Source organism: Bradyrhizobium sp. USDA 241, assembly GCF_049739505.1.
GTDB lineage: Bacteria > Pseudomonadota > Alphaproteobacteria > Rhizobiales > Xanthobacteraceae > Bradyrhizobium > Bradyrhizobium liaoningense.
This window is the reverse complement of sequence record NZ_JBMGPZ010000005.1, coordinates 4,035,484-4,473,312: the sequence shown is the minus strand read 5'-3', so window position 1 is coordinate 4,473,312 and position 437,829 is coordinate 4,035,484. Positions and strand designations below refer to the sequence as shown.

The window sequence follows — 437,829 nt, the reverse complement described above, 5'->3', positions numbered from 1 at the left end:
GCGCGGTGCGTAGGCCGTCCGCACCAAGTCCGTGGCTCCGTGGGCCTCTCGTACCGTTTACTCATGAACCACAAGAAGTTTCGACGTCTGTATCGCGAGGAACGGCTGCAAGTCCGCCGGCGTGGCGGCCGTAAACGGGCGCTCGGCAGCAGGGCGCCAATGGCGATCCCGCAAGGCGCCAACCAGCGCTGGAGTCTCGACTTTCTGTCGGATGCGTTCGCCGATGGCCGACGGTTCCGGATTCTGGCTGTGGTCGACGACTTCACTCGCGAATGCCTGGCGCTCGTCGCCGATACTTCGCTGTCGGGCCTGCGGGTCACACGCGAGCTCGATGTCATCATTGCCTGGCGCGGCCGGCGGGAGTGTCAGAAGTTTTGTGTAAGAGCGTCTCTGTGAGGGGTTTGCGGGGTCAGCGGACTGACCCCATGGGGTCAGTCCGCTGAGCCTGCAAAGCGCTCGCCGAACTGGATGGCAAACTGGCCCATTGCGGCCGTCCATGCAACCGGTCGTCGCCAATGGATGCCGGCATTTCTGATGGCGAGGTAAAGCAGCTTCATCGCCGCCTCGTCGTTGGGGAAGCTGCCGCGTGTTTTGATGATCTTGCGCAGCGAACGGTTCAGCGCCTCGACCGCGTTGGTGGTATAGATCATTTTGCGTATCTCCGGCGCGAAGGCGAAGAACGGAATGACGTGCTCCCACGCCCGGCGCCAGGCCGCCCCGATCGCGGGATAGCGCTTGCCCCACTCGGCTTCGAAGTCCTCGAGCCTGAGCAGAGCGGCGTCGGCATTCTCGGCATGATAGATCGCCTTGATCGAGGGAAGGATCGCCTTGCGATCCTTCCAGGACACGAAGGATAGGCTGTTGCGGATCAAATGCACGATGCAGGTCTGGACCATCGCCTTGGGAAAGACGCTGTTGATCGCCTCGGGAAAGCCCTTCAGACCGTCGACGACGGCGATCAGGATGTCGGCGACGCCGCGGTTCCTCAGATCGTTCATGACCTTGAGCCAGAATTTGGCGCCTTCGGTTTGCTCGATCCAAAGCCCGAGCACGTCTTTCTCGCCCGATGCAGTGATGCCCAGCACGACGTAGACTGCCTTGTTCTTGACCATCCCCTCATCGCGAATCTTGACCCTGAGCGCGTCGAAGAAGACCACCGGATAGATCGCTTCCAGCGGCCGGCTCTGCCATTCGCGGACCTCGTCGAGAATCGCGTCGGTGACCTTGCTGATCAGATCGGGGGACACCTCGGTGCCGTAGAGCTCGGCCAGATGGCCCTGGATCTCCCGTACCGTCATGCCCCGCCCGTAGAGACTGATGATCTTCTCGTCGAAGCCGTCGAAGCGGGTCTGGCCCTTCGCGACGATCACCGGTTCGAACGTGCCGGCGCGGTCGCGCGGCACCTCGATCTCGATCTCGCCGTCGTCCGTCAACAGCGCTTTGCTGCTTGTGCCGTTGCGGCTGTTGCCCGACCCGCGGCCCGCCGGGTCGCCCTTCTCATAGCCAAGGTGGTGGGTCAGCTCCGCACCCAGTGCGCGCTCCAGAAGCGCCTTCTTCAGTCGTCTGAAAAGCCCGTCTTCGCCGGCTAAGTCTTCTGGCTTGAGGCTGCCCCCGGCAAGAAGCTGGTCCAAAATCTCAGGTGAAAAATCCGTAGCCATGTGAGTCTCCTGTCAAAGGTAAACTCACAGAAACCATCTTACACCGAGTTACTGACACCCTCTCATTGCCTGGCGCGGCCGGCCGGCGATGTGCCTGTCCGACAACGGCACTGAGCTGACCGGAATGGCCGTGCTGCGCTTCAGCCAAGAGAGGCAGATCGAGTGGCACTACATCGCGCCCGGCAAACCGACCCAGAATGCCTTCATCGAGAGCTTTAACGCCCGCCTGCGCGATGAACTTCTCAATGAGACGCTGTTCACTTCGCTCGCACAGGCGCGAGCCGTGCTGGCGGCCTGGAAAGACGACTACAACAACGCCCGGCCGCACAGCGCCCTGGGCAACCTCACGCCGACCGAATACGCCAAACGCAACGCTCTTGGGCCGCAACGGGACGGGACGCTGCGCTATGCCGAGGGCTCCGCGCCCCGCCCCGTTGCTTCACCGAGCCCCTTGGGCTCATATTCAACCGGGACTCTTTCCATTGCTGGATGAAGCGAGGGGCTCAGACCAGCCAATCCCTCCCGACAGGTCAGTTCCGGACAGAAGGTTCATGATGCGCCGTTCAGCGCTCAAACAGGTTGGCGTCTATTATATTGTTCGCTATCAGCGATCTGCAAAGCAAGCTTGCTGCTGCACCGACCGAACAGAGAAGCAGCCTGTTTCGTCGGCAAACATTTCGATTCTGCTTTCGGACAGCGAGCCAATGGGCGCATTCTATATTTCGGCCGGCATTCAATTCGCGTCCATTCTCTTTCTTGGATTGCCGATCGCCCTAGCTCTTATCGCGAGCGACCGGTGCAGGTACGCGTCGGGTTGGCTCTTGTTGTCTCCGGCATTAGGGGCAACCGTCTATTTTAGTGCCGGAACCATTCTGCACAGCTTCGGTCTCAAGTCGGCTGCGGTATTCTGGGGCATGTTTGGCTTGGCGGCTATTTGTCTAGTCCTCCTATCTTGTCTTGCAAGACGCCCTCCCTTGCACGTTATGCTCGGTGGCATCGGCCTCTGTTTCGTCGGCGCCGGTTTGGCAATTGCCGTGAACTCGGCCGATCTGCTGGTCGCAGGATTCGATTATTTCCCGCTGACGAATGACGACACATTTTCCTATCTGGGGCTTATCGATCAGTTGAGAAGCATCGGCTGGATTGAGCCCCGGATGTCCTATCCAGCCGGTTTTTCCCCATTGATTGATCACGCTGTCACAGTGCGCGTACCATCCGCTATCTTTGCTGCCGACCTTGGCGATAACCTCGGGTTGAATACTCATTCCGCATTTTTTCTGTCGCTGCGTATCGCTCTACCGATTATTGCATTGGGCGCCACGTCAATCGTGATGCTCGTGACGCGCAGCTTGACTGCCTCGGTGCTCTGTTTCGCGTCCTTGATCTTTGGCAACGTGTTGCTGCACCAGATATTGCAACAGTTCAATTCGAGCACTATGGGCACCGCAATTGCACCCGTAATCATCGCGGCCGCGATCTGGACATTTCGCGCGGAGCGAAGCGAAAACGAAATGATCGCGGGTTACGCGTTGGCCGGGTGGGCCTGCGGGGCGATGGCGACCACCTCAATGGAGGCCCATCCATTCTACCTTGTGGCATTCGGCTCCATCGCAATCGTTCCTATTGTCAGCAGTCAGCGCTGGATGCGGACGTTCAAAGGGGCCGCGGCATTTACCGCATTGTATCTGGTTTCGTCGTTTCCCTTCCTCTTGAACGTATGGCCAGCCCTCATTGGTCAGTTTTTGAACGCTGGCCGTGGGCATCCCGGAGATTGGATTGCCGCATCTGGATTTTTGATGCAGGCGACGGGTGTGACACTGACTGCCGCGGATAAGTTGACGGCCTATCCTCTCATTCCGCGCATCGCCGCGATGGCTGTGCTGGGGGCGGTTTTCATTTCGATCATCGTGCTGGCTTGGAGCGCAAAAAAGACGGACAAAACTGAGGCTGTGATACGGAGCGACCTTCTTGCACTGTTCACCCTTGCCATCCTGGTGGCAATCTTTCAGACAATTTTCTACGTTCGGGGATCAGGTTACAGCCTGCTTAAAATCACGGACTATTTCGTGTTCGTCGGAGCAATTATCGTCAGTGTCGCAGCATTTCAAATCGGGCTGACGAAGAACAAGATCGTCGGCGGCATGCTGGTTTGTCTGATCGGGGCCTATTGCGCCATCGCATTCATCGAGAAAGAAAAGGTCCTGGGGGTCTACCGCGACAGAACCGCCCTCATGCCTTTGCCATCTGCTTATGAACTGGATCCGCATTCTGCACGTGCCACGGTGTATCCCGACCTGAGTGCCGAACCGCTGAACTTGTTTCTGTATCAGAACCGGTATGGGCCAAACAGGATTGCGTTTCGCGCTTCAGAAACGACACGATTCATTCCCACTGGCGGGCTCGATGCAGCCGCGCCGAAACAGGTCGCCAGACTTTTTCGTGTTGGGGCTTTGGGGACGACTATTGCCGACATCACGTATTCGACCAATCCGTCATCGGCGGTGCTGGGAATCGCACCTTTGGAAGGACAAACACACCTTGTCCAACCTGATCCTTATTGGCTTGCGCCGGAAGGAGGCAGCACCGTGGATTTGCTTTGGCGCTGGCTAAGTGTGTCCGGCAAATTTGTGCTCTACGGGCCATTAACTCAAAATCAAAGAACTCTCGAGGTCAATCTGGCTGCTGGGCCGGACCTTCGTCCGGACAATCAGATTGAACTCTACATTTCGGGTCAGCTTCTCCTGACCGTCCGTTCGGGTGAACTGCCGCGCCAAATTACCGTCGACTTGCCGGGCCCTTTCGGGAATTGAGAACGAAGGCGAAATACGGATCGTCGGGCCGGCAGGCGGAATTCATCAGCTGTCAGTTGCGAAATTGCTGAGCTTTCCGCGCTAACGGGCTTGTCGTATGCTCTACAGTCAGGTGAAAAGGGGGGTTCAAGGCACCCAGCGTTGTTAAGGTCTAAGCGATCTTCTCCCGTGGTGTCCGAGGCGTTCCCCTCTTGTCATGCGCAGCCCTCAGTCTATGAGAGGCGCCAACAGTCCAGGACACTTCAAATAATGGCATTGGAATCACGACAAATGACGGCACCGGGAGCTATGCGGGAAACTGGGTGATGACGGAATGAGATAGGCGGCGTATCGAGGCGGGTGTCGAGCCTGCCAGAACCTCAAGGAGAGCGATACGCCATGAACGAGCATAGCAACATTGTCCCACTGCGTCAGCCCGATGAGATCGACGATCCACTGACGAATATTTTGCGATCTGGAGCTCGGCAGCTGCTTGCGCAGGCTGTCGAGATGGAAGCCGAGGCGTTTCTCGCCGCGATGAAGGGCTTGAAGCTTCCCGATGGCCGCGACCGCCTCGTGCGACACGGCCATGGTCCAGTGCGGACGATCCAGACGGGGATCGGCGCCGTCGAAGTCGCCCGGGTAAAGATTCGCGATCGCGCGGTGACCAGCGATGGCGAGCGGATCCGCTTCACCTCGGCGATCCTGCCGTTGTGGGCACGGCGCACGAAGAGCTTGGATGCACTTTTGCCGGTTCTGTACCTGCGAGGCATCTCGACGGGCGACTTCCAGGAGGCGCTGGCGGCGCTCTTGGGCAAGGATGCGCCGAATCTTTCTCCGGCGGTGGTTTCCAGACTGACGACGGAGTGGCAGCTCGAGTACGAGCGTTGGCAGAAGCGCGATCTGTCGGCGCGCCGGTACGTATACGTGTGGGCGGACGGCGTCTTCCTGCAGGCTCGCATGGAAGACCACAGCGAATGCATGCTGGTGCTGATCGGCGCGACGCCGGAAGGCAAGAAGGAACTCATCGGCTTCCAGGTCGGCGTGCGCGAGAGCACGCAGAGCTGGCACGAACTGCTCGTCGAGGCGAAAACCCGAGGGCTGAAGATCGCCCCGGAAATCGCCGTCGGTGACGGCGCGCTCGGCTTCTGGAAGGCGCTCGACGAGGTCTTTCCCGCCACGCGACATCAGCGGTGCTGGGTGCACAAAACCGCGAATATCTTGAACAAAGTCGCAGTGTCGGTACAGGCCAGCATGAAGAAGGACCTGCGCGAGGTCTATTTGGCGTCCAACCGAGCTTCGGCCGAAGTGGCGATCGATGTCTTTGCCGAGAAATACGGAGCGAAGTACGACAAGGCGGTCGAGTGCCTGACGAAAGATCGCGACGCAATGCTTGCGTTCTACGAATTCCCCGCCGAGCATTGGGACCACTTGCGGACGACGAATCCCATCGAAAGCGTGTTCGCGACGGTCCGGCACAGAACGGTGCGCACGAAAGGTTCGTTATCGTCAACGACTGCCAAGTTGATGGTGTTCAAGCTGCTCTGCGCCGCATCAAAGACCTGGCGGCGGCTGAAAGGCACAAATCAGTTGCCGAAGGTCGTCGCAGGTGTCAGATTCGAAAACGGCATCGAGGTCATCCAAGTGCCGGAGAACCACGCCGCCTGATCGCCTCGTCACCCAAAATCCCGCATAGCTCCGGCACCGGAGTCGCACGCCCCGACGAGGCCTCCAGTGTTGGGCTCGCGATCGTCGTCCCGGTCCACAAGGAAGCTGGCAACATCAAGCCGTTCCCGCGGGCACCGAAGCCGTGATGGCCAAAATCGGGGTCAGCTACGAGATCATTAATGGGACAGCAGTCGAGGCCGATATTCCGCTTCGGGCGCCCGATTCCAGGCCGTTGGCGCCCCTCGCTTCGGCTTGAATGCCTTGACGACGTCGCTGGAAGGAAAGTATCCGCTGGCCGAGCGATTTCCGGGAAAGATCATGGAAACAAAGTGATTTGGTGGTCGGGTCCAGATCACTCCTGAATGTCATAGCGCTTCTTTTCGGCGGAAAGCCGTGATTTCGTTCACAATTTGGCTTGCCGGACCCGCGCGACTGGATAGTGTGCGGTCGAAATTGCGCTCTTCAGGGCTAATGAAGCTGTTTTCGGCCGTCAAATTGAAGGATGTCTGATGACAAAGCCGTTGCCGAACCCCGACGCACCCGCGTCCGTGGACCTGTCCGTTGTGGTTCCTGTCTATAGGGAGGCGGGCAACATTAAGCCGTTTCTTGCGCGGACCGAGGCCGTGATGGCCCGGATGGGGGTTAGCTACGAGATCATTTTCTCGCTCGATCCCTCGCCGGATGACACCGAGGCGGTGATCCTGCGCGAAATCGAGCGCAACCCGGCGGTCAAACTGTTGCTGTTCTCGCGTCGTTTTGGTCAGCCGGCGGCGACCATGGCGGGTATCCTGAATTGCACCGGTGACAAATGCGTCGTGATCGACGTCGATTTGCAGGACCAGCCCGAGATGATCGAGCGGCTGCACGCAAAAATGGCCGAAGGCTATGAGGTCGTCTATGCCATGCGGTCGTCGCGTGAGGGCGAGACCCTGATCAAGAAGGCGGTATCGTATTTCGGCTATTCGGTGATCAATCGCATGAGCGATGTGCAAATTCCGAGAAATACGGGCGATTTCCGCATCATGTCGCGCCGGGTGATCGAGGAGTTGCGCAAGCTGTCCGAGACCCACGGTTTTCTGCGCGGCATGGTGGCATTCGTCGGCTTCAAGCAGGCGGCCGTCCTGTATAGCCGGGATGCGCGGCTGACCGGAACTGGGAACTACAACCGGCTGATTGGATCGCTCAAGATCGGCATCAATGGTCTGGTCGGCTTCAGCAGTCGTCCGTTGCAGATGATGTCGATGACAGGGTTTGCCGTCGCCGGGATCAGCTTCCTGCTTGGTTTCTGGTATGTGCTGCAGAAGATTCTCGGTGTGGAACTGACGCCCGGCCTGCCGACCACCGTTCTGGTCGTGTCGTTCTTCTCGGGCGTGCAGTTGCTGGCTCTGGGCCTAGTCGGCGAGTATATCGGCCGCATTTATGATGAAACCAAGCGCCGGCCGATGTATATCCTCGACAAGAAGATCAATTTCTCCGGTACGGACAGGCAGTCGGCCGATACATCCGGGCTTAGCCGTAACGCTCATGTAGGGCCGGTACACTGAGATGAACCAGTTGACCTATCCGCCAGTTGTGCCGGGCGAAGACGCTCCCGTATGGAGCGGCAGTGGCTTCGTGTGCGGGGGACAGACCACCCGCGTGCTGGCCTATGAGGTCGGTGATTCCGGCTGGTCCGACGAACTGACCGAACTGCATGAAAGCGCGACCGAGTCCGGAACGCATTTCATCGACATGGCGTCGCGGCGCCATGCCGTCAATGAGTTGAAGCGCGCTCTCGGGTCGAAGGCTGCATCCATCATGGAAGTGGGGTGTTCGGCCGGCCATCTGCTGGCGGACATGCGCGTCGCACTGCCGAACGCGCGGTTGACCGGCGGGGATTACACGTTGGGTACGCTCGTCAAGCTCGGCGCCAAAATGCCCGACATCCCACTGGTGCGTTTCAATCTCGCCGACAGCCCGCTGCCGTCGGATAGCTATGACGCGATGGTCCTGCTCAATGTGCTCGAGCATATCGAGGATGACGTTGCCGCCGTCCAGCATATTGCGAGAATGCTGAAACCCGATGGCGTTGCAGTGATCGAGGTGCCTGCCGGACCCGAACTGTTCGATGACTACGATCGCGAGCTGAAGCATTTCCGTCGCTACACGCTGCCGGGCTTGTGCAAGCTGATCGAGACCGCAGACCTCCGTGTTGAGCGGCGAAATTATCTGGGGGCGCTGATCTATCCCGCCTTCTATCTGGCCAAGAAGCGTTCGCAGGGCAATCCGAAGCCTGCCGCTGAGCGTGAGGCGCATGTGGCCAAGGCGATCGGCGCCACTTCGCGGATCAATCCGATCGGCCACGCGGTGATGGCGCTGGAAGAATTGATGTCGCGCGCCGTCGAGTTTCCCCGCGGTATCCGTTGCGTCGTGACTGCGCGGAAAGTCCGGTAGTCGCGATGGGGATGATCGCGGAGTTCTGGCGTTTGGTACGGTTTTCGCTGGTCGGCGCGATTGCCACTGCCGTCTATATGCTGACGGCGATGATGGCAGTCGAACGGCTCCATGTCAGCCCGATGATTGGCGCCACGCTCGGCTTCTGCGCTTCGTTCGTGGTTTCGTATATCGGACACTTCCATTTCACGTTCGCCGTTCCCGGCCGCTACCGTGACCACGTGGTGAAATTTGCGGTCAGTTCGATCGCCTCCTTCCTGATCAGTACGGCCGCGATGTGGCTCGCCACCAAGCTGCTCAGGATCGATTATCGGATCGCGCTGATTGCCATCGCGTTCATCATTCCGATCTGCAGTTATCTGGTGAATCGCTTCTGGGTGTTTCTGCACCCTGTCGACGCCGCCTCGTCGAGCCGACCATTGAAGACGATCTGAGGACAGGACGACATTGATGCTATGTTTCGTAACTGGAGCCGCCGGCTTCATTGGCAGTAATCTCGTGGATCGCCTGCTGGCGGCCGGCCACAGTGTCGTCGGCTACGATAACTTCGTCACCGGCCAGCGCCGTTTCGTCGAAGGCGCGCTGAAGTCGTCGAGCTTCAAGCTTGTCGAAGCCGATCTCTTGAATACCGATGAGCTGGGAGCGGCGATCGCTGGCTGCGATATGGTATTTCATCTGGCTGCCAATGCCGATGTCCGGTTCGGCACGCATCATCCGTTCAAGGATATCGAGCAGAATCTGATCGCGACCTACAATTTGCTGGAGGCCATGCGCGCCAACGGCATCAAGAGGATAGCGTTCGCCTCGACCGGCTCGGTCTATGGCGAGGCGACCGTGTTCCCGACGCCGGAGACTGCGCCGTTCCCCGTGCAGACCTCGCTCTACGGCAATTCCAAGGTAGCAGCCGAAGGCCTGATTTCATCCTATTGCGAGGGGTTCGGCTTTCAAGGCTTCATCTTCCGCTTTGTCTCGATTCTCGGCGAGCGCTACACCCACGGCCACGTGTTTGATTTCTATCAGAAGCTGCTGGCGGACCCCTCGAAGCTCGAAGTGCTTGGCAATGGCAAGCAACGCAAATCCTATCTCTACGTTCAGGACTGTATCGACGCGATCATGATTGCGATCGAGCGCGCCACTGATCGCGTCAACATCTTCAATCTCGGCCAGGACGAATATTGCGAAGTCAATCAGTCGATCGGATGGATTTGCGAGCGCCTGCAGCTGAAACCCAGGCTGGAATATACCGGCGGCGAGCGGGGATGGATCGGCGACAATCCGTTTATCTTTCTCGATTGCCGCCGGATCCGTGCGCTGGGCTGGACGCCGAAGCTGTCGATCGAGAAGGGCGTGATGACGACGCTGGAATATCTGATAGCCAATCCCTGGGTGGTCGAGGCGCGGACATGAGGGTTTGCGTCTATGGCCTGTGGCACCTCGGCACGGTGACGGCTGCGTGCCTCGCGTCGCGTGGCATTTCGACGGTGGGTCTTGCTGAGACACCGGCGGCGGCTGCCGAGCTCAACGCCGGCAAGGCGCCGCTGTTCGAGCCCGGCCTCGACGCTTTGCTGGCGCAGGACCTGCAGGATGGCACGCTCAGGTTCACCAATGATGTTGCGGCAGCCGTGTCTTCGGCCGATCTGCTCTGGGTCAATTTCGATACGCCGGTCGATGACAACGACGTCGCCGATGTCGGCTATGTGCTTGACCGGGTGCGCGGCACCTTTCCACATCTGAAAGATGGCGCGGTCGTTCTGATTTCCTCGCAGGTGCCGGTCGGCAGCACGGCGCTGCTGGAGCATGATTTCGCTGCGGTCGCGGCGGGGCGTCTGGTCTCGTTTGCCTATTCTCCTGAAAATCTCCGGCTCGGCGATGCCGTTCGGGTGTTCACGGGGCCCGAGCGCATCGTCATCGGCGTTCGCGGCGATAGTGCGCGCAAGGTGATCGAGCCGGTCCTGAAGCCGTTCTGTCAGACGTTGCTGTGGACCCGCGTCGAATCCGCAGAGATGGTGAAGCACGCACTGAACTCCTATCTAGCCACTTGCGTCACCTTTACCAACGAGATCGCGAGTATTTGCGAGGGCGTTTCTGCCGATATGAGCGAAGTCGAGGCGGCGCTGCGGCTCGATCCCCGCATCGGCAAGAAAGCCTATGTCCGGGCGGGCTCGGCGTTTGGCGGCGGCACGCTGGCACGCGACGTGCAGTTTTTGAAGTCCATCGCCAAGGAGCGCGACGTTCGCGTTCCCGTGCTGGCGGCAGTGCTGGAAAGCAACGACCATCACAAGGGGTGGGTAGTTCGGCATTTGCGTCGGCAACTCGGGGCGCTTGCTGGCAAGAGGGTCGGTGTTCTTGGCCTCGCCTACAAGGCCGGCACTGACGCCATCAGGCGCTCCGTCGCGATTGAAGTGATCGAGGAGCTGATGGCCGAGGGCGTCGATGTAACCGTTTTTGATCCGAAGGTGGCAGCGCTGCCCGAGCCATTTAATTCGGCGGTTACGATCGCCAGTTCGGCCGATGGGGTTTTTGATAGCAGCGAGGCGGTCGTACTGGCCACTGAATGGCCGCAGTTTCGTGGGCTCGACTTCGCGACACTTGTCCCCAGCATGAAACGGGCCATGCTGATCGATCAGAACGCGTTTGTATCAAAGCAATTGGCCAACCTATCCGGGCTGGATTACATCGTGGCGGGTAAGATGCGATGAAACTCAGGGGCCGCTTTGCGCTAATCACCGGCGCCAGCCAGGGGCTGGGAGCCGAGATTGCCCGGCAGTACGTGACAAACGGCGCCAGCGTGTTGCTGTGCGCACGCAGCGCGGACAAGCTTGCGGAGCAGCAGCAGGCGCTCGCGCCGCTGCTTGCTTCCGGCGCGCGCGTCGTGACTGTCGTCGGCGATGTCGGCGAGCCCAACGATGTCGACCGGATATTCGAAAAGCTCCGAGCGGAGTTTCCGCGTCTCGATATTCTGGTCAACAATGCCGGCATCTACGGCCCGATGGGCAATATCGAGGACGTCGACTGGAGCGAGTGGGGCGATGCCATCAGGATCAATCTGCTCGGCCTAGTCTATGTCTCCCGCGCGGCGATGCCGCTATTTCGCGCGCAGCACTATGGCAAGATCATCAACATCTCCGGTGGCGGTGCGGCGAATCCAATGCCGGCGATCACCGCCTATGCAGCATCGAAGGCAGGGGTCGTGCGGTTCACGGAGTCGCTGGCGCTCGAATGCAAGAATGATCGCATCGACGTCAACGCGATCGCTCCTGGCGCGCTGGTCACGCACATGATGGACCAGCTTCTCGAAGCCGGACCGGAGAAGGTCGGGCAGCAATTTTTCGACCGGATGAAAAAGATTGCCGATGAAGGCGGTACGCCGCTTGACGTCGGCGCGGCACTTTGTGTCTTTCTCGGGTCGTCCGAGAGCGACGGCATCACCGGCAAGCTGATCGCCGCGCAATGGGATCGCTGGGAAGACTGGCCCAAACATCTGGATGAGCTTAACGCCAGCGACGTCTACACGTTGCGGCGGATTACTGGTCGCGACCGGAACAAGCAATGGGGCGACCGGTGAGCGGTCAGGCGGGTGTGGCAATCGTCGGCTGCGGGCTGATCGGTCAGAAACGGGCGAAGGCGCTCGGCGGGAGGCGTCTCGTCGTCTGTGCCGACATAGCGCAAGATCGAGCCGATCGGCTGGCAGCTACGGTGCCGGGCTGCAAGGCGGTGACTGACTGGCAGCTGGCGGTCAACGATCCGGCGGTCTCCATCGTCATCATCTCGACATTGCACGATACGCTCGCGGAAATAGCCAAGGGTGCGGTGGCGGCCGGCAAGCACGTCCTGATCGAAAAGCCAGCGGCACGCCGCGCAGCCGAGCTTGCGGGGCTCGCCGAAACCGCTGCCGCCAATGGCAGCCTCGTGCGGGTCGGGTTCAATCATCGCTATCACCGTGCGCTGCAAAAAGCGCATGATCTTGTCACCTCAGGCGCGCTCGGACCGCTGATGTTTCTGCGCGCACGCTACGGCCATGGCGGGCGGGTGGGCTATGATCGCGAATGGCGGTCCGATCCGGCCAAATCGGGCGGCGGCGAGTTGATCGATCAAGGGCCGCATTTGATCGATCTGGCGCGCTGGTTTCTTGGGGATTTTGCCGAGATCGATGGTTTCGCGACGACCTATTTCTGGGATATGCCAGTCGATGATAACGGCTTCCTGCTACTGAAGACGGCGGACAAGAAAGTCGCTTTTCTTCACGCCAGCTGCACCGAATGGAAGAACACCTTCTCGTTCGAAATCTACGGCCGCGACGGTAAGATCGACATCAACGGTCTTGGCGGAAGCTATGGCATCGAGCGGCTGACCTATTACAAGATGCTTCCGGAAATGGGGCCGCCTGAAACGACGACGTGGGAATACCCGATGGCGGATAATTCATGGGATACGGAGTTTGCGGAATTTCTGGAAGATATTCGGCTGAAGCGTCCGCCATCCGCCGGACTACGCGATGCCATCGAGGCGCTGACCATCATCGAAAGAATTTACAGGATGTCCGGATATGATCACCACGCGTAGCCCGCTTCGCATCAGTCTCGGCGGCGGTGGCACCGATCTGCCTTCCTATTACCGCGAGCACGGCGGCTTTCTGATCGCAGGCGCCATCAACAAGTACGTCTACGTCAACGTGATGCGGCCGTTCACGGAAGGAATCTACCTCAAATATTCGCATCTCGAGCACGTCGACGCCATCAATGAAGTCCAGCACCCGATCATCCGCGAAGCGATTCGGATGCTCGGCTTCAAGACGCCGCAGGTCGAAATCACGACGCTTGCTGACATTCCGTCTGGTACGGGGCTCGGGTCATCGGGAAGCTTCACCACGGCGCTGCTGAAAGCGCTCTATGTGCACCGGATGCGCCAGATCGAGCCAAAGGAGCTGGCGGAGCTCGCTTGCGAAATCGAGATCGATCGCCTCGGGGAGCCCATTGGCAAGCAGGATCAGTATATCGCCGCCTGCGGCGGACTGACCTGCTTCACCTTCCATCCGGACGACCGCGTCGATGTAGAGCCGTTGAAGATATCGATGGATACGAAATTCGATCTTGAAGACAACCTGCTGCTTTTCTTCACCGGTTTCTCGCGCAGCGCCGGCTCGATCCTGAAGGACCAGAACACCAAGACCAAGAGCAGCGACAAGGACATGATCGCCAACCTGCATTTCGTCAAGGAGCTTGGACTGAAAAGCAAGACGCTTCTTGAATCTGGTAAGACGACGGAGTTTGGCGCGTTGATGCATGAGCATTGGGAGCACAAGAAGCGCCGATCCGGCGGCATGAGCAATGCCCATATCGATCAGTGGTATGATCTCGGCATGAAGAACGGCGCAGTTGGCGGCAAACTCGTCGGCGCCGGTGGCGGCGGTTTTCTGCTGTTCTATGCCAACGACCGCAACAAGCTGCGCCATGCCATGGCGGCGGTGGGGCTCGAAGAGGTGCGTTTCGCTTTTGACTTCGAGGGAACGAAAGTGCTGTTCTCGTGAAGCTGCCGGTGGCCATCCTTGCGGGAGGTCTGGCAAGTCGATTGCGTCCTATCACCGAGACCATTCCCAAGGCGCTGGTCGAGGTGGCCGGCAAGCCCTTCATCTTGCGTCAACTTGATTATCTACGGGGGCAGGGCATCAGCCGGGTCGTGCTGTGCGTCGGTTTTCTGGGGGAGCAGATCGAGGCGGTGGTCGGTGACGGCTCGGCCAATGGGCTGTCGGTTTCTTATTCACGGGACTGGCCGACGCTGATGGGGACCGGGGGGGCGCTGCGACAGGCCCTTCCGCTTCTGGACTCCCAGTTTTTGGTCCTGTATGGAGATTCTTATCTGCCCATTGATTTTGGCTCCGTCGAGCGGGCGTTCCTGAACAGTGGTAAGCCGGCGCTGATGACAGTGCAGCGCAATGCAGACCAATGGGACAAGAGTAACGTCCTTTTCGTAGACAACGTCGTTGTGGAGTATAACAAACGGGCGCCTACGCCGAGCATGAGGCACATCGACTACGGTCTTGGTGCCATATCAGCCCAGGTGCTAGCGGACGAAAACACGACGGGGCCGTTTGATCTGGCTGACATTTATCACCAGCTGTCGCTGTCGGGACAGCTCGCGGGTTATGAAGTTCACGAGCGGTTTTATGAGATCGGCTCACACAAGGGGCTCGCCGAAGCGGCGGACTATTTCAAGGGGGAAGAATAGTAATGGGTTACGCTGAGCAGCACATGCGTGAATCGGCCGAGATTATCGGGAAGATGGATCTGGAGCCGATCGAAAAGATGGCGGACTTGCTTGCGACGGTGAAGGCCGACGGCGGACGGATCTTCTTCCTCGGCGTCGGCGGGAGCGCGGGCAACTGCTCCCATGCCGTGAATGATTTCCGCAAGATCGTCGGCATCGAATGCTACGCGCCGACTGATAACGTGTCGGAACTGACCGCGCGCACCAATGACGAGGGCTGGGCCACGATCTTCGTGGAATGGCTGAAGATCAGCAAGTTGCTGGCCAAGGATGCGATTTTCATTTTCTCCGTCGGCGGCGGCAATCTTGAAAAGAACATCAGCCCCAATCTCGTGATGGCCTTGCAGCATGCAAAGAGCGTTGGCGCGAAGATCATGGGCGTCGTTGGGCGTGACGGCGGCTACACTGCCCAGGTCGCCGACGCGTGCGTGATCGTGCCGACCGTGAACCCCGAAAACGTCACGCCGCATTCCGAAGCGTTTCAGGCGGTGGTCTGGCATTTGCTGGTCTCGCACCCGAAGCTGAAGGCGAACCAGACGAAGTGGGAATCCGCGGTCGGGACCGTGAGCCCGACCAGATGAAATCGAAGGCGATCTTTCTTGATCGTGACGGTGTGCTGAATCACCCGGTGATCCGCGACGGCAAATCTTACCCGCCGGCGCGGGTCGAGGACGTCGAAGTCTATCCCGGGCTGCGCGAGCAGCTTCAGCGTCTGAAGGATCGTGGCTTCGTCCTCATCGTGGTCACGAACCAGCCCGACGTGGCACGCGGAACGACGCCCCGAGAAACGGTCGAAGGCATAAATGACCTGATCGCGCGTGAAATTCCGGCAATCGATCGCTTCCTCGTTTGCTTCCACGACAACAATGATGGCTGCGATTGCAGGAAACCCCGGCCGGGAATGTTACTGACCGGCGCCGCGGAATTCGACATTGATCTGGCGCGCAGCTACATGGTTGGCGACCGCCGCAGCGATGTCGAGGCAGGCATTGCCGCGGGCAGCCGGACCATCTTCATTGATCGTGCCTACCGAGAACCGCCGCCCATCCAATACGACCACAGAGTTTCTTCGACACTTGAGGCTCTGACAATCATAGAGAGCGAGAGCGAACATGAAAAAATTTGAAGACCTGAGCGTCAAGATCTTCGCCGACGGCGCCGACAAGGCTGGCATGTTGGAAATGTATGCAAAGCCGTTCATCAAAGGTCTGACGACCAATCCGACCTTGATGCGCAAGGCAGGGATCACCGATTACAAGGCCTTTTCGCTCGATATTCTGAAAGCCATTCCGGACAGGCCGATCTCGCTCGAAGTGTTCTCTGACGAATTCGAGGATCTGGAGCGTCAGGCGCTGGAGATCGCGAGCTGGGGCAAGAATGTCTACGTCAAGATACCCGTGATGAACACCAAGCGGGAGACAAGCTACAAGCTGATCGAAAAGCTAGCCGCCAAGAAGGTCAAGCTGAATGTCACCGCGCTGATGACCCTGACCCAGGTGCGCGACGTCGTGGCCGCGCTCGATCCGAACGTGCCGAGTTACGTGTCGGTGTTCGCCGGCCGCGTCGCCGATACCGGCCAGGATCCGCTGCCGATGATGGCGGCAGCCGTGGAACTGCTGAAGGTCGCGCCGGCATCCGAATTGATTTGGGCTAGTCCGCGCGAATTGCTGAACATCTTTCACGCCGACACGATCGGATGTCAGGTCATCACCGTGACCAATGACATCCTGAAAAAGCTCTCGCTGGTCGGCAAGAATCTCGACGATTATTCGCTCGAGACCGTGAAGATGTTCGCCGACGACGCCGCCGGCGCCGGTTTCAAGTTGTAGTCGGATCGAACAAAGCCAGAGTCCCGGTTCCGGGTTGAGCGGAGCCGTGGCTCTGCCGCTTTTCAGGAACGCTGGAACGCGTTGGCAGCGGCTTTCAGCCAGACCGCATAGGGCTGCGCCAGCCACCATTTGAGCGGCACCCGTCCATGATATTTGCGGACGATTGCCATGGCTTCGCAGTAGTGCAACTGCCGCTGGGTGTTGGTCTTGGTGTCAGCGTGGTCGCGATTGAGCGCGACGAATTCATCGACGAATTCTAGCGGCGCAAAATTCTTGTATAGCCGCCACCACAGATCGTAATCGATCGCCATCCGCAGGCTGTCGTCAAGGCCGCCGACAGACTCCCACGCGCTGCGTCTTACGAGCGTTCCCGGCTGCGAGACGATGCAGCGCAGGGCAAGGCGGCGTTCGCTGAACGGCTCGACCCACACCGGTTGCTTCACTTCCGTGGCTTCCACGTAATTCCACACCTTGCCATAGGCCGCCGGCGCGCCGGGCTGTCGCTGCAGCGCGTCGATGAGTTGCTTCAGTCCGCCGCCGAGCAGCGTGTCGTCGCTGTTGAGCCATCCGACATAGGGGGCAGTTCCTTCGGCGATGCCTTCGTTGATGGCTGCAGCCTGGCCGCGATCGGGGTGGCTGCGCCAGCCAGCCAGCCGGCTTTCGAATGCCTTGATGACATCGAGGGAACAGTCGGTCGATCCGGCATCGGCAACAAAGACTTCGACCGGCAAACCCTGATCGAAAATGGAGGCCAGCGCGTCTTGGAGAAAGCGACCTTGATTGTACGAAGGCACCGCGATCGTGACGATGGGCGGTATCGACATCCTCAGCGTCTCATGCTCGCCAGGAAGTCGGCGTAGGCGAGGGCAAGCCCGTCGCGAAGCCCGACCTGCGGTCGCCAGCCCAGACTTTTCATGCGTCCGACATCCATCAGCTTGCGTGGCGTGCCGTCCGGTTTGGTGGTGTCGAAGGCGATTCGTCCCTGATAACCGACGACCTCGCCGATGGTTTTGGCGAGATCCCGTATCGAGAGGTCCTCGCCGGTACCGATATTGATGTGCGACAGCATAGGCTGGGTATTGCGCGCGTAGCTGTCCGGATCAAGCTCCATGACGTGCAGACAGGCCTCCGCCATATCCTCCACATAGAGGAATTCGCGCATCGGCGAGCCCGTTCCCCAGATCAGAACTTCAGGGGCAGCATTTTGCTTGGCCTCGTGAAACCGTCGGAGCAGGCCGGGAATGACATGGCTGTTTTCGGAGTGATAGTTGTCTCCTGGACCGTAGAGGTTGGTTGGCATCACGCTGCGGTAGTCGGTGCCGTATTGACGGTTGTACGATTCGCAGAGTTTAATGCCAGCGATCTTCGCAATGGCGTACGGTTCGTTGGTTGGCTCCAGCACGCCGGTTAATAGCATGTTTTCCGCCATCGGCTGCGGCGCCAGTCGCGGATAGATGCAGCTTGACCCGAGAAACAGCAATTTCTTGACGCCCGCTCGCCACGCCGCATGGACGACGTTGGCTTCGACCATCAAATTCTCGTAGATGAATTCGGCCGGATAAGTATTGTTTGCGAGAATACCGCCGACCTTCGCCGCGGCCATATAGACTTGGTCGATTCGCTCTTTGGCAAAGAACGTCCTGACGTCGGCCTGCTGTACAAGGTCAAGTTCGTCGTGGGCGCGTGTGATGATATTGGTATATCCATGACTCTGCAGCTTGCGCATGATTGCTGAACCGACCATTCCGCGGTGACCAGCAACGAAAATCCTGTCGTTCTTGGACATCAGCCTACATTCTCGACGAGCGGGTCGCCCATATGGGACATGGTTTGGTTCATGCTCGCTCGCTTGGGCGAGCGCATGGCTTCTTCGTAAATCGCAAGCACCGAAGCGGCGCTGCGTTCCCAACTGAAGTGCTTCGCCCGTGCGCGTGCGGCGAGAGCCAGTTGATGCCGTTTGCCCTGATCAGACGCGAGGTCAAGCATGGCTTGCGTCCAGACGTCCGGATCGTGCGGCGTGAGCAGCATGGCGGCGTCGCCCGCTGCCTCGGGCATCGAGGTTGCGTTCGAGGACAATGTCGGCGCGCCGAATTGCATGCCTTCCAGCACTGGTAATCCGAACCCCTCGAACACGGATGGATAAAGGCTGGCATAGCAATTGCGATACAGCCAGATCAACTCGTTGTCGGAGACATAACCAGTCAGGATGACGCGATCGGAAATTCCGAGCTTTGCCAGGTATTCCTGAAAATCCTCCATCAGCCAGCCTTTGCCGCCGGCAAGTACCAGCGGGATTGGGCGTCCACCGGCCTCAAGATATCGCGCATAGGCCAGCGCCAGCAGGCGCTGGTTCTTGCGCGGTTCGATCGTGCCGACGCTCAGCCAAAATTCGCCGGTGCCGAAGCGCTTCACTGCCGTAGGCGGCGAACCCTGCTGAGTTGAATCATCAAAGCGCGAGCAGGGATAGACGACACGCACGCGATCGCTAGGGAAGTGAGGGAAAAGCCTTAGATAATGCTCGCGAGAATATTCCGAGATCGCCACCACCCAGTCCGCTGCCACGGACGAACGAAAAATGCCGTCGAAACAGCCAATCCTGTTGACCTCGGTGGTCCAGTCGGGATTTACCGTAAACCCTACATCGTAAAGCGTATAGATTAACCGGCCGGAGACGATCTGCACCGGCGTCCAGAAATTGTTGGCGTGGATGATGTCGGGATGGCCGAGCGCCACTTCTAGTTCAGGCTGGTTCCAGAAGGCGCGCGCAGTCTCGCGCGTCAGGTGGCGAGGTCCATAGTTCACATGCTCGCCGCTATACGGATTCAACACCGGCATTTTGGCGTCGAAAAAGAAATCACCAAAGCTGGGATAGAGCGCGTACCGGTGCTGCGGAGCGATCGCCAGCATGGCCTTGATCATGGCGTGTGCAAAATACCCGCAGCCTGTCTTACCGGACCCGGTTTGGGATATGTCAAATCCGATGTACATTTGAATATATCCTCCAGATCAATCAAACGCCTTGTTCCATGTGGTGGTGGCGACTAAGGGCGCGTCGCGTCTGCGGAGGCCAATGACGTCATCAGTATTCGCATTCTCTCCTGCACCATCATTTCAACCAGCGCCTGAAAATCGATCTTTGGCCTCCAACCAAGCTGAGATTGAAGCTTGGAGGGATCTGCCTGGGTAAAATGGCTGTCCACCTTGCGCAGCAAGGTTTTATCGATGGCGACGTGTTTGGTCCAGTCGAGACCCCCCACCTTGAAGGCGGCCTCGCAGAATTCGGCGATCGAATGGGCGTGGCCGGTGCCGACGGCGTAATCCGCTGGCGTGGCGTGCTGCACGATGAGCCGCATGGCTTCGACAAAATCCCCGGCAAAGCCAAAGTCGCGGCGCACATTGATATCGCCGAGATAGAGTTTGCCGCCGGACAGGATCGGCTTGCCGCGTTCGTCGAGTTCGTGCGTTTCGGTCATGCCAAGTGCTGCCGCCGCCGCGGCATGCGCTATCTTTTGTGACACAAAATTGAGCGGGCGGCGCGGGCTCTCGTGATTGAACAGGATGCCGCACGACAGATGCAGCCCATATTGCTGTCGATAGGCGCCGACGATCTGGTGGGCGTAGGCCTTTGAGATTCCGTAGGGGGAACCCGGATTGGTCCGGGTTTCCTCATCCTGGAGCGCAGTACGGGTATCGCCATAGATCTCCGACGAGGAGGCCTGGAACAAACGGCACGCCGGCAACTCGCGGCGGATGTACTCGCAGATCCGCTGCGGCACCAACGCATTCAGTAGCGCGGTCTCGATCGGGATGTCCCACGAGATTGCTGGCCGCGACACGGCCGCGAGATTGTAGATCTCGTCGGGTCCAGTTTCCGCCAGCAAATTCTTCAAGAACGTTTCGTCGGTAAGGCTGCCGACACGCCAGCTCACCCGGCCGCCATGCAAGATGGGGTCGACCGCAATTCTCGAATGGGCAAACACATCGTAGCCACGCGAAAGCAAGAGGTCGATCAGATACCAACCGTCCTGGCCTGCGCCGCCCGTGACCAATGCTCGTTTTTTCACGCGAACCTCGGTCATTGTACCGGTCCTGGATGCCACCTAGCCTTATGGGACATGCCCCACCTGTTCAAGACGAAAGTCCGGTCCGCGGCTCGCGGCCTTCATTGACATTTTAGATACGTGTCGTGTTAGGATAAACACGTTCCCCGGGCTCCCCGGTCCTCTGGCGGTGCTGGGTACCGGCCGGTCTCCACGGGCGGTTACTCTCCCGTAGACAACGATCGAAGCCGACCACCACGTTGCCAAGGCCGATGAACGTAACGCCCAATTATAAGAGCCGATCATTTTGACGACAGTCGGGCCAGAAGTCGATTTGCCGAACCTCCGTTGGAGAATCGATTTCATCAGAGAGTGGCTGCGCTCGCGAGCGAACGTCGGCACGTCTACAGCAGCAATCCGGGCCAGTCCATTGTAGCCTGACCGCCTTCCAGCCTCGAAAATTACCGGAGGGCGGCGAGATCGTAGAGCGGATTTCGGAACAGGCTGGTGGAATACCGGTTGAAGCTGATGGCCGGCTTTGCCCAGTCCAGCGGTTCGGTGCCGAAATAGGCGGCAATCAGGCCATCGCCGCTGAAGCTTTCGTGCACATCGTGCTCGGTGAGGATCTTGCCGCCGAAGTCTTTCAGCATCGCCAGGCAACGCTGGTGGGTCAGGGGATCACCGCTGATGTGATGGCTGTGCGTCGAGAAGATTCCGAATCGGATGGCGTTGCTGCGAAGCAGCACCTCGCACGACCGGATGATGGCAGTCTCCGCGCCTTGGGTGTCACAATGCAGGATATCGAGCTTTGAAATTCGGTACTCGCGCAGCAGGCTGGCGACCGAGATTTGCGGAATCCGGATATCGCCAGCGGATTCGGTGGCGAAGGTCACGGCCGAAATTGGTTCTGGGCCGACGCAGGCGTGCACGAACGCAATCTCTTGATTGTTCAGCGCTGCGTTGGCGCGGCCGACGGCGATGTGGTTGGGGTCGGGTTCCACGACATAGGCCTGTCGTTGGTCGCCATGCTGCGACTTGAACCAAAGCGAATAGTAGCACCAGAAGCCGCCCAGTTCCAACATGGTAGCCGTGGGTGGCAGATGCTTCAACACTTCATGAAAAACGACCTCTTCCTGAGGTTCGTGATGTCCTCGGAGCCTCTCGATGATCCCGGTCATCCATTCGCCATAGTAGCCGCCGGCAACAACACGGACTCCGTTGTGCATGATCTGAATGGGCTTCCCTTCAAACGAAATGACCTTCCCCGAGTCGGGGACTTTCGGGATTCGGTCGCAATCCCGGCAGCTCGCTGTCATCTCCGCACGCGTCGCGTTGTCCAGCAAGACAGGTGGCAGATTAAGGTCTGACATGAGGCCCATGAAATATATAACCCACAGGAAAAGCCAGCGGAGCTATGCGGGAAACTGGGTGATGACGGAATGAGATAGGCGGCGTATCGAGGCGGGTGTCGAGCCTGCCAGAACCTCAAGGAGAGCGATACGCCATGAACGAGCATAGCAACATTGTCCCACTGCGTCAGCCCGATGAGATCGACGATCCACTGACGAATATTTTGCGATCTGGAGCTCGGCAGCTGCTTGCGCAGGCTGTCGAGATGGAAGCCGAGGCGTTTCTCGCCGCGATGAAGGGCTTGAAGCTTCCCGATGGCCGCGACCGCCTCGTGCGACACGGCCATGGTCCAGTGCGGACGATCCAGACGGGGATCGGCGCCGTCGAAGTCGCCCGGGTAAAGATTCGCGATCGCGCGGTGACCAGCGATGGCGAGCGGATCCGCTTCACCTCGGCGATCCTGCCGTTGTGGGCACGGCGCACGAAGAGCTTGGATGCACTTTTGCCGGTTCTGTACCTGCGAGGCATCTCGACGGGCGACTTCCAGGAGGCGCTGGCGGCGCTCTTGGGCAAGGATGCGCCGAATCTTTCTCCGGCGGTGGTTTCCAGACTGACGACGGAGTGGCAGCTCGAGTACGAGCGTTGGCAGAAGCGCGATCTGTCGGCGCGCCGGTACGTATACGTGTGGGCGGACGGCGTCTTCCTGCAGGCTCGCATGGAAGACCACAGCGAATGCATGCTGGTGCTGATCGGCGCGACGCCGGAAGGCAAGAAGGAACTCATCGGCTTCCAGGTCGGCGTGCGCGAGAGCACGCAGAGCTGGCACGAACTGCTCGTCGAGGCGAAAACCCGAGGGCTGAAGATCGCCCCGGAAATCGCCGTCGGTGACGGCGCGCTCGGCTTCTGGAAGGCGCTCGACGAGGTCTTTCCCGCCACGCGACATCAGCGGTGCTGGGTGCACAAAACCGCGAATATCTTGAACAAAGTCGCAGTGTCGGTACAGGCCAGCATGAAGAAGGATCTGCGCGAGGTCTATTTGGCGTCCAACCGAGCTTCGGCCGAAGTGGCGATCGATGTCTTTGCCGAGAAATACGGAGCGAAGTACGACAAGGCGGTCGAGTGCCTGACGAAAGATCGCGACGCAATGCTTGCGTTCTACGAATTCCCCGCCGAGCATTGGGACCACTTGCGGACGACGAATCCCATCGAAAGCGTGTTCGCGACGGTCCGGCACAGAACGGTGCGCACGAAAGGTTCGTTATCGTCAACGACTGCCAAGTTGATGGTGTTCAAGCTGCTCTGCGCCGCATCAAAGACCTGGCGGCGGCTGAAAGGCACAAATCAGTTGCCGAAGGTCAGCGCAGGTGTCAGATTCGAAAACGGCATCGAGGTCATCCAAGTGCCGGAAAACCACGCCGCCTGATCGCCTCGTCACCCAAAATCCCGCATAGCTCAGCCAGCGTGGCTCTTAGATAATACTGATTCCTACGGAAAAACGTAGCACGCCTAAGGTGCGACATTACGCGGACCTCTAAACATTGGTTCCCTGCAGAAAACTTTACTAACCGGCGTTGTGGGATAGGCGCCCTTCTCTGAGAAGAGTTCGGCGCAGCCGAACGAGCATTTCCTCCTCTGAAAGGTCTACGCGGCGCTCCTCGATAATCTTCCCGACGCTGAAGAAGACCTCGCGATCAATGATGGGTTCGATGCAACCCTCGCTTCTGAGCCATTCTTCAGGCGGATTGATCACGGTGTTCTGTCGCAACTTGCGAGACTTTTGGTTGAAGATGAGGTTTCCGATATAGCCCTCGTTTCTGAGAAGAATGTCAACCGCAGCGCGCGTCCATAGCATCCCTGTGCTCGAGACGAGCCCTTTCTGGTTGAGCTCCCAAGCAATCACGGTTTCAGACCTGGCCTCCAGGAACCTGTCGAATATCCACTTCACGACGGTTACCTCGCACGGATCGCCCGGTTTTATCCGAATGTGGTCCGTGAGGATGTACTTGCGGTCTCCCCTTCTCATCACCCCTCTTATTTGCATCCTTTCATCGACGAGCTCTCGCACTAGCGAGTAGCCGGCACGACCGCCGGGCTTGTAGCCGAGCCGCGCAAACCGGCATTGACCGGCATAGACTTTCGCCGAAAGCTCGCGGCTTGTACTCGGCCGCCATCACTCGCTTGATATCCCGGATATTCTGGGGTTTCTGCGCACATCTGCCTCAACGGGGCCCGTCTTTGCTGAAATATTCGCTGTTGCTAGCCCGTCTTATTCGCGAGAGGGCGCCTGAGAGGCTGGCGAGCGTGGTGTAAAGCGCTGATGCGGCGTAGGATTCGGTTGCGAAGCCACCCCATCACCTTCAACCGCGAACGCCACGCCCGCCATGACCGATGATACGATTTCAGACCACTATCGAGAAGCAAGAATTCAACACAAATAAAACCTCTGCCTCGCGCTCGATCTCTTCATGCTTGATAGTCTCGTTTCGGAGGCTGAGCACCTACCGCGTCTAATAGGCCGCTCGCGCCGGTTTCTTTGGACGCGGCACGACCGCGACTCCACGTTTCGGCACAGAAATGATCGGGAGTCACTCAATCTTTCTTCAACTTAACCCGTCTTATTCGTAAGAGTGCGCCTGAGGGGTAAAGCGCTGATGCGGCGTAGGATTCGGTTGCGAAGCCAACCCCATCACCTCCAACCGCGAACGCCACGCCCGCCATGACCGACGATACGATTCCGCCCTTCTCGTTTCCAGCCGTTCACGCCAAGAAAGTCACAGCTGCCTTCGATGGTGGGCGCCTAACCTCGAACGGGGGCGTGATGCTTCTGGCGATGGCCGAGCGGCGTCTCGGTTTGGCCAACAATCTGGCCCGGGTGTTCCCGGATCGGCGCGATCCGACGCGGGTCGTGCACAGCCTGGTCGATATGTTCCGCGCTCGCATGTTCGCGATCTGCTGCGGCTACGAGGACGCCGACGACCTCGATCATCTGAGGTCCGATCCGGCATTCAAGCTGGCCTGCGGTCGCCTACCGGACACGGGCCGGGATTTGTGTTCCCAGCCGACGCTGTCGCGGCTGGAGAATGCTCCGCGCCTGCGCGACGTGATCCGGCTGACCTACACTTTGGTCGACGCATGGATGGATAGCTACCCGCGCGAGCCGGCATCCGTCACGCTCGACATCGATGATACCTGCGACGTCGTCCACGGCCATCAGCAGCTCTCGCTGTTCAACGCTCATTATGACGAACGCTGCTTCCTGCCGATCCACGTCTACGACACGGAGAAGAGCCGGCCCGTGGCCGTCGTGCTGCGGCCCGGCAAGACGCCGGGCGGCGTCGAGGTGCGTGCCCATCTGCGCCGCCTGGTACGGCATATCCGGACGCGATGGCACAACACGCAAATTACGTTCCGTGGCGACGGGCACTATGCCCGGCCGGAGGCAATGGCGTGGTGCGAGACCAACGGCATCGACTACATCTTCGGTCTGTCCGGCACCAAGCCTCTCGCCAGAAAAGTCGACGAGGTCGCCGACGACATCCGCACGCGACGCGCCATCGAGAACCTGCCGGTTCTGCGTGGCTATACCGAGACGCGCCACAAGGCAAAGTCCTGGGATCGCGAACGGCGCACTGTCGCCCGTATTGAGGCGACGATGCTCGGCCTCGACATCCGCTTCGTCGTCACCAGCCTCGATGTCGGCTCGGCCGAGTGGATCTACGACAGCCTGTATTGCGCGCGCGGCCAAGCCGAGAATCTGATCAAGCTGCATAAGACGCAGCTCGCCTCCGATCGCACCAGCTGCCGTTCGGCGCTCGCCAACCAGGTCCGTCTCGTGCTCCATACGGCCGCTTATTGGCTGATGCTGACCGTGCGCGACGCCATTTCCAAAGCCCGGGAATTGGCCGCTGCCGAGTTCGCGACGCTGCGTCTTCGGCTCTTGAAAATCGCCGCCCGTGTCGTCGAGACCACGAGCCGCATTCGCCTTGCGTTTGCCGCGGCATGTCCCGAAGCCGACCTGATCTGCGGCTTGCCCGGCGCGCTGCTGCCGCTCGGTCCTTGACCGGCGGGGCGTCCGCCCCCGTTCGCCCAACCCATCCCTCAAGCGCGTTGCAAAGTACCGGTCGTCAGGCGGCGAAAAGCCGAAGGCAATCCTGTGCGCCTCGTCAGACAAGATGTGCGGCCGCATCAATCGGGCCCAAAAGCCGCACTCTCACGAATAGGACGGGCTAGACGAAGGTCAGCTTCGCTCGTCCACGATCACCTTGCCGTCGTTGGGCAGCGCGCCAGGACCGACCAGCTCGATGACGCCGCCGAGTTTCGTCACCGCCCGCAAGCTGGCCGCGATCTCCTCGCGCAGCACATCGCTCGCCGCCGCCGTCTCGGCCTTCAGCGTCATCGCATCGGTCTCGCCCTGGCGCGTGACGACGAGGCGCAGGCGCCCGAGCGCCGGATGGCGCTTGCCGATCTCGGCGATCTGCTCGGGCCGGACGAACATGCCCTTGACCTTGGTGGTCTGGTCAGCGCGGCCCATCCAGCCCTTGATGCGCATGTTTGTGCGCCCGCATGGGCTCGTGCCGGGCAGGGCCGCGGTGAGGTCGCCGAGGGCGAGCCGGATCCAGGGATGGTGCGGATCGAGCGAGGTCACGACGATCTCGCCGACGTCGCCCGGCGCAACCGGATCTCCGGTGCCGGGCTTGACGATTTCCAGGATCAGGTCCTCGTTCACGACCATGCCCTCGCGCGCCTCAGTCTCGAACGCGATGAGGCCGAGATCGGCGGTGCCGAAGGCCTGGTAGGCGTCGATGCCGCGCGCCTTGATCTCGGCCTGGAGCGAGGGCGGGAACGCGGCGCCCGAGACCAGCGCCCGCTTGATCGAGGAGATGTCGCGCCCGGAGCTTGCTGCGGCGTCGAGCAGGATCTTCAGGAAATCCGGAGTGCCGCTGTAGCCAACCGGCCGGTAGGCCTCGATCAGCTCGAATTGCTGTTCCGTATTGCCGGGGCCGGCCGGGATGACCGCGCAGCCGAGCGCGCGTGCGGAGGCGTCGAAGATGAAGCCGCCGGGGGTGAGATGGTAGCTGAAGGTATTGAGGACGATATCGTCAGGGCGGAACCCGGCCGCGAACAGCGCCCTTGCGCCGCGCCAGGGATCTCCTTGCTGTCCTTCCGGCTCGAAGATCGGGCCGGGGGAGGTGAAGAGGCGGGCGAACGAGCCGGGAGGTCCTGCGACGAGGCCCCCGAAAGGCGCAGAGGCCTTCTGCAGGGCTGGCAGCTCCGATTTGCGCAACACCGGCAGGCCCGCCAGGGCCGCCCTGGAGGTCACGGCGGCGGGATCGCAGCCTTTGAGTCGCTCGGCATAGGCCGGGGCGGCCATCGCGGCTCGCAGCACCCCTGGCAGGCCGGAGAACAGCTCGGCCTCGCGCGCTGCTTGTTCACGGGTCTCGCGGGCGTCGTAATGGGCGGTCATGGCTGTTCTTTCCGTGTTGGCATCCGTTGCGCGCCGCCACCAGCATGGGTATCAGACCGCCATTGGTGAGGCCGAGAGAGGACCCGATGGCGGACGAAGGAATCATTGCGGCGGACGAGGCGTCGAACGTCGTCGCGCGCCTGAAGCGCCGCATGATCGACGAGGCGCTGCCGCTGTGGTCGACGGTCGGCTGGGATCAGGCTGCGGGTGGTTTCATCGACCGGCTGCACCGCGACGGCGCGGCGGATGCGGCCGCGCCCCGGCGCGTATTCGTGCAGGCGCGCCAGATCTGGTGCTACGCCAAGGCGGCGCAGATGGGATGGTATCCTGAGGGGCGTGGCATCGCGCTGAAGGGGCTGGAGCATCTGCTGGCCAGAGCGAAGGCGCCCGATGGCCGGCCCGGCTACGTGCACCGGCTGACGCCCGAGGGAGCGGTGCTGGATGCCCGGCGCGATGCCTATGACCACGCCTTCGTCCTCTTTGCGCTCGCGGCCGTCTACGCCCTCGACCAGGATGCGCAGGTCCGTGCCGAGATCGATGCGCTGCTCGCCTTCCTCGACGGCCATCTGCGCTCGCCGCATGGCGGCGTTCACGAAGGCCTTCCGGTCTCGCTGCCGCGCCGGCAGAACCCGCACATGCATCTGTTCGAGGCGATGATCGCGTGCTTCGAGGCGACCCACGATCTGTCGTTCCAGAACCGTGCCGGAGAATTCTTCGCACTGTTCCTGGCCAATCTCTACGACAAGCAGAAGCGCATCCTGACCGAGTACTTCGAGGAAAACTGGTCGAAGATCGAGCCGGTCAGCGTCGAGCCCGGTCACCAGGCGGAATGGGTCTGGCTGCTGAAGGGTTTCGAGCGCATCACGGGCTGCCCGACCGCGCCGCGGCGTGCCGAACTGCTGTCGACCGCGCTGCGCTATCGCGACGAGGCCACGGGCTGCCTGATCGACGAGGGGGACGACGTCGGCAACGTCCGCCGCAGCACGCGCCGGCTGTGGCCGCAGACCGAGATCGCGAAGGCGTGGATCGCGCAAGCCGAGTCCGGCGAGGTGGGGGCGGCGGATGAGGCGCGCGCCGCGCTGGTGCGGCTCGAACGGCATTATCTCAGCCATCCCGTGAAGGGCGGCTGGTACGATCAGTTCGATCGCGACGGCAAATCGCTGATCGACATCATTCCTGCGTCGTCGTTCTATCATGTTCTCTGCGCAGTCACGGAAGCGGAACAGGTGCTTGAGAGTTGAAGCTCTTTTGTATCGACGCGTTTTCTTCACGCGAACTGGTTCCCACTTCGCTTGAAAACGCTACAGCCAGCGCTTGCGCCGCTTGAAGCTCTTGAGGTTCTTGAAGCTCTTGCGCTGGTCGCCGGCGCCGCCGAGGTAGAACTCCTTGACGTCCTCGTTGTCGCGCAAGTCGTCGGCGCTGCCGTCGAGCACGACTTTGCCCTGTTCCATGATGTAGCCGTGGCTTGCCACCGAGAGCGCAGCGCGCGCGTTCTGCTCGACCAGCAGGATGGTGACGCCGAGGTCGCGGTTGATCTTCTGGATGATCGAGAACACCTCTTTCACCAGCAGCGGCGACAAGCCCATCGAAGGCTCATCCATCAAGATCATCTTGGGGCGCGCCATCAGAGCCCGGCCGATCGCGAGCATTTGCTGCTCACCGCCGGATAGATAGCCGGCAAGGCCAGTGCGCTCCTTCAGGCGCGGAAAGTAGTTGAAAACCATGTCGAGGTCGGAATCGACCTCGCTGTCCCTGCGGGTGAAGGCGCCGAGCTTGAGGTTCTCCAGCGACGTCATGTCGGCGACGATGCGCCGGCCCTCCATCACCTGGAAGATGCCGCGGCGCACGATCTTGTCGGGGTCGATGCCGTTGATCCGCTCGCCTTCGAACAGGATCTCGCCGCGCGTGACCTCGCCGTCCTCGGTCTTGAGCAACCCGGAGATCGCCTTCAGCGTCGTCGACTTGCCGGCGCCGTTGGCGCCCAGGAGCGCCACGATCGCGCCCTTGGGCACGTCGAGGCTGAGGCCGCGCAGCACTAGGATGACGTCGTCATAGACGACCTCGATGTTGCGCACGGCGAGGAGGGGAGCGGACGCCACGGCGGTTGGCTTGGCGCGGGATGCTTCGAGGGTATCGGTCATGCTTCAAAACTCCGCTGTCGTCGCCCGGCTTGAGAGCTATGGCTGATTTTGGGTGACGCGGCCTGATCAGGCGGCGTGGCTTTCAGTGTTCGGAATGACTTCGATTCCGTCGATGAACTTTACACCGGCGATGACTTTCGGCAACTGGTTCGTGCTCTTCAATCGCCGCCAGGTCTTCGATGCGGCGTCGATGAGCTTGAACACCATCAGCTTCGCAGTTTGTTGCGACAGCGATCCCTTGGTCCGCACCGTTCGGTGGCGCACCGTGGCGAAGACGCTCTCGATCGGGTTCGAGCTGCGTAGGTGGATCCAGTGCTCAGCAGGGAAGTCGAAGAAGGCGAGCAGCGCATGGCGATCCTTGATCAGGCACTCCACCGCACGTCCGTATTTGACGTGGTATTTCTCGACGAAGACGTCGATCGCGGTTTCAGCTTCGGCCCGGTGTGGGGCCAGATAGATGTTCCGCAGGTCGTTCTTCATGGGGCCCTGCACGGATTTGGCGACCTTGTCGAGTACGTTGCTCACTTTATGGCACCAGCATCGTTGGTGCCGCGTGCCGGGAAAGGCCTCGTCCAGTGCCTTCCAGAAGCCGAGGGCGCCGTCGCCGATGGCGAGTTGCGGGGCAATCCGTAACCCGCGTTGCCGCAGGTCGATCAGGAGTTCGCGCCAGCTCTGCGCGCTCTCGCGCACGCCGACCTGGAAGCCGATCAGCTCCTTCTTGCCTTCCGGCGTGGTGCCAATCAGCACCAGCATGCATTCGCTGTGATCTTCCATGCGGGCCTGCAGGTACACGCCATCGGCCCAGATGTAGACATAGCGACGCGCCGACAGATCGCGTCTCTGCCAGCGTTCGTACTCGACCTGCCAATCGGCCTTCAGGCCGGCGATCACCGAAGGCGACAGGTTCGGCGCATCCTTGCCGAGCAGCGCCGAGAGCGCCTCCTGGAAGTCGCCGGTCGAGATGCCGCGCAAATAGAGGACCGGGATCAAGGCATCCAGGCTCTTCGTCCGCCGCGCCCATAGCGGCAGGATTGCCGAACTGAAGCGGAGGCGGTCGCCTGGCCCGCTCGCTCCGCGGTCGCGGACCTTGGGACGAGCGACCTCCACCGGACCGATGCCGGTCGCAATCTCGCGCACCGGACCGTGCCCATGTCGGACCAGGCGCGCTCGACCGTCGGGCAGCGTCAGATTGGCCGTGCTGGCCAGAAACGCGCCAACCTCGATCTCGATCGCCCTGGCAAGCAGGTCCCGCGCGCCGGCACGAACGATATCGGTCAGTGGATCATCAACCGCGGACGGCTGACGGAAAGCAAGAACATTGGTAGTCTCGGTCATGGCGTATCGCTCTCCTCGAGAGGTTCTGGCAGGCTCGTCACCCGCCTCGATACGCCGCCTTCCTCACACCGTCATCACCCAGATTCCGCCATAGCTCCCGGCTTGACCGGGCGACCCAGTATTCCAGCGACGCCGGAGATTCATCGAGAAGCCGCGGCGTACTAGATCCCCCGCCTTCGCGGGGGACGACAGTTGTGTGCGTGGCTGGAGCAGGCCTCACCACCCCAGCAATTCCGGCTTGCGCGGCAGCTCCACCGTCTTGACCTTCTCGAGCTTGATCGTGCCCTTGGCCATGACGTCGTTGAGGTCGCCGTCGGTCGCGCCCGAGATCTTGGTGCGATAGAGATCCACCTTCAGCGTGCCGCGATGGTCCTTATCGGTCCAGGTCGAGGCATTGCAGACGCCTTCCATCCCGGCCGGCACCCAGTCTTTCTTCTGGTGGAAGCCCTTGGCGACGTTCTCGCCGATGGCGCCGCCGTTCTTGGCAGCCCAGTCGATCGCCTCCTTCATGTACATCGCTGAGCAGACGGCCGCGACGTAATGCACGGGGCGATAGACCTTGCCGGTGGCGTCGGACATCTTCGAGATCTCCATCACCGTCTTCATGCCGGGCGCATCGCCGCCCCAGCTCACCGCGGTGCGCAGCGGGAAGATCACGCCGTTTGCGGCATCGCCCGCGGTCTTGGCGGCATTCTCGTCCATGCCCCAGACGTTGCCGAGGAACTGGATATCGACGCCGGCGGTCTTGCAGGCCTTCATCACCGAGATGTTCGAGGCGGCGGTGTTACCGAGATAGGCGTAGTTGGCGCCCGAGGATTTCAGGCTCAGGCACTGTGCGCTGTAGTCACCCGGCGTGAGGGCGAACACCAGCGGCGGCAGAACCTCGAAGCCGAGCTCCTGCGCCATGGCTTCACCAGCGGCCTTCGGCGCGTTCGGATAAGGATGGTTGGCGCCCATGTGCACGAATTTCGGCTTGCCGGGCTTACCCTTGGCCTTCCAATCCTCGGCCGCCCACATCAGCATCGCGCGCAGCGCGTCCGAATAGCTCGGGCCATAGAAGAAATTGTAAGGCGCGGGCTTGGCCTTGCCGCTGACCCCTTCGGGATCGGTAAGGGCGGCGGCATAGGAGCCGGACATGTCGGGGATCTTGTCCTGGGCAAGGAAGCCGGTCAGCGCCTCGGTGTCGGCGGTGCCCCAGCCCATGATCGCGGCGACCTTGTTGTCGGGCGCCGACCACTTCTTGTAGAGCGCAATGGCGCGCGGCACCTGATAGCCGTAATCGTTGGTGTCGAGATTGACCTGCTTGCCGCCGATGCCGCCGTTCTTGTTGACCCAGGCGAAGGTGTCGGCGACGGCCTGCCCGAAGGGCGTGCCGACGTCCGAGGTGCCGCCGGAATAGTCCGCGAGATGTCCGATCGCGATTTGCGCCTGCGCGCCGGCCGAGAATGCGGCGATCGCAATCGCGAGCGATGCGGTGCTCAAAAGGGACTTCATCGTCATGGGTCGGTTCCTCCTGTTTATTGTTTAAGTGAAGTTGCCCGCACTCAATGCGAGAACGGGTAGAGTTTCCAATACGCCTTGATCTGCCGCCAGCGATGCGCGAGCCCGTCAGGCTCGAACATCAGGAATGCGATGATGATCACCCCGATCGCGATCTCGCGCAGGAAGGTGATGTTGTTGTTGAGCGAGAGCGCCTGGTCGATCGCTCCGCCCTTCAGATGATGGCTCAGCGACTCCATCGATTCCGGCAGCAGCACCACGAAGGCGGTACCCATCAGCGTGCCCATGATCGAGCCGGTGCCGCCGATGATGATCATGGCGAGGAACAGGATCGAACGCTCGATGCCGAATCCCTCCTGAGACACCACGAGCTGGTAGTGCGCATAGAGCGCGCCGGCGATGCCGGCGAAGAAGGCGGCGAGCCCGAACGACAGCGTCCGGTACTTGGTGAGGTTGATGCCCATGATCTCGGCGGAGAGATAATGGTCGCGGATCGCCACCAGCGCGCGGCCGTCACGGGTGCGCATCAGATTGGTGACGAGGACGTAGCTCACGAGCACATAGGCCAGCACGACGTAGAAATACTGCCGGTCGCCGCGCAGTATGTAGCCGAAGATCGAGAACGGCTCCGCGCTCGCCGGCACCGAGCCGCCGGAGAACCATTCGGCACGGGAGAAGAAGTCGAGCAGGATGTATTGCGCGGCCAGCGTCGCGATGACGAGATAGAGTCCCTTCAGCCGCGCCGCCGGAATGCCGAAGATCAGGCCGACCAGCGCGGTGACGACACCCGCGAGCGGGATCGCGAAGAACACGGGAATCGGCGCGTTGTTGGAAATGTAGGCGGAGGTAAATGCGCCGAGCAGGAAGAAGGCGGCATGGCCGATCGAGATCTGGCCGGTGAAGCCGACCAGTATATTGAGCCCGAGCGCCGCGATTGAGAAGATGCCGATCTGGATCAGGATGCTGAGCCAATACCCGCTGAAGAATTGCGGCGCCAGACACAGCAGCAGCACGCCTGCGATGGCGAAGTTGCGGCTCGTCGCGGTCGGGAAGATCGTGGTGTCGGCCGCGTAGGAGGTGCGGAAATCACCAGCAGGAATGAGGGCAGGGCCGGCCATGGGTCAGATCCGCTCGATGTCGTGGGTGCCGAACAGCCCGTAGGGCTTGATCATCAGCACGATGATGAGGACGTAGAACGGCGCGATCTCGTAGAGATTGCCCCAGTGCAGATACTCGCTGTCGACATATTGGGCGACGTTCTCGAGCAGTCCGATGATGATGCCGCCAAGCACAGCGCCGCCGACGGAATCGAGCCCGCCGAGGATCGCCGCCGGGAAAACCTTGATGCCGTAGGCGGCAAGGCCCGAGGACACGCCGTTCACGACCGCAACGACGACGCCGGCAACCGCCGAGACCGTCGCCGAGATCGCCCAGGCCATCGCGAACACGCTCTTCACGGAAATGCCGAGCGACTGCGCGACCTGCTGGTTGAATGCGGTGGCGCGCATCGCCAGGCCGTATTTGGAGGCGCGGAAGAACCAGGCCATACCGATCATCATCGCGACCGAGACGACGAGGCTCATGACATAGACGGTCTGGATCTGGAGCCCGAACAGGCTGACGGATTGGCTTTCGAACACGCGCGGGAACGGCTGCGGATTGACACCGAACATCCACTTCAGCGTCGCCTGCAACACCGTCGATAGGCCGATCGTCACCATGATCACGGAGATGATGGGCTCGCCGATCATCGGACGCAGGATGAGCACCTGGATCGCGATGCCGAAAACGAACATGAACACCAGCGTGATCGGCATGCCGATCCAGAACGGCACCTGGTATTTCGCCAGCAAGGCCCAGCACACCCAGGCGCCGACCAGCAGCAGCTCGCCTTGCGCGAAATTGACGACCTGCGTCGCCTTGTAGATCAGGACGAACGACATCGCGACAACTCCGTAGAGCGTGCCGACGACGAGGCCGTTGACCAGGAGCTGGATGAGGAAAGCGGTGTTCATGTTATGCTATCTTTCGCCTCTCCCCGCTTGCGGGGAGAGGCCGACGCGCGGAACGCGCGGCGGGTGAGGGGAGTCTCCGCATGCGAGGTGCTGATGAGTCCAAGACTGGGCGCGCAAGAAGCCTGCGCGCCTCGTTGACGGATGCGGAAGGGACGCTTTGGTATCGCCTGCGAGCTCGAAGACTGAACGGCCACAAATTCGTTCGGTAGGACCCGATCGGGCCGTACACCGTCGATTTCATTCGCCGTGAAGCCCGCCTGATCATCGAGTGGACGGCGGGCAGCACGCCGATAGTGTGCATGACGCCGTGCGCGACAAGTGGCTTACCGATCGCAACTATCGGATCTTGCGCTTCTGGAATAATGATGTATCGAGCAACTTGGCCGGCGTCCTCGAAACGATTGTTACCGCCCTCGCGGCGACTCCCCCTCACCCGGATCGCTGACGCGCTCCGGCCTCTCCCCGCAAGGGGGGAGAGGCGAAGGGCAGCACCGCGCGCGATGGACACCTGGCTCACTCCGCCGCCTCCGTCATGTGGCCGTGCCCGCCGAGGTCCACCACCCGCAGCGTGGTCCGCACCCGCTGGGTGGTGCCGTCCTGGAAGCGGATCACGGTGTCGACGGGGATGTCGGAATCGCCGCGGTAGATGGCGTCGATGATCCCTTCGTATTTCTCGTTGATGACGCTGCGGCGGACCTTTCTGGTCCGGGTGAGTTCGCCGTCGTCGGCGTCGAGCTCCTTGTAGAGCAAGAGGAAGCGCGAGATGCGCTGGGCCGGCGGCAGCGTGGCGTTGACGGTCTCGACCTCCTTCTGCAGCAGCGCGTAGACTTCGGGCCGCGAGGCGAGATCGCTGTAGGTGGTGAACGAGAGCCGGTTCTTCTCCGCCCATTTCGAGATGATGGAGTAGCGGATGCAGATCATCGCCGCGAGCGCGTCGCGGCCGGCTCCGAGCACCACGGCTTCCGCGATATAGGGCGAGAATTTCAGCTTGTTCTCGATGAATTGCGGCGAGAAGCGTTCGCCGCGAGATGTCTCGGCGAGATCCTTGATGCGATCAATGACGACGAGCTGCTGGTCGGCATTGAAATAGCCGGCATCGCCGGAGCACATCCAGCCGTCCTTGATGTCGGCGACGCTCGCCTCGGGATTCTTGTAGTAGCCGAGGAACATGTTGGGATGCCGCACCACGATCTCACCGACGCCGTGGACGTCGGCATTGTCGATGCGGATCTCGATGCTGTCGGCCATCGGCACGCCGGTCGTATCGGGATCGACCTTGCCCTCGGGATGCAGCGTATAGGCCCCCAGCAGCTCGGTCTGGCCGTACAGCGTGCGCAGCGGCACGCCCATGGCCTGGAAGAACTTGAAGGTTTCGGGGCCGAGCGCTGCGCCGCCGGTCGCGGCCGACCGCAGGCGGGTGAAGCCGAGGCGGTCGCGCAGCGCGCGGAACAGGATCGCGTCGGCAAAGCCGGAGCGCTTGCCCTGTTCGAGTGCGGCGAGGCCGCTCTTCATGCCGATGTCGAACAGGCGCTGCTTGAAGGGCGTTGCGTCCATCACCTTGGCGCGGACGTCGGCCGCGATCGATTCCCAGACACGCGGGGCAAAGAGCACGAAGGTCGGCGCGATCTCGCGCAGATCGTTCATCATGGTGTCGGGCTCTTCGACGAAGTTGATCTTCATCCGGCACAAGAGGCCTTTGCCGAGCACGTAGACCTGCTCCATGATCCAGGGCAGCGGCAGCACCGAGACGTATTCGTCATCGGGTCCCTTCGGATCGAAGGCGAGATAGGTCGCGCAATGGCCGAGCACGCGCCCGGCCGCGAGCATCGCGAGCTTCGGATGCGAGGTCGTGCCTGACGTCGTGCAGAGGATCGCGACGTCCTCGCCCTTGGTGGCATCGACCAGCCTGTCGTAGAGCTCCGGCTCCCGCGCAGCACGCGCCCGGCCGAGCTCGGCAAACTTCTCCGCCGACATCAGCCGGGGGTCGTCATATTTCCGCATCCCGCGCGGATCGGAATAGATGATGTGCTTCAGCTTGGGCGCGCGCTCGGCAAGGGTGAGAAGCTTGTCGACCTGCTCCTCGTCCTCGGCAAAGACGAGTTGTGCCTCGCCATAGTTGAGGAGATAGGAGGCCTCCTCGTCCAGCACGTCGCGATAGAGCCCGAGGCTCAGTCCACCGATCGCGTGGGTCGCGACTTCCGCCGCGACCCAGTCCGGCCGATTGTCGCCGATGATACCGATGACATCACCGCGGCCAAGGCCGAGTTCGACCAGGCCGAGGGCGAAATCGCGCACGCGGATCTGGTAGTCGTTCCAGGTGAAAATGCGCCAGAGCCCGAGATCCTTCTCGCGCAAAGCGATCTCGTTGCCGTGCTCCCTGGCATTGAGCCGGAGCATCTTGGGGTAGGTGTCGGCCTGCGCGGCGCGGCCTGCATAATCCATCATGCCGCGCTCTCCTGGGCCGGCGGCGCGTCGTCGGGATCGACCAGCATCTCGTCCTCCTCGCCGAGATAGGCGCGCTTGACGTGGGGATCGGCGAGCACGGTGGCCGGATCGCCTTCGGCGATCTTCTTGCCAAAATCCAGCACCATGACGCGATGGGAGATGTCCATCACCACGCCCATGTCGTGCTCGATCATCACCACCGTCATCCCGAACTCCTCGTTGAGATCGACGATGTAGCGGGCCATGTCCTCCTTCTCCTCGAAGTTCATGCCGGCCATGGGTTCGTCGAGGAGAATGAGACGCGGCTCCAGCGCCATCGCGCGGGCGAGCTCGACACGCTTGCGCAGGCCGTAGGAGAGCGTGCCCGCGGTCGCCTTGCGCACCGACTGCAGGTCGAGGAAGTCGATGATCTCCTCGACCTTGCGGCGGTGCTCGAGCTCCTCCTTGCGCGCGCCGGTGAGCCAGTACAGCGAGCCCGTGAGGAAATTGTTCTTCAGGAGGTGATGGCGGCCGACCATGATGTTGTCGAGCACGCTCATATGGTGGAACAGCGCCAGGTTCTGGAAGGTGCGGCCGATGCCGAGCGAGGCGCGGGCATTCGGCGTCAAACCGGTGATGTCGCGGCCTTGGTAGAAGAGCTGGCCCTCGGTCGGCTTATAGCGGCCGGAAATACAGTTCACGATCGAGGTCTTGCCGGCGCCGTTGGGGCCGATGATCGAGAACAGCTCGCCCTCCCTAATGGCGAAGCCGACGTCGGTCAGCGCTCGAACACCGCCGAATCGCAAGGACACGCCGCGCACTTCAAGACTGGTAGCCACCAAACGAATCCCTCCCGGTCATGGCGCATTTCAGCGGCGCTCTTCGTCCGTTCTGTCGAGCGATCCTAGTACGGCGGTGACGGTGAGGCCATGCATCAGATGGTCTCGACCGGAGCCGCGCGCCCTCGTTCCCGTTTGGGATCGAAGGCCGTATCGCCCGAGGTGGTCCTCAATAGGGGAAAGCGCTATTTTGAAATGTCTCCCGGCTGACAATTCTGCGACAAAGTTTGCGGGCCGGCAGCGGCGTTCATCTTTGGTCGAATGGCGGTCGATACCATCATGTTGCAATGCAGCAGAAAGCGGAGTGACGAAATCGTGCGGCTGGCCGTCAGATCATGATTTCAGAAGATCATCTGAAGCGCGTCGCCGCCTGGTCGCGCGAGCTCACGCAAGCGGAGATCGAGGTCGCGCGTGCCGGAATCACGGAGCGGTCCTACGGCACCGGCGAGACCGTGTTCATGCGCGGTGACATTTTTGCCTATTGGGCCGGCATGGTGAGCGGCCTGGCCCGCATGGGCGGGGTCTCGCGCGACGGCAAGGAGACCAGCCTTGCCGGTCTGACGGCAGGGGCCTGGTTCGGCGAGGGCAGCGTGCTCAAGAACGAGCCGCGCCGCTATGACGTGGTCGCGCTGCGCGACAGCCGCGTCGCACTGATGGAGCGCAGTGCATTCATGTGGCTGTTCGAGAACAGCGTCGGCTTCAACCGCTTTCTGGTGCGCCAGCTCAACGAGCGGCTCGGCCAGTTCATCGGCATGCTCGAGGTCAACCGCACCCTGGATGCCACCGCGCGCCTCGCCCGCAGCATTGCTTCGCTGTTCAACCCGATCCTCTATCCCGAATCGACCACGCATCTGGAGATCACGCAGGAGGAGATCGGGGCGCTTTCCGGCATGTCCCGCCAGAACGCCAACCGCGCGCTGAACCGGCTGGAGAAAGAGGGGCTGCTGCGGCTGGAATATGGTGGCGTCACCATCCTCGATATCGAGCGGCTGCGCGGGTACGGGGATTAGGGCAGATGTTCGTCACCGCGCATTGGCGGGGGCGTGGACAGGCCAGAGGTCGGCGCGCCAACGCACAGCGATCGCCAGCATCGCGAAGAAGCCCGCGGCGGCATAGAGCGAGCCCGTCGCGGAATAGCCGATGATATCGATCAGGCTGCCGGCTGCGAGCAGTCCGATCGGCAAGCCATAGATGACCATCATGCGCACGCCCATGACGCGGCCTCGCAGATGCGCGCTCGCGGTGCGCATCAGAATGACGGCGGCCGAGATCATCGACATGCTCTGGGCGATGCCGGCGAGAACGAGGCAGGCCATCGCCACCGGCATGGTCCTGACCTCGACGAATACCAGCAGCATGGCGTACCAGGCCAGCGTCGCTCCGATCAGAAGCCGGGCAATGCGCACGCCGCTTACCAGGCTGAGCGTGATGGAGCCGATCAGCGAGCCGACGGCGAAGCTCGCCGAGAGATAACCGAGGCCGGTCTGGTCGGTATGAAAGATCTCCCGCGCGATGTAGGGCAACAATCCGCCCGTGAAGGGAAATGCGGTGAGATTGGCCAGGAAGGCGACGCACAGCGCCGCGCGCATTCCCGGGCCGTTCCAAGCATAGACGATGCCTTCCTTCAGGTCGCCCAGCAACCTCGAAACGGCGTGGCCGTTCGCCGGGAGATTGCTCGTGATGACCGACCTTTCCGGCCGTGTCAGGCACAGCATCAGAAGCGCAGCCGCGAGGTAGAGTCCGGCAATCGCCACGTACACGAGCCCAATGCCAAGGACGGCGAACAGCCCGGCGCCAGTCAACGCCCCGGCGATGCGGGCGCTGTCCTGGGTCGTGCGCGCAACGCTGATGGCGCCGACCAGTTGCCCGGCCGGCATGATCTCGGCAAGCAGCGCGCCGCGGACGCCGAGATCAGAAGGGCGGATCAGGCCCATGATCGCAACGATGACCATGACGCTCAGCGGCGACAGCTGACCGGTCAGCGCCAGGACCATGATGGTCGACGAGAGCGCCGTATAGGCAAGACGCATTGCGACCAGGAGATCGCGATGGCCGATGCGGTCGCCGATCATGCCGAACACGGGCGCGACCAGTGTTCCCACGAACTGGAGTGAAGCAAGCACGGTGAGCAGCAGCACCGAGCCGGTTTCGACAATGATGTACCAGCCGAGCACCAGCGTCTCGACCTCGAAGGCCCAGGAGGTGAGCAGGTCGGACGGCCACTGGAAACGATAATTGCGGATGCGGAATGGCGCGAGCGCCGAAGGTCGTGCGGTGGCGCTCACGACGCGATGACGCGTATCACGGCGATTCCCTTGCCCTTGTTGTTTTCTTCTTGCGGCCGCGCAAGCTAGCGTTGGCGATGCTTGTGTCAATCGCAGCCGCTGCAGGCCGCCCCCGCGCTCGGCTCTTAGCTCGCTGAGGCTCTCGGCTTCCGCTCCGCCAGCGCCGCGGCCATCGCCGAGATCAGCGGACGCATGAAATACGCTTCATCCGCCGGCGAGACGTCCGTGCGCAGACCGTGCGCGGCGAGTTCACCGGAGACCGCCGGCCCCACCGAGGCGATCAACGTCCGTTCGAGGCCTGTACGCAGTTTCGCTTCGGCGCCATGCGCTTTCGCGGCCTCCATCAGGCGGCGGACCTGGCCGAGATTGGTCAGCGCGATGGAATCGATCCGCCCGGAGGCCATGTCGTCGATGGCGGCGACGATGTTCGCATCCGCTGCCTTGGAATCGTAAACATAGGGCAGCACGGTATCGACGGCGGCGCCTTGCGCGGCCAGCGCGCCGGCCAGCGCGCCGTGATCCTTGTCCGGATAGAGCTGGAGGCCGAGGCGCCGTCCTTTCAGGTCGAGCCTGGCCAGCATCTCGATCACGCCCTCGGTGGTCGGCTTCTCCGTGGTCTGCTGTGCCTCGAGACCGATCTCGCGCAGCGCCTTTCCGGGCTTGGGGCCCCGGGTGAGTTTCCGCGCTTTGGCGAGTGCCGCGACAAGGGCGGTGTCGAGCCCGCGTGCGCCGGCGAGCTTCATGATCCGACGCAGGCCTTCGCCCGTCATCAGCACGAGATCGTCGAAGGGCTTGTCGATGGCACGGCGGATCCAGGCCTCCACCGGAGCAGGGTCCGGCGCATCATGGATGGTGAACATCGGGCATTGCACGACCTCGGCGCCTTGCTCGACCAGAAGCTTCGAAAACTGCGCCTCCTCCCGCGTTTCCAGAATTAAGATGCGGTAGCCGTTCAAGCGGTCGGCCATGGGTGTGCTCCGATCATGGATTGCAATCGTCCGTTCATCCTGACTCTGCGCCCGGGATTGGCGCAAGGGCGAGGTCGGTGCTAGCCCGTCCTATTCGTGAGAGTGCGGCTTTTGGGCCCGATTGATGCGGCCGCACATCTTGTCTGACGAGGCGCACAGGATTGCCTTCGGCTTTTCGCCGCCTGACGACCGGTACTTTGCAACGCGCTTGAGGGATGGGTTGGGCGAACGGGGGCGGACGCCCCGCCGGTCAAGGACCGAGCGGCAGCAGCGCGCCGGGCAAGCCGCAGATCAGGTCGGCTTCGGGACATGCCGCGGCAAACGCAAGGCGAATGCGGCTCGTGGTCTCGACGACACGGGCGGCGATTTTCAAGAGCCGAAGACGCAGCGTCGCGAACTCGGCAGCGGCCAATTCCCGGGCTTTGGAAATGGCGTCGCGCACGGTCAGCATCAGCCAATAAGCGGCCGTATGGAGCACGAGACGGACCTGGTTGGCGAGCGCCGAACGGCAGCTGGTGCGATCGGAGGCGAGCTGCGTCTTATGCAGCTTGATCAGATTCTCGGCTTGGCCGCGCGCGCAATACAGGCTGTCGTAGATCCACTCGGCCGAGCCGACATCGAGGCTGGTGACGACGAAGCGGATGTCGAGGCCGAGCATCGTCGCCTCAATACGGGCGACAGTGCGCCGTTCGCGATCCCAGGACTTTGCCTTGTGGCGCGTCTCGGTATAGCCACGCAGAACCGGCAGGTTCTCGATGGCGCGTCGCGTGCGGATGTCGTCGGCGACCTCGTCGACTTTTCTGGCGAGAGGCTTGGTGCCGGACAGACCGAAGATGTAGTCGATGCCGTTGGTCTCGCACCACGCCATTGCCTCCGGCCGGGCATAGTGCCCGTCGCCACGGAACGTAATTTGCGTGTTGTGCCATCGCGTCCGGATATGCCGTACCAGGCGGCGCAGATGGGCACGCACCTCGACGCCGCCCGGCGTCTTGCCGGGCCGCAGCACGACGGCCACGGGCCGGCTCTTCTCCGTGTCGTAGACGTGGATCGGCAGGAAGCAGCGTTCGTCATAATGAGCGTTGAACAGCGAGAGCTGCTGATGGCCGTGGACGACGTCGCAGGTATCATCGATGTCGAGCGTGACGGATGCCGGCTCGCGCGGGTAGCTATCCATCCATGCGTCGACCAAAGTGTAGGTCAGCCGGATCACGTCGCGCAGGCGCGGAGCATTCTCCAGCCGCGACAGCGTCGGCTGGGAACACAAATCCCGGCCCGTGTCCGGTAGGCGACCGCAGGCCAGCTTGAATGCCGGATCGGACCTCAGATGATCGAGGTCGTCGGCGTCCTCGTAGCCGCAGCAGATCGCGAACATGCGAGCGCGGAACATATCGACCAGGCTGTGCACGACCCGCGTCGGATCGCGCCGATCCGGGAACACCCGGGCCAGATTGTTGGCCAAACCGAGACGCCGCTCGGCCATCGCCAGAAGCATCACGCCCCCGTTCGAGGTTAGGCGCCCACCATCGAAGGCAGCTGTGACTTTCTTGGCGTGAACGGCTGGAAACGAGAAGGGCGGAATCGTATCGTCGGTCATGGCGGGCGTGGCGTTCGCGGTTGGAGGTGATGGGGTTGGCTTCGCAACCGAATCCTACGCCGCATCAGCGCTTTACCCCTCAGGCGCACTCTTACGAATAAGACGGGTTAAGTTGAAGAAAGATTGAGTGACTCCCGATCATTTCTGTGCCGAAACGTGGAGTCGCGGTCGTGCCGCGTCCAAAGAAACCGGCGCGAGCGGCCTATTAGACGCGGTAGGTGCTCAGCCTCCGAAACGAGACTATCAAGCATGAAGAGATCGAGCGCGAGGCAGAGGTTTTATTTGTGTTGAATTCTTGCTTCTCGATAGTGGTCTGAAATCGTATCATCGGTCATGGCGGGCGTGGCGTTCGCGGTTGAAGGTGATGGGGTGGCTTCGCAACCGAATCCTACGCCGCATCAGCGCTTTACACCACGCTCGCCAGCCTCTCAGGCGCCCTCTCGCGAATAAGACGGGCTAGAGCAGGGCGCAAATCGCGGATAGTTCCGCTGCACAAACCTTCATCAAGAGCCAAGCCCGTTCATCAACATGCCCGACCATCAATATGTCCTGACCCTGTCCTGTCCGGATCGTCCCGGCATCGTCTCGGCGGTGTCGACGTTCCTTGCCCACAACGGACAGAACATCCTCGACGCCCAGCAGTTCGACGACGTCGAGACCAAGAAGTTCTTCATGCGGGTGGTGTTCACAGCGGCTGATCTTGCCGTGGAACTGTCGGCGCTCCAGACCGGCTTTGCCGCGATCGCCGAGCGTTTCGGCATGGAGTGGCAGATGCGCGACCGGGCTGCGCATCGCAAGGTGATGCTGCTGGTGTCGAAGTCCGACCACTGCCTGGTTGACATCCTCTATCGCTGGCGCACCGGCGAATTGCCGATGATTCCGACCGCGATCGTCTCCAACCATCCGCGCGAAGTCTATTCCGGGCTCGATTTCGGCGGCATCCCGTTCCACCATCTGCCTGTCACCAAGGAGACCAAGCGCGAGCAGGAAGCGCAGATCATGGACCTCGTCGGCAAGACGAAGACCGATCTGGTGGTGCTCGCCCGCTACATGCAGATTCTGTCGGACGATCTGTCGGCAAAGCTGTCGGGGCGCTGCATCAACATCCACCACTCGTTCCTGCCGGGCTTCAAGGGCGCCAAGCCCTATCACCAGGCGCATGAGCGCGGCGTCAAGCTGATCGGCGCCACCGCGCATTACGTCACGCGCGACCTCGACGAGGGCCCGATCATCGATCAGGACGTCGAGCGCATCAGCCATCGCGACACGCCGGAAGATCTGGTCCGGAAGGGCCGGGACATCGAGCGCCGCGTGCTGGCACGGGCCATCCGCTACCATCTCAACGATCGCGTCATCCTCAACGGCCGCAAGACGGTGGTGTTCGTGGATTAGCGAATGGGGAGTGGCGAGTAGCGAGTGGACAAGGGGAATATTCGCCACTCCCTATTCGCCATTCGCCCCGTTAGCGCACCGCGCTCCCCGATGTCGTCCCCGTTGTACCCTTCTGAGCCTGGTCTTCCTTCTCGCGATCCGCGGCCGGCAGCAGGCGCTTGCGTTCGCGTTCCTTCATGTAGGCGTCGTATTGCGGCGTGCCCGGTCGCGGCGGAGCATCGGCGGGCAGGCCGCCGGCCCATTGCGGGACGTAGTCGCCCATGCCGGCGGCGGAGAGTTTTTCGTTAACCGTCCCGCAGCCGGACAGCCCCGCGGCGAGCGCAACGAGGACGAGGGCGGAACGAAGAGTCTTGGGCATGGTGTACGCGTTCGGTGATTGGACGCCAGTTCGGCAGGAAGAAGCGTAGCCTTCAACAAGGTAAAATAGACTTATTCGAGGTAGGTAATTTATTACCTAGTTGCGCCCGGGCGAGGCGCGTGGATGTACAGATTCTGCAAAAGAAAGGCGAAATCCTCCATGCACGGAGCTATGGCGGAATCTGGGTGATGACGGTGTGAGGAAGGCGGCGTATCGAGGCGGGTGACGAGCCTGCCAGAACCTCTCGAGGAGAGCGATACGCCATGACCGAGACTACCAATGTTCTTGCTTTCCGTCAGCCGTCCGCGGTTGATGATCCACTGACCGATATCGTTCGTGCCGGCGCGCGGGACCTGCTTGCCAGGGCGATCGAGATCGAGGTTGGCGCGTTTCTGGCCAGCACGGCCAATCTGACGCTGCCCGACGGTCGAGCGCGCCTGGTCCGACATGGGCACGGTCCGGTGCGCGAGATTGCGACCGGCATCGGTCCGGTGGAGGTCGCTCGTCCCAAGGTCCGCGACCGCGGAGCGAGCGGGCCAGGCGACCGCCTCCGCTTCAGTTCGGCAATCCTGCCGCTATGGGCGCGGCGGACGAAGAGCCTGGATGCCTTGATCCCGGTCCTCTATTTGCGCGGCATCTCGACCGGCGACTTCCAGGAGGCGCTCTCGGCGCTGCTCGGCAAGGATGCGCCGAACCTGTCGCCTTCGGTGATCGCCGGCCTGAAGGCCGATTGGCAGGTCGAGTACGAACGCTGGCAGAGACGCGATCTGTCGGCGCGTCGCTATGTCTACATCTGGGCCGATGGCGTGTACCTGCAGGCCCGCATGGAAGATCACAGCGAATGCATGCTGGTGCTGATTGGCACCACGCCGGAAGGCAAGAAGGAGCTGATCGGCTTCCAGGTCGGCGTGCGCGAGAGCGCGCAGAGCTGGCGCGAACTCCTGATCGACCTGCGGCAACGCGGGTTACGGATTGCCCCGCAACTCGCCATCGGCGACGGCGCCCTCGGCTTCTGGAAGGCACTGGACGAGGCCTTTCCCGGCACGCGGCACCAACGATGCTGGTGCCATAAAGTGAGCAACGTACTCGACAAGGTCGCCAAATCCGTGCAGGGCCCCATGAAGAACGACCTGCGGAACATCTATCTGGCCCCACACCGGGCCGAAGCTGAAACCGCGATCGACGTCTTCGTCGAGAAATACCACGTCAAATACGGACGTGCGGTGGAGTGCCTGATCAAGGATCGCCATGCGCTGCTCGCCTTCTTCGACTTCCCTGCTGAGCACTGGATCCACCTACGCAGCTCGAACCCGATCGAGAGCGTCTTCGCCACGGTGCGCCACCGAACGGTGCGGACCAAGGGATCGCTGTCGCAACAAACTGCGAAGCTGATGGTGTTCAAGCTCATCGACGCCGCATCGAAGACCTGGCGGCGATTGAAGAGCACGAACCAGTTGCCGAAAGTCATCGCCGGTGTAAAGTTCATCGACGGAATCGAAGTCATTCCGAACACTGAAAGCCACGCCGCCTGATCAGGCCGCGTCACCCAAAATCAGCCATAGCTCCCATGCACGCGATCCCTCGCATTTCTGGACTTGGTGCGAGGCTCGCGACAACATGGCTTGGTCTGCGGGCAGGGGTTTTCGTTGACAAGTCCATTTTGTTTGTACATTCGTACAAATGAAGGCCGTCACGAGCGGGTTGCTCGAACTGCTCCGACGCAATCGCAGTACCGCGTCCGGTCGACCGGTCTTCGGAACGCTCCGGTTGCGCCGAAGGGCCGCCGAACGTCCGATTGACAAGCAGGGCGCGAAAGACGCCCATGTGGCGCCCGAGAGCGCTCGCGCGGTCTAAGATCAAGGCAAGGGCCGGGCACTCGGTCCAGGGCACAAGAGTCAGGAATGAAGGGGAGGGACATCTGATGTTCGAACGCAAACAACTGTCGCACAAGGCGACTTGGGCCGCTGCCGTTGCGGCCATTGCAGGCCTTGCCGGCCTCGCGCCCGCGAAGGCCCAGGACAGCGTCAAGATCGGTCTGATCCTGCCAATGACCGGCGGCCAGGCTTCGACCGGCAAGCAGATCGAGAACGCGATCAAGCTCTACATGCAGCAGAATGGCGATACCGTCGCCGGCAAGAAGATCGAGATCATCGTCAAGGACGATGCTGCGATCCCTGACAAGACCAAGACCGCCGCGCAAGAGCTGATCGTGAACGACAAGGTCAACTTCATCGCCGGCTTCGGCGTGACGCCGGCCGCGCTCGCTGCTGCGCCGCTCGCCACGCAGGCCAAGATTCCGGAGGTCGTGATGGCGGCCGGCACTTCCATCATCACCGAGCGCTCGCCGTATATCGTGCGCACCAGCTTCACGCTGGCGCAGTCATCGACCATCATCGGCGACTGGGCGGTGAAGAACGGCATCAAGAAGGTCGCGACGCTGACTTCGGACTACGCGCCGGGCAATGACGCGCTCAACTTCTTCAAGCAGCATTTCACGGCCGGCGGCGGAGAGGTGGTCGAAGAGGTCAAGGTGCCGCTGCAAAATCCTGACTTCGCGCCGTTCCTCCAGCGCATGAAGGACGCCAAGCCCGATGCGATCTTCGTGTTCGTGCCGGCGGGCCAGGGCGGCAACTTCATGAAACAGTATGCCGAGCGCGGCCTCGACAAGGCCGGCATCAAGGTGATCGGACCCGGCGACGTCACCGATGACGACCTGCTCAACAACATGGGCGATGCCGTGCTCGGCACCGTCACCGCGCACCTCTATTCTGCGGCGCATCCCTCGCAGATGAACAAGGATTTCGTCGCAGCCTACAAGAAGGCCTTCGGCAACCGTCCGGGCTTCATGGCCGTGGGCGGCTATGACGGCATCCATCTGATCTACGAGGCGCTGAAGAAGACCGGCGGCGACACGGACGGCACCAAGCTTGTCGAGGCCATGAAGGGGATGAAGTGGGAAAGCCCGCGCGGCCCGATCTCGATCGATCCCGAGACCCGTGACATCGTGCAGAACATCTACATCCGCAAGGTCGAGAAGGTCGACGGTGAACTCTACAACGTCGAATTCGCGACCTTCGAAGCTGTCAAGGACCTCGGCAAGACCAAGAAGTGACGCGCGAAAGCGCGTCATCCCGGAGCGCGCCTCTTACCTCTCCCGCTTGCGGGAGAGGTCGACGCAGAGCGCCGGGTGAGGGTTGTCTCCTCTGGGAGAGTCTTCGTTGTCGAGGCACCCTCTCCCCAGCCCTCCCCCGCAAGCGGGGGAGGGAGCGCAGTAAGGCACTTGGCTAAACCTCAGACAATTTTCGGCCCCCTATGACCGCAATCCTCACCAACCTGTTCGATGGCGTCGCCTACGGCATGCTGCTGTTCGTGCTCGCCTGCGGGCTCGCGGTCACGCTCGGCCTGATGAACTTCGTCAATCTCGCCCACGGCGCCTTCGCCATGGCCGGCGGCTATGTCTGCATGGTGCTGGTCAACCGGATGGGCTGGCCGTTCTTTGCCGCGCTGCCACTTGCTTTCGTCTCTGCAGCCGCAATCGGCATCGTGCTCGAACGCACGCTGTACCGCCACCTCTATGCGCGCAGCCATCTCGACCAGGTTCTGTTCACGATCGGCCTGACCTTCATGTCGGTGGCGGCCGTGGACTACATCCAGGGCTCCTCGCGCGTCTTCATCAATTTGCCGGCCGCGCTCCAGGGCCAGTTCGACCTGTTCGGCGTCGGCATCGGACGCTACCGGCTGATGATCATCGTGATCTGCGGCCTGCTCACCATCGCGCTTCAGATGGTGCTGGCCAAGACGCGCTTCGGTAGCCGCCTGCGCGCCGCAGTCGACGATCCGCGCGCCGCCAGCGGCCTCGGCATCAACGTGCCGCAGGTGTTCGCCTTCACGTTCGCATTCGGATGCGGGCTCGCCGGCCTCGGCGGCGCGCTTAGCGCCGAGATCCTCGGCCTCGACCCGTATTTTCCGCTGAAGTTCATGATCTACTTCCTGATCGTGGTCACCGTGGGCGGCTCCTCTTCGATCACCGGCCCGTTCCTCGCCTCGCTCCTGCTCGGCATCGGCGACGTCGCCGGCAAATATTACGTGCCGAAGATGGGACCGTTCGTGATCTACACCATGATGATCGTGATCCTGATCTGGCGCCCGAACGGCCTGTTCGGCCGCACGGCCGCGCGTTGAGTTCGCCGATGACCGCTTCCTCCGATGTCGGCTATCACGCCCAGCGCCAGGCGCGTTGGCACTACGGCGAAATCGCGTTCTGGCTCATCGTGCTGGCCTGCGGGTTCCTGTTCCCGTCACGCTATCTGATCATGACCGACATCCTGCGGCTGGCGCTGTTCGCGATGTCGCTCGATCTCATCCTCGGCTACGCCGGCATCGTCTCGCTCGGCCACGCCGCCTTCTTCGGGGTCGGCGCCTATGCCGCGGGGCTGCTTGCCTTGCACGGCATCGTCACCGAGCCCGTGCTGGCACTGATTGTCGCCGGCCTTGCCGCGATGGTGGTCGGCTTTGCCACCAGCTTCCTGGTGATCCGCGGCGTCGATCTGACGCGCCTGATGGTCACGCTCGGCATTGCACTGCTGCTGGAGGCGCTCGCCGAGCGCTTCTCCAACATCACTGGCGGCACCGACGGCCTGCAAGGCATCGAGATGCAGCCGATCTTCGGCGAGATCCCGTTCGACATGTTCGGCAAGACCGGCTTCTTCTATTCGCTGGCTGTCCTTTTTCTGCTGTTCCTGTTCGCCCGCCGCGTCGTGCACTCCCCGTTCGGCCTGTCGCTGCGGGCGATCAAGAACAATCCGCTTCGGGCGGCCGCCATCGGCATTCCGGTCAACCGCCGCCTGATCGCGATCTACACACTGGCTGCGTTCTATGCCGGCATCGCGGGCGCACTGTTCACCCAGACCACCGCGATCGCCTCGCTCGATGTGTTCGCCTTCGAGCGCTCGGCCGATCTGATGCTGGTGCTTGTCATCGGCGGCACCGGCTATCTCTATGGCGGGCTGATCGGCGCGGTGGTGTTCCGCATGCTGCAGGAATTGTTCTCGACCATCACGCCTCAGTATTGGCAGTTCTGGATCGGCCTCGTGCTGGTCGTGATCGTGCTGGTCGGCCGCCAGCGGCTGCATCGCTGGGTGCTGTATGTGCCGAATCTGGTGATCAAGCAGATCGCCGGGCGCAAGGCCGTGGTCGCCGTGCCGGAGAGCGACGCATGACCATCGCGCTCGAAACGAAGAATCTCGAAAAGCAGTTCGGCGGCCTGCGCGTCACCCGCGATTTGTCCTTGAGGATCGAGCAGGGCGCCCGCCACGCGCTGATCGGCCCGAACGGCGCGGGCAAGACCACGGTCATCAACCAGCTCACGGGGGTGCTCAAGCCGAACTCGGGCCGCATCCTGCTCGAAGGCCAGGACATCACCGATCTGCCGGTGCACAAGCGCGTGCTGCGCGGCCTGTCGCGCACCTTCCAGATCAACCAGCTCTATCCCGACCTGACCCCTCTCGAGACCATCGGCCTTGCCGTTTCCGAGCGCCTCGGCCATGGCGGCGACTGGTGGCGACGGATGGGCACGCGCAATGACGTCAATGACGAGATTGCCGAGCTGCTGGCGCGCTTCCACCTGCTCGACGTCATGAACGAACAGACCGTGACGCTTCCCTACGGCAAGCAGCGCCTGCTCGAGATTGCGGTTGCCATTGCGGCCAAGCCGCGCGTTCTGCTGCTCGACGAGCCCGCTGCCGGCGTGCCCGAGAGCGAGCGCCATGACATTCTCGCCGTCGTCGGCGCGCTGCCGCGCGACGTCACCGTGCTCCTGATCGAGCACGACATGGATCTCGTATTCTCCTTCGCCGACCGCATCTCGGTGCTGGTCTCGGGCGCGCTGCTCACGGAGGGGGCACCCGAGCAGGTCGCGCGCGATCCGCAGGTGAAGGCTGTCTATCTCGGCGAGGAGGCGGTCAATGTCTGACCTGCTCGCGATCGATTCCCTGCGCGCCGGCTATGGCGAGGCGGTGGTCCTGCCCAACATGTCCCTGCGCCTCGCCGAGGGCCAGGTACTTGCGCTGCTCGGCCGCAACGGCACCGGCAAGACCACGCTGATCAACTCCATCGTCGGCGTCACCCGCCGCTTCTCCGGCTCGATCGCGCTCGCCGGCGCCGACGTCACGACGCTGCGTCCCGACCAGCGGGCCCGTGCCGGCATCGGCTGGGTGCCGCAGGAGCGCAACATCTTCCGCTCGCTGACGGTGGAAGAGAACATGACGGCGGTGGCGCAGCCCGGCCCCTGGACCGTCGAGAAGGTCTACGAGATGTTCCCGCGGCTGAAGGAGCGGCGGAGCAATTTCGGCAACCAGCTGTCCGGCGGCGAGCAGCAGATGCTGGCGATCGGCCGCGCGCTGACCCTCAATCCGAAGGTCCTGCTGCTGGACGAGCCGACCGAGGGCCTCGCTCCCATCATCGTCGAGGAGCTGCTCAAGGCGATCGGGACCATCACCCGGGCGGGCAGCATCTGCTCGATCATCGTCGAGCAGAATGCCCAAAAGATTCTGGGGCTCGCCGATCGCGTTGTGATATTGGAACGCGGAACGATCGTCCACGACGCCCCGAGTGCCGCGCTGAAGGCCGACCCCTCGGTCCTGGAACGCCACCTCGGCGTCGCAGGGGCAGCGGTCCACTGATTTCTTCGCTTCTCCCCGCTTGCGGGGAGAAGGAGTACAACGAGCGCTGACTGAAATTTCGGGAGAAACAAAAATGCAGCGAACCAGAGCCCCCTTCCGCGCCGACGAGGTCGGCAGTCTCCTGCGTCCGGCCAAGATCAAGGAGGCGCGCGCCAGGCTCGAGAAGGGCGAGATCTCGGCCGACGATCTGCGCAAGATCGAGGATTTGGAGATCGAGAAGGTCGTGCACAAGCAGGCCTCGATCGGCCTGAAGCTCGCGACCGACGGCGAATTCCGCCGCTCCTGGTGGCATTTCGATTTCCTGGCCAAGCTCACCGGCTGCGAGCTGTTCCACCCCGACACCGGCATCCAGTTCGCGGGCGTGCAGACCCGCCACGATGCGGTCCGCGTCATCGGCAAGCTCGACTTCCCCGACAACCACCCGATGCTGGATCACTTCCGCTTCCTGAAGAAGTACGCCGACCAGGCCCACGTCACCGCCAAGATGACGATCCCGTCGCCGGCGGTGCTCCACTTCCGCGGCGGCCGCAAGTCGATCTCCAAGGACGTCTATCCCGATCTCGATGCGTTCTACGAGGATCTCGGCAAGACCTACCGCAAGGCGGTGAAGGCCTTCTATGACGCCGGCTGCCGCTATCTCCAGTTCGACGATACCGTCTGGGCCTATCTCTGCTCGCAGGACGAATTGCAGAAGGCGCGTGAGCGCGGCGACAATCCCGACGGTCTCCAGCAGATCTATGCGCGCATCATCAACTACGCGCTGGCCGAAAAGCCAGCCGACATGGTGGTGACGACGCATGTCTGCCGCGGCAATTTCCGCTCCACCTGGATCTCCTCGGGCGGCTACGAGCCGGTCGCCGAGACCATGCTCGCCGGCACCAATTACGACGGCTACTTCCTCGAATACGACAGCGACCGCGCCGGCGGCTTCGAGCCGCTGCGCTTCCTGCCCAAGGGCAACAAGGTCGTCGTGGTCGGCGTCATCACCTCGAAGTTCGGTGAGCTCGAGAAGAAGGACGACATCAAGCGCCGCCTGGAAGAAGCCGCCAAGTTTGCCCCGCTGGAGCAACTCGCACTCTCGCCGCAATGCGGCTTTGCCTCGACGGAAGAGGGCAACGTCCTCTCCGAGGAGGAGCAATGGGCCAAGCTCAGCCTTGCGGTCGAGATCGCGAAGGAAGTGTGGGGCCAGTAAGTCTCCGCAGCTAAGGCTCACGCGTGTCCCGGACGCGCTGCAACGCTCTTGCGTTGCTGCGCAGAACCGGGACCGATGCTGCTCGACTTGCTCGTCGGAGATATGGGCCCCGGCTCTGCTGCGCACCGCTGAAGAAGCGCTGCGCTGCGTCCGGGGCACGGAGAGCATCTCACCTCTCCGCCAAGTAGACCTCGCCCAGCAGCGGCGCCTTCGACCACGGCACCTGCTTGTTCTTGTGCTCAACACCAACCTCAGCCCGCACCCGCGTCAGCATCTCCTGCACCTCCACGCCCGGCGTGCCGACATGGCGCGAGCGCGGCGGAGCACCGCGAGCTCGCGCCTTCGCCGTCGGGTGGGACCTCGCTTGGCGCGGTCGCGTAGCCCATCAGCGGCGGCTCGCCGCGGACGGATCGAGGCGCCGGACGTATGCGCTATTCCCCGAGTGGGCAGAATTTGCTAAAGACACGGAACCCAACCTGCCTGCCCACTGTGTCCCACCCCATGAAGAACGACGAAATCCTGAGCCAGATCACGGAGTTCTGCCGCAAGGCGGACATGGCGGAATCGACGTTCGGCCGGCGCGCGGTGAATGATGGGAAGCTCGTGCATCGCCTGCGCGAGGGAAAGCGCATCACCATCGACACGCTGGAGCGGATCCAAGCCTATATGGCCGCATCGATCGCCGGCGGCATGCCGCCGCCGCGGGGACTTCAGGTCCCGCCCGAAAAGCGCGATCCACGCGGCAATTTCCGGTTCTTCGAGAACCGCCAGAAATACCTGCTGTTCGTCCACACCTGCAGCGAAAAGCGAGTGATCGCAGACAGGGTCGCGCTGGAACTGGCCTCCATCCATCCGCGCCCGCCGGCCTTGCGCCTGTTCGATGCCGGCGTCGGCGACGGCACGGTGCTGGCGCGGGTGCTGCGCGCAACGCATCAGCGCTTTCCGCACATGCCGTTCTATGTCGCCGGCAAGGAGCTCAGTCTGGAGGACCTGCGCCTGACGCTGGAAAAGGTGCCGGATCGCATTTTCGAGCATCCGGCATCGGTATTCGTCTTCACCAACATGTTTTACGCGGAGGCGCCCTGGCTCACGCCGGCATCGCCGGCTGCGGCGGCCGCTACTGTCTGGCACGAGGTGCCGCTCCGCGGCGCTTCGTCGGGCGAGTTCGAGCAGCAGATCGCGGAGCTGAGGCCGTTCCTGGAGCAGAACTGGCGCGCCGCGATCAGCCCCCGCACCGCCATGCCGCTCTACGAGCGGCCCGTCGTCCTCGTGCTCTATCGCGAGGACCTCAGGTTTCTTCTGGATGCGACCATTCCGCGGCCGGGCCAGGCCGAGGCCAATTTCGACCTCGTCATCGCTTCCCAGCCCTACCGGGCCCTGTCCTCGGTCAATTTCCGGGCCAAACGCATCATTGCCCCCCTGGCGCGGGCGCTTCGACCGGGGGGGCGGCTGATCGGAATCCACTCCCATGGCCAGGATCCGGGCATGGAAATGATCCAGGCGATCTGGCCTGGAGAAAACCCTTTCTCAGTGAGCCGTCATGAGCTATTGCGCGCAGTTAAGTATGAACTTGGATCGGTGGGCCGCGACTTAAATTTTAATGCCTACGCGGACAACCGTTCGATCTTCAGGTATGATATGGAAGCTCTGCCCAACGAGGTCACGGGCACTATCGGAACCTCGACGGCCTTTGCAGCGTGGAATGCGGCAGTGTATGTCGCTCAGATTGAGGACGACCGGTTGACGGAAATGACTCAAAACAGCCGCACCCTGGACGCCGCCAGGGACGTGCTGCGAAAGTACAATGGGCTCTGGTTTCTCGACGAATCCTACGTCATCTCGCGCCGGCGTGATTGACATCATTAAAGGTAAACATCGCAAACGCCCGCCGGCTAGCGGCGGAACAAGGGGTTACTGATGCGCGCGTCCTATCTCTTCACCAGCGAGTCCGTGTCCGAGGGCCATCCGGACAAGGTCTGTGACCGGATCTCCGACGAGATCGTCGACCTGTTCTATCGTGAAGGGCCGAAGGCGGGCATCGATCCGTGGGCCATCCGCGCCGCCTGCGAGACGCTCGCGACCACCAACAAGGTGGTGATCGCCGGCGAGACCCGCGGTCCGAAGTCGGTGACCAACGAGCAGATCGAGGGCGTTGTCCGGGGCGCGATCAAGGACATCGGCTACGAGCAGGAGGGCTTCCACTGGAAGACCTGCGACATCGAGATCCTCCTGCATCCGCAGTCGGCCGACATCGCCCAGGGCGTCGATGCGCTTCAGCCGGGTGAGGTCAAGGAAGAAGGCGCGGGCGACCAGGGCATCATGTTCGGTTACGCCACCAACGAGACGCCCGACCTGATGCCGGCGCCGATCTTCTACGCCCACAAGATCCTGCGCCTGATCTCCGAAGCCCGTCACTCCGGCAAGGAGAAGGTGCTCGGTCCGGATTCCAAGAGCCAGGTCACCGTGCAGTACGAGAACGGCAAGCCGGTCGCCGTGCGCGAGATCGTGGTCTCGCACCAGCATCTGGTCGAGGACCTCACCTCCAAGCAAATCCGCGACATCGTCGAGCCCTATGTGCGCGAGGCGCTGCCGAGGGACTGGATCACGCCGAAGACGATCTGGCACATCAATCCGACCGGCAAGTTCTTCATCGGCGGTCCCGACGGCGACACCGGCCTGACCGGCCGCAAGATCATCGTCGACACCTATGGCGGCGCGGCCCCGCACGGCGGCGGCGCGTTCTCCGGCAAGGATCCGACCAAGGTCGACCGCTCGGCGGCCTACGCTGCGCGCTACGTCGCCAAGAACATCGTCGCGGCCGGTCTTGCCGACCGCTGCACGCTCCAGCTCGCCTACGCCATCGGCGTCGCGCGTCCGCTGTCGATCTACATCGACACCCACGGCACCGGCAAGGTGTCGGAGGATCAACTCGAGAAGGCGGCGGCACAGGCGATGGATCTCACGCCCCGCGGCATCCGCACCCATCTCGACCTCAACCGCCCGATCTACGCGCGGACGTCTGCCTACGGCCATTTCGGCCGCACGCCCGACAACGAGGGTGGCTTCTCCTGGGAGAAGACCGATCTCGTCGAGCCGCTCAAGCGCGCACTCTAGTTCTCTTGCGTCGTTCCGGGTTCGCTCGTTTCACGAGCGCCCCGGAATGACGAGCCAACAAACAGGAACCCCCTATGAACGCGAAGCCCGGCTTCACCGATTACATCGTCAAGGACATTTCGCTCGCCGATTTCGGCCGCAAGGAGATCTCGCTCGCCGAGACCGAGATGCCCGGCCTGATGGCCACCCGCGAGGAGTACGGCCCAAAGCAGCCGCTGAAGGGCGCGCGCATCGCCGGCTCGCTGCACATGACCATTCAGACCGCGGTGCTGATCGAGACGCTGGCAGCGCTCGGGGCCGACATCCGCTGGGTCTCCTGCAACATCTACTCGACGCAGGACCACGCCGCGGCCGCGATCGCCGCCGCCGGCATTCCGGTGTTCGCCGTCAAGGGCGAGACGCTGACCGAATACTGGGACTACACCGCAAAGCTGTTCGACTGGCATGGCGGCGGCACGCCGAACATGATCCTCGATGACGGCGGCGATGCCACCATGCTCGTGCATGCCGGCGTCCGCGCCGAGAACGGCGACACCGCCTTCCTCGACAAGCCGGGTTCGGAGGAGGAAGAGATCTTCTACGCGCTGGTCAAGCGCCTGCTGAAAGAGAAGCCGAAGGGCTATTTCGGCGAGATCGCCAAGAACATCAAGGGCGTCTCCGAAGAGACCACCACGGGCGTCCATCGCCTCTACGAGATGGCCAACAAGGGCACGCTCCTGTTCCCCGCCATCAACGTCAACGACAGCGTCACCAAGTCGAAGTTCGACAACCTCTATGGCTGTCGTGAATCGCTGGTCGACGGCATCCGCCGTGGTACCGACGTGATGCTGTCGGGCAAGGTGGCGATGGTCGCGGGCTTCGGCGACGTCGGCAAGGGCTCGGCGGCCTCGCTGCGCCAGGCTGGCTGCCGCGTCATGGTGTCGGAAGTCGATCCGATCTGCGCGCTGCAGGCCGCGATGGAGGGCTACGAGGTCGTGACTATGGAAGACGCCGCGCCCCGCGCCGACATCTTCGTCACCGCCACGGGCAACAAGGACATCATCACCATCGAGCATATGCGCGCGATGAAGGATCGCGCCATCGTCTGCAACATCGGTCACTTCGACAACGAGATCCAGATCGCGGCGCTCCGCAATCTGAAGTGGACCAACATCAAGCCGCAGGTCGACGAGATCGAGTTCCCCGACAAGCATCGCATCATCATGCTGTCGGAAGGCCGCCTCGTGAACCTCGGCAACGCCATGGGCCATCCGTCCTTCGTGATGTCGGCGTCCTTCACCAACCAGACGTTGGCGCAGATCGAGCTGTTCGCCAACAACAAGGACGGCAAGTACGGGAAGAAGGTCTACGTGCTGCCGAAGACCCTCGACGAGAAGGTCGCCCGCCTGCACCTCGCCAAGATCGGCGTCAAGCTCACCGAGCTGCGCAAGGATCAGGCCGACTACATCGGCGTCAAGCAGGAAGGCCCGTACAAGTCGGATCACTACCGGTACTGATCTGCTGGTTCGATCGATCTCGACGCGAAGCCCCGGAGCGATCCGGGGCTTCGTTGTTTTCGGCGCATGGAATTCGGTTCGCCTTTTGGTTGCTGCGCGGCCGATTGCCGATTGACGGCCGGCAGCGGCGGGCGGACACTCGCCGGCGGCGGAGGAAACCATGCAACCAGAACATGTCGACGTCCTCATCGTCGGTGCCGGCCTGTCCGGCATCGGGGCTGGCTATCATCTGCAGGCCAAGTGTCCGACCAAGAGTTACGTCATCCTCGAGGGGCGCGACTGCATCGGCGGCACCTGGGACCTGTTCCGCTATCCCGGCATCCGCTCCGACAGCGACATGTTCACGCTCGGCTACTCCTTCAAGCCGTGGACCGATCCGAAGGCGATCGCGGACGGGCCGCAGATCCTGAATTATGTGCGCGAGACCGCGGCCGAGAACGGCATCGACAGGCAAATCCGTTTCCGCCATCGCGTCAAGCGGGCGGCGTGGTCGACACCGGACGCGCGCTGGACGGTGGAGGCCGAACGCATCTCGGGCGAGGGCGCGACCGAACTCGTGCGGTTCACCTGCAATTTCTTATTTCTGTGCTCGGGCTACTACAAATACGAAGCGGGCTACACGCCGGAGTTCAATGGCACCGCGGAATTCGCCGGCCGCATCGTGCATCCGCAGAAATGGACCGAGGACATCGACTACGCGGGCAAGCGCGTCGTCGTGATCGGCTCGGGCGCCACTGCGGTGACGCTGGTACCGGAGCTCGCTAAGAAGGCGTCGCAGGTCACCATGCTCCAGCGCTCGCCGACCTATGTAGTGTCGCGCCCGGCGCAGGATCCCCTCGCCAACAAATTGCGCCGCAATTTGCCGGCGCAGCTCGCCTATCACCTGATCCGCTGGCGCAACGTGATGTGGGGAATGTTCTTCTTCCAGCTCAGCCGGCGCCGGCCCGCCAAGGTGAGGGACCTCATCCTGAAGGGCGTCCGCATGGCGCTCGGCCCTGACTACGACGTCGCGACCCATTTCACGCCGCGCTACAATCCCTGGGACCAGCGGCTATGCCTTGTTCCCGACGGCGATCTGTTCAAGGCGATACGCGAGCAGCGCGCCGCCGTCGTCACCAGCGAGATCGATACGTTCACGCGCGACGGCATCCGTCTGAAGGACGGCCGCGAGCTTGCAGCCGACATCATCGTGACGGCGACCGGGCTGGTGCTCCAGGTCGTCGGCGGCCTCGAGGTCAGCGTCGACGGCCGCGCCGTCGATTTCGCCAATACGCTGACCTACAAGGGCATGATATATGCCGACGTGCCCAACATGGCCTCGGCGTTCGGCTACACCAATGCATCCTGGACGCTGAAATGCGATCTCACCTGCGAATATGTCTGCCGGCTCATCAATTACATGGACCGGCATAATTTCCGCCAATGCATGCCGCACAATGACGACCCCGAGATCACCGCGCAGCCCTCGCTCGATTTCACCTCGGGCTACGTGCAGCGCTCGGTCGCAAAGCTGCCGAAGCAGGGTTCCAAGCGGCCGTGGCGGCTGCACCAGAACTACGCGCTCGACATCGTCTCCCTGCGCTTTGGCCGGATCGACGACGGTGTGATGCAGTATTCCTGATCGCGCCGTCGCTCGCCTCTATGCCTTGCGCGTGGTGAGCGCGAACCCGAGATCGATCGCGAGCGCCAGCACCACGGCGCCGCCGCCGAGGCCGAACAGCGCCAGATAGTCGCCGCCCGTCTGGGCGTAGATCCAGGAGAAGCCGTAAGCGGCGGCCGCCTGGAACATCGCAAAGCTGGTGGTGGCATGGCTCCATATCGCGCCCTGCTGCTGGCTGGAGTGAGGCACGAGCTCATGGATGCGACCCAGGACCAGCGGCACGATGCCCGGCGTGAAGCCGCCGACCACGACGCTCGACACAATCAATGAAACCGGCGCGGTGCTGACGGTTGGCAGCAGCACGGCGGTCGCCTCGATCAGGAAGGCCGCGCGCAGCGCGGGGCCGAAACCCGAGCGGTCACCGAGATGACCAGTGACCAGCGGGCCGACGATCGCGCCGAGGCCGTACAGCACCCAATAGCGCGATCCCGCGGCAATGCCCTGGCCGAGGCCGCGCGCCACGAAGTCGACGATGAACACCATGTGCGGCACCAGCGCCACCGCATTGAGGCCGTACTGGACCAGTAGCGCGCGGGCGGCCGGCAAGGCGCGATGGGGCTTGGCTTGATGCGAAGGCGCAGCATCGGCCTTGGTTTCAGCAGGCCAGTTCCACCAACTCGCGAGCGTAAGCAGGGCGGAGAGCACGCCGAGACCATACCAGCTCTGCTGCAAACCCTGTTGCAGCAACAATGGCACCAGCGTGCCCGATGCCGCTACGCCGAGGCCGACGCCGGCGAAGATCACACCACCGACGATGCCGCGCCGCGCGGCCGAGGTATGCGGTAGAATGACGGACGCCGCCAGCACCATGATGATGCCGCCGGTGAGACCGGCCATGAAGCGCCATGCGAAGAACCAGCTGAACGACAACGGAGCCGAGCTGGCGAAGAAGGAGACGGTGGCGAGCAGCATCATTGCCCGTAGCGCGCGGACCGCGCCGATGCGGGTGGGCGCTCGTGCTGCGAGCGCGCCGGCGAGATAGCCGGCGAGGTTCGCAGCGCCGAGATAGACGACGTCGGATGCGCTGAACCAATTTGCGGCGATCAAAGCCGGAATCAGGGGCGTGTAGGAAAAGCGGGCGAGGCCAAGCCCGACCAGCGATGCGGACAAACCCGCCACCGCGTATCGCCAGGTCGTTCGTGAGGACGAGCCCGGCCGCGGTTGCGGACGGGTCTCGACGTGTCGCTTCGTGTCTGCGTTGGTCATGTCATCCTCATGCGCGAGGGGCGCGGATCATCCTGTCTGGGCGGAGCGGCGACGCCTGAATTCCTGCACCGGCAGGCCGCCCCAGCCCCAATTGTCGGTGTCCACTTCCTCGATCACCACAAAGGTGGAATCGAGCGGCTTGCCGAGCACATCGAGCAGCAGCTGGCTCGAACCCTTGATCAGCGCGGCCTTCTCCTCCGCCGTGAGCGACGCCGCTCCCGGCGTCGTTCCCTCGCGGGTCACTTGAATGGTGACGATGGGCATCGTCGTTCTCCTCGTCTCAATGGCCGGCGCTCTGGCCGCCGTCGACATGCAGGATCTCGCCGGTGACGAAGGAGGCTCCCTCGAGATAGAGGACGGCATCGACGATGTCGGACATCTCGCCCATGTGACCGACCGGGTGCAGCGCACTGAGCTGCGCATGCGTCGCGACCGGATGCATCGGCGACTTGATGATGCCGGGTGAGACCGCGTTCACGCGGATGCCGCGCTTGGCGTACTCGATCGCGAGCGATTTGGTCGCTGCGTTCAGCCCGCCCTTGCTCAGCGAGGCCAGCACAGATGGCACGTTGGAATTCGCCTGATCCGCCAGCGTGGTCGTGATCTGCACCACGTGGCCGGACCCTTGCTTCTCCATCTCGGCGATGGCGAACTGCGTGATGTTGAAGAAGCCCGCGACGTTCGTTCCCATCACCGCCGCATAGTCCTCGGCCGTGTATTGCGTGAACGGCTTTGCGACGAAGATGCCGGCGTTGTTGACCAGCGTGTCGACCCGGCCGAAGCGGGCGATCGCCTGCGAGACTACGCGCTCGGCAGTGGAACGGTCGGCGATGTCGCCGGGAACGGCGAGGACATCATCGTCGCCAGACGGCTTGATGGAGCGCGCCGTAGCGACGACGCGGTAGTTGCGATCGCGAAAACCCTGCACCAGTGCGGCGCCGATGCCCTGCGATGCACCGGTGACGATGGCGACCTTCTGCTCGATACCCATGATGGGCTCCTGTTGTTGGCTTTGAGACCTGCGCCAGCAGCGGCTGGCTTGCGTGCTGAGGTACGCCGCGGCGGCCCGGTCGCGAATAGCCGCTGTCCGGCACACACTCTTTCGCCCCGCGAACGAATGCGCGCCCGGCACCCCGGGTAGTTGTCGAGGTTGCGGCGAACGCCTAGCCTGCGAGCGGAAGCTCAGAGCAAGACGGGAAGGGAATGGATCGTCTGGATGCGATGAAAGTGTTCGTCCTGGCCGTGGACGAAGGCAGCTTGGCCGCTGCAGGACGCAAACTCGGCCGCTCGCCGGCGGCGGTGAGCCGGGCCATCGCCTTTCTGGAAGAACGCGTCGGCGCCGAGCTGCTGCACCGGACCACGCGCTCGATCAGGCTGAGCGAGGAGGGGGAGCGCTATGCCGCGATCTGCCGCCGTGTGCTCGCCGAGCTCGAGGAAGCCGACGACATCGCGGCCGGACCGCGCACGGCGCCGCGCGGCCTGCTCACGATCACCGCTCCCGTGGTCTCGGGGGAGATGGTCTTGCGGCCGATCCTGGATGCGTTTCTCGATGCCTATCCCACCGTGTCGGCAAAGCTCCTGCTGTTCGATCGCGCGGTCAATCTGATTGAGGAGGGGATCGACGTCGCGCTTCGCATCGGTCCCTTGGCGGATTCGGCGATGATTGCCATGCGGGTCGGAGAGATCAGCCGTGTTGTGGTGGCAGCGCCGCGCTATCTGAAGCAGCATCCGCGCGTCGCCGAGCCGGGCGATCTCGCCAAGCACCAGATCGTCGCCATGGCGCATCTGCCCAATTCCTGGACCTTCGCCCCGCAGGCGGGGTCATCGGTGCCGCGCTCGGTGCAGTTCACCCCGCGACTCGTCGTCAACAGCACCTATGCGGCAGTGGCCTCCGCCGTCGCCGGGCGCGGCGTGGCGCGGATGTATTCGTACCAGGTCGCCGAGCAGGTCGCGCGCGGCGAGCTCGAGATCGTGCTGGCCGGCGACGAGGACCCGGAGATGCCCGCGCATTTGATCTGCCCGCAGGGCCGGCTCTCGGTGCCGAAGGTGCGGGCCTTCACCGACTTCGCGGTGCCCCGGCTGAAGAAGCAGTTTGCGCTGCTGAAGAAGAGCATCAAGGCGCGCTGAGCTGCTTCGCACCCCCGCAATGCGTTGTTTTGCGTATACGGCGGCCCGGCTGAATCGGCGAGGGTTCCAAAACGGTTAACGCCGATTTAACGGATGAGTCCTACGCTGTTTCGGCCGGGGTTACTCGCAAAGCCGAGGTGAGCCCAATGGAAGCCCAGAAGATCGCGGTCGACGCTGTCGTCGCGCTGACCGATTGCGACCGCGAGGCCGTCATCGCCTTCATCCGCCGCCTCTACCTGGCCGGCGTCACCGATCCCAAGCGCCTGACTTTCAAGGGGCTGCAGGCGTTGTCGCGGGCCTGATTCGGACGGTTTCGGCCCTTTCAACCCCAAGTTCCGGCTGAACGCTCTCCCCAGCGTGATTGCAACCCTCCGGTGAATATCTTGTCGCTCGGGCCCGGCCGGAGTAGATGACGTCCCCGGCTTGGTTCACTCGGGAACTGGGGAAATGCTGAAACAGCTTTTTGCGCCGCAACTTGTCATTCTTTATGTGCTGGCGGCCTCGACGATTTACGTTCACTTCCGCGGCAAGCAACGGCTGCGCTTCGCGCGCCAGCTCGGCGATCACTCGACCTATCTCGCGCCCTACAACGTGCTGATGTACGCCGGCTCGGCCGTGCCGAACAAGCCGGTGATCCCGGTCGATCAGTTTCCCGAGTTGAAGCCCCTGAGCGAGAATTGGGAGACCATCCGCGAAGAGGCGGTGCGCCTGTTCGACGAAGGTTTCATTCGCGCCGCCGCGAAGAACAACGATTGGGGCTTCTACTCGTTCTTCAAGAGCGGCTGGAAGCGGTTTTACCTGAAATGGTACGACGACTTCCTGCCCTCGGCACGCACGCTGTGCCCGAAGATGGTGGAGCTCCTGAACGCGATCCCGAGCGTGCACGGTGCGATGTTCGCGATGCTGCCCCCGGGTGGCAAGCTCGGTGCCCACCGCGATCCCTTCGCGGGCTCGCTGCGCTACCATCTCGGCTTGGTCACCCCGAACTCGAACAAGTGCCGGATTGTCGTCGACGGCGTCGAATGCGTCTGGCGCGATGGCGAGGCCTTCATGTTCGACGAAACCTTCATCCACAGCGCCGAGAATGCGACCGACGTCAACCGCATCATCCTGTTCTGCGACGTCGAGCGTCCGATGAAGTACGGCTTCATGACCGCGATCAACCGCTGGGTCAGCCATCACATCGTCAAGGCGTCGGCGACTCAGAACGTCGATGGCGAGAATGTCGGCGTGCTCAACAAGATGTTCGGCAAGCTCTACGAGATCCATCTCGCCAGCCGCAAGGTCAAGGAGTGGAACCGCAACGTCTACTACACGCTGAAATACTCGCTGACGGCGCTGATCCTCGGCCTCATCGTGATGTCGGCGCTGCGGTGAATGATCCGGCCAATGGCCTCCTTGCCGATTGCTGACGCGGAGATCACGCAGTTTTTCCGCAACTGGCTGGAGACCTTCGCGGGCTATGTCCGCGAGGTCGACTACGCTTCGGCGCGGCCGCTTTTCCATCCGGACGTGCTCGCCTTCGGCACGCACAACGATGTCATTCCCGGCCTTGATCAGTGGGTCTCGACGCAGTGGGACAACGTCTGGCCGAAGACGACCGATTTCCGCTTTGTTATCGAGCAGACTTCCGTTCTGGCGTCTGCCGATGGCACAATGGCGACTGTGATCGCGCCGTGGACGAGCACGGGCTATCATCCCGATGGCAGCGCGTTTGCGCGGCCCGGCCGCGCCACGATGGTGTTTTCCAGAAATGGCGATGGTTGGCTGTGCGTGCATTCGCACATGTCGCTCAATCGCGGTGTACCTCAGGCAAGCCATGCCAACCGGCCGGTGAAGGCCCGGTGAAAACAAGAAAGCCCCGGATGGGTCCGGGGCCTTTCGATGTCCGGACGTGTGCAGCCTATTCCGGCTGTCCGATGCTCACCTTCAGCGTGCCGACGCCGTCGACGCCGCATTCCAGCTTGTCGCCGGGTTGGAGCTGCGACACGCCGGCGGGCGTGCCGGTCATGATGATGTCGCCGGCGGCGAGCTTCACCTGCTGCGAGAGTTGCCAGATGATCTCCGGCACGTTCCAGATCAGCTCGGTGAGGTCGCCCTTCTGCGCTTCCTTGCCGTTGACCGTCAGCCAGATCTTGCCCTTGGAAGGATGACCGATCTTCGAGGCCGGCTGCACCGCGGAGCAGGGCGCCGAATAGTCGAACGACTTGCCGATCTCCCAGGGACGCTCCTTCTTGCGCGAGGCGATCTGGAGATCGCGGCGGGTGAGATCGATGCCGACGGCGTAGCCGTAGACGTGGTCCAGCGCCTTGTCCGCGGGGATGTTGAGGCCTCCGCTCTTCATCGCGACGATCAGCTCGACCTCGTGATGGAGGTCCTTGGTCAGCGGCGGATAGGGAATGGTGGCGCCATCGGGCACCAGCATGTCGGCGTGCTTGGCGAAGAAGAACGGCGGGGCGCGCTCGTCATTGCCCATCTCGCGGATGTGCTCGAGATAATTGCGGCCGACGCACCAGATGCGGCGCACCGGATAACGGCCGCTCTCCCCGACGACGGGAAGCGAAGCCTGCGGCGGAAGCGGGATGACGTAGGAGGCGGCGTTCATGAAAGATCTCGCTGGACTTGAGGTGAAGAGAATTCTAGGCGGTCGCGCTGATCGGCGCCAGCTCCAAGGGGCTGCTGTCCCGATGCTGCAACCGGAAGAACGAGGCATAGCGCCCGCCGCGGCGGAGCAGCTCGTCGTGGCGGCCCTGCTCGACGATCTCGCCGCCCTCGACCACCAGGATGGCATCGGCGTGCATGATGGTGTGCAGGCGGTGCGCGATCACGATGGTGGTGCGGTTCCGGCAGAGGTGCTCGATCGCCTCCTGCACCTGCCGCTCGGATTCAGAATCGAGCGCGGCGGTGGCTTCGTCCAACAGGATGATCGGCGCGTTCTTGATCAGCGCGCGCGCCACCGCGATGCGCTGGCGCTGGCCGCCGGAGAGCTGCGTGCCGTGCTCGCCGACCGGCGTGTCGTAGCCGAGCGGGAAGCCCATGATGAAATCATGCGCGCAGGCGGCCTTGGCGGCGTCGACGATCTCGTCCTCGCTCGCGCCCGGCCGGCCGAAGGCGATGTTGCTGCGGATGGTGTCGCGGAACAGATAGACGTCCTGGCCGACATAGGCGGTCTGTGCCCGCAGCGATTTGCGCGAGACCGCGCCGATCGACTGGCCGTCGATCACGATGTCGCCTTGCGTCACCTCGTAGAAGCGCAAGAGCAGCGCCAGCACGGTCGACTTGCCGCCGCCGGAGGGGCCGACCAGCGCGGTGACCTTGCCGGGCTCGGCCGTGAAGCTCATGCGGTTGAGCACGGTCTCGCCGTCGCGGTAGGAGAAGCTGACGTCGCGCAGCTCGATGCGGGCATCTGACAGCTTCAGCGACGGCTTGTCGTCGTCGGACCGCTCGCTCGCCGGGCTGTCGACGACTTCGAGCAGCATGCGCGCACCGACCAGCTGGCTGTTGAGGTCGATGTTGAGCCGCGCCAGCCGCTTGGCCGGCTCGGTCGCCATCAGGAACGCGGTCATGAAGGAGAAGAACGCGCCGGGCGTTGCGTTGAGCGCGACCACGGCATAGCCGCCGTACATCAGGCAGCCGGCGACCGCGAAGCCGCCGAGCATTTCCATCAGCGGGTTGGAGCGGTTGGCGACGCGGGCCATCTTGTTGGCGTTGCGCTCGACGACCGCGATGTTCTCGTCGATGCGCTTCTGCATGGTCTCTTCGAGCGTGAACGCCTTGACGGTGCGGATGCCTTGCAGCGATTCCTGCATCGTCTCCATGATGTCCGCGGTGCCGGTGAACTGGTTGAAGGCGAGGCCCTTGATGCGCTTGACCAGCTTGCGCAGCACCAGCATCGCCGGCGGCACCGCGACGAGGCCGATGAATGACATCAGCGGATCCTGCCATACCATCACGCCGATCATGGCGAGCAGCATCAACAGGTCGCGCCCGATGGCATTGACCAGCATGTTGAGCACGTCGGTGATGGATTTGGCGCCCGCCGTCAGCCGGGCCAGGAATTCGGACGAATGCCGCTCGGAGAAGAAGCCGACGCTCTCGCGCATCAGCTTGGCGAACAGCTGGCGCTGGTTGTTGGCAAGAATCGCGTTGCTGATCTTGGTCAGGATCACCATGTGGCCGTAGGTCGCCACGCCCTTGATGAACAGCAACGCGACGGTCAGCCCTGAGAACATCGCGATGCCCGGGATGTTCTTGTCGACATAGGCCTGGTTGATGACCTGGCCGAGCACATAGGTCGCGCCTGCGGTCGCGCCTGCGGCAAGCGCCATCAGCGCGAAGGCGACGAGGTAGCGCCGCCAGTAGACGATGCCCTGTTCCGTGACCAGGCGGCGAATCAGGACCGCTGCCGCGTAGGGATCGTCGGTGATTTTCTTCGGAAACTGGGCCATCCGGTGTCCATTGACGGCGCGGGACAAAACCTGCCCGCGCGTCAGGGATCGATGGGCCTCTGTGCCCGCTCAAGCCAGGTTTTTCAAGCCCAATTAAGGGCTTGCGCTTGGGATGATTCTAGGCCGAGACCGCGTGGCGGAGCTCGCCATGGCGTTCGCGGAACAGCTTGTCCTCCCAGGCGAGGGCGTGCGCCGCAATGGTCTCGAGGTCGTCATATTGCGGCCGCCAGTCGAGCAGGCCGCGGATGCGGCTGGTGTCTGCGACCATGGTCATGATGTCGCCGGGCCGGCGTGGGGCGTACTGCACGGCGAAGCTGCGGCCGGAAACCCGCCGCACCGCGTCGATGGTCTCCAGCACCGAATAGCCGCGGCCGTAGCCGCAATTCAGCGTCGTCGAGGCGCCGCCGTTGCGCAGGTAGGCGAGCGCCGACCGGTGGGCCTGCGAGAGGTCCGTGACGTGGATGAAGTCGCGGATACAGCTGCCGTCCGGGGTCGGATAATCGGTGCCGAACACGTCGATCTTGGCGCGCTGGCCGGTCGCGGCTTCCACCGCGATCTTGAGCAGATGCGTGGCGCCGACGGTGGCAAGGCCAATGCGCGCCTGCGGGTCGGCGCCGGCGACGTTGAAGTAACGCAACGTCACGTATTGCATGCCGTGGGCGGCGGCGACGTCGTGCAGCATGATCTCGGTCATCAGCTTCGACGAGCCGTAGGGCGACAGCGGCCGCGTCGGCGCGTGCTCGGGCACCGGCACCTGGTCCGGATTGCCGTAGACGGCGGCGGTCGAGGAGAAGATGAAGCGACCGATGCCGCGCTTGACCGCGACGTTGAGCAGGTTGCGCGCGGTCGTGAAGTTGTTGCGGTAGTAGCCGAGCGGATCGCGCATCGAATCCGGCACGACGACCGAGCCCGCGAAATGGATGATGCTCTCGACGTCGTGCTGGGCGATCACGCCTTCGAGCAGGTTTTCATCGCCCGCATCGCCGATGAACAGCGGCACGCCTTCGGGCAGGTAGGCAGAGAAACCGGTGGAGAGATCGTCGATCACGACGACATCCTCGCCGGCTTCCGCCAGCGCCAGGACCGTGTGACTTCCGATGTAGCCGGCGCCGCCGGTGACTAGCACAGTCATGATCTCACCCGTCTTCGATCAACGCGTGAAGCTAGCGCTTGCGTGGTGAAGAGGGGGTATCGGCACGGCTGAACTGGTCACTATGCTTAATGTTGCGTATAGGGACTTTGCGAAATGGAGTGTGACGTGGCGAGTTTCCCCGGCGATCTCGACGTGATCGTGCCAAATCTGCACAGGCGCTATTCCGGGGTCACCGCGACCAACCGGATGGTGGCGCCGCGGCTGGCGAAACTGTACCGCGCGGCCTGGTTCGGCTCGGACGCGCCGGAGGGGATCGCGCGGCTCGGCGTTGTCGATTTTCTGAAGTTGTGGCGCCGCAAGCGGCCGGTGATCTGGCATGCGCGCCGCAACAACGAGATGATCGCAGGCGTCGCGTTGCGCGCGCTCGGCTGGCCGCTGAAACTGGTGTTCACCTCGGCGGCGCAGCGGCATCACAGCTGGATCACGCGCTGGCTGATCCGGCGCATGGACGCGATCATCGCAACGAGCGGCGTCTCGGCCTCGTTCCTGAAGGTGAAGGCGACGGTGATTCCGCACGGTGTTGACACCGATGTCTATGCGCCGCCGACCGATCGCGCTGCGGCGTTCGCGGAAGCCGCGCTGCCGGGCCGCTACGCCATCGGCTGCTTCGGCCGTGTGCGCGCGCAGAAGGGCACCGACGTGTTCGTCGATGCGATGTGCCGGTTGCTGCCGCGTTATCCCGATTTCACCGCCGTCATCGTCGGTCAGGTCACGCCCGAGCAAACGCCCTTTGCCAATGACCTGAAGAAGCGGATTGAAGCAGCCAACCTGCAGTCGCGCATCGTCATCACCGGGGAGCTGCCGATCGAAGCGGTGCAGCGCTGGTATCAGCGCCTGACGATCTACGCCTTCACCTCGCGCAACGAGGGTTTTGGCCTTACGCTGATCGAGGCGATGGCGGCCGGCAGCGCGCTGGTTGCCGCACGCGCCGGCGCGGCTGAGCTCGTGGTCGAGGACGGTGTGACCGGCGTGCTGACGCCGCCGGGAGATGTCGAGGACTTGATAGCAGCGATTGAGCCTCTAATGCGCGATCCCTTGTCGGCCCTGGCAATGGGGAGACGGGCGCGAAAGCGTGTCGTCGAGACCTACAGTTTGGATTCAGAAGCCGCCCAAATCGCGGCGGTCTATGGCCGCTTGATTTGAGCAATCACATCTGCAACGAAAGCATCGAGATCGCCGCCGGAAAATAGAAAGCCGGGCAACCCAAACGCTTGAGCCGCCTCGATATCGCTGGCCCGATCTCCGATCACGAAGCTGCCTTCATGCTTCACGGGCCAGCGCTCGGCAAGATCGTGAAGCATGCCGGGAGCCGGCTTACGCCAGTAATGGTCTTCGATGTATTTAGGGATGGTTCCTTGCGGATGATGTGGGCAAAAGCGAATGTCGTCGATCCGAGCCCCGGCCCGCATCAGTTGTTCGAGCATCCAGGCGTGGAGTTCGTTTACATCGTTTTCAGTGAATAGGCCCCGCGCCACTCCAGATTGATTGGTGAAGATAAACACGAGGTAACCGCATTTATTGAGGCGGTGAATTGCTTTTGCGACATTCGGCATCCAACGGATGCGATCCCGAGTTCCGATATAGCCATCGTCGTAATTAATCACGCCGTCGCGATCGAGAAATGCGGCGGGCATCTTCATGCGAGTAATGAAGGTCACGGTTGGAAATCTCGCGGACGCTTATCTTCGATCTTGTCATCCGAAACTTGAGATTTTTGCAAGTCACTTGTCTTGGCGAACACGATTCTTGCGATTTCGACTACGACGTCCGCCGGAATGTCCCGCATGCAGCGGTGGTCGTTCATCTTGCAGATCGTGCTCTGGCAGGGCTGGCAGGACAGCACGTCCTTGTCCTGCACCACCGTTGCTGCAAGGCTGTTGAGGGGGGCCCAGAGGTAGGGGCTGGTGGGGCCGAAGATGCCCATGGTGGGCGTGTCCAAGGCGGCGGCGATGTGCATCAGGCCGGAGTCGTTGGAGATCGCAACGCTGGCGGCGGCCATGGCGAGGACGCCGTTGCGCAGGTCGGTGCCGGTAAGGTCCCGGACCCCAGTGCCGCCCGCGGCGACGATCTCCTGGGCTAGGCCCTTTTCGGCGGGGCCGCCGACCACCCAGACCTCCAGGCCGCGCTCGACCAGCAGGCGGGCTGCCTCCGGATAATAGGTCCAGCGTTTTGAGACCCCAACCGAGCCCGGGGCGAGCGCCACGGCGGCTCCGGCGCCGAGGCCGTTGGCCTCACGCCAGCGGACGATCTCCTCGGCCGGGACCCGCAGTTGCGGCACCGGCCATTCCGGAGGGAGGGGGGCGCCGTCGGGCTGGGCCAGGGCGGCGTTCTTGTCGATGAAGCGGGGCAGTTTCTTCTCGCCCCAGCGCCAGCGGTTGATCAGGCCGAACCGAAACTCGCCGACGAAGCCGACCCGTTCCGGAATACCGGCCAGCGCCGGCGCGATCGCCGCCTTCCAGGTCCGGGGCAGCACGAGGGCGGTGCCGTAATTCCGTTTCCGAAGGAGCTCTGCCAGGCCGAACTGGCGGCCAATTGCGAGCTGGCTGCGCGGCAGGTCCCAGACGATGCCGGTGCGCACGCCGGGCATGTAATCGATCAGCGGGGCGCACAGCGACGTGGTCAGGAGATCGACCGGCCGATTCGGCCAGCGCTCCTTCAGGACCCGCACGACGGTATGATTCCGCACGAAATCGCCGATCCACATATAGGGAATGATCAGGATCGGGCGGGTGTCGCTCCGGTCTGCATCTCCAACAAGTTGCGAATCAATATTCATTCGTTAATTAGGACCGACGACGTGCTGATGTTGGCGGTTCGGTAGCCGCTCCCGGCCGGCAGGTAAAGCCGGCAGAAGCGACGATCCCAAAACCGCTTACACTTTGGCGGATCATGCGCTACGGCAGGACCGGGCACTAAGAAAAGCGGGCAGGTAGTTGGAATGTTGCTGGTGACCGGCGGGGCCGGTTTTATCGGATCGAATGTCGTTGCCGCGCTGAACGAGGCCGGCCGCAGCGACGTCGTGGTCTGCGACCTGCTCGGCACCGAGGGCAAGTGGCGCAACCTCGCCAAGCGGCAGCTTGTGGATATCGTTCCTCCGGCCGAGCTGCCCGACTGGCTTAAGGGCCGCAAGTTAGAGGCCATGATCCATCTCGGGGCGATCTCCGCGACCACCGCGACCGACGGCGACCTCGTCTTCGAGACCAATTTCCGCCTGTCGATGCGCCTGCTGGACTGGTGCACGATGAACGCGGTGCCGTTCATCTATGCATCCTCGGCGGCGACCTATGGCGACGGCGAGACCGGCTTCGGCGACGACGCTTCGCTACCGGCACTGAAAAAATTGCGGCCGATGAATCTCTACGGCTGGAGCAAGCACATGTTCGATCTCGCGGTCGCAGCGCGCGTGGCGAACGGCGCTCCGCTGCCGCCGCAATGGGCCGGGCTGAAGCTCTTCAACGTGTTCGGCCCCAACGAATACCACAAGGGCTCGATGATGAGCGTGCTGGCGCGACGCTTCGACGACGTGAGGGGCAGGCCGCGTCGTGCAGCTGTTCAAGTCGCATCGCGAGGGCATCGAGGACGGCGATCAGCGCCGCGATTTCATCTATGTCGACGACGTCGTGCGCGTCATCCTGTGGCTGCTCGCGACCCCGTCGGTGTCCGGCCTGTTCAACGTCGGCACCGGCAAGGCGCGCAGCTTCAGGGATCTGATGCTGGCTGCCTACGCCGCGCTCGGCACCAGGCCCAACATCGAATACATCGACATGCCCGAGAGCATCCGCGACAGCTATCAGTACTTCACCCAGAGCGAGGTCGATCGCCTCTGCCGTGCCGGCTATAACGGCGGCTTCACGACGCTCGAGGACGCGGTCAAAGCCTATGTCGGGGATTATCTCGACCGGCCCGACCGCTTTCGCTGAGGCCTTTGATCATGGCGACCCCCATTCTCGATTTCGACGCCCTCGCGCAAACGATCTCAGGCCGCATGGTGCTTTGCATCGGCGACATCATGCTGGACGAGTTCGTCTATGGCGAGGTGTCGCGGATCTCGCCGGAAGCGCCGACGCCGGTCATCGCCGCCCAGCGCAGCGAGATTCACATCGGCGGCGCCGGCAACGTCGCGCGCAATGTCGCTTCGCTCGGCGCGCGCTGCATCTTCGTCGGCCTCGTCGGCGAGGACGATGCGGGCAGGCGGCTGGCATCGGCGCTGGGTGAGCAAGCCGGTATCGAAAGCGTGCTGGTATGCGATCCCTCGCGGCCGACCACGCGAAAAGCCCGCTTCGTCTCCGAGCATTTTTCCACGCACATGCTGCGCGCGGATTGGGAGCAGGCGGCGCCTGCTTCCGATGACATCGAAACGAAACTGATCGACGCGATCCTGCCGCAGATCGCGCGCGCCGACATCGTGCTTTTGTCCGACTACGCCAAAGGCGTGCTGACCGCGCGCGTGATCCGCCACACCATCGACGCTGCGCGAAAGCTCGGCAAGCCCGTGGTGGTCGATCCGAAGAGCCTGAACTGGGCGATCTATCGCGGTGCCACGCTGCTGACGCCCAATCGCAAGGAATTCTCGGAGGCGACCCGCAGCCGTGCCGAGACGGTGCAGAGCATCGTCGAGGCCAGCGAGGACGTGATGCGGCTCGCCGATTGCGAGGCGATCCTGGTCACGCAGGGCGAGCACGGCATGACGCTGGTGCCGCGCAATGGCGCGGCCGTACACGTTCCGGCCTTCCCGGTGAAGGTGCGCGACGTCTCCGGTGCCGGTGACACCGTCGCCGCCGCGCTCGCGGTATCGCTTGCGGCCGGCGCGGACTGGGATACGGCGCTGCGCGTGGCCAATGCCGCCGCAGCCGTCGCCGTTGGCAAGCAGGGCACCGCCAGCGTGAGCGCGGCCGAGCTGCGCCGAAAGATCCTGCCGCATGCCACTCTCGCGGCCGAGGAGAAGATCGTGCTCGATCCGGCTGCGCTCGATGCCCAGCTCGCCGACTGGAAGAGGCAGGGCCAGCGCGTCGGCTTCACCAATGGCTGTTTCGACATCCTTCATCCCGGACACGTCAAGGTGCTGACCGCGGCGCGCGCCGCCTGTGATCGCCTGATCGTGGGGCTCAACAGCGACGCCTCGGTGCGGAGGCTGAAGGGCGCCGATCGCCCGGTGCAGGACGAGCGCGCGCGCGCCGAGGTGCTCGCCGCGCTGGAGGCCGTCGATCTCGTCGTCATCTTCGCGGAGGACACGCCGATCGACCTGATCACCAGGATCAAGCCCGGCGTGCTGGTGAAGGGCGGCGACTACACTCGCGAGCAGGTCGTCGGCCACGAGGTGGTCGAGGCCGCGGGCGGGACTGTCGTGCTGGTCGACATCCTCCAGGGCTTCAGCACCACGGCGCTGGTTCATCGCGCGCGGGGAGGCGGCAAGTGACGGCGCTTGCCGGGGAGACTCCCGGCCAGATGTTGCGGCGGCGCCTGCGCAGTCCGGCGGCCTGGCGCGAGACAGTCGACCTGTTTGCGATCCTGACCGCGGCGTCGCTGCCCTGGTCGACGTCGCTTGCAGGGATCTTCAACGCGCTGATGCTGCTCTGCATGATGCCGTTCCTCGACGTCCGCGCCTTCCTGCAATCGCTGAAACGTCCGATCTGTGTGGCGCCAATCGCGCTGGTGCTGCTCGCGCTGGTGGGGACGCTATGGTCGGATGCGGCCTGGGGCGCACGCTTCTATGCGGTCAATCCGACGGTCAAGCTGCTCGTACTGCCGGTCCTGCTCTATCATTTCGAGCGCTCGCCGCGCGGACACTGGGTCTTCATCGCCTTCCTGGTGTCCTGCGCCCTGTTGTCGATGATGTCCTGGCTGGTCGCGTTCTACCCGAACCTTGCGCTCAAGTCCGATCCGCCCGAACGCGGCATCTTTGTCAAGAACTACATCGACCAAAGCCAGGAATTCGCGCTTTGCGCGGTCGCGCTGGCCTATCCGATCGTGATGCTGCTGCGGGCGAAGCGATACTGGTTCGCCGGGCTGCTCACGGCGCTTGCGCTCAGCTTTTTGGTTAACATGGTTTTTGTTGTAGTGTCGCGCACCGCGCTCGTCACCATTCCGATCATGTTCGGCGTGTTCGCGTTGCTTCACCTCAGATGGCGCAGCATTGCGATCGTCGCCGCCGCGCTGCTCGCCGGCGCCTTTCTCGCTTGGCAGGTCTCGCCACATTTGCGCCATACTGCCGAGAGGTTTACGGACGACTACACGCGCTATGTGGAAAGGGGCGAGGCGACCTCGCTGGGCTTGCGGCTCGAATTCTGGCGAAAGTCGCTCGGCTTCTTCGCGGAGGCGCCGATCGTAGGACACGGTACGGGCTCGACGCGTGGATTGTTCGAGCGCGTCGCGACGCCCAGCGGTGAGCACAAGGCGTCAGCCGAAGTGATCGGCAACCCCCACAATCAGACGCTGAACGTTGCCGTGCAATGGGGTCTGATCGGCGTCGTCGTTCTCTATACGATCTGGATCCTGCATCTGCAGTTGTTTCGCGGCGACGGGCTTGCCAATTGGATCGGGCTCCTGGTCGTGGTGCAGAACGTCTTCACCTCGCTGTTCAACTCGCATCTGTTCGACTTTCACGAGGGCTGGATGTACGTCATCGGCGTCGGCGTTGCCGGCGGCATGGTGATCCGGGCACAACAGGTCGAGGCGAAGATGAGGGAAGCTAGTTCCTGAGCGGTCGCGCGGCTGGCAAGTCTTGTCCAGATGGGGTATCAGCGCGGTCAGGTTGCATCTAACTGGGTTTTTATCGGTCGGCGGATGACGCGTCTTTCGCATCTTACCTTGCGCAATTTGCTGATCGCGCTCCACGACCTGCTGGCGACCACGGCCGCGCTTTTTGCCGCCTTCTATCTGCGATTCGAGGGTGGCGAAGACTTCTTCGAGCGTTTGCCGCTGCTGTTTCAGATCCTGCCTTATTTTCTTGCCTTTGGCGTTGTCGTGTTCTTCGTCTTGAACCTGACCACGACGAAGTGGCGCTTCATCTCGCTGCCGGACGCACTGAACATCATCCGCGCGGCGACCGTGCTCACCGTCGCCCTGCTCGTGCTCGACTACATCTTCGTCGCCCCCAACGTCCGCGGCGCCTTTTTCCTCGGCAAGGTGACGATCGTCCTCTACTGGTTCCTGGAGATCGCCTTCCTCAGCGCGCTACGGATGACCTACCGCTACTTCCGCTACACGCGGGTGCGGCGACATGCCCGCACCGATGATACCGCGCCGACGCTGCTGATCGGGCGGACTGCGGACGCCGAGGTGCTGCTCCGCGGCATAGAGAGCGGAGCGATCAAGCGGATCTGGCCGGTCGGCATATTGTCGCCTTCGCGCGCCGATCTCGGCCAGCTCATCCGCAACGTGCCGGTGCTGGGCGGCATCGACGACGTCGAGGACGTCATTGCCGATTTTGCCAAACGCAACAAAGCGATCGCTCGTCTCGTGATGGCGCCGTCGGCGTTAGAGCCGGAAGCCCATCCAGAATCGATCCTAATGCGGGCACGCAGGTTAGGCGTAATCGTGAGCCGCATGCCCTCGCTGGAGAGCGGCGACACGCCGCGGCTCACCGCGGTCGCGGTCGAGGACCTCCTGCTGCGGCCGAGCGAGACGATCGACTATGGGCGCCTGGAAGCGCTGATCAGGGGCAAGGCCGTGATCGTCACCGGCGGCGGCGGCTCGATCGGTTCAGAAATCTGCGAGCGCGTCGTCGCCTTCGGCGCCGCGCGGCTCCTGGTCGTGGAAAACTCCGAGCCGGCGCTCTACGCGATCACGGAAGCGCTCGCCGCGCGGGGGGCGGCAGCCGAGATCGAAGGGCGGATCGCCGACATTCGCGATCGCGAGCGCATCATGCGCCTGATGGCGGAGTTCAGGCCGGACATCGTGTTCCACGCCGCTGCGCTCAAGCACGTTCCGATCCTCGAACGCGACTGGAGCGAAGGCGTCAAGACCAACATCTTCGGCTCGATCAATGTTGCGGATGCCGCCGTGGCGGCCGGCGCCGAGGAGATGGTGATGATCTCGACCGACAAGGCGATCGAGCCGGTGTCGATGCTCGGCCTGACCAAGCGGTTCGCGGAGATGTACTGTCAGGCGCTCGATCACGACCTTGCCGCAGCCAGCGGCGGCGCCAAGCCGCCGATGCGGCTGATCTCGGTCCGGTTCGGCAACGTACTGGCCTCGAACGGCTCGGTGGTGCCGAAGTTCAAGGCGCAGATCGAGGCCGGCGGCCCGGTGACGGTGACGCATCCCGACATGGTCCGCTACTTCATGACCATCCGCGAGGCCTGCGATCTCGTCATCACCGCGGCCACGCATGCGCTCGGAACGCAGCGTCCTGACGTCTCGGTCTACGTGCTCAACATGGGCCAGCCGGTCAAGATCGTTGATCTCGCCGAGCGCATGATCCGTCTTTCCGGACTGCAGCCGGGCTACGACATCGATATCGTGTTCACCGGCATGCGGCCGGGCGAGCGGCTGCACGAGATCCTGTTCGCTTCCGAGGAGCCGACCCGCGAGATCGGTGTTCCCGGCATCATGGCCGCGCAGCCGAACGAGCCGCCGATGCAGACGCTGCGCAAATGGATTGCTGCGCTGGAGCAGGCGATCGCCCGCGACGATCGCGCCACCATCAGGACCATCCTGAAGGATGCAATTCCGGAATTCGGCTCGACCGCCGCTTGACGACCTTCAAGTCGCCTGAGGCCGGGAGAAACGGCGCAGCACGACGCCGATCGCAATCATTCCCACCGTAAGCGCGAGCGCGATAACGGCCATCGAACCGGCGCGAATGGTGACGATGGCGAGCAATGCCAGTACGAGATTGAGCGCGAATGCCTCGCCGACCACCCGCTTCACCGTGAACCCGTTGTCGGTTGCACGCTGATAAAAATGCGTGCGGTGTGCCGACCAGAACGGTTCGCGCCTGATGATGCGCCGGAACAGCGTGATGGTGGAATCCGCAAGATAATAGGCGGGCAACAGCAGCGCTGCGGCCGTCTGCCCCCGGAAGGCGAGCTCCAGCAGGCACCAGCCGAGCAAGAGGCCGATCGGCAGGCTGCCGACATCGCCCAAGAAGACCCTTGCGACCGGACGGTTGAACGGGGCAAAGCCGAGCATGGCGCCGCACAGCGCGGCGGCGATCAGCACGGCCGGCCACGAGAGATCCCCGAGCATTCCCAGCAGCAGCAGCGCAGCGGTGACCGGCACGACTTCCGCCACCGTCATCAGGTCGAGCCCGTCCATGAAGTTGACGAGGTTCACGAACCAGACTCCGGCAAGGACGATGAGGCCGCGCTCGAGCGCAAGCGGCAGCGCCGGCACGATGCGCGCGGTCTCCGGCGCGGTGAACACCACTGCACCGACGCAGGCCGCCTGCAGCACCAGCCGCACGAGCATGGGCAGCGACTTTATGTCGTCGGCAAACCCGACCAGCGCGATCAGCACCGTCGCGCCGATCAGTACCGGCGGGATAGCGACGTTCGCCCAGACGGCCCAAAGCGAGGCGACGATCAGGGTCGCGCCGATCACCGCGATGCCAGCGCCCTGCGGGGTCGGGATGCGATGTGAGGACCGCGCGTTCGGGCGCGCCAGTGCGTAGCGCTGGAGCAGGGGGCGGCTGGTCCAGGTGACGAGCGCCGAGATCAGCGCGGCGATCGCAACGGCAAGCAGCACGGGCGCGCCGGCGAGTGCTTCGGTGGTCGAGCTCACTCCGGCACTCCGATCGGGGCCGAGCCTTGCGCGGCCTTCTCCGCGCTGAGGATCCAGACCAGGCCGCCGACGGCGCCGACGATGAAGTACACGGCGCCGAACAGCAGCGAGACGTTGACGCCCTCGTTGGCGGCAAGTCCCGCGAAGCCGAACGCAAGGCTCATCGTGGCTTCGCGCACGCCCCAGCCGGCGATCGAGATCGGCATCATCGTGATCAGCATCACCGGCGGCACAAGCAGAAAGACGTCGCTGAAGCGAACCGGGGCCGCAATCGACCGCACGACGCACCAGGCGATGACGACGGCTAGCACGTGAACGAGGACCGACAGGATTGCGACGATCGACCCGCGGGTGCGGCTGAAGATCACGCGATTAGCGATCACCGCGCAGGCGTGAATGTGATGCGTGCCCCACCAGGTCTTCAGCCAGGGCCATTTCAGCACGCCGAAAATCAGGAAGCCGAGGCCGCCGGCGAGCGCCACGAGGTCGATGAGCAGCAGCGCCGAGCGCCCGTGCGGATCGGTGATGAGCGTGTAGCTCCAGGGCAGGCTGGCGACGATGAGAACCGCGAGCGCGATCAGGCCGATCGCGCGGTCGACGAAGATCGAGTAGGTCGCCGCACGCCAGCCGGCGCCGGCGCGTGCGACCAGCCAGAGCCGGACCGCATCGCCGCCGATCGCCGACGGTAGGGTCTGGTTGAAGAACGAGCCGATCACGTTGTAGCGCATGGCGCGGCTGAGCTCGAGCGGTGCGCCGCAGACGGCGCTGATCTGGCGCCAGCGCAGCACGCCGACGAAGATCTGCAGGAACGCAACCGCGATCGCGACGCCGATCCAGAACAGGCTAGTGACGGTGAAGCGCGAAAACAATTCGGACAGGTCCACCTTACGCAGCGCCAGATAGAGCAGCGCCGCGGAAATCATGATCTTGGCCGTCGACAACAGGATTCGGCGCATCTCGCCCGCATGGACAGGGTTTGCGAAGATTTGAGGCAACCCGACGCGAGGCGCCGAATTCGGCCGCTTTGGTATGGTCTTGGCGCCGATCTTGCAATAGCCGTCGTTGGGGTGTTGTGAGGGCAGCGGCGAGCCTATTGCGCCCCGATCGAGCTGGCGGCTAAACAGGACCGGGCGAGGGATCCCCAGGGAACAGGATGACGGATCAGGCGATTTTGGTCACGGGTGCCGCCGGATTCATCGGCTTTCACGTCGCCCGGCAGCTCCTGGACGAAGGCCGCCCCGTCGTCGGGCTCGACAATCTCAACAGCTATTACGATCCGGCGCTGAAGAAGGCGCGTCTGGCGCTGCTCAGGGACGATTCCCGCTTCTCCTTCGTCGAGGCCGATCTCGCCGACCGCGAGGCGATGGCGGCACTGTTTGCCCAACATCGTTTTGCCAAAGTCGTGCATCTGGCTGCGCAGGCCGGCGTGCGCTACTCGATCGAGCAGCCGCACGCCTATGCCGATTCCAATCTCCATGGCTTTCTCAACGTGCTGGAGGGCTGCCGCAACAACGGCTGTCGTCATCTCGTCTGCGCCTCGTCATCCTCCGTTTACGGTGCCAACACAAAACTGCCATTTGCGGTTGCAGACCGCACCGATCATCCCGTCAGCTTCTATGCCGCGACCAAGAAGGCGAACGAGGTGATGGCGCAGTCCTACAGCCATCTCTACCGCCTGCCGGTCACGGGGCTGCGCTTCTTTACCATTTACGGCCCGTGGGGCCGGCCCGACATGGCCGTATTTCTGTTCGCGAACGCCATCATGGCGGGCAAGCCGATCCGGCTCTTTAACCATGGCGAGATGCGGCGCGACTTCACCTATATCGATGATGTGACCTGCGTCGTATCGAAGCTGATCGATCTTGTGCCCGCGGACGATCCGGCTGCCGCAAATGCGCCGTTTAAGCTCTACAATGTCGGCAACCACCATCCGGAGGAGCTGATGCACGTCGTCGGTCTTCTGGAGCGGGAGCTGGGCCGGACGGCGATCAAAGAATTGCTGCCGATGCAGCCGGGAGATGTGCGGGAAACGTTCGCGGATGTCGAGGATCTGATGCGCGACACCGGCTTTGCACCGTCAACGCCGATCGAGCATGGGGTTCATCATTTCGTCACCTGGTATCGGGACTACTTCAAGGTTTGAGATCACGATGGACAAACGCATAATCCCCCTGATCATGTGCGGCGGCGCCGGCACGCGGCTGTGGCCCGCTTCGCGCGAGGTTCGCCCCAAGCAGTTCCTGCCGCTGTTCGGCACGCGCTCGACATTCCAGGACACGCTGCTGCGCGTGTCCGATCCCTCCCTGTTCGACCGGCCGATCGTCATCACCAATGCGTCCTACCGCTTCATGGTGCTGGAGCAACTCGCCGAGATCGGCATCGAGGCGGACGTGATCCTCGAGCCGATGCGGCGCGATTCCGGCCCCGCGATCGCTGCGGGCGCGGTATTCGCGCAGAACCGCGACAGTGAAGCGATCGTGCTCGCGCTCGCCGCCGACCACGTGGTGCAGGACAATGCCGCCTTCGTCGCGGCCTGCCGCGAGGGCCTGACCGCCGCACGCGCCGGGCGCATCGTCACCTTCGGCGTCAAGCCGGAGCGGCCGGCGACCGAATACGGCTACATCAATCCGGGTGAGGTGATCTCAGGCGAGGTGCATGCGGTTGCGCGCTTCGTCGAGAAGCCGGATGCGGTGAAGGCGTCCGACTACGTCAATTCGGGATATCTCTGGAACAGCGGCAACTTCATGTTCCCGGCCGCCGTGCTGCTCGACGAATATCGCAAGGTCGATGCGGGAAGCGTCGAGGCAGTCACCAGCGCCGTCAACAATGCCGGCCGCGATCTCGGCTTCGTCACGCTGGAGCCGGAAGCGTTCGGCGCGGCGAAGGCGATCTCGATCGACTATGCGGTGATGGAGAAGACCGCGCGCGCCGCCGTCGTGCCGGTGTCGTGCGGCTGGTCCGACGTCGGCTCCTGGCTCGCTGTGTGGGAGCTGTCGGAGAAGGACGCGCAGGGCAATGCGGCGCATGGCACCGCCGTGTTCGAGGACTCCCGCAACTGCAACGTCACCACCGATTCCGCGCTGGTCGCGCTCGAAGGCGTCGACGATCTCGTCGTGGTCGCCACCGCGGACGCGATCCTGGTCTCGCGCCAGAAGGATGCCAACGGCCTGAAGCGCCTGGTGACCAAGCTGAAGGCGGTTGCGCCGAAGGTCACCGAGGAGCATCTGAAGGTGCACCGGCCCTGGGGCAGCTATCAGTCCGTCGACAACGGCGAGCGTCACCAGGTCAAGCGCATCGTGGTGAAGCCGGGCGGGCGCCTGTCGCTGCAGAAGCACCATCATCGCGCCGAGCACTGGATCGTGGTGCGGGGCACGGCCCACGTCACCGTCAACGAGGCCGTGAAGACGGTGCACGAGAACGAGTCGATCTACATCCCGATGGGCGCCGTGCACCGGATGGAGAACCCCGGCAAGATCCAGCTGGAGCTGATCGAGGTCCAGACCGGCTCTTATCTGGGGGAAGACGACATCATCCGGATTGAAGACGACTATCAAAGGTCGTAACCAGCAAGCTCCGAATCACGCGACCCGGGCCGGGAAGACGGTATGTTTTGCGGCTTAAGGCCCGGGGAACGTGTAACTTTTTGAATCAAATCGTGTCCGGGGTCCCAAGTCCGCATTCGCCAACGGCCGTGCTAGGAGAGGCGCCGGGGATTTGGGTTGAATCGGGGTTTGCTCAGATGAGTTCCAAAGGATCTGCACCGGCGAAGGCCGGCTTGCGCGTCGGCGTCATTGGCGCCGGCGTGATGGGCAGCAACCACGCGCGCGTGCTTGCGGGTCTACCCGGCGTCAGCCTCGTCGGCGTCGTCGATCCCTCGGCGGCACATCGCGCGCGGGCAACGGAGCTTGCCGGTTGCGAAAGCTTCGAGACGCTCGACCAGCTCCTCGCCGAAGGCCTCGACGCCGTGACCATCGCCGCGCCCACCCATCTGCATCACGAGGTCGCGCTCGCCTGCATCGCCAAGAACATCCACGTGCTGGTCGAGAAGCCGATCGCCTCCACGGTGGCAGAGGGCCGCGAGATCGTCGCCGCGGCACAGAAGGCCGGCGTGACGCTGATGGTCGGCCATGTCGAGCGTTTCAATCCGGCGGTCGCCGCGGTCAAGCAGGCCATCGCGGGCGAGGACATTCTCTCCATCGCCATCACGCGCGTCGGCCCGTTCCCCCCGCGCATGTCCAATGTCGGCGTCGTCATCGATCTTGCCGTGCACGACATCGATCTGATCCGCTGGTTCACCGAATCCGACATCGTCGAGGTGCAGCCGCAATTGTCGAGCGCCGTCGCCGAGCGCGAGGACATCGCGCTCCTGCAGTTCCGCACCGCCAACGGCGTGCTCGCCCACATCAACACCAACTGGCTGACGCCGTTCAAGGCGCGCAGCGTCACGGTCGCCACCCGCGGCAAATACGTGATGGGCGATCTGCTCACGCGCCAGGTCACCGAGTGCTTCGGCTTCAAGCCCGACGGCAGCTACTCGATGCGGCACCTGCCGGTCGGCCACGATGAGCCGCTGCGCGCCGAGCTGATCGCGTTCCTCAAGGCGGTGCGCCATGGCGATACGCCGGCCGTCACGGGCGATGAAGGCGTCGCCAGCCTCGAGATCGCCACGCAATGTCTCGAAACGCCGTCGCGGCCTGCGGCGACGGCGCCTGTCCGCAAGGCTCCGCGCCGCGTCGCCGGCTGATCCTTTTCCATGTCGACCGCTCAAACGTCACAAGGCGCCAAGAACCAGACTATGAACCAGCATCTGCGTTCCGATCCCATTCCCTTCATCGACGTCGGCGCGCAGCGGCGCCGGCTCGGGGCCTCGCTCGATGCGGCCGTCAAGCGCGTGCTCGACCATTGCCAGTTCGTCAACGGACCCGAGGTCTTCGAGCTCGAGAAGCAGCTCGCGGCCTATTGCGGCGCCAAGCACGTGATCGGCTGTGCCAGCGGCACCGACGCGATCCTGATGGTGATGATGGCGAAGAATGTCGGGCCCGGCGATGCGGTGCTGTGTCCATCCTTCACCTTCATCGCGACCGCCTCGCCGGTGGCGCGGACCGGCGCGACGCCTGTCTATGTCGACGTGGACGAGGCGACCTTCAACATGAGCCCGGAGTCGCTGAAGCGCGGCATCGCGACCGCCCGCAAGGCCGGCCTCAAGCCCGTCGCGGTGATTCCGGTCGACCTGTTCGGCCAGCCGGCCGATCACGATTCCATCGCCGAGATCGCCAAGGCCGAGGGCCTGTTCGTGCTCGACGACGCCGCGCAGGCGTTTGGCGCGAGCTACAAGGGCCGCAAGCTCGGCACGCTCGCGCATGCCACGGCGACCAGCTTCTTCCCGGCAAAACCGCTCGGCTGCTTCGGCGACGGCGGCGCGATCTTCACCGATGACGACGAGCTCGCGGCCACGCTGCGTAGCATCCGCGTGCACGGGCAGGGCATGGACAAATACGACAATGTCCGTCTCGGCCTGACCGGCCGGATCGACACCATGCAGGCCGCGGTCCTGATCGAGAAGCTGAAGATCTTTGACGACGAGATCGCCGCCCGCAACAAGGTCGCGGAGCGCTATGAGCGCGGTCTGTCCAATGTGGTCACCGTGCCGCGCCTCAGCCCCGGCAATACCTCGGTCTGGGCGCAGTACACCATCCGTCTGCCCGAGGGTACCGATCGCGACGGCTTTGCCGCCGCGCTGAAGGCCCAGGGCGTGCCGACCGCGATCTACTACGGCAAGTCGATGCATCAGCAGACCGCCTACAAGCATTACCCGGTCGCGGAAGGCGGGCTGCCGGGTTGCGAGAGCCTGTCGCAGGACGTCATCAGCCTGCCGATGCACGCCTATGTGACCGAAGCCGACCAGGAGCGAATCATCGCCGCCGTCCGCGGCGCGCTCGCGGGGTGATTTTGCTTCACCTCTCCCGCTTGCGGGAGAGGTCGCGCCGAAGGCGCGGGTGAGGACTCTCCTCTGGGGGAGTGACACCCTCTCCCCAACCCTCCCCCGCAAGCGGGGGAGGGAGCACACCACCGTCACGGTTTGCACCTAGACCTGATCGCGCCATGCTCTAAAACAGGCGCATGCTCGGACGCATCTTCACGGTTGGCGGATACACGCTGCTCTCGCGGGTCACGGGATTTGCCCGCGACATCATGCTCGCGGCGATCCTCGGCGCCGGACCCGTGGCCGATGCCTTTTTCGTGGCGCTACGGCTGCCCAATCATTTCCGCGCGATCTTCGCCGAGGGCGCCTTCAACGCGGCCTGGGTGCCGGCCTATGCCCATGTCCATGGCGAGAAGGGGGAGGCGGCGGCAAGCCTGTTCGCCGACCGCATCTTCACGCTGCTCCTGGCCTCGCAGGTGGTGCTGTTGATCGTCGCCTGGTTGTTCATGCCGCAGGCCATGAGCATCCTCGCACCGGGCTTCGGTGACGACGCCGAGCAGCGCAAGCTCGCGATCGAGCTGACCCGAATCACCTTTCCCTATCTGCTCTTGATCACGCTGGTGACGCTCTACGGCGGCATGCTCAACGTGATGCAGCGTTTCGCCAGCGCGGCGGCGGCCTCGATCTTCCTCAATGTCGCGATGATGATGACGCTGGCGCTCGCCGCCTGGTTTCCGACCGCGGGCCATGCCGCAGCCTGGGGCGTGCTCATCTCCGGCTTCCTGCAATATTTCCTGCTCGCGGGCGATCTCGCCCGCCATGGCGGCCTGCCGCGCTTCGCGCCGCTGAAGCTCGACGAAGACGTCCGCGGCTTCTTCAAGGCGCTTGGACCTGCGACGCTGGGCTCGATGGGCACGCAGGTCGCACTGTTCGCCGACACCATCATCGCGACCTTCCTGCCCGCGGGCGCGCTGTCGGCGCTCTATTATGCCGACCGTCTCAACCAGTTGCCGATCGGGGTCATCGGCATCGCCATCGGCACGGTGCTGTTGCCGGAGATGTCGCGGCGGATTACCGCCAACGACCATGACGGCGCGATGAAGGCGCAGCGTCGCGCCTTCGATTTCACGCTGCTGTTCTCGATCCCGTTCGTGGCGGCCTTCCTCACCGTGCCCGACGAGATCATGCGTGCGCTGTTCGCGCGCGGCGCCTTCTCGAAGGCCGATGCCGTCGCCGCCGGCGGCACACTCGCGGCCTATGCCATCGGCCTCATTCCTTTCGTGCTGATCCGCAGTGCGGTCGCAACCTTCTATGCGCGCAAGGACACCGCAACGCCGGTTCGCGCCTCGCTGACCGGCATCGCCGTCAACGTCGCATTGAAGGTCGCCCTGATGGGATCCTTGGCTCAGATCGGCCTTGCGCTCGCAACCGCCATCGGCGTCTGGACCAATCTCTTGCTGGTGCTGTTCTTCGCCGTGCGGCGCGGCTTCCTCGTGCTGGACCGTGCCTGGCTGATGTCGCTCGCGAAATTCCTGCTGACCGGCCTCATCCTGGCCGCCGCGTTCTGGCTGATCGCGCATTTCGGCGGTGCGTATCTTGGCTCGATGCGCTTCCACGATGAGTTGACTCTGGTCCTGCTCGCCGTCGGCGGCACCATCGTCTACGCGCTCGCGATCCTCATCCTGTTCGGCCGTAGTTGGTTGGTCTCCCTGGTGCGCGGCTAAAGCATGATCCGGAAAAGTGCGTAGCGGTTTTCCGAAAAGATCATGCTTAAACAACAACCTAAAGCGCGATGACGATTCATCCTGTCGCATCGCGCTTTAGGCGCGCAGGGCGCTCGCTTCCAGGGTGCAACCGACATTTGCACATCTCTTGATTTTGTGCGATTGCCGTGGTATGAGCAACGCATGATCAAATCGTCGCGCACCCTCAACCGCAACCACATCACCCGCTTCGGCTGGGCGGTGGGAGGAGTCGTGCGCTAGGATTTCGACGACGACATCTTTTCACCAGGCCCCGCCGGCATCGGACGGGGCCTTTTCTTTGGCCACGCTCCCTGCCGGCTCAACAGCAGGAGCATCCGATGCCACCCCAACAGACGACCACCACAGTCGCGACGGAGCGCGATGTCGCGAGACGTCGCCTCGACCTCTCCATCGTCTTGAGCGTGCTCAGGCAACACTGGCGGGCGTTTCAGGAGCTGCGGCCGCGTGCACGGGTCAGCTTGCACGACCTGAGCGACAGGGACCTGGTGGACATCGGCCTGACGCGTGGCGAGATCGACTGCATCGCGCCTGAACGTGCGCTCGAGAGGTTGAGAGACAATGCGAGGGCTCTGTGGGGCCGCGGTGGGATGTGAGAAGGCCAGCAATCCCTGCCGACCTTCGCTGCGACAAGGAGAGGAGGCGATCATGACATCGCATGCGGCGCGTCCCCAGGCGGACGTGGAAACCCGACGATTGACTGTCGATGATTTCGATCTCTTCCGCGAGATTCGCGCGGAGGCGCTTCGGACGCACCCTCAGACGTTTGGTTCTGCTGAAGAGGACGAGGGCGGAGAGGCGATGCTGGCGGCTTATCAGCCATTGGCTGAGTGGAGCGATCCTCGGCGCCTTTGTGCGCGGAAATCTGATCGGAGTGGCGGGCTTCTACGTGTCGCCAGCTCGTCGATCGCAGCACAGGGGTCACATCTTCACGGTTTACGTGAGGGAAAATGGCCGAGGCAAAGGATTCGGAGATCGACTCATCAAGGAGCTTCTTGCCCATGCCGAGGCACGCGTCGAGCAGGTACACCTTGAGGTCCTGCTCGAAGCAACCGCTGCAATCAGGACCTACAAGCGCAACGGGTTCGAGGTCTACGGCACGGATCCCTGTGCCGTCCGCATAGGTGATGTCACGTATGATAAATATCTTATGGTCAGGAAATTCAGCCATTGACACGGGTTTGGCGCGGCTGAGCGTCATGGTTGCCCGAGAGCCGCCGAGGGCGGCTTCGAATCATCGGCCTTGACGGGCGCGCCCACCTAAACCCGTTTGCCTTGCCAGTTTTTCCACGGCAATATGGCCCGCAAAACAACCATGAGAACGGGAAAACAAAATGGCGGCTCCCATCAAGTTCGGCGTTGGCCAAAGCGTGCTGCGCAAGGAGGATGACGCGCTCATCCGCGGCAAGGGCCGCTATACCGACGATTACGCGCCGCAGGCTGCGCTTCGCTGCTTGATGCTGCGTTCGCCGCATGCGCATGCCAAATACACCATCGATGCGAGCCGGGCCCGCGGGCTCCCCGGCGTCGCGCTGATCCTGACCGCCGAGGACGTTGCGGATCTCGGCAATCTGCCCTGCCTGTTCAACCTCGAGACCGATCCGTTCACCGGCCCGCCTTACCCGATCCTCGCCAAGGACGAGGTGCGGCATGTCGGCGATGCCATCGCCTTCGTCGTCGCCGAGACCATCGACCAGGCCCGCGACGCGATCGAGGCGATCGAGGTCAAATGGAGCCCGCTGCCGGCGGTGACCGGCGTCGTCAACGCCGTGAAGAAGGGCGCAGCCCAGGTCTGGCCGGACAAGCCCGGCAACGTGCTGTTCGATGTCTCGATCGGCGACAAGGCCGCGACGGAAGCCGCCTTCGCCAAGGCGCATGCGGTGGCCGAAATCTCGATCGTCAATCCGCGCGTGGTCGCGAGCTTCATGGAGACGCGTGCGGCAGTCTGCGAATACGATGCCAAGCGCGATCACCTGACGCTCACCATCGGCAGCCAGGGCAGCCATCGGCTACGCGACATCCTGTGCCAGAACGTGCTCAAGATCCCGACCGACAAGATGCGGGTGATCTGTCCCGATGTCGGCGGCGGCTTCGGTACGAAGCTGTTCCCGTATCGCGAATACGCCCTGATGGCGGTCGCGGCCAAGAAACTGAAGAAGACGGTGAAATGGGCGGCCGACCGCACCGAGCATTTCATGGGCGACGCGCAGGGGCGCGACAACGTCACCACCGCGAAGATGGCGCTCGCCGAGGACGGCAAGTTCCTGGCGATGGATTGCGACCTGATGGGCGACATGGGCGCGTATCTGTCCACCTTCGGGCCCTACATCCCGCATGGCGGCGCCGGCATGCTGCCGGGCCTCTATGACATCCAGGCGTTCCACTGCCGGGTGCGCACCATCTTCACCAACAGCGTGCCGGTCGACGCCTATCGCGGCGCGGGCCGGCCTGAGGCGGCCTATGTCATCGAGCGTCTGGTCGATGCCTGCGCGCGAAAACTCGACATGACGCCGGACGCGGTCCGCCGCAAGAACTTCATCCAGCCGAAGGCGCTGCCGTACAAGACTGCCACCGGCAAGGTCTACGATTCCGGCGACTTCGCCGCGCATCTGAAGCGCGCGATGGAGATCGCCGAGTGGAAGGAGTTTCCCAAGCGCGCGAAGCTCGCCAAGAAGCATGGCCTGATCCGCGGCATCGGCCTTGCGAGCTATGTCGAGGTGTGTGGCACCATGGGCGAGGAGACCGCCAATGTGCGGCTCGATCCCAATGGCGACGTCACTGTCCTGATCGGCACGCAATCGAGCGGGCAGGGGCACCAGACCGCCTATGCGCAGATCGTCGCCGAGCAGTTCGGCGTCGCGCCCGAGCGCGTCCACATCCACCAGGGCGACACCGACGAGATCGCAACGGGCCTCGGCACCGGCGGCTCGGCCTCGATCCCCTCGGGCGGCGTCAGCGTCGAGCGCGCCACGCGCGAGCTCGGCCAGAAGCTAAAGGAGATCGCAGCGCAGGCGCTGGAGGCCAGCGCGGGCGACCTCGAGATCTCCGAGGGCGTGGTGCGCATCGCCGGCACCGACCGCTCGATCTCGTTCGCCGATCTCGCCAAGCGGCCTGGCGTCGATCCATCGAAGCTGAAAGGCAGCGCGACCTTTGCCAGCGCCGACGGCACCTATCCGAACGGCACCCACGTCGCGGAGGTCGAGATCGATCCGGCCACCGGCATCATCAAGATCGTCAACTACGTGATCGTCGACGATTTCGGCAAGACGCTCAATCCGCTGCTGCTGGCGGGACAGGTGCATGGCGGCGCCATGCAGGGCATCGGCCAGGCGCTGATGGAGCAGGTGGTGTATGGCGCCACCGACGGCCAGCTCATCACCGCAACCTTCATGGACTACGCGCTGCCGCGTGCGGCGGACGGGCCGGCCTTCGTGTTCGAGACCAACAATATCCCCTGCAAGACCAATCCGATGGGGGTGAAGGGGGCGGGCGAGGCCGGGGCGATCGGCTCCTGCCCGGCGATCGTCAACGCCATCGTCGACGCGCTCTGGCGCGAATACAAGATCGACCACATCGACATGCCGGCAACGCCGGAGCGGGTGTGGATCGCAATCAACGAGCACCATCGCCGCCACAGCCTGTGAACGGTGATCTTCCCCGCGGGCGGGAATAAACGCCAGCCGCGGGGTTCTATCCATGATGGGTCCCGGCTTCCCCTGAAGCCCGTGAAGCTCATTCCATGAACATCTCGAGAGCCGGAGAAACGAGTCAATGAAACGGACGATGATTGTCGCGGGCGTCCTTGTGCTAGGCGCGGGCGCCGTGATGGCGCAGCAGGAGATTGCCGTCCAGCAGGACAATCTGATGCGCTCGATCGCAAAGAACCAGTACGGCGTCATCCAGAAGATGACCAAGGGTGACATCCCCTTCGACAAGAAAGCTGCCGATGAAGCCATCGCCAGCATCGAGGCCGATGTCGCCAAGATCGCCAAGACCTTCGAGGTCAATCCCAAGCAGGACGTGGTGAACGCGACCTACGGCAGCTCGCAAAAGATCTGGCAGAACAAGGCCGATTTCGACTCCAAGATTCCTCCGGTGCAGAAGGCGATCGCCGACGTCAAGGGCAAGATCAAGGATGTCGCGAGCCTGAAGGCGGCCTACACCGCGATCAACGATCGCTGCAACGATTGCCACGAGACGTATCGTGTGAAGCTGAAGTAACGGCGCAGTTCGTGGCCCGAAGTTCGTAGCCCGGACGAGCGCGACGACACCCGGGACGGTGGAAGCATATTTCGCTGAGTTCATGCGACCTACGGTTTCTGCGATCGCCGCGCCAGCCGGTCGAAGCCGATGGGTCTGTCCGGATTGCCTGCGCTCCATCCGCGCGCTTGGCGCTACCTCTGATCGCGACTGGCCACGAGCCAGCCACGAATTCCGTTCGCATGGCCTGACGGATCGCTTTCAAAGAGGTTATCTATGGTGATGCCGATGCGGCATCGATGTCTCACGGCATCCGGAGGTTCCAACGCCCGGCGCGGAATTGAATCAACAGCGAGATAGGCCATGGCAAAACCGTTTCCGTCCAAGACCCATATCGGCAACCATATGCTGCATCCGGAAACCTTGATGCTGACCTATGGCTATGATCCGCAACTGTCCGAAGGCGCCATCAAGCCGCCGGTATTCCTGACTTCCACCTTCGTGTTCAAGACGGCCGAGGACGGGCAGGACGGCGCGAGCCGCCGGAAGGCATGGGCGCGGGCCTCGTCTATTCGCGCTTCAACCATCCCAACAGCGAAATCGTCGAGGACAGGCTCGCGATCTACGAGCGCACGGAGAGTTGTGCGCTGTTCTCATCCGGCATGGCGGCCATCTCGACCACGATCCTGGCCTTCATTTGCCCCGGCGATGTCATCCTGCACTCCCAGCCGCTCTATGGCGGGACGGAAACCCTGCTGACGAACACGCTTGCGCGCCTGTCGATCGGCGCCGTCGGCTTTGCCGACGGCATCGACGAGACGGCGGTCAGGCAGGCCGCGGAGGAGGCCATGGGCAAGGGGCGGGTGTCGATGATCCTGATCGAGACGCCGGCCAATCCGACCAACGGCCTGGTCGACATCGCGATGATCCGCCGTATTGCCGACGCGGTCGGAAAGGCGCAGGGACACACACCGGTCATTGCCTGCGACAATACGCTGCTCGGACCGGTGTTTCAGCGGCCGATCGAGCATGGTGCGGACCTCTCGCTGTATTCGCTGACCAAATATGTCGGCGGTCATTCAGACCTGATCGCGGGCGCCGCGCTCGGCTCGAAGGCGATCATGAAGGGCATCAAGGCCTTGCGCGGCGCCATCGGGACCCAGCTCGATCCGCATTCCTGCTGGATGATCAACCGCTCGCTGGAGACGCTCAGCCTGCGGATGGAGAAGGCCAACGACAATGCGCGCCTCGTGGCGGACTTCCTGCGCGATCATCCCAAGGTCGCCAAGGTCCATTACCTCGGTCATCACGAGGAGGACTCGCCGGCCGGGCGCGCGTTTGCGAGGCAGTGTCTCGGTGCCGGGTCCACCTTCTCCTTCGACATCGAAGGCGGCAAGGAGGCGGCGGTCAAGTTCCTCAACGCGCTGCAGATCCTCAAGCTGGCGGTGAGCCTTGGCGGAACGGAATCGCTTGCGAGCCTGCCCGCAACCATGACCCATTCCGGCGTCCCCGCCGACATCCGCCGCAAGATCGGCGTCCTCGATTCCACGATCCGGCTTTCGATCGGCATCGAGAACCCGTCGGACCTGATCGCCGACCTCGCGCAGGCGCTGAACGCGGCTTGAGCGCCTCCCGGAATCGAAAAGGCCGGACGCCCCCTCCAGCGCCCGGCCTTCGCGCAACGAAGCAGCCTCGAGGCTTACTTCGTCACCTGTCCCCGGATCTCGCCGCCCGGATTGGCTGCAGTGTGGATATTGATGTAGTACTTGCCGCCGAGCAGATCGGCGGCCTGCGCGTCGGTCAGGGTCGCTTCGCCCTTGACCGGGCTCGAGGCCGCGTTCGGGATCGGGACAGCAACGCCTGCGTTCTTGCCGGCCTCGGCGGGCCCGTGGAAATGCGCGGCTGTGGCAGGGCCGGAGAGGCCGGAATAGGTGACGGTCCAGGACAGTTTCTTGCTGGCGGCATCGTAGTTCAGATCGGCCGTTCCCGTGGCGCTGCTGGTCGTCGCCGGCACCTCGGCCTTGCCGTCCAGCGTTGCCTTCAGCTTTTCGGCGTTCGCGGACCCCGCAAAGGCAACGGCACCGAGCGCGAACACGGCAATGACGGACTTGTTCATGACATTCTCCCTGTTGAATTCGACGGGCTGCCAAACTTCCAACAGCCGGCATTTCACTTTATTCCCGTCTCCGGCCGGGGTGGGCTAAAATCTTCGTGGCTGGAGTGGCAACGACATCGGTCATAGGTTCGCCGTAACGAGTGAATGGGTGCGCATGTTGCAACGAACAATTGTCGCGGCGCTGCTCGTCGCGATCGCCGCTGCCGGCCTTTACTGGTGGCTCAGCGCGCCGGTGGTGGCGGCTGCGAGCGCCATCCCGGGCCGTGCGCCCGATCTCGCCAATGGCGAGGTGATGTTCAACGCCGGCGGCTGCGCGTCCTGCCATGCCGTTCCCAATCAGCCAGATCGTCTCAGGCTTGGTGGCGGCGTCGCGATCAAGTCGCCGTTCGGAACGTTCTACGCGCCGAACATCTCGCCCGATCCGGACGATGGCATCGGCAAATGGACGGACGCCGATTTCGTCAACGCGGTGATGCACGGGGTCTCGCCCTCGGGCCAGCACTATTTTCCGGCCTTTCCCTACACCTCCTACCAGCACGCGAGGCGGCAGGACGTGCTCGATCTCTTTGCCTATCTGAAAACGCTGCCGGCGGTTGCAGGCAAGGTGCGTGATCACGAGGTGAGCTTTCCCTTCGACATCCGGCGCAACATCGGCATCTGGAAGTTCCTGTTCATGGACGGCAAGCCCTTCGTCGCCGACGCCAGCAAGTCGCCGCAGTGGAATCGCGGCGCCTATCTCGTCAACAGCTTCGGCCATTGCGCCGAGTGCCACAGCCCGCGCAATGCGCTCGGCGGCATCATCGCCGGCGAGCGATTTGCCGGCGGTCCGAATCCGGAAGGCGAGGGATGGGTTCCGAACATCACCCAGAAGCGCCTTGGCGAGTGGAGCACGAAGGATCTCGCCTATTTCCTCAAGACCGGTGAATTGCCGGATGGCGACAGCGCCGGCGGCGCGATGACGCGCGTGATCAAGAACACCTCGCAATTGCCGGACCAGGATCTCGCGGCGATGGCGGAGTACCTCAAATCGCTGCCGCCGGTGGACGGGCCGACGCCGCCGAAACGCAAGCAGGGCAGCTAGCGCAGCAGCGCTAAAGCGCGATGAGATTTGGACGAATCGTCATCGCGTTTCAGCTGTTGTTTGCGCATGATCTTTCCGGAAAACCGCTTCGCACTTTTCCGGATCATGCTCTAGCAGGCTGCTGAAGAAGTCTCGCTTTCGTGTGATTTAAGTCGTCGTTTTGCAGGGGCGGGTCGAGATCGGATGTCGGACAAACGAGCTGGAACGCTGTCGCCTTGTCTCAGGCGATGGCTGGAGCCAGTAGTTTTGGAATGCGGATCAGATTGTAGGCAGCGACCGCAAACGTGAACACCGCGTTGGCCTTGGCAAGTCCTCGCACCTTGACCTGATCGAGGCCGGCCTGCGCCTTGATCCAGCCGAACACTTCCTCGATCCGCTTGCGCGAGATTTGGCTGATCCCGTAGCCCGCATGCCGCGTGGTGCGGCCATCGACCGCCGTCTTGCGGACCACGCCATGCTTGCTGACCGTGCCGTTGATCGCAACGTGCGGCGTCACCTCGCGCTTACGCAAATGTTGGACAAAAGAGGTCGCGTCGTAGGCCTTGTCCGCGCCCAGCGTCATGCGACGCTTTTGCTTCCTCCTCCTGCCTTTCCGACGATCGACCATGGTCAGCGCCGCTTCTCGTTCCGCCGTCCCCGTCGCGTGTGTCAGCATCGCATCGACTGCAAGCCCGTTGCGGTTCTCCATCAGAACATGCCCCATGAAGCACAGCCGGCTCTCACGGCCAGCCGCCTTGCGATAGAGCCGGGCGTCGGGATCAGTGGTTGAGCTATGGGTCTCATTCGAACGCTTTTCCTGATGGAAGTTTCGCTCGCCGTTGCGGCCCGACGCCGGAGGCTCGCCAGAGCCATCCTTCGGCCGGAAGCTCTTCATCGACGCCCAGGCATCGATCAGTGTCCCGTCGACCGAGAAGTGCTCGCTCGACAGTAGCTTCTTCACCTGTGGCAAGGCCAGCAGCGCCCCCAGGAACTCGCGCGCCACCTCCGCCTCCAAAAGCCGATCGCGATTGTGGGTGAACACCGTCGCATGCCAAACCTCCGCGTCCATCGGCAGCCCCACGAACCAGCGGAACAACAGGTTGTAGCTGATCTGCTCCACCAACATTCGCTCAGAGCGCACCGAGAAGAAGGCTTGCAACAGCGTCGCCCGCAGCAGCATCTCTGGCGCAATCGAGGGGCGCCCCGTCGAGGAATAAAGCCTATCAAAACGCTTGTTCAGCGAACCCAGCGCCTCATCCGCCAATCCCCGGATCGCCCGCAATGGGTGATCCGCCGGAATCCGCCCCTCAAGCCGAACATATGCGAACAAACCTTCCGACTGGTCGTCCCGTCCTCGCATCCAAATCTCCCCGTGCCTTCACTTCCACGGAATCACAGGTCATTATCGCCGTCGAGAACAGTTTTGCAGCAGCCTGCTAGCCCGCGCCGAACGCCTTGAAGGTGATGATGGTGAGGGTGTCCTGGATGCCCGGCAGCACCTGCACCTTCTCGTTGACGAAATGGCCGATATCGGTGTCCTTGTCGACGTAGAACTTCACCAGCAGGTCGTATTGGCCGGCCGTGGAGTAGATCTCGGAGGCGATCTCGGCTTCGGCAAGCGCATTGGCCACCGTGTAGGACTGGCCGAGCTTGCATTTGATCTGGACGAAGAAAGGAACCATCGCGGGCACTCCGAAAGCGTATTCTTCCGGCTAATAGGCCAAAACCGGCCGGATTTAGCAAGCGAACTTGCTGGGTTCGGTGCGAGCTTGCTAAGACGGCTCATGGCTCGAAAACGCGGAAAATCGTCATGACGACCCCGGTCGCACTCACCATCGCCGGCTCCGATTCGAGCGGCGGCGCCGGCATCCAGGCGGACCTGAAGACCTTTGCCGCGCTCGGCGTCTACGGCGCCTCCGTGATCACGGCGCTGACGGCGCAGAACACGCGCGGCGTCACCGGGATCCACGCGGTGCCGGCCGAGTTCGTCACCGGACAGATCGACGCGGTGTTCTCCGATCTCGAAATCGGCGCGGTGAAGATCGGCATGGTGGCCCAGGTCGCCAGCACCGATGCCATCGCCGCCGCGCTGTCGCGCTGGGCGCCCCGGCACATCGTGCTCGATCCCGTCATGGTCGCGACCTCCGGCGACCGCCTGCTGGCCGCGGAAGCCGTCGACGCCCTGCGCACCAGGCTGATACCGCTGGCCGCCGTGATCACGCCCAACCTGCCGGAGGCCGCGGCTCTGCTCGACGAGCCGGTCGCGGCAAGCGAGGCCGAGATCGAAAGCCAGGGGCGCCGCCTGCTGGCGCTCGGCTGCCGCGCCGTCCTGGTCAAGGGCGGGCATGGCGAGGGCGCCGAGAGCATCGACTATCTGGTCGGTGCGGACAGCACGATCACGCTCGCCGCGCCGCGCATCGCCACCCGCAACACCCATGGCACCGGCTGCTCGCTGTCGTCGGCGATTGCGGCGGGGCTGGCCAAGGGCGAGGATCTGGAAAACGCCGTGCGCAATGCCAAGGCCTGGATCAGCGCCGCGATCGCCGCCGCCGACCGCTTCAGCGTCGGCCACGGCCATGGGCCGATCCATCATTTCCACAGGTTCTACTGACGCGGGGCTCGTTCACCTCTCCCGCTTGCTTGCGGGAGAGGTCGGCGCGAAGCGACGGGTGAGGGCTTTCTCCTCTTGGAGAATCCCACCGGTGAAACACCCTCTCCCCAACCCTCCCCCGCACGCGGGGGAGGGAGCGCACCTGCTTCCGGAGGGACAAGGCGATCTGCCTTTGCGCCTCCTGCGGCGCCGTGTCGCCTGATTGTCGCATGCGACTGATATTCGCGGGGAGGGCGAGGCGAAGTTTGATTCGTAGCTGAGGTGCCTCAAGGTTCAATCGGTCATCCCCCTGTCACGGGACATTGTTACAGGCTGGCGCATGGGAAGTTACGCTGTGAGTGACGAGAGCCCGGAGCGGCGCTTTCGTACCTTGTTCATCTCCGACGTTCATCTCGGAGCCCGCGGTTCTCAAGCCGATCTCCTGCTCGACTTCCTGCGCTATCACGATGCCGACACGATCTATCTCGTCGGCGACATCGTCGACGGCTGGGCGCTGAAATCGAGCTGGCATTGGCCGCAATCGCATAACGATCTCGTCCAGAAGCTGTTGCGCAAGGCGCGCAAGGGCGCCAAGATCATCTACATCCCCGGCAATCACGACGAGTTCCTGCGCAACTATTACGGCACGCATTTCGGCGGCATCGACGTCGTCGAGAACACGGTTCACGCCGGCGCCGACGGCAAGCGCTATCTCGTCATCCACGGCGACATCTTCGATCTCGTGGTGCAGAACGCGCGCTGGCTCGCCCATCTCGGCGACAAGGCCTACGACTTCGCGATCCAGATGAATCGCCTCGTCAACTTCTTCCGCCGCCTGTTCGGCGTGCCCTATTGGTCGCTGTCGCAATGGGCCAAGCAGAAGGTCAAGAACGCCGTCAACTATATCGGCGCGTTCGAGCAGGCGCTCGCCGCCGAGGCGCGGCGCCACGAGGCGGACGGCGTGATCTGCGGCCACATCCACTACGCCGTGATCCGCGACGAGGCCGGCATCCGCTACATGAATTGCGGCGACTGGGTCGAGAGCTGCACCGCCCTGGTCGAGCACGACGACGGCCATTTCGAGATCATCACCTGGGCGGATCATCTGCAAAAGCCGGCAGCCGTCCCGCAGGTCGCGGCAAGAGCCGCATGACAAGGGCCGCCTGATGCGTATCCTGGTCGCGACCGACGCCTGGCACCCGCAAGTCAACGGTGTGGTTCGGACGCTGACCAAGCTTGCCGACGCGGCCAGGGGTCTCGACGTCGAATTCGCGTTCCTGACGCCGCAATCGTTCCGCACCTTCGCGATGCCGAGCTATCGCGACGTGCGGCTGGCCATGCCGCGTCCGGCCCGGATCGCGAGGCTGATCCAGGAAGCGCGTCCGGACAGCATCCACATCGCGACGGAAGGGCCGATCGGACTGATGGTCCGCCGCTATTGCCGCCAGCGCAAGCTGCCGTTCACGACCAGCTTCCACACCCGCTTCCCCGAATATGTCCGCGCCCGCGTGCCGGTGCCGGGTTCGCTGATCTGGCACGCGCTGCGCCGTTTCCATGCGCCCAGCCGTGCGGTGATGGCGGCAACCCCGGCGCTGGCCCGCGAACTGACCGACCGCGGCTTCGACAATGTCGTGCTGTGGCCGCGCGGGGTCGATACCGGCCTGTTCCATCCCCGTGCCATCGATCTCTGCCTGCCGGCACCGGTGTTCCTGTCGGTGGGCCGGGTCGCGGTGGAGAAGAATCTCGAGGCTTTCCTCGACCTCGATCTGCCCGGCACCAAGGTCATCGTCGGTGACGGCCCGGCGCGTGCCTCGCTGGAGGAGGCCTATCCCGATGCGATCTTCCTCGGCGAGAAGCAGGGCGAGGCGCTGGCGGACATCTACGCGGCCGCCGACGTGTTCGTGTTCCCCAGCAAGACCGACACATTCGGCCTGGTCCTGCTGGAAGCACTCGCCAGCGGGCTGCCGGTGGCGGCCTTTCCGGTGAAGGGCCCCCGCGACGTGATCGGCGATGCGCCGGTGGGCGCGCTCGATCACGATCTGGGCAGTGCCTGCTTCGCCGCGCTCGACGTCTGTCGGCAGGACTGCGTCGCGTTCGCCGCCAACTACACCTGGGAAGCCTCGGCGCGGGTCTTTATCGACAGCATCAGGGCCGTTGGCGCGGTGCTGCCCGGCGGGAACGGGACGGAACAGCCTCGCTTCGTCGCCTAAAGCCACCTCGATCGCTCGAATCCTCGCGCGGAGGTGTCTTGCCGGAGCCTCGTCGGCCGCGATACCATTCCGCCATGACCGAACAGCTCCTCCCGATCGGCCCAGCCGATATCGACGCGGCAGCGCGCGTGATCGCGCCTTACGCCATCCGCACCCCGCTGTTGTCCTTTCCCGTGCTCAACGAGCGCGTCGGTGCCAAAGTCTTCCTGAAGCCCGAGATGCTCCAGCGCACCGGGTCGTTCAAGTTCCGCGGCGCCTTCAACAAGGTGTTCTCGATCCCGCAGGACAAGCGCGCCGGTGGCGTGGTTGCGTTCTCCTCGGGCAACCATGCCCAGGGCGTGGCGGCCGCGGCAAAGATCCTCGACATGCAGGCCACCATCGTGATGCCGGCGGACGCGCCGCTGTCGAAGCGCGAGCGCACCAAATCCTACGGCGCCGAGGTCGTGCTGTACGACCGCGATCGCGACGACCGCGAGGCGATCTCGCGCGGCATCGCCGAGAAGCGCGGCGCGACGCTGGTGAAGCCCTATGACGATCCCTTCGTGATCGCGGGGCAGGGCACCGCCGGCCGCGAGATCGCCGAGGACATGGCGAGCCTCGGTCTCGCCCCTGACATCGTGGTGGCGCCGGCCTCAGGCGGCGGCCTGATCGCGGGCGTCGCGACTGCCGTGAAGGCGCGCTATCCGCTGGCCGAGATCGTGGTGGCCGAGCCGGAGGCCTTCGACGATCACGGCATTTCGCTGACCGCCGGCCACCGCGAGCCGCATCCACCGGCGGGCCGCACCATCTGCGATGCGCTGATGGCCTTGATGCCCGGCGAGATGACCTTTGCGATCAACAGCAAGCTGCTCGCGCGCGGCGTCACGGCATCGGACAAGGAAGTCGGCGCGGCCGTCGCGTTCGCCTATCGCGAACTCAAGCTCGTGGTGGAGCCGGGCGGTGCCGTCGGCCTCGCCGCGCTGCTCGCGGGGCGTCTCGACGTCGCCGGAAAGAACGTCGTCATCGTGCTCTCAGGCGGGAACGTCGACGCCGATCTGTTCGCCGAGCTGGTGGCTTAGCCGTCATTCCGGGGGCTCGCGAAGCGAGAGCTACGATGCGCAATTGCGCATCTGAGAATCCATTTCTCCGCCGACTCTGCCGCAGAATGGATTCCGGGCTTGCGCCTTTCGGCGCATCCCGGAATGACGAAGCTCAAGAGCTGACATGATGAAGGGGCAGAGCGTTGCGGCTCTGCCCCTTTCGCTTTGCTCATTGCGTGGTTCGAACTCGCGGCTTGCTCGGTGCAACCTCTCCCGCTTGCGGGAGAGGTCGGCACGCAGTGCCGGGTGAGGGCTTTTTCCTCTTGGGGATTGTCCCGTTGTGGAGAGACCCTCTCCCCAACCCTCGCAAGTGCAGGGCAATCGCATTTGAATTTTGCAGAGGTCGTCATGCCCGGGCTTGTCCCGGGCATCCACGTTCTTTGTGCCGCGTGGAAAGGCGTGGATGGCCGGGACAAGCCCGGCCATGACGCTATGGAGACAGTCGGTGCCCATAGCCAAGAGCTGGCCCCGCAAATTCGGACAGTAGCTTGAGTGGATTTTCTGCCTGACAGCGGCGAGGATTCTTGCTGCGAATCAGGAGCGAAGATGACGAAGAAGAGCCGCCGGACGCATTCTCCGGCATTCAAGGCGAAGGTTGCTTTGGCTGCGGTCAAAGGCGACAAGACACTGGCGGAGCTGGCGCAACTGTTTGATGTTCATCCGAACCAGATCACGATCTGGAAAAACCAGCTCCTGGAAGGCGCCGCCGGCGTGTTTGGGCATGACAAGACATCGGCCGAGACGCCGGTCGATTTGAAGGCGTTACATGCCAAGATCGGCGAGCTGGCGTTGGAAAACGATTTTTTGTCCGGCGCGCTCACCAAGGCGGGCCTGCTGAGCGCAAAGCGATGATCGACCGCGATCATGATCTTTCTATCGTGCGCCAGGCGAAGGTCCTGAAGCTGGCTCGCAGCACGGTCTACTATGAACCTCGGCCAGTTTCGGCCGAGGACCTTGCCTTGATGCGTCGGCTCGATGAGCTGCATCTCGATTATCCCTTCGCGGGAGCGCGTATGCTGCGATCGTTGCTGCGGCGGGAGGGCGTATACGCCGGTCGCCGCCACATCGCGACGCTGATGAAGCGCATGGGGATCGAGGCGGTCTATCGTCGCCCGAACACGAGCAAGCCGGCTCCGGGTCACAAGATCTACCCGTACCTGTTGCGCGGATTGAAGATCGAGCGGCCCGACCATGCGTGGGCAATGGACATCACCTACATTCCGATGCGGCGTGGCTTCGTCTATCTCGCGGCGGTCGTCGATGTGTTCAGCCGACGGGTCCTGGCCCATCGCGTCTCGATCACAATGGAGGCGGCCTTCTGCGTCGAAGCGGTCCAGGAGGCGTTGGCGAAGCACGGCAGGCCCGAGATTTTCAACACGGATCAGGGCAGCCAGTTCACCAGCCTCGAGTTCACCGATGTGCTGCTGGACGCGAAGATCGCCATCAGCATGGACGGCAAGGGCGCCTGGCGCGACAACGTGTTTGTCGAGCGGCTCTGGCGCACGGTCAAATACGAAGAAGTATATCTCCGCGCCTACGACAGCGTGTCCGAGGCGCGAGCGTCAATTGCCAAGTATCTGGCCTTCTACAATCAGGGACGCCCTCACTCGAGCCTTGACGGGCGCACGCCCGACGAGGCTTACTTCGGCACGCAAGCTATGGTGATGGCCGCATGACCGTCGCCGACGGTTTTGTCGTCGCTCTGGTCGGGCTACGCCCTCCCGACGCAACGACAAAACCGTAAAGCCCCGCGTTCAGCATAACCCGGCAGGAATCCACTTAAATCCAGCGGGGCGCTGTCCAAACAACCGGGGCCAGCTCTCCACATCTCATATGCGATAGCCCTCCCCCGCAGGCGGGGGAGGGAGCGCACCTTCTTTCTTGTGCGATCAGCGCATCAAGCCGCCGCGACGGTTGCCGCCGCCGTTCATGTTCGGCGCCTGGTTCATCGACTGCCGGAAGTTGTCGTTGCTGTTGACCATGCGGTTCGGCATCGCATTGAGCTGCGGACGATTGTTCAGGACCTGCACCTTGTTCACCGGGGTGCTGTTGGACTTCACGATGCCGGTGTTGCCGTTGGTGATGCGGATCGGGCGGTTCTGCGTCTGAACATTGATCGGCTTGGCGTCGATCTTCGATCCGCCCTTGCCGACATTCACAGGCATGCTCACGATCTTGCCGGGGATGCGGTTGCTCTTGCTCGTGTTGCTCGGCGCGGGCAGGGTGACGATCTTGCCCGGGGTCTGCGACGGCGTGCCGTTCTGCTGGTTCGGCAGGTTGTTGCCCGCAGGCAGGGTGACGATCTGACCGCCATTGCCGAGCTTGCCGAGCACTTTGCCGTCGACCGGCTTCTGCACGACCGGCAGATTGCCGTCCATCTGCGACGCACCATGACCCTGCTGCATTAGCGGCATATATTTGGGCTGGCCGAGATTGCCGATCTTGAGGGTCGGCGCAATGTTCTGCGGCGCCAGGAACTTGGTCGCCTGCATCAGGGGGATCTGCTTCGGCTGCGCCTGCAGCTTCAGCGCGACCTGTGCATAGGGGCTGTTGCCGTAGCTGTCATGGAAGCTCTTGTAGGCAAGCGGCGAGTTCGCGAGCACCGCCTTGTGCCAGGCCTGCGAGATCAGGAGGTTCTTGAGCAGCCAGCGGACGTGGTCGCACAGCGGATCGTGCGGGTACATCTGGATGAACTCCTGATAGTATTCCGGACGGCCCTCGGACACGACGTAGTCATAGGCCTGGCGTGTCGAACGGCTCGGCAGGTTGGAGGCCATCTGCACGACAGGCGCCTTCACCGGCGCGCGGTTGGCGGCAACCGCGGTGTCGCCGAAGAAGGTGAAATCACTCGTCAGCGAGGAGCTCTCCCACGGGATCTGCGCGCCGCTCGTGGTCTGGTTGACCTGCAGGCGCACGCGCTTGAACAGCTGCTCGATCGGCACGTTGGGCTCACGCGCGACGTTCAGGAACGCCTGCGTATAGGGGCTGTGACCGCCCGTGCCGTCGAGCGCCTCGGCGCCCGGCGCAGTCGAGTAGCCGACGATCGATCCGTTCGGCGCGTCGACGATGGCAAGGCCCCGGCCGGCATCGTTGACCTCGGGGAACGGGTTGTTGCGGCAGGCATCGAGAATGACGATGCGCATGCGGCTCGGGATCGTCTCCAGCGTGGACATCACGTCGACGAGGCGCATCGAATTGTTGACGAGCTCGGTCGGGCTGGAGACCTTGGCGTCGACGGGAACGAGATAGTTCTCGCCGGCGAGCTGCACGCCGTGACCGGCGTAATAGACCATCGCCACCGTGTTGGGACCGCGCGAGGCGACCTTGGCGGAAAAGTCCTGGACGACGCGGAGCATGTCGTTCTGGGTCAAATCGGTCGCTGCGACGACCTCGAAGCCGGCGGAGTTCAGGAACTGCGCCATCGACTGCGCGTCATCGTCGGGGTTCGCAAGCTGCGGCGCGTTCTGGTAGTTCGCATTGCCGATCACCAGCGCCACCCGCTGCTCGGGGCCTTGCAGAGCGGTGGGGGCGGGTGCAACCGGGGCGACTTGCGCGGAAGCGGGCCCGCAGGCGAAGCCGAACAGGCTTCCCAGCAGGCTCGCCGTCATCAGGAAAGGCTTTAAGCGGAACATGGCGTGCTCCTTTGGCACTCATCTCGATGCGAGATTGGTTGCGAGCAAGCTTGGCCGCGTTCGAGCCTGTGGTCCGTGATTCCTATCATCAGGGCCGCGTACGTGATCTGAATCACGCTTGGAACCTGCTATGGTGAACGATCGATTGGAGGATAGTCCGCCACATGCTGAAATCGATCGATCCGATCCTGACGCCCGACCTGCTCTGGCTGCTCGCCTCCATGGGCCATGGCGACGACCTCGTTTTCGTCGATGCCAATCACCCGGCCACCCGCATCGCGCAGAGCACCTCATCGCAGCGCCTGATCCAGCTGCCGGGCATGAGCATGGAGGTCGCCATCCGCGCCATCATGTCGGTCTATCCGCTCGACGATTTCGATGCCGATCCGGTGCGCGTGATGATGCCGGTCGACGATCCCGATAGGGTGCCCGACGTGCAGCGCGCGGTGCTGGCGGAGATCGCGCGCGCCGCCGGTCACCCCGTCACACCCGGCAAGCTCTCGCGGGCGGATTTCTATCGGGCGGCGGCGGCAGGCTTTGGCGTCGTGCAGGTCGGCGACAGCAGGGGCTATGGCTGCTTCCTGCTCCGCAAGGGTGTGATCAGCTAGCGGGGCCGCGTTCGATCGACGCACGGCTTGGTGCAAAGCGGATGCGATCATCGTGTGCGATGATCCCGCGCATGGCCACGTTCATCCAGCACTCGAATTTGAATGGCGTTCTCGCGGCCGACTGTTTAGAGTCAACGCATGTCGCGCCTTGTGTGTCTATCTGTTGCCATCATCCTATCTCTGCTGCCGGCCGTCGCGCCCGCTGAGCCCGTGCAAAAGCGTCCCAAGCCGGTCTGGAAGGGCTACGGCTTCCTGCCGGGCTATCGGCAGCCGCTGAGCAACAGCATTCCGCTCTACAAGCAGAAGGACGCGATGCGGCGCCTTGCGCGCAACGACCGGCGCCATTGGTACATCGACCCGGTTCCGCAATATTACCGCTGGGATGGCGAGTGGCATTATTTCGGCCGCCCAGGCTTCAACGGCGGCCGCTACAATGGCGGCAGTTTCGGTCCGTGCTGGACGCGAACACCGATCGGGCCGATCTGGAATTGCGGGTAAGCTGACAGCGGCGGTGTCGTGCCCGGACGCAGCGCAGCGTCTCTTCGACGGTGCGCTGCAGAGCCGGGGCCCATGTGGCAGTAGAACTCGTGGCTCCTGGGTCCCGGGTCTGCGCTTCGCTTGTCCGGGACACGAGAGTGAACGGCGCGGGAAAGAGCGCGCGCCCCTTACGAAAAGAACGCGATCTTCTCGGCCTGGGTCATGCGGCGGATCGGCGCGAGCGGGTCGTTGGCCGGCGCGCGCGGCTTCTGCAGGATGCCGCTGGCGAGGATGGTGGCGCCGAGCGAGGGTTCGGGTGAGGATGCGGACAGGGGCGAGGGCATCGGCAGCGTCGCGGTCGACGCTGCGGCGAATGTTGCCGTGGCCGCCATGGCCGGGGCCTGCTGCTCCATCACCTCGGCGGCGGCTTCGGCAATCGCGTCGGTGAGGCGCGCGAGCGAGTCCATCGCGATCGGTGCGTCCGCGGCGGGCTCTTCCGCGACGACAGGCTCGGAAGCGATCGATTCCGGAATCTCGGCGGCAACGGGCGCTGCGACGTCCGAGGCCATCGGTTCCGGCGTCGTCGCGGCCAGCTCGACCGGCTCGATGATCTCGTCGAACTCCGGATCGGGCGCGGCCATCTCCAGCGCGATGGCGTCGAGGATGGCTTCGTCCTCGGCTTCCGCGGCGGCATCGGGCGAGAACGCGTCGGCGGCCTCCGCGAGTGCGGGTTCGGCGGTCGGCTCCTCGATAGCGACGTTTTCAACCGCGACCTTGTCGGGCGCGATGTCGCTTTCGGCAGCCGTCTCCGGCACGGCGACAGCCTCGACAGCCCGTTCGGCCATGGCGAGCGCTTCGGTGGCGCCGGCCTTCTCAGCGGCTGCCTCGGGCTCGGGAGTTGCTGCGATGTCCTGCGGCGTTTCCGTAAAAGCCACGGGGGCTTCGCTGGCCGTCTCGGCGGGCGCGGCGGCCTGCGCAGGCGCAGCGTCGGCGGACGGCGCGGCCTGCGGCGTTGCGCCGCCGTCAAGCTGCTCGACACGATCCCTCAGCAGATCGAAGGCAGCCCTGAGCTCGACGCGGGGGTCGATGGTGGAAATCTGTCCGCAGGCGGCCTCGATCGAGGCGAGCTGCGAATCAATGAGGTCGCAGATTCGCCCGTCGGCGCCGATCTCGCGCCAGCGCCAGGAGATCTCCTTGATGATGCGCACCCCGCGCGGGATCGCCGCGAGGCTCGCCTCGATCGCCGCGGGATCGAACGCCGCGATCGCGATCGTCTCGGCCTCGCGGATGGCGCGGCGGATATCGACCAGCGCTTCGGGCAGGCGGTCCTCGACGACGGGTTGTCGCTGCGCCGCAAGGGTTTCTTCGATTCTGGCGACCGCGTCCAGGACCATGCTTGTGTCGGCATTGCGGTTGCGCCTGGCGTATTCGCCGAGGAACCAACGGCCGCGCGCGGTCTCCATGAAGGCTTCGCGGATCGCGTCGTAATCCTGCTCGTTCGGCTCGGCCGCGCGGGCAGACATGGGCGAGAGGGCGAATGCTTCGTTGGCCATGACAATCTCGTCGCGCAAATCAGTGCGCGCTACTGTAACGATCACCACGATATCGACCGAATCGCAATTGGTTTGATGCAGTCCGAATCACAAATCCCCATCGCGGCAGCCAGGAAGCGGCGATTCGCCGTGAGCCTCGCCCTGTTCTATTCGGCCGTGTTCGCGGTCTCGGGCACGCATCTGCCGTTCTTCCCGGTCTGGCTCAAGGCGATCGGCATCGACGCAGCCTGGATCGGGCTCATCAATGCGCTGCCGGCGATCACGCGCTTCACCACGCTGCCGCAGGTCACGGCGTTCGCCGAAAAGCGGCATGCGATTCGCGCCGCCATGATGGTGTCGGTGCTGGCGACCGCGATCGGCTTCACGGCGGTCGGCTTGCAGCAGCATCCGCTGGCACTGTTCCTGATCTATGCGCTGACCTGCATGATGTGGACGCCGACGATGCCGCTGACCGATGCCTATGCGCTACGCGGTGTCGCCCGCTACGGGCTCGACTACGGACCTCTGCGGCTGTGGGGCTCGGCGGCGTTCGCCGCCGGCTCGCTCGCCTGCGGCTATCTCGTCGACGTCATCGCGGCGCGCGATCTGATCTGGGTCATCGTGGCCTGGGCGGTCGTTGCGGTGCTCGCCAGCTTGCTGCTGCAGCCGCTCGACGATGTCAGGCACAGGACGACGGAGAGGCATGCCGGCTCGGCGCTGCTGCGCGATATCGGCTTCTGGGCGGTCATCGCCTCGGCCGCGCTGATCCAGGGCAGCCACGTCGCCTATTACACCTTCTCGGCCATCAACTGGCAGCTCCATGGGATCAGTGGACTGACCATCGCCGCCCTGTGGACGCTGGGCGTGATCGCCGAGATTGTCGTGTTCGCGCTGTCGCCGCGCTTCTCGCTGCACCCGTCCACGATGATCGCGATCGGCGGGCTCAGCGCGGTGATGCGCTGGATCGTCACCGCGCATGAACCGCCGCTCGCGCTGCTCGCGATCGTGCAACTCGGCCACGGCCTCACCTTCGGCATGACCATCCTCGGCACCATGAGTCTCCTGGTGCGGCGTGTGCCGCAGCACCAGATCGCGCGCGGGCAGGGCTACTACGCCGCGTGCAACGGCCTCCTGGGCGCTGCGACCTCGATCGCGTCAGGCGCGATCTACGCCCGCATCGGTGACGGCCTGTACTACGTCATGGCCGCGATGGCAGGCCTTGGGGCGCTCGTGATCTGGTCGGCGCGGCACCGCCTCACGGCTCATCCCCACAGCGAAGAATCAGGCGGATAGACCAGGCTGCCGTCATAACGCAGCCCATGATCGCGATCGCGCGCGAGCAGCAACGGCCCGTCGAGATCGACGAAGCGCGCCTGCGGCGTCACCAGCATCGCCGGGGCCATCGACAGCGAGGTTGCGACCATGCAGCCGATCATGATCTCGAAGCCGAGCGCCTGTGCGGCATCGGCCATGGCAAGCGCCTCGGTGAGGCCGCCGGTCTTGTCGAGCTTGATGTTCACGGCATCGTAGCGTTCGCGCAAAGGCGCGAGCGAGGAGCGGTCGTGCACGCTCTCGTCGGCGCAAACCGCGATCGGGCGCCTGATCCGCGCCAGCGCCTCGTCCTTGCCTGATGGCAGCGGCTGCTCCACCAGGGTGACGCCGGCTGCGGCACAGGCGGCGAGATTGTGCTCCAGATTGGCTTCGGTCCAGGCCTCGTTGGCGTCGACGATCAGCTCGGATTCGGGAGCGGCCTTGCGCACCGCCGCGATCCGCTCCGGGTCGCCGTCGCCGCCGAGCTTGATCTTGAGCAGCGGCCGGTGCGCCGCCTTGGCGGTCGCCGCGGCCATGGCTTCGGGCGTCCCTAACGAAATCGTGTAGGCGGTGATGCGCTCTCCGGGGAGCGGGCGGTTCAGCAGGTTCCAAGCCCGCAGGCCGGCCGACTTGGCCTCGAGGTCAATCAGGGCGCAATCCAGGGCGTTGCGGGCCGCACCCGGCGGCATGGCCGCCTGGAGGGCCTGCCGGGTGAGCCCGTCCGCGAGGGCCTGCTGCATGGCCTGGATGGCGGCCAGCGTCGCCTCGGGCGTCTCGCCGTAGCGGGGATAGGGTACGCACTCGCCGCGGCCGGTCAAGCCGTCCCGGCTGACCTCCGCCACGACGGTCACGGCCTCGGTCTTGGCCCCTCGGCTGATCGTGAAGCTGCCCGCGATCGGGAAGCGCTCGATTCGCGCCGCCAAGGCAGCAAATTTCAAGGAAGTCATTTTGAACTCTGGCGAAATCTGAACCGGCTAGTTACCTCTATCAACTAACATTAACCACTTGGGGATACCTTCTCTGGGTAAGGGCGCGTGCGCAACAATCTGATTTTCTCCGCCCCGGTACGGGAGCGGATATCTTGAGCAGCGATCCGAAGCTCGAACGGATTGCCAAAGGCAACGCGCTGGCACTTTGCGCTACCGGGACCTGGACCGCGAGCTTCGCGCCGGTCCTGGAGCGGATGGTGGCTGACGCCGAGAAGCTCGCAGGCACCCCGCAAAGCATCTTCATCGACGTCTCCGAGGTTGCCAAGCTCGACACTTTCGGCGCCTGGCTGATCGAGCGGCTGCGCCGCAGCCTGACCCAAGGCGCTGTCGAGGCGCAGATCGCGGGCCTCTCCGAGAATTATTCCAGCCTCGTGGACGAGGTGCGGCGGGTGCGGGCGACCCAGGTGGTCGACAGCAGCACGATCACCATCTCCGGCATGCTGGAGCAGATCGGCCGGACCGTGGCCGGTGTGGCCGGGACCGTGACAGGCCTCGTCGACATGCTCGGCGCGGTGCTCGCGGCGGGGATTCGCGTCTTGATCCACCCGCGCTCGTTCCGCCTGACATCGACCGTGCACCACATGGAGCAGGTCTGCTGGCGCGCGGTGCCGATCATCGTGCTGATCACCTTCCTGATCGGCTGCATCATCGCGCAACAAGGCATCTTCCATTTCCGCCGTTTCGGCGCCGACATCTTCGTGGTCGACATGCTGGGCGTCCTGGTGCTGCGCGAGATCGGTGTGCTGCTGGTCGCGATCATGGTCGCGGGCCGCTCCGGCAGCGCCTACACCGCCGAGCTCGGCTCGATGAAGATGCGCGAGGAGATCGACGCGTTGCGCACCATGGGCTTCGATCCGATCGAGGTCCTGGTGCTGCCGCGCATGCTGGCGCTGGTGCTGGCGCTGCCGATCCTTGCTTTCCTCGGCGCGATGGCCGCGCTCTATGGCGGCGGTCTGGTTGCCTGGCTCTATGGCGGGGTCGAACCCGAAGCCTTCCTGCTGCGCCTGCGCGACGCCATCTCGATCGATCATTTCATCGTCGGCATGGTGAAGGCGCCCGTGATGGCCGCGGTGATCGGCATCGTCGCCTGCGTCGAAGGGCTCGCCGTGCAGGGCAGTGCGGAATCGCTCGGTCAGCACACCACCGCATCGGTGGTGAAGGGCATCTTCTTCGTCATCGTCATGGACGGCGTGTTCGCCATCTTCTTCGCCTCGATCGGGATGTGACGATGGCGGGCGAGATTCAGGATCCCATCATCCGCGTCCGCGACATCACCGTGCAGTTCGGCACGACGCGCGTGCTCGACGGACTCAATCTCGACGTCAAGCGCGGCGAGATCCTGGGCTTCGTCGGCCCTTCCGGCGCGGGCAAGTCGGTGCTGACGCGCACCATCATCGGCCTCGTGCCGAAGGTCGCAGGCTCCATCGAGGTGTTCGGCGTCGACCTCGATTCCTCCAGCACGTCGCAGCGGCGCAACGTGGAGCGGCGCTGGGGCGTGCTGTTCCAGCAGGGTGCGCTGTTCTCCTCGCTCACCGTCGGGCAGAACATCCAGTTTCCGATGCGCGAATATTTGCGCGTCTCGCAGCGGCTGATGGACGAGATCACCATGGCCAAGCTGACGATGGTCGGCCTCAAGCCTGAAGTCGCCGAACGATTTCCGTCGGAACTCTCGGGCGGCATGATCAAGCGCGTGGCGCTGGCGCGCGCGCTGTCGCTCGATCCGGACCTCGTCTTCCTGGACGAGCCGACCTCGGGCCTCGACCCGATCGGCGCCGGCGACTTCGACGAATTGGTCAGGACCCTCCAGCGCACTTTGGGGCTGACCGTTTTCATGGTAACTCACGACCTCGACAGCCTATACACAGCATGTGATCGCATCGCCGTTTTAGGGAACGGTAAGATCATTGCGGCAGGGTCGATCGCCGACATGCAGGCCTCGCAGCATCCCTGGCTGAGGCAGTATTTTCATGGCAAGCGCGCCCGCGCGGTCATGGGTTGAATAGCTGGGTTGAGTAGCCGGAGCACCTGATGGAAACGCGGGCGAATTACGTATTGATCGGCTCGTTCACGCTGGCGGTGATTGCCGCGGCGATCGGCTTCGTGCTGTGGTTCCAGTCGCTGCACACCACCAAGCAGCGCAGCCCCCTGCGCGTCGTGTTCGAGGGGCCTGCGGCGGGCCTGCGCAACGGCGGCAGCGTCAACTTCAACGGTATCAGGGTGGGCGAGGTGGTCTCGGTGAAGCTGGACAACCCGCGGCGGGTTGTCGCACTCGCCATGATCGAGAACAACGCCCCGATCCGCAAGGACACCCTGGTCGGCCTCGAATTCCAGGGCCTCACCGGGGTCGCGGCAATCTCGCTCAAGGGCGGCGACGAGGCCGCGGCGGCGCCGCCGCTCGACCAGGACGGCATCCCCACGCTCACCGCCGATCCCAACAAGCTTCAGGATGTCACCGAGGCGATCCGCGGCACGCTGCAGAACATCAACAAGATCGTCGCCGACAATCAGGAGTCGGTGAAGAACTCGCTCAAGAACCTCGAGACCTTCACCAACTCGCTGGCGCGCAATTCCGAGAAGATCGACGCCGTGATGGCCAAGGTCGACGGCGTCATGCTCAAGGCCGACAGCCTCATGCTCGGCCTCAACACGCTGGCCGGCGGCAAGGATGGCGGCGAGCTGTTCCAGGCGGTGAAGTCGATCCGCGAGCTGGCCGACGATTTCGACAAGCGCTCCGGCGCGCTGATCGCCGACGGCCGCCGCACCCTCGGCGATATCAGCCGCGCCGTGAACAATTTCGACCGCAACCCGACCCGCGTGCTGTTCGGCGCCAGCAACTCATCGCAGCCGGCCCCGCCGCCCGAGCCGCCGAAGCCGGCGGCGGCGCCGAGGCGGTAGGAGGCGGGCGAATGGGGAGTAGCGAGTAGCGAGTAGCGAGTTCAGCCATACTCAAGGATTGCTCCAAACAAAAACGGAGCCCGCGAGGGCTCCGTTTTCATTCGCTATTCGCTACTCGCCATTCGCGAGCCTCAACTCACCCCAGCCGGCCCGCCGCGTGCGCGAGCAGCGTGTACACCAGCCCCGTCTCCGAGGTGAGGTGGCTGCGCAGCTCCTGCGGGCCGCGGCCGTCGCGGGCGACTTCGTCGAGCAGGCGCTCGAACTCGGCGACATAGCGGTCGACCGTGCCCTTGAAGTTGCGGTCGGCGCGGTACTTGCGGGCGACCTCGTCGAAGGCCTTCTGGCCGGCGGGCGTGTAGAGGCGCTTGGTGAAGGCCTTGTTCTCGCCGCGCTGGTAGCGGTCCCACATCTCGGCGGCGAGGTTGCGGTCCATCAGCCGGCCGATGTCGAGCGACAGCGATTCCAGCGGATTGGCGCCAGCCTGCGGCGCCGGTGGCTGCGGAGCGGGGGCAGGGCGGCCGCGCAGCGCCTCACGTCCGGTCGGAGCGCCCTGGTTGGCGTCAGTGCGGCTCAGCAGGTCCGACAGCCAGCCGTCGCGGCCCTGGTCGTTGCTGCTAGGCGCAACCGGCGGCGCTTCGGTACGGCGCGAAGGAGCCGGCATGCCGAGGTCCGGCGGCGGCAGCGTCGAGGCGCTGCCGGTATCGCGCACGCGCGTCTCGGCGGCCCGGCCGCCGACGGCTGCCAGCACCGGCTCTTCCTGGCGCTGCACGCTGGCGCGGCCCGCCGTGGTGACGTCGAGGCCGCGGCCATGCTGGGCCACGATGCGGTTGAGCTCGGCGAGGGCCTCGATCTGGTCGACGATCACCTTGCGCATCTGCGCGGTGCTCTCGGCAGCCTCCTGCGGCATCTCGAGCACGCCGCGGCGCAGCTCGTTGCGGGTGGCCTCGAGCTCGTTGTGCATCTCGAAGGCCATCTGCTTCATGCTGGAGACGAGATTGGTGAACTTCTCCGTGGACTGCTTGAACATCGCATCCGCCTCGTCGGTGGTCTGGCGGTAGATGTCGTGCATCGCCTCGATCGTCTGCCGGTGCTCCTCCTCGGACGCCGAGCGCACCGCCTCGAACTGGCGGGTGATCGCGGCCGAGCCTGCGCCGGCGGTCTCGGCGACGACGCGGGCGATGTCGCGGGCGCGCTCTTCGGCTGCGGCCAGTGATTCATCGAGCAGTCCGGTGAAGCGCGACAGCCGCTGGTCGAGATCGGCCGTGCGCAGGTCGATCGTGGTGACGAGCGATTCCAGCGCCTGCTTGCGTTCGGCGAGCGAGGCGGTGGTGTTCTTGTTGCTCTGCTCGACGACCTGGGCGGCCTCGACGAGCGCCTTGCCGTGCGCGTCGAACTGGGTCGACAGCTCGCCGAGATCCTGCAGCGCCTTGGTGGTCTTGCTGTTGAAGACGTTGAGCTGCTCTTCCAGGTTCTGCGTGGCCTCACCGTTGCGCGAGGTGACGTCGTTCATCGCCGAGACGAAGTCGGCGACGCGCGTCACCAGCGCCCGCTCGAGCGAGTTGAGGTTGTCGTGCGCACCGGTCAGCACCTCCTGGAGCAGGATGTTGCCTTCGCGCAGACGCTCGAACAGGGCCACCGTGTCGGTGCGCAGGATCTTGCTGGTCTCCTGCATCTCGGTGACGGCCGCGATCGAGACCTGGCGCGACTGGTCGATCGCGGAACGCGAGGCCTGCTCGAGGTCCTTGAGCGACTTGCCGACAGCGCTGGTGGCGATCTCGCTCGCCACGTTGATGGTGCGGGCGACTTCCGAGCCGTTGCCCATCATGGTCTGCGAGAAGGCCTGGCCGCGCGTCTCGATCGACTTGAGCGCATCGGAGGTGACGCGGTCGATGTCGAGCGTGAGCTGGCTGGTCTTCGAGCCGATGGCGTCGACCAGCGCGCCGCGCTTGGCGTCGATCATGTTCGACAGGCGGTCGGCCTGCTGCTGCACATAGGTGACGATCTCGTCGGTCTTGCCGGTCATGGCCTGGCCGAAGCTGCTGCTGGCGGCGAGCACCGAGCGCTCGACGTCGGACGAGCTCGACTTGACCCGCGAGCTCGCCTCGTTGGAGGCCGAGATCAGCGCGTTCTGGGCGTTGAGCGCGCTGGTCTGGATGTCGTTGGTCGCGTTGGCGGCCGCCGCGCTCAGCGTCCGCTCGATCTCGGTCGAGATCGTGCGGATCTGGCTCGCGGTGTCGGCGCCGACCGCGGTCAGCGTGCGCTCGATGTCCGTCGTTAGCGACTTGATCTGGCTCGCCGCATCGCTCGAGGCGGAGATCAGCGAGCCCTGGGCCTCGCGAACGCCGCTGGTGAGCGCCTCGATGGTGGCGCCGCCGGCGGTCGCCAGCGCGCGCTGCATCTCGGCTGCGAGCGAACGGACCTGGCTGGTCTGTTCGGCCGAGACCGCGAGCAGGGTGCTCTGGGCGTCACGGGCGCTGGTGGTGATCGTCTCGGCGGTCGACTGGCCGACCTGCGAGAGCGAACGATGCACTTCGGCCGCGAGCGACTTGACCTGGCTCGCCGCATCCGAGGATGCCGTGACCAGCGTGCTCTGGGCCTCGCGGGCGCCGCTCATGATGGTCTCGGCGGTCGAGGTGCCCGCCATCGTGAGCGAGCGCTGCACGTCCGAGGACAGCGCCTTGATCTGGTTGGCGGTCTCGGTCGAGGCCGCGACCAGCGCGCTCTGCGCATCGCGGGCGCCGGCGGTGATCGATTCCGCCGTGGTGGTGCCGGCCATGGTGAGCGAACGCTGCACGTCGGCGGTGAGCGTCTTGACCTGGTTGGCCGCGTCCGAGGAAGCGGTGACGAGGGTGGTCTGCACCTCGCGGGCGCCGGCCAGGATCGAGGCTGCGGTGGCAGCGCCTGCTGCCGACAGCGTGCGTTCGACGTCGGCCGCGAGCCCCTTGATCTGGCTGGAGGCATCGCCCGATGCCGCGACCAGCGTCGACTGCGCTTCGCGGGCGCTGGTCAGGATCGAGTTCGCCGCACCGGTGCCGACCGCGGTCAGCGCCTGCTCGACCTCGGCCGAGGTCATCCTGAGCTGGGCGTTGACGTCGGAAGAGACCGTCAGCAGCGACTGCTGAGCGGTGCGTGCGCCGGTCTGGATCGTCTCGCTGGTGTTGACGACGAGGTTGGTGAGCGAGCGCTCGGCGTCCTCGACATGCGAGCGGATCGCGGTCGAGATCATCTCGGCGCGGGACATCATGTCCTCGCTGGCCTGGCGTCCGCTGCTCTCGATTCGGCCGGCGACGGCCTCGACGCGCGAGCCGAGCAGGTCCTCGAACTGCGCCACGCGCACGTCGATGTCGCTGGCGACCGAGCCGACCTTGGTCTCGATGGCCTGATGGATCTCCTGGAAGCGCGCCGTGACCGTGTCGGTCAGATGCGTGCTGCGTCCGTCGATGATCTCGGTGACGCCGGTGATGCGGCGGTCGACCGCCTCGATCGCCTGCGCGGTGCCGTCCGTGAGCGTCGAGCTCAGCAGCGTCAGGCGCGTGTCGATCGACTGCACGGCCTGGGAGGCGCCGTTGGTCACGGCGGTGGTCAGGTAGGTGAGGCGGGAATCGATGGATTCGAGCGCCTGCGTCGCGCCGCCGGTGAGCGTCGTCGTGAGGTGCGTCAGCCGCGTGTCGATCGACTGGATGGTCTGGGATGCGCCGTCGGTCAGCGAGGTCGTGAGGTAGGTGAGGCGGCTGTCGATCGACTGGATCGCCTGCGCGGCACCGTCGGTCAGCGACGTCGCCAGCGTGTTGATGCGTCCGTCGATGGTTTCGGTCATGGACTGCGCGCGGCTGTCGAACGACTGCTCGAGCGCGGCGACCCGGCCCACGAGCTGCTCGTCGAAGGTCCTGATGTGGCCTTCGATCGTGCCGTCGAGGCTGGCGATCTTGCCGTTCAGCGAGGCGTCGAGATTGCTGACGCGTTCGCCGACCGTGGTCTCGAATTGCACGAGGCGCTGGTCGAGCACCGCCGTGATCTCGCCGCCGTTCGCCGTGAAGCGGGTATCGAAATTGTCGACATAGGTCTTCAGCGTCTCGGCGATGTCCTGCGTGCGCTGACCCATGCGCTCGACGATCTCGCCGCCGAAGGTCTTCACGGTGCGGTCGAACTCGGAGATGTGGCGCGTGATCAGCGCGCCCAGCGTGCCGGAGTCGCGGGCGAACTTCTCGACCAGCTCGGTGCCCTGGTTCCTCACCAGCTCGTCGAAGGCGCTCATCTGCAGCGACAGCGAGTCGTGCGCGGTCTCGGTCTGGCTGACGACCTTGGCGACCAGGGTATTGACGGTGGCGTCGAGCGCCTCGCTCGCCTTGTCGCCGCTCGTCATGATGTGGTTGGCGAGCCGGTTGCCGGCGTCGTCGATCTTGGCCGAGAGGTCGTTGGAGCGCAGCTCGAGCTCGAGCAGCAGCGAATCCGACGAATTCTTGAGGCTGTCGTGCACCTGCTCGGTGCGCTCGGAGATGCCGTCGACGATCGCGGCGGAGCGCTGCTCGAATTCGCCGGTGATGCGGTCGATGCGCTCATTCAGCATCTCGTGGACGCGGTCGGCGAGGTCGACGAACTCGTCGTGGACGTGGCCGGTCTTGAAGTTGAGGCTGGTGGTCAGCCGCTCGCTGGCGTCGAGCACCGCGCGCGTTGTCTCGTTGCTGGCTTCCTCGAGGCGGTCGAGCAGGTCGCCGCCGCGCTCGCCGAGCGCCAGGATCATGTTGTCGCCGGCATTGCTCAGCGCCTGGGTGATGTGGGCCCCGCGCTCTTCGAGCGCGCCGGTGATCGACTTCGCAACCTCGTCGACGCGGGAGGCGATCGCATCGGAGATCAGCGCGATGTCGTGGCGCAGATCGATCTGCACGCCGGAGATGGCGCTACGAACCTGCTCGGCCTGGCCGACCAGATTGTCGCGCTGATGCGCGATGTCCTGGAGCAGGGCGCGGATGCGCACCTCGTTGTCGCTATAGGCGCGCTCCAGCGCGGCGACCTCGTTGGCGACCAGCGTCTCGAGCTCGCCGGCGCGCGCAATCGCGCGCTCGATGCCGTCGCCCATCGCCGCGACCTCGCGGCGGATGGCCTGGCCGACGGTGACCATGGAATCGGAGGCCGAGCCTTCGGGCTCGGAGAAGCGGATCGCGACCTGCGCCATCGCCTGCGCGATCATGCGCATTTCCTGGCCGCGCCAGACGAGGCTGGCGAGGAAGTAGAACAGCATGATCGGCGCGAAGACCATCGCGATCAGGCCGGCGATGACGAGGACGCCGCCGCTCTGGCCCATGGCGGCCTGGATCGAGGGCAGGAAGCCGACGGTCAGCGCGGCGCAGGCGGCGAGCCAGACGCCGGCGAAGATGGTGGCGAATGTGTAGACGCTGCGGGCAGGGCGGCCCTTCTGAAGCGCCTGGAGCAGCTGGCCGATGGTCTCGCGGTCGTCATTCGCGGCGCGGCGCGACGAGAGCGGCTCCTCGACCGTATCGAACACGGTCGACCGCTCATTGGCGGCCGGTCGCGGCTCGAAGCTCGGCTCATCGAAGATGGGGGGCGCGGGCGGCACCGGGGGCGCCGCTTCGTTGCGCGCGGTAGCGTTGCGGCTGGTATCGGCAGCCGTGTCACTGATGTTGAGGGCTTCCTGGATCGCAGAAAGCGCAACTTCTGTGGGGTCTTTGACCTTTTTCGGAGTGTTCGCCATGTTCAGTCCGAGCCCTCGTTACTTGTACGCGTCCCCCCGCGAGCCCTGCGCTCGGCGCAAGCCCACAGACCGGATCATGCCGCTTGCGCGGATCTCCGAGCCATCCCCACCCGGACGGCTTGTCCGCCAATTTCTGCAACATCCTATTGGCAGAGCGTCGCGAATGAAATGCCTGCGATTAAGACAATCTTAATCATCGTTAACAGGATCGCGCCCTAACGCCTTAGCAATAAATGCAATTCTCGACCGAACCCGGCCAATTGCGGCAAATTTCCGTCAACAAGCGGGCGGATTTGCGTCAAACGGCTGGAACATTTCGTTAACCATTTTCGTGCTTGGCTGGGGGGAACTGACCGCCGGACCGGCGGCCGCCACGCGACGCCGGGGCCTGCGCCATGACGCCTGAACTGCAACGGATGGACTGGATGCCTTCGCCCCCGCTTGCACCGATCGACAGTCCGCTCGACCTCGATCACCTCTCCCGGATGACGCTCGGCGACACTGAACTGGAACGAGAGGTGCTGGCGATGTTCGCGGAGCAGGCGGGCCGCCTGCTCGCAGCGATGGCTGCGAGTCCGGCCGAGGCCGGCGCGCTCGCGCACAAGCTCAAAGGTTCGGCGCGCGGGATTGGCGCCTTTGCGGTGGCCGATGCCGCAACCAGCCTGGAGAGTGCGATCCGGACCGGCCATGGCCGGTCCCATGCCTTCGCCGCTCTGAACGAGGCGGTGACCGAGGCCCGCGCGGCCATCGAGGTGATCCTGAAGCCGTAAGCCGATATGGTCCAGAGACGGGCCCCTAGTACCCGGAATCAGAGCTGAGTGATACGGCGGCCTTTGAAACGGCGTTGACGGACCTTTTTCTTGGTCCAGACGAAGGGCTCGGCTCTGTCGTTGTATGCGTTGACGTAGGCATCGATGTGTTCCTGAAGCTGCTTGAGGCTCGTGAAGGAGGTGCCGCTGAGCGACTGCCCCTGCAAGATGGAAAACCATACTCCGACCTGATTGAGCCATGACGCACTTGTCGGCGTGAAATGAAATTGCACGTTGGGGTGGGCCTTGAGCCAGTCCTCGTTCTTTTTATGGGTGTTGAGGTTGTCGAGGATGACGTGAAGCTTGCGGTTCGGAAAAGCCGCGGTGACGCTGTTCATGAAATCGAGAAACTCGACGCGGCGCCGGCGTTTTGAATGGGTCGCGATGATCTTTCCGGTGGCGACTTCGAGCGCCGCAAACAATGTTGTGGTGCCATGCCGCTTGTAATCGTGGCTTTGGCCGGTCAAGGCGCGGCCATTGGGCAACTTGAGGGTGTCAGTAACTCGGTGTAAGATGGTTTCTGTGAGTTTACCTTTGACAGGAGACTCACATGGCTACGGATTTTTCACCTGAGATTTTGGACCAGCTTCTTGCCGGGGGCAGCCTCAAGCCAGAAGACTTAGCCGGCGAAGACGGGCTTTTCAGACGACTGAAGAAGGCGCTTCTGGAGCGCGCACTGGGTGCGGAGCTGACCCACCACCTTGGCTATGAGAAGGGCGACCCGGCGGGCCGCGGGTCGGGCAACAGCCGCAACGGCACAAGCAGCAAAGCGCTGTTGACGGACGACGGCGAGATCGAGATCGAGGTGCCGCGCGACCGCGCCGGCACGTTCGAACCGGTGATCGTCGCGAAGGGCCAGACCCGCTTCGACGGCTTCGACGAGAAGATCATCAGTCTCTACGGGCGGGGCATGACGGTACGGGAGATCCAGGGCCATCTGGCCGAGCTCTACGGCACCGAGGTGTCCCCCGATCTGATCAGCAAGGTCACCGACGCGATTCTCGACGAGGTCCGCGAATGGCAGAGCCGGCCGCTGGAAGCGATCTATCCGGTGGTCTTCTTCGACGCGCTCAGGGTCAAGATTCGCGATGAGGGGATGGTCAAGAACAAGGCAGTCTACGTCGTGCTGGGCATCACTGCATCGGGCGAGAAAGACGTGCTCGGGCTTTGGATCGAGCAAACCGAAGGCGCCAAATTCTGGCTCAAGGTCATGAACGATCTGAGGAACCGCGGCGTCGCCGACATCCTGATCGCCGTCGTCGACGGTCTGAAGGGCTTTCCCGAGGCGATCAACAGCGTCTTTCCCAAGGCGATGGTCCAGACCTGCATCGTGCATTTGATCCGCAACAGCCTATCCTTCGTGTCCTGGAAGGATCGCAAGGCGATCCTTCCCTCGATCAAGGCGATCTATCATGCCGAGAATGCCGACGCCGCTCTGCTCAGGCTCGAGGACTTCGAAGCCGAGTGGGGCAAGCGCTATCCCGCGATCGGGGCGGCCTGGCGCCGGGCGTGGGAGCACGTCATTCCGTTCTTCGCCTTCGCGCCGGAGATACGCAAAATGATCTATACCACCAACACGGTCGAGGCGCTGAACCGTTCGCTGCGCAAGATCATCAAAACACGCGGCAGCTTCCCCAACGACGAGGCGGCGATGAAGCTGCTTTACCTCGCCATCAGAAATGCCGGCATCCATTGGCGACGACCGGTTGCATGGACGGCCGCAATGGGCCAGTTTGCCATCCAGTTCGGCGAGCGCTTTGCAGGCTCAGCGGACTGACCCTATGGGGTCAGTCCGCTGACCCCGCAAACCCCTCACAGAGACGCTCTTACACAAAACTTCTGACACTCCCGGCAACTTCAGATAACCCTGCGCTCGCTCCAAAGCCTGGATCGAGGGCTTCTCGTCCACGCACAGCACAATGGCCTTCGCCGGCGGCGCGACATAGAGGCCGACAACATCGGCGGCTTTGGCCGTAAAGTTCGGGTCGTTGCTCTCGCACCAGGACTTGCGAGCCACCAGGTCAATCTTGTGGCTGCGCAGGAACCGCCAGACATATTGGACATCGACATCGCCCAGCGCCTCGGCCAGCAGGGGGCCGGTCCAGCGCGCAAACCCTTGCGGTGGCGGCTTATCCAGCAGCTTCAGAATCCGCTTGTCGGTCGTCTTCGTATAGATCGGCTGCTTGCCAGGCCGCGGCTTGTCTTGCAGCCCTTCAAGGCCATGGTCGGCATAGCGATGCCGCCAAAGGCTGACAATCCGGGCTGGACCCCAACTTCCTTGGCGATCGACCGGGTGCTGCGCCCATCCGCCGCCAACAGAACTATCCGCGCCCGCTTCAAATCGCGCTGCAACGTCACCGGTGAGCGACAGCACGCCTCAAGCACCTTGCGATCTTTCCTCGAAAGGTGGACTTCTCTTGCTTCGGGTATCATCCCGACCTTGAATCACGACTCACGTTCCAAGAAAAGTGGGTACTAGTCTCTTGTTTTGACGCGTTTTCTTCCCGCAAAGCGGGATTCATTCTTCGCATCAAAACGCTATGGCGCCGGGCTAACCGACCCGTTATAGGACAGCCCGGACCCTCCTTCATTCCCAGCACCGCGGCAGTACGAGCACACATGGCCAAGATTCACTTTGTCGACCACAAGGGCGAAACCCGCACGGTAGAAATCGAGAACGGCGCAACCGTGATGGAAGCCGCGATCCGCAACAGCATTCCCGGTATCGAGGCCGAATGTGGCGGCGCCTGCGCCTGCGCGACCTGCCATGTCTATGTCGACGAAGCCTGGCGCGAGAAGGTCGGCAGCCCGACGCCGATGGAAGAGGACATGCTCGACTTCGGCTTCGACGTGCGCCCGAATTCGCGCCTGTCTTGCCAGATCAAGGTTTCCGACGAGCTCGATGGTCTCGTGGTGGCGACGCCGGAACGCCAAGCCTGATCGTCCCTCGCTAGATCAACTGCGCGGTGCCGCGACCTCGATTCCGCGCTTGTGCCAGGGTTTGAGCTTCTCGATCACCTCTGCGGTGAGCGGCGCGGGTCGTCGCGTGGCCTCGTCGAGCAGGACGCCGACGGACGTCGCTGACGCAATGCACTTCCCGTTCGAGAACACGACCTGTTCGAACGTCACGGACGTCCGTCCAAGCTTCACCACCCCAAGGCCAAGCTCGATCGTATTGGGCCAGTGCAGCTCGGCGCGAAAATGCATGTCGAGCCGCACCATGATCCAGGCGAGGCCCGGCGGGGTCAGCCCGTATTCGGGAAGCTTCATCAGCGTGACACGGCCGGTCTCGAAATAGGTGGCGTAGACCGCGTTGTTGACGTGCTCGTTGGGATCGAGATCGCCGAAGCGAACGTTGTCGCTGAGGCGGAAGGGATAGTCCTCCAGGCGTGGCGTCGTATCGAGGCGACTTGGTGCGTTCACCGATTGATCTCCGTCATATCCTTGCTCGTTACAACCCAGTTATTCTGCGGCGGCAAGTGGGCGCGGCTGCGGGGCGTTCCCGCTTTTATGCCTTCCCTGATCCATCCCCGTTGGCTAGACAGGCAGGGTCACCTCTGCCCGCCGGGCGCCGTCCAACCGATAACGATAGATAAAGAGACGACATGAGCGACGCGATCAAAACCGATGTGCTGATCATTGGCGCCGGCCCCTGCGGTCTGTTCGCCGCCTTCGAGCTCGGCCTTCTCGACATGAAGACGCACTTCGTCGACATCCTCGACAAGGTCGGCGGACAGTGCGCCGAGCTCTATCCGGAAAAGCCGATCTACGACATTCCCGGCATTCCGCAGGTCTCCGGGCAGGGCCTCACCGACGCGCTGATGGAGCAGATCAAGCCGTTTCACCCGACCTTCCATCTCGGCGAGATGGTCGAGACCGTGGAGAAGATCGGCGATCCCGCCTTCCGCTGCACCACCGATACCGGCAAGGTGTTTGAATGCAAGGTGGTGGTGATCGCGGCCGGCGGCGGCTCGTTCCAGCCCAAGCGTCCGCCGGTGCCGGGCATCGAGGCCTATGAAGGCACGTCAGTCCACTACGCCGTGCGCAAGATGGAGACGTTCCGCGACAAGAACGTGCTGATCGTCGGCGGCGGCGACTCCGCGCTCGACTGGACGCTCAACCTGCATCCCCTGGCCAAGCGCATCACGCTGTTGCACCGACGGGACGAGTTTCGCGCCGCACCCCACAGCGTCGAGCAGATGCGCGCGCTGGTTGCCGGCGGCAAGATGGATCTGCGGCTCGGCCAGGTCACCGCGCTCTCTGGCGCTGACGGCAGGCTCGCCGGCGCGACCATCAAGGGCAATGACAACAGCGTGAGCGAAATCGCCTGCGATACCATGCTGCCGTTCTTCGGGCTGACCATGAAGCTCGGCCCGGTCGCGAACTGGGGCATTGCGCTGGAGAACAATCTGGTGCCGGTCGAGACCTCCGCGTTCGAGACCAACGTATCAGGCATCTTCGCCATCGGCGACATCAACACCTATCCGGGCAAGCTCAAGTTGATCCTGTGCGGCTTCCACGAGGGCGCGCTGATGTCGCAAAAAGCCCATCGTTACGTCTATCCGGAGAAGCGGCTCGTGTTCCAGTACACGACTTCGTCCTCCAGCCTGCAAAAGAAGCTCGGTGTCAACTGAGGGAACGCAGTGGGGAGGCGATGCCCCATGTTTCTGGTGCTGGAACCGTTCGCGAAATCGCCGTAGTCTGCGGCCATTCCGGTTGTGGAATAGCAAGGTGATCTCATGCGAATTTTTTCCAGCTTTCGGCTGCTCTCCTTCCTCGCGCTGGCATTGTCGCTCGCGACGGTGAGCCCGTGTGCGGCGCAGACCACCGAGCCCACGGCGGCGGGCCTCTGGCAGAAGGTCGAAGACGGCAAGACAGTCGGATGGTTCCTCTTCATCGACCGCAACGGGGTCTTCGAAGGTGTGATCGCAAAGACCTTCCCGCGGCCAACCGACAATCCGAACGAGGTTTGCAGCAAGTGCACCGACGATCGCAAGAACGCGCCGGTGCTCGGCATTTCATTCGTCCGCAACATGAAGCGCGAAGGATTGAAGTACGAAGGCGGCAACGTGCTTAATCCGCGCGACGGTCAGATCTGGAAGGCCAACATGCGGATCAGCCCCGACGGCCAGACCCTGACGCTGCGCGGCTATCTCGGCATCGCGCTGCTCGGCAAGGACGAGACCTGGACGCGCCTGCCGGATGCCAACATCGCGCAGATCGATCCTGCCATCGTGGCAAAATATCTCCCTGCGCAGGCCGCCGCCGCAAAGCCGGCGGCACCGGCGGCGAAGAAGGGCGGCGCGATGATGGCGCCGCCGAAGCAGTAGAGGCGTACTTCGCACTGTGCCGCCTCGACAGCCGTAGCTTCGGCGCAAGCTCGTTCCCCGCCACCGGCTCTCGCCTTCGGCGAGCCCGGTGACAGGCTCCAGCGGCGAAGCCGGTGCGGTATCGCTCCCTCCTCATCCCTGAACGGCCCGTGCGGCCACGTTCGCCCAAAGGGGAACGTGTGCCGGCTTCGCTCCAGTAGTTCCCCGGAATGCGCGCTGGCGCCGGATTTGCATAGCTTTCGGCAAAGCTGCTGGGGGAGCGAGTCGCCGTCCCCACGCCCGTCGCGCGCCACGCGGGGCGGACGGCAGCGTTTGCCTCGCAGCGATCACTTCGACCGCGGAGACGACATGAGACCTGCCATATCAGGCGCGGCCACGCTGCTGGGATTGACGACGCTGCTCGCGGCTTCGGCGCTGGCGCGCGACGACGGCCGCTACGCCAACTCACCCCTGAAGCCTTGGTTCGAGAGTCTGCACAGCGAATTCGGGCAGTGCTGCTCGGATGCCGACGGCTACGTCATTGCCGACGTCGATTGGGAGTCGGATCGCGGCCGCTACCGCGTGCGGATCGACGACGAATGGGTCGTGGTGCCCGACGGTGCCGTGATCACCGTGCCGAACAAGTTCGGCCGCACCATGGTCTGGAAGCACTATATCGACGGTCATCCGCGCGTGCGCTGCTTCATGCCGGGCAGCATGACGTAGCCGCCATCAATCTTCGATGTCGTTCCGGGGCGGCGCGGCAGCGTCGAACCCGGAATCCGGACGTTGTTGCGCGAGATTCTCAGGTGCGCAATTGCGCCCCTGAGTTCGCACGCCATGCGTCCCGGAACGAGGATAACCAGCTCAACGCTCTTGCAGATCGAGCTGCGAAGATCTGACCGGGGCGGCGGCCGCGGGAAAACGCAGGCTCATCGTCGTGCCGCGGCCTGGCGTGGAAGAAGCGATCAACTCGCCGCCATGGGCAGCCATGATCTCGCGGACGATCGACAGGCCGAGGCCTGCGCCGTCGCCGGCGGCGTTGCCGGTCTGAAACGGCTCGATCAGCTTGTGTCCGGCGCCATCGGGCAGGCCCGCACCGTCATCGTGGATCGAAACGCCATCGCGGCTGAGCATGGCGACGATGCGGCGCGCGCCACGGGCGTGGATGAGGGCGTTGCCGACGAGATTGGCGAGGGCGCTGCGGATCGCGGCGTCCACGCCCTGGACCAGGAACGGACCATCCCCGTCGCGCTCCAGCGCAAGCTCGATGCCGGCATCCAGCGCCGAGGGACTGAAATCGGCGAGTACCTCCAGCGTGATCTGGGCCAGGTCGATCGGTCTGGTCTCGATCGCATGATTTTGCAGCCTCGCCAGGTCGAGCATGGCGGAGACCAGCGAGGTGAGGCGGCGGACATCGCGTACCAGCTCGGCCTTCAGGCTCGGCTCGGGCACGTCCTCGATCTTCGCGCGCAGCAGCGTCAGGGGCGTGCGCAGCTGGTGCGCGGCATTGCCGAGGAAACGGCGCTGCATCCTGATATAGGCGTCGATCTCGCCGAAAGCGCGGTTCAGCGCCTCGACCAGGGGCTTCAACTCGGAGGGGACCTCGGAAAGCGATATCAAACCTTGCGGGGCCGAGGGATCGATCGCGAGCGCGCGGCGCGCGACCCGTTCGATGCCGCGCGAGACGAAACGTGCAGCGAGCGCCGAGCCGATGGCGACGGTCGCCGCAAAGGCCAGTGCCACCAGCAGGATTGAAAAAATGCGGCGGGCGAGGAAGTTTCTCGCGATTCGGCCGAAGCGGACCTGAGGCTCGCCGAACATTATCGTGAGCCGCAACGAGCCCCGTTGCGCAACGGCGAGACAGAAGGTGCTCTTCTGGTCGAGCGTGCTGAAGACGGACGAGCCGACGGGCCCGCGATACGGAAAGGCGAAGGGGAGGGCAGGCCGGTGTTCGCTGCCGTACTCGCTGACCAGATCGCCCGCCGACACCACGTACCAGAGGTTCGGGCTGTCCCCCTTCAATTCCTCGAGTGCGGGAGTCGAACGTACCGTCAGGGTCTGCGCGTCGATCACCGTGGCGCGGTCGAGAAGGTTCGCTACGACCCCGCAGGCCCTGAACTCGCGTTCCTCCATCGGGTATCGCCAGACGAAGATACCGACCATAATCAGAAAGATCGCTGTGGCGGCGATGCCGAGCGAGAACGCAAACGTCCGGGCGATCGATCTCATCGCGGTGTCGCCAGCCGCAGGATGTAGCCAATGCCCCGCATGCTGCGGATCTCGACGTCGCCGCCGAATGCGGCCAGTTTCTTCCTCAGGCGGGAAACCTGCGCTTCGAGCGTGTTGGACTCGATCTCGTCGTCGAAGCCGTAGATCTCCTCGATCAGCGCGGCGCGGGTGATGACGCGGTCGCGGCGCATCAGCAGTGCCCCCAGGATCAGCGCCTCGCGCCGCCGCAGCAGGATCTTCCTGTCGGCGACCACGACTTCGTTGCTGCCGAGATGCAGCTCGACATTACCTAGCGAGAGCACAGAGCACGGAGGGCGCGAGCAGCCGGGGCCGTCGCAACACGGCGCGCACGCGCGCGATCAGTTCCTGAGGCTCGAACGGCTTGCCGAGATAGTCGTCGGCGCCGCCGTTGAGGCCCTCGACGACGTCTTCCTTGGCGTCCTTGGACGTCAGCATGATGATCGCCGGGCGCTCCGGCGACTGGCTCAGCGCCGTGACGACCTGGAGCGCATCGCCGTCGGGCAGCATGCGGTCGACGATCGCGAGGTCATATTTGAAGTTCTCCAGCGCCTGACTGGCCTCCGCAATCGAGCCGACGAGGTCGACGATACCGTGCAGTTGGCCGAGCAGCCGGCTGATATAGGCGCCGATCTGCGGTTCGTCTTCGATCACGAGGGAGCGCACGCGGGTCGTCCTTGACTCTGCTGGGGTAACAAAACCCTGACCGTGACGCTCCCTGGCCGACGCCTAGCGTTTCGGCTCGTGCGCTAGGGTTCCCATTAGGGTAGCGAGCTTGGCGAATAAAAGGCAGGAACGGGAGAGTTCGCGGGCACCGCCCGTCAAGATTTGAGGGCGTGACTGCGGCGCGGCAATGTTCGGGCAATGTTGATCCGGCGGCGCCTGGCGCGCGACGTCTCGGACGACGGCTCTCGCATTGCAATCTTGGGGCAATTTTGCGGGACCACATGCTGTGGCTCTGAACCACACGAGTCGACCAGGCCCGCAAGGCCGGTCCGGGGGCCCCGCAATGATGTTTTTCGAAGAAGCCGCTCTCCGCCTCACGGCGACCGCGCGGCGGACGACTGCCTTTCTCGCTGCGCTCGGTGCGATCTTGACGAGTGCGCAATCTGTATCGGCGCAGAGCGCGTTCACGCTGCCAGCACCACCGTTCGAATTGCCGATGCTGCCTTCACCGTCTGGAAATTGGACCGTCATGGTCGGCATCGGCGGCGAATACACGCCTGACTTCGTCGGATCGAAAAACAGCAAGTTTGTTCCAATCCCGATCTTCGCCATTCGCCGTGCCGGATCGATCGACCAGTTTCGCGGGCCGCGCGACAGCGCCAGCATCGCGTTGCTCGACGTCGGCAATTTTCGCGCCGGGCCTGCGTTCAAATACGTCTCCTCGCGCAAGAGCGACAAATATTCCGAACTGACCGGCCTCGGCGACGTCAAGGCCGCCTACGAGGTCGGCGGCTTCGTCGAATATTATCCGGTGGACTGGTTGCGCCTGCGCAGCGAGTTGCGTCAGGGTTTCGGCGGCCATACCGGCACCGTGGCCGACGTCTCGGCCGACGTCATCGTCCCGCTCATCCAACGGCTGACGATCTCGGCCGGCCCCCGCTTCACCTGGAAGAGCACCAACGCGACCGCGCCGTATTTCGGCGTCGACGCCGCGCAGGCCCTGGCATCGGGGTTGCCGACGTACAATGCCAGGGGCGGTGCGCACTCGGTCGGCTTCGGCAGCCAGATCTCCTATCGCATCAATCCGCAGTGGGAGGTGCACGCCTATGTTGAATACGAGAAGCTGCTCGGCGATGCCGCAGACAGCCCGCTGGTGAAGCTGCGGGGATCGTCGAACCAGACCACCGTTGGTCTCGGCGCGTCTTATTCGTTCGATTTCAGAATCCGATAGGTCGTCATGCGCCGTATTGCTTTTCTATGGGTTGGCCTCGCGGCCGCGTGTATCGCCCTTGGCGCCGCCGCGGCGTTCGAAACGCGCGCGACGAAGCTCCAGGCGATCAAGACCGTCGGCATCGTCTCGGCGATCGGCGAGGAGATGAGCCTGACGCAAGCCGGCCTGACCGCGCTCAGCAACGCCGCGCAAAGCGTCTCGATCAGCGCATGGGGGCTGGACGAGCTGATCGTCCAGCAGGCGACGAAGCTACTCAGTGGACGTTTTCGCGTGCAGCCGGTGAACTACAGGCGCGCCGCCTTCGCTGCGATCAGGGATTCGGCGGTTGCGCCCGTCAATCTGCTGCGCAGCGATCCGTTCAAGGAGCTGGTTCGCAGCGATGTCACGCCGCAGGGACTGAATGCGTACATCGTCATCACCCGGGCGAGATCGAAGCTTGGAAACGGCCGCAACGTCGAGGGCGTCGGGCTCGCCGAATACCGGACGCTGCTTGCGGACTACGGCCTGATCCACGCGCTCTACGAGGTTCGCGTCATCGACGGCAAAACGTTCGACGTGATCGAGAAGCGCGCGGCCGCGCCGCTCGACAACACCGGGACGGTGAGGATCGCCGGCCCGAGCGGATCGGTCGACGAACCGTTCGAGGGCTCGGCTTCGAGCGAACGGCTTCGCGCGGCGATAGCGGACCTCATCATCCGCAGCCTGCCGCTGACGCTGGGCGACATGCACCTGATCGACAGTCCGTGACCCCTCAGGTCACCGGCGCCGGATTGAACAGCGTCAGATCGTTGTGGATGCCCCAGCGATCCGACCACGGCTTGGTGCGACCAGAGGCGACGTCGAGGATCAGGCGAAACAGGTCCCAGCCGCACTCCTCAATGGTCTTCTCGCCGGTGGCAATGCTGCCGGCGTCGAAATCGATCAGATCCTTCCAGCGGCGCGTAAGCTCGCTGCGGGTGGCGACCTTGATCACGGGCGCGGCGGCAAGGCCATAGGGCGTGCCGCGGCCGGTGGTGAACACCTGCAGCGTCATGCCGGAGGCGAGCTGGAGCGTGCCGCAGATGAAGTCGGAGGCGGGCGTCGCCGCGAACAGCATGCCCTTCTGCGTTGCCTTCTCGCCGGGCGAGAGCACGCCGGTGATGGCGCTCGATCCGGACTTCACGATCGAGCCCAATGACTTCTCGACGATGTTGGCGAGTCCGCCCTTCTTGTTGCCCGGCGTGGTGTTGGCGCTGCGGTCGGCGCCGCCGCGGGCGAGGTAAGAGTCGTACCAGGCCATCTCGCGCACCAGCGCGCGGCCGACATCCTCGTTGATCGCGCGCCGGGTGAGCAACTGGATGGCGTCACGCACCTCGGTGACTTCCGAGAACATCACGGTGGCGCCGGCGCGCACCAGGAGGTCGGCGGCGAAGCCGACGGCCGGGTTCGCAGTGACGCCGGAGAAGGCATCGCTGCCGCCGCATTGCAGGCCGATGACGAGATCGGAGGCCGGGCAGGTCTCGCGCTTGCGGGCGTCGAGCACCTTCAGCCGGGCCTCGGCCTGGGTCATGATCGCATCGACGATGGCGCCGAAGCCGTCGAAGGCTTCGTCCTGCATGCGCACGATGGCATCGCCCACGCCCTCCGGCACCAGCCGTTCCGGCGCCAGCTTCTCGCAGCCGAGGCCGACGACCAGGATCTCGCCGCCGAAATTCGGATTGAGCGCGAGGTTTTGCAGGGTGCGGATCGGCACCACCGCGTCGGGCGCATTGATGGCGACGCCGCAGCCATAGGCATGGGTCAGCGGCACGACGTCGTCGACGTTCGGATATTTCGGCAACAGCTCGGTGCGGATGCGCTTGACCGCATATTCCATCGTGCCCTTGACGCATTGCACGGAGGAGGAGATGCCGAGGATGTTCTTGGTGCCGACCGAGCCGTCGGGATTGCGGTAACCCTCGAAGGTGAAACCTTCGAGCGGCGGCAGCGGGGCGGGGACGGCAGTCGAGATTTCCAGTCTGTCGAGGGCAGGAGCCTCCGGCATGCGGATGCGCGCCTCGTCCACCCATTCGCCGGCCTGGATCGGCGACAGCGCATAGCCAATCACCTCGCCGTAGCGGATGATCGGCTGGTCTTGCGCGATGTCGACCAGCGCCGTCTTGTGTCCCTGTGGAACGAAGGCGCGCAGCGTCAGCCCGCAGGCGAAGCGGGAGCCGGCGGGAAGCCCGAAATCATTGACCACGATCGCGACATTGTCGCGCTCGTTGAGCTTGATGTAGCGGGGCTGCTCTTTCGCTGCGACGTCCTGGTCCATTTGCGCTTGTCTCCGAAGCCGCAGGGTGGACAAGGAGCAACGCGCCGTGCCCGCCATGCTTCACACCGAAACGTAAGCGGTGGGCACGCTTCGCTTTGCCCACCCTACGAGATATTCCCCGCGGTTAGCCCGGGAACGTATAGGCCGTCTTTACCGTCGTGTAGAACTCGCGCGCATAGGAGCCCTGCTCGCGGGCGCCGTAGCTCGAGCCCTTCCGGCCGCCGAACGGCACGTGATAGTCGACGCCGGCGGTCGGCAGGTTGACCATCACCATGCCGGACTCGCTGTTGCGCTTGTAGTGCGAGGCGTATTTCAGGCTGGTGGTGCAGATGCCGGAGGCGAGGCCGAACTCGGTATCGTTGGAGATCGCGAGCGCCTCCTCGTAGTTCTTGGCGCGGATGACGGCGGCGACGGGGCCGAAAATCTCCTCACGCGCGATGCGCATGTTGTTGCTGGCTTCGGTGAACAGCGCCGGCTGGAGATAGTGACCGGGGTTCTCGCGCTTGAGCACCTCGCCGCCGAAGGCGAGCTTGGCGCCCTCGTCCTGGCCGATCTTGATGTAGCGCAGGTCCTGGTCGAGCTGGCTCTGGTCGACGACGGGGCCGATATGCACCCCGGCCTTGAGCGCGTCGTCCACCGACAGGCCCTTCAGCCGCTCGGCCATCGCCGCGACGAAGCGGTCGTGGATGCCTTCGGTGACGATCAGGCGGGAGGAGGCGGTGCAGCGCTGGCCGGTCGAGAAATAGGCGCCGTTGACGGCGACCTCGACGGCGGCCTTGAGGTCGGCGTCGTCGAGCACGACCAGAGGATTCTTGCCGCCCATCTCGAGCTGGAATTTCTTCATGGGGTTCGACAGCACGCAGGCCTGCGCGATCTTGCGCCCCGTTTGCACCGAGCCGGTGAAGGAGATCGCGGCGACATCGGGGTGCTCGAGCAGCGTCTGGCCGACCACGGAGCCGGAGCCGACCACGAGGTTGAACACGCCGGCCGGAATGCCGGAGCGGGTGATGATCTCGGCGAGCGCATGGCCAGAGCCGGGCACCAACTCGGCCGGCTTGAACACCACGGTGTTGCCGTAGCAGAGCGCGGGCGCGATCTTCCAGGCGGGAATCGCGATCGGGAAATTCCAGGGCGTGATCATGCCGACGACGCCGACCGGCTCACGCGTGAGCTCGACATCGAGGCCGGGACGGACCGAGGCACCCTTCTCGCCGATCAGGCGCAGCGCTTCGCCGGCGAAGAACGCAAAGATCTGGCCGGCCCGCGCGACCTCGCCGATGCCTTCCGGCAAGGTCTTGCCTTCCTCGCGGGCGAGCAGGCGGCCGAGCTCTTCCTTGCGGGAAAGGATCTCGGCGGAGATCTTGTTCAGCGCGTCATAGCGCTCCTGCGGCGTCGAGCGCGCCCAGGCGGGGAAGGCGGCCTTGCCAGCGGCGATCGCCTTCTCGGTCTGCGCCTTGTCGGCCTTGGCATATTCGCCGACGACGTCGTTGGTGTTGGAGGGGTTGATGTTCCTGGTGACGCCGGAGCCGTCGACCCATTCGCCGCCGATGAAGTTCTTCAGGATCGCTGTCATCTTCTTCCTCCCTGTTCAAGGGGCATGATCCTATCGGAAAACCGGTGTCCACTTTTCCGGGATCATGCCTGACGTTTCTTATCGCACGAGGCACGGACGCTTGTCGTCGAAGGTCCAGCCCGGGATCAGGTCCTGCATGGCCATAGCGTCATCCCGGGCGCCGAGTCCATGCTTCTTGTAGAGCTCATGCGCGGCCTCGATGGCGGCGCGGTCGATTTCGATGCCGAGGCCGGGGCGATCGGGCACCGCGATCTTGCCGCCCCTGATCTGGAGCGGCTCCTTCGTCAGCGCCTGGCCGTCCTGCCAGATCCAGTGGGTATCGATCGCGGTGACCTTGCCGGGAGCGGCGGCGCCGACATGGGTGAACATGGCGAGCGAGATGTCAAAATGGTTGTTGGAGTGCGAGCCCCAGGTCAGGCCGTTGTCGCGGCAGGTCTGGGCCACGCGCACGGAGCCTTGCATGGTCCAGAAATGCGGATCGGCGAGGGGGATGTCCACCGCGCCCAGGCGCAGCGCATGGGAGAGCTGCCGCCAATCGGTGGCGATCATGTTGGTCGCTGTCGGCAGCCCCGTTGCGCGGCGGAACTCGGCCATGATCTCGCGGCCGGAGAAGCCGGCCTCGGCGCCGCAGGGATCCTCGGCATAGGCGAGGATGCCGTGCATGCCCTTGCAGAGCCTGACGGCCTCGTCCAGCGACCAGGCGCCGTTCGGGTCCAGTGTGACGCGCGCGTTCGGGAAACGCTTTGCGATGGCCGTGACGGCCTCGATCTCCTGTTCGCCGCGGAGCACGCCGCCCTTGAGCTTGAAGTCGGCGAAGCCGTAATGGTCGTGGGTGGCCTCCGCGAGCCGCACCACGGTCTCGGGCGTCATCGCTTCCTGATGGCGGAGGTTGAACCATTCCGCCTTGCCGCTCTCGCCCGCGACATAATCGAGCTTCGACTTGCGCCGATCGCCGACGAAGAAGAGATAGCCGAGCGTCTCGACGTTCTTGCGCTGCTGGCCCTCGCCGAGCAGGGCTGCGACGGGTAGGCCGAGATGCTGGCCCAGCAAATCAAGCAGTGCGGATTCGATCGCCGTGACCGCGTGGATCATCACGCGCAGGTCGAAGGTCTGCTTGCCGCGGCCGCCGGCGTCGCGGTCGGCGAAGGCGGTGCGGACGTCGGCGAGGATGTTGTTCATCGCGCCGACGGTCTTGCCGATGACGAGATCGCGGGCGTCCTGCAGCGTCTGCCAGATCTTCTGTCCGCCCGGCACCTCGCCGAGGCCGGTGTGGCCGGAATTGTCGGTGAGGATGACGATGTTGCGGGTGAAGAACGGCGCATGCGCGCCGCTGAGGTTGAGGAGCATGCTGTCGCGGCCCGCGACCGGGATCACCTGCATCGTCGTGACAACAGGTGCGCCAGAGATCTCAATCCGGGCCATCGCGCGCTCCTCCCCGTTTGTTTGATTATTCTGCCGCCTGTTGTGTCGATCGGATGGCGGGCAGATTCTTCACCAGCGCGGTCAGTTCCGCCAGCTCCTGCTCGGTGAGATCGGTTAGCGGCGGCCGGACCGGGCCGGAGTCGCGGCCGATCACCTTCATGCCGGCCTTGATGATCGAGACCGCATAGCCCTTCTTGCGGTTGCGGATCTCGATCAGCGGCAGGATGAAGTTCTTCAGGCCGGCATGGATGGTCTCATGGTCGCGCCTGCGTACCGCGGCGTAGAAGCTGGTGGCGAACTCCGGAACGAAGTTGAACACCGCCGAGGAATAGGTGGTCACGCCCATGTCGAGATAGGGCAGCGCGAAGGTCTCCGCAGTCGGCAGGCCGCCGATATAGGTGAGGCGATCGCCGAGCTTGGTGTAGACGCGGGTCATCAGCTCGATGTCGCCGATGCCGTCCTTGTAGCCGACCAGGTTCGGGCAGCGCTCGGCGAGGCGCGCGAGCGTGTCGGGCTGGAGGATGGCGTTGTCGCGGTTGTAGACGATGACGCCGATCTTCACGGAGGCACAGACGGCCTCGACATGGGCGGCGAGGCCGTCCTGCTCGGAATGGGTGAGATAGGGCGGCAGCAGCAGCAGTCCATCGGCACCCGCCTTCTCGGCGCCGATGGCGATCTCGCGCGCGATTGCGGTGCCGTAGCCGGTGCCGGCAAGCACGGGCACTCGGCCCTTGGTCTCCTCGACGGCGACCTTGACGATCTGCGGAACCTCTGATGGCGTCAGTGAGAAGAACTCGCCGGTGCCGCCGGCGGCGAACAGGCCGGCAACGTCGTAGCCGCACAGCCAGTCCATGTTGGCGCGGTAGGTCGCCTCGTCGAAGGAGTAGTCAGCCCTGAACGGCGTGACGGGGAAGGACAGGAGGCCGGATCCGATCTTTCGGGCCATATCCTGCGGGGTCATCTTGCTCACGGGCGCTGCTCCCTTCGTGCGTGTTGCGGAGGACGCAAAGCCTGCGCGTCCATGCGCCGTGGTTTAGGAGACCGTTCGATGCGCGTCCAAGCCAAAGCCTATATCGACCGATGCGGATTGAGTATCAATCTTCCGGCAGCTCCGCGGAGGACAATTCGCCGGCGGTTTTGACCAGCGCCGCCAGCAGCGGATTCTCGTCCTCGCGCCGCCAGACCATGAACAGCTCGACGGGCACGCGGTTGCGCAGCTTCAGCGGCCGCAGCCGCACGTCGGAGATCTTCAGGTTCGCGGCTGCGGCCGGCACGATGGCAAGGCCGAGGCCGGCGCGCACCATCGCGAGGATCGAGTGGATCTGGCTGAGATGCTGGACGTAGCGCGGCAGCACGTCGGCGCGGGTGAACAGCGCGACCAGGAGGTCGTGGAAGTAACGGCTCTCATAGGGCGAGTACATCACGAAGGGCTGGTCGTCGAAATCCTTGATGGCGATGCTGTCGGCGTTCGCCAGCGGATGCTTTCTCGGGATCGCCGCGAGCAGCGGCTCTGCAACGACGCGGCGGCTGGCGAGTTCGGGACGCGCGATCGGCGGCCTCAGCAGGCCGGCATCGATCTGGCCGGAGGTCAGCGCCTCGAACTGGTCGCCGGACACCATCTCCTTCAGCGAGAAATCGACCTCGGGCAGCTTGGCGCGGCAGGCGGCGACGAGCTCCGGCAGGAAGCCGTAGGCCGCGGCCGCGGTGAAGCCGATCTTGAGCGAGCCGATCTTGCCGAGCGCGATGCGGCGGGCGACCTGCGAGGCGCTTTCGGCAAGCTTGAGGATGCGCCGCGCCTCCGGCAGGAAGCTGCGCCCGGCAGGGGTGAGGCGCACCGAGCGGCTGGTGCGTTCGAGCAGCGGCGCATCGATGATGTGCTCGAGCACCTGGATCTGCCGCGACAGCGGCGGCTGCGTCATGTTCAGCCGCGCAGCGGCGCGGCCGAAATGCAGTTCCTCCGCCACCGTGACGAAGCAGCGGAGCTGGTTGAGGTCGAACATCGATACATGCCTTAGATGGATAAGGCGTTTCCCCGGCACTTCTAGCATCGATCACCCCCAATACAAAGACGGCGGCTGGTGAGCCGCCGCAAGTTGCCTGGTCAAGCTCCCGTGAGAGCCCTCAGGAGGAACCTTTGAGCACCACCCGCTCGATCTTGCCGACGATGACGAGATAGGCGAACGCCGCCACCAGCGCGTTGAGGCCGACGAACACCAGCGCGCCGTTGAACGAGCCGGTCGCGGCCAGAATGTAACCGATGACGATCGGAGTGGTGATCGAGGAGAGATTGCCGAAAGTGTTGAACAGGCCGCCGGAGACGCCGCCGGCCTCCTTCGGCGAAGTGTCGGAGACGACGGCCCAGCCGAGCGCGCCGATGCCCTTGCCGAAGAAGGCGAGCGCCATGAAGCCCACCACGAGCGCCTGGCCGTCGACATAGTTGCAGCCTATGATCGACATCGACAGCAGCATGCCGCCGACGATCGGGATCTTTCGCGCCATGGTCAGCGAGCCGGTCCCGCGCAGGATTGCATCGGAGATGATGCCGCCGAGCACGCCGCCGATGAAGCCGCACAGCGCAGGAAGCGTCGCGACGAAACCGGCTTGCAGGATCGACAGCCCGCGTTCCTTGACGAGGTAGACCGGGAACCAGGTCAGGAAGAAATAGGTCAGCGTGTTGATGCAGTACTGGCCGAGATAGACGCCGAGCATCATGCGGTTGGAGAGCAGCTGGCGGATGTGGTCCCACCCGGAGCCGGATTGCGCTGCGCGCACCTGCCTCAGATCGTTCCTGGGCGCATCGAGATCGACTAGCGCACCGCCGTCCTTGATGTAGTCGAACTCGGCCTCGTTGATCGAAGGGTGCTCCTTCGGGCCATAGATAGTCTTGATCCAGACGAGACCCATGACGATGCCGAGCGCCCCCATCACGAAGAACACGAGCGCCAGCCGTAGGCGTGCGCGATCCAGCCCATCAGCGGCGCGAAGATCACGGTCGCGAAGTATTGTCCCGAATTGAAGAAGGCCGACGCGGTGCCGCGCTCATTGCCGGGAAACCAGGCCGCGACGATGCGGGCATTGGCGGGGAAGGAGGGCGCCTCGGCAATGCCGACCAGGAAGCGCAAGCCGAACAGCACGATGATGGCGGTGCCGGCGCTGAAGAAGCCGACCCAGCCCTGCATCATCGTGAAGATCGACCAGACCATGATGCTGAAGGCATAGACAAGGCGCGAACCATAGCGGTCGAGCAGCCAGCCGCCCGGCACCTGCGCGATCACATAGGACCAGCCGAAAGCCGAGAAGATGTAGCCCATGGCGACGGGATCCAGATGCAGCTCTCGGGAGAGCGCAGGGCCCGCGATCGACAGCGTGGCGCGGTCGGCGTAATTGACTGTCGTGACCAGGAACAACATGGTCACGATGAACAGCCTGACGCGAGACCTCCTCACGTCCGCGGCGGACACCACTGCGCTCATCATGCGCCTCCTTAGAACTTGAACATTTCCTCGAGGCGAGTCCTAGAGGCGCGCGCGGCAAAGTGTCCAAGTTCAAGGGAGTATCGATCGATGCCGTCTTTGGATCGATGGGCCCAAGGCGCTGCGTGCGTTGTGGTACGGCGGTGCCACCGCCGTCAGTCTCGCATTTCGTCGCGTCTCGGCGATCACTGGACGGCGACGTCGGTCAGCTTGGCCGCATCCGGGAACATCTTGGAGCCTGGCAGATTTACCCTGAAGTCGAAACAGCCACGGTGATTGACATGCGCGTTCGTCTTCAAATCTCGGCCATGGTGTTCATGATGGCGCAGGCTGTGCTGTTCGGTGCAGGCATGCTGGGGATTCTGCTCAGTCCCCTTCGTGATGAGGCTTCGTTTTACATCCCGCTCATGATCGTCCTGAGCGCAATTGCCTCAGTTGCGATCGCTTGGGAAATCGCGCCGCGGCTGCAGATGCGTTACTGGCACAGCCGGGGCGTCGACCACGATTTCATTTCTGGCTGAACTTCCAGCCGTCGCGCCGAGGCAACGGTGTCCGACGCTACTGCCGCGCGCCCGGCAGCAGCGGCGCGAGCAGTCCGCGCGTTACGCCGGGCGGCACTGCATCAAGCCCCAGCACGGCGCTCGCGGCCGGCAGCGCCGCATCCGCCATGGCGGCGTGACCTTCGGCGCTCGGATGCACGGCGCCACCATAGACGGCGGAGAGCACGCCCCAGGTCGCGTCGTGGATGTCGGTGGGCTGGCTCGCGGCCGGCAAGCCCTGCGGATAGGTCATCGCTGCGAAATAGCTGTCATTGGCGTCGCGGATCCAGCGCGCGCGGGGCAGGTAGGCGCGATATTCCGAGGCGCCGCGGCCGCACCGCATCGGCTGGCTCGCTGCGCTGACAATGTCCGGATTGAAGCTCTGGCCGTTCTCGGCAAAGCAAGCCCGGTCGAATTCGGGGTCATTGCCCGAATGGGCGCAGAAGCCATGATCGGCGAACGTGGCCTGGTGCGCATCGACGAAGGTCATGCGGTCGGATTCGGGATCGCGGCACAGCGCACCGCGGGTGCAGGTGGCGAGCCCTTTCAGCTGCGGCAGGAATTCCGTGTCGACGAAGGTGGAGACGCGGGCAAGGCGCTGCGGATCGGCGTTGAAGGACGGATGGATGTCGAAGCCGGCGCGGCCGCCGCGGCAGGGCACGCCGCCGTCGGCGAGCGCAGGATTAGCGTAGGAGACATAGACGACGCGTGAGAGGTCGCCGCCGACGAGCGGCTTCAACGCCTCGCGCAGCTTGACGAAGCTTTGCGGCAGCTCACGCGTCAGCGCATCGCGGGAATCATCGACACTGGCCATCACGCCGGAGCGGCGGAATAGCGTCCGCTCGGTCGCGGTGTCGACGATGACGTCGGCGACGAGGCCAGAGAAGTAGACATCGTTGGCGCCGACCGAAAGCAGCACGAGATCGAGCGTCCGATCGGGCTGGCGCTTCTTTGCCGCGGTGAGCGCTTCGCGCAGCTCGGCGACCTGCGCGTTCACGCTGGTGTTGCAGACGCCGGTCTTGCCGGGCGGGCATTCGCGGGCGCGCTGCGAGCCAAGCAGCCCGTCGGCAATGCTGGCGCCGGTGCAGGCGAGCGGCAGGAAGGTCACGGCGATGTGGGTGTAGCGCACCGCGAGCGCCAGCGCGGTGCGGGCTTGGTAACTATAGAGCGAGCGGTGGCAGGGCGCGTTGAACCAGAGCGCGCTGTAGCGCTGCCAGTTGGCGAGCGTATCCGGCGCCTCGCAGGCGCGGCCGCCCTTGAAGCCGTGGCGGCTCGGCCGGTAGTACTGTGCGCCTGCGGTACCGAGATAGGAGCGGAAGCAAAATCCTTCGTCCGAGAGTGCCAGCGGCCGGTCCGGATTGCCCTCGCCGGAGGCGATGCTGTCCCCGAGGCCAGCGACGAAAATGTCGCGGACACGGATCTCGGTCTGGAGGCGCTGGGTCGGATCGGAGCCGGCGGAGACATCGACGGTCGCGACCGTCTGCCTGCCGTAGCGGACGCGCAGATTGATCGGCTCGGCGCAGTCGAAGGTCGATTGTTGCGGCCCGTCGCCGTCGTCGAACGACCAGGCGCAGGTGGCGCCCACCGGCACCGCGCCGGTCAGTCGCACCGTCACCGGATGGTCGATCGGGGTGATGTAGTTCTCTTTGACGTTGTCGCGGGTACAGGGCTGGTTGACCCGGCCCTGGAGGTCGATGCAGAGCCGGTTGACCATGTTGCGGGCCCAGCCGCGGCCCTCGCTCTGCAGCTCCAGCGATTGCTCGGCGGCGAGGATGCTGCGGTTGCGCGCGTTCTCGACATGGAGCAGGAAGTCGCGTTCCTCGCGGAACAGCCGGAAGCGGTTACGCACCTCCCAATCGATCTGCATGGCCCCCGCATCCTGCGCGGCGGCGCGCTCGGACGGCAAGGCGGTCAAAAGCCCGGCGAGCAGCAGAGCGCCCGCGGCGAGAGTACGTAGGGATAGAGGGATCATGGCCCGGGTCTTCAACGGCAAAGTTGAGGCGGAAATAAGAGAGCATTGCTCCGCCGCCCGCAACCTTTGTCTGCGCCGGCTGACTTAGCGTTTGTTGGCCTGCCGCAGCAACCGCTCGCGCTCCATCGGTGTCACCTGCTTGGGCAGGTTGGCCTGCGCGCAGGCCTCGGCCAGCCGCCGCCGCTCCTGCCAGGGCTCGACCACGTTCATCCAGAGCTCGCGCGTGCCCATGATGGAGATGGCGAGGCCGAACGGGATCACGAAATAGAGGATGCGGAACACCAGCAGCGTTGCCAGAAGCTGCTCGCGGCCGAATTCCGGCAACGCCACCAGCATGGCAGCATCGAACACGCCAATCGAGCCGGGCGCGTGGCTGGCAAAGCCGATCAGGGTCGCCAGAATGAACACGACCGCGAGCGACATGAAGTCGATCGGCGGGTTGGCCGGCATCAACAGGTACATGGCGGTGGCGCAGAAGCCGAGATCGACCACGCCGATCAGGATCTGCACGAGCGTCAGGGGGGCCGAGGGCAGCACCACCTTCCAGCCCTTCTGGCCGAGCTCGCGGCGCTTGTCGCCCATGCAGAGCCAGACCAGATAGGCGCCGATCGAGGCGAGGCCGCCGAGCGCGATCAGACGGTTGATCGACGAGGGGAGCTGATCCATCGCGGAGGCGGCGTCCGGATGGATGGCCATGCCGATCGAGAGCACGAAGATGTTACCGAGCCAGAAGGTCAGGCCCGACAGGAAGCAGATCTTGGCGACGTCGATCGCGTTCAGCCCGTAGTCCGAATAGATCCGGAAACGGATGGCACCGCCGGTGAATACCGTCGCGCCGATGTTGTGGCCGATCGAATAGGACGTGAAGCTGGAGAGCGCCGCGATGCGATAGGGCACGTGCTTCTTGCCGATCGTTCGCAGCGCAAAAAAGTCGTAGAAGGTCAGCGTGCAGAACGCGAAGAAGACGCAGATCGCCGCCAGCCCGATATTGCCGCGGGGAATCTCTGTCAACGCAGTCAGGATGACGCCGGTATCGATGCCCTTGAGGGTCCGCACCAGCGTGGTGATCGCGAAGGCGATGATGAAGACGCTCGCGGCAATTCCAAGCCGTCGCCAGCCGATCCATCTCTTGAAGCCGCGTTTCAGCGCGGGCAGCAGTCCGTGCATTCATCCTCCCGGCGGGGGGCAAAGACCGACCGGGCCAGGCATTGGCCGGTCGGACGCGATCATGGCCAAAGGCAGGCATCGATCGCTAGGCATGATCAAGTTCATTTAAGGCAAAATCAGCGGCTTGTGCAGCCCTTGACAACAATAGGTTCTGCGTTGGACGGCCGCTTTTGTCATACGTGGTTCACATGGGATGCGCGTTAAGCATATGAGTCGTGAAACCGGCTCCGCTCGCGCGTTTGGTGCGCCGACACGATTTCAGATCCTGGCGCCGTCCGCATTGTTCCAGCGCAAGCGGCATCGGCGCTTTTTGGAACGTCGATGCCGCGTGCTCGTTAGCCTTCATCAGCAATCGAACATGGCGGAATACGCGGCTTTTCGTGCAAGCCGGCGCCGCCGTGTTCCCGAAACCCGAGAGGATCGGAACGATGGGACTGTTCACAAAAGACATCAAGACTATGAACGACCTGTTCGTGCATCAGCTTCAGGACATCTATTACGCCGAACAGCAGCTCACCAAGGCGCTGCCGAAGATGGCAAGCAAGGCCACCGATCCGCAGCTGAAACAGGGCTTTTTGACGCACCTCGAGGAAACCAAGCAGCACGTCGCTCGACTTGAGGAAGTGTTCAAAATGCATGGCGTCGCCGTGAAGGCGGTCGACTGCCCGGCCATCGACGGCATCATCGAGGAAGCCGACGAGACCGCCGGCGAAGTCGCCGACAAGGCGGTGCTCGACGCCGCGCTGATCAACGCGGCGCAGGCCGCCGAACACTACGAGATCGTGCGCTACGGCAGCCTGATCGCCTGGGCCAAGCAGCTCGGCCGCAACGACTGCGCCAGCGTCCTCGCCAAGACGTTGGAGGAGGAGAAGGCGACCGACAAGAAGCTGACGACGCTCGCCGAGAGCAAGGTGAATCTGCGCGCGGCGAGCTAGCCGTCACGGTGCAGCCGGAAAGCGCTGCGCGGTCACGCGCGGCGCTTTCTTTTGACGTGTATGCGATGAGCGCGCTGGCGTGGGAGACAGAGCAGGTCAGCCGCGTCGCAACGCGAAATGCGCGCCGCAAAACGCCATTACGGCACCGAGGCAGAGCGCGGCGAGCCCGGCCAGCACGCCCGAGACGGTCGGGATCGGGCTCGGCGCCGAGGCCGCCTGGCCTGCTCCCGCAAGCAGCAGCACGCCGACCGCGATCAGGAATTGCCGCATCCTGTGCGGGATCTGTCCGGAGACGGCGCTCTGCATCAGGCTCGCCGTGAAATAACCGCCGGAGAAGCCGACCGTGGCGATCAGCCACCACGCGATCGCCGCGCCCGCGGGCATGAACTCATGCGTGTCGGAGCGCCAGAGGCCGCCGAGATCGAGACCATAGCGCGCGCCCAGCATGTGGACCGCGAGCAGCACGCCGGAGATCATAGCGGCGCCGAGAATCAGCCGGCGCGGAAAAAACGTCGTCTCAGCCATGCCTCGCTTGTAGGATGGGCGAGGGCGATCGCGCAAGCGGATCGCGAATGGGACCTGTGATCGATATGCCGGGAGCTGAAGCTGGTTCGGCCACGAGCTACGCCTACAAGGCCTCGCTGATCGGATCGGCGCATCGTTTCGAACTGACGGAGCAGGGGCTGTCCTGGCACATCGCCGGACGCTCCGGCCTGTGGCGCTACGACGAGATCTCCGCGATCCGGCTGTCGTTCCGCCCGGTCTCGATGCAACAGCACCGATTCCGTGCCGATGTCAGCCGCACTGGCGGCGGGCGCATCGCGATCCTCTCGACGAGCTGGCAGACCGCGGCGCTGATGGCGCCGCAGGACAGCGGCTTCCGCGATTTCATTCTCGCGCTGCACGCGCGGATGGCGCAGGCCGGCAGCCGGGCCGAATTGACCGCCGGCCTTGGCCGCAAGACCTATGCGGCGGCGCTGGCTTTCCTGGCGGTGCTGACGGTGGCGATGACGGGGCTGTTGATCCGCGCGCTTCTGATCGGCGAGTTCGCCGGCGCGCTGTTCATTGTCGGCTTTGCCGCGCTGTTCGCCTGGCAGGTCGGCGGCTTCGTGCGGCGGAATCAGCCGCAGAGCTACAGTTTCGACCGCGTGCCGAAGGCTCTGCTGCCTTAAGTGCAATCGGCCGCAATCAAACGTGACTTCGCCTCGCGGCGCCGGCGTCGCATCTTGCATTCATGTCAGTCATGGACCGCAGCAGCCGTCTGCCGACGGCAGAGGAGATCGCCAGAATCAACCGCACGCATCTGATCGACACGCCGCTGCGGCAAGCCGACCTGCTGTTCATGTTCGGGACCCGCGAAGACGTTGGCTTGCGTGCCGACACTGCCGCAGGGCTCTGGCGCGAGGGTCTGTTCCGCTGGTCTATTGTCAGCGGCGGTGTAACGCCGGGCTCGGAGCAATCCGAGTGCACGATCATCAAGGCAGCGATGATTGCGGCGGGCATTCCGGCGGACGTTATCCTCGAGGAGCATCGCGCGATGAACACCGGCGAGAATGTGATCTTCTCGCTGCCGGTCATCGACGCGGCGCTCGGACGGCAGAACATCCGCAGCGTGATCTGCCTCGGCAACACCTGGACCGCGCGGCGTTACCCGATGACGCTGCAGCGGCACTGGCCGGAGGTCGAGAAGATGCTGCTCACTGTCGATGGCTTCGCGACGCCGCGTGCGCTCTGGCATACCGATGTCGAATTTCGTCGCCGCATGCTGCACGAATGGGACAAGATCGAGCCTTACAAGGCGAGGGGCTTCATCGCGGATTGGCCGGAGGTCTGAGCTACTCCGTCGAATCGAAATCCTCTTCCTTGGTGCCGAGCAGCGAGGCGATCGTGCGCAGGCCGGAATCGAGCTGCTCGGGCGAAGGCGGGGCGAGGGCGAGCCGCACCGCGTTTGGTGCATGACCATGCGCGATCGCGAAGGTCGAGGACGGCGTCAGCGCGATGCCGCGCCTTGCCGCCGCGGCGACGAAGGTCTGCGAGCGCCAGTGCGGCGGCAGTGTCAGCCAGAGATGATAGGAGCGCGGATCGGCGGCGAGCTGGTAGCCGGCCAGCAGCCTTGCGGCGGTCTGCTGGCGGCGCGCCGCGTCGATGCGCTTCAGGCGCGTCAGCTCGGCGACGGTGCCGTCGGCCATCAGCCGCTGCCCGGCCGCCAGCGCGTGGCCGGAGGCGATCCAGCCGCCGGTGCGGACCGCGCTCATGACGCTTTCGCGCAAGTGAGGCGGTGCGACCAGGATGCCGAGCGCGAGGCCGGGCGCGACCTTCTTGGACAGGCTGTCGATCACGATGCAGCGGTCCGGCCCGAGCGCGGCCAGCGGCGTATCGTCGGCAAGGAAGCCGTAGACGGTGTCCTCGATGATGGGAAGATCGAGCTTTTCGGCGATGCGCATGATGTCGGCGCGCCGCGTCGCGTTCATGGTGACGCCGAGCGGATTCTGGATGATAGGCTGGAGATACAGCGCCGACAGGTGCGCCTCGCGATGCGCCTTCTGGATCGCATCCGGCCGCGCGCCGTGCTCGTCCATCGGAATCGGGACCAGCGTCACACCCAGCCGCGCGGCGATGCTCTTGACGTAGGGATAGGTCAGCGCCTCGACGCCGCAGCGGCCACCGGTGGGAACGAGCGCCGCAAGCGCGGCCGCGAGCGATTGCTTGCCGTTGGCGGTGAAGAAGATCTGGTCCGCCTGCGGCGTAAAATCCTTGCGCGCGAGATAGGCGGCGGCTGCGTTGCGCGCGCTCCTGGTGCCGGTGCTGGTCGAAACGCGCAGCGCGGACTCCAGCGCGTCGACGCGCTCCAGCCCCGCAAGGCTCTTGGCGATCATCGCCCATTGCTGCGGCAGCAGCGGGTAATTGACCTCGAAATTGATGCGTGCCTCGGCCGGCTCGCGCGTCGTCTCGACCTGGCGCCTGATGTCGCCGGAGATGAAGGTGCCGCGGCCGACCTTGCCGACCACGAGGCCGCGGCGGAGCAATTCCGTATAAACCCGGCTCGCGGTCGAGACCGCGATGCCACGGTCATAGGCAAAATTGCGCTGCGGCGGCAGCCGGTCGCCGGGCCTTAACGTGCCGTTAGTGATATCGGCCGCAATGGCATCGGCAAGCTTCACGTACTCGAACTTGGACATTATTGCACCGAGAGCAATGTTTTGCTTGCTCCGAGGAATGTACCGGAGCATTTAAGTTCCATCAATATCCGCGATTGAGCCGAGGGGGAGCGAGAGCAATCCGACGGCAAACGAGGTGCAGGCGCTGACAGCGTCCGCGCCAACGGCATCGGCTTCGCCGCGGAACGACACGCCGGAGAAGAAAAAATGACCACGATCTCGCAAACTGCCGGGCGGAGTTTACGCCCATCCTCGTCGGGCGGGTTTTTCGGTGCGCTCGCTCATGGCGTCACCGCGCTGTTCGACCGCCTCGAGCGCCGCTCCGCCGTCAAGACGCTGAGCGAGCTCGACGACCGCGCCTTGCGCGACATCGGCATCACGCGCAGCCAGATCGAGGACGCGGTGTACGGGCAGTTCAAGGCCGAGCTGACGCGGTATTTGTAAGCCCCCACTCCCGTGTCCCGGACGCGCTGCAATGCGTGAGCGTTGCGGCGCTGAGCCGGGACCCAGGAGGCTACAGAGTTCGCTGATGCATGGGCCTCCGTCTGCAGCGCACCGCTGAAGGAGCGCTGCGCTCGCAATGACGGAGTACGGGCGAGAGCGTACTCTTCACATTCGCATCTCGCCTGCAATGGGACGGGTTCAGCGCGCCGTACTCAGTGCCTGACCACCAGCACCGAGCATTTGGCGTAGCGCACGACGTGTCCGGCGTTGGAGCCGAGGAAATAGGTGCGCATCGCCGGCCGGTGCGAGGTCATCACGATCAGGTCGGCCTTCATATTCGCGGCTTCCTCCAGGATCTCGTGATAGATGCCGCCCTGGCGCACCACGCTGGAGATGCGGCTCGGTTCGATGCCGGACTCACGCGCGACGATGGCGAGGGCCTCCTCCGAGGTCTGGCGCTGCTGCTCGTCGAAATCGGCCGGGACGTATTCGGCCAGCATCACCGGTGTCATCGGCAGCACGTTGAGAAGGCGTACGCTGCCGCTCCAGGTCTGCGACAGCGTAGCCGCCGTTGCGATCGCCGGCTTGGCGAGATCGGTATCGGCGAGGTCGATGGGCACGAGGATGGACTTGAACATCTGCGCCTCCAAATCTTTCGGTCAGCACGTCTTGCCGGCGGGTCGCGCGATCATCCCGATCGAAGCAGCTTGGGGCTGACGAACAGCACCAGCTTGCCGCGGCGGTAGGCCACGTCACCCCAATCCTTGACGTCAAAGTCGAAGATCGCAAGCCCCGCGGTGGGCAGGTTGTCGCTGAGCGCCTTGGCGCCGGCCGGGTCGCCGCCGCCTATCAGCATCAGGGCGGCCTCGTGCATGCCGGGGTTGTGGCCGATCAGCAGCAACCGCTTTGGGTCGGCCGGGGCGGTTGCGGTGCGAATGGCTTCAAGGATTTCCGCGGAATCGGCGCCGTAGAGTTCCGGCAGGACCTCGACCTGCGGCACGGGGACGCGGTCCTTCATCGCCTCCCAGGCGATGTCCCAGGTCTGCCGGGCCCGCACGGCATGTGACACCAGCACGGTATCGGGGAAGGGGGGATGGGCGGCGATCCAGTCGCCCATCCGCGCCGCATCCTTGTGGCCGCGCTCGTCGAGCCGGCGGTCCTGGTCACGGCCGCTCGGCGCGTCGGTCTCGGTCTTGGCGTGACGCAGCAGCATCAAACGGCGCATGGCATTCTCGAATCGTTGTGTGTCCAGAATAATCTACGGGCGCGGGTCGAGAACAAGGTGACAAGCGCCGAACAGATCCAAAAGCGCGATGAGATTGGGACGAATCGCCATCGCGCTTTAGAGTTATCGTTTTGAGCATGATCTCCGCGCAAACGCATTTTGCGTTCGTGGCGAGGGAAAACCGCTGCACACTTCTTCGGATCATGCTCTAAGAAAACGACATGAGCGAGACTTTCACAAGCGTGTCCCAGGAAGAAGCCGGCCTTCGCGACCGCGTGCGGCTGACGTTCGATCTCGACGCCGACATCTGCGTCATCGGCGCGGGGCTTGCCGGCCTTTCCATCGCGCTGGAGGCGGCCCGGCTCGGGGCCAGCGTCGCGGTGCTCGAGGGCCGTCATATCGGTTGGAATGCCTCCGGCAACCAGCTCGGCACCGTGATGCCTGGCTTCGCGCTGCCGCTCGCGGACCTGATCGAGCGCATCGGCTTCGAGGACGCGCGCGAGTTGTGGGCCCTGTCGAAGGAAGGCGCCGAGTTCGTCCGGGGCAATGCCACGGAAGAGAACATGCCGGGAATCAGCCTCAGCGACGGCGTGCTGGAGGTCTCCAACGTCGATGCCGGCGACCGGCTGATCAGCCGGTTGCAGATGCTGAACGAGGATTTCGATACCGAGGTCGAGGGCTGGCAGGCCGATCACGTCCGCGGGCTGCTGAAGACCGACCGTTACTTCCACGGCGTGTATTATCCTAGGGCGTTCCAGGTCGACGGCCGGAAATATGTGCACGGCCTTGCGGGGCTGGCGCGGCGGGCAGGCGCCCGCATCTTCGAGGACACGCCGGTCGTCAGCATCGATCATTCCGGCATCCGCAAGCGCATCGTCACGCCCTCGGCGCGGCTGCGCGCGACCCACATTGTGCTCGCCGGCAACATTCATCTCGGCGCGCCCCTGAAGCGCCTTTCGGAGACGCTGCTGCCGGTCTGGCGCTATGCCGGCGTCACCGCGCCGCTCGGCGAGCGGCTTCATGAGATCATCGCCTTCAAGGGATCGGTGATGGATTCCGACGGCGTCGACCATTTCCGGATCGTCGACGGCGACCGGCTGATGTGGGAGAGCCCGGAGACCACCTGGGCGGCGCGTCCGCAGCGCTTCGCGGGCGCCGTCAGGCGGCGGATCCGCACGATTTTTCCCGAGCTCGGCAACGTCGAGATCGCCGACATGTTCGGCGGCGCCACAGGCCAGACCGTGCACGGCATGCCGCAGATCGGCCAGTTGCGCAAAGGACTCTGGGTGGCGAGCGGGTTCGGCCGCCAGGGCATGAACACCTCCGCCATGGCCGGACAGATGATCGCGCGCAGCATTCTGCGGGGCGATGAGCGCTGGCGGCTGTTCTCGCCGTTCGAGCTGGTCTGGGCGGGCGGCGCCACGGGACGTGTCGCGGGCCAGCTGGTCGGGATCTGGAGCAGGGCGAGTTCCGCCGCGGCAGGCTCGCTCGCCCGCTATCGCGAACGCGCCAGGGTCAAGGACAGGGAACGCGAGGCCCGCCTCGCCAAAGCCAACCGGGCCGCCGGCACCGGCCCGCGCCGTCCCCCGCCCGGCGTTCGCCCGCGGCCGGCCCCGCCGAGACCTGCGCCCCAAGCCATAGAGGTAGAACAGGTCGAACAGGGCAGGGAACCGGCCTCTCATGACGCCGGCATCTCTCGATAAGGTCCAAGAAAAATCCCGCCCGGAAGTGTAACATCGGCCGTTAGAGCCCGTATCTCAGGGCGTGGACTCCCCGCGCACGGAGAATGAGATGGTTGACCGCCGCATCCTGTTGACGACTGTCGCCGGCCTGTTTGGCCTTTCGGCCTTCCGCTGGCTGAGAGCATCCCCCGCCGAGGCCGGCGAGAAGGCCGCGGAAAAGTTCGAGATCGTGAAGACGGAGGCCGAATGGCGTGCCCAGCTCACGCCGCAGCAATATGAGATCCTGCGCAATCACGGCACCGAGCGGCCCGGCTCCAGCCCGCTGCTGAAGGAGCACCGCAAGGGCATCTTCGCCTGCGCCGGCTGCGACCTGCTGCTGTTTACGTCCGAGACCAAGTTCGAGAGCGGCACGGGATGGCCGAGCTTCTACCAGCCGATCGAGGGCAATGTCGGCAAGACCGAGGACCGCACCTACGGCATGGTTCGCACCGAGGTGCATTGCCGGCGCTGCGGCGGCCACCTCGGCCACGTCTTCGACGACGGTCCGAAGCCGACCGGCTTGCGTTATTGCATCGACGGTTTCGGGCTGGTCTTCCATCCCGCGGCGGCGTCGGCGACGTAAGTCTTCTCGTCGTCATTCCGGGGTGGTCCGCAGGACCGAACCATGGTGCGCAACTGCGCACCTGAGAATCTCGAGGTTCCGGATTCGATGCTGACGCATCGCTCCGGAACGACACTCGCCCCGGCAATTGTTGCCGGCCCGGCAATTGTGCCCCGGTCATCCGACCGGGGCCTTTCTGTTTAAGTCATTGATTTCCTGAAGATCCCCGCATTGGCATAGGCCTTGCGACGTCTCTCCCGACTGCGGCCATGGTCGACCGGCCGCCGGGATCGGATTTGGAGACAAAGTTATGGGTATCTTCGATGCAATGAACACCTCGGTGGGTGGCCTGCAGGCGCAGTCGTTCGCGCTGCAGAACATTTCCGGCAACATCGCGAACTCATCCACCACCGGTTACAAGGGCATCGGCACCAGCTTCGTCGACCTCATTCCCGACTCATCCGTCCCGAGCAAGCAGGTCGCAGGCGGCGTGCAGGCCAACGCGAAGGCCACCATCACCACGCAGGGCACGATCTCATCCTCCACCGTCGCCACCAACATGGCGATCACCGGCGACGGTTTCTTCTCGATCCAGAAGGCCAGCGGCGTCGTCGACAACGTACCGGTGTTCACGGGGGTCACCTACTACACGAGGCGTGGCGACTTCCAGCTCAATGCCAACGGCAATTTGGTCAACGGCGCCGGCTATTACCTGATGGGCGTCACGGTCGACCCGAAGACCGGCAACCCGACCGGCAGCGTGGCGAACGTCCTGCAATTCCAGAACAACTTCATTCCGGCGCAGGCGACCACCTCGATCCAGTACGCGGCGAACCTGCCGACCCAGCCGAACACGGTGGCGAAAACCACCGCCTCGACCGGCACGTTGCTGGCGGCCGGTGGGCTCAATCCGTCCGATTTCGCCGCCAACCCGCTGCCGGTCGGCACGCCGCCGGCGCCCTATGCCAACGCAACGGTGTCAGGCGCGGCTGCAACCGGCAACATCCGCTCGGCCTATTCGTCGACGGCGGCGACGGGCACGGTTGCGCTCCAGAACAATTCTTCGGCGGTCGCCTCGACAACCACGTCCCTTGACAACGCCGCCGGCACGCATCTCGCCTCCAGCATTCTGACCGCGTTGAGCGGCCAGACGCTGACCATCAACGGCAACACCATCACGTTCAACGGCGGCACCACGGTCTCGACCGTCGGCAGCAATACGACGATCGGTCTCGGTGCGGGCACGACGGCGACCGTGGCCGACATCCTGAATGCGATTCAGACTGCAGGCGGCGCCGGCGTCACCGCTTCGCTCTCGGTCAGCGGCAATATCCAGATCTCGACCGGCACCGGCACTGACGTCGCGGTCGGCAGCGGCACGGCCGCCACCGCACTCGGCATCAGCAGCGTGACGCGCGGCGGCAACGTGCTGTCCTCGCCCGCGATCTCGGGCGCGACCGTGCTGAGCGGCACTGCGACCGCCGGCGGCGCCCAGGTGCTCTCGTCCGGCTTCTCCGCCGGCGACACCATCACGGTCAACGGTCAGACGCTGACATTCATGAACTCGGGCGCCGCGGGACCGAACCAGATCAACATCACCGACAACGTCACGACCCTGCTCGGCAAGATCGACGCGCTCTCCGGCGCCTCGGGGTCGTCGGTCAGCAGCGGCGGCGTGATCACGCTGAACACCGGCACCGTCTCCAACCTCTCGGTGTCGAGCTCCAACAGCGCTGCCTTCTCCGCGCTCGGCTTCACCTCGACCATCACCAAGAATCGCGACGGCGGCGGCACCGCCGGCACCGGCGGCGTGATCGGCAACGACATCGCCACCTTCACCAAGGAATCGATCAGCGGTGGCGCGGTGACCGCCTACAACGCCGCCGGCACGCCGGTGAACCTGCAATTGCGCTGGGCCAAGACCGACAGTGCCTCGCTGGGCGCGGGTCATTCGGATAGCTGGAACCTGTTCTACCAGACCGACCCGAACGCAACCGGCACGACCGTCGGCTGGGTTAACACCGGCCAGACCTTCACTTTTGCCGCCGACGGCTCGCTGACCTCGCCGAGCGGCTCGGGCATCACCATCAACAACGTCACCGTCAGCGGCCAGTCGCTCGGGTCGGTCGCCTTCAACATCTCCTCCGGCGGGCTGACGCAATATGCCAGCACGAGCGGCGCGGTGACCATCAACACCATCACCCAGAACGGCTATGCCGCCGGTCAGCTCCGCTCGGTTGCCGTCAACAACAATGGCGTCGTGGTCGGCACCTTCTCGAACGGCCAGAACCTCAACCTCGCTCAGGTGCAGCTGTCGCATTTCAACGGCACCAACTATCTGAAGGCGCTCGACGGCGGCGCCTACGCTGCGACTGAACAGTCGGGAGACGCCATCGACGGCGCCTCGGGCACCATCAGCGGCTCGTCGCTGGAGGGATCCAACACCGACATCGCCGACGAATTCACCAAGCTGATCGTGACCCAGCAGGCCTATTCGGCCAACACCAAGGTGATCACGACCGCGAATTCGATGGTGCAGGATCTCTTGAACGTATTGCGCTGATCGGCGCGTAACGTAACCAAAGGCGGGTCAGTGACATGGGTTTGAGTTCAGCCCTCGCCAGCGCGATGAGCGGTCTGCGTGCCAACCAGGCCGCGCTTTCGATCGTCTCATCGAACGTGGCGAATTCGCAGACGCCGGGCTACGTCGTCCAGACGCCGAACCAGATCGAGGTCACCACCGGAGACTTCGGCTCGACGGTGATGACCACCGGTGTCAGCCGCGCGCTCGACAGCTACGTGCTGAACCAGCTGCGGACCGAGACCGGCGGCAGCGGTTACGCCGACCAGATGGCCAACATCCTGAAGCAGCTTCAGAATGTCTATGGCACGCCCGGCAACAGCGGCACGCTCGAAGACGCGCTGAACAAGTTCACCACGGCGCTTCAGGCGCTCTCGACCAGTTCGGGGGCGTCGTCGGCGCAGACCGTCGCGCTCGGCGCGGCGCAGGCCCTGGCGCAGCAGCTCAACGTCACCACCACGGGCATCCAGTCGCTGCGCTCCAACGTCGAGCAGGATCTCGGCAACTCGGCGCGAGCCGCCAACGCGGCGATGCAGCAGATCGCCGACATCAACACCAGGCTTCAGGGCCTGTCGGTCAACGATCCCTCGGCCGCCACGCTGATGGACCAGCGTGACCAGGCCATCAACACGCTGTCGAAATATGTCGACGTGCGCGTCACCACCGACGGTTCGAACCAGACCAACATCTACACCACGACCGGTATTCAGCTCGTCGGCGCCGGGCTGGCCTCGGAATTTTCCTTTGCCTCCGCCGGCGCGCTGTCGGCGACCTCGCTTTACAACATCGACCCGGCCAAGTCCGGCGTCGGTGCGTTCAACATCAAGCTGCCGAACGGCTCGCAAGTCGACGTCGTCGCCAACAACGTGGTGTCGTCCGGCCAGATCGCGGCCGACCTGAAGCTGCGCGACCAGACCCTGGTGCAGGCGCAGGATCAGATCGACCAGCTCGCCGCCACGATGGCGAGCGCGCTGTCCGACAAGACCACGGCCGGAAGCACGGTCACCGGCCCGCCGGCCGGGTTTGATCTCGACCTTGCCGGGGCGGCGCCGGGCAACACCGTCAACATCACCTACACGGACACGGCCACCAACACGCAGCGCCAGATCACGCTGGTCAACGTGACCGATCCGGCCGCGCTGCCGCTTCAGAACGCGACGAACGCCAACCCGATGCGGATCGGCGTCAACTTCTCCGGCGGCATGGGAGCGATCGCCTCCGCGCTCAACACCGCGCTGCCAGGCGCGCATCTGTCGTTCTCCGCCGCCCCGGCGCCGGCGAGCGCCACGACGCTGCGGGTGACCGACGACAACACCGGCCTCGCCAAGGTGAGCTCGGCGTCGACCACGAAGACGATCACGTCGCTGACCTCGGGCAATCCGCAGCTGCCCCTGTTCACGGACGGCGGCCAGGCGCTCTACACCGGCGCGATCACGGCGTCCGGCTCGCAGATGACCGGCTTTGCCGGGCGCATTGCCGTGAACACGCAGCTGGTTTCCGATCCGAGCCGGCTGTCGGTCTACAACACCTCGCCGGTGACGCCCGCGGGCGACACCACGCGTTCGGACTATCTCTATTCGCAGCTCACCAACGCGGTGTTCTCCTATTCGCCGCAGACCGGCCTCGGCTCGGCGAACCAGCCCTTCACCGGCAGCGTCTCGAACTACCTCCAGCAGTTCCTGAGCGTCCAGGCCAACGCCGCCACCCAGGCGACCCAGCTCCAGCAGGGCCAGAGCGTCGTGGTCTCGACGCTCCAGGCCAAGTTCGATTCGACCTCCAGCGTCAACCTGGACTCGGAGATGTCGAACCTGATCCAGCTTCAGAATGCCTACGCCGCCAACGCCCACGTCATGTCGGTGGTGCAGAGCATGATGAACACGTTGCTCCAGGCTCAAGTGTAACAAGTAACAGGGCTCTGAAAGATGTCGATCAGCAGCATCAACTACTCTTCGTCGATTCTCGGCGCACAGATCCGCAACATCAATCAGCAGCTCACCGACCTGTCGACCCAGCTTTCGACCGGCAAGCTGTCGCAGAACTATGCCGGCATGGGCACCAACGAGGGCTTTGCGATCGCCGGGCGCGCGCAGCTCTCCAACATCGCCGGCTATACCGACACGATCACCAACGTCAACGTCAGCATCAACCTCGCCAACACCGCGCTGCAGTCGCTGACGAAGATCCGCAACACGGTGCAGACGGGCTCGGCCAACACCGCGCAGGACCTCAACGTCAACGGCCAGACGATCGCGCAGAACACTGCCGCGGCGCAATTCGGCTCGATGGTCGGCGTCCTCAACACGCAGACCGGCAGCCGCTATCTGTTCTCCGGGACGGCCGTCAACACGCAGTCGGTTGCGGATGCCGGCGACATCATCAACGGCACCACGACGCAGGCCGGCTTCAAGACCGTCATGGCGGAGCGCCAGGCCGCCGATCTCGGCGCCAACGGCATGGGGCGGCTGGTGCAGACGCAGCCGACGCCGAGCTCCGTGCAGGTATCGGAGGACGTCGCCGGGTCGCCGTTCGGGCTCAAGATCAAGGCGGTATCCTCGACGCTGACGGGCGCGACCGTTACCGGCCCGAGCGGCTCGCCGGTGTCGTTCTCGGTCGATCTCAACGGCGTCAACCCGAACAACGGCGACAAGCTCAGCATTCAGTTTACCCTTCCGGACGGCACCACCGAGCAGATCGACCTGACCGCCTCGACGGCGACGCCGACGCCGCTCGGCAGCTTCGCGATCGATGCGAGCACCCCCGTCAATCCGAACAACACCGCGACCAACCTCAATACCGCGCTGAACACCGCGATCACCAAGCTCGCCAACACCTCGCTGGTGGCGGCATCCGCGGTCGTCGCCGGCGACAACTTCTTCAACACCGCGAGCTCCGCGATCGGCACGCCGGTCAACAACCAGGCGGCGCCGCCGGCCCCCGTCACCGGCGCGACGGCGCTATCAGGTGCGAGCCCCTCGGACTCGATCTCGCCGGGCTTCGTCGCCGGCGACACCATCACCGTCAACGGCACCACGCTGACCTTCGTCAGCTCGGGCGCGACCGGCGACCAGCTCAACGTCACCGACAGCATCCAGACCCTGCTGAGCAAGATCGACCAGATCACGGGGACGTCGAAGCCCTCGACGGTCCATGGCGGTTCGATCACGATCAACACCGACGATGCGGCGAGCCTCAGCATCACGAGCTCGAATACGGGGGCGCTGGGTTCGCTCGGCTTCGCCGCGACGCCCGTGACCGCCACGCAACCGCCGCTGCGCGTCGGTTCCTCGCCCGCGAGTTCGGCGACGACGCTGGTGAACGGCTCGGCCACCACCGTGAAGTGGTACCTGGGCAATGACGGGCCGGGGTCGCCGCGCTCCACGGCGACGGCCCGGGTCGACGATGCCGTCACGGTGCAATATGGCGCCCAGGCGAACGAGGACGCGATCCGCCGGCAGTTGCAGGCGATCGCGGTGTTCGGGACCTTCTCGACTTCGCCGACCGGCCAATATTCGGGCGGGCAGGTGTCGGCGCTGAGCCTGCGGGTGACGCAGGCGCTGACGCAGCAGCCCGGCCAGCAGCGCATCGAGGACATCCAGACCGACATCGCGATGGCCCAGAACACGATGAAGGACGCCACCACGCGCCAGACCCAGGCCAAGGCGCAGCTCCAGGGCATCATCGACCAGGCGGAATCGGCCTCGCCGGACCAGGTCGCGAGCGAGATCCTGGCGCTCCAGAACGCGCTCCAGGCGTCCTACCAGGTGACCTCGAACCTCGCGCAGCTGTCGCTCGTCAAGTTCCTGTAAGGGGGCGTTAAGGCGCCGTTAACCATGCCTGTTTACCTCTTGGTGGGGATTGGAGCGGGGCGGGGCGGTCGATGTCGGACAGGATGCAGCTGGTGGTGGCAACGCCTTGCTTCGGCGGGCAGGTGTCGAGCATCTATGCGAGCTCGATCTTCGCGCTGCAGCGCGCCGTGCACGGCATGTCCAACCTCGAGCTCAAGGTGCACCTGCGAGACGGCGACGCCCTGATCACCCGCGCGCGGGCCAATTTGGTCGCGATGTTTCTGGACGACCCCAAGGCGACGCATTTCCTGTTCATCGATGCCGATATCGGCTTCAAGCCCGAGCAGGTGTTCCGGCTGATCGAATGCGGCGCGGACGTCGTTGCCGGCTGCTATCCGATCAAGCGGGTCAACTGGGACAAGGCCGCACGTGCAATCCAGTCGGGTCGGGCCGACGTGCCGGCCGCCTCGCTGGACTACGTGCTCGAGATCGAGGATCCCGACCGCATCGTCGTGGTCAACGGCTTCACCCGCGTGCGCTACGCCGGCACCGGCTTCCTGATGATCCGGCGCCACGTGCTGGAGGCGATGTGCCGCCACCCGGCCTATGCGAACCTGCAATTCTTCCGCGAACATTCGCACGACACGCTGACGGCGAGCCAGAACCGGTTCGCGCTGTTCGAATGCATGATCGACCCGGCGACCGGCACGTATCTTTCCGAGGATTTCGCCTTCTGCAAGCGCTGGACCGATATCGGCGGCGAGATCTGGGCCGATATCCAGAGCTCGCTCGATCACGTCGGGCCGTCGGTGTTCCGCGGCGACATCGCCTCGCAATTCGCAGCCGTGCCCGCGGCGGCGGCCGATGCCGCGGCGTGAGGCTGCCGGGATGAGCGGCGGCGCATCCCGTTTGTCAGAACCGGAACACGCGTCCGACGGCGGTTCGCGCTATCGCCTGCGCGATCTCTTCACGCCGCTCGACACGCTGCTCGTCTCCGGCGGAGATCCGCGGCTCGCGCTCGATCCCGAGGGCCGCCTCAACGCCTATGGATGCGCGGCCTCGCCGGAGCCGGAGATCTGGAATTTCGCCTCCTCGACCGCATCGACGATCTCGCAGGCGGCCTATGACCGTGCCGCGCTGGCGCGCGAAGAGCTGATGCACAAGTGCCTGTTCGACGAGGTCGAGGTCGCCTTCGACGCACGCTGCGAGGACATGCGCGACGAGCTGCGGGACCATCTCCAGCTCTCGCCGCGCGTCGACGTCGTGTTCTCGCCGTCCGGCACGGACTCCCAGCTCCACGCCCTGTTCCTGGGGCGCACGATCCTCGGCGCGCGGCCGGTGACGATCGTGGTCGGCGCCGACCAGACCGGAAGCGGGACGATCCATACTGCCCGCGGACACCATTTCAGCTCCATGGCGGCGAGCGGCGTAGCGGTCCGCAAGGACGGCGCGGTTGCGGGGCTCGCCGGTACCAGCCTTGCGTTGCCACTGCGCGAGGACGCACCCGGGATCGCGATGCGCGCGGACGCCGATGCGGCGGTGCTGCATGCGGTCGAGGCTGCGATTGCGCAAGGCGCGCCCGTGTTGCTCCAGATCATGGATTCCTCGAAGCTCGGATGGCGTGCGCCGAGCGCGGCCTGCCTCGACGAGATCGCGCGGCGCTGGCCGCGCAAGGTCCAAATCGTGGTCGATGCCTGCCAGGCCCGGCTCGGCCGCCGCCGGCTGCGCTCTTATCTCGACCGCGGCTATATGGTGCTGATCACCGGCTCGAAATTCTTCGGCGGGCCTGCCTTCAGCGGTGCGCTGCTGGTGCCGAAGGGTCTTTCGCGCTCGCTCGACCGGGGTGAGGGGATCGCGCCTGGTATCTTCGACTACGCCGGCCGTTGCGATTGGCCGGTGGCCTGGACGGCGCTGCGTTCGCGCTTCGAGCGCCGCCCGAATTTCGGTCAATGGCTGCGCTGGGAGGCTGCGCTGGCCGAGATCGGCAGCTATTACGCCGTGCCCGCGGTTTCCCGCACCGAGATGCTCGCCGAGCTCGGCGCCGGCATCGACAGCATGATCGCGTTGTCGCCGTCGCTTCGCTCTGTTCCAACTCCAACCGCGATCAACACGGCCGACGCGGACGACGAGGAATTCGCGCAAGCCACGATCTTTCCGTTCACGCTGCTGCGCGACGGCAAGCCGGTCTCGATCGCCGAGACCTGGGCCGTTCACCGTGCGCTGGCGCGTGACATGAGCGATGAGATCAGCGGCAGCACGGCGGACCGAGAGGTCGCCGCGCAGCGCTGCCTGGTCGGCCAGCCGGTCCGGCTGGAGCGGCAGGACGAGACGCCGCAGGCCGTACTGCGCCTCTGCGTCGGCGCACGGCTCGTGACGGAAGCCTGGTCGCCGGACATGGCGAAGGCGCGACGCAATGTGCAGCACGTTCTCGACCGCATCGCCCATGTCCTGGTGAAGATCGAGCTGCTGCTCGACCGTGGTGCAGCCGCGACCGTGCCGGTCAAGTCCGCATTCGAGGTGTGAAATGCAGCATCCAGTTTCTGCGCCAATTGGCTTGACCGCGGCGAACTATGCCGACCGCGTCGGCTTTGCGCAGCTGACGCGCCAGGCCTTCGAAGGCGTCGATCTGCATCCGTTGCGCGACCGGCTCGTGGCGCGGATCGCGGCGGGGACCGCGCTGGCGGGCGAAGGGCTGGATCTGTCCTTGATCACCCAGCTTCTGGGCGACAAGGATCAGGGGCTCGCGATCCAGTCCGAAGTGCTGACCTTCCATCAACTCTTCCGTACGCCCAGTGCGGCTCCGCAGCCCGGCTTGCGCGTGCTCGCGCTTGCGGCCGACATCGACATGGGCGGCAACACGCCGATCGATTTCCTGCTCGAAGGCTCCGACATCGAGCTGCTGACACTCTATGTGGTCAAGGGCGTCGGTCTGCCGGAAACCTTGCCCGAGCACGACGTCGCCATCGTGGTCGCGTCCGATTCCGAGGAATGCCGCGAGGCGCTCGCGCTGATCGAAAAGGCCGCGCCGCACTGGCCGCGGCCGCTGCTCAATCCGCCCGATCGCATCGGCAATCTCGATCGCGACAAGCTGTATCGGCTGCTGGCTGGTGTGCCAGGTCTGGACATTCCCGCGACCATCCACGCGACGCGCGCGCAATTGTCCGATCTCGCCCAGGACCGGATCGCCTGTGAGGACATCGCGGGCGAACTGCACTTTCCGATCATCGCGCGGCCGCGCGGCTCGCATGCCGGCGTCGGGCTCGCGAAGCTCGACGATGCGGCGGCGCTCGCGGCCTATCTCGCCGAACGCAAAGAGCAGGACTTCTTCGTCGCACGCTTCGTCGACTATGTGAGCCCCGACGGGCTCTACCGCAAATATCGCCTCGCCATGATCGACGGCAAACCCTACGCCTGCCACATGGCGATCGCCGACCGCTGGGACATCTGGTATCTCAACGCCTACATGGCGTTCAGCGAGGAGAAGCGGGCCGAGGAAGCCGTCTTCATGCGCGACTTCGACAGCGACTTTGCCGAGCGCCACAGGAGTGCGCTCGACGAGATGAGCCGCCGCGTCGGCCTCGATTATTTCATCGTCGATTGCGCAGAGAACGAGAGGCGCGAGCTTCTGGTGTTCGAGGCCGATAACACCGCCGTCGTTCATAACATGGATTCGCCAGCCGTGTTTCCTTACAAGCCGCCGCAGATGCGCAAGATCTTTGCCGCGTTCACGGCGATGCTGTCGCGGCATGCAAGGACGGGCAAGGGGAGCGCAGCATGAACGAGATCATCCGCAACACGCAAAGCGCCGTCACGAGCACCTCGCTCGATCCGCAGGACTGGAGCGAGTTTCGCGCGCTCGCCCATCGCATGCTGGACGAGACGATCGACGGCATCGCCAACGTTCGGGCGCGGCCCGTCTGGCAGCCGATCCCCGAAGAGGTCCGTGCGGCATTCAGGGCCGACCTGCCGCGCGAGGCGAGCGATCTCGCCGAGGTCTATCGCGAATTCGCCGAGCATGTCGCCCCCTATGCGACCGGCAACGTCCATCCCGGCTTCATGGGCTGGGTGCATGGCGGCGGCACCGCGGTCGGCATGCTCGCGGAAATGCTTGCGGCAGGCCTCAACGCCAATCTCGGCGGGCGCGACCACATGCCGATCGAGGTCGAGCGCCAGATCGTCGACTGAATGCGCCGCCTGTTCGCCTTCCCCGACAGCGCGAGCGGCATCTTCGTCACGGGCACGTCGATGGCCAATCTGATGGCGGTGCTGGTGGCGCGCACGAGTGCGCTCGGCACGCTGGCGCGGCAGCACGGCATCGGCAATGACGGTGCGCTGCTCACGGCCTACACCTCGCGGGCGGCGCATGGCTGCGTCTCCAGGGCGATGGATATTGCCGGGCTCGGCACCGATGCGCTGCGCAAGATCGATGTCGATGCCGATCATCGCATCGACGTCGCCGCGCTGCGCGCGCAGATTGCCGTTGATCGCGAGGTCGGCTTCAAGCCTTTCCTGGTGGTCGCGTCCGCCGGCACCGTCGATATCGGCGCGATCGACGACCTCAGGGCGATCGCGGAGCTGTGCCGCGAGGAAGGAATCTGGTTTCACGTCGACGGCGCTTTCGGTGCGCTCGCGATCCTGTCGCCCGAGCTGGCGCCGCTGCTCGGCGGCATCGAGCTCGCGGATTCGATTGCGCTCGACTTCCACAAATGGGGACAGGTACCCTACGACGCAGGCTTCCTGCTGGTGCGCGACGGCGAGCGGCATCGGCAGGCCTTTGCGCAGCCGGCGGCCTATCTGCGCCGCGAGGCGAGGGGGCTTGCGGCGGGCGCGGTCTGGCCCTGCGATCTCGGCCCCGATCTGTCGCGTGGCTTCCGTGCGCTGAAGACGTGGTTCACACTGAAGACGTTCGGCGCCGATCGGCTTGGTGCGGTGATCGCGCGAAGCTGTGCGCTGGCGAAATATCTGGAGGCGCGCGTGTTGGCCGAACCTCGGCTGGAATTGCTGGCGCCGGTCAATCTCAACATCGTCTGCTTCCGCTACCGTGCCGATGATGCGGTCAATCGCGAGATCGTCGCCGACGTCCAGGAGTCCGGCGTCGCAGCGCCGTCGAGCACGACGCTGGACGGCAGGCTCGCGATCCGCGCCGCGATCGTCAATCACCGCACCGAGGAAGCGGACGTCGATGCGCTGGTCGCGGCCGTGCTGGAGTTCGGCGAACGGCGGAGCCGTGGCGGACTGATCGAGGTCGAGGCGCCGCCGCTCGCGGCGCAGTAGCATCGATGTGTGCCTGAAACGACGACGGCCCCGGAGATGATCCGGGGCCGTTGTCGTTCGCAGCTTGGGCGAAGCGAAAGCGTGTGGTCAGGCGGCGGAGGCCTTGTCCGCTTCGACCTTGGGATGCGCGGCCGCGTACTGATCCCGCAGCTTCTCTTCATAGGCAATCAGCTTGCGGGCGTCCTTCAGCGCCCGGTAGAGGTCGCCGTTCAGGATGTTGTTGTTGATGCCTTCGATGATCGGCCAGGAGCTCGGCACCGCAGTGACGATGTCGCGCACCAGGTTGAAATAGGTGCCGTGCTGGGTCTGCGGATCCGGTGAGATGTACATCAGCTGGACCGCAAGATAGACGAGCTTGGCGGGTGTATTGGCGGTCTCCGGCGTGAGGATGTCGCGCTCGCGCAGGATCGGCACGTTGTCGCCGTCGATCAGGAGGCGGGCGCGCTGGTCCGTGTTGGTAATCACGCAGTTACCGACGATGATGCGTTCGTGCGGTCTGAGCTCGACCTTGAGGGCCATGCCTGTTCTCCATCAACGCTTTCGTAACCGAGCGTTCGTTGCGGCTCACCAAGGCCTGATTCTCGCCCGGAATTAGTTAACGAGCTGTAAATCTCCGACATTCGCGAGAAAAAATTCAATCTTTCCAACGTCATGTCTGTGCGGCGGTGTGGCGATGTGCGCGGCTTCGGCGCCCCGAATCACGCGTGACCCGGCAAAAGCGCGGGTTTCATTTCATGCTTCGTTAGAAGTCTCGGCGCCACGGTCCGCCGGTCGCTGGGTCAATCTCGATCCAAGCAGACGCGTAACAGTAGCGTCGTTTACCAGAAAGGTAACAGAGTCATGTCCGGTATCGTTCTCTCCGAGGGTGTCAGTAACTCGGTGTAAGATGGTTTCTGTGAGTTTACCTTTGACAGGAGACTCACATGGCTACGGATTTTTCACCTGAGATTTTGGACCAGCTTCTTGCCGGGGGCAGCCTCAAGCCAGAAGACTTAGCCGGCGAAGACGGGCTTTTCAGACGACTGAAGAAGGCGCTTCTGGAGCGCGCACTGGGTGCGGAGCTAGAGCTGGCCCCGGTTGTTTGGACAGCGCCCCGCTGGATTTAAGTGGATTCCTGCCGGGTTATGCTGAACGCGGGGCTTTACGGTTTTGTCGTTGCGTCGGGAGGGCGTAGCCCGACCAGAGCGACGACAAAACCGTCGGCGACGGTCATGCGGCCATCACCATAGCTTGCGTGCCGAAGTAAGCCTCGTCGGGCGTGCGCCCGTCAAGGCTCGAGTGAGGGCGTCCCTGATTGTAGAAGGCCAGATACTTGGCAATTGGACGCTCGCGCCTCGGACACGCTGTCGTAGGCGCGGAGATATACTTCTTCGTATTTGACCGTGCGCCAGAGCCGCTCGACAAACACGTTGTCGCGCCAGGCGCCCTTGCCGTCCATGCTGATGGCGATCTTCGCGTCCAGCAGCACATCGGTGAACTCGAGGCTGGTGAACTGGCTGCCCTGATCCGTGTTGAAAATCTCGGGCCTGCCGTGCTTCGCCAACGCCTCCTGGACCGCTTCGACGCAGAAGGCCGCCTCCATTGTGATCGAGACGCGATGGGCCAGGACCCGTCGGCTGAACACATCGACGACCGCCGCGAGATAGACGAAGCCACGCCGCATCGGAATGTAGGTGATGTCCATTGCCCACGCATGGTCGGGCCGCTCGATCTTCAATCCGCGCAACAGGTACGGGTAGATCTTGTGACCCGGAGCCGGCTTGCTCGTGTTCGGGCGACGATAGACCGCCTCGATCCCCATGCGCTTCATCAGCGTCGCGATGTGGCGGCGACCGGCGTATACGCCCTCCCGCCGCAGCAACGATCGCAGCATACGCGCTCCCGCGAAGGGATAATCGAGATGCAGCTCATCGAGCCGACGCATCAAGGCAAGGTCCTCGGCCGAAACTGGCCGAGGTTCATAGTAGACCGTGCTGCGAGCCAGCTTCAGGACCTTCGCCTGGCGCACGATAGAAAGATCATGATCGCGGTCGATCATCGCTTTGCGCTCAGCAGGCCCGCCTTGGTGAGCGCGCCGGACAAAAAATCGTTTTCCAACGCCAGCTCGCCGATCTTGGCATGTAACGCCTTCAAATCGACCGGCGTCTCGGCCGATGTCTTGTCATGCCCAAACACGCCGGCGGCGCCTTCCAGGAGCTGGTTTTTCCAGATCGTGATCTGGTTCGGATGAACATCAAACAGTTGCGCCAGCTCCGCCAGTGTCTTGTCGCCTTTGACCGCAGCCAAAGCAACCTTCGCCTTGAATGCCGGAGAATGCGTCCGGCGGCTCTTCTTCGTCATCTTCGCTCCTGATTCGCAGCAAGAATCCTCGCCGCTGTCAGGCAGAAAATCCACTCAAGCTACTGTCCGAATTTGCGGGGCCAGCTCTGCTGACCCACCACCTTGGCTATGAGAAGGGCGACCCGGCGGGCCGCGGGTCGGGCAACAGCCGCAACGGCACAAGCAGCAAAGCGCTGTTGACGGACGACGGCGAGATCGAGATCGAGGTGCCGCGCGACCGCGCCGGCACGTTCGAACCGGTGATCGTCGCGAAGGGCCAGACCCGCTTCGACGGCTTCGACGAGAAGATCATCAGTCTCTACGGGCGGGGCATGACGGTACGGGAGATCCAGGGCCATCTGGCCGAGCTCTACGGCACCGAGGTGTCCCCCGATCTGATCAGCAAGGTCACCGACGCGATTCTCGACGAGGTCCGCGAATGGCAGAGCCGGCCGCTGGAAGCGATCTATCCGGTGGTCTTCTTCGACGCGCTCAGGGTCAAGATTCGCGATGAGGGGATGGTCAAGAACAAGGCAGTCTACGTCGTGCTGGGCATCACTGCATCGGGCGAGAAAGACGTGCTCGGGCTTTGGATCGAGCAAACCGAAGGCGCCAAATTCTGGCTCAAGGTCATGAACGATCTGAGGAACCGCGGCGTCGCCGACATCCTGATCGCCGTCGTCGACGGTCTGAAGGGCTTTCCCGAGGCGATCAACAGCGTCTTTCCCAAGGCGATGGTCCAGACCTGCATCGTGCATTTGATCCGCAACAGCCTATCCTTCGTGTCCGGGAAGGATCGCAAGGCGATCCTTCCCTCGATCAAGGCGATCTATCATGCCGAGAATGCCGACGCCGCTCTGCTCAGGCTCGAGGACTTCGAAGCCGAGTGGGGCAAGCGCTATCCCGCGATCGGGGCGGCCTGGCGCCGGGCGTGGGAGCACGTCATTCCGTTCTTCGCCTTCGCGCCGGAGATACGCAAAATGATCTATACCACCAACGCGGTCGAGGCGCTGAACCGTTCGCTGCGCAAGATCATCAAAACACGCGGCAGCTTCCCCAACGACGAGGCGGCGATGAAGCTGCTTTACCTCGCCATCAGAAATGCCGGCATCCATTGGCGACGACCGGTTGCATGGACGGCCGCAATGGGCCAGTTTGCCATCCAGTTCGGCGAGCGCTTTGCAGGCTCAGCGGACTGACCCCATGGGGTCAGTCCGCTGACCCCGCAAACCCCTCACAGAGACGCTCTTACACAAAACTTCTGACACTCCCCTGGACAATCCCACCAACTTCTTCACCGCCCAGTCGCTCGACAACCGCGCCAGCGACATCAACAACCTGCTCGACGGCATCGCCAACGGCGTGCAGGTGCTGCAGGCTGCCAACACCGGCATCACCTCGCTGCAGAAGCTGATCGACAGCGCCAAGTCGATCGCCAACCAGGCGCTGCAGACCACGGTCGGCTACTCCACCAAGTCCAACGTCTCGACCACGATCGCGGGTGCGACTGCGGCCGACCTGCGCGGCACGACGTCGTATGCCAGCAACACGGCGCTCAGCAGCGTGCTGTACAGCGGCGCTGCCGGCGGCACGACGGCTGCGACAGGCACGACGACTCTCGGTGCGACCCAGGGCACGTTCTCGAACGCGGTTGCCGTGAACGCCGCCGACGGCACCACCGCCGTGACCGGCACGATGACCCTGATCGGCACCACCGCCGCCACCAAGATCGGCACGGCTCCCGCCGACGGCGACACGCTGACCGTCAACGGCAAGACCATCACCTTCCGTTCCGGCTCGGCTCCGGCCGCGGTCCCGACCGGCTCGGGCGTCAGCGGCAATCTCGTGACCGACGGCAGCGGCAACACCACCGTCTATCTCGGCACCGCCGCTACTCCGGCCGCGACCGTCAACGACGTGCTGACGGCGATCGACCTCGCCAGCGGCGTGCAGACCTCGACGATCACCAACGGTGCTGCGACCATCGGCGCTGCCTCCGCTGCGACGCCGTCGTCGATTGCCGCAGGCATCGTGACGCTGAAGAGTTCGGCGGGTGCGGACGTGTCCGTGACCGGCAAGGCCGACCTGCTCAAGGCGTTTGGCCTGACCACCGCGACGGGTGGCGGCAGAACGCAAGCATTGCGTCGCGATCTTTCGTCAGGCACTCGACCGCCTTGTCGTACTTCGCTCCGTATTTCTCGGCAAAGACATCGATCGCCACTTCGGCCGAAGCTCGGTTGGACGCCAAATAGACCTCGCGCAGATCCTTCTTCATGCTGGCCTGTACCGACACTGCGACTTTGTTCAAGATATTCGCGGTTTTGTGCACCCAGCACCGCTGATGTCGCGTGGCGGGAAAGACCTCGTCGAGCGCCTTCCAGAAGCCGAGCGCGCCGTCACCGACGGCGATTTCCGGGGCGATCTTCAGCCCTCGGGTTTTCGCCTCGACGAGCAGTTCGTGCCAGCTCTGCGTGCTCTCGCGCACGCCGACCTGGAAGCCGATGAGTTCCTTCTTGCCTTCCGGCGTCGCGCCGATCAGCACCAGCATGCATTCGCTGTGGTCTTCCATGCGAGCCTGCAGGAAGACGCCGTCCGCCCACACGTATACGTACCGGCGCGCCGACAGATCGCGCTTCTGCCAACGCTCGTACTCGAGCTGCCACTCCGTCGTCAGTCTGGAAACCACCGCCGGAGAAAGATTCGGCGCATCCTTGCCCAAGAGCGCCGCCAGCGCCTCCTGGAAGTCGCCCGTCGAGATGCCTCGCAGGTACAGAACCGGCAAAAGTGCATCCAAGCTCTTCGTGCGCCGTGCCCACAACGGCAGGATCGCCGAGGTGAAGCGGATCCGCTCGCCATCGCTGGTCACCGCGCGATCGCGAATCTTTACCCGGGCGACTTCGACGGCGCCGATCCCCGTCTGGATCGTCCGCACTGGACCATGGCCGTGTCGCACGAGGCGGTCGCGGCCATCGGGAAGCTTCAAGCCCTTCATCGCGGCGAGAAACGCCTCGGCTTCCATCTCGACAGCCTGCGCAAGCAGCTGCCGAGCTCCAGATCGCAAAATATTCGTCAGTGGATCGTCGATCTCATCGGGCTGACGCAGTGGGACAATGTTGCTATGCTCGTTCATGGCGTATCGCTCTCCTTGAGGTTCTGGCAGGCTCGACACCCGCCTCGATACGCCGCCTATCTCATTCCGTCATCACCCAGTTTCCCGCATAGCTCGGCAAATGCCTTCCCATTGGGCAAGAAAGCGCCGTCTTATCAGAGCGATATGTGCGAACTCGACCGGGCGTCGCGCTGCCATATGGTGAACCCGCGCGAGGTTTGGCGCGACACGCTTTATGCTTTGTTAGCCGTCTGCGTTCACCGTCCCGGGCATCGATTAATCCTAATCGAAGTTTTGTTGCGTTGCGTACCAGAAGGGTAACACTCAATGTCCGGTATCGTTCTCTCCGCGTCGGTTCGTCAGAACCTGCTCTCCCTCCAGTCCACCGCTGACCTTCTCGCCACCACGCAAAGCCGTCTGTCGACCGGCAAGAGCGTCAACTCGGCGCTGGACAATCCCACCAACTTCTTCACCGCCCAGTCGCTCGACAACCGCGCCAGCGACATCAACAACCTGCTCGACGGCATCGCCAACGGCGTGCAGGTGCTGCAGGCCGCCAACACCGGCATCACCTCGCTGCAGAAGCTGATCGACAGCGCCAAGTCGATCGCCAACCAGGCGCTGCAGACCACGGTCGGCTACTCCACCAAGTCCAACGTCTCGACCACGATCTCGGGCGCGACTGCGGCCGACCTGCGCGGCACGACGTCGTATGCCAGCAACACGGCGCTCAGCAGCGTGCTGTACAGCGGCGCTGCCGGCGGCACGACGGCTGCGACGGGCACGACGACTCTCGGTGCGACCCAGGGCACGTTCTCGAACGCGGTTGCCGTGAACGCCGCCGACGGCACCACCGCCGTGACCGGCACGATGACCCTGATCGGCACCACCGCCGCCACCAAGATCGGCACGGCTCCCGCCGACGGCGACACGCTGACGGTGAACGGCAAGACCATCACCTTCCGCGCCGGCTCGGCCCCCGCGGCGGCCGCGGTCCCGAGCGGCTCGGGCGTCAGCGGCAACCTCGTGACCGACGGCAGCGGCAACACCACCGTCTATCTCGGCACCGCCGCGGCGCCGACTGCGACCGTCAACGACGTGCTGACCGCGATCGACCTCGCCAGCGGCGTGCAGACCTCGACGATCACCAACGGTGCTGCGACGATCGGTGCCGCCTCTGGTGCAACGCCTTCGTCGATGGCCGCAGGCATCGTGACGCTGAAGAGCTCGGCGGGTGCGGACGTGTCCGTGACCGGCAAGGCCGACCTGCTCAAGGCGTTTGGCCTGACCACCGCGACGGGTGGCGGCAACGCCACGGCGACGGCGACCCGCACGACCAGCTCGACCTCGCTGGGCGCTCTGATCACGGACGGTTCGACGCTGAACGTCGACGGTAAGGTCATCACCTTCAAGAACGCGCCGGTCCCGGGCTCGGCCAACGCCCCGGCGATCCCGACCGGCTTCGGCGTCAGCGGTAACGTCCTCACCGACGGCAACGGCAATTCGACGGTCTATCTCCAGACCGGCAATGTCTCCGACGTGCTCAACGCGATCGACCTTGCCACCGGCGTGCAGACCGCCACCATTGCCGCCAACGGTGCCGCGACGCTTGCGGCCGCCTCGGGCCAGATCGCCTCGTCGATCAACGCCTCCGGCCAGCTCAAGCTCTCGACCGGCATCAATGCCGACCTGTCGATCACCGGCACCGGCAACGCGCTGAATGCGCTTGGCCTCGCCGGCAACACCGGCACCGCCAGTGCATTCTCGGCGGCGCGCACCTCCGGCATCGGCGGCATCAGCGGCAAGACCCTGACCTTCACCTCCTTCAACGGCGGCACCGCGGTTGACGTCACCTTCGGCGACGGCACCAACGGCACGGTCAAGACGCTGGACCAGCTCAACTCGAAGCTTCAGGCCAACAACCTGTCCGCGACGATCGACGCCAACGGCCTGCTGACGATCTCGACCACCAACGACTACGCGTCCTCGACCATCGGTTCGAGCGCCGCGGGTGGTGCGATCGGCGGCACGCTGACCTCGTCGCTCACCTTCTCGACGGCTTCCACCCCCGTCCAGGACGTCGTCGCGCAGACCTCGCGTGCCAATCTGGTCAACCAGTACAACAACATCCTCCAGCAGATCGACTCGACCGCGCAGGACTCCTCGTTCAACGGCGTCAACCTCTTGAACGGCGACCAGCTCAAGCTGGTGTTCGACGAGACCGCCAAGTCGAGCCTGAGCATCACCGGCGTGACCTACAACTCCAAGGGTCTGGGCCTTGCTGCGCTGACCAGCGGTGTCGATTTCATCGACAACGCTGCCACCAACAAGGTGCTGACCAACCTGAACGCTGCGTCGAGCACGCTGCGCTCGGAAGCCTCTGCTCTGGGTTCGAACCTGACCATCGTGCAGGTGCGTCAGGACTTCAACAAGAACCTGATCAACGTGCTGCAGACCGGTTCGTCCAACCTGACCCTGGCCGACACCAATGTCGAAGCGGCCAACAGCCAGGCGCTGTCGACCCGTCAGTCGATCGCGGTCTCCGCGCTGTCGCTGGCCAACCAGTCGCAGCAGAGCGTGCTCCAGCTGCTCCGCTAAGTCGCGGACGACATCGCAAGCAGGATCCGGCGGCGGGGCTTCGGCCCCGCCGCTTTTTCGTATGTCATTCGGCCTTTCGAGAAAACCAGGAGACGCTCTGAAAAGTAACCAGCGGTTATGGTTAATGGAGCGTAAGCGCAGAGAAACGCCAATTATTTCAGACGGATTGTCGATGCCATCCGCGCCTTCCGGCAGCTTATGGTGAACCGCCGCTTATGCCGGCGCGACGCGTTTCACCCTTTGTTAGCCATGTCCGCGCAGGCTGTGCCCGTCACTCGATCCGAAGCGATCGAACGAAGACGCGTAAGCCAGAAGGGTAAGAGTCATGTCCGGTATTGTTCTCTCTGCGTCGGTTCGTCAGAACCTGCTCTCTCTCCAGTCCACCGCCGACCTCCTCGCCACCACACAGAACCGTCTGTCGACCGGCAAGAGCGTCAACTCGGCTCTGGACAATCCCACCAACTTCTTCACCGCCCAGTCGCTCGACAACCGCGCCAGCGACATCAACAATCTGCTCGACGGCATCGCCAACGGCGTGCAGGTGCTGCAGGCCGCCAACACCGGCCTGACCTCGCTGCAGAAGCTGATCGACAGCGCCAAGTCGATCGCCAACCAGGCGCTGCAGACCACGGTCGGCTACTCCACCAAGTCCAACGTCTCCACCACGATCGCGGGCGCAACCGCCGCCGACCTGCGCGGCACGACCTCCTATGCCAGCGCGACCGCCTACAGCAACGTGCTGTATAACGGCACGGCGGGCGGCGTTACCGCGGCCGTCGCAACCACCACTCTCGGCGCGGCGCAAGGTACGTTCTCGAACACGGTTGCCGTGAACGCTGCCGACGGCACCACTGCCGTGACAGGCACGATGACCCTGATCGGCACCACCGCGGCCACGAAGATCAGTTCGGCTCCCGCCGACGGCGACACGCTGACGGTGAACGGCAAGACCATCACCTTCCGCTCCGGCTCGGCTCCCTTGGCGGCCGCCGTCCCGGCGGGCTCGGGCCTCAGCGGCAACCTCGTGACCGACGGCAACGGCAACACCACCGTCTATCTCGGCACCGCCGCCACCCCGGCCGCGACCGTCAACGACCTCCTGACCGCGATCGACCTCGCCAGCGGCGTGAACACCTCGGTCATCGCAAGCGGGTTGGCGACGATCGCGAACAGCGCGGGCCAGACGCCCTCATCGATCGCCGCAGGTATCGTGGCGCTGAAGAGTTCGACGGGTGCGGATCTGTCGTTGACCGGCAAGGCCGACCTGCTCAAGGCGCTGGGCCTCTCCGGCGCAACGGGCGGCGGCAATGCGTCGCTGAGCGTCAACCGGACCACGACCGCGGGCTCGCTGGGATCGCTGATTTCCGATGGCGCGTCCCTGAATGTCGACGGCCACGTCATTACCTTCAAGAACGCGCCGGTTCCGGGCTCAGCAGGTGCGCCGGCCATTCCAGCCGGGTTCGGCAAGAGCGGCAACGTGATCACTGACGGCAACGGCAACTCGACCGTCTACCTCCAGGCCGGCACTGTCGCCGACGTGCTCAACGCGATCGACCTCGCCACCGGCGTGCAGACCGCGTCGATTGCGGCCAACGGCGCGGCGACACTGAATACCGCAACCGGCCAGAGCAAGTCGTCGATCAACACCAGCGGCCAGCTCCAGCTCTCGACCGGCATCAACGCCGACCTGTCGATCACCGGCACCGGCAACGCGCTGGCGGTGTTTGGTCTTTCGGGCAACACCGGCAATGCGACGGCGTTCTCGGCGGCGCGCACCTCCGGCATCGGCGGCATCAGCGGCAAGAGCCTGACCTTCACCTCCTTCAACGGCGGCACTGCGGTCGATGTCACCTTCGGCGACGGCACCAACGGCACGGTCAAGACGCTCGACCAGCTCAACTCGAAGCTTCAGGCCAACAACCTGTCAGCGACGATCGACGCCAATGGCCTGCTGACGATCACGGCGTCCAATGACTATGCCTCCTCGACGCTCGGCTCGACTGTCGCGGGCGGTGCGATCGGCGGCACGCTGACCTCGGCGCTGACGTTCTCGACGGCTTCCACGCCCGTCCAGGATGTGGTCGCACAGACGGCCCGTGCGAACCTGGTATCTCAGTACAACAACATCCTGAACCAGATCGACACAACCGCGCAGGACTCCTCGTTCAACGGGGTCAACCTGCTCAACGGCGACCAGCTCAAGCTGGTGTTCGACGAGACCGGCAAGTCGAGCCTGAACATCACCGGGGTGACCTACAACTCGAAGGGCCTCGGCCTCGCCGCGCTGACCGTCGGCGTCGATTTCATCGACAACGCCGCCGCCAACAGGGTGCTGACCAATTTGAACGCCGCATCGAGCACGTTGCGCTCGGAAGCCTCGAGCCTCGGTTCGAACCTCTCGGTGGTGCAGATCCGTCAGGACTTCAACAAGAACCTGATCAACGTGCTGCAGACCGGCTCGTCCAACCTGACCCTGGCCGACACCAATGTCGAAGCTGCCAACAGCCAGGCGCTGTCGACCCGTCAGTCGATCGCGGTCTCCGCGCTGTCGCTGGCCAACCAGTCGCAGCAGAGCGTGCTCCAGCTGCTCCGCTAATAAGCCACTGAAATTACAAATCAAAATCGAGCGGCGGGGCCATTTGCTCCGCCGCTCTTTTTGCATTTGGAGGCGGGCAGGAGCCTTCACCCGCCATTAACCCTATCCCTTAAACCGGCGTTAACCATACTTTAAAGGACACCTTCTAAAACTGGACCAAAGCCCCGCTTTGCAGACGGCGCGGCCGATTCGTATCCGGTTCAAGAGGAAGACTCGCCAATGTCCAACATCGTTCTCTCGGCGTCCGTTCGCCAGAACCTGTTGTCGCTGCAGTCGACGGCCGACTTGCTGGCCACGACGCAGGAGCGGTTGTCGACCGGCAAAAAGGTCAATACGGCGCTCGACAATCCCACCAACTTCTTTACGGCGCAGGGGTTGGACAACCGGGCGAGCGACATCAGCAACCTGCTCGACGGCATCAACAACGGTGTGCAGGTGCTCCAGGCCGCCAACACCGGCATCTCCTCGCTGCAAAAGCTGATCGACAGCGCGAAATCGATCGCCAACCAGGCGCTGCAGACCACCGTCGGCTATTCCACCAAGTCGAACGTCTCGACCACGATTCCCGGTGCGACGCCGGCCGATCTGCGCGGCACGACGTCGTATGCAAGCGCAACCGCCAACAGCAACGTGCTCTACACCGGCGCTCCCGGTGGCGTGACACCGGTGACGGCCGCCGCCGCACTCGGTGCATCATTGGGCTCGACCGCGGGCACGTTGACCGGCGCCGCCACCAACGCGGCCGACGGCACCACTGCACTGACCGGCACCGCGACGCTGATCGGCACAACGGCAGCCAGCACCCTCGGCTCGTCGCCTGCCGACGGGGACTCGATCACGGTCAACGGCAAGACCATCACCTTCCGGACCGGCGCAGCGCCCGCGACGCAGCCGACCGGCTGGGGCCTCGATGCCAGCGGCCACATCGCCACCGACGGCAACGGCAACTCGATCGTCTACATGGGAACGGCCGCCGCGCCCACCGGCACCGTCAACGACCTGTTGAGCGCGATCGATCTGGCCAGCGGCGTCAAGAGCGCGACGATCAGCGCCGGCGCCGCGACCATCTCGGTCAGCGGCTCGGCCGGTCCCGTCGGCACGCTTCAGGTGGCATCGTCCATCACGGGCGGCCAGGTTACGCTGAAGAGCTCGACCGGCGCCGATCTGAGCGTGACCGGAAAGGCCGACTTCCTCAAGGCGCTCGGCCTGACGTCCGCAACCGGCGCTGGCAATGCCAACGTCACTGCGGCCCGGTCGACCACCGCGGGTTCGCTCGGCACCCTGGTGAAGGACGGTTCGACGCTGAACATCGACGGCCACACCATCACCTTCAAGAACGCGCAGACGCCGCAATCGGCGGCGAGCGTCACGTCCGGTGGGGTCAGCGGCAACATCGTCACGGACGGCAACGGCAACTCGACCGTCTATATCCAGAGCGCGACGCTGACCGACCTGCTCAACTCGATCGACCTTGCGACCGGCGTCAAGACGGCCAGCATTTTCAACGGCGCGGCGACGCTGTCGACCACTGCGGGCCAGATCCCGTCGTCGGTCAACAGCAGCGGTCAGCTTGCGCTTTCCACCGGCATCAACGCCGATCTCTCGATCACCGGGACCGGCAATGCCCTCAGCGCATTCGGTCTCAGCGGCAATACGGGAACGGCGACCGCCTTCACTGCGGCCCGCACGTCCGGCGTCGGCGGTATCAGCGGCAAGACGCTGACCTTCACCTCGTTCAACGGCGGCACGCCGGTGAACGTCACCTTCGGCGACGGCACCAACGGCACCGTCAAGACGCTGGACCAGCTCAACGCGCAGCTGCAGGCCAACCACCTGACGGCGACGATCGATGCCAACGGCCTGCTCACGGTGACCACCGTCAACGAATACGCCTCCTCGACGCTCGGTTCGACTCTCGCGGGCGGCGCAGTCGGCGGCACGATCACGGGTGTTCTGGCCTTCACCACCGCGCAGCCGCCGGTCCAGGATCCCGTGGCGCAGACCGCGCGCTCCAACCTAGTCAACCAGTTCAACAACATCCTGGCCCAGATCGACACGACGTCGCAGGACTCCTCCTTCAACGGCGTCAACCTGCTCAACGGCGACACGCTGAAGCTCGTCTTCAACGAGACCGGCAGCTCCACGCTGAGCATCAACGGCGTGGTGTTCAATGCGGCGGGCCTCGGTCTCAGCAATCTCGTCAACGGCGTCGACTTCATCGACAACGGCGCCACCAACAAGGTGCTGGCCAGCCTGAATGCAGCCTCGAGCACGCTGCGTTCGGAAGGCTCCACCCTCGGTTCGAACCTGTCGATCGTGCAGGTGCGTCAGGACTTCTCCAAGAACCTGATCAACGTGCTGCAGACCGGCTCGTCCAACCTGACGCTCGCCGATACCAATGAGGAAGCGGCGAACAGTCAGGCGCTTTCGACACGCCAGTCGATCGCGGTCTCCGCGCTGTCGCTGGCCAACCAGTCGCAACAGAGCGTGTTGCAGCTGCTCCGCTAAGTTCGCGGCGCAAGTTCGCCACTCGAGATTTCGCGGCGGAGCTAACGCTCCGCCGTTCTTTTAAGGGAGATCGCTAAGACAAGATTAGCTGAGATCGATGCGCATCACGCCGAGCGAGTTTACATCGTGCGTGTGTGCATCTAGCGTTGCGCCGACGAAGAGCTCCGTGCCCCGTAATTGTCCGGAGTGCTTCCAAGCACAACACGTAAGCAAATCTTAAGCGGTGCTGCCTAGGGTTGGGAAAGAAATCCTTAAGCGCGTCTAACGCGCTAGGTAACGTCCAGGGTGTGATTGATGTCGAATTCCGCTGCCTCGGCTTATGCGCGTGTTGCAACGACCACCGCATCTCCTCGGGACATCGAGGCGCAGACCCTGCTCAAGGCCGCCAACAAGCTCCAGGACGCGGTGAACAACGCCGATCCGCTCAGCGAGCAGACCATGCAGGCCCTGATGTTCAACCGCAAGCTCTGGACCATCTTCCTGAGCGAGGCGATGCGTGACACCAATCCGCAACCGATCGACGTCCGGCAGAAGATCGCCAACATCAGCGTGTTCGTGCTGAGCCAGACGGCCGCGCTGCAGATGAGCCCGCAGTTCGATCATTTCCGCCCGCTGATCGAGATCAATCGCAACATCGCTGCAGGCCTGTCCGGACGACCGTGACGGAGAGCGGTCGTGGTCGAGCATTTGCCGACCGCGGACCAAGTCGATGCTGACGGAAGCCGGCGCTGGGGCGGATCAATGACATCGCCACCGAACGTGCGGCGGACTCGACTGGTGTCGATCCGCCGTCGTGACGGTCGACACCTGGTCGTCAGGCGCTGACGTCCGTGCTGAGCGGACGCGAGGGCTCGGACTGCATATCCAGCGCATGGAAATAGGCGCGCCGGCGCAGCATCGCCTCGTCGGGGAATTGGGTCACCACCGTGTCGGTCTTGGCGTTGACTACCTGGAAGACGAAGGACGCGGCCGCCTGGTCGAACACGACCTGGCGCGAGACGTTCTCGTGGTTCGGCAGATCATTGCGTACAGGCGCGCCCGTATCGCTCGCGGCGACCGTCTGGCTCACCGGAAGATCCGTTTGCACGGCCTCGTTCGCCGCCACGTTGGACGTCGGTACGATCTGCGCGGGTGCCGGGATCCCCACCGGCCTGATGCTGAAATCTGTACTCATGGCAGCCTCCTGGTTGCCTTACTTGAGTCAAATCCCAACCCCTCTAATAGCGCAACCATGGAACACCAGGTTTGAAGACCTGGTAAGGAAACGTGACTAACCGCGCGACGCTATCGCCACGCAATATTTCGTAAAAGTGTCGCTTGTTCCTGCGCGCTCAGAGCGAGCGGCTGACCGCGAGCGGGGTGATGTGGCGCGGGCCCGGCGCGGCGCGGCGCCCCGCGGCCGTATAGGTGTTCGGCACGTTGCGCTTCTGGATCTCGGCGTTGACGCCGCGCACGACGCTCTCGGAGACAGCGTGCGCGGTCGCGAGCACGGTGAGATTGACCTGGAGCATCGCGCGAAACGCATCGTGGTGGCGATGCAGCGTCGAGAGCAGCTCCGGCGCGGATTTCGCGAGCTGGGCCTGGTTCGCCTTCAGCTGGCTGACGGCGCCGACGTAATTGCGCGACAGCTCCTGCTTCTTGCTCTCGAGCGTCATCGCCTCGCGGACCTTGCCGGCGCGAACGAGTTCGGTCTCGCGCTCGATCAGTCCGAGCAGCGCGCTCATTGCGTCCATCAGGCCTTCGGCGAGCTTGCGCGCCTCGGTGCTGCCGGGCGCGGTGTTCGGACTCTGGGCTTGCATCGGCTGACGTGAGGCGTGGAAATGGTTCATTTCGTTTGACCTTATGCCGTGCGGATCGTTTTCGCCTGCTGCATGATCAGGGTGCGGTAGACTTCGGTGGCGACGCCGACGCCGCCGGCCTGGGCGAAGCTCTTGGAATATTGCTCGGTCAGCATCGAGCGCCACACGCCGGTGCCGGTCGTATCGCCGAACGGACCTTCGCCCTTCAGGCCCGAGGTCATCTGCGAGAACATGCTGTTGAGGAACATCGCCTCGAAATCGGTGGCGGTCTTCTGCGCCTTGGCCTGCTGCTGCGGTGAGACTTTCTGCAGCGCGGCGGCGAGCTCGAAGTCCGGCCGGCCGTTGCGGCTCTCCACCAAGAACGCCGAAGCGGTGGCGAGGCGCGGGGTGTTGATCGAGCCCGCCTGCATCACATCACCTCGATGTCGGCTTCGATCGCGCCGGCGGCCTTGATCGCCTGGAGGATGCTGATCATGTCGCGGGGACCGATGCCGAGGCCGTTGAGGCCGTCGACGAGCTGCTGGAGCGAGACGCCGTCCTTGACGACGGCCAGCTTCTTGCCGTCCTCGGTGACGGTGACACTGCTGCGCGGCGCGACCACGGTGCGGCCGCGCGACAGCGGGTTGGGCTGGCTGACCTGCGGGCTCTCGGAGATGGTGACGGTGAGGTTGCCCTGCGCCACGGCGACGGTGGCGACGCGGACGTCGCGGCCCATCACGATGATGCCGCTCCGTTCGTCGATGATGATCTTGGCGGCGAGATCGGGATCGACCTGGAGCTGCTCGATCTCGGTGAGGAATGCGACGACGTTGCCCTTGAACTCGGGCGGGACCGACAGCTGCACCGTCGATGGGTCGATCGGCTCGGCGGTCTTGACGCCGAGATAGTCGTTGACCGCAGCCGCAATGCGCTTGGCGGTGGTGAAGTCGGCGTTGCGCAGCGCCAGGCGCACGTTCGGCAGCCGATTGAGCGCGAACTCGATCTCGCGCTCGATGATGGCGCCGTTGGCGATGCGTCCGACGGTCGGAACGCCGCGTACGATCTTGGCCGCCTCGCCCTCGGCCTGGAAGCCGGAGATCGCGAGCGAACCCTGCGCCACCGCATAGACGTTGCCGTCGGCGCCGAGCAGGGGGGGCACCAGCAGGGTGCCGCCCTGGAGGTTCTTGGCGTCGCCGAGCGCGGAGACGGTGACATCCATGCGCGTGCCCTGGGTGGCGAAGGCCGGCAGGTTGCCTGTCACCATCACGGCCGCGACGTTGCCGGTGCGGATGGTGGCGCCGCGGATGTTGACGCCCATGCGCTCGAGCATCGCTTGCAGCGATTGCTTGGTGAAGGGGATGTTGTTGAGCGTGTCGCCGGTGCCGTTGAGGCCGACGACGAGGCCGTAGCCGATGAGCTGGTTCTGCCGCACGCCCTCGATGTTGGCGAGGTCCTTGATGCGCGATGTCGCGCTTGCAGGCGTGACCGAGAGCGCCAGCGCTGACAGCGCGGCGCAGGCCACCCCAACAATCCTCACCCAACGAACGCCTGGCATCCTCTGCTCCCCAAGGCTCCTAGAAAGGCTCCTCAAATCGGAAGGACCTGCACGACACTCCCATGACGAGCTGGTCCCCCGTGGGTCGGTCAAAATCCCCCGGGTATGGTCACTTGAAACTCCCCCACCTGATGATCGCCGTCAGCGCCGCTGAACAGCAGTAGCCGGTCAGGCAGGACGTTTATGTTCGACCCCTTTAGCCAGCAAGGGGCCGGGGAGTTGAACGTCTTGAAGCGACATCTGCAAAGCACCGTACTTACATTACTTGATCGCAACACCAGCCAGCGCGAGATTCACCGGCTGACGGGTGTCGATCGCAAGACGATCCGGCGTTATCAGGCGCTGCGGGCCGGTGCGGAGGCAAATTCCCCCGGGGAAGTGACCACCGGCTCGGTGAGCGCGGACGGCCAAATTCCTCCACCCCGACCACCGGCTTTTGGGACATCGGAAGCGACGGTCACCAGCAGCCTGGCCCGTTCGGCTTGCGAAGCGCATCGGACGTGGATCGAAGAACAGGTCCGGCTGAAGCGGAACGCGCAGGCGATTTACCAGGACCTGGTTGATCAATTTGGCTTTCCGTCCAGCTACCAGAGTGTCAAGCGGTTTGTGCGCCGGTTGCGGCACGCTGATCCTGAGCAGTTTGATCGTCTTGAGTTCCTCCCCGGCGAGGAAGCTCAGGTCGACTATGGCGAGGGCGCGCCGACGGTTGATCCGAAGAGCGGGCGGTACCGTCGTCCCCGCCTGTTCGTGATGACGCTACGCTACTCGCGGCGCAGCTTCCGGCGGGTAGTCTGGAAGTCCAGCCAACAAGTCTGGGCGCAGCTCCACGAAGAGGCGTTCCGGTATTTTGGCGGGGTCCCCAGCTATGTCGTGCTCGACAACCTGAAGGAAGGCGTCCTCAAGCCGGATTTGTACGAGCCCCAGCTCAACCCGATTTACAGCGCGATGCTGGCTCATTACGCCGTGGTCGCCGATCCCGCGCGCGTGGCCGATCCAAATCGGAAAGGATGCGTCGAGAATGCGATTCAACATACCCAGGGCACTGCGCTGGCCGGACGGCGCTTCGAGACGCTGGAGGCGCAAAACGAGTTCTTGAGGCACTGGGAGGAGAACTGGGCTTCCAAACGCATCCACGGCAGCACGCGCCGTCAGGTCGAGGCGATGTTCCAGGAAGAGAAGCCGCACCTGCGGCCGCTGCCTGTCGCTCCCTTCCGCATCTTCACCGAAGTCGTCCGGACTGTCTGCGACGACACCACCGTACGCGTCGACAACAGCTATTACGCCGCGCGGCCCGCGCCGATCGGCAGCCAGGTCGTCGTGCGCATCTACACCACCACGATCGAGATCCGTGATCGCCACACCCGTGCGCTGCTGCGTGTTCATTCCCGGATGGCGCACCCCGGTTCTGTCGTCCTGCCGACCAGCGAACGGCCGTTCAACCCGTCGCGGCAAACCGCCGTGCTGCTGGCGAGCGCCGAGCGCATCGGACCGCAGACCAGGGCCTTGTGCCAGCAGGTGTTCGACACCGAAGGGCGCCCCGGACAGCGCGCGATGTGGGGCATTGTCGGGCTGGGCCGGAAGTATCCGGCGCGGCTGGTCGAGCAGGCCTGCGCGCACGCCATCGACAACCGCATCTACCGCTACAAGCACGTGCGTGCGACCGTCGAGCGGTTGTTCGAACAGGCGATCGAGCAGGTTGGAGTGACGCCACAGCCGGCATCGCCGCTCACCCAGGATCATCCGCTGATCCGTACCCCCGCGGAATACGGCGACCTCTTCAGCCGCGCTGTGCGGCGCGACGCCGACGACAATGGTCGGCAGGCCGAGGCTCACGACGATCACGCCACGGCAATCCGCGCTCGTGTCGCCTGCGCAACCCCGGCCAACTCCGGCGCCACGAGCGCTCCCGCTGCACCTTCTCACCTTAAACTGGAGACCTAGCCACATGATGACCATGCCGGAAATTGAGCGTTGCCTACGACAGCTGCGCCTGTCGGGTGTCCGCGACACGCTGCAGACGCGCGTGCTCCAGGCGCAGGGCGCCAACCAGCCCTTCCTCGAGACCTTCTCCCTTATCCTGCAGGATGAACTGGACCGTCGTCAGTCCCGTCTTATCGAGCGGCGATACCAGCAATCCGGGCTCGACGAAAAGCTGACGCTCGCCGAGTTCGACTGGTCCTTCAATCCCAAACTGCCACGTCAGACCTGCTTCCAGCTCCACACCCTGGCGTTCATTGCCGCTGGCGAGAACGCTCTGCTTGTTGGCAAACCTGGCACCGGGAAGTCGCACATCGCCAAGGCGATTGCCTATCAGGCGATCCTGCAAAGCCACAAGGTCCAGTATCTTGAGACCGACGACTTCTTCCACCGCTACGCCCTGAACTCTCCGGCACAACGCGAGGTCCGGCTGCGAACCATCATCGACTGCGATCTCCTCGTGCTGGACGATCTATTCCTCGCACGCGCCATCCCCGACGACGCCGGCACTTTGCTGCAGACCCTGATCCATCAGCGTTACAAACTGCGCCGCAGCGTCATCGTCACCTCCAATCGCGTCGTGCAGGATTGGGGGGCATACCTTGGGGACAACACTATGAGCACGACGATCCTCGATCGCCTTATGCATCATTGCCATCTGCTTGAGTTCGACGGACGCAGCTATCGGCTCAAAGAAGCCGCTGAAGCTCTTGCCCGGGAAACAAACTCAAACTAACAGTCCCTTGTCCTGCCTCGCGGGTGGAGGAATTTGACTGACCTCACCCGGAGGAATTTGAAGTGACCCGCGGGGGGTCCGGCGCTTTCCTTGCGAGCGCTGTGCCAACCCGGGGCTTCGGGATAGATCGCTGAATAGGTTGAATAAATCTGTTTCGATCGATGTCAGCCGGTGTTGTGCCTGAGGAGCGAAACTGCCGCCTGTCGGCAGATTTTGCCGGGCTGTTTACGGGCCGTTAACCATAAAACGGCGAAGCTCCGGCATCGATCACCCGGATTCCTTCCGATGCGCATCTACGGACCGAACGGAACCACGCTAGGAACGCCGGCCAGCCAGGCCAGGCGGACCGGCTCCGGCACCTTCGTGCTGCCCGACACCTCGTCGGCACAGGAGACGCGGAGCGCTGCCGCACCGAAGGCCACCGCCAACATCGACGCGCTGCTGGCATTGCAGGGCGTCGAAGAGGATCCGGTCGAGTGCCGCAAGCGCTCGGTCGCCCGCGGCAGGACCGCGCTCGACGTGCTCGATGATCTGAAGATGGGACTGCTGTCCGGAAACCTCGACGCCTCGACCGTGATGCGTCTGCGTGATGCTGCGGCGAACCTCAAATCCTCGTCGGGCGATGCCGGCCTTGATGCGGTACTCTCCGAGATCGAACTGCGCGTCGAGGTGGAGTTGGCCAAGGCCGGACAGGCGTAGAGGGCAGGCTGTCGTCGCCCGGCTTGACCGGGCGACCCAGTATTCCAGAGAAAATTGTGATTGGCCCGATAAGCCGCGGCTTACTGGATGCCCCGGTCAAGCCGGGGCATGACAGCAAAGTTGGGGGCGAAACCGCGCTCCTACCCTACGCCGCTTCCTCCTTCTGCTGCGCATCGTAGCGGCGCTGCGCCGCGAGCACGTCCTTCAGATTCTGCTCGGCCCAATCGCGCAGGTGGTCGACCGCCGCGGCCAGCGTCAGCCCGAGTGGCGTGATCGAATATTCCACTGTGACAGGAACGGTCGCGATGGCATGGCGCCTGATCAGGCCGTCGCGTTCGAGCGACTTGAGAACCTGACTCAGCATCTACTGCGAGATGCCTTCAATCGTGCGCCGCAACTGATTGAAGCGCATCGGCTCCTCGCGCAGCAACAGGAGGATCAGCACCGCCCATTTGTCGCCGACGCGATCGAGGATCTGACGGGTGGGGCAGTTCGCCGCGTAAACGTCGGGTTTCATCGTCGGTCCTCATTCCGCCGCTGGCGGTGCGCGCATCAGCTGTACGTGATCGGTTACGTGTCCAGGTAACCCTTGCATAATCAGGTAAGCACAAAGTGCTCTCTTAACACCAGCATCCTTTACGATATCTAGTCACTGGTAGTTACTATAGAAGCAAAGGAGCCTTCCATGAAAATCGCAGTCGCCGGCGCCTCGGGCCGGGCCGGGTCGGAGATTACCAGGGAACTGTCCCGCCGCGGCCACGCCGTCACAGCCATCGCCCGGAACCCCGAGAAGATCGCAGCCCTGCCCAACGTCACGCCGACCAAGGGGGATGTGCTCGACCAGGCCGGCCTCGCCAAGCTGTGGGCCGGGCACGACGTCGCCGTGAGTTCCGTGCACTTCCTTGCCAGTGACCCGCTCAAGCTGATCGGTGCGGCGAAGGACTCCAAGATCGGCCGTTACCTCGTGGTCGGCGGCGCCGGCAGCCTTGAGGTCGCCCCAGGCGTGAAGCTGGTCACTACTCCCAATTTTCCTACCGAATACAAGGCTGAGGCGGAGGCGGGCTCGGCCTTCCTCGACCTGCTGCGGCAGGAAAAGGACCTGAATTGGACCTTCATCTCGCCGTCGGCCTTGTTCGTCGAGGGGGAACGCACGGGCAAGTTCCGGCTTGGGACCGACCAGCTTCTCGCAGATGCGAATGGAAAGAGCTGGATCACCTTCGCTGACTACGCCATCGCGCTCGCCGACGAGATCGAGCGGCCCGCCCATCTGCGGCAGCGCTTCACGGTCGGCTATTGAGCCGTCAGCCGTCCCCCGGTCCCTCCAGGATAAAGCTTCCTGTGCAAGGGCTTGGGGGCGGCACTCGGGCGATGAGGGGAAATATTGTCTGTCACAGGAGGCCGCTATATAACGCCCCGCTCGACGGACCTCGTTCCGTTTGCGAGTCGTTGCTTAGACAGATAGGCCTCCCTTGGAAAAGTTGAAAAACTACCGACCGACCGACAAAGAGCCTTTCATGAACGACCGGCAGAAGGAGTACTTCCGTTTGAAGCTCCTCGCCTGGAAGGATGAGATACTCAAAGAGTCCAAGCTCACCCTGCAGGCTTTGCAGGAGGAGAACGTGAACCACCCCGATCTCGCCGATCGGGCATCATCCGAAACCGACCGCGCCATCGAACTCCGCGCCCGCGACCGCCAGCGCAAGTTGATCGCCAAGATCGACGCCGCGCTCCAGCGCATCGAGGACAACACCTACGGCTATTGCGAGGAAACCGGCGAGCCGATCTCGTTGAAGCGGCTCGAAGCCCGGCCCATCGCGACGCTCTCGGTGGAAGCGCAGGAGCGCCACGAGAAACGCGAGAAGGTCTATCGCGACGAATAGAGCCCGGGCCGCCAAGTGCGGCTCTTTGTTTTTGGGACGCAAGGCGCCGCTTGGCGCCGTGATCCGCATTTTGCCTGCCGCTTGCAGCCGCGCGCGGCAACGCGCGAAGCGTGATCGCGAAAAGTGAATCACGATCAATGGGCTAGACTCGATTCCTCCGAGCTCACGTGAGTTCGGATGAGAAACAGCCTTCACTTCAGGTGGGGCGAGTTTTGCGAGTCGCATCAACGACATCGGCTCGAATGGTGAGACGCTGATCCAGCTGCATCAAGCATCGGTGCAATCAGGTCTGCCGCGCCGCCAGGAGGCGCGCGTCCCCATAAAGCCTGGACCAGCTCAATATTTCCTTAAATGCCGGCAGGAGGCCGTAAGCCGCATCCGTCAACTCGTACGCGACCCTCAAGGGTTTCTCCGCGAGGACGATACGCGATACGAGGCCATCCTCCTCGAGCTCGCGAAGCTGCGTGGTCAGCATGTGCTGGGTGATGCCGCCGATCGATCGTCGCAAGGCACCGAAGCGAACCGCACCGTTCATCAGCGTAAACAGGATCTCCAGTTTCCACTTGCCGCCGAGGGCGTCGATGGCCCGCTTGAAGTCACCGAGCAGGGCAGGATCTCGGCTGCAATCGCAGTCGTCGTCGCAGTTGGTGGTCAGGTTTTCCATACCGGTCTCGAAATCCATTCTACTTGTCCCCTTGGAGATAGTGACCAGATGCGGCCTTGAGCAGGGCCGCAGCGGGACCGATCCGCCGGCCTCGCATCGAGGGGAATTTGGCAATGAGCACTGTTCTGGTCACCGGCGGGTCGGGCTTCGTCGGCATTCACGTCGTCCTGCAACTTCTGGCCGCGGGCCATGCCGTGCGGACGACGGTACGCCGGCCTGATCGTCGGGACGACGTGCTGGCGATGCTGCGCGAGGGCGGGGTGGCTTCGCCGGAACCCGTGTCCTTCTTCACGGCGGACCTCACGGCAGATGCGGGCTGGCGCGAGGCGATCGACGGGTGCGACTACGTCCTGCACGTCGCCTCGCCGCTGTCGACCAGCGTGCCCAAGGACGAGAACGAGATGATCGTCCCGGCCCGCGACGGCACGCTGCGGGTGCTGCGTGCCGCACGCGAAGCCGGCGTCAGGCGCGTCGTCATCACCTCGTCGCTGGGCGCGATCGGCTACGGCCATCCGCCGCGTGAAAAGCCGTTCGACGAGACCGACTGGACCAATCTCGATGGTCCCGGCCTGCAGCCCTACATCAAATCCAAGACGCTGGCCGAGCGGGCGGCCTGGGATTTCATCGCGCGCGAGGGCGGCGGCCTCGAACTGTCGGTGGTCAATCCCGCCGGCATTTTCGGTCCCGTGCTGGGACCGGACTTCTCCGGCTCGATCGAGATCGTCAAATCGCTGCTCGACGGCATCATGCCGGCGGTGCCGCGGGTCTATTTCGGCGTGGTCGACGTGCGCGATGTCGCCGATCTGCACCTGCGGGCGATGACGGCGCCGGAGGCCAGGGGCGAACGCTTCATCGCGGTCTCCGGTGAAACGATGTCGATCCTCGATATCGCCAAGGTGCTGCGGCGGGAACTCGGGCCGTCCGCACGCCGGGTTCCGCGGTCGAGGCCCCCGACTGGCTGGTGCGGCTGGCCGCGACCCGGATTCCCCTGCTGCGTGCGGTCGTGCCGATGCTCGGCAGGGTGCGGCATTCCACCAGCGCCAAGGCGAGGTCGCTGCTCGGCTGGGAGCCCCGTTCCAACCACGAGGCGATCCTTGCGACCGCCGAGAGCCTGATCCGGCTCGGCCTGGTCAAGGCGTGAGGTTGCCCCTGGCTTGTCACGCCCGGGCGGGGATGCTCAAGTGCCGCCTTCGAATGCGTAGCGTGGGAGGCGGCGCCGATGGACAGGATTCTCCAAGCCGCAAAGGCGATCGCGCTGGCGCGCCGCAATCATGCGCCGCTCGCGGCGCTGGAGCGCCCTCCCGCTGATGAAGCCGAGGGCTATCAGGTCCAGCGCGCCCTGCACGATCTCCTGCTGCCGCATCTCGGCCCGCTCGTCGGCTACAAGATCGGCTGCACCAGCCAGGTGATGCAGGAGTACATCGGCATTCCGCACCCCTGCGGCGGCGGCGTGTTCCAGAAGGGCGTCCATGACAGCGGCGCCAAGCTCGCCACCTCCAACTATGTCCGGGTCGGCGTCGAGTGCGAGATCGCGGTGCGGCTCAAGCGCGACCTCGCCGCCGGCGAGGCGCCGTTCACGGCCGAATGGGTCGGCGAGGCGGTCGAGGCCTATCATCCCGCGATCGAGATCGTCGACGATCGCTACGTGAAGTGGGAAACGATGGGCGCGCCGACCTTGATCGCCGACGATTTCTTCGCCGCCGGCTGCGTGCTGGGACCATCGGTGCCGCGCTCCTCGGTTCCGGACCTGAAGGCGGTCAAGGGCCGCGCCCTCGTCAACGGCGAGGAGGTCAGCCAGGGCACCGGCGCCGACGTGCTCGGCCATCCCCACAACGCCCTCGCCTGGCTCGCCAACCATCTTGCCGCCGAGGGCAAGGGGCTGCATGCGGGGCAGCTCGTGCTGACGGGCAGCCTGGTCAAGACGCTGTGGCTCAAAGCCGGCGACAAGGTGCGGATGGAGCTGGACGGGCTGGGCGTGGTGGAGGCGGAGTTTACGTAGCCTCTCCGTGCCGTCATCGCGAACGAAGCGATCCAGAATCTTGCCGCGGTGGCAGTTTGGATTGCTTCGCTTCGCTCGCAATGACGGGATTTGAGACGGCGGCATCGCTATAGATGCGCGGATCCGACACGCTATATCCCACGGCCCGTTTGCCAAAACACATGCGGCCCTCGCCAGGGGAGCTAGCGAGGGCCGCGTAGTACACCGTCGCTCGCGCCTAGGTTCGCGAGCACGATGTGGGAGCTCTTGAAGGGCCTTAGAAGGGCAGCAGCACGTCCATGACCTGCTGGCCGTAGCGCGGCTGCTGCACGTCGGTGATCTGGCCGCGGCCGCCATAGGCGATGCGGGCCTGGGCGATCTTGGTGGAGTCGATGGTGTTGTCGCTCTGGATGTCCTCGGGGCGCACGATGCCGGCGACGATCAACTCGCGGATCTCGAAGTTGACGCGTATCTCCTGCTTGCCTTCGACGACCAGGTTGCCGTTCGGCAGCACCTGGGTCACCACGGCGGCGACATTGGTCTGCAGGGCTTCCTTGCGGTCGACGCTGCCCTTGCCCTCGCTGGACGAGGTCGAGTCGGCGGTCAGGATACGGCCGGGCAGGATCTTGTTGGCCTGGGTGATCGTTTGGGAGCCGATGAAGTCCGTGATTCCGGAATCTTCCTTGTTGGTGCGGCTGCGCGAGGTGTCGTTCTCGATGTTGGCCTTGTCCGTGATGTTCACGGTCACGGTCAGGAGGTCGCCGACCTGGCGGGCGCGCTGGAGAGCTGGCCCCGGTTGTTTGGACAGCGCCCCGCTGGATTTAAGTGGATTCCTGCCGGGTTATGCTGAACGCGGGGCTTTACGGTTTTGTCGTTGCGTCGGGAGGGCGTAGCCCGACCAGAGCGACGACAAAACCGTCGGCGACGGTCATGCGGCCATCACCATAGCTTGCGTGCCGAAGTAAGCCTCGTCGGGCGTGCGCCCGTCAAGGCTCGAGTGAGGGCGTCCCTGATTGTAGAAGGCCAGATACTTGGCAATTGACGCTCGCGCCTCGGACACGCTGTCGTAGGCGCGGAGATATACTTCTTCGTATTTGACCGTGCGCCAGAGCCGCTCGACAAACACGTTGTCGCGCCAGGCGCCCTTGCCGTCCATGCTGATGGCGATCTTCGCGTCCAGCAGCACATCGGTGAACTCGAGGCTGGTGAACTGGCTGCCCTGATCCGTGTTGAAAATCTCGGGCCTGCCGTGCTTCGCCAACGCCTCCTGGACCGCTTCGACGCAGAAGGCCGCCTCCATTGTGATCGAGACGCGATGGGCCAGGACCCGTCGGCTGAACACATCGACGACCGCCGCGAGATAGACGAAGCCACGCCGCATCGGAATGTAGGTGATGTCCATTGCCCACGCATGGTCGGGCCGCTCGATCTTCAATCCGCGCAACAGGTACGGGTAGATCTTGTGACCCGGAGCCGGCTTGCTCGTGTTCGGGCGACGATAGACCGCCTCGATCCCCATGCGCTTCATCAGCGTCGCGATGTGGCGGCGACCGGCGTATACGCCCTCCCGCCGCAGCAACGATCGCAGCATACGCGCTCCCGCGAAGGGATAATCGAGATGCAGCTCATCGAGCCGACGCATCAAGGCAAGGTCCTCGGCCGAAACTGGCCGAGGTTCATAGTAGACCGTGCTGCGAGCCAGCTTCAGGACCTTCGCCTGGCGCACGATAGAAAGATCATGATCGCGGTCGATCATCGCTTTGCGCTCAGCAGGCCCGCCTTGGTGAGCGCGCCGGACAAAAAATCGTTTTCCAACGCCAGCTCGCCGATCTTGGCATGTAACGCCTTCAAATCGACCGGCGTCTCGGCCGATGTCTTGTCATGCCCAAACACGCCGGCGGCGCCTTCCAGGAGCTGGTTTTTCCAGATCGTGATCTGGTTCGGATGAACATCAAACAGTTGCGCCAGCTCCGCCAGTGTCTTGTCGCCTTTGACCGCAGCCAAAGCAACCTTCGCCTTGAATGCCGGAGAATGCGTCCGGCGGCTCTTCTTCGTCATCTTCGCTCCTGATTCGCAGCAAGAATCCTCGCCGCTGTCAGGCAGAAAATCCACTCAAGCTACTGTCCGAATTTGCGGGGCCAGCTCTCTGGTCCTTGAAGAACGCGCGGCTGCCGTTGCGCCACAGCGAGTTCGGATTGTAGGAGGCAACTTCCGGCTTCGGCATCGGCATCTGCACGGGCTTGTAGCCGGGCTGCGTCGTCGGATTGTCGATCGCCGACAGCTTCGGCTGCTCGCCGATCTGCGACAGGCGGTCGATCGAGGAGCAGCCGCTCGCCAGCGCACAAGTTGCCAGCAGCAGGGCAGAGATCGCGATGCGACGAAGGCGGAAAGCCGAACTGAACGTGGACATGACCTACTCTGACTTGGCTGGAGCTTGGGGGAGACGGGCTTGCGGGATCGGGGCCTGCGGGATCTGTGCCTGGGCGATCTGGGCCGCAGACGCGGGGGGCTGGATCAGGCTCTGCGCCAGGGCTGCGGCCGGCGGCACGTCGTCACGCTTGATCGACGAGGTCTGCTCGACCGCAGGCGCCATCGGCGCGGATTGACTTCCACCCTGGACCGTCACCTGGCCGCGGCCGGTGACGACGCCGGTCAGCGTGCGCTTGGAGTGTAAATTCAGCACGCTGACGGTGTCGCCCTCGGCGCCGTTCTCGATCGCCTTGCCGCGCGTGGTGAGATAGAGGCCGGGCACCTGGTAGATGATGGTGACGGCCTGATCGCGCAGCACGAAGTCGGGCTTGACGATGTCGGCGACGCGGAGCGGCGTGCCCGCGCGCATCGCCCGGCGCAGCTGCATGCCGATGCTGCGGTCGCGCGCGGCCGGTTCCCCGGTGACCTCGGCCTTCGGCCGGCGCTCCAGCGAGACGTCGGAGGATTTCAGAAGCTCGGCGCGGTCGATGTCGCGGGTCAGCACGGCCACTTCCACGGTCTCGATCGCGGTGCCGGTGAAGCGCAGCTTGGTCGGCGCAGAGTTGCTGTTGTTGGCAATCTCGAAGGCGATGTCGAAACGGCCGCTGCGGGCGTCGTAGCGGGTTGCGACCGGCTCGAGTGCGCCGGTGTTGGAGGCATCGAGCCGCATCTCGGCGACGCTGCGGTCGAGCGTGACGGTGATGTTGGCGGCTTCTCCGAGGCCGAAGCGGCGCTCGAGCGCAGCGGTGACCGCGTTCTGGATGTCCTTGCTCGCGAGCGTGCGGGCGAGGCGGGTGACCTGGACCTCCTTGATGTCGCCGGTCGTGACGCCGATCACCTGCTTTGCCCGCAGCACCGACAGCACCTGGCCGACCGTCAGCGTGCCGGTGGTGCCGAGATCGGGCGAGCGGTAGACCGGGATCAGCGCGGCGGATCCTGCGTTCTCGATCAGATCGCCGATCCGCACCACGTCCGCCGTGACGGTGACGCTTGCGCGCAGCGCCGGCGAGGCGATGAGTTCGTCGGCGGCCACTGCCGGCAATGCCAGCAGGAGAAGGGTGGAGATCGAGGCGAGCGTGGTGCGGATCATCGTCATCACCTCAGCGGAACAGCGCCGTGGTCGACTGCATCATCTGGTCGGCCGCGCTGATGACCTTGGCGTTCATCTCGTAGGCGCGCTGCGCGGCGATCAGGTCGCTCATCTCCGAGACGACGTCGATATTGGCCTGCTCCAGGCTGCCCTGCGTGATCTTGCCGTAACCCTCGGAGTTGGCGGTGCCGTCCTGCGGCGCGCCGGACGAGGGGGTCTCGATGAACTGGTTGTTGCCGACGGGCTGAAGGCCCGCCTTGTTGATGAAGCGCGTGACGCCGATCTGGCCGATGATCGACGAGGTCGACGAACCCGGCAGCGTCACCGAGACCTGGCCCTGCTCGCTGACCGAGATCCCCGAGGCGTTGTTCGGAATGGTGATGGTCGGCTGCACCGGGTTGCCCTGCGCGGTGACGACGCGGCCCTGATTGTCCATCTGGAAGGTGCCGTCGCGGGTGTACTGGTAGGTGCCGTCGGGCATCAGGATCTTGAAGAAGCCATCGCCCGAGATCGCGAGATCGAGGTCGTTGCCGGTCTGCGACAGCGTTCCCTGCGTCATGCTGCGCGGCGTGCCGACGGTCTTGACGCCGCCGCCGATGTCGACGCCGACCGGCAGGATGGTGCCCTGGTCGGACGACTGGGCGCCAACGCGGCGAACGTGCTCATAGATCAGGTCCTGGAATGCCGCGGTCTGCTTCTTGAAGCCGGTGGTGCGCAGGTTGGCGATGTTGTTGGAGATCACCTGAACGTTGAGTTCCTGTGCCGCCATTCCGGTCGCAGCGGTGTGAAGCGCCTGCATGTCAGTTCTCCTTCAATCAGGCCGGAACGTCGGCGAGCTTGTCGATCGCCGATTTGTGGAGATCGCTCTGCTGCTGGAGCAGGCTGGCGATCGCGGTGTAGCTGCGCATCACCTCGACCATGCGGGTCATCTCGCCGACCGCATTCACGTTCGACTTCTCGATGTAACCCTGCTGCAAGGTGGACTTGGTGTCGGCCTGCTGGTTGGCCGAGCCGGCGCCATAGAGATTGCCGCCGAGCTTGGTCAGCTTGGCCGGATCGTCGAACGACACCATGCGGATCTTGCCGCGGATCGAGTCGGTCCGCGCCGTACCCTCGAGCACCGTGACGGTGCCGTCGGGCGCGACATTGATGTCGTGGTCGGTCGGCTGGAAGGTAATCGGGCCGGCATTGCCGAGCACGAGATTGCCGCTCGCGGTGACGAGCTGGCCGGTGCTGTTGAGCGAGAACTTGCCGTCGCGGGTATAGAGCTCGCCGCCATTGGCCTGCACCGCGAAATAGGCGTTGCCGTTGATCGCGATGTCGAGCGGATTGTTGGTCGGCTCCATCGGCCCCTGGCCGACGTCGCGGAAGGTGCCGCGATCCTGCACATAGGAGATCCGGCGGTCGCGACCGATGAAATTGTCATGACGTGCGTTCGAGTTGAGATACTCCTCGAACAGCGAATGGTCGGCCTTGAAGCCGTTGGTGTTGGCATTGGCGACGTTGTTGGCGATGACGTCCATCTGCCGTTCCAACGTCATCTGCCGCGACAAGCCGATCAGAAGCGCGTTCTGCATCGGAAATCTCCCCTGAGTGAGATCTGCCATTTCGCTCTCCCAAGCGCCTTGGCGGATCCCGTGAACGAGACCTCGGGTTCTCCCAAACCGTGAGGTCTCGGCCCTTTCTCAGCGAAAGCCGTGCCAACTCAAAAAATTGTGTAATTTCAATTTCTTGTTGATTTTTGATGGGCGCGGGAGGGCGGCAGAAAGGTTCTGTTAGCCATGTTTGCCCGGCAGATTTTTCCTAGCGGAGGCCCAATCGAAAGGTTCCGTTAACCATTATTACCGTAGCGTTTGCACATCAGAGGAGCGCATTGCGCTGGGGCATTTGTATCGCGTCACTGTCTGCCAGGAGGCTTCGCTCTTTCGACCCCTTTGAGAAATGAACGAGCGCGGCAACCATGGCAGAGAATGAGGAAGGCGGCGCAGCCGCCGACGGCGCGGAAGCCGCTCCGCCGAAGAACAAGCTCAAGCTCATCATCATGGCCGTCGGTCTGCTCGCCGTCCTCGGCGGCGGTGCGGCGACCTGGTTCTTCCTCTTCCGACACGGCGAGGGCGAGCACCATGCCGAGGCCGCGCCGCCGCCGAAGCCGCCGGCCTTCGTCGACGTCCCCGACCTGATGGTCAACCTCGCCGGCTCGCCCGGCGAGCGCGTGCAATATCTGCGGCTTAAGATCGTGCTGGAGCTGAAGGAAGAGAAGCAGATCGAGGCGATCAAGCCGACGATGCCGCGCGTCACCGACATCTTCCAGACCTATGTGCGCGAACTGCGCCCCTCCGACCTCAACGGCTCCGCCGGCATCTTCCGCCTCAAGGAGGAGCTGACCAAGCGCGTCAACGCGGCGGTCGCCCCGATCCAGGTCAGCGCGGTGCTGTTCAAGGAAGTCGTGGTCCAGTGAGCATGACGGACTAGGGATCATGGCGGGCAACGACCAGGTCGACCAGGATGCAATTGCCGCCCAGTGGGAGGCCTCGCTCGATTCCGAGGATCCCGCCGAGGCCGCAAAGGCTGCCGCCGAGAACGAGCTGTCGGAAACCATGGCCCTGCAATGGGCGGCCATGGTCGAGGACGGCAGTCGCGATCTCGGCACCGGCAAGAATTCCGGCGAGCGGGTGCTGTCGCAGGAGGAGATCGACAATCTCCTCGGCTTCACGGTCGGCGACGTCACGCTCGACGATCATTCCGGCATTCGCGCGATCATCGATTCGGCGATGGTCTCCTACGAGCGTCTGCCGATGCTCGAAATCGTCTTCGACCGCCTCGTGCGGCTGATGACGACGTCCTTGCGCAACTTCACCTCGGACAATGTCGAAGTCTCGCTCGACCGCATCACCTCGGTGCGTTTCGGCGACTACATGAACTCGATCCCGCTGCCCGCCGTCCTCACCGTCTTCAAGGCGGAGGAGTGGGAGAACTTCGGCATGGCGACGGTCGATTCCAACCTGATCTATTCGATGATCGACGTGCTGCTCGGCGGCCGCCGCGGCACCAGCCAGCTCCGCATCGAGGGCCGGCCCTACACCACGATCGAGACCGAGCTGGTCAAGCGGCTGGTCGAGGTGGTGCTGGCCGATGCCGAGCAGGCGTTCCGGCCGCTGTCGCCGGTGACCTTCACGATCGACCGGCTCGAGACCAATCCGCGTTTCGCCGCGATCAGCCGTCCCGCCAACGCCGCGATCCTGGTCCGCCTGCGCATCGATATGGAGGACCGCGGCGGCAATATCGAGCTGCTGCTGCCTTACGCGACCATCGAGCCGATCCGGGGCGTGCTGCTCCAGATGTTCATGGGCGAAAAGTTCGGCCGCGACCCGGTCTGGGAAGGCCATTTCGCCACCGAGATCGTGCAGGCCGAGATCGCCGTCGATGCGGTGCTCTACGAGGCCGACATTCCGCTCAAGCAGCTGATGCAGCTCAAGGTCGGCGACACGCTGCCGCTGGACATGCGCGCCGACGCCAACGTCACCGTGCGCTGCGGCGACGTCACGCTGACCGAGGGACGGATGGGCCGGGTCGGCGACCGCGTCGCGATCCGCGTGACGAAACCCTTGCGCAAGCCAAGTACGACACTGGCGATGTTCGAGAAGGTGGACGAGCAGAACAAGATGATGGAGGCCCCATGAACCACTCCCTGGGAATGGCGATCGAGACGCTGGTGGCTATCCTGCTGATGCTGACGATCGTCTACTGCGTCATGCTCAACAAGCGGCTGACGCGGCTGAAGGCGGACGAGCATTCGCTGAAGGCGGTCATCGGCGAGCTGATCACGGCGACGGAGATCGCCGAGCGCGCGATCGGCGGACTGAAGCTGGCCGTGCGCGACGTCAACGAGAACCTCGGCAGCCAGCTCGCCGCCGCGACGCAGATGTCGGACCAGCTCTACAAGCAGCTCGGCGAGGCCGACAACGTGGTGCGGCGGCTGTCCAAGATCGCGATCGCCGCGCGTCCCGTGACGAACCCCGAAACAGCTGCCGCGCCGGCGGCCAAGCCGTCGACGGCGAAGGCGGTGGCGGCTGCGGCCGAAGCCTTCTCCGAGCGCCGACGATCCAACGGCCTTGCCGCATAAAGCCTGGGTATGAAGTCCTTTCGTAACATCCGCGTCATTCCGGTCGTCCTGGTCGCCGTCGCAGGCCTCGCCACGCTGAAGGTGGCGGGCCTTGCGATCAATGGCGGCTATGTCTTCGACTACAAGCCGAACCAGAAGTCCTGGGCCGAGGAGAACCTGAACTTCCCGACCGGTCGCGCGGACCCCGACATCACCGGATCGACCCATGGTGCGCCGAAGGAGGCGCCGAAGCCCGCCGCGCCCGAGACCAAGCCTGAGGGCACCGTGGTCAAGGTGGAGGAAGGCCAGCCGCAGGTCTCGGCCTCGGAACGTGCGATCCTGGAGCGATTGCAGGCGCGGCGGCAGGAGATCGAGGCCCGCCAGCGCGAGATCGACATTCGCGAAAGCCTGCTGAAATCGGCCGAGAAGCGCATCGAGAACAAGGTCGAGGAGATGAAGGCGGTGGAAACCCGCATCTCCGCGACGCAGGCCGAGCAGAAGGCCGCCGAAGCCCAGCGCATGAAGGGCCTCGTGACCATGTATGAGGGGATGAAGCCCAAGGATGCCGCGCGGGTGTTCGACCGGCTCGAGATGGGCGTGCTGATCGAGATCGCCTCGGCCATCGCGCCTCGCAAAATGTCGGACATCATGGGATTGATGTCGCCGGAGGCCGCCGAGCGGCTGACGGTCGAGATGGCCCGCCGCGCCAATGGCGGCGGCGATCAATCGGCCTCGGCCGTCGATCTTCCCAAGATCGAGGGCAAGCCGACGCAAAAGCCGAATTGAGGGCTCATACTTAAGAAGTCCTTAATTGGGAAAACCTTAGATTCGACGGCACGGGCCGGCGCCAGTGCCGGCACGCCCGCCGAACCGGAAGAAATGCCGCCAATGGCGCGAGAGGCTGCCGCTGGATTTGTGTCGCGAGCCCGCGCAGTGGCGCGGGGATTGTCGCGTCATGTCCGAAAGGCGCGCGTGCTGACGGCCTGTGTCCTGATTGGCCTCACGGCGCCGGTCCGGGCAGCCGACCCGATCAGGGGCGAGGCGAGTTTTTCCGCCGGCGGCGGTTTCGCCCGTCTCGTCATCAAGCTCGGCGAGGACGTTCCCTCCGAGGTGACGACCGCAGGCTCCATCCTCGTGATCCGCTTCGACCGGCCCGTCGACGTTCCCGTCGACCGGATCCCGGAAGGTGCGCCCGATTATGTCAACTCCGCCCGCCGCGACCCCGATGGGAGCGCGATCCGCCTGTCGCTGGCGCGGCGCGTCACCGTCAACACCATGAACGCGGGCGAGCGCACCTTCGTCGACCTGCTGCCCGAAGGCTGGAAGGGACCGCCGCCGAGCCTGCCCATGGACGTGGTCAAGGAGCTCGCCGAGCGCGCCCGCGTGGCCGAGCGCGCGCTGCGCGCCCAGCGCGCCGCGGCCGAGGCCAGGAAGCGTCCGCAGATCCGCGTGCGTGCCTCGGTGCAGCCGACCTTCGTGCGCTTCGTGTTCGAGATGCCCGACGGCGTCGGCGTCTCCTCCGTGCTCAACGAGCAGAAGCTCACGCTCGTCTTCAACGCCAACCTCAATTTCGACCTGGCGGACGCGGTCGTCGCGGCGCCGCCGAACGTCGCCTCGATCAAGCAGAAGGCCGACATCGATCAGACCAATGTCGAGATCGCGCTGATCGGCGATTCAGACGAGAAGAACTACGTCGTCAACGTCGCCTTCCAGCCCGACAAGGGCAAGGCGGCCGCGACGCCCGAGGCGGCGATCGCGCAGATGAAGCCCGCCGGTCACGCACCGGCGCCTGCGCCGGATAAGCCGGCGGCCGAGAAGCCGAAGGACCCCAGCAGCGAGATCGCGCCGCCGACCTCCGAGGCGATCGCTCGCGAAGCCAAGATCGACATCAAGCCCGAGGTGAAGCCGGAAGCGCCCGCTGCGCTGCCGTCCACTGAGCCGCCGAAACCGGCAGCCGCTCCCGCGGTCGAAGCTGCGCCCGCTCCGGAAGTGCCCAAGGAAGCCGCGAAGCCGGCGTCGCCCGCTCCCGAAGCTGCGGCGGCGCCTGCCAGGCCGGCGCCGGCCGACGCCCCGAAAGAGCCGGTCAAGGAGGTTGTCAAGGCTGCGCCCGCGGCGCCGGCGGCGCAGCCGGCCGTTGCCAGCGTCGATGCGCGCCGCGACAGCGACGGCTTGCGCGTGACGTTCCCGCTTCAGGTCGCAACACCGGCGGCGGCGTTCCGCCGCGGCGACACGGTGTGGCTGGTGTTCGATACGCCGAAGCCGATCGATGTCGAGGCGATCCGGACCAAGGGCGGCGCCATGATCGGCGAGGTCGGCCGCATCCCGCTCGACAAGGGGCAGGCGGTGCGCATCCGTCTCACCCGTCCGCTGGTCTATTCGCTGACGAGCGAGGAGGTCGGCAAGGAAACCAACTGGCTGTTGACTCTCGCCGACAAGATCCAGGCGACGCCGCTGCCGCTGATGATGTCGCGCAACATCACCGATCCCGCGCTCGCCAACATCGCCATCCCCTTCGCCAATCCGGGCCTCCTGCACAAGCTCACCGACCCCGATGCCGGCGATACGCTCTACGTCGTCACCGCGCAGCGGCCGGTGCGCGGCTTCATCAAGCGGCAGGATCTCGTCGATCTCTCGCTCCTGGAATCCGCGCACGGCATCGCGATCCGGCCCAACTCCGACGAGGTCGGCGTCGAGGTCGGCACCGACAAGGTGATTGTCGGCAAGAAGGGAGGATTGACGCTCTCGCCGGTCGACATCTCGGCCGAGCGGGCGCCGACCGCGGTGCGCCCGATCTTCAGCCCCGAAGGCTGGCGCAAGGGCCAGTCGGAAAACTTCATGGCGCGCCAGAGCGAGCTGCTGACGGCGATCTCGGCGGTCGAACCGGCGCTGCGTTCGCTGCCGCGGCTGGACCTCGCGCAATTCTACATGTCGCGCGCCATGTATCACGAAGCCAAGGCCGTCACCGACGTGATGCTGAGCGACCCCCTCAACAAGGAGGAGAGCGGCGCGCTGATCATGCATGCGATCGCGAGCATCCTGATCGGCCGGCCCGCGCAGGGCCTGAAGGACCTCGCCAATCCCGTGATCGGCAACAGCCATGATTCCCAGCTCTGGAAGGCGCTCGCCTATGCGCGCCAGGGCAAATGGGCGGACGCGCGCGAGAAGTTCAAGAACGTCGAATTCGCCATCGCCTCTCTGCCGCTCGACATCCAGCGCATCGTGACGATGGACGCGATGCGCGCCTCGCTCGAGGTGAAGGACTATGCCGGCGCCTCCAAGCGCCGCAGCGAGCTCGAGGTGGTCGGTGTCCCGCCTGAGGCTGCGCCCGGATTCGCCGTGCTGCGCGGCCGGCTCGCCGAGGCGCTCGGCCACGACAAGGATGCGCTGGACGACTACAAGTTCGCGGTCGCCTCGAGCGACCGGCAGGCTGCGGCCGAGGCCAAGCAGCTCGAGGTCGCACTGCGTCAGAAGCGCGACGAGATCAGCAAGGAAGAGGCGCTGCGCGAACTCGAGACGTTGTCGATGACTTGGCGCGGCGACACGACCGAGGTCAAGACGCTCCAGATGCTGTCGCAGCTGTATGCCGAGAACGGGCGTTACCGGGATGCGCTCACCGCCGCGCGCACCGCGACGAGGCTTCAGCCGAACGCCGAGGCTTCGCGTCAGGCTCAGGATCTCGCCTCCGAGCTGTTCACGCAGCTATTTCTTGGGCCGAAGGGCGACGAACTGCCGCCGGTCGAGGCGCTCGGAATGTTCTACGAGTTCCGCGAGCTGACGCCGATCGGCCGCCGCGGCGACGAGCTGATCCGCCGGCTCGCCGACCGTCTCGCCTCGATCGATCTGCTCGACCAGGCCGCCGAGCTCCTGCAATACCAGGTCGATCATCGCCTGGAAGGCGCGGCGCGCGCCCAGGTCGCCGCGCGCCTGTCCATGATCTATCTCGCCAACCGCAAGCCCGACATGGCGATCACCGCGCTGCGCGCGAGCCGCATCAGCGATCTCTCCGGCGAGCTCCGGCAGCAGCGCCTGCTCCTGGAAGCGCGCGCGCAGAGCGACGTCGGCCGCCACGATCTCGCGCTCGACATCGTCTCAAACGTGTCGGGCCGCGAAGTGCTCCGCCTTCGCTCCGACATCTTCTGGGCGGCCCGGCGCTGGCGCGAGTCCGCCGAGCAGATCGAGCTCTATTACGGCGAGCGGTTCCGCGACTTCAAGCCGCTCAATGCTGTCGAGAAGAGCGACATCATCCGCGCCGCCGTCGGCTACGCGCTCGCGGACGATTCGATCGGCCTGTCGCGCTTCCGCGAAAAATACGCGCCGCTGATGAGCGAGAGCGCCGACCGTCTCGCCTTCGACATCGCCAGCAAGCCGGCCGCAGCCTCGAGCGCCGAATTCGCCGAGATCGCCAAGCTGGCTGCCAGCGTCGATACGCTCGACGGCTTCCTGCGCGAGATGAAGCAGCGCTTCCCCGACGCCACGGCGCGCGCGCCCGGCGCGCCGCAGGCCAAGGACGAGTCCGACCACACCGGCTCGCTGCCCACGATTCCGGTCGTGCGGCAGATCAAGATGACGCGGTAGAGGCCTGCCTCACCCCCCGTAGCTCTGCACCAGGCTTCCTGCGACCAGCGACCAGCCGTCGACCAGCACGAAGAAGATCAGCTTGAACGGCAGCGAGATCGTCGCCGGCGGCAGCATCATCATGCCCATCGACATCAGCACCGAGGCGACGACGAGGTCGATGATCAGGAAGGGGAGAAACAACAGGAAGCCGATCTCGAAGGCGCGCTTCAGCTCGGAGATCATGAAGGCTGGAACGAGGATGCGTAGGGCGAGTTCGTCGGGGGTGGCCGGCGGGGGCTCGCCCGACAGATCCAGGAATAGCTTGAGGTCTTTCTCGCGCACGTTCTTCTGCATGAAGCCGCGCAAGGGGACGGAGGCGCGCTGGAGCGCATCCTCGACGCCGATCTGGTTGGCGACAAGCGGGCGGATGCCTTCGTCGTAGGACTTTTGCAGGACCGGGCCCATTACGAAGAAGGTGAGGAACATCGCGAGCGCGATGATCACCGAGTTCGGCGGGGCGGTCGCGGTGCCCAACGCGGTGCGCAGCAGCGACAGCACCACCACGATGCGCGTGAACGAGGTCATCATGATCAGGATCGACGGCGCGATCGACAGCACCGTGAGCAGCGCGATCAGCTGGATCGCGCGCTCGGTGACGCCGCCGCCAGCGCCGCCGCCGAGATTGATGCTGATGTCCTGGGCATGCGCCGGCATCGCGAGCGAGGCCGCGCCGATCAGGACAGAAAGGAAAAGAACTCTACGCGGGAGGGCCGGCAACCTCACGAAGACGGCTTCGGACGGCCGAGCAGCGAGGCCATCTCGTCTTCGAGATTTTCAAAGCTGGTCTTTTCCGCGGCCGGCTTCGCTGCCGGTGTGGGTGGCGCCGGCGGCTCGCTGCGTGCGGCACGCGGGGGCGCGGCCGGCGGCTCCGGCGCAACCGGAGGCGCGACCGTTTCGCCGGCCGGGCGGCGCAGGGCAGCCTCTAGCCGCTGCGCCATTTCGGCGAGATTTTGCTCGGCGCTCGAGGGCACAGGGGCCGGTGCCGGCGGCGGAACGGGCGCAGCCTGCGGCACGGGCGGAGGCGGCGGTGGTGCTGCGGCGCGCTCCGGGCGCAGTGGCGGCATCTTCACCGGTTCACTCTGGCGCGGCGGACGCGGCATCAGCGGCGGTTCGCCGCGGGCGATGCGCGGCGGCAGGGGCTCGGGCCGTGGTTCGCGCTCGGGACGCGGCGCAATCGGCTCGGGTGTAAAGCCTCCCAAGGGCGGTTCGCTGCGACGTTCGGCCAGCGCAGGAGCAGGCCGGCGCACCTCGTCGGCGAAGGATGGGCGGGCGGGCCGCGGCGGAGGCTCGGGCATTTGCGGCTCGGGATGATCGAGCAGTTCCGGCCGCGGCGCCTCGTCGGCCCAACTGCCGACGTCGGGCATGGGGGCAAGGCGCGGCGGCTCGGCGGCGTTGGGACGCTGCGGGAGCTGGTCGCGGCTCGGCGCGGCGCGAACGATATTGGGCTCGACGACGATGTCGGTGGGGCCGCCGATCATCAGGAGGTGCTCGACATTGTCGCGCCGGACCAGCACCAGACGGCGCCGGCCGTCGACCGCGGCGGCGTCGATCACGGCGAGCCGGGGCATCCTGCCGCGTTGGGTGTTGGCGCCCAGCCGGCTGCTGCCGAATCGGCGAACCAGCCATGCAGCGACGCCGATCAACGCCAGAACGACGATGAACGCGACGATGAAGGTGATAGGGCTGCCTTGCATACTTGTCCCCGACAAATGGCGCTTTTCTCGTACCCTTGGTCAGCTTTGCCAACCACCGGCGTACGATGCCCCAAGCTGCGATTTCTTAACGTTCCACGGCAAGTTTTGCCGTCCCCAACTCTTAATAACCCATGAATCGCCCGATCCAAAACGACTTCTTGGCCTGTGCACGCCCCGCCAAACGGTTGGGTTAATGCCACTTTTCGAGGCGTAGAATCACGGGCGCGCAAAATCGTGTCTCGCCCGGCGACAAGCTTCGAGAGCGTCCTTAACCAGCTGTTAACCATACAGGCGGCAAATTCTGCCTAGCTTCGGACCTCGGGTCCGCAAGGGTGGCTGAAGGAGCCGCGACGATGTCCATCAACGACCTCCCGGTGCTGTCGGCGCTTCGCACCAAGATGCAGTGGCACCAGGAGCGCCAGCGCGTCCTGTCCGAGAACGTCTCAAATTCCGACACGCCCAAATTCCGGCCGCGCGACCTGGTCGAGCCGAAGCTCGACAGGACCGGCGCCGTCACGGGGGCCATGGGGCCGCTGGCCCTGACCCGTACCAGCGCCTCGCACATGACGCCATCGGGCGCCGCCTCCGCATTCGACCAGGACAAGAACGCCGGCTTCGAGACCCGCCCTGCGGGCAACGCCGTCAATCTCGAGGAGGAGATGATGAAGGCTGCCAGCAACCAGATGGACTACGCGGCGGCGACCTCGCTTTATTCGAAGAGCCTCCGCCTCCTCAAGACCGCGATCGGCAAGGCCTAGGCGTGATCCCGCAACCAGGAGAGCTAGAGGCGCATCATGGCGAATGACAGCAGCGACTTTGCCCGCTCGATGGCGATCGCCACCTCCGGCCTGCGCGCGCAGGCCGGGCGCATGAGGGTGATCTCGGAAAACATCGCCAATGCCGACTCGACGGCGCAGACCGCCGGCGGCGATCCCTATCGGCGCAAGGTTCCGACCTTCTCCTCCGCGCTCGACCGCACGCTGGACGCGCAGGTCGTCACTCTCGGCAGGATCAAGCCTGACCAGTCCGACTTCCGCGTCAAATACGAGCCGAACAATCCGGCCGCGGATGCGAGCGGCAACGTCAAATATCCCAACGTGAACTCGGTGGTCGAGATAACCGACATGCGCGATGCGCAGCGGTCCTACGAGGCCAATCTCAACATCATCAGTGCGACGCGCCGGATGATCCAGCGCACGCTCGACATCCTCAAGAGCTGAACAGGACATCTGAGTCATGGCATCACCGACAATCGCCGCGAACGCCTATGCCAATCTTGCCCGCGTGCTCGAGAACGGCGGCGCCGGCAAGGGCAGCGAGCCGACCGGGCAATCCTTTGCTTCGCTGCTGAAGGACGCCGTCGGTAGCGTCATGGAGTCCGGCCGCAAATCCGATGCGCAGACGGTGGCGATGGCCGCCGGCAAGGCCAACGTGATGGACGTGGTGACGGCGGTCGCAGACACCGACGTCGCGGTATCCACGCTGGTCTCGGTCCGCGATCGCGTGATCGCGGCGTATGAAGACATCATGAAGATGCCGATCTGATTGTCATTCCGGGGCGCGACGAAGTCGCGAGCCCGGAATCCATAACCACGATCGGGAGTATGGATTCCGGGCTCTCGCTTCGCGAGCCCCGGAATGACGACAACAAATTCACAGTGAGAAATCGAAAATGACCGGACCCGAGACCCTCGACGTCGCACGCGATGCGATCTGGACCATCGTGATCGTGTCCTCCCCGCTGATGGTGGTCGGCCTCGTGGTCGGCGTCATCGTGTCGCTGTTCCAGGCGCTGACGCAGATCCAGGAGCAGACGCTGATCTACGTGCCCAAGATCCTTGCCATCTTCGCCACGATGCTGCTGGCGCTGCCGTTCATGGCCGACTCGCTCCACGCCCACATGATGCGTATATCGTCGCGAATCATCGGCGGCTGAGGCAAGATGCGTGAATTATGCGCATCGACGTCTCGCTGCTGCCGGCGCTCGCCGCTTCCTTCATGCTCGCCTTCGCCCGGGTCGGCGCGATGGTGATGCTGCTGCCGGGGCTGGGTGAGACCAACATCCCGACGCGGATAAAGCTGTCGATCGCGCTGATGCTCACGCTGATCATCCTGCCGCTGCATCGAAACGCCTACCACGTCGACATGGGCTCGCTCGCGCCGCTGCTGGTCCTGATGCTGCATGAGATCGCGATCGGTATCGTGCTGGGCGCGACAGCGCGCGTGACGCTGTCGGCGCTCCAGGTTGCGGGATCCGTGATCGCGCAGCAGATGGGGCTTGGCTTCGTCACCTCGGTCGATCCGACGCAGGGACAGCAGGGCGTGCTGGTCGGCAACTTCCTGACCATTCTCGGCGTGACGCTGCTGTTTGCTACCGACAGCCACCATCTGGTGATCGCGGCGCTGAACGACAGCTACACGATCTTCTCGCCGGGCGAGACCGTATCGAGCGGCGATGTCGCCTCGCTGGCGACGCGCGCCTTCACCGCCGCGTTCCGCCTGGGCCTGCAGCTCTCGGGACCGTTCCTGGTGTTCGGCCTCGTCTTCAACATCGGGCTCGGCGTGCTGGCGCGGTTGATGCCGCAGATGCAGGTCTATTTCGTCGGCGTGCCGCTGTCGATCTTCGCAGGCTTCCTGGTGCTCGCCGTGGTGCTGACCGCGATGATGGGTACGTTTCTCGATTATTTCATCGGTGTCATGCACCAGATGATGCCGCTCAAGTGACGGGGTCGATCGATGGCGGAAGACAACGATCCCGAAAGTCAAACAGAGGACCCGACGCAAAAGCGCCTGGACGATGCGCTCGAACGCGGCGACGTCGCCAAGAGCCAGGAGATCAACACCTGGTTCATGATGGCGGGCGGCACGCTCGTGGTCTCGACCTTCTCGGGCTCGGTCGGCAGCGGGCTGCTGACGCCGATGCGCAACCTGCTCGCCAATTCCTGGATGATCAAGACCGACGGCAAGGCTCTGCTCGCGCTGATGCAGCAGATCGAATTCGTCGTGCTCGCGGCCGTCGGCGTGCCTCTCCTGATGCTGATGCTGGCGGCGATTGCCGGCAACATGCTCCAGCACCGCCTGGTATGGTCGGCCGAATCCCTGAAACCCAAATTCAACAAGATTTCGCCCGGCGCCGGCTTCAAGCGCATCTTCGGCAAGCAGGCGGCCGCCAATTTTCTCAAAGGCGTCGGCAAGCTGGTCTTGCTCGGCGCGGTCATGACCATGATCCTGTGGCCGGAGCGGCACCGCATGGAGGCGATGGTCCGGCTCGATCCGGCCGGCATGCTCGGCGCGACAACCAGCATGACCATTCATCTGCTCGGAGCGGTGGTCGCGGCGCTCGCGATTGTCGCCATCGCCGATTACTTCTTCCAGTACCGAAGCTGGTTCCAGCGGCAGAAGATGTCGCTTCAGGAGATCAAGGAGGAATTCAAGCAATCCGAAGGTGATCCGCACATCAAGGGCAAGATCAGGCAGTTGCGGCAGCAGCGCGCCAAGAAACGCATGATGGCGGCGGTTCCCAAGGCCTCGGTGATCATCACCAACCCGACCCACTATTCGGTGGCGCTCTCCTACGAGCGGGGCATGTCGGCGCCGATCTGCGTCGCCAAGGGCGTCGACAACCTCGCCTTCAAGATCCGGGAGATCGCGCGCGAGCACGACATCCCGATCGTGGAGAACGTTCCGCTGGCCCGGGCGCTCTACGCCACAGTCGACATCGACCAGGAAATCCCGACCGAGCACTATCATGCGGTCGCCGAAGTCATCGGCTACGTCATGCGGCTGAAGCGGGGATTCAGCGCCGGGCGGGGATAAAACACCCGAAAAATACCGGAAATGGCCGTAATCTGGGAATCAGCGTACCTTTCGCCGCTGCTGCCCTTGCACCTTTGGGTCCGATTCAGGCAGGGAGGACCCCACGCGCCCCGTAACGCGTTGATTCTTTGCCGACAGGCTGCGCCAGCTCGATATGACTGCTGAGACCGACCACGACCTCACACGCGAGCCCGTTGCGGCGCACGAGCCGTCGCCGCGCTCGGGCAGCATTGCGCTGGTGCTGCTGGTGGCCGCCGGCCTCGTCGCGGTCGCCGTCGGCCTGATGACGCTCGGGCGCGCGCAGGCGCAGCCCTACATCCTGGGCATCCTCGCCGTGCTGGCGATGGTCGGCCTGTTCAACCTGTTCGCCTTCGCCGCCGGCATCATCCGCTTCGCGGACCGCAATCTCGACGATCCCATCATCGGCCACATCTCCGATCACGCCTTCGACGGGCTCGCAGTCACCGACGCGCGCGGACACGTGGTCTATTCCAATGCCGCCTATCTGACGCTGACCGGCGCCAGCGGCCCCCAGGACGTGCGTCCCGTCGAGCGTGTCTTCATCGGCAACCCTGATGTCTCCGAAGCGGTGTTCCGCCTGCTCAAGGCCGCCCGCGAAGGCAAGCGGCAGCAGGAAGAGGTGCGCATCTCCGGCCATGACGGCAGCCAGGGCCGCTGGTTGCGCATGCGGGTGCGCCCGCTCGGCACCGGAAAGCGCGAGGCGAAATACGCGGTGTGGTCGATCGCCGACATCACCCGGGACCGCGAACGCCAGGAGGACGTGTTCCAGGAGCTCCAGCACGCGATCGAATATCTCGATCACGCGCCATGCGGCTTCTTCTCGGTCAATCCGGCCGGAGAGCTCGCCTATGTCAATGCGACGCTGGCGAACTGGCTCGACTACGATCTCGCCGAGATCGGTTCGGGCGGCCTCAAGCTCACCGACATCGTCTCCGGCGACGGCGCCTCGCTGCTCACCTCCATCGTGGCGGTACCGGGCGAAGTGAAGACCGAAGTCTTCGACATCGACCTGCGCATGCGCACCGGCAAGACCATGCCGGTGCGGCTCTATCACAAGCTCGCCTTCGGCGCCGACGGCGCGCCGGGGCCGTCGCGCACGCTCGTGATCAGCCGCGCCCGCGACGAGCGCAGCGACCCCGACCGCGCCGCCGAAGTGCGCTTCATGCGCTTCTTCGACCACACGCCGATGGCGATCGCGACCGTCGATCGCGCCGGCAACGTCGTGCGGGCCAATGCGCGCTATGCCAAGCTCGGACAGGCGCTCGGGCTCGACAGCGCCGGCAAGTCGATCTTCCGCGCGGTCAGCTCGCGCGACCGGCAGCTTTTGATCGCGGCCATCAACCAGGCCGCCGAAGGCAAGGCCGACATCGCGCCGGTCGAGGTGGCGTTGGAAGGGGCGAAGGAGCGCTGGGGCCAGTTCTTCGTCACGCCGGTCGATTCGGCCGAGAATGACGCGGAAGCCGCCATCGTGCACATGCTCGAGACCACCGAGCGGCGCGCGCTAGAGAACCAGATCAACCAGTCCCAGAAGATGGAGACGGTCGGCCAGCTCGCCGGCGGCATCGCCCACGACTTCAACAACGTGCTGTCCGCCATCATGATGGCGAACGACTTCCTGCTGAACGCGCACAAGCCGACCGACCCGTCGTTCCAGGACATCATGCAGATCAAGCAGAACGCGACGCGCGCCGCGACCTTGGTGCGGCAACTGCTCGCATTCTCGCGCCGCCAGACGCTGCGGCCGCAGGTGCTCGATCTCGGCGATGCGCTGTCCGATCTCACCATGCTGCTGCGCCGGCTGATCGGCGAGAAGGTCAAGCTCGACCTCGTCCACGGTCGCGACCTCTGGCCGGTGAAGGTCGACGTCTCCCAGTTCGAGCAGGTGATCGTCAACCTGGCGGTGAACGCGCGCGACGCCATGCCGGACGGCGGCAAGCTGATCATCCGGACTGCAAACGTCACCACCGAGGACGCGGGCAAGCTCGCCTACAAGGGCATGCCGGCTGCGGACTATGTCCGGATCGAGGTCGCCGACACCGGCACCGGCATTCCCGCCGATATCCGCGACAAGATCTTCGAGCCGTTCTTCTCGACGAAGGAAGTGGGCAAGGGCACCGGCCTCGGGCTCTCCACCGTCTACGGCATCGTCAAGCAGACCGGCGGCTTCATCTATGTCGATTCCGAGCCGGGGCAGGGCACCTCGTTCCATATCTTCCTGCCGCGCCATCACGCCGAGCAGGACGTGCAGGTCGAGCAGCCCGCAGCCGCGGCCAGCGCGACCGGCGGCGCCGCGAAGGAAGCCGCGGCCGCCGAGGCCAAGCCGCGCACCGATCTCACCGGGCAGGGCACCATCCTGCTGGTCGAGGACGAGGAGGGCCTGCGCGCGCTCAACGCCCGCGGCCTGCGTTCGCGCGGCTACACCGTGGTCGAGGCCGAGAACGGCGTCGAGGCCATGGAGGTGCTGGAAGAGCAGAGCGGGGCGATCGATCTCGTCGTCTCCGACGTCGTCATGCCCGAGATGGACGGCCCGACGCTGCTGAAGGCGATGCGCGAAAAGAACCCCGACATCAAGTTCATCTTCGTCTCGGGCTATGCCGAGGACGCGTTCGAGAAGAGCCTGCCCGAAGGCCAGCAGTTCGACTTCCTGCCGAAGCCCTTCACGCTCAGCCAGCTCGTGGCGGCGGTAAAGGAGACGATGAACAAGCAGGGGTGAGGGCAAGAGGCACTATGCCGTTCCCGCATTCTCCGTCGTTGCGAGCCACCGGGTCCGCGCGAAGCGCGGCCCGATGACAGGCTCCGCGAAGCAATCCAGGCTGTCTCCACGGAAAGATCCTGGATTGCTTCGTCGCAAGGGCTCCTCGCAATGACGGTGGATAGAGTTGCGCTTCGCAACGACGCGGGAGAAAGCTGAAATTCCGCCCCGAACCCGCCGGTAGCCCGCGGCCGCAGTTCCCTGCCACCGCCCGGCCAAGCCCCCGCCAAATATGGGTTTTTGCCACATCCCCGCGACTGAGGGCCGCAGCAACAAGTTCCGAAACCGGCTTCACTTTTCGGGAAGTCTGCCCATCTTAAGCGCACGTCCCCATGCCGGGGATTTGGGAAACGCACATGACTTTCTCGCTACGCTCCCGCAGTCTCTTCAAGGCGATCGCCGTCGTGCTGGCGCTTGCGCTGCCGACTGCACTCGCGATCTCGTCCGCCGACGCGCGCGCCGGCGGCGGCATGTCGTCGGGTTCGCGCGGTTCGCGCTCTTATTCGGCCCCGCCGTCGACCACGACCGCGCCGGGCTCGACCTCGCAGTTCAACCGCACCTACACCCAGCCGGGCGCAGGCATGAATTCGGCTGCCTCCGCGCCTGCGCGCGGCGGCCTGTTCGGCCGGGCTGGCGGCTTCATGGGCGGCCTTGCGGCCGGCTTCCTCGGCGCTGGCCTGCTCGGCATGCTGTTCGGCGGCGGCCTGTTCGGCGGCCTCGGCGGCCTGTCCTCGATCCTCGGCCTGATCATCCAGATCGCGCTCGTTGTGCTGGTGGTGCGGCTGGCCATGTCGTGGTGGCAGCGCCGTCACGCCCCGCGGGCGGCTTATGCCAATGCAAATGCTGATGCAGGCGCAGCGCCTGGACCGCAGACGAGCCATCGCAGCGGTCTTGCCGGTGGTCTTGGCGGCTTCGGCTTCGGTGCCAACAACGCGCCGCTCGAGATCAAGCCGGACGATTATGAGGCGTTCGAGCGCCTGCTCGGCGAGGTTCAGACCGCCTGGTCGAACGAGGACGTGGCCAAGCTCCACACGCTCGCGACGCCGGAAATGGTCTCCTATTTCGAGCAGGACCTTGCCCAGAACCGCGCGCGCAACGTCGTCAACAAGGTGACCGACGTCAAGCTGCTGCAGGGCGACCTCGCGGAAGCCTGGCGGGAAGGCGAGACCGAGTACGCCACGGTGGCGCTGCGCTTCGCGCTCACCGACAAGACGGTCGACCGCAACACCGGCGCCATCGTTGCCGGCAGCGAGCAGCCGGGCGAGGCCACCGAGATCTGGACGTTTGCCCGCAGACCGGGCAGCGGCTGGGAATTGTCGGCGATCCAGCAGACCAACTGATCGCAAGCGATTTGCGAGGAAGGGCGTCGTGCCTCGGGCACGGCGCCCTTTTCGTTGGGCCCACCGCTCTCTTCGCGCCAGTGCGAGCATTGCAAAGCAATCCGGAATCCCTTCCGCGGAACGACTCCGGATGGCTTCGCTGCGCGCGCAATGACGGAGTGTTTAGCGGCAGCCGTCGCTGCGGCGCTGACGGAACCTTGCGGCGAGTGATACATTGGTTCCGTCGCTCCACGTGCACGGATCCCCTCCCATGAAATACGAGCTCTATTACTGGCCCGAGATCCAGGGCCGCGGCGAATATGTGCGGCTGGCGCTGGAGGAGGCGGGGGCCGCTTACGTCGATGTCGCGCGCGGTCCGCGCGGGACTGCCGCGATGATGAAGATGATGGATGCGCACGAGGGCACGCCGCCTTTTGCGCCGCCGTTCCTGAAAGCAGGCAAGCTCGTCATCGGCCAGACCGCCAACATCCTGCTCTATCTCGGTGCCCGCCATGGGCTTGCGCCGAAGACGGAAGCCGGCAGGCTCTGGGTGCACCAGCTTCAGCTCACGATCACGGACTTCGTCGTCGAGATCCACGACACCCATCATCCGCTCGGACCCTCGCTCTATTATGAGGACCAGAAGGCACCGGCGAAAAAGCGCACGGCCGACTTCTGGGAAGAGCGCGTGCCGAAATATCTCGCCTATTTCGAGCGGCTTCTCGACGGGAGCGGCGGCACCTATGTTACCGGTCGCCGCCTGACCTACGTCGATCTCTCGCTATTCCAGATCGTCGACGGGCTGCGCTATGCCTTCCCCAGGCGCATGAAGGCGTTCGAAGCGGATGTCCCCGGCCTTGTCGGTCTGCACGACCGCATCGCCGCGCGGCCGAACGTCAAGGCCTATCTCGAAAGCGAGCGCCGCATTCCCTTCAACGAGCAGGGTATCTTCCGCCGCTACCGCGAGCTGGACGGTTAGCGGTTCGGACGGGAAAAGGATCAGCCCCTCACCAGACGCCGGGGACGAGGCGATAGCGCACCCGCGCCGTATAGTCGGTATAGCCCGGCAGGCCCTCGCGCAGCGTGCGCTCCTCGATGGAGATGCGGACCGCGAACAAGGCGATGAAGAGCGGCAGCATCGCAAGTCCCCACCACGACCCCAGCAGCAACGGTAGGCCGGCGAAGAACAGCACCATGCCGCTGTACATGGGATGGCGGACATGGGCGTAGGGACCGGTCGAGACCACGTGCTGAGCGCGCTCGGTTTGCAGCTTCACCACGGGCGCGGCGAACGAGTTCTCGCGGAAGACCCACATAGTGAACAGTGTCGAGGCCAGAAACAGCACGAGGCCGAACGCCTGCAACGCAGTCGGCACGTCGGAGGATTTAAAGCGCCGGTCAAGCCCCATCACGACTAGCCAGGCCAGCATCACGAAGACGAAGACCGTCATGAACATCTTGTCGGCGGCGGGCTGATCCTTTTGCAGCACCGACCGCAGACGTTCGGCGAGCAGCGCCGGATCGATCCGGTAGAGCCACCAGCCGCAGAGCGGGCCGAGGAGCGCGGAGGTGGCGAGGAACGTCCAGGCCGACGGCCACTGCAGTGTTCCGGCGCATGCGAACAGCACCCGCCCATGGCGACGACGAAGACCGTGTTCTGCAACAGCAGGCGTGCGATCATGCGCAGGTCCCGGGTGAGCGGCGCACGATATTGGTGCAGCTACCCGGCAAAGATGCGGCCGGACGCGCGAAGGCCCGATCGACCGGATCGGGCGCTTCAGCCGTGGCAAGCCTGATCAGGCGAGCTGATCGATCCGCGTGCCCTGACCCGGCGGCAGGGGCGCGGGCGGTTGCGGCTTGAAGGTCGGATCCTCGTCCTGGACCTTGGTCTGGTCGTCCTGCTGCTTGGTCGTGTCGTAGTTAGGAACCACGATCGCGATCGGCGGGGGCGCCACGGTGGAAACCTTCATCCACAAATCCTCACATATGGAAACAATTCAGCCTGCCCTGCGAGGAGCGAAATTTCCTTCAAGCCAATCGCTAAAATGCGAGGGAAATGGTGCGGTGAATGCCGTGTATGCGTCTCATCCGCGCGGTGCAAACAGGAGACGACGAGGCCTCTCCCCGTCATTGCGAGGAGCCCTTGCGGCGAAGCAATCCAGACTGTCTCCGCGGACAGATTTCTGGATCGCTTCGCTGCGCTCGCAATGACGGAGTACGTGGCCAGCTATTGCGCGCCAGCTGCGCCGTGCCCGCAGCAAGAGCGAGGAGTATGCCGCCCTATTCGTCCTTGCCGCGGGTGATCGCGATGGAAGCCTCCGTCTTGGAGCGGGTGCATTCCATGTTGAGCCGGCGATAGCGCATGCTGACCTTGTCGCCGCGCAACAGGCCCATCCGCTTCAGGCAGCGTGTCGCGCCCGTCGTCGTGTCGTCCTTCGTCACGGTGAAGACGATCGCGGCCATCGATCCCACCAGCGCATAGAACTCCGGCTTGGGCTTGCGATCACCTTTGGCATAGAGCTCGATCGAGTACTTGTCGCCGCGGCAGGCGACGGACAGTTCCTTGGCCGCCGGGTGCGTCATGTAGACGACGTTGGCCGCCCGGAAATTCACCTTCAGGCGATCGACCTGGTTTGCAAGCTCCTTGGCGCTGTCGTCGCAGCGGTCGGCGCGCGCGGGTGACGCGAGGGCCACAATGCCGGCGATGGCGGCGGCGACCAGGATCGCGCCGCGGACGTTCAAGTTCAATGTCATGATGAAAAGCCCCTTAGCGCGCGCATTCAAGCGTCGGCGGACGCGAAGCGCAAGGGCGGGCAGAGGCATTTCCACGAGCTGTGCCAATACCTTCCCGAGCCCGGCCAGCCTCTCCCATGCGCACCGCTCCCTTTCTTTTCTGGCCAAAATGCGCTTAGAACCCTTCTATGCCTGGAGGCCCGCGAGGCCCCGAAACCCCGAGATCCGCCCCATGAACGCTCCCACGGCCTTTCCCGATCAGTCCAAGCCCGTTCCGCCCTACAAGCACACCCCGCTGTTTCCGCTGGGCAAGGACGAGACGCCCTACAAGAAGATTTCGTCCGAGGGCGTCAGGGTCGAGAAGGTCCTCGGCAAGGACATGCTGGTGGTGTCGCGCGAGGCGTTGCGGGCGCTGTCGGAGGCGGCTTTTGGCGACATCAACCACTACCTGCGGCCCGGTCATCTGAAGCAGCTCCGCGCGATCCTGGAGGACGGCGAGGCGAGCCCGAACGACAAATTCGTTGCGCTCGACTTCCTGAAGAACGCCAACATCGCCGCCGGCGGCGTGCTGCCGATGTGCCAGGACACCGGCACCGCGATCATCATGGGCAAGAAGGGCTGCAACGTCATCACCGACGGTGACGACGAGGCCGCGCTGTCGGAAGGCGCGCGCGACGCGTATCTCCGCCGCAATCTGCGTTACTCGCAGGTCGCGCCGCTCTCGATGTACGAAGAGAAGAACACCGCCAACAACATGCCGGCGCAGTGCGAGATCTACGCCGAAGGTGATGACGCCTACAAATTCATGTTCATGGCGAAGGGCGGCGGCTCCGCCAACAAGAGCTTCCTGTTCCAGGCGACGCCCTCGGTGCTGACCAAGGACCGGCTGCTCGCTTTCCTGAAGGAGAAGATCCTCACCCTCGGCACCGCGGCGTGCCCGCCCTATCACCTCGCCATCGTGATCGGCGGCACCTCGGCCGAGCTGTGCATGAAGACGGTGAAGCTCGCCTCCGCCCGCTATCTCGATGCGCTGCCGACGCACGGCTCGCCCGACGGCAACGCCTTCCGCGACGTCGAGATGGAAAAGGAAATCCATGAGATGACGCAGTCGCTCGGCGTCGGCGCGCAGTTCGGCGGGAAATATTTCTGCCACGACGTGCGCGTGATCCGCATGCCGCGCCACGGCGCATCGCTTCCCATCGGGCTTGGCGTGTCCTGCTCGGCCGACCGCCAGGTGCTCGGCAAGATCACCAGGGACGGCGTCTATCTCGAGGAGCTCGAGCACAACCCGGCGCAGTACCTGCCTGAGGTCGAGCAGTCGCTCGGCGGCGAGGTCGTCAAGATCGACCTCAACCAGCCGATGAAGGACATTCTGGCGACGTTCTCGAAATATCCGATCAAGACCCGCGTCTCGATGACCGGCACCATGATCGTCGCGCGCGATAGCGCCCATGCCAAGCTGCGCGAGCGGCTGGAGAAGGGCGAGCCGCTGCCGGACTATTTCAAGAACCACCCGGTCTACTATGCCGGCCCCGCCAAGACGCCCGAAGGCTACGCCTCTGGCGCGTTCGGCCCGACCACAGCAGGCCGCATGGATTCCTTCGTCGACCAGTTACAGGCCGCCGGCGGCTCGATGGTGATGGTGGCCAAGGGCAACCGCGCGCCCGCCGTGCGCGAGGCCTGCAAGAAATATGGCGGCTTCTATCTCGGCTCGATCGGCGGCGCCGCCGCGAACCTCGCCGAGCACTGCATCAAGAAGGTCGAGGTGCTCGAATATCCCGAGCTCGGCATGGAAGCGATCTGGCGCATCGAGGTCGTCGACTTCCCGGCGTTCATCATCATCGACGACAAGGGCAACGACTTCTTCAAGGAGTTGAACCTGGGCTAGCCTTACATACCGCGCACGCGCGCAGTGATGTCACATGTGCCTTCGCAGGAGACCGTCACGCCCGGGCTTGTCCCGGGCATCCACGTTCTTCGCCGCGAGCAAGGCGTGGATGGCCGGGACAAGCCCGGCCATGACGATGCGGAAGCTTCCGCGGCCCTAACTGCAATTCGTGACCTGGTTCGAGCACAGCGCGCGCCACCAGCCGCGGACGCCGTCGTGGCTCTCGACGAGACCCCACAAGCCGCTGCAGGCTAAGATGCGCTTCGGGCCGCCGTCGGTGTCGAGCGCGCCGCCGAGCTCGCGCTGCGCCGGCATCCATTTGGCATCGACGAAGGGCGCCTGGAACAGCCCGCCCATGCGCGTGGCGCCATTGGCATAGGCCGCACCCACCTTGTTGGCCGCGACCCAGCCGCGCCCGGCATAGGGCTTTGGCGCGCTGCGCGGATATCTCTTCTCGTCCTCGTAGTCCTTCCCGGGTGGCTTCGCGCCTTCGATCAGGAACCAGCCGTCCCTGAAGCCGATGATGCGGAATTCGGTGAGCCAGCCGCCGTCGGGCGTGTTCTCGCTGCCTCCGAGCTTGAGCCGGTAGGGCGGTGGCAACGTGCCGAGCACACGCGCCTTTACCGACGGCTCGGCACGCACGTTGAGGCCGCCCGGGTCCTTGTCGATGGACCAGGCGCGGAGATCGCAGGGCTCGGTGCCTGCGGGCAAGCTGGCGCGCTTGGCGGCGAGATCGGCGTGCAGCTTTGCGAAATCGGTGTCGTCATTGTCAGGGTCGGACTCGGGGCGCGGCTTCAACTCCGCCGAGACTGCGCGTACCGCATCCGCCGTCAGCGTGACCACGAGCGCCTGGCGTGCGGCGAACACGCTTGCGGGCGTCTTCGGATCATTCGATGTCGCGGGATCAACGGCGAGATAACCGGTCGAGCCATTGGTCCGATAGGCGGTGCCGGCCACAAAGCCTGGCGGCACCATGGCGAGCGCGCTAGCGCGCCACGCCGGTTCGGTGTCTTCCGCGTGCGCCGCCACCGATACTGCGACACACAGCAACGTCGCCGCTACGAGGCGGATGTTGGGCATGTGCCGAAGCCGCGGCGTTACGCCCGTACGCCCGTAAACGGAAAGCTGCCCATCGGGCCGATGCCCATCTCGCCGCTCATGCTGTCGCCGGAGACCTTTCCGATGAACTCGAGTGTCAACGGCATCGGATTGGTGATGGAAACCTTCCAGTTGACGGCGTCGCCACTGATGGTGCCGTCGAAGATCTCTGCGGTGTTGCCCTCTGCGCCCTGCGTGCCTGTCAGCGTGCCGCCGGAACTCAGCAGGGTCAGCGTCGCCTGGCGCTCGCCCATCGGCGTCGTCATCGTCAGATTCCAGTTGCCGTCTACGGCCATTCCCGTCTCCCGAACAGATTTCGGCGGTCCGCGACGATCCGCGGGCCGTCCTGAGCGAGGCTATAGCCCAACTTGCGGCTCCTGCCTAACCCTGCGCAAAAGCATGATCCGGAAAAGTGCGCAGCGGTTTTCCGAAAAGATCATGCTTAAACAACGACCTAAAGCGCGATGACGATTCATCCCAATCGCACCGTGCTTAGGGCATTTAGGCGCGGGCGGCGGCACGCCGGCGGCTGGTGACGATGAGGCGCAGGACGACGTATTGCACGGCAAAGGCCAGGATCTTGCCTCCGCCTGCGACCACCGTGAGGTAGAACGCCCACAGCTTCAGATCGCCTGTGGAGGCGACCACGATCACGCCGGCGCCGATCACGAACATCAGCGCCGCCCAGGCATAGCCCGCAGCCGTCACATATTCCGGAACGGTCTCGACGACGATCGGCGGCATGTAGCGCAGCATCCAGCCGCGCTTGAGCATGATCAGGCCGATCGCGAAATGCGCGATCGCGGGCTTTGCCAGCATGAAGCGGGGATCATTGGTCAAGAGCGTGACCGTGCCCAGCACGACGACGAGCGCGAGGCTCGCATAGGTCATGTAGTTGAGCTCTTGTCCCTTGATGCGGGCGTAGACCACTTGCGCGAACGCGCCGGCGATCGCCACCGACGTCGCCAGGATGACGTTGTCGGTGATGAGATAGACGACCAGGAAGACTATGGCGGAGAAGAGGTCGGAGGCGAGGCGGGCGAATACGTCCTTCATCGTCGATCCTGTTCAGCGGGCATTGGGCAATGCGCGGGCAGGCGTACCGTACTTGATCTGGCAATGCTCGGGATACCACTTTGTGAAGTAAATCGCACTGTTGCGGGCGGCAAAAGCAACCGCAAGGCTCGACCAGAGCGGCAGGCCGGGGGCGTAGAGCAGCACGAGATTGGCGGCCGTCATCAACAGGGCGGCTGCCGTCCACGCGGCGGTGATGATGTAATTGGCGCGGAGAAAGCCGGGCATCGCCGCGGCCTCGGTCGGCACGGATTCGAGTGCATATTGCAGCGTGAAGGGACGGCGGATCAGCATCGAGCCGAGCGAGATGACGAAGATGCCGACATCGACCGACAGCTTGACGCCGAGCGTGCCGAGCGCGGGATCGATCAGCGTAAGGTAAAGGCCGATCGCTGCGAATACGATCGCCGAGCCCGCGGCCAGGATTTTCACGGAGCGGCCGCGCGCGACATCGATCGCGACCGTGCCGAGGCAGATCGCGGAAGCCGCGAACACGCTTGAAGTGGCCGAGGTCACCAGCATCAGAAAAGTGAAGGCGCCGTAGGGCGCAAGGATCACGAAAATCGTCATGGCCCGCCTCGGTCAAGTTGATCTTTACGTTGTAAAGATTAGTAATTCAAGAGCGAGGTCGGGTCAAGCATAATCTTTACAGTGTCAAAATGACGTAGGCGACCTCCAAAAAATGAAGTGCTGCAACGAGTTGGTCGGACACGTCAACCAGTTCCGCCCAGGGCAGGCGCGACAGGATCGGCAGCGCAGAGATGATGAGAAGGCCGGCGGCGAGCAGGATGCCGCCGTTGAAAATGGCATGGCTGCTTCGCCGCAGCCGGATCATTCGGAGGGCGAACGTGATGCAGGCGAGGGCGAGGAGGGCGAAGCAGCCCGTGGTGATCGAGGGCATGTGCATCAAACTCCTCTTTCCGTCATCCGGGGCGACGCCAAACGTGAACTGGGTGGCGCATTGCGCATCATGGTTCGCGACTTCGTCCCGCCCCGAAATGACGATGATGGCTACGCCGTGCCCACCCAATTGCCGTGAAAGCCGTCGGGCACGCGGTGCCCGAGCTGGACGAGTGCGACCGGGCCGGCCTCGACATCGGTGGCGTTGAACACGGCGAGGTCGCTGCGGTTCTCACGCGCCCGCCAGATCACCGCCAGCAGCCAGCCGTCGCCCTCGGCCGCATCTTTCGATCGCTCGACGAACACCGGTTCGGAGATGGTGTCGCCGGCCGGCAGCAGGTAATGGCCGAGCCTTCTACCGTTGCCGTCGACATGCACGATGCCCGACAGCGCGCCGAACATCGGCAGTTTCGGATTGGCGCAGGCGTACCAGCCGTGTCGGTTTTTCAGTCCGGCGCGGCGGTCGTCGATGCGGGGGAATTCGCCGGTGAGATCGTCGAGGTATGTCTGCTGGAAGCGGTCGGTATTGCCTGCGAGATCGAACGTCCAGCGGCAGTGGCGGGCCCGCGATTTCTCCGGATCGGTGGGGCGGCCATCGGGATGAGGAAACAGCGGCGCTTCCTCGAACTGCATGACGTCGGCGACGATGCGGTGACCGTCGTCCCACGCATTCATGACGTGGAAGACGTAACAGGCCTCGCTGCGAAACCAGACGATGTCCTTGGCGGTGCCGCTGCGCTTCATCACGCCGACATAGGCGCCCTTGTCCGGCTCCCAGGCATAGGGCGGCCGTCCGCTCATCGCGCGCTCCATGCTGCCCGTGATCGGCAGGATCGGAAACAGCACATGGTTTTCGGTGACGATGAAATCGTGCACCATGCTGGCATAGGGCGCCTCGAAGCGCTCGAAGCGCGTCGCCTTGCCGGATGCGTCGATCGATCCGTAGGAGAGGGCAGGCGTCAACGGTCCCGCGGCGTTGTAGCCGAAGAACACCAGTTCGCGCGTGACGGGATCGATCTTCGGATGCGCGGTAAAACTGCCGGCGACGCGGCCCTGATAGTTGTGATAGCCGCGCGTCGCCAGCGTGCCCGGCTCGATCTCCGTGGGCAGGTGCGCTTCTTCCAGCGCGAGCAGCTTGCCGGCATGGAAGATGATGTTGGTGTTGGCGACGCCACCATCGGTGAGGTTGGCCGGTGCATCCGGCAGCTTGCGGCCGAAGCCGCCGAACAGGGCCCGGCCGGCATCGTGCTCGGCGAGCCATTTCGGCGTGCGGACCCAGCGGTTGCGATAGCTTGCGCGGCCGTTTTCGAGATGGAAGGCGTGCAGCATGCCGTCGCCCACGAACCAGTGCGCGCCGGGCGATTCGAACTGCGGATTGGGCCCGTTGCGGTAGAGCGTGCCGTTCAGCTCGCGCGGCAATTCGCCGATGATCTTGAGGACGGGCGCGTCGGCCTCGAACGGGATCGGTGCGATATTGCTGCGGCGCTCGGCGACCTGCTGCACGGCGTTGCTCCCTATCTTTACATCGTAAAGATTAGATAATGCCGATTGCCGTTCCAGTCAAGCAAAATCTTTACACTGTCAATATCGCATCATATAGCTTGTCCCATGGGCAAGAGCGAAACCGCGCGTAACCTGCGCACTCCGAAAAAGACATCGTCGGCAGCGAAGGCGCAGGCGCGTCCCGCACGGCGCCCGGCGGCTGCGAGGACCGAGACACCCTATCATCACGGGGCCCTGCGCGAAGCGCTGCTCAAGGCCGCCGAACGCGTGCTCGAGCGCGACGGGCTCGCCGGCCTGACATTGCGCGCGGTGGCGCGCGAGGCGGGCGTCTCGCATGCCGCGCCCACTCATCATTTCGGCGATCTCACGGGGCTTCTCAGCGAGCTCGCCGCCGTCGGCTTTCGCCAGTTTAATGCCGCGATGGCGTCGGCCTGCGATGCTGCCACAACGCCGCTCGAACGCGCGCTGGCGAGGCCGAAAGCCTATGTTGCCTATGCGCAGGCGCATCCCGGCATGTACGGCATCATGTTCCGCACCGAGCGGCTCGACTATTCGAGACCCTCGCTGCACGAGGCCGCCGAGGCGTCCTTCGCGGGGCTTGCCAATGCGATCGGCATGATGCGGCAGGAGCAGATCAGCGAAGACGCGCTGACCCTGAACCAGGGCGCGGCGATCGCGCGCGCCTGGTCGATGGTGCACGGCTTCACCATGCTGCTGCTCGACGGCCGGCTGAAGGATATTCTGGCGCGGCTGCCCGAGGGCACAAGCGCCGAACGGCTGCTCGAGGCGATGCTGACGGCTCCGATCTCGGGGAAGCTGCCGGGCCCCTGATCCCAACGCAACTCCCCCCATGGTGAGGCGTCTATCGCCGTGCCAAGGCGAGAGGCTAGCGCATCGTCGCGAGCTCGACGGCGCGCCCGCTTGTGCCGATGATCTTCACCTTGTCCTTTCCGCACCCGAAGCCCCGGGCGAAATCGTCGGCGGCCTTGCGGGCGAGCTCATTGGCAGCCGGGTTGGCGATCGCGTCGACATAGGCGACGTGGCAGACCGGGCCCGGCGGGAGCCGGGTCACCACCAGCATGGCTTTGGTCTTCGGCCGTCCCTGCTTGTCGGGATCGGTGTTGTCCGCGATGTGCCAGCGCTGGATGATCGCAAACGGCTTTTCGCCGGCAGTGCGCCATTCGACGGTGCTCTCGGATGAGTTGAACGGCGCGAACCAGACGTCGGCTGCCGGTTCCTCCGCAGCTTGCTTGCGATTGCGGCCGACGGAGACGATCTCGCGCAGATCATCCTCGGCGATCAGCACCACGAGCCCGTCCTTGCCCGGACACACCCGCGTGGTGCTGCCGTCAAGGTCGCTGGGCTTGCCGATCTGGCGGCAGTCCTTCGGCGCCGTCGAGGTGTAGCTGCTGCCCACGGATTGGGCGTTGGCGCAACCGAGGCCGGCGCAGATCAGCAGCGCGGTGAGCGATGGGGCGGTCATACGGATCATGATGACACTTCGAGGCAGCTGGAACTTCGTACCATCAGACGCCTTGATTGTGGGCAAGGTTCAAACAGCACCGCCAGACACCTGACAGCGGCACGGAATCGTTCTAGAAGAGCGGCTTCGCTTGGGCTCCTCCAGCCTCGTTCGCGCCTTCGTACTCCTGATCATGCCAGCCACATCCTCGAACAAACCCTATCGCGTCGGCCGTTCCAAGACCGGGCTCGGCCTCTTCGCCACCAAGCCGATCAAGAAGGGCACCCGGATCATCCGCTATTTCGGACCGATCCTGGATTCCAAGATTCCCGAGCAGGACGAGATCGAGAACAAATATCTGTTCGAGCTCAACGGCCGCTGGACCATCGACGGGTCGGTGCGCAAGAACCTTGCCCGCTACATCAACCATTCCTGCCGGCCCAACGCCGAATCCGACGTCCGGCCGCGCGAGCGCAAGGTCTTCATCCGCGCGATCAAGAACATCGAGCCGGGTGAGGAGATCAACTACGACTACGGCACCGACTATTTCAAAGCCTATCTGAAGCCGATCGGCTGCAAGTGCGACTCTTGCGAGAGGAAGCGCAAGAAGCTGCGTGCCGAGGCGCGAGCCGAACGCGCCACGGTGAAGGCGCGGGCCGAGCGCAAGGCCAAGAAGGCGGATGCGAAGAGCGCGACGGCGAAAAAGAAGAAGCTGAACGGCAAGCACTTCGCCGGCAAGGTCGGTCGCGCAAGGGCGTAACAAGCTCACGCTTCCTGCTTAAGTGCCGCGGAGCCGGGACCGAACCATCCTCACGCCGCAGCTTGTCCGCATGGGCTGATTGTCTGTGGAATATTGTCGTCGCCCGGCCGAGCCGGGCGACGATGGCACGTGGTGCGGCCTCACGCTGCCACCACGCTCGCGCTCTTCCGCAATCCCACATATTGCAGCTCGGCGAACACGCCGGTCGCGATCGCCTGCGCCACAACCATGAGCTCGCCGGGGAGGTTCGGTGACACCGCGCCCGAGAGCAGCAGAGCGATGCTGCCGACCGTCCAGGCCGCATTGCCGACGACGACCAGCAGGACGAGCAGTCTCGGCACCGAGGCGCGCGAGGCGAGCCAGCCGACCAGCGCGGTGTAGGCGATCAGGAACAGGCCGGCTTCGAGCAGTAATGCTTCGGGCAGATTGAACAGTGTCGCGAACGCACCTGCACCGAAGGTGAAGCCGAGCGCGGCGATGCCGCTGAAGACGGCGTCGGCGAGAAGTGCGCGGCGCAGGAAGGTAGAGGCTTCGATCATCTTGGGTCTCCTGGGTTGGGGGGCTCGGGGTGGAACTCAACGCCGACCGCGCCAGCAGGCGCGGACCAGGCGGGCGAGGCGGAACGGGCAGAGGCTCCTGCCGACGCCGTGCTCGAAGGCGATGACCCGGGCGACGACATAGTCGCCGGTCGAGTGCACCAGCGGCTCGGGCATGTTGAGGCTGCGGGCCAGCATCCGCGTTGCGAATGCCGTGGCCCAGGGTAGGACGTGGTCTGCAACGGTGCGATAGAGCAGCAGTGGGATCATGGTCATCTCCTGTTGCGACCAAAGATGCGCGCGGTCGCGCCCCAATTCGATTACCTCGCGAGTAATGGAAGGGCCGAAATCCGCATGCTAGGTTTTCGACCATGAACGCACATGCTTCCACGGCACGTACCGAACGCAGCCAGCCGGTCCATATCGGCGACCATTTGCGCGAATGGCGGCAGCGCCGCCGCATGAGCCAGCTCGATCTCGCGGGCGAAGCCGAGATCTCGGCGCGGCATCTGAGCTTCGTCGAGACCGGCCGTGCGGCGCCTTCGCGCGACATGGTGCTGCGGCTCGCCGAGCGCCTCGACGTGCCCTTGCGCGAACGCAACGTGCTGCTGGTTGCCGCCGGTTTCGCGCCGGCGTTCCCGCAGCGCACGCTGGAGGATCCCGCCTTGAACTCAGCCCGTCGGGCGATCGACCTGGTGCTTAAAGCACATGAGCCCAACCCCGCGCTTGCGGTGGACAGGCACTGGAACCTGGTCTCCACCAATCGCATGGTGGCACCGCTGCTCGCAGGCGTCCCGCCGCATCTGCTCGGCCAGCCCCTCAACGTGCTGCGGCTCGCGTTCCATCCCGAGGCGCTGGCGCCTCGCACGGTCAATCTCGCGGAATGGTGCGGCCATCTGCTGGAGCGGCTGCACCGCCAATGCGAGGCCACGGCCGATCCCGAGTTGATCAAGCTCTACAATGATCTGAAGAGCTATCCCATTCCGGCGCGTTCGGCGCCGCTGTCGAGCGACAATGTCGCCATTCCCTTCAAGCTGCGGCACGAGGGCGAGATACTTAGTTTCTTCTCCACCACCATGGTGTTCGGCACGCCCGTGGACATCACGCTGTCGGAGCTGGCATTGGAGACATTCTTTCCGGCCGACGAGCGCACGGCCGAACGGCTGAAGCAGATCGCAGCAGCCATGACGTAGCCCCCTTGCCTCGCAGGGCAGTCGCATATCTTGGCGGGGCCTGAACGCGCGCCTCGTCCTTCGAGACGACCGCTTCGCGGTCTCCTCAGGATGAGGCTAACCCGTCCTATTCGTGAGAGTGCGGCTTTTGGGCCCGATTGATGCGGCCGCACATCTTGTCTGACGAGGCGCACAGGATTGCCTTCGGCTTTTCGCCGCCTGACGACCGGTACTTTGCAACGCGCTTGAGGGATGGGTTGGGCGAACGGGGGCGGACGCCCCGCCGGTCAAGGACCGAGCGGCAGCAGCGCGCCGGGCAAGCCGCAGATCAGGTCGGCTTCGGGACATGCCGCGGCAAACGCAAGGCGAATGCGGCTCGTGGTCTCGACGACACGGGCGGCGATTTTCAAGAGCCGAAGACGCAGCGTCGCGAACTCGGCAGCGGCCAATTCCCGGACTTTGGGAATGGCGTCGCGCACGGTCAGCATCAGCCAATAAGCGGCCGTATGGAGCACGAGACGGACCTGGTTGGCGAGCGCCGAACGGCAGCTGGTGCGGTCGGAGGCGAGCTGCGTCTTATGCAGCTTGATCAGATTCTCGGCTTGGCCGCGCGCGCAATACAGGCTGTCGTAGATCCATCGGCCGAGCCGACATCGAGGCTGGTGACGACGAAACGGATGTCGAGGCCGAGCATCGTCGCCTCAATACGGGCGACGGTGCGCCGTTCGCGATCCCAGGACTTTGCCTTGTGGCGCGTCTCGGTATAGCCACGCAGAACCGGCAGGTTCTCGATGGCGCGTCGGGTGCGGATGTCGTCGGCGACCTCGTCGACTTTTCTGGCGAGAGGCTTGGTGCCGGACAGACCGAAGATGTAGTCGATGCCGTTGGTCTCGCACCACGCCATGGCCTCCGGCCGGGCATAGTGCCCGTCGCCACGGAACGTAATTTGCGTGTTGTGCCATCGCGTCCGGATATGCCGTACCAGGCGGCGCAGATGGGCACGCACCTCGACGCCGCCCGGCGTCTTGCCGGGCCGCAGCACGACGGCCACGGGCCGGCTCTTCTCCGTGTCGTAGACGTGGATCGGCAGGAAGCAGCGTTCGTCATAATGAGCGTTGAACAGCGAGAGCTGCTGATGGCCGTGGACGACGTCGCAGGTATCATCGATGTCGAGCGTGACGGATGCCGGCTCGCGCGGGTAGCTATCCATCCATGCGTCGACCAAAGTGTAGGTCAGCCGGATCACGTCGCGCAGGCGCGGAGCATTCTCCAGCCGCGACAGCGTCGGCTGGGAACACAAATCCCGGCCCGTGTCCGGTAGGCGACCGCAGGCCAGTTTGAATGCCGGATCGGACCTCAGATGATCGAGGTCGTCGGCGTCCTCGTAGCCGCAGCAGATCGCGAACATGCGAGCGCGGAACATATCGACCAGGCTGTGCACGACCCGCGTCGGATCGCGCCGATCCGGGAACACCCGGGCCAGATTGTTGGCCAAACCGAGACGCCGCTCGGCCATCGCCAGAAGCATCACGCCCCCGTTCGAGGTTAGGCGCCCACCATCGAAGGCAGCTGTGACTTTCTTGGCGTGAACGGCTGGAAACGAGAAGGGCGGAATCGTATCGTCGGTCATGGCGGGCGTGGCGTTCGCGGTTGGAGGTGATGGGGTTGGCTTCGCAACCGAATCCTACGCCGCATCAGCGCTTTACCCCTCAGGCGCACTCTTACGAATAAGACGGGTTAAGTTGAAGAAAGATTGAGTGACTCCCGATCATTTCTGTGCCGAAACGTGGAGTCGCGGTCGTGCCGCGTCCAAAGAAACCGGCGCGAGCGGCCTATTAGACGCGGTAGGTGCTCAGCCTCCGAAACGAGACTATCAAGCATGAAGAGATCGAGCGCGAGGCAGAGGTTTTATTTGTGTTGAATTCTTGCTTCTCGATAGTGGTCTGAAATCGTATCATCGGTCATGGCGGGCGTGGCGTTCGCGGTTGAAGGTGATGGGGTGGCTTCGCAACCGAATCCTACGCCGCATCAGCGCTTTACACCACGCTCGCCAGCCTCTCAGGCGCCCTCTCGCGAATAAGACGGGCTAAGTATGATCGGTGCCCGCTGAAAATGCTGCCGCGCACTCGGTCCTCATCCTGAGAGCCCGCCGAAGGCGGGCGTCTCGAAGGATGGCCGCAGGGAAAAGCTCTCATATGCGATAGCCCTGCTTGCCTCGGGGCGGGTTCTGCTTATCTTTGGGCGAACCCGTGACCTGCCCGAAGGAGGCGCTGACATGAGCACGCTGAAACCGCTCCAGATCGACGTCGTCTCCGACGTGGTGTGCCCCTGGTGCTATATCGGCAAGCACCGGATCGAGAGCGCGCTGGCGCTCGTGCCCGACGTTCCCGTCACGCTCAATTTCCGTCCCTTCTTCCTCAATCCCTGGGTGCCGCGCGAGGGCATCAGCCGCGAGGCCTATCTCACCCAGAAGTTCGGCTCCGTCGAGGCCTATAAGGGCATTGCGGGGCGCGTCGTCGCCGCGGCGGGCGAGGAGGGCCTCGTCTACAAGCCCGAGCTGGTGGCGCGCCAGCCCAACACGACCGACTGCCATCGCCTCATCCTGTGGGCGGAAGCGATCGGCAAGGCGCCCGAGATGAAGCAGCGCCTGATGGAGCTGTACTTCCGCGATGGCGGCGATCTCACCGATGTGAACGTGCTGGTGCAGGCGGCCGCCGATGTCGGTCTCGATGCCGACGACGTGCGCAAGCGCCTCGCCACCGACGAGGACGTCGCGCGCGTCTCGGCGGATGCGCAGGAAGCCGCCGAGAAGGGTATCTCCGGCGTTCCGACCTATGTCTTCGCGCAGAAATACGCCGTCTCCGGTGCGCAGGATCCGAACCTGCTCGCGCGCGCCATCCGCCAGGTCTCGGCGGAGATCAACGCGCAGGCGGCGGAGTAGCTGTTCTATCTGCGAAGCAGGCGAACTGCGCGGCGCGCCGTTGCATACGCGATTCCGTGAGCCGCGACCGCCGCGTGAACCAGCGTCACGACCGGATCGTGCCGGCGCAACGGGACCAGCACATCGCCGATCGCGAAGCGTCCGCGCCAGATCGGATTGATCATGGGGTGATCGGCGCTCGCCGTCGAGTCCGCGCTGGCGATGGCGGGATCGGCGCAGAGGTGGCGGGTGAGCTCGAGGGTGAGCTGCACGCCCGGCGAATATTTTGCGAAGTGCTCGTCGATGCCGAGCTTGAAGAAGAAGGCGCGGTCCTGGTGGCGCAGCACGATGCCGGCGGCGACCGCCGTCGTGCCGGCGCGCAACGTGACGATCTCGCATTGTGCGGTCTCTGCAAGCGCGGGGACGGCGCGGCGGATGAAGGTCGCATCGCGCGCATGCTGGACCAGTGCGGTGCCGCGCTTGCCCTTCCAGCCGCCGGCTTCGAGCTGGAGGAATGTCTCGAGCGCCGGCCCGATCTCGTCGGGCCTGCGCGCGACCTCGAACACGACGGCGCCGTGCTCCTCCAGGCGATGGCGCTGGCGCCGCAGCTCCTTGAGCTTCTTGGCGCCGAGCGCCTCGCGCAGCAGCGTCTCACCATCCTGTGTCGCATCGAGGCTGGCACGGATGTAGGAGGAGAGGACACGCGGCCGCAGGCCGTCGCAATTCAGGATCTGTTTCAGCGAATTCATCGCCGCGCCGTCGAGCGCGACGTCGGTCAGCACGAGCGCATGCGCGCCGGCCTCGCGTGCCCGCTGCAACAGCTGCGTGGCGGCCTCGATCGGCGCATCGCCGTCGATCAGCGGGCTGCACAGCGTGCCGTAGGGATGCGCGCTCGCCAGCGCGGGCAGGGGAATCTTCCAGGCGCGCCAGAGCGAGATGACCGGCATCAGTCCGATCAGCCGCGTCGAAGATCCATCGAATGCCGGCAGTGCCGCGGCATTGCTGCGGCCGCGTGCGGTCGCACTGACAGCCAGCTCCCAGGCGGGCAGGTAATATCCGTTCGGTTCGACCGCGCGCTGCGCGAGTGCGCGCCACTGACCGGGGTCGATTGCCGTGAGCGGAACGAGCGCGCGCGCGGCGCCGGCATCCCTTGCCGATGCCGGATTGACCGCTGTCTGATGCGCGATGTCGACCACGTCCGTCGTCCCCGTCTACGCGGGCAAAGCCCGTCCCAGGGGATCATCCTTAGCGCAAAGATTGGAAAAATAGCGTTGGGCCACAGAATCAATTCGAGCGGTCCCGTTAACGTCCCGTTGAGGACACCGCAGCCCGATCCGGCGCCGCCGTGCCTGTCTCCTCGGGCTCCGGCCCGGTCTCCGTCTTCACGTTGACCGCGACCTCCATTCCGAGCTCGTCGTCCGCCTCCCCCCAGTAGGACCCCGAGAGCGGAATCGCCTGCGCCGGCGTGCGGGCAACTCCGACCCTGATCAGATCGCGGTTTCCGACAATCCCGTTGGTCGGATCGAACTCGACCCAGCCCGAGCCCGGCACATAGATCGAGCACCATGCGTGGGTCGAGCCTCCGCCCAGCCGTGCCGGGCCGTCGCGGTCCGGCACGTAGACGTAACCGGTGATGAAGCGGGCCGCAAAACCGAGCGATCGGGCGGCCTCCATCATCAGCAGGGCAAAATCGCGACAAGTTCCCTGCTGCAGGTCGAGCGTTTCGGCTGGCGTTTGCGTGCCGTGCGAGGTTCTCCTCCGATAGGAGAAACCTTCGGCGATCGCTTCGTTGAGCGTCATCAGCAGTTGCCCCGTCGGTCGGCTCGCCGAGGGTGCAATGAACTTCGACAACCAGTCGTCGACGGCGACGTCGCCGGGATGATGCCGGAGCATGTACGGTGCAAGATCCGGCAACTCGGTCTCGTCGTAGGCGAACGGATGCTCGCGGGCGTATGGCTCGATCCGGAAATCCGGCGCGTTCTCGGGTGTATGCTCCAGTCGGATCGTGGTCTCGAATTCAAGCACGTCGGTCGGGGCCGCAAAATCGACGAGGGTTACGCAATTGCCGAACACATCGTGGATCCAGCGGATTTCCGACGGCTCGGGGCGCACAGCGAGTCGGCACGCGAGCAGACGCTGATCGAAGCTGTCGCGCGGACGAAACAGCAGCTGGTGCTGTCCAAGTCTGACGGGCTGCCGGTAGCGGTAGGTCGTGCTGTGGTGGACGGAATAGAGGGGCATCTGTTGTACTCAGGCTCGCACCATATGAGCCTGGTTCTGCTTCGGTTCCAAGAGCCCAATTGTGTGTGCACACCGCACAAGTGCCTTGCATTTCAGCAGGTTCGCGGTAGCGCACGCGGAACCAATGATCCCCAGCGGGGCTTGTCGATCGACATCAATGGCGATGCGAGAGGACACGATCTTGAGGATCCGGGCAGGCTACGACATTGCGTTCAACTGTTTTCAGGACGTGCCGATGGTGCTGATGCTGACCGTTCATCCGTCAAGGCAAGGCGACCTTCTGACGGACCATGCCATCCGGGTGTCGCCGAACGTTGCGCTCAGGGACTACAAGGATGGGTTCGGCAACGTTTGCACGCGGCTTGTCGCCCCTGTCGGTCAGATCAATTTTCGGAACGAGTTCATCATCGAGGATAGCGGATTGCCCGACGAGGTTGCGCCTCATGCCGAACAGATCCCGTTGGACCGGCTTCCCGACGAGCTATGGCGGAATCTGGGTGATGACGGTGTGAGGAAGGCGGCGTATCGAGGCGGGTGACGAGCCTGCCAGAACCTCTCGAGGAGAGCGATACGCCATGACCGAGACTACCAATGTTCTTGCTTTCCGTCAGCCGTCCGCGGTTGATGATCCACTGACCGATATCGTTCGTGCCGGCGCGCGGGACCTGCTTGCCAGGGCGATCGAGATCGAGGTTGGCGCGTTTCTGGCCAGCACGGCCAATCTGACGCTGCCCGACGGTCGAGCGCGCCTGGTCCGACATGGGCACGGTCCGGTGCGCGAGATTGCGACCGGCATCGGTCCGGTGGAGGTCGCTCGTCCCAAGGTCCGCGACCGCGGAGCGAGCGGGCCAGGCGACCGCCTCCGCTTCAGTTCGGCAATCCTGCCGCTATGGGCGCGGCGGACGAAGAGCCTGGATGCCTTGATCCCGGTCCTCTATTTGCGCGGCATCTCGACCGGCGACTTCCAGGAGGCGCTCTCGGCGCTGCTCGGCAAGGATGCGCCGAACCTGTCGCCTTCGGTGATCGCCGGCCTGAAGGCCGATTGGCAGGTCGAGTACGAACGCTGGCAGAGACGCGATCTGTCGGCGCGTCGCTATGTCTACATCTGGGCCGATGGCGTGTACCTGCAGGCCCGCATGGAAGATCACAGCGAATGCATGCTGGTGCTGATTGGCACCACGCCGGAAGGCAAGAAGGAGCTGATCGGCTTCCAGGTCGGCGTGCGCGAGAGCGCGCAGAGCTGGCGCGAACTCCTGATCGACCTGCGGCAACGCGGGTTACGGATTGCCCCGCAACTCGCCATCGGCGACGGCGCCCTCGGCTTCTGGAAGGCACTGGACAAGGCCTTTCCCGGCACGCGGCACCAACGATGCTGGTGCCATAAAGTGAGCAACGTACTCGACAAGGTCGCCAAATCCGTGCAGGGCCCCATGAAGAACGACCTGCGGAACATCTATCCTGGCCCCACACCGGGCCGAAGCTGAAACCGCGATCGACGTCTTCGTCGAGAAATACCACGTCAAATACGGACGTGCGGTGGAGTGCCTGATCAAGGATCGCCATGCGCTGCTCGCCTTCTTCGACTTCCCTGCTGAGCACTGGATCCACCTACGCAGCTCGAACCCGATCGAGAGCGTCTTCGCCACGGTGCGCCACCGAACGGTGCGGACCAAGGGATCGCTGTCGCAACAAACTGCGAAGCTGATGGTGTTCAAGCTCATCGACGCCGCATCGAAGACCTGGCGGCGATTGAAGAGCACGAACCAGTTGCCGAAAGTCATCGCCGGTGTAAAGTTCATCGACGGAATCGAAGTCATTCCGAACACTGAAAGCCACGCCGCCTGATCAGGCCGCGTCACCCAAAATCAGCCATAGCTCCTTCCCGACGAGGCGCTGGTGTATCTGCTGGGCAGTCGCTATTGCGACACCCAGCGGCTGACGGATCTGGCCTGGTCGACGTTCGGCAGCATCAGCGGCGGCTGGCGCCGCGTCCAGGCGATCTGCGACTACGTTCACGGCCATATCAAGTTTGGCTACCAATTCGCGCGAAGCGACCGGACGGCTTCCGAAGGCCACCAGGAGCGTATCGGAGTTTGCAGGGACTTCGCGCACCTCGCCGTCACCTTGTGTCGCTGCGTCAACATCCCGGCCCGTTACTGTACCGGTTACCTCGGCGATATCGGCGTGCCGCCGGACCCGGCGCCGATGGATTTCAGCGCCTGGTTCGAAGCCTACATCGGCGGACGCTGGTACACGTTCGACGCGCGGCACAATCATCCCCGCATCGGCCGCATCGTGATCGCGCGCGGCAGGGATGCAGCCGACGTCGCCATTTCGACTGCCTTTGGCCAGGCGGAACTCGTGCACTTCAAGGTGATCACGAATGAAGTGCGGGACTGCGATGCCATTCCGACCCGACCTGCGATGGAGCTGGAGCGGCGGCTGTTCGCTTGAGTTGGCGGAGCGCCTGGCGTCTCCAGTCCCGGTCGTGAGCGGCTTGGCCGTCCATTCCTCCCCTGTGCCGGCGATGTCTCACCGGGTGGCTATTTGTCACCCGGGACGAAATGGTCACGGGCAGCCGCGCGCTCGCCGCTGCCCGTGTCGGTGATGGCGATATCGATGTCGCGCGAGGTCTTCGGCAGATCGGCCGGGCCGACCTGCACCGACAGCCGGACTTCGCCGGTCTGATCCTGCCCGACCTCGACCACGGGCTTGCCGTCGAAACTCGACGCGATGCCCGCAACGCGAAGCGTCGCGCCGGGCAGGCCTGAGACTTCGATCGCGAACGATCGTTGCGGGCCCTTGTTGAGGATGCGGACGGTGTAGTCGTTGCGGACACCTCCATCCGAGAGCTGGACGAACAACGGATTGCGCTCGTGCAGCACGTTGACGTCCATCGTCGCGCGTGTGGCGAGCGTGTACAGCATGATGCTGCCGACGATGGCGATGGCTGCGGCATAGACCAGGGTGCGCGGACGGATGATGCGGTAGATCGGCGGCTTGCCTTCGCGCCTGCGCTGCATGTTGATGTCGGTGTCGTAGCCGATCAGGCCAGTGGGCCGGCCGATCTCGCGCATGACGTTGTCGCAGGCATCGATGCACAGGCCGCACTGGATGCAGCCGAGCTGGATGCCATGGCGGATGTCGACGCCGGTCGGACAGACGTTGATGCACTGATGGCAGTCGACGCAATCGCCGGCGGGATTGCCCTGCGCGCGGGCAGCATCCGCCTTCTTCACCGACATGCGCGGCTCGCCGCGGTCGCGGCGATAGGTGACGTTGAGCGCCCATTCGTCGGTCAGCGCCGCCTGGATCCGCGGCCACGGGCACATATAGATGCACATCTGTTCGCGGGCGTGGCCGGCGAAGACGTAGGTGGTGGCGGTGAGAAAGAGCTGGCCCCGGTTGTTTGGACAGCGCCCCGCTGGATTTAAGTGGATTCCTGCCGGGTTATGCTGAACGCGGGGCTTTACGGTTTTGTCGTTGCGTCGGGAGGGCGTAGCCCGACCAGAGCGACGACAAAACCGTCGGCGACGGTCATGCGGCCATCACCATAGCTTGCGTGCCGAAGTAAGCCTCGTCGGGCGTGCGCCCGTCAAGGCTCGAGTGAGGGCGTCCCTGATTGTAGAAGGCCAGATACTTGGCAATTGACGCTCGCGCCTCGGACACGCTGTCGTAGGCGCGGAGATATACTTCTTCGTATTTGACCGTGCGCCAGAGCCGCTCGACAAACACGTTGTCGCGCCAGGCGCCCTTGCCGTCCATGCTGATGGCGATCTTCGCGTCCAGCAGCACATCGGTGAACTCGAGGCTGGTGAACTGGCTGCCCTGATCCGTGTTGAAAATCTCGGGCCTGCCGTGCTTCGCCAACGCCTCCTGGACCGCTTCGACGCAGAAGGCCGCCTCCATTGTGATCGAGACGCGATGGGCCAGGACCCGTCGGCTGAACACATCGACGACCGCCGCGAGATAGACGAAGCCACGCCGCATCGGAATGTAGGTGATGTCCATTGCCCACGCATGGTCGGGCCGCTCGATCTTCAATCCGCGCAACAGGTACGGGTAGATCTTGTGACCCGGAGCCGGCTTGCTCGTGTTCGGGCGACGATAGACCGCCTCGATCCCCATGCGCTTCATCAGCGTCGCGATGTGGCGGCGACCGGCGTATACGCCCTCCCGCCGCAGCAACGATCGCAGCATACGCGCTCCCGCGAAGGGATAATCGAGATGCAGCTCATCGAGCCGACGCATCAAGGCAAGGTCCTCGGCCGAAACTGGCCGAGGTTCATAGTAGACCGTGCTGCGAGCCAGCTTCAGGACCTTCGCCTGGCGCACGATAGAAAGATCATGATCGCGGTCGATCATCGCTTTGCGCTCAGCAGGCCCGCCTTGGTGAGCGCGCCGGACAAAAAATCGTTTTCCAACGCCAGCTCGCCGATCTTGGCATGTAACGCCTTCAAATCGACCGGCGTCTCGGCCGATGTCTTGTCATGCCCAAACACGCCGGCGGCGCCTTCCAGGAGCTGGTTTTTCCAGATCGTGATCTGGTTCGGATGAACATCAAACAGTTGCGCCAGCTCCGCCAGTGTCTTGTCGCCTTTGACCGCAGCCAAAGCAACCTTCGCCTTGAATGCCGGAGAATGCGTCCGGCGGCTCTTCTTCGTCATCTTCGCTCCTGATTCGCAGCAAGAATCCTCGCCGCTGTCAGGCAGAAAATCCACTCAAGCTACTGTCCGAATTTGCGGGGCCAGCTCTGAATGCCGATCCAGAGATACGCGATGAAGGGCGCCTGGAAGGTCGCAAGCTCCTTCACCAGCGTCGGCGCGTCTGCGAAATAGAGCACCCAGGCGCCGCCGGTCCACCATGCGATCATGATCCAGAGGAAGTGCTTGAGTGCAACCTTCCGGATGTGATCGAACGTCCAGTAACGCTTGTCGCCCTGCATGCGCTCGCGCCGGTCGCCTTCGACCCAGCGCTCGACCGCATAGAACAGGTCGGTCCATACGGTCTGCGGACACATGTAGCCGCACCATAGCCGGCCGGCAACCGCGTTCATCAGGAACAGCGTCATGGCCGCGATGATCAGCAGGCCGGTGAAGTAGTAGACTTCCTGCGGCCACAGCTCGATGAAGAAGAAGTAGAAGCGCCGATGCGGGAAGTCGATCAGCACGGCCTGGTCGGGCAGACCGGGTCCGCGATCCCAGCGTACGAACGGCAACAGATAGTAGGTCCCGAGCGTGACGCAGAGGATCGCCCATTTGATGCGGCGGAAAGGACCGTGGACCGACTGCGGATAGACCTTCCTCCGCTTCTCGTAGAGAGGTTCCTCGATGAAGGTGTCGTCGGTCATGGCAAATTCCCCCGCATCACAGGCTGGATTGCGCGTTCAGGAGAACGCGCAACCGCTGCTCAGGCCCAGCTTCCTGAACACGATCGCCGCCGGGCAGAAACCGGTGAACGAGGCCTGCAACATGTTCAGCCCGGCAAATGCCGTCAGCAGGTACCAATACGCATTCACATAGGTGCCCAGTGCGAGACCGAGCAGGACGACGAATCCCGCAAAGGCGAGGACGGCTTTATCGACATTCATGGCAGGCTCCTTTTTATCTGGCGACTTACGAACGGGTCAGGTTGGATTCAGTCCAGGCGACGATGCTCCGGGCATCCATCGCGCCGGAATGGCGGGCGATCTCGCGGCCGCCGCGCATCAACAGCAGGGTCGGGATGCCGCTGATGTTGAGGCGCGACGACAGTGCAGGTGCGTTGTCCGAGTTGAGCTTCAACAGCCGGACGTTCGGCTCCAGCTGCTGCGCGGCGCGCTCGAACATCGGTGCTATGGCGCGGCACGGGCCGCACCACGGTGCCCAGACGTCGATCAGCACGGGAATGTCGCTGCTCGCGACATGACGGCTGAAGGCCTCCTCGTCCACCTCGATCGGATGAGCGGTGAACATCGGCTGGTGACAGGCGCCGCAACGCGCACCTTGCGCCGCGCGTTCGGCAGGCAGGCGGTTGATGCGTCCGCAATGTCCGCAGACGATCTGGCGTGTCGTGCTCATGTGCCGGTTCGGACCTCCTTGATCTTGGCGATGTTCAGCCGGTCGAGCAGGAAACGCTCATAGAACGGCTCGCTCTCGCCGCGCCGCATCTTGCGCAGGAAGTATTTCTCGAAGGCCACCTTGGCGAGATGCACCCATTCGCCCTTGGAGGACCAATTGACGTTTCGCGGCGGGATCTGCGGCTGCGCAAGGAAGGCGACGCCGGAGTCGCCGAAATCGGCGAGACAGATCGCGTTCCAGGTCGGCTGCGCCGTGGGTGCCTTGCCGCGAAGCAGGGCGCCGATGTTCATCGCCGTCGCCGTCACCATGGATTCGATCATGAAGCCCGTCTTGGGGACGCCGACCGGCACCGGTGTCGCGCCGACCGGGGCGATCGCGACGCAGACACCGACCGCGAAAACGTTGGGAAAGGCAGGATTCTGCTGGTGCTTGTCGACGACGACGAAGCCACGTGGGTTGGTCAGCTTCTCGATGCCGCGCACCGCCTCGACGCCGCGGAAGGCGGGCAACATCATCGAATAGGCGAAGGGCAGTTCGTGGGCCTTGCGAGACGTGCCGTCGTCGGCGAACTCCTCCACCGACATCAGGCCGGGGGCGACGTTTTCGACGCGGGCGTTGGTGATCCACTTGATGTGCTTCTCCCGCATCTCGCTTTCCAGGAGACCCTTGGTGTCCCCGACGCCGTCGAGACCGAGATGACCGATATACGGCTCCGAGGTGACGAACGTCATCGGGACCCGGTCGCGCAGTTTTCGCCGGCGCAGCTCCGTCTCCAGGATGAAGAGGAATTCGTAGGCCGGCCCGAAACAGGACGCCCCCTGCACGGCACCGATCACGACCGGGCCGGGGTTCGCTGCGAGCTTCTCGAAGGCCTCACGGGCATGCGTGGCATGATCGACGTGGCAGATCGACTGGGTATGGCCTTTTGGACCGAGACCCGGAATCTCATCGAACGCCAGTTCGGGGCCGGTCGCGACGACCAGGTAGTCGTAGTCGATCGAGGTGCCGTCGCCGAGCTCGACATGGTTCTCGGTCGGGTGGACGCGCCTTGCGCCCTGCGTCAGCAGTCGCACGCCCTTGCGCTTCATGACGTCCGCCAGATCAATCTCGATCTCTTCGCGCTTGCGCCAGCCGACTGCGACCCAAGGATTGGATGGGACGAAATGATAGACGGCGCCTTGCGAGACGACGCTGAGGCGGTCCTCCTTTCTCAACTGCGGCAGCAATTCATAGGCCATCAGTGTTCCGCTCAGACCAGCTCCGATTACGACAACTTCCGCCATGGGTTTACCTCCGTTGGACCAAGCCGCTCCGCCGATTTAGCTCCGGCTGTCGTGCAGCGCTTGACGATATATTCGTAATTGCGTATATACGCAAGTATGAAGATGAACGTTGAAGTTATGGAGCGGGCGGCGGATCAGGCGAGCGAGCTGCTGAAGGCGCTCGCCAACCGGCATCGTCTGCTGATCATCTGCCAGTTGATCGATGGCGAGCGGTCGGTGGGCGAGCTCGCCGAATTCCTGAGCCTGCGGGACTCCACGGTGTCCCAGCATCTTGCGCTCCTTCGCAAGGATGGTCTGGTGTCTGCCCGGCGTGAAGCGCAGACGATCTTCTATTCGATCGCGAGCGAGCCGGCGCGCGAGGTGCTGAAGACGCTCTACCAGGCATTCTGCGCGCCGAAGTCCGCCAGAACCAGATGAAACCTAGGAGAGTTCGGAGGAGGGCGCCTTGACCAGGATCAACACGCCCCTTTCCGATGCAGATGAAATGAGCTGCGCAGCGGCGTGGTGATGCTTTGGTCATGATACGGAAGAGTCCCATGCGATGTATGGCGAGTTATTTTGGCCTGCTGGCTGCTTTCGCGGCGATAGGCTTGTCTGGAACACCGGCGACGGCGGCCGAAACGCTCGTGGTCGCGCGGCAATCGGTTGCCGATGAAAAGGCCGTCTTCGCCACGGTCGAAAGCACCAGCGTGGTGCCGGCGCGCGGACGCATCGGCGGCACGGTGGTTCAGCTCAAGGTCAGGGAAGGGGATCGCGTCGCCGCCGGCCAGGCGATCGCGACCATCGGCGACGAAAAGCTCGTGCTGCAGATGAGATCGCTCGACGCGCAGATCGAGGCGCTGCAGGCGCAGGCGAACCAGGCGCAGCTCGACTTCAGCCGGACCGAAGGGCTGGTCGAACGCGGTATCCTGCCCCGGATCAAGCTCGACGAGCAGCGCACCGCGCTGAACGTCGCCGAGAACGGCCTGCGTGCCAAGACTGCCGAACGTGCGGTGATCAACGAGCAGCTCATCCAGGGGCAGGTGCTCGCGCCGGCGGATGGTCGCGTGCTGAAGCGGTTGATCACGATAGGATCCGTCGTGCTCGCGGGCGATCCGATCGTCACCGTCGCCCAACAGAACTTCAAGCTGCGGCTTCGCGTGCCGGAGCGGCATGCGCGCTTGCTCAAGGCGGGCGACAGGATTCGGGTCGATGGCGCGGAGTTCGTCGGAGAAGCCGCCAAGTCGGGCGTCATCGACCTCGTCTATCCTCAGATAGAGGAGGGGCGCGTCATTGCGGATGCGACCGTCGAAGGCCTCGGCGAATATTTCGTCGGCGACCGCTTGCGGGTCTGGATCTCCGGCGGCGCGCGACCGGCCTTTGTCATCCCCTCGAGCTATGTGACGAGCCGGTTCGGCATCGACTACGTTCGGCTTCAGAAGGACAGCGGAACGATAGACGTGCCGGTGCAGCGTGGCCGCGAATTGCCGACGCTGGCGCACCCCGACGGGCTCGAGATCCTGTCCGGCATCTCAGCCGGCGACCAATTGGTGCAGCCGTGAATCTCGGGCTCTCAGGACGGTTGACCAAGTCGACCATCGCATCGCCGCTGACGCCGCTGTTCCTGCTAGCGTCGCTTGTCGTTGGGCTGATCGCCGTCGTGGTGATCCCGCGCGAGGAGGAGCCGCAGATCAGCGTTCCCATGGTGGATATCCGCGTCAATGCCGACGGCCTGCGCGGACCGGACGCGGTGGAGCTGGTGAGCAAGCCGCTGGAATCGATCGTCAAGGGCATCGACGGCGTCGAGCACGTCTATAGTCAGACCGAGGACGATCGCGTGATGGTCACCGCGCGTTTCCTGGTCGGCACCAAGTCCGAGGACGCCATCCTGCGGGTGCACGAGAAGATCCGCGCCAATCTCGACCGCATTCCCGTCGGGCATTCCCGAGCCGCTGATCGTCGGCCGGGGCATCAATGACGTCGCGGTCACGGTATTGACGCTGTCGCCGAAGCCGGAAGCTGCCAGCCGCTGGATCGACAAGGACCTCTACGAGCTCGCAGACAAGTTGCGAGCGGAACTGATGAAGGTCGACGATATCGGCCTGACCTACATATCCGGCGGCGCGGCGCAACAGATCCGGGTCGAGCCAGATCCGGAGAAGCTGTCGCTGTTCGGCATCACGCTGCAGCAGCTCGTGGCCAAGGTCAAGGACGCCAACCGCTCGTTCCTGGCGGGCCAGGTCCGCGATGCCGGCATCGTGCGGAGCGTCGCGGCGGGGCAGACGCTGTCCGGCATTCCCGATATCGGACTATTGCTCATCACGAGCCGCGACGGCCGGCCGGTCTACGTCAAGGACGTCGCCTCCGTCATCGTCGGCCCGAGCACCGTCGAGCATCGGGTCTGGACCGAATCACGTGACAGCGCCGGACAGTGGACGCGCACGCCCGCCGTCAGCCTGGCGCTGGCCAAGCGCGCCGGCGCCAATGCGGTCGTCGTGTCCGAGAGCATCGCCGAACGCCTCGAAGGACTGAAGTCGCGCCTTCTTCCCGAAGATATCCAGGTGACGGTGACGCGCGACTACGGCGAGACGGCAAACGAGAAGGCCAACGAGTTGCTGTTCCATCTCGGGCTCGCAACGATCTCGATCGTCGTGCTGATCGCGATCGCGATCGGCTGGCGCGAGGCGCTGGTGACCTTCGTCGTGATTCCCACGACGATCCTGCTCACGATGTTCGCCGCAAACTTGATGGGCTACACCATCAACCGCGTCAGCCTGTTCGCGCTGATCTTCTCGATCGGCATTCTCGTCGACGACGCCATCGTCGTGGTCGAGAACATCGCGCGGCACTGGGCCATGCGCGACGGCCGGCCGCGCCTGCAGGCGACCATCGAGGCGGTGGCGGAGGTCGGCAACCCCACCATCGTGGCGACGTTGACTGTGGTCGCGGCGCTGTTGCCGATGCTGTTCGTGTCGGGCCTGATGGGGCCCTATATGGCGCCGATCCCGGCCAATGCGTCGGCTGCCATGCTGTTTTCGTTCTTCGTGGCGATGGTGGTGGCGCCCTGGCTGATGCTCAAGCTCGCGCCGAAGGGCGACATTGCCCCCGCGCATGCGGCCCACGACGAAGGCCGGCTCGGCCGGCTCTACCGGCGCTTCGCGACGCCGATCGTGCGGAGCAAGCGGTCGGCCTGGATATTCCTGCTCGGCGTCGGCGTCGCGACGCTGCTGTCGATGACGCTGTTTGCGACCAAGTCGGTGACCGTCAAGCTTCTGCCGTTCGACAACAAGTCCGAGATCGCCGTTCTCGTCGACCTGCCGGAAGGGGCGAGCCTGGAGGCGACCGAGCGCACGCTGTTCGGCGCGGCCGAGATTGCGCGGCAATTGCCGGAGGTCACCTCGCTGCAATCCTATGCCGGCACGCCGGCTCCCTTCAACTTCAACGGCCTGGTACGGCACTATTACTTGCGGGAGAGGCCCGAGTTCGGCGAAGTGCAGATCAACCTGGCTGCGCGCGGCGAGCGCAAGCGCGCGAGCCATGAGATCGCGCTCGAGCTGCGCGAGAAGCTGAAAGCGCTCGGTCCGCCCGCGGGCACCAGCATCAAGGTGGTCGAAGTGCCGCCCGGCCCGCCGGTGCTATCGACGCTGCTCGCCGAGGTCTACGGTCCCGATGCGACCACGCGCCGGGCGGTCACGGCCGAGCTCAAGAAGATCTTCGCGGACGTGCCGTTCATCGTCGACATCGACGATTCCATCGGCGAGAAACGCCCGAGGCTGCGGCTTTCGATCGACCAGGACCGGCTCGAATTCTTCGGCGTCGAGCAGCGCGACGTCTACGACACCATTCAGGCGCTGTTCGGCGGCACCTCGATCGGCTATTCGCATCGCGGCGAGGACCGCAACCCGATCGAGATCGCGGTGCATCTCGGAAAGCGCGACCTGGTCTGGGACGAGGCTTTGGCCTCCACGCCGGTGCCGGCCAATACAGTGCCCGGCAGCAAGACGGTGGTCGAGCTCGGCCAGGTCGTGAAGGCGACCATGGAGGAGGGCTCGCCGACGATCTTCCGCCGTGATGGCCGCTTTGCCGACATGGTGATGGCCGAGCTTGCCGGGCGCTTCGAGGCGCCGCTCTACGGCATGCTCGCGGTCGCCGATCGCGTCGATGCCCATGACTGGGGCAAGCTGCCGAAGCCTGCGATCAGCCTGCACGGCCAGCCGTCGGACGAGTCGCATCCGACGCTGTTGTGGGACGGCGAATGGGAAATCACCTGGGTGACCTTCCGCGACATGGGGGCGGCCTTCGGCGCAGCCATCCTCGGCATCTACGTGCTGGTCGTTGCCCAGTTCAGGAGCTTCCGTCTGCCGCTCGTGATCCTGACGCCGATCCCGCTGACGCTGATCGGCATCCTGATCGGCCACTGGCTGCTGGGTGCGCCGTTCACCGCGACCTCGATGATCGGCTTCATCGCGCTGGCCGGCATCATCGTGCGCAATTCGATCCTGCTGGTCGACTTCATCCGGCACAGCGGCGCCGAGGGCAAGTCGCTGCGCGACGTTGTGCTGGAAGCCGGCGCCGTCCGCTTCAAGCCGATCCTGCTCACCGCGCTTGCCGCCATGATCGGGGCCGCAACCATCCTGCTCGATCCGATTTTCCAGGGATTGGCGATCTCGCTCCTGTTCGGGCTTGCCTCGTCAACGCTGCTCACCGTGCTGGTGATTCCCGCGATCTACATCGCCTTGCGCGCGCCGCGCGAGGCGGCTCCGACCACAGCCAGATCCAGCTAGTACCCACTTTTCTTGGAACGTGAGTCGTGATTCAAGGTCGGGATGATACCCGAAGCAAGAGAAGTCCACCTTTCGAGGAAAGATCGCAAGGTGCTTGAGGCGTGCTGTCGCTCACCGGTGACGTTGCAGCGCGATTTGAAGCGGGCGCGGATAGTTCTGTTGGCGGCGGATGGGCGCAGCACCCGGTCGATCGCCAAGGAAGTTGGGGTCCAGCCGCGGATTGTCAGCCTTTGGCGGCATCGCTATGCCGACCATGGCCTTGAAGGGCTGCAAGACAAGCCGCGGCCTGGCAAGCAGCCGATCTATACGAAGACGACCGACAAGCGGATTCTGAAGCTGCTGGATAAGCCGCCACCGCAAGGGTTTGCGCGCTGGACCGGCCCCCTGCTGGCCGAGGCGCTGGGCGATGTCGATGTCCAATATGTCTGGCGGTTCCTGCGCAGCCACAAGATTGACCTGGTGGCTCGCAAGTCCTGGTGCGAGAGCAACGACCCGAACTTTACGGCCAAAGCCGCCGATGTTGTCGGCCTCTATGTCGCGCCGCCGGCGAAGGCCATTGTGCTGTGCGTGGACGAGAAGCCCTCGATCCAGGCTTTGGAGCGAGCGCAGGGTTATCTGAAGTTGCCCAATGGCCGCGCCTTGACCGGCCAAAGCCACGATTACAAGCGGCATGGCACCACAACATTGTTTGCGGCGCTCGAAGTCGCCACCGGAAAGATCATCGCGACCCATTCAAAACGCCGGCGCCGCGTCGAGTTTCTCGATTTCATGAACAGCGTCACCGCGGCTTTTCCGAACCGCAAGCTTCACGTCATCCTCGACAACCTCAACACCCATAAAAAGAACGAGGACTGGCTCAAGGCCCACCCCAACGTGCAATTTCATTTCACGCCGACAAGTGCGTCATGGCTCAATCAGGTCGAAGTATGGTTTTCCATCTTGCAGGGGCAGTCGCTCAGCGGCACCTCCTTCACGAGCCTCAAGCAGCTTCAGGAACACATCGATGCCTACGTCAACGCATACAACGACAGAGCCGAGCCCTTCGTCTGGACCAAGAAAAAGGTCCGTCAACGCCGTTTCAAAGGCCGCCGTATCACTCAGCTCTGATTCCGGGTACTAGCGAGGAACCGATGGACAAGAACTACGTCGACATCACGAGGGACATCTCGGCCAACCTGAAGAAGCTGCGGAGCGACATTTCCGACACCATGAAGGGATTTGCCTTGCTCGCTCAGGCCGCCACGCGCGACGGCGCGCTGGACAAGAAGACCAAGGAATTGATCGCGCTGGCGCTCGGCGTCGCCGCGCATTGCGACGGCTGCATCGGCTTTCACACCGAGGCGCTGGTCAAGCTCGGTGCGACGCGCCAGGAGATCGAGGAGACGCTCGGCATGGCCGTCTACATGGGAGGCGGGCCGTCGCTGATGTACGCCGCGGATGCGATCGCGGCCTACGAGCAGTTCCAGCAGCAATCGGCCGCCGTATAGCCGGTCGCCCGACACGATTTTGCGAACGGGACCGGGCGATTCGTCTCGTCCGGTCCCGCCCATTGTTGACCGATTACCAGCGGTCGCCGACACCGACCCCGACGCTCACGCCGGGCGCGCGAATGCCGACTCCGGCGCGCGGGCCGTCATCCCAATCGCGATGATAGGTCCGGCGCTCGTAATAGCGGTCGCGCGGCATCGAGTTATAAGAATCGCGTACGATCACGCGTGAACCGCCGCGCGTGCGATAACAGCGACCGGCGTCGTCGCAGACGAGCCGCACCTGCTGGACGAGATCCGGATTGGCGTATTCGCTGGTCGTGTAGATATCGGAAGCCTTCGCACTCGACGCGGCTGCCAAAACACCGACGCCCGCCAACAGCGCCATCGTAAACGTCCTCATCATGTCCTCCTCCGAAACTGCCCTCGGCGGTAACAAGAAGGGGAGGCGGTGATCGTTCCCGCCGCGATGCTGGTTTTTCCCGGAACCGCACCTCAAGGGGTTCCTAGATCGGCTCGTAAGTCTCGGTCCGGCAGATGTCGTCCTCTTCCGCGCGTCGGCGGTCCACGACCTTGCCGCCTGATATCGTCACGACGTAGGTCTGGGCACCGAGCGGCGTGCCGGTCGCGGAGGTGAGCTGCGCGCGGACGCACGCCGTCCAGCCCGGTCCTCGCGCCTCGCGACGGGGCGGGGTGACGTGCACCTCGCGCGGATAGGACGTTGCGAGAAAGACAACGTCGATCTGCTCGCGCACCAAGCGCTTGACGTCGGGAGGCGCTTCGGGCGGCGGCTGCTCCGCCTCCTTCATGCGCATGAATTCCGGCACCGGTGCACGGCTGTCGGCAAAGCCGCAAGCACCGAGACCAAGCGCGCCACCGAGCAGCGCTGCATGAGAAATAATCCGCAACATCCGTGAAGGTCCCCTGCGGACCGACAAATAGGCACGAATGCGATCCGACGAAGTCCGCGCCAATCAAAACTTGCTGAAGGGGCGGAGCCGTGGGCGTTTGCTATTCCGCGATTGCCGGCTAGTTTGTACCCCACATGAAGGGGATTGCACCGATGAGGATTTTGGTCATAGCGGCAGCGGTCTTGGCACTGACGGCTGCCTCGGCGCAGGCGCAGGGCCGGCGCCAGCCTAACGATGGAGCCAAGCCGGCGGACAACACGCCCAAGGTCGACGAGAAGGCCTACAAGGCCGCGCTCGAGCGCATTCCCGAGCCCAAGGACAAGTACGACCCGTGGGGCGGCGCCCGCCCGAGCGAACCTGCCAAGAAGCCGAAATGAAGTGAGGCTGATCTTGCGGACCTGCCGGTTTGATTTCGGCCGGGCTCGCACTCCGTCGTCGTATCGGGCGAACATGGATCGGCATCGCGCGTACGAAGCGAACGGTCTTTCACACCGTGTGCACGACTACACGAAGGCGAGGCCGACGCGCTTGTCGCTGCGCCAGACCGTGCGACAATGCCGTGCGAAACGGTCGCGCGCGATCGAGAGCTTGAACGATTGCGGCAGCATGACGGGGGCGTCCAGATCGATCGCCGCGCCGCCAGCCGACATGTTTCGCACCGTGCAAGCGATGCCGCCGTTTTCGAAGGTGATCGTTCCACCTTTGAAAACACGGTGACGTTGCGATGCGCGCTTCTCGATCATCCGCGTCAGGTCCTGCTGATGATTGTGAATTAGTGCATAGAAATTACATTGAACTAAACTCAATACTGGCGCTACTTGCGTAGCGCTTCAGACTTTGTTTACGACGTCGAAGCGGAGCGCGTTCACCCCGGCAGCATCGCGAACGCGCTCGACACCATCGCGACCGGCTTGCTGTCGGCGGCGGAGAGCAGCGTGACGCGGCCAAAGCTCATGGTGCGCCCGAGCCGCACCACCCGCGCATCCGCCAGCACGTCCATTGAGGAGACCGCGCGCATGAAATGCGTGGTCTGGTCGACCGTGGTCATGGGGCGGTAGCCGCGGTTGGCAGCGAGGATCGCGATCACCATGGCGGTGTCGGCAAGCGCCATCAGGGCCTGGCCGCAGACCACGCCGCCGTTCCGGCACAGCCGCTCCGAAAACGGCATGCGCAGGAGCGCGCCCGGCTGCCAGTCCGGGACGTCTGCCGGCTGCGCGTGCTCGATGCGCTCGACCGCGAGGTTGAGATCCTGAACCCAGGGCGCAAAGACCTCGCCGAGGATGCGGCGGGCGTCGGCGAGGCCGAACTCGGCTTCTGGCTGCATTTGCATTGCTGTCGCGCTCTCCTGTGTTGCCGGATGTTTCGCCTCATTGTGCGCGCATCGACGCGGCAAAGTCACCCGGTCTCGCGCCGGTCCCGTCGGCTTGAAATTGCCTGACTTGGCCCGGTATGATGCCCCGCTTGGGTACGGGTGGATGATGTTGCGTCGGTGTGTCCTCGTCTTTGGCATGGTCGCGCTCGGTCTCGCGCTGAGCGGGTGCACCAAATGCGGCCCGATCTGGGACGACTGGCTGCATGCCCCCAAATCGTGCAGATCGGATCGGCTCTAGCGGGCCCACGCGGCCTTGAGCGGCCTCAGGTTGCGATCGGGCTGAGACAAGGATGACACGGCGCGGGCGATCCGCGCGCCTGGATGATCAAGGAGTAGATGATGAAGCTTTTCCGTTTGGCCGCGGTGCTGGCCGTGCTGGCGGGACCTGCCTACGCGCAAATGCCCAATCTCAATTTGCTGCAGGATGCCCCGAGCAAGACCCCCGAGGAGAAGGCCGCCGAAGCCGAGCGCGATAAGGCCTACAAGGAGACGCTGAAGAAGATTCCGGATTCGAAGGCGTCCAACGATCCCTGGGGCGGCATGCGCGCCGACCCGCCGAAGCAGCCGGCAGGACCGAAGGCATCGGCCGTAACCGGTGCGCCGAAGAAGACCAAGAGCGGCACCGCCGCCAACTGACCGCACCCCCGTTCGGGGGCGACACGACGCCTTCGGACAGGACTCCTCTTGATCCGGCCCGCGCCCTACATTTGGCTGAGAGCGGAGCGCGCAGAGGAGGGCAGGACATGGCCGATCGTCCGCGGGATCTCGCCGAGCGGATGGCGCGTCGGCGCAAGATGGCCGGCAAGCCGGGCCAGGCGGCCGGCGACGGCTATCTGCGCGAGACCTTCACGCTGCCGCGCGCGGCGGCGCGGGAAAGGGCGCAGGCCTTCTTCGCCCGCTACCCCAAGGCCGGCTACATGAGCGCGGTCGAGACCTGGCGCGAACTGCCCGGCGGCGACATCGAGTTCACCATGCGGCGGCTGCCCAGCGCGGACTGATCCGAAAAAACTGCTAGTACCCGGAATCAGAGCTGAGTGATACGGCGGCCTTTGAAACGGCGTTGACGGACCTTTTTCTTGGTCCAGACGAAGGGCTCGGCTCTGTCGTTGTATGCGTTGACGTAGGCATCGATGTGTTCCTGAAGCTGCTTGAGGCTCGTGAAGGAGGTGCCGCTGAGCGACTGCCCCTGCAAGATGGAAAACCATACTTCGACCTGATTGAGCCATGACGCACTTGTCGGCGTGAAATGAAATTGCACGTTGGGGTGGGCCTTGAGCCAGTCCTCGTTCTTTTTATGGGTGTTGAGGTTGTCGAGGATGACGTGAAGCTTGCGGTTCGGAAAAGCCGCGGTGACGCTGTTCATGAAATCGAGAAACTCGACGCGGCGCCGGCGTTTTGAATGGGTCGCGATGATCTTTCCGGTGGGGGAGTGTCAGAAGTTTTGTGTAAGAGCGTCTCTGTGAGGGGTTTGCGGGGTCAGCGGACTGACCCCATGGGGTCAGTCCGCTGAGCCTGCAAAGCGCTCGCCGAACTGGATGGCAAACTGGCCCATTGCGGCCGTCCATGCAACCGGTCGTCGCCAATGGATGCCGGCATTTCTGATGGCGAGGTAAAGCAGCTTCATCGCCGCCTCGTCGTTGGGGAAGCTGCCGCGTGTTTTGATGATCTTGCGCAGCGAACGGTTCAGCGCCTCGACCGTGTTGGTGGTATAGATCATTTTGCGTATCTCCGGCGCGAAGGCGAAGAACGGAATGACGTGCTCCCACGCCCGGCGCCAGGCCGCCCCGATCGCGGGATAGCGCTTGCCCCACTCGGCTTCGAAGTCCTCGAGCCTGAGCAGAGCGGCGTCGGCATTCTCGGCATGATAGATCGCCTTGATCGAGGGAAGGATCGCCTTGCGATCCTTCCAGGACACGAAGGATAGGCTGTTGCGGATCAAATGCACGATGCAGGTCTGGACCATCGCCTTGGGAAAGACGCTGTTGATCGCCTCGGGAAAGCCCTTCAGACCGTCGACGACGGCGATCAGGATGTCGGCGACGCCGCGGTTCCTCAGATCGTTCATGACCTTGAGCCAGAATTTGGCGCCTTCGGTTTGCTCGATCCAAAGCCCGAGCACGTCTTTCTCGCCCGATGCAGTGATGCCCAGCACGACGTAGACTGCCTTGTTCTTGACCATCCCCTCATCGCGAATCTTGACCCTGAGCGCGTCGAAGAAGACCACCGGATAGATCGCTTCCAGCGGCCGGCTCTGCCATTCGCGGACCTCGTCGAGAATCGCGTCGGTGACCTTGCTGATCAGATCGGGGGACACCTCGGTGCCGTAGAGCTCGGCCAGATGGCCCTGGATCTCCCGTACCGTCATGCCCCGCCCGTAGAGACTGATGATCTTCTCGTCGAAGCCGTCGAAGCGGGTCTGGCCCTTCGCGACGATCACCGGTTCGAACGTGCCGGCGCGGTCGCGCGGCACCTCGATCTCGATCTCGCCGTCGTCCCTCAACAGCGCTTTGCTGCTTGTGCCGTTGCGGCTGTTGCCCGACCCGCGGCCCGCCGGGTCGCCCTTCTCATAGCCAAGGTGGTGGGTCAGCTCCGCACCCAGTGCGCGCTCCAGAAGCGCCTTCTTCAGTCGTCTGAAAAGCCCGTCTTCGCCGGCTAAGTCTTCTGGCTTGAGGCTGCCCCCGGCAAGAAGCTGGTCCAAAATCTCAGGTGAAAAATCCGTAGCCATGTGAGTCTCCTGTCAAAGGTAAACTCACAGAAACCATCTTACACCGAGTTACTGACACCCTCTCCGGTGGCGACTTCGAGCGCCGCAAACAATGTTGTGGTGCCATGCCGCTTGTAATCGTGGCTTTGGCCGGTCAAGGCGCGGCCATTGGGCAACTTCAGATAACCCTGCGCTCGCTCCAATGCGCGTTTCGCGGGATCGTGAGCGCGGATTTCAGGGGATCGTGAGCAGAGATTTCAGACGATCGTGAGCAACGATTTCGCGGGATCGTGAGCAAGGCTTTCGGAGCCTTGCAGCGCTTCGGCCGACAACTCAACCGGCTTAGGGATGACCTCGTGGTTAACGAGGAAGTCCAATGCCTACCCAGAGATTGTCGATGCGCCGGATCAAGGAAGTCCTTCGGTTAAAACATTTTCAAGGCCTGCCAGAGCGGGCCATCGCGCGGAGCGTGGGCGTCAGCAACGGCGTTGTGCACAGCTACCTGAGCCGCGCCCGCTCTGCTGGGTTGAGCTGGCCGCTTCCGGAGGGAATGACCGATGAAGACCTGGAGCTTTTGCTTTTCCCGGCCCCACGACCAGCGTCTCAGAGCCCGCAGCGGCCGGTGCCCGACTGGAGCTACATCGATAAAGAGCTCCGCCGGCGCAACGTAACCCGTCGCCTGCTCTGGGAGGAGTATCGCGCCGTTAATCCCGACGGTTTCGGGTACACGTGGTTCTGCACTACCTACGAGGCCTGGAAGGGGCGGGTCCGACCTTCGATGCGGCAGATTCATCTGGGCGGCGAGAAGGTGTTCGTGGATTTCGCCGGCGACACCATCGACATCGTCGATCCCCTGACCGGGGAAGTGCAGCCGATGAAGCTGTTCGTCGCGGCGATGGGCGCTTCGAACTACACCTACGCCGAGGCCTGCCCCAGCGAGAGCTTGGCCGACTGGATCCGGGCCCACGTCAACTTGTTCACGTTTTTGAGCGGAACGCCGACGTTCGTGGTCTGCGACAACCTCAAAGCCGCCGTCAGCAACCCCGACCGCTACGATCCCGGCCTCAATCGCACTTATGCCGAGATGGCGAGCCATTACGGCACGGCCATTCTCGCCGCACGGCCGCGGCGCCCAAAAGACAAGGCGAAGGTCGAGGTCGCGGTGCAAATCGCCCAGCGCTGGATTCTGGCCCGGCTGCGCAATCAGCGCTTCTTTTCCCGGGCCGAGCTCAACGCCGCCATCAAGACACTCGTCGACGAACTCAATGCTCGTCAAATGCGTGGCTTCGGCTCAAGCCGCGCCGAACTGTTTGCCGAACTCGACAAACCCAAGCTAACCCCGCTGCCAGATCAGCCTTATGCCTTCGCACGCTGGAAGCGCTGCCGCCTCGCTCCCGATTATCATGTCGAGGTCGACGGCCATTGGTACTCCGCGCCGTATCGTCTGATTGGCGAGCTGGTCGATGCCCGTATCGACGATCGGACGGTCGAGATCTTCCACAAGGGCCAGCGGATCGCCAGCCATGCCCGCGCGCCCAACCGACGCGGACACACCACCATCGCCGACCACATGCCCAGCGCCCATCGCCGCTACGGCAAATGGACCCCCGCCGCGGTGATCGCCGCCGGCGAGCGGATCGGTCCTTCGACAGCAGCGTTTTTCCAGGCCGTGATCGACGCCCGCCCCCATCCAGAACAAGGCTTTCGAACCTGCCTTGGCATTCTGGCGCTCGTCAAAAGCTACGGCGCCGAACGCCTCGACGCAGCCTGCCGGAGGGGCATCCTCATCAAGGCGCGCTCCGTCGCCTCGATTAGATCGATCCTCCAGAACGGCCTCGATCGCACGTTCTTCGACGAATCTTTCGAGCACCAGCCCCTGCGCCACGGCAACATCCGCGGACGCGACTACTTCCACTGAAGCAAGGAGAGACCCGGCATGCTTAACCACCCAACCCACGAACGGCTGATCGAGCTTGGCCTGACCGGAATGGCCAAGGCCTTCGAGGAGCAGCGCCGATCGCCCGATCTCGAAGCCCTGCCGTTCGAAGATCGCATCGGCCTGTTGGTCGACCGCGAAGCCGCCGAACGCGACACCAGGCGGCTCACCACGCGCCTCAAGATCGCCGCACTGCGCCAGACTGCTTGCGTCGAGGACGTCGATCTGCGCACCCCGCGGGGCATCGACCGCGCCGTTTTCGCCAAACTCGTCGAAGGTCGCTGGATCGATCGCCACGAGAATTTGCTCGTCACCGGGGCAACCGGCCTGGGCAAAAGTTGGTTAGCCTGCGCGCTCGGCCACAAGGCCTGCCGCGACAACCGATCAGTCCTCTATCATCGCGTTCCAAGGCTGTTCGAGGCGCTCGCGCTCGCGCGCGGAGACGGACGCTACGCCCGGCTCCTCAAAAGCCTCGGCCGCGCTCAGCTTCTGATTTTGGATGATTGGGGACTATCGGTGCTCACCGCCGCGGAACGCCGCGATCTGCTCGAAATCCTCGAGGACCGCCATGGCCGCGCATCCACCATCGTCACAAGTCAGCTCCCCGTGGACACCTGGCATGGAGCCATTGGGGACCCCACGGTCGCCGACGCCATTCTCGATCGCCTCGTCCACAACGCCCACCGCCTCCAGCTCACCGGAGAAAGCATGCGAAAACGCAGCGCCAAAACCATCACCCTTGACGGCCAACCAGAACACTGACTCTATCTCCCATCGGCCGTAGCGGGCTGCTCACGATCGTCTGAATTCAGTGCTCACGATCGCGCGAAATCGATGCTCACGATCCGTGAAATCCGCACTCCAAAGCCTGGATCGAGGGCTTCTCGTCCACGCACAGCACAATGGCCTTCGCCGGCGGCGCGACATAGAGGCCGACAACATCGGCGGCTTTGGCCGTAAAGTTCGGGTCGTTGCTCTCGCACCAGGACTTGCGAGCCACCAGGTCAATCTTGTGGCTGCGCAGGAACCGCCAGACATATTGGACATCGACATCGCCCAGCGCCTCGGCCAGCAGGGGGCCGGTCCAGCGCGCAAACCCTTGCGGTGGCGGCTTATCCAGCAGCTTCAGAATCCGCTTGTCGGTCGTCTTCGTATAGATCGGCTGCTTGCCAGGCCGCGGCTTGTCTTGCAGCCCTTCAAGGCCATGGTCGGCATAGCGATGCCGCCAAAGGCTGACAATCCGCGGCTGGACCCCAACTTCCTTGGCGATCGACCGGGTGCTGCGCCCATCCGCCGCCAACAGAACTATCCGCGCCCGCTTCAAATCGCGCTGCAACGTCACCGGTGAGCGACAGCACGCCTCAAGCACCTTGCGATCTTTCCTCGAAAGGTGGACTTCTCTTGCTTCGGGTATCATCCCGACCTTGAATCACGACTCACGTTCCAAGAAAAGTGGGTACTAGTACCCGGAATCAGAGCTGAGTGATACGGCGGCCTTTGAAACGGCGTTGACGGACCTTTTTCTTGGTCCAGACGAAGGGCTCGGCTCTGTCGTTGTATGCGTTGACGTAGGCATCGATGTGTTCCTGAAGCTGCTTGAGGCTCGTGAAGGAGGTGCCGCTGAGCGACTGCCCCTGCAAGATGGAAAACCATACTTCGACCTGATTGAGCCATGACGCACTTGTCGGCGTGAAATGAAATTGCACGTTGGGGTGGGCCTTGAGCCAGTCCTCGTTCTTTTTATGGGTGTTGAGGTTGTCGAGGATGACGTGAAGCTTGCGGTTCGGAAAAGCCGCGGTGACGCTGTTCATGAAATCGAGAAACTCGACGCGGCGCCGGCGTTTTGAATGGGTCGCGATGATCTTTCCGGTGGCGACTTCGAGCGCCGCAAACAATGTTGTGGTGCCATGCCGCTTGTAATCGTGGCTTTGGCCGGTCAAGGCGCGGCCATTGGGCAACTTCAGATAACCCTGCGCTCGCTCCAAAGCCTGGATCGAGGGCTTCTCGTCCACGCACAGCACAATGGCCTTCGCCGGCGGCGCGACATAGAGGCCGACAACATCGGCGGCTTTGGCCGTAAAGTTCGGGTCGTTGCTCTCGCACCAGGACTTGCGAGCCACCAGGTCAATCTTGTGGCTGCGCAGGAACCGCCAGACATATTGGACATCGACATCGCCCAGCGCCTCGGCCAGCAGGGGGCCGGTCCAGCGCGCAAACCCTTGCGGTGGCGGCTTATCCAGCAGCTTCAGAATCCGCTTGTCGGTCGTCTTCGTATAGATCGGCTGCTTGCCAGGCCGCGGCTTGTCTTGCAGCCCTTCAAGGCCATGGTCGGCATAGCGATGCCGCCAAAGGCTGACAATCCGCGGCTGGACCCCAACTTCCTTGGCGATCGACCGGGTGCTGCGCCCATCCGCCGCCAACAGAACTATCCGCGCCCGCTTCAAATCGCGCTGCAACGTCACCGGTGAGCGACAGCACGCCTCAAGCACCTTGCGATCTTTCCTCGAAAGGTGGACTTCTCTTGCTTCGGGTATCATCCCGACCTTGAATCACGACTCACGTTCCAAGAAAAGTGGGTACTAGTCGAAGGTTTCGGCAACGATGCGGATCCGGAACACCGGCTCCTTGGCCTCGTCGAGCAGCTCCATCTGCCATTCGGAATTTTCCTGGAGCTTGCGGGCAATGCCGGCGGTCATGTCGGCGCAGACGCTGGTCATCTCCTTCCAGGCCGCATCGCGATTGGCAAATTCCGTCGCCTGGTCGGCGCAACCGGAATAACGGCCGTTGCGGATTCGAAAGAAATAGAGCGGCATGGCAGGCACCGATCGCGCGCATGGTGCCTCGCCCCCCAAGGCCCTGGGCGCGCGCAGTCCAATCCCAAACCATCGTCAGATCAATCCCGGGCGGCTACGGACTACGCGGGACCGTTGGCGGGCTGCGGCGCGCAAAGGGCGCTCGCGCTCCGTGGTTCTCCGACCATGAACAGAGTTCCTGAACTCCGTTCAGGTAGAGCTGGCCCCGCAAATTCGGACAGTAGCTTGAGTGGATTTTCTGCCTGACAGCGGCGAGGATTCTTGCTGCGAATCAGGAGCGAAGATGACGAAGAAGAGCCGCCGGACGCATTCTCCGGCATTCAAGGCGAAGGTTGCTTTGGCTGCGGTCAAAGGCGACAAGACACTGGCGGAGCTGGCGCAACTGTTTGATGTTCATCCGAACCAGATCACGATCTGGAAAAACCAGCTCCTGGAAGGCGCCGCCGGCGTGTTTGGGCATGACAAGACATCGGCCGAGACGCCGGTCGATTTGAAGGCGTTACATGCCAAGATCGGCGAGCTGGCGTTGGAAAACGATTTTTTGTCCGGCGCGCTCACCAAGGCGGGCCTGCTGAGCGCAAAGCGATGATCGACCGCGATCATGATCTTTCTATCGTGCGCCAGGCGAAGGTCCTGAAGCTGGCTCGCAGCACGGTCTACTATGAACCTCGGCCAGTTTCGGCCGAGGACCTTGCCTTGATGCGTCGGCTCGATGAGCTGCATCTCGATTATCCCTTCGCGGGAGCGCGTATGCTGCGATCGTTGCTGCGGCGGGAGGGCGTATACGCCGGTCGCCGCCACATCGCGACGCTGATGAAGCGCATGGGGATCGAGGCGGTCTATCGTCGCCCGAACACGAGCAAGCCGGCTCCGGGTCACAAGATCTACCCGTACCTGTTGCGCGGATTGAAGATCGAGCGGCCCGACCATGCGTGGGCAATGGACATCACCTACATTCCGATGCGGCGTGGCTTCGTCTATCTCGCGGCGGTCGTCGATGTGTTCAGCCGACGGGTCCTGGCCCATCGCGTCTCGATCACAATGGAGGCGGCCTTCTGCGTCGAAGCGGTCCAGGAGGCGTTGGCGAAGCACGGCAGGCCCGAGATTTTCAACACGGATCAGGGCAGCCAGTTCACCAGCCTCGAGTTCACCGATGTGCTGCTGGACGCGAAGATCGCCATCAGCATGGACGGCAAGGGCGCCTGGCGCGACAACGTGTTTGTCGAGCGGCTCTGGCGCACGGTCAAATACGAAGAAGTATATCTCCGCGCCTACGACAGCGTGTCCGAGGCGCGAGCGTCAATTGCCAAGTATCTGGCCTTCTACAATCAGGGACGCCCTCACTCGAGCCTTGACGGGCGCACGCCCGACGAGGCTTACTTCGGCACGCAAGCTATGGTGATGGCCGCATGACCGTCGCCGACGGTTTTGTCGTCGCTCTGGTCGGGCTACGCCCTCCCGACGCAACGACAAAACCGTAAAGCCCCGCGTTCAGCATAACCCGGCAGGAATCCACTTAAATCCAGCGGGGCGCTGTCCAAACAACCGGGGCCAGCTCTGGTTGCACCCCGGGCGACGGGTCGGGGCGTGGCTGCGCGCTGGTTCCTTCTGGGCTTTCCAGATCCCGACCGCGCGACGGCATGTGCCTTGCTTGCCTGATGAGGCAAGCACCCAGGGATACCTCATGCTCGGCATTCCCCGCCGCTATTCCCATTTCGTCTTCGGCATCATCCAGTCCGGACTGACCTCGCTGGTTGCGGCGGGAATCGCCAGCTTGCCCGCGGGCAGCCCGATGATCTTCGTTCGGCATTGGATGGTGTCGTGGCTGATCGCATGGGCTTCGATGCTGCCCATCGTGCTGCTGGCGGCGCCTGCGATCCGCGCCTTCTCGCTGCGCCTGACCCGGGAGGAGAGGGACCCGCGAGCCAGCCGACAGGCGTGAAAAAGCCCCGTAGGCTCGGCACGTGAAGGTCGCGCTCGAACGGCCGCAGACTGACCGCGCACCCGTCCCAATTTCGACATCCGTTCGCACCACTGCGGACACACCCGTCGGCAAGATTTTATCCGTTCGGCGCGGCCATGGGGGAAACGTGGCTCGCCGACAACGGGGTGGCATCATGGATAACGTAGAGCGGTCATTTGCCGCCGCGACGGCGGCTGGCTTCGTCGTGCTGGTGATTGGGCTGGTGCTGCTGGCGCTGCTGTAGGCGGGTTTGCGTGCCGGGTGACGGCGGCCGTGCCCATCCGGGGGATGGCACCGGGCACGCCTCGACATTCAAAAAGTCGAAACAACCCCATGCACAGTAGGCTGCTTTGAAATTTCATCGGTCGGCCAACAGGTTATGAGTAGTATTTAGATACCTTGAGATGGCGCGCAGCGCCTTCGCGGGGCCATGCAGCCCGGCGCGCGATGCCAAACGAGATCGACAGGCGGTCGCTCCGGACCGACGGATCGGCGCCTGCTGCCCGCATAGGGGCGGCCTCGGCCCATGCCGGAGCCGGGTCCTGGGGGCCTAGTGGATCTTGATCTCGTTCAAGGGCAGGCGGAGCGCGGCGGCGCGCTCTTCACGGTCCTTCCTGCGGAACTCGTTTTCCTTGCGCTCGAACTTCACCATCTCCTTCTGCGCTGCCTCCAGCAGCGGATTGCGTCTGATCGCATCGTGCTGCGTGTCGTTGTCCGTCATGGCCGAGGTCCCCGGAGTTGCGGTCCCATCCCCACAGAAGGCCGGAGACCGCGAAAAGGTTCGGTGCCGCAAGATTGCGGAAACATGACGGCGCAGCGGCCGCGCGGCCTTGATGCGCGGCGGCCTTCGCTCTCGAAGAGCAACACGGCGGATGCCGCTATTTCGGTGGTTGAAGCCCGGGCGATTTGACCCAGTCGTGCAGATGATTGGCGACGTCGGCCTGGCGGGCCTTCTTGAGGAGGGCGTCTCGCTCGGCACCCGGTGGAAGCCTGGAAGCCTGCTGCTGGACCTGCTTCACCCATGCGGAAAGCCGGTCTTGAAGGGTCAGCTGTTGCTTGAAACGTCGCCGCTTGAACATGGCGCTCTCATATCCATACGAGAAGGGCGGGAGAGCTGGTCAACGTTCTCATCACCGATGGTGGCCAAGGTCCGCGCTGTGAGGATCCATTAGGATCCAGAAAAGGATCTGCGTCTGTTCAGTTGTGCGCACAAGGCGAATTGGGCAGCCGAAATGAATATCGGAAATTGACGAGCAGCCTTTCGGCCTGCACCCAATCGTCCGAACCGGGAGCGAATGAATCCATCAATCGCCGTTGCCGGTCCGCGCGCACGGCATGTTGCAGCCCTGCGATCTTCAGCGCGCAGTATGGAAACAGATCTCTGAAAGAGGCCGCTGACGGAGGCGGCGTCCCTTTCTTCAAACGCTGAAAATGAGCGTGTATGCGAAGACTGTTGAAAGGACGCCCAAGGCAACGGTGGTGATCTTAAAAACGAGGACCGCGGTCAAGCTGCACCCTCCTATGATTCAAATCACGTGAATCCTACGCCTAAAGCATGATCGGGGAAAGTGCGCAGCGGCTTTCCGAAAAGATCAGCGTTCTTCAGGCAGGAAACCGTCTCGAGATAACGACCAAGGTGGATGCCGCCGGTCTGGCGAAGCTCAAGGAAGTCTTGGGCGTGACGAGGAGATTTTGAATCTCCTGCAATGAAAGAGGCTGCCCACTGAGGCGGCCTTACCTTTCACGTCGGTGCCCTTAGACCGGGCGACCGTAGCCACTCACTGATGTGCGAGCCGGTTTCAGCCAGCCGGGCTTTGCGGATTGCACGCTCCCGCTCAATGCCTGGTGGAAGCAGTTTGGCTTGCTCGCGCTGGCGCAGGGCCTCGGCGACAAGGCGTTCTTCAAGGGATGTGGTTTGTTTGATGCGGCGTCGCAGGTGCATGGCGTTAGCTCCTGTCCAGAGGCATGAGGCGGGATCGCCGCGATGGCGTTCTCGTCACCGATCCATGCCCAGGGGCGCGCGGTGACGGCTTCTTGTTAACACCTGTGGCAGACCGAATCTGGTCAAGTTTGACCACTCGCCCCCGGCGAATTTGGATATTCCTAAATCCAGCTTGGGACGCGGGGGGGCAAATACGGACAGTACCCGCATCCGTAAAAGAACATATTGCGAACCTGGAACAAATGGGGTACATTGCTTTTATCGCCGAGCTGCCTCGCAACCGTTTGTCCCTCACGCGAATCCTCGCCATAAGGAGCACGACCCAATGTCCGCAACTGCCTTGCGTATCGTCGAAGGATCTTCAATGGACAAGAGTAAAGCTCTGGCCGCCGCGCTCTCCCAGATCGAGCGACAGTTCGGCAAGGGCTCGGTGATGAAGCTCGGCAAGAACGACCGGTCCATGGACATCGAGGCGGTGTCCTCCGGCTCGCTCGGGCTCGACATCGCGCTCGGCATCGGCGGCCTGCCCAAGGGGCGTATCGTCGAGATCTACGGGCCGGAATCCTCGGGCAAGACCACGCTGGCGCTGCATACGGTGGCGGAAGCGCAGAAGAAGGGCGGCATCTGCGCCTTCATCGACGCCGAGCACGCGCTCGACCCGGTCTATGCCCGCAAGCTCGGCGTCAACATCGACGAGCTCCTGATCTCGCAGCCCGACACCGGCGAGCAGGCGCTGGAAATCTGCGACACGCTGGTGCGCTCGGGCGCGGTCGATGTGATGGTGATCGATTCGGTCGCGGCGCTGGTGCCGAAGGCCGAGCTCGAGGGCGAGATGGGCGATGCGCTGCCGGGTCTGCAGGCCCGCCTGATGAGCCAGGCGCTGCGCAAGCTGACGGCCTCCATCAACAAGTCCAACACCATGGTGATCTTCATCAACCAGATCCGCATGAAGATCGGTGTGATGTACGGCTCGCCCGAAACCACGACCGGCGGCAATGCGCTGAAATTCTACGCCTCCGTCCGCCTCGACATCCGCCGCATCGGCGCGATCAAGGAGCGCGACGAGGTGGTCGGCAACACCACGCGCGTCAAGGTGGTGAAGAACAAGCTGGCGCCGCCCTTCAAGCAGGTCGAGTTCGACATCATGTACGGCGAGGGCGTCTCCAAGATGGGCGAGATCCTCGATCTCGGCGTCAAGGCCGGCATCGTCGAAAAGTCCGGCGCCTGGTTCTCCTATGACAGCCAGCGCCTCGGCCAGGGCCGCGAGAACTCGAAAGCGTTCCTGAAGGCCAATCCCGACATCACCGCCAAGATCGAGACCTCGATCCGCCAGAACTCCGGCCTGATCGCCGAGCAAATTCTCGCCGGCACGCCGGAGCGCGACGCCGACGGCGAGGAGCCGGCGGAAGAGTAAGCCTTACCGCGAAGAGTTTTCGCGAGGAGCGGGCGCTGAGGACGTTGAGTTGCCGACGTCATCGGCGCCCGTTTCGTTTTGCGCGAGGGGGGCGCGCCGCTACCTCAAAGGTGCACTCCCTCTCCCGCTTGCGGGAGAGGGCCGGGGAGAGGGTGTTTCTGCAATGGGACACTCCCCAAGAGGAAAAGCCCTCACCCGGCGCTTCGCGCCGACCTCTCCCGCAAGCGGAAGAGGTGAACGAGCCGCCGCGGTCATCGATTCAACCTAAGGCCATTCCGTTTTAGGTCGAAGCCGTAGAGCGGATTGGCCGTGCGATGCGCGAAGCCATTGCCCGGTGCAATCCACCACTGTTCGTCTCTGCGGAAGCCGAAGCGGTGGGTTGCGCCGGCGGACCGTGCTTCGCACAGCCGCCTGCCCACCACCCACCGATTCCTTATTCCGCCGCTTCCGCGTAGTCGCTCACCGGCGGGCACGAGCACACCAGGTTGCGGTCGCCATAGACGTTGTCGACACGGCCCACCGGGCTCCAGTACTTGTCGGTGCGCGAGCTGCCCGCGGGGAAGCAGCCTTCGCTGCGGGTGTAGGCGCGATTCCAATCGTCATCCGCGATGTCATGCACCGTGTGCGGGGCGTGGCGCAGCGGGGATGCCTCGATCTTGAAGCGGCCGGCCTCGACCTCGGCGATCTCCTTCCGGATCGCGATCATGGCATCGCAGAAGCGGTCCAGCTCCGCCTTCGATTCCGACTCGGTCGGCTCGATCATCAGCGTGCCCGGCACCGGGAAGCTCATGGTCGGGGCGTGGAAGCCGTAATCGATCAGGCGTTTTGCGATGTCGTCGACGGTGACGCCTGAGGTCGTCTTCAGCGCGCGCGGATCGACGATGCACTCATGCGCGACGCGGCCCTTCGCGTTCTTGTAGAGCACCGGGAAGTGCGCATCGAGGCGCGCTGCGATGTAATTGGCGTTGAGGATCGCGATCTCGGTCGCGCGCTTCAGGCCTTCACCGCCCATCATCAGGATGTAGATGTAGGAGATGGTGAGGATCGAGGCCGAGCCGAACGGCGCCGCCGAGACCGCGCCGACCGGAGCGTCAGCTTGCGTGACCGGATGCCCGGGCAGGAACGGCGCAAGATGCGCCTTGACGCCGATCGGGCCCATGCCGGGACCGCCGCCGCCATGCGGGATGCAGAAGGTCTTGTGCAGGTTGAGATGGCTGACATCGGCGCCGTAATCGCCGGGCCTGCTGAGGCCGACCTGCGCGTTGAGGTTGGCGCCGTCGAGATAGACCTGGCCGCCATGGGAGTGGACGATGTCGCAGATCTCGCGGATATGCTCCTCGAACACGCCGTGGGTCGAGGGATAGGTGATCATGATTGCGGCGAGATCGCTCGAATGCTTCTCGGCCTTGGCGCGGAGGTCGTTGACGTCGACGTCGCCGTTCTTCTCGCAGGCGACCACCACCACGTCCATGCCGGCCATCGCGGCCGAGGCCGGGTTGGTGCCGTGGGCGGAGGAGGGGATCAGGCAGATCTTGCGATGCGCTTCGCCGCGCGCGACATGATAGCCGCGGATCGCGAGCAGCCCGGCATATTCGCCCTGCGCGCCCGAATTCGGCTGCAGCGAGATCGCGTCATAGCCGGTGATGTCGCACAGCCACTTCTCCAGCCGCGCGAACAGCGCGTGATAGCCGGCGGCCTGCTCGCGCGGCACGAACGGGTGCAGCGTCGCAAACTCCGGCCAGGTCAGCGGCATCATCTCGGTGGTTGCGTTCAGCTTCATGGTGCAGGATCCCAGCGGGATCATGGCGCGGTCGAGCGCGAGATCGCGATCGCTGAGCTTGCGCATGTAGCGCAGCATCTCGGTCTCCGAGCGATGCGCATGGAAGACCGGATGGGTGAGGAACGGGGTGGTGCGCTTCAGCGTCTCCGGCAGCGCCTCGCGCGTCCCGGCGTCGATCTCGGCATAGGCGAAGGTGCCGCCGAAGGCGCGCCAGACCGCTTCCACCGTCGCCGGCGTCGTGGTCTCGTCGAGCGCGATGCGTAGCGCGGTGTCACTGATGCCCAGATTGATCTTTTCGGCCGCGGCGCGCGCGACGATCTCGGCGCGCCTGGCGCCGGCATCGACGCTCAGCGTGTCGAAGAAGCTGTCGGACTGCGGCGCGAAGCCGAGCTTGCGCAGGCCGCTCGCGAGCACGGCGGTTCGGCGATGCACGTTGCGCGCGATCTGGGTGAGGCCCTCGGGGCCGTGATAGACCGCATACATCGAGGCGATCACGGCGAGCAGCACCTGCGCGGTGCAGATGTTGGAGGTCGCCTTCTCGCGGCGGATGTGCTGCTCGCGGGTCTGCAGCGCGAGGCGGTAGGCAGGCATCCCGCGGGAATCGATGGAGAGGCCGACGATGCGGCCGGGCAGCGAGCGCTTCAGCGCATCGCGCACCGCCATATAGGCCGCGTGCGGCCCGCCATAGCCCATCGGCACGCCGAAGCGCTGCGCCGAGCCGATCGCGATGTCGGCGCCGAGCTCGCCGGGCGAGGCCAGCAGCGTCAGCGCCAGCAGGTCGGCGGCAACGATCGCAAGCGCGCCCTTGGCCTTCAGCGCCGCAATCGCGGGCCTGAGGTCGCGCAACGCGCCCGACGATCCCGGATATTGCAGCAGCGCGCCGAGCACGTCAGTCTCAGCGAGATCGGTGAGGGGATCGCCGACGATCAGGGTCCAGCCCAGCGGCTCGGCGCGGGTCCGCATCACGGCCAGCGTCTGCGGATGCACGTCCTTGTCGACGAAGAAGGCCTTCGCCTTCACCTGCGAGTGCCGCTCGGCGAGCGCCATGGCCTCGGCGGCGGCGGTCGCTTCGTCGAGCAGCGAGGCATTGGCGACGTCGAGCCCGGTGAGGTCGCAGATCATGGTCTGGAAGTTGAACAGCGCCTCCAGCCGGCCCTGGCTGATCTCGGGCTGGTAGGGCGTATAGGCCGTGTACCAGGCCGGATTCTCCAGAATGTTGCGCTGGATCACCGCGGGCAGGATCGTGCCGAAATAGCCCTGGCCGATCAGCGAGGTGAAGACCTGGTTCTGGGCTGCGAGCTCGCCCATATGCGCGATCGCCTCAGTCTCGCTGAGCGGCTTGCCGAGGTCGAGCGGGGCGGCCTGCCGGATCGACGCCGGCAGCGTCTCCGCCATCAGCGCGTCCACGCTTTTCGCGCCGACGGTCTCCAACATTGCGGTGACGTCGCGCGCCGAGGGGCCGATGTGGCGGCGGACGAAAGAGGCGGCGGTATCGCCGTTGGATTTGCGGTGCGCGGTCATCATGGGTCCTCGCTTCAGGTCATCTGTCGTCGTCACGCCCCTCAGTTCAGGGGCAGTCGCACAAGCGGATCACGTTCCTTCGGCACCACCGTGCCACAAACTCGTCATGCCCGGGCTTGTCCCGGGCATCCACGTTCTTCGTGCCGCGAGGAGGCCGTGGATGGCCGGGACAAGCCCGGCCATGACGATGTGGAGACATCGCGCGTACGCCCTCATCTGCGATACTCCTGCGCCTTCGCGGGCCATGGCGATGTGGAAAGATCGCGCTTCATCTCACGCCGTATGCGCCTTGTAGGCGGCTTCATCCATGAGGCCGCCGAGTTCGCTCTTGTCGGCAATCTTGATCTTGAAGAACCAGGCTTTGCCCTGCGCATCCGAGTTCACCAGCGCCGGCTCGGCGGCCAGCGCCTCGTTGGCCTCGAGCACTTCGCCTGTAACAGGCGCGTAGACGTCGGAGGCGGCCTTCACCGATTCCACGACGGCGGCGGCTTCGGCCTTCTTCAAGCTCCGGCCGACCTTGGGCAATTCGACGAACACGACGTCGCCGAGCTGCTGCTGGGCGTAATCGGTGATGCCGACCGTGGCGGTATCGCCGTCGATCGCGAGCCATTCGTGGTCGGAGGTGTACAGCGTCGTGGTCATTGTCTTGTCCTCAGCGTTTGTAGGTGTTTTTCACGAAGGGCATGGCGGCGACTGCGAGCGGCAGGCGCTGGCCGCGCACCTCAGCGAAGAGTTTGGTGCCGAGCGCGCTCAAATTCGTCGGCACATAGCCCATCGCGACCGGCGCATTCAGGCTCGGGCCGAAACCGCCCGATGTGACCTTGCCGATCGGCTCGCCGCCGGCCTGATCCGCAAACAGCAGCGCGCCCTCGCGCACCGGTGCGCGGCCCAGGGCGAGCAGGCCGACACGGCGGCGGGACGCGCCGTTGTCGAAATGCGCAAGGATCTTCCCGGCACCGGGAAAGCCGCCGGCGCGCATCCCGCCGCTGCGACGGCTCTTCTGCACCGACCATTCCAACGCGGCCTCGACCGGCGTGGTCGCGGTGTCGATGTCGTGGCCGTACAGGCAAAGCCCGGCCTCGAGGCGGAGGCTGTCGCGGGCGCCGAGGCCGATCGGCAGCACGTCCGGGTTTTCGAGCAGCGTTTTTGCCAGACGCTCCGCATCGGCCGCGGGGACCGAGATCTCGAACCCGTCCTCGCCGGTATAGCCGGAGCGCGAGACGAAGCATTGGATGCCGGCGACCTCATGCGGGCCGGCATCCATGAATGTCATGGACGGCGCCTCTGCACACAATTTCGCCAGCGCCGCTTCCGCCTTCGGGCCCTGCAGCGCGATCAGCGCGCGGTCGGCCAGAGAATCGATGACGCAGTCGTCCGCGAGATGCGCGCGCAGATGCGCCTCGTCCGCGTCCTTGCAGGCCGCGTTGACGACCAGGAACAGGTGGTCGCCGAAATTGGCGACCATGAGATCGTCGAGAATCCCGCCGTCCGCATTGGTGAACTGGGCGTAGCGCTGCCGGCCCGGTGCAATCGCCACGATGTCCTGCGGCACCAGCCGCTCCAGCGCGCGGGCGGCGTCCTCGACCTTGCCCGACTTCGGCCGCAGCGCGAGCTGCCCCATATGGGAAACGTCGAACAGGCCGGCCGCGGCGCGCGTATGGAGGTGCTCCTTCAGCACGCCGGCGGGGTACTGCACGGGCATGTCGTAGCCGGCGAACGGCACCATCTTGCCGCCGAGGGACACATGCAGGGCGTGGAGGGGCGTATGTCGGAGCGATTTCTGGTCGTCGGGTAGTGGCATCACAGGGGTCCTCGGCGGTTCCCCGGGGACGATTCCCCGGGCCAACCTGTCGAAGCCCCATCTGTCGCTGTGCCTGAGAGTATTATCCCGTCGGCGGGTGCCACCCGGGGTTCTTAGGCCCGTCGGCGCCTCTTTCCAGATGCTGTCAAAGCCACGCGGTCCTTTTGCCTGAGAGTTTCCGGGGCGGTTGCTCCTTCGGCGCCGGCAGTAAAGCCGGTCTCTCCCGACGTGGCCGTACGATATAGATGGTTACAGACCACAGGGCGACCAAGCCTGTCAACGCGGCGGTTTCGCCTTTTCAACCGGGATTGCGCGCCTGCGGCAACCCTCTGATCTCCTTGCACAGTTTCTGGACACTGAAGCAGGCCTTGTCTAAAAGCGCTTTGACCCGCAGATATCAGCCCTAACCTCCGGTTTGGATGGCAGGAAGCGGGTCCCAGCACACCCGATTGGATGAACATGAGCGGCGTCAACGAGATCAGGTCGACCTTTCTGAACTTCTTTGCCGAGAACGGCCACGAGATCGTGCCGTCCTCGCCATTGGTGCCGCGCAACGACCCGACGTTGATGTTCACCAATGCCGGCATGGTGCAGTTCAAGAACGTCTTCACCGGCGTGGAGAAGCGGCCCTATCAGCGCGCCACCACCTCGCAGAAATGCGTGCGCGCCGGCGGCAAGCACAACGACCTCGACAATGTCGGCTACACCGCGCGCCATCTCACCTTCTTCGAGATGCTCGGCAATTTCTCGTTCGGCGACTATTTCAAGGAGCGCGCGATCGAGCTCGCCTGGAAGCTGATCACCGCCGAGTTCGGACTGAAGAAGGACAAGCTGCTCGTCACGGTCTATCACACCGACGACGAGGCGGCGGGCCTTTGGAAGAAGATCGCCGGCTTCTCCGACGACCGCATCATCCGTATCCCGACCTCGGACAATTTCTGGGCGATGGGCGACACCGGCCCGTGTGGTCCGTGCTCGGAGATCTTCATCGACCGCGGCGAGCACATCTGGGGCGGGCCTCCGGGCTCGCCCGAGGAGGACGGCGACCGCTTCCTCGAATTCTGGAATCTCGTGTTCATGCAGTTCGAGCAGGTGACGAAGGAGGAGCGCCAGCCGCTGCCGCGTCCCTCGATCGACACCGGCATGGGCCTGGAGCGGATGGCCTGCATCCTCCAGGGCGTCGAGAGCGTGTTCGAGACCGACCTGTTCAAGAACCTGATCGATGCGACGGCGTCCGCGCTCGGCACCGGGCCGAGCGAGCAGACCGTGGCCTCGTTCCGCGTCATCGCCGACCATCTGCGCTCCTCGGCCTTCCTCGTCTCCGACGGCGTGCTGCCTTCGAACGAGGGCCGCGGCTACGTGCTGCGCCGGATCATGCGCCGCGCCATGCGCCATGCGCAGCTGCTTGGCGCCAAGGAGCCGCTGATGCACCGGCTGGTCTGGGCGCTGGTCCGCGAGATGGGCCAGGCCTATCCCGAGCTGATGCGCGCGGAAAAGCTGATCGAGGAAACGCTGCGGCTGGAAGAGACCCGCTTCCGCAAGACGCTGTCGCGGGGCCTTGCCATCCTCGACGAGAAGAGCGCGGGCCTGAAGAAGGGCGATATGTTCGACGGCGACGTCGCCTTCACGCTCTACGACACCTACGGCTTCCCGCTCGACCTGACGCAGGACGCGCTGAAGTCGCGCGGCATCGGCGTCGACCAGGCGGCGTTCACGGATGCGATGGAGCGCCAGAAGGTGACGGCGCGCGAGTCCTGGAAGGGCTCGGGCGAGGCGGCTTCCGAGGCAATCTGGTTCCCGCTGCGCGAGAAGCTGGGTGCGACCGAATTCCTGGGCTACGAGACCGAGAGCGCCGAAGGCGTGGTATCCGCGCTGGTCAAGGACGGCCACGAAGTCGCCAGCCTCAAGGCCGGCGAGACGGGCGCGATCGTGCTCAACCAGACGCCGTTCTATGCGGAGTCCGGCGGCCAGGTCGGGGACACCGGCATGCTCTCGGGTGAGGGCGGCGTCAAGTTCCGCGTCACCGACACGCAGAAGAAGCTCGGCGATCTCTTCGTCCATGTCGGTACGGTGGAGAGCGGCGAAATCAGGCTCGGCTCCGCGCTGCAGCTCGAGGTCGATCATTCGCGGCGCTCCTCGATCCGCGCCCATCACTCGGCGACGCATCTCATCCATGAGGCGCTACGCCAGGTGCTCGGCGACCACATCGCCCAGCGCGGCTCGATGGTCGCGCCCGACCGCCTGCGCTTCGACTTCGTGCATCCGAAGCCGATCACCGCGGAGGAGCTCGCCCGCGTCGAGGACATCGCCAACGACGTGGTGCTGGAGAACGACGAGGTCACCACGCGGATCATGGGCGTGGACGAGGCCCGCGAGGCCGGTGCACGCGCGCTGTTCGGCGAGAAATACGGCGACGAAGTCCGCGTCGTCTCGATGGGCAGGACCGCGCGCGAACGCGGCGCCAACGCGCTCGGCTGGTCGGTCGAGCTCTGCGGCGGCACCCATGTGAAGCGCACCGGCGATATCGGCCTGATCACGCTGACGGGCGAGAGCGCGGTCGCCTCGGGCGTGCGCCGCATCGAGGCGCTGACCGGCAATTACGCGCGCAGGCACGCCAACGAGACCATGGCACTGGCGAAGACCGCGGCCAACGAGCTGCGTACCTCCCTCGACGATGTGCCGGCGCGCATCGCCGCGCTGATGGAGGAGCGCAAGAAGCTCGAGCGCGAGCTGTCCGACGCCCGCAAGAAGCTCGCGATGGGCGGCGGCGCCGCGGCCAGCAACGGCGCCGCGGCCGGCGTGCGCGAGGTCGGTGACGTCAAGCTGATGGCACGTGCCGTGGAAGGCATCGAGATGAAGGATCTCAAGAGCCTCGCCGACGACGGCAAGAAGCAGATCGGCTCGGGCGTCGTCGCCATCGTCGGCGTCACCGAGGACGGCAAGGCCGGTGTGGTGGTCGGCGTCACGCAGGACCTCACCGCGCGCTTCAACGCCGTGAACCTCGTGCGCATCGCCTCCGAAACGCTCGGCGGCAAGGGCGGCGGCGGCCGGCCCGACATGGCCCAGGCCGGCGGTCCCGATGGCGCCAAGGCGGCGGCCGCGCTCACCGCGATCGAAAAAGCGATGGCGGGCGCTTAAGTCGCCATGGCCCCCGTTCCGCGCGGACGTGGGCTTCGCGATCCCGAATTTCGGGATCGCCTCTACGATTTGCTGGAGCACGATCCGCTGGCCTATTCGGTCGGGTCGCGCTTCATCCAGCTGATCATCGGGATCATCGTGCTCAATGTGGCCGCGATGATCCTCGCCTCGCTGCCGGAGCTCGATGCGCAGTTCGGCGCGCTGTTCGCAGCCATCACCGTCCTGTCCGTGATCGTGTTTGCGCTGGAATATGCGGCGCGGCTGTGGACGGTGGCGGGGCACACCCAGCGCAAGGGCTCCGCGCTGGCCGACCGGCTCGGCTACGCCTTCTCCGCGCTCGGCATCATCGATCTCATGGCGTTCCTGCCGGCGGCAATCGTGCTCGCCACCGGCGGGCATGCGACGCTGGCCGCGCTCGGCGTGCTGCCGTTCTTCAAGCTGATCCGCTATTCGCCGGCGATGCGCTCGCTGCTCGCGGCCGTGCATGCCGAGCGGCGGGCGCTGATCGGCTGCATCGTCATCCTGATCGGCGCGGTGCTGACCTTCGCCTCGCTGCTCTACGCCATCGAGCGCGACGTGCAGCCCGACAAGCTCGGCACCATTCCTCAGGCGATGTGGTGGGCGATCGTCACGCTCGGCACGGTCGGCTATGGCGATGTCGTGCCGGTGACGCCGCTCGGCAAGTTCGTCTCGACCTTCGCCATCGTCGCCGGCTTTGCCATGATCGCGCTGCCGGTCGCGATCATCTCGACCGCCTTCGCCGAAGAGGTGAAGCGGCGCGATTTCGTCGTCACCTGGGGCATGCTGGCGCGGGTGCCGCTGTTCTCGCACCTGTCGGCGGCGGAGATCGCCGACATCATGCGGCTCTTGCGGGCGCGCACCGTCGAGCAGGGCGAGATCCTGGTGCGGCGGGGCGATGTCGCCTCGTCGATGTATTTCATCACCGCCGGCGAGGTCGAGATCGCGCTGCCAAGCCAGCATGTGCGGCTTGCCGACGGCACCTTCTTCGGCGAGATCGCGCTGCTGCACAAAACAAAACGCAGCGGCACGGTGACGGCGACGCGCAAGACCCGGCTGCTCGTGCTCGACGCCCAGGATTTCCACGCGCTGATCGCGCGCATGCCGACGCTCGCCGACCACGTCCACACCACCGCCAAGGCGAGGCTCGCCGATACCGGCGATCTCGCGCTCGCCGAGCTGGCGCAGGCGGAGAAGAACGACGCCGACCGCTGAGCGGTCAGCCTTTCTTCAGGAAGACATAATCCGCCGAGTAGGGCGCGCTTTTGAACTCACCCGCCTTTTCGCACGCGCCGTCGAGCTCGCCGCCGCGGGTGTTGATGCGCTGGACCGTGGTGACGGGCGTCAGGGTGCCGCTGCCGCGGCGGGAGGCAACCTCCAGCTTCAGCCAGGGGATATCGGCGGCCGTCGCGCCCGGTGCGTTGCCGACGGCCCTGCCGACCACGGCGCTGCCGTCGGCGAGCTCCCAGTTCGGGCCGGCATAGTGCCGCCCGATCGTCTTGCCATCGGACAGCAGCGTCGCGATCGGCTCGCGGAAGGCCCAGGCGAGCTTGCCGTCAGCGCCGGCCTTGCACTCATAGACCTGCGCGCCCTCGGCGTGGACGCTGAGCACGAGGCTCTCGCCGGGCGCCGCGATGGCCTCGGGAAGTGGCTCCGCAGCGGCGGCCGGCCCGATCAGGGCTGCAACTAGCAGGGTGGGGGCAGCATGCTTGATGAACATGGCGGTTTCCGCGAAAGCTCTCAAAAAAAGAAACGGGCCGCGCTCGATAGCGCGGCCCGTGATGATGTCCGGCCCAGGCGGGCGAAATTGCGGACGGCTCAGGCCGCCAGCTCCTTGGTCAGGTTCTCGGCAACCTTGTCGAGGAAGCCGGTGGTCGAGAGCCAGCGCTGGTCGGCGCCGACCAGGAGTGCGAGGTCCTTGGTCATGTAGCCGGCCTCGACGGTGTCGACGCAGACCTTCTCCAGCGTGTTGGCGAACTTCGCCAGCTCGGCATTGTTGTCGAGCTTGGCGCGGTGGGCGAGGCCACGAGTCCAGGCGAAGATCGAGGCGATCGAGTTGGTCGAGGTCTCCTTGCCCTTCTGGTGCTCGCGGTAGTGACGGGTCACCGTGCCGTGGGCGGCTTCGGCTTCCACCGTCTTGCCGTCGGGCGTGAGCAGCACCGAGGTCATCAGGCCGAGCGAGCCGTAGCCCTGCGCGACGGTGTCGGACTGCACGTCGCCGTCGTAGTTCTTGCAGGCCCAGACATAGCCGCCGGACCATTTCAGCGCCGAGGCCACCATGTCGTCGATCAGGCGGTGCTCGTAGGTCAGCCCCTTGGCGTCGAACTCCTTCTTGAACTCGCGGTCGAAGATGTCCTGGAAGATGTCCTTGAAGCGGCCGTCATAGACCTTGAGGATCGTGTTCTTGGTCGACAGGTACACCGGGTAATTGCGGAGCAGGCCGTAATTGAACGAGGCGCGGGCGAAGTCGACGATGGAGTCGTCGAGATTGTACATCTCCATGGCGACGCCGGCGCCGGGCGCCTTGAACACTTCCTTCTCGATCACGGTGCCGTCCTCGCCGACGAACTTCATCGAGAGGGTGCCCTTGCCCGGGAACTTGATGTCGGTGGCACGGTACTGATCGCCATAGGCATGGCGGCCGATGATGATCGGCTTGGACCAGCCGGGAACCAGGCGCGGCACGTTCTTGCAGATGATCGGCTCGCGGAAGATCACGCCGCCGAGGATGTTGCGGATGGTGCCGTTCGGCGACTTCCACATCTGCTTGAGGTTGAACTCCTTCACCCGGGCCTCGTCCGGGGTGATGGTGGCGCACTTGACGCCGACGCCGACCTTCTTGATCGCCTCGGCGGCGTCGATCGTGACCTGATCGTTGGTGTGGTCGCGGTATTCCATCCCCAGGTCGAAATAGAGCAGCTCGACATCCAGGAACGGGTTGATCAGCTTGTCCTTGATGTACTGCCAGATGATCCGGGTCATCTCGTCGCCATCGAGTTCGACGACGGGATTGGATACCTTGATTTTTGCCATGATCGGGGAAGCCTCTTGGGAACGGCGCTTTTGGCGCGCCACGGGAATATCCGCCGCCTCTTAGCATCGCCGCGCGGCGGGCGAAAGCCAAGGGATTATGCACTTTTAGCTCATCCAGCTTCCGCAGATGGGGAGCGGGAAGCGGCCCCGCCCCAGGGCCGGCCCTGAGGATTCGGAAGAGAATCACAAGTCGAATCCAACCCGTTATTTCCCTTGAGAATTTCGTCAGGACAGGCAAACGACAGGCGGCGGTGCGGCCCGCCCGGCGGGCCGGCTTGAATCAACTCCTGAAGTGGCCTCCGCAAGGCCTTGAAAGACAGCGTGAAAGCGAAGCGAGATGTCGGGGACTGACAAGAGCAAGGCGGGTCTATCCCTCGACGGTCCCATCGTCATCCTGGTCGAGCCGCAGCTCGGCGAGAATATCGGCATGGCCGCGCGCGCCATGGGCAACTTTGCTCTCGGCCGGCTTCGCATCGTCAACCCCAGGGACGGCTGGCCCAACATCGCCGCCCAGCGCGCCGCGGCCGGCGCCGACCACATTCTGGAAAAGGTCGAATTGTTCGACACGGTGGAGCAGGCGGTCGCCGACCTCGACCTCCTGTTCGCCACCACGGCGCGTCCCCACGACCAGGCCAAGCCGGTGGTCGGGCCGGAAGCCGCAGCCAGCGAGATCGCCGGGCACGTCGCGACCGGCGGCAGGTGCGGCATCCTGTTCGGCCGCGAGCGCTGGGGGCTGACCAACGAGGAGGTCGGGCTCTCCAACCGCATCATCACCTTTCCGGTCAACCCGGGCTTTGCCTCGCTCAACCTCGCCCAGGCCGTGCTGCTGGTCGGCTATGAATGGTTCAAGCACGCGACCTCGGGCGCGCTGCCCCATGCCATGCCGGAGCGCTCCGAGCGCGCCTCGCAGCACCAGATGCAGGCCTTCTTCGACAACCTCGTGCGCGAGCTCGACAAGGTCGAATTCCTGCGCCCGGCCGAGAAGCGCGACACCATGCTGGTGAACCTGCGCAACATCTTCAGCCGGATGGAGCCGACCAAGCAGGACATGCACACCCTGCACGGCGTGATCATGGCGATTGCCGAAGGACGCAAGGGCCCGGCCAAGGGCGGCGTGCTCGACGGCGAGCAGGCCACGCGCCTGCGCGCGCTGCTGGCCGAGCACGGGCAGGGCGGTGGCGTCCCCGATAGCGGCTCGACCGTGCGCGGCCTCGCCCGCCTGCTTCGCCGCAACCCGACCGACGCCGAGCGCCTGCTGTGGCAGGCGCTGACGCGCGACCGCCGCTTCGCCGGCCAGTTCAAGCGCCAGACCCCGGTCGGGCGCCACATCCCGGATTTCGTGTCGTTCCCGCACCGGATCGCGATCGAGCTGGTCAACCCGGGCGAGGGCGAGGCGATTGCGGCAGACCGTGCGGGCCGGCGGACCTGGCTGGAGGCGCGGGATTATCGGGTGCTCGACGTCCGCGCAGCCGATGTGGAGCGCGATCTCGAGGCGGAGCTCGTGCGGCTTGCGCGGATGATGGCCGACGGATCGAGCGCTCCGTAGCAGCAGGCTCAAGGCGCGTCGTACTCCACTACGTCCCACGAAATTGCGTCAACTCCGCTGACACTCGTGAGCGGCAGCTCGGCCTGAGCGCTTCGTGCGATCCGCCAATCATGCTAGGCTGGCTCTCGCCGTGGACGGTTCAGCCGGTCGTGGACAGCAGGGGGATTCTTTCAGTGATATCCCAATTGGAGTCACGGGCGCTCGACGAGTTCGCCACAAGGACAGCGGGCGTGCTGATCTTGATCGGCCGCATTCTGCTTGCGTGGGTATTCGTCGGAAGCGCGTACGGAGCGCTATCCAATTTCGGCGGCTCGGTGGGCTACTTCAGGTCGCTGAACCTTCCAGCACCTGAGCTGTTCACCATCATCAACATAGCGGTCGAGATCCTCATATCCCTTGGTCTGATATTGGGTTTCGGCACGCGCTACTGCGCAGTTCTGATGTTCGTGTTCGTGCTGATGGCGACAGTGATCGCACACCGCTACTGGGAATATCCCGCCGGCGCGCAGCAGATTGGTCAATACAACCATTTCCTGAAGAACATCTCGATCATGGGAGGCGCGATGTTGATCTTCGTCACCGGGCCAGGCCGCTTCAGCCTGGACCGGGCAACGTAGGCGGCATCACTTCACACATGGGGCTTGAATGCGTCCTCGATCGCGCGACGGATGCTCCTTGTGAGCGGCTTCAAGGCATCGCCCAGGAACGCGAAGAGAAGCATTAGCCACGTCGCAAGCGCGGCACACCACAGCATGACTTCCAGTATCTCGGGCATGACGCCCTCTCGAAAAATACGTTCTCTGAAATACGGCCAGTGTCGCCCAAAGGAGCCGACACGGCAAGTCGTCTTCTGAGTGGCAACGCGCCGGAACACACGCAATATGCACTCGGAGCAGCTTGCAGGTTGCGGGCACCCCTTGTCTCAATGAAGAACGCCGCCTCCGTGGCGACGACGAGCGCGCAGGTCGGAGAGTCGGTAAGCCTGGCTGACCCACTGGACGCGGACACCCTCATTCGAATATCCGCGTGACCGCTGAAGGGACGGGATCGGTTGCGTTTCCCTAACCGTCCTACGGACTCACACCGCCTCGAGCTGCTCCGCCGCCCGCTTCTTCTTCGCCTTGGACTGGCCGAGCAGGGGGCCTGCCGTGAGTGCCGCCGTATCGGCCACGCCCGGGTCGCGCGAGATCATCGCCGCGACGATCGCGCCATCGATGATCAGGCCGAGCTGATGCGCGAGCACCGCAGGCTCGGTCGAACCGAGCTCGCCGGCGAGCTTCTCGATATGGCCGAGCACGATCTTCTTGTGCTTCAGCGCGATGTTGCGAAACTGCTTGGCGTCCTTGTCGTGCTCGCCGACCGCATTGATGAAGGGGCAGCCGTAGAAGCGCTCCTCCGCGAACCAGCTCTTCAGCGCGGGAAAGATGCGCGTGAGTTTCGCCTGCGCATCGCCGCTGCCTTGCTCCATGGCGCCGATGAACCATTCGCGCCACTGCTTGCCTTCGCTTTCCAGCACGGCGTTGACGAGATTGGTCTTGGAGCCGAACAATTTGTAGAGCGTGGTCTTCGCGGTGCCGGCTTCCTCGATGATCGCATCGATGCCGGTGGCGTTGATGCCGTTCTTGCAGAACAGATGCGTCGCGGCACTGAGCAGGCGCCCGCGCGCGGATTCGTCGTCGCCTGCGCCAGCGTGGGGCGAGTTCGCGTTCTTCTTCGATGACGTCTTTGCCATGGGCTGCAACTTAATCGCAGCTGCATCACATCAGCAAGCCGCATCTGTCCAGCGCTGAAAAGATTCGCATCCGCTCGGTCATCTGCTCCGCCTTTGAGCAAGAGGGGGCTGATCAATCGGCAGGCAGCGACGCCTAAGCGGCTCCAATGCTTCGCGTTTCGCTTTTGGTCGCTTCTGGCACGCTCCATGCAAGGAAACAGACCGTTCGGTATCCTGCCGATTTCCACTTCTGCCAGGGAGAAGACTGATGACTGCCGTCGTTCAAAAGACAGTGCTGACGGGGTGCCTCGCGCCCATCGACAAGAATGGGCTCGAGCAGCTGATCGCCAACGGCAAGGCGAATCCGAAGGTCATCAAGACCTTGAAGTGCAAGACGGTCGCGGAAGGTAAATTCCGCCACGCCAACTACATCCGCAACCTGCCGCCCTACATCGTCGACGAGCCGCCGGGGCTGCTGGGCGACGACACCGCGCCCAATCCGTCCGAAGCCTCGCTCGCCGCGCTCGGCTCCTGCCTCGCGGTCGGCCTGCACGCCAATGCCGTGCATCGCGGCTGGATCGTCAACAAGCTCGAGCTGGAGCTCGAAGGCGATCTCAACATCACGGCGGTCTGGGGCACCGGCGACACCTCCGACAAGCCGGTCGGGTTCACGGACGTCCGCGTCAAGGTCGACATGGAATGCGAGGGCGTCTCGCAGGACGAGATCAATGCGCTGGTTGCCCATGTGAAGAAATGGTCGCCGGTCGCCAACACCTTCACCCGGCCGGTCAATCTCGAGGTCGGCATCTAGCAGACGGCAATCAGGACAAGGTGCGGGAGACGATCATGGGTTCACTGGCTTTATCGCGGGCCGAAGTTATGGATCAGCCCGCACCGTCCATTGCGGGCGAGGTGGCGCGGATCGCGCGCGAGCAGCTCGCGCCGCTCGCCGCCGGCATCGACGACGGTACGGTCTATCCAGAGCTGGCCCCGGTTGTTTGGACAGCGCCCCGCTGGATTTAAGTGGATTCCTGCCGGGTTATGCTGAACGCGGGGCTTTACGGTTTTGTCGTTGCGTCGGGAGGGCGTAGCCCGACCAGAGCGACGACAAAACCGTCGGCGACGGTCATGCGGCCATCACCATAGCTTGCGTGCCGAAGTAAGCCTCGTCGGGCGTGCGCCCGTCAAGGCTCGAGTGAGGGCGTCCCTGATTGTAGAAGGCCAGATACTTGGCAATTGACGCTCGCGCCTCGGACACGCTGTCGTAGGCGCGGAGATATACTTCTTCGTATTTGACCGTGCGCCAGAGCCGCTCGACAAACACGTTGTCGCGCCAGGCGCCCTTGCCGTCCATGCTGATGGCGATCTTCGCGTCCAGCAGCACATCGGTGAACTCGAGGCTGGTGAACTGGCTGCCCTGATCCGTGTTGAAAATCTCGGGCCTGCCGTGCTTCGCCAACGCCTCCTGGACCGCTTCGACGCAGAAGGCCGCCTCCATTGTGATCGAGACGCGATGGGCCAGGACCCGTCGGCTGAACACATCGACGACCGCCGCGAGATAGACGAAGCCACGCCGCATCGGAATGTAGGTGATGTCCATTGCCCACGCATGGTCGGGCCGCTCGATCTTCAATCCGCGCAACAGGTACGGGTAGATCTTGTGACCCGGAGCCGGCTTGCTCGTGTTCGGGCGACGATAGACCGCCTCGATCCCCATGCGCTTCATCAGCGTCGCGATGTGGCGGCGACCGGCGTATACGCCCTCCCGCCGCAGCAACGATCGCAGCATACGCGCTCCCGCGAAGGGATAATCGAGATGCAGCTCATCGAGCCGACGCATCAAGGCAAGGTCCTCGGCCGAAACTGGCCGAGGTTCATAGTAGACCGTGCTGCGAGCCAGCTTCAGGACCTTCGCCTGGCGCACGATAGAAAGATCATGATCGCGGTCGATCATCGCTTTGCGCTCAGCAGGCCCGCCTTGGTGAGCGCGCCGGACAAAAAATCGTTTTCCAACGCCAGCTCGCCGATCTTGGCATGTAACGCCTTCAAATCGACCGGCGTCTCGGCCGATGTCTTGTCATGCCCAAACACGCCGGCGGCGCCTTCCAGGAGCTGGTTTTTCCAGATCGTGATCTGGTTCGGATGAACATCAAACAGTTGCGCCAGCTCCGCCAGTGTCTTGTCGCCTTTGACCGCAGCCAAAGCAACCTTCGCCTTGAATGCCGGAGAATGCGTCCGGCGGCTCTTCTTCGTCATCTTCGCTCCTGATTCGCAGCAAGAATCCTCGCCGCTGTCAGGCAGAAAATCCACTCAAGCTACTGTCCGAATTTGCGGGGCCAGCTCTATCCGGCCGAGGTGCTGCGCAAGTTCGGTGCGGTCGGGGCGTGGGGCAGTCACGTGCCTCACGAAGGCCCCGCCGATCTGCGCTGCGCCATCCAGGCGATGGCCGCGATCGGGGAAGTCTGCGGGGCCACGGCCTTCATGGCCTGGTGCCAGGACACCCTGGTCTGGTACGCGGCGAACTCGACCAACCTGAAGCTCGCCAAACGCTTCGGCGATGCCTTCTCGACCGGGCGCGTGCTCGGCGGCACCGGGCTCTCCAACCCCATGAAGAGCTTCTTCGACATCGAGAAATTGAAGCTGAAGGGGCGCAAGGTCGAGGGCGGCTATATCGTGCGCGGCGCGCTGCCCTGGGTCTCCAATCTCGGTCCCGACCATTATTTCGGCACCATCTTCGAGCGTGAGGACGATCAGGGCACCGCAAGTGGCGCGCCCGGCATCGCAAGTGGCGAGCCCGCCACGGTGATGTTCCTGGCCGACTGCTCGGATCCTGCGATCACGCTGACGCCGTGCAAGCCGTTCCTCGCCATGGACGGCACCGGCACCTACGGAGTGCAGTTCCGCGACGTGTTCGTGCCGGACGAGCTGATCCTGGCCGATCCGGCCGGGCCCTTCGTCAAGAAGATCCGTGCCGGCTTCATCCTGCTCCAGGCCGGCATGGCGCTCGGCCTCATCAAGGATTGCATCAACATCATGGACGAGGTCGACAGCCCCCTCGGCCATATCAACCGATATCTGCCGCAGCAGCCGGTGCACTTCCGCGATCTCGCCGCCGAGCTCGAGGCCGAGACCATGGCGCTGGCGCGCGATCCCTACAACGAGGAGGAAACTTACTGGCGCAAGGTGATCGCGCTGCGGCTTCGCGCCGGCGAGGCCAGCGTCGCGGCGGCGCATGCGGCGATGCTGCATTGTGGCGCGCGCGGCTACCTGAAGAGCCACCGCGCGCAGCGGCGCATGCGCGAGGCCTATTTCGTCGCGATCGTCACGCCTGCCACCAAGCAGCTGCGCAAGATGCTCGCCGACACCTGAGCTTCACGAGTCCACCCCGAAGACCACCTAACCTCAACGGAGAGGCTGCCAAATGACGGACGTTCTGATCTCTGCCAGCGAACTTGCCGATCTCTTGAAGACCGAACCGTGTGTCGTGATCGACACCCGCAATCCCGACGCCTACGGCGCCGGGCACCTGCCCAATGCCGTGAACGTGCACGACATCTTCACGTTCCTTGCGACCTCGACGCCCGAGGGCATCAGCGAGCTGAAGAGCAAATTCGCCGACGCCTTCGGCGCGGCCGGCCTCTCCGGCAAGGAAACGGCCGTGGTCTACGAGCAGTCGATGAATTCCGGCTTCGGCCAGTCCTGCCGCGGCTATTATCTGCTCACCATGCTCGGCTATCCCAAGGTGAAGGTGCTTCACGGCGGCTTCGATGCCTGGGCAGCTGCGGGCTTGCCGGTGACCAAGGACGTTCCGACCCCGGTGAAGGCCTCGTTCCCGATCGTGCCTGAAGCGGGCGACATCCTGATCGATGCGAAGACCATGCTCGCCGCCGTCGGCAAGCCCGGCATCGCGATCCTCGACGTTCGCGACGTCGACGAATGGATCGGCGACAGCTCTTCTCCCTATGGGAAGGATTTCTGCCCGCGCAAGGGCCGCATTCCCGGCGCCGTGTGGCTGGAGTGGTATCGCATGATGAAGCCGACCGGCGAGGGCCCGCGCTTCAAGTCCAAGGACGAGATCCTGGCGGAATGCGCCACCGTCGGCATCTCGCAGACCACGCCGGTCTAACTCTACTGCTTCAAGGGCGCGCGCGCCTCGAACACGTTCCTGGCGCTCAAGAACGCCGGCGTGAAGGACGTGCGGATGTATTTCGGCTCCTGGAACGAATGGTCGCGCGATCCGTCGCTGCCGATCGAGCAGGGCTTGCCGATTGCAGCTGATGTCACGACCAAGGCGGCCTGAGTGCACGCCTCGTCCTTCGAGACGACCGCTTCGCGGTCTCCTCAGGATGAGGCTAAGCGGCATCGGTGCATGTTGAAACTGCTGCCGCGCACTCCGCCCTCATCCTGAGGAGCCCACCTAAAGCGGGCGTCTCGAAGGATGCGTTGCCCGCGGACGAGGCGCAATTCCCAGCGCCTTGATCCGCGAGGCCAAGGTGGTCGGCTTGACGTCGAGCAATTCGGCCGCGCCGCCCGGGCCAAAGACTTTTCCCGAGCAGGCCTCGAGTGCGGCGAGAATGTTGGCGCGCTCGTGGTCGCGCATCTCGGATGAGGTCATGACCGCCGGGCGCGCATCGGCCTTCGGGCGAGCGGCGCCGGACAGAACCTGCGCGCCGGAGCCGTCGGGCAGATCGATGCGCAGACGGCCGTTCTGGGACAGGATCGCAGCGCGCTCGATCACATTCTGCAATTCGCGGACATTACCGGGCCAGTCGTAGCGGGTCAGTCGCCGCGCATCGCCCTCGGACAGACGCAGGTTCGACTTCAGCGCCTTGCCCTCGCGCGTCAGGAAGTGCTGGGCGAGCAACGGAATATCCTCGCGCCGTTCGCGCAAGGGGACGGTCTCGATCGGGAACACGTTGAGGCGGAAATAGAGATCCTCGCGGAAACGGCCGCGCTGGACTTCCTGCTTGAGGTCGCGATTGGTCGCGGCGATGACGCGGACGTCGACCGCGCGCGTGCGTGCCTCGCCGACGCGCTCGAAATGGCCTTCCTGCAACACGCGCAGCAGCTTGCCCTGGAGCTCGATCGGGATTTCGCCGACCTCGTCGAGAAACAGCGTGCCGCCGTCGGCCAGTTCGAAGCGGCCGATGCGGTCGCGCATTGCGCCGGTGAAGGCGCCGCGGACATGGCCGAAGAACTCGCTCTCAAACAATTCGCGCGGGATCGCGGCGCAGTTGACACGGATCAGCGGCCGGTCGCTGCGGATCGAGTCCTCGTGGATGGCGCGCGCGATCAGCTCCTTGCCGGTGCCGGATTCGCCGGTGATCATCACCGCCGCCGTGGTCGGCGCCACCAGCTTGACCTGGCGCAGCGTCTTCTGGATCGCCTCGCTTCCACCGATGATGCCGCGCGGATTGGTCTCGATGCGGATCTCCTCCTGCAGATAGGCGTTTTCCAGTTCGAGCCGCTCGCGCAGACGGTCGACTTCGGCAAGCGCCGCATGCAGCTTCTCGTCGGCCTCGCGGCGCTGGCTGACGTCGCGAAACACGACGACCGCGCCGACCACGACACCGCGGTCGCGGATGGGCGTGGAGGTGTATTCGACCCAGGCCGGCGAGCCGTCCTTGCGCCAGAACACCTCGCCATCGACCTGATGCACGGCGCCGTCACGGAACGCCGCATAGATCGGGCAGTCGTGATCGGGGTAGTGGCGGCCGTCGTGGTGGGTGTGGTGCACGATCGGATGGATCTCCTTGCCGACCAGCTCTTCGGCGGTCCAGCCCAGCATCCGCTCCGCCGCGGGGTTCACGAAGGTGGTCTTTCCTTCCGCGTTCACGCCATAGATGCCTTCGCCGGCGGCGCGCAGGATCAGCTGGTTCTCGCGCTCGATGTCCTGAAAGACGCGCTCGACCCGCTGCCAGGTCGATATGCCGCTGCGCATGTGATCCTCGGCGGCGGCATCGACATTGCGCCGGCGGCGCGCGTCGAGATCGGTCAGCGCGAGCAGCAGCAGCGTGCGGCCGTCATGCGGCAGCACACAGCCTGCATATTCGAGCTGGAGATCTTGCCCCGTTGCGTGGCGGGGAGTGAGCGCCGTGGTCCAGTAGGCGCCCTTGTGCAGCACGGCCTGGGTGAAGACGGTGAGGGCCGGAAGCTCGCCGGCGTGGAGTTTGCTGGGTCTGGTCTGCCGCAGCAGCGCGCGGTCATAGCCGAGCAGGGCGCAGGCGGCGGGATTGGCATCGACGATCTGGTCGCTGAAGGGATCGACCAGCAGTGTCGCCTCGACCGAGGATTCGAACGCTGCGACGCGCGGATCGATCGGGGGAGTCATGTCGTCGTGGACGGGCATCGGCATCGGTGCCATTGCGAAATCTCGTAATTGAACTACGAAATCTCGTTTATCACGAATTTTCGTAGTGACCAAGCTTGATTGAAAGTGCTGCGTCGTCAAGGTGCTGGCCGATGTGGCGGCCGTGGCATGCTCCTTGCGTAATCCTTCCTCGCAACGACGCGCAGGAGGGCTGATGTCCACGTTCGACAATTCGTTTGATCCCGACCGCAACCTTCGGGCCGGCTGCGCCTGTGGCCAGCACCGATCCGCGGCAGAGCATGACCAGGCAGCCGCGGCGCTGCGTTGCGAGCCCGTCGAGGGCGAGGAGAAGCGCTACGAGGGCGTCGTCGCCTCTGCCGTGATGCGCGCGATGTTTCCGCAGGACGTGGCGCGCCGCGCCTTCCTGAAATCGGTCGGTGCGTCGACCGCGCTCGCGGCGCTGTCGCAATTCTTCCCGCTTCAGACCGCGACCGAAGTGTTCGCGCAGGCCGGCGCGCCCGAGAAAAAGGACCTCAAGGTCGGCTTCATTCCAATCACCTGCGCCACGCCGATCATCATGGCGGCGCCGATGGGCTTCTATGCCAAGCACGGCCTCAATGTCGAAGTGGTCAAGACCGCCGGCTGGGCGGTGATCCGCGACAAGACCATCAACAAGGAATACGACGCCGCGCACATGCTGGCGCCGATGCCGATCGCGATCTCGCTCGGCCTGGGTGCCAACGCCATTCCGTTCGCCGTCCCTGCGATCGAGAACATCAACGGGCAGGGCATAGTGCTCGCGACCAAGCACAAGGACAAGCGCGATCCGAAGGACTGGAAAGGCCTGAAATTCGCCATCCCCTTCGACTATTCCATGCACAATTACCTGCTGCGCTATTATCTCGCCGAGCACGGCATCGACCCTGATACCGACGTGCAGCTTCGCTCGGTGCCGCCGCCGGAAATGGTCGCGAACTTGCGCGCCGCAACATCGACGGCTTCCTCGCGCCCGACAACATTTGTCAGCGCGCGATCTATGACGGCGTCGGCTTCATGCATCTGCTGTCCAAGGAGATCTGGGACGGCCATCCCTGCTGCAGCTTCGCCGCCAGCCGCGAATTCATCACGACGGCGCCGAACAGCTTTGCGGCGCTGACGCGGGCCATCGTCGATGCCACCGCCTATGCGTCGAAGGCGGAGAACCGCAAGCAGATCGCGGAGGCGATCGCGCCGGCGAACTACATCAACGCGCCGGTCACGGTGCTGGAGCAGGTCCTGACCGGCACCTATGCCGACGGCCTCGGTGGGGTGAAGACCGATCCCAAGCGGGTCGATTTCGATCCGTTCCCCTGGCAGTCCTTCGCGGTCTGGATGCTGACGCAGATGAAGCGCTGGGGCCAGATCAAGGGCGACGTCGACTACAAGGCGATCGCCGAGCAGGTGTACCTCGCCACCGACACCAAGAAGCTGATGACCGAGATGGGGCTGTCGCCGCCTGCAAGCGCGTACAAGTCCTTCGCGGTGATGGGCAAGAATTTCGACCCGGCCAAGCCGGAGGATTACGTGGCGAGCTTCAAGATCAGGAAGGCGTCGTGAGCACGCCACTCTCGCCATCGTCATCCCGGCAAACGCCGGGACCCATACCGCGAGGGCTTGCAAGATGACATCCTCCCTCCGCCTACGTGCCGGCCTCGTCTCCATCGTGCTGCTCGCCGCGTTTCTTTGCATCTGGCATCTCGCCACGCGCTCGACGGCCCCCGTCGCTACCATGAGTCCGGAATACGCCAAGCTGATGGGCCTGACCGCGACGCAGGGCAAATCGGCAATGCCCGGACCGCTCGACGTCGGGGCCAAGCTCTGGGAGCATCTGAAGCGGCCGTTCTACGACAACGGGCCGAACGACAAGGGGCTCGGAATCCAACTCGGCTATTCCATCGCGCGGGTCGGCACCGGCTATCTGCTCGCCGTGCTGGTCGCGATTCCGCTCGGCTTCCTGATCGGCATGTCGCCGCTGCTCAGCAAGGCGCTCGATCCCTTCATCCAGGTGCTGAAGCCGATCTCGCCGCTGGCGTGGATGCCGCTCGCGCTCTACACCATCAAGGACTCCTCGGTTTCCGCGATCTTCGTCATCTTCATCTGCTCGATCTGGCCGATGCTGCTCAACACCGTCTTCGGGGTTGCCAGCGTGCGCAAGGAATGGATCAACGTGGCGCGGACGCTGGAGGTCGGGACCGTCAGGCGCGCCTTCACGGTGATCCTGCCCGCGGCGGCGCCGACGATCCTGACCGGCATGCGCATCTCGATCGGCATCGCCTGGCTCGTGATCGTTGCCGCCGAGATGCTCGTCGGCGGCACCGGTATCGGCTACTTCGTCTGGAACGAGTGGAATAACCTCTCGATCACCAACGTCATCATCGCGATCCTGCTGATCGGGGTCGTCGGCATGCTGCTCGACCAGATCCTCGCGCGCTTCACGCGCATGGTCACGTTTCCGGAGTAGGGCAAGTGACCGACAAATTCGTCTCCATCGAAGGCATCGCCAAGCGTTATCCCGGTGCGGGCGGCGCGACGACAACCGTGTTCGAAAACCTGTGGCTTTCGATGGCGCGCGGCGAGTTCTGTTGCGTGATCGGCCATTCCGGCTGCGGCAAGACCACCGTGCTCAACATCCTCGCCGGCCTCGATGCGCCGAGCGAGGGCGCCGTCATCGTCGACGGCCAGGCGATCTCGGGCACCAGCCTCGACCGCGCCGTGATCTTCCAGAGCCACGCGCTGCTGCCCTGGCGCACCGTGCTCGGCAACGTTGCTTACGCCGTCAGCTCGAAATGGCGGAGCTGGGATCGCGCCAAGGTGAGGGCGCATGCGCAGACCTTCATCGATCTCGTCGGTCTCACCGGCTCCGAGCACAAGCGGCCGTCTGAACTGTCGGGCGGCATGAAGCAGCGCGTCGGCATCGCGCGGGCGCTGTCGATCACGCCGAAGATGATGCTGATGGACGAGCCGTTCTCGGCGCTGGACGCGCTGACGCGCGGCACGCTCCAGGACGAGGTCCGGCGCATCTGCCTCGAGACCGGGCAGACCGCGTTCATGATCACCCATGACGTCGACGAAGCGATCTATCTCGCCGACAAGATTTTCCTGATGACCAACGGTCCCGGCGCGGTGCTGGCCGAGGTGGTCGAGAATCCGCTGCCGCGGGATCGCGGCCGCATCGATCTGCACCGCCATCCGCTCTACTACGCCTTGCGCAACCACATCATCGATTTCCTGGTGACGCGCAGCAAGACCTTTGCCGCCGAGACACCCGATCACGATCCTCGCAACGTGCCGATGGTGCACATCGGCAAGCCCGGATTGACGATCGCCTCGAACGGCGAGGAGCCACGCCAGACCTGGACCCCCGGGACCAGTCCCGGACTGACCGCCTGACACGGAGACCCCTGATGAAACGCGAAGATCTCACCGAAAAGCTGCTCGACATCAAGCGCGAGAAGGGATGGAGCTGGAAGCATATCTGCGAGCAGATCGGCGGCTATTCCGAAGTGCTGATCGTCGGCGCGATCCTCGGCCAGATGAAATTGACGAAGCCGCAGGCCGCCAATGCCGGCGAGCTGTTCGGCCTGTCGAAGGCCGAAGTTGCGATGCTCAACGAGGTGCCGATGCGCGGCACCGGCACGCCGATGCCGCCGACCGATCCTCTGATCTACCGCTTCTACGAGATGGTGATGGTGAACGGCCCGGCCTGGAAGGCGCTGATCGAGGAGGAGTTCGGCGACGGCATCATGTCGGCGATCGACTTCGACATGGGAATCGAACGCGTCGCCAACCCGAAGGGCGACCGCGTCAAGATCACCATGAGCGGCAAGTTCCTGCCGTACAAATATTACGGAGCCAGCGGCAACGTGCCGGAATACGGCTTCAAGGAGGGGTGATGGAGGTGAGTGGCGAATTGCGAATAGCGAATGGGGACGCCCAATTAGCCATTCGCCACTCCCTGATCGCCTAATTTACTTCCCCGCCTTCACCTCGGCAGCCGCCACCGCGAGCAGTTCGCTCATCTTGGCGCGAATCGCCTGCTCGGTGACCGCGACGTTCTTGGCGGCGAAATCGGCCGTGATCTTGCGCAGGACGTCGGCATCGCCGGCCTCCTCGAAATCCGACGCGACCACCTCCTTGGCATAGGCGGTGGCGGCATCACCGGTAATGCCGAGCTTTTCGGCCGCCCACAGGCCGAGCAGCCGGTTGCGGCGGGCTTCCGCCTTGAACTTCTGCTCCTCGTCGAGGGCATACTTCTTCTCGAAGCCTTCCTGGCGCTTGTCGAACTCGCTCATGCCTTGTTCCAAATCCCCTGCTTGAATGGCGCGGGAGCCTTCCGTTGCGGCGACCCGGCTGCATGCCTACATAGATAGCACGAATCGGCAAAACAACGGGCCGTTAAGCCGCAGGCAAGATGGTATAAGTTGGCGCCGGACGGCCGGATCGATTGTGCTGGGACAGCCAATCGGATAGGTTGCCTAAAGGCTTGGTTCCCGTTCTGTTTCCAAGGGTTTATAGATGGGTTCCCAGCCGTTCACGGCAGCTCCGCTGTGGGTCGTAATCCTAGTCAACCGGAGCACACCAAATTCATGGATTTCAACAAAACACGGTACATCCCCATGAGCCGTCGGCGTCGCATTTATGAAGGCAAGGCAAAGGTTCTGTATGAAGGCCCGGAGCCCGGTACCCTGATCCAGCACTTCAAGGACGACGCCACAGCGTTCAATGCGAAAAAGCATCAGGTGATCGAGGGCAAGGGTGTCCTCAACAACCGGATCTCGGAGTACCTGTTTCAGCACCTCAACGACATCGGGGTGCCGACCCATTTCATCCGTCGGCTCAACATGCGAGAGCAGCTGATTCGCGAGGTCGAGATCGTGCCGCTCGAGGTGGTGGTGCGGAACGTCGCCGCCGGTTCGCTGTCGCAGCGCCTGGGCATCGAGGAGGGCACGCAGCTGCCCCGTTCGATCATCGAATTCTACTACAAGAACGACCAGCTCAACGACCCCATGGTGTCGGAAGAGCACATCACCGCCTTCGGCTGGGCGACGCCGCAGGAGATCGACGACATCATGGCGCTCGCCATCCGCGTCAACGATTTCCTCACCGGCCTCTTCCTCGGCATCGGCATCCGTCTCGTCGACTTCAAGATGGAGTGCGGGCGCCTGTTCGAGAACGAGATGATGCGCATCATCGTCGCCGACGAGATCTCGCCGGATAGCTGCCGTCTCTGGGACATCAAGTCGAACGAGAAGCTCGACAAGGATCGTTTCCGCAGGGATCTCGGCGGCCTGCTCGAGGCCTATACCGAGGTCGCAAAGCGTCTCGGCATCCTCATGGAGAACGAGCGTCCGGCGGGCTCCGGCCCGGTGCTGGTGAAGAGCTAAAAGGGGTTTTCGACGTGAAGGCACGTGTCACCGTTACCTTGAAGACGGGCATCCTCGATCCGCAGGGCAAGGCCATCGAAGGCGCGCTGAAGTCGCTCGGCGTCGACGGCGTCGCCAGCGTCCGCCAGGGCAAGGTGTTCGACATCGAGCTCGCCGGCGCCGACAAGGCCAAGGCGGAAGCCGCGCTGAAGGAGGCCGCGGACAAGCTGCTGGCGAACACCGTGATCGAGAATTATCGGGTGGAACTGCTCGGGTGAGCAGGATGGCTCACAGCCATCCGACGCTGCGAAAACGCCAGTACAGGGAGCCGCATGCCGTCAGCATCACGCCGAGCAGCATGTAGTAGCCGTACTCCCATTCCAGTTCCGGCATGTGCTTGAAGTTCATGCCGTAGATGCCGGCGAGCGCGGTCGGGATCGCGATGATCGCGAGCCACGAGGCGAGCTTCTTGGACACCGCCGTCTCCTGGGCCTGGCCGACCAGCAGGCTGGCCTCGAAGGCGAAGGCCAGCACCTCGCGCATGGAATCGATGCGCTCCTGGATGTTGCGGACGTGGTCGGTGACGTCGCGAAACAGCGGCTGCATGGCCTGCCGCACCATCGACAGCTCGTCATGCTCGAGCCGGCGGCAGACCTCCACCAGCGGGCCGATCGCGGTCCTGAGCCGCAGCAGGTCGCGGCGCAGCATGTAGAGCCGCTCGATCTGCGCTTTGCTGAGCGGCTTGGAGAGCACGTCGTCCTCGATGCCTTCGACCTCCTCGTGAATGCTCTCGAGCACGGGCGAGTAATTGTCGACGATGAAATCGAGGATGGCGTAGAGGATGTAGTCCTCGCCGCGCGCGAGCGCCCGCGGGCAGCTCTCGCAGCGTTCGCGCACCGGTGTGTAGGACGTCGAGGCGCCGTGGCGCACCGAGACCAGATAGCCTTCGCCGACGAAGATATGCGTCTCGCCGAAGGCGATCCGGCCCTCGATCAATTGCGCGGTGCGCGCCACGATGAAAAGGGCCTCGCCATATTGCTCGATCTTGGGTCGCTGATGGGCGTGGTTGGCGTCCTCGATCGCGAGCTCGTGCAGGTCGAACTGCTTCTGGACCGCGCCGAGCAGCGTCATGTCCGGCTCGTGCAGGCCGATCCAGACCACGTGGCCGGGCTTGGCCCGCCAGCTCGAGGCCTCGCTGATGGCGATATTGGCGACGCGCCGGCCGTCGACATAGGCGCCGGCGGCGACGACGCCCTCGGTGGGCACCGGCTCGGAGGGGGATGCGGGCAGCGACGGGACGTTCATGGCTTCAATCCCGGGCGAAACGACTGGCCGATCGGCATGCGACTATCGCCTGTGTACAAGGCGCTCGACCAAGGCTAGCACTGGTAAAATCCCCGTCAAATGGTTATGTCCCTTCACGAATTGGCCCTTCGGCCAGCCCCGATTCCCGCCCACCGTCGGAACCCCTGCCATGAAAGCCGCCATCCTCGTCTTTCCCGGAATCAACCGCGAGCGCGACATGGCGCGTGCGTTGAGGCTGATCTCGGGCAGCGAGCCTGCGATGGTGTGGCACGCCGAGACGTCGCTGCCGGCGGGCACCGATCTCGTGGTGGTGCCGGGCGGCTTTTCCTACGGTGACTATCTGCGCTGCGGCGCGATTGCGGCGCGGGCTCCGGTGATGGATGCGGTGCGCGGCTATGCCGCCAACGGCGGGCTCGTGCTCGGCGTCTGCAACGGTTTTCAGATCCTCTGTGAATCCGGCCTGCTGCCGGGCGTGTTGATGCGCAACGCGCGGCTGAAATTCATCTGCCATGACGTGCATCTGCGCGTCGAGCGTTCCGACACGCCGTTCACCCGCGGCTACAATGCCGGGCAGGTGATCCGCGTGCCGGTCGCGCATGGCGAAGGCAATTACGAGGCGGACGAGGAGACCATCAAGCGGCTCGAGGGCGAGGGGCGGGTGCTCTATCGTTATTGTTCGCCTGAAGGTGTGGTCGACGAGGCCCACAACATCAACGGCGCGGCGCACTCCATCGCCGGCATCGTCAACGACAAGGGCAACGTGCTCGGCATGATGCCGCATCCGGAAAACCACGTCGAAGACATCATGGGCTGCACCGACGGCCGCGGCCTGTTCGCCGGCCTGGTCCAGCACCTGGAAAAGGCTGCGTGATTTCGCTCGTAGTGAAGCGTGCCCTCGCCGCAGTCGCGGCGCTGGCGTTCGCAACATGCGCATCCGCGCAAGATTATCCCAAGCGTCCCATCACAATGATCGTGCCGTTCGCGGCCGGCGGCACCTCGGACGTGATCGCGCGCACGGTCGCCGAGCAGATGGGCATCGCCCTCGGCCAGACCATCGTGATCGAGAACGTTGCCGGTGCCGGCGGCTCGACCGCGCTGGCGCGCGCCTCCCGCGCCGAGCCCGACGGCTACACCATCGCGATCGGCAACGCCGGCACCAATGCTGCGACCTACACGATCTATCCAAAGCTGCCGTTCACGCCTGAGTCCTTCGTGCCGATCGCCATGGTGGCGAAGACCTTCGGCATCATCGCGCTGCGCAAGGACTTTCCTGCGAAGGATCTGAAAGAGTTCATCGCCTACGCGAAGGCCAATCCCGGCAAGATCAATCTCGGCCATGCCGGCGTCGGCTCGTCGAACTACCTGATCTGCAAGAGCTTCGTCACGGCAGCCGGGATCGACGCGACGCTGGTCGGCTATCGCGGCGCCGCGCCTGCGCTGACCGATGCCGTCGGAAGCCAGATCGACGGCGTCTGCGATGCGGCAGCCTCGGTCTCGCAATCGATCAACGAGAAGCTGGTGAAGGGTCTGGTCGTCGGCTCGACCGTGCGGCTCGCCACGCTCCCGGACCTGCCGACGTCGGCCGAAGCGGGCCTGCCCGAATTCGAGGCTCAGGGCTGGAACGGCCTGTTCGCGCCCAAGGGCACGCCGCCGGCCGTCATCGCCAAGTTGAATGCCGCCGCGCGCACGGCGGTGGAGACCGACGCGGTGAAGAAGCGCTTCGCCGACCTCTCGACCGTTACGCCCGATTCCGACGAGCACGCGCCCGAAGTGCTGCAGAAGCTCGTGACGCGCGACGTCGAAAAATATCGGAAGATGCTGGCCGACGACGCCAAGTGACCGCCTCGCCGTCGGCCGCCGAAAGTGGTGTTACAGCATGATCCAGGAAAAGTGTGCAGCGGTTTTCCGAAAAGATCATGCTCAAACAATCACCTGAAGCGCGATGACGATTCATCCAATCGCATCGCGCTTTAGTCAGCCGGGATAAACCGGAGTGTGCCTGCTCGACGGGTTGGCTTGCCGGTATCGTTGGTGTGATTGACGCCGTCCATGACGGGCACCTCGGCAAAGTCGAATGGGCTTACCCCGTCCAGGCAGGCCACGTTGACGGCGTATGATGTCGTGTCAGATCGCCGTTGATGATGGGTGTATATTCCGCAGCGAGAACAGAAGAAGTGTTGCGCCGATCCGGTATGGAAGCGGTAGGTTGTGAGCGCGTCCTCGCCCTGCAGGAACTTGAACCCTCCCATTTCCGCCATGACAACGACGGCGCCTCGCATCCGGCAGTAAGAGCAAGTGCAGCGGCGGATCGAATTGAAGCCGTCGCTGAGCGTCGCCTCGAAGCGCACCGCACCGCAATGGCACTGGCCGGCCCAAACGTTCGTATCGCTCACCATGTTGTCTGTTTCTCCTGTTCAGATTGATTCCACGGCCACAGCTTGGTTGAGTCCAGACCCTAGCGCAGCTTGAGCTTCTCCGCAGGCACCGTCATCGCGGCAACGCCGGCCATCACCAGCAGCAGGCCCAGCGCCAAATTCGACGGCACGCTCTCGCCGAGCAGCAGCACGGAGAGGCCGACGCCGATCGGGATGCGCAAATAACCTTGCGCGTTCGTCGTCAGCGTGCCGAGCCGGCCGAGGCAGACGTAGAACAGCATCAGGCCCAATGCGCTGGAGACGATGCCCATGACGATGGTGGCGACAATCGCCGTCGGCGTCGGGTGCAGCGTCCAGGGCTGGTCGATGAGCAGCGAGGGCGGCAGCAGCACAAGGCCGCCGAACAGCAGCGAGCCGGCGGCCACCACCATCGGGTCGTACTCGGAGAGGCGGAGGCCGAAGATGGTCGCGCAGGCAAAGGAGATCGTGGCGAGCAGGATCGCGATCTCCGCCACGATCTCGCTGCCAAGGCCATGCAGGGCATCGAGCCCGACGATCGCGACGGTGCCGGCAAGCCCCAAAACCGCGCCGGCGAGCTTGAGCAGCGTCGCCGGCTCGTGCCGCGTGATCAGCGAGGTGATCAGGAAGGCGAAGATCGGCGTCGTCGAGGCCAGCACCACCGTGTTCGAGGCCGGCACATATTGCTGCGACCAGGTGATGATCAGGAACGGGAAGGTCGAGTTGATCAATTGCTGGGTCGCGAACAGCTTCCAGGCTTTCGCGTCCGGAGCTATGGCTGATTTTGGGTGACGCGGCCTGATCAGGCGGCGTGGCTTTCAGTGTTCGGAATGACTTCGATTCCGTCGATGAACTTTACACCGGCGATGACTTTCGGCAACTGGTTCGTGCTCTTCAATCGCCGCCAGGTCTTCGATGCGGCGTCGATGAGCTTGAACACCATCAGCTTCGCAGTTTGTTGCGACAGCGATCCCTTGGTCCGCACCGTTCGGTGGCGCACCGTGGCGAAGACGCTCTCGATCGGGTTCGAGCTGCGTAGGTGGATCCAGTGCTCAGCAGGGAAGTCGAAGAAGGCGAGCAGCGCATGGCGATCCTTGATCAGGCACTCCACCGCACGTCCGTATTTGACGTGGTATTTCTCGACGAAGACGTCGATCGCGGTTTCAGCTTCGGCCCGGTGTGGGGCCAGATAGATGTTCCGCAGGTCGTTCTTCATGGGGCCCTGCACGGATTTGGCGACCTTGTCGAGTACGTTGCTCACTTTATGGCACCAGCATCGTTGGTGCCGCGTGCCGGGAAAGGCCTCGTCCAGTGCCTTCCAGAAGCCGAGGGCGCCGTCGCCGATGGCGAGTTGCGGGGCAATCCGTAACCCGCGTTGCCGCAGGTCGATCAGGAGTTCGCGCCAGCTCTGCGCGCTCTCGCGCACGCCGACCTGGAAGCCGATCAGCTCCTTCTTGCCTTCCGGCGTGGTGCCAATCAGCACCAGCATGCATTCGCTGTGATCTTCCATGCGGGCCTGCAGGTACACGCCATCGGCCCAGATGTAGACATAGCGACGCGCCGACAGATCGCGTCTCTGCCAGCGTTCGTACTCGACCTGCCAATCGGCCTTCAGGCCGGCGATCACCGAAGGCGACAGGTTCGGCGCATCCTTGCCGAGCAGCGCCGAGAGCGCCTCCTGGAAGTCGCCGGTCGAGATGCCGCGCAAATAGAGGACCGGGATCAAGGCATCCAGGCTCTTCGTCCGCCGCGCCCATAGCGGCAGGATTGCCGAACTGAAGCGGAGGCGGTCGCCTCGCCCGCTCGCTCCGCGGTCGCGGACCTTGGGACGAGCGACCTCCACCGGACCGATGCCGGTCGCAATCTCGCGCACCGGACCGTGCCCATGTCGGACCAGGCGCGCTCGACCGTCGGGCAGCGTCAGATTGGCCGTGCTGGCCAGAAACGCGCCAACCTCGATCTCGATCGCCCTGGCAAGCAGGTCCCGCGCGCCGGCACGAACGATATCGGTCAGTGGATCATCAACCGCGGACGGCTGACGGAAAGCAAGAACATTGGTAGTCTCGGTCATGGCGTATCGCTCTCCTCGAGAGGTTCTGGCAGGCTCGTCACCCGCCTCGATACGCCGCCTTCCTCACACCGTCATCACCCAGATTCCGCCATAGCTCTCGCGTCGGTCGGAATCCTGATCCCGCGCACCCACAGGATCGCGAACAGGAAGGCGGCCGCGATCAGTGAGCGCGCCGAGATGAAGGTGATGGGCGGGATGGTGGGAAGCGCCAGCTTGGTCAGCGGATAGGTCGAGCTCCAGCAGCAGGCGAGCGCGAGCAGCAGCGCATAGTCGCGCCAGTTGCGTGCGCCGGTGGCGGGTATGGACGGCAACGGCGTCGATGCGGACGCCGTTTTGCGGCCCGCCTCCGATGTGCTCTGCGGCACCTTGTTCTTGCTCCCCGGCGCGAACGCGCTTGCCGGAAGTCTGGGCGAGGGGGCGCAAAAAGGGAAGCCGCGAAGCTATGCGTTTGGCTGAGGGAGCGCCTTCCGCTTCATCCGCTTGATCGTGCCGGAAAAGGTGAGCAGCACGCGCGTCCCGGACGTCATCTTGCCGCGCAGGAAGATAAGCGAACCGCCGGCGCGGGTGACCTCGCCGGTGCATTCGATCAGCTCGCCCTCGCGTGCCGCGTCGAGGAATTCGCAGGCGAAGTTGGTCGTCACCGCCCGGCTGTCCAGGACATGGGTGGCGATCGCAAACAGGGAGTAGTCGGCAAAGGCCATGTAGCAGCCGCCATGGACGTTCCCGGAGCCATTGAGGTGCTTTTTCTCGACCCGGAAGGCGCAGCGGACGCTGCCGTCCGCCTCGATCAGGTGCCAGAATGGGCCGACATGGGACTCGAAACTGTCGCGAATCCAGGTCCGCCAGCCCACAAACTCGCCTTCGGTGGCGACGTGGAGGTCGGGGCGGCGGGGCGGAGGTGCTTTGGTCAATTCGTGCAAAGGAAATCAGGCCTTCAATTGCGGGTCTTGAGCCCTTAAATCCGATCCGTCCGCGCCGTGCAATTCCCGTTCCCGCGGGGCCCCCGGCGCAAAACGTGGGACAGCGGGAAAATGCGCCATAAAGGGCTTTTCGAAGCCGTCCGATGTTCCTAAGAACGGCCAAACCGCCGCCGAAAGCCTCGAATCCATGAAGAATGAACCCAAGATCACCCCCGAACTGGTTGCCGCCCACGGGCTCAAGCCCGACGAGTATGAGCGCATCCTGAAGCTGATCGGGCGGGAGCCGACCTTCACCGAGCTCGGCATCTTCTCGGCGATGTGGAACGAGCACTGCTCGTACAAATCCTCGCGAATCCATCTGCGCGGGCTCCCGACCAAGGCGGCCTGGGTGATCCAGGGCCCGGGCGAGAATGCCGGCGTGATCGACATCGGCGACGGCCAGGCCGTGGTCTTCAAGATGGAGAGCCACAACCACCCGAGCTATATCGAGCCGTACCAGGGTGCGACCACCGGCGTCGGCGGCATCCTGCGTGACGTCTTCACCATGGGCGCGCGCCCGATCGCCTGCCTCAATGCGCTCAGCTTCGGCGCGCCCGAGCACCCGAAGACGCGGCATCTCGTGTCCGGTGTCGTGGCGGGCGTCGGCGGCTACGGTAATTCCTTCGGCGTGCCGACGGTCGGCGGGCAGGTGCGCTTCCACACCCGCTATGACGGCAACATCCTGGTCAACGCGATGGCCGTCGGCCTCGCCGATGCCGACAAGATCTTCTATGCGGCCGCCTCCGGCGTGAACATGCCGATCGTGTATCTGGGCTCCAAGACCGGGCGCGACGGCATCCACGGCGCCTCGATGGCCTCAGCCGAATTCGACGATAAGTCCGAGGAGAAGCGCCCGACCGTGCAGGTCGGCGATCCCTTCGCCGAAAAGCTGCTGCTGGAAGCCTGCCTCGAAATCATGGAGAAGGGCTGCGTCATCGCGATCCAGGACATGGGCGCGGCTGGCCTGACCTGTTCGGCGGTGGAGATGGGCGCCAAGGGCGATCTCGGCGTCGACCTCGATCTCGATGCGGTGCCGACCCGCGAGACCGGCATGAGCGCCTACGAGATGATGCTCTCGGAGAGCCAGGAGCGCATGCTCATGGTGCTCAAGCCCGAGAAGGAGAAGGAAGCCGAGGAGATCTTCACGAAGTGGGGGCTCGATTTTGCGATTGTCGGCTACACCACGCCGAGCAAGCGTTTCGTGGTCAAGCATGGCGGCGACGTGATGGCTGATCTGCCGATCAAGGAGCTTGGCGACGAGGCGCCGGTCTATGATCGCCCGCATGTCCCCTCCGCCGCGCTGCCGGTCGTGCACGCCCGCGACGTGCCGGCGCCTATGGGCCTCGGGCCTGCGCTGGAGAAGCTGATCGGAACGCCCGACATGTGCAGCAAGCGCTGGGTCTGGGAGCAGTACGACCACGTCATCCTCGGCAACACCATGCAGCGTCCGGGCGGCGATGCCGCCGTGGTGCGCGTTGAGGACGGGCCGAAAGGCCTGGCGCTGACCGTCGACGTCACGCCGCGCTATTGCGAGGCCGACCCGTTCGAGGGCGGCAAGCAGGCGGTGGCGGAAGCCTGGCGCAACATCACCGCGGTCGGCGGCAAGCCGCTCGCGATCACCGACAATCTCAACTTCGGCAACCCTGAAAGGCCCGAGATCATGGGCCAGTTCGTCGGCTGCCTGAAGGGCATCTCGGAAGCCTGCCGCACGCTCGACTTCCCGGTCGTCTCCGGTAACGTCTCGCTCTACAACGAGACCAACGGCCGTGCGATCCTGCCGACGCCCTCGATCGGCGGCGTCGGCCTGCTCGACGATTTCACCAAGTCAGCTTCGCTCGCCTTCAAGGCCGAGGGCGAGGCGATCCTGTTGGTCGGCGAGACCCATGGCTGGCTCGGCCAGTCCGTGTACCTGCGCGACATCTGCGGCCGCGAGGAGGGCGCGCCGCCGCCGGTGGATCTCGCCGCCGAGAAGCGCAACGGCGATTGCGTGCGCGGCATGATCCATGCGGGCACCGCGACTGCTGTGCACGACCTCTCCGACGGCGGCCTCCTGATCGCGCTGGCCGAGATGGCGATGGCGGGCGGGATCGGCGCAAAACTGCTCGCGGCGCCGACTGCGCTGGTGCCGCAGGCCTATTGGTTCGGCGAGGACCAGGCGCGCTATCTCGTCACCGTGCCGGAAGCGGAAGCCGGCCGCGTGCTCGCCAAGATGCGTGGCTGCGAAGTGCCGTGCGTGCGGATCGGCACCACCGGGGGCGATGCGATCGCCATCGCGGGCGAAGCACCGGTCGCGATCGACACGCTGCGCAAGTCGTTCGAACGCTGGCTGCCGGAATATATGGGCGGCAAGGCGGCCTGAGACGGCGCGACATTCTCCGTCATCGCGAGGAGCCGTAGCCCGGATGAACGAAGCGATATCCGGGTCCTTGTCGACATGTTTTCCCGGATGTCGCTACGCTCATCCGGGCTACGAATTACTCACAGCACGTGCGAGGCCCCCGGAATCTTCCGCAAGCCCGCCGTCACGCCCCAGCTCAGGATCACCGTGAGCACGAAGCCGACCGCGGCCTTCACGATCGCAGGCAGGCTGTAATCGTACAGCGCGTACTGGATCCACAACGCGATCGGGTAATGCACCAGGAACATGCCATAGGCATCGGCCTGCATGCGGTCGAGCAGGTTCGGCCCCGGCGCTTTCGAATGCAGGAAGAAAGCGAGGATCGCGAGCATGATCGAGGCCGAGAACAGCACGAAGAACGTGCCGTAGAACACATCGTACCAGGGCGGCAGCGGATCGGGATTACCGAGAATCTCGCGCTTGATGTAGATCATGCCCCACATCAGGCAGTAGGGGATCAGCGTGACGATGACCCACTGCCAGCGGCTGTTCGGCAACTGGCCCTCGGCGCCGAGGATGCCGTGATCAAAGTTCGCGGCACCGACGCTGGCGCCGATGAAGAAATAAGCGAAGTAGAGCAGGACACGGCTGGCCTGCACCGAGAACGGCCCGAACTCGAACCATTCGTTGACGCCGTAATAGACCAGCGCCGGAATGTAGGCGACCAAGCTGACGACGACGAGCAGCAGCCAGAAGGCGGCCGGCTGTTCGAACCCACGCAGCGAGACGCGATTGACCGGATCGACCAGATGCGCCGAGACCCGGTAGAGCAGGCTTGCGATCAGGTCGAAGGCGAGCAGAACCCACACGAACCAGACCGGGCCGCTCGGCCACGGGCCTGACGTCACCGTCTTCCACCAGAACGCGGCGAAGGTCAGCTCGGGCTCCTGCCGCAGCGCGATCGCGTAATAGGCGAGCGGGATGACGGTGAGGGCCGCGATCGCGAATGGCAGCCCCAGCCGCAACAGGCGGTCGCGCAGAAACACCGATGGCGCCTTCCGCGCGATGCCCGGCCAGGTGAACAGGCCCGACAGGAAGAAGAACATCGCCATGAAGAAGCTGTCGGTGGCGAGCACGATGATGTCGAAGCCGATCCAGGAGGTCGGATCGGTGTGGCCGAAATAGGTGTAGGGAATGACGGCGTGATGCAGCAGCACCACCAGCGTCAGGAAGGTGCGGGCGCGGTCGAGCGCCAAATTGCGCGCCTTGCTCATTGGCGCGGCGTGAGCCTCCGCGCCCATTCTCGCTGAATGTGACACCGTGATCATGGCCGCCCCGATAGCGCTTCTGTCCCGTTCGGACTGTGCCGCCGGGAACTTGATTCAGCAAGGGTCAGAGCCTTCCCGGGCTCCGATGCGGTTAGGAACCAGTTCCGCATGGCGCAGTTAGCATCCGCGAAAAGGGCTTGAGGGGCCGCCAAAGGCGGCAGCAATTTCGGAGCTGGCCATGACGATCCTGAAATGGGCGTTGATCTTCCTGCTTGTCTCGATCGTGGCCGGCGTGTTCGGCTTCACCGACATTTCGGCCGCCTCCGCCGATATCGCCCGCTTCCTGTTCTACGTCTTTGTCGTGATCTTCCTGGTCCTGCTGATACTGGGCCTCACGATCTTCAGGGCTTAGCGGGGCCGGCGCGCCGCACGCTCAGTCATGATAACGGCCTTGAGCCGGCGTCCAGGAAGGCCGGGAGGGGCCCCGGCCATGACGGCGGCGTATGGAGCGCGCTACCCCACTTCTTCGATCTTAACCTTGTCCGGATAGAAGGCGAGATGGCCGGCAATTTCGGTCATGGCGGGGAAGGGCGTCTCATAAGTCCAGATTGCGTTGTCCAGCATCTTGCCGTCGGCCTTGACGCTGAAATAGCTCGCATCCCCCTTGTACGGGCAGTGGGTGACACGGTCGGTGCGCTCCAGCAGGGCCATGTTGGTGTCCTCTCGTGGCACATATTGCACCGCCGGGTATTTGGCCTCCTTCAGGGTCAGCGCCTTGCCGGTCTCGGCGATGACGATGTCGCCTGCGGTCACCCGGACGCGCCGGGGATTTGGGGTGATGGTGATGGGGTGGTCGGGCCCTGGAAGCTTCATGATTTCACGCCTTTTCGATCAATCTGCCGCGCGCGGCACTTTGTCGTGCCTTTATCCTGATGGGATCACGGATATAGTGCCGGAAGGCGTGACGGAGAAGGCCGTTCACGCTAAGTTTGCGCTTGCCGGCGAGGGGACCCCGGCAGCGATTCGACGCTTGGACCAGAAGGAGCGAGACCCGAATGCCCATGGACGCCCACGATATCGAGGCGATGATCAAGGCAGCGATCCCCGATGCCGAGGTGACCATCCGTGACCTCGCCGGCGACGGCGACCACTATGCCGCGACCGTGATCTCGGAATCCTTCCGCGGCAAGTCGCGCGTCCAGCAGCACCAGATCGTCTACCAGTCCCTGCAGGGCCAGATGGGGGGCGTCCTGCACGCGCTGGCGCTGCAAACCGGCGTGCCCGGCACCTGACCTGATCGTGCCACGGGGGCGATGATGGCTGCGGACAATCCTCGCGGCGCGATGTTTCGCGTTATCGTGCCGAGCCAGCACAGCCGCGTCACCTTTGTCGAGCTGTTCTTCGACCTCGTCTTCGTCTTTGCCGTCACGCAAATCTCGCACTCGCTGCTGCATCATTTCACGCCGCTCGGCGCGGTGCACGTCGCGGTGCTGTTTCTCGCGGTGTGGTGGGTGTGGGTCTACACCGCCTGGGTCACCAACTGGCTCAATCCCGAGCTGACGCCTGTCCGCCTCCTGCTCTTTTCGATGATGCTGGGCGGCCTCGTGCTGTCGACGACGATCCCGACCGCGTTCGAGGGGCGCGGCCTGTGGTTCGCGATTGCCTACGCGAGCATGCAGGTCGGACGTACCGCATTCTGGCTGTTCGCAACGCCGCGGCATCGAACGGCCGTGCGGCACAACGCGATCCGCATCCTGACGTGGTTGTCGATCTCCGCGGTCCTGTGGATCGCAGGCGGTCTGTCCGAGGGAGATACGCGGCTATGGCTGTGGATCGCGGCGGTGACATGGGAATACATCTCGCCGGCGGCACGCTTCTGGGTCCCGAAGCTCGGGTTTTCCTCGCTCGAGGCTTGGGCCGTCGAAGGCGGCCACATGGCCGAGCGCTGCGCGCTGTTCGTCATCATCGCGCTGGGTGAAGCCGTCGTCGTCAACGGCGCCACCTTCGCCGAGCTCGAGTGGACCGCGAACAACATCCTGGCCTTCGTCTCGGCGCTGGTCGGCGCCATCGCGATGTGGTGGATCTATTTTCACAAGGGCGCGGAGGCCGGAGCCGAGCGCATCTCGAAGTCCGCCGAATCCGGCCGCCTGGCCCGGCTCGCCTACACCTATCTGCACACGCCGATCGTGGCCGGCATCATCCTGACCGCGGTCTCGGATGAGCTGGTGCTGAAGCACCCGACCGGCCATTCCGACACCCGCACCATCGTGAGCACGGTCGGCGGCCCACTGGTGTTCCTGGTCGGCACCATTCTTTTCAAGTACGCGATCCGCGGCTTCCTCCAGCTCTCGCACGGGATCGGCATCACCCTGCTGCTGGTGCTGTGGTGGTTCGCAGCCGACCTCTCGCCGCTCTGGCTGTCGGTCGCCACCACGATGATCATGATCGTCGTGGCGGTGTGGGAGTCGGTGTCGCTGGGATCCGAGGCGGAGGAAGCGGCGGAGCATTGAGCCCCGGCGCTACTCCGCCACCTCGAGCGCGTGCACCGAGAACATGTTCGCCGCGTCCGTCCAGCTCGCGCGGACGCGCCAGCCTGCGCCCTGCGCCAACGCGGCGAAGCGCTCGATGCTGTATTTGTAGCTGTTCTCGGTGTGGATGCTCTCGCCCGGGCGGAACGAGAAGCTGGTGCCGAGCAGCCGCACGGTCTGGCTCTTCTTGCTGATCAGGTGCATCTCGATCCGGTGCCGCTCGCGATTGTAGATCGCGCGATGGGTGAAGGCGGAGAGATCGAAATTGCCGCCGAGCTCGCGATTGATGCGCACCAGCACATTCAGGTTGAAGCGCGCGGTGACGCCGGCAGCGTCGTTGTAGGCGTCAAAGAGGATCCGCTCGTCCTTCTCGAGATCGGCGCCGATGATCATCTGCGCGCCCTTGCCGAGAATCTTGCGGGCGCTCCTCAGGAAGGCCTGGGCCTCTTGCGGCTCGAAATTGCCGATGGTCGAACCAGGGAAGAAGCCGACCTTCGGTATGGATGCAACCTGCTTGGGCAGCTCGAACGGCGTGGTGAAGTCGGCGGCGACCGGATAGATGCCGAGCGTCGGGAAGTCCCGCTTCAGCCCGTTCGCTTGCGCCTTCAGGAAGTCGCCAGAGATATCGACGGGGACATAGGCCGCGAACCTGCAATGATTGAGCAGCAGGCGGACCTTCGTGGTCGCGCCGGCGCCGAACTCGACGAGCGCCGCGTGCTCCGGAATGATGTTTGCGATCTCGCCCCCGCGCTCTCTCAGGATCGCAAGCTCCGTGCGCGTCGGATAATATTCCGGCAGGCGCGTGATCGCCTCGAACAGCTCCGATCCCGTCGCGTCATAGAAGTATTTCGGCGACAGCTTTTTCGGCTGCTGCGAGAGGTCCTCGATGGCCTCGCGGGCAAAGGCGGTGGTCTGCTCGTCGGGAAGATGGGCCTCGGCCAAAGCGCTGGCGTGCACATTCATGATACTCTCCTGAACGCGCTGTCCGGCGCGCATTGATCGTCGGATGAACCTGAAGCGCGATGAGGCCGCGCTTCAGGCTGTCGTTTGAGCATGATCTTTTCGGGAAACCGCTGCACACCTCTCCGGATCATGCTCTAGTCGTAATCGGCGAGCCGCAGTCCGGTGAACTGCCAGCGGTGGTGCGGATAGAAGAAGTTGCGATAGGTGATACGGCTGTGGCCTTGCGGAGTTGCGAGCGAGGAGCCGCGCAGCACCAGCTGGTTGACCATGAACTTGCCGTTGTACTCGCCGAGCGCGCCTTCGACGGCCCGGTAACCGGGATAGGGTGAATAGGAGCTGCGGGTCCATTGCCAGACGAGGCCGAAGGCGTCGTTGAGCTGGCCGGCGCGGGCGGCGACCTCCCATTCCATCTCGGTCGGCAGGTGTTTTCCGGACCAGCGCGCGAAGGCGTCGGCCTCATAGTAGCTGATGTGGCAGACGGGCGCGTCCGGATCGACCGGCTTGAGGCCGGCCAGCGTCATCACGTGCCATTGGCCGTCGACCTCGCGCCAATGGCCCGGCGCCTGCCAGTCCTCCTTGCTTGCCGTGGCAAAACCGTCCATCAGCCACAGCGTTGCGCTCCGATAGCCGCCGTCGCGCATGAAGGCGAGCCACTCGGCATTGGTGACGAGGTTGCGCGCGATTCTGACGGGGCCAACGAGGGCGCGGTGCGCCGGCTTCTCGTTGTCGAAATGGAAGCTGTCGTCGACATGGCCGACGGTGTGGATGCCCTCGTTCAGCGCCAGCCAATCCTCGCCGCCGCGGGTGGAAGCCGGAAAGCGCCAGTCCGGATCGTAGGCCGGCGAGACCGGATTCTGCGCGAAGGCATGCAGGATGTCGGTGAACATCAATTCCTGATGCTGCTGCTCGTGGTTGAGCCCGACCTCGACCAGGGGCGCGATCTCGCGAAGCTTGTCCGCACCGGCCCCACGGAAGAATTCGACGACGGCCGCATCGACATGGCGCCGATAGGCGCCGACCTGGTCGGCGCTCGGCCGGGTGATGTCGCCGCGATGATTGCGGGCATGTCGCGGGCCGGCGCTGACGTAATAGGAATTGAACAGGAACGCGAAATCGGGGTGGAAGGGCCGGTAGCCCGCAGCGTGCCCGCCGAGCAGGAATTGCTCCCAGAACCATGTGGTATGGGCCCGGTGCCATTTGGTCGGGCTGGCATCGGGCATGGACTGGATCTGCTGGTCCTCTGGTGACAGCGGCGCGGCCCGCCGTTCGGTCTCATTGCGGACGGTGAGAAACGCCGCTTCCAGCCGATCGGCGAGGTCGTCCGGACGGGAAGACGGTGACGAAAGCTGTGGGGCGGCCGTAGCTGAGGCTTGTTTCGTCACGTTTTTCTCCAGACAGGACAAGAGAACGTTGTTCGCGCGACCCGGTTCCATAACGAGGGTTCGTCCTAGATAGGGGCTCCTTTACGGTATGAAAGTCCTCTCCGGCCCCGCGGGTCACTTCAAATTCCTCCGGGTGTGGTCAGTCAAATTCCTCCACCCGCGAGGCAGGACAAGGGACTGTTAGTTTGAGTTTGTTTCCCGGGCAAGAGCTTCAGCGGCTTCTTTGAGCCGATAGCTGCGTCCGTCGAACTCAAGCAGATGGCAATGATGCATAAGGCGATCGAGGATCGTCGTGCTCATAGTGTTGTCCCCAAGGTATGCCCCCCAATCCTGCACGACGCGATTGGAGGTGACGATGACGCTGCGGCGCAGTTTGTAACGCTGATGGATCAGGGTCTGCAGCAAAGTGCCGGCGTCGTCGGGGATGGCGCGTGCGAGGAATAGAGAGCTGGCCCCGGTTGTTTGGACAGCGCCCCGCTGGATTTAAGTGGATTCCTGCCGGGTTATGCTGAACGCGGGGCTTTACGGTTTTGTCGTTGCGTCGGGAGGGCGTAGCCCGACCAGAGCGACGACAAAACCGTCGGCGACGGTCATGCGGCCATCACCATAGCTTGCGTGCCGAAGTAAGCCTCGTCGGGCGTGCGCCCGTCAAGGCTCGAGTGAGGGCGTCCCTGATTGTAGAAGGCCAGATACTTGGCAATTGACGCTCGCGCCTCGGACACGCTGTCGTAGGCGCGGAGATATACTTCTTCGTATTTGACCGTGCGCCAGAGCCGCTCGACAAACACGTTGTCGCGCCAGGCGCCCTTGCCGTCCATGCTGATGGCGATCTTCGCGTCCAGCAGCACATCGGTGAACTCGAGGCTGGTGAACTGGCTGCCCTGATCCGTGTTGAAAATCTCGGGCCTGCCGTGCTTCGCCAACGCCTCCTGGACCGCTTCGACGCAGAAGGCCGCCTCCATTGTGATCGAGACGCGATGGGCCAGGACCCGTCGGCTGAACACATCGACGACCGCCGCGAGATAGACGAAGCCACGCCGCATCGGAATGTAGGTGATGTCCATTGCCCACGCATGGTCGGGCCGCTCGATCTTCAATCCGCGCAACAGGTACGGGTAGATCTTGTGACCCGGAGCCGGCTTGCTCGTGTTCGGGCGACGATAGACCGCCTCGATCCCCATGCGCTTCATCAGCGTCGCGATGTGGCGGCGACCGGCGTATACGCCCTCCCGCCGCAGCAACGATCGCAGCATACGCGCTCCCGCGAAGGGATAATCGAGATGCAGCTCATCGAGCCGACGCATCAAGGCAAGGTCCTCGGCCGAAACTGGCCGAGGTTCATAGTAGACCGTGCTGCGAGCCAGCTTCAGGACCTTCGCCTGGCGCACGATAGAAAGATCATGATCGCGGTCGATCATCGCTTTGCGCTCAGCAGGCCCGCCTTGGTGAGCGCGCCGGACAAAAAATCGTTTTCCAACGCCAGCTCGCCGATCTTGGCATGTAACGCCTTCAAATCGACCGGCGTCTCGGCCGATGTCTTGTCATGCCCAAACACGCCGGCGGCGCCTTCCAGGAGCTGGTTTTTCCAGATCGTGATCTGGTTCGGATGAACATCAAACAGTTGCGCCAGCTCCGCCAGTGTCTTGTCGCCTTTGACCGCAGCCAAAGCAACCTTCGCCTTGAATGCCGGAGAATGCGTCCGGCGGCTCTTCTTCGTCATCTTCGCTCCTGATTCGCAGCAAGAATCCTCGCCGCTGTCAGGCAGAAAATCCACTCAAGCTACTGTCCGAATTTGCGGGGCCAGCTCTCACTTCCCCGGGGGAATTTGCCTCCGCACCGGCCCGCAGCGCCTGATAACGCCGGATCGTCTTGCGATCGACACCCGTCAGCCGGTGAATCTCGCGCTGGCTGGTGTTGCGATCAAGTAATGTAAGTACGGTGCTTTGCAGATGTCGCTTCAAGACGTTCAACTCCCCGGCCCCTTGCTGGCTAAAGGGGTCGAACATAAACGTCCTGCCTGACCGGCTACTGCTGTTCAGCGGCGCTGACGGCGATCATCAGGTGGGGGAGTTTCAAGTGACCATACCCGGGGGATTTTGACCGACCCACGGGGTCTCCGGCGATGATATTGATGTCATCAGCCTATGGACCTGTTGGGCTCTGCACGGCCGCAAGGGGCCTGTCGCCGCCATTTTACTTTGGATGCACAACGGTTTGGGCTACATATATGGGTAGGTATCGGGTTAAATCGGTCGAGCCGGCCCGAAATGATGGTGAGGGCTCGGCCCAGAAGGACATGGATATGAGCATCGAGGAATTCATCGCCAACGAAGTGAAGTCGAACGACGTGGTCCTGTTCATGAAGGGCACGCCGCAATTTCCGCAGTGCGGATTCTCCGGCCAGGTCGTCCAGATCCTCGATCATCTCGGCGTCGGCTATAAGGGCCTCAACGTCCTCGAATCCGCCGAACTGCGCAACGGCATCAAGACCTTCTCCAACTGGCCGACCATTCCGCAGCTTTACGTGAAAGGCGAGTTCGTCGGCGGCTGCGACATCGTCCGCGAGATGTTCCAGGCCGGCGAGCTGCAGCAGCTCTTGTCCGAAAAGGGCGTCGTCGTCGCGGCCTAAGGGCGTGACCGTGCTCTCGCGCCGGATTGGCGACGCGGAGCTCGACGTCGTCGTTGCCGACATCACGACACTGAGCGTTGATGCCATCGTCAACGCCGCCAACACGTCGCTCCTTGGCGGGGGCGGCGTGGACGGTGCGATCCATCGGGCGGCCGGGCCCGAGCTCGTTGCCGAATGCCGCATGCTCCACGGCTGCAAGACGGGTGATGCGAAGATCACCGGGGGTTATCGGCTCAGGGCCGCACATGTGATCCACACCGTCGGTCCGGTGTGGAATGGCGGCACGCTCGGCGAGGACGATCTGCTCGCCTCCTGCTATCGCCGATCGATGGAGCTGTGCGGTCGGCATGAGCTGACCTCGGTGGCATTCCCCGCGATTTCGACCGGCATTTTCCGCTTTCCTGCCGACCGGGCGGCCGATATCGCGGTGCGCACCACGATCGAAGCGCTCACTGCTGCGCCGTCCGTTGCGCGCGTGGTGTTCTGCTGCTTCGCCGAGCCTGGCGCCGAACTCCATGCCGAGGCGCTTGCGCGACACGGCGGCCCCGGCAAGATCGGCGGTGCTGTTTCGTGATCGATCCGAGGCAGGAAAAGTTCCTCGTCCTCCTGAAGCAGATCCCGACCGAGTGCGAGCGCGTGCAGCGAACATTGAAGCAGTCGGTCTATGAAGCCATGGAGAAATGACATGCGTGGGCGCCGCGCGTTCATCGCGGGGCTCGTTCTTCTCGTTGCCGTCGTCGGTGCGAAGGCCGGCTCCGAGGGACGCGCTGCCCGCACGCTCTCCACGGAAGGGCTGGCGAAGGTTTCCGACTACATCCGGAACGAGGTTGCCACCGGCAAGATCCCCGGCGCCATCCTGCTGCTCCAGCAACACGGCAAGCCGGTCTACTACGAGAATTTCGGCGTTCGCGATGTCGGGACCCGGATATCGATGAGCGCGGATACGATCTTCCGCCTCTATTCGATGTCGAAGCCGACCACATCCGTCGTGGCGATGATGCTGGTCGAGGAAGGCAGGCTTTCGCTCGACGATCCCGTGTCCAAATACATTCCGGCCTTTGCCGGCATGAAGGTGGGCATCGAAAGTAAAGCAGCCGACGGCAAGATTTCGCTGATGCTGGAGCCGCAGCAGCGTCCGATCACGATCAAGGACCTCTTGCGCCACACAGCGGGGCTGCCCTACGGCTTTCGTGGCGGTGGACTGGTGCGCGAGCTCCATGCCGCGGCGGACCTCTTCAACAGCGATCTTTCCAATGCCGAGTTCGTTGCGAAGCTCGCCACGCTGCCGCTCGCCGAGCAGCCTGGCACGGTGTGGACCTACGGTTTTGCCACCGATGTGCTCGGCCGCGTCGTCGAGGTGGTCTCGGGCAAGACGCTGCTCCAGTTCGAGAAGGAGCGGCTGCTCGATCCGCTCGGCATGACCGAGACTGCGTTCTACGTTGCCGATCCCGCCAGGTTTGCACGTATCGCCGAGCCGATGCCGGAGGACCGCAGCATCAGCCCGACGACTGAAGTCCGCGACATCAGGCGGCCCGTGAGATGGGAATCGGGCGGCGCCGGCATGGTCGGCACGATCGGCGACTACGCCCGCTTCGCGCAGATGCTGCTGAATGGCGGCACATATGAGGGCCGTCGATATCTGAAGCCCGAGACCATTGCGCTGATGGTTTCGGACCACATCGGACCCGAGACGAAGATCGTACGCGACCAGATGTACTATCCGGGTGGAGGTTCGGGCTTCGGCCTCGGCTTCGCGGTGCGCACCTCGGTGCCGCCGGGCACCTCTTGGCCGCTCGGCGAATATCGCTGGGACGGTGTTGCCGGCACGTTCTTCTTCATCGATCCCGAAGACGATCTGTTCGGGATCTTCATGGCGCAGACGCCGTCGCAGCGCGGCCGGATTCAACTCGAGCTGAAGACGCTGATCTATCAGGCGATGGGGCGGTAATCAGGCGCCGCGCACGATCTCGCGCACGTATCCGATCGTTTCCTCGATCTGGCTCGCATTGACGTCGAGATGGGTGCAGGCGCGGATGCGGCCATCCATCATAGCAAGCGTCACGCCGCGCTGACGGAGCGCGGCGACCATCTTGTCGCCGGGAATGCCGGCGCCATCGGGCTTGAAGAACACCAGATTGGTCTCGGGCTCCTGCACCTCGATGCCTGATATCTGCGACAGCCCGCGAGCGAGCGCCCGCGCATTGGCGTGGTCGTCGGCCAGGCGCTCGACGTGATGGTCGAGCGCGTAGATGCAGGCCGCCGCGCAGATCCCGGCCTGCCGCATCGAGCCGCCGAGGCGCTGCTTCCATTGCCAGACCGCGTCGATGAAGGCGCGCGAGCCCGCGAGCACGCCGCCGATCGGCGCACCGAGGCCTTTGGAAAAGTCGATCCAGGCCGAATCCCAGCCCGCGGTCATGTCGCGCGGGGAGATGCCGCTTGCCACGGTGGCGTTGAGCAGGCGTGCGCCGTCCATGTGGGTGACGAGGCCGTGTTGCCTGGCGATCGCGACGATTTCGTCGAGCGCGGTCTTCTTCCAGATCGTGCCGCCGCCGATATTGGCGGTCTGCTCGACGCTGACGACGGTCTGTGGTGGCTGGTACCGCGTGCGCGGGTGCAACGCCTTGCGAAGAGTTTCCGGCGTGAACTGGCCGCCCTCGCCCTTGAGCTGCGTGACCTGGAAGCCGCCGATCGCCGCATGCGCGCCGCCCTCGCGCGCGATGATGTGCGCGGTCTCATGGGCGAGGATCTCGTCGCCGGGACGGCAATGCACCAGCGTCGCGGTGACGTTGCACATCGTGCCCGAGGGCATGTAGACCGCAGTTTCCTTGCCCAGCAGATCCGCGACGCGCTCGCACAGCGTATTGACGGTCGGATCGTCGCCGACCTGCTCGTCGCCGACCTCCGCCCGCGCCATCGCCTCGCGCATCGCGGCCGTCGGCCTGGTCTGCGTGTCCGACAGCAGATTGATGCGGACAGGTGGCGCCTTGGGATCGATCGGGGGAGGGGTGTAGAGCATGGCTGGTCTCGTCTAGTCGAACAGTTGCGGCCTGATGTCTTGTGCGCCGTGGAGAATGGCGCGGATTTAGACGTGGTCGGATTGCACCGTGTAGAAAATCAGATGTGATTGAAAGCGGAAACGTCGATGGCCAACGGCGAGTTCATCCACTTGTTGGCCAATGAGAGGGCACTTGTTGGCCAATGAGAGGGAAATCGGCGAGAAGCCCGAAGGAGCGGATCAGACCTGCATAGTAAGCCTCGGCCTGATATTTGCCGAACCGGCTCTCGGTGAAGTCGTAGATGTCGATCAGATCGGCTCGGGTACGCTCCGATAACCGGTACTCAGCCATGGCGGCGTTGAGCAACGCGTTGGCGTGCGGCAGCCAGGATGTCGTCCGGCGTGTCCGAGGTGAACTCGTTGCAATCGGGCTGCGCGAACAGCGTTTGATATCGGCGGACCTGTTCGTCGCGGGACAGCTTGGCCCACGCCTCAAGCTCCGCCTCGCTAGGCGTGGCGGATGGGGTGATTTTGGCGAGCTGGTCGGTCGTCCGGGACATCGACGGCACGTTACCACAACAAAAAGGCCCCGGAAACCGGGGCCTTTGTACGTCGATCTGCCGAAACTATCAGCGCGAATAGAATTCGACGACCAGATGCGGCTCCATCTGCACCGGGAACGGCACGTCGGAGAGGTTGGGGATGCGGATGTACTTCGCCGTCATCTTGCCGTGGTCCACTTCGAGATAGTCGGGCGTGTCGCGCTCGGGCAGCTGGCTGGCTTCGAGCACGTGGGCGAGCTGCTTGGAGGCTTCCTTGACCTCGACCACATCGCCGACCTTGAGCTGATAGCTCGAGATGTTGACCTTGCGGCCATTCACCTTGACGTGGCCGTGGTTGATGAACTGGCGGGCAGCGAAGATCGTGGAGACGAACTTGGCGCGGTACACGACCGCGTCGAGACGACGCTCGAGCAGGCCGATCAGGTTCTCGCCGGTGTCACCCTTGAGGCGGCTGGCCTCGACATAGATGCCGTGGAACTGGCGCTCGCTGATGTTGGCGTAGTAGCCCTTCAGCTTCTGCTTGGCGCGCAGCTGCACGCCGAAGTCGGAGAGCTTGCCCTTGCGGCGCTGGCCGTGCTGGCCGGGGCCATATTCGCGGCGGTTCACGGGGCTCTTCGGGCGGCCCCAGATGTTCTGGCCCATACGGCGATCGATCTTGTACTTCGCCTCACTGCGCTTAGTCATCGCGTCCTCTTCGGTTGCATGGTTTGAGGAAACGCGCCCTCCTGTGTGACGGGCCAGGCCCGGCACCGACAGATCCGATCCCCAAAGCTTAAGGGATTTGACCACGGGTCGCGAAACGCTTCGCGGGCCGAAATCGGCCCGCGAGCAGGCGGCTTTTAGGGGAGTTTGGGGCTGGCTGTCAATTCTTTAGCCGTCATTCCTGGGCGCCCGCAGGGCGAACGCGGAATTTCGGCGGGTTCGGTGCTGCGCCGCCCCCCAAGGGGATGACCGTCGCGCGTTCAGGTCCCGACCGCCCGGATCGGCCTAGAGCCGGCCGCCCGCAATTCGGCAGCGATTTCAGTATTCAGGACCTGCTCCAGCCGGGTCAGGACCCGGGCAATCGGGGCGGCGTCGGTGACCCGGTGGTCCCAGCGGATCACGACATGGATGGTCTGGTCGGGCTCGACGCGCCCATAGCTGACGATATAGGGGCCGGGCGTGATGGGGTGGAGCTCGCCGCCGCCATAGGCGGCCACCGAACTCACCGCGAAGCTGCCGAACCAATTGCCCCGCTGGCGGCCGAAATTCAGTCCGATGGCCCACGACAGCCGCCGGAGCGGTAGCGGCAGGCGGGTCGCCCGCATGATCTTGCGGAACATGGGAACGTCAGCGATCGGTGCCGTCTTTCCGCGCCGGATCTCGGCGTCGATTGCCGCCAACGACAGGGCCTCCGGGGCTGCGATTCGCTGCGGCATCACGCATTCCTCGCCGGACTCGACCCGGGCGATCGCCACCAGCGCCACGCTCTTCGGCAGCTCATAGAGGGTCGGCCAAGGCCATTTGGCGTAGACGGTGCGCAGGATCGGCTCGTCTCGGGCAACCAGGGCAAAGGCTTTGACGAAGATCGCGGCCCAGCCGGCGGGTGCTGTCGCGCCTGCGCGGGCCTCCACCAGGGGGCGGATATTGAGCGAACGGGAGAGCGAAACGAAGGGCACGCCCATCGAGGCGTGCATGAGGTCGCAGATCAGGCGGCGCCGCAGCGAAATGGTCTTGGGCGTCCCGCGCATCGCTCTACAATTCCTGGGATAAGATTAAAATATGTGCAACGAGCGGGTCGTCCGCTTGTCCCGTGCTCTAGCACGAACCAACCGGCTTGGGACCTTTGGGTTGGCCGCTTTCAGGGCGCCCGGGAAGCCAGCGGCCGGGTCGTGTGGACGACGGGAATTGTTAATATTTTCAATTGCTTGTCGCCAAAGGCAAGATCTGTTGAGGCAAGGCAGGCCAAGGATTGCGCGAGAATGTCTTCTTGAGCATGTTTCCCTCAACTGGGGACCCTGGCAGCGCCGCGGTTCCCGGCAAGTCCGGCCACACGCGTTCGGGATTTAGCGCTTGATGCCCTCGAAAGCCGCCATGATGCCGCGTTGGAACAGCGACCAGTCGAAGCCGAGCGCGATCGCGCGGTAGCCGCGGTCGATCAGGGCGTTCGCCTGGTCGGCGGTGCGCGCCACGCCCCCGATCGGCACGCCACTTCTGAGGATGCCGGCCTCGGCGCGCGCGATCAGCTCGAGCAACTCCGGATCGTCCATCCGGCCGCGCTTGTTGATGGAGGTGGCGAGATCGCCGGGGCCGATGACGGCGACGTCGATGCCCGGCGTCGCCATGATCTCGTCGATGCGGTTGACCGCGTCGACATGCTCGATGGTGATCATGCAGATCATCTCGTCGTCGGCGTTCGCCATGTAGTCCGGCATCGACTGGCCCCAGCGGAACGGGGCGTGGAACGGACCCCAGAGCCGGTCCCAGCGCGGCGGGTAGCGCACGCTACGGACCGCTTTCTCAGCCTCCGCGCGATTGGTGATCATGGGGAAGTTGATGCCGAAGGCGCCGATGTCCATCGGTGCCTTGGCAAGCCATGGCTCGTTCGCGGCGATCCGCACCAAGGGGGTGCAGGGCGTGCCGGTCGTCGCAGCGATCATCGCATGCGCTTCGGTCAATCCGATCGGGCCGTGTTCGAGATCGACGATGATCCAGTCGAGCGAGCGCGCCATGATTTGCACGGTCTGCACGCTCGGGATCGTCGCAATGGCGCCGAAGGCGGGGCGGCCCTCGCGCCACAATTGGCGGAGGCGGTTGAGCGGCGTTGACGGGACCGACATGGAGAAGCCTGCGGGCAGGTGACGATGGCGAAGCCTAGAGCATTTCATGTTTTGATAGAAGCGTATCCAGCGTTTTCGAAGTAGTTGCTGCATTCGTTGGGTTGGATGGTTGTGATGAGGTCGCCGATATGGCGGCAAATGTCGTCAACCGTGCGTTTCTGGGCGGAACGCATCCAGTGCTTGATCTTGGCGAAGGTCTGTTCGATCGGATTGAGGTCGGGGGAGTATGGCGGCAGATACCAGAGCCTGGCGCCGGCCGCTTTGATCAGGCTGCGCAGGGCAACAGACTTGTGGCTGCCGAGATTGTCCATGATGACGATGTCGCCCGGCTGAAGCTGCGGGACGAGAACCTGCTGAACATAGGCGCGGAAGCATTCGCCGTTGATTGGGCCGTCGAACAGGCAAGGGGCAGTGAGACGGTCACAGCGCAAGGCGCCAAGGAATGTCAGCGTCCGCCAATGACCATGTGGCGTGAAGCTCCGCACCCGCTCGCCTTTTGGCCCCCATCCGCGTAATGGAGCCATGTTGGTCTTGATCCAGGTCTCGTCGATAAAGACCAGGCGTCGAGGGTCGAGATTGGCCTGCCATGAGCGCCAGCGCTGGCGTCTACGTGCGATGTCGGAGCGAGCCCGCTCGAGCGCGAGCAGCGTTTTTTTTGAACCGCAGCCCTTCGCGGCGCAGGAACGTCCAAACCGCATTGTGGGAGACCTTGACCCCGCGCGCGGCCAGTTCGTCCTTGAGGGCGTGCAGCGTCAAATGCGGCGTCTGACTGATCCTCTCCTTGATGAAGGCGCGATGCGGCTCAAGAACGGGCTTGCGATGGCCGCCCATCTTGCCAGGGGCCACTGAGCCGGTCGCTCGATAACGTTGCGACCACTTCACAACTGACGACACCGCAACGCCAAACCGCGATGCCACCGAACGGCAGCTCTCGCCCTTTGCAACCGCCGCAACCGCCCGCTTACGCAGATCATTGGATATCGGTCGGACCATCGGATGCTGGCCTCCAGCCCAGCCAGCATCTTGAATCATATTCGTCCGAAATCGGGAATCCCTCCCGATTCAATCAAGCCATGAACCGCTCTAGCAGCGGCTCGTTGCCGCGCAAAGTCAGGCCAGCGCGCGCCCGCCGAAGAACGGCGTCAGCGTGGCTGACAGGCCGTGCGCGCGGTTCGAGGTGAAGATCATCTCAGCGCCCGACTGCGCGAGTGCGCCGATCCGCGGGCCAAGCAGATCGGAGACGCGGCGGGCGATCGCCGGGGCCGGATCGATCCAGTCGACCGGCCAGGGTGCGAGCCGCCTCAGCCGATCGAGCAGCAGCGGATAATGCGTGCAGGCGAGCACCACCGTATCCGTGCGCGATGTCGCGTCGGCGGGATCGCCGACGAAGCAGGGCGCGAGTTCGACGGCGAGGGCCTCGTCGCTGACCGGCGCACCGCGGAGCTCGGCTTCGGCCAGCGACGCGAGCTCGGGCGAGCCGACCAGCGTCACCTCGCAGCCTTGCGCGAAATCGCGGATCAGCGCCTTCGTGTATTCCCGCTTCACCGTTCCCTTGGTGCCGAGCACCGAGACGCGGCGGGTTCTCGACTGCGCGCAGGCCGGCTTGATCGCCGGCACCGTGCCGACGAAGGGCAGGGAATACGCGGCGCGCAAGTGAGAAAGGACCAGGGTGGAGGCCGTGTTGCAGGCGATGACGACGAGGTCGGGGTCATGCGTGCCGATCAACTCGCCCATCAGCGGCACCACGCGGGCGATGATCTCAGCCTCGGCATGGTGCCCATAGGGGAAGAAGGCGTCGTCGGCGACATAGACGTAATGCGCACCCGGGCGCGCGGCCACGACCTCACGGAGCACCGTGAGCCCGCCAAGGCCGGAATCGAACACCAGGATGGTTTCAGAATTGGTCACGCCGATACCCTAGCCCGTCATGGTTACCATTCGGTTTTTAGGGCGATTTTGCGGCGGGGCCCCGCAAAGTCCCGGACGGAGGGCGACGTCACGTGGCCCGCGCGGCGGTCACGCGATCCTGTTCGTCGTCGCCGCGCGCTCCGCCGCCAGCTGCTTCTGCAGGCGATCGATGTTTTGCAGGAGGCGCTGGCTGGTCAGCACCAGGAAATAGTAGCCGAACTGCGGGTCCTGGAAGTAGATCTCAAGCAGCCGGTCATAGGTGATCGTCAGCACCTGGCCGTCTTCGATGCATTCGACCGTTCCCGTGCGCCGGTTGTCCGGCGTGAGGAAGCCGAGCTCGCCCATCAGCGCTCCCGGCCCGATCTCGACGTTGATCTCCTTGACCAGGAACTTGCCGGTGACCGTGAGGAACATCTCCTTTGCGGGATCGCGCAGCTTGAACAGCGTGTCGCCGCGCCGATACTTGCGCTCGGTCATGAACGGCTTGAGCCATTCGATCGACATGTCGCCTTCGGCGGCATGGCGCGCCTTCTTGACCAGCTTGAGCATCTGCCGCAGGCGCAGGGCGTTGATCGGAAGCAGCAGGAGATACAGGAGGAACGTCGCGACGTTGGCGGAGAGCGCGCCGAAGACGGCGAAGAACCCGCAGCCGATCATGTTGGCGACGCGCAGCGGCACCATCGTCCGCATCAAGAGCGTGGCGACGAAGAAGCCGGCGCCGACCGCGGCGAACAGATTGGCCAGCGTGATGTTCTGGACAAAGATCTCCAGCAACCGGTTGAAGATCGCGTCGTAGGTAACGTTGTTCGGGTCGAGGCCCATCTGGACCAGGATCTTGGCGATCCTGAGGTTGTCGGTTGCCGCATCGAGAATGCGGTCGAGGATCGACGAAATGTCTGCGCTGCCGGACGGCATGATCTGGTCCTCGCGTAAGGCCTTCAATCCTGGTCGGCACCCGTATAGCCGAAATCGAATGACGACCGCTTGAATGACGCTTCCGGCCGTCATGCTGCAAGAGGCAAATTTTAGCGTGGTCGGGCGTTTCGGCAATTGCCCCTTGGTTGCCCGCCTGGACACGGTGCGGCCGTGATTCGGGGCAGCCGTGCGGGCTGCGGCGTCGCGGACCGGCCGGGATGCCGGTGCGGCCGGGGCGTGGCGCGACGCTTAAGGCTTGGTGGCGGGCTGCACGACCTGCTGCTCGACGAGGCCGAGGCGCCCTGGCAGCGAGCCGGCGCGCAGCAGCATCGCGACGCTGTTGGCCTCTTCCAGGGTGAAGTTGCCGGCGATCTGGCCCGAGCCGCCGGTGATGGGCTCGCGGATCACGGGAGCGGAGATCACCTTGTCGTCGAGCACGATGGCAAAGGGCTTCCCGACGTTCTCTGCGGTGATGTGGGCGAAGCGCCGCGTGCCGCGACCGTTGAAGCGGAACGAGGCGATCGGCTCCTTCGTGTCGCTCGTAAATCCCGGGCCGGCATAGCTGATGTCGTCGCCCTCGAGCGCGCTGTCCCTGGCGACGAGATAGGGAAGCCTGTCCTTGAAGCCGAGCAGGACTTCGGTGCCTGCCGGAGGCGCGCCGGATTGCGCCTGCTCCGCGGACATCGAGAGATCGATCAGGCGGAATCCGACCTTGACCTTCCTGGCGAAGATCGCGGTGACATGCTCGGGCTCCATCACGCCGGGCAGGAAGATGCGGATGCGGTCCGTCCCATCGACTTGAACGCTGGCAAGCTTGACGCCGGCGTCCTTGAGGCGCTGCTCGATCATGGCGATGGAATCTTCGACGAGGTCGCGCAGCCGCTCGGCGAATGCGGCATCGGTCGGTGCAAGCCTGATCAGACCATCTCCGCCATCAGTCACGGTGAGCGCATGCGCCGGCAGTCCCTCGGCCGACGACGCGAGTTTGCGCGTGAGGTGTTCGCGACCCTTCGCGTCCGCGATCTTCACGTCGACGCCGCCGTCGCGGATCACAAGGCCGGAGAAAGCGATCCGGCCCTCGCGCAGGGTCTTGTAGACATCGTCGCGCAGATCCGTGACGGCCGCGGCCCGCAAGCCGTCAGTGTCTACCTTGTAGACGATGCGGGACCCGCCCAGCTTCTCCATCTTGTCGGCGACGAAGGCTGCGATTTTGGCCCGCATCTTGTCGAACTGGGTGTCCGCGCCGAGAGTGGCAGAGGGCAGAGCGATTGCGAATACCGTCGCGAACGCGGCGATCAGCCGCGTGATGCGATTCCGCAGGGGCGTCGTCATGATCACCTCAAGTCTTGCGGCAGGACGCTGGCGCGCGAATTCAGTGCCAGTTTCTTGGTCCCCGGACCAGCCGCAGAGGTTCAAGTGCCGCAGCCGGTAGGCAATGGACGAACGTTCAATCATCCATCATTCTGTCCGCGCTCGGCCGGCGATCGGCCGGGGCCTCGCCGAACCAAGATGTCAGAAGATACGGGGGCGGGGACATGCATCTGAGGGAGGACGGAATTTCATGGCGGGCATCCACGCGCTCGATCGGTTCATCGGCAACGGCTATCCGGATCTTTTGACGGACGAGGACGTCCGGGCGTTCGAGCAGGTCCCTTACGCTGACCGCGTCGCGGCCGAGAGCACCTATGACGCGATCAGGCTAGGTGCGGCGCGCAATCCCGACGGGGCGGCGATCCAGTTCCTGCAAAATGCCGATCCTGCCGACACGCCCGTCGTGGTCACCTATCGCGATTTCATCGCGCGCGTGACGCAGGCCGCCAACATGTTTCACGCGCTCGGCGCCGGGAAGGGCGACGTCATCAGCTTCATGTTGCCGCTGGTGCCCGATGCCTTCGTCACGCTGTTCGGTGCGGAGGCCGCCGGCATCGCCAATCCGGTCAACCCGCTGCTCGAGCCACACCAGATCGCCGAGATCCTGGAGGCCGCGAACACCAAGATCCTGGTGGCGCTCGGACCGATGCCGGGCACCGACATCTGGCAGAAGGTCGAGCAGATCCGCCCGCAGCTCAAGCATCTGAAGGCAGTCGTGCAGGTGTTCGGCGGCGGCGATCCGGCGAACGGGGTTTTTGCCTTCAGCGACCTGATCAAGCAGCAGCCGGCGGACCGGCTCGTCAGCGGCCGCCAGATTCCCGGCAGCGACATCGCCGCTTATTTCCATACCGGCGGCACGACCGGCACGCCGAAGCTGGTGCGGCACACCCATGCCAACCAAGTCTATCAGGCCTGGGCACTCAATCTGTTGTTGAAGGGGAAGCCCGGCGCCAATCTGCTGTTCGGCATGCCGCTGTTTCATGTCGGTGGATCGCTGACACAGGTGCTGACGACGCTGTCGAGCGGGGGCTCGCTGGTCGTGCTGTCGCCGAGTGGCTGGCGCAACCCGAATGCGGTGAAGAACATCTGGCAGCTCGTCGCGCGTTTCAAGCCCGAAGCGCTGTCGAGCGTGCCGACGGTGCTTGCCGCCACCCTCGCGGTGCCGCCGGGCAACGCGGATATCTCGAGCCTGAAATATGCGGCAGGTGGCGGCTCGGCGATTCCGGTCGCGGTCGGGTCGGCGATCCAGGAGAAGCTGAAGCTGCCGGTGGTCGAGGTCTACGGCATGACCGAGACCTCGAGCGTGCACACGCTGGCCTATCCGTCGCGGCCGATCCGGCTCGGCTCGGTCGGCCTTCCCATGCCTTATGCGCGCGTGCGCATCGTGCAACTTGATGCCGAGGGACGCCTGATCCGCGACTGCGCGACCGACGAGATCGGCGTCGTCATCATGGCCGGGCCCGGGGTGTTCGGCGGCTATCTCAATGACGAGCACAACAGGGGCGCCTTCGTCGACGAGGTCTGGGTCAACTCCGGCGATCTCGGCCGGCTCGATGCCGACGGCTATCTCTGGATCACCGGCCGCGCCAAGGATCTCGTGATCCGCGGCGGCCACAACATCGATCCGGCGCCGATCGAGGAGATCATGTTCCGTCACCCCGCGGTCGGCTTCGCCGCGGTGGTCGGCCAGCCCGACGCCTATGCCGGCGAGCTGCCGGTGGGCTACGTGCAGCTGAAGCCGGGCGCAAAGGTCGAGCCGGGCGAGCTGGAAGCCTGGGTGCGCGAGCGTACGCCGGAGCGCGCGGCCGTCCCGGTGCAGGTCATTCCGATCGATCCGATGCCGGTGACCGGTGTCGGTAAAGTGTTCAAGCCGCAGCTGCGCTGGGACGCGGCGCAGCGCGTGTTCACCAAGGTGCTGGCGCCGCTGGTCGAGCGCGGCATCGATTGCAAGGTGAGGGTCGGCGCCCATGGCAGCCACGGCTCGATCGCGACCGTGACGCTCGCCGGTGTTGCGGAGGATCAGCGCGAGGCCGTCGCGAACGAGGTGCACAAGCTGCTTGCACCGTTCGTGATGCGCCACGAGGTGGTGCAAGAGTAGCGGCTTCGGCAGACTGCTGCGTCGGCTGAGCAGCAGGACGACGCTTCGCCGCATTATCCTTACCCCGTTAAACAGCCCTATGTGACAGCCGTCACATAGGAAGAGTTGGCATTCGGCGACACTTGCGAATACTCTCGTGGACATTGCATCCGGGGGGGACGCAAGTGATTCCGTTTCGACTGTTTGCTTTGTTGATAGTGGCGATGGGCCTTGCCTGCGGACCGGCGCATGCCGACCGGCGGGTCGCGCTCGTGATCGGAAATTCCGCCTACAAGAGCGTGCCGAGGCTCGCCAATCCGGCGAACGATGCCGGCCTGATCGGCGGCATGCTGAGGAAGGCCGGCTTCGACACGGTCGATGTCAGGCAGGATCTGAGCGCGCCCGAAATGCGCAAGGCGCTGCGCGAGTTCAGCGGACGGACGCGGGACGCCGATGTCGCAGTCATCTACTACGCGGGCCATGGCCTGGAGCTGGACGGCACCAATTATCTGATCCCGACGGACGCCGCTTTGGAGACCGACACCGACGTCTACGACGAGGCGTTGCCGATCGATCGCGTGCTGGTCAGCATCGAGCCTGCCAAGCAGCTTCGGCTCGTCATCCTCGATGCGTGCCGTGACAACCCGTTTGCCAAGACGATGAAGCGCACGGTGGCCTCGCGCGCGATCGGGCGTGGCCTCGCCAAGGTCGAGCCGACCACTCCGAACACGATGATCGCGTTCGCCGCCAAGGCCGGTTCGACCGCATCCGACGGCGATACCCGAAACAGTCCGTTCGCCACCGCTCTCGCAGACCATCTGCCAAAGCCCGGCCTGGATCTGCGGAAAGCGTTTGGCTTCGTGCGCGATGACGTGCTCAAGAGCACTGCCAACAAGCAAGAGCCTTTCGTGTATGGCTCGCTGGGCGGCGATGACGTGCCGCTGGTTCCTGCCAAGGCCGCTGCGGCCGGTCCGCAACCCAATCCGCAGTCTGAGCTGAGGCGGGATTATGAACTTGCGCTCCAACTCGGCACGCGGGACGGCTGGGAAGCGTTCCTGGCGCAGTATCCCGAGGGCTTCTACGCCAATCTCGCCAAGGGGCAGCTGAACAAGATCGCCGCCGAGGAGACGCGCGCGGCAGCCGAACAGAAATCCAAGGCGGCCGAGCAGGAAAAGACCAGGCTGATTGCCGAGCGCGCCCAGAAGGCCGAGCAGGAGAAGGCGGCCGCCGCCGCAAAAGCCGCCGAGGAGGCGCGTGTCGCCGCCGAGAAACAGAAGCAGATCGAGCAGGCGAAGGCCGAAGCGGCCGAACGCGAGCGCAGGGCGGCTGAAGCGGCGGCTGCGAAAGCGTTGGCCGAGAAACAGGCGGCGGAGAAGGCCAAGGCGGAGCTCGCTGCAAAGCAGGCGGCAGAGAAAGCGGAGCAGGCCGCGGCAAAGCCCGCCGCCGATCGACAGCTGCCGGAAAATCAGAAGGTCGCAGCGCTTTCGCCGGGGCCGACTTCAACATTATCTGCAGCTGACCTCGCCAAATCCGTGCAAAGCGAACTGCGTCGCGTCGGCTGCCTTGCGTCCGCCGCGGAGGGCGAGTGGACCTCGGCTGCGCAACGTTCGCTGACGCTATTCAACAAATACGCCGGCACGCAGCTCGACGTGAAGCTCGCCAGTGTCGACGCGCTCGATGCGCTGAAGGCGAAGCCGGGACGCGTCTGTCCATTGGTCTGCAATTTCGGCTTCAAGGCCGACGGCGATCAATGCGTCAAGATCACCTGCCGCGCCGGCTATCGCGTCGGCGACGACAATGAGTGCGAGAAGATCCAGGAGAAGAAGCCGGTCGCGACGCGGGAAGATTCGAAAAGACGGGATCAGGATCGAAGACAAACGGAAGCCGCGCCGTCAGCGCCGCAAGCTTCGGGGCAGGTGATCTGCAACAGCGCCGGTTGCAGGCCGATCGCTAAGGGGTGCCGGCTCGGGACAGCCAATCATCCTTCCAATCCCGCGGTCAAGATACCAGCCGAAATCTGCAACTGACGACGAGGCACGCTTCCGCCTTCGCTGTTCGAGCTACGGCCGACGAGTCGGTCATCCGGGCAGCCGGCCCCGTTACCTCATCTGCAAGTGCGACAAATTCGGCTTCAGTCCGCCGGCATCCGCGTTTCGACGAGGCGCGCCCAGAACGACGCGCCATGGCCGAGGATGTTGTCGTTGAAGACGTAGGCCGGGTGGTGGCACTCGTTGCCGTCGCCCATGCCGACAAGCACCATTGCGCCGGGGCGTGCTTCCAGCTTGCGTCAGGATAAGTCCTGGAAAGGAGGAAGAATGTAGTCTGAAACCTTTCAACGTGACCCAGAGGGTTCGACGCCCTCCCGGCAAAGGCGGAGCCCGCCAGCCGGAAGCGAGTCTTGCATGGGTGACGGCAACGTCACTCGTGAAGCGTAGACAGCGGGTACTGAAGCCCTGTGACCAGCCTCGAAATCACGGTCGTGCTGAAGCCTTCGCCGTGTTGGATCCGGGGGCAGCACTGGGAAAGCCGCTATGGCCAGGCTGACCGGTTCGGCCGGGGTCTCTGAGCAGGGCAAAGGTACGGGATGGGACACCAGGAAACCTGAGAGGTCCCGTTTGTGCCCACATGGGAAAGCCGGCACGGAGCACCGGCCACAGCAACGCTCCAGGCCTGATGACCGACTTGGCGAGCATCGGGAGCGCGCACGCGAACACGAAAACACCAAGGCATGTGGAATCCCGAGGTGAAGACATAAGCCGACGGACGCGCGCGGCGGGGAGTCGTAGCGGCTTCGTAGTACCGAGGAAGGCGGGGAACTGGGCTCACCGGGACCCGCTCGAGGGAAGGGAGCCGTCACGCGTTAAGACCCATTGACGAGAAACACGGGAGGGAACGCTGAGTCCCACGAACCTGTCCACGAAACGACAATGGATAGCCGATCTGGCGAGGAAGAATCCCAAGCGGGTGCTGACCTCGCTGCATCACCTGATCGACTGTGAATGGATGCTCGAGGCCTATCGCCTGACGCGCAAGGATGGCGCGCCCGGCATCGACGGCATGATGGCGACGGACTATGAAGCGAATCTGGAGGCCAATCTCGGTGATCTCCTGGCGCGCATCAAATCCGGACGTTACATCGCGCCGCCGGTGCGACGGCACTACATCCCGAAGGCGGATGGGACCGAACGGCCACTCGGCATCCCGACATTGGAAGACAAGGTGGCACAGCGGGCGATTCTCCTGCTGCTGGAGCCGATCTACGAGACCGACTTCTTGTCGTGCTCGTACGGCTTCCGACCGGGACGATCGGCCCATGATGCCCTACATGCCCTGCGTAATGGGTTCATGGAGCAAGGGCTGCGCTGGGTGGTGGACGTCGACATCTCGAAATACTTCGACACCATCGACCACGCGCACCTGCGCCGATTCCTCGACCAGCGAGTCACGGACGGCATCGTCCGGAGGATGATTGATAAATGGCTGAAGGCAGGGGTGCTCGAAAAGGGCGTCCTACGCCGCACGACTGGCGGAACGCCCCAAGGCGGCGTGATCTCGCCACTGCTTGCAAACATCTACCTGCACTACGTGCTGGATGAATGGTTCGAGCAGGTGGCGCGACCGCGGCTCAAAGGTCGATGCCAACTGGTCCGATACGCTGATGACGCGGTGATTGCCTTCGAGGACCACCTGTCCGGCAAGCGATTGCTGAACGTGCTGGATAAGCGGCTCGGTCGGTATGGGCTTCAACTCCATCCGACCAAGACCCGCTTCGTAGACTTCCGGTTCAAGCGCCCGGGTGGGCGTCACCCCGCGACGGCGGGGACCACATTCAACTTCCTTGGCTTCACCCATGTGTGGGGTCAATCGAGGAAGGGTAAGAATGTCGTCCGACAGATAACGGCGAAAGACCGTTACGCCCGCGCGCTGGCTTCCGTGACGGAATGGTGTCGGCTTAACCTGCATCGCCCGTTCCGGGCGCAGCACGCGCACCTGTCGCGGGTGATCCGGGGGCACTGCGCCTACTACGGCATCTCCGGCAACGGCCGACGGATCAGATGGTATCACCACCAGATCACGCGGATATGGAAGAAATGGCTCGCGGGCGTGGCCGCCACAGCAATCTGCCGTGGTCGCGCTTCCGGGCCATGCTCGCGCGACACCCGCTGCCGACAGCCAAGATCGTCCACCAATATGCCGTCCCGTGAGCGAAGCTTACGCGTGAAGAACCGGATGCGGGTAATCCGCTCGTCCGGGTCTGTGAGGGGCGGGGATGGCAACATCCCCGCCTACTCGGCATGAACGAGAAGTCCTCGGCACCCATCATCGGGATGAACTTGTCGTTGACGCGATCAGTGCCGACGATGTCGCGAGCGACGTCGGCGGCAAGGCCGGCCTCGCGGGCATGGTTCATGGTCACGGGATACATCCGCGTGTACTTGGTCTCGGCCGAGCCGCCATAGGCGCGGGCGATGCTGTCGGCGACTTCGCCGATGCGTCGCTCGACGAGATCGCGCACCTCGGGGTCGAGCGTGCGCACGGTGCCGCCGAGCTCGGCGACCTCCGGGATGATGTTGAAGGCGGTGCCGGAATGGAATTGCGTGATCGAGATCACCGCCGACTTCAGCGGGTCGACGTTGCGCGCGACGATCGATTGCAGCGCATTCACGATCTGCGAGCCGATCAGCACGCTGTCGACGGATTTGTGCGGGCCTGCGCCGGCATGGCCACCCTTGCCGCGGACGGTGATCTGGATGTTGTCGGAGGAGGCGAGCATCGGGCCGGGCGTGGTCGCGAAATGACCCTCGGGCAGGCCCGGCATGTTGTGCATGCCGTAGACCTCCTGGATGTTCCAGCGCGTCATCAGCCCGTCCTCGACCATGGCCTTGCCGCCGCCGCCGCCTTCCTCGGCCGGCTGGAAGATCATGATCGCGGTGCCGTCGAAATTGCGCGTCTCGGCGAGATATTTGGCCGCGCCCAGCAGCATGGCGGTGTGGCCGTCATGGCCGCAGGCGTGCATCTTGCCAGGGACCTTCGAGGCATAAGGTACGCCCGACGTCTCCATGATCGGCAGCGCGTCCATGTCGGCGCGCAGGCCGATGGCCTTGCCGGAGGCCGACTTGCGGCCGCGGATCACGCCGACCACGCCGGTGCGGCCGATGCCCGTCGCCACCTCGTCGCAGCCGAACTCGCGAAGCTTGTCCGCGACGATGCCGGCGGTGCGGTGGACTTCGTAGAGCAACTCGGGGTTCTCGTGGAAGTCATGGCGCCAGGCGGCCATTTCGTCGGAGAGGGCGGCAACGCGGTTGACGATGGGCATGAGGTGGATCCGTTCTTGATTGATTGTAGCCCGGATAAGCGAAGCGCCATCCGGGTTCTCTCGGAGAAGTTTCCCGGGTATCGCTGCGCTCACCCGGGCTACGAAAGCGACGCTCAGCTCTCGCCGAACACGCGCTTGAAGATCGTGTCGACGTGCTTGAGGTGATAGCCGAGGTCGAACTGTTCCTCGATCTCGGCGTCGGTGAGATACTTCTTCACCTCGGTGTCCTTCTTCAGGAGCTGGAGGAAGTCGCCTTCGCCGCGCCAGACCGGCATGGCGTTGCGCTGCACGAGCTTGTAGGCGTCCTCGCGGCTCGCGCCCTTCTGCGTCAGCGCCAGCAGCACGCGCTGCGAATGCACGAGGCCGCCGAGGCGGTCGAGGTTCTTCTGCATGTTGGCGGGGTACACCAGCAGCTTGTCGATCAGCCCGGCGAGGCGCACCAGCGCGAAGTCGAGCGTCACGGTGGCGTCGGGGCCCATCATCCGCTCGGCCGAGGAATGCGAGATGTCGCGCTCGTGCCAGAGCACGACGTTCTCCAGGGCCGGTGTGACATAGGCCCGTACCATGCGCGAGAGGCCGGTGAGGTTCTCCGACAGCACCGGGTTGCGCTTGTGCGGCATCGCGGACGAGCCCTTCTGCCCCTCCGAGAAGAACTCTTCGGCCTCCAGCACCTCGGTGCGCTGCATGTGGCGGATCTCCACGGCGATCCGCTCGATCGAGGATGCGATCACGCCGAGCGTCGAGAAATACATGGCATGACGGTCGCGCGGGATCACCTGCGTCGAGATCGGCTCCGGCACGAGCCCCATGGCTTTCGCGACATGCTCTTCGACGCGCGGGTCGATCTGCGCGAAAGTGCCGACCGCGCCGGAGATGGCGCAGGTCGCGACCTCCTTGCGCGCCGCGATCAGGCGCTCCTTGGCGCGCGTGAATTCGGCATAGGCATAGGCGAGCTTGAGGCCGAAGGTGACAGGCTCGGCGTGGATGCCGTGGCTGCGGCCGATGGTCGGGGTCATCTTGTGCTCGAACGCGCGCTTCTTCAGCGCGGCCAACACCTTGTCGAGGTCGGCGAGCAAGAGGTCCGCGGCGCGCGTGAGTTGGACGTTGAGGCAGGTGTCGAGCACGTCGGAGGAGGTCATGCCCTGGTGCACGAAGCGCGCCTCGGGGCCGACGATCTCGGCGAGGTGGGTGAGGAAGGCGATGACGTCGTGCTTGGTCTCGCGCTCGATCTCGTCGATGCGGGCGACGTCGAACGTGGCGTCCTTCGCCTTGGCCCAGACCGTCTTGGCGGCCTCCTTGGGGATGGTTCCGAGTTCGGCGAGCGCGTCCGCCGCATGCGCCTCGATCTCAAACCAGATCTTGAACCGGGTCTCCGGCTCCCAGATCGAGGCCATTTCCGGGCGGGTATAGCGGGGGATCATCTGACGGCTCCAGCAAGGTAGGCGGCCGGCCCAAGGGGGCTGTGCCAGCCAAAATGTTTTTTACGCCGTGATTTAGCAGAGCGGGGAGGCCTGAACAAACGGCGGGCGCAAGCTAGCAGGGGATGATTGGACCGAGCCAGCGCCCAAGGTTCGGTCGGCAGCGGTATCCGGCGAGGGGTGCCGCCCCGGCCGCAGAAATCAGCGGTCAATCACGGATCATTGACTGACAGATATTGAAATCTGTCAGCGAGACGTGTATATCCGTTTCCGGACGCTCCGATTGGGCGTCCCGCGATAACCCCCCGGGGAGCCCGACATCCGAAACAAGCTCGGAATCGGAGGGCGGATCAAAGAACGGGGACCGCGGACGAATGGAGACTTACGACAATGACGACCGAAATCCTCAACCTCACCGGCGTGATTGGGCAATGGCTCAATTTGCTGGTGGCGCGCCAGATCGCGGCGCAGGCTGCAAAACTGCCTCATTAAGGCATAGGCTTTCCGAACGACCGGCAAGGGCGCTTCGGAAGCAGCCCTACTGCCGGGTAACTGAGCCCCAAACGGGAACATGGTGCTGGCATGAATGAAGCCGTTGTCTTGACGCCGGAGCGGATCCTCGAAGTCACCGAGGACGTGCTCAGGCGCTACGGACTTGCCAAGGCCACCGTGGTCGACGTTGCCCGTGCGCTCGATGTGAGCCACGGCAGCGTCTATCGCCATTTCCCCAGCAAGGCCTCGCTGCGCGAGGCCGTTGCCAAACGCTGGCTCGACCGCATCGACGCGCCGTTGCTTGCGATCGCCAACGAGCAGGGGCCGGCGCCCGACAGGCTCGACCGCTGGCTGCGTACGCTGTTCGCAGCCAAGCGTTCGCGTGTGCTCGACGATCCCGAGATGTTCGAGACCTACCTGACGCTGGCACGCGAGGCCTGCGCGGCCGTCAAATGTCACAAGGACACCATGATCGACCAGATCGCGGCGATCCTGACCGATGGCGTGAAGCGGGGCGAATTCACCGTGGGCGACGTCAAGGCAACCGCGCGCGCGATCTTCGATGCGACCGTCCGCTTCCACCATCCGGCCCATGCCGACGAGTGGAAGGACGCTGATCTCTCCGCGCGCGTCGATGCGACGCTGGCTCTGCTGCTGCGCGGGCTGAGGACAGCCTAAAGCGCGATGCGATTGGGATGAATCGTCATCGCGCTTTAGGTTGTTGTTTAAGCATGATCTTTTCGGAAAACCGCTGCGCACTTTTCCGGATCATGCTTTAAGGCCGCAAGTCCCATTCAATCCCGGCTGCGGCCAATCAACCCTTCGCCTTTTGGAGAGCGGCGCCATCGCGAAGCGAGGGCGAGGAAGCCGAATGTTTTCGCGTGTGGAAGGCAGGATCGGAGGATGGCACGACCGGCGGGCTATGCGGGTATGCATTGACTGCGATCTCGACGGCGTCCTTTGACCGCTTTCGAAGGCGGTAGAACGTCAGCTCCTGATCGAACATGGGGCAGCGAAAGTGGACGACGGCTGTGTCCGGCAGGCGGCAAAGTTCGTCGATGAGTTCGCCTACCGTGATGATCGGGGGATGGTCGACTGCCTTGTGGCGACCCTTACTCATGACCCTTTACTCCTTCTCTGGCGTACTAACCGGAGCCGGATCGGCTCCGTTCCAATTTCGTTCAGCAGATTGAGAAGCTTCAAGGCATAAGGCAGTGCGGCAGCCTGGCTGCTAGATCCTGGTCAGCCCACAGGTCGCGGCCAGCCGCACCAGTTGCGCATCCGTGCGCGCGCCGGTCTTGGTCTTGATCAGATAGTGATAGTTCTGCACCGTCTTGACGCTGAGATTGAGATGCGTCGCGATCTGCTCGGTGGTGGCGCCGCCGGCGAATTGGCGCAGGATCTCGATCTCGCGCTCACCCAGCTGGTCCAGCGCCGAATCCCTCGGCGACAGGCTGTCCTCGGCCAGAATATGCGCGATGTCGTCGCTCATGGCGCGCTCACCGCGCGCCACGCTGCGGATGGCGTGCACAACCGCGGACGGCTCGCTGCTCTTGGTGACGAAGCCGGAGGCTCCGGCGCCGAAGGCGGCCTTCACCAGCACGGCTTCGTTGTGCATGGTGAAGACGAGGATCCGCGCCCGCGGGCTGCGCGCGCGGATGTTGCGGATCGCCTCCAGCCCGCTCGCGCCGGGCATCGAGATATCGAGCACGACGACGTCGGGATCATGCGCCTTGAACGCGCTGTAGGCGTCTGCGGCATTGTCGGCCTCTGCCACGACATGCAGATCGCCCTGGCTTTCCAGCACGCGCCGATAGCCCTGCCGGACGATCGGGTGGTCGTCGACCAGCAGCACGGAGATGCCTGTTGCTGCAACCTCGCTCATCCCGGCCTCACGCAGCGAGCGGGATGGTGGCGGCAACGCTGAGGCCGCCGCGGGCAGGCAGGATCGACAGCGATCCGCCGGCTGCCGTGACGCGCTCCCGGATGCCGGTCAGGCCGAAACCGGCCGACTGCGCGACACGGGCTGCGTCGCCGCCGCCGTCGTCCTCGACGCGGATCAGCAGCGCATCGTCCTCGCCGGCACGGCGTTCGACGCGCAGGCTGATCTCGCGTGCCACGCCGTGACGCAGCGCGTTGGTCAGGCATTCCTGTGCCACGCGATAGGCCGTGGTGGCGGCCGGGCCGCTGATGTCGGTGAGGTCACCCCTGAGATCGAGCTGGATCGTCGGCCGCGCCGCGCTCTGCGAGCGCCAGCTGTCGACGAGATTGACGAGGCTTGCCTCGAGCCCGAGCTCCTTGGGCAGCGGATTGCGCAGACGCTTCAGCGCATCGCGGAGCGAGGCCATCAGATGATGGGTGGCCTGCGAGATCATGCGCGCATCCTGAGCGATTCCCGTGCTGTTGTCCTTCGTGCTCGCTGTTTCGATTGTGTTGGCGAAGGCGAGGATGGCGGAGAGATTCTGCCCGAACTCGTCGTGCAGCTCGCGGGCGAGGGCGCGGCGCTCGTCGTCGCGGATTTCGATCAGGCGCCGCGTCAGGGCGGCGCGCTGCTCGGTGGCTTCCTCCAGCCGGTTGCCGAGCGCGCCGACGGCGCTGCCGATCATCGCCAGCTCCATCGAGCGGAAGCGCGGCAGTTTCGTGCGATATTGCCCGCGCGCCATGCGCTGCAAGGCGGTCACGATCGTGCGCGCCGGCGCCAGCGCATGTGCGATCGCGAGCGAGGCCAGCAGCGCAATTGCCGCCGCCATGAGCAGCGCGACATCGATCACATTGAGGATGTACTCCCAGGCCAGCGAGACGGCCGCCGCGCCGTCCGGCGTCGCAACCACCGTGCCGGCAGAAGCGGCGCGGGGGCTGACGGGCCGGATGACCTCGGCGTGGCTGCCGAGGAAGGTGGGCACAATGGCGGCGAACCAGCGCGGCGGCGCCTTGCCCAGCCCTTCGCTCTGGCCGCAGAGCGGCTTCTCGAATGCCACAGCCGGCTGGAACTCGACGCAGACACCGGGCGAGATCAGCTTCACCGTCTCCAGCGTGCGCCAGTCCGGAACCGGCAGGAGGTGCTCGCGCGCTCTGCTGCTGCGCAACAAGAGCTCGCGCCAATACAGCGCCTGGAGCGCTTGCGCGACCCGCTGCGCCGAGGCCGCGGTCGCCCGATCGACGCTGCGATAGGCGTCGAAGGTGGCCCACACGGTCGCGGCTCCGAGGCAGAGCACGACGATGAGCAGCAGACGGGCGACAAGCTGAAGCACGAGGCGCATGCGATCACCCCCGACGTTTGGTAAGGTCAGCCTAACAACGCCGCCGCGTCTTGCCAATTGCAGCGGTGGGCCGGATTGCAGCTCGGGCAAATTTCCCAAGCCGGATTGGGCATGGGTCTTTGGACCGGGCGCTGCGGCTTTGATCTATTCGGTGGGGACACGCTGCAGGCAGTGCCTGCAATCCAGGAGCGGTGCAGCATGAGTTCGATCACGATTGGACCGATCGCGGGGACTGCGACCGACCCGTCCGAGCGCAGTGCGCTCCTGTTCTGGATGATCTTCACCGGGCTCTCGATCTTCGCCGTCGTGCTGCTGTGGCGCTTCGGCCTGATCCACCTGATGCTCACCTCGGACCGGACCTACATTTCCAGCGTGATCGCGCTGCTTTACGTCCTCACCTGCGGCCATTGCTTCCTGCGCACGCGGGCGATTGCGCGTGAAGGCGCGGCGGCGCGGCGCTGCCGGGCGGTGTTGGGGGCGCCGGACGGCAGCAAGGCGCTGGATGCGAGTGCGGCGGTGCTGCCGCGCGGCCTCGTGCGCGACCACATCCAGAGCCTGGTGACGAAAGCCGCGGCGCAGGACTACCGGCCGGTCGACCAGACGCTGCTGTTGCGAAATCTCGCCGATCGGTTGCGCGGCTCCAACGGCTTCGGTGCTTTCGTCTCCGACACGCTGATGAAGCTCGGCCTGCTCGGCACCATCATCGGCTTCATCATCATGCTGGCGCCGATCGCGGGGCTGGATGCCGCCGACAAGGTCGCGATGCGCTCCTCGATGGGCTTGATGAGCGACGGCATGGCGGTCGCGATGTACACGACGCTCGCCGGCCTCGTCGGCTCGATCCTGGTCCGCATCCAGTACTACATGCTCGACGCCGCGACCCAGCGGGTGTTCTCGGATGCGGTGCTGCTGACGGAGACCTATGTGACGCCGGTGCTGGAGCGCAAAGGTTCCGGTGCGCCGTCATGATGGATGATTTCGGTCTCTATCCGCGCGAGGAGCCGTTCGATCCGCTCGGCGTGATGCTGTTCAAGGCGCTCCAGGTGATCGCGTTCCTGTTCTTCCTGGCGCTGCTCGCGGTCTCGCCGGACGCCAAGGAAGGCAAGATCGACTCCAAGGCGGAGTTCATCATCACGATGGATTGGCCGGACAATCATCCGGACGATCTCGACCTCTTCGTGCAGGATCCGGCCGGCAACATCGCCTGGTATCGCCACCGGGAGGCCGGCTTCCTGACGCTCGACCGCGATGATCGCGGCGGAGCCAATGACTTCATCATCGTCAACGGCAAGAAGGTCGCCTCGCCAATCCGCGAGGAGATCGTCACCGTGCGCGGCATCGTCGCCGGCGAATACACCGTCAACATCTCGCATTTCCAGGCAACGACAGGCGAGCCTGTCACAGCGAGCGTGAAGGTGCAGAAGCTCAATCCGACTGCGCAGGTGATCTTCGACAACAAGCTCGCGCTGAGCCATACCGGCGATGAGAAGACCGCGGTGCGGTTTCGGCTCGATGCCGAGGGCAAGGTCATCAATGTCGACCAGCGGCCGAAATCGCTGATGGAGACGTTCCGCAACGTGCGCGCCAACGGAGCCGATATCGATCCCAAGACCGGCGTGAGGATGCGCCGTGAGTAGTCTGCAGACGGTCATCCTCAGCCTCTCGGTCGCCTATGCCGTGATCGGCGCGCTGCTGCTGGTGGTGCTGGTCTATGCGCGGCTGCACTGGTCGCTGAAGGCGATCGCCGTGGTCGTCACCAGCGCCTTCTATGTCGTCAGCTTCACCGAAATGCGGGGACTGCTCGGCTGGGCCAGCTCCGACAGGATGCCTGCCGCCTTCAAGCTGCTCCAGGCCCGCATCGTCGAGCCGCATTCGCTGGAAGGCGATCCCGGCTCGATCTATCTGTGGGTCGAGGCGCTTGACGAGGACAATCGCCCGAGCGGCATCCCCCGGGCCTTCCGGGTGCCGTACGACGACAGGCTGGCCGACAAGACCCATGCAGCGCAGAACGAGATCGCGGCCGGTCATCCTCAAGGCGGTCGCGCCGCGGATTTCGGCGGCGGCGACGGCAGCCTCATCGACATGGTCAGGGAATATGTAACGCCTAAGACGATCCTCGAGACCAGCGGCGGCGATTCATCGACGGGCGAATTCAATGCGCCGCCGGCCGGTGCGCAGGGCGCCGTGTTCACCCCGCTGCCGCCGCCCCGGATGCCGCCCAAGGACGAGCAATAGGCACTTCACCAGCAGCGCGGGGCACGCTGGTAAACGGCGCGGCGCTGGCGCATGGTCTTGATCTCCCTCAATTTGGCCTTATCGGCCTTCAATAGGATTCGGAGGGTGGAGGGTGCGTGCTGCTAGCTGTCTTCTCGGATATCCACGGCAACCGGCAGGCGTTTGAAGCTTGCTTGAAGATCGCCCGTGCGAAGGGCGCGGAGCGCTGCGTCCTGCTCGGCGATTTCGTCGGTTATGGCGCCGATCCGGAATGGGTGGTGGATACCGCGATGGAGCTCGTTGCGCAGGGCGCCGTCGCCGTGCGCGGCAATCATGACCAGGCGGTCAATTCCTCGGCCGAGACCATGAACGCCGAGGCGCAGATCGCGATCGAATGGACCCGCGGTCGGCTCGACACCGCGCAGCGGCGGTTCCTGGCTGAATTGCCGATGCTGGTAGAGGACAGCGACCGCCTGTTCGTGCACTCTGAGGCCTCTCATCCCCAGCGCTGGCACTATGTCCGCTCGACGGTGGACGCCGCCAAGAGCCTGATCGCGACGCCCGCCCATGTCACGTTCTGCGGCCACATCCATCGCCCCGCGCTCTATTCGATGTCGGTGACGGCCAAGATGACGAGCTTCGTGCCAAAGACCGACGTCCCCGTGCAGCTCCTGCGCGGACGGCAATGGCTCGCCGTGCTCGGCTCGGTCGGCCAGCCTCGCGACGGCGATCCCTCGGCGTCCTTCGTGCTGTTCGACACGGTCTCATGCCAGATCACCTATTGCCGCGCACCCTATGACATCGCGACCGCGGCAAGCAGGATCCGCGACAACGGACTGCCGCCTTGGCTGGCCGACAGGCTGTCGCAGGGGCGTTGACCGCGATGCCGAAACCCCTGGTCAAGTCAGGCGCGGAGATCGACGGTTACACCATCGGTGAATGCGTGCATGCCGGCGGCATGGCGACGCTGTGGACCGTCACCCATCCGGGCATCGACGTGCCCTTGCTGATGAAGATCCCACGGGTGTCGGAGGGTGAGGACCCCGCCGCGATCGTCTCCTTCGAGATGGAGATGATGATCCTGCCGCGGCTCGCGGGTCCGCACGTGCCGGCCTGCTTCGGCACCGGTGATTTCGCCCACCAGGCCTATGTCGTGATCGAGCGCATCCCAGGCGCCACGCTCTACAAGCGGCTCCCTGACCTGCCGCTGCCTTATGACGAGGCGCGGCAGCTCGTCGCCAGGATCGCAACTGCGCTCGCTGATTTACACCGGCAGAACGTGATCCATCACGATATCAAGCCGAGCAGCATCATGTTCCGCGATTCCGGGGAGGCGGTGCTGATCGACTACGGGCTGTCCCATCACAACCACCTGCCGGATCTCCTGCAGGAGGAATTCCGCCTGCCTTACGGCACCGCGCCCTACATGGCGCCGGAGCGGCTGTCAGGGGTGCGGGACGATCCGCGCAGCGACCTGTTCTCGCTCGGCGTACTGCTCTATTTCTTCACGACCGGCGAGCGGCCGTTCGGCGAGGGCGAGACGCTGCGCGCGATGCGGCGCCGGCTCTGGCGCGACCCGCATCCGCCGCGCAAGATCCGCACGGATTATCCGCCCTGGCTTCAGGAGGTGGTGTTGCGGTGTCTCGAGATCGAGCCGGTGTGGCGCTACCCGACGGCGTCCCAGCTCGCCTTCGATCTCGCCTATCCGGATCAGGTCAAGCTCACCGCGCGCTCGGAGCGGGTGAAACGTGATCCCCTCAGCGTCGCCTGGCGGCGTCGTTTCAACCTTGGCGCCATGGCGCCGCGCGCGAAATCGGATGTCGCCGCCCAGATCGCTTCGAGCCCGATCCTCGCTGTCGCGCTCGACACCGTGGAGGGCGCACCGGAGCTGAACGAGGCGCTGCGCGTGACCACCGAGCGCATCCTCGCCACCTTGCCGTCGGCGCGGCTCGCCTGCGTCAACGTGCTCAAGCTGAACCGGATCGCGATCGACCGGACGCTGGACGAGCAGGGCTCCAACAAGCATATCGACCGCCTGGTCGCGCTCAGGCATTGGGCGACGCCGCTCAAGCTGGATGAGAGCCGGCTGTCGGCTCATGTGCTGGAGTCGGTCGATCCCGCCGCCGCGATCCTGGAATTCGCCGAGGCCAACCAGGTCGACCACGTCATCATCGGCGCCCGGCAGAGCTCGTTCAGGCGCATGCTGCTCGGCAGTGTCTCGGCCAAGGTGGCCGCGGAAGCGAGCTGCACCGTCACCGTGGTGCGGCCGCAGCGGCTGGCAGGCAATGGCGGCGGCTCAGATGCCGGCGACAGGGCGGGATAGCCCGCCTGGCGTCTTGCGGGCTTGGATCAGGCCGCGTGGGCGGAGCGCTTGCGGCGGATGGGCCAGGAGAATTCCGGGCCGGGTTCGCCGTGATCCGCGCCGCCGCCAAAATACTGGATGATCTCGCGGCAAGGCTCGCAACTGAACAGGTTACGCGATGCGGACGCCCTGGTCATTTCCTTCAGGCAGTTCGGGCAATGCGGCTTCATCAGTATCGAGTCCAATCCAGAATCTTCAATGCCGGTTCGGTGACCGGAGCAGGTAGTCCAGGTCCGACGTTTCCTCTCCCGGATCGTCCCGCATCTCGCCTTCGGCGAGTTCGAGCCGACCGAAGAAGTAGTCGAGGCCCGGATGCGGACGACGCGGGATACGGCACCTGCGCTTCGGCTGGCGCTTCACGAGCGCGAATTGCACGGCGTCAGATCCGGTTGCGACGGACGCCGCGCGCCGAACGTGCCGGGACCTGCACCGGTCCGGTCGAAGGGCCGAACAGAACAAACGCACTGAAACCAAGCCACAACGCCACGCCAGTCCAGACCAGGGTCGTCGTCATGATGTGCTCCCGTGAAAAACAGGCAATAACCACTAGCAGTGATTTGCGCGAATCAGGGAAGTCCGGAGGAGTACGGAACGAGGTTGCAATTTTCAGCAATTGCCCACTGCAGCGCCTGGAGGCGCTCCGGTTTATTGCGCGGGCGACCGCCGCACCTTTCCGGCGCGTGCGCCCTCGAGGATACCCCGGATGCGCGGAGCGTTTCGAACACAGCGAAACCCGTAGCGGCCCGTGTAGTCGGTATCGGGCGAACGGGTCGATCGCCCTGATGCGAAGTTGAGGTGGCCGGTGCCGCCGCCGATGTCGAGAATTTCGAACGCAGTGTCCATCGCCCGGAACGGCGTCTGGCTGACGGTCCGTCTGCCCCAGGCCGTTCGCAGGATCAGCGCGCGGCGATCGGTGATCACATAGAGCGTCTGCAGGTCGTGCAGCAGCATCACCAGCGGAGCCGCAACCATCGCAACTCCGAGCATCATGAGAGGTTGGGCCGCTTGGTCGATCCAATCGTTCCTGACGGCGACGGCGGTCAGCAACAGCCAGGGGACGCCGATCCACCACAGAAATCGCCACATGATCATCCGGGCAACGCCGTCGGGCTGGCCCTGCCAGACCACCTGCTCGCCGTCCTGCAAGGTCTCGGCGAGCAGGCGCCGCAAGCCTGCCAGGAAGGGAGTGGCACGGATCTCATCCATTCCCATTGGTCGCTGCGGCCATAAGGCCGGTTCGGCGCGCGAATGGAGGTCAGATGGCCTCGCCGCGGGCTCCCAGCGCGGCGTTGCGGATCGCGGCGATGTTGGCCTTGTAGGCGTCCTGCGTGCCGCCCCTGAACACGGAGGTGCCGGCGACGAAGGCGTTGGCGCCGGCCGCCGCGAGCGCGCCGGCAACGTCGGGGCCGACGCCGCCGTCGACCTCGATGTCGATCGGACGGCCCGCCGTCATCGCGCGGATGTCGCGGATCTTGCCGATCGCCGAGGGGATGAAAGCCTGGCCGCCGAAGCCGGGATTGACCGACATCACCAGCACGAGGTCGACGAGGTCGAGGACGTATTCGAGCGCGCTGATCGGCGTCGCCGGATTGAGCGAGACGCCGGCCTTCTTGCCGAGCGCGCGGATCGCCTGCAGCGACCGGTGCAGGTGGGGACCTGCCTCCGCATGCACGGTGATGTGGTCGCAGCCGGCTTTCGCGAAGGCCTCGAGATAGGGGTCGCAGGGCGAGATCATCAGATGCGCGTCGAAGATCTTCTTCGTGTGGGGACGCATCGCCTTGATGACATCAGGACCGTAGGAGATGTTCGGAACGAAGTGCCCGTCCATCACGTCGAGATGGATCCAGTCGGCGCCGGCGGCATCCACCGCGCGCACCTCCTCGCCGAGCTTGGAGAAGTCCGAGGCCAGGATCGAGGGCGCGATGGCCAGGGGGCGGGGGGCGAAGGCTTGGGTCATGGCGCGTTTTCCCGTGGCGGCCGTGAAAGATGGCCTCGCCTAACATGGGCCTCCGTGGCGGGCAATGCAGGGAAGCCGTGCTTCCTGTGGGCGGAAATTTCTGCCGCGGCCGGCACGAATTGCCGGTGCTCCCCGGCGGTGCCGAGCGCGGCGGCGGCGGATTTCATTGAGCTTTTCGCGATGGCACGACGCTTGCTGACGTCAGCCCGGAACATTGGCCGCGGCATGCCGCATCGGTTGGAGTTGTGCAATGTTGTTAGCCCTTGGTGCGGTATCGAGTGCGCTCGGCGCGATCCAGTCGCTGACGAGCTCGAAATCGTCCTCATCGACGCAGAAGACGGGATCGACGCAAGGCGCGACCAACCCGTTCGCGATCGACAGCGGCAGCAGCACGACCACTGGCGCCACCTCGTCGGTCAATTCGGGCAGATATCCGCAGATCTCGCCGGAGACGATGAACGCGCTGTTCGCGGCGCAGGGCCAGTCGACGGACACGAGCGGCGCGACCAGCTCATCCTCGACTGGGTCGGCGTCTTCGGCATCGAAGAGTCCCGAGGATGCGCTGAAGGACCTGTTCTCGCAGATCGATGGCGACGGTGACGGCAAGATCACCAAGTCCGAGTTCGAGGACGCCCTCGGCGCGGGCGGCACCAATCTGGCCAAGGCCGACGAGGTGTTCTCGAAGATGGACGCGAATGCGGATGGCGACATCAATCTCGGAGAGATGACGAAGGCGCTGCGGGGCGGCCACGGCGATCACGCGCAGGGTGCCGGCGGCTCGGGCGGTGGTTCGGACTCCTCGTCGCAATCCGGCGGCGGCTCGACGTCGACCACGACGACCAATGCCGATGGCTCGACCACCACCACCGTCACCTATGCCGACGGCTTCAAGATGTCGACCACCGTGCCTGGCGCCTCCAGCAGTTCGAATGCCAACGGCGGCGGCAATTCGCCTTATGACTGGTTCGGGCAGATGATGCAGCGTCAGGCGCAGGCTTCGGCGGGGTCGGCTTCATCAATGTCGATGAGCGTGTAAGCGCGCCTCAACGCTAACCCGCATATTCGTGCGTGATGTCACGATAGACATAACGGTCGCGGATCTCGCGATTGAAGAACGTCCCTTTTGAGCGCGCTTGACCGAATGCAGCGGCGGCCTCGGGCGGAACGTCCTCGTAGAGGTAGATCCTTCCGCTGACGAAAGTCACCTTCAGCTCGCGCGTGCCTGGCGCATATCGAAAGAAGCGGATCACGGACGACGGCATGGCGGAACACCTCGGTCCGCCGGGACAACGCCGTGTCCGCCGTTTCGTTTCTCGCCTAGCCGAACTTGTCCTTCCACGCCGGCAGTGCACCGGGGAACGGCAGCGCGGTCGCGCTGTACACACCGCTTGCGATCGCGCGTGCGACCACGTTGGCGGCGACCATCCCGAGCTCGGTGAGCTCCACCAGCGGCTCGATCGGCTTCTCGCAGGTGGCCGCGGCAAACAGCACGTCGCCGTCGAGCGGGGCATGCACCGGATAGATCGCGCGGGCAAATCCGGTCTGCGCGATCATCGCGAGCCGCTTGGCCTGCGCCTTGCTCAGAATCGCGTCGGTGACGACGAGGCCGATCGTGGTGTTCTCGCGCTCGCTCGCGGCCGGCCCGCCCTTGATGCGCATCGCCAGCATGTCGGGCGTGAACGCGGGCGGCAGGCCCCGTCCGCCGAACTCGCCGTTCTCCTCGAACGGCGCGGCCCAGAACCAGGGACCGTTGCCGACGGTGACGCTGCCGACCGCGTTCACCACCATGATCGCGGCGACCTTGACGCCGTTCGTCGTGACGGCCGACGCCGAGCCGATCCCGCCCTTGAAGGTGGCGGTGGTCGCACCCAGGCCCGCACCGACGCTGCCGAGCGCGAAGTCGGTGCCGGCGGAGGCGGCGGCGGCATAGCCGAGATCGCGATAGGGCGAGAAGCGGCCCCAGGCCTTGTTGCCGCCGTTGAGCAGGTCGAACACGATCGCGCCCGGAACGAGGGGGACCACGGCCTCCCGGACCCTGAAGCCGCGGCCCTGTTCGGCGAGCCAGGCCTGTACGCCGCCGCCGGCATCGAGGCCGAAGGCGGAGCCGCCGGAGAGCGCGATCGCATCGACCCGCTCGACGGTATTGGCGACTTCGAGCAGCGAGGCCTCGCGCGTGCCGGGTCCGCCGCCGCGGACGTCGATCGCCGCGACGGCCGGCTGGTCGAAAATGACGGCGGTCGTGCCGGAGGCCACTTCCGTATTCTCGGCATGGCCGACCCGGACGCCGGCGATATCGGTGAGAAGGTTTTTCAAGACGGCCTCGTCGTTGAGAGCATTTCGCGATCTGCGATAGCGCAGCGATGCCGCAGGCTCAACCGGCGAGCGCGGTCCTGAGCATCTTGGCAAGCTCGGACTTGCGGTAGGGCTTGGCCAGCAGCAGCACGCCGGAATCGAGCCGGCCATGATGGACGATGGCATTTTCGGTGTAGCCCGAGGTGAACAACGTCTTCAGGTCGGGGCGGCGCCGGGCCGCTTCATCGGCGAGCTGGCGGCCGTTCATGTTGCCGGGCATGATGATGTCGGTGAAGAGCAGGTCGATGGTCTCGTCGCTGTCGATGATATTGAGCGCCTCGGTGCCGTTGGCGGCCTCGAGCGCGGTATAGCCGAGGCTCTTGACCTGCGTCACGACATACTGCCGCACCAGCGCATCGTCCTCGACGATCAGGATCTTCTCGTCGCCGCCGGCGATGGGCGCGTTCTGGAACGCCTCGAACTCGGTATCCTGCACCCCGCTCGAGCGCGGCAGGTAGATCTTCACGCTCGTGCCGTGGCCTTCCTCGCTGTAGATCTTGATGTGGCCGCCCGACTGCTTGACGAAGCCGAACACCATGCTCAGGCCGAGGCCGGTGCCCTTGCCGACCTCCTTGGTGGTGAAGAAGGGATCGAACACCCGGTCGATCAGTTCCGCCGGGATCCCGCTGCCGGTGTCGCTGACCGCGATCATCACATAATTGCCGGCGGCGACGTCGGGGTTCATGCTGGCATAGCCGTCGTCGAGGAAGATGTTGCGGGTCTCCAGCACCAGGGTGCCGCCATCGGGCATGGCGTCGCGCGCATTCAGCGCGAGATTGAGGATCGCGGTGGACAGCTGGCCCGGGTCGACCAGCGTCGGCCAGGCGTCCTCGGTGAGCTGCGGCATGATGGTGATCTGCTCGCCGAGCGTCGGATGCAGCAGCTTGGCGGCTTCGAGCGCCAGCGCATTGACGTCGATCTCGCGTGGCTGGAGCGGCTGCTTGCGGGCGAAGGCGAGCAGATGCCTGGTCAGCTGCGCGCCGCGCTCGGCGGCATCGTCGATCAGCTTGGTGATGGCGGCAAGCTCGGGCCGGTCGGCGACCGCGTCGCCGAGAATGCCGATCGTGCCCGTGATGACGGTCAGCACGTTGTTGAAGTCGTGGGCGACGCCGCCGGTCAACTGCCCGATCGAATCCATCTTCTGGATCTGCCTGAGCTGGGCTTCGGCGGCCTGCTTGTCGGTGAGGTCGCGGCCGATGAAGTAATGGCGCTTCACCGGCTCGGACCAGCTGCCCATCCAGTTCAGCGTGACCTCGTGACCGTCGTAATGGTAGTAGCGCGCCTCGAAGCCGCGCTTGACCGCGCCGCGACGGGCTGCGCGCATCTCGTTTCGCGTCCTCTCGAGATCGTCGGGATGGATGAACTCGGTCGCGCTGTGCCCGACCATGTCCTCGGGGTTGTAGCCGAGAATGTTCTTTACGCTCGGGCTGACCTGGACGAAGTTGCCATAGCCGTCGGTGACCAGGATCAGGTCCTGCGACGTCTCGAAGATACGCTGGCGTTCTTCGGTCTCCCGGCGCAGCTTCTCTCTCGCCTGCTTCTCTTCGGTAATGTCGTGGGCGATCTTGGAGGCGCCGATGATCTCTCCCTCATCGGTCCGCAGCGGTGTAACGTTGAGGACGACGTCGAGCGGGCTTCCGTCTTTTCGGATCCGGATCGTCTCGTGCTGGGCGATCGACTCATTGCTGGCGATCCGGTTGAGGATGCTCCTGACCTCGCCTTTGAGATCCGGCGGCACGATGATGTCGATCGGCTTGCCGATGGCCTCGGCAGCGGAATAGCCGAAAAGATGTTCGGCGGCCTTGTTCCAGCCGGTGATAATGCCATCGAGCGATTTCGTGATGATGGCATCGTTGGACGACTCGACGACTGCGCCGTACAGCGCGAGCCGCTTGCCGTAATAGTCGCGTTCCGAGGCCGATTGCTGCCGCAGCCTGCCGACGAGGCCCACCGTATGTGCCTGGAGGCGGACATTCTCGATGAGAAGCACTGCGAGCACGAAGGTCGCCGCAGCGAGGCCGTAGAGCCGTCCGGCATAGAAGCCGAGATCGAAGCGCGCAACGTTGACGATCGCCGACAGCGCGATGTCGAACAGCCAGGCGCACATGACCACCATGAGCCAGATGTCGATCACCGTATGCGGCTTGCGGAACCAGAGCGAGACCAGTGCGGCGAAGCTCAGCGACCACACGAAGGACACGACTCCGATCATGGTTGGCGTGTACCGGCCGTCGCGCAACAGGACCGGCAGCAGATCGTGTTGCGCGGTCACGATCCAGGTGAAGACCGCTATCGCTGCGACGACGCCGAGCACGCTGGCGTAAATCGCCCGGCTTGCCGCGCCGCGGATCCGGGGGCCACCGTCCTTTTCCTTCAGCCAGGCATAACCCATCACGCACAGCGGAAAGACGGCGTGCCAGATCATGTAGAGCCAGACCGTGGTCTGCCGGCCCGCGCCGAAGAGCCCGGCGGGTGCGAACAGTCCGGGGAAGGTGAGGGCATGAACCAGCGCCGCAGCAGCGGTGAAGAGATAGCCGGTCGCGAGCCACAGTAGCGCGCGGGTCCGCAAGATCGCAAACTGCGACAGCAGCAGCACGGCCGTGACGATGTCGCTGACGGCGAGCGCCGATTGATAACTCGCGACGAAGGCCGGCACCGGCAGGAGCGGGGTACCCGCGAAGGGCACGGCCGCTGCGAACAGGAGCGAGGACACGCCGACGATGGTCGACGCTGCGGCGCGGTCGGCCGAAGTGGCCGGCAGGGTCGAGAGAAACGTGCTCCGGTCGACCGTCGCAGGCACATCCACCTCTCGCGGGTTGGTCTCGAGCTGGTCGGGTTTGAGCATCTCCGCACGTCTCATTCGGCCGGCAGTCCGTTCATGGTAGCGGTTCTCGGCGCGGATCGTGAACAGGACCGCCCACGACTCAACCGAAGGTTACAGCTTTCTTAATCTCGGTGGGAACACGGAGTGGGACTTGGGTAAGGTGCCCTTTACTGGGGTGATGCCACAATGCCCCTCCGCCGCGGCGGGTTCCAGGTTTGAACCTGGCGATTCTGATCTCGATATCGGGAGTTGTTCCCCAATGCCCCGCGTTCCCCGCGGGTCACTTCAAATTCCTCCGGGTGTGGTCAGTCAAATTCCTCCACCCGCGAGGCAGGACAAGGGACTGTTAGTTTGAGTTTGTTTCCCGGGCAAGAGCTTCAGCGGCTTCTTTGAGCCGATAGCTGCGTCCGTCGAACTCAAGCAGATGGCAATGATGCATAAGGCGATCGAGGATCGTCGTGCTCATAGTGTTGTCCCCAAGGTATGCCCCCCAATCCTGCACGACGCGATTGGAGGTGACGATGACGCTGCGGCGCAGTTTGTAACGCTGATGGATCAGGGTCTGCAGCAAAGTGCCGGCGTCGTCGGGGATGGCGCGTGCGAGGAATAGATCGTCCAGCACGAGGAGATCGCAGTCGATGATGGTTCGCAGCCGGACCTCGCGTTGTGCCGGAGAGTTCAGGGCGTAGCGGTGGAAGAAGTCGTCGGTCTCAAGATACTGGACCTTGTGGCTTTGCAGGATCGCCTGATAGGCAATCGCCTTGGCGATGTGCGACTTCCCGGTGCCAGGTTTGCCAACAAGCAGAGCGTTCTCGCCAGCGGCAATGAACGCCAGGGTGTGGAGCTGGAAGCAGGTCTGACGTGGCAGTTTGGGATTGAAGGACCAGTCGAACTCGGCGAGCGTCAGCTTTTCGTCGAGCCCGGATTGCTGGTATCGCCGCTCGATAAGACGGGACTGACGACGGTCCAGTTCATCCTGCAGGATAAGGGAGAAGGTCTCGAGGAAGGGCTGGTTGGCGCCCTGCGCCTGGAGCACGCGCGTCTGCAGCGTGTCGCGGACACCCGACAGGCGCAGCTGTCGTAGGCAACGCTCAATTTCCGGCATGGTCATCATGTGGCTAGGTCTCCAGTTTAAGGTGAGAAGGTGCAGCGGGAGCGCTCGTGGCGCCGGAGTTGGCCGGGGTTGCGCAGGCGACACGAGCGCGGATTGCCGTGGCGTGATCGTCGTGAGCCTCGGCCTGCCGACCATTGTCGTCGGCGTCGCGCCGCACAGCGCGGCTGAAGAGGTCGCCGTATTCCGCGGGGGTACGGATCAGCGGATGATCCTGGGTGAGCGGCGATGCCGGCTGTGGCGTCACTCCAACCTGCTCGATCGCCTGTTCGAACAACCGCTCGACGGTCGCACGCACGTGCTTGTAGCGGTAGATGCGGTTGTCGATGGCGTGCGCGCAGGCCTGCTCGACCAGCCGCGCCGGATACTTCCGGCCCAGCCCGACAATGCCCCACATCGCGCGCTGTCCGGGGCGCCCTTCGGTGTCGAACACCTGCTGGCACAAGGCCCTGGTCTGCGGTCCGATGCGCTCGGCGCTCGCCAGCAGCACGGCGGTTTGCCGCGACGGGTTGAACGGCCGTTCGCTGGTCGGCAGGACGACAGAACCGGGGTGCGCCATCCGGGAATGAACACGCAGCAGCGCACGGGTGTGGCGATCACGGATCTCGATCGTGGTGGTGTAGATGCGCACGACGACCTGGCTGCCGATCGGCGCGGGCCGCGCGGCGTAATAGCTGTTGTCGACGCGTACGGTGGTGTCGTCGCAGACAGTCCGGACGACTTCGGTGAAGATGCGGAAGGGAGCGACAGGCAGCGGCCGCAGGTGCGGCTTCTCTTCCTGGAACATCGCCTCGACCTGACGGCGCGTGCTGCCGTGGATGCGTTTGGAAGCCCAGTTCTCCTCCCAGTGCCTCAAGAACTCGTTTTGCGCCTCCAGCGTCTCGAAGCGCCGTCCGGCCAGCGCAGTGCCCTGGGTATGTTGAATCGCATTCTCGACGCATCCTTTCCGATTTGGATCGGCCACGCGCGCGGGATCGGCGACCACGGCGTAATGAGCCAGCATCGCGCTGTAAATCGGGTTGAGCTGGGGCTCGTACAAATCCGGCTTGAGGACGCCTTCCTTCAGGTTGTCGAGCACGACATAGCTGGGGACCCCGCCAAAATACCGGAACGCCTCTTCGTGGAGCTGCGCCCAGACTTGTTGGCTGGACTTCCAGACTACCCGCCGGAAGCTGCGCCGCGAGTAGCGTAGCGTCATCACGAACAGGCGGGGACGACGGTACCGCCCGCTCTTCGGATCAACCGTCGGCGCGCCCTCGCCATAGTCGACCTGAGCTTCCTCGCCGGGGAGGAACTCAAGACGATCAAACTGCTCAGGATCAGCGTGCCGCAACCGGCGCACAAACCGCTTGACACTCTGGTAGCTGGACGGAAAGCCAAATTGATCAACCAGGTCCTGGTAAATCGCCTGCGCGTTCCGCTTCAGCCGGACCTGTTCTTCGATCCACGTCCGATGCGCTTCGCAAGCCGAACGGGCCAGGCTGCTGGTGACCGTCGCTTCCGATGTCCCAAAAGCCGGTGGTCGGGGTGGAGGAATTTGGCCGTCCGCGCTCACCGAGCCGGTGGTCACTTCCCCGGGGGAATTTGCCTCCGCACCGGCCCGCAGCGCGAGCTATGGCGGAATCTGGGTGATGACGGTGTGAGGAAGGCGGCGTATCGAGGCGGGTGACGAGCCTGCCAGAACCTCTCGAGGAGAGCGATACGCCATGACCGAGACTACCAATGTTCTTGCTTTCCGTCAGCCGTCCGCGGTTGATGATCCACTGACCGATATCGTTCGTGCCGGCGCGCGGGACCTGCTTGCCAGGGCGATCGAGATCGAGGTTGGCGCGTTTCTGGCCAGCACGGCCAATCTGACGCTGCCCGACGGTCGAGCGCGCCTGGTCCGACATGGGCACGGTCCGGTGCGCGAGATTGCGACCGGCATCGGTCCGGTGGAGGTCGCTCGTCCCAAGGTCCGCGACCGCGGAGCGAGCGGGCCAGGCGACCGCCTCCGCTTCAGTTCGGCAATCCTGCCGCTATGGGCGCGGCGGACGAAGAGCCTGGATGCCTTGATCCCGGTCCTCTATTTGCGCGGCATCTCGACCGGCGACTTCCAGGAGGCGCTCTCGGCGCTGCTCGGCAAGGATGCGCCGAACCTGTCGCCTTCGGTGATCGCCGGCCTGAAGGCCGATTGGCAGGTCGAGTACGAACGCTGGCAGAGACGCGATCTGTCGGCGCGTCGCTATGTCTACATCTGGGCCGATGGCGTGTACCTGCAGGCCCGCATGGAAGATCACAGCGAATGCATGCTGGTGCTGATTGGCACCACGCCGGAAGGCAAGAAGGAGCTGATCGGCTTCCAGGTCGGCGTGCGCGAGAGCGCGCAGAGCTGGCGCGAACTCCTGATCGACCTGCGGCAACGCGGGTTACGGATTGCCCCGCAACTCGCCATCGGCGACGGCGCCCTCGGCTTCTGGAAGGCACTGGACGAGGCCTTTCCCGGCACGCGGCACCAACGATGCTGGTGCCATAAAGTGAGCAACGTACTCGACAAGGTCGCCAAATCCGTGCAGGGCCCCATGAAGAACGACCTGCGGAACATCTATCTGGCCCCACACCGGGCCGAAGCTGAAACCGCGATCGACGTCTTCGTCGAGAAATACCACGTCAAATACGGACGTGCGGTGGAGTGCCTGATCAAGGATCGCCATGCGCTGCTCGCCTTCTTCGACTTCCCTGCTGAGCACTGGATCCACCTACGCAGCTCGAACCCGATCGAGAGCGTCTTCGCCACGGTGCGCCACCGAACGGTGCGGACCAAGGGATCGCTGTCGCAACAAACTGCGAAGCTGATGGTGTTCAAGCTCATCGACGCCGCATCGAAGACCTGGCGGCGATTGAAGAGCACGAACCAGTTGCCGAAAGTCATCGCCGGTGTAAAGTTCATCGACGGAATCGAAGTCATTCCGAACACTGAAAGCCACGCCGCCTGATCAGGCCGCGTCACCCAAAATCAGCCATAGCTCCCGCAGCGCCTGATAACGCCGGATCGTCTTGCGATCGACACCCGTCAGCCGGTGAATCTCGCGCTGGCTGGTGTTGCGATCAAGTAATGTAAGTACGGTGCTTTGCAGATGTCGCTTCAAGACGTTCAACTCCCCGGCCCCTTGCTGGCTAAAGGGGTCGAACATAAACGTCCTGCCTGACCGGCTACTGCTGTTCAGCGGCGCTGACGGCGATCATCAGGTGGGGGAGTTTCAAGTGACCATACCCGGGGGATTTTGACCGACCCACGGGGCGCGTTCTCATCATCGACGACCAGAAGGACGTGCGTGCGATGGTCGCGATCGTGCTGCGGGTCAATCATTTCGAGGTCGCGGAGGCCGAAAGCGGTGCTGCGGGGCTGAAGGCCTTCGCGGAAAGCCCCTTTGACGCGGCGATCGTCGACATTTTTCTCGGCGACACCAGCGGCGCCGACGTCATCGCGACCCTGCGCGAGCGTGCACCGACGCTCCCCATCGTTGCGGTTTCCGGGATGACGGCGCTCGACTTCGTGGACCAATCGCCCCACCTCGCCAACGTGGTCTGCCTGCAAAAGCCGTTTCGGCCGAACGATCTGCTGCAGGCCTTGCGGAAGGCCCAGGCCGCGGCCGGCGGCAAGCTGGCCGCAGCCGTCTGATCCTGCCGCAAGAAGAAACGCCCCGGGGCTAGGCCGGGGCGCGGTGATGATTGGATGGCGGCCCAAAGGCCCGGCAAGCGCGCTCAGGTGCCGTTGCCGCTGATCTCGGCGTAGCCGCCCTTGGCGTCCCATTTGTAGACGACGTAGTCGATCTGCTTGATGTCGCCCTTGGAGTCATATTCGACCGGGCCGATCACGGTGTCCCACTTGCCGGCCTTCATCGCCGCCATGACCTTCTTGGCGTCGGTGGTGCCGGCCTTCTTGGCCGCCTGCGACCACACCTGCATCGCCGCGTAGGTGTAGAGGGTGTAGCCCTCAGGGTCGATGTTCTTGGCCTTGAATGCCTCGACGATCTTCTTCGCGGTCGGCTTGTTGCGCGGGTCGGGGCCGAAGGTGAACAGCGTGCCTTCGCCGGCGGGGCCGGTGATGGAGGCGTACTCCTTGTCGGCGAGCGCGTCGCCGGCCATCAGCACGGTCTTGAGGCCCTGGTCCCGCATCTGGCGCAGGATCAGGCCGCTTTCCTGATGATAGCCGCCGACATAGACGAGGTCGATGTTGTCGCGCTTCAGGCGGGAGACGATCGCGTTGAAGTCCTTGTCGCCCTTGTTGTAGGACTCGTACATCTTCTCGGTGACGCCGGCCTTGTTGAGCGCCTTCTTGGTCTCGTCGGCAAGACCCTTGCCGTAGGTGGTCTTGTCGTTGAGAATCGCGATGTTCTTGCCCTTGAAGTTCTTGGCGATGTACTGCGCGGCGATCAGGCCCTGCTGATCGTCACGGCCGCAGACGCGAGCCACGTTCCAGAGCTTGCGCTCGGTGAACAGCGGGTTGGTCGAGGCCGGCGTGATCTGGAGCACGTTGCCGTCGGCATAGGCTTCCGAAGCCGGGATCGACGACGACGAGCAATAGTGCCCGGCCACGAACGGGATTTTCGCGCCCGCGATCTTCTCGGCGATCGAGCGCGCCTGTTTCGGGTCGCAAGCGTCGTCTTCGACGGAGAGCGCGAGCTTCTTGCCGTTGACGCCGCCGGCGGCATTGATATCGGCCACGGCCATCTCGGCGCCGTTCTTCATCTGGCGGCCGAAGGCGGACTCGCCGCCGGTCATCGGGCCTGCGACTGCGACGGTGACATCCTGCGCGAATGCCGCGCCCGAGAGCGCGAGCGATGCGCCGAATGCCAGACCGATGAGCTTCAGTGATTTCATGAGATACCTCGCGGGTGGTCGCCTGTGGAAGTTGCCGGGATGCCCGGTTCAAACCAGCGCCATTCTTGAATGAATTCGAGGAGAAGTCACCGGCAAAATACGGGCATTTGCGGAGATATCTCGCCACATTCGGCCGCACTTGTCGGTCTTGGCTCGGTCAGCCGTGGCGGCCGCCTTCCAGATAGGCGGCGCGAATCTCCGGGCGCTGCAGCAATTCGGTGCCGGTCCCGGCCAAGGTGATCAGGCCATTGACCATGACGTAACCGCGATGGGCGAGCTTGAGCGCATGGTTGGCGTTCTGCTCGACGATCAGGACGGTCAGACCGTCCTGCCGATTCAGGGTCCGGATCGCATCGAAGATCTGGCGTGCGATCAGCGGTGCGAGGCCAAGCGAGGGTTCGTCGAGCAGGAGCAGGCGGGGGCGGCTCATCAGCGCGCGGCCGATGGCCAGCATCTGCTGCTCGCCGCCGGACAGTGTTCCACCGCGCTGGGCATAGCGTTCCTTCAGCCGCGGAAACAGCGCGAACACGCGTTGCAGCGTCGCCTCGCGCTCGGCCTCGGTGCATTCGGTCGAGTCCGCCCCCATCTGAAGATTTTCCGCAACGCTCATGCGCGGGAAGATGCGGCGGCCCTCCGGCGATTGCGCGATGCGCAAATGCGCGATCTCGTGGGTGGGAACGTCGGTGATGTCGCGGCCTTCATAGAGGATCTGGCCGGCGCGGGCGCGCGGCTTGCCGAAGATCGTCATCATCAGCGTCGACTTGCCGGCGCCGTTGGCGCCGATCAGCGCGACGATCTCGCCGGCATTGATCTCGATGTCGACGCCCTTCAGCGCCTCGATCTTGCCGTAGGCGGCGCGAAGACCGCGGATCGCGAGCAGGGGAGTGGGCGCCGACGTCACGTGCCGTTCTCCATCACGGCCACGGCCTCGTCCTCGTCGGCGCCGAGATAGGCGGCGATCACCTTCGGATCGTCGCGGACCTCGCGCGGCGTGCCTTCCGCGATCTTCACGCCATGGTCCATGACCACGATGTGGTCGGAGATCTCCATCACCACCGACATGTCGTGCTCGATCAGCAGGATCGAGGTGCCGAGCTCGTCCCGGATCGAGAGCAGGAGCTCGCTCAGGGCCGCGCTCTCGCGCGCGTTGAGACCGGCCGCGGGTTCGTCCAGGCACAACAGGGCGGGCTCGGTGCACATTGCGCGCGCGATTTCCAGCCGGCGCTGGTCGCCATAGGCGAAATTGCCGGCGGCGTCGTCGGCGCGGTCGAGCAAATTGACCCGCTTCAGCCAGTCGGTGGCCAGATCGATCGCACGCTTTTCGGCGTCACGGTAGGCAGGAACGCCGAGGAGACCGAGAAGGGTGAAGCCGGAGGCGCGCATCAGCGCGTTGTGCTGCGCCACCATCAGGTTCTCCAGCGAGGTCATGCCGGGAAACAGGCGGATGTTCTGGAAGGTGCGCGCGACCTTGGCTTGCTTGGCGATGCGGAAATCGTTCAGCCGCTCCAGCGCCATCACCCTGCCGTCGTCGTGGGTGAGCCGAATGGTGCCGCCGCTCGGCTTGTAGAACCCGGTGATGCAGTTGAAGACCGTGGTCTTGCCGGCGCCGTTCGGCCCGATCAGCGCGGTGATCTTCTTCCGCTCCGCCGAAAATGACAGGTCCTGCACGGCAACGATGCCGCCGAAGCGCATGGCGAGCCGGTCGACGCTGAGAATCTGGTCAGCGCTCATCCGTGCCCTTCCTTGACGAGGTCGGACGAGATCGCCTCCGCCTTTCTCAGATACACGGTGGGTGCGCGATGGCCGATCAGGCCGCGCGGCCGCCAGATCATGATCAGCACCATCGACATGCCGAACACGAGCATGCGGTAGGTCTCGAGGCCGCGGAACAGCTCGAAGCCGCCGATCATGGCGAGCGCGGCCAGCGCCACGCCGAGCTGCGAGCCCATGCCACCGAGAACGACGATGGCGAGCACCAGCGCCGATTCCTGGAAGGTGAATGATTCCGGGCTGATGAAGCCCTGGCGGGTGGCGAAGAACGCGCCGGCGAAGCCGCCGAACATGGCGCCGGTCGCGAAGGCCGTGAGCTTGGTGGTCGTGGTGTTGATGCCGAGCGCGCGGCAGGCGACCTCATCCTCGCGCAAGGCTTCCCAGGCCCGACCGATCGGCAGTCGGCGCAGCCGGATCGTCACCCAGTTGGTGAGGAGCGCCAGCGCCAGGATCAGGTAGAACAGGAAGACGATGCGGTGGGTCGGCGAATACTCGATGCCGAGTCTGGCGGCGAGCCCTTCGTCGCTGTTGTCGAGCGGGATGCCGAAAAAGGAGGGGCGCGGAATGCCGGAGACGCCGTTCGGGCCGCCGGTCAGCTCCTGCCAGTTGATGATGACGAGGCGGATGATCTCGCCGAAGGCGAGCGTCACGATGGCGAGGTAGTCGCCGCGCAGGCGGAGCACGGGGAAGCCGAGCAGCACGCCCCAGAACGCGGCGAGGATGCCTGCGAGCGGCAGGCAGATCCAGAACGACCAGCCGAAATTGGTGGCGAGCAGTCCGTAGGAATAGGCGCCGACCGCATAAAAGGCGACGTAGCCGAGATCGAGCAGGCCGGCGAGCCCGACCACGACGTTCAACCCCCAGCCCAGCATCACATAGGTGAGCACCAGGATCGCGAGGTCGAGGATGTAACGCTGGTCATAGAAGATGACAGGCACCAGCACCGTAAAGATCAGAAGCGCCGGCGCGAGGTAGCGGCCGATAAAGGACATGCCGCTCTGCACGGCTGGCGGCACCAGCTTCTCGGCGCCGGTCGGGCCGATCCATTGCCGCAGCAGCTCGATCACGATCGAGCCGCCGAACACCGCCCCGACGAGGGAGGCGAGTTCGCCGAAGCGAGTCCAGTAGGTGAGCTGGCCGTCGGAGCCCGCCTCGGTGCGGATACCGACCATCAACGAGAACAGCACCAGCGCGATCAGCGCGTTGATGAAAGCCGTCTTCAGGAGGGAGGCGATGCCCGTTGCGGGTTTTGCCGTCATGGTCGAGGGAGCTGCCACGCGTGACCGTCAGACTTTTTCGACTTCGGGACGACCAAGCAGGCCGGTCGGCATGAAGATCAGCACGACGATCAGGATCGAGAACGCCGCGACGTCCTTGTATTCGACCGAGAAATAGGCCGACCAGAACGTCTCGATCAGGCCGATCGCAAGCCCTCCGAGCATGGCGCCGGGCAACGAGCCGATGCCGCCGAGCACGGCAGCGGTGAACGCCTTGATGCCGGCGACGAAGCCCATGAAGAAGTCGACTAGGCCGTAATAGAGCAGGTACATCAGGCCGGCCACCGCAGCGAGCGCGGCGCCGATCACGAAGGTCATGGAGATGGTGCGGTCGACGTTGACGCCGAGCAGCGCCGCCATGGTCTGGTCCTGCTCGCAGGCGCGCATGTCGCGCCCGAGCCGGGTGCGGGAGACCAGCCAGGTGAAGATCGCCAGCAGCACGATGGTCGTGACGACCACCATGATCTGGATGTTGGAGAGCTGGATCACGAAGCCGTCCGCGCTCTCGTGCAGCGTGTAGCCGCCGGTGATGAAGGGCGGGATCGGCTTGACGCGCGCGCCTTGCGCCACCTGCGAATAGTTGGTGAGCACGAAGGACATGCCGATCGCCGACAGCATCGGGGCGAGGCGGAAGGAATGGCGCAGCGGCCGGTAGGCGATGCGCTCGATGGTCCAGCCATAGAGCGCGGTGATCGCCATCGAGACCAGCAGCACGACGAGCAGGATCACGGGGATGGCGGTCAGCCCGAGCGAGATCAGGATCACGAAGGTGATCAGCGCGATGAAGCCGCCGATCATGAAGACGTCGCCATGGGCGAAGTTGATCATGCCGACGATGCCGTAGACCATCGTGTAGCCGATCGCGATCAGGCCGTAGATCGAGCCCAGGACGAGACCGTTGATGAGCTGCTGGGCGAAATAATCCATGGGCTGCCGTTTACCAAACCTGACGCCGCTCAAAGGGAGCTATTCGAGAGAGAGTCTTGAGTTTCTTCTCGGGCCCCGGCAGCCCTTGAGCATTCTTCAGGTTTTGTAACAGGAGGGAACTGGCGGCTGCAACTAGCGAAGCCTCGGCAGACGGGCTTGTACAATGGTCATTTCGTTACGATTGTCGTCTTTTCCGGTTCCGCTCCTGCGAGGAACCGGGTTCCCTCAGGCAACCAAAACGGATGCCGGCCGTTGTCTCAGCTCTGACGTCCAACAAGGGAGTTTCCCGAATGACGAAGCAGCAGAATCAGAATCCGGGCCAGCAGAGTCAAAACCCCGGCCAGCAGCGCCCAGGTCAACAGCCCGGGCAGCAGCAGGGCGGCGGTCAGAAACCCGGACAGCAGCAGCAGAACGACCCGATGCGCCAAGGCGAGCGGCCAGGCCAGCAACAGGGTGGCCAGCGCGGTCAGGGATAGCGAGTTTGGGAGCCCAGGAGTGAGGAGGCCCCGCCGAGAGGCGGGGCTTTCCTTTTGGCGCCAAGTCCCTGGGACAGTTCCCCGTCCCCAGGGCAGTTAAGGTAAACAAAGAGTTTAAATTGCCGCCACGGTCTGATGCGAGTTAGCTCGGCAAAGCTGCGGCCTTTTCGTCGAAGGCCGGCAAACAGGCGGGAAGCGGTATGCTCGGGAATTGGCGGATCGGTTTGGTCAACGGCGCGCTGCTGGCGGCCTATTTCATTCCGGCCTGGGCGATGGTTGCCTTCAACATCATTGTCGCCCCGGTGCACGGCCTCTACGAGCGCCCGAGCGTTGCGGTCGCGCTGTTCCTGAGCGACCATCTCCAGATGGCGGGGATGGACACGGTGCGCGCCGCCTGGCTGCTTGCGCTGGGCCGGCTGACGGTCGTGGCGTTCTTTGCGATCTACCTCGTGCTGCTGTGCATTCCCCGAATCCGCAAGAACGGCGGCAGCGACGAGGCGCTCGGCATCGCGCTGGCGATCGGCAGCCTGATCTCGTTTGCCAGCATGGTGATGGCCTCGAAGGTGGGTGAGATGGCCGCGCTCCGGCTGCATGCCACCGAGCTCCTGCTCTTGCTCGGCGCCGCGATCGTGGTGGTGATCGAGAAGCCGGCGCCGGCGCCGAAGACGTCGGAGATCGCCGCGCCGCCAAGCCTTGAGCCGCTAGGCCTTGAGCAGGCCGAGCTCCTGCACAATCGCTGAGGCTTCCTTGACGGCGTGGTTCACCGCCGGCACGCCGCAATAGATCGCCTGCTGAAGCAGGATTTCCTTGATGTCATCAGGCGTGAAGCCACCCTCGGCGAGCGCGGCACGCACGTGCAGGCGAAACTCGTCCCATTGCCCGAGCGCGACCATGGTGCCGATCACCAGCACGCGCCGCGTGCGCTCGTCGAAATGCGGCCGCGTCCAGATCTCGCCCCAGGCGTAGCGCGTGATCATGTCCTGGAAGTCGGTGTTGAACGCGTTGCGGTTCGCGATCGACTTGTCGACCCAGGCATTGCCGAGCACTTTCCGGCGCACGTTCATGCCGGCATCGCGCCGCTTCTGGTCGTCCATGTGTTTCCTCCGAATGAGCCATTCCGGGGGCGCCTCGAAGAGGCGCCCCCGGAATCTCGAGGTTGCGAATGCCGATCGAGATTCCGGGTTCGATGCTGCGCATCGCCCCGGAATGACGAAGGTCGTTGCTAGCGCTGCGTCAAAAAGCCCACCACCGCATCCGTGAATGCATGCGGCTGTTCGACGTTGGAAATGTGCGCGGCGTCGATGATGGTCATGCTCGCGCCGGGAATGTTCGAGCGGATCAACTCGGCCGCCGAGATCGGCGTCGCCATGTCGTGGCGGCCGGCGATCACCAGCGTCGGGCTCTTGATCTTAGGCAGCAGCGCGCGCTGGTCGAGTGTCGACAGCGCCTCGCAGCAGGCGAGATAGCCCTCGACAGGGGAGGCGAGCAGCATCGACTTCATCTTCGCCGTGATCTCAGGCTCGCGCTCGCGGAAATCTTGCGTCAGCCAGCCCGCGATCACGGCGTCGGCAACCGCCGCGATGCCGCCCTCCTTCACCGCCTTGATGCGGTTGTGCCAGTTTGTTGGATCGGGATAGTAGCAGGACGTGTTGGCAAGGATGAGCTTGCCCATGCGCTCCGGCGCGTTGGCGCCGAGCCATTGCCCAGCCATGCCGCCCATCGACAGGCCGCACCAATGCACCTTCTCGATGTTGAGATCGTCGAGGATCGCCAGCACGTCGCGGCCGAAACGCTCCATCGCGTAGGGGCCGGGCGGAACGCTGGACTTGCCATGGCCGCGGCGGTCGTAGCGGATGACGCGGAACACCTGCGTCAGCGCCTTCATCTGCGGCTCCCACATCTGAAGCGTGCAGCCCAGCGAATTGGACAGCATCAAGGTGGGCCCGCCGTCGCGGCCCTCGACGGAGACGTTGAGCAGGCAACCGTCGGCATCGATCATGGGCATGCGGCGTCTCCGTCGTATTTGCGGTTCTTATTCGCGGTCGAGGCTGTCGAGCAGCCGGTCGATCAGGGCTTGGGAGGCCCCTTGATAGGCCATCGGCTCGAACAATGCCGCAATTTTTTCCGGCGAAAGGTGCGCGGTCACCTGCGTATCGGCCGACAGCACCTCGCGCAGATGCTTCCTCTCGGCGACTGCGCGCCTGCTCGCGGCCTCGATCAGATGATGCGCATTGCCCTTGCCGATCGTCTCGGCCAGCGCGAAAGTGACCGCCTCGGCCATGATCAGTCCCTGCGTCGCATCGAGATTGCTGCGCATGCGGACCGCATCGACCTCGAGACCCTCGGCGATGTCGACGATCGCCGCAAGCGCGCCGGAGGTGACCAGCATCAGTTGCGGCAGCGTCGGCCATTCCGCGTGCCAGGGGCCGGCGCTGCGCTCGTGGTCCTGCACCTGCGCGGCGAAAATCGTTGCGGCGAGCTGTGGGGCCATGGTGGCGGCGCCCAGCGCGCTCGCGGCGGCGACCGGGTTGCGCTTGTGCGGCATGGTCGAGGAGCCACCGCGGCCTTCGCCGGCGGGCTCGAAGGCTTCGGCGACGTCGGTCTGCATCAGCAGCGAGACGTCGCGCGCGATCTTGCCGCAGCTGCCGGCGAGAATGGCGAGGCAGGAGGCAGCCTCGGCGATGCGGTCGCGATGGGTATGCCAGGGCGCCTCCGGCAGTGGCAGACCGAGCTCCAGCGCCAGCCGTTCGGCAACCGCGATCCCCCTGTCGCCGAGCGCGGCGAGCGTGCCGGCGGCACCGCCGAATTGCAGCGCCAGGCCCTCGCGGCGGAGTCGCCGCAGGCGGCAGCGGGCGCGGGCAAGGCTTGCGGCATATTCAGCCGCCTTCAGCCCGAACGGCATCGGCAGCGCGTGCTGGAGCCAGGTCCGCGCCACCATCGCGGTGTTGCGATGGCTGCGCGCCAGTGCGGCAAAGCCCTTGATGGCGCGGCTGAGGTCGACATCCAATGCATCGATGCCGGCACGGAGCGTCAACATCGTCGCGGTGTCGATGACGTCCTGGCTGGTCGCGCCCCAATGCACGTAGCGCGCGGCCTCCGCGTCGGTCTTGCCGACATGGGCGGTCAGCATCTTGACCAGGGGAATCGCGAGATTTCCCGATCGCGTCGCGGCCTCGGCCAGTGCGGCCATGTCGAAGCAACCGGCCTTGCACGCGGCCTCGATCGGGCCGATGGCGGATGCCGGAATCACACCCGTGGCGGCCTCGGCGCGTGCCAGGGCTGCCTCGAAATCGAGCATGTTCTGCAGGGTAGACCGGTCGTCGCAGACCGCGCGCATGGCGGCGCTCGACAGCATCGGCGCGAGCAGGGGGGAGAGGGATGTGCTCATCTTGTGCGCGACCTAATCATCATGGCCCGGCTGTGCCAATCCCCAACCGGCCCCACACGGTTTTTTGCAGTTGCGAATATGCATTGCACGTGACCCGGCCCCGCCCTTTCCTTTGCCGCGCCGCTGCGTTACTTGATCAGCACTATAGTTATCCGACCCGGGAGGCACCTCATGGCCATGACGATGAACGGCGAAGTCCAGCTTGCGGCGCCGCGCGAGGCCGTGTGGGCCAAGCTCAACGACCCCGAGGTGCTGAAGGTCTGCATCCCCGGCTGCGAGGAGCTGGAGAAGACCGACGACGGCGGCTTCCGCGCAACGGCTAAAATGAAGGTCGGCCCGGTGTCGGCGCGCTTCAAGGGCAAGGTCACGCTGTCCGATCTCGACCCGCCGAACGGCTACAAGATTTCAGGCGAAGGCGAGGGCGGGGTGGCCGGATTCGCCAAGGGCGGCGCGGTGGTCAAGCTCGCGGAGAAGGACGGTGGCACGCTGCTGTCGTACGACGTCGAGGCGCAGATCGGCGGCAAGTTGGCGCAGCTCGGCCAGCGCCTCATCAACGGCACCGCCAAGAAACTGGCCGACGAATTTTTCGCGAACTTCGCCAAGGCGGTACAAGGCTGACACCTATCGCTTTCAGCATGGCGCCTTGCGTTCCGGGCGATGTTGCCCCCGGGCATATTGGCCCATATGATGGGTTCGAATAATTATAAGAACCGCTTCGACGGCCCCGTCGGGGCGCTGATAGAGAGTGCTTATGGCAAAAATCTCCCTCATCGTGAACGGCAATCCTGTGACGGCCAATGTCGATCCACGCACGCTTCTGGTGCAGTTTCTGCGCGAGAATCTGAAGCTGACCGGCACCCATGTCGGCTGCGACACCTCGCAGTGCGGCGCCTGCGTCGTGCATCTCGACGGCAAGGCCGTGAAGTCCTGCACCACGCTTGCGGTGATGGCCGATGGCCACGAGGTCAAGACGATCGAGGGGCTGGCCGCCGACGGCGCGCCGCTGCATCCGATGCAGGAGGCCTTTCGCGAACACCATGGCCTGCAGTGCGGCTTCTGCACGCCGGGCATGATCATGACCGCGATCGACATCGTGCATCGCAAGGGTCACGAACTCGACGACCACACGATTCGCGAGGAGCTCGAAGGCAATCTCTGCCGCTGCACGGGCTATCAGAACATCGTCGCCTCGATTTCCGCCGGCGCGAAGGCGATGGCGAAATCCGACCTCGCGTAACGCGCATCCCGCGATCAGGACATCCAGATGTACGAATTCAAATATCATCGCCCCGGGACGGTTCGCCAGGCGGCCAACCTCCTGGTGAAGAACGAAGAGGCCAAGGTGATCGCCGGCGGCCACACGCTGATTCCCGTCATGAAGCAGCGCCTCGCAAGCCCCCCGCATCTGGTCGACCTCTCCCATATCGAGGGGCTCAACGCGATCGAGATGAAGGGCCGCGCGCTGGTGATCGGCGCCACCGCCAGGCACGCCGAGGTCGCGACCTCCGCCATCGTCGGTGAGGCGATCCCGGCGCTTGCGGATCTCGCCAGCCAGATCGGCGATCCGGCCGTGCGTCACAAGGGCACGATCGGCGGCTCGCTCGCCAACAACGATCCGACCGCCGACTACCCGGCCGCGGTGCTCGCGCTCGGCGCCACCATCGTCACCAACAAGCGCCGCCTGAAGGCCGAAGAGTTCTTCCAGGGCCTGTTCACCACGGCGCTCGAAGCCGACGAGATCATCACCAAGGTGATGTTTCCGCTGCCGAAAAAGGCGGCCTACATCAAGTTCCGTAACCAGGCCTCTCGTTATGCGCTGGTCGGTGTGTTCGTGGCGCGGCGTCCTTCGGACGTGCGCGTTGCCGTCACCGGCGCCGGCTCCGAAGGCGTGTTCCGCGTCACCGCATTCGAGGAGGCCCTGAAGAAGCGCTTCGCCTCGAAGGCGCTGGAAGGCATCGCGGTGCCGGCGGAAGGTCTCAACAGCGATATCCATGGCAGCGCCGAATACCGCGCGCACCTCATCGGGGTGCTGACGCGGCGTGCCGTCGATGCCGCCAACGCCAAGGCGTGAGGTGACCTCACGCATCGGCCCCGAACATGTCCCGATGAGGGCGTAGTAAGACTGGCTTTCTCATGACTTCAACGCCCAATTCGTCCGTTGCTTTGCCGGCATCGGTCGATGCGATGCTCGAACTTCTGACGTCGCGGGGCTACCTCGCCGAGCGGTCGCTTGCGACGGTGACCTACCTCGCCTTGCGCATGGGCCGGCCGCTGTTCCTGGAGGGCGAGGCCGGCGTCGGCAAGACCGAGATCGCCAAGGTGCTCTCGGCGGCGCTGGGGCGGAAGCTGATCCGCCTTCAATGCTATGAAGGCCTCGACGTTTCCTCCGCGGTCTACGAGTGGAACAGCGCCGCGCAGATGATCGCGATCCGGATGGCGGAAGCCGCCGGCGACACCGATCGCGACCAGCTCTCGAGCGATATCTTCGCCGACCGCTACATGATCAAGCGGCCGCTGCTTCAGGCGCTGGAGCCCGACGTCGCCGGTCCGCCAGTGCTGCTGATCGACGAGCTCGACCGCGCCGACGAGGCGTTCGAGGCCTACCTGCTCGAAATCCTCAGCGACTTCCAGGTGACCATCCCCGAATTCGGCACCGTGAAGGCGCCGCATCCGCCGATCGTCATCATCACCTCCAACCGCACCCGCGAGATCCACGACGCGCTGAAGCGGCGCTGCCTCTATCACTGGGTGGATTATCCTGCTGCCGAGCGTGAGCTTGCGATCGTCAAGATGCGCGTGCCCGGCATCTCCGCCAAGCTGTCGCAGCAGGTGGTGCGCTTCGTGCAGGCGCTGCGCAACCAGGATTTCTACAAGTCGCCGGGTGTCGCCGAGACCATCGACTGGGCGACCGCCCTGTCCGAGCTCGATGCCCGGTCGCTGACCCCGCAAGTGGTCGGCGACACGCTGGGTGCGCTGCTCAAGTATCAGGACGACATCACCCGGATGCAGGGCGATGCCTTGCAGAAGGTGCTGAAGGAAGCGACGAGCGAGAATTGACGCGCGTGCGTCATGACTAACTCGTCATTCCGGGGCGCGCGTCAGCGCGAGCCCGGAATCCATAACCACGATCGGGAGTATGGATTCCGGGCTCGCGCCAAGAGGCGCGCCCCGGAATGACGACCGAGAGTGTGGACCCATGGCCATCAACCACCTTGCCCCGGAGCATACCGAGCAGTTCGCCGACAACATCGTCGGCTTCGCCCGCGCGTTGCGTGCCGCCGGCATTCCCGTCGGGCCGGGTGCGGTGATCGACGCCATGAATGCGCTCGAGGTGATCGACATCGGCAACCGCGCCGACGTCTTCACGACGCTGGAGGCGATCTTCGTCAAGCGCCACGAGCATGCGCTGATCTTCAAGCAGGCCTTCAACCTGTTCTTCCGCGCCTCGGAGGAATGGAAGCACATGCTGGATTCGGTGCCGCTGCCGGAGCAGGCCAAGAAGAAGCCGCAGGCGGGCGCGCGCCGCGTGCAGGAGGCGATGTCGCAACCGCGGATGACGGAGACGCCGCAGCACCAGGAGCAGGATCTGCGCCTGTCCGTCTCCGACAAGGAGATCCTTCAGAAGAAGGATTTCGCGCAGATGAGCGCGGCCGAGATCGCCGAGGCGCTCCGCGCCGTCGCGCGGATGCACCTGCCGCAGGCGGAGCTTCTGACGCGCCGGCGCCAGCCCGACCCCCGGGGCCTGCGGCTCGACCTGCGCCGCACGCTCCGCGCATCGCTCCGCACCGGCGGCGACATCATCGACATCCATCGCCTCGGGCGGGTCCAGAAGCCGGCGCCGATCGTCGCGCTGCTCGATATCTCGGGCTCGATGAGCGAGTACACCCGCCTGTTCCTGCACTTCCTCCACGCCATCACCGACGCGCGCAAGCGCGTCTCGGTGTTCCTGTTCGGCACCCGTCTGACCAATGTCAGCCGCGCGCTGCGCCAGCGCGACCCGGACGAGGCGCTGGCGAGCTGCTCGGCCTCGGTCGAGGACTGGGCCGGCGGCACCCGGATCTCGGCCTCGCTGCACAACTTCAACAAATTGTGGGCGCGGCGCGTGCTGAGCCAGGGCGCCATCGTGCTGCTGATCTCCGACGGGCTGGAACGGGAGGCCGATTCCAAGCTGGCCTTCGAGATGGACCGGCTGCACCGGTCCTGCCGCCGGCTGATCTGGCTCAACCCGCTGTTGCGGTTCGGCGGTTTCGAGGCCAAGGCGCAGGGCATCAAAATGATGCTTCCCCACGTTGACGAATTCCGCCCGGTACATAATTTGAGTTCGATCCAGGAGCTGATCACGACGCTCTCCCGGCCGCTGCCGCCGCATCACCGCAGCCTGATCCGCTCCGCAGCTTGAGAGGCACCCATGCTCGATCGCGACGAGGATATCCTGAAGGCGGCGGAGGACTGGCAGAAGGCCGGTCGTGGCGTGGCGCTCGCCACCGTTGTGGAGACCTGGGGTTCGGCGCCGCGCCCGGCGGGCTCGAGCCTCGTCATCAACGACGAAGGCACCTTCCTCGGCTCGGTCTCCGGCGGCTGCGTCGAGGGCGCCGTGGTGACCGAGGCCATGGACGTGATCCAGAGCGGCAAGCCGCGGATGCTGGAGTTCGGCGTGGCCGACGAGACCGCCTGGAATGTCGGGCTGTCCTGTGGCGGCACCATCCGCGTCTTCGTCGAGAAGGTCGGTTAGTCGTGAAGCTCGAGATCCTGCACGAACTCAATGCCGAGCGCGCCGCGCGCCGGCCGGTGATTCTGGTGACCGACACCGAGAGCGGCGAGCAGCGGCTGGTGAAGGCGAGGGATTTTGCCAGGGACCCCTTGCGCACCGAGCTGGAGAAGCAGCTCCGCATGGGCAAGAGCGCCAGTGTCGAGGTCGGCGGCAAGAAGCTGTTCCTCAACGTCTACGCGCCGACGGCAAAGCTCGTCATCGTCGGCGCGGTCCATATCAGCCAGGCGCTGGCGCCGCTGGCGCGCTCGCTCGGCTACGACGTGACTGTCGTCGATCCACGCACGGCCTTCGCAAGCCCCGAGCGCTTCCCGGACATTCCGCTGATCGCCGAATGGCCCGACACGGCGCTGCCGCCGCTCAACGTCGATGCCTACACCGCCTTCGTCGCGGTGACGCACGATCCCAAGATTGACGATCCCGCGCTGCTGCACGCCTTCGAGCGCAACTGCTTCTATATCGGCGCGCTCGGCTCGCGAAAGACGCATGCCAAGCGTGCCGACCGGTTGCGGGCGCAGGGCGCCAAGGAAAGCGACATCGCGCGCATCCACGCGCCCATTGGCCTTCCGATCGGCGCAGTCTCTCCGTCCGAGATCGCGGTGGCGATCATGGCCGAGATCACCGCCGTGCTTCGGCTGCCTCCGAAAGAAAAAGAAGAAGCGGCATGAAATTTGGACCGGCGAACCCGCGGGATGCGATCGGCGGGGTGACCGTCCACACCCTGCGCCAGGGACCGCTGGTGCTGAAGAAAGGCACGACGATCGGCGCCGCCGAGGTCGAGGCGCTGGAGCGTGCCGGTATCAAGGACATCGTCGTGGTGCGGATGGAGGCGGGCGACGTCTCCGAGGACGTCGCGGCCGCCAGCATCGCGCTCGCCATCGGCGGCGAGGGTATTCATGTCGAGCGCGCCTTCACCGGTCGCGCCAATCTGTTCGCCGCGCGCCCGGGCGTGCTGGTGATCGACCGCGCCGCGGTCGACCGCATCAACAATGTCGACGAGGCCATCACCTTCGCGACGCTCACCGCCTACAAGCCGGTGGTCGAGGGCGAGATGGTCGGCACCGTCAAGATCATCCCGTTCGGCGTCGAGGGCGTTTTGCGCGATGCGGCAGTGAAGGCCGCCGGCAAGGACGTCCTGAAGATCGCCCCTTACGTGATCAAGCGCGTCGGCATTGTCTCGACGCTGCTACCGGGCCTGTCCTCCAAGGTGATCGACAAGACCCTGCGCGTCACCGCCGAGCGCCTCGCGCCGGCCGGCGCCAGCATCATTGCCGAGCGGCGTGTCCCGCATGAGGAGCAGGCGCTGTCGGCCGCGATCAAGGACTTGCTCGGCCTTGGTGCCGAGCTCGTCATCGTGTTCGGCGCCTCTGCGATCGCCGATCGCCGCGACGTGATCCCAGCGGCGGTGACCGGCATCGGCGGCGAGATCGAGCATTTCGGCATGCCGGTCGATCCCGGCAATCTGCTGCTGATCGCCCGCGCCGGCGGCGTCCCGGTGCTAGGCGCGCCGGGTTGTGCGCGCTCGCCGGTCGAGAACGGATTTGACTGGGTCTTGATGCGGCTCCTCGCCGGCATCAAGGTGACGCGGTCCGAGCTGATGGGCATGGGCGTCGGCGGCCTCCTGATGGAGATCGTGACGCGGCCGCAGCCGCGCACACAGCCGGAGACGGAGGGCAACAGCCAGGTCGCGGCCATCGTGCTCGCGGCGGGCCGTTCGACCCGCATGGGCGGCCCGAACAAGCTGCTCGCCGAGCTTGACGGCAAGAAGCTGGTGCGCCTTGCGACCGAGCAGGCGCTGGCCTCGAAGGCATCAGAGGTGATCGTCGTCACGGGGCATCAGGCGGAGCTGGTCGAGCAGGCGCTGCAGGGCCTGAACGTGAAATTCGTCCGCAATCCGGATTTCGCCGGCGGCATCGCCAGCTCGGTCAAGGCAGGCATCGCGGCCGTGCCGGAGACCTGCAGCGGCGCCGTGGTGTGCCTCGGCGACATGCCGCTGATCGATGCCGGCCTGATCGACCGCCTCATCGACAGCTTTGCGCCCGACCGCGGCAATCTCATCGTCGTGCCCGTCAGCGAAGGCCGCCGCGGCAATCCCGTGCTGTGGTCGCGCCGCTTCTTCAGGGAGCTGATGACGCTCGACGGCGACGTCGGCGCGCGGCATCTGATCGCCAAGCACACCGAGGCGGTCGCCGAAGTGCCCGTCGACGGCGAGAGCGCCTTCCTCGACATCGACACCCCGCAGGCATTGGAAGCGGCAAGGCGGGGATAGGCTACCGTATGCCGTAGGTTGGGGCAAAGGCGCATAGCGCCGTGCCCACCATCTCTCCGTTGCGATTTACGATTGGTGGGCACGCTTCGCTTTGCCCACCCTACGGCACTGTTTTCGTGGTGACACATTACAGATCACCGATATCAACCACCCGTTCACCATCTGGAAACGACCGCCGCTTAGAGTCGCCTCCACCTGCCTTGGGGGGAGGGGTTTTTCCATGGCTTCGAACGTCGTCGCGCGCCGTTGCGCGATGTTTTTCTTTGCGCTGTCCGTCTGTGTCGCCGGTGCCCGCTACATCACCGAAGCCCATGCCGCCGGCGCCTTTGCAGTCGGCAAGTGCGGCGCTTATGGCCAGGCCTATGACTATGGCCACGAGCACGAGGCCCGCGCCGCGGCGCAGAAGCAGTGCAAGGGCGATTGCACCACGGTGACGATGAAGCGCGCCTGTGCCGCGATGTCGGTCGATATGACAAATCCCTGCGGCGCCTATGGCTATGCCGTCAAGCCGAAGATCTCGGCCTCGCTCAATGCCGCCACGCGCGAATGCTACAAGTACGGCGGCAAGGAATGCGTGATCCGCGCGTGGGCCTGCGACGCCAAGGGTTGATTCCATCCATCTCTCTTGCTGTCATTCCGGGGCGATGCGTAGCATCGAGCCCGGAATGACAGCTAGGGATATCCATGCAGTTCGACACCAAGATCGCGGTCGTGATCCGCACCGATCTCCAAACCTGGCAGAAGCTCAACGTTGCGTCCTTTCTCACCAGCGGCATCGCCGCGGCATTTCCGGACTGCATCGGCGAAGCCTATGAAGACGCCTCGGGGACGAAGTATCACGCGCTGATCGGCCAGCCGATCCTGATCTATGGCGCCGACGGTCCGGCGTTGTCGCGCGCGCTGGACCGCGCGCTCACTCGGAACGTTACGCCGGCCGTCTATACCGAGGACATGTTCAAGACCACGCACGATGCCGCCAACCGCGAGGCGGTGAGGGCGGTCGCGCGCACCGAGCTCAATCTCGTCGGCATCGCCATGCGCGCCGAGCGCAAGGTGATCGACAAGATCGTCGACGGCCTGAAGTTCCATAGCTGACGTCCACCAGCGGAAGTCCTGTCACCGCGCTGTCATGACGGCAGCACGCTGCGCAACGATTGGGCGGTTTGACCCGGATCAAGTGCCGGCCGCGCGCGGCCGCTACTCTGCCATTCGCAATGCGAAGGAGCAGAGATATGCCGACCATGAAAGCCGCAATCGTCAAACAGTTCGGCAAGCCGCTGGTGATCGAGGACGTGCCGGTGCCGCAGCCCGGTCCCGGCGAGGTCCTGGTCAAGGTCAAGGCCTGCGGCGTCTGCCATACCGATCTGCACGCAGCCTCCGGCGACTGGCCGGTGAAGCCGGTGCCGCCCTTCATCCCCGGCCATGAGGTCGCCGGCATCGTCGCCGCGCTGGGGCCCGGCGTGAAGAATCTCAAGGTCGGCGACGCCGTCGGCGTCGCCTGGCTGCATGATGCCTGCATGGCCTGCGAATATTGCGAGACCGGCTGGGAAACGTTGTGCGAGCACCAGCACAATACCGGCTACAGCGTGAACGGCGGCTTCGCCGAAAATGTCATCGCCTCGGCCGCCTTCGCCGCGAAGCTGCCGGCGACGGTTGATTTCGCTGCCATCGCGCCGATCCTGTGCGCCGGCGTCACCACCTACAAGGGATTGAAGGAGACCGAGGCCAGGCCAGGCGAGTGGGTGGTGATCTCAGGCGTCGGCGGGCTGGGTCATGTCGCGATCCAGTACGCCAAGGCGATGGGACTCAAGGTCGCCGCGGTCGACATTGCCGAGGACAAGCTCGCGCTTGCACGTGAGGCCGGCGCCGATCTCGCGGTCGATGCGCTCGCAGCCGGCGCTGTGGACAAGGTGCTGGCCGCGACCGGGGGCGGGGCCCACGGCGTGCTGGTGACGGCTGTCTCGACTGCCGCGTTCGCGCAGGCGCTGAAGATGGTGCGCCGCAAGGGCACCGTCAGCCTCGTCGGGCTGCCGCCGGGTGAATTCCCGACGCCGATCTTCGACGTCGTGCTCAAGCGCATCACGGTGCGCGGCTCCATCGTCGGTACGAGGCGTGACCTCGACGAAGCCATCGCGTTTGCCGCTGACGGAAAGGTGAAGGCCGAGGTGGCCAAGGTGCCGCTAGCGGAGATCAATCACGTCTTCGATCGGATGAAGGCCGGCAAGATCGAAGGCCGCATGGTGCTCGACTTCAGCTAGCCTCCCGAAGGAGCAGAGCATGGTCCGGCCAACGAAGATCGTCTTTCTTGGCGCGAGCAGCGCATCCTTTGGGATGAGCATGTTCCGGGACCTGTTCTCGACCCGATGCCGCTGTCGAGGTGCCGGTGGTGGCAGATGCCGCGGGCATCCACCCTGTCTCGCTCGGCCGCTGCCCGACGGCGTGGCCAAGTTGATGACGACCCAGGTTCAGATTCAGCAGATGGCGGTGGAGGCGGCGATGCATGCCTCGAAGGAGATGGCGCTGCAAGCGCTGCTGCTCGATCCCGTCATCCATTCCGAGCAGGCCGCGCGCGGCCTGCTCGAGGAGTTATGGGAGATCAACCGGCCTTACATCCGGCCATGCATCTGAGCGACCGACCGCCGCCATCAACGCGCCGGACCCTACGTCGGCGGCATGCCTGCAAATTTCGTCAGGTCGGGGTCAAGACGATCCCAGCCGTGACCGCGCGCGGTGAAAGTGACTGCCTGCGGCCTGTAGCGGGCGGGCTCGTCAAGGCTTGCCGCCCGGATCGTGAAGACGTCGGGCTGTGCTGCGAAGGTCATGTAGACAGGCACGCCGCATTGTGTGCAGAAGCCGCGCGTCTTCACGTTGCCGCTGTCGGCGACCATGTCCCAATGCTTCGCTTCGCCGGTCAGCGTGACGCCGGCGCGCGCGAACGTCGCGTACGAGCCGTGGCCGCTGCCGCTTTCCCGCTGGCAGTCCCGGCACTGGCAGTGATTGCTGAACAGCGGCTCGCCGGTGATAGAATAACGGATCGCGCCGCAGGCGCAGCCGCCGGTATAGGGCTTGTCCATCGCGATATCTCCCACTCACTCTTCGCCGCTGATTTCGTCGAGCTTGCGGACAACCTTCTTCCAGCCGCCGCTCATGACCGTGTAGGCCGACTCGTTCCTCGGCAGGACGAAGCCCGCATGGACCAGGCGGATCCGCGTGCCGGCCTCGACCGGGGTGAGGGACCACGTCACGATGGTGTCGAGCGGTGCGCCATAGCCGGTGTTGCGCTCGTCGCCGCCCTTCCAGGCATAGACGAGGCGGCGGTTCGGGACGACCTCCAGAACCCGGCAATGGATAACGCCGTCCCAGTTGCCGCCCGGGGTGGTCTGGAACGTGAAGCTGTTGCCTTCGACGGCCTCGAAGCCGGTCGGCTGCATCAGCCAGCGCGCGATCAATTGGGCGCTGGTCAGCGCCTTCCAGATCGTCTCGGGCGTGTGAGGGAAGACCTCGTCGATGACGATGTCCCTTGTTTCGGCTTTCAACGCGGCAGCACTCACGGATCGATCTCCTTCAAGAGGTCACGCAGGTTCTGGAAACGCTCGCGCCAGAAGACGCCGTAATGATCCATCCAGGTCACCAGGGGTTCGAGGCCTTGCGGTGCGGCGCGGTAATAGACGTTGCGGCCCTCCGCGCGCTCGGCGACGAGACCGGCCTGCTTGAGGGACTTCAGGTGTTGCGAGATCGCGCCCTGAGTGACGCCGCTGCCGCGCGTCAGCTCGGCGACGCTGATCTCCTTGCTCTCGAACACGCGCTCGAACACGGCGCGCCGTGTCGGGTCGGCGAGGGCGCGCATCACGGTGGTGACGGGGTTTGGGGCGGCTTCGATCATGCCAATCGATCAGCATTCGCTAATGAATTAGTCAATACTAATCTAATCTCAGGGGATGCAGCTGCTCGTCTTTCTTGACTATGACTGACCAGTCAGTCATAGATTCCGAATGACCAGGAAACCGACCAAAGCCGCCTTGCCGCCCGCAACTCGCGCCAGTGCCGAGGGCCCTGTGCCTGCTCGCAGCGAAGAGGCGCCTGCCACGAACCGTGCGACGCGCGCGGCGGAGCGGCGTGCGGCGATCGTGGAAGCGGCGATGGAGGAATTCATCGCGCGCGGGTTTGCGGCGACGCGGCTCGACGACATCGCCAAGCGCGCCGGCGTGGCAAAGGGGACGATCTACCTGCACTTCAAGGACAAGGAATCGATGTTCGAGGAGCTGGTGCGTATCGTCATCGTTCCCGTGGTCGCACGGCTGACCACGCTGCCGCCGCCGGCGGGCTCGGTGCGCGACCTGATCGAGGCTTTCGCGAGCAACTTCCTGAAGGAGGTGATCGGCACGAGGCGCGGCGATCTGGTGCGCCTGATCGTGGCGGAGGGCCCGCGCTTTCCGTCCGTGGCCGACTTCTACTACCGCGAGGTCGTCTCACGCGGGATCACTGCCATGCGCGCGCTGATCGAGCTCGGCATCGCACGCGGCGAGATCCGGCAGAAGGACCTCGCGCGCTATCCGCAGATCCTGGTCGCGCCCGCGATGATCGCGGTGATCTGGCAGAGCCTGTTTGCGCGGCACGCGCCGCTGGACGCGCAAGAGATGCTGCGCGTCCATCTCGATCTGATTTTTGGCGAACGGAGCACGACATGACGTCGTCGCACACCATCTCTCACCTCATCCTGAGGAGCGCGGAACGCGCGTCTCGAAGGATGCAGGCCCGGCTGTGGCTCCTCGCCCTTCGAGACGCTGCTTCGCAGCTCCTCAGGGTGAGGGATCGACAGCACAATCTGCCGCGCCTCGGTACGATCGTGGCGCTGGTCCTCGCAATCTCGCTTGCCGGATGCAAGGAAAGGCGCGATCCCGGCTTCCAGGGCTGGGTCGAGGCCGACATGATCTTCGTCAGCCCGGACGAAGCGGGGCGGGTCACCAAGCTCAACGTCCGCGAAGGCGAAGAGGTCAAGATCGGTGATGCCCTCTATTCCGTCGACGACGATCTCCAGCGCGCCGATCTCAATCAGAACAAGGCGACACTGGCGAACGCACAGCAGACCTACGACCGGGCGGCCTCGCTGAGCAAGACCGGCTCGGGCACGCAGGCCAATCTCGATGCCGCCGTGTCGGCCTTGCGCGTCGCGGAAGCGCGGGTGGCGACGTCGGAGACGCGGATGGCGCGGCGCAAGGGCTTTGCGCCCGTCGCCGGCACCATTCAGCAGATCTATTTCCGCGAGGGCGAGATGGTGGCGGCGCAGCGTCCGGTGCTGTCGATCATGCCGCCCGGCAACATGAAGCTGCGTTTCTTCGTGCCGGAAGCCGAATTGCCCAAGCTCGCGATCGGCGACACGGTGCGCGTCTCGTGCGATAATTGCGCGGCCGACCTCACCGCAAAGATCTACTTCATCGCAACCTCGGCCGAATACACTCCGCCTGTCATCTACAGCCTCGATGAGCGCAACAAGCTCGTCTATCTGATCCAGGCGCGGCCCTCTCGTCCCGATGCCTTGCGTGTGGGGCAGCCGATCGACGTCTATCTCAATCCGAAGACACCCGTGGCGGACAAGCGATGAACAGCGGCAACGGCATCGCGATCGACGTCAAGGGCCTGACCAAGTCGTTCGGCGGCCGCGAGGTCGTGCACGATCTGTCGATGCAGGTGAAGCGCGGCTCGATCTACGGCTTCCTCGGACCCAACGGCTCGGGCAAGACCACGACGATCCGCATCCTCTGCGGGCTGCTCACGCCTGATAGCGGCGAGGGCACCTGCCTCGGCTACGACATCCGTCGCGATGCCGAGAAGATCAAGCGGCAGGTCGGCTACATGACCCAGCGCTTCAGCCTGTACCAGGACCTGTCGGTCCGCGAGAACCTCGAATTCGTCGCGCGGCTCTATGGCGTCACTGACGCGCGCGGCGCCGCACGCGACATGATCAGGCGGCTCGGGCTCTCGGGGCGCGAGGAGCAGCTTGCGGGCGAGCTCTCCGGCGGCTGGAAACAGCGGCTGGCGCTGGGGGCCTGCACGCTGCCCAATCCGCAATTATTGCTGCTCGACGAGCCCACCGCCGGCGTCGATCCCAAGGCGCGGCGCGATTTCTGGAACGAGATCCACGCACTCGCCGCCGAAGGCCTGACGGTGCTGGTCTCGACCCATTACATGGACGAGGCCGAGCGCTGCCACGAGATCGCCTACATCGCCTACGGCTATCTGCTGGCGCACGGCACGGTGGAGGAGGTGATCGCGCAATCCGCGCTGACGACCTATACCGTCACCGGCGAAGGCCTGAACGAGCTTGGGGCCGCGCTCACGGGCAAGCCCGGGATCGACATGGTGGCGCCGTTCGGCAGCTCACTGCACGTTTCCGGCCGCGACGTCGCGGCGCTCGAAGCCAGCATCGCGCCCTGGCGCGAGAAGGGCGGATTGCGCTGGCAGCAGTCGCACCCCTCGCTCGAAGACGTGTTCATCGAGCTGATGGGACGCTCCAAGGACAATTTCCAATGAGCGCAGTCGACCATCGCGCACCCCGACGCGAAATCCGCGAGCGCTTCGGCTTTCTGCGGCGTTCCTATGCGATGCTGGTCAAGGAGTTCATCCAGCTCAAGCGCGATCGCGTCTCGTTCGCGATGATCGTGATGTTGCCCGTGATGCAGCTGATGCTGTTCGGCTATGCCATCAACACCACGCCGCGCCATCTGCCGAGCGCCGTGCTGCTCCAGGAGGACTCAGATCTCGCCCGCTCGATCCTGAAGGCGCTGGAGAATACCGCCTATTTCCGCTTCCTCTATGAAGTGCACGACGTCGACGACTTCGACAATCTGCTGAAATCCGGCAAGGTGCTGTTCGGTGTCGAGATCCCGCGCGGCTTCGAGCGGGCGGTGCGGCGCGGCGACAGGCCGGCGCTGCTGGTTGCCGCCGACGCCACGGACCCGGTCGCGGCGAGCGCGGCGATCGGTTCGCTCGGCATGGTCGTGCAGACCGCGCTCAAGCACGATCTCTACATCGGCGATCCCCCCGAGATGCCGTTCGAGATCCGCGCGCACGCGCGCTACAATCCGGCCGCGGCCTCCAGCCTCAACATCGTGCCGGGGCTGGTCGGCACCATCCTGACCATGACCATGCTGATCTTCACCGCGCTGTCGGTCACGCGCGAGGTCGAGCGCGGCACCATGGAGAGCCTGCTGTCGATGCCGATCAAGCCGGTCGAGGTGATGCTTGGCAAGATCATCCCTTACGTGCTGGTCGGCTTCGTCCAGGCCTTCCTCATCATCAGCATCGGCGTCGGCCTGTTCGGCGTACCCGTGCTCGGCAACCTCGTCCTGCTGGCGCTGCTCTCGACGCTGTTCATCACCACCAATCTGTCGATCGGCTACACCATATCGACATTGGTGCAGAACCAGCTCCAGGCGATGCAGATGTCGATGATGTTCTTCCTGCCCAGCATCTTGCTCTCCGGCTTCATGTTCCCGTTCGCGGGCATGCCGGCGTGGGCGCAATATCTCGGCGAGGGTCTGCCGCTGACCCACTATCTGCGCATCGTCCGCGCCATCATGCTGAAGGGCGCGACCATGCAGAACCTGCACTTCGACACGCTGGCGCTGGCGGCCCTGATGCTGCTCGCCATGACCATCGCCGTGACGCGCTTCCGTCGTACGCTGGATTGAGGCAAACTGCTCTGTAACGTCGTTCCGGGGCGATGCGCTAGCATCGAACCCGGAATCTCGAGATTCCGGGCCCGCGGCTGCGCCGCGCCCCGGAATGACAAGGGGGTGGAATGGTCAGGTTTGCCAGCAGAAGGACGCGGCAGCATGCCGTCCTCTCGAAGGATTTCGAGCGCGAGCTGACGCGGGAAGTGCTGCGCACCGAGCTGTTGCGGGTGCGGGCGCTGATCCTGACGGGGTGCGTCATGATGCTGTTCCTCACCGCGATCTATTTGCTCGATCCCGCCGTGGTGAACCGGGTCTGGCGCGGGACGGAAGGGATCATCCAGGTCTACGGCCTTCTCCTCTGCTTCATCCTGTTCGAGGTCTGGGTCCACACCCAGATCAGGAAGAATCTCCGCCTCGATCGCGACCTGCCGGTGATCAGGCGCTATATCGGCGCGCTGATCGAGACCTCGGTGCCGACCGTCATCCTCATCCTGCAAATCCGGTCCATGGGCGCGAGCCAGGCTCTCGGTTTCGCAGTACCGCTGATGTACTTCATCTTCATCATCCTCTCGACCCTGCGGCTCGATTTCTGGCTTTCCACATTCACGGGTCTCGTGGCTGCCGCCGGGCTTCTGGCGGCCGCGCTGCACTACAACCTGACGAGCGAGACCGGCGAGCCCCTGATCTACTTCCACGCCGTGCGCAGCGTGGTCATCCTGATCTGCGGCGTGCTGGCGGGTGCCGTCGGAGCGCAATTGCGGCGGCAATTCGCCGCGAGTATTGCGGCAGCGACCGCGCGCGACCGCGTGACGAACCTGTTCGGGCAGCACGTCTCGCCCCAGGTGGTGGAGCGGTTGATGGCCGCCGGAGCCAGCGCCGGCGGCGACCTCCGCCGTGTCGCGGTGATGTTCGTCGATTTCCGCGGCTTCACCGCCGGCGCGCAGTCGCGCACTCCGCAGGAGGTGGTCGATCGGCTCGACGGCGCCTTTGCCGTGCTGGTCGACATCCTCGACCGCCACGGCGGCATCGTGAACAAGTTTCTGGGCGATGGTTTCCTCGCGCTGTTCGGGGCGCCGCTGGAGGCTTCCGACGCCGCGCACCGCGCGGTCGCCGCCGGCCGCGAGATGCTGACCGCGATGGACCGCATCAACGCGCAGACGAGCTGGCCGCTTCGCATCGGCATCGGCATCCATTTCGGCGAAGTCGTCGCCGGCAATATCGGCTCGCCCCGGCGCAAGGAGTACACGGTGATCGGCGACACCGTGAACTTTGCCTCGCGCCTGGAGGCGTTGAACAAGGAGTTCGGCTCGCAGTTCCTGATCTCGGCATCCGTGCGCGAGGCGCTGGGCGACGACGGCAGCGACGCCGTCGCGCTCGGTGAAGTCGAAGTGCGCGGCTACGTGCAGAAGGTGCAGGTGTTTCAGCTGGGGTAGCGCGCATCATGCGTCGCCGCACGCAGGTCTCTTCCATCATCGGCGATTGCTCCGATTGCTCCGAATTTTGGGACATGACGAGCGATGCGGCCGGCTTGTAGAGTGCCGGCGACGCGGCCGGTCGCGGCCGTCACTTGCATGAGGAAGAGACGATGCAGCGCCGCTACGTCACCGTCGACGTGTTCACCGATCGCGCCTTTGGCGGCAACCAGCTCGCCGTGGTACTCGATGCCGGCGGGCTGTCGACGCAGCAGATGCAGGCGATCGCCACCGAGTTCAACTATTCCGAGACCACCTTCGTGCTGCCGCCGCGCGACAAGGCCAACGACGCCGAGGTGCGCATCTTCACCCCGGTTCGGGAGCTGCCGTTTGCGGGCCATCCCAATGTCGGCACGGCCTTCGTGCTGGCAACGATCGCAAAAGAGTCGAAGCCGCGGCTGCTGTTCGAGGAAAAGGCCGGTCTGGTCCCGGTCGATATCGTGCGGGAGCAGGGCAGGGTGATCAGCGCCGAGCTCACCGCCCCACAGCAACTGGCGAGGCTTGCGCAGCTGTCCGCGGCCGACGTCGCCGCCTGCATTTCCCTGACCGCGGATGACATCAAGACCGATCATCACGCGCCGCAGGTCGTCGGCGTCGGAACGCCGTTCGTGGTGGCGGAGGTGGGATCGCGCGAAGCCGTGCGCAGGGCCAAGCCAGATGCTGCAGCGTTTGGCCGGATGCTGCCGCGCGACGGCGCTTTCTCGGTCTACTTCTACACGCGCGATGTGCCGGCAGCGGAGGCGCCCTGCGAGCGTCAGGCGCGGATGTTCTTTCCCGGCGCGAGCGGCCTGATCGAAGATCCCGCCACCGGCAGTGCGACGGTTGCCGCCGCCGCGCTGTTCGCCGATCTCGATCCCATGCGCGACGGCGAACTGAAGCTCACCATCGGCCAGGGCTTTGACATGGGCCGTCCCAGCATGCTTCTCACCCGCGTGCGCAAGCAGGACGGCAAGATCGTCTCCGCCCATGTCGGCGGGAGCTGCGTTCAGATGATGGAAGGGACGTTCACGCTGGCAGGAGAGGCTTAGCCCGTCATTCCGGGGCGCGCGAGCGCGAACCCGGAATCCATCGGGCCGCAGTGTCGGTGGGTGCATGGATTCCGGATTCGCGCCAAGAGGCGCGCCCCGGAATGACGGCGGCAACTACACCTGCCGTCCCGCCAAATTCTTCACCGCCACCCCGTCGCGCTCCTCGATGATCTCCGCGATCATCTGGCGGTGGCAGTGGGTGTGGTCGCGCTCGTAGCAGAGCAGGCAGACAGGCCCGGCCTTCTTCACCAGCGCCGAGAGTTCGTCCATCGCTTCCCTGGCTTCTGGCGCCTTCAGGTGCTTTGAGAAGATCTTCTCCAGCACGTCGTACTGGCCGCTGCGGGCGGCGAGGCGGCCTTCCTTCGGTGTGCCGAGCGCGGCGAGATGGACATAGGCGATCCCACGCTCGTCGAGGCCTGCCGCAAGCTGCTTCTTGGAAAAGCCCGGGCGGCGGGACGACGTCACGGCGCGCACATCGACCACGAGCTTGACGCCGGCTTCTTCCAGCTCGTCCAGCACGGCCTTGGGCGGCGTCTGCTCGTAGCCGATGGTGAACAGCTTCCTCGCCTTTGTCATGGGGACTCCTCAGGTCACGACACGGGAGGTCGTCATGGCCGGGCTTATCCTGGACAAGCCCGGCCATGACGTGAGGAGGCCTTGGTGCTCCCAATTGGCCATCGCCCGCTCAGCTCACCCGCGCGATCAGTTCCATGGCGCCGTGCGGCGCGCGCACCTTGCCCTCGTGGATGACATAGGCGAACACGTCCCGCGGCTCCTTCTTCGGCTTGCCCTCGTCAACCTTCGGAAGGTCGTCGGGTTCGCCGCCCGAAGCCCAGTCCTGGAGGCGCTTGGCCCAGGCATCGAGCTGCTTCGGCGGATAGCAGGTCTTGATCTCGTCATTGCCCTTCTGGAGCCGCGCATAGACGAAATCGCCGGCGACGTCTGCGATGGCCGGATATTTGCCGTGCTCGGCGAACACGACGGGCGTCTCGAACTTGCGGATCAGCGCGACGAAGTCCGGCGTGCAGAAGCTGTCATGGCGCACTTCCACGACATGGCGCAGCGCGCGCCCGTCGAGCTTGCGCGGCAACAGCTCCAAAAACTTGCCGAAATCAGCGCCGTCGAATTTCTTGGTCGGGGCGAACTGCCACAGCACCGGCCCGAGATGGTCGCCGAGTTCCAGCACACCGGAATCATAGAACCGCTTGATGGAATCGCCGGCCTCGGCGAGCACGCGGCGGTTGGTGGCGAAGCGCGGTCCCTTCACCGAAAACACGAAACCATCAGGGACTTCGCTCGCCCATTTGCGAAAGCTCTCCGGCTTCTGCGAGCCGTAATAGGTGCCGTTGATTTCGATCGAGGTCAGCTTCGAGGCGGCGTAGGACAGCTCCTTCGCCTGCGCCAGCTTCTCCGGATAGAACACGCCGCGCCAGGGCTCGAAGGTCCAGCCGCCGATGCCGATGAAGATGTTGCCGGATTTTTTTGACGCGGTTTTTGCTTTGGCCACGGAATTTCTCGCATCGACGGGGAGGGACCCCATCCTAGTCAAACCAGTTGTGATTGGCCAGTTGGCCCGCCCCGTCTAAGCTTGCGCCCGGACCCGCGAAAAAAGGAGAACAAGATGCGGATGCTGTCGGTGGGAGCCGCGCTCGTCATGATGACATCTGCTGCCATGATATGGCCCGCTTTGGCCGATGACGACGACGCGAGAAGCGCACAGAAGCTCGCCCAGCAGGGCCGCGACGATTACTGGCATTGCCTGGCGCGGGAATATTCGCGCGACTCCAATCAAGGCCTGTCGGAGCAGGATTTCGGTCGCTCGGTTGCGGGCGCCTGTCCATCGGAGCGGCAATATTACCGGGTCGCGTTGCTCGACTATCTCACCACGCAGTATCCGAACATCGATGCCGGCGCCCATCTCGCCACCGCGAACAGGGCGGTGGAGGCGGCGCAGAAGGACATCGTGACGGCCTTCGTCAAGCACCGACCGCCCGCCAAATAAGGAGTGGCGAATAGCGAATAGGGGGCAAGGCCGGTTTCCTCATTCGCTACTCCCCATTCGCTATTCGCCCCCTTTCGGCACCTCTTCCGGCCGCGCGCTCATCCATGGTATCACTCGCCGCATCTGGAGCAGGGATGGACTTGCATGTCGTCTGAGTCGGTGGGGGGCATTCTGGGGGCGATCGTCGCGGCGGTCGTGCTTGCGGTTGCCGTCGTGTTTGGGCCGATCGGCCAGTACGGCAAGCCGCCCAGGCCGGCGAAAGTCGAGTCGGCCCCGGCACCGGCCGCCCCCGCCGCGCCCGTGCCGCGCGGCCCGATAATCCGGGAAGTGCCCAACCAATAGGGCGCGAAAATGGGGTTTCCGCCCCTTGCGAAGCGCTTCTGCCGTCCCCATCTAGTCTTTAACGGCGACGTTGAGCGAACAACTCCGTTGCTGGGACGACCTTGGAATAGCTCAGGCCTGCGCCGGATGTACGCGCGGTCTGCCGTTCCGGGGTCGTTGGCATTTTAGGGCCTCTTTTCGGCCGTTCCCCAGAGACCCCGGCTTGGCAGCGCAGGACGCGGCGGATATACGCTGCCGTCATGAACGAAGCGATCAGACCCGGCGCCGACATCCCGCCGCAGGCTCAAGAGGGGCCGGAACTGTCGGTCATCGTCCCCACCTTCAACGAGCGCGACAACGTCACGGTGCTGTACCGGCGGCTGGAGGCGACGCTCGCCAATATCGCGTGGGAAGTCGTGTTCGTCGACGACAACTCGCCCGACGGCACCTGGGACGTCGTGCGCGCGCTGGCGCAGCGCGACAGCCGCGTGCGCTGTGTCCGCCGCATCGGCCGTCGCGGCCTCTCGGGCGCCTGCATCGAAGGCATCCTCGCCTCGAGCGCTCCCTATGTGGCCGTGATCGATGCCGACCTCCAGCACGACGAGACGCAGCTGCCGAAGATGCTGCTGCTGCTCGCCAGCGATCAGGCCGACCTCGTGGTCGGCAGCCGCTACATCGAGGGCTACAAGAGCGAAGGCTTCAACAAGCAGCGCGCCGGAGCCAGTGCGCTTGCGACCGAGGTCGCCAGGAAGATGCTGCGGGTCGAGATCGCCGATCCCATGAGCGGCTTCTTCATGATTCGCCGCGACCGTTTCGAGCAGCTCGCGCCAAAGCTCTCCGTGCACGGCTTCAAGATCCTGCTCGACGTCGTCGCGAGCGCGCACGGCAGCTTGCGCGCCGTCGAGATCCCCTACACTTTCGGCGCCCGCCAGCACGGCGAGAGCAAGCTCGATTCCATGGTCGCACTCGACTTCCTGGGTCTCGTGCTGGCCAAGCTGACCAACGACATCGTCTCGCTGCGCTTCATCCTGTTCGCCATGGTCGGCGGCATCGGCCTCGTGGTGCACTTGACCACGCTGTTCATCGCGCTTCAGCTGTTCAACGCGCCGTTCGCGGAGGCGCAGGCCGCCGGCGCCATCGTCGCCATGACCAGCAATTTCATCCTCAACAACTTCCTCACCTATCGCGACCAGCGGCTGAAGGGCTTTGCGCTGCTGCGCGGCCTCATCGCCTTCTACATCGTATGCAGCGTCGGCCTGCTCGCCAATGTCGGCGTCGCTTTCTCGGTGTACGACCAGGAGCCGATCTGGTGGCTGGCCGGCATGGCCGGCGCGCTGATGGGCGTGGTGTGGAACTACGCGATGTCCGGACTGTTCGTCTGGCGCAAGAAATAGCACGCCATGGGCGGGGCCGACGCGCGGATCGTCCGCAACACCGCGCTGCTGATTCTCGCGCTGGTCGGATTGCGGCTCGTTGCGGCCGCATTCACGCCGATCACGTTCGACGAAGCCTATTACTGGATGTGGTCAAAGAATCTGGCGGGCGGTTATTACGACCACCCGCCGATGGTCGCCTATGTGATCCGCGCCGGGACCATGATTGCCGGCGATACCGAGCTCGGCGTCCGCCTCGTCTCGATCCTGCTGGCGCTGCCGATGAGCTATGCGGTCTATCGCTCTGCCGCGATCCTGTTCGGCGGCGCGCGCGTGGCCGCGACCAGCGCCATCCTGCTCAACGTGACGCTGCTGGCCTCCGTCGGCACGCTGATCGTCACGCCCGATGCGCCGTTGCTGGTCGCCTCCAGCTTCGTGCTGTTCTTCCTCGCCAAGGTGCTGGAGACCGGCCGGGGCGCCTGGTGGCTCGCGGTCGGCGCGGCGGTCGGCGCGGCGCTGCTGTCGAAATACACCGCGATGTTCTTTGGACCGGCGATCCTGATCTGGCTCGCGGCCGTGCCGAAGCTCAGGCGCTGGTTTCTCTCGCCCTGGCCCTATCTCGGCGGCCTCGTTGCCTTGGCGCTGTTCTCGCCGGTGATCCTGTGGAATGCGGACCATCAATGGGTCTCGTTCGCAAAGCAGCTCGGCCGCGCCAGGATCGAGGACTTCCGCCCCGTCTTCATTGCCGAGCTGATCCCGACCCAGATCGCGTTCGCGACGCCGCTGGTCTTCATCCTCGGCGCGATGGGCCTGCACGCGCTGACCTGGCGGCGCGCCGGCGCGCTGGCCTCGCGCGTGCTGATCGAGACGATGTTCTGGACCATCGTCGTCTACTTCGTCTGGCATTCGCTGCATGCCCGCGTCGAAGCCAACTGGTTCGCGCCGGTCTATCCGCCTTTCGTCATCGCCGCGGCGGCCGCCGCCAACCTCGTGCAGTGGAAGCCACGCCAGCGGCGCCTGGTCGATTTCTGCCTGCGCTGGGCGGCGCCAACAGGCATCGTGATGTTTGCAGCCCTGATCGTGCAGGCCAATACCGGCTGGCTGTCCGGATATCGCCGCGATGCCACGGTGCGCAGCGTCGGCGTCGGCTGGCGCGAGCTAGCCGCCGAGATCGAAACGGTGCGCGTGCGCAGTGGTGCGACCTGTGTGCTGGCGCAGGATTACGGCACCACGGGCTGGCTCGCGTTCTATCTGCCGCGCGGCACCTGCGTTGCGCAGCATACCCAGCGCATCCGCTGGGTCAACATGCCGGAACCCGATCCCAGGCTGCTCGCCGGCAAGCTGCTCTATGTCGACGAGCTGCGCGCAGGAGGCCATCCCGCCCTCAACGCCCTCTTTGCGCAGGTGACGCAGATCGCGCAATTGCAGCGCAAGCGCGGGCCGCTCGTGGTCGAGACCTATGGCATCGACCTGCTCGAGGGCGCCAAGGGCGAGGTGCTGGATCGCTCGCCGCCGCCGGAAGCGCGGTAAGCCCTACTGTCCCCCATCGTCGTCCCGGCGAACGCCGGGACCCATACCCCCAAGGAGAAGTTTGGCGAAGGCTGTTCGTGGGCGGTTTTTCAGTTCGGTACGGCAACCTGCGCTCATCGATAGATCACGCGGTATGGGTCCCGGCGTCCGCGGGGACGACGGCGGAGTGTTGGGCCGATGGCAATGGCTATTCAGCCGATCATCTCGGCCTTGGTCGAGGCCTGACCCGGCCCATCCCGGTCGCGCCAGAACCAGACCGTCACGATGCCGGAGCGGCCGCGGACCTGGGCGAGCAGGGGGCCGGACAGGATGCCGTCGGGAGCGCCGCTGAAATCGGCAGTGTCGAGCAGCGTATCGCTCAGCGCGAGCTGCGCATCGTTCTGGGCGGCAATCTCCATCAGACGGCTTGCGACATTGACGGTATCGCCTGTCGCCGTGATGTGCTGATGGCTTTCGCCGAGCCGGGACGCGACGATCGGGCCGCAATGCGCGCCGATCTTGAAACCGAGTTGACCTGCGATCGCCGGCGGCAGCGAGGCGATCCAACGTTCGAGGCCGCGATGCAGGTCGATCGCGCATTTCAGAGCGCGCGCCGCGTCGTCGGGCATCGCGCGCGGCAGCCCGAACAGGATCATGGCGCCGTCGCCGAGAAAGCCGGTGATCATGCCGTCATAGTCGATCGCGGCCTTGTCGATCAGTGCATGAAACGCCTTCAGGAGAGTCCTGAGTTCGTTCGGATCAATTCGCTCGCTCAGTCCGGTGAAGCCGGAGAGATCGACGAAGACCACGGCTGCATCCTGCCGGACGGGTTTCGACAGGAAGTTCGGATCTCGCGCCAGCCACTCCTGCAGCGCCGGAGCCTGGAATTGCGCAAGCGACCGGCTCTTGGCGGCAAAATATTGCGTGCGGCGGCCTCCGGCCCACAGTTGCACGCCGGCAAAGACCGCAACCGGCGGCATTGCCGCGGCCAGCGTGGTTGCGGCGTTGAGCCAGACACCGTGCGTGAACGCGAACAGGTTGACCCCGGCCCAGGCGATCATCACCGCGGCCGCCGTCATGATGCCCAGCGCGCTGCGCCGCCAGGCGAGCAGCCCGACCAGCAGCATCGGCAGCAGGATCGCAGTGAGCGCGTCGGCAACGCGGACCCTGCGGTCGCGCACCATGGCGTCGCCGGCGACGAGATGCGTGATCGCGGTCGAGACCACCTCGACCCCGGGCATCAGGGAATCGAAGGGCGTCGGATAGAAGTCGCCGCCGCCGGCGACCGAGGCGCCGATCACGACGATCCGGTTCTCGATCGCCGCGCGATCGAGCGTGCCGTCGAAAATGCTCTGTGCGCTGACGGTACGGATCGTGCGACGCGGGCCGTAATAGGTGATCGGCAATGCCAGATCGCCGTCGGTCGGCACCGCGCGATCGCCCAGCATGAGATGGTCCGGCGCGACCGTCAGCGGCTGGTCGAGCGCGCGGGCCGCGACGCGCAAGGGGAACGACAGCTCGACCTTGTCGCGCGTCCGGAACAGCATCGGCACCGACAGCGGTGAGCCCGATTGTCCCGTCGCGACGTTGACGACGCCGACCTCGGCGTGTTCGGCGAACGCGGGCAACGGCTGCAGGAAGCGCTCGGCCTGCGGCAGGGCGGCGAGGGGACCTTCGCTGCTCGGATCCACGGTTTCGCTGGCGGAGGGGAAGATCGCCGCGGCGGCGAGCACCATGGGACCGGTGGCGAGCGTGCTGGCGAGCGTGGCATCGCCGATCGCAGCGCTGCGGTCGACGAGCAGGAGATCAATCCCGATGACCTTCGGCTTGAACTGCACGATGGTGTCGACGACACGGGCGAGATCGGCGCGCGGCAGCGGATAGCTGCCGCCGCGCTTCACCACGGTGTCGTCGATCGCGACGATGGTGACGAGATCGGGTGGACGCCGCACGCCGCGGGCCTGCGTCCGCCAATCCGTCAGCGTGGCTTCCAGGCGGTCGAGAAAACGCAGACGGCCGTTGGCGTGCGCGGCAAAGATGCCCGCGCCCCACAGCGCGGTGAGGACGAGTGCCACCAGGATCTGAACGCGTCGGTTGCGCATGCGCTCGTTCTGCAATCTTCTATCGTCCAAATCTCGTGGGCGAGCGTTGTTGACCCGGTCTTATTGTCCGAGTCTTGCCATGAGCGCGTCGACGCGCGGCTGGCCCCAGGTCTTGACGGTCAACGGGCCGGTTGCCTCGACATCGACGCCTTCGCCGGGTCCGAGCACGACGCCGCGTCCACGAGCCCTTCGGGTCACACCGACCCGGCCGTCGGCGACGAACACGGAGGTCTTGGCGTCGGCGACATCGACCGCCCATTTGGTGCCGCGCACCGCGGCGATCGCTTGCGGCGTCAGCACCTTGAACGGATTGCCCCGCGGCTTCCGGGGCACCTCGACCAGCAAGGCTTTGCTGCTCAACTCCACGGAGTCTATATGTCCGTCGCGGTTGGCGTCCTTTAGTTCAAATCTGGCGCCATTTTCCGCAACGATGGTGATGCCGTTGTCGCAGCGCCAGGTCTGCGTCCCGGCGGCCGACGGCGATGCCGTACAGCCCAAATTGGCACCAGGCTGCGCAGTCGCAGATCCAATCAACAGAAACGACCCCGCCAGGGCGAAAAACCCTGCGCGCGCGATCCCTCTCATGCCAGCCTCCGTTTGCGTGCACGGCACAGTTCAGGGCAAATCGATACGGTACCGTATGACGCGCAGAGGCTGCTGAAAAGTGCCGAGGTAGGAGCTACTTTCTCGCGGCGGCGATTACCAGAACCGACGTGATCAACTTTCGGTCACGGCACCGTGCCGGGTGAGGGCGCAGGGCTCGACGGACGCCCGGCCCACCAGCCTCGCGCAACGCTTCCGCGCTACGGTCAGGGCTAGTTGGCGACCACGAAAATGACGTTGTTGAGTGTCTCGTGGGTGCGGCCGCAAGCCTCGAAGACCTGACGTAAACCGGTCGAGAAACATGGTTAACAGATGCGGCTAAGTCCGTAGTTCTGCGGGCTTTTTTCTCAAAACGGGACAACGTTGACGCGTTGCCCCATATCCGCCCGAACTTAATCTGCATTTAACTAAAAGTCGCCCTAATGACGCTCCGACCCTCTGCGAGATGCTGTTCCCGGATCGTGACCAGCGGCACTTTGAAGGGGGACCGAGTGACACCGTCCTGGACGCAAGGCGAATGAGTACGAGTATCGCTGCGCAAAGTATCGCGGCACGGAAGTCCAAAAATCCTGGCAAGAATTCGCTTCGGAAGCCTTCCCGGAAAATGACCACGGCCAATTGGCTGGGCACCGCGGCGATCGGCTGCGTCCTGATGGGCGCCGGCTGGATCATCTACAGCAACATTCTCGGCGCGAGCGTCTACCCGACCGTCGGCAGCATCGGCTACGACGAGCCGGTGATCAGGCGCGCGCCCAAGGTCGTGCTGCGCGAGGCCGGCGAGGCCATCCGGGAAACCTTCGCGCTGCTGCCCGACCGGCTCCAGGTCGCAGCTCCGATCTCGCGCGAGATGTTCAACGAGCGCTTTGCCGCGGCCGCGACGCAAGGCGTGCCGTCGAATGCGGCGAGCGCAGCGCCCCCGACTCAGGTTGCGCTGGCCAGGGAGATTTCGAAGGACGCCCCGAAGCAGAGCGTGGTTGCGAGGGTCGCCGACGCGCTGAAGCCGGCGGCCAAGACTGCTGACAAGACCGCTGACAAGACCAAGCGCGCGCCGGATGCCCAGATGCAGCTGGCCTCGGCCGATCCGGCCCAGAGCGTGCCGGCGCCCGAGGCGCAGCCGAAGTCGTTCGCCGATCGCGCCAAGGCCGCGGTGATGTCGATCACCGGGCCGCGCCAGTCGATGGTGGAAAAGCTCTGGGGCAAGCGCGAGCCGTCCGGCGGGCTGCTCGCCTACGCCTCGGCCGATGCCAGCGTGACCGCGTCCATCGCGCCGAAGGAGCAGAACCCGATGCTCGGCGGCGCGCCGCCCTATGAGCGCGACACCGCGGTGTACGACATCACCGCGAAGACGGTGTATCTACCCGACGGAACCAAGCTCGAGGCGCATTCGGGCCTCGGCTCCAATCTCGACGATCCGCGCTCCTCGAAGATCCGCATGCGCGGCGTGACGCCGCCGCACATCTACACGCTGAAGCCGCGCGAGGCGCTGTTCCACGGCGTGCCGGCGCTGCGCCTGACCCCGATCGGCGGCGAGAGCGCGATCCACGGCCGCGACGGCCTGCTCGCGCATACCTTCATGCTCGGGCCGAACGGCGACTCCAACGGCTGCGTGTCTTTCAAGGACTATTACGCGTTCCTCGACGCCTACCGCAACAAGGGCATCCGCAAGCTCGCGGTGCTGGCGCGGGTGGAGTGAGGCGCGCTCACGTCGCCATCGTCTTGCGCAGCGCGTTCCCGGCGAGCGGTCGCCGTCAACCGAACCTGCCTCGCATCGAGCGGCCGGCAAGGAGCCGCCATAGACCGGCCCGACCGGTTGCTTTGCCATCGATCGCCATCATTCGCCGCAAGCGATCGTCGGTTCATGCGAGTTCTCCCCTTGGAGCCGCGGTTCCCTTACCTGGTTGAATGCGCCCGTCGTGGAACGTTGATATCAGGCCGCAGGACATCTCCCACAACGTGGCCGGCTCGAAGCGGCGGCACGACAGCAAGCGGAGCTGACGAGTGATCAGCGCACAAAGGACGCACTTTTGGAAATGCGGAGAGTACCGACTGCGAGCGGAGTTTCAGGAGCGGCAGGTGTCCGCGCGCCCCTGAAGCAGATGTACAACTTTTGCGAGATACATCGAGGCCTTGCACTGCGCTCGGGTCGATAGATTGACGTGCGCTGCGCCACACGCCTACGCTCGATCGATGCCTGGAACCATCCAAGAGGAGATCAAGCGAATCGAGAGACAGATTGAAATCTATGAAGCTTTCGATCTGGCCGAGAAGGCTCGGTTCAATCGCGAGTCCTTCCTTTGGACCGCGGAAGATCGTATAGAGTGGCAGGAGCTTCAGGCCGACAACGCGCTCATGCTTCGCAAGCTGCGCGAAGAGCGAAATGCCCTGCTCGAACAGCTAAGACCGCCATAACCACGATTTCACCAGCCTTGAAGGGAGTCGGCTCGACCAAGGTTGGCCTCGCAACCAACTTGCCTGAAGGTTGTGCTTGAGCCGAAGCAACAACGGCGCTTCGATCTCGAACCTTGTTCATTGCCTCTGCCGTATTTCGCCGGATTCTACGAAGTTCCTTTTGATTGCAGTCGCTACCTGGCTGCCGCTCAACCGGCTCAGCGCGATGCGGCTCGAGAGCGAGCAGGCCATCGGGAAGAAATAAAGCTGCAGCATCGCACGCTCCATCAAGTCAGTGCTTCGACTTGCGCGATGATCGCGAAGCGGTCCGACAATTCGGCCAGCGCGACCTGATGGATCGTCCGGGCGTCCAGCGTGCCGCCGCGGCCGTCGGGCAGGTCGCGGGTGGCGCAGGCGTCGGCCGCGATCGTCGTGCGCAGGCCGAGGTCGAGCGCGGCGCGGGCAGTCGAACTGACGCACATGTGGGTCATGAAGCCGGCCAGCACGATGTTCTTGAGTCCGGTCGCGGCCAGCCGGGCCTGCAGGTCGGTGCCGGCAAAGGCGTTGGGCAGCGCCTTCTCGATCACGGGCTCGCCGGCGAGCGGCATCAGGCGCTCGACGATCGCGCCGCGCGCGGCCTCGCGGTCGAACAGGCCGCCGGCGCGGCCCTTGTGCGCGACATGGAAGATCGCGGCTCCGCTCTCGCGTGCGCGCGCGAGCAGGCGCGCAGCCGCGGCGATCGCCGCTTGCGCATCGGGCAGGACCAGCGGACCGGCGCAATATTCGTTCTGGATGTCGATCAGCACGAGGCAGCTCTCGTTGAGCTTCGGCGGATTGAGATCGGCGCCGGCGAGTTCGAGGAGGGTCTTTGGAGCGGTCATGCTGGTCGGGCCTTCTTGGATGTCGTCTTGGGATGTCGGATGAGGCGACACTAGCGCAACTGATGCCTGCCATTGTGCAGGAATATTGCGGCATACGGCTGCAAATTTGCAGGATACGCCATCGCCTGCTAGGCTCGCGGAATGAACTGGGACGACCTGCGCATCATCGCCGCAGTGAGGGACGAGGGCACCTATGCCGGCGCCAGCGCGCGGCTGCGCATCGACGAGACCACCGTCGGCCGCCGCCTCTCGCGCATCCAGCGCGACCTCGGCGTGCCATTGTTCGACGCCGTGGACGGGCTGCGCCGGCCGACGCGCCACTGCGAGGCGGTACTCGAGCATGTCGGCGCGATGGCGGCGCATGCGGCGGCGATCGACCGCATCAAGGAGAGCCAGCCCGGCCCGGTCGGCCGGCTGCGCATCGCCTCGACCAATGCGGTAGCCGAAGAATTGCTGGCGCCGCATGCGGCCAGCTTCCTGCGCGGTCACCCGGGGTTGACGCTGCAATTCCTCACCTCCAGCGGCAACGTCAAGTTCTCGCGCTGGCAGGCCGATCTCGCCATCCGCCTGCGCAAGCCGGAGAAGGGCGACTTCACCATCTCCAAGCTCGGCGAGGTCGGGCTGTATTTCTTCGAGCCCGCGGACCGCAGCGGAGCCGAGCCGGTCGCGTGCGTCTATCCCGACGAGCTCGATGCGATCCCCGAGCAGCAGTTCCTGCGTGCCAAGCGGCTGACGAACGTGCGCTGCGTCACCGACAATGTCCGCATCATCCGCACCATGATCCAGTCGCATCAGGCCATCGGCGTGCTGCCCGAACACAGCTGCGGGCCGCTGCTCGCCGACCGCAGCCTCCGCGCCACGCTGCTGCCGAAACGCCGCGACGTCTGGCTCCTGGTGCAGAACCATCTGAAGCGCGATCCGGCGACGCGCGTGACGATCGAGTGGGTACGTCACTGCTTCAAGGATTTGTCACACGGCTGACCGCTGGCGACGTTCATGGTCTCGCATTGAACGCGGGCCGCGGGACGTGCGACCAAATTCGCAAGTTCGCTGAGGGATTGCACGCGCGCGCAGGTTGCGTAATCTCGCGACGACTACGTCTTTGAACAGGGCAGCTGCATGACCACTCTTGAGCAAACGATCCGTCCCTCGGCACGATCGCGGGAATGGAAGGCGATCGTCATCCTGATCCTGCTGATCCCGGTGCTGTGGTCGCCGCCGTTCCTGTTTCGCTACTTCCTGCATCAGCCGTTCAACATCCCCTCGAATTCGATGGCGCCGACGCTGATGGTCGGCGACTATGTCTTTGCGGCGAAATATGCCTATGGCTACGGCCGCTATTCCTTCCCCTTCGCTTCGTCCTGGATATCAGGTCGCGTCTTTGCCGCCGAGCCCGAGTATGGCGACCTGGTCGTTTTCCGAACGCCAAGGGATACCTCCGTCGATTACGTCAAGCGCGTGGTCGGGCTGCCCGGCGACCGCATCCAGATGCAGCAGGGCCGGCTCATCCTCAACGACCGTCCGGTGACGCGCGTCGCGCTGAAGGAGGCACAAGCCGGCGCCGCCTGCGGAGGCGATGACGAGGCGAAGGTTAAGCGCTGGCGCGAGACGCTGCCGAACGGCGCGAGCTATGTGACCTACGACTGCCTCGACAATGGTTTCCTCGACAACACCAGCGTCTACGCCGTGCCGCCAGGCCCTTCGTGCTCGGCGACAACCGCGACAATTCCACCGACAGCCGCATGGCGTCCACGATGGGCTTCATCCCGATGGACAATCTCGTCGGCAAGGTGACGCGGATCCTCTGGTCGCTCGACGATGACGGCGAGCCGCGCTTCGAGCGGTTGGGGAAAGTGGAGTGAGGCCCCGTCATTCCGGGGTGCGGCCACTTGGGCGCGAGCCCGGAATCCATAACCACAGGCCTTAGTTGGCTATCCCAGGATAAAGATCATCCCAGTTTGGGTTCTGCTCCTCGATCAGCCGCGTCTTCCAGTCGCGACGCCACTTCTTGAGTTCTTTCTCGCGGGCGATGGCGGTCACTGCATCGTCGTAGATCTCGAACAAGACGAGCTTCGAAACGTCGTACTTCGTCGTGAATCCGGGAACGGCTTTGGTCCTGTGTTCATACACCCGACGAACGAGATCGCTGGTCACGCCGATGTAGAGCGTGCCGTGCTTCTTACTTGCGAGGATGTAGACATAGTAGGCCATTCCATCCGCCGGTGGTTATGGATTCCGGGCTCGGCGCTGCGCGCCGCCCCGGAATGACGAATCCACCACCATCTTAGCGTGTATCACCTGAAAACAAAAAACCCCGGCATCGCTGCCGGGGTTTCGCATGTCTCGACTGTGCCTGAGAGGCTGGACTTAGAAGTCCATGCCGCCCATGCCGCCGCCCGGAGGCATTGCGGGGCCGGCGCCGCCCTTCTTGGGCAGCTCGGCGACCATGGCTTCCGTGGTGATCAGGAGCGCGGCAACCGAGGCTGCGTTCTGGATCGCGGTGCGGACCACCTTGGTCGGGTCGATGATGCCCTTCTTGACGAGGTCGGCATATTCGCCGGTCTGGGAGTCGAAGCCATAATTGTAGGCCTTGTTCTCCAGGATCTTGCCGACGATCACCGAGCCGTCTTCACCGGCGTTGATCGCGATCTGGCGGGCGGGAGCCGACAGCGCCTTGCGCACGATCTCGACGCCGGTCTTCTGGTCGTCGTTCTTGGTGCGCAGGCCCTTGAGCTGCTCGGAGGCACGGAGCAAGGCGACGCCGCCGCCCGGGACGATGCCTTCCTCGACAGCCGCGCGGGTCGCATGCATCGCGTCATCAACGCGATCCTTGCGCTCCTTCACCTCGACCTCGGTCGCGCCGCCGACGCGGATCACCGCGACGCCGCCCGCGAGCTTGGCGAGACGCTCCTGGAGCTTCTCACGGTCGTAGTCCGAGGTGGTCTCCTCGATCTGCGCCTTGATCTGGGCCACGCGCGCCTCGATGTCGGCCTTCTTGCCGGCGCCGTTGACGATCGTGGTGTTCTCCTTGTCGATCATCACCTTCTTGGCGCGACCGAGCATGTTGAGCGTGACGTTCTCGAGCTTGATGCCGAGATCTTCCGAGATCGCCTGGCCACCGGTCAGGATCGCGATGTCCTGCAGCATGGCCTTGCGGCGATCGCCGAAGCCCGGAGCCTTGACGGCCGCGACCTTCAGGCCGCCACGCAGGCGGTTGACGACGAGGGTCGCGAGAGCTTCGCCTTCGACGTCCTCGGCGACGATGACCAGCGGCTTGCCGGTCTGCACCACGGCCTCGAGCAGCGGCAGCAGCTCGTTCAGCGAGGAGAGCTTCTTCTCGTTGATGAGGATGTAGGCGTCGTCCATCTCAACGCGCATCTTGTCGGCGTTGGTGACGAAGTAGGGCGAGATGTAGCCGCGGTCGAACTGCATGCCCTCGACGACGTCGAGCTCGGTCTCGAGCGACTTGGCTTCCTCGACGGTGATGACACCCTCGTTGCCGACCTTCTTCATGGCGTCGGAGAGGAACTTGCCGATCTCCTGGTCGCCGTTGGCCGAGATGGTGCCGACCTGGGCGATCTCGTCGTTCGAGGTGACCTTCTTGGAGTTCTTCTGGAGGTCCGCAACGACCGCCTCGACAGCGAGGTCGATGCCGCGCTTGAGGTCCATCGGGTTCATGCCGGCGGCGACCGACTTGGCGCCTTCGCGCACGATCGCCTGGGCCAGCACGGTTGCGGTGGTGGTGCCGTCGCCGGCCGCGTCAGCGGACTTGGAGGCGACTTCGCGCACCATCTGGGCGCCCATGTTCTCGAACTTGTCCTCGAGCTCGATCTCCTTGGCGACGGTGACGCCGTCCTTGGTGATGCGGGGAGCGCCGAACGACTTGTCGAGCACGACGTTGCGGCCCTTCGGGCCGAGCGTCACCTTCACCGCGTTGGCGAGAATGTCGACGCCGCGCAGCATCTTGTCGCGCGCATCGACCGAGAATTTGACTTCTTTGGCTGCCATCTGGAATTTTCCTTGGAATGGTTTGACTGGAGGGAGAGGGGGCTCTTAGGCCGCCTTCTTCTTGGACTCGCTGACCTCGAGAACGCCCATCACGTCGCTCTCCTTCATGATCAGCAGGTCCTGGCCGTCGATCTTGACCTCGGTGCCGGACCACTTGCCGAACAGCACGCGGTCGCCGACCTTCAGGTCGATCGGGATCAGCTTGCCGGACTCGTCGCGGCCACCCGGGCCAACGGCGACGACTTCGCCCTGGGAGGGCTTTTCCTTGGCAGTGTCGGGAATGATGATGCCGCCAGCGGTCTTCTCTTCTGCGTCGATGCGCTTGACCACGACGCGGTCGTGAAGCGGACGGAATTTCATGCAGTCCTCCTAAGCAATTGCACGTGTTGAGGATTTGAGATTGTTAGCAGTCGTTGCCCGCGAGTGCTAGCACAGGCGAAGCTGAGATAAGCCAGGAATTTTGCGGGGGCAAGGCCTTCTAGCAGAAAAATTAGCACCCGAAAGCGCGGACTGCCAGAATCTCTTTGCCATCGTTAACCGACGCCGGACCCGTATTAGCACGGAGGTGTATCTGCTGCTAACGCATTGAATTTCAACAGCTTGTTAAACTTTTGGGCTTGAGATGAGTTGTCAGTTTGCGTCACATTTCTCTCATGTGAGCGCGTCGTTTCCGGGTGGCTCCCGGGGCACCGATCAAGCCACCCCCCGAATGCGCTCCTGCAAAGGAGGTTTGGCATGGGACTGCGGAGTGGGGGCGTTTCCGAGGATTTCCGGAAACAGATGCTGGGCTACGGACTGACGACGGCGCAAATTCTCTATCGGATGCCGGATCATCCGTCGCTGCTCCAGACCTACGTCTGGCAGAACTACGACATGTTTCCGAAATTTCCGGCGCTGAAGGATTTCCTGGCGTTCTGGCAGGAAAAGCTCGACGGCCCCCTGCATTCGGTCACGGTGGCGCATTCCAAGCTGATCAAGCCGGCCGAGCTGCGCGCCGTGGATGGCGTGTTCCGGCTGCATTGAGCGCGAGATCAGGCGCCGCTGCTGCAGTAGCGTTTCCACATCGCGCGATAGGCGTCGTCCACTGCTCGCGCATATGAGATGGGGTTGCCGGCGGCCGCAGCGTTGATCTGTGCGGGCAGTTCGCGGCGCAATCGATCGAGATCGCCGATCCGCGCCGCGCGGCCGACTGCGATCTCGACATATGCCTCATCGCTGTCTGCGACCCAGTCCGGCAAGCCGAGCGCGGAGAGGATGGCGCCGGCGGCACGGCTGGGCAGACTGCTCCCGAGCTTCGCCACCACGGGCACGCCCATCTGCAGGGCTTCCAACGTGCTGACGCCGCCGTTCTGTGGGAACGGGTCGAGCGCAATGTCGACGCGATTGAACGATGCCAGATGTTCGCTCCGCAAGGTGGCTCCGAGCAGATCGACGCGTTCGGCCGGCAATCGACAAGCCGCAAATCGCGCCAGCAGCTTGTCGCGGACCAGTTGATCGTCCAGCGCAACATCCTTGATCAGCAGTCGCGCCCCCGGGACCCGGTCGAGAATCCTGGACCAGACTTCCGCGGCCTCGTCCGAAATCTTGCTGATGCGGTTGAAGACACCGAATGTGACGAAGCCGTTCGAGAGAGCAGGCGCCTGCGCCCGCGCAATCCCGGCCGGCAGCGGCGCCAGCGTCACGAAGCATGGCAGGTCGACAACGGTCTCCGCAAACAAATGCCGAACCGCGGCAGGAATCGCGACCGGATCCGAGAACAGATAGTCGATCGTCGGCAGCCCGGTGCCGGTGCCGTGGCCCCAGCCGTGCACCTGGATCGGTGCCGGCTTGCGCGCAAACACGCCGAGGCGGTTTCCTCTGGTGTGGCCGGACAGGTCGATCAGAATATCGACGCGATCGGTGCGAATCTGAGCGGCGAGGCGATCGTCGGTCCATTGCGAGGCGTCACGCCAGCGGTCGGCGATTCCCTGAAATTCGCTCGTTGTCGCATCCGCTTTCGACGAGCAGGAGTAGCACACGATCTCGAACTGCGCGCGGTCATGGTGTTGCAGCACGGGCTCGAAGATGAACGCAGCCGAATGCGCGTTGAAATCCGACGAGACATAGCCAAGCACCAGACGCCGATCCGGATCGCGGCTGTTGTCGTGGGGTGCCGCCGCCACCTCTGAAGCGATCTTCGCGCCGATCCGCTCCCACCAGACTTGCCGCGCTTGCTGATGCTGTTCGACGCTGGCGTCCGCCACGAAATCGAGCGTGAATATCTTGCTGGAGATCGCGCTCTGGAGGTCAGGCCGGATGTCGAGAGCTCGGTCGAAGCTGGCGAGGGCTTCGCCGACCCGGCCCAACCCCGCGAAACAAAGGCCCAACACAAGGTGGGCTTGGTCGGAATCGGGAGCGATCGCGAGAGCCCTCTCGCAATCGGACAATGCTTCGGCAATTCGCTGCGTCTGGAGCAGGACATTGGCGCGCCAGAGCCATCCGTTCACGTCGTCGGGTGCCAGGGCGATTGCCCGATTGCAGTCCGCCATGGCCTCGTCAAATCGCTGAAGCTCCCGCAATGCGACGGCGCGGTTCGCCAGCGCCGCGGCATAGTCGGGCTTGATCGAGAGCGCGCGGTTCAGGCTTGCAAGAGCTTCGTCATAGTTGCGCAGGCGGCAGAGCGCAGAGCCCCGGCCGTTGTGGGCTTCGGCGAGGTTGCCGTCCATTGTGAGCGCCCGATCGTAGCTATCGAGCGCTTCGAGGTGCAGATCAAGCGCCGCGCTTGCGTTGCCGAGATTGGACAGGGCCAGGGCGTAGTTGGGCTTTAAGGCGAGTGCCTTTCGATAGCTTGCTCGGGCCTCATCGTGGCGTTTCAGCCCGTTGAGCGCGACGCCCAGGCCCATGTGAGCTTCGGCAGATCGCGGATCCACGGCGACCGCCCGGCTCAGTAGAATTTCAGCCTGCTGATAGTTCTTGGCATCGGACTCCAGAATGCCGAGCATATGCAGCGCGATGAATTGATTGGGCGCGATCTGCAGGAGTTGTCGATAGGTCACACGTGCCTCGGACAGGAGTCCCTTCTTGTGCAACTCGAGTGCGCGCTGGAGCAATGGCAGCACTTCGGCCTTTTGCCGTTTCTGAAGCCGGGCATTCTGAAATGCACGCTGACCGACGCTGCTGCCCATGAATCAATTCCCCCAGATCTCCCGGCGAGATTAATTCAGCGAGAGAATGAATACGAGACGATGGCCGCTCGCCACGACAGCTTGGGACAAGCTACGACCGGTTGGGTTCGTCGAGCTCATTGCACCAAGCCCCGCAATTGCCGCCCCGCCCAAGACTGGGTAATCTGCCCTTCGGGTCGGCCCCGTCAGGCGGACGCGGCTCGGATCAGGGAGGCAGACAATGGCCAAGCAAAAGGCATCAAGGCCCGCAACGAAGACCGCGGTGAAGAAGCGGAGCGGCGTCAAGGCAGCGGCGCGATCCCCGGCGCGCGCGGCGGTGAAGGCGAAGGCGCGCACCGTCGCTCCGAAGAAGCCCGTGCGGCCGAAGCAGCGTATCGCCGTCAGCCATCACCGCGAGGAAGACTTCAAGGCCGACGGCCTGCGTGCCTATGCCAGCTACCGCGATCTCGGCATCGCCGACGCGACCCATGGCCTCGCGCAGGCACATGTGATCCGCTTGCAGGGCCCCTGCAATCCGGCCGAGGTGTCCAAGCTCCACTATCACGACGTCGAATTCCAGATGGTCTACGTGCTCAAGGGCTGGGTGAAGACCTATATGGACGGGCAGGGCGAGACCCTGATGAAGCAAGGCAGCGCCTGGACCCAGCCGCCGAAGATCAGGCACATGATCCTGGACTATTCGGACGACGTGGAACTGCTGGAGGTGATCCTGCCGGCGGAGTTCAAGACGGTGGAGCTGAAGGCTTGATGTCATTACGGGGCGCGACGAAGTCGCGCCCCGTAATGACGAGTGGGGAGAGTCTACGCCAACACCCCCACCATCGCTCCCATCAGACACGTCGTCAGCGTGCCCGATACGATCGACTTCAGGCCCAGCGCATTGATTTCCTCGCGCCGCTCCGGCGCCATCACGCCCAGGCCGCCGATCATGATGCCGAGGCTGGCGAAATTGGCGAAGCCGCACATCGCGTAGAGCATGATCAGGCGCGAGCGCGGGTCGAGCGCGCCGGGTGGCAGCTTCGAGAAGTCGACATAGGCGATCAATTCGTTGAGCACGGTCTTGGTGCCCATCAGGCTGCCGGCGGTGATCGCCTGATCCCACGGCAATCCCATCAGCCAGCACACCGGCGCCATGACGAGACCGAGCAGGCGCTGCAGCGAGATCGCGGCGCCGCCAATGTTCGGCAGGAGGCCGAGCATGGCGTTGACGAGATAGACCAGCGCCACCAGCACCAGCAGCATGGCGACGATGTTGAGCAACAATTCGAGGCCGGCCGTGGTGCCCTTCACGATCGCATCCATCGTGCCGGATACATCCATCTCCGGATCCTCCAGCGCGCCGCCGGTGCGCTTGTCTGAGGTCTCGGGCACCATAATCAGGCTGACCAGGATCGCGGCCGGCGCGCCCAGCACCGAGGCGATGACGAAATGCGCGGCGGCGTCGGGGATGAGGGGAGCAAGCAGCGTCGCATAGAGCACCAGCACCGTGCCGGCGATGCCGGCCATGCCGCCGGTCATCACCAGGAACAACTCGCTGCGGGTCATCTGTGCCAGATAGGGCCGCACGAACAGCGGTGCCTCGACCATGCCGAGGAAGACATTCGCGGCGGTCGACAGCCCGACGGCGCCGCCGACGCCGAGCGTGCGCTCAAGCAGCCAGGCCATGCCGCGCACGATCGGTGGCAGCACGTGCCAATAGAACAGCAGCGTCGTCAGCACGCTCATCACCAGCACGATCGGCAGCGCCTGGAACGCCAGGATGAAATCGGCGCCGGGTACCTTCAGATCAAATGGCAGGGCGCCGCCGCCGATATAGCCGAACACGAAGGCGGAGCCGGCGCGGGAGGCCGCGGAGATCGCGCCGACCGCGTCGTTGATGGTACCGAACGCATGCGCGACGACCGGCAGCTTCAGCAGCACGACCGCGGTGACGAAGGTCGCGGCGAGGCCGATCGCCGCTTGGCGCAGCGAGACCGCGCGACGATTTTCACTGAGCGCCCAGGCGATCAGCAGCAATGCGAAAATGCCCAGTGCCGATTGCAGCCGCAGCATGATGTCCCCGAACCCTCGGCGATTATGGCCGCACCGGCCTTGCAAAGGCAATGCCGGCAAGCCGCAGAAAGCGTCCCGCTGTAGACAAGCAGGTCCGCCTCAGTCGCGCGGCTCACGTCGAGATCAGGGCCCAAGCCGATTAGGGTGACCCAGGGGACGACGCCAGAGCAGCCAACAGATCGCGATCGCGCTGCTCTGGATGAAGCTGTTTCCGACGCTGCGAAAGGTGGAGCGCCTGGAGTAGGGGACGACCGGCGGCGACACCGTTTCCGGATTGCTAACGCCGCCGCGGGCTTTTTCCGCTGTCATTGACCGCGGATTAAGCGCGCTTTGCTATCATCCCGGCATGATCCGGATCGGACCGCGCCAGTTCGAAGTGCCGATGTGGCTGTGGGTGGCCGTGCCGCTCGCATGGGCGATATATGCCGCGTACGGCTCTATCATTTATCTGCGCATTGCAAACCTTCCCGACGGATACTTCCTCCTGACCATGAAGCTCGGTGCGGGAGGAGCGCTGGCGGGCTTTTTCTTCTCCGATCTTGCGCGCCGGTCGATCCTTCCCTGGTACGATCTGATTGTCCTGGCGGTGGCGAGCTTTGCGGCATCGTCGCTAGCGATCGACTGGCTGGTGGTTGCCGTGGGGGAAGTGCCCAGCTTCATCGCCGGAGTTGTGATCAGAGCAGCGATGTCGATCGGTGTGGAGTTTAACGGCGCACGGCTGTTGTTCGCGACAAACACGATCGTACTGATCGGCTGTGGCCTCATCCTGGCGCTGCTGCTCACCCTTGCCAGCCGCTACTTGCTTGGGCTTCCGTGGTGGGCTGCGGATACACGTCGCGAATTCCAGGCAAATCTGGTCGGCGCATATGTCTGGCTAACGATCGCGTTCGGTGGCTATCTTGCCATTCGCTTCGCGTATCAGCTGCCGCTCGGTCATCCCGCCAGTGCCGTGCCGCGCTGGCTGCCCGTCGCCGGTGCTTGCCTCAGTGCGATTGCGGCGCTCACCGTGCAGCTATGGCTTGCCCATTGCGTGCGTCGCCAAGAACGTAACCCTCGCCATAGTTTGAAGATTGGGGCGTTGGCAGCGGCCTGTGCCGTCGCGTGGTTCTACAGCCCCGGCATATTCGGCCACGCAGGCCTCAAGCTCATGAACAACCAGGTACGCCCCGCTCTACGCGCACTGCACATCCTGCCCACGCCCGATATCGCCGTTGCCGGATATCGCGTCGACGTTCCTTATCACGAGGTCGGAGTCTTCATGGGTCCTGCAATGCCCGACGGCGCGACGTCGTTTGTCGTGGTACCGTTGCCTGACGAATACGGGTTAAGCTCGAGCAGCCGCAATCCGCAGGTTCACATCGCGCGGCGCGACATCACGCTGCGGGAGATGACCAGGTTCTTCTGGTTCGATTCCCGAAAGGAGCTCGGCGAAATGCAAGCCACACGGCGCGGCGAGGACGCCGTCGTTCGAGTTCCGCTCGGCGCGATAGCCGCCCTCGCGTTTCGCAGCGACGAGTATCCTCTGGTGGACGTCAAGCTCATTGGATTTGATGCCGCGGTCCCGACGGAAGCGGCGGAGCAGGCGTTGCGTCGGTTTCTGCGCGAACGCCTGCAGCGCGTGAGCGGCTAGCCCCGTCCGACGAAAGGCATCTTGGTCGCCATCACCGTCATGGTCAGCACGTTGGCGTCGAGCGGCAGGCCGGCCATGTAGGCGACGGCGTCGCCGACTGCCTTGGCGTCCATGCGCGGCTCGTGCTTGGTGGTGCCATCGGGCTGCAGCACGCCGGGGCCGTTGACCATGCGGTCGGTCATCGGGGTCGCGGCATTGCCGATGTCGACCTGGCCGACCGCGATGTCGTACATGCGGCCGTCGAGATTGCTGGCCTTGGTCAGGCCGGTGATGGCGTGCTTGGTCGAGGTATAGGCCGCCGAGAACGGTCGCGGCGCATGCGCCGAGATCGAGCCATTGTTGATGATGCGGCCGCCGCGCGGGGTCTGGTCCTTCATGATGCGGAAGGCATGCTGGGTGCATAGGAACGGGCCGGTGAGGTTGGTGTTCACCACCGCCTGCCACTGTTCGAGGCTGAGGTCCTCGAAGTTCACGGCAGGGGCGCCCATGCCGGCATTGTTGAAGAGCACGTCGAGCCGGCCGTAGGTCGCCTTCACCTTGTCGAACAGCGCAGCGATGGAGTCCGGCTTGGTCATGTCAGCGGTGACGCAAACGCTTTTACCGGCGGGGCCGAGCTTTGCCGTCTCCTCGAGCATGTCGAGCCGGCGCCCTGCGAGCACCACGGTGAAGCCGGTGTTCATCAGCGCCAGCGACGCGGCGCGCCCGACACCGGTGCCGGCGCCGGTCACCAATGCGATCTTTTTCGCTTCACTCATCGTTTCCTGCCTTTTCTCTTCTGCTGTCAGGTTTTGGGTTCTTTTTCGTTCTTGTAGGGCGGGCGCGGAATGTTCTGGTGCGCAGCGCGCAACGCCGCCGACCAGCGCGAGCGCAAATCGTGGAAATAAGGCTCGCCCGCTTCGATGCGGTGGTTGAGATCGGCTTCGCAGGCGTCCGTGCGTACCACCAGCACGTCGATCGGCAGGCCGACGCCGAGGTTCGAGCGCATGGTCGAGTCCATCGAGATCAGGCCGGTCTTCAGCGCCTCGTAGAGCTCGACGTCGTAATGCATGGCGCGGTCGAGCACCGGCTTGCCGTATTTGTGCTCCCCGATCTGCAGGTAGGGCGTATCGGTGGTGCACTCGATGAAATTGCCGGCGGTGTAGACCATGAACAGACGCATGCGCGCGCCCTTGATCTGGCCGCCGAACAGGAAGGAGACGTCGAACGACACGTCCTCGGATTTCAGCGCCGGTCCCTCGGTCGCATGCACCGCCCGGATCGCCCGGCCGATGCGCTGGGCGGCCTGGAACATGGTCGGCGCGTTCATCAGCGTCTCGATTTCGCCCGTGTTGGGGTCTTCCAGGCCTTCGGTCAGGGTGGAGAGCACCGATTGGCTGATGGCGAGGTTGCCGGCGCTGGCGATCGCCATGATGCGCTCGCCGGGCTTGGAGAAGATGTGCAGCTTGCGGAAGGTCGAGACGTTGTCGAGGCCGGCATTGGTGCGGGTGTCGGCGATCATCACCAGACCGTCCTGAACCAGGATTCCGCAACAATAGGTCATTTCCAGTCCCCGAACGCGTTTGCGCGGAATTACTAGCCAATTTCAGGGAGCCATGAAACCCCCGATTCCCGCGGGGGAAGGCTGTCATTCCGGGCCCGCGCTGCGCGCGCCCCGGAATGACAGTCAGCTCTTGTCGCTCAATCCACTGCATCGACGAGAAACGCCTCGTCGACCGGCACGCCAAGCCCCGTCACCAGCCGGTTTGTCTCCGCAGCCATGCCGACGATGGCGAGCAGCTCGCCATATTCGGCCTCGGTCATGCCCTTGGCCCGTGCGGCGGCCGTGTGCGAATGGATGCAGTAGCTGCAGCCATGGGCGATCGAAACCGCGACGTAGAGCATTTCCTTGGTCTTGGGGTCGAGCGCACCCGGACCCATCACGTCCTTGATGCTGTTCCAGGTCCGCCGCAGCGTCTTCGGATCATGCGCCAGCGCCCGCCAGAAATTGTTGACGAAATCCGACTTCCGCACCATTCGGATGTCGTCGAAAACGGCGCGCGCGTCGGCGGAGAGTTCGTCATCCGAAAGCAGTTTTACAGTCGCCATGGGCTACCTCGCTGGTCTGATCTGATCCTGCGATTGTAGCACGGCGCATGCGCTCGTCCGGCAGCATCTAGCTCTGCCGCTGGGACTGCGATTGCGACTGCCCGCTGCGGCCGGTCTGCTCGACCTTCACGGCCACCGCCAGCGTTTCCGTGCCGCCGCCATAACGCGTGCCACGCACCGGGGCCGCGCCGAGATAGTCGAGCCCGATCGCAACGCGCACATGGGCGTCGGTGGCGCAGATGCTGTTGGCGGGATCGAAGCCGACCCAGCCGAGATCGGGCACGTAAGCCTCCGCCCAGGCATGGCCGGCCTCCTGATGCACCGAGTCGTCCGATCGCAGAAAGTGCCCGGAGACGAAGCGCGCCGGTACGCCGCCGGCGCGGGCGCAGGCGATGAAGATGTGCGCGTAATCCTGGCAGACCCCGCGCTTGAGCGCGAACGCCTCCGCCGCGGACGTGCCACTGTTGGTGGGGTCTTCGTCGAACGTCATGTGATCGGCAATCTGCGTCATCAGCGTGTGCAGGAAGCCAAGCGTGTCGCTCTCGGCCTCGCTGCGCAACTGGCGCGCAACCGCCGTCATCGCCGGATTGACGGAGGTGAGGTCGGTGGAGCGCAGGAACATCCCGGCCGGGAAACGCTCGTCCGTGCCGCGCAGCACGCCGCCGGTGTCGTGGGTCTCGATCAGCCCTTCGGCGGTGATCTGGATGTCGCCGACGGGTCCGCAGGACAGCACGTGGGTGACGTTGCCGAACGCGTCCTCATGCATGTCGAGCTTGGTGTCGGTGGAGACGTCGATCTGCCACTCCGCGACGTATTGCCCGTCATGACTGCCAGGCGTCATGCGCAGGATCTGGATCACGCTGGTGGCCGGCGGCTCGTAGCGATAGGTCGTGATGTGCTGGATTCGCAGGCGCATGGTGTTTTGATTCCGTCATTCCGGGATGGCGCGAAGCGCCAGACCCGGAATCTCGAGATTCCGGGTTCGATGCTTCGCATCGCCCCGGAACGACGAAAGGTGAAGGTTTCAGTCTCGGCTAGATCAAATACTGCTTCGTGATGATTTCGCCCAGCCTGGAATTGTCCGTGATGAATTCCTGAATGAATTCATGCACGCCATGCTGGAAAATGTCGTTCATATTGCTGTGTTCCAGCCGGTTGCGGATGCCGCGGGCGTGGCGCTGGGCCGGGCCCTGGCGGCCATAGGCGACGCCGATCTGGTCGAGGTTGCGCACGAGGTTGCCGTAGCAGCTGGCGAGCGAGCGCGGCAGCGTGTCGTTGAGGATGAGCAGATCCGCGATCAGCCACGGCTTCAGCGTCTCGCGATAGACCCAGTGATAGGCGGTCAGCGCCGAGACCGAGCGCAGGATCGAGCTCCATTGATAGAAGTCGAGCGGGCCGCCGACATGCTCCTCCTCGGGCAACAGCACGTGATATTTCACGTCGAGAATGCGCGCGGTGTTGTCGGCGCGCTCCAGATGCACACCCATGCGCGAGAACCAGTACGCGTCGTTGCGCAGCATGGTCCGGTAGGCCGAGCCGTCGAAGCGCAGCGAGGTCTCCTGCACGAAGCGCAGGAATTTGGCGAGATCCTCGCGCGTCGAGGCACCCTTGCTCCAAACCGCCTGAAGCTCGATCCAGGCCGAGTTGATGGTGTCCCACATCTCGCTGGTGAGCGCGGTGCGCACCGAGCGCGAGTTCAGCCGCGCCGCCTCGATGCAGTTCCTGATCGAAGACGGATTGTTCGGCGAGAACGAGAGATACTCGACGACGTTGTGCTCGTTGGCCTCCTCGTAGGTCTGATAGAAGCTGGCGGCGACCCCGGCGGTGAGCAGCGCCGAATCCCATTCATTGGTCTTGCCGATATAGGCGGCGGGAAGCGCGGTGACGCGCAGCGTCGCATCGATGGTGCGCGCGAGATACTCGGCCCGTTCGACGTAGCGGGCGAGCCAGTAGAGGTTTTCGGCGGTACGCGACAGCATCTCTCTACTCGTCCAGGATCCAGGTGTCTTTGGTGCCGCCGCCCTGGCTTGAATTCACCACCAGGGAGCCTTCCTTGAGCGCGACCCGTGTGAGTCCGCCCGGCACGATGGTGGTGCTCTTGCTGCCCGTCAGCACGAAGGGCCGCAAGTCGACATGGCGCGGGGCGAGGCCGGATGCGGTGCAGGTCGGGCAGGTCGACAGCGCCAGCGTCGGCTGCGCGATGAAACCTTCCGGCTCGCGCTTGAGCTTGTCGCGGAAAGCTTCGATCGTCGCCTTGGTCGCAGCGGGGCCGATCAGCATGCCGTAGCCGCCGGAGCCGTGCACTTCCTTGACGACGAGCTCGCTCAGATTGTCCAGCACATAGGCGAGGTCCTTCGGCTCGCGGCAGCGCCAGGTCGGCACGTTCTTCAGGATCGGCTCCTCGCCGAGATAGAACTTCACGATATCAGGCATGTAGGAGTAGATCGCCTTGTCGTCGGCGATGCCGGTGCCGACGGCGTTGGCGAGCGTGATGTTGCCGGCCGCGTAGGCCGACATCAGCCCGGGCACGCCGAGCACGGAGTCGGGTCGGAAGGTGAGGGGATCGAGGAAATCGTCGTCGACACGGCGGTAGATGACGTCGACCCGCTTCAGCCCTTCCGTCGTCCGCATGAACACTTCGTTGTTCTTGACGATGAGGTCACGGCCTTCGACCAGCTCGATGCCGAGCTTGTCGGCGAGGAACGAGTGCTCGTAATAGGCCGAGTTGTAGACGCCGGGCGTGAGCAGGGCGACGGTCGGCTCGCTGGATGCGCTCAGCGGCGCGACCGAGCGCAGGGCTGCGAGCAGCTCGTCCGGATAGCGCTCGACCGGCGCCACCCTGTGGCGGGCGAACAGATCCGGAAACAGCCGCATCATGATCTCGCGGTTCTCCAGCATGTAGGACACGCCCGAGGGGGTGCGGGCGTTGTCCTCCAGCACGATGAAGTCCTCGGCGTCGACCCGGACGATGTCGATGCCGGCGATGTGCACGTAGACGTCGTGCGGCACCTGCTGGCCGTTCATCTCGGGGCGGAACACCGGGTTCTGGAAGATCAGGTCGTCGGGCACGATCTCGGCGCGGAGGATGTCGCGGCCGTGATAGATGTCGCGCAGGAACATGTTGAGCGCGCGCACGCGCTGCTTCAGGCCCTTCTCCAGTCGCGCCCATTCCTTGCCGGACATGATCCGCGGGATCACGTCGAACGGAATCAGGCGCTCGGTCGACTCGGAATCGCCGTAGACCGCGAAGGTAATGCCGATCCGGCGGAACAGGAGCTCGGCCTCCTGACGCCGATATTCGAGGGCTTCGGGCGGCGTTTCCTTGAGCCAGCGCGCCAGCTCCTGATAGGCGGGGCGAAGGTCTCCGCCGGGAATATTCATTTCGTCAAACGCGACTGCCATAGAATCCGACTGTTCTCCCCCAGGCGTTGCGCCATTGATCAGGTCGTTTCGGCCTTGCTGAAGACCGCAACGTCCTGTGGCCATGCCGTGAGAGTGCATGACTTCCCTAGGAGGTAGCAAGGGCCGGGCCAGCGCGATAAGCATGGAGGAGGGGCATTTGCCGGGGACGGCCGGCGGCTTGCCTGAAAAAATGGCTGAGGACTGCTTATTTCAGAAGCAAAACCGCGTGACTTCAACGCGTTACCTCGGCAAAGTTGGCGTCACAGGTGAGGGACTTAAGGCATGAGCGACATCGTCACGGCGGGCATCCTGGTCATTGGGGACGAAATCCTGTCCGGCCGGACCAAGGACAAGAATATCGGCTTCATCGCCGAATATCTGACCAATATCGGCATCGACCTGAAGGAAGTCCGGATCGTCTCCGACGACGAGGCCGACATCATCGCCGCCCTGGACGCACTGCGGCATCGCTACACCTACGTCTTCACCACGGGTGGCATCGGACCGACGCATGACGACATCACCGCCGATGCCGTGGCCAAGGCGTTCGGCGTCGGTATCGACCATCACCCGGAGGTCGTCGCCCGCTTCCGCGAGCGCTGGAGCGAGCAGGACCTCAACGAGGCCCGCCTGCGCATGGCCCGCATCCCCGACGGTGCCGAGCTGATCCAGAGCGCGACCATCCTCGCTCCCGGCTTCAAGATCGGCAACGTCATCGTCATGGCCGGCGTGCCGTCGATCATGCAGGCGATGATGGACATCGTCTCGCCCAAGCTGAAATCGGGCGTGCGCATGCTCTCCGAATCGGTCCGCGCCAATGCGCGCGAGGGCGATATCGGCAGCCCGCTGCGGGCGATCGCCACGGCCCATCCCGACACCATCATCGGCAGCTATCCCTTCATGGACGAGGAGCAGAAGCCGAACACCAATCTGGTGGTGCGCTCGCGCGATCCGGAGAAGCTCGCCGCGGCGATGGCGGCGGTGAAGGAAATGCTGGCGGGATTGAACATCACCCGCTAGCAGAAGACGCTCGAGACGAATGGAGACGACGATGGGTGAAGCACCGGAACTGAGCGCGCAGGAGCGCGCGGGCAGGCCTTTTCCGGTTTCGTGGGACCAGTTCCACCGGGATTGCCGGGCGCTCACCTGGCGACTGAACGAAGTCGGCCCGTTCCATGCAGTGATTGCGATTACCCGCGGCGGCCTGGTGCCGGCGGCGATCGTGGCACGCGAGCTCGGCGTGCGAGTCATCGATACCGTCTGCATCGCCAGCTACGACCACACCAAGCAGGGCGAGCTGAAGGTGCTCAAGGGCATCTCGGACGAGGTGATGAAGCTCGGCGGCGGCACCGGCAGGGGCCTCCTGATCGTCGACGATCTCGTCGACACCGGCAAGACCGGCAAGCTGGTGCGCGAGATGCTGCCGGAGGCCCATTTCGCCACCGTCTACGCCAAGCCGATGGGACGCCCGCTGGTCGACACTTTCATCACGGAAGTGTCGCAGGACACCTGGATCTTCTTCCCCTGGGACACCGCGTTGTCCTATCACCCGCCGCTACGCGACGGGGCGGCGTAACCAGAGCGAGTGGCGAGTAGCGAATGGCGAGTAGCACTGTCCCCACTCGCCATTCGCCGTTCGCCACTCGCCCCCTTCAGAACCGCGTCACGCCCACCGGCGATATCATCGCCACCCCGCATCGCGGCCTGTTCACCGGCAATCGCGGCATCATCCACGATCCCGCCACCAAGACGCTGCTGAACAAGCGCTGGTCGTCGCCGGCCTGGCTGACCTGCGTGTGCGAGTTCCGCGGCCGCCGCCGCGAGGTGATGGCGAACCGAAGCTGGACCGAGCTGTTCTTCCTAGATGAAGCCACCGCGCTCGCCGCCGGCCATCGTCCCTGCTTCTTCTGCCGCCGCGACGACGCCAAACGGTTTCGCGCCGCCTGGGAGAAGGGCAATCGCCTCCACGATGTCCGCATGCACGATATCGATGAGGTCCTGCATCGCGAGCGGCTAGATCACGGCCGGAAGCGACTTCATGAGCTCGTGATGCCGATCGAGCGAAGCCAGTTTTCTAGTGACAAGGGGCAGGGCGCTGCGATGGTCGCCGGCGGGCTATGCCGGTGCTCAGGGGCGGCTCGACAACGCCAAGCTCTTGACGCCGCCCTCGACGGTGCGTGCGCTGAGCGCGGGTTATCAGCCCAGGCTGCATCCGACGGCACTCGGCTAGACGTGTACCATGAATTCCGATCGTGCTGCGCCGCCCGTATTCCTCATATTGCGAACTGTCGAGGCGCGGCGACATCTTATTGCTCTTGCGGGCAAGTCGTTCCGGCGACGGCTATATCGCCTTTATAACATCGTCCTGACGGTCCCATCGATCGGCTATACCCGGCAGCTTACCTTCTCGTGCAACATCGAGGAGAGTCAAATGCTGAACTTTCTGACCCGCATTGACAGATACATGACGAGCAACATGCACGAGCACGGCCAATATCTGCTCGGGCTGAAGTCGCTCGACGACGATGCTTGCAAGAGCGATCACCAGCAAGGCGCCGTCAGAACGCTCGAGCCCGCGCCCGGAACCGGTACGTCGCTGCTGCGCAAGTAGGGTGTCTCACCCCAGCTTCTCGCGCGCCAGCGCGGCGCCGGCGCCGAGCGCCATCAGCTTGGCTTCGGCGATCTCCCGCCGCATCGGCGCCATGCCACAATTGGTGGTGGCGATGATGTTGCTCTTGGGCACGAATTTCGCCACCGCGTCGATCACCTTCACGACGTCCTCGGCGGTCTCCACCGTGTCGCTGGCGACGTCGATCACGCCGGCCTGCACGATCTTGGTCTTGAGCAGCGCCAGGAGGTCGAGTGGCACCTTGGAATTGCGGCACTCGATCGCAACCTGCTGGATCGGGCTCGCGTCGATTGCCGGGAAGATCTGCTCGTACTGCCGCCATTGCGCGCCGAGTGTTTCCTTCCAGTCGGTGTTGGCCTTGATGCCGTAGCCGTAGCAGATGTGGACCGCGGTAGTGCAAGTGAGGCCCTGCGCCGCGCGCTCCAGCGCCTTGATGCCCCAGTCGTTGACCTCGTCCATGTAGACGTTGAAGGCGGGCTCGTCGAACTGCACGAGATCGACGCCGTCGGCCTGCAACGCCTTGGCCTCCTCGTTGAGCAGCTCGGCGAAGGCAAAGGCCATCTTCACGCGGTCGCCATAGTAGCGATCCGCAATGGTGTCGATGATGGTCATTGGGCCGGGCAGGGTGAACTTCAACTTCTTCCTGGTATGTGTGCGCGCCACGCGCGCCTCGAAAGCATGGACGCGTCCCCTCAGCCGGAGCGGGGCGACCACCTGCGGCACCATTGCCTTATAGCGGTCCTTGCGGATGCCCATCTCGACCTTGTGGGCGAAGTCGATGCCTTCGATCTTCTCCAGGAAACCGTGGACGAAATGCTGGCGGGCCTGCTCGCCCTCGGTGACGATGTCGATGCCGGCGTCCTCCTGGATCTTCAGCCAGATCAGCGTCGCATCGCGCTTGGCCCGGAGCAGCTCGTCGCCTTGCGCCTTCCAGGGCGCCCAGAGCATATTGGGCTCGGCCAGCCATTCCGGCTTCGGCAAGGAGCCGGCGATCGTGGTTGGAAACAGCATGGCGGCCCTCCCGGCAGGTTGTGTTGCGCCTCTTCCTGCCATGACTTAACGTCAAGGTACAGAACAACAAAAGTCGCTCTCTATTCCGACGGCGATGACAGGGAAGGCCCAAAGGAAAGGCCAGGGGAAAGGTCGTGATCGATCTCTATTACGCGCCGACGCCGAACGGCTGGAAAATCTCGATCATGCTGGAGGAACTCGGGCTTCCCTACAGCGTGAAGCCCGTGAACATCCGCGCTGGCGAGCAGTTCAGCCCCGAATTTCTGGCGATCTCTCCGAACAACCGCATTCCCGCAATCGTCGATCACGATCCTGCCGACGGCGGGCCTCCGTTCTCGGCCTTCGAGACCGGCGCCATCCTGATCTATCTCGCGGACAAGACCGGACGGTTCTTGCCGACGGACTTGCGCGGGCGCTCGACCACCATCCAATGGGTGATGTGGCAGATGGCCGGGCTGGGACCGATGCTCGGCCAGCATGGACATTTTGCGCTCTATGCCGCTGAGAAGATCCCTTACGCGATCGAGCGCTATCGCGACGAGGCGGCGCGGCTCTACGGCGTGCTCGATCGCCAGCTCGGCAAGACTGGGGCCTATGTCGCCGGTGACTATTCCATCGCCGACATCGCCTGCTTCCCCTGGACCATGACTCACAAGGCGCAGGGTTTTACGCTCGACGACTATCCGAACGTGAAACGCTGGTATGCCGAGGTTCGTGCGAGGCCACAGGTGCAGGCGGGGCTTGCGATCGGCAAATTCGTCAAAGAGCCGTTCGACGAGGAATCACGCAAGATCATGTTTGGCCAGCGTGCGAAGGAAGTGCTGGGAAAGACGTAGTGCCCGTTCCTCACGGTGAGGAGCGCCGCAGGCGCGTCTCGAACCATGAAGGCCCGACTATCGCGGGTGGCCATCCTTCGAGACGGCCGCTCCGCAGCCTCCTCAGGATGAGGTCCGTCAGCAAAGGAAACGCCATGATCGAATTCTTCTTCGACTGTTCCAGCCCCTGGACCTATCTCGCCTTCCACAACATCCAGCCGCTGGCGAAGGAACTAGGCGCCGAGATCGTCTGGCGGCCGATCCTGGTCGGCGGCATCTTCAACACGGTCAACCCGAGCGTCTACGCGCAGCGCGAAAAGCCGGTGCCGCTGAAGGCGCGCTACATGACGAAGGACCTTCAGGACTGGGCGCGCTCGGCGGGCCTTGCGATCAAGATGCCGCCGACCGTGTTCCCCGTGAACAGCGTCAAGGCCATGCGCGGCTGCATCTGGCTCGGCAAAGACATCGTGCCGTTTGCGACTGCCGTCTTCGAGGCCTATTGGGGCGAGGACAAGGATATTTCGCAGGATGCGGTGCTCGCCGAAATCTGCAGGAAAATCGGCATCGACGAGCAGAAATTCTTCGCCGGCATTTCGGAGCAGGGGATCAAGGATCAGCTCAAGGCCAATACCGAGGAGGTCGTCGCCCGCGGCGGCTTCGGCTCGCCGACGATCTTCGTGAACAAAACCGACATGTACTTCGGCAACGACCGCCTGCCGTTGATCCGCGAGGCACTGCTGCGCAGCAAGGCGAGCGCGGCTTGATGGTACGCGCTGTCGTGTGCCGCGCGCTCGGAGCGCCCGAGACGTTGCGGCTGGAGGAGTTTCCGCCCCGCGCCCTGAAGCCGGGCGAGGTGCGCGTTTCGATCCGCGCCGCTGGACTGAATTTCCCTGACGTGCTGATGGCCGCCGGCGAATACCAGCTCAAGCCCGAGCTGCCGTTCACGCCCGGGATGGAAGCTGCCGGCGATGTCACCGAGGTCGCACCGGAGGCAAGCGGCGTTTCGGTCGGCGACAAGGTCATCGTCAAGATGCGCCATGGGGCCTTTGCTGACGAAGTGGTGGTGACGCCGGCCCAACTCACGCCGATGCCGTCGACGTTCGACTACGCCGAGGCCGCGACCTATCTCGCCGGCCACGGCACGGCCTATCACGCGCTGATCGACCGCGGCCGGATCGAGCCGGGTGAGGTGCTGCTGGTGCATGGCGCCGGCGGCGGTGTCGGTCTTGCCGCGGTCGAGATCGGCAAGATGCTGGGCGCGATCGTGATCGCGACGGCCTCGAGCGACGAGAAGCTTGCGATTGCGAAATCGCGTGGCGCCGATCATCTCATCCGCTATGACCGCGAGCCGTTTCGCGATGCGGTCAAGCGTATCACCGACGGCCGAGGCGCGGACGTTGTGTTCGATCCGGTCGGCGGCCAGGTTTTTGAAGACTCCATGCGCTGCATCGCCTGGGGTGCGCGGCTGCTGGTGATCGGCTTTACCGGCGGCATCGGCTCGGCCAGGACCAATCTCCTGCTGATCAAGGGCGCCAGCGTCATTGGCGTGCGCGCCGGCGAAGCGGTGCGGAAAAATCCTGCGCTTGGCGAAGCGCGTCTCAAGGCACTGCTGCAATGGGCGGAGCAGGGCAAGCTGCGCCCCAACGTCTCGCACCGCCTGCCGCTGCAGGAGTTTGCGAAGGCGATGCGGCTGTTGATCGACCGCAAGGCGATCGGGCGCGTGGCGCTGGTGATGGAGTGACGGTGCCGTAGGGTGGGCAAAGCGAAGCGTGCCCACCATTCCGGTTTCGGTTGCTGATAGATGGTGGGCACGGCGCAAGAGCGCCTTTGCCCACCCTACGAGAGCGTCACTTGTACTCCCGTTCCGTCCACCACGGGAAGTAATCCGGCATGTCGGTCGAGACCTTGTTCTTGAACTGGGCCGGACGCTTCTCCAGGAACGACACCACGCCTTCCTTGACGTCGTCGGAGCGGCCGCGGGCGTAGATGCCGCGGCTGTCGACCTTGTGGGCCTCCATCGGATCGTCGGCGCCCATCATGCGCCACATCATCTGGCGGATCAGCGCGACCGAGACCGGCGCGGTCTTCGCGGCAAATTCCTTGGCGAGCGCGCGGGCGGTTGGCAGGAGATCATCCGGCGGCACCACCTTGCTCACGAGGCGCCCCGCAAGCGCTTCCTGCGCCGGGAAGACGCGGCCCGAATAGCACCATTCCAGCGCCTGCGAGATGCCGACGATGCGCGGCAGGAACCAGCTCGAGGCGGCCTCCGGCACGATGCCGCGCTGGGAGAACACGAAGCCGAAACGTGCAGCCTCCGAGGCAATGCGAATGTCCATCGCGAGCTGCATGGTGACGCCGATGCCGACCGCGGGACCGTTCACCGCGGCGATGACGGGCTTCAGGCACTTGAAGATGCGCAAGGTGACCTGGCCGCCGCCGTCGCGCACCTGCGGATCGCTGTAATCGACCTTGCCGTCGGCGAGACGCCTCACTGGCCCGCGCCGCGCGTCGCGGTCGAACGTGTCGGCGCCGGACGACAGATCCGCGCCCGCGCAAAAACCGCGGCCGGCGCCGGTGACGATGATGGCGCGGACGTTGTCGTCCTTGTCGGCGGCGTCGAACGCGTCGATCAACTCCGCCTGCATCTGCGCGTTGAAGGCATTGAGCTTGTCGGGCCGGTTCAGCGTGATGGTGAGGATCTGCTCGGCGACCTCGTATTTAATCGTCTCATACGCCATGGTGGTTTCCTTCCTTGGTTTTTTTCGCTGCGCAGACGGCAGAGGCTCTGACCCTCCCCTGGAGGGGGAGGGTCGATCGCGCGAAGCGCGAGCGGGGTGGGGTGATCTCTCCACGCGGGCACTGCGTCCGCGGAGAGACTGTCACCCCACCCCGTCTCACATGTCGCTGCGCTCCACGTGAGCCGACCCTCCCCCTGCAGGGGAGGGTGAAGCAATAAGCTCGGCATACTCTTTCAAGCAAGTCATTCGGGCTTGTGCCCAAAGGGTACGCCCTGGAATGATCGAGCGTTGCTAATGTGCCGGCGGCTCGGGCCAGGGCCGCTGCGGGCCACGCAGGCCCTCGAACGCCTTGGCCATGCCGAGCACGCCGATGTCGTCGAAGCGTCGGCCGACGATCTGCACGCCGATCGGAAACCCCTTGGCGTCGAAGCCGCCATTGACGGAGATCGCGGGGTTCTCCGACATATTCCACGGCACGGTATAGGCGATGTGCTCGAACGGCTTCATGGGATCGTTGGTCGGCGAGGCCCATTCCGCCGGATAGTTCACGTTCGGCGCAGTCGGCGAGATCACATAGTCGAGCTCGCAGAACAGCTTTGACGCCGCCGCGCGGATCGCCATGGTCTGGTTGAAGCCGCGGATCACGTCGACGCCGGAGAGCTTGGCGCCGGACTCGCCCCATTTGAAGATGTAGGGCAGCACCTTTGCCTGCTCGGCCGGCGTCAGCTTCGACAGATCGTCCCACATCCGCGCGCGCCAGAAATTGTCGAGGCCGTCGAGCATCTCGCGGGTGAGGATGCCGTCGACTTCAGTCACGACGGCGCCTGCAGATTCGAACGCCTTCGCCGCCTTCACCGCGACCTCGCGCACCGGTTTCTCCAGCGGCAGGCCGCAGCCGGGATCGAGCATCAGGCCGATGCGCAGTTTTCGCGGCGACTTCTCCAGCCCCTTCCAGTTGAGCGGTTCGGCCGGCAGGCTCATGCCGTCGCGCCGGTCGGGTTTTGCGATCACGCTCATCATCAGCGCGCAGTCGTCGACCGTGCGCGTCATGGGGCCGGCGACACGGCCGACATAGGTGGGATCGATCGGCACGCGGCCGAAGCTCGGTTTCAGGCCGACGAGGCCGCACCAGCCGGCGGGCAGCCGCACCGAGCCGCCGATATCGGTGCCGAGATGCAAGGGACCATAGCCGGCCGCTGCGGCAGCGCCGGCGCCTGCGCTGGAGCCGCCTGGATTCTTGGAGAGGTCCCAGGGATTGCGCGCCAGCGCATGGAAGCTGGAGAGACCGGAGGACAGCATGCCGTAATCGGGCATGGTGGTCTTGGCGAAGATGACCGCGCCTGCCTCGCGCAGCCGCGCGGCAGGCGGGGCGTCCTTCTCGGCCGGCACGAGCTTGACACTGGCCGCGCCCAGCGGCACTGGCACGCCCTTGGTCGCGATGTTGTCCTTCACCGTGACGGGCACGCCGTCGAGCGCGCCGGACGGCTCGCCGCCGGTCCAGCGCGCGGTCGAGGCCTTTGCGGCCTCGCGCGCGCCGTCGGGATCGAACGCATAGAGTGCCTTGAGGTGCGGCTCCCACGCAGCGACGTGCGCGAGCAGGTCCTCCAGCACCTCGCTCGGCGAGAACTGCTTTGCACGATAGCCCGCGATCAGATCGACCGCGGACAGATCGTGCAGCGAGGTGACCGCCTCTTCGACGCTCTTCTTATGCATGGGCCCCCACCGGCATGCGCGTCTCGATGATGCGGGCGAACATGCTGGCGCCGATCGGCAGGATCTTGTCGTCGAGCACGAAGCCGGGATTGTGCACGGGCACCGAGCCGTCATGGCCGACCCAGAAATAGGCGCCGGGGATAGTCTGCAGCATGTCGGCAAAATCCTCGCTGCCCATCTTCGGCTGGGTGCGGGTGATCACGTTGGCGGGATCGACGATGGTGCGCGCGACCTCCTCGACCACCTTGGACTGCTCGACCTGGTTGACCAGCACGTCGAAGGTGTCGCGGATGTCGACGTCGATCACGCAACTATAGGCGCTCGCGATGCCGGCGCAGATCGTGCGGATGCGTTCGGCGATCAGGGTGCGGACTTCTTTCGAGAAGGTGCGGATGGTGCCGCAAAGATGCGCGTCGCCGGGAATGACGTTGTAGGCGGAACCGGCGTGAATCTGGGTGATCGAGATCACGGCAGCCTGCAGCGGCTCGACGTTGCGGCTGACGATGGTCTGGATCGCCTGGGCCAGCGTGGTCGCGATGATCACCGCGTCCTTGGAGCGTTCGGGCATCGCGCCATGCGCGCCGTAGCCGGTGATGCGGAGGTCGAAGAAGTCGGCGCTGGCCATCGCGGGGCCGGGCAGGATCGCGATCTCACCGTGGTTGAGGTCGGGCGCGTTGTGCAGGCCGTAGAGCTCGTCGCAGGGAAACTTCTCGAACAAGCCGTCCTTGATCATGGCGCGGGCGCCGCCGAGGCCTTCCTCGGCCGGCTGGAAGATCAAATGCACGGTGCCGTCGAAATTCCGGGTTTCGGCGAGATAGCGCGCGGTGCCGAGCAGCATGGTGGTATGGCCGTCATGGCCGCAGCCGTGGAAGCGGCCGGGGATTTTCGAGCTCCATTTCAGATTGGTGTTCTCCTCCATCGGCAGCGCGTCCATGTCGGCGCGCAGGCCGATGCGCTTGCCGCTCGAACCCTTGCCCTTGATGACGCCGATCACGCCGGTGCCGCCGAGGCCGCGATGCACCTCGATGCCCCAGCTCTTCAGCTTGTCGGCGACGATGCCGGACGTGCGCACTTCCTCGAACCCGATCTCGGGATGGGCGTGGAGGTCGCGCCTGATAGCGGTGAGTTCGTCGGCGTAGCCGTCGATGCGGTCGATCGTGGGCATGTGTCCTGTCCAGTTAGCGTGAGGGAGGATCGAAAACAGGGCCGTTCGGTTTGATGCGGATGCCCGGCCGCAGCCGCGTCCAGGGCAGGGAAGCCGTGTCCGCCGGCATTGCGCCGGGGGCGGCGCAGATCATCAGCTTCTCCGCGATCGGCTCAAAATCGGCGCGGAAGTGTACCGAGCTCTTGTTGACCAGGATCTTTTGCGCGGTCGGCTCGATGCCGACATAGCGGTACATCGCCTGGTCGGCGAGCTGCGCCTTGTGCGACGAAACGACCACGCGGACGTCGCCGATGCGCAGGCAGGCGGAGGGACCCATCTCCATCTCGCGGCCGCCGTAATAGGGCCGGGCGCGATGAAGCGGCCGTCGGAGAGCTTTTCGACCACGAAGGTCTCGCGATAGGGTTCATCGCCGGGAATGCCGGACTTGCCGCCGAGCGAGAGCGTTACCGTGGCGCCGACGCCGGCCGCATGCGCGGCCCTGGCCGAGTCCGGATCGTAGATCGCGCCGGTGGCGGCGCTCGCCTTGTTGCGCACCAGCGCGCGCAGCATGCCTGTCGTGTCGGAATCGCCGCCGGCGCCGGGATTGTCCTGGGTGTCCGCGATGATGATCGGCTTGCTCGCATTCCTCGAAAGTTCCATGGCATGGCGCACGCCATCGTCAGGCGACCAGATCTTGCCGTCGAAATCGTCCTCGTGGCTTTCGATCAGCTTCACGATCGCATCGGCTGCGCGGTCGGCGTCCGCTTGCGTCTTGCCGTAGGCGAATACGCTCGGCCCGCAATCGCGGAAATCCGCGGCCGGGAAACCGGGCGCGAAAGAGAGTGTCGGAACCGCATCGCCCTCCAGTGCGGCGAGCTTCTCATAGATGCCTTTGGTCGGCTGGTCGTTGGTGCATTGCCAGCTGATCGGGATCAGGAACGGCAATTGCCGGAACGCCTTTGCGAAGCGTTGCTTCGTCTGCAGCAGCAGCGCCAGATGCCTTGCGCAGGCGCGGCCGGTCTCGGCCATGTCGACATGTGGATAGGTGCGGTAGGCGATCAGCGCGTCGGCATGCTCGATCATCTCGGGCGTGACGTTGGCGTGGAGATCGAGGCTGGTGACGAGTGGAACATCCTTGCCGATGACGCGGCGCACGCGTGCCAGGATCTCGCCTTCGCCGTCGTCGAGATGCTCGGTCACCATGGCGCCGTGCAGGTCGAGATAGACCGCATCGATCGGCCCGGCGGCTGCGATGCCGTCGACCATCGCCTTCACGATGCGTTCGAAGGCGTCCTTGGTGACATGGGCCGAGGGGCTCGCCCCGCAGGCAATCGTCGGAACGAGTTCCCAGCCGCTGGCTTCAGCGCTGTCGACGAAGCCGGCGAGGCCGACATTGATGCGCCGCATCACCTTCAGCACGTCGGCGCCTTCCGTCATCGCCGGCCAGCCGCCGCCATGCTGGAAGTCCGCAAATGTCGCCTTGGTCGGAGCGAAGGTGTTGGTCTCGTGCAGGAAGCCGCCGATGGCGATACGTGTCATCAATTCAAGTCCAGCGTTGGAAAGTGCGCGACGTTAGCCTTGGCGCGAAGGAGAGAGCAAGGCGGGAAGCACTCGCGCCGCGCATGGCCTCAAGCTGTTTTGGGAATGCTGCGGACGCGCCCCACATTACGCAGTCATTTCCGGGGCGCGCCCTCTTGGGCGCGAACCCGGATTCCATCATGCGACAATCTCTGTGGCCCGATGGATTCTCAGGTGCGCAATTGCGCACCGTAGCTCATCGCTTCGCGATGCCCCGGAATGACGAGTGGATAGACCTAGGCCGTCGCCGCCACGTTCTCGGCCACCGGCCGGAAGTTCGCAAAATCCCAGCCTCGCCCTGGTGCGGCATCCAGCAGCGCCTTGGTATAGGCCTCCTTCGGATGCGTCAGCACTCCGGCTGCGGGACCCTGTTCGACGACGCGGCCATGCTGCATCACCACGACCTCGTCGCAGATTTGCGCAGCGACGCGCAAATCGTGGGTGATGAACAGGATGGCGATGCCGAGCCGCTTCTGGATCTCGTCGAGCAGTTCCAGCACCTGCGCCTGCACGGAGACGTCGAGCGCGGAGACCGCCTCGTCCGCGACCAGCACGTCCGGATCGAGCGCGAGCGCGCGGGCGATGGCGATGCGCTGGCGCTGGCCGCCGGAGAACTGGTGCGGATAGCGCGACACGGCATCTGCCGGCAGGCCGACGAGCTCGAGCAGCTCGCGCGCCCGCTTCATCGCATCAGCTTGGGAGACGCCGTAGTTGATCGGGCCTTCCGCGATGCTGTCGCCAACGGTCACGCGCGGGTTCAGCGAGCGGTAGGGATCCTGGAACACGATCTGGATCTTCTGCCGGTGCGGCTGGAGCAGGCGGCGCGAGATGTCGGCGATCTCGCGGCCGGCGAGGCGCACGCCACCGGAGGTCGGATCGATCAGGCGGACGATGCAGCGTGCCACCGTGGACTTGCCCGAACCGCTTTCGCCGACGATGCCGAGGGTACGGCCCTTGCGCAGCGTCAGCGTGACCTTGTCGGCGGCGACGACCTCGCGGCCCTTGCCGAAGAAGGCGCGCTCTTTGTAGACCTTGCTGAGCTCGTTGGCTTCCAGCACCACGGGCTCGCGGCTGTCCTCGCGCGGCGCTCGCGGCACCAGGCTCGGTACCGAGGCGAGCAGGTTGCGGGTGTATTCCATGGTCGGATTGCGCAGCACGGTGTCGAGCGGGCCGGTCTCGACCAGGCGGCCCTGCCGCATCACCGCGACGCGGTCGGCGATCTCGGCGACCACCCCCATGTCGTGCGTGATGAACAGCACGGCGGTGCCGTGATCGCGCTGCAGCTCGCGGATCAGCGTCAGGATCTGTTTCTGCGTGGTGACGTCGAGCGCGGTGGTCGGCTCGTCGGCAATGAGGAGCTTCGGCTCCAGCACCAGCGCCATCGCGATCATGATGCGCTGGCGCTGGCCTCCGGAGAGGCGGTGCGGATAGGAGGCGAAGATGCGCTCGACCTGGGGCAGGTGGACCTGCTCCATCATGTCGAGGATACGCTTCTTCCGGGCTTTCCCGTCGAGATCGGTATGCGCGCGCAGCACTTCGTCGATCTGGCGGCCGACCGGCACCACCGGATTGAGCGCGGTCATCGGCTCCTGGAAGATCATGGCCATCTTCGTCGCGCGAAGCTGGCGCAGGCGGCGGTCGGTCGCGGTGAGCAGCTCCTCGCCGACCAGCTTGATGCTGCCGCCGGTGGGAACCAGCGTGCCCTTCGGTAAGAGGCCCATCATGGTGAGCGACGTCACCGACTTGCCCGAGCCGCTTTCGCCGACCAGGCACAGCGTCTCGCGCTCGCGCACCTGGATCGAGATGCCGTCGATGATGTTCACGCCCTTCGGCTTCTTGCCGATGGAAACGACGAGGTTGTTGATGTCGAGGATGGTGTTGGTCATCACTTGCCTTCCCGCTGCTTCATGCGCGGATCGAGTGCGTCGCGGGCGGCGTCGCCGATCAGGTTGATGCTGAGGATGGCGATCGAGAGCAAGAGGCCCGGCCAGAAGATCAGCGACGGCTTGATCTGGAAATACTGGCGGCCCTCGGCCATGATGTTGCCCCAGGTCGGCGTCTCCGGCGAGATGCCGGCGCCGAGGAAGGAGAGGATGGCCTCGGTGAGGATGGCGCTCGCGCAGACATAGGTGCCCTGGACGATCAGCGGCGCGATCGTGTTCGGCATCAGGTGGCGCCACATGATCTTCGGCAGGCTGGAGCCGACTGAGATCGCGGCCTCGACGTAGGGTTCCTCGCGCGCCGACAACACGACCGAGCGCACCAGGCGCGCCACGCGCGGGATCTCCGGAATCGTGATCGCGATCAGCACGGTCCAGAGGCTGGCGCCGGACAGCGACACCACGGCGATCGCGAGCAGGATGCTCGGCATCGCCATCAGGCCGTCCATGACGCGCATCAGGACGGAATCGATCAGCTTGAAGAAGCCGGAGACGAGGCCGATCGCGAGCCCGATGGCGATCGACAGGATCGCCGAGCCGATGCCGATCAGAAGCGAGATGCGGCCGCCATAGATCACGCGCGACAACAGGTCGCGGCCGTAGGCGTCGGTGCCGAGCAGGAACTGTGCGGAGGAGGGCTTGAGCCGCTGCGACGGCGCGAGCTGGATCGGATCATGCGGCGCGATCAGCGGCGCGAGGATCGAGACCACCACGACCAGCGTGAGCAGGACCGTCGCAGTCGCAATGATGGGCGTCGAGGTGAGGAATCCGAATCGCGGCCGCAGCGGCGACGTGATCGGGATGGACGACTGGGGAAGGGTATCGACCGACATTTGTATCCTTATCCTTGCCTCAGTACCGGATCCGGGGATCGAGCAGGGTGTAGGCGACGTCGATGAGAAGATTGACGACGACATAGATCAGCGATGTCAGGAGGATCATCGCCTGGATCACCGGATAGTCGCGCGCCAGCACCGCATCAACGGTGAGGCGGCCGATGCCGGGGATGTTGAACACGCTCTCGGTGACGACGACGCCGGAGATCAGGAGCGCGAAGCCGGTGCCGATCACGGTGATCACGGGGACCGCGGCGTTGCGCAGCGCATGGCGCATCATCACCGCGACCTCGTTGATGCCTTTGGCGCGCGCGGTACGGACATAGTCCTCGCCGAGCACGTCGAGCATCGCCGCGCGTGTCATGCGCGCGATCAGGGCGATGTAGATGAAGGAGAGTGCGCAGGTCGGCAGGATGATGCGCTCGAAGAACGGCCCGAAGCCGTTGAAGATGCTGCGGAAGCCCTGTACCGGCACCCACCGCAGCTCGATCGCGAAGATCTGGATCAGGACATAGCCGACCACGAATACCGGCACCGAGAAGCCGAGCACGGACAGGCCCATCACGAAGCGGTCGATCCAGGTGCCGTGCTTCCAGGCCGCGATCACCCCCAGGGGAACCGCGACGATGACTGCGAGGATGATGGTCGACAGCGCGATCGAGATCGACGGCTCGACGCGCTGGCCGATCATCTTCATCACCGGCAGGTTGGAGATCAGCGAGGTCCCGAGGTCGCCGTGCAGCAGCTTGTTCACCCAGGTGATGAACTGCACGATCAGGGGCTCGTTCAGGCCGAGCGAGGCGCGGATGCGCTCGAGCCGTTCCGGTGTCGCGTTGTCGCCGGCCAGAATCGCGGCGGGATCGCCCGGCGTCAGCCGCAGAAGCAGGAACACGAACAGCGCGACGACGCCCATCACGGGCACCGCGGCCAGAACGCGGCGAATAAGATAACCCAGCATGCACTTATCTCCGGCTACGGAACGTGTGGAGCCCTGAGGCTCCCGTGAACTCAGTCGTGTCTATCATGCCTATCACTTGGGCTGGAAAGGCCGCCCGGAGACGCCGTCCTCTTAGGGCAAATTGTGTGCCAAGGGCTGCGCCGTAGCAAGAGGCCGGCATGTCTCCGATATCGACCACTCAGGATGCATGTCGCAGTTCACGCTCAACCCCAAGTGAAGGTGCCGTCGGCGGAGCGTTGAGGCCGCGCCAGCCGTCGATGGTCTGGGCGATCATCTGCGCCGTCGCGGCCGACAGAGTCCAGCCGAGATGGCCGTGGCCGGTGTTGAAGAACACGCCCGGTATCCGCCCTGCGCGCACGACCGGCATCATGTTCGGCATCATCGGGCGCAGCCCGGCCCACGGCACGACGCGCGACGTTTCGACGGCGGGGAAGTTGTTGCGCACCCAGTCGATCAGCGGCTGCACGCGGTCGGCGCGGATGTCGCGATTGAAGTCGTTGAATTCGGCGGTGCCGGCGACGCGAAAACGATCGGCGCCGAGCCGGCTGGTGACGATCTTGGCGGCTTCGTCGAGCAGGCTCACCGTCGGGGTGGCGTTGCGGCTTTCGGCGGTGTCGAGCTGCACCGTGATCGAGTAGCCCTTCACCGGATAGACGTTGACGCGCTCGTCGAGCAGGGCGGCGAAGTGACGGCTCGCAACGCCAGCGCAGACCACGACGCCGTCCACGTTCAGTGCGCCGCGCGCGGCCGCGACGGCATCGCTCGCGGCCAGATCGGTCCAGCCGATGACGAAGCCACTGCCGGCACGTGCGATCGAATCGATGTTGGCCTCGTGGATGAAGGTCGCGCCGCGTCGCTTGCAGGCTTCCGCCAGGCCGCGGGTGAACTTGTGGATATCGCCGGTCGCATCCGACGGCGTGTAGAAGCCGCCATAATAGTCCTTGCGCAGTGTCGGCTCGATGCTGCGGATTTCCTCCGGCGTCACCGGGCGGCGGTCGAGGCCGCCTTCCTGCAGCAGCGCGTTGACGCGCAGACCGGATTCGAAGCCGGCCTTGTCTCGATAGATGTGGAGGATGCCGCGGCGTTCGAGATCGAAGTCGATCCCCTCGCGCGCCGCGATGTCGAACAGATACCTGCGCGCTTCGATCGCGAGCCGCGTGGTCTCGATGGTGTTGGCGCGGTAGTTGCCGATGTTGGCGACGAACTCGCTCATCCACGAATATTTGTGCCAGTTCGGCCGCGGGTTCATCAGCAGCGGCGCGTCGCGCCGAAACATCCAGCGCAAGCCCTTCAGGATCGTCGCCGTGCTGTTCCACACTTCGGCGTTCGATGCGGAGAGCTGCCCGCCGTTGGCGAAGGACGTCTCCATCGCGGCGTAGCGGTGCTTGTCGAGCACCGTCACCTTGTAGCCGCGTTCGAGCAGGGCATAGGCGGTCGTGACGCCGGTGATGCCGGCGCCGATGATGGCGATATGGGTCATGACTAGGTTCGGGGCTCCCGTGTTTAGAGTCGGCTAACCGCCGGCCAAAGGCCGTTGGCGGCGCCCCATCTGTCACGGTTACCTGAGAGCTTGATCCGCTGCGGATATCGCAACGGACTATCCCCTTCGGTGGGCGCCACGATTGCCTGAAATCGCGCCGCCTCTCTCCAGATCGTCCTGACGAAACGGTCCTTTTGCCTGAGAGTTTCCGGGGCGGTTGCTCCGTCGGCGCCGCAACGAAGGCTGAAAGCCTTCGCCACGATCTCTCCCGCATCATCGCGTGGACGGCCGAGCAGTACGATACGCCTCATTTTTAGACAAGGCTAAATTTCGACCGTGACTGCCGACCTATTGTGCAGTGCAAATTCGATTCAATTACTCCAGAGTCGCCAGCAATCCCGCCATCAGCCGGCCGCGCTCGACCAGGCTGTCGACTTCGATGAACTCCTCCAGCGTGTGCCCGTTGCCGCCGCGCACGCCGAGGCCGTCGAGCGTGGGAATTCCCATCGCGCCGGTGAAGTTGCCGTCGGAGCCGCCGCCGGAGCTGGCATGCGGTAATTCCGCGCCGAGCGATTTGGCGATGCCGCGCGCCTTCTCATAGAGCGCCATGGTACCGGCATCCGGCTCCCATACCGGACGCGTCACGCCGCGCGTGACCTTGAACGTGACGTCGTTGGTGGTGCCCGACAGCGCCAGCATCCTCTCGACACCGCGGTCGAGATCGGCCTGACGCTTGGCCATGGAGAGCGCTTCGCCGGTTGCGGTCGTCGCAACGCAATTGACCCATTGTCCGCCGTGGACGACGCCGACCGAGAAGGTGCAGTCCTCCGTCGTCATCGCGTCGATCGCGAGGATCTGCCGCGCCATCTCGCGGATCGCCGAGCGTCCGGCCGACAACGTGGCGCCGGCGTGGCTCGGCCGTCCCGTCGCCTCGAGATTGAACCGCGCGATGGCGTAGCGTCCGGTCGTGACGCCGTTGTCGGCGCGGCCGGGCTCCGGCACCAGCACGTATTTGTTGCGCGCCGCTTCCGCCTCGATGATGTCCCGCGTCGAAGGCGTGCCGACTTCCTCATCCGGCGTGAACAGCACGGTGATCGGCAGCGGTGTGGTGAACGAGGCGCGCGCCAGTTGCCGGATCGCTTCCAGCGAGAGGTAATTGCCGCCCTTCAGATCGTAGATGCCGGGGCCATAGCACTTGTTGCCCTCGCGCCGCCATTTCAGCTTCTCGATGGTGCCGACCGGATGAACGGTATCCATGTGTCCGGCGATCAGGATGCCCGGCTCGCCCTGCTTGGGATGAGGAAAGCGCGCGCGGATGACGCCACCAAAGCCCTGGCGGCCGGCAATGCGCTCGATCGTCGCACCCATGATCGCCATATCCCGCGCCGCGATATCGAGCATGCGGTCCACGGCGCCTGCATCCCAGGTCGGACTCTCGCATTCGACCCAGCCGCGCAGGCCCTCGAGCATCGCCTCGGAATCAAAGGGAAGATTGGCAGGATTCATCTCAATGTCTCTCAAGCTTCGAAAGATGGAACGCGCATTGCATCGGCGCGGGGCAGGACAAGCGGAGGGTGTTGTAGAGCCAAACCGATCTTTGTGGAGCCCGTGCGCGCGCCGTGAGGGGCTGCGACGAAACCGGATTGACGCGCTCGGCACTGTCTGCAAGTCTCAAAAAGATAAAGGCATTGCATGAGGTTAGTTCGCCCAACGAATGAACCGCATGCTCAACCATTGACCTGCCTTTGAACAGTTTCACGTCAGGAGAACTTTCTATGTTCCACTTCATGCGCCGGGGGCGTCGCGCGTTCGCCTCCAAACTTGCGCTGTCGGTCGTCGCGCTTTCGACCGCGCTGGCCTCGCCAGTGCTTGCGGCCGGCAAGACCATCACGGCGGTGATGCATTCGGATCTGCGCATCATCGACCCGATCTTCACCACGGCCTACATCACGCGCGACCATGGCTACATGGTTTACGACACGCTGGTGGCCCCGGATTCGAGCTTCAAGATCCAGCCGCAGATGGCGGACTGGAAGATTTCCGACGACAAGCTGACCTATACCTTCACGCTGCGCGACGGCCTGAAGTGGCATGACGGTGCGCCGGTGACGGCGGAAGACTGCGTCGCTTCGCTGAAGCGCTGGGCCGCGGTCGACGGCATGGGCCAGAAGCTCATGGACTTCACCGCGAGCATCGAGGCGACCGATGCCAAGACCATCACGCTGAAGCTGAAGGAGCCCTACGGCCTGGTGCTGGACTCCATTGGCAAACCCTCATCGCGCGTCGCCTTCATGATGCCGAAGCGCCTCGCCGAGACGCCGCCGGACAAGCAGATCCCGGAACAGATCGGCTCGGGTCCCTTCAAGTTCGTGGCATCGGAATTCCAGCCCGGCGTGAAGGCGGTCTACGTCAAGAACACCGACTACGTGCCGCGCAAGGAGCCGGCGAGCTGGACCTCCGGCGGCAAGGTGGTGAAGGTCGACCGCGTCGAGTGGATCACCATGCCGGACTCGCAGACCGCAGTGAACGCGCTGCAGTCGGGCGACATCGACTTCATGGAGAACCTGCCGTTCGACATGCTGCCGGTGCTCGAAGCGAACAAGGAGCTCACGCTCGAGGTCTCCAACAAGTTCGGCTTCCAGACGCTCGGCCGGATGAACTTCCTGCATCCGCCGTTCGACAACGTGAAGGTGCGGCGAGCTGCGTTTCTGGCCATGAACCAGAAGGACGTTCTCGATGCGCTGGTCGGCAATCCCAAATACCAGAAGATCTGCGGCGCGTTCTTCGTGTGCGGTACGCCGCTCGAGACTGACGTCGGCGCCGAAACCCTGATCAAGGGCAATGGCATGGCGGAAGCCAAGAAGGCGCTCGCCGAGTCCGGCTACGACGGCACGCCGATCGTGATCATGGCGCCCGGGGACGTCACGACATTGAAGGCGCAGCCGATCGTTGCGGCCCAGCTGCTGCGCGAAGCCGGCTTCAAGGTCGACCTGCAAGCGACTGACTGGCAGACGGTGGTGAGCCGCCGCGCCAGCCAGAAGCCGCCGAAGGAGGGCGGCTGGAACATGTTCTTCACCAACTGGGTCGCGGCCGACGTTGCGAACCCGATCGCCAATCTCTCGATCAGCGGCCTGGGCAAGAAGGGCTGGTTCGGCTGGGCGGAAGACGCCAAGATCGAGCAGCTCAAGGACGCGTTCGTCCGCGCATCCTCGCTCGACGAGCAGAAGAAGATCGCCGCCGACATCCAGAAGGAGGCGTACGATCAGGTGATCTACATCCCGCTGGGGCAGTATCTCCTGCCGAGCGGCTGGCGCAAATCGCTGACCGGCGTGCTCGACGGTCCGGCAACGCCGCTGTTCTGGAACATCAGCAAGTCGGAGTAGGCGAGGCGTTCTCGACGCAACCTTCGTCCGAATCGTCACGCGGCGCCGCTGATGTCAGCGGCGCCGCCCGCCAGGAGAGATTCCAGGAGAGCCTCGATGTTCCAACTGATGAGGGGGCGTTGCGCGTTCGCCGCCAAACTTGTGCTGTCGGTCGTGGCGCTTTCGACAGTGCTGACCTCGCCAGTTCTTGCCGCGGGCAAGACCATTACCGCCGTAATGCACTCGGATCTGCGCGTCCTCGATCCGATCTACACCAGCGCCTATATCTCGCGTGATCATGGCTACATGATCTTCGACACGCTGATCGCGACGGATTCGAACTTCAAGATCCAGCCGCAGATGGCGGACTGGAAGATTTCCGACGACAAGCTGACCTACACCTTCACGCTGCGCGACGGCCTGAAGTGGCATGACGGTGCGCCGGTGACGGCGGAAGACTGCGTCGCTTCGCTGAAGCGCTGGGCTGCGGTCGACGGCATGGGCCAGAAGCTCATGGACTTCACCGCGAGCATCGAGGCGACCGACGCCAAGACCATCACGCTGAAGCTGAAGGAGCCCTACGGCCTGGTGCTCGATTCCATCGGCAAGCCGTCCTCGCGCGTTGCCTTCATGATGCCGAAGCGTCTCGCCGAGACGCCGCCGGACAAGCCGATCCCCGAGCAGATCGGCTCCGGACCCTTCAAGTTCGTGGCGTCGGAATTCCAGCCCGGCGTGAAATCGATCTACGTCAAGAACACCGACTACGTGCCGCGCAAGGAGCCGGCGAGCTGGACTGCCGGCGGCAAGGTGGTGAAGGTGGACCGCGTCGAGTGGATCACCATGCCGGACGCCCAGACCGCGTTGAACGCGCTGCAGTCGGGCGACATCGATTTCATGGAAAATCCCGCCATTGAAATGTTGCCCACCATCGAAGCCGACAAGGGGCTCAAAACCGAGATCCTGAACAAGTTCGGATTCCAGACGGGTGCGCGGATGAACTTCCTCCATCCGCCATTCGACAACGTCAAGGTTCGCCGTGCAGCACTCCTGGCGGTCAAGCAGAAGGACGTGCTCGATGCGCTGATCGGCGATCCCAAGTACTACAAGACCTGCGCCGCGGTCTTCATCTGCGACACGCCTTTCGCGACCGACCTTGGCGGTGAGACCCTCGCGAAGGGCGGTGACATTGCCGCGGCCAAGAAGGCGCTCGCCGAATCCGGCTACGACGGGACACCCGTGGTGCTCATGGCGCCGGGCGACGTGCTGACGCTGAAGGCTCAGCCGATCGTGGTGGCCCAGCAATTGCGGGAAGCCGGCTTCAAGGTCGACCTGCAGGCCACCGACTCGCAGACGGTGGTGAGCCGGCGCGCCAGCCAGAAGTCCCCGAAGGAGGGCGGCTGGAACATGTTCATCACGAACTGGGTCAGCGCCGACGTGGTCAACCCGATCTCCAACGTCGCCGTCGGCGGGCAGGGCAAGAAGGGGGGCTGGTTCGGCTGGGCGGAGGACGCCAAGGTCGAGCAGCTCAAGGATGCCTTCGTTCGCGCGACCTCGGCGGAGGATCAGAAGAAGATCGCGGTCGAGATCCAGAAGGAAGTCTACGATCAGGTCCTCTACGTGCCGCTCGGCCAGTACCAGGGTCCGAGCGCATGGCGGAAGTCGATCAGCGGCGTGATCGACGGTCCGGCGACGCCGGTGTTCTGGAATATGGACAAGTCGGAGTAGGACAGGACCACCCTTTCGTGGCAACGAACGCGGCGCCGCGGTCATCAGCGGCGCCGTTTTCGTTTGTCAGTTTCACGTCAGCGCTGCGGATGATTTCGGCCAGTCGGCGACGACCGAGTAGGCGTCGTGCTCAGCAGTGGCTGTCGCGCACCCCTTCGAGCCCCTCGCTCGCAAGCGGCGTGGTAAGGGTGGCCTGCTCAGCGCGCGGTTCGGAACGTTCCGTATTCTGCCGTTCTACCTCGGCGTGGTCTTCGCGGTGTTCCAGTTCCATTGCAGCGCCCTTTCGAATTGCTGCAGGACAACATCGAGGCCGGCGCGTTGTTCCCTGAAGCGCGATGCGATTGGGATGAATCGTCATCGCGTTCCAGGTTGTTGTTCAAGCATGTTCTTTTCGGAAAGCCGCTGCGCACTTTTCCGGATCATGCTTTAGACAGGGCGATGATGCGGCCTGAACAGTCGGCCCTTCTCGACCACCAGCACGATCGCGAGCGCGGCGAGGGTCGACAGGAAGAAGCCGAGCGAGAAGGGTAGCAGCGTGCCGTCGAAGCTCTGCCCGATCGCCATGCCGACCACGATCCCGATCAGCGTCGTGATCGAGCCGTAAAGCGACGAGGCGGTCCCGGCGATGTGTCCCTGCGGTTCCATCGCGAGCGCAGTGAAGTTGGCGACCATCATGCCGAACGAGAACATCATCAGGGCGGAGAGCACCATGAACAAGGCGAGCGGCAGTACGCCGAGGCATTCCGTCAGCAGCATCACGCCGGCCACCACCGTGTAGAGCATCAGCGCTCCGTGCGAGATCACGCGCATGCCGAGCCGCCCGACCAGCCTTGCATTGAGGAAGCCGGCAATGGCGACGCCGGCCGCGATCGCCGCGAAAGCGAGCGGGAAGTAATGGCCGAGGCGATAGATGCCGGTGAAGACCTGCTGGGCGCAGAACACATAGGCGAACAGTGCGCCCATCACGCTGCCGGCGGCCGTGGCATAGCCGATGGTCTGGCGATGGGTCACGGTCTGCCGGAACGCCGAAAGCACATCGGCGGGCGCCAGCGACCTGCGCTCTGACGCGGGAAGCGTCTCGGGCAGCCGCAGCACGCACCATGCGAGCGCGAGCAGGCCGTAGAGCATCAGCACCACGAAGATGCCGCGCCACGCCGTCACCAGCAGCACCGCCTGTCCGAACGAGGGCGCGATCACGGGCACCGCGATGAACACCATCATCGCGAGCGACATCACGCTCGCCATGCGGCGGCCGACATAGCAGTCGCGCACGATCGAGGTCGCGATCACGCGCGTCGCCGCGGTGCCGAGCCCCTGAAGCGCGCGCGCCAGCAGCAGCGTCTCGAACGAGGGCGCCGCGACCGCAAGCACGCTCGCCACAACATAGACCGCCATGCCGCCGAGCAGCACCGGCCGGCGGCCGAAGCGGTCCGACAGCGGCCCCATCACGAATTGGCCCGCGCCGAAGCCGAGCAGGAAGGTCGACAGCACCAGCTGGAGATGGTTCGCGACGGGAATGTTGAGGGCAGTGCCGATGCTGGGCAGCGCCGGCAGCATTATGTCCATCGCAAGCGGATTGAGCGCCATGATGGACGCGATCACGATGACGAATTCCGGAAAACCCATCGGACGGTGTCCCGCGGACACCCAATCGTCGGCATTGACGTCAGACAAGAAGATTACCCCTGAGATCGAGCGACTTTATCTCCGTAGAATGCTGCGTTGCACAACCCATGTTTCGGGATGGCTGGCAGGCGGATCGGGGGCGGCCAAGATTTGGCGAGAGCCGTCGGCGCCGACGGCAAATGAGGTCAGCGGGTGCTGCGGGCCCGCTCGAACAGATCGAGCGCCAACTGTTCGGCGGCATCGACACAGGCGAGATCGCGATGGATCAGCATCACGGTCGTGGCGCCGTCAAGCAGGATCACGAGCTGGCGCGCGAGTCCCATTGATCTCCTTTGCGGGAGAATCGATCGCGCAGTTTTGTCCTGCTCTCCACCGCGCTCATATGCTTCTGGATCGGACGAATTCGCACGGCGCGAAAGCACCTTGCAGGACCTCATGGATTACCGCACGTTCGTTTTCGGGCCGCGCACGGCCTGCGCGATCAGCTCCGTTGGTGCGGGCAGCCGGGGTCGAACCGGCACAGCGCTTGCGCACCGAGGGATTTTAAGTCCCTTGCGTCTACCAATTCCGCCATGCCCGCTTGATCCAACGGGATCAAACACTTAAGTCCATCTCCGGCCATCTGGAATTGGCGCGTTGGGGACCCGGAGGGACGGTTCTTCCTTAAGCGAGCCGGACGCACAAGGCAAAGCCTCAATCCGGACATCTGTTGTTGCTTTAGGCATTCTCAATCCACGGGGACTATTCATCCGGCATGGCTGCTTCGTTTTCCTCTTCGCTGCGCGGCTTTGGCGCACTCCTCGTGCTGCTTGTCGCCGGCGCCGCGCTCTCCGGCTGCGCCGGCATGAGCGAGACGATCGCACCGGCCTTTGCCGATCCCGCAAGATACGAATTGTACGACTGCAAGCAGCTGCAGACCGAGCGCAAGGCGCTCGCCAAGCGCACTGCCGATCTGCAGAGGCTGATGGAGAAGGCCGAGACCGGGGCTGGTGGCGCGGTCGTGTCCGAGCTTGCCTATCGCAACGACTATATTGCTGTGCGCGGGCAGTCGCAGTTGGCGGAGGAGGCTTGGCGCCGCAACAAGTGCCGGGAGATGCCTGAGACGACACCGCCTGCGGCGGAGCCGCCATCACCCGCCGGCAAGCCCGCTTCGACGTCCGGAAAAAGGTGATCTGCTGAGGCGTCCGCGGAGCGCGCTTGGCATCAGGGACGCCAGCTATAGATCCAGTCCTGCCGCGCCAGCATGCGCTCCGGGCCGAGCGCGCGGATCGCAAGGTCGCGTGCGAGCGCGAGCGGCCCGCCGAGATGATAGATCCTGCCCTGTTGCCGCGCGGTCCGCTGCACCCGAAGGACCCGCGCCTGGCGGGCACGGCCGTATTGCGTCAGCGCGGCGGCGATATCCTTGGTGCTCTCGGCGTCAGGGCTCAAATGGCGGGCGAGCACGGCGGCATCCTCGATCGCCATTCCGGCGCCCTGGGCTGCAAAGGGCAGCATCGCATGCACTGCGTCGCCGAGCAGCGCCACCGGGCCCTTGCTCCAGGGGCAGCCGTCGGGCACGCCGAACAGCGCCCATTTCCGCCAGCTGTCGACCGCGGCGAGCATCATCCGCGCCGGCGGCGGCCAGCGCGGGGCGGCAAAGGCGTCCATCACCTCGACAGGATCGCCGGGCGTGCTCCAGCCCGGCCGGTTCCAGGTGCCGGGCAGCACCGCGACCACGTTGATCTGGCGTCCGTCGGCAATCGGATAGGCGACCAGATGCGCGTTCGGCCCCATCCAGAGCTGCACCCGGTGCGCGGCATAGTCCTTCGGCAGTTGCGCGGCATCGAGCGTGCCGCGCCAGGCGATCAGCCCGGAGAAGCGCGGCTGCACCTCGGGAAACAGATGCTGGCGGACCGTCGACCAGATGCCGTCGGCGCCGATCAGGGCGCTCGCGAGATCGCTGCGGCGGATCGTGCCGCTGCGATGGACGACGGTGAGGCCCTTGGCGTGGGGCGCGACGTCCTCGAAGGTTGCACCCAGCTTCAGGTCGATGTCGGGATGATCGGCGACAGCGCCCGCCAGCGCCGATTGGAGGTCGGCGCGGTGCACCACCCAATATGGTGCGCCGGCACGCGCGGACGCTGCCTCGCCGAGCGGCATGCGCAAGAGCTCGCCGCCGGCGCGCGCGCTCATGATCGAGACCGCTTCCGGGGTTACCGCGCGCGCCTTGAGGCGTTCGGTCAGGCCGAGCTCGACCAGGATGCGGCTGGCATTGGGGGAGAGCTGCAGGCCGGCGCCGACTTCCTCGAGGCGCTCGGCCTTTTCCAGCACGACGATGCGGAAGCCGCGGGTCGCGAGCGCAAGCGCGGCCGTCAGGCCACCGATACCGGCACCGGCGATGACAATCGTTCGGGAGAGCGCCACCCCTGACCGACGGAAGCGGTCAGGCCACCTTGTCCTTCAGGACACATTCCGGCGGGCGGGCTTCGCCCGGCTTCAAGTCGGCCGCGAAGCGGTACAGCGTCGAGCAATAGGGACAGATGATCTCGTTGTCGTTGCCGAGGTCGAGGAAGACGTGCGGATGGTCGAACGGAGGGTTGGCGCCCACACACATGAACTCTTGCGAGCCGATCTCGATGACGGGAACACCGGCATCGTTATGGAAGTGCGGGACGACATGGTCGGACATCGTAACTCATCCTGGAGTGGCAATGGCGGCAGACACAATCAAGAACTGACGCGGCCTCTTTGAGGCGCCGCGGACCATACTTGCGGGTACAGATGATTGCTAGTCCAGCGGAACCGAAAGGTCCGCAATTGCCCCATGCTCATTTGCTCATGCAAATTCGACACAATCTTGAGGCCTGAGAGAAGCCCTTCTTTCGTCGGGGACGTTGTGTCGCAATTTTGGCAAACTATCTCTATGGACGACTGCAAGTTGCGACGAGGGACGAATCGTCAGGCGCAAGCGATCCGAAGGGACCATCCAGGCTTTCCGCATGAAGTGGCTGCGAATCAGTACAGCGTTGACCGGTATCGCGGCGTGCAGCTTCATGCTCGTGCAGGTCGCGCCGCATGCCCGTGAGGCCGGCGCGATCCTCGCTGCCCAGGATGATCCCTCCGCGCTGTCGGAGCTGAAGCTCGATGCGCTGCTGCGGCAGAACGACCGGCTGGTTCAGGACAATATCGAGGCCGCGCTCGCCGCCGGCGATACCGATCTCGCCGATAGCTTCGTGGCGCTGGCGCGCGATCGCAACATCGCGCTCCCCGACGACCTCCTGAACCGCGTCAGCGACGCCGTCAAGGCGGAGAACTCCACCTCGCATTTCGCCAAACGATTTGCCACCGGCCTCGTCACCGGTAACGCCGACGACGTCGCGAGCCTGTCGGGAACGGTGGCGGGCGATCTGTTCGTGTTCGGCGACATCAGGGATGTGGTGCGCGAGGGCATGCACCTCGCCATGGGCGAGGACACCGACCGTCTCGTGCTGGGGCTTGCGGCTGCCGGCCTTGCGGTGACGGCGGCAACCTATGTGTCCGTCGGCGGTGCCGCGCCGGTGCGCGCCGGACTGACGCTGGTGAAGGATGCGCGCAAGGTCGGACGGCTCGGCGAGGGGCTTGCCGCATGGGCCGGCCGGTCGGCGCGCGAGGTCGTCGACACGCCGGCGCTGCGGAACGCGGTGGTATCAGGCTCGGTGCTGCGCCCTGGCCAGACCGTGAGCGCGATCAAGGCCGCGTTCCGGGCCGAGAAGGCCGGTGCGCTGGTCCGGCTCGGCAAGGACGTCACGCGCGTCGCCGAAAAGACCGGCACGCGCGGTGCGATGGACACCTTGCGCATGGCCGAGGGTCCCAAGGACGTCGCGCGCGCGGCGCGGCTGGCGGAAGCGCAGGGCGGCAAGACGCGTGCGATCATGAAGCTTCTGGGCCGTGGCGCGCTGCTGCTCATCGGCGGCGCGTTCGACCTGGCGCTCGCGCTGTTCGGCGCGGCACTGACGCTGTTCGGCCTCCTGTCCTCCATCAAGGCGACGACCGAGCGCCTGACCCAGGCCTGGTGCGATCGCAGGCGGGCGCGGCGGCTTCGCCGGGCGCAGATCGCGGCTGACGCGGCTCTGGCCAGCGCGGGCACCACGGCCTGAAGTGCGACGCGCTCCAGGCTATTGTTTGAGCATTATGTTGCCGGAAAACCGCTGCACACTTTTCCGGATCATGCTCTAAGATCGACCCATCCCCACAAGACCCCACGGAACTGATGATGCCGAGCTTTCACAACGGCGCCGTTGAAATTGCCTATCTCGACGAAGGCGAGGGCGATCCGATCGTCCTGGTGCACGGCTTTGCCTCCAGCAAGAACGTGAACTGGGTCTATCCGACCTGGGTTTCGGAACTGCGCAAGAACGGCCGCCGCGTGATTGCGCTCGACAATCGCGGCCACGGCGAAAGCGCGAAGCTCTACGAGCCCTCGCAATATTCGATTCCGACCATGGCCGGCGACGTGCTCGCGCTGATGGATCACCTCGCCATCCCGCAGGCCGACATCATGGGCTATTCGATGGGGGGACGGATGACGGCGTGGCTCTCGCTCAACGAGCCGCAGCGCCTGCGCTCGGCGATCCTCGGCGGCATCGGCATCGGCGGCCTGATCGAGGGCACCGGGCCAGGCGAGAACGTGGCGAAAGCGCTGGAAGCGCCGGAGCTCGAGGACGTCACCGATCCGGTCGGCCGCACGTTCCGCGCGTTTGCCGATCAGACCCGCTCCGACCGCCGTGCGCTCGCCGCCTGCCTGCGCGGCACGCGCGATCTCATGACGAAGGACGAGGCCGCGCGGATCGACGTGCCCGTGCTGATCGCGGTCGGCAGCGCCGACGACGTCGCGGGCTCGGCAAGCGCGCTCGGCGCGATCATCCCGGGCTCGGAAGTACTCGATATTCCCAATCGCGACCATATGCGTGCGGTCGGCGACAAGGTCTACAAGACCGGCGTGCTCGATTTCCTCTCCCGCCGCGGCTGAGTCGGCAAAGGGCCAAGATAGTTTCCTGGCGCCTGATTTCGGTGACGGCCGATGCTTCACACCGCCTTGTCGCTGAACGCGGCGGGAAGCGTGGTGAGGAACGACATGACGCGCTGTGTGCGCAGGGGCGGGCGGCGGCCCGAGGTGCGCAGCATCCATAGGGGTTCGCCAGGCGCGCGCCAGGGCGCAAGCACTTCGACCAGTCGGCCGGTGCGAAGGCCTTCGTTGACGAGCCACGCTGGCCCCCAGCCGATCCCAAACCCATTCGCGATCAAAGCGAGCGAAGCGTGCGCGTCGTCGCAAATGTGCTTGGGCTTGGGCGTGACGCGAATGGGTCCTTTGCCGCGCGGGTCGGCGAAGCGCCAGGTCAGGATCTGACCGTTCGCGGGATTGCGGAAGCCGACGTGGTCGTGCGCGGAAAGCCCGTACGGAGTCGCCGGCGCGCCGCGCGCCTTCAGATAGGCAGGCGAGGCGCAAGCGATCCAGGAGAACGTACAAAGCCGCCGCGCCTGATGGCCGGGCGCGCGGTCGAGGGGCCCCGAGCGGATCGCGATGTCGACGCCTTCCGCCGCGAGATCGAGAATCTCGTTGCGGAATTTGACCTCGATTTCGATTTCCGGCCGTTCCCGCAGGAACGCAGGCAGTCGCGGCAGGATGCAGGCGCGCGCGAACGAGGCGGGGGCGGTCACGCGCACCCGTCCGCCGTCGTCGCGCGCGACTTCGCCGAGCGCGGATTGGACACGGGCGAGACTTTCGACCAGCGCGCGTCCCGCCGTCATCAGCCTGTCGCCCTCTTCGGTCAGCGCCAGCGAATGGGTGGAGCGATGCAAAAGCCGCAAGCCGTGAGCCTTTTCGAAGCGGGCGACCGCCTTGGACATCGCCGAGGTGGTCGTCCCCGCCCGCCGCGCGGCTTCGGCGAAGGAGCCCGCCTCGACCACGCGGACGAAGGCGAGGAGACGCGAGAGATCGGGAGGCAAAGTCGTTGTGGACATGCAGTCCACATAGTCATGGCTAGACGGTCACTACAAGAGCTGTTCCCGAACGGCTAGACGGGGGGCGTCAGCGCGCATTCAGCGGCGCTGGAAACGCGGGAAGTCCGATGAACCCCATCGAAATCACTATGCAAGCCCTTGACGCCGCCGAGCGGGCGATTCCAGTCGGCCAGCCGGTCTACATGCTCAATCTGCTGCGCTACCGCACGCAGGCCCGTTACGAGGACGGATTCGAAGCCGCGCCCTGCTCAGGCCGCGAAGCCTTCGATGAACGCTACAGGCCGGCATTTCGGCGTCTGGCGGCCGGTAAGCCACTCGTGCGGGTGTTTTCCGTCCCGGTCCTGGCGAACATCGTCGGCTCGCCAGGCGAACGTTGGGACGAAGCGGCGATCAATGAATACGGCGATTTCGCCACGTTCCGCGCGATCGTCGAAACCGAGGAGTACCGTCGCGAAGTCGCCCCGCATCGCCACGCGGCGCTCGAGGATTTCCGGCTGTTCGCGCTCGCCAAGGCGATGTGAAGCATTGAGGCTACGGCCTCCGCTTTCGCCTTAAGGGAGCTGCTGACGCTCTTGTAGTTGAAGCATTTGCCTCTCCTGTGAGGGGCGGGACAGTCTTGGAAGACGAGGATAAATAGGCCGCCCACGTCGACCACGCGCCCGAGTTAACTGGACGGCTTGTTCTTGTCCCTCTGAGCCGGGGTCGCGTGGAGCTTATTCCAGAAGTGGCTTAGGACGGCGTTGATGGCCCTGTCGCTCTTATTTGACCATTTCCTTCGGAAGTCGACCATCCTCTTCACGCCAATGCGCGCTCGACGCATCATGTCGGCGCTCGCAGGCCAGGTGATCGCAGCCACGCGTTGATATGCAAGCCTGTTTCGGCCTGCCGGGCTTTGCGGATTGCATGTTCCCGCTCGATGCCGGGTGGAAGCAATTTAGCTTTCTCACGGAGGCGCAGAGCCTCTGCAGTAAGGCGTTCTTCAAGGGATGTGGCTTGTTTGATGCGCACCTGCATGGGTTAGCTCCTTTCTAGAGGGAATGGAGGCGGGAGCGCGTGATGGCGTTCTCATCACCGAAGAATTGCCGAGGGCCGTGCGGTGATCAGTGCAATCTGTCATGTGCGATGCCAGACATATGGTCAATTCTGATCACCCTCGAAAAGTTAATGAGAACGAGATTATGACAGTTCGTCGCTTTCGGGTCTTGGCCGTGTAAAAACGTGCTAACAGGGTCGTCAGTCTGAAGGCAAAACTAGGCCGGCCTCAGGCCGCGAGCGCGGCGATCAGCGGCCTAATCCCGAGGATATTCATTGCTCGGGTCAGATTGTAGGCCAGAACCGAGAGCGCCATCTCGGAGGCTACCCTTGGCAGAGTTTTGGTCAGGAAGTGCGTCGCTCCCATGCGTGCCTTCATCGTGCCGAACGGATGCTCGACGGTCTCGCGACGAAGGCGCATGGCGAGCGGGTTCGCATCGAGCCGCTGCTGCACGGCGTCGAGTAGATCCTCGTGCTCCCATCGCGTGATCCGGCGCTCTGACCCGGGCGTGCACTGGGGTTTGATCGAACAATTCTTACAGGCGTTGGTCCAGTAGCGCCGCAGCATCTTGTCGGCTTCTTCGTTTGTATAGCGATACGGCAATCGCTCCCCGGCCGGACAACGATAGGCGTCTTCCTCAGGCAAATAGACGAAGTCCTGCTTACCGAAGCGTCCGTCCGACTTGGCGCCCGAAGTCATCGGCTTGGGTAGAGTTACCGTGATGCCGGCCTCGTGGCAGGCGAGGATCTCCGGGCTGCTGAAGTAGCCGCGATCGGCAACGGCCTCGAGCGTCTCAGTCTTCAGAACAGCCTTCGCCTGCATGGTCATATTGGCAAGTTGTGCCCGATCTGAGCCGCTGTTCGTCACCTCATGCGCGATGATCAGGTGATGGTCGGTATCGACGGCGACTTGGACATTGTAGCCGACAACGCCGGATCCGCGGCCACTGGTTGCCATCGAACGGCTGTCCGGATCGGTCAGGGAGATTTGCTGATCCGGGGGAGTGTCAGAAGTTTTGTGTAAGAGCGTCTCTGTGAGGGGTTTGCGGGGTCAGCGGACTGACCCCATGGGGTCAGTCCGCTGAGCCTGCAAAGCGCTCGCCGAACTGGATGGCAAACTGGCCCATTGCGGCCGTCCATGCAACCGGTCGTCGCCAATGGATGCCGGCATTTCTGATGGCGAGGTAAAGCAGCTTCATCGCCGCCTCGTCGTTGGGGAAGCTGCCGCGTGTTTTGATGATCTTGCGCAGCGAACGGTTCAGCGCCTCGACCGCGTTGGTGGTATAGATCATTTTGCGTATCTCCGGCGCGAAGGCGAAGAACGGAATGACGTGCTCCCACGCCCGGCGCCAGGCCGCCCCGATCGCGGGATAGCGCTTGCCCCACTCGGCTTCGAAGTCCTCGAGCCTGAGCAGAGCGGCGTCGGCATTCTCGGCATGATAGATCGCCTTGATCGAGGGAAGGATCGCCTTGCGATCCTTCCAGGACACGAAGGATAGGCTGTTGCGGATCAAATGCACGATGCAGGTCTGGACCATCGCCTTGGGAAAGACGCTGTTGATCGCCTCGGGAAAGCCCTTCAGACCGTCGACGACGGCGATCAGGATGTCGGCGACGCCGCGGTTCCTCAGATCGTTCATGACCTTGAGCCAGAATTTGGCGCCTTCGGTTTGCTCGATCCAAAGCCCGAGCACGTCTTTCTCGCCCGATGCAGTGATGCCCAGCACGACGTAGACTGCCTTGTTCTTGACCATCCCCTCATCGCGAATCTTGACCCTGAGCGCGTCGAAGAAGACCACCGGATAGATCGCTTCCAGCGGCCGGCTCTGCCATTCGCGGACCTCGTCGAGAATCGCGTCGGTGACCTTGCTGATCAGATCGGGGGACACCTCGGTGCCGTAGAGCTCGGCCAGATGGCCCTGGATCTCCCGTACCGTCATGCCCCGCCCGTAGAGACTGATGATCTTCTCGTCGAAGCCGTCGAAGCGGGTCTGGCCCTTCGCGACGATCACCGGTTCGAACGTGCCGGCGCGGTCGCGCGGCACCTCGATCTCGATCTCGCCGTCGTCCGTCAACAGCGCTTTGCTGCTTGTGCCGTTGCGGCTGTTGCCCGACCCGCGGCCCGCCGGGTCGCCCTTCTCATAGCCAAGGTGGTGGGTCAGCTCCGCACCCAGTGCGCGCTCCAGAAGCGCCTTCTTCAGTCGTCTGAAAAGCCCGTCTTCGCCGGCTAAGTCTTCTGGCTTGAGGCTGCCCCCGGCAAGAAGCTGGTCCAAAATCTCAGGTGAAAAATCCGTAGCCATGTGAGTCTCCTGTCAAAGGTAAACTCACAGAAACCATCTTACACCGAGTTACTGACACCCTCCCTCGCGCTTACGCAAATGTTGGACAAAAGAGGTCGCGTCGTAGGCCTTGTCCGCGCCCAGCGTCATGCGACGCTTTTGCTTCCTCCTCCTGCCTTTCCGACGATCGACCATGGTCAGCGCCGCTTCTCGTTCCGCCGTCCCCGTCGCGTGTGTCAGCATCGCATCGACTGCAAGCCCGTTGCGGTTCTCCATCAGAACATGCCCCATGAAGCACAGCCGGCTCTCACGGCCAGCCGCCTTGCGATAGAGCCGGGCGTCGGGATCAGTGGTTGAGCTATGGGTCTCATTCGAACGCTTTTCCTGATGGAAGTTTCGCTCGCCGTTGCGGCCCGACGCCGGAGGCTCGCCAGAGCCATCCTTCGGTCGGAAGCTCTTCATCGACGCCCAGGCATCGATCAGTGTCCCGTCGACCGAGAAGTGCTCGCTCGACAGTAGCTTCTTCACCTGTGGCAAGGCCAGCAGCGCCCCCAGGAACTCGCGCGCCACCTCCGCCTCCAAAAGCCGATCGCGATTGTGGGTGAACACCGTCGCATGCCAAACCTCCGCGTCCATCGGCAGCCCCACGAACCAGCGGAACAACAGGTTGTAGCTGATAGAGCTGGCCCCGGTTGTTTGGACAGCGCCCCGCTGGATTTAAGTGGATTCCTGCCGGGTTATGCTGAACGCGGGGCTTTACGGTTTTGTCGTTGCGTCGGGAGGGCGTAGCCCGACCAGAGCGACGACAAAACCGTCGGCGACGGTCATGCGGCCATCACCATAGCTTGCGTGCCGAAGTAAGCCTCGTCGGGCGTGCGCCCGTCAAGGCTCGAGTGAGGGCGTCCCTGATTGTAGAAGGCCAGATACTTGGCAATTGACGCTCGCGCCTCGGACACGCTGTCGTAGGCGCGGAGATATACTTCTTCGTATTTGACCGTGCGCCAGAGCCGCTCGACAAACACGTTGTCGCGCCAGGCGCCCTTGCCGTCCATGCTGATGGCGATCTTCGCGTCCAGCAGCACATCGGTGAACTCGAGGCTGGTGAACTGGCTGCCCTGATCCGTGTTGAAAATCTCGGGCCTGCCGTGCTTCGCCAACGCCTCCTGGACCGCTTCGACGCAGAAGGCCGCCTCCATTGTGATCGAGACGCGATGGGCCAGGACCCGTCGGCTGAACACATCGACGACCGCCGCGAGATAGACGAAGCCACGCCGCATCGGAATGTAGGTGATGTCCATTGCCCACGCATGGTCGGGCCGCTCGATCTTCAATCCGCGCAACAGGTACGGGTAGATCTTGTGACCCGGAGCCGGCTTGCTCGTGTTCGGGCGACGATAGACCGCCTCGATCCCCATGCGCTTCATCAGCGTCGCGATGTGGCGGCGACCGGCGTATACGCCCTCCCGCCGCAGCAACGATCGCAGCATACGCGCTCCCGCGAAGGGATAATCGAGATGCAGCTCATCGAGCCGACGCATCAAGGCAAGGTCCTCGGCCGAAACTGGCCGAGGTTCATAGTAGACCGTGCTGCGAGCCAGCTTCAGGACCTTCGCCTGGCGCACGATAGAAAGATCATGATCGCGGTCGATCATCGCTTTGCGCTCAGCAGGCCCGCCTTGGTGAGCGCGCCGGACACAAAATCGTTTTCCAACGCCAGCTCGCCGATCTTGGCATGTAACGCCTTCAAATCGACCGGCGTCTCGGCCGATGTCTTGTCATGCCCAAACACGCCGGCGGCGCCTTCCAGGAGCTGGTTTTTCCAGATCGTGATCTGGTTCGGATGAACATCAAACAGTTGCGCCAGCTCCGCCAGTGTCTTGTCGCCTTTGACCGCAGCCAAAGCAACCTTCGCCTTGAATGCCGGAGAATGCGTCCGGCGGCTCTTCTTCGTCATCTTCGCTCCTGATTCGCAGCAAGAATCCTCGCCGCTGTCAGGCAGAAAATCCACTCAAGCTACTGTCCGAATTTGCGGGGCCAGCTCTGATCTGCTCCACCAACATTCGCTCAGAGCGCACCGAGAAGAAGGCTTGCAACAGCGTCGCCCGCAGCAGCATCTCTGGCGCAATCGAGGGGCGCCCCGTCGAGGAATAAAGCCTATCAAAACGCTTGTTCAGCGAACCCAGCGCCTCATCCGCCAATCCCCGGATCGCCCGCAATGGGTGATCCGCCGGAATCCGCCCCTCAAGCCGAACATATGCGAACAAACCTTCCGACTGGTCGTCCCGTCCTCGCATGCAAATCTCCCCGTGCCTTCACTTCCACGGAATCACAGGTCATTATCGCCGTCGAGAACAGTTTTGCAGCAGCCTGTTAGTGCTCACTTGGCGGCGGGGAACACGTGCAACTCAACCGCGCCGACACGCGATCGGAATTTTCTTGATGTTCGATTTGTCCTAGAATGTATGCTAGCGAATAATTGAAGGCGGAAAGTATGGCCAAGGCAACGAAGAAGCGGCCCTTCGACGTCCAGGTGTTCCTCCACACCGTGTCCGGGGGGAGGACCGTTTCGAAGTATCAGAAGAATCGGAAGGTCTTTTCTCAGGGAGACCCCGGTGATGCGGTCTTCTACATACAGGAAGGCAAGGTCAAGGTTTGCGTCGTCTCCGAGCAGGGCAAGGAGGCGGTAGTCGCCCTCCACGGAAATGGGGACTTCTTTGGTGAGAGCTGCCTGAATGGGCATCCGCTGCGGGTGGCGACGGTCGTGACGGTGACGGAATGCGTCATCATGCGGCTCGAAAAGACGGCTATCATGCGTGTGCTCCGCGACGAGCCGAAGTTTTCTGAGATGTTCATGGCTCACCTGTTGTCTAGGAACGCCCGAGTCGAGGAAGACTTGGTCGACCAGCTGTTCAATTCCAGCGAGAAACGTTTGGCGAGGGTCCTCCTCCTAATGGCGAACTTCGGCAAGGAAAGTAAGCCCGAGCCGGTCATAGCGAGGATAAGCCAGGAGACACTCGCGGAGATGGTCGGGACCACGAGGTCGCGGGTCAGCATGTTTATGAACAAGTTCCGCAAGCTTGGGTTCATCAAATATAACGGATCACTGGAGGTCCATAATTCTCTGCTGAACGTGGTGTTGCACGACAGTCCTCACCTCAGGAAGCGTGCCGAAAAGCAGAAATAGGCTAAACCCGCCGACGTTGTCTCTCTGGCTAGCCCGTCTTATTCGTAAGAGTGCGCCTGAGGGCTGGCGAGCGTGGTGTAAAGCGCTGATGCGGCGTAGGATTCGGTTGCGAAGCCACCCCATCACCTTCAACCGCGAACGCCACGCCCGCCATGACCGACGATACGATTCCGCCCTTCTCGTTTCCAGCCGTTCACGCCAAGAAAGTCACAGCTGCCTTCGATGGCGGTCGCCTGACCTCGAACGGGGGCGTGATGCTTCTGGCGATGGCCGAGCGGCGTCTCGGCTTGGCCGACAATCTGGCCCGGGTGTTCCCGGATCGGCGCGATCCGACGCGGGTCTTGCACAGCCTTGTCGATATGTTCCGCGCGCGCATGTTCGCGATCTGCTGCGGCTACGAGGACGCCGACGACCTCGATCATCTGCGGTCCGATCCCGCATTCAAGCTGGCCTGCGGACGGCTGCCGGACACGGGCCGCGATCTGTGTTCCCAACCGACGCTGTCGCGGCTGGAGAATGCTCCGCGCCTGCGCGACGTGATCCGACTGACCTACATTTTGGTCGACGCATGGATGGATAGCTACCCGCGCGAGCCGGCATCCGTCACGCTCGACATCGATGATACCTGCGATGTCGTCCACGGCCATCAGCAGCTCTCGCTGTTCAACGCTCATTATGACGAACGCTGCTTCCTGCCGATCCACGTCTACGACACGGAGAAGAGCCGTCCCGTGGCGGTCGTGCTGAGGCCCGGCAAGACGCCGGGCGGCGTCGAGGTGCGTGCCCTTCTGCGCCGCCTGGTACGGCATATCCGCACGCGGTGGCACAACACGCGAATTACGTTCCGTGGCGACGGGCACTATGCCCGGCCGGAGGCCATGGCGTGGTGCGAGACCAACGGCATCGACTACATCTTCGGTCTGTCCGGCACCAAGCCTCTCGCCAGAAAAGTCGACGAGGTCGCCGACGACATCCGCACCCGACGCGCCATCGAGAACCTGCCGGTTCTGCGTGGCTATACCGAGACGCGCCACAAGGCAAAGTCCTGGGATCGCGAACGGCGCACCGTCGCCCGTATTGAGGCGACGATGCTCGGCCTCGACATCCGTTTCGTCGTCACCAGCCTCGATGTCGGCTCGGCCGAGTGGATCTACGACAGCCTGTATTGCGCGCGCGGCCAAGCCGAGAATCTGATCAAGCTGCATAAGACGCAGCTCGCCTCCGACCGCACCAGCTGCCGTTCGGCGCTCACCAACCAGGTCCGTCTCGTGCTCCATACGGCCGCTTATTGGCTGATGCTGACCGTGCGCGACGCCATTCCCAAAGTCCGGGAATTGGCCGCTGCCGAGTTCGCGACGCTGCGTCTTCGGCTCTTGAAAATCGCCGCCCGTGTCGTCGAGACCACGAGCCGCATTCGCCTTGCGTTTGCCGCGGCATGTCCCGAAGCCGACCTGATCTGCGGCTTGCCCGGCGCGCTGCTGCCGCTCGGTCCTTGACCGGCGGGGCGTCCGCCCCCGTTCGCCCAACCCATCCCTCAAGCGCGTTGCAAAGTACCGGTCGTCAGGCGGCGAAAAGCCGAAGGCAATCCTGTGCGCCTCGTCAGACAAGATGTGCGGCCGCATCAATCGGGCCCAAAAGCCGCACTCTCACGAATAGGACGGGCTAGCTGCAGCACCAGCGTGGGGACCATCCGATGCTTCCATCTATAGCCGCTTGTGAATCTGGTAGCCCCACGACCGCTTCAGGTCCACGAGCACACGTGCAAGCGGCTCGCTCGAGAGCGCCCATAGTCCGCCAAGGGCTGTTATCGGACTCTGGTGCTTTGCCGACGCGGATAGGCTGTTCAACGCCGAGTCAGTTCTGGGTGCTTCTTTTCGATGAATGCGCTCGCTGCTCGGACGAAACCAAGCACGATATTTTCATCCAGATCTGATCACGCTTTAACGTCATCCCCGAAGCGGCGCGCCAGCGCCGCCAGCACCACGAAGGTGGCAACCCACACCATCCGCGCGCCGTAGCGGTCGTGGGGCCCCGAGATCACGCCGCAGATGAAGGCGTTGCCGAGCAAGGCCAGCGTCACCGTCGCGGCCAGCAGGGTCAGGTCGTCCAGCCGGCGGCTCGCGAGCGCATGGGCGAGCAGCGCGACCAGCCCCAGCATCGAGGCCAGCGCGACGGGGACATGCAGCCAGTTGACGTAAACGAAATCGATGTCCCAGTGCTGCTGCCGCGCCGCCCGCATCGGCGCGACTTGCGCGGGGATGTAGCGCTCGATGATGCCGTAGGTGTGCGGGATCCAGCCATTGGTGCCTTCGCCGGTCGCCACATGCAGCAATTGCTGTCCCATCGCGCGCAACGCCGCGCCGGCTTGCCAGGCCGGATAGTCCTTCAGCGACTGCACGACGATGTAGCCCATCTCCTCGTTCATGCCATCGAAGCGGCCGAGCGTGTTGAACATGCTCTTGCCCCACAGGAACTCGTCGGCGGTCGCCGGCAGCTCGTTGCGATAGGGGCAGAGCTTGTAGCGTTCGCGCGGGCAATGGTCGTTGAGATAGGGCGCAACGATGCCATCCTGCAGCATGCGGCCGAAGGCGACGCCATAGCCGCCGGGCGTCCAGGCCAACTTGCCGGACAATGCATAATTCGCCGACACCAGCATCAGGCCGCCGGCAACGATGGTGAGGCTCGCCTGCGTCAATCCGGCGAGCGGAAGCCGGTTGCCCAGCAGCGGCCGTGCCATCCAGCCCGCGACGCAAAGTCCGAGCAGCACGCCGAGCGTCGCGCTGTGGGTCGCCGCCGCAAAGGCGGTGAAGGCGAACAGCGCGATCTTTTCGAGCCACGACGTGCGCTGTCCTCCGATGACCAGCAGGAACAGCGACAGCACCGAGAGTCCCGCAAAGATGTCGGTGAGCAGCAGGCTTGAAAGCCAGGGCAGGGCGGTCGACAGGATCAGGCAGAGGCTGATCGCCACGAAGCGGAAGGTCTGCATCATCGAGAGCACACGCAGGCAGAGCTGCAGCAGCCACAGCGTCGCGAGCGACTGGACGGCGAGGTTGATCCAGAAGCCAAAACTCTCGCCATAGTGCAAATAGAGGCCGAACACCGTGGAGCGGCTGGGGACGAGATAGCCCTCGTACCAGCGCGCCAGATAGCCGCCGGTATCCCATTGCAACAGCGGATAGCCGTTCCAGAACGCCGGCGCGATCATCAGGAGGGGCAGGGCCGCCGCCGCGAGCCGAAGCCAAAACGTATCAGCGGCGCGCGCGCGCAATTGATCGGTGGTGATGGTCAAATCGGTTCCGTGCCCCTCGTTCGGACCTCGCCTGCAATAGCGGCTCGGAGAGAATTCACCAATAGTTTGATGCCGCCCCGCTTGAATTTGGCAGAACTCTGACCACTTTGAGCCGGCCTTGCCGCTCGGGGGCGTCAGAAAAAATGCTTGTGTTTCAAAGCCTTGGCGTACCCCCGCGGGGCAAGGTGCTGTTCACTTTCAGGCAAGCCCGTCAGGACTTTGTCGCCTAGACTGTGCTATACAGCCGGTAAGAGAGGCCAATTCGAGAGAGCAAATCGCATGGCAGTGCATCAGGTCAATCCGGGAGGAAAGCTCGCATCGCTCGATCCGATCTGGGACCGGATCCGGGGCGAGGCGGAGGACATCGTCCACCGCGAGCCCGAGCTTGCGACCTTCATCTATTCGACGGTGCTGCACCACAGCCGCCTCGAAGACTCCGTGGTCCATCGCGTCGCGGACCGGCTCGATCACTCCGCGCTGTCGGGCGATCTGGTGCGCCAGACCTTTGACGAGGCGCTGCGCGACGATCCCGATCTCGGCAACGCCTTCCGCGCCGATCTCGTCGCCGTCTACGATCGCGATCCCGCGACCTCGCGCTTCATCGATCCCTTGCTCTACTTCAAGGGCTTCCACGCCATCCAGACCCATCGCCTCGCGCACTGGCTCTATCTGAAGGGCCGCAAGGACTTTGCGTATTATCTGCAGAGCCGCGCTTCCGCGGTGTTCCAGACCGACATCAATCCCGCCGCGCGCATCGGCCGCGGCATCTTCCTCGACCACGCCACCGGTTTCGTCTGCGGCGAGACCGCGGTGATCGAGGACGACGTCTCGATCCTGCACGGCGTCACGCTCGGTGGCACCGGCAAGGAGAACGAGGACCGTCATCCGAAGATCCGTCACGGTGTCCTGATCGGCGCCGGCGCGAAGATCCTGGGCAACATCGAGATCGGCCACTGCGCCCGCATCGCTGCCGGCTCGGTGGTGGTCAAGCCGGTGCCGCACAACGTCACGGTCGCAGGCGTGCCCGCCAAGATCGTCGGCGAAGCCGGCTGCGCCGAGCCGTCGCGCACCATGGATCAGATGATCAACGCCATGGGGCTTTGAGACGGGCTTTGATGTTGTGAAGGGCCGGATTCTCCGGCCCTTGTCGTCCCCAAATTCTTTGGCAATTCATGCTGGCGGTTCGTCGCGTCTCGTCCTAAAACCCCGCCACGTTAGATTTCGATTGGAGACTTGCCGTGGACGTCAAGGAAGTAAGGAAGCTCGACGCGTATCTGAAGCGCGTATTCGGCAATCCCAAGATCCGCGTCGTGCCGCGGCCGAAGAAGGACGATTCCGCCGAAGTCTATATCGGCGAGGAGTTCATCGGCGTCCTCTTCGTCGACGACGAGGACGATGATCGCTCGTTCCAGTTCCAGATGGCGATCCTCGAGGACGATCTCGTCGATCAGGAGTAGAGCGGGCGCCCTGCGGCGCCTCGGAGTCACGCATCCATCGCGGCGAGCATGTCGGGAATGCTGACAAACTTCTCCCGGGGCTTGCCGAGCGCGGCTCCCCTGTGCCTCTCGGCCGCGTCGATCGTGCGCCAATCCAAATAGCTCACGATGCGTGCGACGCGGCCGGTCAGGCGCGCAAGCAGTGCGTCAGGCGTATCCGAGCGCGGCCGTCGATGGGTGATATCCGCCAGGACAGCCTCTGCGGTCGCAATCCCGCAGCCGCGATTGGTGCCGATCGTGCCGTTCGGCCCACGCTTGCTCCATCCGCAGACATAGAGGCCCTCGATCACCGAACCATCGACCGCGACACGTCCGTCGACGTTCGCATGCACGCCGCGATGCGCGTCATAGGGAACCCCAGCCACCGGCGTGGTCTTCCGGCCGACGCTGCTGAGCGAGAGGCCGCATGCGATGTCCTCGACAGCGCCCGATTCCTGCTTGAACGCGATGGCCTCCAGGCGGTCTCGTCCTCGGAGCGCGACGGGTGACAGACCAAATCGAAAAACGCAGCGCCGCGGCTTCGTCACGGCGGCCTGCGAGAACGCGCGCAGCAACGACAATTTTTCGGTCAGCTCCGGATCGTCGGGAGATCGCGGCTCGAATTCATCGAAGCTGACGTTGCCCATGTCGACGCATGTGTCGCATGTGCCGAGTTCGAGAAAGTCGCGCAATTCCTTTGCGGTGAACCTGGCCTGCGCCGGTCCGCCGCGGCCGACGACGTGGATTTCGCGGATCCGGCTCTCTGCCAGCACCTCGAGCGCGTGGCGCGCGATGTCTGTCCGGCGCAGCTCGTCCGCGGTCTTGGCGAGGATGCGCGCCACGTCGAGAGCGACGTTGCCATGGCCGATGACGATCGCGGTCTCATGATGAAGATCGAACCGCAGATCCGCAAACTGTGGATGCCCATTGTACCACGCGACAAAATCGCCCGCCGTGTGGCTGCCCGGGAGCGCTTCGCCGGGGATATCGAGCGCCCGGCTCAGTTCGGCGCCTGTCGCGAGCACGACGGCGTCATAGGCCTCGCGCAGCTCGTCGATCGTGAGGTCGTCTCCGATCGTGACGCCGCCGATGAAGCGAAACCCGGGCATGGCGGCGATCCGGTCGAAGGCCGTTGTGACCTGCTTGAGCTTCGGATGGTCGGGGGCCACGCCGAACCGCACCAGCCCGTACGGCACGGGGAGCCGTTCGAACATGTCGACAGTCACTGGTACGCCCGAGCGCAACAGGGCCTCGGTGGTGTAGAAGCCGCTCGGTCCGCTACCGACGACGGCGATGCGATTTTCGTTTGCGGCGGACCCCGTCATCGGCCCAGCGCCTGCCTGCGTTCATCGGCTCCTGGCAGGGCCGGCAGGCGCGCACTGATGATGGGAGTCTCGGCCGCGCGCTTGCGGTTGACGTCGATCCAGTACTTCTTGTCCGCGGCGAGGCGATAGTCGGGCTCGATCGCGCCGACCGGGCAAGCCGGCGCGCAGCCACCGCAATCGATGCAGTTCTCCGGATCGATGTAGGTCATGGTGTCGTCGACGTGGAAACACTCCACGGGACAGACGGTCACGCATTCGGTGTATCGGCAGCCGCGGCAATTGTCGGTGACCACATATGTCATCGTCAGGCCCCGCTGACCTGAACGAGGATGTCCGAGAATGTCGGGGCACGGCCGAGGTCGGCGAAGGCGGGAGGCGTCAGCACGTGAACCGTCGCGCCCCGGCGATTGGACCGCTGCCAGTAGCCGGACGGGGCCACCACCACACCTGGCATGACGTCGGCCGAAACGGTCGCGAAGGCCTCGAACGCGCCACGGTCGTTGAACACGCGAATGGGCGCGCCCGCGACGATGCCGCGCTGTGCCGCATCGTCCGGATTGAGGAGCACCGCCTGTTCCTCGCCCGCCTGCGCAGTCTGCGCCGGCAGGTTGCCGTAGTTCGAATTCAGGAAGGCGTGGCTCTTCGGCGAGATCAGGCTGAGCGGATAGCGCGTTGCGAGCATGGCGCGGTACGCGGGTTCTCGTTCGGCGGGATGTAGTGGGGCAGAGGATCGACCGGCGCGGCGTCCTGATCGCCGTTGTAGCCCTGGCGGAACAGCGGCACCACGAAGTTGCCGCCGGCGGCGATGGTCGAGCTGAATTCGCACTTGCCCGATGCGGTCGGAAAATTGCCCTCGCGGTGCGGCGCCCAGTCGGCCGGCGCGGGCATGTTGAGGCGCGCATAGCCCTTGGCCCTGACGTCATCGAGCGTGATGCCTGCGAGCACCGGGCTGCTCCAGTCGAGGGAGGCCCCGATGATCTCGTCGTCGCTCCGGAAGAAGGAGGGGGAAGAAGGAGGGGTCGGTGATGCCCATCGCGCGCGCGAGCCGGCGGAACAGCTCGGTGTTGGACACGGCCTCGCCGAGCGGCGCGATCGCCTGGTTGTTGTACGACAGATAAAGATGCCCCCAGGAGAACATGATGTCCTTCTGCTCGAGCTGCGTGGTCGCGGGCAGAACGATGTCGGCGTATTTGGCGGTGTCGGTCAGGAAGTGCTCGCTGACGACGGTGAAGAGATCCTCGCGTTCCAGTCCCTTTTCGAGCTTGCCCTGTTCGGTCACCATCGCCATCGGATTGGCGTTGTAGACGAACAGCGCCTTGATCGGCGGATCGAAGCCGAGTTCGCCCGTCAGCGCCGCTCCGAGGCGCCAGGAATTGAGCACGCGCATCTTCTCCGGCTGGAGATCGGGACGCATCAGTACGTCCCATCTGACCGGGAACGCCCAGATCGGGAGCTGGAGCAGCCCGCCGCCGACGTGCTTCCAGGCGCCGATCAGTCCCGGAAGACACGCGATTGCGCGCACGGTCTGACCGCCGCCGGCATGCCGCTCGACCGCGACGCCAATGCGCACGACGGCCGGAGGTGTCGTCGCATATTCCCGCGCCAGCTTGACGATGTCGTCGACGGGAATGCCGGTTTCCTGCGAGGCGAATTCGGGCGTGTAGCTGGACGCCCGTTCGGCCAGCTCGTCATAGCCCACGGTGTATTTGTCGACATAGTCGCGATCGACCAGATTCTCCTTGATGATGACGTGGATCATCGCGAGCGCCAGCGCGGCGTCGGTGCCGGGACGGATCGGAATATGCCAGTCGGCAAGGCGTGCGGTGCGGGTGCGGACGGGGTCGATCACCACGAGCTTGGCACCGGCCTTTTTCGCCTGCTCGATGAACGGCCAGTGATGCGAGTTCGTGCTCAGCGTGTTGCAGGCCCACAGGATGATGTATTTCGAGTGCACGAAGCTTTCGGGATCGACGCCGGGCGTGTGCCCGATCGTCATCATGTACGCGGTGCAAGAGCCGGAATCGCAGAAGGTGCGCTCCAGAACCGTCGCGCCGAGCTTGTTGAAGAGGGGATCGCCGACGTTCAGCCCATTGATGATGCCCTGCGTGCCCAGATAGCTGTAGGGCAGGATCGCCTGCGCGCCGTGCTCGGCAATGACGGATGTCCAGCGCGAGGCGATGGTCGCGAGCGCTTCCTCCCAGGAGATCCGCTGGAACTGCCTGGTGCCCTTCGGTCCGACGCGTTTGAGCGGATACAGGACGCGCTTGTCGCTGTAGACGCGCTCCTCATAGTTGTTGACCTTGACGCAAAGCCGTCCGCGCGTGAACGGATGATCGGGATTGCCGCGGACGGCGACTGCCTTGCCGTCCTCGACCGTGGTCAGAATCGAGCAGGTGTCCGGGCAATCGTGGGGGCATGCGCCGATGACCGTGGTCCTTGCCATGGATCTCTCCGCTTCCTGATTTGAGGCAATCCGAAGGATGCGGTCGCCGGGCCCGGCCTGGCTTCTCAAAATGTGCGGTGTTGTTGTCCCAGCCTGCTCTCGGCCGGTGGACGCCCGGGCCGGTCTCTGGCATGCTAATTGCTGGACCCGGCACTACCTTTACCCGCACATCGCGTTATCTGACGGAGAGACACGATGGGTATGCTCGGCAATTCTGTCGATAAATATGTTACCGGCAGAATGCTTCAGACATCCAACGAGCGGCGATGGTCGCACCTGCTCGCGGAGCGGTGGAGCCATGATCCGGGCGATCTGCCGCCGCAATTGCCGCGCGACACCGAGATCGCGATCCTGCTGCGCGGCAACTCGGTCGTCGACCGGGAAGGTGCAGGCATGCGGCAGCGCACTTTCGGCAGAAGGGGCACCGTGTGGCTGTGTCCGGCCGGCATCCGCGAGGATTTCATCCGCGTCGAGAACCAGATGCAGGAGTGCCTGCATATCTTTCTTCCCGGACACCCGTTCGACGACACCATGCTTCGGGATCTCGACATCGACCCGTCCGGAATGTCGATCCGCTACGAGAGCGTCGACCACGACATCTTCATCGAGCACGTCGCGGACCGGATCCTCGGCGAGCTCGAACATGAGACATCGACCGGCCGCCTCCTGGTCGAGAGCCTGGGGCGGGCCCTGTCGGCTCATCTGGTGCACAGCTATGCGGCGACGTCAGTCCGGCTGAAGCAACCCCATGCTGTCCAGAAACCGCTCGACGCCAGGCGGCTGTCGCGCGTCACGGAGTTCATCGCGGCGTCCGTCGATCGCGATTTCACGGTGAAGGAACTGGCGTCGGTGGCGTGCATGAGCCCGGCGCATTTCTCCCGCAGCTTCAAGGCGGCGACAGGTAGCGCGCCGCATGAATATGTCAGCCGTCAGCGCCTCGATCTGGCCAAACGGCTCTTGTCCACCAGCGATCGACCGCTGGTCGACATCGCCTATGCCGCGGGATTTTCATCGCAGCCCAATTTCAACCGCGCCTTCCGCAAGGCGGTCGGAACGACGCCAAGCCTGTACCGGGCACAGAAGGTTCGGGACTGAGGCCTCCGTCAGGGGAGGGCGGATCTCGCGGCCGCAAGAGCTATGTCTTGTCGAGAATGCGGAGCTGCGCGGCCGCCTCCGCGACCGTCACCCCATGCCCGACGGGTCAAAGTTGACTTCGAAAAATACGAATAAGCGCAGCGGCTTGGCTACTGTGCATGGGGTTGTTTCGATGTTTTTGTTCAGGGAGGCTTCGATCTTGCTGCGGGCGAGCGGCCGAGCTCAGCTGTGCGGCCCGCGCAATTGCGCCGTCAGCCTGTCCATCGCATTCGCCACGTCTTGCCACTGCGACAGCCAGCTCCGTGGAAAGCGGAAGGTGAGGTCGGCGCCGCCGATGCGGCGCTCGGACAGGCACATGCCCGGGGTGGCCGCATCCCGGGTGCAGCGCGCGGCCAGCGCGGGGTTTGCCGCGGAATAGAGATCCTCGCTGCCGTAAGGCGTGTCGGTGCGGAACATCCGCATCGTCAGCCCGTCCACGGGCATGGTCGCGGCCTGATCGAGATAGCGCGGATAGATCGTGGCCGTCCGCTGCTCGGGCGAGAGCGCATCGTGATGGGCCGCGATCGACAGGAAGATGCGATCGATCGATTGCACCGCCGCTTCCACCGTGTCGGCGGTGACGTGCTTCGGCGCGCCGGGCGGCTCTAGCGAGGGATAGAGGAAGTCGAGATCGATGCGCTCCTGCGGCCCCGAGTGCCGCTGGATCTTCATGCGGATCGCGGTCACCGGCAGGTTGAACAGCGTGCCGCCGATGCTCACCGGCAGCTTGTCCGGGGCGTTGGCGCCCCTGCTGCCCCAGGTCGGCCACAACAAATAGGCGACGAGCGCAACCGCGCATGCCGCGGCAGTGCCGGCGAGCACGATCGGGACGACATGCGCGCGGGTGCGCGTGCGGGGAGACCTGAGGGGAGCTGCCGAAAACACCGTCATGAATTGCGCAAGTCGAGCCGGAGGTCGGCCGGTGGCCGACGAATCAGCGGCGAATATGCCACGCGAGGGCTGTTTCGCGGAGCATTCCCGGCTGCGGGAGGCGGGGACGGCCCTGCGTGGACCGGCCGGCCGCGTTAACCTTCCCTTAAGGATAATGTAGCGTTAACCGGCACTCTTTGTCACAGGTAGGCTCCGGCGTTGCGTGAAGTGCGGACTGTTCCGATGACACCTGAAGCTCTCAATACCTTCTTCTCGATCTGCATCGGTTTCGCGCTCGCTGGCGCCCTCGTGAACGGCTACCAGGCGCTCGCGCAGCGGCCCGCCGGCTTCGGCCTGTTGCAGGATGGCGTGGCGCCGAAAACTTTCGCGGCGGTTCCGTTCCTGGTGTTCGCCGCGCCCTTCATCATCATGCGCAACACGCTGCGCGGCGTGCAGGTGGAAAGCCGCCGCGTGGAATTCGTGATGATGGCGACCGTCATCGCCGGCTTCTGGAGCATGATGAGCGGCACCTTCTTTCTGATGACGCTGCGCGCGGCCGGCATTCTGGTCTGACGCCGCGCTTTGAGCGGCCGGCCCTTTGCCTCCAGGCCGCCGTTTCGCTATGGCTGGGTCAACCCGACAGGAGACCTTGATGGCGATCTACGAGCTCGACGGGCAGGCGCCCGATCTTCCCGCCGACGGCGATTATTTCATCGCGGAGACCGCGACCGTGATCGGCCGCGTGCGCCTGAAGCCCGGTGCGAGCGTCTGGTTCGGCGCCGTGCTGCGCGGCGACAACGAGTGGATCGAGATCGGCGAGGGCGCCAACGTGCAGGACGGCTCGACCTGCCATACCGATCTCGGCTTTCCGCTTCACGTCGGCAGGAACTGCACGGTCGGCCACAATGTCATCCTGCATGGCTGCACCATCGAGGAGGGCGCCCTTGTCGGCATGGGCTCGATCGTGATGAACGGCGCCAGGGTCGGCCGCAACTGCATTGTCGGCGCCGGTTCCGTCATTCCCGAGGGCAAGGAATTTCCTGAACGTTCCCTGATCATCGGCTCGCCGGCACGCGTGGTCCGCACGCTCGACGACGCCCAGGTGCAGCGAATGGGAGGCGCGGCCAAGTTCTATGTCGCCAACGGCCCGCGCTTCAAGAAGGGCCTGAAGCGGATCGGTTGACGCATCGCGGTGCGGGGTGGAGTGGAGATCAGCCCCGCGGCTGCCCGCGAATGGGGCTCCAACGATGCAGACCGTGCATTGCGCGGCGAACGTGACAGCGTTGCGCCTGAGACGCCTGTACCGGAACCTGTCTTCACCGCGTCGGTTGACCGGTAAAGGAGGACTTCCGATGGCAAGCTCATCTGCAGGCGGTTCAATCAAGACTACGATCATGATCCTCGCACTCGCGGCCTTGCCCGCCTTATCGTTCGCGCAAACGACCGGCGGCTCAGCCGGATCGAGCGGCGGCTCAGTGGGATCGACGGGAGGCTCGGTAGGATCGACCGGAGGCATTGCCAATTCGCCAGTTCCGCCGCCCGGTACCAACAGCCTGAGTACGGCTCAGTCATCCGGCCCCGGCTCCGGAGTCACCACCGGCACCGGCGGAGGTGAGGCGGCTGATGCCGCCGTGAACGCCGAGAACAAGCAGCTCGACAGGAAGATCAAGAGCATCTGCCGCGGCTGCTGACGCTCGCGCGGAAGTGAGACAGCGTGGCTGTCACGAGTTCCCAACTGACGTTAGCTTGGTCCTGCTTTGAAGCGTGGAGTGTCTCCACGCGGAGGATCGAGTGATGTTTCGCAAGATGATCGTGACGGCGCTGACTGTGGCAGCGTTCGGACTATTGGCGCCGCAGGCGGCCGAGGCGCGCGGCGGCTTCGGACATGGTGGAGGCTTCCATGGCGGCGGCTTCCATGGCGGAGGCTGGGGGCATCGCCCCTGGCGTGGCGGCGGCTTCTGGCCAGGTGTCGCAATCGGTGCGGGTTTCGTCGGTGCCGGCTACTACGGCGGCTATTACGGTTACGGTTATCCCTACTACGGCGATCCCTACTATTACGGCCCGGGCTACAACGACGGTTACGGCGGCTGCTATGTCGCGCGGAAGCGTGTCATGACGCCGTCGGGATGGCGGTACCGTCGGGTCGACGTCTGCGAGTGAGACGGAAATAAGCTGTTAAAGAACAAGGCCGTTGACGCAGTATACCGTCAACGACCTTGCCAGCCCCGGATATTGAAATCGGCTCACGCCATCCGGTAGACGCCAACATCGCGCGGAATCCTACGGGCGAATGTGATCCAGTTCACAAGTGGCGAAAATAAAGTTCCCGCGGCTGTCGGCTCAGCCGCGCGACCGCTTGCGCGCGCTGGCCTGGACGCGGTGCCGCGCCGGTTTCCTGCGGGTAACCGACGGTGTGTCGACCTCGGTCGCCCGCGCACTGGCAAATGACTGCCGCAAGCCGTCGATGGATTCGTTCAAGGCCGTGACCTGCTCTGACAGACGCTTGGTATCGGCCTGTTGCGCGGCGAGCAGCCGCTTCATGGTCAGGAGCTGATCCTGCACCACCTGGAGTTGGTCGATCGATTCCTGCTGGGTCGCCTCCAGACCCTTGGTCTTCTCGACCAACTGCTCGGACGCCTGGGCCGCGCGGGCCTGGAGCTGCCGCGATGCAACCATGCGGTCGCTCTCAGGGGCGGCGCCGGTATAGGCACGCCAGATCGCGATTGAAGTCACGCCCGCGATCAGGAGCAAGAGGGCTGCAGCGGTCAGCGCAATGGGCTGGCCCCCAAGGCGAAGGAGAGAGGTGGACGGTGTGTCCCGGGCGAGATCGATCATCGCTGACAAAACCCAAATGGAAACTTGGTGAATGGCGAAGACCGGCAACCCAGAGGGCCACCGGGGCGTCCCGAAAGCCTTAGGTTTCGGCAAGGAATAGGACC

At 64.3% G+C, this 437,829-nt stretch carries 392 protein-coding genes, 1 tRNA gene, 43 pseudogenes and 3 riboswitches; of the genes and pseudogenes, 222 read left to right on the top strand and 214 right to left on the bottom strand.

From position 1 onward, the window contains the following. Nucleotides 1-357, top strand: a pseudogene (locus ABIF91_RS43545) (DDE-type integrase/transposase/recombinase); the annotation flags it as partial. Between the two features lie 74 nt (nt 358-431). Here the strand turns inward: ABIF91_RS43545 and ABIF91_RS43540 are convergent. Next, a complete protein-coding gene (locus ABIF91_RS43540) occupies nt 432-1,658 on the bottom strand; it encodes an IS256 family transposase (RefSeq protein WP_038960272.1) in 1,227 nt (408 codons plus the stop codon). Between the two features lie 61 nt (nt 1,659-1,719). Between ABIF91_RS43540 and ABIF91_RS43535 the strand changes: the two are divergent. The 15 genes and pseudogenes from ABIF91_RS43535 to ABIF91_RS43465 all read left to right on the top strand — a co-directional run. Then, a pseudogene (locus tag ABIF91_RS43535) lies at nt 1,720-2,151 on the top strand (integrase core domain-containing protein); the annotation flags it as partial. A 58-nt stretch (nt 2,152-2,209) separates the two neighbouring features. Then, nucleotides 2,210-4,468, top strand: a complete 2,259-nt coding sequence (locus tag ABIF91_RS43530) for a hypothetical protein (protein WP_424579809.1) — start codon at nt 2,210-2,212, stop codon at nt 4,466-4,468. A gap of 378 nt (nt 4,469-4,846) precedes the next feature. Further along, on the top strand, nt 4,847-6,115 hold the full coding sequence (locus ABIF91_RS43525) for an IS256 family transposase (RefSeq protein WP_424578651.1): 1,269 nt from the start codon (nt 4,847-4,849) through the stop codon (nt 6,113-6,115). A gap of 509 nt (nt 6,116-6,624) precedes the next feature. Next, nucleotides 6,625-7,659, top strand: coding sequence for a glycosyltransferase family 2 protein (locus ABIF91_RS43520; RefSeq protein WP_063829380.1), 1,035 nt, complete (start codon nt 6,625-6,627; stop codon nt 7,657-7,659). A 1-nt stretch (nt 7,660) separates the two neighbouring features. Next, a complete protein-coding gene (locus tag ABIF91_RS43515) occupies nt 7,661-8,548 on the top strand; it encodes a class I SAM-dependent methyltransferase (protein WP_035718230.1) in 888 nt (295 codons plus the stop codon). A gap of 11 nt (nt 8,549-8,559) precedes the next feature. Beyond that, on the top strand, nt 8,560-8,982 hold the full coding sequence (locus ABIF91_RS43510) for a GtrA family protein (RefSeq protein WP_051393945.1): 423 nt from the start codon (nt 8,560-8,562) through the stop codon (nt 8,980-8,982). A 16-nt stretch (nt 8,983-8,998) separates the two neighbouring features. Further along, nucleotides 8,999-9,955 carry an NAD-dependent epimerase/dehydratase family protein gene (locus ABIF91_RS43505; protein ID WP_028180348.1) on the top strand — a complete coding sequence of 319 codons (957 nt, stop codon included), beginning with the start codon at nt 8,999-9,001 and terminating at the stop codon, nt 9,953-9,955. Further along, nucleotides 9,952-11,247, top strand: a complete 1,296-nt coding sequence (locus ABIF91_RS43500; protein ID WP_051393944.1) for a UDP-glucose dehydrogenase family protein — start codon at nt 9,952-9,954, stop codon at nt 11,245-11,247. Before ABIF91_RS43505 ends, ABIF91_RS43500 begins: the two co-directional genes overlap by 4 nt. Beyond that, the gene (locus ABIF91_RS43495; protein WP_028180347.1) at nt 11,244-12,113 is read left to right on the top strand and encodes an SDR family NAD(P)-dependent oxidoreductase; all 870 of its coding nucleotides are present in this window, start codon (nt 11,244-11,246) and stop codon (nt 12,111-12,113) included. Before ABIF91_RS43500 ends, ABIF91_RS43495 begins: the two co-directional genes overlap by 4 nt. Beyond that, complete coding sequence (locus ABIF91_RS43490) at nt 12,098-13,111, top strand: Gfo/Idh/MocA family protein (protein WP_035718229.1); 1,014 nt, start codon at nt 12,098-12,100, stop codon at nt 13,109-13,111. The genes ABIF91_RS43495 and ABIF91_RS43490 overlap by 16 nt, the downstream gene beginning before the upstream one ends. Further along, entirely contained in the window at nt 13,095-14,075 is a 981-nt protein-coding gene (locus tag ABIF91_RS43485; protein ID WP_028180345.1) for a galactokinase, read from the top strand. The genes ABIF91_RS43490 and ABIF91_RS43485 overlap by 17 nt, the downstream gene beginning before the upstream one ends. Then, nucleotides 14,072-14,773, top strand: a complete 702-nt coding sequence (locus tag ABIF91_RS43480; RefSeq protein ID WP_028180344.1) for a nucleotidyltransferase family protein — start codon at nt 14,072-14,074, stop codon at nt 14,771-14,773. Before ABIF91_RS43485 ends, ABIF91_RS43480 begins: the two co-directional genes overlap by 4 nt. A 23-nt stretch (nt 14,774-14,796) precedes the next feature. Continuing rightward, nucleotides 14,797-15,393, top strand: a complete 597-nt coding sequence (locus ABIF91_RS43475) for an SIS domain-containing protein (RefSeq protein WP_210163992.1) — start codon at nt 14,797-14,799, stop codon at nt 15,391-15,393. Further along, a complete protein-coding gene (locus tag ABIF91_RS43470) occupies nt 15,390-15,938 on the top strand; it encodes a D-glycero-alpha-D-manno-heptose-1,7-bisphosphate 7-phosphatase (RefSeq protein ID WP_028180342.1) in 549 nt (182 codons plus the stop codon). The genes ABIF91_RS43475 and ABIF91_RS43470 overlap by 4 nt, the downstream gene beginning before the upstream one ends. After that, complete coding sequence (locus ABIF91_RS43465) at nt 15,925-16,641, top strand: transaldolase (protein ID WP_424579808.1); 717 nt, start codon at nt 15,925-15,927, stop codon at nt 16,639-16,641. Before ABIF91_RS43470 ends, ABIF91_RS43465 begins: the two co-directional genes overlap by 14 nt. A gap of 62 nt (nt 16,642-16,703) precedes the next feature. On the opposite strand, the gene ABIF91_RS43460 is transcribed toward ABIF91_RS43465, so the two are convergent. The 5 genes from ABIF91_RS43460 to ABIF91_RS43440 all read right to left on the bottom strand — a co-directional run bounded on the left by ABIF91_RS43460 (nt 16,704) and on the right by ABIF91_RS43440 (nt 22,060). Beyond that, entirely contained in the window at nt 16,704-17,465 is a 762-nt protein-coding gene (locus tag ABIF91_RS43460; RefSeq protein WP_028180340.1) for a glycosyltransferase family 2 protein, read from the bottom strand. A gap of 2 nt (nt 17,466-17,467) precedes the next feature. Further along, entirely contained in the window at nt 17,468-18,427 is a 960-nt protein-coding gene (gene fcl / locus ABIF91_RS43455) for a GDP-L-fucose synthase (RefSeq protein ID WP_028180339.1), read from the bottom strand. Continuing rightward, the gene (locus ABIF91_RS43450) at nt 18,427-19,629 is read right to left on the bottom strand and encodes a glycosyltransferase family 4 protein (RefSeq protein WP_051393943.1); all 1,203 of its coding nucleotides are present in this window, start codon (nt 19,627-19,629) and stop codon (nt 18,427-18,429) included. The genes fcl and ABIF91_RS43450 overlap by 1 nt, the downstream gene beginning before the upstream one ends. Before the next feature lie 53 nt (nt 19,630-19,682). Next, nucleotides 19,683-20,720, bottom strand: coding sequence for a GDP-mannose 4,6-dehydratase (locus tag ABIF91_RS43445; protein ID WP_035718228.1), 1,038 nt, complete (start codon nt 20,718-20,720; stop codon nt 19,683-19,685). A gap of 422 nt (nt 20,721-21,142) precedes the next feature. Continuing rightward, nucleotides 21,143-22,060 (bottom strand): FkbM family methyltransferase, encoded by a 918-nt coding sequence (locus ABIF91_RS43440; protein WP_080659967.1) that lies wholly within the window; start codon nt 22,058-22,060, stop codon nt 21,143-21,145. Between the two features lie 125 nt (nt 22,061-22,185). On the opposite strand from ABIF91_RS43440, the gene ABIF91_RS43435 reads away from it, so the two are divergent. Beyond that, nucleotides 22,186-23,454: an IS256 family transposase gene (locus tag ABIF91_RS43435; protein WP_014497957.1), complete on the top strand. Its 1,269-nt coding sequence runs from the start codon at nt 22,186-22,188 to the stop codon at nt 23,452-23,454. Nucleotides 23,455-23,592: 138 nt separating this feature from the next. Here ABIF91_RS43435 and ABIF91_RS43430 read toward each other — a convergent pair whose 3' ends face one another. Continuing rightward, on the bottom strand, nt 23,593-24,096 hold the full coding sequence (locus ABIF91_RS43430) for a recombinase family protein (protein ID WP_155252144.1): 504 nt from the start codon (nt 24,094-24,096) through the stop codon (nt 23,593-23,595). Nucleotides 24,097-24,747: 651 nt separating this feature from the next. On the opposite strand from ABIF91_RS43430, the gene ABIF91_RS43425 reads away from it, so the two are divergent. Next, nucleotides 24,748-26,091 carry an IS1380 family transposase gene (locus tag ABIF91_RS43425; protein ID WP_424579610.1) on the top strand — a complete coding sequence of 448 codons (1,344 nt, stop codon included), beginning with the start codon at nt 24,748-24,750 and terminating at the stop codon, nt 26,089-26,091. A gap of 177 nt (nt 26,092-26,268) precedes the next feature. Here the strand turns inward: ABIF91_RS43425 and ABIF91_RS43420 are convergent, their stop codons facing one another. After that, the gene (locus ABIF91_RS43420; protein ID WP_028182179.1) at nt 26,269-27,495 is read right to left on the bottom strand and encodes a phenylacetate--CoA ligase family protein; all 1,227 of its coding nucleotides are present in this window, start codon (nt 27,493-27,495) and stop codon (nt 26,269-26,271) included. An 86-nt stretch (nt 27,496-27,581) separates the two neighbouring features. Here ABIF91_RS43420 and ABIF91_RS43415 point away from each other — a divergent pair, with 86 nt between their 5' ends. Next, nucleotides 27,582-28,736, top strand: coding sequence for an AGE family epimerase/isomerase (locus ABIF91_RS43415; protein ID WP_028182180.1), 1,155 nt, complete (start codon nt 27,582-27,584; stop codon nt 28,734-28,736). A 60-nt stretch (nt 28,737-28,796) separates the two neighbouring features. On the opposite strand, the gene ABIF91_RS43410 is transcribed toward ABIF91_RS43415, so the two are convergent. The 5 genes from ABIF91_RS43410 to ABIF91_RS43390 all read right to left on the bottom strand — a co-directional run bounded on the left by ABIF91_RS43410 (nt 28,797) and on the right by ABIF91_RS43390 (nt 34,486). Beyond that, nucleotides 28,797-29,636 (bottom strand): ABC transporter ATP-binding protein, encoded by an 840-nt coding sequence (locus ABIF91_RS43410; RefSeq protein ID WP_028182181.1) that lies wholly within the window; start codon nt 29,634-29,636, stop codon nt 28,797-28,799. A 66-nt stretch (nt 29,637-29,702) separates the two neighbouring features. Beyond that, the gene (locus ABIF91_RS43405) at nt 29,703-30,971 is read right to left on the bottom strand and encodes an IS256 family transposase (RefSeq protein ID WP_038952271.1); all 1,269 of its coding nucleotides are present in this window, start codon (nt 30,969-30,971) and stop codon (nt 29,703-29,705) included. A 216-nt stretch (nt 30,972-31,187) separates the two neighbouring features. Next, nucleotides 31,188-32,471, bottom strand: coding sequence for an ABC transporter substrate-binding protein (locus ABIF91_RS43400; protein ID WP_028181438.1), 1,284 nt, complete (start codon nt 32,469-32,471; stop codon nt 31,188-31,190). A gap of 44 nt (nt 32,472-32,515) precedes the next feature. Beyond that, entirely contained in the window at nt 32,516-33,589 is a 1,074-nt protein-coding gene (locus tag ABIF91_RS43395) for a branched-chain amino acid ABC transporter permease (protein ID WP_028181437.1), read from the bottom strand. 3 nt (nt 33,590-33,592) lie between these two features. Beyond that, the gene (locus ABIF91_RS43390; protein WP_028181436.1) at nt 33,593-34,486 is read right to left on the bottom strand and encodes a branched-chain amino acid ABC transporter permease; all 894 of its coding nucleotides are present in this window, start codon (nt 34,484-34,486) and stop codon (nt 33,593-33,595) included. 80 nt (nt 34,487-34,566) lie between these two features. On the opposite strand from ABIF91_RS43390, the gene ABIF91_RS43385 reads away from it, so the two are divergent. After that, nucleotides 34,567-34,695 (top strand): DUF559 domain-containing protein, encoded by a 129-nt coding sequence (locus tag ABIF91_RS43385; RefSeq protein WP_284282804.1) that lies wholly within the window; start codon nt 34,567-34,569, stop codon nt 34,693-34,695. Nucleotides 34,696-34,754: 59 nt separating this feature from the next. Next, complete coding sequence (locus ABIF91_RS43380; RefSeq protein WP_349546770.1) at nt 34,755-34,931, top strand: endonuclease domain-containing protein; 177 nt, start codon at nt 34,755-34,757, stop codon at nt 34,929-34,931. Between the two features lie 68 nt (nt 34,932-34,999). On the opposite strand, the gene ABIF91_RS43375 is transcribed toward ABIF91_RS43380, so the two are convergent. Together ABIF91_RS43375 and ABIF91_RS43370 are read right to left on the bottom strand one after the other, a co-directional pair. Beyond that, complete coding sequence (locus tag ABIF91_RS43375; protein ID WP_028181435.1) at nt 35,000-36,931, bottom strand: long-chain fatty acid--CoA ligase; 1,932 nt, start codon at nt 36,929-36,931, stop codon at nt 35,000-35,002. Beyond that, complete coding sequence (locus ABIF91_RS43370; RefSeq protein WP_028181434.1) at nt 36,928-37,749, bottom strand: ABC transporter ATP-binding protein; 822 nt, start codon at nt 37,747-37,749, stop codon at nt 36,928-36,930. Before ABIF91_RS43370 ends, ABIF91_RS43375 begins: the two co-directional genes overlap by 4 nt. A gap of 335 nt (nt 37,750-38,084) precedes the next feature. Here ABIF91_RS43370 and ABIF91_RS43365 point away from each other — a divergent pair, with 335 nt between their 5' ends. Next, entirely contained in the window at nt 38,085-38,759 is a 675-nt protein-coding gene (locus ABIF91_RS43365) for a Crp/Fnr family transcriptional regulator (protein WP_028181433.1), read from the top strand. A gap of 12 nt (nt 38,760-38,771) precedes the next feature. Here ABIF91_RS43365 and ABIF91_RS43360 read toward each other — a convergent pair whose 3' ends face one another. The 3 genes from ABIF91_RS43360 to ABIF91_RS43350 all read right to left on the bottom strand — a co-directional run bounded on the left by ABIF91_RS43360 (nt 38,772) and on the right by ABIF91_RS43350 (nt 42,596). Then, nucleotides 38,772-40,034, bottom strand: coding sequence for an MFS transporter (locus ABIF91_RS43360; RefSeq protein ID WP_028181432.1), 1,263 nt, complete (start codon nt 40,032-40,034; stop codon nt 38,772-38,774). A 125-nt stretch (nt 40,035-40,159) separates the two neighbouring features. After that, nucleotides 40,160-41,002 (bottom strand): uroporphyrinogen-III synthase, encoded by an 843-nt coding sequence (locus ABIF91_RS43355; RefSeq protein WP_424579807.1) that lies wholly within the window; start codon nt 41,000-41,002, stop codon nt 40,160-40,162. A gap of 250 nt (nt 41,003-41,252) precedes the next feature. Further along, nucleotides 41,253-42,596, bottom strand: a complete 1,344-nt coding sequence (locus ABIF91_RS43350; RefSeq protein WP_424579610.1) for an IS1380 family transposase — start codon at nt 42,594-42,596, stop codon at nt 41,253-41,255. Between the two features lie 528 nt (nt 42,597-43,124). Here ABIF91_RS43350 and purU point away from each other — a divergent pair. Next, nucleotides 43,125-43,988 carry a formyltetrahydrofolate deformylase gene (gene purU / locus ABIF91_RS43345; protein WP_028182429.1) on the top strand — a complete coding sequence of 288 codons (864 nt, stop codon included), beginning with the start codon at nt 43,125-43,127 and terminating at the stop codon, nt 43,986-43,988. A gap of 70 nt (nt 43,989-44,058) precedes the next feature. Here the strand turns inward: purU and ABIF91_RS43340 are convergent, their stop codons facing one another. Next, complete coding sequence (locus tag ABIF91_RS43340; RefSeq protein ID WP_028182428.1) at nt 44,059-44,346, bottom strand: hypothetical protein; 288 nt, start codon at nt 44,344-44,346, stop codon at nt 44,059-44,061. Between the two features lie 263 nt (nt 44,347-44,609). On the opposite strand from ABIF91_RS43340, the gene ABIF91_RS43335 reads away from it, so the two are divergent. The 7 genes from ABIF91_RS43335 (at nt 44,610) to ABIF91_RS43305 (ending at nt 52,218) form a co-directional block, all read left to right on the top strand. Further along, nucleotides 44,610-45,878, top strand: a complete 1,269-nt coding sequence (locus tag ABIF91_RS43335; protein ID WP_038952271.1) for an IS256 family transposase — start codon at nt 44,610-44,612, stop codon at nt 45,876-45,878. 389 nt (nt 45,879-46,267) lie between these two features. After that, the gene (locus tag ABIF91_RS43330) at nt 46,268-47,458 is read left to right on the top strand and encodes an ABC transporter substrate-binding protein (RefSeq protein ID WP_028180554.1); all 1,191 of its coding nucleotides are present in this window, start codon (nt 46,268-46,270) and stop codon (nt 47,456-47,458) included. 200 nt (nt 47,459-47,658) lie between these two features. Then, entirely contained in the window at nt 47,659-48,528 is an 870-nt protein-coding gene (locus ABIF91_RS43325) for a branched-chain amino acid ABC transporter permease (RefSeq protein ID WP_028180555.1), read from the top strand. A gap of 8 nt (nt 48,529-48,536) precedes the next feature. Continuing rightward, nucleotides 48,537-49,565 (top strand): branched-chain amino acid ABC transporter permease, encoded by a 1,029-nt coding sequence (locus tag ABIF91_RS43320; RefSeq protein ID WP_028180556.1) that lies wholly within the window; start codon nt 48,537-48,539, stop codon nt 49,563-49,565. Further along, on the top strand, nt 49,562-50,317 hold the full coding sequence (locus ABIF91_RS43315) for an ABC transporter ATP-binding protein (RefSeq protein WP_028180557.1): 756 nt from the start codon (nt 49,562-49,564) through the stop codon (nt 50,315-50,317). The genes ABIF91_RS43320 and ABIF91_RS43315 overlap by 4 nt, the downstream gene beginning before the upstream one ends. After that, on the top strand, nt 50,310-51,026 hold the full coding sequence (locus ABIF91_RS43310; protein WP_028180558.1) for an ABC transporter ATP-binding protein: 717 nt from the start codon (nt 50,310-50,312) through the stop codon (nt 51,024-51,026). The genes ABIF91_RS43315 and ABIF91_RS43310 overlap by 8 nt, the downstream gene beginning before the upstream one ends. Nucleotides 51,027-51,099: 73 nt before the next feature. After that, nucleotides 51,100-52,218 carry a cobalamin-independent methionine synthase II family protein gene (locus ABIF91_RS43305; RefSeq protein WP_028180559.1) on the top strand — a complete coding sequence of 373 codons (1,119 nt, stop codon included), beginning with the start codon at nt 51,100-51,102 and terminating at the stop codon, nt 52,216-52,218. Between the two features lie 169 nt (nt 52,219-52,387). Here the strand turns inward: ABIF91_RS43305 and ABIF91_RS43300 are convergent. Then, nucleotides 52,388-52,601 (bottom strand): annotated as a pseudogene (locus ABIF91_RS43300) (caspase family protein); the annotation flags it as partial. Between the two features lie 118 nt (nt 52,602-52,719). Here ABIF91_RS43300 and ABIF91_RS43295 point away from each other — a divergent pair. The 4 genes from ABIF91_RS43295 to ABIF91_RS43280 all read left to right on the top strand — a co-directional run bounded on the left by ABIF91_RS43295 (nt 52,720) and on the right by ABIF91_RS43280 (nt 58,449). Then, nucleotides 52,720-54,075, top strand: a complete 1,356-nt coding sequence (locus ABIF91_RS43295; RefSeq protein ID WP_028180560.1) for a hypothetical protein — start codon at nt 52,720-52,722, stop codon at nt 54,073-54,075. 60 nt (nt 54,076-54,135) lie between these two features. Further along, nucleotides 54,136-55,332, top strand: a complete 1,197-nt coding sequence (gene metK, locus ABIF91_RS43290) for a methionine adenosyltransferase (protein WP_028180561.1) — start codon at nt 54,136-54,138, stop codon at nt 55,330-55,332. Between the two features lie 74 nt (nt 55,333-55,406). After that, nucleotides 55,407-56,828: an adenosylhomocysteinase gene (ahcY, locus tag ABIF91_RS43285; protein ID WP_028180562.1), complete on the top strand. Its 1,422-nt coding sequence runs from the start codon at nt 55,407-55,409 to the stop codon at nt 56,826-56,828. A gap of 160 nt (nt 56,829-56,988) precedes the next feature. Further along, nucleotides 56,989-58,449, top strand: a complete 1,461-nt coding sequence (locus tag ABIF91_RS43280) for a flavin-containing monooxygenase (protein ID WP_424579806.1) — start codon at nt 56,989-56,991, stop codon at nt 58,447-58,449. A gap of 18 nt (nt 58,450-58,467) precedes the next feature. On the opposite strand, the gene ABIF91_RS43275 is transcribed toward ABIF91_RS43280, so the two are convergent. Genes ABIF91_RS43275 through ABIF91_RS43265 form a run of 3 tightly spaced genes read right to left on the bottom strand, consistent with a single transcriptional unit; the run spans nt 58,468 to nt 60,685 of the window. Further along, on the bottom strand, nt 58,468-59,694 hold the full coding sequence (locus tag ABIF91_RS43275; RefSeq protein WP_028180564.1) for a YbfB/YjiJ family MFS transporter: 1,227 nt from the start codon (nt 59,692-59,694) through the stop codon (nt 58,468-58,470). 27 nt (nt 59,695-59,721) lie between these two features. Further along, on the bottom strand, nt 59,722-59,958 hold the full coding sequence (locus ABIF91_RS43270) for a tautomerase family protein (RefSeq protein ID WP_028180565.1): 237 nt from the start codon (nt 59,956-59,958) through the stop codon (nt 59,722-59,724). Between the two features lie 16 nt (nt 59,959-59,974). Beyond that, complete coding sequence (locus tag ABIF91_RS43265) at nt 59,975-60,685, bottom strand: SDR family NAD(P)-dependent oxidoreductase (RefSeq protein WP_028180566.1); 711 nt, start codon at nt 60,683-60,685, stop codon at nt 59,975-59,977. Nucleotides 60,686-60,897: 212 nt separating this feature from the next. On the opposite strand from ABIF91_RS43265, the gene ABIF91_RS43260 reads away from it, so the two are divergent. The 4 genes from ABIF91_RS43260 (at nt 60,898) to ABIF91_RS43245 (ending at nt 63,669) form a co-directional block, all read left to right on the top strand. Further along, nucleotides 60,898-61,821 carry a LysR family transcriptional regulator gene (locus ABIF91_RS43260; RefSeq protein ID WP_028180567.1) on the top strand — a complete coding sequence of 308 codons (924 nt, stop codon included), beginning with the start codon at nt 60,898-60,900 and terminating at the stop codon, nt 61,819-61,821. 146 nt (nt 61,822-61,967) lie between these two features. Next, nucleotides 61,968-62,123, top strand: a complete 156-nt coding sequence (locus tag ABIF91_RS43255) for a hypothetical protein (protein WP_162832013.1) — start codon at nt 61,968-61,970, stop codon at nt 62,121-62,123. Between the two features lie 145 nt (nt 62,124-62,268). Continuing rightward, complete coding sequence (locus ABIF91_RS43250; RefSeq protein WP_424579805.1) at nt 62,269-63,198, top strand: aspartyl/asparaginyl beta-hydroxylase domain-containing protein; 930 nt, start codon at nt 62,269-62,271, stop codon at nt 63,196-63,198. Nucleotides 63,199-63,210: 12 nt separating this feature from the next. Further along, the gene (locus ABIF91_RS43245; RefSeq protein WP_028179465.1) at nt 63,211-63,669 is read left to right on the top strand and encodes a YybH family protein; all 459 of its coding nucleotides are present in this window, start codon (nt 63,211-63,213) and stop codon (nt 63,667-63,669) included. A gap of 55 nt (nt 63,670-63,724) precedes the next feature. Here the strand turns inward: ABIF91_RS43245 and ABIF91_RS43240 are convergent, their stop codons facing one another. From ABIF91_RS43240 to galE, 3 genes are all read right to left on the bottom strand, one after another. After that, nucleotides 63,725-64,426 (bottom strand): fumarylacetoacetate hydrolase family protein, encoded by a 702-nt coding sequence (locus tag ABIF91_RS43240; protein ID WP_028179464.1) that lies wholly within the window; start codon nt 64,424-64,426, stop codon nt 63,725-63,727. A gap of 34 nt (nt 64,427-64,460) precedes the next feature. Next, entirely contained in the window at nt 64,461-66,269 is a 1,809-nt protein-coding gene (locus ABIF91_RS43235; protein WP_028179463.1) for an ABC transporter ATP-binding protein, read from the bottom strand. Nucleotides 66,270-66,387: 118 nt separating this feature from the next. Next, the gene (gene galE / locus ABIF91_RS43230) at nt 66,388-67,401 is read right to left on the bottom strand and encodes a UDP-glucose 4-epimerase GalE (protein ID WP_028179462.1); all 1,014 of its coding nucleotides are present in this window, start codon (nt 67,399-67,401) and stop codon (nt 66,388-66,390) included. A 126-nt stretch (nt 67,402-67,527) separates the two neighbouring features. On the opposite strand from galE, the gene ABIF91_RS43225 reads away from it, so the two are divergent. Continuing rightward, on the top strand, nt 67,528-68,565 hold the full coding sequence (locus tag ABIF91_RS43225) for a glycosyltransferase family 4 protein (RefSeq protein WP_028179461.1): 1,038 nt from the start codon (nt 67,528-67,530) through the stop codon (nt 68,563-68,565). On the opposite strand, the gene ABIF91_RS43220 is transcribed toward ABIF91_RS43225, so the two are convergent. Together ABIF91_RS43220 and waaF are read right to left on the bottom strand one after the other, a co-directional pair. Next, nucleotides 68,547-69,062 (bottom strand): D-glycero-alpha-D-manno-heptose-1,7-bisphosphate 7-phosphatase, encoded by a 516-nt coding sequence (locus ABIF91_RS43220; RefSeq protein WP_424579863.1) that lies wholly within the window; start codon nt 69,060-69,062, stop codon nt 68,547-68,549. The genes ABIF91_RS43225 and ABIF91_RS43220 overlap by 19 nt on opposite strands. Nucleotides 69,063-69,076: 14 nt before the next feature. Next, nucleotides 69,077-70,198, bottom strand: coding sequence for a lipopolysaccharide heptosyltransferase II (gene waaF / locus ABIF91_RS43215; RefSeq protein WP_245285462.1), 1,122 nt, complete (start codon nt 70,196-70,198; stop codon nt 69,077-69,079). 162 nt (nt 70,199-70,360) lie between these two features. On the opposite strand from waaF, the pseudogene rfaD reads away from it, so the two are divergent. The 4 genes and pseudogenes from rfaD to ABIF91_RS43195 all read left to right on the top strand — a co-directional run bounded on the left by rfaD (nt 70,361) and on the right by ABIF91_RS43195 (nt 76,119). Next, nucleotides 70,361-71,342 (top strand): annotated as a pseudogene (rfaD, locus tag ABIF91_RS43210) (ADP-glyceromanno-heptose 6-epimerase). An 11-nt stretch (nt 71,343-71,353) separates the two neighbouring features. Beyond that, the gene (gene rfaE1, locus ABIF91_RS43205; RefSeq protein ID WP_028179458.1) at nt 71,354-72,838 is read left to right on the top strand and encodes a D-glycero-beta-D-manno-heptose-7-phosphate kinase; all 1,485 of its coding nucleotides are present in this window, start codon (nt 71,354-71,356) and stop codon (nt 72,836-72,838) included. Continuing rightward, nucleotides 72,835-74,121: an O-antigen ligase family protein gene (locus ABIF91_RS43200; protein WP_028179457.1), complete on the top strand. Its 1,287-nt coding sequence runs from the start codon at nt 72,835-72,837 to the stop codon at nt 74,119-74,121. The genes rfaE1 and ABIF91_RS43200 overlap by 4 nt, the downstream gene beginning before the upstream one ends. Before the next feature lie 84 nt (nt 74,122-74,205). After that, nucleotides 74,206-76,119 carry an SDR family NAD(P)-dependent oxidoreductase gene (locus ABIF91_RS43195; protein ID WP_028179456.1) on the top strand — a complete coding sequence of 638 codons (1,914 nt, stop codon included), beginning with the start codon at nt 74,206-74,208 and terminating at the stop codon, nt 76,117-76,119. Between the two features lie 6 nt (nt 76,120-76,125). Here the strand turns inward: ABIF91_RS43195 and ABIF91_RS43190 are convergent, their stop codons facing one another. Continuing rightward, complete coding sequence (locus ABIF91_RS43190) at nt 76,126-77,145, bottom strand: MraY family glycosyltransferase (RefSeq protein ID WP_028179455.1); 1,020 nt, start codon at nt 77,143-77,145, stop codon at nt 76,126-76,128. Further along, entirely contained in the window at nt 77,142-78,101 is a 960-nt protein-coding gene (locus ABIF91_RS43185; RefSeq protein WP_424579804.1) for a lysylphosphatidylglycerol synthase transmembrane domain-containing protein, read from the bottom strand. Before ABIF91_RS43185 ends, ABIF91_RS43190 begins: the two co-directional genes overlap by 4 nt. A 197-nt stretch (nt 78,102-78,298) precedes the next feature. Here ABIF91_RS43185 and ABIF91_RS43180 point away from each other — a divergent pair, with 197 nt between their 5' ends. The 9 genes and pseudogenes from ABIF91_RS43180 (at nt 78,299) to ABIF91_RS43140 (ending at nt 90,656) form a co-directional block, all read left to right on the top strand. After that, nucleotides 78,299-79,288, top strand: coding sequence for an SDR family NAD(P)-dependent oxidoreductase (locus ABIF91_RS43180; protein ID WP_028179453.1), 990 nt, complete (start codon nt 78,299-78,301; stop codon nt 79,286-79,288). Between the two features lie 7 nt (nt 79,289-79,295). Further along, nucleotides 79,296-80,708 carry a mannose-1-phosphate guanylyltransferase/mannose-6-phosphate isomerase gene (locus ABIF91_RS43175; RefSeq protein ID WP_028179452.1) on the top strand — a complete coding sequence of 471 codons (1,413 nt, stop codon included), beginning with the start codon at nt 79,296-79,298 and terminating at the stop codon, nt 80,706-80,708. Between the two features lie 176 nt (nt 80,709-80,884). Beyond that, nucleotides 80,885-81,889, top strand: coding sequence for a Gfo/Idh/MocA family protein (locus ABIF91_RS43170; protein WP_028179451.1), 1,005 nt, complete (start codon nt 80,885-80,887; stop codon nt 81,887-81,889). A 51-nt stretch (nt 81,890-81,940) separates the two neighbouring features. Continuing rightward, nucleotides 81,941-83,092, top strand: coding sequence for a DegT/DnrJ/EryC1/StrS family aminotransferase (locus ABIF91_RS43165; RefSeq protein ID WP_035718037.1), 1,152 nt, complete (start codon nt 81,941-81,943; stop codon nt 83,090-83,092). A gap of 173 nt (nt 83,093-83,265) precedes the next feature. After that, on the top strand, nt 83,266-84,792 hold the full coding sequence (murJ, locus tag ABIF91_RS43160) for a murein biosynthesis integral membrane protein MurJ (protein ID WP_028179449.1): 1,527 nt from the start codon (nt 83,266-83,268) through the stop codon (nt 84,790-84,792). 745 nt (nt 84,793-85,537) lie between these two features. After that, complete coding sequence (locus tag ABIF91_RS43155; protein ID WP_424579803.1) at nt 85,538-86,005, top strand: GNAT family N-acetyltransferase; 468 nt, start codon at nt 85,538-85,540, stop codon at nt 86,003-86,005. A gap of 160 nt (nt 86,006-86,165) precedes the next feature. Then, a complete protein-coding gene (locus tag ABIF91_RS43150) occupies nt 86,166-88,475 on the top strand; it encodes a xanthine dehydrogenase family protein molybdopterin-binding subunit (RefSeq protein WP_028179447.1) in 2,310 nt (769 codons plus the stop codon). Between the two features lie 127 nt (nt 88,476-88,602). Next, the gene (locus ABIF91_RS43145) at nt 88,603-89,052 is read left to right on the top strand and encodes a cytochrome c (protein WP_028179446.1); all 450 of its coding nucleotides are present in this window, start codon (nt 88,603-88,605) and stop codon (nt 89,050-89,052) included. 342 nt (nt 89,053-89,394) lie between these two features. Continuing rightward, nucleotides 89,395-90,656, top strand: a pseudogene (locus tag ABIF91_RS43140) (cystathionine gamma-synthase family protein). A 74-nt stretch (nt 90,657-90,730) separates the two neighbouring features. Here the strand turns inward: ABIF91_RS43140 and ABIF91_RS43135 are convergent. Further along, complete coding sequence (locus ABIF91_RS43135; protein WP_028182282.1) at nt 90,731-91,147, bottom strand: CHRD domain-containing protein; 417 nt, start codon at nt 91,145-91,147, stop codon at nt 90,731-90,733. Nucleotides 91,148-91,301: 154 nt separating this feature from the next. On the opposite strand from ABIF91_RS43135, the gene ABIF91_RS43130 reads away from it, so the two are divergent. After that, entirely contained in the window at nt 91,302-92,228 is a 927-nt protein-coding gene (locus tag ABIF91_RS43130) for a c-type cytochrome (protein ID WP_028182281.1), read from the top strand. A 220-nt stretch (nt 92,229-92,448) separates the two neighbouring features. Here the strand turns inward: ABIF91_RS43130 and ABIF91_RS43125 are convergent, their stop codons facing one another. Together ABIF91_RS43125 and ABIF91_RS43120 are read right to left on the bottom strand one after the other, a co-directional pair. Beyond that, nucleotides 92,449-93,567, bottom strand: coding sequence for an IS5 family transposase (locus ABIF91_RS43125; RefSeq protein WP_035695438.1), 1,119 nt, complete (start codon nt 93,565-93,567; stop codon nt 92,449-92,451). A gap of 76 nt (nt 93,568-93,643) precedes the next feature. Continuing rightward, complete coding sequence (locus tag ABIF91_RS43120; RefSeq protein WP_028182135.1) at nt 93,644-93,889, bottom strand: Lrp/AsnC ligand binding domain-containing protein; 246 nt, start codon at nt 93,887-93,889, stop codon at nt 93,644-93,646. Between the two features lie 128 nt (nt 93,890-94,017). Between ABIF91_RS43120 and thiD the strand changes: the two genes are divergently transcribed. The 5 genes from thiD (at nt 94,018) to ABIF91_RS43095 (ending at nt 99,762) form a co-directional block, all read left to right on the top strand. Beyond that, nucleotides 94,018-94,818, top strand: a complete 801-nt coding sequence (gene thiD, locus ABIF91_RS43115; protein WP_028182134.1) for a bifunctional hydroxymethylpyrimidine kinase/phosphomethylpyrimidine kinase — start codon at nt 94,018-94,020, stop codon at nt 94,816-94,818. A 319-nt stretch (nt 94,819-95,137) separates the two neighbouring features. Further along, the gene (locus ABIF91_RS43110) at nt 95,138-95,950 is read left to right on the top strand and encodes a UDP-2,3-diacylglucosamine diphosphatase (protein WP_028182133.1); all 813 of its coding nucleotides are present in this window, start codon (nt 95,138-95,140) and stop codon (nt 95,948-95,950) included. 13 nt (nt 95,951-95,963) lie between these two features. Continuing rightward, the gene (locus ABIF91_RS43105) at nt 95,964-97,007 is read left to right on the top strand and encodes a glycosyltransferase family 4 protein (RefSeq protein ID WP_028182132.1); all 1,044 of its coding nucleotides are present in this window, start codon (nt 95,964-95,966) and stop codon (nt 97,005-97,007) included. A gap of 74 nt (nt 97,008-97,081) precedes the next feature. Beyond that, nucleotides 97,082-98,065: a threonine/serine dehydratase gene (locus tag ABIF91_RS43100; RefSeq protein ID WP_028182131.1), complete on the top strand. Its 984-nt coding sequence runs from the start codon at nt 97,082-97,084 to the stop codon at nt 98,063-98,065. Nucleotides 98,066-98,632: 567 nt separating this feature from the next. Then, a protein-coding gene (locus ABIF91_RS43095; RefSeq protein WP_129557670.1) for an IS3-like element ISRj2 family transposase occupies nt 98,633-99,762 on the top strand; the annotation gives its coding sequence in 2 pieces (ribosomal slippage) (nt 98,633-98,885 and nt 98,885-99,762; 1,131 coding nt in all). Between the two features lie 213 nt (nt 99,763-99,975). Here ABIF91_RS43095 and ABIF91_RS43090 read toward each other — a convergent pair. Then, complete coding sequence (locus ABIF91_RS43090) at nt 99,976-101,718, bottom strand: caspase family protein (protein ID WP_028177440.1); 1,743 nt, start codon at nt 101,716-101,718, stop codon at nt 99,976-99,978. 164 nt (nt 101,719-101,882) lie between these two features. Here ABIF91_RS43090 and ABIF91_RS43085 point away from each other — a divergent pair, with 164 nt between their 5' ends. Together ABIF91_RS43085 and ABIF91_RS43080 are read left to right on the top strand one after the other, a co-directional pair. Next, the gene (locus tag ABIF91_RS43085; protein WP_028177439.1) at nt 101,883-102,326 is read left to right on the top strand and encodes an RbsD/FucU family protein; all 444 of its coding nucleotides are present in this window, start codon (nt 101,883-101,885) and stop codon (nt 102,324-102,326) included. Nucleotides 102,327-102,464: 138 nt separating this feature from the next. Beyond that, nucleotides 102,465-102,824, top strand: coding sequence for a hypothetical protein (locus ABIF91_RS43080; protein ID WP_028177438.1), 360 nt, complete (start codon nt 102,465-102,467; stop codon nt 102,822-102,824). Between the two features lie 167 nt (nt 102,825-102,991). On the opposite strand, the gene ABIF91_RS43075 is transcribed toward ABIF91_RS43080, so the two are convergent. Next, nucleotides 102,992-104,356 carry a hypothetical protein gene (locus tag ABIF91_RS43075; RefSeq protein ID WP_028177437.1) on the bottom strand — a complete coding sequence of 455 codons (1,365 nt, stop codon included), beginning with the start codon at nt 104,354-104,356 and terminating at the stop codon, nt 102,992-102,994. 75 nt (nt 104,357-104,431) lie between these two features. Between ABIF91_RS43075 and ABIF91_RS43070 the strand changes: the two genes are divergently transcribed. Further along, on the top strand, nt 104,432-105,628 hold the full coding sequence (locus ABIF91_RS43070) for an MFS transporter (RefSeq protein ID WP_424579802.1): 1,197 nt from the start codon (nt 104,432-104,434) through the stop codon (nt 105,626-105,628). Here the strand turns inward: ABIF91_RS43070 and dgcA are convergent. Then, the gene (dgcA, locus tag ABIF91_RS43065) at nt 105,598-106,593 is read right to left on the bottom strand and encodes an N-acetyl-D-Glu racemase DgcA (protein WP_028177435.1); all 996 of its coding nucleotides are present in this window, start codon (nt 106,591-106,593) and stop codon (nt 105,598-105,600) included. The two genes, ABIF91_RS43070 and dgcA, sit on opposite strands and share 31 nt — an antisense overlap. Nucleotides 106,594-106,727: 134 nt before the next feature. Between dgcA and ABIF91_RS43060 the strand changes: the two genes are divergently transcribed. The 3 genes from ABIF91_RS43060 to ABIF91_RS43050 are packed head-to-tail and all read left to right on the top strand — an operon-like array spanning nt 106,728 to nt 109,530. Continuing rightward, complete coding sequence (locus tag ABIF91_RS43060; RefSeq protein ID WP_028177434.1) at nt 106,728-107,861, top strand: MlaE family ABC transporter permease; 1,134 nt, start codon at nt 106,728-106,730, stop codon at nt 107,859-107,861. A 2-nt stretch (nt 107,862-107,863) separates the two neighbouring features. Next, nucleotides 107,864-108,634, top strand: coding sequence for an ABC transporter ATP-binding protein (locus ABIF91_RS43055; protein ID WP_028177433.1), 771 nt, complete (start codon nt 107,864-107,866; stop codon nt 108,632-108,634). A 29-nt stretch (nt 108,635-108,663) separates the two neighbouring features. Continuing rightward, nucleotides 108,664-109,530 carry an MlaD family protein gene (locus ABIF91_RS43050; RefSeq protein ID WP_028177432.1) on the top strand — a complete coding sequence of 289 codons (867 nt, stop codon included), beginning with the start codon at nt 108,664-108,666 and terminating at the stop codon, nt 109,528-109,530. A 136-nt stretch (nt 109,531-109,666) separates the two neighbouring features. Here ABIF91_RS43050 and ABIF91_RS43045 read toward each other — a convergent pair whose 3' ends face one another. Next, complete coding sequence (locus ABIF91_RS43045) at nt 109,667-115,240, bottom strand: negative regulator of septation ring formation (protein ID WP_028177431.1); 5,574 nt, start codon at nt 115,238-115,240, stop codon at nt 109,667-109,669. A gap of 395 nt (nt 115,241-115,635) precedes the next feature. Here ABIF91_RS43045 and ABIF91_RS43040 point away from each other — a divergent pair, with 395 nt between their 5' ends. After that, entirely contained in the window at nt 115,636-116,010 is a 375-nt protein-coding gene (locus tag ABIF91_RS43040) for an Hpt domain-containing protein (RefSeq protein ID WP_028177430.1), read from the top strand. A gap of 38 nt (nt 116,011-116,048) precedes the next feature. Here the strand turns inward: ABIF91_RS43040 and ABIF91_RS43035 are convergent. Beyond that, nucleotides 116,049-116,546: pseudogene (locus ABIF91_RS43035) on the bottom strand (IS630 family transposase); the annotation flags it as partial. Between the two features lie 53 nt (nt 116,547-116,599). Here ABIF91_RS43035 and ABIF91_RS43030 point away from each other — a divergent pair. Continuing rightward, on the top strand, nt 116,600-117,826 hold the full coding sequence (locus ABIF91_RS43030) for an IS256 family transposase (protein ID WP_424578759.1): 1,227 nt from the start codon (nt 116,600-116,602) through the stop codon (nt 117,824-117,826). 9 nt (nt 117,827-117,835) lie between these two features. Here the strand turns inward: ABIF91_RS43030 and ABIF91_RS43025 are convergent. Then, a pseudogene (locus ABIF91_RS43025) lies at nt 117,836-118,482 on the bottom strand (IS630 family transposase); the annotation flags it as partial. Nucleotides 118,483-118,668: 186 nt separating this feature from the next. Between ABIF91_RS43025 and ABIF91_RS43020 the strand changes: the two are divergent. After that, nucleotides 118,669-118,989, top strand: coding sequence for a 2Fe-2S iron-sulfur cluster-binding protein (locus tag ABIF91_RS43020; protein WP_008143731.1), 321 nt, complete (start codon nt 118,669-118,671; stop codon nt 118,987-118,989). Nucleotides 118,990-119,004: 15 nt separating this feature from the next. On the opposite strand, the gene ABIF91_RS43015 is transcribed toward ABIF91_RS43020, so the two are convergent. Next, complete coding sequence (locus ABIF91_RS43015) at nt 119,005-119,472, bottom strand: acyl-CoA thioesterase (RefSeq protein ID WP_028177429.1); 468 nt, start codon at nt 119,470-119,472, stop codon at nt 119,005-119,007. 182 nt (nt 119,473-119,654) lie between these two features. On the opposite strand from ABIF91_RS43015, the gene ABIF91_RS43010 reads away from it, so the two are divergent. The 3 genes from ABIF91_RS43010 to ABIF91_RS43000 all read left to right on the top strand — a co-directional run bounded on the left by ABIF91_RS43010 (nt 119,655) and on the right by ABIF91_RS43000 (nt 122,084). Beyond that, on the top strand, nt 119,655-120,683 hold the full coding sequence (locus ABIF91_RS43010) for an NAD(P)/FAD-dependent oxidoreductase (protein ID WP_028177428.1): 1,029 nt from the start codon (nt 119,655-119,657) through the stop codon (nt 120,681-120,683). Between the two features lie 105 nt (nt 120,684-120,788). After that, nucleotides 120,789-121,379 carry a DUF2147 domain-containing protein gene (locus ABIF91_RS43005; protein WP_028177427.1) on the top strand — a complete coding sequence of 197 codons (591 nt, stop codon included), beginning with the start codon at nt 120,789-120,791 and terminating at the stop codon, nt 121,377-121,379. Nucleotides 121,380-121,727: 348 nt separating this feature from the next. Further along, complete coding sequence (locus ABIF91_RS43000; RefSeq protein WP_028177426.1) at nt 121,728-122,084, top strand: hypothetical protein; 357 nt, start codon at nt 121,728-121,730, stop codon at nt 122,082-122,084. A gap of 141 nt (nt 122,085-122,225) precedes the next feature. Here the strand turns inward: ABIF91_RS43000 and ABIF91_RS42995 are convergent, their stop codons facing one another. The 3 genes from ABIF91_RS42995 to ABIF91_RS42985 form a co-directional block, all read right to left on the bottom strand. Beyond that, the gene (locus tag ABIF91_RS42995; protein ID WP_424579801.1) at nt 122,226-123,494 is read right to left on the bottom strand and encodes a sensor histidine kinase; all 1,269 of its coding nucleotides are present in this window, start codon (nt 123,492-123,494) and stop codon (nt 122,226-122,228) included. A gap of 92 nt (nt 123,495-123,586) precedes the next feature. Beyond that, nucleotides 123,587-123,844, bottom strand: a complete 258-nt coding sequence (locus ABIF91_RS42990) for a winged helix-turn-helix domain-containing protein (protein ID WP_424579800.1) — start codon at nt 123,842-123,844, stop codon at nt 123,587-123,589. A gap of 31 nt (nt 123,845-123,875) precedes the next feature. Next, the gene (locus ABIF91_RS42985) at nt 123,876-124,262 is read right to left on the bottom strand and encodes a response regulator transcription factor (protein ID WP_424579799.1); all 387 of its coding nucleotides are present in this window, start codon (nt 124,260-124,262) and stop codon (nt 123,876-123,878) included. 541 nt (nt 124,263-124,803) lie between these two features. Here ABIF91_RS42985 and ABIF91_RS42980 point away from each other — a divergent pair. Both ABIF91_RS42980 and ABIF91_RS42975 read left to right on the top strand, forming a co-directional pair. Beyond that, the gene (locus tag ABIF91_RS42980) at nt 124,804-125,505 is read left to right on the top strand and encodes a MipA/OmpV family protein (RefSeq protein WP_424579798.1); all 702 of its coding nucleotides are present in this window, start codon (nt 124,804-124,806) and stop codon (nt 125,503-125,505) included. A gap of 6 nt (nt 125,506-125,511) precedes the next feature. Beyond that, complete coding sequence (locus ABIF91_RS42975) at nt 125,512-126,252, top strand: hypothetical protein (protein WP_028177422.1); 741 nt, start codon at nt 125,512-125,514, stop codon at nt 126,250-126,252. A gap of 4 nt (nt 126,253-126,256) precedes the next feature. Here ABIF91_RS42975 and garD read toward each other — a convergent pair whose 3' ends face one another. The 6 genes and pseudogenes from garD to ABIF91_RS42945 all read right to left on the bottom strand — a co-directional run bounded on the left by garD (nt 126,257) and on the right by ABIF91_RS42945 (nt 134,266). Beyond that, on the bottom strand, nt 126,257-127,798 hold the full coding sequence (garD, locus tag ABIF91_RS42970) for a galactarate dehydratase (RefSeq protein ID WP_424579797.1): 1,542 nt from the start codon (nt 127,796-127,798) through the stop codon (nt 126,257-126,259). 124 nt (nt 127,799-127,922) lie between these two features. Next, nucleotides 127,923-129,371, bottom strand: a complete 1,449-nt coding sequence (locus ABIF91_RS42965) for an aldehyde dehydrogenase family protein (protein ID WP_028177420.1) — start codon at nt 129,369-129,371, stop codon at nt 127,923-127,925. A 78-nt stretch (nt 129,372-129,449) separates the two neighbouring features. Further along, nucleotides 129,450-130,793, bottom strand: a complete 1,344-nt coding sequence (gene gudD, locus ABIF91_RS42960) for a glucarate dehydratase (protein ID WP_028177419.1) — start codon at nt 130,791-130,793, stop codon at nt 129,450-129,452. A gap of 25 nt (nt 130,794-130,818) precedes the next feature. Continuing rightward, complete coding sequence (gene kdgD, locus ABIF91_RS42955; protein ID WP_028177418.1) at nt 130,819-131,763, bottom strand: 5-dehydro-4-deoxyglucarate dehydratase; 945 nt, start codon at nt 131,761-131,763, stop codon at nt 130,819-130,821. Between the two features lie 124 nt (nt 131,764-131,887). Next, complete coding sequence (locus ABIF91_RS42950) at nt 131,888-132,793, bottom strand: LysR substrate-binding domain-containing protein (RefSeq protein ID WP_028177417.1); 906 nt, start codon at nt 132,791-132,793, stop codon at nt 131,888-131,890. A gap of 121 nt (nt 132,794-132,914) precedes the next feature. Then, a pseudogene (locus ABIF91_RS42945) lies at nt 132,915-134,266 on the bottom strand (MFS transporter). A 62-nt stretch (nt 134,267-134,328) separates the two neighbouring features. Between ABIF91_RS42945 and ABIF91_RS42940 the strand changes: the two are divergent. Beyond that, nucleotides 134,329-134,787 carry a hypothetical protein gene (locus tag ABIF91_RS42940; RefSeq protein WP_245285423.1) on the top strand — a complete coding sequence of 153 codons (459 nt, stop codon included), beginning with the start codon at nt 134,329-134,331 and terminating at the stop codon, nt 134,785-134,787. A gap of 37 nt (nt 134,788-134,824) precedes the next feature. On the opposite strand, the gene ABIF91_RS42935 is transcribed toward ABIF91_RS42940, so the two are convergent. Both ABIF91_RS42935 and ABIF91_RS42930 read right to left on the bottom strand, forming a co-directional pair. Continuing rightward, entirely contained in the window at nt 134,825-136,777 is a 1,953-nt protein-coding gene (locus ABIF91_RS42935) for a hypothetical protein (protein ID WP_028177415.1), read from the bottom strand. 84 nt (nt 136,778-136,861) lie between these two features. Then, complete coding sequence (locus tag ABIF91_RS42930; protein ID WP_028177414.1) at nt 136,862-137,944, bottom strand: lysylphosphatidylglycerol synthase transmembrane domain-containing protein; 1,083 nt, start codon at nt 137,942-137,944, stop codon at nt 136,862-136,864. A 428-nt stretch (nt 137,945-138,372) separates the two neighbouring features. Here ABIF91_RS42930 and ABIF91_RS42925 point away from each other — a divergent pair, with 428 nt between their 5' ends. Then, nucleotides 138,373-138,879: a ferritin-like domain-containing protein gene (locus ABIF91_RS42925; protein ID WP_028177413.1), complete on the top strand. Its 507-nt coding sequence runs from the start codon at nt 138,373-138,375 to the stop codon at nt 138,877-138,879. Nucleotides 138,880-138,975: 96 nt separating this feature from the next. Here the strand turns inward: ABIF91_RS42925 and ABIF91_RS42920 are convergent, their stop codons facing one another. Beyond that, a complete protein-coding gene (locus tag ABIF91_RS42920) occupies nt 138,976-139,404 on the bottom strand; it encodes a hypothetical protein (protein ID WP_028177412.1) in 429 nt (142 codons plus the stop codon). Nucleotides 139,405-139,469: 65 nt separating this feature from the next. Here ABIF91_RS42920 and ABIF91_RS42915 point away from each other — a divergent pair, with 65 nt between their 5' ends. Together ABIF91_RS42915 and ABIF91_RS42910 are read left to right on the top strand one after the other, a co-directional pair. Next, complete coding sequence (locus ABIF91_RS42915) at nt 139,470-140,051, top strand: hypothetical protein (RefSeq protein ID WP_155251800.1); 582 nt, start codon at nt 139,470-139,472, stop codon at nt 140,049-140,051. Between the two features lie 62 nt (nt 140,052-140,113). Next, nucleotides 140,114-140,713: a YdcF family protein gene (locus ABIF91_RS42910; RefSeq protein WP_028177410.1), complete on the top strand. Its 600-nt coding sequence runs from the start codon at nt 140,114-140,116 to the stop codon at nt 140,711-140,713. A 1-nt stretch (nt 140,714) separates the two neighbouring features. Here the strand turns inward: ABIF91_RS42910 and ABIF91_RS42905 are convergent, their stop codons facing one another. Then, the gene (locus tag ABIF91_RS42905; RefSeq protein ID WP_424579862.1) at nt 140,715-142,058 is read right to left on the bottom strand and encodes a PLP-dependent aminotransferase family protein; all 1,344 of its coding nucleotides are present in this window, start codon (nt 142,056-142,058) and stop codon (nt 140,715-140,717) included. Between the two features lie 186 nt (nt 142,059-142,244). On the opposite strand from ABIF91_RS42905, the gene ABIF91_RS42900 reads away from it, so the two are divergent. Beyond that, complete coding sequence (locus ABIF91_RS42900; RefSeq protein ID WP_035671890.1) at nt 142,245-142,481, top strand: DUF1127 domain-containing protein; 237 nt, start codon at nt 142,245-142,247, stop codon at nt 142,479-142,481. A gap of 212 nt (nt 142,482-142,693) precedes the next feature. On the opposite strand, the gene ABIF91_RS42895 is transcribed toward ABIF91_RS42900, so the two are convergent. Continuing rightward, complete coding sequence (locus ABIF91_RS42895; protein ID WP_028177409.1) at nt 142,694-143,119, bottom strand: universal stress protein; 426 nt, start codon at nt 143,117-143,119, stop codon at nt 142,694-142,696. A gap of 50 nt (nt 143,120-143,169) precedes the next feature. Further along, the gene (locus ABIF91_RS42890; RefSeq protein WP_028177408.1) at nt 143,170-143,706 is read right to left on the bottom strand and encodes a SixA phosphatase family protein; all 537 of its coding nucleotides are present in this window, start codon (nt 143,704-143,706) and stop codon (nt 143,170-143,172) included. 221 nt (nt 143,707-143,927) lie between these two features. Here ABIF91_RS42890 and ABIF91_RS42885 point away from each other — a divergent pair, with 221 nt between their 5' ends. The 9 genes and pseudogenes from ABIF91_RS42885 (at nt 143,928) to ABIF91_RS42845 (ending at nt 157,629) form a co-directional block, all read left to right on the top strand. Next, entirely contained in the window at nt 143,928-145,409 is a 1,482-nt protein-coding gene (locus ABIF91_RS42885) for an NAD(P)/FAD-dependent oxidoreductase (protein WP_028177407.1), read from the top strand. 88 nt (nt 145,410-145,497) lie between these two features. Continuing rightward, nucleotides 145,498-146,010: a peptide-methionine (R)-S-oxide reductase MsrB gene (gene msrB / locus ABIF91_RS42880; protein ID WP_028177406.1), complete on the top strand. Its 513-nt coding sequence runs from the start codon at nt 145,498-145,500 to the stop codon at nt 146,008-146,010. Nucleotides 146,011-146,299: 289 nt separating this feature from the next. Further along, nucleotides 146,300-148,552, top strand: a complete 2,253-nt coding sequence (locus ABIF91_RS42875) for a flagellar hook-basal body complex protein (RefSeq protein ID WP_028177405.1) — start codon at nt 146,300-146,302, stop codon at nt 148,550-148,552. Nucleotides 148,553-148,587: 35 nt separating this feature from the next. Next, complete coding sequence (flgK, locus tag ABIF91_RS42870) at nt 148,588-150,471, top strand: flagellar hook-associated protein FlgK (RefSeq protein ID WP_028177404.1); 1,884 nt, start codon at nt 148,588-148,590, stop codon at nt 150,469-150,471. A gap of 21 nt (nt 150,472-150,492) precedes the next feature. Beyond that, the gene (locus ABIF91_RS42865) at nt 150,493-152,376 is read left to right on the top strand and encodes a flagellar protein (RefSeq protein WP_028177403.1); all 1,884 of its coding nucleotides are present in this window, start codon (nt 150,493-150,495) and stop codon (nt 152,374-152,376) included. Nucleotides 152,377-152,447: 71 nt separating this feature from the next. Next, nucleotides 152,448-153,233, top strand: coding sequence for a hypothetical protein (locus ABIF91_RS42860; RefSeq protein ID WP_028177402.1), 786 nt, complete (start codon nt 152,448-152,450; stop codon nt 153,231-153,233). A 10-nt stretch (nt 153,234-153,243) separates the two neighbouring features. Continuing rightward, the gene (locus ABIF91_RS42855; protein ID WP_424579796.1) at nt 153,244-154,878 is read left to right on the top strand and encodes a hypothetical protein; all 1,635 of its coding nucleotides are present in this window, start codon (nt 153,244-153,246) and stop codon (nt 154,876-154,878) included. Nucleotide 154,879: 1 nt separating this feature from the next. Continuing rightward, on the top strand, nt 154,880-156,133 hold the full coding sequence (locus ABIF91_RS42850; protein ID WP_028177400.1) for an ATP-grasp domain-containing protein: 1,254 nt from the start codon (nt 154,880-154,882) through the stop codon (nt 156,131-156,133). Beyond that, nucleotides 156,130-157,629, top strand: a pseudogene (locus tag ABIF91_RS42845) (pyridoxal phosphate-dependent decarboxylase family protein). Before ABIF91_RS42850 ends, ABIF91_RS42845 begins: the two are co-directional and overlap by 4 nt. An 87-nt stretch (nt 157,630-157,716) precedes the next feature. Here ABIF91_RS42845 and flbT read toward each other — a convergent pair. Further along, entirely contained in the window at nt 157,717-158,148 is a 432-nt protein-coding gene (gene flbT / locus ABIF91_RS42840; RefSeq protein WP_028177398.1) for a flagellar biosynthesis repressor FlbT, read from the bottom strand. Between the two features lie 404 nt (nt 158,149-158,552). On the opposite strand from flbT, the gene ABIF91_RS42835 reads away from it, so the two are divergent. After that, nucleotides 158,553-158,735 carry a hypothetical protein gene (locus ABIF91_RS42835; RefSeq protein WP_028177397.1) on the top strand — a complete coding sequence of 61 codons (183 nt, stop codon included), beginning with the start codon at nt 158,553-158,555 and terminating at the stop codon, nt 158,733-158,735. A 103-nt stretch (nt 158,736-158,838) separates the two neighbouring features. On the opposite strand, the pseudogene ABIF91_RS42830 reads toward ABIF91_RS42835, so the two are convergent. Next, a pseudogene (locus ABIF91_RS42830) lies at nt 158,839-159,969 on the bottom strand (IS3-like element ISRj2 family transposase). Between ABIF91_RS42830 and ABIF91_RS42825 the strand changes: the two are divergent. Further along, nucleotides 159,933-161,147 (top strand): IS256 family transposase, encoded by a 1,215-nt coding sequence (locus tag ABIF91_RS42825; protein WP_424579795.1) that lies wholly within the window; start codon nt 159,933-159,935, stop codon nt 161,145-161,147. The pseudogene ABIF91_RS42830 and the gene ABIF91_RS42825 sit on opposite strands and share 37 nt — an antisense overlap. Before the next feature lie 70 nt (nt 161,148-161,217). Then, a pseudogene (locus ABIF91_RS42820) lies at nt 161,218-162,075 on the top strand (DUF1522 domain-containing protein); the annotation flags it as partial. On the opposite strand, the pseudogene ABIF91_RS42815 reads toward ABIF91_RS42820, so the two are convergent. Beyond that, nucleotides 162,062-163,078: pseudogene (locus ABIF91_RS42815) on the bottom strand (IS256 family transposase); the annotation flags it as partial. The pseudogenes ABIF91_RS42820 and ABIF91_RS42815 overlap by 14 nt on opposite strands. Nucleotides 163,079-163,384: 306 nt before the next feature. Here ABIF91_RS42815 and ABIF91_RS42810 point away from each other — a divergent pair. The 4 genes from ABIF91_RS42810 (at nt 163,385) to flaF (ending at nt 171,422) form a co-directional block, all read left to right on the top strand. Continuing rightward, on the top strand, nt 163,385-165,655 hold the full coding sequence (locus ABIF91_RS42810; protein WP_424579794.1) for a DUF1522 domain-containing protein: 2,271 nt from the start codon (nt 163,385-163,387) through the stop codon (nt 165,653-165,655). A gap of 325 nt (nt 165,656-165,980) precedes the next feature. Then, nucleotides 165,981-168,251 carry a DUF1522 domain-containing protein gene (locus ABIF91_RS42805; protein WP_424579793.1) on the top strand — a complete coding sequence of 757 codons (2,271 nt, stop codon included), beginning with the start codon at nt 165,981-165,983 and terminating at the stop codon, nt 168,249-168,251. A 219-nt stretch (nt 168,252-168,470) separates the two neighbouring features. After that, entirely contained in the window at nt 168,471-170,759 is a 2,289-nt protein-coding gene (locus tag ABIF91_RS42800) for a DUF1522 domain-containing protein (protein ID WP_028181464.1), read from the top strand. Nucleotides 170,760-171,053: 294 nt separating this feature from the next. After that, a complete protein-coding gene (gene flaF / locus ABIF91_RS42795) occupies nt 171,054-171,422 on the top strand; it encodes a flagellar biosynthesis regulator FlaF (RefSeq protein ID WP_028181463.1) in 369 nt (122 codons plus the stop codon). 151 nt (nt 171,423-171,573) lie between these two features. Here flaF and ABIF91_RS42790 read toward each other — a convergent pair whose 3' ends face one another. From ABIF91_RS42790 to ABIF91_RS42775, 4 genes are all read right to left on the bottom strand, one after another. Continuing rightward, on the bottom strand, nt 171,574-171,933 hold the full coding sequence (locus tag ABIF91_RS42790; protein ID WP_424579792.1) for a hypothetical protein: 360 nt from the start codon (nt 171,931-171,933) through the stop codon (nt 171,574-171,576). A 157-nt stretch (nt 171,934-172,090) separates the two neighbouring features. Continuing rightward, nucleotides 172,091-172,588: a hypothetical protein gene (locus tag ABIF91_RS42785; RefSeq protein ID WP_028181461.1), complete on the bottom strand. Its 498-nt coding sequence runs from the start codon at nt 172,586-172,588 to the stop codon at nt 172,091-172,093. Nucleotides 172,589-172,599: 11 nt separating this feature from the next. Further along, nucleotides 172,600-172,968 (bottom strand): flagellar assembly peptidoglycan hydrolase FlgJ, encoded by a 369-nt coding sequence (flgJ, locus tag ABIF91_RS42780; protein ID WP_424579791.1) that lies wholly within the window; start codon nt 172,966-172,968, stop codon nt 172,600-172,602. Continuing rightward, nucleotides 172,968-174,092, bottom strand: a complete 1,125-nt coding sequence (locus tag ABIF91_RS42775) for a flagellar basal body P-ring protein FlgI (RefSeq protein ID WP_424579790.1) — start codon at nt 174,090-174,092, stop codon at nt 172,968-172,970. The genes flgJ and ABIF91_RS42775 overlap by 1 nt, the downstream gene beginning before the upstream one ends. 183 nt (nt 174,093-174,275) lie before the next feature. Between ABIF91_RS42775 and istA (ABIF91_RS42770) the strand changes: the two genes are divergently transcribed. From istA (ABIF91_RS42770) to ABIF91_RS42760, 3 genes are all read left to right on the top strand, one after another. After that, nucleotides 174,276-176,033, top strand: coding sequence for an IS21-like element IS1631 family transposase (istA, locus tag ABIF91_RS42770; protein WP_100214066.1), 1,758 nt, complete (start codon nt 174,276-174,278; stop codon nt 176,031-176,033). Nucleotides 176,034-176,037: 4 nt separating this feature from the next. Continuing rightward, a complete protein-coding gene (gene istB, locus ABIF91_RS42765; RefSeq protein WP_038952109.1) occupies nt 176,038-176,805 on the top strand; it encodes an IS21-like element IS1631 family helper ATPase IstB in 768 nt (255 codons plus the stop codon). 285 nt (nt 176,806-177,090) lie between these two features. After that, nucleotides 177,091-177,504 carry a flagellar assembly protein FliX gene (locus tag ABIF91_RS42760; RefSeq protein WP_424579789.1) on the top strand — a complete coding sequence of 138 codons (414 nt, stop codon included), beginning with the start codon at nt 177,091-177,093 and terminating at the stop codon, nt 177,502-177,504. Nucleotides 177,505-177,649: 145 nt separating this feature from the next. On the opposite strand, the pseudogene ABIF91_RS42755 reads toward ABIF91_RS42760, so the two are convergent. Next, nucleotides 177,650-178,021: pseudogene (locus tag ABIF91_RS42755) on the bottom strand (winged helix-turn-helix transcriptional regulator). Between the two features lie 168 nt (nt 178,022-178,189). Between ABIF91_RS42755 and ABIF91_RS42750 the strand changes: the two are divergent. Continuing rightward, entirely contained in the window at nt 178,190-178,801 is a 612-nt protein-coding gene (locus ABIF91_RS42750; protein ID WP_028182048.1) for an NAD(P)-dependent oxidoreductase, read from the top strand. A 217-nt stretch (nt 178,802-179,018) separates the two neighbouring features. Then, nucleotides 179,019-179,384, top strand: a complete 366-nt coding sequence (dksA, locus tag ABIF91_RS42745; protein WP_085966600.1) for an RNA polymerase-binding protein DksA — start codon at nt 179,019-179,021, stop codon at nt 179,382-179,384. A gap of 283 nt (nt 179,385-179,667) precedes the next feature. Here dksA and ABIF91_RS42740 read toward each other — a convergent pair whose 3' ends face one another. Further along, a complete protein-coding gene (locus ABIF91_RS42740; protein ID WP_196233561.1) occupies nt 179,668-180,066 on the bottom strand; it encodes a winged helix-turn-helix transcriptional regulator in 399 nt (132 codons plus the stop codon). Nucleotides 180,067-180,161: 95 nt separating this feature from the next. Here ABIF91_RS42740 and ABIF91_RS42735 point away from each other — a divergent pair. Together ABIF91_RS42735 and ABIF91_RS42730 are read left to right on the top strand one after the other, a co-directional pair. Beyond that, nucleotides 180,162-181,189: pseudogene (locus tag ABIF91_RS42735) on the top strand (SDR family oxidoreductase). A gap of 78 nt (nt 181,190-181,267) precedes the next feature. Beyond that, a complete protein-coding gene (locus ABIF91_RS42730; protein WP_028182050.1) occupies nt 181,268-182,047 on the top strand; it encodes a 2-keto-4-pentenoate hydratase in 780 nt (259 codons plus the stop codon). Nucleotides 182,048-182,303: 256 nt separating this feature from the next. Here the strand turns inward: ABIF91_RS42730 and flgH are convergent. The 6 genes and pseudogenes from flgH to flgF form a co-directional block, all read right to left on the bottom strand. Next, nucleotides 182,304-182,807, bottom strand: a pseudogene (flgH, locus tag ABIF91_RS42725) (flagellar basal body L-ring protein FlgH); the annotation flags it as partial. Nucleotides 182,808-182,954: 147 nt separating this feature from the next. Continuing rightward, a protein-coding gene (locus ABIF91_RS42720) for an IS3-like element ISRj2 family transposase (protein WP_129557670.1) occupies nt 182,955-184,084 on the bottom strand; the annotation gives its coding sequence in 2 pieces (ribosomal slippage) (nt 182,955-183,832 and nt 183,832-184,084; 1,131 coding nt in all). 82 nt (nt 184,085-184,166) lie between these two features. Further along, nucleotides 184,167-184,436: pseudogene (locus ABIF91_RS42715) on the bottom strand (flagellar basal body L-ring protein FlgH); the annotation flags it as partial. Nucleotides 184,437-184,439: 3 nt separating this feature from the next. Next, the gene (flgA, locus tag ABIF91_RS42710) at nt 184,440-185,585 is read right to left on the bottom strand and encodes a flagellar basal body P-ring formation chaperone FlgA (RefSeq protein WP_424579788.1); all 1,146 of its coding nucleotides are present in this window, start codon (nt 185,583-185,585) and stop codon (nt 184,440-184,442) included. Nucleotides 185,586-185,595: 10 nt separating this feature from the next. Next, nucleotides 185,596-186,384, bottom strand: a complete 789-nt coding sequence (flgG, locus tag ABIF91_RS42705; RefSeq protein WP_028182232.1) for a flagellar basal-body rod protein FlgG — start codon at nt 186,382-186,384, stop codon at nt 185,596-185,598. Nucleotides 186,385-186,400: 16 nt separating this feature from the next. Beyond that, the gene (gene flgF / locus ABIF91_RS42700) at nt 186,401-187,162 is read right to left on the bottom strand and encodes a flagellar basal-body rod protein FlgF (RefSeq protein ID WP_028182231.1); all 762 of its coding nucleotides are present in this window, start codon (nt 187,160-187,162) and stop codon (nt 186,401-186,403) included. 383 nt (nt 187,163-187,545) lie between these two features. Here flgF and fliL point away from each other — a divergent pair, with 383 nt between their 5' ends. The 5 genes from fliL to ABIF91_RS42675 all read left to right on the top strand — a co-directional run bounded on the left by fliL (nt 187,546) and on the right by ABIF91_RS42675 (nt 194,262). Then, nucleotides 187,546-188,043, top strand: a complete 498-nt coding sequence (gene fliL / locus ABIF91_RS42695) for a flagellar basal body-associated protein FliL (RefSeq protein WP_028182230.1) — start codon at nt 187,546-187,548, stop codon at nt 188,041-188,043. Nucleotides 188,044-188,062: 19 nt separating this feature from the next. Next, nucleotides 188,063-189,265, top strand: a complete 1,203-nt coding sequence (gene fliM, locus ABIF91_RS42690) for a flagellar motor switch protein FliM (protein WP_035675325.1) — start codon at nt 188,063-188,065, stop codon at nt 189,263-189,265. Beyond that, entirely contained in the window at nt 189,262-189,708 is a 447-nt protein-coding gene (locus ABIF91_RS42685; RefSeq protein ID WP_035675328.1) for a DUF6468 domain-containing protein, read from the top strand. Before fliM ends, ABIF91_RS42685 begins: the two co-directional genes overlap by 4 nt. Nucleotides 189,709-189,717: 9 nt before the next feature. Continuing rightward, complete coding sequence (locus tag ABIF91_RS42680) at nt 189,718-190,473, top strand: MotE family protein (protein ID WP_035675331.1); 756 nt, start codon at nt 189,718-189,720, stop codon at nt 190,471-190,473. Between the two features lie 102 nt (nt 190,474-190,575). Then, nucleotides 190,576-194,262: a tetratricopeptide repeat protein gene (locus tag ABIF91_RS42675; RefSeq protein WP_424579787.1), complete on the top strand. Its 3,687-nt coding sequence runs from the start codon at nt 190,576-190,578 to the stop codon at nt 194,260-194,262. A gap of 9 nt (nt 194,263-194,271) precedes the next feature. Here ABIF91_RS42675 and fliP read toward each other — a convergent pair whose 3' ends face one another. Then, complete coding sequence (gene fliP, locus ABIF91_RS42670) at nt 194,272-195,027, bottom strand: flagellar type III secretion system pore protein FliP (RefSeq protein WP_028180909.1); 756 nt, start codon at nt 195,025-195,027, stop codon at nt 194,272-194,274. Further along, entirely contained in the window at nt 195,024-195,998 is a 975-nt protein-coding gene (locus ABIF91_RS42665; protein WP_028180908.1) for a flagellar biosynthetic protein FliO, read from the bottom strand. Before ABIF91_RS42665 ends, fliP begins: the two co-directional genes overlap by 4 nt. Before the next feature lie 353 nt (nt 195,999-196,351). On the opposite strand from ABIF91_RS42665, the gene flgB reads away from it, so the two are divergent. The 9 genes from flgB (at nt 196,352) to ABIF91_RS42620 (ending at nt 204,885) form a co-directional block, all read left to right on the top strand. Further along, nucleotides 196,352-196,756, top strand: a complete 405-nt coding sequence (gene flgB / locus ABIF91_RS42660) for a flagellar basal body rod protein FlgB (RefSeq protein ID WP_028180907.1) — start codon at nt 196,352-196,354, stop codon at nt 196,754-196,756. Nucleotides 196,757-196,792: 36 nt separating this feature from the next. Continuing rightward, entirely contained in the window at nt 196,793-197,218 is a 426-nt protein-coding gene (flgC, locus tag ABIF91_RS42655; protein ID WP_028180906.1) for a flagellar basal body rod protein FlgC, read from the top strand. Nucleotides 197,219-197,234: 16 nt separating this feature from the next. Beyond that, nucleotides 197,235-197,543 carry a flagellar hook-basal body complex protein FliE gene (gene fliE, locus ABIF91_RS42650; RefSeq protein WP_028180905.1) on the top strand — a complete coding sequence of 103 codons (309 nt, stop codon included), beginning with the start codon at nt 197,235-197,237 and terminating at the stop codon, nt 197,541-197,543. Nucleotides 197,544-197,670: 127 nt separating this feature from the next. Next, nucleotides 197,671-197,934, top strand: a complete 264-nt coding sequence (gene fliQ / locus ABIF91_RS42645; protein WP_028180904.1) for a flagellar biosynthesis protein FliQ — start codon at nt 197,671-197,673, stop codon at nt 197,932-197,934. A 17-nt stretch (nt 197,935-197,951) separates the two neighbouring features. After that, nucleotides 197,952-198,722, top strand: a complete 771-nt coding sequence (gene fliR, locus ABIF91_RS42640; protein ID WP_028180903.1) for a flagellar biosynthetic protein FliR — start codon at nt 197,952-197,954, stop codon at nt 198,720-198,722. 12 nt (nt 198,723-198,734) lie between these two features. Beyond that, nucleotides 198,735-199,814 carry a flagellar biosynthesis protein FlhB gene (gene flhB, locus ABIF91_RS42635; RefSeq protein WP_028180902.1) on the top strand — a complete coding sequence of 360 codons (1,080 nt, stop codon included), beginning with the start codon at nt 198,735-198,737 and terminating at the stop codon, nt 199,812-199,814. Nucleotides 199,815-199,968: 154 nt separating this feature from the next. Then, entirely contained in the window at nt 199,969-202,548 is a 2,580-nt protein-coding gene (gene cckA, locus ABIF91_RS42630; RefSeq protein WP_028180901.1) for a cell cycle histidine kinase CckA, read from the top strand. Nucleotides 202,549-202,919: 371 nt separating this feature from the next. Then, nucleotides 202,920-203,927, top strand: coding sequence for a Tim44 domain-containing protein (locus ABIF91_RS42625; protein WP_028180900.1), 1,008 nt, complete (start codon nt 202,920-202,922; stop codon nt 203,925-203,927). A gap of 250 nt (nt 203,928-204,177) precedes the next feature. Then, nucleotides 204,178-204,885, top strand: coding sequence for a glutathione S-transferase (locus ABIF91_RS42620; protein ID WP_028180899.1), 708 nt, complete (start codon nt 204,178-204,180; stop codon nt 204,883-204,885). 28 nt (nt 204,886-204,913) lie between these two features. On the opposite strand, the pseudogene ABIF91_RS42615 reads toward ABIF91_RS42620, so the two are convergent. The 3 genes and pseudogenes from ABIF91_RS42615 to ABIF91_RS42605 form a co-directional block, all read right to left on the bottom strand. Further along, nucleotides 204,914-205,587: pseudogene (locus ABIF91_RS42615) on the bottom strand (methyltransferase family protein). A gap of 115 nt (nt 205,588-205,702) precedes the next feature. Further along, nucleotides 205,703-205,876, bottom strand: coding sequence for a hypothetical protein (locus tag ABIF91_RS42610; protein WP_162832014.1), 174 nt, complete (start codon nt 205,874-205,876; stop codon nt 205,703-205,705). A 310-nt stretch (nt 205,877-206,186) separates the two neighbouring features. Next, nucleotides 206,187-206,660 (bottom strand): hypothetical protein, encoded by a 474-nt coding sequence (locus ABIF91_RS42605; protein WP_028181205.1) that lies wholly within the window; start codon nt 206,658-206,660, stop codon nt 206,187-206,189. 211 nt (nt 206,661-206,871) lie between these two features. On the opposite strand from ABIF91_RS42605, the gene ABIF91_RS42600 reads away from it, so the two are divergent. Next, a complete protein-coding gene (locus ABIF91_RS42600; RefSeq protein ID WP_028181204.1) occupies nt 206,872-208,527 on the top strand; it encodes a fumarate hydratase in 1,656 nt (551 codons plus the stop codon). 156 nt (nt 208,528-208,683) lie between these two features. Here ABIF91_RS42600 and ABIF91_RS42595 read toward each other — a convergent pair whose 3' ends face one another. The 6 genes from ABIF91_RS42595 to ABIF91_RS42570 all read right to left on the bottom strand — a co-directional run bounded on the left by ABIF91_RS42595 (nt 208,684) and on the right by ABIF91_RS42570 (nt 213,102). Further along, nucleotides 208,684-209,607, bottom strand: coding sequence for a hypothetical protein (locus ABIF91_RS42595; protein WP_028181203.1), 924 nt, complete (start codon nt 209,605-209,607; stop codon nt 208,684-208,686). Nucleotides 209,608-209,624: 17 nt separating this feature from the next. Further along, the gene (locus ABIF91_RS42590; protein WP_028181202.1) at nt 209,625-209,921 is read right to left on the bottom strand and encodes a hypothetical protein; all 297 of its coding nucleotides are present in this window, start codon (nt 209,919-209,921) and stop codon (nt 209,625-209,627) included. 205 nt (nt 209,922-210,126) lie between these two features. Further along, nucleotides 210,127-210,681 (bottom strand): inner membrane-spanning protein YciB, encoded by a 555-nt coding sequence (locus ABIF91_RS42585; RefSeq protein ID WP_028181201.1) that lies wholly within the window; start codon nt 210,679-210,681, stop codon nt 210,127-210,129. Nucleotides 210,682-210,693: 12 nt separating this feature from the next. Beyond that, nucleotides 210,694-211,269, bottom strand: a complete 576-nt coding sequence (locus tag ABIF91_RS42580; protein ID WP_028181200.1) for a hypothetical protein — start codon at nt 211,267-211,269, stop codon at nt 210,694-210,696. Nucleotides 211,270-211,345: 76 nt separating this feature from the next. Then, nucleotides 211,346-211,606: a hypothetical protein gene (locus ABIF91_RS42575; RefSeq protein WP_028181199.1), complete on the bottom strand. Its 261-nt coding sequence runs from the start codon at nt 211,604-211,606 to the stop codon at nt 211,346-211,348. A 104-nt stretch (nt 211,607-211,710) separates the two neighbouring features. Beyond that, entirely contained in the window at nt 211,711-213,102 is a 1,392-nt protein-coding gene (locus ABIF91_RS42570; RefSeq protein ID WP_028181198.1) for a carotenoid oxygenase family protein, read from the bottom strand. A 105-nt stretch (nt 213,103-213,207) separates the two neighbouring features. Between ABIF91_RS42570 and ABIF91_RS42565 the strand changes: the two genes are divergently transcribed. Further along, entirely contained in the window at nt 213,208-213,933 is a 726-nt protein-coding gene (locus ABIF91_RS42565; RefSeq protein ID WP_028181197.1) for a TetR/AcrR family transcriptional regulator, read from the top strand. A gap of 55 nt (nt 213,934-213,988) precedes the next feature. Here ABIF91_RS42565 and ABIF91_RS42560 read toward each other — a convergent pair whose 3' ends face one another. After that, entirely contained in the window at nt 213,989-214,594 is a 606-nt protein-coding gene (locus ABIF91_RS42560) for a hypothetical protein (protein ID WP_028181196.1), read from the bottom strand. A gap of 163 nt (nt 214,595-214,757) precedes the next feature. Here ABIF91_RS42560 and ABIF91_RS42555 point away from each other — a divergent pair, with 163 nt between their 5' ends. Next, nucleotides 214,758-215,324: an SET domain-containing protein gene (locus ABIF91_RS42555; RefSeq protein WP_028181195.1), complete on the top strand. Its 567-nt coding sequence runs from the start codon at nt 214,758-214,760 to the stop codon at nt 215,322-215,324. A gap of 140 nt (nt 215,325-215,464) precedes the next feature. On the opposite strand, the gene ABIF91_RS42550 is transcribed toward ABIF91_RS42555, so the two are convergent. Then, on the bottom strand, nt 215,465-215,863 hold the full coding sequence (locus ABIF91_RS42550; RefSeq protein WP_028181194.1) for a hypothetical protein: 399 nt from the start codon (nt 215,861-215,863) through the stop codon (nt 215,465-215,467). Nucleotides 215,864-215,899: 36 nt separating this feature from the next. After that, nucleotides 215,900-216,130, bottom strand: coding sequence for a hypothetical protein (locus ABIF91_RS42545; protein WP_193374357.1), 231 nt, complete (start codon nt 216,128-216,130; stop codon nt 215,900-215,902). Between the two features lie 101 nt (nt 216,131-216,231). Between ABIF91_RS42545 and ABIF91_RS42540 the strand changes: the two genes are divergently transcribed. Next, the gene (locus ABIF91_RS42540) at nt 216,232-217,053 is read left to right on the top strand and encodes a helix-turn-helix domain-containing protein (RefSeq protein ID WP_028181192.1); all 822 of its coding nucleotides are present in this window, start codon (nt 216,232-216,234) and stop codon (nt 217,051-217,053) included. 266 nt (nt 217,054-217,319) lie between these two features. Here ABIF91_RS42540 and ABIF91_RS42535 read toward each other — a convergent pair. Next, nucleotides 217,320-218,662 (bottom strand): annotated as a pseudogene (locus ABIF91_RS42535) (IS1380 family transposase). Nucleotides 218,663-219,307: 645 nt separating this feature from the next. On the opposite strand from ABIF91_RS42535, the gene ABIF91_RS42530 reads away from it, so the two are divergent. Next, complete coding sequence (locus tag ABIF91_RS42530) at nt 219,308-219,973, top strand: DsbA family oxidoreductase (protein ID WP_028182259.1); 666 nt, start codon at nt 219,308-219,310, stop codon at nt 219,971-219,973. 5 nt (nt 219,974-219,978) lie between these two features. Here the strand turns inward: ABIF91_RS42530 and ABIF91_RS42525 are convergent, their stop codons facing one another. Beyond that, nucleotides 219,979-221,148, bottom strand: a complete 1,170-nt coding sequence (locus ABIF91_RS42525; protein ID WP_028182258.1) for a GNAT family N-acetyltransferase — start codon at nt 221,146-221,148, stop codon at nt 219,979-219,981. Between the two features lie 106 nt (nt 221,149-221,254). Continuing rightward, nucleotides 221,255-222,193, bottom strand: a complete 939-nt coding sequence (locus tag ABIF91_RS42520) for a transglutaminase family protein (RefSeq protein WP_063709783.1) — start codon at nt 222,191-222,193, stop codon at nt 221,255-221,257. 163 nt (nt 222,194-222,356) lie between these two features. Between ABIF91_RS42520 and ABIF91_RS42515 the strand changes: the two genes are divergently transcribed. The 3 genes and pseudogenes from ABIF91_RS42515 to ABIF91_RS42505 form a co-directional block, all read left to right on the top strand. Next, nucleotides 222,357-222,731 (top strand): hypothetical protein, encoded by a 375-nt coding sequence (locus ABIF91_RS42515; RefSeq protein WP_424579786.1) that lies wholly within the window; start codon nt 222,357-222,359, stop codon nt 222,729-222,731. 37 nt (nt 222,732-222,768) lie between these two features. After that, a pseudogene (locus ABIF91_RS42510) lies at nt 222,769-224,038 on the top strand (IS256 family transposase). Nucleotides 224,039-224,071: 33 nt separating this feature from the next. Further along, nucleotides 224,072-224,647: pseudogene (locus ABIF91_RS42505) on the top strand (transglutaminase-like domain-containing protein); the annotation flags it as partial. Between the two features lie 89 nt (nt 224,648-224,736). Here the strand turns inward: ABIF91_RS42505 and ABIF91_RS42500 are convergent. The 6 genes and pseudogenes from ABIF91_RS42500 to ABIF91_RS42475 form a co-directional block, all read right to left on the bottom strand. Then, nucleotides 224,737-225,582: pseudogene (locus ABIF91_RS42500) on the bottom strand (4Fe-4S dicluster domain-containing protein); the annotation flags it as partial. Nucleotides 225,583-225,730: 148 nt separating this feature from the next. Beyond that, nucleotides 225,731-226,860, bottom strand: a protein-coding gene (locus ABIF91_RS42495) for an IS3-like element ISRj2 family transposase (RefSeq protein WP_129557670.1) whose coding sequence is annotated in 2 segments (ribosomal slippage) — nt 225,731-226,608 and nt 226,608-226,860 — 1,131 coding nt in all. Because the reading frame shifts where the segments join, the coding sequence is not laid out codon by codon here. 89 nt (nt 226,861-226,949) lie between these two features. Continuing rightward, a pseudogene (locus tag ABIF91_RS42490) lies at nt 226,950-227,543 on the bottom strand (4Fe-4S binding protein); the annotation flags it as partial. A 36-nt stretch (nt 227,544-227,579) separates the two neighbouring features. Beyond that, nucleotides 227,580-227,783, bottom strand: coding sequence for a YgaP family membrane protein (locus ABIF91_RS42485; protein ID WP_028181089.1), 204 nt, complete (start codon nt 227,781-227,783; stop codon nt 227,580-227,582). Nucleotides 227,784-227,808: 25 nt separating this feature from the next. Continuing rightward, nucleotides 227,809-228,252 (bottom strand): thioredoxin TrxC, encoded by a 444-nt coding sequence (gene trxC, locus ABIF91_RS42480; RefSeq protein WP_028181090.1) that lies wholly within the window; start codon nt 228,250-228,252, stop codon nt 227,809-227,811. Next, entirely contained in the window at nt 228,249-229,535 is a 1,287-nt protein-coding gene (locus ABIF91_RS42475) for an NAD(P)/FAD-dependent oxidoreductase (RefSeq protein ID WP_028181091.1), read from the bottom strand. The genes trxC and ABIF91_RS42475 overlap by 4 nt, the downstream gene beginning before the upstream one ends. Before the next feature lie 117 nt (nt 229,536-229,652). Between ABIF91_RS42475 and ABIF91_RS42470 the strand changes: the two genes are divergently transcribed. The 5 genes and pseudogenes from ABIF91_RS42470 to ABIF91_RS42450 all read left to right on the top strand — a co-directional run bounded on the left by ABIF91_RS42470 (nt 229,653) and on the right by ABIF91_RS42450 (nt 235,785). Continuing rightward, nucleotides 229,653-229,952: an ArsR/SmtB family transcription factor gene (locus ABIF91_RS42470; protein ID WP_371740165.1), complete on the top strand. Its 300-nt coding sequence runs from the start codon at nt 229,653-229,655 to the stop codon at nt 229,950-229,952. Nucleotides 229,953-230,080: 128 nt separating this feature from the next. After that, nucleotides 230,081-231,076, top strand: coding sequence for an efflux RND transporter periplasmic adaptor subunit (locus ABIF91_RS42465; protein ID WP_051393971.1), 996 nt, complete (start codon nt 230,081-230,083; stop codon nt 231,074-231,076). Further along, nucleotides 231,073-234,298 (top strand): annotated as a pseudogene (locus ABIF91_RS42460) (efflux RND transporter permease subunit). Before ABIF91_RS42465 ends, ABIF91_RS42460 begins: the two are co-directional and overlap by 4 nt. A 42-nt stretch (nt 234,299-234,340) precedes the next feature. Then, nucleotides 234,341-235,405, top strand: coding sequence for an IS630-like element ISRj1 family transposase (locus ABIF91_RS42455; RefSeq protein ID WP_026192128.1), 1,065 nt, complete (start codon nt 234,341-234,343; stop codon nt 235,403-235,405). Between the two features lie 23 nt (nt 235,406-235,428). Further along, a complete protein-coding gene (locus ABIF91_RS42450) occupies nt 235,429-235,785 on the top strand; it encodes a carboxymuconolactone decarboxylase family protein (protein WP_028181095.1) in 357 nt (118 codons plus the stop codon). Between the two features lie 73 nt (nt 235,786-235,858). Here the strand turns inward: ABIF91_RS42450 and ABIF91_RS42445 are convergent, their stop codons facing one another. Both ABIF91_RS42445 and ABIF91_RS42440 read right to left on the bottom strand, forming a co-directional pair. Continuing rightward, the gene (locus ABIF91_RS42445; protein ID WP_035677239.1) at nt 235,859-236,191 is read right to left on the bottom strand and encodes a hypothetical protein; all 333 of its coding nucleotides are present in this window, start codon (nt 236,189-236,191) and stop codon (nt 235,859-235,861) included. Between the two features lie 100 nt (nt 236,192-236,291). Continuing rightward, nucleotides 236,292-236,696: a hypothetical protein gene (locus ABIF91_RS42440; RefSeq protein ID WP_035677236.1), complete on the bottom strand. Its 405-nt coding sequence runs from the start codon at nt 236,694-236,696 to the stop codon at nt 236,292-236,294. Nucleotides 236,697-236,848: 152 nt separating this feature from the next. On the opposite strand from ABIF91_RS42440, the gene ABIF91_RS42435 reads away from it, so the two are divergent. After that, a complete protein-coding gene (locus tag ABIF91_RS42435; RefSeq protein ID WP_028181098.1) occupies nt 236,849-237,073 on the top strand; it encodes a hypothetical protein in 225 nt (74 codons plus the stop codon). A gap of 126 nt (nt 237,074-237,199) precedes the next feature. Here the strand turns inward: ABIF91_RS42435 and ABIF91_RS42430 are convergent, their stop codons facing one another. After that, a complete protein-coding gene (locus tag ABIF91_RS42430; RefSeq protein ID WP_028181099.1) occupies nt 237,200-237,439 on the bottom strand; it encodes a PilZ domain-containing protein in 240 nt (79 codons plus the stop codon). Nucleotides 237,440-237,561: 122 nt separating this feature from the next. After that, on the bottom strand, nt 237,562-238,026 hold the full coding sequence (locus ABIF91_RS42425) for a PaaI family thioesterase (RefSeq protein ID WP_028181100.1): 465 nt from the start codon (nt 238,024-238,026) through the stop codon (nt 237,562-237,564). 381 nt (nt 238,027-238,407) lie between these two features. Here ABIF91_RS42425 and ABIF91_RS42420 point away from each other — a divergent pair, with 381 nt between their 5' ends. Both ABIF91_RS42420 and ABIF91_RS42415 read left to right on the top strand, forming a co-directional pair. Further along, entirely contained in the window at nt 238,408-238,704 is a 297-nt protein-coding gene (locus ABIF91_RS42420; protein ID WP_028181101.1) for a hypothetical protein, read from the top strand. A 107-nt stretch (nt 238,705-238,811) separates the two neighbouring features. Beyond that, the gene (locus ABIF91_RS42415; protein WP_028181102.1) at nt 238,812-239,066 is read left to right on the top strand and encodes a hypothetical protein; all 255 of its coding nucleotides are present in this window, start codon (nt 238,812-238,814) and stop codon (nt 239,064-239,066) included. Nucleotides 239,067-239,092: 26 nt separating this feature from the next. On the opposite strand, the pseudogene ABIF91_RS42410 reads toward ABIF91_RS42415, so the two are convergent. The 3 genes and pseudogenes from ABIF91_RS42410 to ABIF91_RS42400 form a co-directional block, all read right to left on the bottom strand. Beyond that, a pseudogene (locus ABIF91_RS42410) lies at nt 239,093-239,491 on the bottom strand (transposase); the annotation flags it as partial. Between the two features lie 75 nt (nt 239,492-239,566). After that, nucleotides 239,567-240,793 carry an IS256 family transposase gene (locus ABIF91_RS42405; protein WP_424579785.1) on the bottom strand — a complete coding sequence of 409 codons (1,227 nt, stop codon included), beginning with the start codon at nt 240,791-240,793 and terminating at the stop codon, nt 239,567-239,569. 59 nt (nt 240,794-240,852) lie between these two features. Then, nucleotides 240,853-240,990 (bottom strand): annotated as a pseudogene (locus ABIF91_RS42400) (IS630 family transposase); the annotation flags it as partial. A gap of 158 nt (nt 240,991-241,148) precedes the next feature. On the opposite strand from ABIF91_RS42400, the gene istA (ABIF91_RS42395) reads away from it, so the two are divergent. Beyond that, nucleotides 241,149-242,690: an IS21-like element ISFK1 family transposase gene (gene istA, locus ABIF91_RS42395; protein ID WP_060907903.1), complete on the top strand. Its 1,542-nt coding sequence runs from the start codon at nt 241,149-241,151 to the stop codon at nt 242,688-242,690. A gap of 18 nt (nt 242,691-242,708) precedes the next feature. Further along, the gene (gene istB, locus ABIF91_RS42390) at nt 242,709-243,470 is read left to right on the top strand and encodes an IS21-like element ISFK1 family helper ATPase IstB (protein ID WP_011090937.1); all 762 of its coding nucleotides are present in this window, start codon (nt 242,709-242,711) and stop codon (nt 243,468-243,470) included. 97 nt (nt 243,471-243,567) lie between these two features. On the opposite strand, the pseudogene ABIF91_RS42385 reads toward istB (ABIF91_RS42390), so the two are convergent. The 3 genes and pseudogenes from ABIF91_RS42385 to ABIF91_RS42375 all read right to left on the bottom strand — a co-directional run. Then, a pseudogene (locus tag ABIF91_RS42385) lies at nt 243,568-244,125 on the bottom strand (IS630-like element ISRj1 family transposase); the annotation flags it as partial. 55 nt (nt 244,126-244,180) lie between these two features. Next, nucleotides 244,181-245,245, bottom strand: a complete 1,065-nt coding sequence (locus tag ABIF91_RS42380; protein ID WP_026192128.1) for an IS630-like element ISRj1 family transposase — start codon at nt 245,243-245,245, stop codon at nt 244,181-244,183. Nucleotides 245,246-245,287: 42 nt separating this feature from the next. Further along, entirely contained in the window at nt 245,288-245,521 is a 234-nt protein-coding gene (locus tag ABIF91_RS42375; RefSeq protein ID WP_035680900.1) for a DUF6894 family protein, read from the bottom strand. A gap of 283 nt (nt 245,522-245,804) precedes the next feature. Between ABIF91_RS42375 and ABIF91_RS42370 the strand changes: the two genes are divergently transcribed. Both ABIF91_RS42370 and ABIF91_RS42365 read left to right on the top strand, forming a co-directional pair. Then, nucleotides 245,805-246,934 (top strand): IS3-like element ISRj2 family transposase gene (locus tag ABIF91_RS42370; RefSeq protein WP_129557670.1). Its coding sequence is split into 2 segments (ribosomal slippage): nt 245,805-246,057 and nt 246,057-246,934, totalling 1,131 coding nucleotides; the frame shifts between segments, so codons are not numbered across the junction. 271 nt (nt 246,935-247,205) lie between these two features. Next, entirely contained in the window at nt 247,206-247,463 is a 258-nt protein-coding gene (locus tag ABIF91_RS42365; RefSeq protein ID WP_028178854.1) for a DUF2798 domain-containing protein, read from the top strand. Between the two features lie 571 nt (nt 247,464-248,034). On the opposite strand, the gene ABIF91_RS42360 is transcribed toward ABIF91_RS42365, so the two are convergent. The 3 genes from ABIF91_RS42360 to ABIF91_RS42350 all read right to left on the bottom strand — a co-directional run bounded on the left by ABIF91_RS42360 (nt 248,035) and on the right by ABIF91_RS42350 (nt 249,426). Beyond that, nucleotides 248,035-248,205 (bottom strand): hypothetical protein, encoded by a 171-nt coding sequence (locus ABIF91_RS42360; RefSeq protein ID WP_035680897.1) that lies wholly within the window; start codon nt 248,203-248,205, stop codon nt 248,035-248,037. 157 nt (nt 248,206-248,362) lie between these two features. Further along, nucleotides 248,363-248,563, bottom strand: a complete 201-nt coding sequence (locus tag ABIF91_RS42355) for a hypothetical protein (protein WP_061882986.1) — start codon at nt 248,561-248,563, stop codon at nt 248,363-248,365. A gap of 662 nt (nt 248,564-249,225) precedes the next feature. Beyond that, nucleotides 249,226-249,426, bottom strand: a complete 201-nt coding sequence (locus ABIF91_RS42350) for a hypothetical protein (RefSeq protein ID WP_080659909.1) — start codon at nt 249,424-249,426, stop codon at nt 249,226-249,228. A gap of 325 nt (nt 249,427-249,751) precedes the next feature. Between ABIF91_RS42350 and recA the strand changes: the two genes are divergently transcribed. Continuing rightward, nucleotides 249,752-250,840 carry a recombinase RecA gene (recA, locus tag ABIF91_RS42345; protein ID WP_028178852.1) on the top strand — a complete coding sequence of 363 codons (1,089 nt, stop codon included), beginning with the start codon at nt 249,752-249,754 and terminating at the stop codon, nt 250,838-250,840. Between the two features lie 433 nt (nt 250,841-251,273). Here the strand turns inward: recA and gcvP are convergent, their stop codons facing one another. The 3 genes from gcvP to gcvT all read right to left on the bottom strand — a co-directional run bounded on the left by gcvP (nt 251,274) and on the right by gcvT (nt 255,942). After that, a complete protein-coding gene (gene gcvP / locus ABIF91_RS42340) occupies nt 251,274-254,141 on the bottom strand; it encodes an aminomethyl-transferring glycine dehydrogenase (protein WP_424579861.1) in 2,868 nt (955 codons plus the stop codon). 273 nt (nt 254,142-254,414) lie between these two features. Then, entirely contained in the window at nt 254,415-254,783 is a 369-nt protein-coding gene (gene gcvH, locus ABIF91_RS42335; protein ID WP_028178850.1) for a glycine cleavage system protein GcvH, read from the bottom strand. A 10-nt stretch (nt 254,784-254,793) separates the two neighbouring features. Next, nucleotides 254,794-255,942 (bottom strand): glycine cleavage system aminomethyltransferase GcvT, encoded by a 1,149-nt coding sequence (gene gcvT / locus ABIF91_RS42330; protein WP_028178849.1) that lies wholly within the window; start codon nt 255,940-255,942, stop codon nt 254,794-254,796. 147 nt (nt 255,943-256,089) lie between these two features. Beyond that, nucleotides 256,090-256,178: riboswitch (glycine riboswitch) on the bottom strand. Nucleotides 256,179-256,401: 223 nt separating this feature from the next. On the opposite strand from gcvT, the gene alaS reads away from it, so the two are divergent. Continuing rightward, nucleotides 256,402-259,080, top strand: a complete 2,679-nt coding sequence (alaS, locus tag ABIF91_RS42325) for an alanine--tRNA ligase (RefSeq protein WP_028178848.1) — start codon at nt 256,402-256,404, stop codon at nt 259,078-259,080. Between the two features lie 6 nt (nt 259,081-259,086). Then, complete coding sequence (locus tag ABIF91_RS42320) at nt 259,087-260,313, top strand: cyclic nucleotide-gated ion channel (RefSeq protein ID WP_028178847.1); 1,227 nt, start codon at nt 259,087-259,089, stop codon at nt 260,311-260,313. A 4-nt stretch (nt 260,314-260,317) separates the two neighbouring features. Here the strand turns inward: ABIF91_RS42320 and ABIF91_RS42315 are convergent, their stop codons facing one another. Next, a complete protein-coding gene (locus ABIF91_RS42315) occupies nt 260,318-260,818 on the bottom strand; it encodes a DUF3455 domain-containing protein (protein ID WP_035673441.1) in 501 nt (166 codons plus the stop codon). A 98-nt stretch (nt 260,819-260,916) separates the two neighbouring features. Beyond that, complete coding sequence (locus ABIF91_RS42310) at nt 260,917-262,131, bottom strand: NADP-dependent isocitrate dehydrogenase (protein ID WP_028178845.1); 1,215 nt, start codon at nt 262,129-262,131, stop codon at nt 260,917-260,919. A 337-nt stretch (nt 262,132-262,468) separates the two neighbouring features. On the opposite strand from ABIF91_RS42310, the gene ABIF91_RS42305 reads away from it, so the two are divergent. Further along, nucleotides 262,469-263,677 (top strand): TrmJ/YjtD family RNA methyltransferase, encoded by a 1,209-nt coding sequence (locus tag ABIF91_RS42305; RefSeq protein ID WP_028178844.1) that lies wholly within the window; start codon nt 262,469-262,471, stop codon nt 263,675-263,677. A gap of 230 nt (nt 263,678-263,907) precedes the next feature. After that, nucleotides 263,908-264,294, top strand: a complete 387-nt coding sequence (locus ABIF91_RS42300) for a DoxX family protein (RefSeq protein WP_244429991.1) — start codon at nt 263,908-263,910, stop codon at nt 264,292-264,294. A gap of 11 nt (nt 264,295-264,305) precedes the next feature. Here the strand turns inward: ABIF91_RS42300 and ABIF91_RS42295 are convergent, their stop codons facing one another. Then, a complete protein-coding gene (locus ABIF91_RS42295) occupies nt 264,306-264,452 on the bottom strand; it encodes a hypothetical protein (protein WP_162832015.1) in 147 nt (48 codons plus the stop codon). 303 nt (nt 264,453-264,755) lie between these two features. Continuing rightward, nucleotides 264,756-265,409, bottom strand: a complete 654-nt coding sequence (locus tag ABIF91_RS42290) for a TetR/AcrR family transcriptional regulator (RefSeq protein ID WP_028178842.1) — start codon at nt 265,407-265,409, stop codon at nt 264,756-264,758. 247 nt (nt 265,410-265,656) lie between these two features. Between ABIF91_RS42290 and ABIF91_RS42285 the strand changes: the two genes are divergently transcribed. Continuing rightward, entirely contained in the window at nt 265,657-266,199 is a 543-nt protein-coding gene (locus tag ABIF91_RS42285) for an OsmC family protein (protein WP_028178841.1), read from the top strand. Nucleotides 266,200-266,234: 35 nt separating this feature from the next. Further along, nucleotides 266,235-266,369: pseudogene (locus ABIF91_RS42280) on the top strand (acyl-CoA dehydrogenase family protein); the annotation flags it as partial. Nucleotides 266,370-266,514: 145 nt separating this feature from the next. On the opposite strand, the gene ABIF91_RS42275 reads toward ABIF91_RS42280, so the two are convergent. Further along, nucleotides 266,515-267,644 (bottom strand): IS3-like element ISRj2 family transposase gene (locus tag ABIF91_RS42275; protein ID WP_129557670.1). Its coding sequence is split into 2 segments (ribosomal slippage): nt 266,515-267,392 and nt 267,392-267,644, totalling 1,131 coding nucleotides; the frame shifts between segments, so codons are not numbered across the junction. Between the two features lie 24 nt (nt 267,645-267,668). Here ABIF91_RS42275 and ABIF91_RS42270 point away from each other — a divergent pair. Together ABIF91_RS42270 and ABIF91_RS42265 are read left to right on the top strand one after the other, a co-directional pair. Further along, nucleotides 267,669-268,757: an acyl-CoA dehydrogenase family protein gene (locus tag ABIF91_RS42270; RefSeq protein WP_424579860.1), complete on the top strand. Its 1,089-nt coding sequence runs from the start codon at nt 267,669-267,671 to the stop codon at nt 268,755-268,757. Between the two features lie 52 nt (nt 268,758-268,809). Further along, nucleotides 268,810-269,688: pseudogene (locus ABIF91_RS42265) on the top strand (sulfurtransferase). Nucleotides 269,689-269,805: 117 nt separating this feature from the next. Here ABIF91_RS42265 and ABIF91_RS42260 read toward each other — a convergent pair. Continuing rightward, nucleotides 269,806-271,752: a sigma 54-interacting transcriptional regulator gene (locus tag ABIF91_RS42260; RefSeq protein ID WP_028178838.1), complete on the bottom strand. Its 1,947-nt coding sequence runs from the start codon at nt 271,750-271,752 to the stop codon at nt 269,806-269,808. Nucleotides 271,753-271,912: 160 nt separating this feature from the next. Here ABIF91_RS42260 and ABIF91_RS42255 point away from each other — a divergent pair. From ABIF91_RS42255 to cynS, 4 genes and pseudogenes are all read left to right on the top strand, one after another. Beyond that, a pseudogene (locus tag ABIF91_RS42255) lies at nt 271,913-273,294 on the top strand (CmpA/NrtA family ABC transporter substrate-binding protein). 64 nt (nt 273,295-273,358) lie between these two features. After that, a complete protein-coding gene (ntrB, locus tag ABIF91_RS42250) occupies nt 273,359-274,198 on the top strand; it encodes a nitrate ABC transporter permease (RefSeq protein WP_028178837.1) in 840 nt (279 codons plus the stop codon). Nucleotides 274,199-274,203: 5 nt separating this feature from the next. Beyond that, entirely contained in the window at nt 274,204-275,127 is a 924-nt protein-coding gene (locus ABIF91_RS42245; protein WP_028178836.1) for an ABC transporter ATP-binding protein, read from the top strand. A 14-nt stretch (nt 275,128-275,141) separates the two neighbouring features. Next, complete coding sequence (cynS, locus tag ABIF91_RS42240) at nt 275,142-275,630, top strand: cyanase (protein ID WP_050995055.1); 489 nt, start codon at nt 275,142-275,144, stop codon at nt 275,628-275,630. Nucleotides 275,631-275,705: 75 nt separating this feature from the next. On the opposite strand, the gene ABIF91_RS42235 is transcribed toward cynS, so the two are convergent. Then, the gene (locus ABIF91_RS42235; protein ID WP_028178835.1) at nt 275,706-276,029 is read right to left on the bottom strand and encodes a DUF1476 domain-containing protein; all 324 of its coding nucleotides are present in this window, start codon (nt 276,027-276,029) and stop codon (nt 275,706-275,708) included. A 324-nt stretch (nt 276,030-276,353) separates the two neighbouring features. On the opposite strand from ABIF91_RS42235, the gene purC reads away from it, so the two are divergent. Then, nucleotides 276,354-277,121, top strand: a complete 768-nt coding sequence (purC, locus tag ABIF91_RS42230) for a phosphoribosylaminoimidazolesuccinocarboxamide synthase (RefSeq protein ID WP_008974302.1) — start codon at nt 276,354-276,356, stop codon at nt 277,119-277,121. Between the two features lie 14 nt (nt 277,122-277,135). Then, nucleotides 277,136-277,378, top strand: coding sequence for a phosphoribosylformylglycinamidine synthase subunit PurS (gene purS / locus ABIF91_RS42225; RefSeq protein ID WP_025037302.1), 243 nt, complete (start codon nt 277,136-277,138; stop codon nt 277,376-277,378). A 10-nt stretch (nt 277,379-277,388) separates the two neighbouring features. Here the strand turns inward: purS and ABIF91_RS42220 are convergent, their stop codons facing one another. Further along, a complete protein-coding gene (locus ABIF91_RS42220; RefSeq protein WP_028178834.1) occupies nt 277,389-278,405 on the bottom strand; it encodes a magnesium and cobalt transport protein CorA in 1,017 nt (338 codons plus the stop codon). Between the two features lie 169 nt (nt 278,406-278,574). On the opposite strand from ABIF91_RS42220, the gene purQ reads away from it, so the two are divergent. Together purQ and ABIF91_RS42210 are read left to right on the top strand one after the other, a co-directional pair. After that, nucleotides 278,575-279,276, top strand: coding sequence for a phosphoribosylformylglycinamidine synthase subunit PurQ (purQ, locus tag ABIF91_RS42215; RefSeq protein ID WP_028178833.1), 702 nt, complete (start codon nt 278,575-278,577; stop codon nt 279,274-279,276). Further along, nucleotides 279,273-280,244, top strand: a complete 972-nt coding sequence (locus tag ABIF91_RS42210; RefSeq protein WP_035673417.1) for a tripartite tricarboxylate transporter substrate binding protein BugD — start codon at nt 279,273-279,275, stop codon at nt 280,242-280,244. The genes purQ and ABIF91_RS42210 overlap by 4 nt, the downstream gene beginning before the upstream one ends. Before the next feature lie 131 nt (nt 280,245-280,375). Here ABIF91_RS42210 and ABIF91_RS42205 read toward each other — a convergent pair whose 3' ends face one another. The 5 genes and pseudogenes from ABIF91_RS42205 to ABIF91_RS42185 form a co-directional block, all read right to left on the bottom strand. Beyond that, on the bottom strand, nt 280,376-280,801 hold the full coding sequence (locus ABIF91_RS42205; RefSeq protein ID WP_028182350.1) for a GFA family protein: 426 nt from the start codon (nt 280,799-280,801) through the stop codon (nt 280,376-280,378). A 59-nt stretch (nt 280,802-280,860) separates the two neighbouring features. After that, nucleotides 280,861-281,574: pseudogene (locus tag ABIF91_RS42200) on the bottom strand (DMT family transporter); the annotation flags it as partial. A gap of 26 nt (nt 281,575-281,600) precedes the next feature. Beyond that, complete coding sequence (locus tag ABIF91_RS42195; RefSeq protein ID WP_424579600.1) at nt 281,601-282,869, bottom strand: IS256 family transposase; 1,269 nt, start codon at nt 282,867-282,869, stop codon at nt 281,601-281,603. A gap of 92 nt (nt 282,870-282,961) precedes the next feature. Beyond that, nucleotides 282,962-283,234 (bottom strand): annotated as a pseudogene (locus ABIF91_RS42190) (EamA family transporter); the annotation flags it as partial. Nucleotides 283,235-283,309: 75 nt separating this feature from the next. Continuing rightward, nucleotides 283,310-283,789, bottom strand: a complete 480-nt coding sequence (locus ABIF91_RS42185) for a PaaI family thioesterase (protein WP_028181496.1) — start codon at nt 283,787-283,789, stop codon at nt 283,310-283,312. A 187-nt stretch (nt 283,790-283,976) separates the two neighbouring features. Here ABIF91_RS42185 and purL point away from each other — a divergent pair, with 187 nt between their 5' ends. After that, complete coding sequence (gene purL / locus ABIF91_RS42180; RefSeq protein ID WP_035673410.1) at nt 283,977-286,187, top strand: phosphoribosylformylglycinamidine synthase subunit PurL; 2,211 nt, start codon at nt 283,977-283,979, stop codon at nt 286,185-286,187. Between the two features lie 119 nt (nt 286,188-286,306). Here purL and ABIF91_RS42175 read toward each other — a convergent pair whose 3' ends face one another. Continuing rightward, the gene (locus ABIF91_RS42175; RefSeq protein WP_284282723.1) at nt 286,307-287,494 is read right to left on the bottom strand and encodes an acyltransferase family protein; all 1,188 of its coding nucleotides are present in this window, start codon (nt 287,492-287,494) and stop codon (nt 286,307-286,309) included. A 178-nt stretch (nt 287,495-287,672) separates the two neighbouring features. Between ABIF91_RS42175 and ABIF91_RS42170 the strand changes: the two genes are divergently transcribed. Further along, nucleotides 287,673-287,846, top strand: coding sequence for a DUF1328 domain-containing protein (locus ABIF91_RS42170; protein ID WP_028181493.1), 174 nt, complete (start codon nt 287,673-287,675; stop codon nt 287,844-287,846). A gap of 101 nt (nt 287,847-287,947) precedes the next feature. Here the strand turns inward: ABIF91_RS42170 and ABIF91_RS42165 are convergent, their stop codons facing one another. Continuing rightward, a complete protein-coding gene (locus ABIF91_RS42165; protein ID WP_028181492.1) occupies nt 287,948-288,307 on the bottom strand; it encodes a DUF427 domain-containing protein in 360 nt (119 codons plus the stop codon). 182 nt (nt 288,308-288,489) lie between these two features. Here ABIF91_RS42165 and ABIF91_RS42160 point away from each other — a divergent pair, with 182 nt between their 5' ends. After that, the gene (locus ABIF91_RS42160) at nt 288,490-288,726 is read left to right on the top strand and encodes a BolA/IbaG family iron-sulfur metabolism protein (RefSeq protein WP_008139419.1); all 237 of its coding nucleotides are present in this window, start codon (nt 288,490-288,492) and stop codon (nt 288,724-288,726) included. A gap of 24 nt (nt 288,727-288,750) precedes the next feature. After that, nucleotides 288,751-289,944 carry a low temperature requirement protein A gene (locus ABIF91_RS42155; RefSeq protein ID WP_028181491.1) on the top strand — a complete coding sequence of 398 codons (1,194 nt, stop codon included), beginning with the start codon at nt 288,751-288,753 and terminating at the stop codon, nt 289,942-289,944. 9 nt (nt 289,945-289,953) lie between these two features. On the opposite strand, the gene egtD is transcribed toward ABIF91_RS42155, so the two are convergent. The 5 genes and pseudogenes from egtD to ABIF91_RS42130 form a co-directional block, all read right to left on the bottom strand. Continuing rightward, complete coding sequence (gene egtD / locus ABIF91_RS42150) at nt 289,954-290,925, bottom strand: L-histidine N(alpha)-methyltransferase (RefSeq protein WP_028181490.1); 972 nt, start codon at nt 290,923-290,925, stop codon at nt 289,954-289,956. Nucleotides 290,926-291,059: 134 nt separating this feature from the next. After that, on the bottom strand, nt 291,060-292,358 hold the full coding sequence (egtB, locus tag ABIF91_RS42145) for an ergothioneine biosynthesis protein EgtB (RefSeq protein ID WP_028181489.1): 1,299 nt from the start codon (nt 292,356-292,358) through the stop codon (nt 291,060-291,062). Between the two features lie 129 nt (nt 292,359-292,487). After that, nucleotides 292,488-292,751 (bottom strand): annotated as a pseudogene (istB, locus tag ABIF91_RS42140) (IS21-like element IS1631 family helper ATPase IstB); the annotation flags it as partial. Between the two features lie 146 nt (nt 292,752-292,897). Beyond that, a protein-coding gene (locus ABIF91_RS42135; protein ID WP_129557670.1) for an IS3-like element ISRj2 family transposase occupies nt 292,898-294,027 on the bottom strand; the annotation gives its coding sequence in 2 pieces (ribosomal slippage) (nt 292,898-293,775 and nt 293,775-294,027; 1,131 coding nt in all). 55 nt (nt 294,028-294,082) lie between these two features. After that, nucleotides 294,083-294,313 (bottom strand): annotated as a pseudogene (locus tag ABIF91_RS42130) (IS21 family transposase); the annotation flags it as partial. A 296-nt stretch (nt 294,314-294,609) separates the two neighbouring features. Between ABIF91_RS42130 and grxD the strand changes: the two are divergent. The 3 genes from grxD to ABIF91_RS42115 all read left to right on the top strand — a co-directional run bounded on the left by grxD (nt 294,610) and on the right by ABIF91_RS42115 (nt 296,884). Continuing rightward, nucleotides 294,610-294,936 carry a Grx4 family monothiol glutaredoxin gene (gene grxD, locus ABIF91_RS42125; protein WP_028181917.1) on the top strand — a complete coding sequence of 109 codons (327 nt, stop codon included), beginning with the start codon at nt 294,610-294,612 and terminating at the stop codon, nt 294,934-294,936. A gap of 4 nt (nt 294,937-294,940) precedes the next feature. Further along, complete coding sequence (locus ABIF91_RS42120; RefSeq protein ID WP_028181916.1) at nt 294,941-295,510, top strand: O-acetyl-ADP-ribose deacetylase; 570 nt, start codon at nt 294,941-294,943, stop codon at nt 295,508-295,510. A 111-nt stretch (nt 295,511-295,621) separates the two neighbouring features. Then, on the top strand, nt 295,622-296,884 hold the full coding sequence (locus tag ABIF91_RS42115; protein ID WP_028181915.1) for a serine hydrolase domain-containing protein: 1,263 nt from the start codon (nt 295,622-295,624) through the stop codon (nt 296,882-296,884). On the opposite strand, the gene ABIF91_RS42110 is transcribed toward ABIF91_RS42115, so the two are convergent. The 10 genes from ABIF91_RS42110 to ABIF91_RS42065 form a co-directional block, all read right to left on the bottom strand. Beyond that, complete coding sequence (locus ABIF91_RS42110; RefSeq protein WP_028181914.1) at nt 296,885-297,952, bottom strand: threonine aldolase family protein; 1,068 nt, start codon at nt 297,950-297,952, stop codon at nt 296,885-296,887. It lies immediately after the preceding gene. Between the two features lie 142 nt (nt 297,953-298,094). After that, on the bottom strand, nt 298,095-298,283 hold the full coding sequence (locus tag ABIF91_RS42105) for a type II toxin-antitoxin system RelE/ParE family toxin (protein WP_244429992.1): 189 nt from the start codon (nt 298,281-298,283) through the stop codon (nt 298,095-298,097). Beyond that, nucleotides 298,276-298,491: a hypothetical protein gene (locus ABIF91_RS42100; protein ID WP_035679725.1), complete on the bottom strand. Its 216-nt coding sequence runs from the start codon at nt 298,489-298,491 to the stop codon at nt 298,276-298,278. The genes ABIF91_RS42105 and ABIF91_RS42100 overlap by 8 nt, the downstream gene beginning before the upstream one ends. 69 nt (nt 298,492-298,560) lie before the next feature. After that, entirely contained in the window at nt 298,561-299,178 is a 618-nt protein-coding gene (gene rpsD, locus ABIF91_RS42095) for a 30S ribosomal protein S4 (RefSeq protein ID WP_028181912.1), read from the bottom strand. Nucleotides 299,179-299,456: 278 nt separating this feature from the next. After that, nucleotides 299,457-300,224 carry an acyltransferase gene (locus ABIF91_RS42090; protein ID WP_028181911.1) on the bottom strand — a complete coding sequence of 256 codons (768 nt, stop codon included), beginning with the start codon at nt 300,222-300,224 and terminating at the stop codon, nt 299,457-299,459. Between the two features lie 315 nt (nt 300,225-300,539). Further along, entirely contained in the window at nt 300,540-301,313 is a 774-nt protein-coding gene (locus ABIF91_RS42085; RefSeq protein WP_028181910.1) for an HpcH/HpaI aldolase family protein, read from the bottom strand. Nucleotides 301,314-301,357: 44 nt separating this feature from the next. Next, nucleotides 301,358-302,306, bottom strand: a protein-coding gene (locus tag ABIF91_RS42080) for an IS630 family transposase (RefSeq protein ID WP_424579208.1) whose coding sequence is annotated in 2 segments (ribosomal slippage) — nt 301,358-301,969 and nt 301,971-302,306 — 948 coding nt in all. Because the reading frame shifts where the segments join, the coding sequence is not laid out codon by codon here. A gap of 117 nt (nt 302,307-302,423) precedes the next feature. Further along, nucleotides 302,424-303,221, bottom strand: a complete 798-nt coding sequence (murI, locus tag ABIF91_RS42075) for a glutamate racemase (protein WP_028181836.1) — start codon at nt 303,219-303,221, stop codon at nt 302,424-302,426. 108 nt (nt 303,222-303,329) lie between these two features. Further along, nucleotides 303,330-304,136, bottom strand: coding sequence for a Crp/Fnr family transcriptional regulator (locus tag ABIF91_RS42070; RefSeq protein WP_028181837.1), 807 nt, complete (start codon nt 304,134-304,136; stop codon nt 303,330-303,332). 249 nt (nt 304,137-304,385) lie between these two features. After that, nucleotides 304,386-305,468, bottom strand: a complete 1,083-nt coding sequence (locus ABIF91_RS42065; protein ID WP_028181838.1) for a SecDF P1 head subdomain-containing protein — start codon at nt 305,466-305,468, stop codon at nt 304,386-304,388. A gap of 229 nt (nt 305,469-305,697) precedes the next feature. Here ABIF91_RS42065 and ABIF91_RS42060 point away from each other — a divergent pair, with 229 nt between their 5' ends. After that, nucleotides 305,698-307,605 carry an acyl-CoA synthetase gene (locus tag ABIF91_RS42060; protein WP_028181839.1) on the top strand — a complete coding sequence of 636 codons (1,908 nt, stop codon included), beginning with the start codon at nt 305,698-305,700 and terminating at the stop codon, nt 307,603-307,605. 203 nt (nt 307,606-307,808) lie between these two features. Beyond that, entirely contained in the window at nt 307,809-309,611 is a 1,803-nt protein-coding gene (locus ABIF91_RS42055; protein WP_050995351.1) for a caspase family protein, read from the top strand. Nucleotides 309,612-309,715: 104 nt separating this feature from the next. On the opposite strand, the pseudogene ABIF91_RS42050 reads toward ABIF91_RS42055, so the two are convergent. Next, a pseudogene (locus tag ABIF91_RS42050) lies at nt 309,716-309,865 on the bottom strand (amidohydrolase); the annotation flags it as partial. Nucleotides 309,866-310,587: 722 nt separating this feature from the next. On the opposite strand from ABIF91_RS42050, the gene ltrA reads away from it, so the two are divergent. Continuing rightward, complete coding sequence (gene ltrA / locus ABIF91_RS42045; RefSeq protein ID WP_424579859.1) at nt 310,588-311,883, top strand: group II intron reverse transcriptase/maturase; 1,296 nt, start codon at nt 310,588-310,590, stop codon at nt 311,881-311,883. On the opposite strand, the pseudogene ABIF91_RS42040 reads toward ltrA, so the two are convergent. Beyond that, a pseudogene (locus ABIF91_RS42040) lies at nt 311,867-312,901 on the bottom strand (M20 aminoacylase family protein); the annotation flags it as partial. The gene ltrA and the pseudogene ABIF91_RS42040 overlap by 17 nt on opposite strands. A 113-nt stretch (nt 312,902-313,014) precedes the next feature. Beyond that, nucleotides 313,015-314,322: an adenylosuccinate lyase gene (gene purB / locus ABIF91_RS42035; RefSeq protein WP_028180419.1), complete on the bottom strand. Its 1,308-nt coding sequence runs from the start codon at nt 314,320-314,322 to the stop codon at nt 313,015-313,017. Nucleotides 314,323-314,901: 579 nt separating this feature from the next. On the opposite strand from purB, the gene ABIF91_RS42030 reads away from it, so the two are divergent. Beyond that, the gene (locus ABIF91_RS42030; RefSeq protein WP_028180418.1) at nt 314,902-315,489 is read left to right on the top strand and encodes a TetR family transcriptional regulator; all 588 of its coding nucleotides are present in this window, start codon (nt 314,902-314,904) and stop codon (nt 315,487-315,489) included. Nucleotides 315,490-315,625: 136 nt separating this feature from the next. Here ABIF91_RS42030 and ABIF91_RS42025 read toward each other — a convergent pair whose 3' ends face one another. From ABIF91_RS42025 to ABIF91_RS42015, 3 genes are all read right to left on the bottom strand, one after another. Next, on the bottom strand, nt 315,626-315,931 hold the full coding sequence (locus ABIF91_RS42025; protein ID WP_028180417.1) for a hypothetical protein: 306 nt from the start codon (nt 315,929-315,931) through the stop codon (nt 315,626-315,628). Between the two features lie 111 nt (nt 315,932-316,042). Then, nucleotides 316,043-316,696: a response regulator gene (locus ABIF91_RS42020; protein ID WP_028180416.1), complete on the bottom strand. Its 654-nt coding sequence runs from the start codon at nt 316,694-316,696 to the stop codon at nt 316,043-316,045. Between the two features lie 7 nt (nt 316,697-316,703). Beyond that, entirely contained in the window at nt 316,704-318,071 is a 1,368-nt protein-coding gene (locus ABIF91_RS42015; RefSeq protein WP_284282256.1) for a sensor histidine kinase, read from the bottom strand. Between the two features lie 198 nt (nt 318,072-318,269). Between ABIF91_RS42015 and ABIF91_RS42010 the strand changes: the two genes are divergently transcribed. The 5 genes from ABIF91_RS42010 (at nt 318,270) to ABIF91_RS41990 (ending at nt 322,608) form a co-directional block, all read left to right on the top strand. Next, the gene (locus ABIF91_RS42010; protein ID WP_028180414.1) at nt 318,270-319,040 is read left to right on the top strand and encodes a MotA/TolQ/ExbB proton channel family protein; all 771 of its coding nucleotides are present in this window, start codon (nt 318,270-318,272) and stop codon (nt 319,038-319,040) included. Further along, nucleotides 319,037-319,708, top strand: coding sequence for a hypothetical protein (locus ABIF91_RS42005; protein WP_028180413.1), 672 nt, complete (start codon nt 319,037-319,039; stop codon nt 319,706-319,708). Before ABIF91_RS42010 ends, ABIF91_RS42005 begins: the two co-directional genes overlap by 4 nt. Continuing rightward, nucleotides 319,701-320,306 (top strand): hypothetical protein, encoded by a 606-nt coding sequence (locus ABIF91_RS42000; RefSeq protein WP_028180412.1) that lies wholly within the window; start codon nt 319,701-319,703, stop codon nt 320,304-320,306. The genes ABIF91_RS42005 and ABIF91_RS42000 overlap by 8 nt, the downstream gene beginning before the upstream one ends. A gap of 116 nt (nt 320,307-320,422) precedes the next feature. Beyond that, a complete protein-coding gene (locus tag ABIF91_RS41995) occupies nt 320,423-321,163 on the top strand; it encodes a metallophosphoesterase family protein (RefSeq protein WP_424579784.1) in 741 nt (246 codons plus the stop codon). 5 nt (nt 321,164-321,168) lie between these two features. Further along, the gene (locus tag ABIF91_RS41990; protein ID WP_035672794.1) at nt 321,169-322,608 is read left to right on the top strand and encodes a serine/threonine protein kinase; all 1,440 of its coding nucleotides are present in this window, start codon (nt 321,169-321,171) and stop codon (nt 322,606-322,608) included. A 26-nt stretch (nt 322,609-322,634) separates the two neighbouring features. Here the strand turns inward: ABIF91_RS41990 and ABIF91_RS41985 are convergent, their stop codons facing one another. From ABIF91_RS41985 to rpe, 5 genes are all read right to left on the bottom strand, one after another. Then, entirely contained in the window at nt 322,635-322,832 is a 198-nt protein-coding gene (locus tag ABIF91_RS41985) for a hypothetical protein (protein WP_424579783.1), read from the bottom strand. A gap of 10 nt (nt 322,833-322,842) precedes the next feature. Beyond that, nucleotides 322,843-323,022, bottom strand: coding sequence for a hypothetical protein (locus tag ABIF91_RS41980; RefSeq protein ID WP_028180408.1), 180 nt, complete (start codon nt 323,020-323,022; stop codon nt 322,843-322,845). A 4-nt stretch (nt 323,023-323,026) separates the two neighbouring features. Further along, nucleotides 323,027-323,161, bottom strand: coding sequence for a hypothetical protein (locus tag ABIF91_RS41975; RefSeq protein WP_271532923.1), 135 nt, complete (start codon nt 323,159-323,161; stop codon nt 323,027-323,029). A gap of 131 nt (nt 323,162-323,292) precedes the next feature. Continuing rightward, a complete protein-coding gene (locus ABIF91_RS41970) occupies nt 323,293-323,853 on the bottom strand; it encodes a hypothetical protein (protein WP_035672764.1) in 561 nt (186 codons plus the stop codon). Between the two features lie 49 nt (nt 323,854-323,902). Further along, complete coding sequence (gene rpe / locus ABIF91_RS41965; protein WP_028180407.1) at nt 323,903-324,604, bottom strand: ribulose-phosphate 3-epimerase; 702 nt, start codon at nt 324,602-324,604, stop codon at nt 323,903-323,905. A 250-nt stretch (nt 324,605-324,854) separates the two neighbouring features. Here rpe and ABIF91_RS41960 point away from each other — a divergent pair, with 250 nt between their 5' ends. Further along, nucleotides 324,855-325,640: an EF-hand domain-containing protein gene (locus ABIF91_RS41960; protein ID WP_028180406.1), complete on the top strand. Its 786-nt coding sequence runs from the start codon at nt 324,855-324,857 to the stop codon at nt 325,638-325,640. Nucleotides 325,641-325,653: 13 nt separating this feature from the next. Here ABIF91_RS41960 and ABIF91_RS41955 read toward each other — a convergent pair whose 3' ends face one another. The 5 genes and pseudogenes from ABIF91_RS41955 to istA (ABIF91_RS41935) all read right to left on the bottom strand — a co-directional run. Further along, nucleotides 325,654-325,866, bottom strand: a complete 213-nt coding sequence (locus ABIF91_RS41955) for a KTSC domain-containing protein (RefSeq protein ID WP_035672768.1) — start codon at nt 325,864-325,866, stop codon at nt 325,654-325,656. A gap of 55 nt (nt 325,867-325,921) precedes the next feature. Further along, complete coding sequence (locus ABIF91_RS41950; protein ID WP_028180404.1) at nt 325,922-326,917, bottom strand: P1 family peptidase; 996 nt, start codon at nt 326,915-326,917, stop codon at nt 325,922-325,924. Between the two features lie 58 nt (nt 326,918-326,975). Then, nucleotides 326,976-329,801, bottom strand: a complete 2,826-nt coding sequence (locus ABIF91_RS41945; RefSeq protein WP_035718252.1) for a PAS domain S-box protein — start codon at nt 329,799-329,801, stop codon at nt 326,976-326,978. Between the two features lie 325 nt (nt 329,802-330,126). Beyond that, entirely contained in the window at nt 330,127-330,894 is a 768-nt protein-coding gene (gene istB / locus ABIF91_RS41940) for an IS21-like element IS1631 family helper ATPase IstB (protein ID WP_038952109.1), read from the bottom strand. Between the two features lie 4 nt (nt 330,895-330,898). Then, a pseudogene (gene istA, locus ABIF91_RS41935) lies at nt 330,899-332,500 on the bottom strand (IS21-like element IS1631 family transposase); the annotation flags it as partial. A gap of 97 nt (nt 332,501-332,597) precedes the next feature. Here istA (ABIF91_RS41935) and ABIF91_RS41930 point away from each other — a divergent pair. Then, nucleotides 332,598-333,866: an IS256 family transposase gene (locus ABIF91_RS41930; RefSeq protein WP_038952271.1), complete on the top strand. Its 1,269-nt coding sequence runs from the start codon at nt 332,598-332,600 to the stop codon at nt 333,864-333,866. Here the strand turns inward: ABIF91_RS41930 and ABIF91_RS41925 are convergent, their stop codons facing one another. Next, the gene (locus tag ABIF91_RS41925) at nt 333,867-334,064 is read right to left on the bottom strand and encodes a hypothetical protein (RefSeq protein WP_424579873.1); all 198 of its coding nucleotides are present in this window, start codon (nt 334,062-334,064) and stop codon (nt 333,867-333,869) included. Nucleotides 334,065-334,180: 116 nt separating this feature from the next. Here ABIF91_RS41925 and ABIF91_RS41920 point away from each other — a divergent pair, with 116 nt between their 5' ends. Beyond that, nucleotides 334,181-334,552 carry a response regulator gene (locus ABIF91_RS41920; RefSeq protein WP_028179280.1) on the top strand — a complete coding sequence of 124 codons (372 nt, stop codon included), beginning with the start codon at nt 334,181-334,183 and terminating at the stop codon, nt 334,550-334,552. Nucleotides 334,553-334,635: 83 nt separating this feature from the next. On the opposite strand, the gene ABIF91_RS41915 is transcribed toward ABIF91_RS41920, so the two are convergent. The 6 genes from ABIF91_RS41915 to ABIF91_RS41890 form a co-directional block, all read right to left on the bottom strand. Continuing rightward, on the bottom strand, nt 334,636-335,754 hold the full coding sequence (locus ABIF91_RS41915; protein WP_028179279.1) for a branched-chain amino acid ABC transporter substrate-binding protein: 1,119 nt from the start codon (nt 335,752-335,754) through the stop codon (nt 334,636-334,638). A gap of 157 nt (nt 335,755-335,911) precedes the next feature. Then, nucleotides 335,912-336,655 (bottom strand): ABC transporter ATP-binding protein, encoded by a 744-nt coding sequence (locus ABIF91_RS41910; protein WP_028179278.1) that lies wholly within the window; start codon nt 336,653-336,655, stop codon nt 335,912-335,914. Continuing rightward, a complete protein-coding gene (locus tag ABIF91_RS41905) occupies nt 336,652-337,485 on the bottom strand; it encodes an ABC transporter ATP-binding protein (protein WP_028179277.1) in 834 nt (277 codons plus the stop codon). Before ABIF91_RS41905 ends, ABIF91_RS41910 begins: the two co-directional genes overlap by 4 nt. Next, nucleotides 337,482-338,783, bottom strand: a complete 1,302-nt coding sequence (gene livM, locus ABIF91_RS41900) for a high-affinity branched-chain amino acid ABC transporter permease LivM (RefSeq protein WP_028179276.1) — start codon at nt 338,781-338,783, stop codon at nt 337,482-337,484. The genes ABIF91_RS41905 and livM overlap by 4 nt, the downstream gene beginning before the upstream one ends. Nucleotides 338,784-338,810: 27 nt before the next feature. Then, nucleotides 338,811-339,728, bottom strand: a complete 918-nt coding sequence (locus ABIF91_RS41895) for an ABC transporter permease subunit (protein WP_028179275.1) — start codon at nt 339,726-339,728, stop codon at nt 338,811-338,813. A 257-nt stretch (nt 339,729-339,985) separates the two neighbouring features. Further along, nucleotides 339,986-340,177: a hypothetical protein gene (locus ABIF91_RS41890; protein WP_028179274.1), complete on the bottom strand. Its 192-nt coding sequence runs from the start codon at nt 340,175-340,177 to the stop codon at nt 339,986-339,988. A 227-nt stretch (nt 340,178-340,404) separates the two neighbouring features. Here ABIF91_RS41890 and ABIF91_RS41885 point away from each other — a divergent pair, with 227 nt between their 5' ends. Then, nucleotides 340,405-340,944 carry a hypothetical protein gene (locus ABIF91_RS41885; protein WP_028179273.1) on the top strand — a complete coding sequence of 180 codons (540 nt, stop codon included), beginning with the start codon at nt 340,405-340,407 and terminating at the stop codon, nt 340,942-340,944. On the opposite strand, the gene ABIF91_RS41880 is transcribed toward ABIF91_RS41885, so the two are convergent. The 3 genes from ABIF91_RS41880 to ABIF91_RS41870 form a co-directional block, all read right to left on the bottom strand. Further along, nucleotides 340,906-341,298: a carboxymuconolactone decarboxylase family protein gene (locus ABIF91_RS41880; protein ID WP_028179272.1), complete on the bottom strand. Its 393-nt coding sequence runs from the start codon at nt 341,296-341,298 to the stop codon at nt 340,906-340,908. The two genes, ABIF91_RS41885 and ABIF91_RS41880, sit on opposite strands and share 39 nt — an antisense overlap. 128 nt (nt 341,299-341,426) lie before the next feature. After that, the gene (gene pcaD / locus ABIF91_RS41875) at nt 341,427-342,209 is read right to left on the bottom strand and encodes a 3-oxoadipate enol-lactonase (protein WP_424579782.1); all 783 of its coding nucleotides are present in this window, start codon (nt 342,207-342,209) and stop codon (nt 341,427-341,429) included. Between the two features lie 27 nt (nt 342,210-342,236). Beyond that, nucleotides 342,237-343,592, bottom strand: a complete 1,356-nt coding sequence (locus tag ABIF91_RS41870; protein ID WP_035696456.1) for a 3-carboxy-cis,cis-muconate cycloisomerase — start codon at nt 343,590-343,592, stop codon at nt 342,237-342,239. Nucleotides 343,593-343,763: 171 nt separating this feature from the next. On the opposite strand from ABIF91_RS41870, the gene ABIF91_RS41865 reads away from it, so the two are divergent. The 12 genes from ABIF91_RS41865 (at nt 343,764) to ABIF91_RS41810 (ending at nt 353,257) form a co-directional block, all read left to right on the top strand. Beyond that, nucleotides 343,764-344,210, top strand: coding sequence for an SRPBCC family protein (locus tag ABIF91_RS41865; RefSeq protein ID WP_028179269.1), 447 nt, complete (start codon nt 343,764-343,766; stop codon nt 344,208-344,210). A gap of 133 nt (nt 344,211-344,343) precedes the next feature. Next, nucleotides 344,344-344,829 carry a (2Fe-2S)-binding protein gene (locus tag ABIF91_RS41860; protein WP_028137319.1) on the top strand — a complete coding sequence of 162 codons (486 nt, stop codon included), beginning with the start codon at nt 344,344-344,346 and terminating at the stop codon, nt 344,827-344,829. Nucleotides 344,830-344,856: 27 nt separating this feature from the next. Continuing rightward, nucleotides 344,857-345,663 (top strand): FAD binding domain-containing protein, encoded by an 807-nt coding sequence (locus ABIF91_RS41855; protein WP_028179268.1) that lies wholly within the window; start codon nt 344,857-344,859, stop codon nt 345,661-345,663. Nucleotides 345,664-345,725: 62 nt separating this feature from the next. Then, nucleotides 345,726-346,649, top strand: a complete 924-nt coding sequence (locus tag ABIF91_RS41850) for an AAA family ATPase (RefSeq protein WP_028179267.1) — start codon at nt 345,726-345,728, stop codon at nt 346,647-346,649. A gap of 139 nt (nt 346,650-346,788) precedes the next feature. Further along, nucleotides 346,789-347,991 (top strand): vWA domain-containing protein, encoded by a 1,203-nt coding sequence (locus tag ABIF91_RS41845; protein ID WP_028179266.1) that lies wholly within the window; start codon nt 346,789-346,791, stop codon nt 347,989-347,991. 9 nt (nt 347,992-348,000) lie between these two features. Further along, nucleotides 348,001-348,324, top strand: a complete 324-nt coding sequence (locus tag ABIF91_RS41840) for an XdhC family protein (RefSeq protein WP_007602422.1) — start codon at nt 348,001-348,003, stop codon at nt 348,322-348,324. A 2-nt stretch (nt 348,325-348,326) separates the two neighbouring features. Beyond that, complete coding sequence (locus ABIF91_RS41835) at nt 348,327-349,028, top strand: XdhC family protein (RefSeq protein ID WP_028179265.1); 702 nt, start codon at nt 348,327-348,329, stop codon at nt 349,026-349,028. Beyond that, entirely contained in the window at nt 349,025-350,629 is a 1,605-nt protein-coding gene (locus ABIF91_RS41830) for an NTP transferase domain-containing protein (protein WP_424579781.1), read from the top strand. Before ABIF91_RS41835 ends, ABIF91_RS41830 begins: the two co-directional genes overlap by 4 nt. 220 nt (nt 350,630-350,849) lie before the next feature. Beyond that, nucleotides 350,850-351,239, top strand: a complete 390-nt coding sequence (locus tag ABIF91_RS41825; RefSeq protein ID WP_028179263.1) for a DUF4189 domain-containing protein — start codon at nt 350,850-350,852, stop codon at nt 351,237-351,239. 74 nt (nt 351,240-351,313) lie between these two features. Next, entirely contained in the window at nt 351,314-351,724 is a 411-nt protein-coding gene (locus ABIF91_RS41820; RefSeq protein ID WP_028179262.1) for a DUF2000 family protein, read from the top strand. A 137-nt stretch (nt 351,725-351,861) separates the two neighbouring features. Then, nucleotides 351,862-352,887 carry an alcohol dehydrogenase AdhP gene (adhP, locus tag ABIF91_RS41815; RefSeq protein ID WP_028179261.1) on the top strand — a complete coding sequence of 342 codons (1,026 nt, stop codon included), beginning with the start codon at nt 351,862-351,864 and terminating at the stop codon, nt 352,885-352,887. A gap of 19 nt (nt 352,888-352,906) precedes the next feature. Then, nucleotides 352,907-353,257 (top strand): hypothetical protein, encoded by a 351-nt coding sequence (locus ABIF91_RS41810; RefSeq protein ID WP_424579780.1) that lies wholly within the window; start codon nt 352,907-352,909, stop codon nt 353,255-353,257. Nucleotides 353,258-353,289: 32 nt separating this feature from the next. Here the strand turns inward: ABIF91_RS41810 and ABIF91_RS41805 are convergent, their stop codons facing one another. Genes ABIF91_RS41805 through ABIF91_RS41795 form a run of 3 tightly spaced genes read right to left on the bottom strand, consistent with a single transcriptional unit; the run spans nt 353,290 to nt 354,512 of the window. Continuing rightward, entirely contained in the window at nt 353,290-353,703 is a 414-nt protein-coding gene (locus ABIF91_RS41805; protein WP_028179259.1) for a GFA family protein, read from the bottom strand. A gap of 15 nt (nt 353,704-353,718) precedes the next feature. Further along, complete coding sequence (locus tag ABIF91_RS41800) at nt 353,719-354,180, bottom strand: SRPBCC family protein (RefSeq protein WP_028179258.1); 462 nt, start codon at nt 354,178-354,180, stop codon at nt 353,719-353,721. After that, nucleotides 354,177-354,512, bottom strand: coding sequence for an ArsR/SmtB family transcription factor (locus tag ABIF91_RS41795; protein WP_011088398.1), 336 nt, complete (start codon nt 354,510-354,512; stop codon nt 354,177-354,179). Before ABIF91_RS41795 ends, ABIF91_RS41800 begins: the two co-directional genes overlap by 4 nt. A gap of 109 nt (nt 354,513-354,621) precedes the next feature. Between ABIF91_RS41795 and ABIF91_RS41790 the strand changes: the two genes are divergently transcribed. The 6 genes from ABIF91_RS41790 to ABIF91_RS41765 all read left to right on the top strand — a co-directional run bounded on the left by ABIF91_RS41790 (nt 354,622) and on the right by ABIF91_RS41765 (nt 360,805). Continuing rightward, nucleotides 354,622-355,317, top strand: a complete 696-nt coding sequence (locus ABIF91_RS41790; protein ID WP_028179257.1) for a TetR/AcrR family transcriptional regulator — start codon at nt 354,622-354,624, stop codon at nt 355,315-355,317. Then, nucleotides 355,314-356,231, top strand: coding sequence for an HlyD family secretion protein (locus ABIF91_RS41785; RefSeq protein WP_244430173.1), 918 nt, complete (start codon nt 355,314-355,316; stop codon nt 356,229-356,231). The genes ABIF91_RS41790 and ABIF91_RS41785 overlap by 4 nt, the downstream gene beginning before the upstream one ends. Then, nucleotides 356,228-357,160: an ABC transporter ATP-binding protein gene (locus tag ABIF91_RS41780; RefSeq protein WP_028179255.1), complete on the top strand. Its 933-nt coding sequence runs from the start codon at nt 356,228-356,230 to the stop codon at nt 357,158-357,160. The genes ABIF91_RS41785 and ABIF91_RS41780 overlap by 4 nt, the downstream gene beginning before the upstream one ends. Next, on the top strand, nt 357,157-358,320 hold the full coding sequence (locus ABIF91_RS41775) for an ABC transporter permease (protein WP_028179254.1): 1,164 nt from the start codon (nt 357,157-357,159) through the stop codon (nt 358,318-358,320). Before ABIF91_RS41780 ends, ABIF91_RS41775 begins: the two co-directional genes overlap by 4 nt. A gap of 110 nt (nt 358,321-358,430) precedes the next feature. Then, nucleotides 358,431-359,738 carry an adenylate/guanylate cyclase domain-containing protein gene (locus ABIF91_RS41770; RefSeq protein ID WP_028179253.1) on the top strand — a complete coding sequence of 436 codons (1,308 nt, stop codon included), beginning with the start codon at nt 358,431-358,433 and terminating at the stop codon, nt 359,736-359,738. A gap of 152 nt (nt 359,739-359,890) precedes the next feature. Further along, nucleotides 359,891-360,805 carry a PhzF family phenazine biosynthesis protein gene (locus ABIF91_RS41765; RefSeq protein ID WP_028179252.1) on the top strand — a complete coding sequence of 305 codons (915 nt, stop codon included), beginning with the start codon at nt 359,891-359,893 and terminating at the stop codon, nt 360,803-360,805. A 114-nt stretch (nt 360,806-360,919) separates the two neighbouring features. On the opposite strand, the gene ABIF91_RS41760 is transcribed toward ABIF91_RS41765, so the two are convergent. Together ABIF91_RS41760 and ABIF91_RS41755 are read right to left on the bottom strand one after the other, a co-directional pair. Beyond that, the gene (locus tag ABIF91_RS41760) at nt 360,920-361,381 is read right to left on the bottom strand and encodes a DUF488 family protein (protein WP_028179251.1); all 462 of its coding nucleotides are present in this window, start codon (nt 361,379-361,381) and stop codon (nt 360,920-360,922) included. A gap of 109 nt (nt 361,382-361,490) precedes the next feature. Next, nucleotides 361,491-362,312 (bottom strand): DUF72 domain-containing protein, encoded by an 822-nt coding sequence (locus ABIF91_RS41755; protein WP_028179250.1) that lies wholly within the window; start codon nt 362,310-362,312, stop codon nt 361,491-361,493. A gap of 114 nt (nt 362,313-362,426) precedes the next feature. Between ABIF91_RS41755 and ABIF91_RS41750 the strand changes: the two genes are divergently transcribed. The 4 genes from ABIF91_RS41750 to ABIF91_RS41735 all read left to right on the top strand — a co-directional run bounded on the left by ABIF91_RS41750 (nt 362,427) and on the right by ABIF91_RS41735 (nt 366,031). Beyond that, a complete protein-coding gene (locus tag ABIF91_RS41750) occupies nt 362,427-362,807 on the top strand; it encodes a hypothetical protein (RefSeq protein ID WP_028177352.1) in 381 nt (126 codons plus the stop codon). A gap of 144 nt (nt 362,808-362,951) precedes the next feature. After that, nucleotides 362,952-363,149 carry a hypothetical protein gene (locus ABIF91_RS41745; RefSeq protein WP_028177351.1) on the top strand — a complete coding sequence of 66 codons (198 nt, stop codon included), beginning with the start codon at nt 362,952-362,954 and terminating at the stop codon, nt 363,147-363,149. 239 nt (nt 363,150-363,388) lie between these two features. After that, the gene (locus ABIF91_RS41740) at nt 363,389-364,522 is read left to right on the top strand and encodes a glycosyltransferase family 2 protein (RefSeq protein ID WP_028177350.1); all 1,134 of its coding nucleotides are present in this window, start codon (nt 363,389-363,391) and stop codon (nt 364,520-364,522) included. Nucleotides 364,523-364,528: 6 nt separating this feature from the next. Further along, a complete protein-coding gene (locus ABIF91_RS41735) occupies nt 364,529-366,031 on the top strand; it encodes a glycosyltransferase family 39 protein (RefSeq protein ID WP_424579779.1) in 1,503 nt (500 codons plus the stop codon). 191 nt (nt 366,032-366,222) lie between these two features. Here ABIF91_RS41735 and ABIF91_RS41730 read toward each other — a convergent pair whose 3' ends face one another. Continuing rightward, a complete protein-coding gene (locus ABIF91_RS41730) occupies nt 366,223-368,112 on the bottom strand; it encodes a CHASE2 domain-containing protein (protein ID WP_028177348.1) in 1,890 nt (629 codons plus the stop codon). Nucleotides 368,113-368,172: 60 nt separating this feature from the next. Next, complete coding sequence (locus tag ABIF91_RS41725) at nt 368,173-368,697, bottom strand: FecR domain-containing protein (protein ID WP_028177347.1); 525 nt, start codon at nt 368,695-368,697, stop codon at nt 368,173-368,175. Nucleotides 368,698-369,319: 622 nt separating this feature from the next. Here ABIF91_RS41725 and ABIF91_RS41720 point away from each other — a divergent pair. Beyond that, on the top strand, nt 369,320-370,408 hold the full coding sequence (locus ABIF91_RS41720; protein ID WP_028177346.1) for a DUF2778 domain-containing protein: 1,089 nt from the start codon (nt 369,320-369,322) through the stop codon (nt 370,406-370,408). A 494-nt stretch (nt 370,409-370,902) separates the two neighbouring features. Beyond that, nucleotides 370,903-371,124, top strand: coding sequence for a hypothetical protein (locus tag ABIF91_RS41715; RefSeq protein ID WP_028177345.1), 222 nt, complete (start codon nt 370,903-370,905; stop codon nt 371,122-371,124). A gap of 117 nt (nt 371,125-371,241) precedes the next feature. On the opposite strand, the gene ABIF91_RS41710 is transcribed toward ABIF91_RS41715, so the two are convergent. Then, nucleotides 371,242-371,379, bottom strand: a complete 138-nt coding sequence (locus ABIF91_RS41710; RefSeq protein WP_155251790.1) for a hypothetical protein — start codon at nt 371,377-371,379, stop codon at nt 371,242-371,244. Between the two features lie 11 nt (nt 371,380-371,390). After that, nucleotides 371,391-371,984, bottom strand: coding sequence for a cysteine hydrolase family protein (locus ABIF91_RS41705; RefSeq protein ID WP_028177344.1), 594 nt, complete (start codon nt 371,982-371,984; stop codon nt 371,391-371,393). A gap of 141 nt (nt 371,985-372,125) precedes the next feature. Here ABIF91_RS41705 and ABIF91_RS41700 point away from each other — a divergent pair, with 141 nt between their 5' ends. Further along, complete coding sequence (locus ABIF91_RS41700) at nt 372,126-372,965, top strand: LysR family transcriptional regulator (protein WP_028177343.1); 840 nt, start codon at nt 372,126-372,128, stop codon at nt 372,963-372,965. A gap of 138 nt (nt 372,966-373,103) precedes the next feature. Continuing rightward, nucleotides 373,104-373,846 (top strand): annotated as a pseudogene (gene lepB / locus ABIF91_RS41695) (signal peptidase I). A gap of 61 nt (nt 373,847-373,907) precedes the next feature. Here the strand turns inward: lepB and ABIF91_RS41690 are convergent. From ABIF91_RS41690 to groES, 3 genes are all read right to left on the bottom strand, one after another. Continuing rightward, the gene (locus ABIF91_RS41690; RefSeq protein WP_028177342.1) at nt 373,908-374,195 is read right to left on the bottom strand and encodes a GIY-YIG nuclease family protein; all 288 of its coding nucleotides are present in this window, start codon (nt 374,193-374,195) and stop codon (nt 373,908-373,910) included. Between the two features lie 156 nt (nt 374,196-374,351). Further along, a complete protein-coding gene (groL, locus tag ABIF91_RS41685; RefSeq protein WP_035696468.1) occupies nt 374,352-375,992 on the bottom strand; it encodes a chaperonin GroEL in 1,641 nt (546 codons plus the stop codon). 45 nt (nt 375,993-376,037) lie between these two features. Continuing rightward, the gene (groES, locus tag ABIF91_RS41680) at nt 376,038-376,352 is read right to left on the bottom strand and encodes a co-chaperone GroES (RefSeq protein ID WP_024340799.1); all 315 of its coding nucleotides are present in this window, start codon (nt 376,350-376,352) and stop codon (nt 376,038-376,040) included. A gap of 375 nt (nt 376,353-376,727) precedes the next feature. Here groES and ABIF91_RS41675 point away from each other — a divergent pair, with 375 nt between their 5' ends. After that, nucleotides 376,728-377,015, top strand: coding sequence for an usg protein (locus ABIF91_RS41675; RefSeq protein WP_028177340.1), 288 nt, complete (start codon nt 376,728-376,730; stop codon nt 377,013-377,015). 8 nt (nt 377,016-377,023) lie between these two features. On the opposite strand, the gene ABIF91_RS41670 is transcribed toward ABIF91_RS41675, so the two are convergent. After that, nucleotides 377,024-379,156: a tetratricopeptide repeat protein gene (locus tag ABIF91_RS41670; protein WP_028177339.1), complete on the bottom strand. Its 2,133-nt coding sequence runs from the start codon at nt 379,154-379,156 to the stop codon at nt 377,024-377,026. Between the two features lie 220 nt (nt 379,157-379,376). Here ABIF91_RS41670 and ABIF91_RS41665 point away from each other — a divergent pair, with 220 nt between their 5' ends. Next, nucleotides 379,377-379,904 (top strand): cupin domain-containing protein, encoded by a 528-nt coding sequence (locus ABIF91_RS41665; protein WP_028177338.1) that lies wholly within the window; start codon nt 379,377-379,379, stop codon nt 379,902-379,904. 53 nt (nt 379,905-379,957) lie between these two features. On the opposite strand, the gene ABIF91_RS41660 is transcribed toward ABIF91_RS41665, so the two are convergent. Then, complete coding sequence (locus tag ABIF91_RS41660) at nt 379,958-381,208, bottom strand: NupC/NupG family nucleoside CNT transporter (RefSeq protein WP_028177337.1); 1,251 nt, start codon at nt 381,206-381,208, stop codon at nt 379,958-379,960. Nucleotides 381,209-381,554: 346 nt separating this feature from the next. On the opposite strand from ABIF91_RS41660, the gene ABIF91_RS41655 reads away from it, so the two are divergent. Then, the gene (locus ABIF91_RS41655) at nt 381,555-382,838 is read left to right on the top strand and encodes a hypothetical protein (protein WP_424579778.1); all 1,284 of its coding nucleotides are present in this window, start codon (nt 381,555-381,557) and stop codon (nt 382,836-382,838) included. Here ABIF91_RS41655 and ABIF91_RS41650 read toward each other — a convergent pair. The 6 genes from ABIF91_RS41650 to ABIF91_RS41625 all read right to left on the bottom strand — a co-directional run bounded on the left by ABIF91_RS41650 (nt 382,835) and on the right by ABIF91_RS41625 (nt 388,325). Continuing rightward, nucleotides 382,835-383,593 (bottom strand): SDR family oxidoreductase, encoded by a 759-nt coding sequence (locus ABIF91_RS41650; RefSeq protein ID WP_424579777.1) that lies wholly within the window; start codon nt 383,591-383,593, stop codon nt 382,835-382,837. The genes ABIF91_RS41655 and ABIF91_RS41650 overlap by 4 nt on opposite strands. A 26-nt stretch (nt 383,594-383,619) precedes the next feature. After that, entirely contained in the window at nt 383,620-384,378 is a 759-nt protein-coding gene (locus ABIF91_RS41645) for a proteasome-type protease (RefSeq protein WP_028177335.1), read from the bottom strand. A gap of 137 nt (nt 384,379-384,515) precedes the next feature. Beyond that, nucleotides 384,516-384,923, bottom strand: coding sequence for a carboxymuconolactone decarboxylase family protein (locus tag ABIF91_RS41640; RefSeq protein ID WP_028177334.1), 408 nt, complete (start codon nt 384,921-384,923; stop codon nt 384,516-384,518). Between the two features lie 67 nt (nt 384,924-384,990). Continuing rightward, nucleotides 384,991-385,839, bottom strand: coding sequence for a transglutaminase family protein (locus ABIF91_RS41635; RefSeq protein WP_028177333.1), 849 nt, complete (start codon nt 385,837-385,839; stop codon nt 384,991-384,993). A 118-nt stretch (nt 385,840-385,957) separates the two neighbouring features. Further along, the gene (locus tag ABIF91_RS41630) at nt 385,958-386,902 is read right to left on the bottom strand and encodes an alpha-E domain-containing protein (RefSeq protein WP_028177332.1); all 945 of its coding nucleotides are present in this window, start codon (nt 386,900-386,902) and stop codon (nt 385,958-385,960) included. A gap of 4 nt (nt 386,903-386,906) precedes the next feature. Next, nucleotides 386,907-388,325: a circularly permuted type 2 ATP-grasp protein gene (locus ABIF91_RS41625; RefSeq protein WP_028177331.1), complete on the bottom strand. Its 1,419-nt coding sequence runs from the start codon at nt 388,323-388,325 to the stop codon at nt 386,907-386,909. A 282-nt stretch (nt 388,326-388,607) separates the two neighbouring features. Here ABIF91_RS41625 and ABIF91_RS41620 point away from each other — a divergent pair, with 282 nt between their 5' ends. The 4 genes and pseudogenes from ABIF91_RS41620 (at nt 388,608) to ABIF91_RS41605 (ending at nt 390,936) form a co-directional block, all read left to right on the top strand. Next, on the top strand, nt 388,608-389,345 hold the full coding sequence (locus tag ABIF91_RS41620; protein WP_028177330.1) for a competence/damage-inducible protein A: 738 nt from the start codon (nt 388,608-388,610) through the stop codon (nt 389,343-389,345). A 19-nt stretch (nt 389,346-389,364) separates the two neighbouring features. Continuing rightward, nucleotides 389,365-389,901: a xanthine phosphoribosyltransferase gene (gene gpt, locus ABIF91_RS41615; protein WP_424579776.1), complete on the top strand. Its 537-nt coding sequence runs from the start codon at nt 389,365-389,367 to the stop codon at nt 389,899-389,901. Between the two features lie 23 nt (nt 389,902-389,924). Further along, a pseudogene (locus ABIF91_RS41610) lies at nt 389,925-390,555 on the top strand (hypothetical protein). Between the two features lie 9 nt (nt 390,556-390,564). Then, nucleotides 390,565-390,936 (top strand): hypothetical protein, encoded by a 372-nt coding sequence (locus tag ABIF91_RS41605; RefSeq protein WP_155251788.1) that lies wholly within the window; start codon nt 390,565-390,567, stop codon nt 390,934-390,936. 6 nt (nt 390,937-390,942) lie between these two features. Here ABIF91_RS41605 and ABIF91_RS41600 read toward each other — a convergent pair whose 3' ends face one another. Then, on the bottom strand, nt 390,943-391,965 hold the full coding sequence (locus ABIF91_RS41600; protein ID WP_028177327.1) for a methionine synthase: 1,023 nt from the start codon (nt 391,963-391,965) through the stop codon (nt 390,943-390,945). Between the two features lie 134 nt (nt 391,966-392,099). Between ABIF91_RS41600 and ABIF91_RS41595 the strand changes: the two genes are divergently transcribed. The 3 genes from ABIF91_RS41595 (at nt 392,100) to ABIF91_RS41585 (ending at nt 394,521) form a co-directional block, all read left to right on the top strand. Then, nucleotides 392,100-392,801 (top strand): glutathione S-transferase N-terminal domain-containing protein, encoded by a 702-nt coding sequence (locus ABIF91_RS41595; protein WP_028177326.1) that lies wholly within the window; start codon nt 392,100-392,102, stop codon nt 392,799-392,801. Nucleotides 392,802-392,935: 134 nt separating this feature from the next. Then, the gene (locus ABIF91_RS41590) at nt 392,936-393,544 is read left to right on the top strand and encodes a 2-hydroxychromene-2-carboxylate isomerase (protein WP_028177325.1); all 609 of its coding nucleotides are present in this window, start codon (nt 392,936-392,938) and stop codon (nt 393,542-393,544) included. Next, complete coding sequence (locus tag ABIF91_RS41585) at nt 393,544-394,521, top strand: NADPH:quinone oxidoreductase family protein (protein WP_028177324.1); 978 nt, start codon at nt 393,544-393,546, stop codon at nt 394,519-394,521. Before ABIF91_RS41590 ends, ABIF91_RS41585 begins: the two co-directional genes overlap by 1 nt. A 106-nt stretch (nt 394,522-394,627) precedes the next feature. On the opposite strand, the gene ABIF91_RS41580 is transcribed toward ABIF91_RS41585, so the two are convergent. The 9 genes and pseudogenes from ABIF91_RS41580 to ABIF91_RS41540 form a co-directional block, all read right to left on the bottom strand. Further along, a complete protein-coding gene (locus ABIF91_RS41580; RefSeq protein WP_028177323.1) occupies nt 394,628-395,518 on the bottom strand; it encodes a crotonase/enoyl-CoA hydratase family protein in 891 nt (296 codons plus the stop codon). 291 nt (nt 395,519-395,809) lie between these two features. Beyond that, entirely contained in the window at nt 395,810-397,231 is a 1,422-nt protein-coding gene (locus tag ABIF91_RS41575) for an amidase (RefSeq protein ID WP_028177322.1), read from the bottom strand. Then, nucleotides 397,224-398,396: a M20 aminoacylase family protein gene (locus ABIF91_RS41570; RefSeq protein ID WP_028177321.1), complete on the bottom strand. Its 1,173-nt coding sequence runs from the start codon at nt 398,394-398,396 to the stop codon at nt 397,224-397,226. The genes ABIF91_RS41575 and ABIF91_RS41570 overlap by 8 nt, the downstream gene beginning before the upstream one ends. Before the next feature lie 13 nt (nt 398,397-398,409). Continuing rightward, nucleotides 398,410-399,914, bottom strand: a pseudogene (locus ABIF91_RS41565) (M81 family metallopeptidase). A 275-nt stretch (nt 399,915-400,189) separates the two neighbouring features. Beyond that, nucleotides 400,190-401,839 carry an ABC transporter ATP-binding protein gene (locus ABIF91_RS41560; RefSeq protein ID WP_028177319.1) on the bottom strand — a complete coding sequence of 550 codons (1,650 nt, stop codon included), beginning with the start codon at nt 401,837-401,839 and terminating at the stop codon, nt 400,190-400,192. Further along, nucleotides 401,839-402,726, bottom strand: coding sequence for an ABC transporter permease (locus ABIF91_RS41555; protein ID WP_028177318.1), 888 nt, complete (start codon nt 402,724-402,726; stop codon nt 401,839-401,841). The genes ABIF91_RS41560 and ABIF91_RS41555 overlap by 1 nt, the downstream gene beginning before the upstream one ends. A gap of 19 nt (nt 402,727-402,745) precedes the next feature. Further along, on the bottom strand, nt 402,746-403,687 hold the full coding sequence (locus ABIF91_RS41550; RefSeq protein ID WP_028177317.1) for an ABC transporter permease: 942 nt from the start codon (nt 403,685-403,687) through the stop codon (nt 402,746-402,748). Nucleotides 403,688-403,865: 178 nt separating this feature from the next. Beyond that, nucleotides 403,866-405,167 (bottom strand): D-amino acid dehydrogenase, encoded by a 1,302-nt coding sequence (locus ABIF91_RS41545; protein WP_028177316.1) that lies wholly within the window; start codon nt 405,165-405,167, stop codon nt 403,866-403,868. Nucleotides 405,168-405,234: 67 nt separating this feature from the next. Further along, a riboswitch (glycine riboswitch) is annotated at nt 405,235-405,340 on the bottom strand. A 3-nt stretch (nt 405,341-405,343) separates the two neighbouring features. Then, nucleotides 405,344-405,448: riboswitch (glycine riboswitch) on the bottom strand. 94 nt (nt 405,449-405,542) lie between these two features. Continuing rightward, on the bottom strand, nt 405,543-406,673 hold the full coding sequence (locus ABIF91_RS41540; protein ID WP_284281792.1) for a M20/M25/M40 family metallo-hydrolase: 1,131 nt from the start codon (nt 406,671-406,673) through the stop codon (nt 405,543-405,545). A gap of 269 nt (nt 406,674-406,942) precedes the next feature. Between ABIF91_RS41540 and ABIF91_RS41535 the strand changes: the two genes are divergently transcribed. Together ABIF91_RS41535 and ABIF91_RS41530 are read left to right on the top strand one after the other, a co-directional pair. Beyond that, nucleotides 406,943-408,550 (top strand): ABC transporter substrate-binding protein, encoded by a 1,608-nt coding sequence (locus ABIF91_RS41535; RefSeq protein ID WP_284281790.1) that lies wholly within the window; start codon nt 406,943-406,945, stop codon nt 408,548-408,550. A 96-nt stretch (nt 408,551-408,646) separates the two neighbouring features. Then, nucleotides 408,647-410,254, top strand: coding sequence for an ABC transporter substrate-binding protein (locus ABIF91_RS41530; RefSeq protein ID WP_028177312.1), 1,608 nt, complete (start codon nt 408,647-408,649; stop codon nt 410,252-410,254). A 130-nt stretch (nt 410,255-410,384) separates the two neighbouring features. Here the strand turns inward: ABIF91_RS41530 and ABIF91_RS41525 are convergent, their stop codons facing one another. The 4 genes from ABIF91_RS41525 to ABIF91_RS41510 form a co-directional block, all read right to left on the bottom strand. Next, the gene (locus ABIF91_RS41525) at nt 410,385-410,525 is read right to left on the bottom strand and encodes a hypothetical protein (protein WP_162832047.1); all 141 of its coding nucleotides are present in this window, start codon (nt 410,523-410,525) and stop codon (nt 410,385-410,387) included. A 155-nt stretch (nt 410,526-410,680) separates the two neighbouring features. Next, a complete protein-coding gene (locus tag ABIF91_RS41520; RefSeq protein WP_035674939.1) occupies nt 410,681-411,928 on the bottom strand; it encodes a multidrug effflux MFS transporter in 1,248 nt (415 codons plus the stop codon). A gap of 137 nt (nt 411,929-412,065) precedes the next feature. Next, a complete protein-coding gene (locus ABIF91_RS41515; protein ID WP_244430175.1) occupies nt 412,066-412,203 on the bottom strand; it encodes a hypothetical protein in 138 nt (45 codons plus the stop codon). Nucleotides 412,204-412,371: 168 nt separating this feature from the next. After that, nucleotides 412,372-412,460 (bottom strand) — tRNA-Leu (locus ABIF91_RS41510). A 174-nt stretch (nt 412,461-412,634) separates the two neighbouring features. On the opposite strand from ABIF91_RS41510, the gene ABIF91_RS41505 reads away from it, so the two are divergent. Continuing rightward, complete coding sequence (locus ABIF91_RS41505; protein WP_028177310.1) at nt 412,635-413,051, top strand: hypothetical protein; 417 nt, start codon at nt 412,635-412,637, stop codon at nt 413,049-413,051. Nucleotides 413,052-413,083: 32 nt separating this feature from the next. Here the strand turns inward: ABIF91_RS41505 and ABIF91_RS41500 are convergent, their stop codons facing one another. Both ABIF91_RS41500 and ABIF91_RS41495 read right to left on the bottom strand, forming a co-directional pair. Then, nucleotides 413,084-414,283 (bottom strand): FAD-dependent monooxygenase, encoded by a 1,200-nt coding sequence (locus ABIF91_RS41500; RefSeq protein WP_424579775.1) that lies wholly within the window; start codon nt 414,281-414,283, stop codon nt 413,084-413,086. A 19-nt stretch (nt 414,284-414,302) separates the two neighbouring features. After that, nucleotides 414,303-414,548 carry a zinc-finger domain-containing protein gene (locus ABIF91_RS41495; RefSeq protein WP_008562814.1) on the bottom strand — a complete coding sequence of 82 codons (246 nt, stop codon included), beginning with the start codon at nt 414,546-414,548 and terminating at the stop codon, nt 414,303-414,305. Between the two features lie 310 nt (nt 414,549-414,858). Between ABIF91_RS41495 and ABIF91_RS41490 the strand changes: the two genes are divergently transcribed. Together ABIF91_RS41490 and ABIF91_RS41485 are read left to right on the top strand one after the other, a co-directional pair. Next, nucleotides 414,859-415,995, top strand: a complete 1,137-nt coding sequence (locus ABIF91_RS41490; protein ID WP_035674936.1) for a hypothetical protein — start codon at nt 414,859-414,861, stop codon at nt 415,993-415,995. A 116-nt stretch (nt 415,996-416,111) separates the two neighbouring features. Continuing rightward, entirely contained in the window at nt 416,112-416,867 is a 756-nt protein-coding gene (locus tag ABIF91_RS41485) for an alpha/beta fold hydrolase (protein WP_028177307.1), read from the top strand. Nucleotides 416,868-416,923: 56 nt separating this feature from the next. On the opposite strand, the gene ABIF91_RS41480 is transcribed toward ABIF91_RS41485, so the two are convergent. Continuing rightward, complete coding sequence (locus ABIF91_RS41480; RefSeq protein WP_424579774.1) at nt 416,924-417,859, bottom strand: LysR substrate-binding domain-containing protein; 936 nt, start codon at nt 417,857-417,859, stop codon at nt 416,924-416,926. 107 nt (nt 417,860-417,966) lie between these two features. Between ABIF91_RS41480 and ABIF91_RS41475 the strand changes: the two genes are divergently transcribed. Beyond that, a complete protein-coding gene (locus tag ABIF91_RS41475) occupies nt 417,967-418,380 on the top strand; it encodes a hypothetical protein (RefSeq protein WP_028177305.1) in 414 nt (137 codons plus the stop codon). 298 nt (nt 418,381-418,678) lie between these two features. On the opposite strand, the gene ABIF91_RS41470 is transcribed toward ABIF91_RS41475, so the two are convergent. From ABIF91_RS41470 to ABIF91_RS41445, 6 genes and pseudogenes are all read right to left on the bottom strand, one after another. After that, nucleotides 418,679-418,873 (bottom strand): hypothetical protein, encoded by a 195-nt coding sequence (locus tag ABIF91_RS41470; protein ID WP_081494984.1) that lies wholly within the window; start codon nt 418,871-418,873, stop codon nt 418,679-418,681. A gap of 247 nt (nt 418,874-419,120) precedes the next feature. Further along, nucleotides 419,121-419,891 (bottom strand): annotated as a pseudogene (locus tag ABIF91_RS41465) (transposase); the annotation flags it as partial. A 73-nt stretch (nt 419,892-419,964) separates the two neighbouring features. Beyond that, nucleotides 419,965-421,191 (bottom strand): IS256 family transposase, encoded by a 1,227-nt coding sequence (locus ABIF91_RS41460; protein WP_038960272.1) that lies wholly within the window; start codon nt 421,189-421,191, stop codon nt 419,965-419,967. Nucleotides 421,192-421,257: 66 nt separating this feature from the next. Further along, nucleotides 421,258-421,848 (bottom strand): annotated as a pseudogene (locus ABIF91_RS41455) (IS5 family transposase); the annotation flags it as partial. A gap of 146 nt (nt 421,849-421,994) precedes the next feature. Then, nucleotides 421,995-423,124 (bottom strand): IS3-like element ISRj2 family transposase gene (locus tag ABIF91_RS41450; protein WP_424578686.1). Its coding sequence is split into 2 segments (ribosomal slippage): nt 421,995-422,866 and nt 422,866-423,124, totalling 1,131 coding nucleotides; the frame shifts between segments, so codons are not numbered across the junction. An 88-nt stretch (nt 423,125-423,212) separates the two neighbouring features. Next, nucleotides 423,213-423,464: pseudogene (locus ABIF91_RS41445) on the bottom strand (transposase); the annotation flags it as partial. Nucleotides 423,465-423,661: 197 nt separating this feature from the next. Between ABIF91_RS41445 and ABIF91_RS41440 the strand changes: the two are divergent. Further along, nucleotides 423,662-424,354, top strand: a complete 693-nt coding sequence (locus ABIF91_RS41440) for a Crp/Fnr family transcriptional regulator (RefSeq protein ID WP_424579773.1) — start codon at nt 423,662-423,664, stop codon at nt 424,352-424,354. 152 nt (nt 424,355-424,506) lie between these two features. After that, nucleotides 424,507-425,850, top strand: coding sequence for an IS1380 family transposase (locus ABIF91_RS41435; RefSeq protein ID WP_424579772.1), 1,344 nt, complete (start codon nt 424,507-424,509; stop codon nt 425,848-425,850). Nucleotides 425,851-426,287: 437 nt separating this feature from the next. Here ABIF91_RS41435 and ABIF91_RS41430 read toward each other — a convergent pair whose 3' ends face one another. Further along, on the bottom strand, nt 426,288-427,643 hold the full coding sequence (locus tag ABIF91_RS41430; RefSeq protein ID WP_028180885.1) for a hypothetical protein: 1,356 nt from the start codon (nt 427,641-427,643) through the stop codon (nt 426,288-426,290). Nucleotides 427,644-427,922: 279 nt separating this feature from the next. Here ABIF91_RS41430 and cysE point away from each other — a divergent pair, with 279 nt between their 5' ends. Continuing rightward, nucleotides 427,923-428,747 carry a serine O-acetyltransferase gene (gene cysE, locus ABIF91_RS41425; RefSeq protein ID WP_028180886.1) on the top strand — a complete coding sequence of 275 codons (825 nt, stop codon included), beginning with the start codon at nt 427,923-427,925 and terminating at the stop codon, nt 428,745-428,747. Between the two features lie 134 nt (nt 428,748-428,881). Further along, nucleotides 428,882-429,100 carry a DUF3126 family protein gene (locus ABIF91_RS41420; protein WP_007602550.1) on the top strand — a complete coding sequence of 73 codons (219 nt, stop codon included), beginning with the start codon at nt 428,882-428,884 and terminating at the stop codon, nt 429,098-429,100. A 26-nt stretch (nt 429,101-429,126) separates the two neighbouring features. On the opposite strand, the gene ABIF91_RS41415 is transcribed toward ABIF91_RS41420, so the two are convergent. From ABIF91_RS41415 to ABIF91_RS41405, 3 genes and pseudogenes are all read right to left on the bottom strand, one after another. Continuing rightward, a complete protein-coding gene (locus tag ABIF91_RS41415; protein ID WP_028180887.1) occupies nt 429,127-430,443 on the bottom strand; it encodes an FAD-dependent oxidoreductase in 1,317 nt (438 codons plus the stop codon). Beyond that, nucleotides 430,440-430,652, bottom strand: a complete 213-nt coding sequence (locus tag ABIF91_RS41410) for a ferredoxin family protein (RefSeq protein WP_244430964.1) — start codon at nt 430,650-430,652, stop codon at nt 430,440-430,442. Before ABIF91_RS41410 ends, ABIF91_RS41415 begins: the two co-directional genes overlap by 4 nt. Before the next feature lie 95 nt (nt 430,653-430,747). Continuing rightward, nucleotides 430,748-432,886 (bottom strand): annotated as a pseudogene (locus ABIF91_RS41405) (molybdopterin-containing oxidoreductase family protein). A gap of 195 nt (nt 432,887-433,081) precedes the next feature. On the opposite strand from ABIF91_RS41405, the gene ABIF91_RS41400 reads away from it, so the two are divergent. Then, nucleotides 433,082-433,981 carry a helix-turn-helix domain-containing protein gene (locus tag ABIF91_RS41400; protein ID WP_424579771.1) on the top strand — a complete coding sequence of 300 codons (900 nt, stop codon included), beginning with the start codon at nt 433,082-433,084 and terminating at the stop codon, nt 433,979-433,981. 222 nt (nt 433,982-434,203) lie between these two features. On the opposite strand, the gene ABIF91_RS41395 is transcribed toward ABIF91_RS41400, so the two are convergent. Beyond that, the gene (locus ABIF91_RS41395; RefSeq protein WP_028180890.1) at nt 434,204-434,911 is read right to left on the bottom strand and encodes a hypothetical protein; all 708 of its coding nucleotides are present in this window, start codon (nt 434,909-434,911) and stop codon (nt 434,204-434,206) included. 222 nt (nt 434,912-435,133) lie between these two features. Here ABIF91_RS41395 and ABIF91_RS41390 point away from each other — a divergent pair, with 222 nt between their 5' ends. The 4 genes from ABIF91_RS41390 to ABIF91_RS41375 all read left to right on the top strand — a co-directional run bounded on the left by ABIF91_RS41390 (nt 435,134) and on the right by ABIF91_RS41375 (nt 437,050). Further along, nucleotides 435,134-435,463, top strand: a complete 330-nt coding sequence (locus ABIF91_RS41390; RefSeq protein WP_028180891.1) for a DUF6949 family protein — start codon at nt 435,134-435,136, stop codon at nt 435,461-435,463. Nucleotides 435,464-435,542: 79 nt separating this feature from the next. Next, nucleotides 435,543-436,073 carry a gamma carbonic anhydrase family protein gene (locus ABIF91_RS41385; RefSeq protein WP_028180892.1) on the top strand — a complete coding sequence of 177 codons (531 nt, stop codon included), beginning with the start codon at nt 435,543-435,545 and terminating at the stop codon, nt 436,071-436,073. 169 nt (nt 436,074-436,242) lie between these two features. Continuing rightward, nucleotides 436,243-436,581, top strand: a complete 339-nt coding sequence (locus ABIF91_RS41380; protein ID WP_028180893.1) for a hypothetical protein — start codon at nt 436,243-436,245, stop codon at nt 436,579-436,581. A 103-nt stretch (nt 436,582-436,684) separates the two neighbouring features. Then, a complete protein-coding gene (locus tag ABIF91_RS41375) occupies nt 436,685-437,050 on the top strand; it encodes a hypothetical protein (RefSeq protein ID WP_028180894.1) in 366 nt (121 codons plus the stop codon). 180 nt (nt 437,051-437,230) lie between these two features. Here the strand turns inward: ABIF91_RS41375 and ABIF91_RS41370 are convergent, their stop codons facing one another. Beyond that, nucleotides 437,231-437,725, bottom strand: coding sequence for a hypothetical protein (locus ABIF91_RS41370; RefSeq protein WP_028180895.1), 495 nt, complete (start codon nt 437,723-437,725; stop codon nt 437,231-437,233). Between the last annotated feature and the right edge of the window lie 104 nt (nt 437,726-437,829).

Excerpts from the sequence above, each read along its gene's own strand:
- ABIF91_RS43540 (WP_038960272.1), bottom strand. The coding sequence starts at position 1,658 with ATGGCTACGGATTTTTCACCTGAGATTTTGGACCAGCTTCTTGCCGGG.
- ABIF91_RS43530 (WP_424579809.1), top strand. The coding sequence starts at position 2,210 with ATGATGCGCCGTTCAGCGCTCAAACAGGTTGGCGTCTATTATATTGTT.
- ABIF91_RS43525 (WP_424578651.1), top strand. The coding sequence starts at position 4,847 with ATGAACGAGCATAGCAACATTGTCCCACTGCGTCAGCCCGATGAGATC.
- ABIF91_RS43520 (WP_063829380.1), top strand. The coding sequence starts at position 6,625 with ATGACAAAGCCGTTGCCGAACCCCGACGCACCCGCGTCCGTGGACCTG.
- ABIF91_RS43515 (WP_035718230.1), top strand. The coding sequence starts at position 7,661 with ATGAACCAGTTGACCTATCCGCCAGTTGTGCCGGGCGAAGACGCTCCC.
- ABIF91_RS43510 (WP_051393945.1), top strand. The coding sequence starts at position 8,560 with ATGATCGCGGAGTTCTGGCGTTTGGTACGGTTTTCGCTGGTCGGCGCG.
- ABIF91_RS43505 (WP_028180348.1), top strand. The coding sequence starts at position 8,999 with ATGCTATGTTTCGTAACTGGAGCCGCCGGCTTCATTGGCAGTAATCTC.
- ABIF91_RS43500 (WP_051393944.1), top strand. The coding sequence starts at position 9,952 with ATGAGGGTTTGCGTCTATGGCCTGTGGCACCTCGGCACGGTGACGGCT.
- ABIF91_RS43495 (WP_028180347.1), top strand. The coding sequence starts at position 11,244 with ATGAAACTCAGGGGCCGCTTTGCGCTAATCACCGGCGCCAGCCAGGGG.
- ABIF91_RS43490 (WP_035718229.1), top strand. The coding sequence starts at position 12,098 with ATGGGGCGACCGGTGAGCGGTCAGGCGGGTGTGGCAATCGTCGGCTGC.
- ABIF91_RS43485 (WP_028180345.1), top strand. The coding sequence starts at position 13,095 with ATGATCACCACGCGTAGCCCGCTTCGCATCAGTCTCGGCGGCGGTGGC.
- ABIF91_RS43475 (WP_210163992.1), top strand. The coding sequence starts at position 14,797 with ATGCGTGAATCGGCCGAGATTATCGGGAAGATGGATCTGGAGCCGATC.
- ABIF91_RS43470 (WP_028180342.1), top strand. The coding sequence starts at position 15,390 with ATGAAATCGAAGGCGATCTTTCTTGATCGTGACGGTGTGCTGAATCAC.
- ABIF91_RS43465 (WP_424579808.1), top strand. The coding sequence starts at position 15,925 with ATGAAAAAATTTGAAGACCTGAGCGTCAAGATCTTCGCCGACGGCGCC.
- ABIF91_RS43460 (WP_028180340.1), bottom strand. The coding sequence starts at position 17,465 with ATGTCGATACCGCCCATCGTCACGATCGCGGTGCCTTCGTACAATCAA.
- fcl (WP_028180339.1), bottom strand. The coding sequence starts at position 18,427 with ATGTCCAAGAACGACAGGATTTTCGTTGCTGGTCACCGCGGAATGGTC.
- ABIF91_RS43450 (WP_051393943.1), bottom strand. The coding sequence starts at position 19,629 with ATGTACATCGGATTTGACATATCCCAAACCGGGTCCGGTAAGACAGGC.
- ABIF91_RS43445 (WP_035718228.1), bottom strand. The coding sequence starts at position 20,720 with ATGACCGAGGTTCGCGTGAAAAAACGAGCATTGGTCACGGGCGGCGCA.
- ABIF91_RS43440 (WP_080659967.1), bottom strand. The coding sequence starts at position 22,060 with ATGGGCCTCATGTCAGACCTTAATCTGCCACCTGTCTTGCTGGACAAC.
- ABIF91_RS43435 (WP_014497957.1), top strand. The coding sequence starts at position 22,186 with ATGAACGAGCATAGCAACATTGTCCCACTGCGTCAGCCCGATGAGATC.
- ABIF91_RS43425 (WP_424579610.1), top strand. The coding sequence starts at position 24,748 with ATGACCGACGATACGATTCCGCCCTTCTCGTTTCCAGCCGTTCACGCC.
- ABIF91_RS43420 (WP_028182179.1), bottom strand. The coding sequence starts at position 27,495 with ATGACCGCCCATTACGACGCCCGCGAGACCCGTGAACAAGCAGCGCGC.
- ABIF91_RS43415 (WP_028182180.1), top strand. The coding sequence starts at position 27,582 with ATGGCGGACGAAGGAATCATTGCGGCGGACGAGGCGTCGAACGTCGTC.
- ABIF91_RS43410 (WP_028182181.1), bottom strand. The coding sequence starts at position 29,636 with ATGACCGATACCCTCGAAGCATCCCGCGCCAAGCCAACCGCCGTGGCG.
- ABIF91_RS43405 (WP_038952271.1), bottom strand. The coding sequence starts at position 30,971 with ATGACCGAGACTACCAATGTTCTTGCTTTCCGTCAGCCGTCCGCGGTT.
- ABIF91_RS43400 (WP_028181438.1), bottom strand. The coding sequence starts at position 32,471 with ATGACGATGAAGTCCCTTTTGAGCACCGCATCGCTCGCGATTGCGATC.
- ABIF91_RS43395 (WP_028181437.1), bottom strand. The coding sequence starts at position 33,589 with ATGGCCGGCCCTGCCCTCATTCCTGCTGGTGATTTCCGCACCTCCTAC.
- ABIF91_RS43390 (WP_028181436.1), bottom strand. The coding sequence starts at position 34,486 with ATGAACACCGCTTTCCTCATCCAGCTCCTGGTCAACGGCCTCGTCGTC.
- ABIF91_RS43385 (WP_284282804.1), top strand. The coding sequence starts at position 34,567 with ATGCGAGGTGCTGATGAGTCCAAGACTGGGCGCGCAAGAAGCCTGCGC.
- ABIF91_RS43375 (WP_028181435.1), bottom strand. The coding sequence starts at position 36,931 with ATGATGGATTATGCAGGCCGCGCCGCGCAGGCCGACACCTACCCCAAG.
- ABIF91_RS43365 (WP_028181433.1), top strand. The coding sequence starts at position 38,085 with ATGATTTCAGAAGATCATCTGAAGCGCGTCGCCGCCTGGTCGCGCGAG.
- ABIF91_RS43355 (WP_424579807.1), bottom strand. The coding sequence starts at position 41,002 with ATGGCCGACCGCTTGAACGGCTACCGCATCTTAATTCTGGAAACGCGG.
- ABIF91_RS43350 (WP_424579610.1), bottom strand. The coding sequence starts at position 42,596 with ATGACCGACGATACGATTCCGCCCTTCTCGTTTCCAGCCGTTCACGCC.
- purU (WP_028182429.1), top strand. The coding sequence starts at position 43,125 with ATGCCCGACCATCAATATGTCCTGACCCTGTCCTGTCCGGATCGTCCC.
- ABIF91_RS43340 (WP_028182428.1), bottom strand. The coding sequence starts at position 44,346 with ATGCCCAAGACTCTTCGTTCCGCCCTCGTCCTCGTTGCGCTCGCCGCG.
- ABIF91_RS43335 (WP_038952271.1), top strand. The coding sequence starts at position 44,610 with ATGACCGAGACTACCAATGTTCTTGCTTTCCGTCAGCCGTCCGCGGTT.
- ABIF91_RS43330 (WP_028180554.1), top strand. The coding sequence starts at position 46,268 with ATGTTCGAACGCAAACAACTGTCGCACAAGGCGACTTGGGCCGCTGCC.
- ABIF91_RS43325 (WP_028180555.1), top strand. The coding sequence starts at position 47,659 with ATGACCGCAATCCTCACCAACCTGTTCGATGGCGTCGCCTACGGCATG.
- ABIF91_RS43320 (WP_028180556.1), top strand. The coding sequence starts at position 48,537 with ATGACCGCTTCCTCCGATGTCGGCTATCACGCCCAGCGCCAGGCGCGT.
- ABIF91_RS43315 (WP_028180557.1), top strand. The coding sequence starts at position 49,562 with ATGACCATCGCGCTCGAAACGAAGAATCTCGAAAAGCAGTTCGGCGGC.
- ABIF91_RS43310 (WP_028180558.1), top strand. The coding sequence starts at position 50,310 with ATGTCTGACCTGCTCGCGATCGATTCCCTGCGCGCCGGCTATGGCGAG.
- ABIF91_RS43305 (WP_028180559.1), top strand. The coding sequence starts at position 51,100 with ATGCAGCGAACCAGAGCCCCCTTCCGCGCCGACGAGGTCGGCAGTCTC.
- ABIF91_RS43295 (WP_028180560.1), top strand. The coding sequence starts at position 52,720 with ATGAAGAACGACGAAATCCTGAGCCAGATCACGGAGTTCTGCCGCAAG.
- metK (WP_028180561.1), top strand. The coding sequence starts at position 54,136 with ATGCGCGCGTCCTATCTCTTCACCAGCGAGTCCGTGTCCGAGGGCCAT.
- ahcY (WP_028180562.1), top strand. The coding sequence starts at position 55,407 with ATGAACGCGAAGCCCGGCTTCACCGATTACATCGTCAAGGACATTTCG.
- ABIF91_RS43280 (WP_424579806.1), top strand. The coding sequence starts at position 56,989 with ATGCAACCAGAACATGTCGACGTCCTCATCGTCGGTGCCGGCCTGTCC.
- ABIF91_RS43275 (WP_028180564.1), bottom strand. The coding sequence starts at position 59,694 with ATGACCAACGCAGACACGAAGCGACACGTCGAGACCCGTCCGCAACCG.
- ABIF91_RS43270 (WP_028180565.1), bottom strand. The coding sequence starts at position 59,958 with ATGCCCATCGTCACCATTCAAGTGACCCGCGAGGGAACGACGCCGGGA.
- ABIF91_RS43265 (WP_028180566.1), bottom strand. The coding sequence starts at position 60,685 with ATGGGTATCGAGCAGAAGGTCGCCATCGTCACCGGTGCATCGCAGGGC.
- ABIF91_RS43260 (WP_028180567.1), top strand. The coding sequence starts at position 60,898 with ATGGATCGTCTGGATGCGATGAAAGTGTTCGTCCTGGCCGTGGACGAA.
- ABIF91_RS43255 (WP_162832013.1), top strand. The coding sequence starts at position 61,968 with ATGGAAGCCCAGAAGATCGCGGTCGACGCTGTCGTCGCGCTGACCGAT.
- ABIF91_RS43250 (WP_424579805.1), top strand. The coding sequence starts at position 62,269 with ATGCTGAAACAGCTTTTTGCGCCGCAACTTGTCATTCTTTATGTGCTG.
- ABIF91_RS43245 (WP_028179465.1), top strand. The coding sequence starts at position 63,211 with ATGGCCTCCTTGCCGATTGCTGACGCGGAGATCACGCAGTTTTTCCGC.
- ABIF91_RS43240 (WP_028179464.1), bottom strand. The coding sequence starts at position 64,426 with ATGAACGCCGCCTCCTACGTCATCCCGCTTCCGCCGCAGGCTTCGCTT.
- ABIF91_RS43235 (WP_028179463.1), bottom strand. The coding sequence starts at position 66,269 with ATGGCCCAGTTTCCGAAGAAAATCACCGACGATCCCTACGCGGCAGCG.
- galE (WP_028179462.1), bottom strand. The coding sequence starts at position 67,401 with ATGACTGTGCTAGTCACCGGCGGCGCCGGCTACATCGGAAGTCACACG.
- ABIF91_RS43220 (WP_424579863.1), bottom strand. The coding sequence starts at position 69,062 with ATGAAGATGCCCGCCGCATTTCTCGATCGCGACGGCGTGATTAATTAC.
- waaF (WP_245285462.1), bottom strand. The coding sequence starts at position 70,198 with ATGAATATTGATTCGCAACTTGTTGGAGATGCAGACCGGAGCGACACC.
- rfaE1 (WP_028179458.1), top strand. The coding sequence starts at position 71,354 with ATGGCGACCCCCATTCTCGATTTCGACGCCCTCGCGCAAACGATCTCA.
- ABIF91_RS43195 (WP_028179456.1), top strand. The coding sequence starts at position 74,206 with ATGACGCGTCTTTCGCATCTTACCTTGCGCAATTTGCTGATCGCGCTC.
- ABIF91_RS43185 (WP_424579804.1), bottom strand. The coding sequence starts at position 78,101 with ATGCGCCGAATCCTGTTGTCGACGGCCAAGATCATGATTTCCGCGGCG.
- ABIF91_RS43180 (WP_028179453.1), top strand. The coding sequence starts at position 78,299 with ATGACGGATCAGGCGATTTTGGTCACGGGTGCCGCCGGATTCATCGGC.
- ABIF91_RS43175 (WP_028179452.1), top strand. The coding sequence starts at position 79,296 with ATGGACAAACGCATAATCCCCCTGATCATGTGCGGCGGCGCCGGCACG.
- ABIF91_RS43170 (WP_028179451.1), top strand. The coding sequence starts at position 80,885 with ATGAGTTCCAAAGGATCTGCACCGGCGAAGGCCGGCTTGCGCGTCGGC.
- ABIF91_RS43165 (WP_035718037.1), top strand. The coding sequence starts at position 81,941 with ATGAACCAGCATCTGCGTTCCGATCCCATTCCCTTCATCGACGTCGGC.
- murJ (WP_028179449.1), top strand. The coding sequence starts at position 83,266 with ATGCTCGGACGCATCTTCACGGTTGGCGGATACACGCTGCTCTCGCGG.
- ABIF91_RS43155 (WP_424579803.1), top strand. The coding sequence starts at position 85,538 with ATGATTTCGATCTCTTCCGCGAGATTCGCGCGGAGGCGCTTCGGACGC.
- ABIF91_RS43150 (WP_028179447.1), top strand. The coding sequence starts at position 86,166 with ATGGCGGCTCCCATCAAGTTCGGCGTTGGCCAAAGCGTGCTGCGCAAG.
- ABIF91_RS43145 (WP_028179446.1), top strand. The coding sequence starts at position 88,603 with ATGAAACGGACGATGATTGTCGCGGGCGTCCTTGTGCTAGGCGCGGGC.
- ABIF91_RS43135 (WP_028182282.1), bottom strand. The coding sequence starts at position 91,147 with ATGAACAAGTCCGTCATTGCCGTGTTCGCGCTCGGTGCCGTTGCCTTT.
- ABIF91_RS43130 (WP_028182281.1), top strand. The coding sequence starts at position 91,302 with ATGTTGCAACGAACAATTGTCGCGGCGCTGCTCGTCGCGATCGCCGCT.
- ABIF91_RS43125 (WP_035695438.1), bottom strand. The coding sequence starts at position 93,567 with ATGCGAGGACGGGACGACCAGTCGGAAGGTTTGTTCGCATATGTTCGG.
- ABIF91_RS43120 (WP_028182135.1), bottom strand. The coding sequence starts at position 93,889 with ATGGTTCCTTTCTTCGTCCAGATCAAATGCAAGCTCGGCCAGTCCTAC.
- thiD (WP_028182134.1), top strand. The coding sequence starts at position 94,018 with ATGACGACCCCGGTCGCACTCACCATCGCCGGCTCCGATTCGAGCGGC.
- ABIF91_RS43110 (WP_028182133.1), top strand. The coding sequence starts at position 95,138 with ATGGGAAGTTACGCTGTGAGTGACGAGAGCCCGGAGCGGCGCTTTCGT.
- ABIF91_RS43105 (WP_028182132.1), top strand. The coding sequence starts at position 95,964 with ATGCGTATCCTGGTCGCGACCGACGCCTGGCACCCGCAAGTCAACGGT.
- ABIF91_RS43100 (WP_028182131.1), top strand. The coding sequence starts at position 97,082 with ATGACCGAACAGCTCCTCCCGATCGGCCCAGCCGATATCGACGCGGCA.
- ABIF91_RS43090 (WP_028177440.1), bottom strand. The coding sequence starts at position 101,718 with ATGTTCCGCTTAAAGCCTTTCCTGATGACGGCGAGCCTGCTGGGAAGC.
- ABIF91_RS43085 (WP_028177439.1), top strand. The coding sequence starts at position 101,883 with ATGCTGAAATCGATCGATCCGATCCTGACGCCCGACCTGCTCTGGCTG.
- ABIF91_RS43080 (WP_028177438.1), top strand. The coding sequence starts at position 102,465 with ATGTCGCGCCTTGTGTGTCTATCTGTTGCCATCATCCTATCTCTGCTG.
- ABIF91_RS43075 (WP_028177437.1), bottom strand. The coding sequence starts at position 104,356 with ATGGCCAACGAAGCATTCGCCCTCTCGCCCATGTCTGCCCGCGCGGCC.
- ABIF91_RS43070 (WP_424579802.1), top strand. The coding sequence starts at position 104,432 with ATGCAGTCCGAATCACAAATCCCCATCGCGGCAGCCAGGAAGCGGCGA.
- dgcA (WP_028177435.1), bottom strand. The coding sequence starts at position 106,593 with ATGACTTCCTTGAAATTTGCTGCCTTGGCGGCGCGAATCGAGCGCTTC.
- ABIF91_RS43055 (WP_028177433.1), top strand. The coding sequence starts at position 107,864 with ATGGCGGGCGAGATTCAGGATCCCATCATCCGCGTCCGCGACATCACC.
- ABIF91_RS43050 (WP_028177432.1), top strand. The coding sequence starts at position 108,664 with ATGGAAACGCGGGCGAATTACGTATTGATCGGCTCGTTCACGCTGGCG.
- ABIF91_RS43045 (WP_028177431.1), bottom strand. The coding sequence starts at position 115,240 with ATGGCGAACACTCCGAAAAAGGTCAAAGACCCCACAGAAGTTGCGCTT.
- ABIF91_RS43040 (WP_028177430.1), top strand. The coding sequence starts at position 115,636 with ATGACGCCTGAACTGCAACGGATGGACTGGATGCCTTCGCCCCCGCTT.
- ABIF91_RS43030 (WP_424578759.1), top strand. The coding sequence starts at position 116,600 with ATGGCTACGGATTTTTCACCTGAGATTTTGGACCAGCTTCTTGCCGGG.
- ABIF91_RS43020 (WP_008143731.1), top strand. The coding sequence starts at position 118,669 with ATGGCCAAGATTCACTTTGTCGACCACAAGGGCGAAACCCGCACGGTA.
- ABIF91_RS43010 (WP_028177428.1), top strand. The coding sequence starts at position 119,655 with ATGAGCGACGCGATCAAAACCGATGTGCTGATCATTGGCGCCGGCCCC.
- ABIF91_RS43005 (WP_028177427.1), top strand. The coding sequence starts at position 120,789 with ATGCGAATTTTTTCCAGCTTTCGGCTGCTCTCCTTCCTCGCGCTGGCA.
- ABIF91_RS43000 (WP_028177426.1), top strand. The coding sequence starts at position 121,728 with ATGAGACCTGCCATATCAGGCGCGGCCACGCTGCTGGGATTGACGACG.
- ABIF91_RS42995 (WP_424579801.1), bottom strand. The coding sequence starts at position 123,494 with ATGGAGGAACGCGAGTTCAGGGCCTGCGGGGTCGTAGCGAACCTTCTC.
- ABIF91_RS42980 (WP_424579798.1), top strand. The coding sequence starts at position 124,804 with ATGGTCGGCATCGGCGGCGAATACACGCCTGACTTCGTCGGATCGAAA.
- ABIF91_RS42975 (WP_028177422.1), top strand. The coding sequence starts at position 125,512 with ATGCGCCGTATTGCTTTTCTATGGGTTGGCCTCGCGGCCGCGTGTATC.
- garD (WP_424579797.1), bottom strand. The coding sequence starts at position 127,798 with ATGGACCAGGACGTCGCAGCGAAAGAGCAGCCCCGCTACATCAAGCTC.
- ABIF91_RS42965 (WP_028177420.1), bottom strand. The coding sequence starts at position 129,371 with ATGACAGCGATCCTGAAGAACTTCATCGGCGGCGAATGGGTCGACGGC.
- gudD (WP_028177419.1), bottom strand. The coding sequence starts at position 130,793 with ATGGCCCGGATTGAGATCTCTGGCGCACCTGTTGTCACGACGATGCAG.
- ABIF91_RS42950 (WP_028177417.1), bottom strand. The coding sequence starts at position 132,793 with ATGTTCGACCTCAACCAGCTCCGCTGCTTCGTCACGGTGGCGGAGGAA.
- ABIF91_RS42935 (WP_028177415.1), bottom strand. The coding sequence starts at position 136,777 with ATGATCCCTCTATCCCTACGTACTCTCGCCGCGGGCGCTCTGCTGCTC.
- ABIF91_RS42930 (WP_028177414.1), bottom strand. The coding sequence starts at position 137,944 with ATGCACGGACTGCTGCCCGCGCTGAAACGCGGCTTCAAGAGATGGATC.
- ABIF91_RS42925 (WP_028177413.1), top strand. The coding sequence starts at position 138,373 with ATGGGACTGTTCACAAAAGACATCAAGACTATGAACGACCTGTTCGTG.
- ABIF91_RS42920 (WP_028177412.1), bottom strand. The coding sequence starts at position 139,404 with ATGGCTGAGACGACGTTTTTTCCGCGCCGGCTGATTCTCGGCGCCGCT.
- ABIF91_RS42915 (WP_155251800.1), top strand. The coding sequence starts at position 139,470 with ATGCCGGGAGCTGAAGCTGGTTCGGCCACGAGCTACGCCTACAAGGCC.
- ABIF91_RS42910 (WP_028177410.1), top strand. The coding sequence starts at position 140,114 with ATGTCAGTCATGGACCGCAGCAGCCGTCTGCCGACGGCAGAGGAGATC.
- ABIF91_RS42905 (WP_424579862.1), bottom strand. The coding sequence starts at position 142,058 with ATGTCCAAGTTCGAGTACGTGAAGCTTGCCGATGCCATTGCGGCCGAT.
- ABIF91_RS42900 (WP_035671890.1), top strand. The coding sequence starts at position 142,245 with ATGACCACGATCTCGCAAACTGCCGGGCGGAGTTTACGCCCATCCTCG.
- ABIF91_RS42895 (WP_028177409.1), bottom strand. The coding sequence starts at position 143,119 with ATGTTCAAGTCCATCCTCGTGCCCATCGACCTCGCCGATACCGATCTC.
- ABIF91_RS42890 (WP_028177408.1), bottom strand. The coding sequence starts at position 143,706 with ATGCGCCGTTTGATGCTGCTGCGTCACGCCAAGACCGAGACCGACGCG.
- ABIF91_RS42885 (WP_028177407.1), top strand. The coding sequence starts at position 143,928 with ATGAGCGAGACTTTCACAAGCGTGTCCCAGGAAGAAGCCGGCCTTCGC.
- msrB (WP_028177406.1), top strand. The coding sequence starts at position 145,498 with ATGGTTGACCGCCGCATCCTGTTGACGACTGTCGCCGGCCTGTTTGGC.
- ABIF91_RS42875 (WP_028177405.1), top strand. The coding sequence starts at position 146,300 with ATGGGTATCTTCGATGCAATGAACACCTCGGTGGGTGGCCTGCAGGCG.
- flgK (WP_028177404.1), top strand. The coding sequence starts at position 148,588 with ATGGGTTTGAGTTCAGCCCTCGCCAGCGCGATGAGCGGTCTGCGTGCC.
- ABIF91_RS42865 (WP_028177403.1), top strand. The coding sequence starts at position 150,493 with ATGTCGATCAGCAGCATCAACTACTCTTCGTCGATTCTCGGCGCACAG.
- ABIF91_RS42860 (WP_028177402.1), top strand. The coding sequence starts at position 152,448 with ATGTCGGACAGGATGCAGCTGGTGGTGGCAACGCCTTGCTTCGGCGGG.
- ABIF91_RS42855 (WP_424579796.1), top strand. The coding sequence starts at position 153,244 with ATGAGCGGCGGCGCATCCCGTTTGTCAGAACCGGAACACGCGTCCGAC.
- ABIF91_RS42850 (WP_028177400.1), top strand. The coding sequence starts at position 154,880 with ATGCAGCATCCAGTTTCTGCGCCAATTGGCTTGACCGCGGCGAACTAT.
- flbT (WP_028177398.1), bottom strand. The coding sequence starts at position 158,148 with ATGGCCCTCAAGGTCGAGCTCAGACCGCACGAACGCATCATCGTCGGT.
- ABIF91_RS42835 (WP_028177397.1), top strand. The coding sequence starts at position 158,553 with ATGGCTACGGATTTTTCACCTGAGATTTTGGACCAGCTTCTTGCCGGG.
- ABIF91_RS42825 (WP_424579795.1), top strand. The coding sequence starts at position 159,933 with ATGCCGGAGAATGCGTCCGGCGGCTCTTCTTCGTCATCTTCGCTCCTG.
- ABIF91_RS42810 (WP_424579794.1), top strand. The coding sequence starts at position 163,385 with ATGTCCGGTATCGTTCTCTCCGCGTCGGTTCGTCAGAACCTGCTCTCC.
- ABIF91_RS42805 (WP_424579793.1), top strand. The coding sequence starts at position 165,981 with ATGTCCGGTATTGTTCTCTCTGCGTCGGTTCGTCAGAACCTGCTCTCT.
- ABIF91_RS42800 (WP_028181464.1), top strand. The coding sequence starts at position 168,471 with ATGTCCAACATCGTTCTCTCGGCGTCCGTTCGCCAGAACCTGTTGTCG.
- flaF (WP_028181463.1), top strand. The coding sequence starts at position 171,054 with ATGTCGAATTCCGCTGCCTCGGCTTATGCGCGTGTTGCAACGACCACC.
- ABIF91_RS42790 (WP_424579792.1), bottom strand. The coding sequence starts at position 171,933 with ATGAGTACAGATTTCAGCATCAGGCCGGTGGGGATCCCGGCACCCGCG.
- ABIF91_RS42785 (WP_028181461.1), bottom strand. The coding sequence starts at position 172,588 with ATGAACCATTTCCACGCCTCACGTCAGCCGATGCAAGCCCAGAGTCCG.
- flgJ (WP_424579791.1), bottom strand. The coding sequence starts at position 172,968 with ATGCAGGCGGGCTCGATCAACACCCCGCGCCTCGCCACCGCTTCGGCG.
- ABIF91_RS42775 (WP_424579790.1), bottom strand. The coding sequence starts at position 174,092 with ATGCCAGGCGTTCGTTGGGTGAGGATTGTTGGGGTGGCCTGCGCCGCG.
- istA (WP_100214066.1), top strand. The coding sequence starts at position 174,276 with ATGTTCGACCCCTTTAGCCAGCAAGGGGCCGGGGAGTTGAACGTCTTG.
- istB (WP_038952109.1), top strand. The coding sequence starts at position 176,038 with ATGATGACCATGCCGGAAATTGAGCGTTGCCTACGACAGCTGCGCCTG.
- ABIF91_RS42760 (WP_424579789.1), top strand. The coding sequence starts at position 177,091 with ATGCGCATCTACGGACCGAACGGAACCACGCTAGGAACGCCGGCCAGC.
- ABIF91_RS42750 (WP_028182048.1), top strand. The coding sequence starts at position 178,190 with ATGAAAATCGCAGTCGCCGGCGCCTCGGGCCGGGCCGGGTCGGAGATT.
- dksA (WP_085966600.1), top strand. The coding sequence starts at position 179,019 with ATGAACGACCGGCAGAAGGAGTACTTCCGTTTGAAGCTCCTCGCCTGG.
- ABIF91_RS42740 (WP_196233561.1), bottom strand. The coding sequence starts at position 180,066 with ATGGATTTCGAGACCGGTATGGAAAACCTGACCACCAACTGCGACGAC.
- ABIF91_RS42730 (WP_028182050.1), top strand. The coding sequence starts at position 181,268 with ATGGACAGGATTCTCCAAGCCGCAAAGGCGATCGCGCTGGCGCGCCGC.
- flgA (WP_424579788.1), bottom strand. The coding sequence starts at position 185,585 with ATGATCCGCACCACGCTCGCCTCGATCTCCACCCTTCTCCTGCTGGCA.
- flgG (WP_028182232.1), bottom strand. The coding sequence starts at position 186,384 with ATGCAGGCGCTTCACACCGCTGCGACCGGAATGGCGGCACAGGAACTC.
- flgF (WP_028182231.1), bottom strand. The coding sequence starts at position 187,162 with ATGCAGAACGCGCTTCTGATCGGCTTGTCGCGGCAGATGACGTTGGAA.
- fliL (WP_028182230.1), top strand. The coding sequence starts at position 187,546 with ATGGCAGAGAATGAGGAAGGCGGCGCAGCCGCCGACGGCGCGGAAGCC.
- fliM (WP_035675325.1), top strand. The coding sequence starts at position 188,063 with ATGGCGGGCAACGACCAGGTCGACCAGGATGCAATTGCCGCCCAGTGG.
- ABIF91_RS42685 (WP_035675328.1), top strand. The coding sequence starts at position 189,262 with ATGAACCACTCCCTGGGAATGGCGATCGAGACGCTGGTGGCTATCCTG.
- ABIF91_RS42680 (WP_035675331.1), top strand. The coding sequence starts at position 189,718 with ATGAAGTCCTTTCGTAACATCCGCGTCATTCCGGTCGTCCTGGTCGCC.
- ABIF91_RS42675 (WP_424579787.1), top strand. The coding sequence starts at position 190,576 with ATGGCGCGAGAGGCTGCCGCTGGATTTGTGTCGCGAGCCCGCGCAGTG.
- ABIF91_RS42665 (WP_028180908.1), bottom strand. The coding sequence starts at position 195,998 with ATGCAAGGCAGCCCTATCACCTTCATCGTCGCGTTCATCGTCGTTCTG.
- flgB (WP_028180907.1), top strand. The coding sequence starts at position 196,352 with ATGTCCATCAACGACCTCCCGGTGCTGTCGGCGCTTCGCACCAAGATG.
- flgC (WP_028180906.1), top strand. The coding sequence starts at position 196,793 with ATGGCGAATGACAGCAGCGACTTTGCCCGCTCGATGGCGATCGCCACC.
- fliE (WP_028180905.1), top strand. The coding sequence starts at position 197,235 with ATGGCATCACCGACAATCGCCGCGAACGCCTATGCCAATCTTGCCCGC.
- fliQ (WP_028180904.1), top strand. The coding sequence starts at position 197,671 with ATGACCGGACCCGAGACCCTCGACGTCGCACGCGATGCGATCTGGACC.
- fliR (WP_028180903.1), top strand. The coding sequence starts at position 197,952 with ATGCGCATCGACGTCTCGCTGCTGCCGGCGCTCGCCGCTTCCTTCATG.
- flhB (WP_028180902.1), top strand. The coding sequence starts at position 198,735 with ATGGCGGAAGACAACGATCCCGAAAGTCAAACAGAGGACCCGACGCAA.
- cckA (WP_028180901.1), top strand. The coding sequence starts at position 199,969 with ATGACTGCTGAGACCGACCACGACCTCACACGCGAGCCCGTTGCGGCG.
- ABIF91_RS42625 (WP_028180900.1), top strand. The coding sequence starts at position 202,920 with ATGCCGGGGATTTGGGAAACGCACATGACTTTCTCGCTACGCTCCCGC.
- ABIF91_RS42620 (WP_028180899.1), top strand. The coding sequence starts at position 204,178 with ATGAAATACGAGCTCTATTACTGGCCCGAGATCCAGGGCCGCGGCGAA.
- ABIF91_RS42610 (WP_162832014.1), bottom strand. The coding sequence starts at position 205,876 with ATGAAGGTTTCCACCGTGGCGCCCCCGCCGATCGCGATCGTGGTTCCT.
- ABIF91_RS42605 (WP_028181205.1), bottom strand. The coding sequence starts at position 206,660 with ATGACATTGAACTTGAACGTCCGCGGCGCGATCCTGGTCGCCGCCGCC.
- ABIF91_RS42600 (WP_028181204.1), top strand. The coding sequence starts at position 206,872 with ATGAACGCTCCCACGGCCTTTCCCGATCAGTCCAAGCCCGTTCCGCCC.
- ABIF91_RS42595 (WP_028181203.1), bottom strand. The coding sequence starts at position 209,607 with ATGCCCAACATCCGCCTCGTAGCGGCGACGTTGCTGTGTGTCGCAGTA.
- ABIF91_RS42590 (WP_028181202.1), bottom strand. The coding sequence starts at position 209,921 with ATGGCCGTAGACGGCAACTGGAATCTGACGATGACGACGCCGATGGGC.
- ABIF91_RS42585 (WP_028181201.1), bottom strand. The coding sequence starts at position 210,681 with ATGAAGGACGTATTCGCCCGCCTCGCCTCCGACCTCTTCTCCGCCATA.
- ABIF91_RS42580 (WP_028181200.1), bottom strand. The coding sequence starts at position 211,269 with ATGACGATTTTCGTGATCCTTGCGCCCTACGGCGCCTTCACTTTTCTG.
- ABIF91_RS42575 (WP_028181199.1), bottom strand. The coding sequence starts at position 211,606 with ATGCACATGCCCTCGATCACCACGGGCTGCTTCGCCCTCCTCGCCCTC.
- ABIF91_RS42565 (WP_028181197.1), top strand. The coding sequence starts at position 213,208 with ATGGGCAAGAGCGAAACCGCGCGTAACCTGCGCACTCCGAAAAAGACA.
- ABIF91_RS42560 (WP_028181196.1), bottom strand. The coding sequence starts at position 214,594 with ATGATCCGTATGACCGCCCCATCGCTCACCGCGCTGCTGATCTGCGCC.
- ABIF91_RS42555 (WP_028181195.1), top strand. The coding sequence starts at position 214,758 with ATGCCAGCCACATCCTCGAACAAACCCTATCGCGTCGGCCGTTCCAAG.
- ABIF91_RS42550 (WP_028181194.1), bottom strand. The coding sequence starts at position 215,863 with ATGATCGAAGCCTCTACCTTCCTGCGCCGCGCACTTCTCGCCGACGCC.
- ABIF91_RS42545 (WP_193374357.1), bottom strand. The coding sequence starts at position 216,130 with ATGATCCCACTGCTGCTCTATCGCACCGTTGCAGACCACGTCCTACCC.
- ABIF91_RS42540 (WP_028181192.1), top strand. The coding sequence starts at position 216,232 with ATGAACGCACATGCTTCCACGGCACGTACCGAACGCAGCCAGCCGGTC.
- ABIF91_RS42530 (WP_028182259.1), top strand. The coding sequence starts at position 219,308 with ATGAGCACGCTGAAACCGCTCCAGATCGACGTCGTCTCCGACGTGGTG.
- ABIF91_RS42520 (WP_063709783.1), bottom strand. The coding sequence starts at position 222,193 with ATGCCCCTCTATTCCGTCCACCACAGCACGACCTACCGCTACCGGCAG.
- ABIF91_RS42515 (WP_424579786.1), top strand. The coding sequence starts at position 222,357 with ATGCGAGAGGACACGATCTTGAGGATCCGGGCAGGCTACGACATTGCG.
- ABIF91_RS42485 (WP_028181089.1), bottom strand. The coding sequence starts at position 227,783 with ATGAATGTCGATAAAGCCGTCCTCGCCTTTGCGGGATTCGTCGTCCTG.
- trxC (WP_028181090.1), bottom strand. The coding sequence starts at position 228,252 with ATGAGCACGACACGCCAGATCGTCTGCGGACATTGCGGACGCATCAAC.
- ABIF91_RS42475 (WP_028181091.1), bottom strand. The coding sequence starts at position 229,535 with ATGGCGGAAGTTGTCGTAATCGGAGCTGGTCTGAGCGGAACACTGATG.
- ABIF91_RS42470 (WP_371740165.1), top strand. The coding sequence starts at position 229,653 with ATGGAGCGGGCGGCGGATCAGGCGAGCGAGCTGCTGAAGGCGCTCGCC.
- ABIF91_RS42465 (WP_051393971.1), top strand. The coding sequence starts at position 230,081 with ATGGCGAGTTATTTTGGCCTGCTGGCTGCTTTCGCGGCGATAGGCTTG.
- ABIF91_RS42455 (WP_026192128.1), top strand. The coding sequence starts at position 234,341 with ATGATACCCGAAGCAAGAGAAGTCCACCTTTCGAGGAAAGATCGCAAG.
- ABIF91_RS42450 (WP_028181095.1), top strand. The coding sequence starts at position 235,429 with ATGGACAAGAACTACGTCGACATCACGAGGGACATCTCGGCCAACCTG.
- ABIF91_RS42445 (WP_035677239.1), bottom strand. The coding sequence starts at position 236,191 with ATGATGAGGACGTTTACGATGGCGCTGTTGGCGGGCGTCGGTGTTTTG.
- ABIF91_RS42440 (WP_035677236.1), bottom strand. The coding sequence starts at position 236,696 with ATGTTGCGGATTATTTCTCATGCAGCGCTGCTCGGTGGCGCGCTTGGT.
- ABIF91_RS42435 (WP_028181098.1), top strand. The coding sequence starts at position 236,849 with ATGAGGATTTTGGTCATAGCGGCAGCGGTCTTGGCACTGACGGCTGCC.
- ABIF91_RS42430 (WP_028181099.1), bottom strand. The coding sequence starts at position 237,439 with ATGATCGAGAAGCGCGCATCGCAACGTCACCGTGTTTTCAAAGGTGGA.
- ABIF91_RS42425 (WP_028181100.1), bottom strand. The coding sequence starts at position 238,026 with ATGCAAATGCAGCCAGAAGCCGAGTTCGGCCTCGCCGACGCCCGCCGC.
- ABIF91_RS42420 (WP_028181101.1), top strand. The coding sequence starts at position 238,408 with ATGAAGCTTTTCCGTTTGGCCGCGGTGCTGGCCGTGCTGGCGGGACCT.
- ABIF91_RS42415 (WP_028181102.1), top strand. The coding sequence starts at position 238,812 with ATGGCCGATCGTCCGCGGGATCTCGCCGAGCGGATGGCGCGTCGGCGC.
- ABIF91_RS42405 (WP_424579785.1), bottom strand. The coding sequence starts at position 240,793 with ATGGCTACGGATTTTTCACCTGAGATTTTGGACCAGCTTCTTGCCGGG.
- istA (WP_060907903.1), top strand. The coding sequence starts at position 241,149 with ATGCCTACCCAGAGATTGTCGATGCGCCGGATCAAGGAAGTCCTTCGG.
- istB (WP_011090937.1), top strand. The coding sequence starts at position 242,709 with ATGCTTAACCACCCAACCCACGAACGGCTGATCGAGCTTGGCCTGACC.
- ABIF91_RS42380 (WP_026192128.1), bottom strand. The coding sequence starts at position 245,245 with ATGATACCCGAAGCAAGAGAAGTCCACCTTTCGAGGAAAGATCGCAAG.
- ABIF91_RS42375 (WP_035680900.1), bottom strand. The coding sequence starts at position 245,521 with ATGCCGCTCTATTTCTTTCGAATCCGCAACGGCCGTTATTCCGGTTGC.
- ABIF91_RS42365 (WP_028178854.1), top strand. The coding sequence starts at position 247,206 with ATGCTCGGCATTCCCCGCCGCTATTCCCATTTCGTCTTCGGCATCATC.
- ABIF91_RS42360 (WP_035680897.1), bottom strand. The coding sequence starts at position 248,205 with ATGACGGACAACGACACGCAGCACGATGCGATCAGACGCAATCCGCTG.
- ABIF91_RS42355 (WP_061882986.1), bottom strand. The coding sequence starts at position 248,563 with ATGTTCAAGCGGCGACGTTTCAAGCAACAGCTGACCCTTCAAGACCGG.
- ABIF91_RS42350 (WP_080659909.1), bottom strand. The coding sequence starts at position 249,426 with ATGCACCTGCGACGCCGCATCAAACAAACCACATCCCTTGAAGAACGC.
- recA (WP_028178852.1), top strand. The coding sequence starts at position 249,752 with ATGTCCGCAACTGCCTTGCGTATCGTCGAAGGATCTTCAATGGACAAG.
- gcvP (WP_424579861.1), bottom strand. The coding sequence starts at position 254,141 with ATGACCGCGCACCGCAAATCCAACGGCGATACCGCCGCCTCTTTCGTC.
- gcvH (WP_028178850.1), bottom strand. The coding sequence starts at position 254,783 with ATGACCACGACGCTGTACACCTCCGACCACGAATGGCTCGCGATCGAC.
- gcvT (WP_028178849.1), bottom strand. The coding sequence starts at position 255,942 with ATGCCACTACCCGACGACCAGAAATCGCTCCGACATACGCCCCTCCAC.
- alaS (WP_028178848.1), top strand. The coding sequence starts at position 256,402 with ATGAGCGGCGTCAACGAGATCAGGTCGACCTTTCTGAACTTCTTTGCC.
- ABIF91_RS42320 (WP_028178847.1), top strand. The coding sequence starts at position 259,087 with ATGGCCCCCGTTCCGCGCGGACGTGGGCTTCGCGATCCCGAATTTCGG.
- ABIF91_RS42315 (WP_035673441.1), bottom strand. The coding sequence starts at position 260,818 with ATGTTCATCAAGCATGCTGCCCCCACCCTGCTAGTTGCAGCCCTGATC.
- ABIF91_RS42310 (WP_028178845.1), bottom strand. The coding sequence starts at position 262,131 with ATGGCAAAAATCAAGGTATCCAATCCCGTCGTCGAACTCGATGGCGAC.
- ABIF91_RS42305 (WP_028178844.1), top strand. The coding sequence starts at position 262,469 with ATGTCGGGGACTGACAAGAGCAAGGCGGGTCTATCCCTCGACGGTCCC.
- ABIF91_RS42295 (WP_162832015.1), bottom strand. The coding sequence starts at position 264,452 with ATGCCCGAGATACTGGAAGTCATGCTGTGGTGTGCCGCGCTTGCGACG.
- ABIF91_RS42290 (WP_028178842.1), bottom strand. The coding sequence starts at position 265,409 with ATGGCAAAGACGTCATCGAAGAAGAACGCGAACTCGCCCCACGCTGGC.
- ABIF91_RS42285 (WP_028178841.1), top strand. The coding sequence starts at position 265,657 with ATGACTGCCGTCGTTCAAAAGACAGTGCTGACGGGGTGCCTCGCGCCC.
- ABIF91_RS42260 (WP_028178838.1), bottom strand. The coding sequence starts at position 271,752 with ATGGCACCGATGCCGATGCCCGTCCACGACGACATGACTCCCCCGATC.
- ntrB (WP_028178837.1), top strand. The coding sequence starts at position 273,359 with ATGACATCCTCCCTCCGCCTACGTGCCGGCCTCGTCTCCATCGTGCTG.
- cynS (WP_050995055.1), top strand. The coding sequence starts at position 275,142 with ATGAAACGCGAAGATCTCACCGAAAAGCTGCTCGACATCAAGCGCGAG.
- ABIF91_RS42235 (WP_028178835.1), bottom strand. The coding sequence starts at position 276,029 with ATGAGCGAGTTCGACAAGCGCCAGGAAGGCTTCGAGAAGAAGTATGCC.
- purC (WP_008974302.1), top strand. The coding sequence starts at position 276,354 with ATGAGCCGTCGGCGTCGCATTTATGAAGGCAAGGCAAAGGTTCTGTAT.
- ABIF91_RS42220 (WP_028178834.1), bottom strand. The coding sequence starts at position 278,405 with ATGAACGTCCCGTCGCTGCCCGCATCCCCCTCCGAGCCGGTGCCCACC.
- purQ (WP_028178833.1), top strand. The coding sequence starts at position 278,575 with ATGAAAGCCGCCATCCTCGTCTTTCCCGGAATCAACCGCGAGCGCGAC.
- ABIF91_RS42205 (WP_028182350.1), bottom strand. The coding sequence starts at position 280,801 with ATGGTGAGCGATACGAACGTTTGGGCCGGCCAGTGCCATTGCGGTGCG.
- ABIF91_RS42195 (WP_424579600.1), bottom strand. The coding sequence starts at position 282,869 with ATGACCGAGACTACCAATGTTCTTGCTTTCCGTCAGCCGTCCGCGGTT.
- purL (WP_035673410.1), top strand. The coding sequence starts at position 283,977 with ATGAAGAATGAACCCAAGATCACCCCCGAACTGGTTGCCGCCCACGGG.
- ABIF91_RS42175 (WP_284282723.1), bottom strand. The coding sequence starts at position 287,494 with ATGATCACGGTGTCACATTCAGCGAGAATGGGCGCGGAGGCTCACGCC.
- ABIF91_RS42170 (WP_028181493.1), top strand. The coding sequence starts at position 287,673 with ATGACGATCCTGAAATGGGCGTTGATCTTCCTGCTTGTCTCGATCGTG.
- ABIF91_RS42165 (WP_028181492.1), bottom strand. The coding sequence starts at position 288,307 with ATGAAGCTTCCAGGGCCCGACCACCCCATCACCATCACCCCAAATCCC.
- ABIF91_RS42160 (WP_008139419.1), top strand. The coding sequence starts at position 288,490 with ATGCCCATGGACGCCCACGATATCGAGGCGATGATCAAGGCAGCGATC.
- ABIF91_RS42155 (WP_028181491.1), top strand. The coding sequence starts at position 288,751 with ATGGCTGCGGACAATCCTCGCGGCGCGATGTTTCGCGTTATCGTGCCG.
- egtD (WP_028181490.1), bottom strand. The coding sequence starts at position 290,925 with ATGAATGTGCACGCCAGCGCTTTGGCCGAGGCCCATCTTCCCGACGAG.
- egtB (WP_028181489.1), bottom strand. The coding sequence starts at position 292,358 with ATGGAACCGGGTCGCGCGAACAACGTTCTCTTGTCCTGTCTGGAGAAA.
- grxD (WP_028181917.1), top strand. The coding sequence starts at position 294,610 with ATGAGCATCGAGGAATTCATCGCCAACGAAGTGAAGTCGAACGACGTG.
- ABIF91_RS42115 (WP_028181915.1), top strand. The coding sequence starts at position 295,622 with ATGCGTGGGCGCCGCGCGTTCATCGCGGGGCTCGTTCTTCTCGTTGCC.
- ABIF91_RS42110 (WP_028181914.1), bottom strand. The coding sequence starts at position 297,952 with ATGCTCTACACCCCTCCCCCGATCGATCCCAAGGCGCCACCTGTCCGC.
- ABIF91_RS42105 (WP_244429992.1), bottom strand. The coding sequence starts at position 298,283 with ATGGCTGAGTACCGGTTATCGGAGCGTACCCGAGCCGATCTGATCGAC.
- ABIF91_RS42100 (WP_035679725.1), bottom strand. The coding sequence starts at position 298,491 with ATGTCCCGGACGACCGACCAGCTCGCCAAAATCACCCCATCCGCCACG.
- rpsD (WP_028181912.1), bottom strand. The coding sequence starts at position 299,178 with ATGACTAAGCGCAGTGAGGCGAAGTACAAGATCGATCGCCGTATGGGC.
- ABIF91_RS42090 (WP_028181911.1), bottom strand. The coding sequence starts at position 300,224 with ATGCGCGGGACGCCCAAGACCATTTCGCTGCGGCGCCGCCTGATCTGC.
- ABIF91_RS42085 (WP_028181910.1), bottom strand. The coding sequence starts at position 301,313 with ATGTCGGTCCCGTCAACGCCGCTCAACCGCCTCCGCCAATTGTGGCGC.
- ABIF91_RS42070 (WP_028181837.1), bottom strand. The coding sequence starts at position 304,136 with ATGCCGTCCGGCAGCGCAGACATTTCGTCGATCCTCGACCGCATTCTC.
- ABIF91_RS42065 (WP_028181838.1), bottom strand. The coding sequence starts at position 305,468 with ATGACGACGCCCCTGCGGAATCGCATCACGCGGCTGATCGCCGCGTTC.
- ABIF91_RS42060 (WP_028181839.1), top strand. The coding sequence starts at position 305,698 with ATGGCGGGCATCCACGCGCTCGATCGGTTCATCGGCAACGGCTATCCG.
- ABIF91_RS42055 (WP_050995351.1), top strand. The coding sequence starts at position 307,809 with ATGGGCCTTGCCTGCGGACCGGCGCATGCCGACCGGCGGGTCGCGCTC.
- ltrA (WP_424579859.1), top strand. The coding sequence starts at position 310,588 with ATGCTCGAGGCCTATCGCCTGACGCGCAAGGATGGCGCGCCCGGCATC.
- purB (WP_028180419.1), bottom strand. The coding sequence starts at position 314,322 with ATGATCCCCCGCTATACCCGCCCGGAAATGGCCTCGATCTGGGAGCCG.
- ABIF91_RS42030 (WP_028180418.1), top strand. The coding sequence starts at position 314,902 with ATGAATGAAGCCGTTGTCTTGACGCCGGAGCGGATCCTCGAAGTCACC.
- ABIF91_RS42025 (WP_028180417.1), bottom strand. The coding sequence starts at position 315,931 with ATGAGTAAGGGTCGCCACAAGGCAGTCGACCATCCCCCGATCATCACG.
- ABIF91_RS42020 (WP_028180416.1), bottom strand. The coding sequence starts at position 316,696 with ATGAGCGAGGTTGCAGCAACAGGCATCTCCGTGCTGCTGGTCGACGAC.
- ABIF91_RS42015 (WP_284282256.1), bottom strand. The coding sequence starts at position 318,071 with ATGCGCCTCGTGCTTCAGCTTGTCGCCCGTCTGCTGCTCATCGTCGTG.
- ABIF91_RS42010 (WP_028180414.1), top strand. The coding sequence starts at position 318,270 with ATGAGTTCGATCACGATTGGACCGATCGCGGGGACTGCGACCGACCCG.
- ABIF91_RS42005 (WP_028180413.1), top strand. The coding sequence starts at position 319,037 with ATGATGGATGATTTCGGTCTCTATCCGCGCGAGGAGCCGTTCGATCCG.
- ABIF91_RS41990 (WP_035672794.1), top strand. The coding sequence starts at position 321,169 with ATGCCGAAACCCCTGGTCAAGTCAGGCGCGGAGATCGACGGTTACACC.
- ABIF91_RS41975 (WP_271532923.1), bottom strand. The coding sequence starts at position 323,161 with ATGACGACGACCCTGGTCTGGACTGGCGTGGCGTTGTGGCTTGGTTTC.
- ABIF91_RS41970 (WP_035672764.1), bottom strand. The coding sequence starts at position 323,853 with ATGGATGAGATCCGTGCCACTCCCTTCCTGGCAGGCTTGCGGCGCCTG.
- rpe (WP_028180407.1), bottom strand. The coding sequence starts at position 324,604 with ATGACCCAAGCCTTCGCCCCCCGCCCCCTGGCCATCGCGCCCTCGATC.
- ABIF91_RS41960 (WP_028180406.1), top strand. The coding sequence starts at position 324,855 with ATGTTGTTAGCCCTTGGTGCGGTATCGAGTGCGCTCGGCGCGATCCAG.
- ABIF91_RS41955 (WP_035672768.1), bottom strand. The coding sequence starts at position 325,866 with ATGCCGTCGTCCGTGATCCGCTTCTTTCGATATGCGCCAGGCACGCGC.
- ABIF91_RS41945 (WP_035718252.1), bottom strand. The coding sequence starts at position 329,801 with ATGCTCAAACCCGACCAGCTCGAGACCAACCCGCGAGAGGTGGATGTG.
- istB (WP_038952109.1), bottom strand. The coding sequence starts at position 330,894 with ATGATGACCATGCCGGAAATTGAGCGTTGCCTACGACAGCTGCGCCTG.
- ABIF91_RS41930 (WP_038952271.1), top strand. The coding sequence starts at position 332,598 with ATGACCGAGACTACCAATGTTCTTGCTTTCCGTCAGCCGTCCGCGGTT.
- ABIF91_RS41925 (WP_424579873.1), bottom strand. The coding sequence starts at position 334,064 with ATGTTCGACCCCTTTAGCCAGCAAGGGGCCGGGGAGTTGAACGTCTTG.
- ABIF91_RS41915 (WP_028179279.1), bottom strand. The coding sequence starts at position 335,754 with ATGAAATCACTGAAGCTCATCGGTCTGGCATTCGGCGCATCGCTCGCG.
- ABIF91_RS41905 (WP_028179277.1), bottom strand. The coding sequence starts at position 337,485 with ATGAGCGCTGACCAGATTCTCAGCGTCGACCGGCTCGCCATGCGCTTC.
- livM (WP_028179276.1), bottom strand. The coding sequence starts at position 338,783 with ATGACGGCAAAACCCGCAACGGGCATCGCCTCCCTCCTGAAGACGGCT.
- ABIF91_RS41895 (WP_028179275.1), bottom strand. The coding sequence starts at position 339,728 with ATGGATTATTTCGCCCAGCAGCTCATCAACGGTCTCGTCCTGGGCTCG.
- ABIF91_RS41885 (WP_028179273.1), top strand. The coding sequence starts at position 340,405 with ATGCTCGGGAATTGGCGGATCGGTTTGGTCAACGGCGCGCTGCTGGCG.
- ABIF91_RS41880 (WP_028179272.1), bottom strand. The coding sequence starts at position 341,298 with ATGGACGACCAGAAGCGGCGCGATGCCGGCATGAACGTGCGCCGGAAA.
- pcaD (WP_424579782.1), bottom strand. The coding sequence starts at position 342,209 with ATGCCCATGATCGATGCCGACGGTTGCCTGCTCAACGTCTCCGTCGAG.
- ABIF91_RS41870 (WP_035696456.1), bottom strand. The coding sequence starts at position 343,592 with ATGAGCACATCCCTCTCCCCCCTGCTCGCGCCGATGCTGTCGAGCGCC.
- ABIF91_RS41865 (WP_028179269.1), top strand. The coding sequence starts at position 343,764 with ATGGCCATGACGATGAACGGCGAAGTCCAGCTTGCGGCGCCGCGCGAG.
- ABIF91_RS41860 (WP_028137319.1), top strand. The coding sequence starts at position 344,344 with ATGGCAAAAATCTCCCTCATCGTGAACGGCAATCCTGTGACGGCCAAT.
- ABIF91_RS41855 (WP_028179268.1), top strand. The coding sequence starts at position 344,857 with ATGTACGAATTCAAATATCATCGCCCCGGGACGGTTCGCCAGGCGGCC.
- ABIF91_RS41850 (WP_028179267.1), top strand. The coding sequence starts at position 345,726 with ATGACTTCAACGCCCAATTCGTCCGTTGCTTTGCCGGCATCGGTCGAT.
- ABIF91_RS41845 (WP_028179266.1), top strand. The coding sequence starts at position 346,789 with ATGGCCATCAACCACCTTGCCCCGGAGCATACCGAGCAGTTCGCCGAC.
- ABIF91_RS41840 (WP_007602422.1), top strand. The coding sequence starts at position 348,001 with ATGCTCGATCGCGACGAGGATATCCTGAAGGCGGCGGAGGACTGGCAG.
- ABIF91_RS41830 (WP_424579781.1), top strand. The coding sequence starts at position 349,025 with ATGAAATTTGGACCGGCGAACCCGCGGGATGCGATCGGCGGGGTGACC.
- ABIF91_RS41825 (WP_028179263.1), top strand. The coding sequence starts at position 350,850 with ATGGCTTCGAACGTCGTCGCGCGCCGTTGCGCGATGTTTTTCTTTGCG.
- ABIF91_RS41820 (WP_028179262.1), top strand. The coding sequence starts at position 351,314 with ATGCAGTTCGACACCAAGATCGCGGTCGTGATCCGCACCGATCTCCAA.
- adhP (WP_028179261.1), top strand. The coding sequence starts at position 351,862 with ATGCCGACCATGAAAGCCGCAATCGTCAAACAGTTCGGCAAGCCGCTG.
- ABIF91_RS41810 (WP_424579780.1), top strand. The coding sequence starts at position 352,907 with ATGGTCCGGCCAACGAAGATCGTCTTTCTTGGCGCGAGCAGCGCATCC.
- ABIF91_RS41805 (WP_028179259.1), bottom strand. The coding sequence starts at position 353,703 with ATGGACAAGCCCTATACCGGCGGCTGCGCCTGCGGCGCGATCCGTTAT.
- ABIF91_RS41795 (WP_011088398.1), bottom strand. The coding sequence starts at position 354,512 with ATGATCGAAGCCGCCCCAAACCCCGTCACCACCGTGATGCGCGCCCTC.
- ABIF91_RS41790 (WP_028179257.1), top strand. The coding sequence starts at position 354,622 with ATGACCAGGAAACCGACCAAAGCCGCCTTGCCGCCCGCAACTCGCGCC.
- ABIF91_RS41785 (WP_244430173.1), top strand. The coding sequence starts at position 355,314 with ATGACGTCGTCGCACACCATCTCTCACCTCATCCTGAGGAGCGCGGAA.
- ABIF91_RS41780 (WP_028179255.1), top strand. The coding sequence starts at position 356,228 with ATGAACAGCGGCAACGGCATCGCGATCGACGTCAAGGGCCTGACCAAG.
- ABIF91_RS41775 (WP_028179254.1), top strand. The coding sequence starts at position 357,157 with ATGAGCGCAGTCGACCATCGCGCACCCCGACGCGAAATCCGCGAGCGC.
- ABIF91_RS41770 (WP_028179253.1), top strand. The coding sequence starts at position 358,431 with ATGGTCAGGTTTGCCAGCAGAAGGACGCGGCAGCATGCCGTCCTCTCG.
- ABIF91_RS41765 (WP_028179252.1), top strand. The coding sequence starts at position 359,891 with ATGCAGCGCCGCTACGTCACCGTCGACGTGTTCACCGATCGCGCCTTT.
- ABIF91_RS41760 (WP_028179251.1), bottom strand. The coding sequence starts at position 361,381 with ATGACAAAGGCGAGGAAGCTGTTCACCATCGGCTACGAGCAGACGCCG.
- ABIF91_RS41750 (WP_028177352.1), top strand. The coding sequence starts at position 362,427 with ATGCGGATGCTGTCGGTGGGAGCCGCGCTCGTCATGATGACATCTGCT.
- ABIF91_RS41745 (WP_028177351.1), top strand. The coding sequence starts at position 362,952 with ATGTCGTCTGAGTCGGTGGGGGGCATTCTGGGGGCGATCGTCGCGGCG.
- ABIF91_RS41740 (WP_028177350.1), top strand. The coding sequence starts at position 363,389 with ATGAACGAAGCGATCAGACCCGGCGCCGACATCCCGCCGCAGGCTCAA.
- ABIF91_RS41735 (WP_424579779.1), top strand. The coding sequence starts at position 364,529 with ATGGGCGGGGCCGACGCGCGGATCGTCCGCAACACCGCGCTGCTGATT.
- ABIF91_RS41730 (WP_028177348.1), bottom strand. The coding sequence starts at position 368,112 with ATGCGCAACCGACGCGTTCAGATCCTGGTGGCACTCGTCCTCACCGCG.
- ABIF91_RS41725 (WP_028177347.1), bottom strand. The coding sequence starts at position 368,697 with ATGAGAGGGATCGCGCGCGCAGGGTTTTTCGCCCTGGCGGGGTCGTTT.
- ABIF91_RS41720 (WP_028177346.1), top strand. The coding sequence starts at position 369,320 with ATGACCACGGCCAATTGGCTGGGCACCGCGGCGATCGGCTGCGTCCTG.
- ABIF91_RS41715 (WP_028177345.1), top strand. The coding sequence starts at position 370,903 with ATGCCTGGAACCATCCAAGAGGAGATCAAGCGAATCGAGAGACAGATT.
- ABIF91_RS41710 (WP_155251790.1), bottom strand. The coding sequence starts at position 371,379 with ATGCTGCAGCTTTATTTCTTCCCGATGGCCTGCTCGCTCTCGAGCCGC.
- ABIF91_RS41705 (WP_028177344.1), bottom strand. The coding sequence starts at position 371,984 with ATGACCGCTCCAAAGACCCTCCTCGAACTCGCCGGCGCCGATCTCAAT.
- ABIF91_RS41700 (WP_028177343.1), top strand. The coding sequence starts at position 372,126 with ATGAACTGGGACGACCTGCGCATCATCGCCGCAGTGAGGGACGAGGGC.
- ABIF91_RS41690 (WP_028177342.1), bottom strand. The coding sequence starts at position 374,195 with ATGGCCTACTATGTCTACATCCTCGCAAGTAAGAAGCACGGCACGCTC.
- groL (WP_035696468.1), bottom strand. The coding sequence starts at position 375,992 with ATGGCAGCCAAAGAAGTCAAATTCTCGGTCGATGCGCGCGACAAGATG.
- groES (WP_024340799.1), bottom strand. The coding sequence starts at position 376,352 with ATGAAATTCCGTCCGCTTCACGACCGCGTCGTGGTCAAGCGCATCGAC.
- ABIF91_RS41675 (WP_028177340.1), top strand. The coding sequence starts at position 376,728 with ATGGGACTGCGGAGTGGGGGCGTTTCCGAGGATTTCCGGAAACAGATG.
- ABIF91_RS41670 (WP_028177339.1), bottom strand. The coding sequence starts at position 379,156 with ATGGGCAGCAGCGTCGGTCAGCGTGCATTTCAGAATGCCCGGCTTCAG.
- ABIF91_RS41665 (WP_028177338.1), top strand. The coding sequence starts at position 379,377 with ATGGCCAAGCAAAAGGCATCAAGGCCCGCAACGAAGACCGCGGTGAAG.
- ABIF91_RS41660 (WP_028177337.1), bottom strand. The coding sequence starts at position 381,208 with ATGCTGCGGCTGCAATCGGCACTGGGCATTTTCGCATTGCTGCTGATC.
- ABIF91_RS41655 (WP_424579778.1), top strand. The coding sequence starts at position 381,555 with ATGATCCGGATCGGACCGCGCCAGTTCGAAGTGCCGATGTGGCTGTGG.
- ABIF91_RS41650 (WP_424579777.1), bottom strand. The coding sequence starts at position 383,593 with ATGAGTGAAGCGAAAAAGATCGCATTGGTGACCGGCGCCGGCACCGGT.
- ABIF91_RS41645 (WP_028177335.1), bottom strand. The coding sequence starts at position 384,378 with ATGACCTATTGTTGCGGAATCCTGGTTCAGGACGGTCTGGTGATGATC.
- ABIF91_RS41640 (WP_028177334.1), bottom strand. The coding sequence starts at position 384,923 with ATGGCGACTGTAAAACTGCTTTCGGATGACGAACTCTCCGCCGACGCG.
- ABIF91_RS41635 (WP_028177333.1), bottom strand. The coding sequence starts at position 385,839 with ATGCGCCTGCGAATCCAGCACATCACGACCTATCGCTACGAGCCGCCG.
- ABIF91_RS41630 (WP_028177332.1), bottom strand. The coding sequence starts at position 386,902 with ATGCTGTCGCGTACCGCCGAAAACCTCTACTGGCTCGCCCGCTACGTC.
- ABIF91_RS41625 (WP_028177331.1), bottom strand. The coding sequence starts at position 388,325 with ATGGCAGTCGCGTTTGACGAAATGAATATTCCCGGCGGAGACCTTCGC.
- ABIF91_RS41620 (WP_028177330.1), top strand. The coding sequence starts at position 388,608 with ATGAGCGACATCGTCACGGCGGGCATCCTGGTCATTGGGGACGAAATC.
- gpt (WP_424579776.1), top strand. The coding sequence starts at position 389,365 with ATGGAGACGACGATGGGTGAAGCACCGGAACTGAGCGCGCAGGAGCGC.
- ABIF91_RS41605 (WP_155251788.1), top strand. The coding sequence starts at position 390,565 with ATGAATTCCGATCGTGCTGCGCCGCCCGTATTCCTCATATTGCGAACT.
- ABIF91_RS41600 (WP_028177327.1), bottom strand. The coding sequence starts at position 391,965 with ATGCTGTTTCCAACCACGATCGCCGGCTCCTTGCCGAAGCCGGAATGG.
- ABIF91_RS41590 (WP_028177325.1), top strand. The coding sequence starts at position 392,936 with ATGATCGAATTCTTCTTCGACTGTTCCAGCCCCTGGACCTATCTCGCC.
- ABIF91_RS41585 (WP_028177324.1), top strand. The coding sequence starts at position 393,544 with ATGGTACGCGCTGTCGTGTGCCGCGCGCTCGGAGCGCCCGAGACGTTG.
- ABIF91_RS41580 (WP_028177323.1), bottom strand. The coding sequence starts at position 395,518 with ATGGCGTATGAGACGATTAAATACGAGGTCGCCGAGCAGATCCTCACC.
- ABIF91_RS41575 (WP_028177322.1), bottom strand. The coding sequence starts at position 397,231 with ATGCATAAGAAGAGCGTCGAAGAGGCGGTCACCTCGCTGCACGATCTG.
- ABIF91_RS41570 (WP_028177321.1), bottom strand. The coding sequence starts at position 398,396 with ATGCCCACGATCGACCGCATCGACGGCTACGCCGACGAACTCACCGCT.
- ABIF91_RS41560 (WP_028177319.1), bottom strand. The coding sequence starts at position 401,839 with ATGACCAACACCATCCTCGACATCAACAACCTCGTCGTTTCCATCGGC.
- ABIF91_RS41555 (WP_028177318.1), bottom strand. The coding sequence starts at position 402,726 with ATGTCGGTCGATACCCTTCCCCAGTCGTCCATCCCGATCACGTCGCCG.
- ABIF91_RS41550 (WP_028177317.1), bottom strand. The coding sequence starts at position 403,687 with ATGCTGGGTTATCTTATTCGCCGCGTTCTGGCCGCGGTGCCCGTGATG.
- ABIF91_RS41545 (WP_028177316.1), bottom strand. The coding sequence starts at position 405,167 with ATGACCCATATCGCCATCATCGGCGCCGGCATCACCGGCGTCACGACC.
- ABIF91_RS41540 (WP_284281792.1), bottom strand. The coding sequence starts at position 406,673 with ATGAATCCTGCCAATCTTCCCTTTGATTCCGAGGCGATGCTCGAGGGC.
- ABIF91_RS41535 (WP_284281790.1), top strand. The coding sequence starts at position 406,943 with ATGTTCCACTTCATGCGCCGGGGGCGTCGCGCGTTCGCCTCCAAACTT.
- ABIF91_RS41530 (WP_028177312.1), top strand. The coding sequence starts at position 408,647 with ATGTTCCAACTGATGAGGGGGCGTTGCGCGTTCGCCGCCAAACTTGTG.
- ABIF91_RS41525 (WP_162832047.1), bottom strand. The coding sequence starts at position 410,525 with ATGGAACTGGAACACCGCGAAGACCACGCCGAGGTAGAACGGCAGAAT.
- ABIF91_RS41515 (WP_244430175.1), bottom strand. The coding sequence starts at position 412,203 with ATGGGACTCGCGCGCCAGCTCGTGATCCTGCTTGACGGCGCCACGACC.
- ABIF91_RS41505 (WP_028177310.1), top strand. The coding sequence starts at position 412,635 with ATGGCTGCTTCGTTTTCCTCTTCGCTGCGCGGCTTTGGCGCACTCCTC.
- ABIF91_RS41495 (WP_008562814.1), bottom strand. The coding sequence starts at position 414,548 with ATGTCCGACCATGTCGTCCCGCACTTCCATAACGATGCCGGTGTTCCC.
- ABIF91_RS41490 (WP_035674936.1), top strand. The coding sequence starts at position 414,859 with ATGAAGTGGCTGCGAATCAGTACAGCGTTGACCGGTATCGCGGCGTGC.
- ABIF91_RS41485 (WP_028177307.1), top strand. The coding sequence starts at position 416,112 with ATGCCGAGCTTTCACAACGGCGCCGTTGAAATTGCCTATCTCGACGAA.
- ABIF91_RS41480 (WP_424579774.1), bottom strand. The coding sequence starts at position 417,859 with ATGTCCACAACGACTTTGCCTCCCGATCTCTCGCGTCTCCTCGCCTTC.
- ABIF91_RS41475 (WP_028177305.1), top strand. The coding sequence starts at position 417,967 with ATGAACCCCATCGAAATCACTATGCAAGCCCTTGACGCCGCCGAGCGG.
- ABIF91_RS41470 (WP_081494984.1), bottom strand. The coding sequence starts at position 418,873 with ATGCAGGTGCGCATCAAACAAGCCACATCCCTTGAAGAACGCCTTACT.
- ABIF91_RS41460 (WP_038960272.1), bottom strand. The coding sequence starts at position 421,191 with ATGGCTACGGATTTTTCACCTGAGATTTTGGACCAGCTTCTTGCCGGG.
- ABIF91_RS41440 (WP_424579773.1), top strand. The coding sequence starts at position 423,662 with ATGGCCAAGGCAACGAAGAAGCGGCCCTTCGACGTCCAGGTGTTCCTC.
- ABIF91_RS41435 (WP_424579772.1), top strand. The coding sequence starts at position 424,507 with ATGACCGACGATACGATTCCGCCCTTCTCGTTTCCAGCCGTTCACGCC.
- cysE (WP_028180886.1), top strand. The coding sequence starts at position 427,923 with ATGGCAGTGCATCAGGTCAATCCGGGAGGAAAGCTCGCATCGCTCGAT.
- ABIF91_RS41415 (WP_028180887.1), bottom strand. The coding sequence starts at position 430,443 with ATGACGGGGTCCGCCGCAAACGAAAATCGCATCGCCGTCGTCGGTAGC.
- ABIF91_RS41410 (WP_244430964.1), bottom strand. The coding sequence starts at position 430,652 with ATGACCTACATCGATCCGGAGAACTGCATCGATTGCGGTGGCTGCGCG.
- ABIF91_RS41400 (WP_424579771.1), top strand. The coding sequence starts at position 433,082 with ATGGGTATGCTCGGCAATTCTGTCGATAAATATGTTACCGGCAGAATG.
- ABIF91_RS41395 (WP_028180890.1), bottom strand. The coding sequence starts at position 434,911 with ATGACGGTGTTTTCGGCAGCTCCCCTCAGGTCTCCCCGCACGCGCACC.
- ABIF91_RS41390 (WP_028180891.1), top strand. The coding sequence starts at position 435,134 with ATGACACCTGAAGCTCTCAATACCTTCTTCTCGATCTGCATCGGTTTC.
- ABIF91_RS41385 (WP_028180892.1), top strand. The coding sequence starts at position 435,543 with ATGGCGATCTACGAGCTCGACGGGCAGGCGCCCGATCTTCCCGCCGAC.
- ABIF91_RS41380 (WP_028180893.1), top strand. The coding sequence starts at position 436,243 with ATGGCAAGCTCATCTGCAGGCGGTTCAATCAAGACTACGATCATGATC.
- ABIF91_RS41375 (WP_028180894.1), top strand. The coding sequence starts at position 436,685 with ATGTTTCGCAAGATGATCGTGACGGCGCTGACTGTGGCAGCGTTCGGA.
- ABIF91_RS41370 (WP_028180895.1), bottom strand. The coding sequence starts at position 437,725 with ATGATCGATCTCGCCCGGGACACACCGTCCACCTCTCTCCTTCGCCTT.